Below are 452056 nucleotides of genomic sequence, written 5' to 3'. Positions count from 1 at the left end.
GCGGCAGCCGTTCAGGGCTTGCCGCCGCGCGGCGGCTTCATGTGCTGCCGGGCCATGGCCAGGAAGGCCATCGCCGCGGGGCTCAGCGGATGCTTGGCCAGCCGGATCGCGACCACCGGGTATTCCAGCGTCGGCCGTGTCACGGCAACGGCGCGCAGGTTGGCCGGCATCAGCACCTCCACATAGCGCGGCAGCAGCGCCACGCCCGCGCCGGCCTGGATCAGGCCGAAGGCCGTCGACAGCATCGACACATGGTGGGCCACGCGCGGGTACACGTTGGCCACGCTCGAGAGCTGGCGGCTGACCGCGCGCCACACATTGGCGTCGGGGTTGACGTGGATGAAAGGCAGCGGCTCGAGGTGCCTCGCATCGACCACCACGCGCTGGGCCAGCGGATGGTCGTCGCGCACGAACAGCGCCATGCGCTCGGTGAACAGCGGCTCGGTCGCGAGTTCCGAATGCTTCTGCCCGATGTCCGAGCCGAAGCCCAGGTCCGCCTCCTGCGACAGGATGCGCGAGATCATCTGCTCGGCCGTGCTGTCGAGCAGCGTCGCCACCAGCGTGGGATGCAGGCGGGAAAAGCGGCCCAGCACCGGCGGCAGCAGGGCGCCCGCCGTGAGGTGGCCCACCGCCAGCACCACGCGCCCCTCGCGCAGCTGCGACTGCGAGCGGCAGGCCTCGACCGATTCGTCGATCAGCCGCAGCGCGCGCACGGCGGTGTCGAACATCACCTGGCCCGCGCCCGTCAGCTGGATGCGGCGGCCCCGCACCACCAGCGGCTGCCCCAGTTCCTCCTCCATGCGCTTGACCAGGTGGCTGATGGCGGGCTGCGTGAGCTGGAGCGCCTCGGCCGCCAGCGTGAAGCTGCCCGATTCAGCAACCGCGGCCAGCGCCCGCAGCTGCTGCAGCGAGACCTCTTCGGTGCCCTGTTTCTTCATAAACAACGCTCATAGTTGAATAAGTGGAATTATCTGGCTTGATGCGCGTGGGCTGCATAGCATGCGAGCTTTCTTCCATCGGGACAGAATCCAGCACCATGAAAAGAATCCAGTTCCTTCAGGGCGTCGCCCTCGCGCTGTGCGTGGCCGCGTCGTCCGCCAGCCTGGCGCAGGGCTATCCGGCCAAGCCGATCCGCCTGATCGTGCCCTTTCCCGCGGCCGGTGCCACCGACCTGTTCGCGCGCACGCTGTCGCAGAAGATGGGCGAGAAGCTGGGCGCCACGATCGTGATCGACAACAAGCCGGGCGCCGGCGGCGCCATCGGCTCCGACCTGGCGGCCAAGGCGCCGGCCGACGGCTACACGCTGCTGCTGGCCACCACCAGCACGCACTCGATCGGCCCGGCCATCAACCCGAAGCTGCCCTACGACACGGTGCGCGACTTCACGCCCATCGCCCACGTGGGCGACGCGCCCAGCATCATGCTGGTGCCCAACAGCTCGCCCGCCAAGACGGTGCGCGAGTGGATCGACTACGCGAAGAAGAACCCCGGCAAGCTCAACTACGCCTCGAGCGGCAACGGCACCATCGTGCAGCTCACGGCCGAGCTGTTCAAGTCGCAGGCCGGCGTGTTCGTCACGCACATTCCCTACAAGGGCACGGCGCTGGCCATCCCCGACCTGATCAGCGGCAAGGTCGACGTGCTCTTCGATTCGCTGCCCACCGGCATGCCGCACGTGCGCGACGGCCGGCTGCGCGCGCTGGGCGTGACCTCGTTGAAGCGCAGCCCGCTCGCGCCCGAACTGCCGGCCATCGCCGACGTGCTGCCGGGCTTCGAGTCCAACACCTGGTTCGGGCTCTACGGCCCCAAGGGTCTGCCGGCCGAGATGGTGGCGCGCATCAACACCGCGGCCAACCAGTCGCTGGCCGACCCGGAGGTGCGCGACAAGCTTTCGCGCCTGGGCATCGAGCCCACGACCAGCACCCCGGCCGAACTGGCCGGCATGGTGGCGCAGGACGCCGCCAAGTGGAAAAAGATCATCACCGAACGCCGCATCGTCGGCGACTGAACCCGCCCCATCCCATGAAATTCGATTACGCCAATCCCTACCGTTCCGTCCGCATCCCGGTCTTCGCACGCAACGTCGTCTCGACCTCCCATCCGCTCGCGGCCCAGGCCGGCCTGCGCATCCTGCAGCAGGGCGGCAACGCGGTCGACGCGGCCGTCGCCACCGCAGCCGTGATGACGCTGGTCGAGCCGGTGAGCAACGGCCTGGGCAGCGACGCCTTCTGCATCCTCTGGGACGGCAAGGAACTGCACGGCCTCAACGCCTCGGGCTGCGCGCCGCAGGCCTGGACGCCCGAGTACTTCCGGCGCAAGCACGGCGACGGCGCCGCCACGCCGCCGCAACGCGGCATGGATTCGGTCACCGTGCCGGGCGCGGTGGGCGGCTGGGTCGCGCTGTCGGAGCGCTTCGGCAAGCTGCCCTTCGAGGCCCTGATGGCGCCGGCCATCGAGATCGCAGAGCGTGGCTACCTGGTGCCGCCCGTGGTGCAGCAGAAGTGGGCCGCGGCCACGCCGATCCTGCAGAACCAGCCGGGCTTCGCCCAGAGCTTCCTGCCCTGGGGCCGTGCGCCCGAGGTGGGCGAGCTGTTCCGCTTCCCCGCCGCGGCGCGCGCGCTGCGCGCCATCGGCGCGACCCGCGGCGAGGCCTTCTACAGCGGCGAGATCGCCGAGGCGCTGGAGAAATTCTCCAACGCCAACGGCGGCAGCCTCAAGGTGCGCGACCTCGCGAACTGGAAGCCCGAATGGGTCACGCCGATCTCGCAGGACTACGCGGGCCACACGCTGCACGAGATCCCGCCCAGCGGGCAGGGCATCGCGGCGCTGATCGCGCTGGGCATTCTGAAGAACTTCGACCTGGCCTCGATGCCGATCGACTCGGTGGCGTCGCAGCATCTGCAGATCGAGGCCATGAAGCTGGCCTTCGCCGACGTCTACCGCTATGTGTCGGAGCCCTCGTCGATGGAGACGACGGTCGCGCAAATGCTCGATGGCGGCTACCTGGCCTCGCGTGCCAAACTCATCGACGTGAACAAGGCACAAGACTTCAAGGCCGGCAACCCGGTCAAGGGCGGCACCATCTACCTCACGGCCGCCGACGAGAGCGGCATGATGGTGAGCTTCATCCAGAGCAACTTCATGGGCTTCGGCTCGGGCTGCGTGGAACCGGAATTCGGCATCAGCCTGCAGAACCGCGGCCACGGCTTCAGCCTCGATGCGGCCAGCCCCAACGTCGCGGCACCGGGCAAGCGCCCCTTCCACACCATCATCCCGGCCTTCCTCACCAAGGACGGCCAGCCGGTCATGAGCTTCGGCGTGATGGGCGGCAACATGCAGCCGCAGGGCCACATGCAGACGCTGGTGCGCATGCTCGACCACGGCCAGAACCCGCAGGCCGCCTGCGATGCGCCGCGCTGGCGCTTCAACAGCGGCCTGGAGATCAACGCCGAGGCCGCGATGGACCCGCAAGTCCTGCAGGGGCTGAGCGCGCTGGGCCACAAGGTCGAGGTGATCGACGACTCCTACCAGGACTTCGGTGCCGGCCAGTTCATCTGGCGCGCGGGCGATCCGGCGGTCGAGGGTTATGTGGCGGCGAGCGATCCGCGGCGCGACGGTCTTGCTGCAGGATTCTGAGTCCACCCCGAAACGGCTCACTTCGTGTAGCCGTCTCCCCTCAAGGGGCGACACCGGCGGACCGGCGAAGCCGGATCCGCGGTGTCCCTGGAATAAGAAAAATTGACCTCCTCTCCCACCCCCTCGGCCGCGGCCCCCAAATCCATCCGCACCGGCCTGATCCTCGCCACCTTCGGCGCCATCGCGTTCAGCGGCAAGGCGATCATCGTGAAGCTGGCCTACCGCCACAACGTGGACGCGGTCACCCTGATCATGTTCCGCATGCTGTTCGCGCTGCCGCTGTTCGTGGCGATGGCCTGGTGGGCGGGGCGGGGCAAGGCGGCGTTGACCTTGCGCGACTGGCTGGGGGTGATCGGGCTGGGCTTCTCGGGCTACTACCTCTCGAGCTTCCTCGACTTCGCCGGGCTGGCCTACATCACGGCCAGCCTGGAGCGGCTGATCCTGTACCTCAACCCCACGCTGGTGCTGCTGTTCGGCTGGATCGTCTACCGCCGCCGCATCGTGCGCCAGCAGCTGATCGGCATCGCGATCAGCTATGCGGGCGTGCTGCTGGTGTTCGGCCACGAGGTGCAGCTGGGGCAGAGCAGCACCGCGGCCTGGGGCACGCTGCTGGTCTTTTTGAGCGCGGTGAGCTATGCGGTCTACCTGGTCGCGAGCGGCGAGTTCGTCAAGCGCCTGGGCTCGCTGCGGCTGGTGGGGCTGGCGACCAGCGTGGCCTGCGTGCTGTGCATCGCGCAGTTCCTGCTGCTGCGGCCGATCGACGTGGCGCTGAACGTGGCGCCCGAGGTGATCTGGCTGTCGGTGCTCAACGCGACGCTGTGCACCGCGGTGCCGGTGCTGTCCGTGATGATGGCGATCGAGCGCATCGGTGCGGCCATGGCGGCGCAGACCGGCATGGTCGGGCCGCTCTCGACTATTCTCATGGGCGTGGTGCTGCTCGGCGAACCCTTCACGGCCTGGATTGCGGCCGGGACGGTGCTGGTCATCACCGGAATCTTTGTCTTTACGCGAACCGGGCGCTGAGCCCGCAGGAGAATTTGAATGGACCTCGGAATTGCAGGCAGGACGGCCCTGGTGTGCGGCGCGAGCAAGGGGCTGGGCCTGGGCTGTGCCGAAGCCCTGGTGCGCGAAGGCGTGAACGTGGTGGTGGTGGCGCGTGGCGCCGAAGTGCTGAACGCCGCGGCGGCGCAGCTCGAGGCGCTGGCCGCGGGCGTGGCGAACAAGCCCTTCGTCAAGGCCGTGGCGGCCGACATCACGACGCCCGAGGGGCGCGCCGCGGCTTTTGCCGCGCATGCCGACTACGACATCGTCGTGACCAACGCGGGCGGCCCGCCGCCCGGCGATTTCCGTGACTGGGACCGCGAGGCCTGGATCAAGGCGGTGGACGCCAACATGCTCACGCCGATCGAACTGATCAAGGCCACGGTCGACGGCATGGCCGCGCGCGGCTACGGCCGCATCGTCAACATCACCTCGAGTTCGGTCAAGGCGCCGATCGACATCCTGGGCCTGTCCAACGGCGCGCGCAGCGGCCTGACCGGCTTCGTGGCCGGCGCGGCACGCACCTCGATCGCGGCCAAGGGCGTGACGATCAACAACCTGCTGCCGGGCGCCTTCGACACCGACCGGCTCAAGGGCACGATGGCCGGCGCCGCGAAGAAGAGCGGCCAGGACGTCGACGCGGTGCGCGCGGCGCGCCAGAAGAACATTCCCGCCGGCCGCTTCGGCAGCCCCGAGGAGTTCGGCGCGGTCTGCGCCTTCCTCTGCAGCCGGCAGGCCGGCTACATCACGGGCCAGAACGTGCTGACCGACGGCGGCGCGTATCCGGGCACCTACTAGTCCCCACGAAGGCACGCGCGCATGAGCGGGCAGGCGTTCCGGCAGATCACCCTGGTGTCGGTCACCGGGCTGCCCGATGCGCGCGGCGCCGCGCTGGCGCTGCAGTGGAGCCTGCAGCAGATGCCGGGTGCGCGGGCCCTGCTGTGCTGCCCGCAGGCGCCGCCCGACCTGGCGCCGGGCATCGCGCACCAGGCGATCGCGCCGCTCAACTACCACGAGTACAGCTGGTTCATGATGTTCGCGCTCTGGCGCGTGGTGCAGACCGAATTCGCGCTGGTGGTGCAGGACGACGGCTGGGTCGTCGATGCCGCCAACTGGCGCGACGATTTCCTGGACTGCGATTACATCGGCGCGCCGATCCACCTGGCACGTATCGACGGGCCCGGGGGCCCGGCCTGGCGCACCCGCTTCGACTGGGTGCAGGAACTGCAGCGGCCCGAACTGCGCGTCACGCCGGTCCAGAACGGCGGCTTCAGCCTGCGCAGCCGGCGCTTCATGCGGGCGCTGGTCGACCATCCGCAGGTCCGGGTGGAGATCCCGCCGCCCGATGCGGTGGAGGGCGACCCGCTGCGCATGCATTGGCACAACAACGCGCTGCTCGAAGACGTGCAGCTCAGCGGCGTGCTGCGCCCGGCGCTCGAGGCCGTCGGCCTGCGCTTCGCGCCGCTGGCGCTGGCGCGCGACTTCGCCATCGAGCATGCGGGGCCGCAGCTGCACCATGGCTACGACCCGCTGCGGCTGTTCGGCCACCATGCGCGGGTGCGGCAGTTGGTGTCGCTGGCGCCGCTCACGCTGCGCTCGCAGATCCCGCTGTCGCAGCTCGACCTCTGGTACGGCGAGCGCGAGATCCTGCAGATGTTCGAGCGCCGGGGCTACCGCATCGAGTTCGCGGCCGAGCCGTCGCCGGGCTGAACAAGGCAATGCCCCGCGCCTTCGCGGGTGGGCCAAACGTGGCAGGATGCGGCTCTTCTTTTTGGAGACTGCAACGATGATGAGCAAAGCCGTCCGTATCGACCGCCATGGCGGTCCCGAAGAACTCAAGATCGTCGACGTGCAGGTCGGCGAGCCCGGCCCGGGCGAGATCCGCATCCGCCACAAGGCCGTGGGCCTGAACTTCATCGACACCTACCAGCGCAGCGGCCTGTACCCCTTCGCGATGCCGTTGCAGCTGGGCATGGAAGCCTCGGGCATCGTCGAGGCGGTGGGCGAGGGCGTGACGCACCTCCAGGTCGGCGACCGCGCCGCCTACGCCAGCCCGCCGCCGGGTGCGTACTGCGAGCTGCGCGTGCTGCCGGCCAAGAACGTCTGCCGGCTGCCCGATGCGATCTCCTTCGAGACCGGCGCGGCCATGATGCTCAAGGGCCTGACCACGCAGTACCTGCTGAAGAAGACCCTGCCGGCCGAAGGCCTGCAGCCGGGCGACTTCATCCTGTTCCACGCGGCCGCCGGCGGCGTGGGCCTGATCGCCTGCCAGTGGGCCAAGGCGCTGGGCCTGCAGCTGATCGGCACCGCCGGCAGCGACGCCAAGTGCCAGCTCGCGCTCGAACACGGCGCGGCGCACGCGATCAACTACAGCACCGAGAACTTCGCCGCGCGGGTGAAGGAGATCACCGGCGGCAAGGGCGTGAAGGTGGTTTACGACTCGGTGGGCAAGGACACCTACGAAGGCTCGATCGACTGCCTGCGGCCCTTCGGCCTGCTGGCGGTGTTCGGCAACGGTTCGGGCCCGACGCCGCCGATCAACCTGGGCATGCTGGCCTCCAAGGGCTCGCTCTACGTCACGCGGCCCACGCTGTTCACCCACATGTCCTCGCGCGAAGCCACGCAGGCCATGGCCGACGACCTGTTCGCGGTGGTGCAGAGCGGCGCGGTGAAGATCCCGATCGCGCAGCGCTACGCGCTGGAAGACGTGCAGCAGGCGCACCGCGACCTCGAGGCGCGCAAGACCACGGGCTGCACGATCCTCACGCTGTAGTCGCGATCTCGCGCACCAGCCGCCACACCCGCTGCGCCAGCGGCGAAGGCGCGCGGTTGCGCCGGTGCACCAGCATCACCTGGCGCTGCACCCGCGGCGTGAGCGGCAGCGCGACCAGCGTGCCCAGCCCCTGCGGCGGCACGGCCAGCGCGGGCATCACGCTGATGCCGATGCCGGCCTCGACCATGCGGAACACCGTGGTCGGGTGTCCCAGCTGCTGCGCCACCTCGGCCTGCACGCCGTGCGCGAGCAGCGCCTCGTCGATCAGCCGGCGGCTGCCAGAGGCATGGTCGAGCAGCACCAGCGCATGGCCGCGCAGCATCGACCAGCGCACGCTGCGGTGCGCCGCCAGCGCATGGCCGCGCGGCACCACCAGCACGAAGGGGTCGTCGAGGATGGTCTCGGTCTGCAGATCCTCGGCCGCCGAGGGCTCGATCACCACGCCGAAGTCGACCTCGCCGCTGCGCACGCTGTCGAGCACGTCCTGCTGGATGCGGTCGAGCAGCACCAGCTGGATCTCGGGCTCCTGCCGGTTGCAGGCCGCGATGCAGGCCGGCATGAGCTGGGCCGACAGCGTGGGGCTGCTGGCCACGCGCACCTTGCCGCGCCGCGCATGGGCCATGCCCTGTACGTCGAGCAGGGTCTGGTCGAGCTCCTCGAGCACCCGGCCCAGGCGCGCGGCCAGCGAATGGCCGGCCTCGGTCAGCACCACCTCGCGCGTGGTGCGGTCGAGCAGCTTCAGGCCCAGCTGCGATTCGAGCTCGAGGATCGAGCGGCTCACCGCGGGCTGGGTGAGCGCGATCGCATCGCCGGCACGGCTGAAGTTGCGCTCCTCGGCCACGGCCAGGAACACGCGGAGCTGGCGCAGGCTGATGTTCATGCAGAGAAATCATATATCCATCAGATAAATCCATTTCTCTTTCGATCCGATCCCGGGCCCAATCCTGCCCATGGCCCGTTCACGCTTCCTCCCCGACAACTTCACCCTCGCCCTGGTCACGACCGTGGCGCTCGCTTCGCTGCTGCCGGCCGCCGGCCGCACGGCGCACTTCTTCGAGGGCCTCACGACGGTGGCCATCGGCCTCCTGTTCTTCCTGCATGGCGCCAAGCTGCCGCGCGAGGCCATCGTGGCCGGCGTGGGCCACTGGCGGCTGCACCTGCTGGTGTTCCTCAGCACCTTCGTGCTGTTCCCGCTGCTTGGGCTGGCGCTGCGGCCGGTGCTGCAGCCGCTGGTGACGCCCGAGCTCTACACCGGCGTGCTGTACCTCTGCGTGCTGCCCGCCACGGTGCAGTCGGCCATCGCCTTCACCTCGCTGGCGCGCGGCAACGTGCCGGCGGCGGTCTGCAGCGCCTCGGCCTCGACCCTGCTGGGCGTGTTCGTCACGCCGCTGCTGGTGAACTGGCTGGTGGTCTCTGGCGGCGCCGCATCGTCGTCCTTCGATGCCATCGGCCGGATCCTGCTGCAGCTGATGGCGCCCTTTGTGGTCGGCCACCTGCTGCGGCCCTGGATCGGCGCCTGGATCAAGCAGCGCGCCTCGGTGCTGAGCTTCGTCGACCGCGGCTCGATCCTGCTGGTGGTTTACACCGCCTTCAGCGCGGCCGTGATCGAAGGCCTGTGGCGCCAGGTGCCGCTGAGCGCGCTGGCCGGGCTGTTCGTGGTCTGCGCGGTGTTGCTGGCGCTGGCGCTGTTCGCCACCACCTGGAGCGCGCGCAAGCTGGGCTTCGACAAGGCCGACGAGGTCACGATCGTGTTCTGCGGCTCCAAGAAGAGCCTGGCCAGCGGCATCCCGATGGCGCACGTGCTGTTCGCCTCGGGCGCGGTGGGCGCCATCGTGCTGCCGCTGATGCTGTTCCACCAGATGCAGCTGATGGTGTGCGCGGTGCTGGCGCAGCGTTATGCGCGCCGGCCGGCCGACGAGGCCGTGGAAACGGCAGCCGCCCGCGCCGCCTGATCCGTTCTCAGGATTCCTTGACCGGCGTGAGCTGCGCCTCGCGCAGCCGGTTGGGTGCCAGCGCGCCGGCCGAGTCGAGGATCGGGTAGGCGATCGAGCAGATGTGCGAGTTGATCCGCTTGAGGTCGCTGATCAGGTCGATGTGCAGCGAGCTGGTCTCCATGCTCGGCGTGGTGCGGTCCATGAGCCGGGTCAGGTGGGTGTTGGCGTAGGCGCGCTCGAGGTCGCGGAAGCGCGCCTTTTCTTCCAGCAGCTTCTGCGCGTCGCGCACGTTGCCGTTGAGGAAGACGCTCATGCCCAGCCGCAGGTTGGCCACCAGGCGCTCGTGCAGTTCGACGATCTCGGCCATGCCGGCCTCGGAGAAGTTGCGCTGCGGCTTGATCTTCTTGTCCTCGATGTCGATGATCACGCGCTCGATGATGTCGCCCACCTGCTCCATGTTGATGGTGAAGCTGATGATGTCGGTCCAGCGCTTGCTCTCTTCCTCGCCCAGCGCCTCGCGCGAGATCTTGGTGAGGTAGTACTTGATGTCGGAGTAGAGCCGGTCCACCACGTCGTCGAGCTTGCGCAGCTCGTCGGCCAGCCGCAGGTCGTTGTTGCGGATCACGTTGAGCATGCCGATCAGCATGGTCTCGACGATGTCGGCCTGGTGCAGCGCTTCGCGCGCCGCGTTGGAGATGGCCAGCGTGGGCGTGGACAGCGCCGAGGGGTCCAGGTGCTGCGGCCGGGCGGTGGTCGAGCCTTCCTGCGGCACCGGCAGCAGCTTCTTCACCAGCCGCGCCACCCAGTCGGTCAGGCCGATGAAGCCGATGCTCACCACCACGTTGAAGGCCAGGTGGTAGAGCACCACCAGCTGCGTCGCATCGGACACGTAGGCCCGCACGTGCGTCAGGTACAGCCCGATGAAGGGCGCGGCCACGGTCACGCCCAGCAGCTTGAACAGCAGGTTGCCCACCGTCACCTGCCGCACCGACATCTCGGACTTGGCGGTGGTCAGCACCGCGAGGATGCCGCTGCCCAGGTTGGCGCCCAGCACCAGGCCCAGCGCCACGTCCAGCGGCACCACGGCCGAGCTGGCCATCGCGGCCACCAGCAGCACCACGGCCAGGCTCGAATAGGCCACCACCGCGAGCGCCGCGCCGATGGTGATCTCCAGCAGGATGTCGCTGCTGATCGACACCAGGACCGCGCGCATCGCCGGCGAATCGAACAGCGGGCCGGTGGCCTGCACCACCAGCTGCAGCGCGAGCAGCATCAGGCCCAGGCCGATCAGGATGCGGCCGAAGCGCCCGGCCGCGCTCGCGGGCCGGGTGATCGAGAACACCACGCCGGTGAAGATGAACAGCGGCGACAGCCACGAGAGGTCGGTCGAGAACAGCACCGACATCAGCGCCGTGCCCACGTCGGCGCCGCGCATCACGGCCAGCGCGGCCGGCAGCGCGATCAGGCCCTGGCCCACGAAGGACGAGGTCATGAGCGAGGTGGCCGTGCTCGACTGCACGAGGGCCGTCACGCCGATGCCCGACAGCGCCGCGGTGAAGCGGTTGCGCATGCTGCGCGCGAGCAGGGTGCGGAGGTTGGCGCCGAACACGCGCAGCACGCCCGTGCGGACCAGGTGGGTGCCCCAGACGAGGAGTGCGACTGCTGCCAGCAGGTTCAGCAGATGTTTCATGGACGGCGGATGGCTTTCTCTTCTTTGTTGTTCAGTGAGCCTCTATTGTCAACACGGGATGTGCGGCAAGGCGTCGGCCAGGGACGCCGGGTTCAGTCGATCAAGGCCCCATTCTCATGGAAAGGGTAGGGGCCTTCAAATTCGCCCGCTGCGGCCAGGTGCGTGACCAGCCGTTCGCCGTCCCACGCATGCACGCGGAAGCCCGGCGGCTCGAGGCCCCAGGACGAGGGCGCCTGCGGGTCCAGATCGAGCGTGACCTGGTGGCCGGGTGCCGGCGAGGTCGAGGCGATGGTGCCGCCGAAGCGCACGTCGATCGCGCGGTGCAGGTGGCCGCAGATCACGCGTTCGACGTTGGGATGGCGCGCCACCAAGGCTTCGAGTTCGGCCCGGCCTTCGAGCAGGCCGATGTCGTCCATGTGGCCGATCAGCGTGCGGAAGGGCGGATGGTGCATCGCGATGACCACCGGCTCGCCGCGGCAGGCCGCCAGTTGCGCTTCGAGCCAGGCCAGGCGCGCGGCGTCGAGCGTGCCGTGGCTGTGGCCGGGCACGCAGGTGTCGAGCGTGAGCAGGCGCAGGCGGCCGACCTTCACGCTGTACTGCACGAACTCGCCGACCGCACCGAGGTAGCTGTGGCCGGGGAAGCTGCGGCGCAGCTGGTCGCGGTCGTCGTGGTTGCCGGGCATCAGGTAGACCGGCATGGTCAGCGGCGCCAGCAGCTCGGCCATGTGGGCGTACTCGGCCGCGCGGCCGAAGTCGCTGAGGTCGCCAGTGATCACCACCGCGTCGGGCGCCTGGCGCAGGCGCAGCACGCTCTGCACCGCGCGCTTCAGGTAGGGCGCGGTGTCGATCCGGCCATAGGCCAGCCGGCCGGGTTCGCGGATGTGGAGGTCGGTCAGTTGAACGAGAACGGTGTGGGTCATGCGCTGGCCTCCTCCTGCGAGGTCATGAGGCGGTGGGGTTGGACGCGGATGCCGATGGCATCGCCGGCGTTGAAGGGCGTGTCGCGCACCGCATCGGCCAGCAGGCCCGGCTGGTCGGCCAGGCTCAGGCGCAATTGCACGCGGTCGCCGAGGAAGGTGCGCTGCTCGACGCGGGCCGTGCCCCAGCCGGCCTGGCCGGGCGCGCCGATCTCGACGTCTTCGGGGCGCAGCAGCAGGGTCGGGTGCTTCGTCCAGTCGGCGGGGCATGCAATGGTCGTGCCGCCGAAGGCGAGCACGCCCTGCGCGATGGCTTCGGACGAACGCTCGAGCCGGTTCACCCGGCCCAGGAATTCGGCCACGAAGGGATGGCTGGGCGCGCGGTAGAGGTCCTCGCCGCGGCCGATCTGCACGATGCGGCCGGCACGCATCACGGCCAGCCGGTCGGCGATGGCCATGGCTTCCTGCTGGTCGTGCGTGACGTGGATGGCCGTGATGTGCAGCCGGCGCAGCAGTTCGGCCAGCTCGTCGCGCAGCGACTCCTTGAGCTTGGCGTCGAGCGCGGCCAGCGGCTCGTCGAGCAGCAGCACGCGCGGGCGCACGGCCACGGCGCGGGCCAGGGCCACGCGCTGGCGCTGGCCGCCCGAGAGGTCGGCCGGGCGCTTGTGCTCCAGGCCGGTGAGGCGCGTGAGCTCGACCAGCTCGCCGACCGTGCGGCGCTCGTCGGCCGCGCTCACGCCGCGGATGCGCAGGCCGTAGCCGATGTTGGCGGCCACGCTCAGCTGGGGGAACAGCGCGTAGCTCTGGAACACCATGCCCACGCCGCGCTGCTCGACCGGCTTGTGCGTCACGTCCTGGTCGCCGAAGCGGATGCGGCCGCCCGCGTCCAGCGTCTCGAGGCCGGCGATCAGCCGCAGCAGCGTGGTCTTGCCGCAGCCCGAGGGGCCGAGCAGCGCGAGCACCTCGCCCGGCTCCACATGCAGGTTGGTGGCTTGCAGGCCGCGCGTGCCGTCGGCGTAGGTCTTGGCGACGTTCTCGACGTCGACCGGGATGCGTTCAAGTTCCATAGCGTTTCTGCATGAGATGGGCGAGGGACTGCAGGCCCCAGAGCACCGGAAGGATGACGATGAAGAAGACCAGCGTGTAGGCCGAGCCCACTTCCAGCCGCATCGAGGCGTAGCTGTCGGCCAGGCCCACGGGCAGCGTGCGCGTGAGCGGCGTGTGCAGCATCCAGGTCAGGTTGAATTCGCCGACCGAGAGCGTGAAGACCATCAGGCTGCCCGCGACGATGGCCGGGAACACGGCCGGCACCAGCACGCCGAGGAAGCGCTGGCGGAAGCTCGCGCCCAGCGTGCGCGCGGCTTCTTCCAGTGCGACCAGGTCGTTGCGCTGGAAGGCCGAGGCCACGGTGCGCACCATGAAGGGCAGCGTGAAGACGATGTGGCCGACCAGGATGAAGGCGAAGCTCTGGCGGAAGGCCGTGATCTGGCCGTAGGCCAGGATCAGCGCCAGCGCGGTCGCCAGGCCCGGCACCGCCACCGGCAGCGTGAGCAGCTCCTCGAAGATGCGTGCGGTGCGCGAGCGGCTGCGCGCCAGCGCATAGGCGCAGGGCACCCCCAGCACGATGGTGCCCGCGACGCAGACCAGCGCCAGCGCGAGCGACCAGCCGACGGTGCCGCCGTAGACCTCCCAGACCTCGCCGAACCAGCGGGTCGTGAGGCCGCTCTTGAGGCCCACGCTGTAGTTGTTGACCAGTCCCGCCATCACCGACAGCAGCATCGGCGCGATCATGAAGAAGCTCACGATGGCCGTCACCGCGAACAGGAAGGGCGCCTTGGGTTGCGTGTTCTTTCGCATGCTTGCTCCTCGCCCTCAGCGCACCGTGGGGTTGCCACCGAAATGGCGAGCTATGAAAAGCACCAGCCAGGTCACGACGCCGAGCGCGATCGACAGCGAGGCGGCCAGCGCGAAGTTGGCGTAGTTGGTGAACTCGTTGTAGATGGTGATCGGGATCACCTCGAACTTGCTGGCCAGCGTGAAGGCCGTGCCGAAGGCGCCCATCGAGGTCGCGAACAAAATCGCGCCGCAGGCCAGCGTGGTGGGCACGAGCTCGGGCAGCCACACGTCGCGCACCACGCGCAGGCGCGAGGCGCCCAGCGAGCGGGCCGCTTCCTCGAGCTGCATGTTCATCGACTCCGCGGCCGCCGCGTAGGTGGCGATGGCGCGCGGCAGCGAGAAGTAGAGGTAGGCCAGGAACAGGCCCAGCAGGCCGTAGGCGAAGGTGATGCGCTCGCCCACCAGCGCGTCGGACAGGTCGGCCACCAGGCCTTGCCGGCCGCCCAGCAGGATCACGAAGAAGCCGATGATCACACCGGGAAAGGACAGCGGCAAGGTCAGCAGCGACAGCAGCACGCGCTTGCCCACGAACTCGCGCCGCGCCAGGTACACGCCGACCGCGCCGCCCAGGACCAGCGTGGCCAGCGTCACGCCCAGCGACAGCAGCACGGTGTTGACCATGCTCTGCACATAGCGGCCGTCGGTCAGCACCGCGAAGTAGGTGGCCCAGCCCTTCTCCGCCGGCAGCGCCATCAGGCGCAGCACCGGCAGCAGCCAGAACATCAGGAAGAAGGCGCCGGCCGGGGCTGCGCAGCCCAGCAGCAGCCAGTGCTGCCTGGACTTCAACGCACGTCCTTCAGATAGCGGTCGGAGAAGGCGCGCTGCGCGGCGGCCATGCGGCCGTAGTCGACGGTCTTGGCGCGCGCGTACTCGGCGGCGGGCAGGAACTGGGCCTCGACCTCCTTGGGCATGGCGCTCGCGCGCACCGGGCGCAGGTAGGCCTTGGCCCAGATCGCCTGGCCTTCGTCGGACAGCGTGAAGTCCAGCACCTTCTTCGCCTCGGCCGCGTGCGGCGCCTTGGCCACCATGCTCATCACGTAGGGCACGACCACCGTGCCTTCGGCCGGGATCACGAAGGCCACGTTGGCCTTGTCCTTGTACTTGGCGCGGTAGGCGTTGAAGTCGTAGTCGAGCAGGATCGCGATCTCGCCCGACAGCACGCGCGCGTACGAGGTCTGCTTGGGCACGATGGGCTCGTTCTTCTGCAGCGCCTTGAAGTAGTCGATGGCCGGGCCGAAGTTCTCGAGGTTGCCGCCGCGCGCTTCGTTGACCGCCACCGCGCCGACATAGCCGACGAAGGCCGAGGCCGGGTCGAGGTAGCCGATCAGGCCCTTGTACTCGGGCTTGAGCAGGTCGGCCCACGATTTGGGGATCGGCTTGCCCTTGAGCGCGTCGACGTTGACCATGAAGCCCAGCGTGCCCGAATGGATGCTGAACCAGTTCCCGGCCGGGTCCTTGAGGCCGTCGGGGATGTCCTTGAAGTTGGCCGGCTGGTAGGGCGCGACCACGCCTTCCTTCTGCGCCTGGATGGCGAAGGTCACGCCCAGGTAGGTCACGTCGGCCACCGGGCTGGCCTTCTCGGCGACCATCTGGGCCAGCGCCTGGCCCGAGTTCTTGTTGTCGGCCGGCACGGTGACGCCGGTCTTGGCCTTGATGGCGCGCAGCTGCGTGCCCCAGTCGGCCCATTCGGTCGGGCAGTTGTAGCAGATGGCGGTCTGGGCCATGGTCACGCTGGCGGCGGCGAGGCCGGCGGCCAGCACGCCCAGGCGGGCGATGCGTCGAAGGGTCGAGGACATGGAAGGCTCCTTGGTCTGAAGGGATCGGGTGGGGAGAAAGAAAAAACGAAAGAGGTCAGGCCGGCGCGGCCGCATAGGACTCGCCTTCGCGGAAGGCATGGGGCAGCAGCAGGCTGGCGTCGGCGCCGGGCGCGGTGCCGGCGGCCAGCGCCTTCACCAGCAGTTCCACCGCATGGCGGCCGATGTCGTGGTTGGGCTGGGTCACGGTGCTCAGGGCGGGCGTCAGGTCTTCACCGAGCGCGATGCCGTCGAAGCCCACCACCGCCAGGTCCTGCGGCACGCGCAGGCCGTTGCGGTGCGCGGCGCGGATGCAGCGGATCGCCAGCAGGTCGTTCGAGCAGAACAGGGCGCTGGGGCGCGGCGCGGCCTCGAGATAGTGGCGCACGGCCTCGACCGCGGTCTCGACGAAGGGCACCTCGAGCAGCGGCAGCGCGTCCAGGCCGGCGTCGGCCATGCCCTGCAGGTAGCCGCGATAGCGTTGCTGCGAGCGGTCGGAGGCGGCCAGCGTGCCGCTGACCATGGCGATGCGCCGGTGGCCCAGCCGCACCAGCCGCTCGACCACCTCGGCCGAGGCGCGCTCGCTGTCGACCGAGACGCAGGGATGGGCCGGGTGCCGGTTGTAGGCCAGCACATAGGGCACGGCCGCGCCGTGCAGCCGCTGCAGCGCGACCGAGTTCGAGGGGTTCGAGACCACCAGGATCATCCCGTCGACGTTGCCGGCCAGCAGCTGGTGGACCGAGCGCTGCTCCTCCTCGACTTCGTAGCCGGTGGTGACCGGGATGATCGCGTAGCCGCCGGCCGCCGCGGCCTCGGCGATGCCCTGCAGGCATTCGGCGAAGGTCGGGTTCAGCAGCGTGGGCAGCACCACGCCCAGCACGCGGCTGCGCTGGGTGCGCAAGGTGCGGGCGCTGGCGTTGGGCAGGTAGCCGAGTTCCTTGGCGACGCGCTCGACCAGTTCACGGGTGGCGGGCGCGACCTTGTCGGGGAAGTTGAAGGCCCGCGACACCGTGGCGACGGAGACGCCGGCACGTTCGGCAACGATCTGGATGTTCATCTGTGGTGGCGTAATGTAATCGATTACATTGAAGCACGGCAGTATGACCCGGTGATGACGAACGAGAAAACCGCGTAAACCCTAGGCGGGTCGACGCGGTTTTCGTGAGAAGCGCAGGGGAGGGGCTACTTGCCGCGTTTTACGCGCCGCAGCTCGTCGAGGATCAGGCAGATGGCGCCGATGGTGATGGCGGCATCGGCCACGTTGAAGGCCGGGAAGTGGCGCCCGCCCAGGTGGAAGTCCAGGAAATCCACCACGTAGCCGTGCATCATGCGGTCGACCACGTTGCCCACGGCGCCGCCCAGGATGCAGGCCATGGCGAAGCTGAACAGCTTCTGGCCCGCGTGCGACTTCAGCATCCAGACGATGAAGATCGCGGCCGCCACGCCGATGCCGGTGAACAGCCAGCGCTGCCAGCCCGAGCTGTCGGCCAGGAAGGAGAAGGCCGCGCCGGTGTTGTGCGCGCGCACGATGTTGAAGAAGCCGGTGATCTGGGTCCAGTCGCCCAGCCGGTAGTAGCCCAGGATCAGCGTCTTGGTGAACTGGTCGAGGATGAACAGCACCAGCGCCAGGCCCAGCCAGGGCCAGATGCTGTCGGCCAGGCTCTTGCCCGCACCCCGCTTGGCGGCGACGGCGCGGGCCATCAGGCGACGCTCCGCGCTTCGCCGGCGCCGTAGAGGTTGCTGGTGCAGCGGCCGCACAGCGTCGGGTGCGCCGCATCGTGGCCCACGTCGGCACGCCAGTGCCAGCAGCGCTCGCACTTGGTGTCGGCGCTGGGCTTGACCAGCACCGAGGGCGCGTCGCCGGCCGCCAGCGTGACGGCCGAGGTGATGAACACGAACTTGAGGTCCTCGCCCAGCGAGGCCAGCAGCGCGTGGTCTTCCGGCGTGGCGGTGAGCACCACGTTGGCCTGCAGCGAGGAGCCGACCTGGCCGGTGGCGCGCACCGTCTCGATCTCCTTGTTGACGCTGTCGCGGATCTCGCAGATGCGCGTCCACTTGGCCAGCAGGCCGTCGTCGGGCGTGCCCAGGTCGCTGTAGACCTGCGTGAAGATCGAGGTGCCGGGCTCGCCCGTGCCGACCAGCTTCCAGGCCTCTTCGGCGGTGAAGCTCAGGAAGGGCGCCATCCAGCGCAGCATCGCCTGCGTGATGTGCCACAGCGCGGTCTGCGCGCTGCGGCGCGCCTGCGAGCCGGGCGCGGTGGTGTAGAGCCGGTCCTTGAGCACGTCGAGGTAGAAGCCGCCCAGGTCTTCGGAGCAGTAGATCTGCAGCTTGGCCACCACCGGGTGGAACTCGTAGACCTGGTAGTGGGCCAGGATCTCGGCCTGGAACTCGGCCGCGCGCGCCAGCGCGTAGCGGTCGATTTCCAGCAGCTGGTCGAGCGGCACCGCGTCCTTGGCGATGTCGAAGTCGCTGGTGTTGGCCAGCAGGAAGCGCAGCGTGTTGCGGATCCGGCGGTAGGCGTCGACCACGCGTGCCAGGATCTTGTCGTCGCCCGCGATGTCGCCCGAGTAGTCGCTCGCCGCCACCCACAGGCGGATGATCTCGGCGCCCAGCTTCTTGCTGACCTCCTGCGGGTCGATGCCGTTGCCCAGCGACTTGCTCATCTTGCGGCCCTGGCTGTCGACCGTGAAGCCGTGCGTCAGCAGGCCCTTGTAGGGTGCGCGGCCTTCGAGCGCCGAGGCGATCAGCAGCGACGAATGGAACCAGCCGCGGTGCTGGTCGTGGCCTTCGAGGTAGAGGTCGGCCTCGGGGCCGGTGTCGTGGTGCACGTTGGGGTGGGTGCCGCGCAGCACGTGATAGAAGGTCGAGCCCGAATCGAACCACACCTCGAGGATGTCGGTGCTCTTGGTGTAGCTGGGCGCGTCCTCGGCGCCGAGGATCTCCTCGGCCGTGACGCGGCTCCAGGCCTCGATGCCGCCGCGCTCGACGATGTCGGCGGCCTGGTCGAGGATCTCCATGGTGCGCGGATGCAGCTCGCCCGAATCCTTGTGCAGGAAGAAGGGGATCGGCACCCCCCAGCTGCGCTGGCGCGAGATGCACCAGTCGGGCCGGCCGGCGATCATGTCGTGCAGGCGCGCCTTGCCGTTCTCCGGGTAGAAGCTGGTCTGCTCGATGGCGTCGAGCGCGGTCTGGCGCAGCGTCTTGGGCGCCTTGTCCTTGGTGAACACGCCCTCGCCCTCGTCCATGCGGATGAACCACTGCGCCGCGGCGCGGTAGATCACCGGCGTCTTGTGGCGCCAGCAGTGCGGGTAGCTGTGGGTGATGCCCTCGGTGGCCAGCAGGCGGTTGGCATCGCGCAGCGCGGCGATGATCTCCGGCACGGCCTTCCAGATGTGCTGCCCGCCGAACAGCGGGAAGTCGGGCGCATAGGTGCCGTTGCCCTGCACCGGGTTCAGGATGTCGTCGTAAGCGACGCCGTGGGCGATGCAGGAGTTGAAGTCGTCCACGCCGTAGGCGGGCGAGGAGTGGACCAGGCCGGTGCCGTCGCTGGCGGTGGCGTAGTCGGCCAGGTACACGGGCGACAGGCGCCGGTAGCCGGCATCCACGTCGTACAGCGGATGCTCGAATTCCAGCCCGCCCAGCGCCTCGCCCTTGACCGTGGCCAGCACCTTGCCGTCGAGCGCGTAGCGGGTCATGCACATCTCGACCAGCGAGTTCGCCAGGATCAGCAGGCCGCGCTCGGTGTCGACCAGCGAGTACTCGAGCTCGGGGTTCAGGTTGATGGCCTGGTTGGCCGGGATGGTCCAGGCGGTGGTGGTCCAGATGACCGCGAAGATGTCGCCCAGCACATCGGGGCGGCCGAAGGCTTCGAGCACCTTGGCGCGCTCGTGCGCCTTGAAGGCCACGTCAAGGGTCTGCGACTTCTTGTCGGCGTACTCGATCTCGAACTCGGCCAGCGAGGAGCCGCAGTCGAAGCACCAGTACACGGGCTTCAGGCCGCGGTAGACGAAGCCACGCTCGATCACGCGCTTGAAGGCGCGCAGTTCGCCGGCCTCGTTGGCGAAGTCCATGGTCTTGTACGGATGGTCCCACTCGCCCAGCACGCCCAGGCGCTGGAAGTCGGCCATCTGCTGCGCGATCTGCTCGGTCGCGAAGGCGCGGCTCTTGGCCTGCATGTCGTCGCGGCTCAGGTTGCGGCCGTGCTTCTTCTCGATCGCGTTCTCGATCGGCAGGCCATGGCAGTCCCAGCCCGGCACGTAGAGCGCGTCGAAGCCCTCGAGCTGGCGCGCCTTGGTGATCATGTCCTTGAGGATCTTGTTGACCGCGTGGCCCATGTGGATCTGGCCGTTGGCGTAGGGCGGGCCGTCGTGCAGGATGAACTTGGGCCGGCCGATGCGGGCGTCGCGCAGCCGCTTGTAGAGGCCCTGGTCTTCCCATTCCTTGACCCAGCCCGGCTCGCGCTTGGACATGTCGCCACGCATCGGGAAGGGGGTGTCGGGCAGGTTGAGGGTGGCGCGGTAATCGGTGCCGCCTGCGGTTTTGTTGTCAGCCATGGGGTTTCCAGAAGTCTGCGCTGCGGGGCAGCGCTCGAAGGATCGGGGGAGGGTGCGGCGCCGATGTGACACAAGGGCGGCCGCGCGCGGCGGAAGACGGTTCCGCTTTAAATTCGGTCGCGCGTGGTCTGACGGTGGGTGGACGCGAAGAAGGCGCGTGCATCGACGCCATCCTTGGCGATGCCCGCGGTGAGGGCTTCCAGGCTGGTGTAGCGCAATTCGTCGTGCAGTTTGTGCAGCAGTTCCACGCGGACGATTTTACCGTAGGCCCCTTCCCGCCCCAGTTCGGCGGGCCAATCGAGGCAATGGGTCTCGAGCAGCACGCGCCCCGCGTTGACGTCGTTCGGGTCCAGCGAGGGCCGCACGCCCAGGTTGGCCACGCCCTGCAGCGAGCGTTCGGCCAGCCCGTGCACCAGCACCGCGAAGATGCCGCTGGCGGCCGGTTTCCAGTGCTTGAAGCGCAGGTTGAGCGTGCGGAAGCCGTCGTCGCGGCCCGGGGCGGAGGCGCCCAGCGCCCGGCCCAGCTTGCGGCCGTGCACCACATGGCCCGAGATGGCGTAGGGCCGGCCCAGCAGCGCCTGGGCGTCGGCCATGCGGCCCTCGGCCAGGGCCTCGCGCACCGCCGAGCTCGACACCCGCAGCCCGCGCACCTCGTAGCTGTTCATGCGCGCCACGTCGAAGCCATGCTGTTCGCCGGCCGCGTCGAGCATCGCGTAGTCGCCGGCGCGCTTGGCACCGAAACGGAAATCGTCGCCCACCAGCACGTAGTGCGCGCCCAGGCCCTCGATCAGCACGTTCTGGATGAACTGCTCGGGCGACTGCGCGGCCAGCCGGGCGTCGAAGGGCAGCACGATGGTCTGCGCCACGCCGCAGGCCGCGAGCTCGCCCAGCTTGTCGCGCAGCGTGCCGATGCGCGCGGGCGCCAGCGCCGGCTGCTTGGTGAGCGCCGAGAAGTAGTCGCGCGGATGGGGTTCGAAGGTCAGCACGCAGCTGGGCAGGCCGCGCTGGCGCGCCTCGGTCTGCAGCAGCGCCAGCATGGCCTGGTGGCCACGGTGCACGCCGTCGAAATTGCCGATGGTGAGGGCGCAGGCCGAAGCCACGCCGGGATGCCGGAATCCGCGAAAAACCTGCATGGATCGATCTGATTTTGATAGCGCTGCGCGCCCGCGGAATGGGGCATGGCAGGGCCTGTTGTCACAAAGCCGGTATATTGTGACGCAGTGCGTCACGGCAGGTGCCCTCCGGGGTGCTGCCGTGGTCCGGGTCTCTCCGTGTTCTTCCCTGTGGTCAGGAGGCGTGTGTGAAGGTCTTGAAGCTGTCGGCCCAAGGGCTGCCCCAGTCGTGGATTTCGCTCGAAGAGGCGGTGCTCCACTATGCGGCGGGCGAGGTGCGCTGGGAGGTCGGCGCGCAGGTGGCGGTCTTCCGTGGCGGTCACAACGCGGTCACCGGCCTGCAGTCGCAGATCGCGATCAACAGCATCATCGGCACCAAGGGCGTGCCGCGCATCAACCCCTTCACCCAGCGTCCCGGCCTGAGCAACAGCAAGCTGTTCGCGCGCGACCGCAACGTCTGCGCCTACTGCGGCGGTCATTTCCACGAAGACGAACTCACGCGCGAGCACATCATCCCCTTCGCGCAGAAGGGCATCGACGTCTGGATGAACGTGGTCACGGCCTGCAAGCCCTGCAACCACCGCAAGAGCAGCCGCACGCCCGAGCAGGCCAACATGCCGCTGCTTTACACGCCCTATGTGCCCAGCCTCTGGGAGGACTTCATCCTGCGCAACCGCCGCATCCTGGCCGACCAGATGGAGTTCCTGATGGCGCACCTGCCGCAGAGCTCGCGGCTGCACGACAGCTAGGCTTTCCAGGCCGGCGGGCGCTTCTCGATGAAGGCCTGCACGCCTTCCAGCGCGCTCTCGTCCATCATGTTGCAGGCCATGGTCTGGCTGGCATCGGCCAGCGCGGCCTCGATGCCGGTCTCGAGCTGGCGGTAGAACAGGCCCTTGCCCAGGGCCAGCGCGATGCGCGGCTTGGCGACGATGCTGGCGACCAGCGCTTCGACCTCGGCATCGAGTGCGTCGGGCGGCGCCACGCGGTTGACCAGCCCCTCGTCGCGTGCCTGCCGCGCACTGATGAACTCGCCCGTCACCAGCATCTCGAAAGCCGCCTTGCGCCCCAGGTTGCGCGACAGCGTGACGCTGGGCGTGGCGCAGAACAGGCCCACGTTGACGCCGCTGACCGCGAAGCGCGCGTCGCTCGCGGCCACGGCCAGGTCGCACATCGCCACCAGCTGGCAGCCGGCCGCGGTCGCGATGCCGTGCACGCGCGCGATCACGGGCACCGGCAGGCGCTGGATCCGCAGCATCATCGCGCCGCAACGATCGAACAGCTGCCGGTAGTAGCTCGACGAGGGCTCGGCGCGCATCTCCTTGAGGTCATGCCCGGCGCAGAAGGCTTTGCCGGCGCCGGCGATGACGACCGCGCGCACCTGTTCGTCGGTCGCGATGCCGTCCAGCGCCTCTTCGAGCGCCTTGATCAGGGCCTGCGACAGCGCGTTGAAGGCCGCGGGCCGGTTCAGCGTCAGCGTGACCACGCCGCGTGCGTCGCGCGTCTGCAGCAGGCAAGGCGTCGGGGTGGCGTCCATGGCCTCAGTAGGTGAGTTCGAGCACCGTCACATGGCCCTGCGCCGCGGGCCAGGTCTGGCCGGCGATGCGTTCGCCGTTGAACTCGCCGCCCACCGCGCGCTGCGGCTCGGCCGCGGCGATGCGCAGCCGGGAGCTCGACACGCCCGCGCCCCGGGGCGGCACGCCGGCCGGCGGGCTCTGGCCGTCGAAGCGCAGGGTGTCGCGCTGGGCGTCGAAGTAGCCGCGCGGCCGGGTGAAGACCACCACCGCGTTCGCGCCGGCGTCGGCCGCCGCGAGGCGCTCGGGCCGCAGGTGGATCACGCTGCTGCTGCGCGGGAAGGGGCTGCGGTAGATGTGGGTCACGCCGCCGGCCGCGCTGACCGCGAACTCGTAGAACGCGTCGCCGCGCGCGGCGAAGGGCCCCCAGCGGCCGTCGGCGCCGATGTCCTGGCGGTGCACCGCCTCGCCGCGCCGTGCGCCCGTGGCCGGGTCGACCGCGTAGATGGCGAGCTGCGCGCCGGCCAGCGGCAGGTTCTCCGCGCTGAGCACACGGCCGCCGAGCACCACGCTGGACTCGGGCGCGATGGCCGTGCTGCGCGGCACCTCGCCCGTCAGGAACTGCCAGGTGGCGGCGAAGGCGGCCGGCGAGAACGAGACCTCGCGGTGGTCGACGCGCGGCAGCACCAGGTTGGTCGCGCCCTTGAGCGCCGGCCCGTCGAAGCCGATGTTGGTGGGCTTGCCCGGCGCGCCGATCCAGGCGCCGTCGGGCTGCGCGTACTTGTCGTTGTTGTCCGAGCGCAGGGTCAGCCACCTCACGCCCGGCGTGACCTCGTCGCCGTTCGGCCCCTTGGGCGCATTGAGCTGCTGCATGAAGGGCGAGAGCCCCGAGAACTCGTTGTTCTCGCGGAAGCCCTTGACCGCCCAGATGCCGTGCGCCGGGTTGCCACCCAGCACCACGTGGCTCACCACGGCCGCGCCGCCGCCGTTCTGCACATAGTTGCGTATCGTGTTGCCGCCGCGCGAGTTGCCGACCAGCACCACCTTGCCGGCGCCGGTGGCCTTCAGCACCCGGTCGACCTCGGCCTTCAGGAAGGCGGCCGATTCGGCGCTCGAACTGCGGCCGGGCTGCGCCACCGCGTCGTCGTCGCGTGCCAGCGGCGCGGGCTGGTCGAGCGCGAACAGCCGGTCGCGCGGCCAGCCGTTGGATTCGAAGCGCCAGAGCGTGGTCTGCCACAGCGCGGCCGAATCGCCGTTGCCGTGCATGAAGACGATCGGCGGGCGTTCGGTGCCCAAGCCGGAGGGGGCGGTGGCGCAGGCGGTCAGCATGGCGGCGGCGGCGGCGGCGGTCCCGAGGACGGCCATGGCGAGGAGGGTGCGGCGGGAGGGCATGTTGCGTTCCTGGGGCTGAGGTCCACGTGAAAACGCCCGCCGGCGCAAAAGCGGGCGGGCGTTGGATGCTAAGGGGGAAAGGCCGTCAGGCGAAGACGCCGGCCGTGTCCTGCATGCGGGCCGACACCTCTCCCAGGTGGTGCAGCGTGTCGCCGAAGGTCAGCTCCAGCTGCGTGAGCTTGCGGAAGTAGTGGCTGCCGATGTATTCGTCGGTCACGCCGATGCCGCCGTGCAGCTGCACCGAGTTCGCGGCCACGTAGCGCATCGAGGTGCCCAGCTGGTACTTGGCGCGGGCCAGCGCCTGGCGGCGTTCGTCCGCCGGGGCGTTGAGCTTGAGCGTCGCGTAGTAGCTCATCGAGCGCGCGAGCTCGAGCTGCATCTTCATGTCGGCGACGCGATGGCGCAGCGCCTGGAAGCTGGAGATCACCACGCCGAACTGCTTGCGCTGGTTCAGGTACTCGACCGTGACGTCGACGGTCTTGTCCATCACGCCCACCGCTTCGGCGCAGGTGGCGGCGATGCCCACGTCCACCGCGTACTCGAGCGCGGCCAGGCCGTCGGCCGTGACCAGCGTGGCGTCGGCCTTGTCGAACACCACCTCGGCCGCGCGGCTGCCGTCCTGCGTGCCGTAGCCGCGGGCCTCGACGCCGCTGGCGCTGCGCTCGACCAGGAAGAGGGCGATCTTGCCGTCGAGCTTGGCGGGCACGATGAAGGCATCGGCCTCATCGCCCACGGGCACCAGGCTCTTGGCGCCGGTCAGCGAATGGCCGCTGCCCGACTTCACGGCCGTGGCCTCGCACACGTCGAGGCGGTAGCGCGCCTTGCGCTCCTGGTAGGCCAGCACCACGATGGCCTGGCCGCCCGCGATGCGCGGCAGCCAGTTGTCCTTGAGGTTCCCGTCGGCATAGCCGCCGAGCACCGCGCCCGCGATCAACGTCTGCGCGAAGGGCTCGAGCACGATGCCGCGGCCCAGTTCTTCCATCACGACCATGCCGGCCACCGGGCCCATGCCCAGGCCGCCGTCGTCTTCGGAGATGTACAGGCCGCCCAGGCCGAGTTCGGCCAGTTCGTCCCAGGCCTCGCGCGAGAAGCCGCCCTTGGCCTCGATGCCGCGGCGGCGCTCGAAGTCATAGCCCTTGTCGACCCACTTGCGGACCGCGTCGCGCAGCTGTTCCTGGTCGTCGGTGAAATTGAAGTCCATGTGCGTGTCTCCTCAGCCCAGAACCGTCTGCGCGACGATGTTGCGTTGCACTTCATTGCTGCCACCGTAGATGGTGGTCTTGCGCATGTTGAAGAAGGTCGACGTGAGCGGCGCGAGCGCCGGGTTGCCGCCCGGGAAGTTGCCCTGCCAGCCGGCTTCCATCGCCTCGCGGATCAGCGGCAGCGAATAGGCGCCGCCGGCCAGCATCATCAGTTCGCTGTAGCGCTGCTGGATCTCGCTGCCGCGGATCTTGAGCAGGCCCGCAACGTCGAGCGAGTTCTTGCCCGAGGTGGCGGCCGACAGCACGCGCAGCACCATCATCTCGAGCGCGACGATGTCGACCTCGAGCTTGGCGATCTCGTCGCGGAAGCGCTGGTCTTCGTAGACGCCTTCGCTCTTGGCGATGCGCTTCAAGCGCTCGAGTTCGCGCTTGGCGCGGTTCACGTCGGCGATGTTGGTGCGCTCGTGCGAGAGCAGGTGCTTGGCATAGGTCCAGCCCTTGTTCTCTTCACCGATGAGGTTCTCGGCCGGCACTTCGACGTTGTCGAAGAACACTTCGTTCACTTCATGGCCGCCGTCGAGCAGCTTGATCGGGCGCACGGTGACGCCGGGCGACTTCATGTCCAGCAGCAGGAAGCTGATGCCGGTCTGGGGCTTGCCTTCGTTGCTGGTGCGCACGAGGTTGAACATCCAGTCGCCGTACTGGCCCAGCGTGGTCCAGGTCTTCTGGCCGTTGACGATGTACTTGTCGCCCTGGCGCTCGGCCTTGGTCTTGACCGAGGCCAGGTCGGAGCCCGAGCCGGGTTCGCTGTAGCCCTGGCTCCACCAGACTTCGCCGCTGGCGATGCCGGGCAGGAAGCGCTTCTGCTGTTCGGCATTGCCGAAGGCCATGATCACCGGCGCCACCATCACGGGGCCGAAGGGGATGATGCGCGGCGCGCCGGCCAGCGCGGTCTCTTCCTCGAACAGGTGGCGCTGCACGGCAGTCCAGCCGGGGCCGCCGAATTCCTTGGGCCAGCCGTAGCCCAGCCAGCCCTTCTTGCCGAGGATCTTGGCCCAGCCCTGCAGATCGTCGCGCGTCAGTTCGAGCGCGTTGTGCACCTTGTGCGAAATCTCTGGGGGAAGGTTGTCCTTGACCCAGGCGCGAACTTCTTCGCGGAACTTCTGTTCTTCAGGTGTGAAGCTCAAATCCATGCTTGCCTCGATGGTTGATTCCGTCGCCGCGAGGAGGGCGGCGTGTCTCCGGGATCCGACTTTTTAGCACGGTCGTGCGTGATTCGGGTGTCCGCGCTGCGACAACCCGGCACGCCAGGACCGCAGTGCGGGCGCACGGATAATCCCGCGACCCATGAAAAACATCGTGATCCTGATTTCGGGCGGAGGCTCCAACATGGCCGCCATCGTGCGCGCGGCCACCCAGGAGCGCTGGGCCGAGCGCCTCGACGCGCGCGTCGCCGCCGTCCTGAGCAACAAGCCGGACGCGGGCGGATTGGCCTTCGCCCAGGCCGAGGGCATCGCCACGGCGGTGGTGCCGCACAAGGCCTTCGCGACGCGCGAGGCTTTCGACGCGGCGCTGGCCGAAGCCATCGATGCCCATGCGCCGGCGCTGGTGGTGCTGGCGGGCTTCATGCGCATCCTCACGCCCGGCTTCGTGACGCGTTACGAAGGGCGGCTGCTCAACATCCACCCGTCCTTGCTGCCGGCCTTTCCCGGCCTCGACACCCACCGGCGCGCCATCGAGGCGGGCTGCCGCGTGGCCGGCGCCACGGTGCACCAGGTCACGGCGGAACTCGACCATGGCCCGATCGTCGACCAGGCGGTGGTGCCGGTGCTGGCCGAGGACACGGCCGAGGCCCTGGCCGCGCGCGTGCTGACCCAGGAGCACCGGCTCTATCCGCGCGCGATCGCCCGCTGGCTGGCCCGGGGCCGATGACACAATCCGCTTTTTCCGGGAGTGCCTGAATGATGACGATGATCCAGAGAACGATCGCCCTGTCCTTCGCCGGCCTGCTGGCGGCCTGCGCGGCGCCCGCGCCGGCACCCGCGCCGGTGGTCGAGGCGCCGGCGGCCGCCCGGCCGGCGCCGATGCCCGCGCCCGCGCCGCAGCCCGAATGCAGCGCCGCGGGCGGCCGGTTCGCGGTGGGCCAGACCCTGTCGGCGCCGCTCGAGGCGGCCGCGCGGACGCGCGCCAACGCGGCGGTCTCGCGCGTGCTCAAGCCGGGCCAGGCCGTGACACTGGAGTTCAACAGCGCGCGGCTCAACCTCGAGGTCGACGCCCGCGGCCGCGTGACGGCCGTGCGCTGCGGCTGAGCGCGCCGAAGCGCCCTCAGTCGATCTTGCGGAAGCGGGGCTGCGCGCGCCCCTCGAAGACGATCTCTTCCCCGAACATGGCGGCAGGACGCACCCACAGGCCGCGCTGGCCGTAGAGCGCGCGGTAGAGCGTCATTGGCTCGAGGGTCTCGCTGTGCCGGACGGTGCCGACGACCTCGTACTCGCCACCCTTGTAGTGGCGGTAGCGCCCGGGCGGCGTTTCGATCAGGGGTGGCAGGTCGTGGTCGTTCATGGATGCATTTTCGTGCGTCTTCACGGCCTCGAAGATGGCGAGGGCCCGCGGCTGAGACAATCGGGGCATGCACCCCAAAGCCCTGTTGGAAGCCTGCGCCGATCTGGTCGGCCTTGTCTTGAAGTTCGATCACCCGGCCGATCAGGTCGTTTCCCGATTTTTCCGCGATCACCGCGAATTCGGCCCGCGCGAGCGCGCCACCCTGGCGGAGACCGTTTTCACGGTCCTGCGCAAGAAGCTGCTGTTCGACCACCTGTCGCCTTCGGGCACGGGCTCGAAGGAGCGTCGCATGGCGATCCTGGGCTTTCACGGCCCGCGTGATTTCCTCAAGAGCGCGCTCAACGACACCGAGAAGCGCTGGCTCGACAACTGCGACGCGGTCCGCCCTGACGACCTGCTCGAGCGCCATCGCCACAACCTGCCCGAGTGGCTGGTGGCGCCGCTCAAGGCGCAACTGGGCGACCAGTTCTGGCCCCTGGTCGAGAGCCTGCAGCAGCCGGCGCCGCTCGACCTGCGCGTGAATGCGCTGCACGACAAGCGTCCCGACGTCCAGAAGGAGCTGGCGCTGGCCTCGATCAAGGCCGTGCCCACGCCCTTCTCGCCCTGGGGCCTGCGCATCGACGGCAAGCCCGCGCTGACCAAGCTCGACGCCTTCGCGCGCGGCGCGGTCGAGGTGCAGGACGAAGGCTCGCAGCTGCTGGCCCTGCTGCTCGACGCCAAGCGCGGCGAGATGGTGGTGGACTTCTGCGCCGGTGCCGGCGGCAAGACGCTGGCGATCGGTGCCACCATGCGAAACACCGGCCGGCTCTATGCCTTCGACACCTCGGCGCACCGGCTCGACGCGCTCAAGCCGCGGTTGGCGCGCAGCAAGCTGTCGAACGTCCACCCGGCCGCCATCGCGCACGAGCGCGACGAGCGGATCAAGCGCCTGGCCGGCAAGATCGACCGGGTGCTGGTCGATGCCCCCTGCTCGGGCCTGGGCACGCTGCGGCGCAACCCGGACCTCAAGTGGCGCCAGTCGCCGAAATCGGTCGAGGAGCTGACCGCCAAGCAGACCGCCATCCTGCAGAGCGCCGCGCGGCTGGTGAAATCGGGCGGCCGTCTCGTCTACGCCACATGCAGCGTGCTGCCCGAGGAGAACGAGGCCATCGCCGAGGCCTTCAGCGCCGCCAACCCCGATTTCGAGCCCTTGGAAGCGACCGAACTGCTGACCGGCCTCAAGGTGGCCGGGGCGGAGCAGCTGGGTTCGGGGGGCGAGGCCGCGACGCGGTACCTGCGCCTCTGGCCGCACCGGCACGCGACCGACGGCTTCTTCGCGGCCGTCTGGGCCCGGAAGTAGGGGAACTGCGCCTGGGTTCGGCACTCCAAAGTAGGGGAAAACGCCTGTGGGATCAAGGATTTAGGCCTCTTCGGGGGTCCGGAGCCTTAAAATCGCGGGTTACCTGAGGGCTGCACCTTCGTGCGGCCATGGAGTACTGAATTCAATGTTGCTTCCTGACTCTGCCGTCCTGAGCGCGGCCATCGACTGGCTCGGACACGGCTTGTGGGACATCGCATGGTGGCAGATCGTGCTGTACACGCTCGTCACCACGCACATCACCATCGCCGGCGTGACGATCTTCCTGCACCGCACGCAGACGCACCGGGCCATGGATCTGGGGCCCATCCCCTCGCATTTCTTCCGCTTCTGGCTGTGGCTGGGCACGGGCATGGTGACCAAGGAATGGGTCGCCATCCACCGCAAGCACCACGCCAAGTGCGAGACCGAGGAAGATCCGCACAGCCCGCAGGTCAAGGGCATCGACGAAGTCATGTGGCGCGGCGCCGAGCTGTACCGCAAGGAATCGAAGAACAAGGAAACCATGGCGCGCTACGGCCATGGCACGCCCGACGACTGGATCGAGCGCAACCTCTATTCGCGCTTCAGCTGGCAGGGCGTGGGCCTGATGCTGGTGATCAACCTGGCGCTGTTCGGCGCGGCCGGTGCGGCCGTCTGGGCGGTGCAGATGCTCTGGATCCCGTTCTGGGCCGCCGGCGTGGTCAACGGCATCGGCCACTTCTGGGGCTACCGCAACTTCGAGGCGGTGGATGCCAGCCGCAACATCTCGCCGATCGGCCTGATCATCGGCGGTGAAGAGCTGCACAACAACCACCACACCTACCCGACCTCGGCCAAGTTCTCGGTCAAGAAGTACGAGTTCGACATCGGCTGGCTCTACATCCAGGCCTTCCAGGCCATCGGCTGGGCCAAGGTCAAGAAGGTGCCGCCGAAGATGCTGATCGGCGAAGTGCGCCCGGTGGCCGACGAGAAGACGCTTGAGGCCGTGATCGCCAACCGCTACGAAGTCATGGCCGGCTATGCCCGCGGCATGCGCAGCACCGTCAAGGACGAGCTCGCGCAGCTCAAGGCCAAGGGCGCCGACCTGTCGGTGCTCAAGGCCGCGAACCGCTGGCTGCACCGCGACGACGACAAGGTGCCGGCCGCCGCCAAGCCCAGCCTGGTGCAGGCCCGCGAGGCGCATCCGGTGCTCGACAAGATGGTGACGATGCGCGAAGAGCTGCGCCAGCTGTGGCTCAACACCTCGCAGTCGCGCGAGCAGCTGGCCGTCGACCTGGCGGCCTGGTGCCACCGCGCCGAAGCCAGCGGCATCGCCGCGTTGCACGAGTTCTCGGTCCGCCTGCGCGCCGCCCGCGGCTGAGCGTCCCTCGCCTCCCTTGAAAGCCGGCTTGCGAGCCGGCTTTTTCATGGGCGACGCTTTCGGTGCAGGGCCTGCGAGGCCGCCCATTCTTGGAATGCGATGGACGTAAAAAAACCCGCTGGATCACAGCGGGTTTTTTCGTGGGCCTCAGGCTGAATTACTTCAGCTTGATTTCCTTGTATTCGACATGCTTGCGTGCCTTGGGGTCGAACTTCATGATCGACATCTTTTCAGGCATCGTCTTCTTGTTCTTGCTCGTGGTGTAGAAGTGACCGGTACCCGCGGTGGATTCCAGCTTGATCTTCTCGCGTCCGCCTTTGCTCGTTGCCATGATTCAGCTCCTTAAGCTTGGCCGCGTGCGCGCAGGTCTGCGAGCACGGCATCGATGCCGTTCTTGTCGATCAGGCGCAGTGCAGCGCTCGAAACCCGCAGGCGAACCCAACGGTTTTCGGTTTCGACCCAGAAACGACGGTATTGCAGGTTCGGGAGGAACCGGCGCTTGGTTTTGTTGTTGGCGTGGGAAACATTGTTCCCGACCATCGGGCCCTTGCCCGTGACGTCACATACGCGTGCCATGTGGACACTTCTTTCATAAACAGCTGGCACCCATGGAGCCTTGCCTGAAGCAGGAGGGCTCGCACGCAACAGAAGGCGTTGCGGGATGTTTTGCAGCTTGACCTCGCCAGAAACGGGTGGCGGTACCCCGGCTGCCGCTCACACGTCGACGTTTTTCAACGTGCGCAGATTTCGGCAAAGCCTGAGATTATAGCGCAGCGGGCCTGCTGCGCCTTCCGGTGCGACGGCGGGGCCGCCTTCGCACCGGAAAACGCTCACTCCTGCTCGAGGAAGCGCTGGGCGTCCAGGGCGGCCATGCAGCCCGTGCCGGCGCTGGTGATGGCCTGGCGGTAGATGTTGTCCTGCACGTCACCGGCGGCGAACACGCCGGGCACGCTGGTCATGGTGGCGAAGCCCTGCAGGCCCGAGCGGGTGAGGATGTAGCCGCCCTTCATCTCGAGCTGGCCTTCGAAGATGTCGGTGTTCGGGTGGTGGCCGATCGCGATGAAGCAGCCCTTGAGCGTCAGGTCCTCGGTGGCGCCGGTCTCGGTGCTCTTGAGTCGGATGCCGGTGACGCCGGTGCCGTCGCCCAGCACTTCGTCGAGCGTGTTGTGGGTCTTGAGCACGATCTTGCCTTCGGCCACCTTCTCGTGCAGCTTGTCGACCAGGATCGGCTCGGCCTTGAACTTGTCGCGGCGGTGCACCAGCGTGACCTTGCTCGCGATGTTCGACAGGTACAGCGCTTCTTCCACGGCGGTGTTGCCGCCGCCGATCACGCAGACCTCCTCGTTCTTGTAGAAGAAGCCGTCGCAGGTCGCGCAACCCGAGACACCGCGGCCCATGAAGGCCTCCTCGGAGGGCAGGCCCAGGTACTTGGCCGAGGCGCCGGTCGCGATGATCAGCGCGTCGCAGGTGTAGGTGCCGCTGTCGCCGGTCAGCGTGAACGGGCGCTGGCTGAAGTCGACCTTGTTGATGTGGTCGAAGACGATCTGGGTCTTGAAGCGCTCGGCATGTTCGAGGAAGCGCTGCATCAGTTCGGGGCCCTGCACGCCGTGCACGTCGGCCGGCCAGTTGTCGACTTCCGTCGTGGTCATGAGCTGTCCGCCCTGGGCCATGCCGGTGATCAGCAGGGGCTGCAGATTGGCCCGGGCGGCGTAGACGGCGGCCGTGTAGCCGGCGGGGCCGGAGCCCAGGATGAGGACCTTTGCGTGTGTTGGCGACGTCATATGTGGAAAACTTGGCGTTCTTCCTGTATCAGGGTGTACATTTTGAGGGGTGATAGCTTAGGAGTATCACTTGCAGGGCCGCCTCCGGTGGGAGGCGTTTTCAATGCGTGCGATTGTATTAATCGATAGATTTGAAATCGCGCGCCTCACGGGGACTGATGAATGTCGATGCTGTCCAATCTTGAATTGCTCAGGCGTGTGCCTCTGTTCGCGGCCCTGACGCCGACGCAATCGGCCAGCATTGCCGATGCCATCGTCAAGAAACGTTTTAAGCGCGCCGAGATGGTGGTGGAACAGGGCAAGAAGTCGGATTCTCTCTTCATCATCCTGACCGGACGGGCCCGGGTGATGAGCACCGACAGCCGGGGCCGCGAGGTCATCCTGGCCACGCTGCAGCCGGGCGACTACATCGGCGAGATGAGCCTGATCGACGACGAGCCGCATTCGGCCACGGTGCGCACCGAGGTCCAGACCGACGTGCTGATGCTCGACCGCGACGCCTTCTCCCGCTGCCTGCCGGAGAACTCCTCGATGTCGTACAACATCATGCGCGGACTGGTGCAGCGCCTGCGCCACGCCGACCGCAAGATCGAATCGCTGGCGCTGATGGACGTCTACGGGCGCGTCGCGCGCTCGCTGATCGAGTTCGCGGTCGACGACGGCCAGGGCAACCTCAAGATCCGCGACAAGATCTCGCGCCAGGACCTGGCCAAGATGGTCGGCGCCTCGCGCGAGATGGTCAGCCGCGTCATGAAGGACCTCGAAGAGCGTGGTTTCGTTCAGACACAAGTCGACGGCTCGATGATCGTCAAGGAACGGCTGGCCTCGCTGGCGTGAGCCCACGCGGGGCGGAGGCCCGTTCAGCCGCGCTGTGCCCGTGTGTAACCGCCACGCTCCCGCTCGGACCGTGGCGTTTTCCGTTGTAGGCTCCATGCGCCCGCGGATTCTTTTCGCCGACGGGGCGTTGCGCCATCCATGACCTATTCGCTGAACACACTCCAGTCCTCGACCTCCGGTGAGCCGCCGCCGGTTCGCCTGCGCGCCATGCGCTTCGCCCACGAGATCACGCTGATCGCGGGCTTCGTGGTGCTGCTGTTCTGGCTGATCGCCATGCTCAGCTTCACGCCCTCCGATGCGGCCTGGTCCACCTCCGGCACCGGCGGCGAGATCAAGAACTGGGGCGGGCGCATCGGGGCCTGGGTGGCCGACGGCAGCTACTTCCTGGCCGGCTATTCGGTCTGGTGGTGCCTGGCGGCGGGTCTGCGGGTGTGGCTGTCCTCGCTGGCCGGCTGGCTGCGCGGCGGTGAAGCCGGCGGCGGCACGCCACCCGCGCCCCTGGGCCGCTTCAACCGCAGCCGCCTGGCCTTCTGGTTCGGCCTGGTGCTGCTGCTGTGCGCCAGCGCGGTGCTCGAGTGGTCGCGCCTCTACCGGCTCGAATTCCGCCTGCCGGGCCATGGCGGCGGCGTGCTGGGCTATTTCGTCGGCCCGATGAGCGTCAAGTGGATGGGCTTCACCGGTTCGGCGCTGATCGCGATCGCCGCCGGCGTGATCGGCTCGGCGCTGGTCTTCCGTTTTTCCTGGAGCCACATCGCCGAGCGCATCGGCGAGCGGGTCTATTCGCTGTTCGAGTCGCGGCGCGAGAAGCGCGAGATCGCCGAGGACATCAAGCTGGGCCGGCAGGCCGCGCGCGAGCGCGAGGAGGTCGGTTCGCTGGACGATCCCCGGGCCAACGAGCCGATGCTCGACGAGGCGGCCGAGCCGCGGCCGCGCCGCCGGCCCGCGTCGCCGCCGGTGCAGATCGAGCCCGCGCTGGCCGAGGTGCCCAAGAGCGAGCGCGTGGCCAAGGAGCGGCAGAAGCCGCTGTTCCGCGAGCTGCCCGACAGCAAGCTGCCGCAGGTCGACCTGCTCGACGCGGCCCAGCTGCGCCAGGAGACCGTCTCCAGCGACACGCTCGAGATGACCTCGCGCATGATCGAGAAGAAGCTCAAGGACTTCGGCGTCGAGGTGCGCGTGGTGCTGGCTTCGCCCGGCCCGGTGATCACCCGCTACGAGATCGAGCCCGCCACGGGCGTCAAGGGCTCGCAGATCGTCGGCTTGGCCAAGGACCTGGCGCGCTCGCTGTCGCTGGTGTCGATCCGGGTGGTCGAGACCATCCCGGGCAAGAACTACATGGCGCTCGAGCTGCCCAACGCCAAGCGCCAATCGATCAAGCTCAGCGAGATCCTGGGTTCGCAGGTCTACAACGAAGGCAAGTCCTTCCTGACCATGGGCCTGGGCAAGGACATCATCGGCAACCCGGTGGTGGCCGACCTGGCCAAGATGCCGCACGTGCTGGTGGCCGGCACCACCGGCTCGGGCAAGTCGGTGGGCATCAACGCGATGATCCTGAGCCTGCTCTACAAGGCCGAGGCGCGCGACGTGCGCCTGCTCATGATCGATCCCAAGATGCTCGAGATGTCGGTCTACGAAGGCATCCCGCACCTGCTGGCGCCGGTGGTGACCGACATGCGCCAGGCGGCGCACGGCCTGACCTGGTGCGTGGCCGAGATGGAACGCCGCTACAAGCTCATGAGCAAGCTGGGCGTGCGCAACCTGGCTGGCTACAACGCGAAGATCGACGAAGCCAAGGCGCGCGAGGAGTTCATCTACAACCCCTTCAGCCTCACGCCCGACGATCCGGAACCGCTCAAGCGCGAGCCGCACATCGTGGTGGTGATCGACGAGCTGGCCGACCTGATGATGGTGGTCGGCAAGAAGATCGAAGAGCTGATCGCCCGCCTCGCGCAGAAGGCGCGCGCCGCCGGCATCCACCTGATCCTGGCCACGCAGCGGCCCAGCGTGGACGTGATCACCGGCCTGATCAAGGCCAACATCCCGACCCGGATCGCGTTCCAGGTCTCGAGCAAGATCGACAGCCGCACCATCCTCGACCAGATGGGCGCCGAGGCCTTGCTGGGCATGGGTGACATGCTTTACATGCCGAGCGGTACGGGCTTGCCGATCCGGGTGCATGGTGCGTTCGTGAGCGACGAGGAAGTGCACCGCGTGGTGGCCTACCTCAAGAGCCAGGGCGAGCCCGACTACATCGAGGGCGTGCTCGAAGGGGGAACCGTCGACGGCGACGGCGATCTACTGGGTGAAGGTGGCGATGCCGAGAAGGACCCGATGTACGACCAGGCGGTCGAGGTCGTGCTCAAGAACCGCAAGGCCAGCATCTCGCTGGTGCAGCGCCACCTGAAGATCGGCTACAACCGCGCGGCGCGGCTGGTCGAGGACATGGAAAAAGCCGGGTTGGTCAGTGCCATGAGCGGCGCCGGCCAGCGCGAAATCCTGGTGCCCGCGCGCACCGAGTGAACGGAGCGGAATGTTGTTGTCATTGTTGAAGAAGTCACTGGTCGGCCTTGGCGTTGCGGGCGCGACGCTGAGCGTCTGGGCCGGCGGCATGGAGAGCCTCGAGGCCTTCGTGAAGAACGTGAAGTCCGGCCGGGCCGAGTTCACCCAGACCGTGACCGCGCCGACCCGGGAAGGCGAACCCGCGCGCGCCAAGGTGTCGACCGGCACCTTCGCCTTCCAGCGCCCGGGCCAGTTCAAGTTCGACTACCAGAAGCCCTTCGCGCAGACCATCGTGGCCGACGGGAAAAACCTGTGGCTCTACGACGTCGACCTGAACCAGGTCACGCAGCGCGCCCAGGCCCAGGCCCTGGGCTCGACCCCCGCCGCGCTGATCGCGGCCGCGCCCGACCTGCGCGCGCTGCAGGCCGATTTCACGCTCGAATCGGCGCCCGAGCGCGACGGCCTGCAGTGGGTCAAGGCCACGCCCAAGGCCAAGGACGGCCAGTTGCAGGGCATCCAGGTCGGCTTCCAGGGCGAGGCGCTGGCGGTGCTCGAGATCCAGGACAGCTTCGGCCAGCGTTCGGTGCTCAAGTTCGGCAAGGTCGAAGTGAACCCGGCCCTGCCCGCGGGCACCTTCGTCTTCAAGGCGCCGGCCGGCGCCGACGTCCTCAAGCCCTGAACGGGCACTGCACCGCCGCCGCCGTGGCCGGGCGGCCGCGGCGAGAATGCTGACCCTGCCATGGCCATTTCCTCCCTGCCTCCTCTCGCCGAACGGCTGCGCCCCCGAACCCTGGCCGAGGTGATCGGCCAGCAGCACCTGCTGGGCCCGGGCATGCCGCTGCGCATCGCCTTCGAATCCGGCCAGCCGCATTCCTGCATCCTGTGGGGACCGCCGGGCACCGGCAAGACCACCATCGCGCGGCTCATGGCCGACGCCTTCGACGCGCAGTTCCTGAGCATCAGCGCGGTGCTGGGCGGCGTGAAGGACATCCGCGAGGCGGTCGAGCGCGCCACCGTGGCGCGCGACGGCCTCGAGCAGCGCCGCACCATCGTCTTCGTCGACGAGGTGCACCGCTTCAACAAGAGCCAGCAGGACGCCTTCCTGCCGCACGTGGAGTCGGGGCTGTTCACCTTCATCGGCGCCACGACCGAGAACCCGTCCTTCGAGGTCAATTCGGCGCTGCTGTCGCGGGCGGCGGTCTACGTGCTGCAGTCGCTCGACGAAAAGGACCTGAAACAGATCGTCGCCAAGGCCCAGGCCATCGAGGCGGTGCCGGCGATCGAGGAGAACGCCATCGACCGCCTGGTGGCCTATGCCGACGGCGATGCGCGCCGGCTGCTCAACACGCTGGAGACGCTGGCGGTCGCCGCGGGCGCGGAGAAGCTCGCGCAGATCACCGACGAATGGCTGCTGCGCGTGCTCGGCGAGCGCATGCGGCGCTACGACAAGGGCGGCGAGCAGTTCTACGACACCATCAGCGCGCTGCACAAGTCGGTGCGCGGCAGCGACCCCGACGCCGCGCTGTATTGGTTCGTGCGCATGCTCGACGGTGGTGCCGATCCGCGCTACATGGCGCGCCGCTTGGTGCGCATGGCCAGCGAGGACATCGGCCTGGCCGACCCGCGCGCGCTGCGGCTGGCGCTCGATGCGGCCGAGGTCTACGAGCGGCTGGGCACGCCCGAGGGCGAACTGGCGCTGGCCGAATGCGTGATCTACCTCGCGGTGGCGCCCAAGTCCAACGCGGTCTACAAGGCCTACAACGAGGTCAAGGCCTTCATCAAGAAGGACGGCACCCGGCCGGTGCCCATGCACCTGCGCAATGCGCCGACCCGGCTCATGAAAGAGCTCGACTACGGCAAGGGCTACCGCTACGCGCACGACGAGGAAGACGGCTTCGCCGCGGGCGAGACCTACCTGCCAGAGGGCATGGCATCGCCGGGCTTCTACCGGCCGGTGGAGCGCGGGCTGGAGATCCGCATCGCCGAGAAGCTGCGCAACCTGCAGAAGCGCAACACCGACGCCGACAACTGAACGCCAGGCCGCCGGCGCGGCGCAACACGCGCCGATGACCTTTGTGAACACCCCGAAGTCAATGGGTAAAGCACCGGGCACGGGGGCGTCGATTCGGCCCAAACCCGTGACTACAATCCGGCCAAACCCGTCGGGAGCTACCTGCTGGCGGGTTTTTTGCTAGAGGAAGCCACGGGGCCCATCCGGGGTCGCCGTGAAGCGAAAAGCACCGTTCAAAGGTGCCATCACATAGGGTTGCTCGTTATGGAAATATTGCTGCAGCAGATCATCAACGGTCTGGTCCTCGGCAGCATGTATGCCTTGATAGCCCTGGGCTACACCATGGTGTACGGCATCATCAATCTGATCAACTTTGCGCATGGCGAGGTGCTGATGGTCGGGGCCCTGACCAGCTGGACCATCATCGGCATGATGCGGGAGTCCATGCCCTGGCTCCCCGGCTGGCTCATGCTGCTGATCGCGCTGATCATCGCCTGCGTGGTCGCCGCCACGCTCAACTTCGTGATCGAGAAGGTGGCCTACCGGCCGCTGCGCAACAGCCCCAAGCTGGCGCCGCTGATCACCGCCATCGGCATGTCGATCCTGCTGCAGACGCTGGCCATGATCATCTGGCGCCCCACCAACAAGGCCTATCCGACGCTGCTGCCCAGCGAGTCGATCGTGGTGGCCGGCGCCTCGATCTCGCCCACGCAGATCATGATCCTGGTCGTGACCGCGGTCTCGCTGGCGATCCTGACCTGGGTGGTGAACTACACCAAGCTGGGCCGCGCGATGCGTGCCACGGCCGAGAACCCGCGGGTGGCCGCGCTGATGGGCATCCGGCCCGACATGGTGATCTCGGCCACCTTCATCATCGGCGCCGTGCTGGCGGCCATCGCCGGCGTGATGTACGCCTCCAACTACGGCATCGCGCAGCACGCCATGGGCTTCGGCCCGGGCCTGAAGGCCTTCACGGCGGCGGTCTTCGGCGGCATCGGCAACCTGGCCGGCGCGGTGGTCGGCGGCATCCTGCTGGGGCTGATCGAGGCCATCGGCGCGGGCTACCTGGGCACCGTCACCGGCGGCGTGCTGGGCAGCCAGCACAGCGACATCTTCGCTTTCGTCATCCTGATCCTGACGCTGACCGTGCGGCCCTCGGGCCTGCTGGGCGAGCGCGTGGCGGACCGAGCCTGAGGAACAGCCATCATGAAAAGCAAGAACCTCCTGGTCTTCCTCATCGCGGCGATCGCGCTGCTGGCGCTGCCGCTGCTGCTGCAGACCCAGGGCAATGCCTGGGTGCGCATCGTCGACATCGCGCTGCTCTACGTGCTGCTGGCGCTGGGCCTGAACATCGTGGTGGGCTACGCCGGCCTGCTCGACCTGGGCTACGTGGCCTTCTTCGCCATCGGGGCCTACCTCTACGCGCTCATGGGCTCGCCGCACCTGACCGAGACCTTCCCGGCCTTCAAGGCGATGTTCCCCAACGGGCTGCACACCTCGCTGCTGATCGTGATCCCGCTGGCGCTGGGGTTGGCCGGCGTGTTCGGCGTGCTGCTGGGCGCGCCGACGCTGCGGCTGCGCGGCGACTACCTGGCCATCGTCACGCTGGGCTTCGGCGAGATCATCCGCGTGTTCCTCAACACGCTGGACCATCCCTACAACGTCACCAACGGCCCCAAGGGCCTGGACGCGATCGACCCGGTGCACTTCTGGAGCCTGAACCTGGGCAAGCCGCTCAAGCTGGGCGACTACACGATCTCCTCGGTCTCGCTCTACTACTACCTGTTCCTGGCGCTGGTGATCGTCACGGTGATCATCTCGCACCGGCTGCAGCTCTCGCGCGTGGGCCGGGCCTGGATGGCGATCCGCGAGGACGAGATCGCGGCCAAGGCGATGGGCATCAACACCCGCAACCTCAAGCTGCTGGCCTTCGGCATGGGCGCCAGCTTCGGCGGCATGTCGGGCGCGATGTTCGCGGCCTTCCAGAGCTTCGTGTCGCCCGAGTCCTTCAGCCTGATGGAGTCGGTGATGATCGTCGCGATGGTGGTGCTGGGCGGCATCGGCCACCTGCCGGGCGTGATCCTGGGCGCGGTGCTGCTGGCGGCGCTGCCCGAGGTGCTGCGCTACGTGGCGGGCCCGCTGCAGGCCATGACCGACGGCCGGCTCGACGCCTCGATCCTGCGCCAGCTGTTCATCGCGCTGGCCATGATCGTGATCATGCTGGTGCGCCCGCGCGGCCTCTGGCCCTCGCCCGACCACGGCAAGTCGCTCAAGCGCAAGGGCAGCGATGCCACGCCGGTCACGCCGATCGAGGCCCCGGGCGTCGACAGCCCGGCCGATGCGGTGCCCGGTTCGCCGTCGCGCCCGATGTCGATCAATCCCTGAGATGGCAGGAAACCCGAAATGACTGAAACCATCCTCGAGGTCCGCGGCATCTCCAAGCGCTTCGGCGGCCTGCAGGCGCTGTCCGATGTGGGCATCAAGATCCAGCGCGGCCAGGTCTACGGCCTGATCGGCCCCAACGGCGCCGGCAAGACCACCTTCTTCAACGTGATCACCGGGCTCTACACGCCCGACAGCGGCAGCTTCGAACTGGCGGGCAAGGCCTACCAGCCCTCGGCGGTGCACGAGGTGGCCAAGGCCGGGATCGCGCGCACCTTCCAGAACATCCGGCTGTTCGCCGACATGACCGCGCTCGAGAACGTGATGGTCGGGCGCCACGTGCGCACCCATTCGGGCGTGATCGGCGCGATCCTGCGCACGGCGGGCTTCAAGGCCGAGGAGGCCGCGATCGCGCACCGCGCGCAGGAACTGCTCGACTACGTGGGCATCGGCAAGTTCGCCGACTACAAGGCGCGCACGCTGAGCTACGGCGACCAGCGCCGGCTCGAGATCGCGCGCGCGCTGGCCACCGACCCGCAGCTCATCGCGCTCGACGAGCCGGCCGCGGGCATGAACGCCACCGAGAAGGTCATGCTGCGCGAGCTGATCAGCCGCATCCGCAAGGACAACCGCACCATCCTCCTGATCGAGCACGACGTGAAGCTGGTGATGGGCCTGTGCGACCGGCTCACCGTGCTCGACTACGGCAAGCAGATCGCCGAAGGCACGCCGGCCGAGGTCCAGAAGAACGAAAAGGTGATCGAGGCCTACCTCGGCACAGGAGGACACTGAGATGAACGAAACGATTTCTCCCGTGGCGGTGCCGGCCACCGCCCAGCCCGCGGGCAAGGTGCTGCTGAAGGTCAGCGGCCTCAAGGTCGCCTACGGCGGCATCCAGGCCGTGAAAGGCGTGGACTTCGCGGTGCACGAGGGCGAGCTGGTCTCGCTGATCGGCTCCAACGGCGCCGGCAAGACCACCACCATGAAGGCCATCACCGGCACCTTGCCCTTCCTCGACGGCGACATCGAGTTCCTGGGCCGCAGCATCAAGGGCCGCGGTGCCTGGGACCTGGTGGGCGAGGGACTGGTCATGGTGCCCGAAGGCCGCGGCGTGTTCACGCGCATGACCATCACCGAGAACCTGCAGATCGGCGCCTACATCCGCGATGACAAGGGCGGCATCGCGGAAGACATCGAGCGCATGTTCACGATCTTCCCGCGGCTGCGCGAGCGCAAGGACCAACTGGCCGGCACCATGTCGGGCGGGGAGCAGCAGATGCTGGCCATGGGCCGCGCGCTGATGGCGCGCCCCAAGGTGCTGCTGCTCGACGAGCCTTCGATGGGCCTGTCGCCGATCATGGTCGACAAGATCTTCGAGGTGGTGAAGAACGTCTACGACCAGGGCGTGACCGTGCTGCTGGTCGAGCAGAACGCGAGCCGCGCGCTGCAGATCGCGGACCGCGGCTACGTGATGGAGTCGGGCCTGATCACCATGACCGGCGACGCCAAGGTCATGCTCGACGACCCCAAGGTCCGGGCGGCCTACCTGGGCGAATGAAAAAGCCGCCCTCGGGCGGCTTTTTTCCGGGTGCTGACGCGGCGCGCGTCAGTCCACTTTGGCGCCGGTGGCTTTGACGACCTTCTCGTACTTCGCCAGCTCGCTCTTCATGAACGCGCCGAACTGCTCGGGCGTGTTCGACACCGGCTCGGCCAGCAGGTTGGCGAAGCGGGTCTTGGTCTCGGGCGAATTCAGCGCCGCCACGAAGGCGTGGTTGAGCTTGGCCAGCACCTCGTGCGGCGTGCCGGCGGGCGCCACCAGGCCCCACCAGGTGTCGATCGCGAAGCCCGGTAGCGTGGCCGCTACCGCGGGCACGCCGGGCAGCGACGCGCTGGGCTGCGCGGTGGTCACGGCGATGGCCTTGAGCTTGCCCGAGCGGATGTTGGGTGCCGCGGTCGCGAGGTTGTCGAAGTTGAAATCGACCTGGCCCGACAGCAGCGCCAGCTGCGCCGGGTTGCCGCCGTTGTAGGGGATGTGCACCGCGAAGATGCCGGCCTGCTGCTTGAACATCTCGCCGGCCAGGTGGCCCGCGCTGCCGTTGCCGCCGCTGCCGTAGTTGAGCTTGCCCGGGTTGGCCTTGGCGTAGGCGATCAGCTCGGGCACGGTGTTGATCTTCAGGCGCTGCGCGGTGTCGGCGTTCATCACCAGCACGTTGGGCACGCGCACCATCTGCGTGACGGGCGCGAAGTCGGTCGCGGCGTTGTAGGGCATGCGGCTGTAGAGCCAGGGGTTGACCGCGTTGGTGGCGGTCGCGGCGATGCCGATGGTCAGGCCGTCGGGTGCGGCCTTGGCCACCGCATCGGCGCCGATGTTGCCGCCCGCGCCGGGCTTGTTGTCGATGATCACCGTGCCCAGCGACTCCTTGACGCGCTCGGCCAGCACGCGCGCCGTGACGTCGATCGGGCCGCCGGCGGCATACGGGACGATCAGGCGGATCGGGCGCTGCTGCGCGCCGGCGTGGAAGGCGCTCAGCGCGGCGGCGCCGGCGAGCAGGGTGCAGAGGAAGTGTCGGGTGTTCATGTTGTGTGTTGTCCTTGTCTCTGTCGATGCGGGCCAGGGTCCCGGCTCAGGGCTGGGCCTTGTCGGCTTCGGTGGTGAAGGCGTCGGCGAAGAATTCCTCTTCCGGCAGCGCGGCCTCGGCCACGTAGTCGCGCTTGGCCGAATCGACCACGATCGGCGCGCCGCAGGCGTACACCTGGTGGCCCGACAGGTCGGGGAAATCCTCCAGCACCGCGCGGTGGACGAAGCCGGTGCGGCCGGTCCAGTTGTCCTCGGGCACGGCGTTCGAGACCACCGGCACGTAGCTCAGCTGCGGCATGGCCGCGGCCTGCTCGCGCACCCAGGCGTCCATGTAGAGGTCCTCGGGGCGGCGGCCGCCCCAGTAGAGCGTGGCGGGCCGTTCGATGCCCTTGTGCTGCATGTGCTCGATCAGCGCCTTGATGGGCGCGAAGCCGGTGCCCGAGGCCAGCAGCACGATCGGCTTGTCGGAATCCTCGCGCAGGAAGAAGCTGCCGTAGGGCCCTTCGATGCGCAGGATTTCCTTTTCCTTCATCGCGCCGAACACATGGTCGGTGAACTTGCCGCCGGGCAGGTGGCGGATGTGCAGCTCGATGCCGGTGCCGGGCACGGCCAGCGTGTGCGGCGCGTTGGCCATCGAGTAGCTGCGGCGCGCGCCGTCGCGCAGGATGAACTCGACGTACTGGCCCGCATGGAACTGCATCGGCTCGCCGGCCGGCAGCTGCAGGCGCACCAGCATCACGTCGTGCGACTGCTTGCCCAGCGCCAGCACGCGCGAGGGCATCTTGCGGATCGGGAAGGCGCCGGCCTCGGTGACCTGGCGCGATTCGAGCATCACGTCGCTGGTCGGGCGGGCGCAGCAGGTCAGCACGAAGCCGGCCAGCTCCTCCTCGGCGCTCAGCGCCTTGCTCTGGTGCGGGCCGTGCGTGACCTCGCCCGAGAGCTTGCGGCACTTGCAGGAGCCGCAGGCGCCGTCCTTGCAGCCATAGGGCAGGCCGATGCCCTGGCGGATGCCGGCCGCGAGGATGGTTTCGTCGCTCTGGGCCACGAACTGGCGTCCACTGGGCTCGACGGTGATCTGGAAGCCGGAATCGTGCGGCGATGCGCTGGTCATGGGTATTCTTGGAGCTCGTCTCTACGCGGAAGCCCGGATTTTGCCCTCAATCAACAACCCTCCCGGCGCGCTGCCTGCGCGCTTCCGCCGACAGCGTGTCCTGATCGTCGGTTGCGGCGACGTCGGATCGCGTGCCGCGACCCTGCTGCGCGGCCGTGTCCAGCTGATCGCCGTGACCTCCTCGGCCGACCGTGTGCCGGCCTTGCGGGCCGCCGGATTGCGCCCGCTGGTGGCCGATCTCGATGCGCCGCAGGCCCTGCGCCGGCTGGCCGGCCTGGGCACCCGGGTGCTGCACCTGGCGCCGCCGCCCACGGCCTCGGGCGCGCGCGATCCGCGCACGCTGGCGCTGGTGCGCGCGCTGCGGCTGCGTTCGCTGCCCGCGGCGCTGGTCTACGGCTCCACCAGCGGCGTCTACGGCGACTGCGGCGGGGCGCGCATCGACGAGACCCGTCCCGTGCGGCCCGGCACCGCGCGCGCGCAGCGCCGGGTCGATGCCGAGCGCTCGGTGCGCTGGCTCGGCCGCGCGGGCGTGGCCACGCGCATCCTGCGCATCCCCGGCATCTACGCGCCCGACCGGCCCGGCGGCACGCCGCACGAGCGGCTGAAGAAGGGCACGCCGGTGCTGCACAGCGCGGACGACGTCTACACCAACCACATCCATGCCGACGACCTGGCGCGCATCTGCGTGGCGGCCCTGTGGCGCGGCGGCACGCAGCGGGCCTTCCACGCCAGCGACGACACCGAATTGAAGATGGGCGACTACTTCGATCTGGCGGCCGACCTCTACGGCATGGCGCGTCCGCCGCGCATCGCGCGCGAGGCGGCGCGGGAACAGCTGCCGGCCTCGCTGCTGAGCTTCATGGGCGAATCGCGGCGGCTGGACAACACGCGGCTGCGACAGGAGCTGCGGGTGCGTCTGCGCCATCCAACAGTCGCCACCGGGCTGCGGCCCGATTCTTGAATGCGGCGCCCATAATCGCCGCCGGACGTTTATTTAACAAACGTCCACAGAATAAGACCCTGATGCCCACCACCCAGCTTTCCGTCTACTTCTTCCTGCAGGTGGCGGTCGTCATCACCGTCTGCCAGCTGGTGGGCCGCCTGGCGCAGAAGCTGGGCCAGCCGCAGGTGGTGGGCGAGATGATCGCCGGGGTCGCGCTCGGCCCCTCGCTGCTGGGGCTGGCCTTTCCCGAGCTGCAGCGCGCGCTGTTCCCCAAGGAGACGCTGGGCATGCTCTACGTCGGCGGGCAGCTGGGCGTGGGCATGTACATGTTCCTGGTCGGCACCGAGTTCCGGGCCGACCATTTCAAGAGCCGTTTCCGCAGCGCGGCCTCGGTGTCGGCCGCGGGCATCGTCGTGCCCTTCCTGCTGGCCTTCGCGCTGATCCCCTGGCTGCTGACCATCCCGGGCCTGTTCGCGGCCAAGGCCCGGCCCTTCGAGGCGGCGCTGTTCCTCGGCGCGGCGATCGCCATCACCGCCTTCCCGATGCTGGCGCGCATCATCCACGAGCGCGGGCTGGCCGGCACCTCGCTGGGCACGCTGGCGCTCACGGCCGGCGCGGTCGACGACGCGGCCGCCTGGTGCATCCTGGCCATCGTGCTGGCGAGCTTCGGTGGCGCCTGGGGCGGGGCCTACGCGGCGATCGGCGGTGGGGTGCTCTATGCGCTGTTCATGATCTTCGTCGGCTCGCGCCTGCTCAAGCGGCTGGCCGCCCATGTGCGGCCCGAGGCGCCGCTGGGCTCGACCCTGCTGGCCACGGTGCTGGTGCTGTTCTCGCTGAGCGCCTTCGCGATGGACGCGATCGGCATCCACGCGGTCTTCGGCGGCTTCCTGCTGGGCGTGGTGCTGCCGCGCGGCGCGCTGACCGAGAAGCTGCGCGCGCAGCTGCAGCCCTTCGTGGTGATCTTCCTGCTGCCGCTGTTCTTCACCTACTCGGGCCTCAACACCCGCCTGGCGGTGCTGATGGAGCCGGGCATCCTTCTGGCGGCCGCTGCGATCCTGGCCGCCTCCTTCTGCGGCAAGGGCCTGGCCTGCTGGGCCGCGGCCCGCGCCTCGGGCGAGAGCAACCGCGACGCGATGGCCATCGGCGCGCTGATGAACGCGCGCGGGCTCATGGAGCTGATCATCATCAACATCGGCCTGCAGGCGGGCGTGATCCTGCCGGGGCTGTTCTCGATCCTGGTGCTGATGGCGATCCTCAGCACGCTCATGGCCACCCCTCTGTTCAACTGGGTCACGCGTGCGCGCCGGCCGCCGCTGGCCGATCGCGCGCCGGTCTGAAGCCCCCGAAAGAAGACATGTCTCTCTCGACCGATTTCGAATCCATGTTCGACCTGGCGCCGGTGTCGCTCTGGCTGGAAGACTACAGCGGGCTGCGGCAGCTCTTCGACCGCTGGCGCGCCGAGGGCGTGGAGGACCTGCCGGCCTACCTCAAGGCCGACCGGCGGCGGGTCGGCGCCTGCATGGCGGCGCTCAAGGTGCTGCGGGTGAACGAGACCACGCTGCGGCTGTTCGCCGCCGCCGACCAGGACGAACTGCTGGCCGGCCTGGGCCGGATCTTCCGCGGCGACATGGCCGACGGCGTGATCTACGAGCTCGAGCAGCTGTGGCTGGGCGAGCTGCTGGTCGAGAACCAGACCGTCAACTACGCGCTCGACGGCCGCCGGCTCGACGTGCAGCTGCGCGTGCGCGTGCTGCCGGGCCACGAGAGCACCTGGGACCGGGTGCTGGTCTCGCTCGACGACATCACGGCCCGCGTGACGGCGGAGCGCGAGCGCGCGCAGAGCTCGCAGTACGCGAGCGGCCTGTTCGACCATTCGCCGGTCTCGCTGTGGGTCGAGGACTTCAGCGCGGTGAAGCGGCTGCTCGACGACATCCGCGCGCGCGGCATCACCGACTTCAACACCTTCCTCAAGGTGCACCCGGAATTCGTCACCCGCTGCATGCAGGAGATCCGCGTCATCGACGTCAACCGCGAGACGCTGCGCATGTTCGCCGCCGACAGCAAGAAGACGCTGCTGGAGAACATCCCGCGCGTGTTCCGCGACGAGATGCAGGACTCCTTCTCCGAGCAGCTGCAGGACCTCTGGGCGGGCAAGACGCTGCAGCACCGCGAGGTGATCAACTACTCGCTCAACGGCGAGCTGATCAACATCCACATGCAGTTCAGCGTGCTCGAGGCGCATCTGGCCGAATGGGACCTGGTGCTGGTCTCGCTGATGGACATCACGGCGCGCAAGAAGGCCGAGGCCTACCTCGAGTACCTGGGCAAGCACGACGTGCTCACGCAGCTGCGCAACCGCACCTTCTACACCGAGGAGCTCAACCGCCTGACGCGCAAGGGGCCCTGGCCGGTGTCGGTGCTGTCGATCGACCTCAACGGCCTGAAGCAGGTCAACGACGAGTCCGGCCACGCGGCCGGCGACGCGCTGCTGCGCCGCGTCGGCGAGGTGCTGGGCAAGGCGGTGGAGGCGCCGGCCTGGCCGGCGCGCGTGGGCGGCGACGAATTCGCGGTGCTGCTGCCGGCCACCGACGAGCGCGGCGCGCAGGTGACCTGCGAGCGCATCCTGACCATGGTCGACCTCAACAACCAGTTCTACGCCGGGCGCAGCGGCCATTCGCTGAGCCTGGCGATCGGCGTGGCCACCTGTGCCTTCGGCGACACGCTCGAGAGCGCGCTGCTGCGCGCCGACAAGGCGATGTACGAGGCCAAGGCGGTGCACTACGATGCGTATGGCGCGGACCGTCGCCGCTGACATGGCGCCCGCACGCCCGCCCCGGTTTGCGTCAACAATGGATCCCGCCCCGCGTCGCACCGTTTTGTCCTTCTCCTCTTCCTCCCACCTGCCGCACCTCGTGTCTTTGCCATGCCCACCCGTCTGCTTGCCGGCCATCTGAAGATCTGCGACGGGCAGGTCCTCTGGGCGGACGAGGACGCACACGAACTGCTGGGCTACCCGCAGGGTTCGCTCGCCGACCTGCCGTTCGTCGACCTGCATGGATTGCCGCCCGGCGAGGAAAGCGCGCTGTCGGCCGAGCTGCTGGTGCCGGCGCGCGGCGTGGCCGAGGCGCGCCACTTCGTGCTGCACACGCACGAGGGCGGCAGCCTGGTGGTCGACATGCGCGGCGAGCGCATGGACGATCGCTGCGTGCTCTGGAGCTTCGGTCCGGCCAGCCGCAGCGTGCGCGCGCAGCGCATCGAGCTGCTGACGCGCCACGACGCGCTGACCCGGCTGCCCAACCGCATCCCGCAGGTCGAGGAGCTGCGCCAGCGCCTGCACATCGAGGACGGCCGGCTGCTGGCCGTCTGCTACCTCGACATCGACCGCTTCCGCGACATCAACGACCAGTTCGGCCCGATGGGCGGCGACACCATCCTGCGCGAGGTGGCGCGCCGGCTCAAGGCCGCGCTGCCGCACGACGCCATCGTGGCGCGCGTGGGCGGCGACGAATTCGCGCTGGTGGTGGCGCTGGGCAGCCGGCTGCAATGCGAGGACCTGATCCAGCAGGTGCTGGCCCGGCTGGCCCATCCGTACCGGCTGCAGAACCGCTCGGCCCGGCTGCAGGCCAGCGTGGGCGTGGCGCTCATGGCCGACACCGAGCAGCCCACCGAGGTGATGCTCCAGCACGCGCAGCACGCGGTCTTCTTCGCCAAGCGCGCCGGCGGCGGCCAGCTGCATTTCTTCGACGCCGGCCAGGCGCTGGACGAGCAGGAGGGCCTGGAGCTGCGGCGCGACATCGTCGAGGGCGTGGCCCGCAACGAGTTCTGGCTGGCCTACCAGCCCAAGGTGGACATGCGCTGCGGCCGCGTGATCGGCTTCGAGGGGCTGATCCGCTGGCAGCACCCGAAGCACGGCGCGCTGCAGCCGGCCGACTTCATCCCGCTGGTCGAGGACCACGAGCTCATCGAGCAGCTGGGCGACTGGGCCATCGGCGAAGCGTTGCGCCAGGCGGCCGAATGGCAGGTGGCGGGCGTCAGCACCTCGGTCAGCGTCAACATCAGCCCGCGCCACATGCAGCGGCCCGATTTCATCGAGCGGCTGGCCGAGCACCTGGCGCGCCATCCGCAACTGCACCCGGGCGTGCTGGAGCTCGAGATCCTCGAGACCACCGCGATCAAGGACTTCGCCACCGTGGCGGTCTTCATCGAGGCCTGCAAGGTGCTGGGCGTGCCGGTCGCGATGGACGACTTCGGCACCGGCTATTCCTCGCTGACCTACCTGCGCCGGCTGCCGGTGGCGGCGCTCAAGCTCGACCAGTCCTTCGTCAACGGCGTGATCGACAACGCCGAGGACCAGGCCATCGTCCGGGGCATCCTGCTGCTGGCCCGCGGCCTGGGGCGCAAGGCCATCGCCGAGGGCGTGGAGTCGGTGGCCCATGGCCGCGCCCTGATGGCCCTGGGCTGCACGCTGGGCCAGGGCTACGGCATCGCCAAGCCGATGGCGCCGGTGCTGGTGCCGGACTGGATCGCCGACTACGAGCGCGCGCCCCTCTGGGGCCGCGCGCCCGATTGCGCCTGAGCCGGCCTACAACAGCGGCGTGTAGGGCGAGTTCAGCGGGCTGAAGCTCGGCGTCGCCGACGCATTGCCCAGGAAGTTCGACCCCCCGAACAGGTAGCGCAGGTAGATGCTGCCGGTCAGCTGCCGGTAGTTCTGCGCGTTGCTCAGGCCCAGCGCGCCGCCCAGGTAGAGCTGCGGCGCGAGCTGGTACTCGAGCATGCCGGCGAAGTTGTAGGCGAAGCCGGTGTGGCTCTCGCCCGCGTACATGCCGGTGAAGTTGGCGTTGGTGAGGTTGAGTTCCTTGGCCGCGGCCGCCGCCACGTAGGCCGCGCGCTGGCGCACGGGGTCGGTCGGGAAGTAGGGCGCATCGTCCTGGGTGAAGGACTGCACGCCCAGCGAGGCATTGACGCGCCACGACAGCCGGTTGCTGCGCCCGCTCCAGTCCACCGGGAAGGCCACGCTCACATAGCGCTGCGGGCTGAAGTAGCCGCCGTGGCCGAAGGTGAAGTAGCTCAGGTTCTTGTCGTAGGCCATCACGCCCAGGTTCAGGCCGGCGGTCAGCGTGGAGCTGCCGCCGCGCAGGATGTGCATGTACAGCCCGCCGCCGAGCTCGGTGCGGTTGTTGTCCTCGACGTTGGTGCCGGTGAGCACGTGGTAGGAGCCATAGCCGTAGAGGCCGTAGGTGCCGTCGTCGCGCGTGGCGTCGATGCGACCGCCGGTCGCGACCACGCCGCCGCGGCGCTCGCCGCTCAGCGTGTCCTTGGTGCCGGCGAAGGACAGCTGGCTGTCGGTGACCGGCTGGCGCGTGAGGTTGCCCTTGAGCGAGAAGGTGTCGGTGAGCGCGGCCGTGTAGCCGAGGTTGCCGATCACGTTGGTCTCCTCGAAGCCCAGCGGCGTGGTGCCGATGCTGGCGTTGAGGGTCTTGCTCTCGTAGCCCACGCTCAGGCCCACGCCGCTCGCGTTCTGCGAGCCCGGTGGCGCGGCATAGCCCTGCGTCTGCGCCAGGGCGCCCAGCGGCCCTTCGCCGTAGCGGCTCAGCGACGAATAGTCGGCCTGGACCCGGCCGGCATCGATCACCGTCGGCGTGGCCGTGACCACGATCTTGCCGCTGCCCACCGGGATGCGGGCCTGCACCGGCACCTGCAGGTCGGCCAGCTGGCTCAGGCCGGCCTCGCCCGCGCGGTTGCGGTAGACGGTGCCGGCGGTGATGGTGGTGGCGTGCTCGGTTTCGAGCGCCTGCAGTTCGGAGCGCAACGGATCGAGCGGCTGCGAGCTGTTGCGCAGCGCGCCGTTCCAGTCGCCCTCGTTGATCAGCGGCTGGCCGCGCTGCGGCGGCGGCAGCGCGTAGCCGCCGGCCTGCGCGCCGCCGGCCACCGCGGGCAGCGGGTAGAAGGGCGCGGCCGGCGGGTTGACCGGGGCGTTGCGCGCCGCGGGGGCGATCGGGGCCGCGGCCGTGCGGCGCGCGGTGGTGTTGCTGGCCGGGGTGGCGGCGCGGCCGGTGGCCGGCGCGCGGGCCGTGCTGGCGGGCTCGCTCCAGGGCAGGCCGGCGGTGCCGCCGGGCGCGTTGACGTTGCCGTAGGTGGCGGGCGGGCCCGCGTAGCCCTGCGCTGCGAGCGGCGGCAGCTGGCCGCCCTGTGCGGCGGCAAAGGGCAGGGCCCCGCCGCCGCCCTGGAACGCGACCGGCAGCGGCGCCGCGACCGCCTGGCCGCTGAGCACCGCGGCGGCCGAGGGCGCGCCGCCGGTCATGCCGGCGAAGGGATTGGCCGCGGGCGCGTTGACGCTGCCCGGCACCGGCGAGCGGGCCTGGCCGCTGGCCAGCCGGTTCTCGGCCATGACCGCGGCGCGCAGGTACTGCTCGGCGCGCGCGTTGTCGCCGGCGTTGCGGTAGACGCGGCCGGTGGCGGCCAGCGTGCGCGACTGGTCGGGCGCCTGCTTGAGCGCGGCCAGCACGTAGCTTTCGGCATCACCGTGCTCCTTGAGCGCGCTGGCGCTGGCGGCCGCGGCCAGCAGGGTGTCGAGGTCCATCGGCGTGCGCTGCAGCACGCGCTGGTAGAGCGCCAGCGCCTGGCGCTCGTCGCGCGCGGCCGAATAGAGCCGGGCCAGCGCGCCCATCACGCCCACGTCGGACGGTCGCTCGGCCAGCACCGGTGCCAGCGCGTTGTAGGCGGCTTCGAGGTTGCCGGCTTCGCGCAGCGCATCGGCCTGGCGCACGCTCCAGGCGCTGCGCAGGTTGTCGAAGTCGGTGCGCTGGGCGGCCGTCATCTGCGTGGCCTGCAGCTGGCGCAGCACGGCGGTCAGCTCGACGTCCTGCTGGGTCTTCATCAGGATCGAGGCGTAGAGCAGCCGGTCGCCGATGCTCGGGTTGGGGCCGCGCGCGAGCAGCTGCCGGCTCATGGCCAGCGCGCGCGGCGCGTCGCCGACCTCGGCGTAGGCGGTGGCCAGGTCGCCCCAGATGTCGGCCGGGATCTCGCGGCCCAGCGTGGCCTCGGTCTGCGCGAGCAGGGTGCGCGCCACCGCGGTCTGGCCCTGGCGCGCGAGCGCCAGCGCCTGCTGGGTCTGGCCCTGCGCCCAGAGCTTGCGCTGCAACTGGGTCATGTCGCGGGTGCGGGTGGCGGCCGGCACGCGTTCGAGGTACTGCAGGCCGGCCACCGGGTCGCCGGCGTCGGCGGCCAGCAGCGCGCTGGCGTACAGCGCATCGGGCATGTCGGGCTGCGACATCAGCAGGCCGTCCATCACGCCGCGGGCCTGGGGCATCAGGCCCTGCTTGCGGTAGAGGTTGGCCAGGTCGAGCCGGACCCAGGGGCTGTCGGGGTTGACCAGCATCGCGTCTTCCAGCGTGCGCTGGGCGCCGGCCATGTCGCCGGACTCGTTCTGCTGGCGGGCCTGGGCGCGCGCTTGCTCGACGCGCACGTTCTGCAACCCGCCGATCTGCGCCGCCTGTTCGGGCGTGAGCTTCTGCGACAGCGCCAGCGCCTCGTCGGCGCGGCCCTGCCGGGTGTAGACGGTGATCAGGCCGCGGATGGCCTGGGCATCGCTTGGCTTGGCGTCGTAGACGCGCTTGTAGCCCTGCTCGGCCGCGGCCAGTTCGCCCTGCGCGAGCCGGATGTCGGCCAGCGCGATCTGGCCCACGGGCTCGCGCGCGTCGAGCCGCACCGCGCGCTCGAGCAGCGCCTGCGCGGCCGCGGTGTCGTTCTTGTCGCGGGCCGCGTTGGCCTGGCCGATCAGGTTCCAGTAGCTCGCGCTCTGCAGGGCCGAGGCCCACTTGCGGCCGCCGCTGCGGCTGGCCTGCTCGAGGTAGTCCTGGGCCTGGGCGAAGCGCTCCTGGCGCAGCCGGATCAGGCCCAGGCCACCCAGCGCTTCCGAGTCGCCGGGCTGCAGCCGCAGCGCCTGCTGGAAGCGGGCCTCGGCCGTGGCCTGGTCGCCGCGGTCCAGCGCCCGGAAGCCTTCGCCCAGCGGCTGGGCGGCCGGCGAGGCGGGCGTGGCCGCGGCCTGCGCGGTGGTCAGGCTCTCGAGCCGGGCCGAGACGGCCGGGTCGCTCTGGCCTTCGAGGTAGGCCTGGTAGAGCGGCGCATCGGCTTCGCGCGCATCGAGCCAGATCAGCGCCTGGCGCCAGCCGGCGCGCGCGGCGGTGCCGACGCCGGGGCGCTTCGACAGCTCGGCCAGCGTGCGGATGCCTTCGCGGCGCGAGGGTTCGCGGTAGGTCTGCAGCTGCGCCAGCGCCAGCTTGTAATTGAGGTTGTCGGGCTTGTCGCGCACCAGCTGCTCGAGCCCCTTGCGGCCGTCGTCCCAGCCCTGCGGCGTGCCGCCCAGCAGCTGGTAGTACTCGACCGCCAGCGGTTCCGGCGGCGGCTTGTTGTCGAACAGCGTGCGGTAGAGCTGGATGGCTTCCGTCGTGCGGCCGGCCTGGGCCGCGCTGCGCGCGCGCTGCAGGTCGGTCTGCGGGCCGCCGGGCTGCTGCGCCTGCTGCTGGAAGCGCGCCAGGCGCGCGTCCGTCGGGTGCGCGGTGCGCAGGCGGGCGATCCACTCGCGCGCCGCGTCGGCCTTGCTGCGCGAGAGTTCGACCTGCGCCATGCCGTAGAGCGCATCGGCGGCGTTCGGGTCCACGCGCAGCAGCTTGCGCCAGCTCTCCTCGGCCAGGTCGGCGCGGCCCATGCTCTGCCAGTAGTTGCCCTGCTCGACCAGGGCGGCGCTGGCGTCGCTCTGCGCATGCAGCGTGCCGCTGGCGCACAGCGCGCCGATCAGGCCCAGGCAGGCCATCCACTGGCTGGCGGTGGGGCGGCGTGCCCCGGGCACGGCGCCGCGTGGCGGGCGCGTCACGCGGTTCGGGTGGAAGGGCATGCGGGTCTCCATTGGGGTTGCAGCTGTCCGTTGCGGCCGAAGGCGTAGCGGCCATCGAGCCAGCCTTGTCCGAACAACAGCAGCATGCGTTCGTAGTAGGGAAGGGGCGCCGCCGGCACCACGGCGGTGCCGCCGAGGTCGACCGGGATGCGCGCCTGTTGGGCGGTGAGCGCGGCGCTCGCGCCCTGCGCTTTGAGATAGGGCAGCAGCGCGCCGCTGAAGCCGGCCGGGCCGGTGCCGCGCACGGCGCCGGTAGCGGTGTCCACGTACTCGGGCGGCGCCTGCGGCCGCTCGATCACGCGGCGCGGGCCGTAGAGCGATTTGAGCAGCGCGGCGCGCGCCGGCTCCTGCGGATGCAGCATGCCGGCCCAGAGGTAGACCCGGATCGCGTCGTAGCTGCCGACCGTGCCCTTGTCGGGGTCGGCCACGAAGGCCTTCTGTTCGGTGGCCCAGGCGCACCAGTCGGGCGTGAAGCCCTGCGGCGAGGTGTCGACCACCATGCGCACCGTGTTGTCGGCGATCTCCTTCCACGGGCCGGTCGGCTTCTCCTGCTGGAAGCGGCGCAGCAGCTGCAGCGGCAGGTAGCTGGGGTTGAGCCGCCACACCGGGCCGCTGGCCACGTTGCGGCTCCAGGGCAGCAGCATGCGGCCCAGGCCGGGCAGGGTGATCACTTCCTCGCGCTCGACCAGCGCGAGCAAGGCCAGGCCCAGCGTGCGCCAGGCCGGCACTTCCCACAGGCGCGCGGCCTCGAGCAGCGCATAGGCGATCCAGAGGTCGGCGTCGGAGGCCGGGTTCGGGTCGATCACGCCCCAGCCGCCCTCGGTCTTGCGGCCCCATTGCCAGGCCGGCAGGTGCTGGGCCAGGCTGCCGCCGCAGAGGTTGGTCTCGGTCCAGGCCAGCACGCGCTCGAAGCGGCGCCGGTCGTCGTGCACCAGCGCGAAGAACAGCCCGTAGGACTGGCCTTCGGAGGTCGATTGCTGCTGCGGCGTGTCGAAGTCGATCACCCGGCCGTCGGGCTGGATGTGGCGCGCGGCGAAGCTGCGCCAGTCGTCCTGCGGCATGCAGCCGCCGAGCGAGGATTGGGCCATCGCAGGCAGCGCGAGGCCGGCCGGCAGCAGCGACAGGGCGGCGAGCGCGCGGCGTCTTTGCATCATGGCGAAGCCTTCGTCATCACGTGCGCAGCCTCCGGCGGGCCACGCCCTTGAGGCTCGCATAGGCCGCGGCCGCGCCCAGCAGCGCCAGCAGGATCGCCGCGCCGGCCAGACCCAGCGGGCTGCGCGACAGGTTCCATTGCAGCCAGGCCAGCGGCGGCAGCTTGCCGACGTAGTAGCTGTCGCCGGTCAGCACGCTGTGGACCTCGGCGCCGCGCACGATGGCGGTGCTGCCCTGCACGCGCTGCAGCAGGTCGGGCGTCATCAGCGCGTTGAGCAGCGAGGGCTGCGAGGCCGCGTTGCTCACCACCGCGACCACGCTGCGTCCGGCGCGCAGCGGCGATTCGAAGCCGGCCAGCACCGCGTCGCTGCCGTCCTCGGCCACCGTCATCTGGGTGGTGCTGGGCAGGTCCTCGCGCTGGCGCGTGCCGGTGATCAGGTGCAGGTTGTCATCGATCCACTGGCCGAGCTGGAAGGTCCGCGCCTCGGCCTTGCGCTGCAGCGGCATCCGGTCGGCCCATTGGGTGAACAGCGGCTGGTTCTTCAGGTCGCCGATCACCAGCAGGTCCTTGTCGGCCCATTGCGACACGTTGGCCGCGCGGCCCACCGCCACGCGCAGCGCGGGGTAGCCGGTGGCGTTGCCGATCTGGCCGAGCAGCGCCAGGTAGGTCTCGGTGTCGACGGTGCCCGGCTGGTCGGGCAGCACCACCGCGGTCTCGGCCAGGTCGGCCAGCCGGCTGAAGGGGAAGCCGCTGTTGGCATAGGCCGCGAGCTCGGGCATCGCCATGTAGTGCGGGAAGGCGGAGATGTCGAGCGTCGAGCTCGGATCGATCGCGCCGCGCACGTTGTCCAGCAGCGTCTGGCAGTTGCCCGCCGCGGGCTGGAAGTAGTAGTGCATGCGCAGCTGGCTGCGCGAGCCCAGCGCCAGCGGCGGCAGCAGCACCTCGCGGCGCTGGCTGGCGGTGCCGTCGGCCATCACCTTGATGGCCAGCGGATTCCACCAACGTTCGCCGCCGGGGTTGGCGGTGCGCAGCGGCAGCGAGCCGATGAAGTTGTCGTCCACGCTCAGGTTCAAGGTCGACTGGTCGTTGCGCACCCGCGGCGTGTAGCGGTACTGCAGGTCCAGCGGGATGCCGCGCGAGCGCCAGGTGAACAGGTCGGGCGGCATCTGCAGGTTGACCTTGACCACGTCGGGCGTGTAGCCGCTGACGTTGAGGTCGGCCGGCTGCGCGAGTTCGCCCAACTGCACCGGCCGGTCGCTGGCGATCCAGCGCGGCGCGTCGTAGGGCTTGCGCGCGGGCGTCTCCTGCAGGCTGGCGATGGTCGCGCTGCTGCCGCTGAAGGCGCGCGCGTTCAGCGTCAGCGCAGTGGCGGCGCTGCGCAGCTCGCCCGCATTGCGGCCCAGCACCAGCAGCAGCTTGCGCGTGGCGTCCTGCGGGTGGTCGACCACCGTCACCGTGGGGCCGGTGATGGCCGGCAGCGTGAGGCCCGCGATCGCGGTCTCGGGCGTGGCGAAGACCACGGCGTTGCCCGCGGGCAGCGCGTCGCTGGTCACCGGGAAGGTCGCGCCGCGGTAGCCGGCCAGCGCGCCGAACCAGGACGACACGATGCCCGCGACCTCGAGCGTGGCCGAGGAGGGCGTGCCGCCGAAGACGAAGGGGATGTTGGCGCGGCGCACGTCGCGCCGGTCGAAGAAGGGCTGCGGCAGCACCGCCAGGTCGCTCGCCGTCTTGAGCGGCGTGACGCTGAGCCGCAGCGTGCTCGAGGCGTCGATCTTGGCCCAGAGGCTGCTGTGCTGCGGGTCCTCGCACTCGCGCGTGTAGTGGCCGACCAACTCGACGTTGATGCGGTTGAAGTCGGTCACCAGCCGGCGGTCGATCTGGATGTCGGCGGTCTGCGCCTTGCCCGCGCCCTCGCGCGGCAGCGCCAGCGTGGCCACCAGCACGTCGTTGACGCTGACCTTGAGGTGCGACAGCTCGGGGATCAGCGCGGGCGAATAGGCGTAGTTCAGCCGCAGCGCGGCGCTGGTGACCAGTTCGTCGGCGCGCACGCTGAACGGGATGCCCACGGTGCCGCTCACGCCGCGCAGTTGCACCGCGTAGTTGAGGCCCAGCTGGGTCAGGTTGAACTCGCGTGGCGCGCCTTCGGCCGGAGCGGCCGTCGGGAGCGGGCGCGGCTGCGCCAGCGCCGGGTCGGCGGCGCCGCCGGCCCAGGCCAGCAGGGCCAGCATGACAGCGCCGGCGCGGGGCCAGGTGCGCGAATCGCGACGACGGGAAAGGGGAGCGGCCTGCATCATCAGGTGGGTTCCTTGGCGCCAGCCGCGGGTTGCGGCTGGCGGGGTGCGGGGCGCAGCTTCTGCAGTCCCGCGCGATAGTAGTGGGCGAACATGTCCTTGAAGCCGATCGCGCTGATGCGCGCGATGTGGCCGAGCACCCGGTGCACCGCGGCGCGCGGGTGGTTGCCCCAGCGCGCGGCCCAGATGTCGGCCCGGGCCGTGGTGCACTGGACCAGCGCGCGCTCCTGGTCGAAGCTCAGCGGGTCGAACTGCAGGCCCAGCCGCTTGCCGCGGTTGAAGCGCACATGGGCCGGGAAGCGGAATTCGTTGTCGCCGCGGAACAGCGCGACGGTCACGGCGGCCTCGGCTTCGGTCTTCACCTCGGTCGGCAGGTCCAGGCCCAGGCCGCCGGTGGAGAAGTCGTAGGTCTCGCAGCGCATCGAATGGCCGTCGGCGAAGTACAGCGTGGCCGGGATCTGCAGCGCGATGCGGTGCGCGTTGCGCAGCTGGCGCGTCTCGTTGGCCGCGGCCACGCAGGCGCCGAGGATCACCAGGTTGTAGAAGGTCCAGGCCAGGTTGAGCCAGACGGTGGCGATGTTGTCCGAGTCGACCCAGCTCAGGCGCCACAGGCCCGCAGCCACGCCCAGGAAGTTGAGCGCCAGCAGGAACAGGCTGGCCTTGGCGATGGTGGTGTCGAAGTATTCCTTCTCGATCAGGCCGCCCTTGGCCGTCACGTTGAAGCTGCCCAGCTTGGGGTTGATCAGCGCCACCAGCGTGGGGCGGAAGATGTACCAGGCCAGCACCGCTTCGTAGACCTCGTTCCAGAACAGGTAGCGGAAGCGGCCCTGGATCCGGCTGTTGGTGAGGTTGGCGTGGAAGATGTGCGGCAGCGCGTAGGCGAAGATCATCGAGGCCGAGGCGTGGATCACGCTGGCGCCGAAGAACAGGTAGGCCAGCGGGGCGGTCAGGTAGATCAGCCGCGGCAGCCCGTAGAGGAAGTGCAGCATCGCGTTGACGTAGCACAGGCGCTGCGCCCACTTGAGGCCGCGGCCGAACAGCGGGTTGTCGATGCGGAAGATCTGCGCCATGCCGCGCGCCCAGCGGATGCGCTGGCCCACGTGGCCCGAGAGGCTCTCGGTCGCCAGGCCCGCGGCCTGCGGCAGCGCGAGGTAGGCGGTGTTGTAGCCCAGGCGGTGCATCTTGAGCGCGGTGTGCGCGTCCTCGGTCACGGTCTCGACCGCGATGCCGCCGACCTCCTCGCAGATCGTGCGGCGCAGCACCGCGCAGGAGCCGCAGAAGAAGGTGGCGTTCCAGAGGTCGTTGCCGTCCTGGATCAGGCCGTAGAACAGCTCGCCCTCGTTGGGCACAGTGCCGAAGGTGCCCAGGTTCTTCTCGAAGGGGTCGGCCGAGAAGAAATAGTGCGGCGTCTGCACCATGCCCAGCTTCGGGTCCTTGCCGAACCAGCCCATCGCGACCTGCAGGAAGGAGCGGGTGGGGATGTGGTCGCAGTCGAAGATGGCGATGAACTCGCCGGTCGTGTTCTTCAGCGCGGCGTTGATGTTGCCGGCCTTGGCGTGGCGGTTGTTGTCGCGCGTGACGTGGGTCACGCCCACGGCCTCGCAGAACACGCGGAATTCCTCGCGCCGGCCGTCGTCGAGCACGAAGATCTTGAGCTTGTCGCGCGGCCAGTCGATCGACTGCGCGGCCAGCACCGTGGCGCGCACCACCGACAGCGACTCGTTGTAGGTGGGGATGAACAGGTCGACCGTGGGCCACTGGTCGACGTCGTCGGGCATGGCCACCGGCTTGCGCTCCAGCGGCCAGGCGGTCTGCACATAGCCCAGCAGCAGCACCACGAAGGCGTAGACCTCGGCCACCAGCAGGCCGAAGCCCAGCACCAGGTCGAGCGGGTTGTCCATGACCATGGTCTCGGTCAGGCGCCAGTACATGTAGCGCGAGGACACCACCACCGACAGGAAGATCATCGCCAGCGAGCCGAAGCGCCCGGCGAAGCGGTTGATCACCAGCGCCGCGATGAAGATCGCGACCGACAGCGTGAGCTGCTGCTGCAGGCTCAGCGGCGTGATGATCAGCGCCACCATCAGCAGGCCGGTGACGAGCCAGGCGGCCGCGCGCAGCAGGGGATGGCGGCCGAGCAGCGTGTCGTCGGCGTGGGTTTCGGCGGGAGAGGTCATGCGGGGAGCCTGGCTGGAGAAGGCGACGGCGTGGCCATGCCGGTCATCGGTAGAGGTGCGCGCCGGCCGCGGGCACGGCGGCGAAGCGCTCGAGCAGCCGGGCGGTGCAGTGGGCGAAATCGGCGACGGCCTGGCTGTGCGGCGCGTAGTGCCGTACCGTCGTGGCCGAGGCCAGGGCCTCGCTCACGGCCTGGTCCTGCTGCACCACGCCCAGCAGGCGCGGGCCGAGTTCCTCGCGCAGCGTCTGCAGCACGTCGCGGCTGAGCCGGCGCGAGGCATCGGCCTGGTTGATCACATAGGTGCTGGCCACGAAATCGGGGCGCGGGCTGCAGTACTTGTCGACCATGCGTTCGACGATCGGCAGCGTGGCGAAGGAGCCGGCATCGGGCAGCAGCGTCACCACGTTGAGTTGCGACACCCGCAGCGCCTGCTGCAGGTAGACCGAAGGGCCTGGCGGCGTGTCGAGAACCACCAAGCTGTCCTCGGGCAGCCGGAAGGACGCGAGCGTCTCGCCCAGCCAGTGCGGCTGCGTGGCGAGCCGGCCTTCGAGGTCGATCTGCGCCTCGTCGTCGACCTGGCCGAAGGGCAGCAGCACCACGCCCTGGTGGCCGCGCTGCATGGCCTCGGTCCAGCCGCACGCGCCGCGCTCGGCGTCGGCGAGCCCGTGGGCATGCGCCTGCCGCGGGTCGGCGGCCAGATGGAAGCGCAGCGCATTCTGCGGATCGAGGTCGATCGCCAGCACCGGCCGGCCGCCGGCGGCCAGCGCGATGCACAGGTTGGCAGTCACCGTGGTCTTGCCGACGCCTCCCTTGGCGGCAATGACGGACACGACCTGCATCGTCAGCCGGACCGGCGCCAGTGCGACATCAGGCCCTGCGCCGCGGCGGGGGCCGGCTGTGTCGCGCCGGCCAGGCGGGCGAACAATGCATCGAGTTCGCGTGGCGCGGCGGCCGCGGTCTCGGCAGCGGGTGCCGGCACCGGGGCGACGGCCGCCACCACGGGCGCGGCAGGCGCCGGCACCGGCGGTGCAACGGATGCCGGGTCCGGCACGGAGACCGGGGCGGCTTCGGCCGCGGCGCGGGTGCCGTTCACCAGCGGCCAGGCGCCCTGCGCGCGCGGCGATTCGGCGGGTGCGAACTCCTTGTAGCGCGTGGCGTCGCCACCGAACTTGCGGAACAGGCCGGCGACATCTTCCTGCTGGCGGTCGTTGGCGCTCATGCGGCCGCTCTCCCCAGCTTCAGCGCCACCGTGGGCAGGCCGCCGGTCGCGTCCTGCACCTCGGCCCGCACCTTGAGTTCGGCCGGCGAGCCCTGGGTGGCGAACCAGGTCTGGTAGGCGCCCTCGAAGAAGCCCGCGGTCCACTCGGCGGTGTCGGGACCGAAAGCCATCGCCATCGGGCTGCAGGCATGAACGATCGTCAACTGCTCGGCGCTTTCCTCCAGCGTGGCGAAGCCCCAGTCGATCGCTTCCCAGCGTGCATTGAAGGCCGCCTGCAGTTCGGCCAGCGTGTCGCAGCGGGCCACCGGCAGGCTCTTCGCCACGCGCTCGCCGATCCGGAAGAACAGCCGACGGTTCTCCTCAGGGGGCAGGCCGGCACTCAATTCGGCGGCCATTGCACGGTTGAAATCCAGCCATTGCGCAGAGCATGTAATGCGTTCGTAGTAGCCGAGAAGCGAGGTGGTAGTGGTCATGAATTGTTTCTTGATTGTCATGGCGCAATGGCCCGTTGACAACAAAGCTGACCTGCCGCGCGTGGCGATGCGTGTGATCCGGACAACGAATTGTGGGCGGCTGTTTCACGCGTGCCGGACGGCCCCGCGGCGGCGCTGGCGGCCTGGCATTTCGGGCAGCGTGCGCGCCGTGCCGTCGATGCCGGCCCCGAGCACGGCGTTTGTTAACTTAAGTGTGATCTTTTTGCTTGCGAAGCAGGAGGGAAGTAAACACAATTGATTACATGGCAAACGTTTCATCCCTCCCGCTGACCGGCTGGCGCGACACCGGCGGCGCGGCGCGGCACCTGGTGGTCGCTCCGACGCCACGCGTCGCTGATCGCTCGCTCCACGTTCCCACGTGGCGCCCGGCGGCGCCCGGCTTCTTTTCGCGCGCCTGGCCCCAGCGTTCGCACGGGACGGCCCTGCCATGATGGGGCGCGACGACGTGCGTTTCGCACGCCTCGGTCTCGAGGACCTCGGGGAGATCGCGCTGGACCTGCGCATGCGCTCGATCGCCGGCGACGCCACGGCCGGCGCGGTCGCCGAAGCGCTGGAATCGGTGATCCGGCGCCGGCACCTGGCGAACGAGCGCAAGGTGGCGGCGCGCTTCGTGTCGTCGACCTGGCATCGCATGGCGTCCTGGGCGGCGACCACGCGCCAGTAGGGCGCGGGCTACCGGCGCCCGCCCCCGCGGGCGCGCCTCACGCCCCGGCGTCTTCCGGCGCCGGATCGCCTTTCTTGGCGTAGTCGCTCGGCGACACCCCGTACTTGCGGCGAAACACCTGGCCGAAGTAGCCCGGATCGGAGAAACCGCAGGCATAGGCGATGTCCGAGACGCCGGCCGGCGCCTTGGCGGAGGCCCGCAGCAGCCCGGCCGCGGCTTCGAGCCGCTCGCGCCGGAGGGCGTCGAGGAAGGTCTCGCCGCTCCCCGCGTTCAGGAAGACCTTGTGCACGTAGCGCGTGGACACGCCGAAGCGCGCGGCCAGCGTCGCCACGCCGATCTCGGGGTTCGCATAGTTGTCGCGGATCCACTGGTGCATCCGGCCATGCAGGCCACGATCGCGCATGGAGGGGCGCTGCGTGCCGCAGCCCGCATCGCCCGGCTGCGGTGCCGGCGCCGGTGCGTGCGCCAGCGCCATCGACAGCAGCGACATCACGTGCTCGCCGATGATCTCCTTCTCGAACGGGCTGATGAGCCGGTCCAGTTGCTCGAATTCCCAGTTCCGCAGGTAGGCGGACAGGACCCGCCCCCAGCCCCTGTCGCCCTGCAGTCGATGGCCGGTGGCCGCCGCGCCGCCCTGGAGCCAGCGCGCGACCAGGGCCTCGGACAGCCCGACGATCCAGGCGTCGACGAACTGGAGCGACAGCAGCGTGGGGCCGGCGTGGCCGTCCACGAGCGCCATGTCGTCGGGCCCCAGCGTGAGGCTGCGCCCCGAGGCATCCCGCAGCGTGAGGCTGCCCGCGCAGACCATCACCAGCTGCAGGGGAAAGCGCCGCCCCTCGCGGATCGCCGCCATGGCCTGGGGGCAGGCCTGCTCCGCCGGTCCCTGGACCCGCATGAAGCCCATGGTCGCGAGTTCGACCACGGTGCACCGCGCCGGGCCCGTGCCGTGCTCGGGGTCGTCGTCGTCCTCGGCGTCCAGATGCCTGGACATGGACGCAGCCTGCCGCGCCAGTCCATGGGGTGCCGACAACGTGTCGGCCTGCCGTTCGTCTGCGAATTTCATCGCGCCTCCCTTGGTTTTCTATGGATGGATGTCTGCGGCCCGGTTCGCCGCGCTGTCCGCGGGCACCGGCATGGCGGCCGGGAACACCCGCCCGCCCTGGACCACCCCCCAGACCCCGATGTCCTTGAGCGCGCTGGGCGGGCCGTCCAGCGGGTCGTCGTCCAGCACGGCGAAATCCGCGTGCTTGCCGGCCTCGATCGAGCCGATCTCGTGGTCCAGGCCCAGCGTGTAGGCCGCCCCGAGGGTGATGGCGTGCAGCGCCTGCGCGACGTCGATGCGCTGCGCCGCGCCCAGCACCCGGCCGGACGCGGTAAGGCGGTTGACCGCGCACCAGGCGGTGAACAGCGGGGCCAGCGGCGTGACGGGCGCATCGGAATGGATGGCGAAGGGCACGCCGGCCTCGATGGCGCTGGCGCAGGCATTCATCCGCTCGGCGCGCTCCGGACCCAGCGTCTGCGCGCGGTGGATGTCGCCCCAGTAGTACAGGTGGTTGACGAAGAGGTTGACGCAGAGCCCCAGCGCCCGCATCCGCAGGAACTGCGCGCGGGTGCTCATCTGCGCATGCTGGAGCGTGAAACGGTGGTCGGGCGCCGGCGATTCGGCCAGCGCGGTCTGCATGCAGTCGAGCGCCAGTTCGGTGGCCTCGTCGCCATTGGTGTGCAGGTGCACCGGCACGCCGCTGCCCAGCGCGTGGGACAGCAGCGTGCAAAGCTGCTCGGGGGCCACGTACCAGAGGCCGTTGGGGGCGCCGTTGAAGTAGCCGGGCCACCGGACGCGCGCCGTCAGGCCCTGGATCGAGCCGTCGACCACGACCTTGACGAAGCCCAGGCGCAGCCGGTCGCTGCTCAGCGCTTTGAGCCGCAGGGCGTTGGCGACCGTTTCCACCGGCCCCTGCCCGGCCATGCGCTGCATCGAGACCACGCGCAGCGGGAAATCGGGCGCGCCGGTGACGCGCCGCATCATCTCTACGATCTCGTCGGACAGCGGATTGGCCAGGTCGGCCGCGGTGGTGACGCCGGTGCGCACGCACAGCCGGGAGAAGACCCGGATGCCGTCCGCGTCGGCCGCCAGCAGCTGGCGGCTCAGCCCGGCCGCTTCGGCCACCGGCCACATGGCGTCCGGCCCGCGGAGTTCGCCGGCCGGCAGTCCGTCCGGGCCCAGCGGAAGCCCCGGGTGGTCGATGCCCGCGCGCAGGAAGCCGCCGGCCTGCAGGCCCGCGGTGTTGGTGCTGATGACATGCAGGCTGGCGTGCATCAGCACCACCGCCTGCCGCTCGGCCACGGTGTCCAGGTCGTGCCGGTTGCAGCGCGGACCCGCCAGCGAGAGCGGGTCGAAGCCCCAGCCGATCACCGGCGCATGCGGCGCGCGTTCGTGCGCGTTCCGCAGGCGTGCGATGACGGCCGTCAAGGTGGTGAGCGCGGGCCACAGCCGCCCGTCGGGGTCGATGCGGTCGTGCGGGCCGACATAGACGAAACGCCACAGCGCGCCCTGGGACAGGTGGCAGTGGCCCTCGACGAAACCGGGCATCAGCACCTGGTGCGCGAAGCGCGTGTCGATCCGGTGCGCGCCCCAGGCCGCGAGTTCGTCCTGCGTGCCCACGCCGAGCACCCGGCCGTCGCGCACCGCCACGCACCCGGCCACGGGCCGGTCGGGGTTCATCGTGATGATCTTGCGCGCGGGGTAGAGCGTGGTCGTCATGGTGGCGGATGGCTTGCGGAATGTTCTTCAGGCGCGCTGGCCGGCATCGGTCAGCGCGGGAGGTACGGAAGCTGCGGAAGCGGCGCTCGGCACGGCATGCCGCCAGACCAGCGCGCGCAGCACGGTCTCGTTCCAGATCGCGGCCGGGCCGATGCACACCAGGCGGCCGGTGGCGAAGGGCTTGCCCTTCCACGGCGTCGTGATGCAGCGGGCGCCGGACAACTGCAGCTGCACCGCCCTCCCGTCGGCGCCGCGCAGCAGGCCCTTGGCGCGCACGATCCGTTCGGGATGCGCGCTCAGCGCCCGCTCGAGCGCCTCCACGTCGACCGCGCCGGCGAAGGCGAAGCTGATGCTGCGGAAGATGCCGTGGGCGCCGGCCCGCAGGTCCAGCGGCCGCTCGGCGGGGCGGGTCTCCTGGCGGCGCGCCGTGGCGCCGCGCGGAATCGGCATCTCGAACAGCAGCTCGGGCGCCACCTGGCCCTGCGTGGCCTCCAGCACGAAGGCCTGCGGTGCCTGCTGAGCGACCCATGGGCCGAGGCCGGGCGCGGGGGGCGAGGGCAGCAGGTCGAGCTTGTTCAGCACCAGCAGGTCGGCCTGCTGCAGCTGGCAGCGCACCGTCTCGCCCACATAGCCGTTCGCGGCCTGCTGCCGGATGGCGCCGGCGTCGGCCAGCACCACGACCGCGTTCAGGCGCAGCCCCTGGACCAGCTGGAGGGTCCGGGCCACGCTGGCCGGCAGGGCCACGCCGCTGGTCTCGATCAGCACATGGTCCAGCGAGGCCGCGCGGTCCCGGGTGCGCAGCAGGGCGGCCATCAGGTCCCCGCCGAAGCTGCAGCAGATGCAGCCGCCGGCCAGGCTGATGACATCGTCCTCGCGTGCCTCGATCAGGTCGCCGTCGATGCCGAGGTCGCCGAAGTCGTTGACCAGCACCGCGATGCGGCGGCCCTGGGCGTTGCGCAGCAGGTGGTTGACCAGCGTGGTCTTGCCGGCCCCGAGGTAGCCCCCGAGGAGGGTGACCGGCAGCGCCTGCGCCGCCGTGGAGCGTGCCGGTGTCATTGGACGGGCCTGACGTCGCCGGACACGCGCAGCAGGATCTTGCGGACTTCCGCTTCGGTCGCGGTCCAGGACTGGGCGTAGTCCCTGGGCGTCGCATACGCCAGCTGGACCGCCATCTCGTCCATGCGGGCGCGCAGCGCCGGGTCCGAGGTGAGGGCTTCGAGCATGGCCGACCAGGCCTGGACCGCGGCCTCCGGCGTCCCGCGGGCCAGGGTCAGCCCGGTGTTGCTGCCCAGCTTCGAGATCTCCAGGCCCAGCGAAGCGGACGCCGGCGTGTCGGGAAAGTACTTGAGCGGTGTGTCGCCGCTGACCATGAGCGCGCGCAGGCGGCCGGCCCGCACGTGCGGCAGCGCCACCGCCGGATTGGAGGTCGCCAGATCGATGTGCCCGCCGAGCAGGGCGCCGACCATCGAGGGCGCGTCGTTGAACGGGACGCTGTTGAGCCGCGCGCCCGCCTTCTTCTCGAATTCCTCCAGGTAGAGGACGGCGGGCCCGCGGCTGGCCGGCGTGCCGAAATTCACTTCCCCGGGACGGTTGCGGGCCGCCTCGAGCAGGGACGCCATGCTGCGGTAGGGGCTGTCGGCCCGGACGACCCAGACCGACGGCGTGCTTTGAACCAATCCGACCGGCGTGAAGCTGCTGCGCGAATAGGGCGCCTTGGCCTCCGCATTCAGATAGCTCATCTGGGTGTCGAAGCCCTGCGTGAACGCAATGGTCTGGCCGTCGGGCTTTTGCCGCAGCATTTCGGTCAATGCGATTTGGCCATTGGCGCCGGGCCGGTTCAATACGACCGTGCGCGTGCCCCATTTGGCATCCCAATAGGGCGCCATGGTGCGCGCCATGAGATCGACCATGCCGCCCGGCCCGAATGGCACGATCACGGTGATCGTGCTGCCGGCCTCCGGGAAATCGGCCGCCCACGCTGGAGACAATCCAATAACAAAAGTGGCCGATATGGCAATGATTCTCTTCAATTGTGGTGAAAACTTTTCCATTCGTTCCATGTCGAACCCCTTGAAAATTTAAAGCACCAAAACGAGGCAATAGTTGATACTAAATTGATTCTCGATCTCTACAATTCGCCAATCTGTGCCATCCGTGGTGAGCCATGATTGACAATTCTTTTGACCTGAACCTGATTCGGCTTTTCGTGAGGATGGTCGAATCCAAGACGCTGACGGCGGCGGCCGCGGCCAGCGGCATGACCCGCTCGAACGTCTCGCGCAGCCTGAAGGCGCTGGAACTGCGGCTGAATGCGCAGCTGATGCTGCGCACCACGCGGCACATCGAACTCACCGAGGCCGGGCGCCACCTGTATGCGCACGGGCTGCGCATGCTCGATGAAATGCAGGCGGCCGCCTCGTCGATCGACAGCCTGGGGCAGACGGTGCGCGGCGACGTGCGCATCCGGCTGCCCACCGGCCTGGGCCATCTCTACCTGACGCCGGTGCTGATGGATTTCGCGCGGCAGCACCCGGCCATCTCGTTGCGGGTGCTGATCAACGACTACATCTCCGATGTGATTTCCGCCGAGGTCGATGTGGCGCTGAAAGTCACGTCGCGGCCCCCCGAAGACCATGTCGCGCGGCGGATCTGCGACGTCGCCTGGTGCCTCTGCGCGACGCCGGAGTTCCTGGCCAAGCAGGAACCCGTGGTCCATGCCCAGGACCTGACGCGCTGCGACCTGATCGCCCCGGCCTCGATGGGGCGACACTTCGACCTCAAGCTCAGGGCGTCCGGCAGCCCGCTGGCCCTGCGGGTGACGCCGCGCATCCAGTCAGGCGACTACCGCTTCATCTACGAATCGATGGCCGCGGGGCTCGGCATCGCGTTGCTGCCCCGCTATGCGGTCTGGCAGCAGCTGGCATCCGGCCAGGTGATCGAGGTCTTGAGCGACTACGACCCGGAAGGCGTAGGCGACGGGATCTACATGCTCACGGCATCGAACCGCTTCCCCGCGCTGGCCACGCGCACGCTGATGGACTTCATCCGGCGCCATCTGGAGGACAAGCAGAAGAACTGGGCGCGGGCCCCGCCGTCCCCGGAGGCGCCGCCGTCGCCTTGACGGGCGGCGAAAAGCCGGCGCGGGCCGGCATGCCGGTGCAGGAAGAAATACGGGGGGGGCGAGTGGCCCGGTGCGCGCGGCCTGTTGCCGCACGCCTGAGGCGTGGTGCCCGGGGCCGGAATCGAACCGGCACACCTTTCGGTGGGGGATTTTGAGTCCCAGGAAGAATTGAGCATCGGCGCGGGTTATTGACCGAAACGTTCCGCATTTGCTACCAATTCGTCTCCAATGAAGACTTGGAATTGCGGAACGCTTTTTAGGCCACCGGTTTTAGCTGTCGAACGCCGCCGTAGTGGCGCTCGGTGAGGCGCTTGTCGTCGTGCTGTAGCAGTTGGGCCGCGGCCTCGAGGCTTCCTGATTTCTGGGCCGCGCGCTTGCGTGCATCGCGGAGGTATAGCGCTCTGATGGCTCGCACCATATCGTCGTCGTTGGCAATGCTCGCCTTCACTGCCGCGCGCGTCCGCGCCTTGTCCCATTGGTAGCTCAGCTTGCGCAGCTCGACCGGTCGGCCCTCGGGCGTGGAGAGCAGCATCAGGTGGTCGGCCCCCAGCGTGCGCCGTCGTTGCACCAGGTCGGGCAGGGTGGCGGATAGGCTCATGTCCCATTCGGCTTCCTTGCCCGTCTTGCTGGCCTCGAGATGCAGCGTGTCGCCCTTGGGCAGTAGGACGGTGGTGCAGTCCGTCAGGCGCATGCCCGTAGCGGCCCCCAGGTCCATGCAGTCCTGCAGCGTGATGTTGCCCTCGTGCCGGATGGCCTCCCATACCGGATCGAGCACCTTCATCTTGCGAGGCTTCTCGGTGTTCTTCCATTTCGAGCGCTCCATGCCGGCTGCGGGCCAGGGGAGCTTGGTCATGCCTTCACCGCGGGCCCAGTTCCAGACGATCGACAGCACCGCCATCTCCCGGTTGGCCTGCGTCTTGCCCGAGCGCTGCCTCAGGTATTGCTTGATCGTTGGTAGGTCGACCTGGTCCCAAGTGGCAGGGCCGAACACTGGCCGGATAGTCCGAAGGTGCTTTGTGTAGCCTCGGCGCGTTTCCTTGCTGGTGTAGGCGGGCAGCACGTCCAGTTCCCACTGCGCGAAGGCCTCCTCGATAGTGCCGATGGTGCGCGGCTTCTCTTCGTGGATCTCCCGCCACTTGGCTATGGCCTCGTCGAAATCGGTGCCGAGCGCGATATCGGATTCGCCCTCAGGCCGGCGGTCGTAGACGTAGTAGACGACGACCTTCCCGCTCTTGCGCTTGCGGCTGTGGGATCGCAGACGAGGGTATTGACCGGTCATTTCACCACTGAGAAGTTGACCCCGCGTGACGGCGTGACCGTGCGGCCGGAAAGCCACTCCCGGGTGTGGAAGCGGCTCACCAGTATGCGCTTGCCGCGGCGGCGGAAGGGCACGCCATCTTGCCGCAGCACGCGCTCCTGATCGTCAGGGCTGGCCTCACCGGTCATCGTTTTGATCTCCGAGGTGCTGAGCCATTCGTCGTTCAATGCTGCGGCGCTCATGCCGTACTTCCTCCAAGTGGTGAATCGGAAGTACCACCGTTTGGTGGTACGGGCTCGGCGTCGTCGGCCGGCGTGAAGTTCCACGGCACCCTTCCTGGCGGACGATCGCCAGCGCCCCAGTGGGTCGCCAGCCAGCCGGCGCAGACGCTCTCGCTGCCGTCGGCGTAGGTGTTGACGTGGCAGTAGAACGGCTGCTGCTCGACGATGCACTTCACGGCGTCCATGAGGGTCTGCGGGCAGCCATTGGGGACCGTGCCGGCGCGGAAGGCGCAGGTCTTGCAGCGTTCGTCGGGCTCGCCGGCGGCAGCCATCTCGGCTACCTTCGTTTCGGTCAGGCGCGCGAGCTCGGCGCCCAGCGCTCGGCCCTCGGGCGTGACACGCTTGTGGTCGTAGGCGGCCGGCACTGCGGGCATGGTGGGGAAGGGTGTGGTGCGAATGGTCTCAGGCGGCATCATGCGGCGGCCCCCCTGCCAAATGCAGCGGTCAACGTCGAAGAAAGTCCTACAGATTTCTTGGGAGCGCTCTGGCGAAACGCCCCTTGAAAAGAGCAGGCGGGTCTTTGCAAAATCCAGCCATGCCAAGACGATCCAACACTAAATCGATGCGAGAGGCTGCTCGACACGCCGCCGTCGAAGCGAACGGTGTTCTGCACACCGTTGTGGAGCGTGTTGAGATGAGCACACAACAGACTTTCGGCTCGTACAGCACTGGCGAGCTGACGGGCGTAATCTCGTACTACTCTATGACGACCGGCGACTCTCTCATGCGACTCGATGACGGATCGTTTGAGGGGCGCGACGGATTGCTCAAGCTGCGTCTTATAGAAGATGAGATGCAAAGCGGCGAGGCATAGCGCCGCCTGTTTCATCGCCGGCTGGAGGGTCATACGAGCGCCTCCGTTCCCTTGATCCACCAGCGGCCCTTGCTGTAGACGATGTGGCCCTCTTTGCGAAGCGCCTGCAGGCGGCGGTTGAGGACTCGCCAGATTGGGCCCGGCACGCCATGCCGATCGGCGACAACAAAGGATCCGGCAGCTTCGTTGAGCCCAGGCTCTTGCAGTTCGGCGAAGGTACAAGGCGCGCGAGCAATGCGCGTGACGATCATCACGTCGAGGTCGGCGAATTTGCTCAAGTTGCGTCCCTTCCCACACCCCGTGCCTGTGCGGCCGCGACGCGCCCGGCTTCAGTGGGTATGAAGTGCGTGCACTCCAGCAGCCCGCGGGCAGCCCAGCCGAGCAGCACTGAATATTCAGTCACGGTCTCGCCGGTGTCCACGAACTCCTCGATGGTGTCGGCTAGTTGCTGACGCTCTTGATCGGTCAGCGCCACTGCCTCCGCTGCGTCTGCCTGGGGCGCAACGGCCTGTATCGCGCGGAGCCCGCTCAAGGCGCTGCTGACCTTGGGCGCGAGATCGTTGCCCAGCTTGACGAACGCCGTCACCTCAGACAGGACATCGGCGGCAGCATTGATGCGCCTCCGACCTGTCGCGGTCATGTCGATCGGTTTGATGCTGGCGTTCAGCAGAGCGAAGCGGTCGAGGAACGCCTTGCGCCAGTCCTTCCATGTCATGGCCTCGCGCTCTGGGCTGTCCAGCGAAAGCCATGCGATAGGTTCGATTCTGTCGCTCGCCAGTACGGCGCCGTCGCCGAGGATCTCCCATCCCGAATGCGTCAGGTCGCGCCAGGCGGTCAGGTCGCGGCGCTCGGTGGCCAGCGCGCGCAGGTCGATGTCGCGCAGCAGGCCGCGATACGAGGTGAAGGCGGTGGAGATGCCGAAGTGAGACCGCACGGCCTTCTCGTGCTCTGTCTCAAACACCGTCCATGCGTTGGTGCCGCCGGCGGCGAAGCTGCGCTGATTCACGGCGCGCTTGGCTGGGCTGCTGAGGTCGGCGGTGTAGGCCTCATGGGCGTCGTGCATGAGGGCAGCGAGTTGCACATGAACCGATGCATTGCCGCGCTGCGCGATCTCGCTGCACAGCAGGCTGTGCTCAGCCACGCTGTACGGGCGCTTGCATGCACCGGTGAAGCGGTTGAGCTGCGCCAGGTGGTGCGCGATGTCCTCGATGCGGAAGTGGCGGCCCTGCTCGGTGACGGAGTCGGGCCCGGTGAAGTGGTACTCGATGCCGGTGGCGGTGACCATGAAATTCATGAGAGGCTTTCGGTGGCCAGCGCCTGCAGCGCGGCCTTGTGGAGGATGAAGAGCTGCTTGAACTGGCGGCCGGCTTCGCTGTCGAACGGCCAGGGGCACGCGTCGTTGAGAGAGGCGCCGCGTTCGGCGGCCGCGTGGGCGGCGCGCTTCACGGCGTCGATGGAAACGATGTCGAAGGGCATGTCAGGTGGCCTGCGCAGCGGGTTGTCGCTGCGTGGTGGTGCCTCGAGGCGGCAGTAGGCGACACGCGCGCACCTGGGCGTGGATCTCGGTTGTGCGAACGCCGGGAAAGGCGCGTGGGTTGACCAGCTCGAGCGAGAGGGCATCGCCGGCCTTGAGCTCGGCGTGCGCGCGCCACCACGCCTCCGCCTCGGGGCCAATCCAGCGCACGACCCATGGCTCGACGGCATGCTGGCCCTGGTTATCGACGACGCGCATCTTGAGGATGAAGCCCTTCTCGGGGTCCTTGTGCGTGCTGGTGGCCGGGCGCGCTGCGGAGCCTTTGCCAACGAAGAAAAGGCCGGTTGCAGTGGTGGGCATGTCAGAACCTCACGAAGCTGACGGGAGCAAAGGCCAGCGCGATAGCGCTCGCCACGATGACGAGCCAGACCGCTGCGATCACCCAGGGGGAGAGGGGGCGCACTCGTAAGCGGAGTTGCTCCATGAGCAGCTCTTCCGCTTCGTCTGCCGTGAGCGGCGGCAGTGGGCGCGGCGCGCGTTCCATGTCGCTGCACTCGCGTGCGACATGCGGCATGGCTTCGAGCTGCTCAGGCGAGTTGTCGCGCAGGGCGCGCTCGCTGCGGGTCGTGGTGGTGGTCACAGGCGCTCTCCTCGGGCCATCTCGGCGCGCACGCGGCGGAACGTCTTTGCGACGTCGGTCTCCAGGTGCGGCACGTAGCGGAAGCGCGGATCGGTGAGGCCGCCCACAGGGCCGGTGGGCATTTGCTTCGGTGCGCGGCGCACGCGCTGAGGCTTGAGCACGATGATGGTCATGGTGTGCTCCAGCCGAAGGCGATCATTGCGGCGAACACGACCGGCATCAGCACGACGCCGGCCAGCATCGCGAAGGTCTTGAGCGCGCTCATGCAAGGCTCCCAGACGCCTTGCCGATGTCGCCCGCGATGACGTAGCCGCGCATGGCCGGATCGTTCAATGCGTCCCAGGGCTTGGCCACAACCGTACCGCGACGCTTGATGCCAACCATGCGCATCCAGTACTTGCCGGCTGCGATAGCGCGTTGAGCGCTTGCGGCGCCAACCCACACGGGGCGAGAAGACGGCCGCCCGTGGCTATCGAAGCACTGAACCTGCCATTGACGCCAATTGGGCTCGAAGGTCCAGCTGTGCCAGAGGATCTGTTGCGCGCTCATGCCCATGCCCTCAAGGCCAGGATCGCGATGCCACCGGCGGCTGCAATGCCGGCCAGCGTGATAACCACGGTCTCAGCCTCGCGGCGCAGCAGGGCGTTCAGGGACTGGCGGTGCTTCATGCGGCACCTCGCGCCGACGAGTTGAGCGCGTCGATCTCGCGATTCAGCAGCTGCGCGTTTTCGCCGAACGCTGCGGCGGCCGGGTGCTCGTCTTCAGCAGATGGGGCGCGTGCGACGACGGCCGAGCCTGCGAACTCGCCGACGGTCAGCTTGCCGGTGCGCAGCGCCTTCTCGGCATGTGCAACCTGCAGCCCGTGCCAGTTGCGGGTGCGCTGGCCGGCAGGCTGGATGGGCCGGGCAAACGCCTGGCGCCGCGAGCCGACCGTGCGAATCCAGATCTCGCACGTTGGGGTGGTTTGTGCCGGCTGGGCGGCGGTAGAGAGTGCAGACATTCGGCCTCCGTCGTTGTGACAAGGCGATATTACCTATGGGTAAGTTATCTGGTCAATACCTATGGGTAAACTAGCCGGCGTGCATGCTGTACACGCGGGTTCGCCGCAGGAGTTGAACGGACTAGCAAGGAGGAGGCCGCCCGCAGGGAGCGCCAGCGCGATCTATGGCTTTCGGGCCGTTGAACAGAGGAAATCTGTAAATGCGCGCGGTATTTAGCTTCGCTTTCGGGCGGCCGGCTTTCCCAGCTTTTCCCATTTCGCTAAAGCGACATCCAGCAACGAATCGATGTCTCTCATGGCTTCTGCGCCTACCTTGGGGCCCAGCAACGACTTCAAGCTCATGACTCGTTGATGCGACACGGTGGGAAAGGGCCAAGTAACCGGCGCGCGCTTCAGAGGGTGAAGGTTTGCTGCACCCTGGCCCGTGGAAACGGTCAGTTCTGCCTGGCCCGAGGCAGGGCGTATCGGCGTACCGAGAGGCAGGTCAAACCAACCATGGATGAGGCCGAACGCTGATTCGATCACGTCAAGCATGTCATCGCCGATGCGTTTTCTTCCGGCTTTGTCTTCCGTGTAGAGCATCCTCGCGACGTAGCTATCGCTGCGCTCGATGCGCTCGGCAAGGCGCGCTGTCTTGCCTTCACAAGCCCAGTCCTTCAGTTCCAGCAGGCGGCGACGCCTGTGCTCGTACTTTTCCATTGAGGCCGATTCTTGTGCCGCATTACCAATAGGTAAATTCCCTGCAGGTATTGTCTTAATACTTACCCATGGGTAAACTTTCGGCATGAAACAGCTTCGCGCGTACCTCAACTCGCTATCCACAACCGACCAGGCCGCATTCGCGCGCAGGTGTGGGACGACAGTCGGATACCTGAGGAAAGCGCTCAGTGCGGGCTCCGCGCTGAGTGAAGGTCTGTGCATAAACATTGAGCGAGAGTCAAAACAGCAGGTGCGCTGCGAGTTTCTGCGTCCGACTGGTGTCGACTGGGCGTACATCCGCGGCACTTCTTCGCTGGCGTTGGCCGATGAAGCGTGACGGGCGCGCATCCTGGCCCATGCATCCGCCTGGTCCGAAATCTGATCGCACTCTCCCCGTTCTAAGGCGCGCGGTTTCCCGTTTCTGCCCGCCGCTACTCCTTCCCGAGTACCGCTTTCTCCTCCCTTCGGGTTGTCTCTTCCGGTGTGCGCGGGCAGGCGCCTGCTGGTTGGTTCGCTGGCGCGGCGGGTACTTTCTTTCTTCCACGGCCGTGACTGTGCCGCCGCCTGTCGGGCACGTCACTGCCAACAAATCCAACGTTTTGACAAGGAGCATCTCCGATGGATGATGTGACCGCATTGCTGCAGGACGCAGTAAGCAAATTTCGCAGCACTGATCCCAATGGCTCGAACGGCGCGGCCGGGCTCTCGAAGCTGATGGGTATCACGGCGGCAAGCCTGAGCCACAAGGTGAGCCCCACTTACCCCACCGCGCACTGCAGCCCGCGCGAAGTGCTTCAGATCTGCAAGCTCACTGGCGACATGGTTCCGATCCAGGCCATGGCTGCCGCGCTGGGCGGCGTGTTCGTGCCGCTGTTCTGTGCCTCGGAGGCGGATGCAAACTCCGTGTCCTGCAAGGTGGCCAGTGCCTTCAAGGAGAACGGTGAGTGGTTGGCCGCTGCGGGGTCTGCGAATGCGCAAGCCGTCCTGAACGCTAACCAGCTCGCAGTCGCCAAGCGCGAAATGATGGAATCGATCATGGCCAGCGTGCGTGCCTTCGCCGCGCTGGAGGCGAAGCACAGCGCGAGCCAACCAGGGCAAGGCGCACAAGCGCCAGGACTGCGTGTAGCGTGAGCATCAAGGTCATGACGATGGTGTTCGATCGCTACCCCGAGGGTGGCAACGAACGCCTGCTAGCACTTGCGATGGCGGATCACGCGCGCGACGACGGCACGCGCATCTGGCCGTCGCTCGAAGAGCTTTCCCGCAAGACGCTCCAGAGCCGGCGCACGGTGCAGCGCCAGATCGCCAAGATGGTGGAGGCGGGTTGGCTGGAGCCGGTCCGCGCGGCGAACGGCCGGCCTGGCGGCACCAACGAGTACCGCATCAACGCGGCGTGGATTGCCGGTGAAGAGCTGCCGAAGAGGGGTGTCAATTTGACACCCGTCTCAGCGGGCGAAGTTATCCACACGGGTGTCAATTTGACACCCCTCGAAGTTATCCACACGGGTGTCACCAGTGACGAGAGGGGTGTCACCAGTGACGCAAGGGGTGACATAGCTGTGACACCCGAATCTTCAGAACCGTCAAGAACCGTAACCCCCCTACCCCCCGACGGGGGGGCGGCCGGGTTTGAGGGAATCGCATCGGCCTACCCGAACAAGGCGAACCGGTGCAAGGCCGAGCGGCGGTGGATGCGGCTTCGCCCGGACGCGGCGCTTGAGCAGCAGATGCTCGCCGCGATCGAGGCGCAAAGCCGGACGCCGAAGTGGCGCAAGGACGGCGGGCAGTTCGTGCCTGAGCTTGCCACCTGGCTGCGCAACCGGTGCTGGCTCGATGACACCGCGGCGCACGTAGGCGTCGATTGGTGGAATTCGATCGACGGCGTGAAGGCGATGGGCGAGAGGCTCGGGATGGTGTTCTCGCTCTCGGCCCTCGGCAACGCGTACACCGACGACGAGCAAAACGCGCATTGGCGCAGGTACCGAACCAGCGTGCTGCTGGCCGCCGGCGCAGGGCCTTGGTCCGAACGGCGGATCGCATGACGACCCAGACCGCCATGGCCTACAGCCTGATCTGCGACTTCGCGCTGGGCCCACGCGGCGAAATGCAAGGCCTGACTCCCGCTGAACTGAGGCGGGCCTATGTGGCTCGCCACGGCGTCGTCCCGACGCGCCGCGCGCACGCGCTCCTGAGCGAGGACTTGCTTGTAGTGCGTATCGCCCCGCGCAACTGCGCCATCACCGGCCGGCGCTATGCGCCGTATGTGCCGTCCGTGCAGATCGCACACCGAACCGAAATCATCAAACCTGAGGACGCACAGCATGCTTGAAGACGACCGCCGCCGCGGCGTGGAAGAGGCCTACACATCGGCCGGCAATTCATCGGACCTTCGCCATGACGCAAGTCGTCCGGGCGCGGTCGACCTCCTGATTGCCGCGGGCCTGTCGGACTCTCGGCTCGGCATGGCGCTGCTGCGTCTGCACTCCGAATGGGACAAGGCCGAGAAGCCGCGTAAGCCAACGCCCGCCGCGATCAATGCACTGGCCGCAGTCATGCCGACCACGGTCAAGCGTGAGGGAGGAGGCGAGTCGGTGCTGACGAAGTCGCAGCGTCACGAGATGGCTCGACAGCGCGCGCAAGCGTGGTACCTGGGCGAGATGGCCTCGTTGGTCGGGAAGCTGCGCAGCTTGGCGAGCGTGAGGCACGCGCTGGCGACGTACGCGCACCGTTGGAAGATGGAGGAGGCCGAGACGAAGGTGCCCTCGATCATCGCCTTCTGGCTCGATCAGACCTGCCCGCATTGCCACGGCCTGAAGTTCCTCCAAGCTGTCGGAGCGCCTTCGCTCTCGACGAAGGCATGCCGCGCTTGCGATGGGACCGGCGTGGCGCGCATCCCGCATGCGCACGACGGCAGGCGCATCGCCAACTACATGGACGACTGCGTGTCTTGTGCGCGTGATGCGTTGAGAAAAAGATTGCGCGCTCTTCAACCGCACGCATAGAATCGCCGCCGAGGAACGCGCTGGCTGCTGAGCCTGCTGCACCTCAACTCTCTGTCGTAGGTCTGCCCCGGTTGTCACGGAGGCCGAAGCTCTCGATGGAAGCACTCGTCTTCAAAAGCCCGCTCTCGCGGGCTTTGTCGTTTCTGCCATGCCCGTCTCCGCTCCACGTCCCTGCAGTCACGTTGGCTGCCGCAACCTGGCTGTCGCTGGTGGCCGATGCGCCGATCACCCGCGAGACCTTTGGATCAAGAAGCCGACGGCCGCGAAGCGCATCACCGGTCGACGCCTGCAGGCCCTGCGCGCGGAACTGTTCCAACGCGAGCCATTGTGCGAAGAGTGCAAACGCCAAGGGCGCGTGAGTGCAGCGACGCAGCGCGATCACATCGTGTCGCTTGAAGAGGGCGGTGAGGACATCGCGTCGAACACGCAGGCCCTGTGCGAGGAATGCCACGACGCGAAGAGCCTGGCCGAGCGCACGCGAGCGCTTCGCAGGCGTTGAGCGGCCCGAGGCGGCGGCGTCGATTTCGCACCGATTCGGTGCCCGGGGGCGGGTCAAAAGTCTGGCCGAAACCGCCGGAAACCGAGCCCCTATCTGGAAATTTATGGAGAGCGAAAACTACCCCCCCGGGGGGTAAGAGCTGAGGCCTATGAACGACAAAGTCAACTTCGCCGCAGCCCTGCCAGCCGTTGGCGGAGCGCACGTTGTCGGTGACACCGACGCCATCGAATCGCCGCCGCCGCCGAAGGCCATGAAGCTTTCGGATGTGGAGCTCGGTCTCTACCAGGAGATCTGCGACGCGCTGCGCAAGGCCGGCATCGAGCACACCACGTCGGGCCTGGCGATCTCGTTCATCGTTCGGACGGTGGCGCAGTACTTGGCCGCGAACGAGCGGTGCGAGACGGAGGGACGTTCGCAGACGTCGAAGAACGGTTGGATCGCTCCGACGCCTTGGGCCGAAGACGAGAAGCGGCTGAAGATGGAGTTAGGCCAATGGCTGCCAAAAGCGTGTCTCACGATCCCGTCTCTGGCCCGCGTCCGAAAGGACATGGGCGACCAGGGCAAGCAGGACGACCTGTTCGGCGACCTCGTAAGGCACGGCACGTCCTTACCCGGGCAGCCGTCGCGGCACTGACGCCAGCGCGGCTTGAGGAGTGGGACGAGGGCTATGGTCTTCCCGTGCTGCGGGGTGAGATCCTCACGGGCAAGCTGGTCTACCTCGCGGTCCTTAGACACTATCGCGACCTGAAGGACGGGCACAAACGGGGTCTCGCGTTTCGCGTGGAACATTCGTGGCACGTCATCGACTTCATCGAGAAGTTCTTCGTGCACATCAAGGGACCGCTCGCGGGCAAGCCCATCTTGCTGGACCCTTGGCAGAAGTTCTGGACCGCGGTGCTGTATGGCTGGCGGTGGGCGGAGACGAATCTGCGTCGCTTCACGCGCGGCTATGAGGAGGTAGCCCGGAAGAACGGGAAGAGCACATGGAAGGGGCCGCAGGGCGCCTATCTGTTCGCGATGGATGGCGAGGCCGGCGCGGAGGTCTACGCCGTGGCCACGACGCGGGCGCAGGCCATGACGGTGTTCAAGCCGGCGTTCGACAACATCAAACGCTGGGTGCGTCGGTCGGCCGGCGTGGCGCGATCGTTCAAGGTGTTCTCCGGGTTGAACCAGGAGAAGATCGAGATGGATGGCAGCGTGTTCGAGCCGCTGCCGAGCAACGCGGAGAACCAGGACGGTCGCAACCCTTCGGCCATTCTGTTCGACGAACTGCACGCGCAGAAGACGCGCGACGTGTGGGACGTGATGGAGTCCGCGCTCGGTGCGCGCGCGCAGCCGCTGCTGTCGGCGATCACGACGGCCGGGTTCATCCTCGATGGGATCTGCACCGAGGTGCGCGGCTACCTGATCTCCGTGCTCGAAGGCAAGCGGGTCGACGATGCCTTCTTCGGCTACGTCTACACCCTTGATGCTGACGATGACCCGTTCACCGAGAGGAACTGGATCAAGGCCAATCCAGGCTTGGGCAAGTCGAAAACGCTGGAGTACATGCGCGGCCAGGCGCGCAAGGCTGCAGCGCTCCCTGGAGCGAAGGCGAACTTCCTCACGAAGGACTTGAACATCTGGTGCAACAGCGCCGATGGCTGGTTCGACATGAACGTGTGGGACAAGGGCGGGAAGAAGCTCGACCTCGAGTCGCTCAGGGGGCGTCGATGCTTCGGCGGCCTGGACCTGGCCAGCACTCGAGACCTGACCGCGTTCGCGCTGGTGTTCCCGCCGGATGAACCTGGCGGGCAGTGGCATGTGCTGGTGTGGTTCTGGTGCCCTCAGGGAAAGATCGATGCGCAGGAGCATGACGACGCCGCGCCCTACAAGCGCTGGCAGGCTGAGGGCTGGCTGGCCGGCACCGAGGGGGATGTCACTGACTACGGGCCGGTGCGTCGAGCGGTGATGCGGGCGATGGAGGATTTCGATGTCGTCGACATCGGCTTCGATCGCTGGAACGCACAGCAGCTGTGCAACGAGATGATGGAGGCGGGCGTGCCCCTGGTCGAAGTACCGCAGAACACCGGCGGCATGTACCCGGGCGCGAAGGCGCTCGAGGAGCTGGTCTACGGGCGCATCCTCGCGCACGGCGGCAATCCCGTGCTGCGTTGGTGCGCGATGAACGTGGCCTTGCTGTTCGATACGAATGGCAACTTCAGGCCGGACAAGAAGAAGAGCAACCTGAATGGTCGCATCGACGGCATCGTCGCGCTCAACGTGGCGCTGAGTCGGTGCGTCCTCAGCGATGGCGAGCCCGACATGAGCGAAATCCTGAAGAACCCAATCATGGTGAACGTCTGATGGCAACAAGCAAGAAGCCCGGCCGCGTGCGGTCCGCATTGGTGAACTGGTTGGGCGAGACCATTCGGCTCACGGACGGTGCGTTCTGGCGCGAGTTCTTTGGCATCGCGTCGACCAGCGGCAAGACCGTCAGCGTCGACTCGGCGATGCAGCTGGCGGCGGTTTGGGCGTGCGTTCGACTGCTCTCCGAGACGGTCTCAACGCTGCCGATCAAGGTCTACCGCCGCAACGCTGACGGCTCGCGCACGCCGGCCCGCGACCATCCGCTGCACCGGCTGCTGAGCCAGTCGCCGAACTCCGAGATGACGCCCGGCCGCTTCATGTTGTTCGTGGTGGCTTGTCTGTGCCTGCGCGGCAACGCCTTCATCGAGAAGATGCGGATCGGCGGCCGTGTGGTCTCCCTGCACCCGCTGCTGCCGCAGAAGATGGAGGTGAAGCGGCTCGACAACGGCACGCTGCAATACAGCTACGCCGAGAGGGCGGGGCGCCGCATCATCGCGGCGAAGGATCTCATGCACATCCGCGGCTTCGGCCTCGATGGCGTGTGCGGCCTTCATCCGATCTCCACAGGCCGTGATGTGCTGGGCGGTGCCATGGCGGCCGAAGAGGCATCGGCCAAGGTCTTCGCGCAGGGCTTGCAGGCCTCCGGCTTCCTGAGCTCCGACAAGGATCTGAAGCCCTCGCAACGGGAAGACCTTCGGGCGAGCTTGGCGACCTTCGCCGGTTCCAAGAATGCCGGGAAGCTGATGGTGCTCGAGGCGGGCATGAAATATCAGGGTGTCACGATGAACCCGGAAGCCGCCCAGATGCTGGAGACGCGGGCCTATGGCATCCAGCAGATCTGCAGCTGGTTCAAAGTGCCGCCCTTCATGATCGGTCACATGGACAAGCAGTCGAGCTGGCCGTCGAGCGTCGAAGGGCAGAACCTGCATTTCCTCACGCACAGCCTGCGCCCGATGCTCGACAACATCGAGCAGGAAATCAGCCGATGCCTGGTCGACGCCGGCGAGCGCGACGAGATCTATGCCGAATTCGGCGTCGAGGCCCTGCTGCGCGCCGACAGCGCAGGCCGCGCGAGCTTCTACAACATCGCGCTGCAGAACGGTTGGATGTCGCGCAACGAGGTGCGGCGACTGGAGAACATGCCGCCGATCCCTGGTGGTGACATCTACACCGTGCAGACGAACCTTTCGCCGCTGGACCAGCTCGGTAAGGCGAAGAGCCAGGCCGAGGCCGCGCGTGCCGCGCTGCAGGCCTGGCTCTCGAACCTGCAGACCAACCCCGACGCATCGGCGGCCGATCAGGTCGCCCGCGATCGCGCCGAGATCGACGCTCTCACTTCCGCTTAGAGGACTTCCATGTCGCTTTTGACCCTGCCCGCGGCACCCGCGGCGCCGGCCGCTTCGGTGCGCGCGGCCGTTTCGTCCGATATCTCGCCGAAGGCGTTGCAGCTCTGGCAGCCCGGCGTGCGCGCTGCAGCCGAAGCGGAGGACGACCAGGCCACCATCTCGGTTCTCGACCCCATCGGCTACGACCCGTGGTCAGGCGAGGGCGTGACGGCAAAGCGCATCAGCGCGGCGCTGCGCTCGATCGGACAGAACCCGGTCACCGTCCACGTCAACTCGCCTGGCGGCGACATGTTCGAGGGGCTGGCGATCTACAACATCCTGCGCGAGCACCCGGCGAAGGTGACCGTCAAGGTGCTGGGCCTGGCGGCCTCCTCTGCTTCGGTCATTGCCATGGCCGGCGACGAGATCCAGATCGGCCGCGCCGCGTTCCTCATGGTGCACAACTGTTGGGTTATGGCGGTGGGCAACCGTCACGACCTGCGGGATGTCGCAAAGACCCTCGAGCCGTTCGACGCGGCGATGGCGGGCATCTATTCCGCACGAGCTGGCATCGACGACAAGGCCGCTGCCAAGCTGATGGACGCCGAGACCTGGATCGGCGGCGCCCAGGCGGTTGATGATGGCTTCGCCGACCTGCTGCTCGCGGCTGACGCGATCGGGGCGGACGGTGAAGCAGGCCGCGGCGCCAATGCCGCCCGTCGCCTGGATGTGCTCCTCGCCAAGCAGGGCCTGCCGCGCAGCGAGCGCCGCAAGCTCATTCAAGAAATCAAGGGCACGCCAGGCGCTGCCCTCGATGGCACGCCAAGCGCTGCCGAAGAGGGCATGACGCCCACCCATGTGTTCGACCTGCACCGCGCGTTGGCGCGCTTCGAGGCGAGCACCAGCACTCCCACCATCTGAAAGACACGAAATGACCAATGACGAACTTCTCAAGCAGGTAACGGCCAGCCTGGAAAAGGCATCCGGCGAATTCACCGCCAAGGCCGAAGCGGCCTTCAAGGAGGCCAAGGCCGCCGGCGACATGACCGCCGCCACGAAGGCCGCCGTCGACAAGGTGGCTTCGGACTTCAACGCGCTCAACCAGGCGCAGACCGCGCTCAAGGCCCAGCTGGGCGAGGTCGAGCAGGCCGTCGTCGCGAGCTCGGGCGGCCCCGGCCAGCGCGCTGCGGCCATCTCTGCGGGCGCCCAGGTCATCGGCCATGAAGGCCTGAAGGACTTCGCCGCTCGGGTGGCCAGCAACGAGCGCAGCCGCGTCAGCATCCCCGTCAACGCCGCGCTCATCTCCACCGGCGTGGCCGAGGGCGTCGTTCAGCCGCAGCGGTTGCCTGGCGTCGACGTGCAGCCCAAGCAACGCCTGTTCATCCGCGACCTCATCGCGCCCGGGCGCACGACCGCGCCGGCGATCTTCTGGGTGCAGCAAACCGGCTTCACCAACGCCGCTCGGGTCGTGGCCGAGAACACGGCCAAGCCGTACAGCGACATCACGTTCGCCTCGAAGATCACCGCGGTCAGCACGATCGCCCACCTCTTCAAGGCGTCCAAGCAGATCCTAGACGACTTCTCTCAGCTGCAGAGCCTGATCGATCTGGAGATGAACTACGGCCTGAAGTACGCGGAAGAACAGGAAATCTTGTTCGGCGACGGCACCGGCGTGCACCTGCTGGGTATCGTGCCCCAGGCAACTGACTACAGCCCCGCCGGCATCCCGGATGGCGCGACACCCATCGACGCGCTGCGCTGGGCCATGCTGCAGACCCAGCTCGCACGCGTGCCAGCCTCGGGCCACGTTTTGCACTTCACCGACTGGGCGAAGATCGAACTGCAGAAGGACACGCTGGGGCGCTACATCATCGGCAACCCGCAGGGCACCACCGCCCCGCGGCTGTGGAATCTGCCGGTCGTGCCCACCGAGATCCAGGCGTTCCTGGGCAAGTTCCTCACCGGCGCGTTCGCAACCGCCGCCCAGCTCTTCGATCGTGAAGACGCGAACGTCGTCATCTCCACCGAGAACACCGACGACTTCGAAAAGAACATGGTCACCGTGCGCTGCGAGGAGCGCGCCGCCCTGGCCGTGTACCGCCCCGAGGCCTTCGTGTTCGGCACGCTGCCGGTGCCGCCGGCCGGCTGATCTCGATCCACCCCACAAGGGCCGCCACCGTGCGGCCCTTTTTCATGGAGATTCACATGATCAAGATGACATCCGCTCGCCCGCTGTTGGTCAACGGCGAGGCCGGCACGGAATTTGAGACCGACGAGCAGCACGCCAGGGAGCTGGAGCTCAAGGGCTTTGCCGTCCGCGTGCAGGGCGAGGGCGGCGCGGCTGCGCCGCGGAGCGCCGAGAGTGGCACGTCTACGGATACGGCCGCAGCCTCGGCGCCGGCACGGACCTCTCGCCGCGCGTCCAACAAGGCGAGCTGATGCTGGTCTCGTTCGAGGAAGCGCGCGCGCATCTGCGCGTGGACGACTGCTATCCCACCGAGCAGATCGCGCCGTATCTCCTCGCCGCGGAGCGGTTCGCGGTGGAGTTCCTCAATCGTCGGCTGTACGCGAGCGAGGCTCAACGCGCCGAAGCCGTCGCCACCGTCCCTCAAGCCCTGGCCGCTGCCAGCGCTGCCTACGCTTCGGCCATGCAGAGCGCGACAGCGCTGCCGGTCGGCATCGAGCGTGACGCGGCCCTTCAGCATGCGTCCTGGGTCTATGAGGCGGCGAAGACAGCCGCGCTCGAGATCCGGCGGTCCATGGTGGCCGACGACCTTGTCAGGGCGGCCATTCTTCTGATCCTAGGTCACCTGCACGAGAACCGTGAGGAGGTCGTCACCGGGACGACTGCGACCACGTTGCCGACCGGCGCCAAGGCGTTGCTTTCTCCGCACCGTGTGGGCATGGGGGTCTGATGCGAACCGGGAAGCTACGTCACCTGGTCAGTCTGCAGTGCAACGTACCGTCGCAGGACATGGCCACCGGCGCCATGGTCGACAACTGGATCGAGGTCGCCAGGCTGTGGGCCTCTATCGAGCCCATGAGCGCCCGCGAGTTCGTGGCCGCCCACGCGGTGCAATCCGAGGTGACCACCCGCATCACGATCCGCTTTCGCGCCGGCATAACGGCCGCGATGCGGATCGTCTACCGCGGCTCGATCTACAACATTGCCGGCGTGCTCGCCGACCGCCAGAGTGGCGTCGAGTACCTGACCTTGCCCTGCAGCGAGGGGGTGAATCGTGGTTGAAACGAAGCTGACCGGCTTCGATGAAGCTGTCGAGAAGCTGCTGAAGCTGCCGCAGGATTTGCGCAAGCGGGGCCTGGTGCGTGCCATGAGCCGGTCAACCCGGATCGTCACTAAGGCGGCCAAGGCCAATGCGTTGCGCGTCGACGACTCGGAGACGGGTCGGCGCATCGCCAACAACGTGCAACAGCGCTTCGCCAGCCGGACCTACAAGCGCACGGGCGACGTGATGTACCGCGTCGGCGTTGCGACGCCAAAGGGCCGTATCCCGAAAGGCAACCCTGACGAAGGCGCGAAGGGCCCGACGCCGCACTGGCACTTGGTCGAACTCGGAACCGAAAACATGCGAGCCCAGCCCTTCATGCTGCCCGCGCTGACCAGCAACATCGGCGCGGTCATCGACAAGGCCGCGGCGGAGCTGGCCGCCTCGCTCAAGGAAATGGGCGCATGAGCGCGCCGATCTTCGAGGTCGTCAGGGCGCACGCACCTTCGCGTGCGTTGCTCGGCGGGGCGTCCCTGCGCTTCAGTCTCTTCGGCGTATCGGTGCAAGGCGGCGCGCTTCCTTATGCGGTGTGGCAGACGGTTGGCGGTGCGCCCGAGAACTACCTCGGCGATCTGCCCGACGTCGATTCGGTGGAGCTGCAAGTCGATGCTTATGCCGATGACCCGATCACCGTCCGGGCGGTGGGGTATGCGCTGCGCGATGCGATCGAGCCCCACGCCTACATCACCGCCTGGATCGGGGAGTCGCAAGACGCCACCACGAAGCGATGGCGCTTCACGTTTCGAGTTGACTGGATCGTCCAGCGCTAGTTCTCAACCAGCCGCCTTCGGGCGGCTTTTTCATTTCAGAAGGACTGCAACATGAGCATGCTCACACAAGGCACCCAGATCTACGTGCTCGCCCCCAAAGAAGAGGGCGACGGCTACGAGGTCCTCAACATCCAATGCGCCACCGCGTTCAACCCGGGCGGCGCACCGTCCGAGCAGATCGAGGATACCTGCCTCGAGGAAACCGACGCGCGCACCTACCTGCGCGGGCTGCGCACGCCTGGCTCTGCCAGTCTGACGATCAACGCCGATCCCCGCAACGCGTCGCACGTGCGCCTCCACCAGCTCTCCGAGACCGGTGAGCAGGTCCCACTGAAATGGGCCGTCGGCTGGTCGGATGGCAAAGGCGTGGCACCCACGGTGGCTGCCGGCGCTGCTGCGGACGATTTCGTCCTGCCGCCCGCGCGCACCTGGTTCACGTTCCAGGGCTACGTCTCGGACTTCCCGTTCGACTTCACTGGCAATGCGGTCGTGAGCACGCAGGTCGCAATCCAGCGCTCGGGCGGCTCGGCCTGGCTGCCGAAGGTGTCGCCATGAATCTCAGTGAACTCCGCGAAGCCGGCGCCTTCGTCGAGCCCGAGCCCGTCAAGGTGCCAGTCACCTGGACCCGCCAGACCGCCGATGGCGAGAAGACCAGCAAGTTCGACATCTGGGTGCGCCGCCGCGCCTTCGGCCTGATCGACAAGATCATGGCGAGTGACGGCGACCGCAGCCGGTCGTCGCAAATGATCGCGCACTGCGTCCTGCTGGGCGACGAGCGCGAACCCATGACCTACGACGAGGCCTTCAGCCTGAACCCGTCGCTGGCATGGGCGATGGTCAACGCGATCAACGAGGCGAGCGCTCCAAAAAACTGACCGCCACCGATGAGGTGTGGCACGAGCTCGTGCTGCACGGCATCGGTGGCCGAACGATCTCGGAGGCCAAGACGCGGATCTCGGATCACGAGCTGCGCGCCTGGATCGCATATAGGCAATTGCGCGGAAGCCTCAACACGGTGCGCGCCATCGAACATGGCGCAGCGTTGGTGGCCTTCGCCACCAACCGCGCCAGCGGCGGCACTGCCGTGCTCGAGGACTTCCTTGTTGAGCGAACCCCGGTCGACGACTCGGCCGAGCTCGAGAAAGCGATGCGCGAATGGAAATGAAGTGCAGTGGATGTGCCCGTCGGGGCGAATGGATAAACAAGTGGAGAGCAATTGCATATGAACGATTCCGAGAGCGCTTTGGCCGATCAGGTGCAGCTTCTCTTGAAGGTGGTGGCCACCCAAACGGAGACGATCCAGCTGCAGGCCGAGACGATCTACCACCTGATGGGGGAGGGGGTGGAGGAGGGCGACCCGACCCTGTCGACGACCTTTCTTGACGGAACTCCCCGATGAGTAGCCGTAGCCTCGGCACGCTCACGCTCGAGCTGATTGCGAAGATCGGAGGGTTCGAGCAGGGGATGGACCGCGCCGCGCGCACCAGCGACCGGAAGGGGCGCGAGATTGCCAAGGCTGCCAAAGAGCGGGCGAAGGAAACCGAGCAGGCCTGGAGCAAGGTGGGCGACCTGATCGGCAAGGCCATCTCGGCGGTGACTGTTGGCGTCGTGTTCAAGAAGTTCATCTCGGAGACGCGCGACGCCGAACAGGAGCAGGTGCAGCTCGCGGCCGTGCTCAAGTCCACCGGGGAGGCGGCGGGCTGGAGCCAGGAGAAGCTGAACGACATGGCCGAGTCGATGTCGAAGGCCAGCATTTTCAGCGGCGGTGACATCAACAAGGCGCAGACCACGCTGCTCGAGTTCACGGGCATCGTCGGCGACACCTACCCGAAGGCGCTGCAGTACGCCGCCGACATGGCGACTCGCCGCGGCATGGAAATCGGCGCTGCGGCTGAGGTCATCGGTCGCGCGCTCGATTCTCCGAAGGATGGCATGTCGGCGCTGTCGAAGCAGGGCTTCAAGTTCACCGAAGACCAGAAGGCGCTCGCCGAGCGCTTGCAGGAAACCGGTCGAACTGCCGAAGCGCAGGGCATCATCCTGCAGGCGCTGGAGACGACCTACGGCGGCGCTGCCGCCGCTGCGCGCGACACCTTTGGCGGCGCGCTCTCGGCCCTGCAGAACACCATCAACGATCTGTTGACCGGCGACACCGGCAGCATGAAGAAGTTGAAAGCCAGTGTCGAGGAGATGAACAGCACGCTGGCCTCGCCCGAGACCAAGGCTGCCATTCATACCTTGATCGGCTGGATGACGGATCTGTCCACGGCGGTCGTTCGCGGGACGGCCAACCTCATCGCCTTCATAAACGCCAAGAACAAACTGGCGCTGCTCACGGGTAGTGATGAGTTCGGCAAGCTCGCGGGCGCTGCGGCCGAGCACAGCCACCACCTCAAGATCCTGACGGAGCGCTATGAGCGCTATCAGGAGGCGCTGTCGCGTGACCCTGGCAACGAGCAGTTGATCCGCAACTTGGCGCGGACTCGCAAGAGCATCGACGAGACGCAGGCCAAGGCGCTCGCCGCGACCGCCGCAGTAAAGGACTACGCGAACGCTCAGTCCCCGCTCGAAGTCGCGCCCAAGCCTTCGGACGAAAAAGTGATCCCGATCGACGCGACGGGCGAGGCAGCACGCGCGAAGGCAGCCAAGGCAGCGGCAGCGGCATCGGAGGCCGCTGCGAAGAAAGCCATCGCGGCGGAGAAGGCCGAGCGGGAGAAGGCGAAGACGTTCATCCAAGGCCTGAACGACCAGATCGCGAAGACGCAGGAACTGACCAGCGTCGAGGATGTGCTGCGGCAGATGCGCGAGGGAAAGATCACGCTGAACGATACGGAGCGCGACCGGGCGATGGGCCTGGCCACCTTGATCGACATGCAGAAGGACCTGACCAAGCAGCGCGAGCGCGACCTTGCCATGAGCAACGCGCAGACGTCTGCACAGCGCGAGTTCAATGCCGAGCTCGACCGATACGCCGCCGAGCTGCGCGGCATGGGTATGGGTGCCTCGGTCCGCGAGAAGCTCGCCGGCGTGAACCAGATCGGCGACAAGTACGCCGGCCAGCGTGACCGCCTCGAGGACGTGCGTCGGGAGGCGCAGCTCAAGGGTGAATGGAAGCCCGAGGCGCAGGCGCAGTACGAGCGGGAGCTCGAGCTCATCGACACGTTCCACAAGAAATCCCTTTCCGCCTACGAGACCTACTACGCGCAGATGCGCGAGAAGCAAGGCGACTGGAACGTCGGCGCCTCGGAGGCGCTGGCCAACTATCTCGAGAGCAATCGGAACGTTGCCGCCCAGTCCGAGCAGCTGTGGAGCAATGCCTTCAGGAGCATGGAGGACGCGCTTGTCGGCTTCGTCACGACGGGAAAGCTCGACTTTAAGTCGTTGGCGAATTCGATCATTGCGGACATGGCGCGCGTGGAGGCGAAGAAGTTCATGACGAAGGCGCTCGAGGGCGCGGGCGGATCTGGCAGCTGGATGAAGGCCATTGCCGGGCTCTTCGGCTTCTCTGAAGGCGGCTACACCGGCCCCGGCGGCAAGCATCAGCCGGCGGGCATCGTGCACGCTGGCGAGGTGGTCTGGAGCCAGAACGACGTGCGCAACGCCGGCGGCGTCGGTGTGGTGGAAGCGATGCGTCGCGGCACGCGCGGTTACGCCGACGGCGGCGTGGTGGGCAGCGGGGCCGGGCGCGTTCCCTTCCTCGATTCAGCGGTCGCCGGCGCAGGGGGCCGGGTCATCATCCAGAACTTCGCCGGCGTCGACGTGTCGTCTCGCGAGCAGCCCAACGGCGAGGGCGGCGTCGATACGGTCGTGATGCTGCGTCAGCTTGAAGGAGCCATGGCTTCCAATGTCGCGGCGGGTGCCGGTCCGCTGCACCGCGCCATGAGCCAGCAATTCGTGCGCGCAGGAGCCCGTTGACCATGGCCGCACTACCTTCCTACGTCCGGATCAAGCTCGCCGGCGCGAGTGAACAGCCGAGCCCGATCGTCGCGCGCAGCGAGATGGAACGCGGCGTGCCGCGTACGCGTCGCACCGCCACCGACCCGCTGATGACGCTCAGCGCCACGCTGATGTTCCGCACGGCCGCCGATGAGGCTGCCTTTCGTGCCTGGTACTACAGCCCCGCCGGTGGCGGCGCCGGTGCCGCCTGGTTCGATTGGACCGACCCGCGCACGAACACCGTGCGCAGCGCGCGCTTCGTCGCGAGCTCCATGGGTGCCCTGGTGCCTTTGAAGGGCCGTTACGAGATCTGCGAGCAGGCCTGCGCCATCGAATATGTCCTGAAGACCTGAAGTCATGACCACACTCACCCAAGCGGCTCGCGCGCAGCTGCAGCGCGTCGACGACCCTGACGGCCTGCTGATGCTCGTGCTGATCGATCACCCGAGCTTTGTCGGTGGCATCCGCATCGTGCAGGACACCCGCGACTGGACGATCGGCGGCACCTCTTACATCGGCCTGCCCATGAGCATCCAGCTGCCCCAGGATGTCGACCGCGAGGCGTCGCGCGCCCAGCTGCGGATCGACAACATCGGACGCGACCTGCTGGCCGAGCTCGAGGGCTTGCCGCCGGGTGCCTCGCTCGACGTGATGCTGCGGCTGGTCAGCCGCGCGGCCCCCACCGTGATCGAGTGGGAGTACATGGCCGGCGCATCGGCTGCCAGCGTCGATACCGATGCTGTCGCCTTGACGCTGGGCGACGAGGAGCTGCTGCGGCGCAACGCCGTCGCGCTGCGCTACGACCCGACCACCGCCCCCGGCATCTTTGCGGACTGACCCTCAGATGACCTTGGCACCCACGCCCCACGTTCCCATGACCTTCCCCACCCTGAGCGACGCTGAGCGCTACGTCGGCCGCGCCTACGTCGAGGGCGAGTTCGACTGCGCTTCGCTCGCCGTGCTCGTGCAGCGCGAACTGTTCGGGCGCGAGATCGCATTGCCCGCCGCCGCCGATCGCGCGCGTGGCCGGCGCGGCCAGGCGCGCGACATCCGCGCCTTCCAGCCCACCCTTGCAGACCCCATCGACGCACCGCAGACAGGCGCCGCCGTGATCTTCTGGCAGCACACCGCTCAGGGCATGCCGCCGCTCAATCGGCTGTGGCACGTCGGCACGGTCTTCGTGCAGGCCGGCGAGGCCTGGGTGCTGCACTGCGCGAACGAAGCGCAGGGCGTCGTGCTGCAGCGGCTCGATCAGATGCTGCGCCACGGCCAGCACTTGGATGGGTTCTATGCCTGGCACGACGAGCCCAAGCGCCTCGAGCTGGCGATAGCCGCGCATCCGCTGATGGGCCAGGTCGAGACCCGCACCACGCCGGCGGGCCGGACGCTGGCCGAGACGCTCGCCGCGGAGGGCGTCACCGGCTCCGGCTGGACGGTGACCGTGGGTGCCCTTTGGGTGCCGCCGGCGATGTGGTCGCGCATGCGCGTGAAGCCCGGGCACCTGATCGAGGCGCACGCTGTCGTGCGCAAGCAGGCGCTCAAGATCATCGCGATCGTGGTGCTGAGCTACTTCACCTTCGGCGCGGGCGGGCTGGGCGCCGGCGGCCTGTTCGCGGCGGGCGGCGCGATCGGCGGCGGCTTCCTGGCTGCGGCGGCCGTCTACGTCGGCGGCTCGATGATGATCAACAAGCTGCTCACGCCCAAGGCGAGCAGCGCCGGTGACCAGTCCGCCAACCAGCCCCCGCCGACTTATGCCCTGCAGGGCGGGCGCAACCGTGCGCGGCCTTACGAGCCCCTTGCCCTGGTGCTGGGCGAGACCAAAGCCGTCCCTGACAACGCGAATCAGCCGTTCACCTGGTTCGAGGGCGACGACCAATATCTCTCGACGATGTTCCATGCCGGTATCAACTGCGGCACGGTCTCTGACATTCGCCTCGGCGACACCGCGATCGAGGCCTACGACGGCGCGGCCGTCACGCGCTACGGGTTCCCGGACGGCAACAGCGCGCAGCCGCCGGTCCTGGGCACATCGGTCGATAGCGTGCAGGGCGGGCTGCTGGACGCCCCGACGGCGCCCGGCCCGTGGGTCACGCGTACCACCAGCGCGGGCACCGTGCAGATCGCCGTCGACCTCGAGATGAGCCTGTCGTCCATGAACGGAAAGGGCAACTACGAGGCGATCAGCGTCTGGGTGGAGGTGCAAGCCCGGCAGATCGACGGCTTCGGTGGCGCCTGGTACACCCTTGCCGTGCCGCAGTTCTCGAACAACGGCAGCAAGCCGGTTCGCCGCACGCTCAGCTATACGATGCCGACGCCCGGCCAGTACGAGATCCGGCTGCGAAAACTCGACATCAACGCCAGCGCCGTGGGCGCGTCCAACACGGTGAGCTGGGCCGCCCTCAAGAGCTACCAGAGCGACACGGCGGACTATGGCAGCCAGCCCCGGGTGAATCTGCAGCTCAAGGCCAGCGGCCAGCTCAGCGGCGCGCCCGATGAAGTCAACTGGATCGCGCGCGCGGCCCCGATGCCGTATTGGAACGGCTCGCAGTGGGTGACGGCCACTGAGCCCGGCGCCGCGGGGCTGAGCAACCCGGGCGCCCAGATCCTGATGCTGCTGCGCGGCCTCTACCGGGCGAGCGACGGCCGGCTCATCGCGGGCGCCGGTCTCTCGGACGCCCGCATCGACATCGAGAGCCTGAAGGGCTTCATGGTGCGTTGCGCGGCCAAGGGCTTCCGCTTCGATGCCTTGATCCAAGAGGCGATGAACCTGCAGGATCTGCTCGAGAGCATCGCGGCGGCGGGCCTGGGCTCGCTGTCGCGTCATTCCGGGCGCATCGGTGTCGTCTGGATGGCCGAGGACCAGCCGATCGAGGGTGTGGTGAACATGGCCTCGATGAAGGCGCGTTCGTTCACCGTGCAATACGACCTGATGGCGACGGCCGACGAGTATCAACTCGAGTTCTTCGACGCGGAACGCGGGTGGTCCTGGCAGCCGGTGCGGGTCCAAGCACCTGGCACCGTCACGCCGCAGCGCACCAGCACGGAGAACGTGCGCGGCGTCACGCGCGCGGCGCATGCTGCCGTGATGGCGCGCTTCGCGATGGGGCAGAACATCTATGGCCGCAAGTCCATCAGCTTCGAGATGGACCTCGAGCACCTGGTGTACCGGCGAGGTGCGGTGCTGTCCTTGTCGCACGACCTGACCCAGTGGGGCTATGGCGGTCGAGTGGTCGCAGTAACGACGGCCGCCGGTGCGTTCACCGTCGAAGTGGACGAGCCGGTGCCCACGGTGCAGCAGCCGGGCCGCACGCTTGGCCTGCGCCTGGTGGGCGAGCAGCAAATGCGGGTCTTCAACGTCGCGAGCGTCTCTGCTGACGGCCGCTTGCTCAGCGTCGCGCAAGCCTGGCCAGCCGGTGCGGCGTTGCCTGGTGCCGGCGGTGCCGCGCATGACGCGCTGTGGATGTACGACTTCAAGGCCACCCCCGGCTACCGCGTGCGAGTCACCAGCATCGAGCCAGGCGACAACATGGGCGGCGCCCAGATTACTGTGGTGCCTGAGTCTCCGGAGTTCTGGAACTACGTGCTCAACGGCACGTATGTGCCACCGCCCAACAACTCGTCGCTCGCGCAGGATCTGCCGGTCGCGATGAACCTGCGCGTGACCCGCGCGAGGGTGCGACAGGGCGAAGGCTGGGGGCACGAACTCACGGCCACCTTCGATGTGGTGGGGCGCTTCGATCACGCCCAACTCTGGGCGGCGCCGGCTGGCAGCGCGCTGGCCCAGATCGGCGGGCCCGTGCACGGCACGCAGGTGACCTGGGCGGTGCCGTCCGATCAGGTCTGGACGGTCGAGATCCGGCCCTTCGATCCCCTGGGCCGCATGGGAACGCGGGTGTCGGTGAATTTCGTCGATCCGGCTGAAGTCGTGGCGGGGGTGACTGCCTTCACGGTGACAGTCGAACCGAACGGCGTGGTGGCGCGCTGGAATGCGCCGCAGGGTCTGGACGCGGTAGCGTGGGCGGTCACGCAGATCCGGGAGGGCACCACCTGGGAGACGGCGTCGCCGATCTTCGAGGGGCGCGTCGACAGCGCCTCCCTTGGCTGGCTCGCGGCCGGCGCGCACATCTTTTGGGCGGCACACCGCAACAGCGCCGGCGATTGGTCGGCGCCCGTGGCCGCTGCGATCCAGATTGACGCCCCGTCACAGCCGGTGGTGACCGGCGAGGCCTGGCGCGATCAGGTCGAGCTCGGCTGGCAAGAGTGCACGACCACGCAGCCCCTGCGCGGCTACGAGATCCGCGTTGGCGACATCTTCGACCAGGCGGCGGTCCTGAGCTTCGTCAATGGCCTGGGCTACGTGCGGACCGAGAGCGAGCCCGCCACTCGGCTGTATTGGGTCACGGCGGTCGACCTGGCCGGCAACCGGGGTGCGCCTGGCTACAAGTCCGTCACCACGCTGCCCGGCATCACCGAGGCCCTTGACGAACTGCAGGAGGGGCTCGACGGCGTTCTCGAGAAGATCGACGGCCTGGAGACCTACGAAGGGAAATGGGGTGTACGGGTGGTCGACGCCGACGGCAAGAAGGTCAGCGGCATCATCCTGAACAACGACGGTGAGCAGAGCGACTTCATCGTGCTGGCCGATCGCTTCGCCTGGGCCAGCGAGATCAATGGGGAGGTGAAATACCCCGTAGTTTTCGGCCAGATCAACGGGCAGGCCTCCTTTGGCTTCGCGGGGAACATGTTCCTCGATGGCGTGCTGAAGACGCGCATGCTCGAGGCCGAGGCGGTGACTGCCGACAAGATCCGGGCGAAGAGCATCACGGCAGAGCAGATCAAGGCCGGCGCAATCACCGCAGACGTGGTGAACGTGGGCACCGGCCGCAACCTGTTGCCCAATGCCTCGTTCACTGCGAGCCTTGATTACTTCGGCACGGCCGACACCATTGGTGGCCAGGTCTTCGGGATCGACCTCGCCGGCGCCGATTGGAAGCTGCCGAACTACGGCACGGCCACGATCCAGCAGCCGAACGCTAGCTATGCAGGCCAAGACAAGAATCAACGCTACGGCGAGATCTACTCGACCGAGATTCCGGTGCTGCCCGGCTCGCGCTATGAGTTCTCGATCTACACGGCCGCGCACCGCTGCGAGGTCTATGCCGTGGTGGGCTACAAGGATGCGGTGGGCGCGTGGATCAGCACGGGCTACGTCGAGACCGACACGAACGATGCGCAGGCCAACGGCGGTAGGGTGCTGTCGGCGTTCAAGCGGATCTCCTGCTTCTCGGTTGCGCCGCAGAACGCGGCAAACGCGGTCGTGATCATGCGCAAGGGCCCGACCAAGCCGGGCCAGTCCAACAGCTACGCCTTCTTCACGCTGGGATTCTTCGGCGAAGCGACAGCCTCGCAGACGGTGCTCTCGGCCTGGTCGAGCAGCGGGCAGGGCGTGAAGATCACCGCCAGCGGCATCAGCACGCCGAGCATCTCCGCGATCAGCGCCAACCTGGGGACGATCACCGCAGGTCAGATCAATCTGCAGGGCACGGACGGCACCGCGAGCTTCGTTCGCACGAACAACAAGTGGTATGGGGACGGCCAGTGGGGTTTCGTCATCGCCCGGGAGACGAACGGCGTGGTGTTTCTGGACTTCAAGGCCGGCCCCTGCGCGATGTGGATGCATAGCGATGGCTCGGCAGGCTGGCAGTCGCCCGGCATCACGATGAGCAACGGTGGGTTGACCATCAGCCAGGCCAACGTCATCAACACGCTGAATGTGGCCGGTGGTGCGGTTGCGTACTCCGAATGGACGCAGGGCAATATGAACGCTGCGATGGGTATTTCGGTGCCTGGAGGCGTGATTTTCCGTGTCCTCCTCGTTGCGCACTTCGCCGGTGCGCTTGCCGGCGCCGCAGGGACGCGTGGGAACGTCGTGAGCTGCTTTCTCACCGGTGTCGAAGCATCGACTGTGCTCATTCAGTCGTATGCCGCAGGGGACAGCGAGGGCGGCACGAACTACGGCGCTGTGCGTTCGCCACAGACGATGACGAGTCTGATCGACCTCGGCCCCGGCTACCACACCCTCAGTGCATCCATGATGCAACTCGGCGGCATGAGCTGCCTCATCACCTTGACCGCAAGCATCGTTAAGCGGCCCCAGTAATGCAAGCTCAGATCACTTACCTCGAAGGCACCACGCTGGAGGACGACTTGCCGGTCGTCGTCGACGGCGAGCCGCACACCTCCTTTCCATTCACCGTCTACGAGGAGGCGACCGGCAGGGCCATCTTCGGCGGGACCACCATGCACATGCGCGACCTGGCGCCGGAAGGCTGCATTGCCGTCGCCGAGCCATTCGTGCCGAACAGCTACCGCAAGGACGGCGTGTTGAAGCTGTACCCGGCCCAGCCCTTCGACGGCGCGACCTTCAACCATGTGACCGAGATGTGGGAGGACGGCCGCACCCTGGAGCAAGTGCAAGCGGACAAGTGGGCAGAGATCAAGCGGACGCGCGACTCGCTCGAGGCCACCAGCTTCCCCTACCTCGGCAAGGTGCTCGACAGCAACAGCCGCAGCGTGCAGCGCATCAATACCGCAGTGCAGGCGGCACAGGCCGCCATGCTGGCCGACGAGCCTTTCGAGATCGCCTGGACGTGCTTCGACGACACGGTCCTCGAGCTCGATGCGGAGGGAATGATCGGCATGCCGGCAGCGCTCGCGCTTTATGGCGACCAGCTGCATCAGACCTCCCGAGCGTTGCGCGCCCAGATCTACGCGGAGGACGCGACGCGCGAATCCATCGCGGCCGTCGCCTGGCCCGCATCTGTGACGGCGCCGCTTCCGTGAGTACGCCACAACAACAAGACCAACCCGCCTCGGCGGGCTTTTTTATGCCCAAAGGGACTGCATGAAGCAAGAAATCAAAGACATCGCCGTGGAGCTCGCTGTGCGGACAGCGCCTGCGAGCGGGGTCGCCTGGTACACAGACATCAGCTGGACCACGACGCTGACGTGCGTGCTGGTGGTCCTGCAGATTCTCTACCTGCTGCGCAAGTGGTGGCGCGAGGAGTCGGAGTGGGGCGTGAAGCTGCGCGATTGGGCAGAGCGCCATGGCATCACCAAACCGGCACCGCTCGAATGAAGGCGCGCATGGCCATCGGCGCGCTGAGCCTGAGCGCGGCCGCACTCGTCGGCATCTTCGCGCGCGAGGGCTACACCGACCGCGCCGTGATTCCGACCAAAGGCGACGTGCCCACCGTAGGCTTCGGCAGCACCGTGAAGGAGGGCAGCGTGCCTGTCCGCATGGGCGACACCACGAATCCCGTGCAGGCTGCGCAGCGCTCCCTGGCGCATATCCAGAAGGACGAGGGCGTCATCAGGCAGTGCGTCAAGGTGCCGCTGAGCCAGGCTGAGTACGACGTCTATGTCGATCTGGCCTACAACATCGGCGCCGGCGCGTTCTGTGCGTCGACCATCGTCAAGCGGCTCAACGCTGAGAACTATGCCGGTGCGTGCGAAGCGATCCTGATGTGGCGCTACGCCGCGGGCTTCGACTGCGCGACGCCGGGCAACAAGCGGTGCGCCGGGCTGTGGACTGACCGGCAGCGGTCGCATGCCAACTGCCAGGCGGCGCAATGAAGGCACTTCTGTCGAACTGGCGCGCGCCCCTGATCGCCGTACTGCTGGCCGCGCTGGGCCTGCAGACCGTGCGCCTGGCCAGCCGAGGCGAGGAGCTGGCGGCCGAACGCCTCGCGCGCGCCACCGAGACCAACGACCGCAACCGCGCCGCGCTGCGCGAGTCCGAGCGCGTCGCCACCCTGCAACTCACGCACGCTGCCCAGCAGCAGGAGACCGTCCATGCCTTCGAGCAAACCATCCGCACCCTGGAAGCTGGCCGCGCTGGCGATGCTGCTCACGCTGAGCGCGTGCGCCTCCAGTTCGCCGCCTTCGCCGCCCGTGATCGCGCCGCGGCCCGTAGCGACCCCGCTGCCTGCGAGCGTGTCGCAGATCGATCCGAACTCATCGCAGCCGCTGCTGCAGAGGGTGGAGAGCTACTTGCAGAAGCTCGACGTGCTCTCGCGCGGCGAGACGCCGAAGTGACTCTGTTGCTGGGCATTGTGCGCAGCGACCGCACGCTGCTCGCCCCCTGAAACAGAACACCGAACAGAAAGGTTCACTCAATGTCTTCCTGCTACGACTCGTGGAGAGACTTCAAGGCCGGCAGCACGTTCGCCCAGGTAGGCACGGCCGCGCTGCCGCCGGGCCTCTGGTCCGCGTCCTGCCAACTTCGTCACTTCGACACGCACGAGCTCATTGCGCCGCTCGAGATCGTGCTCGGCACGTCCGTGGACGGCCTGACGCCCTTCACGCTGAGTGCTGATGCCTCAGTGACCAGGTCATGGAACAGCGGGCCGATCGCGCGCCTGTTCGTCTTCGACTTTCGCTTCGTCGACCAAGACGGAAATTCTCTCAACAGCCAGACCAAAGGTCTGCGCGTCCTCCGCGCCATCACGGAACCCACAGCATGAACCAGGTAGCAATTTCATTCGGATCGGATAACCCGCTCGTCGTGGCCCAGTGGCAGGCGATGCTCCGCGGCCTTCGCGGGCTCAGCGCCTACGAGGTGGCCGTCAAGAACGGCTTTGTCGGCACCGAAGCAGAATGGTTGGAATCCCTCCATGGCGGCGGCCCGGGCGGAAGCGGGCCCCCTGGCCTCAGTGCATATCAAGTCGCCGTGAAGAACGGCTTCGTGGGCACGGAAGCGCAGTGGCTGGCGTCCCTCGAAGGCCGGCCCGGGGCCGACTCCACCGTGCCAGGGCCGCCGGGTCTCAGTGCTTACGAGATCGCGATGAAGAACGGCTTCGTCGGCAGTGAATCGGCCTGGGAGGCCTCTCTCATCGGACCACCTGGCCAGGACGCCCCTGGCGGCGGCGAGCGCTCGCGCGCCGATCGCGTGCTGCAGACCCTCATCAGCAAAGCCGCCTTCACGATGAGCAATAACCGTTTCCGCACATCGGCGCTGCGAGACGCGCCCACGATGACGCCGGTGGGCGCGATCGAGGGTGCCATGACGCGCGGCTACAGCGCCATCACGGAGGGCCCCAAGCCATGGCAGATCCTGGGCGGCGCGCCGGTGGTCGACGGCTTCGGCATCCGAGGCATCAACACGAGTTTCAAGCCAGGCGTGAAGCTCAGCATGCTCTACTGGGTAGACCAGATCATCGACGGCAACGCCTGCAATGTGATCTTGGAGAAGGGCACCCCGTACCGGCTGCTGGTCGAGGAGGACAGCGTTATGAAGTACGTGCCCGATTCAAGCATCACGATCGCTCCCGGCATCGGCCAGCAGGTCTACCGCATCGCGTTCCCGAACCCGACCGGCCCCCGCGCGCGCCGCCGCTTCTGGATCGAGTCGCCCTTCTTCCAGGCGGTCGAGGCCACGGCCACGGCCGGGCGCTTCGGCGGCACCTATGTCGCCAAGCAGGATCAGATCTTGCGGCCCGCGAAGCAGCTCCTGCGCGCGGTTCACATCGGCGACAGCAATATCCAAGGGGTCAACGGCCCACACGGTGCCAGCCACTCGTGCGTCATGGCTGCCCACCTCGGCATTGAAGATCACTGGATCTCGGCCATCCACACCACCGGCGAGCTGCAGGCGAACATCGGGGGCTTCGTCTGGCACGAGCGCCGCAACGACTGGCGCGACCCCAAGCCGGACTTCCTGTTCTTCAATCTGTCGTGGGTCGACCGGGAAGTGGTGAAGAACGGGGAATTCACCCTGTCGGCCGCCGTGGCCCGGATCATGGGCGAGTTCAATGCCGCGCGTGCCGAGTTCCCGCAGATGCCCGTCATCGTGCTTGGCCTGTTGTGGTCGGCGGAGCAGTACGCCCTGAATCCCGACATCCAGGCCTTCAATGACGCCTTCCAGGCGGCCATCGCCGCCAAGGCAGACCCTTTGCTGATCTTCGTGGACGGCGCACGCTACCCCGAAACTCCCATCACCGGGCTTGGCAAACAGGGCAGCGAGACGGGGGAGGGGAACGCCGATGTCTACCTCGGCAGCGATGGCCACTACACGCAGGCGGGTGACGAGTGGGTCGGCATCACCGGGGCGCAGAGCGTGCTGGAGAAGCTGACCGAGGCCTTCTACGGCGGGATCTCGCCGCCGCCCGGCGTGGCCATCAGGCCGTCGTCCCTGGCCATCACCGGTGCCCCGGGCAGCTCGGCCGCCGGCAACCTCGGCACCGTCTCCAACGGCACTGCGACCGGCATCGTGTCGGTCACGCCGGCCGTGCCGGGCGTCACGTTTTCCATGTCCGGCCAGACCCTCGTGGCGGCCGGCACCTTCCCGTCGACCGCCGGCACCTACCAAACGGCCATCGTCGTCGGCACCTCGGCCGGCAACGTGACTTTCAACCTGACCGCGACCGTCGTGGCTGCGGGGCCCTCGATCAATCCGGCCTCGGCAGAAGTTTCGGCCAGGGCCAATGAGGCGATCGAAGTGCTCCTGACCACGGTGTCGGGCGGCACGCTGACCGGCATCACCGGCACCCTGCCGGCGGGCCTGAGCTACACGCCCAGTGGCCAGGAGGTGCGGCTGACGGGCACGCCCTCGGCGCCAGTTGCACAGTCTGCACGCGAGGCGGTCATTGCCACGTCGACCGGCAACATCACGCTCAACTGGAGCCTGACGATCGGCGCGGCCGCGGCCGGCGAGAGGACTATCGCGGATCTGCGATTCGAGGGCGCGCAGGGCTCGCAGATCATCACGAACTCCGCGACCGGCCCCGGCGCGCTGACGTTCTCCATCCCCAGCGGGGCAACGTGGATCAGCACCGGCATCGGAGTGAAGGAAGGTCTGCGTGCGCTGCAGCGCCGCGATCCGGGCTTCAGCGACCCGGGCGCCGTCTCGGCCGAAACGCTGACGCTGGACGGGAAATTCTTCTGGGGCGCGTGGGCCGTGCATGACGGCAATGGGTGCGTGTTCGCGCTCGGTGACTACAACGGCGCTAGCTATCTCGACATCGAGGTCAACGGCGAGAAGCTGGAGGTCTACCGCCAGCAAAGCGCCGTGGGCGGCGATCAACTGATCGAAGCCTCTGCTGCCGGCTGGCCCGCCAACACGCCGGGTTATCTCTCACTGAGCCGCGACGGCGCCAACACGCTCGCCCTGGGCCTAAATGGCACAGCGCTGGCAACGCGCACGAACGTCACGGACGTGTTCACTGGCCGCTTTGGCGTCCTGAACCAGCCTGAGAACCCAGGCTATGGGCTGCAGGGCGGATGGGCTGACCTGTGCCAGGTCATCGTCGGCGGTAGTGGGCCAGCCTTCCCATTCACGCCGCCGACGACTTGAGCGTCGTGCTGGCAGGCCTGGTGGCCTGCTAGCGCCACCGCAAAAAAAGACAGGGCGACCCTTTGCTGTGCGTCAACACCGCATCGGACCGCCTCCTCCACAGAACGCGCCTGTGAATTCGACCGAGGCCCTGCCACCTGTACAGGTGGGCCGAAGTGTAAACGACCGTTACAGGTCATCGAAAGCTCATGGCAACACCCATCGTCCCTTGGATAGGCGGCAAGCGCCGTCTCGCCGACACCATCATCCCGCGCTTCCCCGCACACACCTGCTACGTCGAGGTCTTCGCCGGCGGCGCCGCCCTCTACTTCCTGCGGCCGCCGGCGGACGTCGAGGTCATCAACGACATCAACGGCGACATCGTCAACCTCTATCGCGTGGTGCAGAACCACCTCGAGGAGTTCGTCCGCCAGTTCAAGTGGGCGCTTTCAAGCCGGGAAATGTTCCAGTGGCTTCAGAGCACGCGGTCGGAGACACTCACGGACATTCAGCGGGCCGCGCGCTTCTTCTACCTGCAGCACCATGCATTCGGTGGAAAGGTGCATGGCCAGACCTGGGGCACGGCTACCACTGCGCCGCCGGTGAACCTGCTGCGCGTCGAGGAGCAGCTGAGCGCTGCGCACTTGCGGCTGACCGGGACGCACGTCGAACGGTTGGACTGGCGTGAGTGCATGCGTCGCTACGACCGCCCGCACACGCTCTTTTATCTCGACCCGCCTTACTGGCAGACCGAAGGGTATGGCGTGCCCTTCGCCTGGCCAGAGTACGAAGCGATGGCGGTCGTGCTGAAGCAGCTGCAGGGCAAGGCGATCCTGAGCATCAATGACCATCCTGACGTGCGGCGTTGCTTCGCCGAGTTCCACATGGAGACGCTCGGCATCACGTATCAGGTCGGCGGCGGGCACAAGGGGGTGGATCGAAGCGAATTGCTCATCTTCAGCTGGGACGTGACCTCCGAGCCTGCAGGCCTCTTCTAGCGCCGGCGCGTCGGGCCAGCGACGGAGACCGCTTGCAGATGCCACCGCGTGCGCGCACAGTGGCTCCCATGAACCAAGCAATGATTGTTCGAAAGATGGTCGAGCAGGCGACAGCAGGGGGCAGTCCGAGTGCCGATGCGGCGCTGGCCAGCCTTGCCGCAGTGATTGACCATCTCGACATGAACAGCGACACCTATGAGGCCGATGTAGTGGCCCTGATAGGCGTGGGTTCGACGGTGTGGATGCTCAGCAGTCCGGGCGGTCAGCAGGTTAGGGCGAGCCCGCATTAGAGGTCCTCGCCTGAAATATGCCAGCCCGGACGGCGCCGAGTGCGTGCAACGCTACGCGTCGATCTTCACGCGCGTGCCATCGACAGAGATCAGCGCACCCGGCGCCGCATCGTCGATCTCGATCGCCACACCCATGAAGCTTGCGGGGTCGACCTGGGCCGCCTCGGTCTCGGTCTTCGTCATCTTCCGCCGGCGCATCAGGTCCGCGTGCTGCGAGGTCGACAGGACGAGCTTCTGCGGATACTTGTTGTCGTGCGCTTTCCAGTGCGCTGACAGTGCTTTCGTGGTTGCATCGTAGATGTTGCTCATGCTGGCATTGTCGGCGGCGCTATTCGAGGCTTGGCACGTTGAGCGCGTCCCACCTTCCCCAACAGCCCTGGCGCTTCGGCGCTGGGGTAGCCTTTTTGCCTTCAGGCGCCGGTCGTGCTGGGTGAGAATGCCGGCATGGTCACCCACCCGCAAAAGGTCTGGCTCTACAAAACGCACCGAATCGTCACCTGGACGGAGCCAGACGGCGCGGGCTTCTGCCGATGGTCGTTCACGGTAGACGACGGGCAGACGGTCAAGGCGCTGGCCGGCGGCTACTACAGCGACATGGAAGCGTTGACGTGCGCATTTGAGGAAGCCTGCCGCGCGATCGATTCGAAGGCTCGAAGCGCTTAACCAGCGCGCAGAGTGTCCTGTTGCCCATGCGGTTTCACGCCCGTGCACAGGCCAGGTCAGTCGAGCGTGTGGTGGTGGGGGCCTCAAACTTACGCCGCTGTCATCGGCCTGCTGACTTGGAAGTGTCCCACCTACCGCCGGGCGCTCTGAACCGGGGCTGCCATGGTGCAACCGGGGAGAGTTACCGCCTTAGTCCTACAAGCCGCCGTGTCCGCATAAAGAAAATCGAACTAGTAGGGACTTATTGGTGATTTTTGACTTAGGAAAGGCGAAGGATGAAATTTGTATTAGTTCCAGAACTCGGTGGCCGCTGGGTTTGGGTACTACGCAATGCAAATGCAGAGGCGGTTTGCCAAAGTACAACAAGCTTTGGAACACGCGAATTGGCTATTAAGTCAATTCATGAGGCGAGAGAGGGTTCGAAGTATGCAAAAGTTAACACTTCGCCCGGAACGCCTCCGAATTCAGAGTCGTGAGGCATCGGTTCCAAAGTTGAGTTCGAAAAGCGTACCATCTAGGCCCTTGCGCGTCAGTTCGCGCACAGGAGCCTCCATGGAGTTTGCTGTTCTTGCTAACTGCGACGGGTGGAAGTGGCATTTGCTAGACGATGATGGCACGTCCCTTTGCTCAAGCTGCAGAGCATTCACCACGGCGCGTCACGCTTTTGATGATTTGCTCGTTGCTAAAGATGCTCTGCCCCACGCACCGATAGTTGACTCGGCTGCCAGCAGGGCAGAGATTGCTTGTGAGCTCCACTACATCCAGTAACTAGGCCTGTCGAACTCTACTTCGAACCGGCTCTCAGTGGACCGACGCCAGCGGCTACAGCGTTGCCTCGACAGTGCGTCGCAGTTCAAGCAGCGCACTCTCCGCGGTATCCAACATATGGGCAATTTCTTCGGGCGTGAGTTCGGGGTAGCCGGGCGTCGCACAGAGAAAGTGCTCGAGCTTCTCGCACGCCGCCTGCCAAGCGATGGCGGCGAGCTTCTGGTCTAGCGTCAGACGAAGGTTGTTCAGCGGCATGCCCGAATACTAGCTCCGCGTTTGGCGGGCTTGGAAAAAAGAGCGGTGGGAAGGCGTGCCATCGCACTAGAGCGAGTCGGAGGTTGCTGCCGCTCAGTGCTCGAACAGCACGGCGCGAAGATGGTCCCCAACGGTGTCGTCTGGACATGATGGGTTCTCGTAGCCGTCAGCCACGCCAGCGCACAGGCTCACGACGCCGGCGCAGAGTTCCAGCACGTTCTGGTCGAGCTTGTCGCCCGGCCGGATCAGGCCACACTGCACGGCCAGGGCTGTGAACTTGGTCACCGGGTCGTGCAGGTCGTCCTGAGCTGCGCCCACGGGATCGGCGTCTTCGTTCTCGATCATGGTGCTCCTACGGTGGATGGAGAGGTTGTACGGTATTCATGCGGCGGAGGCGTCATTTCAACCGGCGGCGCGGGCATGCACCACCACACCTGCGGCGGGTCGGGCTGCTGGTAGCCGACTGCCTCGACGGCCCCGTAGATCAGGATGCCGCCATTCTCGATCTTCTTGATGCTCGCGTGGATCAGGGGCTCGATGACGTCGACGCGGGTGCGCTCGGTCTCGAACAGCCTTGCGACGGCGCGCGGGTAAAACTTGCGGCTGTCGTCGCCGAAGAACAGCCAGCCCGGGCGAGGGCGGCTCTGAACTACGTCCCGCGGCAGCTTCTTGCCCGCCTCGCGCAGGATGTAGACGACGCAGTGCATGGCTTGTTAGAAAGGTACGTCGGAGCTCGGTAGCCCGAACTCGGCAGGCGGGGCAGGCTCCTCGGCTCGCGAGGCTTCCAGCGGGTCGGCGCCTTCACCCGCATGGCCTGGATAGAGGTCGTCGTTGTACTCGCCGGCTTCCGGGTACAGGCGGCGCGCGACGGCTGCAGGGTCCTCATCTCCATGCTTCGCGGCCACAGCCGGGCCGAAGACGTTGAAGCCCGCCATCCGCAGGTCCTCGGGGTCGTGCTCGAGCTCCTGCCAAGTGTTGGCGAACACAAAGACCCAGGCTTCCAGGTCGGATAGATCGCGGCCGCGGTACGAGATCGGGGTGGGGGATTGCCACATGGTCAGCTCCTGAAGTGGCCCTCCACTGTAGCCAAATACTGTACATGCATCCAGTAGTTTGCTACGATCGATCCATGGACACCGATCGCGGAACCGGCATCCTGGGCACTGTGCCCGGTCAGTTTGTGGTGCGCGCCATGTACACGCTGCCGCCGGCGGGCGAGGCCCAGCCGACCGAGGCGTCGCTGGAGATGTTCGTGCCCAGAGTGGGCCGCGTGCGCTTCACGTTTGAGCTCGCCGGCCCGGTTCCACACAAGCGTGCTCATTGGTGCTGGCAGGCGAAGTCCGCCGACTTGCTGCCGGGCAGGGCCTGAGTAAGCTGCGTTCATGTGCACTCGCTACATCCCCCCCGAGATGGCTGAGATCGAACGCTTCTGGGGTCTGCCCCGGGGGCACCAGCCGGACCTGTGGCCGCGCGAGATCTTCCCGCGAGCGCCGGGCCCCTTCATTCGCCGCCGGCGGGACGCTGTGGGCTACGAGCGCGAACTGGTGGTCGGGCAGTGGGGCCTGATCCCCTGGTTCGCGAAGGAGCCGAAGCTCAAGTACTCGACGAACAACGCGCGCAGCGAGGAGCTTGAGGCGAAGGCCAGCTTTAAAGACCCGTGGAGGCGTGGCCAGCGCTGCATCATCCCGGCGGCCTCGTTCGACGAGCCGAACTGGGAGACGGGGAAGAATATCTGGTGGCGCTTTCGCCGCGCGGATGGCGCGCCCTGGGGCTTGGCCGGCCTATGGAACACCTGGACCGACAAAGCCAACGGCGAGGTGCACGAGAGCTACACGATGCTTATGGTGAACGCGGATGCTGACCCGTTGATGAGCCGCATGCACAAGCCTGACCCGAAGGTGGCGCCCGACAAGCAGGACAAGCGCAGCCCGATTCCGTTGGACCCCAGCGACTTCGACCAGTGGCTCGAGGGGACAGTCGAGCAGGCCCGCGGGCTGATGCGCCTGGGGCCGACCGAGGTGTTCGATGCCGAGCCGCAGGAGCCTGAGCAGAAAGCGCTGGTTTAGCGCGCAAAAAAGCCCGCCGGAGCGGGCTTTCAGCAACGAGTCAGTACTAGCCTTTCGAGCTACGTGGGTCGTTGCCGTGGCTGTCCTTCTGCCCAATGCGGCCATCCTTGTTGTGGATGACAAGCTCTGTCTGCTGGTTGCGGCTGATGCCGCGCCCGACGTCAACGGCGTCTTGCTTCAGATCGGTGTGTTTGATCGCCCGCTGGCCCCCGCTGACTTTGACATCCCAGCCGCCGGCCGGATTCGGAACCACATGATGTGACTTGGTCATTTTGGACTTTCTGAAAATTCACTTGTTCGAGAGGGCCGTGGGCGGAGCCCACGGCGCATTCATCCAGCGGGTTCACGCTGGCACCGGCATTCGCCGGGCATTGACCGCTACAGGGTCAAGCGAACAGATTGAGCTGTCCAGGGGGCGAGCGCCAGTGCTTGCAAACCTTCTCCCACTGCCCTTTGCGGTAGCGGTCGTAGGCGCGCACAAAGACGCTCCTGAGGCGGTGGTGTGACATATCTGTCCTCCTTTACCGTGAGCCAAAGGGTTTTGGCTTGCCCCACACATCCCGGAGAAGTAAACTTCCGGCGTCCTAGCAGACCGATATGTGGGTGTCGAGGGTTTCCCTTGATAACCTCGTACTCGTAGAGCTTGCGAAGTGTTGGAACCACTTCGTGAGCTTTTTTTATGCCGGAGGCCTCCAAAGCGGATGGTTAGCAGGGATGCTACGAAGCTTGTCGTTGAGGGTACTTATTCGATATTTCGCCGCCTCTAGGCTGGTGCCACAAATGTGCGCTAACTCCTCAGAGCTCTTGGAAGCCAAGCAGGCACCGAGCGGCATCATGAGCGCGGCAGTTAATGACTTCGCCTGCCACTCCGAGTCTTCGCAGAATCGGTGAGTTCCAGTTTGTCCGCGATGCAGGGTGAGGTGGTGTTGGAGCGCAAGATGGCTCAACTCGTGGACCACCGTGCTGCGCCCGAACACCTGGTTCTCATGAAGTTTGTCGTAGATGTCTTGGCGCAAGATCACGACGTTGAAATCCGGGATCGTCAGACCTGCAATTTCACCCATTGATTCCACGTCGCTCGTTCGGTAGTTGTAGCCGGCGGCCGGTAGCGTCCGCTCAAAGATCGTCAGGCAGTCGAGGGCGAATTGCTCACCGTTGATGCGCGGGAGCTGAGGGCGCAAGGTTTCAGCAGCCGCTTCAAGTTTCGCGTAGCTGGTGGCCTTGACCCTAAGGCCTGTTGGCGTTCGAAAGACGCCGTTCCTGACGATGCTTGTCATGTCACTCCTTCACGTTTTTCTTTGAGGTGTTATTCAGCCAACTCATCATCTCCGGGGTGGGTGCGCTGCCCTCCTGGAGCTTCCGAGCGAATGCAGCTACTAGCCCACGCGCATCCGCCGACATACTCCCGGTGTCCACGATGTGCATGGACTGTCCCGCCGCAGTGCGAAGTTCTTGGACCTGCGCTGCTGACACGCGCGGCTCGAAGAACGCGATCGCTAGATCCACATGCTTTTGCAGAAGACGTTTTTCGCCGAACTCGATAGAACTCAGATGGGCAGAGCTGATGCCAAGCGCTTCTGCCATAACCTTCAAGGACAGGCCGCACCTGACCCGAAGGATTCGGACCGTCTCGCCAAACGGAGTGAGTTTCATAGGATCTCCAATGCTCCGGACCTGATGAGTGAGGGGTGTGATGCTTCATGGTTTAAGAATTGGTCCGGAATGCTAGCAGTGTAGCACACTAGTTTTCCAAAAAGAAAACAATTGCGCCTGGAAAAATACGCAAGCGCGTCTTGTGAGCCTTCGCAGAGATGGACCGTGGAGCTCTCCACCGGCTCACCCGGCTGATGAGCCGCGTGGAAAGTCAGATCCGCAGCTGCGGCCTCATGACCAGCACATGCGCAGCGTGATCCCGCTGGACCCCTCCGGTTTCGACCTGTGGCTCGAGGGTACGGTCGAGCAGGCGAGGGCGCTGATGCGCCTGGCGCCGACTGAGGTGTACGACGCCGGGCCCGCCACTGAAGCCCCATAGCTACGCGCTCAGTTGCCGCGCTGAGCCTTGCGCCACTCCCGGGGAGGCACCGGCTCGGCGGCCGTGCCCAGCGTCACCCATAGCCCAGCCCGCGCCGCGCGTGCCTGGCGCTCGAGCTGCGGGAACTGCGGATCGGTCTGGTAGCGGGTGTACGCCCTGGCCATGCCAGTGCGCACGAGCTTGGCGTTGGCGTCCTTGCCGCGGCACGCCACACGCGCCACGGTCCGGCCGTAGCGGTCGGTGGCCGTCGGCCGCAGCACCGCCTGCTCGCCCGCGCACATGGCGGCCAGCGCGTGCCGGCTGCGCTCGCCGAACGGCTGGGCCTTCTCCGGCGCGTCGATCTCGGCTAGGCGCACCTTGACTTGCTGGTAGTCGCCCGGGCCGCCGCAGCGTGCGGTCAGGGTGTCGCCGTCAGCGATGCGCACCACGAGACAGGTCATGGCGGCGGCGCCGCGGCGGCAGCGAGGGGGAGGGCGAGCAGCAGGGCGGCGAGGATTTGGGGCGACAGCATGCGGCGTTGTGGCGGCGCGCCGGGCTCGAATTTGATCTGCGTGGGCAGCAGGGCTGGCGACCGCTCGCGTCAAAAGCGGAACGTGTCGCGGAACGGATGCGGAACACATCGGTTCTAGTTAGCAGGCACTATCGCCAAAATGCGCCTGCGAACGTGGTGCCCGGGGCCGGAATCGAACCGGCACACCTTTCGGTGGGGGATTTTGAGTCCCCTGCGTCTACCAATTTCACCACCCGGGCACGGAAGGAGAGAAGCTCAAAATTATGGCACAGTGCTCAGCATGAAATACCCGACCATCGAAGATGCCATCGGCAAGACGCCGCTGGTGGCACTGCAGCGCATCGGCGCCGCGGACAACGTACGGCGCGGTAACGTGATCCTGGGCAAGCTGGAAGGCAACAACCCGGCCGGTTCCGTGAAGGACCGTCCCGCCCTGTCGATGATCCGGCGCGCCGAGGAGCGCGGCGAGATCAAGCCCGGCGACACGCTGATCGAAGCCACCTCCGGCAACACCGGCATCGCGCTGGCCATGGCTGCGGCCATCAAGGGCTACCGCATGGTGCTGATCATGCCGGAGGACCTGTCGATCGAACGCGCCCAGACCATGAAGGCCTTCGGCGCCGAACTCGTGCTCACGCCCAAGAGCGGCGGCATGGAGTACGCGCGCGACCTGGCCGACCAGATGGTCGCGCAGGGCAAGGGCCGCGTGCTCGACCAGTTCGCCAACCCCGACAACCCGCGCATCCACTACGAGACCACCGGCCCCGAGATCTGGGCCGACACCCAGGGCAAGGTCACGCATTTCGTGAGCGCCATGGGCACCACCGGCACCATCACCGGCGTGTCGCGCTTCCTCAAGGAAAAGAACCCCGCGGTGCAGATCGTGGGTGCGCAGCCCGAGGACGGCTCGCGCATCCCGGGCATCCGCAAGTGGCCGCAGGAATACATGCCCAAGATCTTCGACCCGAGCCGGGTCGACCAGGTGGTCAACGTGAGCCAGGACAACGCCGAGGAAATGGCCCGCCGGCTGGCGCGCGAGGAGGGCATCTTCGGCGGCATCTCGGCCGCCGGCGCGCTCTGGGCGGCGCTCGAGATCGGCAAGACGGTGGAGAACGCGACCATCGTGTTCGTGGTCTGCGACCGCGGCGACCGCTACCTGTCGACCGGCGTGTTCCCCGCCTGATCGCGACCGATGGTCTTCGTCCCCACCTTCTGCCCGGCCTGCGCGACGCCGCTGGCCCACATCGAACAGCTCGAGGACAGCGGCCTCACCACGCGCCTGCGCTGCCCGAACTGCGACTGGACGCACTGGAACAACCCGACGCCGGTGCTGGCCGCGATCGTCGAGTACCGCGGCCAGGTGCTGCTGGCGCGCAATGCCGCCTGGCAGCACAAGATGTATGCGCTGATCACCGGCTTCATGGAGGCCGGCGAGACGCCGCAGGAGGGCATCGCGCGCGAGGTCAAGGAAGAGACGAACCTCGACGCGAGGGCGGTGACGCTGGTGGGCGTCTACGACTTCCAGCGCATGAACCAGGTCATCATCGCCTACCACGTGGTGGCCGACGGCGAGGTCCGGCTCTCGCCCGAACTGGTCGACTACCGGCTCTACGACCTGCCGGACCTCAAGTGCTGGCCGGCGGGCACCGGCTACGCGCTGGCCGACTGGCTGCGCACCCGCGGCCACGAGCCCGCGTTCGTCGAATGGCCGCGCCCGGCGGCCCCGCCCGCCGACCTCGCCACCTAGAATCGGGAACGCCATGCACATCCATCAAGAGCTCGACACCCGCGGCCTGAACTGCCCGCTGCCCATCCTCAAGGCCAAGCGCTCGCTCAACGACATGCAGAGCGGCCAGTTGCTGAAGGTGGTGTCGACCGACGCGGGCTCGCTGCGCGACTTCCAGGCCTTCGCCCGCCAGACCGGCAACGACCTGGTCGAGCAGCAGACCGTCGGCAGCGAGTACATCCACATCCTGCGCCGGCGCTGAGAAGGCGCGCATGAAGCTGTTGCGCCCATCGCCGGTCTTTCATGCAGGCCCGGCGCTTTCGCGACGGCCCAGGCACGCGTAGTTGGCACCATGCGACGCCTCATCCAGTGGACAGGCCTCGCGATCGCGCTCTGCGCCGCGCTGGCCTGGGTGCTGCTGCGATGGGGCGACGGCCTGCCCGCCGAGGCCCGGCAGCGCAGCGTGCCGGCCACGGCCATCCCGCTGGCGATCCTGGGCGACTCCAACAGCCATTCCTACCAGGACCGGCTGTCCTTCCCTGAAGCGTCGGGCGAGCGCGGCGGAAGCCACCAGGCCCGCACCTTCCAGTGGGGCGAGATCCTCGCCCGCCTGCGCGGCGACGAATTCGACCTCGGGCCCTGGGTGCGCTGGGGGCATTCGGGCATCGTGCCGCGGGTGTTCGACCTGCTGGGCCTGCCCGTGGGACGCGCGCCGCGCAAGGACGACTACCTCTACAACTTCGCCCATTCGGCCATGGGCTGCAACGAGCTGACCGAGGGCAAGTTCAGGCAGGCCCCGCGGCTGGTCGCGCTGATGGACCGGGAGCCCGCGCGCTGGCGCCAGGGTGTGGTGGTGATCCGCAGCGGGCTCGGCGACTGGTCCGCGCACCTGGCCGAGCAGGCCGGCGATCCGCAGGCCCCGGTGGTGCGTGAGGTGCTCGAGCGCTGCACGCAGCGCATCCGCGAGAGCGTGCGCCTGATCCATGCGCGCCATCCGGACACCCGCGTGGTGGTGGTGGGGGTGTCGAACGAAGCCGCTGATCCGCTGCAGTTCGAGCGCTGGCAGAGCGCACGCGAGTCGGGCAACATCGTGGCCGCGCTGGATCTGCTCAACGCGGCGCTGCGCGCCATGGCCGAGGCGGAGCCCCGGACGATCTTCTTCGACGACGATGCCTGGGTGCGGGCGCACTGGGGCGCGCGCGATGCCGAGGGAAAGCCGGCCTACCGCACGCTCACCATCGGCGGCTCGCTGCAGGTGAGCAACACCATGGGCAACGCGCCCACGCACGCGATCCTGCAGGACGACCACGCGGGCCTGGTCTACAACGCCCTGTGGGCGCAAGCGCTGGTGACGCGGCTGCGCGAGGGCTTCGGCCTGCCGCTCACGCCCCTGAGCGACGCCGATGTCGCGCGCTTCGTGCTGCCGCTGGCCGAAGCCTCGCTCAGAGCGCCAGGGTCTTGAGGTATTCGCGGAACTGGCCGCCGACCTCGGGGTGGGCCAGCGCGAGTTCGACCGTGGCCTGCAGGAAGCCTTCCTTGCTGCCGCAGTCGTAACGGATGCCCTTGTAGGCATAGGCGTAGACCGCTTCCTTCTTCATCAGCGCCGCGATGCCGTCGGTGAGCTGGATCTCGCCACCGGCGCCCTTGGGCTGGTTGCGGATCTCGGCGAACACGCCCGGCGTGAGCACGTAGCGGCCGGCCACGCCCAGGCGCGACGGCGCGGCTTCGGGCGAGGGCTTCTCGACCATCTTGTTGACCTTGACCAGGCCCTCGTCGATGGTGTCGCCGGCCACGATGCCGTAGCGCTTGACCTGGTCCAGCGGCACTTCCTGCACCGCCAGCAGCGAACGGCCCAGCTGCGCGAAGGCCGCGGTCATCTGGGCCAGCACGGGTTGTCCGTCCGGCGGGCCGACCATCAGGTCATCGGCCAGCAGCACGGCGAAGGGCTCGTTGCCCACCAGGTGCTCGGCGCACAGCACCGCATGGCCCAGGCCCAGCATGCGCGGCTGGCGCACATAGGACACGGTCATGTCGTCGGGCATGACCGAGCGGGCGATGTTGAGCAGCGCGGTCTTGCCGCTGGCTTCGAGCTGGTTTTCCAGTTCGTAGGCCGTGTCGTAGTGGTCTTCGATGGCGCGCTTGTTGCGCCCCGTCACGAAGATCATGTCGCGGATGCCGGCCGCATAGGCCTCTTCGACCGCGTACTGGATCAGTGGCTTGTCGACCACCGGCAGCATCTCCTTGGGCTGGGCCTTGGTGGCGGGCAGGAAGCGGGTGCCGAAACCGGCCACGGGGAAAACTGCTTTGCGGATGCGCGTGGTGTTGGACATGAACTCGATCGGAGGAAGAGTTGGGGACGGTGGATGGTACGGGCTGAACGTGACCGTGGCTGTCAGCCGAGGCGCACTAGCTGGTCGCCCAGGCGGGCCAGCATGGCGCTGAAGTCCGTGAGCCGCTGGCGTTCCTGCGTGATCACGGCCGCCGGCGCCTTCGCCACGAAGGCCTCGTTGCCGAGTTTGCCGTTGACCTTGGCGATCTCGCCCTCGATCCGGGCAATTTCCTTGCCGATCCGGGCTTTTTCCGCCACCTTGTCGACTTCCATGTGCAGGCACAGGCGCGACGCACCCACCACCGCCACGGGCGCCGCGCCCGCGGCGCCGGCCCAGGTGGCCTCGTCGTCGAAGACCCGGACTTCCTTGAGCTTGGCCAGCGTCTGCAGCACCGGCGCCACCTCGCGCAGGAAGGCGCTGTCGGCCGCCGTGTCGGCCACGGCGTATAGCGGCAGCCGGGTGGCGGGCGAGACGTTCATCTCGCCGCGCAGCGTGCGGCAGGCGTCGACCAGGGCCTTGAGCCGCGCCACATGGGCCTCGGCCGCCTCGTCGATGCGTTCGGGCTGGCTCAGCGGATAGGCGGCGATCATGATCGACTCGGCCTGCCGGCCCGCGATCGGCGCGACCTTCTGCCAGAGCTCCTCGGTGATGAAGGGGATCACCGGGTGCGCCAGGCGCAGCAGGGTCTCGAGCGTGCGGATCAGCGTGCGGCGGGTGGCGCGCTGCTGGGCCTCGGTGCCGGTCTGGATCTGCACCTTGGCGATCTCCAGGTACCAGTCGCAGAACTCGTCCCAGGCGAACTGGTAGATCGCGTTGGCCACGTTGTCCAGGCGGTAGTCCTCGAAGCCCTTGGCGACCTCGGCCTCGACGCGCTGCAGGCGCGACACGATCCAGCGGTCGGCCTGGCTGAACTGGAGGTAGCCGTGCGACGGTCCACCGGGCGCGCATTCTTCCTTGGTGTGCTCGCGCAGGCCGCAATCCTGGCCTTCGCAGTTCATCAGCACGAAACGGGTGGCGTTCCAGAGCTTGTTGCAGAAGTTGCGGTAGCCCTCGCAGCGCTTCGAGTCGAAGTTGATGTTGCGGCCCAGCGAGGCCAGCGAGGCGAAGGTGAAGCGCAGCGCATCGGCGCCGAAGGCCGGGATGCCCTCGGGGAATTCCTTCTGCGTGTTCTTGCGCACCGCCGGCGCGGTCTCGGGCTTGCGCAGGCCCTGGGTGCGCTTGTCGAGCAGCTCGGGCAGGGCGATGCCGTCGATCAGGTCGACCGGATCGAGCACGTTGCCCTCGGACTTGCTCATCTTCTTGCCCTGCGCGTCGCGCACCAGGCCGTGCATGTAGACGTCGCGGAACGGGACCTTGCCGATGAAGTGCTTGGTCATCATGATCATCCGGGCGACCCAGAAGAAGATGATGTCGTAGCCCGTGACCAGCACGGAGGAGGGCAGGTAGAGCTCGAGCTCCTTTGTCTTCTCGGGCCAGCCGAGGGACGAGAAGGGCACCAGCGCCGACGAGTACCAAGTGTCGAGCACGTCCTCGTCGCGGCGCAGCGTCTTGCCGGGCGCCTTGGCCTGCGCTTCGGCCTCGTCGTGCGCGACGTAGACGTTCCCGTCTTCGTCGTACCAGGCCGGGATCTGGTGGCCCCACCAGAGCTGGCGCGAGATGGTCCAGTCCTGGATGTTCTCCATCCAGTGGTTGTAGGTGTTGACCCAGTTCTCGGGCACGAAGCGCACCTCGCCCGACTTCACCGCGTCGATGGCCTTCTGCGCGATCGACTGGCCGTCGTGGCCGGCCTTGGTCATGGCCACGTACCACTGGTCGGTCAGCATGGGCTCGACCACCGCGCCCGAGCGCGCGCAGCGCGGCACCATCAGCTTGTGCTTCTTGACCTCGACCAGCAGGCCCAGCGCCTCGAGGTCGGCCACGATGGCCTTGCGCGCCACGAAGCGGTCCAGGCCGCGGTACTTCTCGGGCGCGTTCTGGTTGATGGTCGCGTCGAGCGTCAGCACGCCGATCATCTCGAGCTGGTGGCGCTGGCCGACCGCATAGTCGTTGTAGTCGTGGGCCGGCGTGACCTTGACCACGCCGGTGCCGAATTCCTTGTCGACGTAGTCGTCCGCGATGATCGGGATCAGCTTGTCGACCAGCGGCAGCTTCACGCGCTGGCCGATCAGGTGCCGGTAGCGCTCGTCTTCCGGGTGGACCATCACGGCCGTGTCGCCCAGCATGGTCTCGGGCCGGGTGGTGGCCACGGTCAGCGTGCCGCTGCCGTCTTCCAGCGGGTAGGCGATGTGCCAGAGGAAGCCGTCTTCCTCCTCGCTCTCGACTTCCAGGTCGCTGACCGAGGTCTTGAGCACCGGGTCCCAGTTGCCCAGGCGCTTGCCGCGGTAGATCAGGCCCTCTTCATAGAGTGCGACGAAGGTCTGCGTCACGACCTGCGAGAGGTCGTCGTCCATGGTGAAGTACTCGCGGCTCCAGTCCACCGTGTCGCCCATGCGGCGCATCTGCTGAGTGATGGTGTTGCCCGACTGCTCCTTCCACTCCCAGACCTTGGCGACGAAGTTCTTGCGCGCCTCGGCCGGGGTCGGGCCCATGGCGTGGCGGCTGATGTTCTGCGCCTGCAGCTGGCGCTCGACCACGATCTGCGTGGCGATGCCCGCATGGTCGGTGCCCGGCACCCACAGCGTGTTGTCGCCCTTCATGCGGTGGTAGCGGGTGAGCGTGTCCATGACGGTCTGGTTGAACGCATGGCCCATGTGCAGCGTGCCGGTCACGTTGGGCGGCGGCAGCTGGATCGCGAAGGCGTCGGCGCCTTCCCTGGGCTGCTGCGTGCCGCGATAGCCGGCCTTGGCGTAGCCGCGCCGCTCCCACTCCGGACCCCAGTGCGCCTCGATGGCGACGGGTTCGAAGGATTTGGACAGGCTCTCGAGGCCGGGTTGGGCAGTGGGTTCGCTCATGGCGTGATGGATGGCGAGCGGCACCTCTTCGGGGCCGTCGCTGACAGAAGATGGGGAAGCCCGCAATTTTACCCGGGCCCTCCGGCGCGGCCCCGGGCCGGTCGCGGGCCGCGCCCATAATTCCGTCCATGCTTTTTCTGCTCTCGCCCGCCAAGTCGCTCGACTACGACAGCCCCCTCCCCGAAGGACTTCCCGCCACCCAGCCCGTGTTCGAGGGGCCGCGCGGCCCGGCCGCCGAACTGATCGGCCTGCTGCGCCAGCAGTCGCCGCAGCAGATCGCCGAGCTGATGCACCTGTCGGACAAGCTGTCGACGCTCAACGTCACCCGTTACGCCGCCTGGTCGTCCAGGGGCAGCGAGAAGAACGCGCGTCAGGCCGCGCTGGCCTTCGACGGCGACGTCTACGGCGGCCTCGATGCCAAGACCCTGACGGCCAGCCAGCTCGACTGGGCGCAGGACCACGTCTGCATCCTCAGCGGCCTCTACGGCGTGCTGCGCCCGCTCGACCGGCTGCAGCCCTACCGGCTGGAGATGGGCACGCAGCTGGCCAACCGCCACGGCAAGGACCTCTACGCCTTCTGGGGCGAACGCATCGCGGCCCACCTCAACGAGCGGCTGGCGGCGGACCGCACCCCGGTGGTGATCAACCTGGCGTCGCAGGAGTACTTCAAGTCGGTCGACCGCAAGGTGCTCAAGGCGCGCGTGGTGGAATGCGTGTTCCAGGAAGGCAAGGGCGGCCAGTACAAGATCGTGAGCTTCTATGCCAAGCGGGCCCGCGGCCTGATGGCGCGCTGGGCCGTGCTGCACAAGGCGGCCACGCCCAAGGCGCTGGAGAAGTTCGACCTGGAAGGGTATGCCTTCGACGCGGCGGTCTCGCTGCCTGAAAGGCTGGTGTTCCGACGCAAGACCTGAGGACGATGCGATGACGCAAGCTGTCACCCCCGAACTGCGCGAATGGGTCGTGGCCCAGTTGGCCGCAGGGCATTCCGTCGCGGCGCTGCGCACCTCGATGCGCATGGCCGGCTGGCAGGACGCGGCCACCGATGCCGCGCTGGCCGAGATCGAACGCGGCGGCGGCGACATCGCGCCGGTGACGGTGACCGGCGCCACCGTGCCCCTGCCCGGCCCCGACCTCGAAGGCTCGCCGCTCTACCTCGAGGCCGGCGACCGCCGGGTCCACGTGCTGCACACGCTGGCCCATCCGCGCGTGGTGGTGTTCGGCGACCTGCTGGCCGACGAGGAGTGCGATGCGCTGATCGCCAGCGCGCGCAAGCGCCTGGCCCGTTCGCTGACCGTCGAGACCCAGACCGGCGGCGAGGTGCTCAACGTCGACCGCACCAGCGACGGCATGTTCTTCGAGCGCGGCGAGACCGAGGTGGTGGCGCGCGTCGAGCAGCGCATCGCCGCGCTGCTGCGCTGGCCGCTGGTCTTCGGCGAGGGGCTGCAGGTGCTGCGCTACGGGCCCGGCGCCCAGTACCGGCCGCACTACGACTACTTCGACCCGGGCGAGCCCGGCACGCCGACCATCCTGCGGCGCGGCGGCCAGCGCGTGGGCACGCTCGTGATGTACCTGCAGGAGCCGGTCAAGGGCGGCGCCACCACCTTCCCCGACGTCGGGCTCGAGGTCGCGCCCAAGCGCGGCACCGGCGTCTTCTTCAGCTACGACCGGCCCCATCCCGACACCCGCACGCTGCACGGCGGCGCGCCGGTGCTGGAAGGAGAGAAATGGGTCGCGACCAAGTGGCTGCGCGAGCGCGAGTTCATATGAACCGCAAGGCCCGGCCATGAGGGTGCGCGCCAACGGCATCGGCATCGAGGTCGAGGACAGCGGGGGCGGCGACGGGCGCCCCGTGGTGCTGCTGATCATGGGCCTGGGCATGCAGCTGATCGCCTGGCCCGACAACTTCGTGCAGTCGCTGGTCGACGCGGGCTTCCGCGTGCTGCGCCACGACAACCGCGACGCCGGCCTGAGCCAGGACTTCGACGCCGCCGGCACCGGCAATCTGCTGTGGCAGGGGCTGCGCTTCCAGCTGCGCCTGCCGGTGCGCTCGGCCTACGGCCTCCAGGACATGGCCGACGACGCGATCGGCGTGCTCGATGCGCTGGGCGTGCAGCGCGCCCATGTGATCGGCGCCTCGATGGGCGGCATGATCGCCCAGCGCATGGCGGCCAGCGCGCCGCAGCGCGTGGCCAGCCTGGTCAGTCTGATGAGCTCCAGCGGCGCGCGCGGCCTGCCCGGGCCGCGCCGCGACGTGATGGCGCTGTCGCTGCGCCGCCCGCTGGCGCGCGACGAGGCGGCGCGCGTGCACCACAGCATGCAGCTGGTGCGGCTGATCGCCGGCCCGGCCTATCCGCCCGACGACGCGGCGCTGCGCGCGCGCCTCACCCGCGCGCTGCGCCGCGCCTACCGCCCGCACGGCCTGGTGCGCCAGATGACGGCCGTCGCGGCCGACAGCGGCCGCGAGCGGCTGCTGGCGCGCATCGCCTGCCCCACGCTGGTGATCCACGGCGACGCCGACCCGCTGGTGCCCTTCGCCTGCGGCCAGGACACCGCGCGGCGCATCCCGGGCGCGCAGTTCGTCGCGATTCCCGGCATGGGCCACGACCTGTCGCCGCGGCTGGCCGAAGTCCTGCTCGCGCACATGGTTCCTTTCCTCCAGGCCTCGCAGGAAACGCAATCCGCCTAAAAGACACCCCATGAGCCTCGACAACACCCCCGAACAATCCCAGCTGGGCCGCAGCTCGGCCTATGCCGACCGCTACGACCCCACGCTGCTGTTTCCCATCGCGCGCGCCACCCAGCGCGCCGCCATGGGCATCGCCGACGACGCGCTGCCCTTCTTCGGCGCCGACCTCTGGACGGCCTTCGAGCTGAGCTGGCTCAACCCGCGCGGCAAGCCGCAGGTCGCGATCGCGCACATCACCGTGCCCTGCGAGACGCCGCACATCATCGAGAGCAAGTCCTTCAAGCTCTACCTCAACAGCTTCAACAACAGCGTCTTCGCCGACATCGATGCGGTGCGCGACACGCTGCGCGCCGACCTGGCCGAGGCGGCCTGGCGCGGCAGCGGGCGCAGCGGCGGCATCGGCGTGAAGCTGCTGACGCCCGAGCTGTTCGACCGCGAGCCGGTGCACGAACTCGACGGCCTGGACCTGGACCGCCTGGACATCGAGTGCACCCACTACCAGCCCGCGCCCGAACTGCTCAAGAGCGACACCACCCAGCCGGCCGTCACCGAGACGCTGACCAGCCGCCTGCTCAAGAGCAACTGCCTGGTCACGGGCCAGCCCGACTGGGGCAGCGTGCAGATCCGCTACAGCGGCCCGGCCATCGACCAGGCGGGGCTGCTGGCCTACATCGTGAGCTTCCGCAACCACAACGAATTCCACGAGCCCTGCGCCGAGCGCATGTTCCGCGACATCTGGGCGCGCTGCCAGCCGACCAAGCTGGCCGTGTATGCGCGCTACACCCGGCGCGGCGGGCTGGACATCAATCCTTTTCGCACCAGCTGGCCCCAGACACTGCCGATCAACGCCCGCACGGCGCGACAGTAGGCTTGCGCCTACATAAGAGATCGCGCCCGACGCCGATACTCTGGAACCTTTTCTCGGGAAACTTTTGTGAATGTGTTGATCGTTGATGACAACGAGGCCGCCGCCGACCTGTTGCAGGAACTGCTGTCGTTGCAGGATCACAGCGCGCGCTGCACCTATACGGCCCGCGAGGCGCTGGCGGTCTGCGCCGACGAATCCTTCGACATTGCGCTGATCGACATCACGCTGCCCGACCTGCCGGGCACCGAAGTCGCACGCCAGCTGCGCGAGCGCGCGCGGCCGCCGCTGCTGGTCGCGGTCACCGGGCTCTCGTCGCACGAGACCTCCGGCGCCCATGCCGGCCTGTTCGACCACCACCTGCAGAAGCCCATCGATTTCGATGCGCTCGACCGCATCCTCGAACTGGCCCGCGGCGCCCCGGCCTCATGAAAGCCTCCCCGGGCGCGCGCAGCTGGATCGCTGCGGGTGTGCGCCACGAGCTGCTCATCCGGGCCCTGCCCGCGCTGCGCCACGACATGACCGGACCGGTCTCGGTGATGCGCATGGGGCTGCTGATGCTGCGGCGCCAAGTGGCGTCGCCGGCCATCGATCCGGTGGTCTGCGAACAACGGGTGACGCTGATCGACAGCCAGATCGCCGAGCTGGTGAACGCGGTGCGTTCGCTGCGCGACTGGGAGCTCGCCATCGACGACGAGGGCATCACGCGCCACGCCCTGGTGGCGCAGGGCGTGGGGCTGATGCGCGCGGCCTTCGAGCTGCAGGGCATCCACCTGCAGGTCGATGAGGGCCTCCAGGCGCCCGGCGACGACGCGCCCAAGTGGCCGTCGAGCGCCGCGCTGCGCTACCTGTTCCTGGGCGCGCTGGGCTACCTGCACGACACGCCGACCGATGTCGGCACGGTCACGGTCTCGGCCGACGGCGACGATGCGCTGTGGCTGCGCGTGACGGCCGGCGAGGCCGACGGGGCCGACGCCATGGCGGGTGCGCACCGGGCGCCGCGCATGCTGGCCATCGACGCGATCGCGCTGCAGTCGCTGGCCGACGACCTAGGCTATGCGCTGGCCATCGAGCGCGACGCGGTCCGCCTGACGCTGGCCGCCGCCTGAGCCACCGGGGCCTTCGCGCGGCGCGCTCGCCGCGGCGCGGCCGAGGCCTTCTTCGCTTCGCGCGCCGTGCGACGCGCATGCGCCACCAGGAAGGCCAGCAGCCGCGCCTCGGCGGCATAGAGCCGGCGCCGGCTCCTGGCCTGGCCCGCGATCTTCTCCCAGACCTCGTTCATCGTGCCCGCGTCGCTGGCCAGCGTGGCACCGAGTGCCAGCACGGCCGGATGCACATAGGCCTTGCGGCAGACCGCCGGCGTGTTGCCCAGCTGGCGCGCGACCGCCGCCACGATCTCCTTGGCGCTGTAGCGCATGGCCGGCGTGGCCGCGTCGTCGCCGTTGCGGTCGCAGGCCAGGCGCGTGAGCTCCAGCGCCTGCACCGTGCCGTGCCAGGTGCGGAAATCCTTGGCCGTGAAGTTGTCGCCCGCGGCCTCGCGCAGGTAGTCGTTCACGTCGGTCGACGACAGGCCGTGCGGCGCGCCCTCGGCATCGACGTACTGGAACAGTTCCTGGCCCGGCAGCTGCTGGCAGGCGCGCACCACCCGGGCCACGCGCGGGTCTTCCACCTCGGCCTCGTGCTGCACGCCGCTCTTGCCGCGAAAGCGCAGCTTGAGCGAGCTGCCGCGCACCGCGGCGTGCTTGTTGCGCAGCGTGGTCAGGCCGTAGGAGCCGTTGCTGGCCGCGTACTCCTCGTTGCCCACGCGCAGGAAGGTGGTGTCGAGCAGGCGAACCAGCGTGGCCAGCACGCGCTCGCGCGTGGGCGCGGCGCGGGCCCCGCCGTCGAGGTCGCGCGCCACCCGTGCGCGGATGCGCGGCAGCGCGCGGCCGAAGGCCTCGAGCCGCTCGAACTTGCTCTCGTCCTTGAGCAGGCGCCAGTCGGGGTGGTAGCGGTACTGCTTGCGGCCGCGGGCGTCGAGGCCGGTGGCCTGCAGGTGGCCGTTGGGCAGCGGGCAGATCCAGACCTCGGTGTAGGCCGGCGGAATCGCCAGGCTGCGGATGCGCGCGATCTCGTCGGCGTCGCGCACCCACTGGCCCTTGGCGTCCTTGAAGCGGAAATGCTCGCCCTGGCGGAAGCGCCGCAGCCCCGGCATGTCGGGGTTCACATAGACCAGGCCGTTGGCCAGCGGGGTGGGGCGCAGGGAGGCAGCGGCGGTAGGCATGTGATGTGCTTGGGTGAGTGGGCCCACGATGCGGCCCGCCGCCATGGGCCGCTGTAGGACGCCGCAAACGCGCCGGGTGCGATGCCTGCCCGTTCTCCCCGGTCCCTCTTAGACTTCCATGATTCCTTTCGAAAGCCCCACCATGTCCGTCTCCTTCCTGTCCCGTGCGCGCTGGCCCGCGCTGCTGCTGGCGGCCGCCGTCTCGGCCGGCTGCGCCTCCACGCCCCCGACCCCCGCGGCCGCCGCGCCGGTCCGCGTCAAGGTCTTCGTCGCCGCCATGTTCGAGATCGGGCAGAACACCGGCGACCGCGCGGGCGAGTTCCAGCACTGGTACGAGCGCTACTGGAAGGACGCCAAGCCGGTCACCGTGCCCGGCGCGCTGCAGCCCGTGTACTGCAACGCCGACGGCGTCTGCGGCGCGGTGCTGGGCATGGGCAAGGTCAATTCCTCCTCGTCGATGCAGGCCATCCTGCTGAACCCGGCCTTCGACTTCTCGCAGGCCTACTACGTGATCTCGGGCGTGGCCGGCACGCCGCCTTCGCGCGGCACCATCGGCGAGGTCAACTGGGCCACCTGGCTGGTCGATTACGACCTGGGCCACCGCTGGGCGCCCGAGGAGAACAAGCCGGGCGAGCCGACCTTCATGCCGCGCAAGGGCTACGAGAACTACCGCCGCTTCCAGCTCAACCCGGCGCTGGTCGGCTGGGCCATGAAGCTCTCGGGCGACACGCCGCTCAAGGATTCGGACAGTGCCCGCACCTACCGCCTGCGCTACCCCGACGCCGCGGCCCGCCGCGCGCCCTTCGTCGGCACCGGCACCCACATGACCGGCGACACCTTCTTCCACGGCCCGGGCATGTCGAAGCAGGCGCAGTACATCGCCAAGCTCTACGGCGCCGACGACTACGTGATCACCGAGATGGAGGCCGCCGCGATCACGCTGGTGATCAACCGCACCCACGGCACCGACCGCGTGATGAGCCTGCGCGGCGCGGTCAATTTCGACCAGGGCAACCCGAAGGAAACCACGCTGCAGCACCTGGACCCGGCCCCGGGCGAGACCGCCGGCGGCTTTGCCGAGACGGTGGAGAACATCGAGAAGGTGGGCAGCCGCGTGGTCGACCACATCGTGGCGAACTGGCCGCAATGGCAGGGCGGCGTGCCCAAGCTCTGAGCTGATTGCAGTCGAAAGTGTGCGCAATGCGTAAATTTTGATGTGAAGTGGCGGCTCAAGGCGTATATTTCGCGCCCATGAGCCAGCAACAAGACATCCTCCGCGACGCCATGCGTCGCCTCAACCTCACCCGCGACGCCTTTTCCGAACGGCTGGGCGTGCGCCGCCGGGCCCTCGACACCTGGCTGCTGCCGGCCGACTCCGGCGAATCGCGCGCCATGCCCGAAATGGTGGGCAAGTTCGTCGCCGAGATCCTGCAGCGCGAGGCCCTGCCGGCTTCCGGCGCCGACGCCCGCCCGCTGGGCCAGCGCATGGCGGCCGAGGGCCGGCCGCACCTGCTGTCGGTGGCGCAGTTCAACCGCGACAGCCTCGAGGACCTGTTCCAGGTGGCCGACGTGATGCAGCCCATCGCGCGGCGCCAGAAGGTCTCGCGCGTGCTCGAGGGCGCGGTGCTGGGCAGCCTGTTCTTCGAGGCCAGCACCCGCACCCGCGTGAGCTTCGGCGCGGCCTTCTGCCGGCTGGGCGGCACGGTCTGCGACACCACCGGCTTCACCTTCTCCTCGATGGCCAAGGGCGAGTCGATCTACGACACCAGCCGCGTGATGAGCGGCTACGTCGATGCGCTGGTGGTGCGCCATCCCGAGCAGGGCTCGGTGGCCGAGTTCGCGCGCGCCACCAACATCCCGGTCATCAACGCCGGCGACGGCCCGGGCGAGCACCCGAGCCAGGCCATCCTCGACCTCTACACCATCCAGCGCGAGTTCTCGCGCATGGGCAAGCTGGTCGACGGCACGCACGTGGCGATGGTGGGCGACCTCAAGTACGGCCGCACGGTGCATTCGCTGATCCGGCTGCTGGCGCTGTACCGCGGGCTCAAGTTCACGCTGATCGCGCCGCCCTCGCTGGAGATGCCGGCCTACCTGGTCGACCTGGTGGCGCGCAACGGCCATGTGGTCGAGCAGACGCCCTCGCTCGAGGAAGGCCTGCGCGGCGCCGACGTGGTCTATGCCACGCGGATCCAGAAGGAGCGCTTCGCGGGCGAGGAGATCGAGGGCTACACGCCCGAGTTCCAGGTCTGCAAGGCGCTGGTCGACCGGGTCTGCAAGCCCGACACCATCCTGATGCACCCGCTGCCGCGCGACGGCCGCCCGGGCGCGAACGACCTGAGCATCGACCTCAACCACGACCCGCGGCTGGCGATCTTCCGCCAGACCGACAACGGCATCCCGGTGCGCATGGCGCTGTTCGCGGTGCTGATGGGCGTGGAGCACCAGGTGGCGCGCTCGATGCGCGACGCGGGCTGGCGCTCGCCCGCCCACATCGGGCCCGACGACGCGGAGTTCGACGGCCTGGACTGAAACAACGCTCACCCCCAGGCTTCGCGCACTTCGTGTCGCTTCTCCCTCCCCCTCACCGGGGGCAACACCGGCGGCCCGGCAAAGCCGGTTCCGCGGTGTTCCTGGCCTTGGCCATGCCGGTTTCGTGGGTCGTGGGTCGCGCGGCGGCGCGGTGGAGCACTGATTCCGAAGTGCTCAGGGCACCGCCGGCTTCAGGTGCCAGGTCACGTTGAAGTCGAAGGGCGTCCAGCGGCTCACCGTGACACCCGCGCGCCGCAGGCCGCGGCCGGTCCAGGTGTTGCAGGTCTCGAACAGGTTGTAGCCGCCCTCGGCTTCGTAGAAGGCGTCCTGCGCGTCGTAGTGCGCACCCGCGATGGGTATCGCGCGGCCCGAAGGCAGCGCGGCGCGCACATGGTCGACCAGGCTGGCGTGCTGCGCGGCCGACAGCGGCAGCCGGTAGGCGCCCCGGCGCAGCTGCGCGCGCTGCAGGTAGCTCACGTGCAGCAGCGCGCGGTTGCCGCCCATCAGCGCTCCGAGCGCGCGCCTGGCCGTGAGGTCGGCCCAGGTGGGGGTGTGCAGGTAGAACTCGCGGTCGCCCCAGCCGATGGCGACGAACTCGGCATCGGCCGGCACGGCCTGGAAATCCGCGGGCGGGAAGCGCTGCCGCCAGTCGATGGCGGCCGAGCGGATCGGCAGCACCAGGTCGGTGTGCACGCCGTTGCTCAGCACCCAGGCCTCGACTTCGGGCGGCTCGCGGGCCGGGCCGGCGTTGGCGGGCCAGAACACCAGCGCGCAGGCCACGGCCCCATACAGCCCGATGGCGGCCAGCAAGCCCAGCAGTGCGAAGGCGATGCGCCGCAGCCAGCGTGCCATCTCAGAACAGCGACGCGGTGGTCGACACCGGTTCCGCCGCCGCGCGCGTCCCGGCCGGCGCCAGCGCCTCGGGGCTGCCCGCCTTGGCCAGCGCGCCCACGCGCACGCCCAGCAGGCGCAGCGGCCGCTCCAGCGGCACCCGCTTGAGGCACTGGCCGCCGATCTGGCGGATGGTCTTGCCGTCGTCGGTGAAGCGGTCGATGGTCTGGTCGCGGGTGGCGCTCTTGAAGTCGTCGTAGCGCAGCTTGATGCCGATGGTCTTGCCGACATAGCCCTTGCGCCGCAGGTCCTCGGCCACCTTCTCGCACAGGTGGGTGAAGATCGCGCCCAGCTCGGCCCGGTCGCGCACCGCGTGCAGGTCGCGGTCGAAGGTGGTCTCGCGGCTCATCGAGACCGGCTCGCTCTCGGTCACCACCGGCCGGTCGTCGCGGCCCCAGGACACCTCGTGCATCCAGGCGCCGGTGGCCTTGCCGAAGTTCGCGATCAGCCAGTCGCGGTCGCGCGCCGCCAGCTGGCCCACGGTCTCGATGCCCAGGCGCTTGAGCTTCTCGTCGGCCTTGGGGCCGATGCCGTTGACCTTGCGGCAGGGCAGCGGCCAGATGCGGGGCTCCAGGTCGCTCTCGTAGACGATCGAGATGCCGTTGGGTTTGTCGAACTCGCTGGCCAGCTTGGCGATCAGCTTGTTGGGCGCCACGCCGATCGAGCAGGTCAGGCCGGTGGCCTGGAAGATCGATTTCTGGATCAGCCGCGCCAGCACCCGGCCGCCCTCGCGCTGGCCGCCGGGCACCTCGGTGAAGTCGATGTAGACCTCGTCGACGCCGCGGTCTTCCACCACCGGCGCGATCTCGCGGATCACGCTCTTGAACAGCCGCGACAGCCGCCGCACCTCGTCGAAGTCCACCGGCAGCACGATCGCCTGGGGGCACAGCTTGGCGGCCTTCATCATGCCCATGGCCGAGCCCACGCCGAACTGGCGCGCGGCGTAGGTGGCGGTGGTGATCACGCCGCGGCCCACGTAATCCTTGAGCAGCGGAAAGGCCTCGACCGGGATCTCGGACAGCGCCCGCCCGGCATGGTCGCGTTCCACGATCTCGTCGACTTTGCGCCGCCCGCCGCCGATCACCATCGGCAGCCCCTTGAGCTGAGGATAGCGCAGCAGCTCCACCGACGCGAAGAAGGCATCCATGTCCAGATGGGCGATGCGGCGCAAGGAAGAAGGGGAAACAACGGTCACAGCATGATTTTCGCTTGTGACGAAACCTTGTGCAGCGCTTGCGCCGAGCCGGGCGGCGCGCCATCATCGCGCCCATGCACACCGTCGCCTCGATCCTCTGGCGCCGCCTCGACGCACCGGGCCACGACGCCTGCCGGCTCGAGCGCAACGACACGGCATGGCAGCTCGACGGCGCCGCCGTCTTCTGCGACCCGCAGGGTCGGCATGCCCAGCTCCACTACCGGGTGCGCTGCGATGCGCTGTGGCACACCCAATGGGGCACGGTGCGCGGCTGGATCGACGCCGAGAGCATCGACCTGTCGGTCACGCGCAAGGCGCGCGGCGGCTGGATGCTCAACGACGAGGCCGTGCCGGACCTGGCGCATTGCATGGACCTGGACCTGGGCTTCACGCCCGCCACCAACCTGATCGCGCTGCGGCGCCTGGGCCTGAAGCCGGGCGAGGCGGCCGACGCGCCGGCCGCGTGGCTGGACGTCGGCGAGCGCAGCCTCGGGCTGCTCGAGCAGCGCTACGCGCAGCGCAGCGTCGGCGCCAGCTGGTACGAGGCGCCGCGCTTCGGCTACGCCGCCCTGCTCAACCTCACGTCGGAGGGCTTCGTTTCACATTACCCCGAACGCTGGCTGACCGCCGACTGACTGAAAACCTGCACCGCAAGGAGGAGAATCCACGCCCGCATCGGCGGGCCGAGAACCAGACGCTTCGACGCTTTCCGGGCGCAGACACCTTCATTTTCCTGCAGGCAAAAACATGACAACACAGCCAAGCACGACCAAGCTTCCCCTCTACCGGTCGCTCTATGTCCAGGTCATCACCGCGGTGATCATCGGCGTGGCCCTGGGCTACTTCTATCCCCAGGCCGGCGAATCGATGAAGCCGCTGGGCGATGCCTTCATCAAGCTCATCAAGATGATGATCGCGCCGATCATCTTCTGCACCGTGGTGGTCGGCATCGCGGGCATGGAGGACATGAAGAAGGTCGGCAAGACCGGCGGCCTGGCGCTGCTGTACTTCGAGGTCGTGAGCAGCATCGCGCTGGTGGTCGGCCTGGTGCTGGTCAACGTTTTCAAGCCCGGCGCGGGCATGAACGTCGATCCGTCGACCATCGACACCAAGTCCATCGCCGCCTACACCGGCCCCGGCAAGATGCAGGGCACGGTCGATTTCCTGATCAACATCATCCCCAACACGCTGGTCGACGCCTTCGCCAAGGGCGAGATCCTGCAGGTGCTGCTGATCGCGGTGCTGTTCGGCTTCGCGCTGCACAAGTTCGGCGGCCGCGGCACGCTGGTGTTCGACGTGATCGAGAAGGGCTCGCACGTGCTGTTCGTGATCGTCAACTACATCATGAAGCTCGCGCCCATCGGTGCCTTCGGCGCCATGGCCTTCACCATCGGCAAGTACGGCATCGGCTCGCTGTTCTCGCTGGGCAAGCTGATGGGCGTGTTCTACCTGACCTGCCTGCTGTTCATCTTCGTGGGCTGGGCGGCATCGCGCGCTTCCACGGCTTCAGCATCTGGAAGTTCATCAAGTACATCAAGGAAGAACTGCTGATCGTGCTGGGCACCTCGTCTTCCGAATCGGTGCTGCCGCGCATGATGGAGAAGATGGAGAACCTGGGCGCGAAGAAGACCTGCGTGGGCCTGGTGATCCCGACCGGCTACTCCTTCAACCTCGACGGCACCTCGATCTACCTCACGATGGCCGCGGTGTTCATCGCGCAGGCCACCAACACCGACATGACGCTGATGCAGGAGATCACGCTGCTGGCGGTGCTGCTGCTGACCTCCAAGGGCGCGGCCGGCGTCACCGGCAGCGGCTTCATCGTGCTGGCGGCCACGCTGTCGGCCGTGGGCCACGTGCCGGTCGCGGGGCTGGCGCTGATCCTCGGCATCGACCGCTTCATGTCCGAGGCGCGCGCGCTGACCAACCTGATCGGCAACGGCGTGGCCACCATCGTGGTCGCCAAGTGGACCGACGAGCTCGACGAGAAGCGCCTGCATGCGGCGCTCAACAACGAGAGCTGGGTCGAGGCCAACGAGCCCGAGGTGCTGGTGAACGCGAAGACCGAGCGCATGGCGGGCAGCGGCGTGGGCCCGAATTGAGCGGCAAAGGCGGCCAACGATTGAAAGCAAGGACGCCAGCGCTGCGGGTGCTGGGGCGCGCGGCCGGCGCGCTGGCGCTGGCCTGTGCCGGCCTGGCGGCCCATGCGGCACCGCCCGGCGGCGCGCCGCAGGCGGCCGAATGCCCGCGCGGCGTGCCGGTCAGCGCCCAGTGCTACAACGGCCGCGATGCCGAGGGCGCGTTCTACTGGATCGCCATCCCCGCGGGCTGGCAGCGCGAGGTGCTGGTGATGCACACGCACGGCGGCCCCGAACTGGGCGCGCCGAGCCTGGCGCGGGGCGCGGAGGACCTGCAGCGCTGGTCGGTGATGGTCAAGGCCGGCTATGCCTGGGCCGGCTCGACCTACCGCCGCGGCGGCTACGGCGTGACCATGGCAGGCGAGGACACCGAGCGCCTGCGCCGCCTGTTCGTGCGCTACTTCGGCCAGCCGCGGCGCACCGTGCTGCACGGCCAGAGCTACGGCGGCGGTGTCGCTTCCAAGGCGGCCGAGCGCTACGGCCCGGTGCCGGGCCAACAGCCGGCCTACGACGGCGTGCTGCTGACCAGCGGCGTGCTGAGCGGCGGCGGCAATGCCTACGAATTCCGGCTCGACCTGCGCGTGGTCTACCAGTACGTCTGCCACAACCATCCGCGGCCCGACGAGCCGACCTACCCGCTGTGGCAAGGCTTGCCGCCGGGTGCGACGCTCACCCATGCCGAGCTGGCCGAACGCCTGCGCGAGTGCACCGGCGTGGGCCTGCCCGCGGCGCAGCGCAGTCCGGAGCAGGCGCAGCGGCTGGCCACGATCCTGTCGGTGGTGCGCATCCCCGAACGCAGCCTGCTCAGCCACCTGAGCTGGGGCACCTTCCTGTTCAGGGATCTGACGCAGAAGCGGCTCGACGGCCGCAACCCCTTCGGCAATGCGCGGGTGGTCTACAGCGGCTCGAGCGACGACGCGGCATTGAACGCCGGCGTGCTGCGCTACGAGGCCGATCCCGCGGCCGTGGCGGCGCTCGCGGCCGACAGCCGGCCCGGCGGGCGGCTGCGCCTGCCGGTGCTCACGCTGCACGCGATCCACGATCCGACGGCCTTCGTCGAGCTCGAGCACAGCTATCGCGAGATCGTCGAGGCGGCCGGCGCGTCGGACTGGCTGGTGCAGACCTTCAGCGACCAGTCGACCCACAGCTACCTCAGCGATCCGGAGTACCCGGCGCTGATGCGCGCGCTGCTCGACTGGATCGATCGCGGCGAGAAGCCCACGCCGCAGAAGGTCGCGCAGCTGTGCGCGCAGTACGAAGCCGACTTCGGCCCGGGTTGCCAGCTGCGGCCCGACTACACGCCGCCCGCGCTGGCGACGCGGGTGCCGGCCGCGGGCCGCTGATCGTCCTCGCTCAGTGGTCGTGGTGCAGGTAATTCGCCTGCCGCGGCAGCCGCAGGCTCACCAGGAAGGCGATCACCATCATCGCCGTCACGTACCAGTAGAAGGCCGATTCATGGCCCAGGCTCTTGAGCCCCAGTGCCACGTACTCGGCCGAGCCGCCGAAGATCGCGTTGGCCACCGCATAGGCCAGGCCCACGCCCAGCGCGCGCACTTCGGGCGGGAACATCTCGGCCTTCACGATGCCGCTGATCGAGGTGTAGAAGCTCACGATGGCCAGCGCCACGATGATCAGCACGAAGGCCACGACCGGGCTCGTCACATGCTGCAGCGCGGTCAGGATCGGCACCGTGGCGAGCGCGCCCAGGCCGCCGAACAGCAGCATGTTGTTGCGCCGGCCGATGCGGTCCGACAGCATGCCGAACAGCGGCTGCATGCACATGTAGACGAACAGCGCGCAGGTCATCACGTAGCTGGTGGTCTTGATCGGCAGGTGCACCGTGTTCACCAGGTACTTCTGCATGTAGGTGGTGAAGGTGTAGAAGATCAGCGAGCCGCCGGCCGTGTAGCCCAGCACCGTGAAGAAGGCCGCCTTGTGGTGCTTGAACAGCCCGGCCATGCTGCCGGCTTCCTTGTTGGCCTTGGCCTCGGCAGTCTGCGTCTCGTGCAATGTGCGGCGCAGCAGCAGCGCGACCACGGCCGCGATGGCGCCGATCACGAAGGGAATGCGCCAGCCCCACGCCTTGAGTTCGGCCTCGTCGAGGAACTGCTCGAGCACCACGATCACCAGCACCGCGAGCAGCTGGCCGCCGATCAGCGTGACGTACTGGAAGGAGGAGAAGAAGCCGCGCTGGCCGCGCAGCGCGATCTCGCTCATGTAGGTGGCGGTGGTGCCGTACTCGCCGCCCACCGACAGGCCCTGGAACAGCCGGCACACCAGCAGCAGGAAGGGCGCCCAGGCGCCGATCTGCGCATAGGTCGGAAGGCAGGCGATGACCAGCGAACCGCCGCACATCATCGTGACCGAGATCAGCATCGAGGTCTTGCGGCCCACCCGGTCGGCGATGCGGCCGAACAGCCAGCCGCCGATCGGGCGCATCAGGAAGCCGGCCGCGAACACGCCCGCGGTGTTGAGCAGCTGGGCCGTGGGGTCGGATTTGGGGAAGAAGGCCGGCGCGAAATACAGCGCGGAGAAGGCGTAGACGTAGAAGTCGAACCATTCGACCAGGTTGCCGGAGGAGGCCGCCATGATCGCGAAGATGCGGTGGCGTTTTTCCTCGGTGGTGTAGGCGCGCGGCGGGGCCGAGGCGCCCGTGGCGGGGGGTGCGGTGACAGACATGGATTCGCCTTGTTGTATGAGATTTGGGCGCCTCCGATTGTGCGGCGACCCGCTCGGGCGTGCTGTCAGCGGGCATCGCGTCCGACCCGCGTGCAGGGGGATCGCGGCCGGGCTAGCGTCGGGCGAGCACGCCGGCGCCGCGCACCTCGAGCCGGACCTGGTCGAGCACGCGGCCGCGCGCATCGGTCAGCTCGATCACATGCCGCCCGGGCCAGGGCAGCCACAGCGCACGGTTGCCGCGCGCGAAGGGCTTGCCGTCGATGCGCCACTGCAGGCCGTTGCCCTGGGCCTCGAAGCGCACCCGCTGGCGCGTGGGCGGGATGTCGGGATCGAGCGCGATGATCGAGCCGTCGGCCGGCGCGGTGATGCGCGCGCCGGCCTCGGGGTCGGCGGCCGGGGTGTCGCGCGCGAACAGCGGCTGTTCGGTGCCGGCGATGAACCACTCCTCGCGCGGTGCTTCGATCGCCTCGCCGAAACGCACCGGCAGCTGCACCAGGCCCGCGGGCGGCGTCGGGGCGCGGCTGGGTTCGCGCGCATGCAGGAAGCCCATCACCTCGGCCCAGACCGGCGCCGCGCCGCTGGTGCCGCTCACGTCCCACATCGGCGCGCCGCTGGCGTTGCCGACCCACACGCCCACCGTGTAGCGCTGCGACCAGCCCACGGCCCAGTTGTCGCGCATGTCCTTGCTGGTGCCGGTCTTCACGGCCGTCCAGAAGCGCGTGCCGAGCACGCTGTCGACGCCGAAGGTGCGGGTGCGTGCGTTGGCATCGGACAGGATGTCGCCCACGATGAAGGCGGCGCGCGCATCGAGGGCCTGGGTCGCGGTCGCCGGCTGCGCGGCAGGCAGGATGCGGGTCTCGCCGTAGCGGCCGCCGTTGGCCAGCGTGCGGTAGCTGTTGGTCAGCGCCAGCAGCGAGACCTCGGCGCTGCCCAGCGCCAGGCTGTAGCCGTAGTAGCCGCCGCTCTCGCGCAGCGCGATGCCGGCGCTGCGCAGCTGGCGCGCGAAGGCCTCGGGCGAGACCATCACCAGCGTGCGCACCGCCGGCACGTTGAGCGAGGCGGCCAGCGCGGTGCGCGCGGAGACCAGGCCCTTGAAGCGCCGGTCGTAGTTCTGCGGGATGTAGAGGCCGCTCGCGGTGTTGATCTGCGCCGACGAATCGTCGAGCAAGGAGGCCGCGGTCAGCCGCCGCTCGGCGATCGCCTGCGCATAGAGCAGCGGCTTGAGTGTGGAGCCGGGCTGGCGCTGCGCGAGCACGCCGTCGACCTCGGCCGCGCGGCTCAGTTGGCCCGAGGAACCGACCCAGGCCAGCACCTCGCCGCTGGCGTTGTCGAGCACCACCAGCGCCGCGTCCTCGACGTTGCGGCCGTGCAGTTCGCGCAAATGGCGCTGCAGCGTGGCCTGCGCGAAGCGCTGCAGCGGCGCGCGCAGCGTGGTGCGCAGTTCGGTGTCGCCGGCCTTCGCCGTGGACGCGCGTCGCTCCTGCAGCGCGCGGCGCGCCAGGTGCGGCGCGATGCCCTCGCTGGGGTCGAAGGCGCGACGCTGCAGGGCCGCGCTGGTGAACATGTCCAGCGCCGAGCAGTCGACGCGGCGCCGGTCCTCCTCGCTCGCCTCCATCGCCTTCATCACCTCGCAGGCGCGCTGCGCGACGCGCGCGGGCCCGGCGTTGGGCGCGCGCACCAGCGAGGCCGCCACCGCGGCCTCGCGCGCGTCGAGGCCGTGCGGCGCCTTGCCGAACAGCGTGCGCGAGAGCGCGTCGATGCCCACGAGTTCGCCGCGGAAGGGCACGCTGTTGAGGTAGGCCTCGAGGATCTGGTCCTTGCGCCACTGGCGTTCGAGCTGGCCGGCCGCGACCGTCTGGCCCAGCTTCTGCGTCAGGCTGCGGCCGCCGCCGGCGCGCCGCAGTTCGTCGTCGAGCAGGCCGGCCAGCTGCATCGTGATGGTCGAGGCGCCGCGCGTGCGGGTGTTCCAGAGGTTGCCCCAGGCCGCGGCCGAGACCGCGCGCCAGTCGACGCCGCTGTGTTCGTAGAAGCGGCGGTCCTCGCTGAGCACCATCGCCGTGCGCAGCGCGGGCGACACGTCGGCCAGCGCGATCCACTGGCCGCGGCGCACCGTGGCATCGGTGCGCACGCGCTGCAGCAGCACGCCGTCGCGGTCGAGCACGGCGGTGTCGGAGGGCTGGTGGGCGCGCCGCACCTGGTCGAAGCTGTCGAGCGCAAGGGCGGGGGCCGACGCCACGAGCAGCAGCGCCGTGGTGAGGAGGAGGGTGGGCGAGGTGAGTTTCATGAAAGGGGCAAGGCCCGGGGACGCCGCCATTCTGCCGCGCGACGGACGGGGTGCCGGCCTACGCGAACTGGTCGCACCGCGCCGGTGGCTCGCGCATCGGCGAAGGCCACAGTGGCGTCATGCCGTGCCCCGCGGCTGCTGCCCAACGAAAGGAAGACCCCATGAAGACACTGCTCGTGTTGCTCGCCGCATCCGCCTCCCTGGCCGGCTGCGTGGTCGCCCCGTACGACAACCGTCCGCCGCCGCCGGGCCCGGGCATGCGCGATCGCGACCGCGACGGCACACCCAACCGCTACGACCGCGATCGCGACGGCGACGGCGTGCCCAACCGCTACGATCGGCGCCCGAACGACCCGCGCCGCGACTGAGGCGCGCGGGCCGAGGGACGGCTCAGCGCCGTCCCTTGGCCAGCTTGTCGTACTTGCGCCAGTAGTCGAATTCTTCCTCGTGCACCTCGATGTCGAGTTCGGCGACGCGTGCCTGCATGCGCTCTTGCGCATCGGCCACGCCCCGGTTGTAGAGCACGGGGCCGATCTCCTCGAGGAAGAAGCCCAGCAGCGCGCCGGCCGTGATGTTGCCGATCTTCTGCCCGTCCATGTGTTCGACAAAGTAGCGTTCTATGGAGGCGATGGCCTGTTGGCGTGCTTCACGGGACAGTTCGAGGGTCATGGCGGCAACTCGGTGGGACAGGGGTGTGTCGGATGGGGCCCGCAGGCCCGTGGCGTCTTCGCAGTGTGCCGCGTTCGGGGGCCGTGGCGCTGAACCATTGCCGCCGGCCGTGCTCGAACGGGTGTCACACATCCTGGGAGAGACACATGACCGACAAGAATTCGGGGCCGAACCGCGCCACCGCCCCCTCGGCACGCACCAGCGGCACGCCGCCGCGCCGCTGGCTGTGGCTGCTGACACTGGGCCTGTCCCTCGCCTGCTTCGCGGTGCAGCTGCTGTTCGGCACCAGCGAGATCGACCCCCACGGCTTTCTGTACGAACCGCTGTTCGGCCTCATTCCCGTGAGCCTGGCGCTGCTGGCCATCGCCGTCGTGCTGCTGGCGCTGGACATCGTGCTCAGCCGCAGCACGCGCCGCGACACCGCCGACTGACGCAGACACTGTGGCATCCTCGACCCGGTCGCTGGCGACCCGAAACGAGGATGGACAGACACACCGCAACAAGCCACCGCCCCGCGCCGCAGGGGCGACAGGTGGACGCTTTCGAGCGCAAGGTGCGCTTCGGCTGCGGCGCCCTGCTGGGCCTGGTGGTGGGACTGGGCCTGTGCGTGCGGCTGTGGCCGCTCAGCGGCCTCGCCATGGGCGGGGTCGTGCTGCTGGCCATCGTCGCGTGCGGCGCCTGCGCGGCCCGCTGGGGCGATCGCTTCTGGGCCCGGCTGCGCTGGCTGTCGTAGCGGCGTATCCCTTCTCAACTTTTCACGGTTCCCCATGAGCGATCTCCACCCAGGCATTGCCGCCAGCTTCGACGCCCAGGGCCTGATGGCCACCCTCGGCGCCAGATTGGTGCACGTCGCCGACGGCGAGGTGCACATCGCGCTGCCCTTCTCCAAGGCGCTGTCGCAGCAGCACGGCTACCTGCATGCAGGCGCCACCACCAGCATCGTCGACAGCGCCTGCGGCTACGCGGCGCTGACCAAGGCGCCGGCCGGCTTCGAGGTGGTCACGGCCGAGTTCAAGATCAACCTGATGCGCCCCGCGCTGGGCGAGCGCTTCCTCGCCATCGGCCGCGTGGTCAACGCGGGCCGGCTGATGACCGTCTGCTCGGGCGAGGTGCGCGCCTTCGCCGGTGCGGGCGAGGCCTACAAGGTGGTGGCGCTGATGCAGGCGACCGTCGTCAACGTCCAGCGCTGAGCGCCGGCGGCACGCCCGGCCGAAGCCGGGCGCGCGCCGCGCTCATTTCGCGGCCGGCTCCACCTTCACGCGCGCGTTCGGCGCCTCGCCGAACATCTCGGGCGCATAGAGCGCCTCGACACGGCTGGGCGGCAGCGCGAAGTCGCCCACGTTGTTGAGCCGCACCGTGTACTCCATCTTCACCACGCCCTTGGGCAGGTACTCGTAGTAGCTGCGGAAGGACTCGAAGCTGCGCTCCTCGAAGGCCGGCCAGCCGGCGCCGCTGCGCTTCTCGCCCTGCGTGGCGATCTGCGAGTCGCGGCCCAGCCCGCTGCCCAGGATGGTCGCGCCGCCGGGCACGGGGTCGGTGATCGCGACCCAGGTCATGTCGGCGCTGGCGTTGACCTCGAGCGTGATGCGCAGGATGTCGCCGCGCGTGTACTGGCCGGCCTTGGCCTGCTCGACCGGCGTGATGGTCTTCTTGATCGCATAGCCGGCCGCGAAGGGCGCCTTGAGCTGCACCGCGGCCACCGACTGCAGCGTGAGCCAGGGCTTGCCGGTGCCGCCCTGGGTGACGGTCAGCGTCTCCTTGGTCGGCAGCTTCCAGGGCAGGAACATGGTGTTGTTGCGCAGGTTACCGGGCGACGCGGGGGCGCCGAACCAGGTGCCCTGGTTCGGGGCGCCCGTGGCGTCGCTGGCCTTCACGCGCTCGACGCGGCTCCAGTCCACGCTGTCGGTGCGGGCCGCCGAATCCGCGTTGCCCACGGCCGGTGGGCGCAGCACGGCGGTGGTGGTGCCGGTCACCGGCGTGCTCTCGAACACCTTCGAGAAACGGTCGAGCGCCAGGCCGCCCCAGAGGTTGGCCGTGGTGGTGTGCCAGGCGCCGTTCTGCTGGCGGCCGATGAAGCCGTTGGCTAGCCGGCCGATGTCGTCCTTCCAGGCCGGGTCGTCCATCACCGCCAGCAGCAGCCGCGCGGTGTTGACGTCGCCGTTGGTCATGAGCCACCACCAGTAGTCGTCCTGCTCGGTGCTGAAGATCAGCTTGGTGCCCTGGTAGGACAGGCGTGCCTTGAGCACGTTGCCGGCCTCGTCCAGCCGCTGCTGGCGCTGCGGCACGTCGGGCACGCGCTTCAGGATCTGCATCCAGTCGATCACCGCGCTGGTGGGCCACTGGTTGGGCGCGATGGTGATGCTCGCGGTCATGGCGCCGCGTGCCTTGCCGTAGCGCGACAGCGCTTCCAGCGCGGCCAGCTTGCGCACGTCCAGGTCCTTGCGCGGGCTCCAGAACTCGCGCTGGATCCGGCCTTCGACGAAGGCGATCAGGCCGCTTTCCATCGGCGCGCGCGCCGCGTCCGATAGCGCGAAGGCCGGGTCGATGGACGAGGCCTCGTGCGTGGCGGCCAGCAGGTACGAGGTGAGGATGTCGCTGCCGCGGTTCGACTCGCCGTCGCGCGGCGGGAAGTAGCTCGCGAGCCCGTCGCTGTCGAGGTAGCTGGGCAGCTGCGCCACCACACCCTGCCACAGCTTGCCGTCGCGCAGGCCGATGGCCTTGCTGGTCTTCTGCTCGAGGCAGCTGAAGGGGTAGTTGGCGAACCAGTCGCGCACGCCCGGCATGCCTTCGGCCAGCTTGGGCTGCAGCGACATCTTCAGGCCGCCGCGGTTGGGCAGCGCGTCGGCGGGCGGCGCCACGTCGAGCGTGAAGCTGCCGTCGACCTGCACCAGCGTGGCCTGCTGCACCGTGAGCGGCACGGCCGGCACGATGCGCTGGCGCACCTTGAGCGCATCGCGCGCGCCGCCCAGTGTGTCCCTGGCCTCGATTTCCCACAGGATGGCCTCGGCCCGCGTCTGCGCGAGCTGGGCCGGCGCCGTCACGTTCCAGGCCAGCTCGCGCGCTTCGCCGGCCGGGATCTCGACGGTCTGCGGCTCGAGCGTGAGCAGGGTCGCGCGCGGCGTGGCCTCGACCTTCATGGTCTTCTGCGTGGTGTTGCGCAAGGTGAGCTGCGCGCGGAACTGGTCGTCCTCGCGCACCAGCGGCGGCAGGCCGCTGATGATCTGCAGGTCCTGCGTGGCCTGGATGCTCGCCTGGCCGGTGCCGAACAGGCCGGTGCCCATGTCGGCCACGGCGACGATCTTGAAGGTGGTCAGCGCATCGTTGAGCGGCACCGTCACCACGGCCTGGCCGTTGGCATCGAGCACCACCGAGGGGTTCCACAGCAGCAGGGTGTCGAGCAGCTCGCGCGTCTGGCCCTTGCCGCCGCCGCCGCCCGCGGGCACGGCCTTCTTGCCGTAGTGCCGACGGCCGACGATCTCCATCTGCGCGGTCGAGGTCGAGACGCCCCAGCTGCGCCGCTGCAGCATGGCCTCGAGCAGGTTCCAGCTGTCGTTGGGCATCAGCTCGAGCAGCGCCTGGTCGACCGCGGCCAGCGCCACCTCGGCGCCCGCGGCCGGCTTGCCGTCGGGCAGCTTGGCCGAGATGGTGACCTGGGCCTGGCCGCGCACCGGGTAGCTGGGCTTGTCGCTCGTGACCTTGACGTCGATGCGGTGCGCCTGCGTGCCGACGCGGATCTCGGCCAGGCCGAAGCGGTAGGCCGGCTTGCTCAGGTCGACCAGCGCGGTCGGCGCGACGTACTCCTTGCCTTCGTACCAGAAGGCGGTCCACCACTCGCGCGGCGCCTTGAAGCCCCAGGTGAAGAAGCTGTACCAGGGCACCTCGCGCAGCCGGCCGCGCAGCGCGAGCACGCTGACGTAGGCGTTGGGCCCCCATTCGGGCTTGACCTGCAGGCTCACGGTCGGGTCCTGGCCGTTGAGCTGCACCACGTGGGTCTCGATCACGCCTTCGCGTTCCACCGCGACCAGCGCAGTCGCGAAGCGGAAGGGGCTGCGCACCTGGAACTTGGCGACCTCGCCGGGCTGGTAGTTCTTCTTCTCGGGCAGCACGTCGATGCGGTCGTTGTCCTCGCCGCCGAACCAGAGCTCGCCCTGACGGGTCACGTAGACCGAGCCCGCGGCCTTGCTCTCGCGGCCTTCCTTGTCGCTGGCGGTCACCACCAGCTCGACCTCGCCGGCCTCCTTGAGCGCGGCCTCGCACAGCACCAGGCCCCGCAGGTCGCTGGTGCCGGTGCACACCGTGCCCAGGTCCTTGAGCTCGGTCTTGTTGTCGTAGGTGTAGAAGCCCCCGACCATGCGCTTGCGGCTGGTGGTGGTGATGCGCGCGACGGCGTTCACCTGCACCTTCACGCCGGCCTGCGCCTTGCCGGCGAGGTCGAGCGCGAGTGCCTGGAACTTGAGCTTCTTGTCGGTCGACACCCAGCCTTCGGTCTTCAGGCCGGCGATCACCTCGGCCGGCCACAGCGTCTGCGTGCTGCGGATGGTCTGCACCTCGCCGTTGGGGTCGGAGTAGGTGGCTTCGATCAGCAGTTCGCGCGGCGTGGCCTTGGCCAGCGGCACCTTGTCGATCGTGAGCTTGCCGGCGCCGTTGCGGTCCAGCGTGACCGGCAGCTTGTCGGCGATCACGCGGGTGTCGGCCGAGGCCGAGGCTTCCTCGTCCGCATCGGCGGCCGCGCTGTCGCCCTGCTGGCGCGGCGGCGAGAAGTTGAAGCTGTCGTAGTCGGCGAAGGACAGGCTCTTGCCACGCACCATGGCCGACACGCGCACCGGCAGGTTGGCCGCGCCGCCGCCGGCCACGTAGTTGATCTGCACGTCGGTGGGCAGCGAGGTGACGGCCACCAGCGGCTTCTTGTCGCTGGGCGTCACGCGGCCCTCGAGCACCGGCAGGCGGAACTCCTCGACCCGGAACTGGCCGCTGCCGAAGCTGCGTTGGTAGTCGTCGTCGTCGCCGCCCTTGCTCTTGGCGCTGCGCAGTTCGACCTGGTAGACGCCCAGCTTGGCGGCCGGCGGAATGGCGAAGGTGTTGACCGCGCTCAGGCCGCCGGTGGCGGTCTGGCGCCAGGCCAGGGGCTGGGTGAACTTCTGGCCGCTGCCGCTGTGCGTGATGACCAGCGTGTCGGGCCGCGCATCGGGCAGGCCGAAGCCGCGGGCGGTCTGGGCGCGGATCAGGTGCTTCATCGACACCGTCTCGCCGGCGCGGAACAGCGTGCGGTCGAACACGGTGTGGGCGATGCGGTCGGGCTCGGGCTCGAGGCTGGTCGGCACGTTGAAGCGCCAGGGCTCGATGCCGCGCTGCCAGTCGCTCCAGGTGAAGGCCAGGTCTTCCACCGGCTTGGCGTTCTTGTCGCCGGCATCGGTGAGCGTGGCGCGGGCGCTCACGAAGTAGGCGTCGTTGCCGTAGTCGTTCTCGCCCGAGCAGCTGGGCGGGCTGGACGAGATGCCGGCCAGCGTCACGACGCCGCTGGCGTCGGTGCTGCCCTTGGCCACCTCGCGGCCGCGGCAGTCCGAGACCCGCACCGCGGCGTTGGGCACCACCTGGCCCTTGTCGAGCGTCGTGACCCAGGCCACGGCGTTCTCGCGCCCCAGCTTGAAGTGCACCGCGAGGTTGGTGGCCAGCGCGGTGGTGCGCACGTACATCGTGCGGCCGTCGCCGTAGCGCTCGTCGAGCAAGGCATCGCCCAGCTTCTTCGACGCGATCTCCAGCACGTGGAAGCCCGGCGTCAGCGGGATGCCGATGACCTCGAAGGGGCGCCCGGCGGGGCCCGCGTCGCCGGCCTTGGGCATGTCCAGCGTCTTCACGCCGGGCAGGCCGCCCAGCAGCGACACCATGCGGGTCTGCACGCTGCTGCGGTTGTCACGGTCGATCACCGGCGGCAGGGGGCCGCGGCTGTCGCGGCCCGCGGTGGCGCGGTCGATGGACGAGCGCTCGTCGTAGCGACGCACCTTGCGGTACCAGGCGATGATCTCGGCGTCGGTCTTCGGGTTCAGGTCGCTGACCTTGCCGGGCGTGAGCGCCTGCACCTGCAGTTCGGGTTCCACGCGCCGCACCGTGACCGGCATCATCGCGACGCCGCCGGGCTCGGCCAGGCGTTCGAGCACGCCGAAGGGCGAGGCCGCGAACTTGGCCAGCGGCGGCATCGCGCCGGTGGCGACGGCCAGCGGGAAGGTGTCGGGCTCGCCCAGCGCGCGGCCCGAGGCGTCCTCGAACTTCGAGGGCAGCTCGACCTTGAAGGGCGTCTCTTCGGGGAAGGGCGGCACGAAGCGCACCGACTCGATCACCGCGTCGTCGCTGGCCGCCTTCTCCTCGTCGTTGAACTTGGGCTTGATCGTCTGGCCGCCACCGCTCAGGCGGATCTGGCTGGCCAGCTTGCGCGTGACCGGCGCGTTGAAGCGCAGCTCCATCGGCCGCAGCGGCAGGCAGGCGGCCTGCGCGTTCTCGCGCTCGCAGGTGAAGGACACCGCGAAGGGATCGCGCACCTCGTAGCTGAAGCGCTTCTCGGTGGTGTTGACGATGCCCGAGGGCGTGGCCACGCCCTGGCCGTAGACCAGCTGGATGCGGCTGCCCGCGCTCAGGGTGCGGTTGCACTGCAGCGTGGCGAAGCGCAGCGGCTCCTTCTGGGCGGCGCGGTCGCGGCCGGCGGCCTTGAGCAGCGCCTCGCGGTCGCTGCCCTCGAGCAGCCGGACCGGGATGCGCTCGCCGATGTCGTCGGCCGCGCACCAGACGTTGTCGCGCACGCTGGCCAGCGTGGCCGGGCCGTTGAACTCGAGCACGAAGGACTGCTGCTCGTCGATCTTCCCGTAGCTGGGCTGGATGTTGCGCACGAAGGGGCCACCGGTGTTGAAGCTGTGGCGCTCCGGGCCGGTCCAGTCGCCGCCCGCGGCCGGCTTGAAGTTGGGCACGCGGCTCACGGTGCAGCGCACGCCGGGCGGCAGGTCGTTCTCGAAGTCGTAGACCCACTGCTTCTCGCCGGTCCAGCGCCCGGTGCCCTTGGCGGCCTGCGCGTCGTTGCAGCTCACGGTGAAAGGCGCGGCGGCCTTGGGGTCGCCGAAGTTGACGGCGGCGGCATCGAACTTGGCCACCACCTGGCGCACGCGGGCGACCTCGCCCTGCGGTGTGACGCTCAGGGTCTGCAGGGCACTGGCCTCGAATGCGGCCAGCGCGAGCAGCGCGGCGGTGATGACGGAAGCGGTTGTTCTTGTCTTCAAGGGACGTTCTCCTTCGGGTTTGCAGCGTAGCGCAACTCGAAGGGGCGCCTAGAAGGCAAAAGGCCTCACCGGATCGTGCCAAACACCCGGTTTTGCCCCCTCTGGAAACAATCGCTCCACTATGATCGGCCGCCATGACACTGCTGTTGAGCCATCCCGCGGGCAACCAGAATGTGCGCGCCATGCTCGACGCCTTGCAGGCGGCCGGAATGCTGGGCCGCTTCGCCACCACCGTCGCCGCCGACGACCAGAGCCTCGCCCTGAAGCTGATGCCCGGGCGCCTGCGCAACGAATGGATGCGCCGGCGCTTCGACGTGCCGCGCGACAAGCTGCTGCAGCACCCCGGGCGCGAGATCGCGCGCGTGGCCTGCGGTGCGCTGGGCTGGCGCGGTCCGCTGCGGCACGAAGAGGGCTTCGCCTCGGTCGACGCGGTGATCCGTGACTTCGACCGCTTCGTCGCGGGCACCTTGCCCCGGCTGCAGTCGCGCGAAGGCCTGAAGGGCGTGTACGCCTACGAGGACGGCGCGCTCGCCACCTTCCGCGCGGCCCGCACGCTGGGCCTGAAACGCATCTACGACCTGCCCATCGCCTACTGGGAACTGGGCCGGCGCCTGATGCAGGAGGAGGGCGAACGCCTGCCCGCCTGGGCGCCCACCCTGGGCGGCGGCCTGCTCGACTCGCAGGCCAAGCTCGACCGCAAGACCGAGGAACTGGCGCTGGCCGACCTGGTCGTGGTGGCCAGCCACTTCGTGCGCGACTCGCTGCCCGCCTCGGCGGCGCAGAAGGCCTGCGTGATGTCGCCCTTCGGTTCCCCCCCGGTCTGGACCGGCGGCTGGTCCGAGGCCGCGCTCGACCCGGCGCGGCCGATGCGCGTGCTGTTCGCGGGCTCGATGGGCCAGCGCAAGGGCCTGGCCGACCTGATGCAGGCCATGGGCCTGCTGGGCGGCGAGAACATCGAGCTGCGGGTGATGGGCGCGCCGCTGGCCGACCTGGACTTCTACCAGCGCGAGTGCCCGGGCTTCATCCACGAGAAGGGCCGCCCGCATGCCGAGGTGCTGGCGCTGATGCGCAGCTGCGACGTGTTCTGCCTGCCCTCGATCGTCGAAGGGCGCGCGCTGGTGATGCAGGAAGCCATGAGCCAGGGCCTGCCGGTGGTGATCACGCCCAACACCGGCGGTGCCGACCTGGTGATCGAGGGCCAGACCGGTTTCCTGGTGCCGATCCGTTCGCCCGAGGCCATCGCCGCGAAGCTGGCCTGGCTCAACCAGCACCGGCCCGAGCTGGTGGCGATGAAGGCCCGCGCGGCGCGGCATGCGGCCGACTATTCATGGCAGCGCTACGGCGAAGCCATCGTCGACGCGATCCGCGCGACCGTCTGAGCCCGAGCGCATGGTGCCGATCCACGCCCAGGGCGCGCCGTCGGTGCGCCCGGCCTCGCCACGCTACTGGGAGGTCGATGCGCTGCGCGGGCTGATGCTGGTGCTGATGACGCTCACGCACCTGCCCTCGCGCCTGACCGATCCGCTGGGCCAGCCCTTCGGATTCGTGTCGGCGGCCGAAGGCTTCGTGCTGCTGTCGGCCTTCATGGCCGGCCTGGTCTACAGCCGCGCCGGCTACCGCGAGGGGGTCGACGCGATGCGCCGCGCCTTCTGGCGCCGCGCGCTGCGCATCTACCTGGCGCAGGCGGCCACGCTGCTGTTCCTGTTCACCATCATCGCGGCGGTCGGCCTGCGCATCGACCAGCCGGCCGTGAAGGACCTGATGTCCTTCTACCTGGAGCAGCCGCGCGAGGGCTTCCTGTTCGGCCTGCTGCTGGTCTACGAGCCGCCGCTGCTGGACATCCTGCCGATGTACATCTTCTTCATGCTGCTCAGCCCTTGGGTGCTGGCCCTCGCGATGCGCCACGGCTGGCTGGGCGTGGTGCTGGCCAGCACCACCGTCTGGGCGCTGGCGCAGTTCGGCCTGAGCGAATGGATCTACGTGGGGGTGGTGCGCTGGACCGGCCTGTCGGTGCCCTTCCACGAGATGGGCGCCTTCAATGCCTATGCCTGGCAGTTCCTGTGGTTCATGGGGCTGTGGCTGGGCGCCAGCCGCAGCGCGCCGGGCGCGCGGCCCATACGCCTGCCGCCGTGGCTGCTGCTGGCGGCCACCGCCGTGGCGCTGTACGGGCTGTACTGGCGCCACCACGGCCTCAACGGCCAGGCGCCCTTCGGTGCCGACGAGCAGCTCAACCTGCTGTTCGACAAGTGGCAGCTCGGCCCGCTGCGCATCCTGAACCTGGTGGCGCTGGGCGTGCTGGCGATCGGTTTCGGGCCCGCGCTGGCGCGCAGGCTGCCGCGGCTGCATGCGCTGGAGGCCATGGGCTCGGCCTCGCTGCCGGTGTTCTGCGCCCACCTGGTGGCGGTGCTGCTGGTGCTGGCCTTCTACGGCAGCAACCAGCTGGTGCGGCCGGCCTGGGGCGATGCGCTGCTGCTGGGCGTGGTGTTCGCCGGGCTCTACGCGGTGGCGCGGGTCACGCTGTGGCTCGATGTGCGCAAGGCGGCGCGGCTGCGGCTGCGCGCCGCGGACTGAGCCGCGGCCCGGTCCTCAGACGCTGTTGCGGCCGATGCCGTGGTAGGTCACGCCGCCGGCCTTCATGACCGCCGGCTCGTAGAGGTTGCGGCCGTCGAACACGATCGGCGACTTCATGGTCGACTTGAGCCGCTCGATGTTGGGGCTGTGGTAGGCCTTCCACTCGGTCACGATGATCAGCGCGTCGGCACCCTCGAGCGCCGTCATCGGGTCCTTGGCGTAGCTGATCTGGTCGAGCAGCACGGGCGCGTCGGCGAAGTCGAGCGCGAGCACGCGGCGGGTCTCGGTCACGGCGATCGGGTCGTGCGCCACGATGCGCGCGCCGGCGCGCAGCAGCGCACCGATCACCACCCGGCTGGGCGCTTCGCGCATGTCGTCGGTGTTGGGCTTGAAGGCCAGGCCCCACAGCGCGAAGCTGCGGCCGCTCAGGTCGGCGCCGAAGCGCGCGAAGACCTTGTCGGTCAGCACCGTCTTCTGCTCGTCGTTCACCGCCTCGACCGACTCCAGCACGCGCAGCGTCTGGCCGTTGTCGCGCGCGATGCGGGTCAGCGCCTGGATGTCCTTGGGGAAGCAGCTGCCGCCGTAGCCGGTGCCGGCGTAGAGGAAGCTGTAGCCGATGCGCGGGTCGGAGCCGATGCCCTGGCGCACCGACTCGATGTCGGCGCCCACGCGGTCGGCCAGGTTGGCCAGCTCGTTCATGAAGCTGATGCGCGTGGCCAGCATGGCGTTGGCCGCGTACTTGGCGAACTCGGCCGAGCGCACGTCCATCACGCGGGTGCGCTCGTGGTTGCGGTTGAAGGGCGCATAGAGCTTGCGCATCGCGGCCAGGGCCTCGCGGCCGTTGTCGTCGTCGGCCACGCCGATCACGATGCGGTCGGGGCGCATGAAGTCGTCGACCGCCGCGCCTTCCTTGAGGAACTCGGGGTTGCTCACCACCGAGAAGCCGAGGTCGGTGCGGCCGCGCTTCTCGAGCTCCTCTCGGATCACCGCGCTCACCTTGTCGGCGGTGCCCACCGGCACGGTCGACTTGTCGACCACCACCTTGAAGCTCTCCATGTAGCGGCCGATGTTGCGGGCCGCGGCCAGCACGTACTGCAGGTCGGCGCTGCCGTCCTCGTCGGGCGGCGTGCCGACCGCGATGAACTGCACTTCGCCGTGCGCCACCGAGGCCTCGATGTCGGTCGAGAACTCCAGCCGGCCGGCCTCCACGTTGGACTGGACCACGTCGGCCAGGCCGGGTTCGTAGATCGGGATGCCGCCTTCCTTCAGGATGGCGATCTTGCGCGGGTCCACGTCCAGGCAGAAGACGTTGTTGCCGATGTCCGCCAGGCAGGCGCCGGTGACGAGGCCGACGTAGCCGGTGCCGATGATCGAGATTTTCATTTGTTCGGGTCCTTCAGGCCGCGGCGGGCGCGGAAAGCAACTGGTCGAAATAGGCGATGGTCTTGCCCAGGCCTTCGTCGAGCTGCGTGGTGGGCGTCCAGCCGCCGAGTTCCTTCTGCGCCACCGAGATGTCGGGCTGGCGCTGCTTGGGGTCGTCCGAGGGCAGGGGCAGGCGCACCAGCTTGCTCTTCGAGCCGGTGAGCTCGATCACCTTGTTGGCCAGCTCCAGCATCGAGAACTCGTTGGGGTTGCCGATGTTGACCGGGCCCGGGAAGTGGTCGCCGGTGCCCATCATGCGCAGCATGGCTTCGAGCAGGTCGTCGACATAGCAGAAGCTGCGCGTCTGCTGGCCGTTGCCGTAGATCGTGATGTCCTCGCCCTTGAGCGCCTGGACGATGAAGTTCGACACCACGCGGCCGTCGTTGGCATGCATGCGCGGGCCGTAGGTGTTGAAGATGCGCACGACCTTGATGCGCAGCTGGTGCTGGCGGTGGTAGTCGAAGAACAGCGTCTCGGCGCAGCGTTTGCCTTCGTCGTAGCAGCTGCGGATGCCGATCGGGTTCACGCGGCCCCAGTAGCCTTCGACCTGCGGATGCACCTCGGGGTCGCCGTAGACCTCGCTGGTCGAGGCCTGCAGGATCTTGGCGCGCACCCGCTTGGCCAGGCCCAGCATGTTGATCGCGCCGTGCACGCTGGTCTTGGTGGTCTGGACCGGGTCGTGCTGGTAGTGGATCGGCGAGGCCGGGCAGGCCAGGTTGAAGATCTCGTCGACTTCCACATACAGCGGGAAGGTCACGTCGTGGCGCATCAGCTCGAAGCGCGGATGGTCGAGCAGGTGCTCGACGTTGCGCTTGGTGCCGGTGAAGAAGTTGTCGACGCAGAGCACGTCGTGGCCCTGTTCGAGCAGCCGGTCGCACAGGTGGCTGCCCAGGAAACCGGCACCGCCGGTGACGAGAATTCGCTTGGAGGCGTTGTATTGGCGCATGGGCGGCATCACTCCGTAAGAACAGATAAAAAGGATCAGGGCGCGCGCTGCTGGGCGCGCTGCTCGTACATCTTGGCGTCGACCAGCATGCGGAACCACAGGGCCTGGAAGAACGCGAAATAGAAGCCCGTCACGCCATCGAGGAAGCCCAGGCGGAAGACGTAGCGGTAGAGGAAGTAGCTCGACACCCGCACACCGCTCGGCAGCTTGTAGTAGAGCTCCTTGATGAAGCGCGTGCGCTCGCGCGGGTCGCCCAGGAGGCGCGGCTGCAGCACGCCGTCGGCGGCGCCCTGGGGGGCCAGCTTCTCCTTGGCCTCGGCGTCGCTCCAGCGGTTGTGGCTGGCGATCCAGTCGGACAGCCTGGCGGAATTCTTGTCGTGCATGAAGCCCGCGAGCCGCGCGGGCGTGGCCGGGCTGATGAAGTGCTGGTCGTAGAGCCGCGACTCGCAGCGGCCGCGGCCCGAGCGGAACAGCCGCAGGTGCCAGGGGTTGACCCCGCTGAAGCGCAGCATCTTGCCCATGAAGTAGTCGCGCCGGCGCAGCAGGTAGGCGTCGTGCGCCGGCGTGCCGGCCAGCAGGGCGCCGATCTCGCGCACCGCCTGGGCGTCGAGCACCTCGTCGGCGTCCAGGTGCAGCTGCCAGTCGCAGTGCGGCTCGACCTGGGCGATGGCCCAGTTGCGCTGGTCGCTGTAGTTGGAGAAGGCGCGCTGGACCACGGTGCAGCCCAGTTCCTCGAGGATCTGCGGCGTGCCGTCGCTGGAGAAGGAATCCACCGCGTAGACATGGGGGCTGACCTTCAGCGCCTCGCCCACCGTCTCGCGGACGATCGCGGCGGAGTTGAAGGTGAGGATGACGACGATGCAGCGGGAATGTTCCATGGCTTTCAAGGTGTGCAGTGCGGGTTTTTGCCCTTGCAAAGGCCCATGCACGGCCTGAAAAGGAATTTAAACTTTAGCACCAATTTCTTACATTTTGAGGCGCATTGCGCCGCTGGAGCCCTGCGCGCCCTGCAAATGTGTCAAGAAATACCGGAACGTTCAACGAATGTGAACTGGGCCTGGGCGGGGAGGGCGCTCGGGCCTGCGTCGTCATGGGCGGCTGCGTGATCGGGCCGCGCCGGTGCCCGTTCAGGGCGTCGGGACGAACGCGCCGCTGGGCACGCCCGGGCCCGACTGCACCGGGCGTGGGGCAGGGCTGGCCGCCAGCGTCTCGGGCGCGGTCACGTGGGCCGAGATCACCGACTGCCAGAGCCGGTAGCCGGTCTCGTTCATGTGCAGCCGGTCGCCGAGGAAGAGCTCGGCGCGGGGGCGTCCGTCGGCGCCCAGCATCGGCGTGAAGATGTCGATGTACTCGGCATTGGCCATGGTGCGCACATAGGCCGCGATGATGTCGTTGGTGGTGCGGATCTTGGGCATCAGCGCCTCGCGCGAGGGGCTGGGCTTGATCGAGATGTAGCTGATCCGCGCCTCGGGCAGAGTCTCGCGCACGGTGTTGGCGAACTGGGCGAAGCTCTCCAGCACCTGCAGCGGCGTGCGGCCTTCGGCCAGGTCGTTGTCGCCCGCGTAGACCAGCACGTGGCGCGGTCGGTAGCGCACCACCAGCTCGTGGGTGAACAGGCTGCAGTCGGCCATGGTCGAGCCGCCGAAACCGCGGTTGATGACCACCGGCGACTGCCGGAAGTCCTGCGCCAGGTGGGTCCACATGCGGATGGTGGAGCTGCCCACGAAGAGCACGCCGTCGGTGGCGGGCAGCTTTTCCTTGTCGGCGCTCGCGAAGGCGCTAAGCGAACTGCGCCAGCGGTTCATCGCGGCCAGGTAGTCGGGCGAGGCGGACGGCAGCGCCTGCGGCGCGGCGGGCAGCTGGGCCCGGGCGGCGCCCGCGGCGCCCAGAGCGAGCGCCAGGCACAGGACGAAGGCGGAGGATTTCATCGGCGGCATGGAGTCCACACAACGCACGGCGGGGGCCGGCGGTTGGCAGACGAGGGGCGTGCGAACGAAAAATCGCGGCGATGGTTCCCCGTCAGAGCATCTTTTCGATCAGCGCGCCCTTGAACACGATCGGGCCGGCCGGCCCCTGGCCGCGCGGCACGCCGCCCTTGCGCTCGAGCGAGATCGCGAGCGCCGGCACCTCGCGCACTTCGGACTCCGCCACCGCCAGCCGCAGCGCGGGCGCGCGGTCGAGAACCCCCAGCGAGCGCGGCGCGCCGCCCGGTGGCAGCGCCCAGAGCTCGAGCGACTTGTCCTCGCCCTCGCTGTATTCGCCGACCCGCTGCAGCGTCAGCTGGCGCTTGGTGGGGTCGAAGGTCACGAGCATCGAGGCGGCGGCCTTGTCGTCGGACAGCACGGCCACGTAGCGCACGTTGGGGGCGTTGCGCAGTTCGTCGCGCAGGTTCACGCCGACCACCACGGCCAGCACGGTGGCCAGCGCGCCCGCGGCCGTGGCGCCACGCCACAGCGCCAGGCTGCGCAGCCAGCCGCGGGGCGGCGGCGCGTCGGCGGGCGCGGCCGCGGCACGCTGGCGCGCCAGCGCCTGTTCCTGCTTCTCGACCTCGATCTGGTTGCGCACGCGGGTCCAGACCGCGGCGTCGGGCACGGTGCTGGCCTCGAGTTCGGTCAGGCTGGCCAGCCGGCCCTGCCAGATCAGTGCCGCGGCGCGCACCGGCGCCTGCTCGCGCGCCAGGGTCTCGAAACGGCGGCGCGCGCCGCCGCGCAGCGTGCCCAGTGCATAGCTGGCGGCCAGCAGTTCGAGCCGTTCGGCGGGGGTGGAAATGTTCATGATGCGTCCTTCACGCGAAGCGGCCCATGCAGACGCGCAGCTTCTCCAGCCCTCGGCGAATCCAGGTCTTGACCGTGCCCAGCGGCAGCTTGAGCTGTTCGGCCAGCTCGCCATGGCTCAGGTCGCGCAGGTAGGCCAGGCTCACCACCTCGCGCTGCTTGCCCTCGAGCTGCTGCAGGCACTGGTGCAGCGCCCAGGCCTGCTCGCCGGCATCGGCCATGTCCATGGGGTTGGGCGCGCCGGACTCCAGCGTCTCGGCCATCACCTCGTCGAACTCCTGCGTGAGCTGGGCGCGGTCGGCGGTGCGGCGGCGCAGCAGGTCGAGCGCCCGGCTGCGCACGATCAGCCCCAGCCAGGCCAGCGGCGGGCTCAGCGTGCCGCGGTAGTCGCCGGCCACGCGCCAGATGGTCATGAAGGCTTCCTGCAGCACGTCCTCGGCCCATTCGCGCTGGCGCACCACGCGCAGCGCCAGCCCGAACAGGCGGGGCGAGGTCCGGTCGTAGAGCTGGCGCAGCGCGGCTTCGTCGCGCTGGCCGACCCGGTCGATCAACGCCATCAGTTCGGTGTCGGGGCTGGGATCTGTCATGCAGACATTGTGGGGCAGCAGTGGCCATACCAAGGGTACGGCTTGCGGGGCCCGCCGGATTCAGCCCCGCGCCGGTTCAGGGCAGCGGTTCGAAGCGCTTGCGTTCGCGCACCGGCCGGCCCGGGTTGCCGGCGTAGACGGTCCAGGGGGCGAGTTCGCCGAAGGTCACGCAGCGGGCGCCGACCACCGCGCCCTCGCCGACCTGGGTGCCGGGCCCGACGAAGGCCTCGGCGCAGACCCAGGCCTGGGCGCCGATGACGATGGCGCGCGCCTGCAGCTGGAAGTGCGGGTCGTCGAAATCGTGCGTGCCGCTGCACAGGTGGGCGTCCTGCGAGATCAGCGCCCGGCGCCCGATCGTGATCGGGCCCAGGTTGTAGCAGTTGACCCGCGGGCCGATCACCGCGCCCTCGTGCATCACGAGGTTGGGCGGGTACCAGACCCTGGCGCTGCCGCGCACGTCGCTGCGCGGGGCCATCGAGGCGCCGAAGGCGCGCAGCAGGAACCTGCGCCAGGGCGCGAGCTGGCGCGGCGTCCAGGTGGCGGTGGCGGCCCAGACCACGATGAAGAGCGCGCGCAGCAGCCGGTTGCGCAGCGAGAAGCTCGGGCCGTTGAAGGAGGGGCGCGAGGCGAGCGCGTCCAGGATCTCGGACTTGCCGGTGTCCTCGGGTGGGCGGACGGCGCTCATGGGGCGCTTATCCCAGCCGGGCGCGGTGGCGCGCCACCTGCGCGCGCACCTGGGCCGGCGCGGTGCCGCCGAGGATGTTGCGGGCGTTGAGCGAGCCGCGCAGGCTCAGCACGTCGTAGACGTCCTTCTCGATGCCGGGGTTGAACTGCTGCAGCACCGCCAGCGGCAGCTCCGACAGGTCGACCTGGTGCGAGATCGCGGCCTTCACCGCATGGGCCACGGTTTCGTGGGCGTCGCGGAAGGGCAGGCCCTTCTTGACCAGGTAGTCGGCCAGGTCGGTGGCGGTGGCGTAGCCGCGCAGCGCGGCCTTCTCCATCGCCTCGGGCTTGACCGTGATGCCGCCGACCATCTCGGCGAAGATGCGCAGCGTGTCTTTGAGCGTGTCGACGGTGTCGAACAGCGGCTCCTTGTCTTCCTGGTTGTCCTTGTTGTAGGCCAGCGGCTGGCCCTTCATCAGCGTGATCAGGCCCATCAGGTGGCCGACCACGCGGCCGGTCTTGCCGCGCGCCAGCTCGGGCACGTCGGGGTTCTTCTTCTGCGGCATGATCGACGAGCCGGTGCAGAAGCGGTCGGCGATGTCGATGAAGCCGAAGCTCTGGCTCATCCACAGCACCAGCTCTTCGCTCAGGCGGCTGATGTGGACCATCGCCAGCGAGGCGGCGGCGGTGAATTCGATCGCGAAGTCGCGGTCGCTCACCGCGTCCAGGCTGTTCTGGCAGACGCCGTCCATGCCCAGCGCGCGGGCCACGGCCTCGCGGTCCAGCGGGTAGCTGGTGCCAGCCAGCGCGGCCGCGCCCAGCGGCAGGCGGTTCACGCGCTTGCGCACGTCGAGCAGGCGCTCGGCGTCGCGGCTGAACATTTCCACATAAGCCAGCATGTGGTGGCCGAAGCTCACTGGCTGGGCCACCTGCAGGTGGGTGAAGCCCGGCAGGATCACTTCCACGTTCTTCTCTGCCAGGTCGACCAGCGCCTTCTGCAGCGCGACCAGCAGTTCGCCGATCAGGTCGATCTCGCCGCGCAGCCAGAGCCGCACGTCGGTCGCGACCTGGTCGTTGCGGCTGCGGCCGGTGTGCAGGCGCTTGCCCGCATCGCCCACCAGCTGGGTCAGGCGGGCCTCGATGTTGAGGTGCACGTCCTCGAGGTCGAGCTTCCAGTCGAAGGCGCCCGATTCGATCTCGGCGCGGATCTGCGCCATCCCACCCTGGATCGAGGCCAGGTCCTGCGCGCCGATGATCTTCTGGGCGGCGAGCATGCCGGCATGCGCCAACGAGCCTTCGATGTCCGCCTGCCACAGCCGCTTGTCGAAGAACACGCTGGCCGTGTAGCGTTTCACCAGGTCGCTCATGGGTTCGGAGAACAGCGCCGACCAGGCTTCGGATTTCTTGTCGAGTTGGTTTTGGGTCATGGAGGGCCTAGGGAAGGCAATAATGGGTTGATAACCCGATGTGTCTGTGATGCGCAATCCGGCGATTTTATCGGCCCCCCCTTCCACACCCGCGCGAAAGCTGGCGCGGGGGCCGGCGCGCGGGGTGCCGGGCGGCCTGTTCGATGCCTGCCAGATCGGCGTGGTGCTGCGCACCGTGCTGCTGGTGGAGGCGGTGGTGGGGGTCGCGACGCTGTTCGTGGCGCGCTCGCCGGCCGACTGGCTGGTGCTGTCGGCCACCGTCACCGGTGGCGCGCTGCCGGCCACGCTGCTGTGGCTGGTGCTGGCCTGCGCGCTCAAGAGGATGCTGGCGCGCCTGCCGCGCCCGGGCCAGTACGCGGCCGGTGCCGCGCTCGGTGCGATGGCCGCGCTCTACGGCTGTGCGCTGCTCTGGCTCACCGGCGTGGTGGCCGCGGCGCCCTGGATCGCCAGCGCGGCGGCCGGGGCCATGTTCGCCGGCCTGATCATGGCCGGGCTGGTGCTGCGCGCCCGCGGCCGCACGCCGGCCGCCACCACCGCGCGGCTGGAGGAGCTGCAGGCGCGCATCCGGCCCCATTTCCTGTTCAACACGCTCAACACCGCGATCGCGCTGGTGCGCGAGGAGCCGGCCAAGGCCGAGGCCATGCTCGAGGATCTGGCCGAGCTGTTCCGGCGGGCGCTGGCGGACCCCGACCAGGCGGTCACGCTGGCCGACGAGATCGCGCTGGCCGAGCGCTACCTGGCGATCGAGCAGGTGCGCTTCGGCGAACGGCTGGCGATCCGCTGGGACCTCGACCCGGCGGCCAGCGCGGCCCGGCTGCCGGCGCTGCTGCTGCAGCCGCTGGTCGAGAATGCGGTCAAGCATGGGGTGGAACCCAGTCCCGAGGGCGCGCAGCTGCGCATCCGCACCGAGCGGCGCGGCGCGCTGGCGGTGATCGAGGTGACCAACAGCCTGCCGCCGCTGCGCTGGGCCGAGCAGCCGCTGCCGCGCGGCCACGGCATCGCATTGGCCAACGTGCGCGACCGGCTGCGCCTGCTGCACGACGTGCAGGCCCAGTTCAGCGCCGGACTCGAACAGAAGAATTACCGTGTGCGGATCGTGGTCCCGCTGGGATCATGAGACCGAACCACGGGTTGGAGGGAGGAGAAAAAATGACACTGAGAATCCTGATCGTCGATGACGAAGCGCTGGCGCGCTCGCGCCTGCGCACGCTGCTGGGCGACTGCCGAACGCCGGGCGCCGAGGTGGTGGCCGAGGCCGCGAACGCGGACCAGGCGCGCGAGCAGGTCGAGCGCCTGCCGCTCGACCTGGTGCTGCTCGACATCCACATGCCGGGCATGGACGGCCTGGCCTTCGCGCGCAGCCTGCAGGGCCGGGCCGACGCGCCGGCCGTGGTGTTCGTCACCGCCCACGCGGCCCATGCCGTGACCGCCTTCGAGCTCGATGCGGTCGACTACCTGACCAAGCCGGTGCGCGTCGAGCGCCTGCAGCAGGCGCTGCAGAAGGCCGAGCGCCATCTCAAGGAGCAGCGCGCGCCGGCGCCCGAAGCGCCGCCGCAGCCGCACCTGCTGATCCAGGACCGCGGCCGCACCGAGCGCGTGCCGCTGGCCGCGGTGCTCTACCTCAAGTCGGAATACAAGTACCTCACGGTGCGCACCGCGACCCGCAGCCACATCCTGGACGGCTCGCTGGCCGATTTCGAGGCGCGCTATCCGCAGCACTTCGTGCGCGTGCACCGCAATGCGCTGGTGGCGCGCGCCGCGATCCGCGCGCTCGAGAAGTACGACGACGGCGAGGACGCCGAAGGCTGGGCGCTGCGCCTGGACGGCATCGCGGAGCCGGTGGTGGTGTCGCGCCGCCAGCTGGCCTGCGTGCGTGAAGCATTGAAGGAGACGCCATGAGTGCCATTCATCCCACCGAGGGCACGCCGGTCGAGGCGGCTCCCGAGCCCCTGCCCGCCGACGGCACCCCCGCACCCGCGCAGGACGTGGTGCGCGAAGTCATGCAGGAGGCCGCCCAGGAGGCGCGCGACCGCGTGCTGCTCCAGATGCCGGTCGACGTGCGCAGCGCCTCGCTGGTGCTGCTCGCGGTGCTGGCCAGCGTGTTCGCGCTGCACTGGGCCGCGGCGGTCTTCATCCCGCTGATGCTGAGCCTGCTCGCGACCTACGCGCTGGCGCCGGTGGTCAACCGCCTGGTGCGCTGGCACGTGCCGCGCGCGCTGGCCGCGGCGGCGATCCTGCTGGCCATCGGCGGCGCCTTCGGCTGGACCGGCTATTCGCTGTCGGGCAGCGCGACTGAACTGGTCGACTCGCTGCCGCTGGCCGCGCAGAAGCTGCGCCTGGCGATGGTGCGCGGGTCGAGCGACAACGCCAGCGCGCTCGACACCGTGCAGAAGGCCGCGGCCCAGCTCGAGCAGGCCGCGCAGGCGGCGCCGGCCGCGCGGCGCGGCGTGCAGCGGGTGATCGTCGAGCGCCCGCCCTTCAACGTGCGCGACTACCTCTGGAGCGGCACGGTCGGCTTGATGACCGCGGCCGGCCAGCTCACGCTGGTGGCCTTCCTGACCTTCTTCGCGCTGTGCTCGGGCGACACCTTCCGGCGCAAGCTGGTGAAGATCGCGGGCAACAGCCTCAGCAAGAAACGGGTCACGGTGCACGTGCTGGACGACATCACCGGCCACATCCAGCGCTACCTGCTGGTGCAGATCGCCAGCAGTGCGCTGGTGGGCGTCGCCACCGGCCTGGCCTTCTGGGCCATCGGGCTGGAGAACGCGGCGGTCTGGGGCATCCTCGCGGCGGTCACCAACCTGATCCCCTACGTGGGCTCGGTGATCGTGATGGGCGCCTCGGCGCTGGTGGCCTTCCTGCAGTTCAACGGCGTCGAGATGGCGCTGGGCGTGGGCGGCACCTCGCTGCTGATCCACACGCTGGTGGGCAACCTGCTGGTGCCCTGGCTCACCAGCCGCACCAGCCGCATGAACCCGGTGGCGGTCTTCATCGGCGTGATCTTCTGGGGCTGGCTCTGGGGCATCTGGGGGCTGCTGCTGGGCATCCCGATCATGATGGTCGTGAAGTCCATCTGCGACCGGGTCGAGGACCTGCAACCCATCGGCGAACTGCTCGGTGACTGAAGGGCTGCGCCGCCCGGGCCGCGCGCAGCTCCTGGCGGCCTTGTTGCTGTGCGCGGTCGCCGCCTCGGCGCAGCCGCGCACGCCGGGCGTCGACGATCTCGACGACGCCTACCGCCAGGAGATGCGCACCGAGCAGCGGGCGCTGGCGGGCCGCATCCGGCTGCTGCCGCCGGACGCGCGCGAGCGCAATGCGCGCATCGGGCAGGCGGTGCGCGAGGGCGACCTGGCGCTGGCGCTGCAGCGCGCGCAGGAACTGGACGCGGCCTACCCGGACCAGGCCGACGTGCAGAACTTCATCGCCTCGCTGCTGGCCCGCGACGGCCAGCTGTTCGAGGCGCTCGCGCACATGGAGCGCGCGACGCGGCTGGCGCCCGACAACCGCTGGTTCGCGGTGCGCCGGGCCGGCATCGAGGCCGAACTGGGGCGCCTGGCGGACGCGCTGGCGACCGTCGATGCGCTGGTCGCCCGCGCGCCCGGTTGGAGCATCGCGCACAACCTGCGCGCCGGGCTGCTGCACGACCTGGGGCGCGATCCCGAGGCGCTGGCTGCCTACGGCGCCGCCATCGCGGCGCAGCCGCCCAGCGCGCAGATCCTCTGCAACCGCGCCGACCTGCTGGTCCGCGCCGGCCGCCCCGCCGATGCGAGGGCCGACTACCGGCGTGCGCTGCTGCTGCAGCCGGGCTATCTGCGCGCCGAAGAAGGCCTGGCCGCCACGCCCTAGCGCGGGCCTGCGGGTGCCGACGGCGTCGCACACGAACAACAATTCATCCACGTTTGTTTCTTGTCGAGGGCAGGGCGACGAGATTCGTTACATGTGTTCATATAATAAGAATCATTGTCATTCCGTTTCGCTTTGAGACGGCATGGCACACCGTGAGCCAGCGCGGCCCTGCCGACGCCCGGCCGTCCGGTGCGCCCCGCCCGGGCGCCCATCCTCCTTTCTCCTCCCGTCCGTCTCCATGCCCTTGCCCTCCGGTTCCTCTTCCCGCGCTGATTTCCGTTTCGCCCCCACGCCGCTCGCCCACCTGTTGCGTCGTTCCCTGGGCGCCTGCCTCGTGCTGGCCGCCGCGGGGGCCGCGGCCCAGACCACCGAGACCCAACTCAAGGAAGTGGTGGTCACCGACCAGGCCGAGGCCATCGGCGGCCTGCAGAAGACCTACTCGGGCGGCCAGTTCGCGCGCGGCGGCAGCCTGGGCATCCTGGGCATCACCGACCTGATGAACGTGCCCTTCAGCACCACCAACTACACCTCGGAGTTGATCGACAACCAGCAGGCGCTGACCATCGCCGACGTGGTCATGAACGACGCCTCGGTGCGCACGCTGGCGGCGCGCGGCGGCTACGGCGATGACTTCCAGATCCGCGGCTTCTCCGTCGGCTCGCGCGACGTCGGCATGAACGGCCTGTTCGGCCTGGCGCCCGCCACCCGCGTCCCGCTCGAGATGATCGAGCGCGTGGAAGTGCTCAAGGGCCCCGGCGCACTGACCAACGGCATCGGTCCCAACGCCAGCATCGGCGGCAGCATCAACGTGGTGACCAAGCGCGCCGCCGACGTGCCGCTCACCCGTCTGAGCACCACCTACATGAGCGACGCCCAGTTCGGCACCCACCTGGACGTGGGCCGCCGCTTCGGCGACGACAACCAGTGGGGCGTGCGCGTCAACGGCGTCTGGCGCAACGGCGAAGGCAACGTCGACGGCGGCCGTCAGCGCCTGGGCCTGGGATCGGTGGGCATCGACTACGCGGGCAGCCGCCTGCGCTGGTCGCTGGACGCGCTCACCACCAGCGGCAAGACCACCGAGTTCCGCCCGCAGATCGCCTTCCGCGGCGGCATCACCCAGGTCCCGGCCGTGCCGGACAACCGTTCGAGCTTCTACCCGGGCGCGGAACTCACGGACAAGGCCAAGACGGTGATGTCGCGCCTGGAGTTCGACATCGACAGCGACACCACCGTCTACGCCGGCGTGGGCTACAGCGACGTCTCGACCGACCAGAACTTCCCGACCGCCGTCACCCGCCCGGTCGACCTGCGCCCCAACACCCAGGGCAACTTCTCGGTCAACAACGGCTACTACGACGAGTACAACAAGACCACCTCGGCCGAGATCGGCCTGCGCACGCGCTTCAAGACCGGCGCCGTCGGCCACTCGCTGGTGCTGGCGGCGAACACCCTGTCGCGCGAGACCGGCTACTTCTACCAGCTGACCACCACGCCCGTGGCGTCGAACCTCTACAACCCGTCGCCGCTGCCGGCGATCAACTTCGCGCGCGGCGAGCCCAGCAAGACCGGTGACCTGGCGCTGCACAGCATCGCGGTCGCCGACACGATGTCCTTCCTCAACGACCGCCTGCTGCTGACGCTGGGCCTGCGCGACCAGACCATCAACCAGAAGAGCGTCAACGGTTCCACCGCCTACGACGCCAGCGCCATCACGCCGCTGGTCGGCCTGGTGTTCAAGCCGCAGCAGAACATCTCGGTCTACGGCAACTACACCGCGGGCCTGCAGCAGGGCGGCGTCGCCGGACCGACGGCCGCCAACCGCGGCGAGGTGTTCGCACCGCAGAAGTCCAAGCAGTACGAAGTGGGCGTCAAGGCCGACTGGGGCACGCTGACCACCCAGGCCGCGCTCTACCAGATCACCCGGCCGAACGCCACGACCGACACCGTCACGCAGATCTACAGCTTCGGCGGCGAGCAGCGCAACCGCGGCCTGGAGCTGACGATGTACGGCGAGATCCAGCGGGGCCTGCGCGCCATGGCCAGCGCCTCGTTCAACGACGCCAAGCTCACGAAGACGCAAGGCGGCGTGAACCAGGGCAACGATGCCAACGGCGTGCCGGACCGCACCTTCAACGTCGGCCTCGACTGGGACACCCCGTGGGTGCCGGGCCTGAGCTTCAACGGCCGCGTGATCAACACCTCGTCGACCTACTACGACGCCGCCAACCTGCTGCGCATGCCCAGCTGGACGCGGTTGGACATCGGCGCGCGCTACGTCACCCGGGTGGCGGGCAAGCCCCTGACCCTGCGCGCCAACCTGGAGAACGTGGCCGACAAGGCCTACTGGGTGACCAGCACCTACGTGACCGTCGGCGCGCCGCGCACGCTGATGCTGTCGGCCGCGATCGACTTCTGAGTCGCGGCATCGCCTCGACCGGCCGCGGGGGTGATCGACACCCACACGGCCTGCGTCGCATCGGCTGCCGCCGCGCCCTCGGTGCTGGCATGGCGCCAGTCGATCCATTCGCCGGCCGCGAGTGCCACGCCCCGCGTGCGCGCCTCGCCGTACTGCAGCGTGATCACCCGGCCGTCCAGCCGCAGCACCATCTCGAAGCCCGGCCATTGCGCCGGCACGCGCGGCGTGACCGACAGCCGGTCGCCGCGCACCACCAGTCCCAGCAGGGTCTCGATCGCCGCCCGGTGCAGCCAGGCGGCCGAGCCGGTGTACCAGCTCCAGCCGCCGCGGCCCACATAGGGCGCGGCGCCGTAGATGTCGCCGGCCATCACATAGGGCTCGAGCTCGTAGGCCGGGCCGCGCGTCGCATGGCGCGCGCGGTGCGCCGGGCTCAGGCCCTCGAAGCTCTGCCAGGCGGCCTCGGTGTCGCCCGACAGCGCCTGCGCCATCAGCCCCCACACGGCGGCGTGCGCGTACTGGCCGCCGTTCTCGCGCACGCCCGGCGGGTAGGCCTGGATGTAGCCCGGGTTGTGGGTCGAATGCGCGAGCGGCGGATGCAGCAGCCGCAGCAGGCCCGCGCTGTCGTCGTGCAGCTGCGCCTTCATCGCCGCCAGCGCGGGTTGCGTGTGGGCCGCGTCGGAAGCGCCCGAGAGCACCGACCAGGCCTGCGCGATCAGGTCGATGCGGCACTCGTCGTTGGCCGCCGAGCCCAGCGGCGCGCCGTCGTCGAAGAAGGCGCGGCGGAACCACGCGCCGTCCCAGCCCGCGTCGTGCAATGCGGCGATCCAGCCCTGGCGCGCGGCCAGCCAGCGTTCGGCGCGCGCGTGTTCGTGGCGTGACTGCGCGATCGGCGCATAGCGCTCGACCACGCTGCACAGGAACCAGGCCAGCCACACCGATTCGCCGCGGCCCTCGTGGCCCACGCGGTTCATGCCGTCGTTCCAGTCGCCCGTGCCCATCAGCGGCAGGCCGTGCACGCCGACCGCCAGGCTGTGGTCGATGGCGCGCGCGCCATGCTCGTAGACGTTGGCGCGTTCAGGGCTGGTGTGCGGCGCGTAGTAGGCGTCTTCCGCGCCTTCGGGGATCGCCGGGCCGTCGATGAAGGGCACGACGTGCTCGAGCACCGTGGCGTCGCCCGACACCTCCACATAGTGCGCCACCGCATAGGGCAGCCACAGCAGGTCGTCGGAGAAATGCGTGCGCACGCCCGCGCCGCCGGGCATGTGCCACCAATGCTGCACGTCGCCCTCGGGGAACTGGCGCGCCGCGTTGACGAGGATCTGCTCGCGCAGCCGCGCCGGGTCGGTCAGCGCGAAGGCCATCGCGTCCTGCAGCTGGTCGCGGAAGCCGAAGGCGCCACCGGCCTGGTAGAAGCCGGCCTTCGACCAGAGCCGGCAGACCAGCGTCTGGTAGACCAGCCAGCGGTTGACCATGGCATCGAACAGCGGGTCGGGCGTGCGCACCTGCAGCCGGCCCAGCAGCTCGTCCCAGAAGCCGCGCGCCTGCTGCAGCGCCTGGCCCACGTCGCGCGCCTGCCAGCGACGGGCCAGTTGGGTGGCGGCTTCGGCGTCGTCGGCCTGGCCCAGCATGAAGCAGAAGCGCAGGCCCTGGCCGGCCTCGAGCGTGAACTCGGCGCCGATCGCCGCGCAGGCATCGAGCCCGCTGCCGGCACGCTGGCCCAGCGTGTCGGGCACCTCGATGCCGCCATGGCCGGCGAAGAACTCGCTGCGCTCGCAGGTCCACTGCAGCGCGCCCGGCAGGCCGGCCAGCGCGACGAAGGCGGTGCTGCCGCCGAAGCCCGCGCTGGATTCGCGCTGCTGGCCGAACACCGCCGGCAGGCCCTCGCCCTTCCAGCTGTGCACCGTGCGGCGCTCGCCGCGCGCGGCCCCCATCTGCCACTCGACCATCGCCAGCGCGCGCAGGCGGCGCCGGCCCACGCCTTCGTTGCGCACCTGCACCTGGACCAGCTTCATGCGCTCGTCGCGGTCGGCGAAGAAGGTGGTCTCGAGCACCATGTTGTGGTGCAGGCACTCGAACACCGTGTAGCCCTGGCCGTGGCGCACGCGATGCCGCGCGGCGCTGCCGCCGCGGCTCGCGGGCGTGAGCGGCAGCAGCGCGCGCGTGTCCAGGTCCTGCAACAGGTAGTGCTCGAAGGCCGGGTCCTGCACCGGGTCGTTGGACCAGGGCGTGAGCTGGTGCATGCGGCTGTTCACCGCCCAGGTGTAGCCGGTGCCCGACTCCGACACCTGGAAGCCGAAGGAGGCGTTGGCGATCACGTTGATCCAGGGCTTGGGCGTGCGCCGGTTCAGGTCGACCTCGAAGCGGAACTCGCCGCTCTCGGCGTCGAAGCCACCCTGCGGCGGCTGCGCAGACGCATCGACCTGCGTGGGCGCCGGCCGCAGCGCGAGCGGCGTGTGCGGCACCGCGGCGTCGGCCACCGCGGGCACGGCGGCGTCGCGCAGCGCGGCCACCTGGGCTTCCAGCGAGCGGCCGTCGGCGCGGAACACCGCGCGCGCGAAGGTCGACAGCGCGGCCTTCTCCGAGGCCGCGACCTCGGCGTCGCGCAGCAGGTAGAAGCCGGCCGCGTCGTTGCGCGGGAAGCTGTTCTGCGTCTCGTGCGCCACGCGGGTGCGCAAGGCCTCGATCTCGCGCTGCAGCGGCATGAGGTAGGAGCCGGGTTCGCCGTTGAGCACCACCAGGTCGCAGGCCACGCCGCCGAAGCCCCACCAGGGCTGGGCGCGCAGCAGCGTGTTGAGCAGGCCCATGCCGATGGTCGAGTGGATGTGCACCAGCACGATCGGCTTGTCGCCCGAGATGCCGAAGCGCCAGATCTGCCGCAGGTCGATCGGACCGCGGTCGCTCATCACGCGCGGCGTGGTGTAGGTGAGGATGGTCGTCAGGTCCTGCAGCGCGCGGGTCTTGACCGGGTCGATCGCGAGGTCGCGCAGCCGCACCTGCGCCAGCGTGGCCGCCATGCGCATCGCGCGCTCGACGTGCATGGGCTGCAGGTAGCGGTCGATGCGCGGCATCAACGTCTCGAGGTCGAGGTCGGCGGTGGTCGCGAAGCTCAGGCGCGCGGTGGCGCCGGCCGCGATGCGCAGCCGCACGCGCAGGCAGGCGATCGGGTCGAGCCCGTTGACCGGCGCGCCGGCCGCGTCCACCGGCTGCGCGTCGAGCCGCGGCGTGGCCAGCGTGTGGTTGCGGCCCAGGAAGGCGCGGCGGTCGGCCATGCAGTCGACGCCCAGCACATGGGCGTCGGTCGAGGCGAGGAAGTGCGCCGCCGCCACCACCGCGTCGCCGTGCAGCCGCGGCTTGCGCGACAGCAGCAGCGCACGCAGCGCGGGGTCCCAGCGGGTTTCGACGAACAGGTTGGCGAAGGCCGGATGGGCCTCGTCGGCCTTGGGGTTCGACAGCACCGGCTCGAAGTAGGAGATCAGTTCGAGCGTGCGCGCCTCGGTGTCGGTGTTGTGCAGCGTGACGGTGCGCAGCTCGGTGTCGTCCTCGGGGCTGATGAGCACGGTGATGCGCGTCTGCAGCCCCGGCCCGCCGGCCTCGAACTGCGCCTGGTCGGCCAGGAAGCGCGTGCGGTACTGCCAGCCCTTGCCCGGCGCGGGCAGGGCGGTGAGCGAGGTCAGGGCCGTGCCCTGCGCGTCCCGCACATAGAAGAAGGTGCCGTGGCCGTCGCGCAGCGGGTCGTCGCGCCAGCGCGTGACGTTGAACGAACGCCAGCGGCTCACGCCCGCGCCGCTGGCGCGCAGCGCCACGGTGTAGCGGCCGTTCGACAGCAGGTGCGTGGGCTGGAAGCCCGGCTGCATCGGGTCGACCAGGCGCGGCTGGTGGGCCGGTGCCGCGTCGGCCACGCTGGGCTCGGGGGGCGGGCGCGGGTCGGCGCTGCCGATGATCTGGCGCGGCGTGCGCTCGTGCAGCAGCGCGATGTGCGCCTGCACCAGCGGCGCGCTGCCGAACCAGCGCTGGGGCGCGCCGTCGCGCAGCACGTTGCACAGCGCCACCAGCGACATGCCCTGGTGGTGGGCCATGAAGTTGCGCACCACGGTCAGCGGCTCGCCCTCGGCCTGGCGCGAGAGCGTGAAGTCGACCGCGTCGAAGAAGCCGAGGTCGCCGCGCGCGCCCAGCGCCTCGAGCCGGCGCAGGTTGGCCACCGCATCGCCGGGCGCGACCTGCGCCGCCATCGCGCTGGCGTAGGGCGCGACCACGCGGTCGGTGGGCGGCGTGCGGCGCAGCGCGAGCCGCGGCACGCCGAAGGGCGAGTACTGGTAGGCCAGCGAATGGTCGCGCGCGAAGTAGGCCGACTCGGACACGCCCCAGGGCAGGCCCTGGGCCCGGCCGAAGGCCTGCTGCTCGCGCACGGCCGCGAGGTTGGCCACCTGCAGCAGGCCGTCGTCGGGCTCGGCCATCACCAGGGCGGGCATCAGGTACTCGAACATCGAGCCCGACCACGATTTGAGGCCCGATTGCGCGCCCACCGACAGGAAGGGCCGACCGAGCGCCATCCAGTGGCGGCGCGGCACGTCGCCCTTGGCGATGGCGAGGAAGCTCAGCAGCCGCGACTCGGAGGCCAGCAGGTCGTAGTAGCTGGCGTCGAGCGCGTCGTCGTCGACCCGCAGGCCGATGTGGAACAGGTGGCGCTTGGCGTCGTAGAGGCCGCGGAAGTCCATGCCGTGGCACAGCGCCTCGCAGCGCGCGGCCAGGGCCTGCAGCGCGGCGCCTGACCCGTCGTCGTTGCCGGTCGAGGCAAAGCCGCGGCAGGCCTGCGCCACCGCGAGCAGGTGGCCGGCCAGGTTGCCGCTGTCCACGCTCGAGACATAGGCCGGCTGCAGCACCGCCAGCGTCTGGGTGTCGTACCAGTTGTAGAGGTGGCCGCGGTGCTTGGGCAGCCGGTCCACGCTGGCCAGCGTCGCTTCCAGGCGCGCCGCCAGCGCCGCATCGTCGAGCCAGCCGAAGTCGCGCGCGCAGCAGCTGGCCAGCAGGTACATGCCGATGTTGGTGGGCGAGGTGCGGTGGGCGGTGGTGGTCTCGGGTTCGAGCTGCAGGTTGTCGGGCGGCAGGTGGTTGTCCTCGGGGCCCACCACGTGCTCGAAGAAGCGCCAGGTGTCGCGCGCCAGCGTGTCGAGATAGGCGCGCTGCGCGGCGGGCAGCGCCTCCCCGTCGGCCCGTGGCACGCGGCTGGCCCACCAGGCGGTCAGCGGCGCCAGCGCCCACAGGCCGAACAGCAGACCGCCCGCGAGCGGGTGCGGGCTCCACAGCGCCGCGATGGCCAGCGCCAGGCACAGCAGGCTCAGCGGTGCCGAAGCGCGCACGAAGGCCCACAGGCCGTAGCGCGCCTGGGCCTGGGCCTGCGCGGCGGTGGTCCACTCGAGCAGGCGGCGGCGGCTCACGAGGAGCCGCCAGGCGGCGCGCAGTGTGGCGTCCAGCAGCAGCCGCGTCTGCGCGGCCAGCTGGCTGAACTGCCACAGCGCGCCGGTCAGCGCGCGCACGAGTTCGGTCAGGCCGACGTCGAAGAAATGGCGCAGCTCGATCGAGCGCCGCGTCGGCACCAGGCCGGCCAGCGCGCCCAGCAGCGGCCCGAAGGCCAGCGCCGACACCACGGCGGCGAAGGCCCAGCGCAGCGGCATCGCCTGGCTGAAGACCGCGAGCGCGAGCAGCGCGGCCGAGGCCGGCAGCACCAGCGCGCGGCGCAGGTTGTCGCTCATCTTCCACAGGCCCAGTGCGTCGATGCCGAAGCGGCGCGCGCGCAGCATCAGCGGCAGCAGCTGCCAGTCGCCGCGGGTCCAGCGGTGGATGCGCGAGGCCGACACGCCCGCATGGTGCGGATGGTCCTCGATCAGCACCAGGTCGCTGACCACCGCGCAGCGCGCCACGCTGCCTTCGAGCAGGTCGTGGCTCAGCACTGCGCCGTCGGGCAGGCGGCGATCGAGCGTGGCGTGCACCGCCTGCACGTCGAGCAGGCCCTTGCCGGTGAAGGAGCCGCTGCCAAACAGGTCCTGGTAGATGTCGGAGGCGCCGCTGCTGTAGGGGTCGATGCCGCACTGGCCGGCGAACATCCAGTGGAAGGCCGAGCGCTCCTCGCGCGTGGGCAGCGGCGTGACCACGCGCGGCTGCAGGATGCCGAAGCCCGCGACCACGCGGCGGCCGTCGGCGTCGAGCTGGGGCGCGTTGAGCGGATGGGCCGCGATCGCGACCAGCTCGCGCAGCGTGCCCGGCGGCAGGCCGGTGTCGCTGTCGAGCGTGAGCACGTAGGGGATGGGCGCGGCCAGCCGCAGCCCGGGCGCGAGCGGCAGGAAGCCGCTGGCATCGCCGGCGGCCAGCAGGCGCAGCAGCATCTCGAGCTTGCCGCGCTTGCGTTCCCAGCCGATCCAGCGCTGTTCGGTCTCGCACCAGCTGCGCGGCCGGTGCAGCAGCAGGAAGCGCGGCACCGCCCCCTCGGGCGTGGGGTGGGCGGCATTGAGCGCGGCGATGCGCTGCAGCGCATCGGCCAGCAATGCGTCGTCGCCGGGCCGCGTGGCCTGCGCCGCATCGGCCCAGTCGGTGAGCAGCGCGAACTGCGCATAGGGCTCGCGGTTGGCCAGCCAGTGCAGCTCGAGGCGCTGCGCCAGCTGCGCGTTGGCCTCGGTCGAACTCAGCAGCGTGGGGATCACGACCAGCACGCGGTGCGCGGCCGGGATGCCGGTGGCGAAGTCCAGCCGCGGCAGGGCCTGCACGCGCACCGACTCCGCGACGATGCGGTGCAGCAGCGCGATCACGGCCTCGGACAGCGGCCAGGCCATCAGCAGCAGCGCGAGGAGGGCGGTCCCGTCGAGGTCGCCGGAGCCGATGCGATGCAGTTCGTGCACCACGCCGGTCAGCAGCAAGGCGGTGCCGAGCGCGATGCTGCCCAGGTAGAGCGGCAGGCGCCAGTGGCGCGCAGCCCGCGGCGGTGCGCCCGCGGCACGGCGGGACGGCTTGCCCGGGCGGGACGCCGCCAGCGCCGCGACCAGCGCGGGCCGGCCGAGCCCGAACAGGTGGTAGCCCGCGGTGCGCTCGGCGCCGGAACGCTGGCCCTTGGCCACCGGCGTGTTGCGCGCGAGCCGCAGCACCGCTTCGGCCACGCTGCGCTCGGTGCGTTCGCTGCTGCGCGCGACCTGCTCCATCGCATGCGTGATCTGCTGGCGCGTGCGCTCGCTCTCGGCCGCGAAGCTGGGCAGTTCGCGCAGCACGCGCAGCGAGCGGCTCACCGGCTCGATCAGGTCCACCCATTCGACCTGGCCGATCATGCGCAGCGTGGTGATGATGTTGCCCACCGTGAGGTTGGCGGCCGCCTGCGCGGTCTGCGCCTGCTCGACCAGCAGCGGTCCGTTGGGGCAGTTGGCCTCGGTCCAGGCGAACAGCGGCGGTGGCCGCGCGCCGCGCTCGGCCGGCAGGCGCTGCCACAGCTGCGTGCAATAGCTCGCCTGCAGGCCGCGCTCGCAGACCGTGGCGTAGAGCAGGTCCAGCTCGGCGGCCGACAGCGCATCGGCCGCGTCCCAGACCGCGTGCGCGAGTTCGCGCGCCACCTTGTTCTCGGCGATGCTCTCGGCCACGCGGCGCAGGTTCTCCAGCAGCACCACGCGCAAGGTCGTGGGCAGCGCCCACAGTTCGCCCAGCGTGAGTTCGTCGACGTCCTGGTAGGCGTCGAGGAAGGCGGTGAACAGCTCCTTGTTCAACACGCTGTCGGTGTGGGCCACATAGGCCCAGGCGATGCCGTAGACGCGCGGCAGGCCGGCCAGCGGCGCGTCGGCCAGCTTGGGCAGGCGCGCATAGTAGCTGCGCGGCACGCCCTCGCGGATCTGCTGCAGCTGGGCCTCGACCAAGTGGAAGTTGTCGAGCAGCCACTCGGCCGCGGGCGAGACGTAGCGCCCGCTCTGCGAGATCAGCGCGATGTAGTCGAAGGCGCTGCGCAGCGAGGCCAGGTTCTCGTCGACGCGCGGAAAGAAGGGCGCGCTGGCGCGTGCCTCGTCGGCGCCCTGGACCGCCTGGGCGCGGGCCAGGCTGCGCCCGTGCTGCTTGAAGCGCTGGGTGCCGAAGAGTTCGGCCCGGATGGGCGGGGGGACCGGTGCGTGCGGTCGTTGGAGAAGGTGGCGGGCGTAGGTGCTGAGGGTGGCGAGGCGGGCGATCACCGCGGCGGCGGTCACCGATCAGGCAGCGGCTGCGAATCCGATACCGAGGACGACGGCGACGCAGGCCAGGGTGACGATGCGCCCGGCGGCCATCGCGCGGACGTGCTGCAGATGGCCTCTCATGGCCGACCAGCGGCCCTGCGCGCGGGCGCACTGGTGCATGTGGGAGGCCAGGGCGTCGACGTCGGTGCGGACGAAGTCGATCTTCGACGGGGCGAGGGAGTGCGGGTAAGACATGACACGGTTTCCTGTGAGGACGTTGTTTCAACCACCGCGCGAGAGAGAGCGAAAGCCACTGACGTAGGGGACAGGGTACTCCCTGTGTCAAGCCCGCCGCATCGCGGTGACTTTCGACACCGTGTGTAGGAGACGGCCCACATGCCTTGCACGCGGGCCGTCCCGGCCTGTCAGCCGGTGTTGCGCAGCCCCGCGGCCACGCCGTTGATCGAGATGTGGATGCCGCGCTGCAGCCGCTCGCCGCCTTCGCCCGCGCGGTAGCGCCGCATCAGTTCGACCTGCAGGTGGTGCAGCGGGTCGATGTAGGGGAAGCGGTGGCGCACCGAACGCTGCATCTCGGCATTGCCCTCGAGCCGCTGCTTGGCGCCGGTGATCAGCGTGAGCGCGTCCGAGGTGCGGTGCCACTCGGCCTCGATCATGCCGAACACCTTCTGGCGCAGCTTGCGGTCGGCCACCAGCTCCGAATAGCGCGAGGCCAGCGCGAGGTCGCTCTTGGCCAGCACCATGTCCATGTTCGACAGCAAGGTGCGGAAGAAGGGCCATTGCGCGTACATGCGCTGCAGCAGCGCCTGGCGTTCCTTCTTGGCCGCGGCGTTGGGCGCGCCGGCCACGAACTGCTCGATCGCCGAGCCGAAGCCGTACCAGCCCGGCAGCGTGAGCCGGCACTGGCCCCAGCTGAAGCTCCAGGGCACGGCGCGCAGGTCCTCGATGCTGCGGCTGGGGTTGCGCGAGGCGGGTCGCGAGCCGATGTTGAGTTCGGCGATCTCGCGGATCGGCGTGGCGCTGAAGAAGTAGTCGCCGAAGCCCGGGGTCTCGTAGACCAGCTTGCGGTAGGCCGCCATGCTGGCGGCCGAGAGCTCGGCCGCCGCGCCCAGGAAGGCCGCGGGGGCGGCCTTGCCGGCCGGCAGCAGCGTGGCTTCGAGCGTGGCGGCGACCAGCGTTTCCAGGTTGCGCCGGCCGATCTCGCGGTTGGCGTACTTGGAGCCGATGACCTCGCCCTGTTCGGTCAGCCGGATCTGGCCGCGCACCGTGCCCGGCGGCTGCGCGAGGATCGCCTGGTAGCTGGGACCGCCGCCGCGGCCCACGGTGCCCCCGCGGCCATGGAACATGCGCAGCCGGATCGGCGTGACGGCGTTCTTCTTGCCGCCCGCGGCCGGCGCGTTGAGCTCGTCGAACAGCGCCACCAGCGCGAGCCCGGTGCGGTAGAGCTCCCAGTTGCTGGTGAAGATGCCGCCGTCCTTGTTGCTGTCGCTGTAGCCCAGCATCACGTCCTGCAGCGCGCCCGAGCGCTGGATCAGCGCCTTGATGCCCGGCAGCGCATAGAAGGCCCGCATGATCGGCGCGGCGTTGCGCAGGTCTTCGATGGTCTCGAACAGCGGCACCACGATCAGGTCGTGCACCGCGCCGTCGTCGAGCGTGCCGCGCAGAAGGCCCACTTCCTTCTGCAGCAGCAGCGCCTCCAGCAGGTCGCTCACGGTCTCGGTGTGGCTGATGATGTAGTGGCGGATCGCGGCGGCGCCGTAGCGCGCGCGCGAGGCGCGGGCCGCGGTGAAGATGGCCAGCTCGCTGTGCGTGAGCGGCGCGTACTGCGCATCGGGCACGCGCAGCGGGCGCGCTTCGTTGAGCAGGCGCAGCAGCAGCGTCTGCTTGGCGTCTTCGGCCAGCGCGGCGTACTCGGGCTCGATGCGCGCCTGCGCGAGCAGGTCGGCCACCACGGCCTCGTGCTTGTCCGAACTCTGGCGCAGGTCGACCGTGGCCAGGTGGAAGCCGAACACCTCCACCGCGCGGACCAGCGGGCCCAGGCGCTGCGCGATCAGCGCGGCGCCGTGCTTGTCGCTCAGCGACTCGGCGATGGTGCGCAGGTCGGCCAGGAAGGCCTCGGCATTCGGGTAGGGGTTCTGCGGCGCGACCGCATGGCGCGCGGCCTCGCCGCCGGTGAGTTCGCGCAGCGTGGCCGCGAGGCGCGCATAGACGCCGGTCAGCGCGCGCCGGTAGGGCTCGTCGACGCGGTGCTCGCTGGCATCGGGCGAGCTTTCGGCCAGCGCCTGCATCTCGACCGACACGTCGACCAGCGTGGCCGACAGCGACAGCTCGCCGCCCAGGTAGTGCACCTCGGTGAGGTAGTGGCGCAGCACCAGTTCCGACTGGCGGCGCAGCGCGTACTCGAGCGTCTCGGCCGTGACGTTGGGGTTGCCGTCGCGGTCGCCGCCGATCCACTGGCCCATGCGCAGGAAGGGCGCGATGCCGTCGTGGCCCAGCGCGCGTTCGAGCTCGGCATAGACGCGCGGGATCTCGCGCAGGAAGGTCGCCTCGTAATAGCTCAGCGCGTTTTCGATCTCGTCGGCCACCGTGAGCTTGGAGAAGCGCAGCAGGCGGGTCTGCCAAAGCTGCGTCACGCGGATGCGGATCTGGCTCTCGTTCTCCGCGTACTCGCGCGGCGAGAGCGCGTCCTTGCCGCCGGCGAAGGCCTGCTGGCGCCAGCCGATCTCGTCGCGCGCGGTCAGCAGCTGCGCGATCGCGCGTTCGGCATCGAGGATGCTCTTGCGCTGCACTTCGGTCGGGTGCGCGGTCAGCACCGGCGAGACGTAGCTCTGGGCCAGCGACTCGACCACCGCGGCCGGCGACACGCCGGCCTTGCGGATGCGCGCCAGCGCGGTCTCGAGGCTGCCGTCGGCGCTTTCGCCCGCGCGCTCTTCCTCGGCGCGGCGGCGGATCTGGTGCCGGTCCTCGGCCAGGTTGGCCAGGTGGCTGAAGTAGGTGAAGGCGCGGATCACGCGCACCGTCTCGGCCGCGCTCAGGCCCTTGAGCAGGTTCTTGAGCGCGCGGTCGGCGGCCTGGTCGGCGTCGCGCCGGAACGAGACCGACAGCGTGCGCACCTTCTCCACCAGCTCGTAGCTTTCCTTGCCTTCCTGTTCGCGAATGACATCGCCAAGAATGCGGCCCAGCAGCCGGATGTCGTCGATCAGTGGTTGGTCTTCACTGCGTGCGCGTCGGGGTGCGGGGGCCGGCGCTTTCTTGCCTGTCGTCATTCGCGTTTTCTCCTCGGTGGAACGGGTATGCCGACAGCGTTGCTGCGGCGCAACATGCTAGCATCCCGCCGGTCATCTTCATCACTGGATATCGGCTTTGAGCAACATCGTGATCGCGACGCGCGAAAGCCGTCTGGCCCTCTGGCAGGCCGAACATGTGCAGGCCCTGCTGCAAGAACGAGGCCACACCGTCAGCCTGCTCGGCATGACCACCCGCGGCGACCAGATCCTGGACCGCTCGCTGAGCAAGGTCGGCGGCAAGGGGCTGTTCGTCAAGGAACTGGAACTCGCACTCGAGGAAGGGCGCGCCGACATCGCCGTCCATTCGCTCAAGGACGTGCCGATGGACCTGCCCGAGGGCTTCGCGCTGGCCTGCGTGCTCGAGCGCGAGGACCCGCGCGACGCCTTCGTCTCGCCGCGCTACGCCACGCTCGACGAACTGCCGCAGGGCGCGGTGGTCGGCACCTCCAGCCTGCGCCGCGTGGTGCTGCTGCGCGCGCTGCGGCCCGACCTGCGCATCGAACCGCTGCGCGGCAACCTCGACACCCGGCTGCGCAAGCTCGACGAAGGCCACTACGACGCGATCATCCTCGCGGCCGCCGGCCTGATGCGGCTGGGCCTGGCCGAGCGCATCCGCACGGCCTTCGCGCCCGAGACCATGCTGCCGGCCGCGGGGCAGGGCGCCCTGGGCATCGAGATCCGCGCCGACCGCACCGACCTGCTGGAACTGCTCGCGCCGCTGGCGAGCCGCCGCGACGGGCTGGCCACCGCCGCCGAGCGCGCCGTGAGCCGCACCATGGGCGGCAGCTGCTCGATGCCGCTGGCCGCGCATGCGCGCTGGCAGCCCGACGGCCTGCTGCGCATCGAAGCCGCCTGGGGCGATGCCGAAGGTTCGGCAGCGCTGCTGCAGGCCGAGACCACCGGCCCGGTCGACGACCCGGCCCAGGCCGAGGCGCTGGGCGTGTCAGTGGCGGCGCAACTGCGCGCGGCCGGCGCGCGCTGATCGGGCGATGCCGAGCACCCGCCGCGTGATCGTCACGCGCCCGGCGCGCGAGGGACGGCGCTGGATCGCGGAAGCGCAGGGCGCGGGCTTCGAGGCCGTGGCGCTGCCGCTGATCGTGATCGACAAGGTCGCGGATGCTGGCGCGCTGCGCGCGGTGCGCGAACGCCTGGCCGACTGGTCGGCGCTGATGTTCGTCAGCGCGGCCGCGGCCGAGCATTTCTTCGAAGGCATGGCACTGGGCGCGGACCTGCCGCGCTGCTGGGCCACCGGGCCCGGCACGGTGCGCGGCCTGCGCGAGGCCGGCGTGCCAGCGGCCTGCATCGACGCGCCCACGGCCGGCGCCGAGCAGTTCGATTCCGAGACCCTGTGGGCCGACGTGCGCGCCCAGGTCGGGCCGGGCACGCGGGTGCTGATCGTGCGCGGCGGCGATGCCGCGGGAGCGCCCATCGGCCGCGGCTGGCTGGCGCAGGAGATCGAGGCCGCGGGGGGGCGGATCGACACCGTCGTCGCCTACCGCCGGCTGGCACCGGTGCTGGGCGAGGCCGAGCGGCAGCTGGCCAGCGCCGCGGCGGCCGACGGCAGCGTCTGGCTGTTCAGCAGCAGCGAGGCCATCGCCAACCTGCGCGCGGCGCTGCCCGCGCTGCGCTGGGACCAGGCCCGTGCCGTCGCCACCCATCCCCGCATCGGCGCCGCGGCGCGCGCGGCCGGTTTCGGTTCGGTGCGGGTCGCGCCGCCCGGACAGGCGGCGCTGATCGCGTCGATAGAATCGTTCGCATGAGTCAAGCGCTGCCGCCCCCCGAAGAACTCGCACCCGATGCCGCGCCGCGGACCGTGGTGCCGGTCGTGGGACATGCGCCGGCCGCGCTCGGCGCGCTGGTGCTGTCGCGCATCTTCTTCGGCCTGCTGGCCCTGCTCACGCTGATCGCGCTGGTGATGGTGCTGGTGCTCTGGCAGAAGGTGGGCGGCATGCAGGAGCAGCTCGCGCGCCAGAGCGGCGATGCGCTGGCGCAGTCGCTCGAGGCGCGCACCCTGGCGCGCCAGGCCAACGAGACCGTGCGCGACACCGCCGCGCGGCTGGCGCTGGCTGAAGGCCGCCTGGCCGAGGTGGCGCTGCAGCGTTCGCAGCTCGAAGAGCTGATGCAGAGCCTGTCGCGCTCGCGGGACGAGAACCTGGTGGTCGACATCGAATCGACGCTGCGCCTGGCGCTGCAGCAGGCGCAGACCACCGGCAACGTCGAGCCGCTGCTGGCGGCGCTCAAGGCGGCCGACGTGCGCATCACGCGCGCCGCCCAACCGCGGCTGGCGCCGCTGCAGCGGGCCATCCAGCGCGACGCCGACCGCTTGCGCGCCTCGGCCAGCAGCGACGGCGGCGATGCGCTGCTCAAGCTCGACGAATTGATGCGCGGTGTCGACGACCTGCCGACGCTCAATGCGGTGGCGGTGCGCCACGGCGGCGGCGCCAACGCCTGGCAGCCCGAGCCGATCCCGGCCGACGCGCCCTGGTGGGAGCGCCTGCTGCTCACGGTGCGCGGCGAAGCCCGTTCGCTGGTGCGCGTGGGGCGCATCGAGCGGCCCGAGGCGGTGCTGCTGGCGCCCGACCAGAGCTTCTTCCTGCGCGAGAACCTCAAGCTCAAGCTGCTCAACATCCGCCTCTCGCTGCTGTCGCGCCAGGCCGAGACCGCGCGCAGCGAACTCGCGCTGGTGGCCGGCTCGCTCAACCGCTATTTCGATCCCGCATCGCGCCGCGTGCAGACGGCCGCCACGCTGTTGCAGCAACTGCAGCTGCAGGTGCGCACCGCGGAGCCGCCGCGGGTCGACGAAACGCTTGCCGCGCTGGCCACGGCAGCCGCCGGTCGCTGAGCGATGCGCGCCGCACTCTGGCTCCTCGCACTGTTCGGCATTGCGGCCGCGGTGGCGCTGTTCGCCGGCAACAACCAGGGCACGGTCACCGTGTTCTGGCCGCCGTGGCGGGTCGACCTGTCGCTTAACCTGGTGCTGCTGCTGCTGGCCGGCGCCTTCGTGCTGCTCTATGCCGCCCTGCGCGCGCTGGCGGCGCTGCTCTCGCTGCCGCACCAGGCACGCCAGTGGCGGGTGCAGCAGAAGGAACGCGCGCTGCACTCGTCGCTGCTCGACGCCATGGTGCAGCTGATCGCCGGGCGTTTCTCGCGCGCCCGCAAGGCGGCGCTGGCCGCGCTGGCGCAGGAGCGCGCGCTCGAGGGGCTCGACGTGTCCCTGCCGCAGGCGCGCCAGCTGCGGGTGCTGTCGCACCTGCTGGCCGCCGAAAGCGCGCAATCCCTGCAGGACCGGCCGGCGCGCGACGCCCATCTCCAGCTGGCGCTCAACGAGAGCGCCGAGCGCGGCGTGCTCAGCCCCGAGACCCGCGAAGGCGTGCAGCTGCGGTCGGCCCGCTGGGCACTCGAGGACCGCGACCCGGCGGCCGCGCTGGCGCGGCTGGAAGAGCTGCCGCAAGGCGTGCAGCGGCGCACGCTGGCCTTGCGCCTGCATCTCAAGGCCGCGCGGCAGGAGCGCCGCACGCTCGAGGCCCTGCAGACGGCGCGCCTGCTGGCCAAGCACCGGGCTTTCTCCGAGGCCGCGGCGCGGAGCATCGTGCGCGGCCTGGCGACCGAGGTGCTGTCGGACTCCCATGACGCGGCCCAGCTGCTGCGCGCCTGGGGCGCGCTCGAGAGCAACGAACGGGAAATGCCCGAGGTCGCGATCCAGGCGGCCCAGCGCATGGTGCTGCTGAACGGCGACCTTGCGGTGGCCCGCGGCTGGCTGTTGCCGGTGTGGGAGCGGATGGTCGACCAGCCGCGCAGCCTCGGCGACGGCCTGCGCGTGCGGCTCACGCGGGCCCTGGAGGCGGGCCTGGACTCGGTCGACGCCGACTGGCTGGCGCGCATCGAATCGGCCCAGCGCAACAACCCGCGCGACGCCAACCTGCAGTACCTGGCCGGCATGGCCTGCATGAAGCGGCAGCTGTGGGGCAAGGCGCAGCAGCTGCTGACGCAGGCCGGCCTGGGCCTGCAGGACACGGAACTCTACCGTCGCGCCTGGCTGGCACTGGCCCAACTGGCCGAAGCGCGCGATGATGCGCCGCAGGCACTGGCGGCCTGGAAGCGCGCGGCGCAGACGGAAAACCTCTAGGGCCTCCTGGTTATCCCAAGGGACGGTACGGCGCGCGCAGCCAGCCCGCGGCGCCGGGGTGCATCGCTCTTTTCTTCACTTTCGACCCGGTCATCGTGACCTTGTGCACGATCGCGCCGGCCACTGTTGGCGATACCTCGAGAAACAATTTGAATGAAACATGTGACCTGCTGTACAGTCGGAACTGTTTCCAAAAGTATTCATTTTGGTTTCTGTGGAGTCCGGTTTGAAAAGTTTTGTAGTACACGCTGCTCTGTTCGCCTCTGCCGCCCTGGTGCTGCAGGGGTGCGCTCCGCTCGCCCCCGGCTTCAGCTCGGCCAGCAGCGAGGCCAGCAAAGCCGTGTCGCCCTCGGGCTATGCGGGCCCCAATGACGACCCGCCGCCCGCCGGTGCCCTGACCGCCATCACCCCGGCGCTCATCCAGGCGCAGAACAAGGCGGTCTCGGCCGGGATCGGCCCCGAGGTGCTGGCGCTGATCGGCAACCCCGAGGCCTACCGCATCGGCCCGGGCGACGTGATCGGCATCGTGGTCTACGACCATCCGGAGATCGCCTTCAGCAGCACGCCGGCGACCACCGTGGCCGACCCGGCGAGCATCTCGCCCGCGCCGGGCTTCATCGTCTCGGACACCGGTCAACTGACCTTTCCCTATGCCGGTCCGCTCAACGCCGCCGGCATGACGGTGCAACAGATCGAGGACACGCTGGTCCAGCGCCTGTCCCGCGTCTTCAAGAAACCGCAGCTGAGCGTGCGCGTGACCGCCTTCCGCAGCAAGCGCGCCTATGTCGAGGGTGAAGTGCGCTCGCCGGGCCTGTTGGTGTTCACCGACATTCCCATGACGCTGGCCGAGGCGCTCAACCGCGCCGGCGGCCTGCTGCCCAACGGCGACCGCTCCTTCGTGACCCTGACGCGCAACGGCGTCACCACCACGCTGGACCTGGTGGGCCTGGCCGGCGCGGGCGTCGACCCGACCCGCATCCCGCTGAAGAACGGCGACATGGTGATGGTGCGCGGGCGCGACGAGCGCAAGGTCACGGTGATGGGCGAAGTCCTGCAGCAGGCCGCCATCCCGATGCGCAACGGCCGCCTGAGCCTCAACGAGGCGCTGAGCGAGGTCGGCGGTGTCAACCTGAGCTCGGCCAATCCGCGCCAGATCTATGTGGTGCGCAACGAACCCAAGGGCGGCCAGTCGCTGTTCCATCTCGATGCGCGCACGCCCACGGCGCTGGCGCTGGCCGACCAGTTCGCGCTGCGGCCGAGGGATGTGGTCTATGTCGATCCCGTGCCGCTGGTGCAGTGGAACCGCGTGATCAGCCTCATCCTGCCCTCGACCGCGACCGCGACCTCGGTTCGCGACCTGTCGCGGCCGTCGACGCGCTGATTTTCAGAGTATCCAGCCGATGAATTCCACCACTCCTTATTCCAACACCGACCTGTCCGCAGCCAGCGAGGGCGGCGGTGACGTGGACTTCGGTCGCTACGTCGACGTGTTGCGCACCCAGAAATGGATGATCCTGGCGATCACGCTGGTGGTGCTGGCGATCGGCATCGCCTACGCCCTGCTGGCGCGGCCCATCTACGAGACCGCCGTGGTCGTGCAGGTCGAGGACGGCAACGGCAACAACTCCAAGGGCGTGCTCAACGAGGCCGCCGGCCTGTTCGACCTGCGCACCCCGACCAGCGCCGAGATGGAAATCATCCGCTCGCGCATGGTGGTGGCACCGGCGGTCGAGGCGAGCAAGCTCTACATCGCGAGCTCGCCGCGCTACATCCCCTACATCGGCGGCTGGATGGCGCGCCGCTCGAACGGCCTGTCGGAACCGGGCTTCCTGGGCCTCAAGGGCTATGTGTCGGGCACCGAGCAGATCGTCGCTTCGAGCTTCGACGTGCCCGAGGCCCTTGAGGGTTCGGAATTCCGCGTGACCGCCCTGGGCGGCGGCCGCTACAGCCTGGCGAACCCGCGCCTCGCGACGCCGCTCGAGGGCACCGTCGGCACGCTGCTCAAGGCGCAGACCGACGAGGGCGTGGTCGAGCTCATGATGGACCGGCTGTCCGGCAAGGCCGGGGCGGAGTTCGACCTGGTGCGCCATCGCAAGTCCGGCGTCGTGGCCGAGGTGCAGGCCGGCCTGTCGCTCTACGAGCGCGGCAAGCAGTCGGGCATCATCGAGGTGTCGACGCGCGGCTCCAACCCGTACCAGATCACGCGCGTGCTCAACGCCGTCGGCGCCCAGTACGTGCGCCAGAACATCGAACGCAAGGCGGCCGAGGCCCAGAAGACGCTGGCCTTCCTCGACGTGCAGCTGCCGCAGTTCAAGCGCCAGCTCGAGGCTTCCGAAGAGATCTACAACCGCTTCCGCAACCAGAAGGCCACCGTCGCCTTCGGCGAAGAAGCCACGGCCATCCTGGGCGAGGCGGTGGACCGCCAGAGCAAGCTGCTCGAGGCCCAGCAGCGCCGCCGCGAGCTCGAGAGCCGCTTCACCGCCGAGCATCCTTCGGTGCAGACGCTCGATGCGCAGATCGCCGCGCTGCAACGCGACATCGGCAACATCCAGACGCGCATCAAGGGACTGCCGGCGATCCAGCAGGAAGCCGTGCGGATGGAACGCGACGTCAAGGTCAACACCGAGCTCTACCAGTCGCTGCTGAACAATGCACTGCAACTGCGCCTGGTGAAGGAAGGCAAGGTCGGCAACGTGCGCGTGCTCGACGAGGCCCTGGTGCCGACGCTGCCGATCAAGCCCCGCCGCTCGGTCATCGTCGGCGCGGCCCTGGCCCTGGGCCTGTTCCTGGGCATCGTCGCCGCCTACCTGCGCAATGCCTTCATCGAGCAGCGCATCCGGGATCCGCATGAAGTCGAGAGCCACAGCGGCCTGCCGGTCTTCTCCACCATCCCGCTGAGCAACGCGCAGGACGCGATCGCCAAGCGTCGCCTGACCGGCGCCACCGGCGTGCGCCTGCTGGCCATCGAGCACCCGGACGATCCGGCCGTCGAGAGCCTGCGCAGCCTGCGCACCGCGATGCAGTTCGCGATGCTGGAAGCGCCGAACAACCGGGTGATGATCACCGGCGCGACGCCGGGCGTGGGCAAGAGCTTCGTCACGGCCAACTTCGCGGCCCTGATGGCCGCCGCGGGCAAGCGCACGCTGCTGATCGATGCCGACCTGCGGCGCGGCCATGCGCACCAGTACTTCGGGCTGCAGCGCCACGGCGGCCTGTCGGAACTGATCGCCGGCAGCCTGACCGTGCAGCAGACCGTGCACCGCCAGGTGGTGCCCGACCTCGACTTCCTGGCCACCGGCCAGCTGCCGCCCAACCCGTCGGAACTGCTGGTGTCGGAGTCCTTCAAGTCGATGCTGGAGAAGCTCTCCGATCTGTACGACCTGATCGTGATCGACACGCCGCCGGTGCTGGTGGCGGCCGACACGATGACCGTGGCGGCACACACCGGCACGGTGCTGCTGGTGGCGCGCGCCGACCAGTCGACCATGGGCGAGCTGCGCGAGAGCACGCGCCGCCTGGCCCTGGGCGGCCGTGCCGCGACCGGTGTGCTGCTCAACGCCATGGACGTCGAGCGCCGCGCCTACACGCCCTACAAGTACGGGCGCTACCGCTACACCAACTACAACTACGACAGCATCCTGCCCGACGAGCAGTGAGAGCCGGCGGGGCGGCATGCCCGCCTCGGCGACACCATGAAAAAACCGCCCTCGAGGCGGTTTTTTCATGGGTGCGGCGCGAGGGCCGGACGCTCAGGCTCCGGGCCGGCCGATGCAGTCCTGCAGGTCGCGTTCGAAACGCGCGAGCACCGCGTCGCGGTCCAGGCGCTCTTCGGCATAGCGACGGGCGCGCAGGCCGAGTTCGCGGCGCAGCGCGGGGTCGGCGGCGAGCTGCAGCAGGGCCTCGGCGAAGGCCGCGGCATCCTCCGGCGGCACGATGCGCCCGCATTGCGCCACCACCTGGCCCAGCTCCGTCTCGGGCCGTGCGCCGGCCAGCACCGGCCGGCCGCTGCTGAGCATGCCGGTGAGCTTCGAGGGCATGACCAGGTCGGCCGCATCGGCGCGCTGCGGCAGCAGGTGGACGTCGGCCAGGCCCAGCAGGTCGCCCAGGCGCTCGACCGGCTGCAGGTCGATGAAGCGCACGCTGCCGAGCCCGGCGCAGCGCGCCATCAGCGCGTCGCGTCCGGCGCCGCCGCCGCAGAAGACGAACACGATGTCGGTCCGCGCGCGCAAGGCGAGCGCGAGATCCGCCAGCAGTTCGAGGCCCTGCTTGGCGCCCATGTTGCCGGCGTAGAGCGCGACCACGGCATCGTCGGTGATGCCGAGCTCGGCGCGGTAGGGGCTCGCTGCCGCCAGCGGCCGGATGGCCGAGATGTCGGCCCAGTTGGGGAAGGACAGCAGTCGCGCGGACTGCACGCCCTTGGCGCTGGCACGCTCGAGCATGCGCTGCGAGATGGTCGAGACGCGGTCGAAGCGGCCCAGCAGCCAGCGTTCGGCCGTGGCCACGAAGGACCGCAGGCGCGCGCCCTTGAGCAGCCCCAGCTCGAAGGCCGCATCGACCTCGTAGTCCTGGATGTGCAGCCAGGCCTTGGCCGAGCGCAGCCGTGCGAAGGCCAGTCCGGCCGGGGTGCAGAACAGCGGCGGCTCGGTCATCCAGATCACGTCGGGCTTCCAGCGCCACTGGGCCAGCAGCGCGGGGATGCTGGCCAGCGCGAAGCTCGCCAGGTGCAGCAGCCGGCGCGTCCCGTTGACCTTGGTGGGCACCCACAGCGGGGTGCGGAACACCTGCGCGCCGTGCCAGGTCTCGCGGGCGTAGCGCGTCGCGCTGTAGCCGGCGTGCACTTTCCACTCGGGGTAGTAGGGCGGGGCGGTGATCACGCGGACCTCGTGCCCCCGCGCGCTCAGCCAGGCCACCATTTCGCCGCTGTATTTGCCGATGCCGGTGAGTTCGGGTGCGAAGTTGATGCCGTAGACGAGGAGTTTCATCGGTGCGGGAAAGGGGAAGGGGCGGATCGGCGTCCGTCGCAGCCACCGCTCACTTGGAGGGCAATCGCACCGGCGGGAAGAAATCGTTCGAAGGGTAACGGAACTGCAGCAGGAAGCAGCCCAGCAACAGGCCCAGCAAGGCATTGGCCGTGAGCTGGCCGATGGCCGGCCAGGTCATGAGCGCGATCACCAGCGTCAGCCACACCAGGATCGGAAAGCCGGTGTGCCGCTGGGCCGACAGCCTGAGGCTGTAGACCAGCGCCGTCAGCAGCAGCAGCACCTTGAGCGCGATGAAGGCGAAGCCCAGCAGGCCGCCCTCGAGCAGGATGCGCCCGGTTTCCGATTCGGCCAGCCCGAAGTTGGTGGCGCTCGCGTTGAGCGCGGTCGCGAGGTTCGAGCCCGCGCCCAGGCCGGCGCCCAGCCAGGTCGAGGCGCCGAACACGTTCGGCTCGCCGATGAAGGTGGCGAGCAGACGGTCGGGGAAGTCCTCGCCGCTGGCGGCCTGCTCGAAGCGCTGCTGCGTGACCTGCACCGCGTCGGAGAGGAAGAACACGAAGGCCGCGGTCAGCACGCAGGCCACCAGCGCCGCGCCCAGCGCCGCCGGCTTGTCGCGGTTGCGGGCGAACAGCACCCGGGTGGCGAGGTAGGCGGCCAGCATGAAGGCGGCCGAGAGCACCGCCGCGCGGGAGCCGCTCATCAGGCTGCACAGCAGGAAGGCGCCGAAGCCGAGGAAGGCGAACAGGCGCTGGCGACGGCCCTGCTTGCGGGCCGCGAGCACGCCGAAGACCAGCGGCGCCGCCATGATCAGGTAGGTCGCGTAGCCCGAGGTGAAGCTGAAGGTGCCGGTGGTCCGCACCACGCCGGCGATGGCCACGAACACGGTGTCCTCGTCGCCGTCGAGCTGGCGGTTGATGGTGGCGCCGGGCGCCGAATAGTGCTGCAGCACCGCCAGCGGGGCCAGCACCATCACGGTCGCGACGACCAGCCGCACGGCCGCGCGGTAGTCGGCCTCGTTCATCGAGGCGGCGGCAGCCACCCCGAACCAGATGTAGAGCAGCCAGAAGCGCATGCCGATCAGGAACACGATCGGCGAGCTCTCGCCGGCCACCATCTGCATCAGCCCCCAGGCGACCACGCAGCAGGACCAGGCCAACAGCGGAACCGTCACCTTGGCATAGCGATGCAGCTGGCCCGACCAGGCCGCCTGGGCGATCACCGCCACCGCCAGCAGGTCGCGCATGCCGATCAGCGGCAGCGTCAGCGACGACGCCACCCACTTGCGGACCGCGCCCTCGAACACCACGATCAGCAGCACCGCGATGAACATGCGGCCGGCCGCGCTGAGCGTCGACGCGCGGCCCGTGGCGCGGGCGCCCGGCGCGGCCGGCATCGGCTGGGAGTAGACGGCGCCCTGCTTCATGCGCGGGCCTCCCGGCTCAGCGCCTGCAGGGCCGCGGCGTGGGCCTGGATGCAGTGCGGTTCGTACCAGCGGCGCGCGGCGCGGCCGATGGCCTGCGGATCGAGCCCCGGGTCGCGCTCCAGCGCGTCGAAGCCGGCGGCGTATTCGACATCGGGCTGCATGCCGTCGCAGGGCGCGAGGTCCTTGGTGAGCAGGATCGGGCAGGTGCCATGCGAGGCGTAGGCGGCGAAGATGCCGCTCTTGCCGACGAAGTCGGCGGGATAGGCCAGCGCGCCGTGGCGGGCCTGGGACAGGGCTCGGCTCACCTCCTTGGCCGGCAGCATCCCGCGCACCTGCACCCCTTCCTCGATCAGGCGGTTGGCCAAGGCGCGGTCCTGCAGCGGCGCACCGATGTCGTCGATGCGCAGGCCATGGCGCTTGGCGAAGCGGAAGATCTCGCCATCGTTCCAGGCATAGGCCGGTGCGCGCATGCCGGCACTGCCGAAGACCACGATCGATGCCTCGCGTTCGTGTTCGGCCGCGGCGGGCTCGCCCACGTTCGAGAACACGGGCAGCACGCGGTGCGGCGCCTCGGGCGCCTGCGTGCGCAGCCAGCTCCCCGCGCGTTCGCGGTTGGTGAGCCAGAAGTCGGCCTGGCCGGCCAGCTCGCTGGCGATGCGCCGCTGCATGCCGCTGAGCCAGAAGGCCGAACGCCAGGGCGGGCCGGAGGCATAGAGCTCGTGAAAGACCACGCCGAACACGCGAAAGCGCTCGCGCAGGCTTGCGAGCTCCTCGAGCAGCCAGGAAGGAATGCCGCGCTTGTGATAGCCGTAGCCGCTGAAATGCAGCAGCAGCACGTCGCCGGACCAATCCTGCGTGTCGGTCTGGGCCGACAGCTCGCGCACCGGCGCATGGATCGAGCCGCCGACGATGGCGGCGTAGTCGCGCACCCCGCCGGTGCCGGGCGGAATCAGGGAGAGCGAGGTGGCGGCTTGCATGGTCGCTGGGAGTGTCAGGCGGCCACGCGTTCGTGGGCCAGGAAGTCCTGGTAGGCGCTCGCGATGCCCTCGCGCAGGCCGACGCGCGGGGCCCAGCCCAGGGCGCGGATGCGGGAGATATCGAGCAGCTTGCGCGGCGCGCCGTCGGGCTTGCTGGCGTCGCAGCGGATCTCGCCGCGGTAGCCGACCACTTCGCCCACCAGCTGCGCCAGTTCGGCGATCGACAGGTCTTCCCCGCAGCCGACGTTGATGTGGCTGTTCATCGGCTCGGTGCTGGCCGCATAGCGGTCGCGCGGCAGGTCCATGACGTGCACGCAGGCCGCGGCCATGTCGTCCACATAGAGGAACTCGCGCTTGGGCGTGCCCGTGCCCCAGATCACGACGGACGGCGCGGCGGCTTCGCGGGCTTCGTGGAAGCGGCGGATCAGCGCCGGCAGCACATGGCTGTTGTCCGGGTGGTAGTTGTCGCCGGGCCCGTAGAGGTTGGTCGGCATCACGCTGCGGTAGTCGGTGCCGTACTGGCGGTTGTAGCTCTCGCAGAGCTTGATGCCCGCGATCTTGGCGATCGCGTAGGGCTCGTTGGTGGGCTCGAGCTTGCCGGTGAGCAGGGCGTCCTCGGCCATCGGCTGGGCCGCCAGCCGCGGGTAGATGCAGCTCGAGCCGAGGAACAGCAGCCGCGTCACGCCGCTGCGCCAGGCCTCGTGGACCACGTTGGCCTCGAGCATCAGGTTGGCGTAGAGGAACTCGGCCGGATAGGTGGCGTTGGCATGGATGCCGCCCACCTTGGCCGCGGCCAGGTACACCGCGTCGGGCTTCTCGGTGGCGAAGAAGTCGCGCACGGCGGCCTGGTCGGTCAGGTCGAGCTCGGCGTGGGTGCGCGTGATGATGCGTTCGTGGCCCAGGGCTTCGAGTGCGCGCACGATGGCGCTGCCGACCATGCCTCGATGGCCCGCCACGTAGATGCCTTTGCGAAGCGCGTTCATGAAATCTCTGAGATAGGTTGACCGTCAGGCCGTCGCTGGAGGAAAGAAGGTTCGAGAGGACCGGAGGCCGGGCGGCGCATCGGCCGCTCGACCCGCTGGAACGGGCCTCTGCGCCGCATCATCCCTCGTTTGGCGCGAGGCTGGAAGCGGTGTGCGAAGCGGCCCCTTGCCGAGCCGCCGCTTTTGTCGAACGTCGCCCGCTCAGCGCGAGCCTTCGCCCGAGATCACCGCCTTCGCGGTCTTGGCGAGGATCTTGATGTCCAGCCAGAGCGACCAGTTGTTGACGTACTGCGCATCGAGTTCGACGCGCTGGGCATACGACAGCCGGTTGCGGCCGCTCACCTGCCACAGACCGGTGATGCCGGGACGCATGGCGCAGTAGTGGCCCCAGTGCTTGCCGTAGAGGCTGCGCTGGCGCTCCATGCAGGGGCGGGGGCCGATCAGGCTCATGTCGCCCTTGAGCACGTTCCAGAACTGCGGCAGCTCGTCCAGGCTCAGCTTGCGGATCAGGCGGCCCAGCGGGGTGATGCGCGGGTCCACTTCGAGCTTCTGGAAGGTTTCCCACTGGGTGCGGGCCACGTCGTTCTTGCTCAGGTAGTCGTCCAGGATGCTCTCGGAGTTGCGCACCATGGAGCGGAACTTGTAGAACTTGAAGCGCTGGCCGCCTTCGCCCATCCGGGTCTGGAAGAAGTGCACCGGCCGGCCCATGCTGATGGCGACGGCCAGGGCCACCACCAGATAGATCGGGCCGAAGAAGGCGAAGAAGGTCAGGGCCGCGGCGATGTCCACGCTTCGTTTGAGGCCGCGTTGCAACGGCGTCAGACCCTTCGGTTGTGCGGCGATGGGCGTGGGTGCGGGCTCCCCGCGCCCGGAGGGGCGGTGCCTGAGCAGATGGCCTTGCGCAGTCGAATCGGTACGAAACATGTGAATCCCCTTGGGGTTTCTGCCTACGGCGCGGCAGTGTAACGCTTTAATACTACAGGAAAGAATTTGAACACATTTGTTCTAGTTTGTCCTGTAAGTCTACGGTACTCATTTTTTATAGAGACCGCAGACCGGCACTATTTCACGTCCCACTTCATGTTGTGCGATGCAACATTCTAAATACGTTTGTAGAACTTTTGTACGAAGAAAAATCACGGTCTCTGAGGACCTTTGTTGCTACTTGTTTCCGAAGCGAGGGGGCAGGGTGACCACCGCAGCGACTGGCTTCGGGAAGGCGAAAAAAAAACGTCGGCCGCCGGTGAAGGCGGCCGACGTCGGGGTCGGCATGCGGGCACCCTGAGCGGGTGCCCCGGGGGCGGCGCTCAGCGAGCGGTGTCGCCCTCGTGCGCGGTGCGTTCGAAAGGCAGCACCGTGGCGGCCAGGTCGCGGCGCGTTTCGACCAGCACCAGCGGGCCTTCGTCGAGCACCGGCACGGGCGGGCGTTCACGCGGCACGTGGATCGGCTTGACTTCGGCCGCGATGGCGGCGCGCACCTGCGCGACGCGCTCGGCGTCGGAGTTCACCCAGTGCAGGCCCGAGCCTTCCGCCACCTGGGCGAGTTCCGCCAGGGGCAGCTCGAAGGGCTGAACCTTCGGCAGCGCGCCACGGCCGTGGGCCGGCTGGCTGCTGGCCACCGCCGGTGCGGGAGCGGCGGGGCGAGGCGCGCGCTCGGTCCGGACCGGTGCGGCTTCCGCCCGCACGGCCTGGACTTCGGGCGCCGGCGCGGTCGGCACCACCGCAGCAGCCACGGTTTCGACGACCGGCTGTGCCGGCGCGACCGCGGGGGCGGCCGCTTCCGCGGCGACAGCCTCGGCTTCCGGTGCCGCGACGGTCTCGTCGCCTTCGCGCGGTGCGCGCTCGCGGCGATCGCGGCCGTAGCGGTCACGCGAGCGACCGCGGCGTTCGTCGCCGTCGCGGCGGGCGGCCTGTTCGGCCGCCGCACCGTTGTCGGACACGCCTTCGATCGCCTCGGGGTTCACGGCCGCGATGGCGTCGGACGCCGGCTCGGCGGGACGCGGCGCGCCGTCGCGGCGTTCGCGGCGGCCTTCGCCGGCGCGTTCGCCACGGGGCTCGCGGTCCTCGCGCGGTGCGCGCTCTTCGCGCGGCGCACGGTCTTCACGGGGGGCGCGCTCTTCACGCGGCGCACGTTCCTCACGCGGCGCGCGCTCGTTGCGCTCGGCGCTCGTGCCGTCCGAGGACGATGCATCGCCGTTCAGGAAGCGCGCGGGCGCTTCGGCCGTGCCGCGTTCGCGCGCCTCGCCGTTGCGCTCGCCGCCACGTTCACCACGTTCGCCACGCTCGCCGCGTTCACGGCGGGCGCGCGGTGCGCGCTCGATCGGCGCACCGTTTTCATCGACGGCCGGCGCCAGGTTCTGGACCGCTTCCTGCTGGCCGTCCGCGCCTTCCAGCGTCACCGGACGGTCGGCATCGCGGCGTTCGCCACGGCCGCCGTTGCGCGGGCCGCGGCCTTCGCGGCCGCCTTCACGGGGTTCGCGCGGTTCACGGGCTTCGCGCACGGGCGCGTCGGCACGGAGTTCGGTCCGGGCTTCACGCGGTTGGCGTTCGCCGGCGCGTTCACCCGAACGTTCGCCACCGCGACCGCCGCGGCGTTCGCCGTCGCGGCCGTTGCGGCCTTCGCCGTCACGGCCGCCGCGGCCTTCACCGCGGCCACCGCGGCGCTGTTCGCCGTCGCGCGCCGAGCGGGCTTCGCCGTCGCGTCCGCCACGGCCATCGCGGCGCGGCTTGGGTGCTTCCACCGGAATGGCGCTGGCGGGGGTGCCGGTGCTGGGCGTCGCTGCGGGCTTGGCCGCGGGCGTCTCGGCACCGAACAGGCGCTTGATGAAGGCGAAGAAGCCGCGTTCGGCCGGCGCGGCCACCGGGGCTGCGGGCGGCGGTGCCACGGGCGGCTGCACCGCGACGGGGGGGCGCACCGGTTCGGGCTTGGGCACGGCGACCGGCGCCGGCGCGTCGGGCAGCACGCCCTTGATCACCGGCGTCTGCTTGTTGGTGGGTTCCTGCGAGCGGCGCGTCACCGAGGTCGGGTCTTCCACCTCCTCGGCCATCCTGTAGCTGGCCTGGATGTGGTCGAGGCGCGGGTCGTCGTGCTTGAGGCGCTCGAGCTTGTAGTGCGGCGTCTCGAAGGTCTTGTTCGGCACCATCAGCACGGTCACGCGCTGCTTGAGCTCGATCTTGGCGATCTCGGGGCGCTTCTCGTTGAGCAGGAAGGAGGCCACTTCGACCGGCACCTGGACGTGCACGGCGGCCGTGTTGTCCTTGAGGCACTCTTCCTGAATGATGCGCAGGATCTGCAGCGCGCTCGATTCGGTGTCGCGGATGTGGCCCGAGCCGCCGCAGCGGGGGCAGGGGATCGACGAGCCTTCGCTGAGCGCCGGCTTCAGGCGCTGGCGGCTCATTTCCATCAGGCCGAACTTGCTGATCGAGCCGAACTGCACGCGGGCGCGGTCTTGCCGCAGCGCGTCGCGCAGGCGGCTTTCGACCTCGCGGCGGTTCTTCGACTCGTCCATGTCGATGAAGTCGATCACGATCAGGCCGCCCAGGTCGCGCAGGCGCATCTGGCGCGCCACTTCGTCGGCGGCTTCGAGGTTGGTGCGGGTGGCGGTCTCTTCGATGTCGCCGCCCTTGATGGCGCGGGCCGAGTTCACGTCGATGGACACCAGCGCTTCGGTGTGGTCGATCACGATGGCGCCGCCCGAGGGCAGCTGCACGGTGCGGGCGTAGGCCGACTCGATCTGGTGCTCGATCTGGAAGCGGCTGAACAGCGCCGCGTCGTCGCGGTAGCGCTTCACGCGGGCCGCATGCTCCGGCATCACGTGGGCCATGAACTGCTGGGCCTGCTCGTAGATGTCGTCGGTGTCGATCAGGATGTCGCCGATGTCGTGATTGAAGTAGTCACGGATCGCGCGGATGACGAGCGAGGATTCCTGGTAGATCAGGAAGGCGCCCTTGGCGCCCTTGGCCGCGCCGTCGATGGCGGTCCAGAGCTTGAGCAGGTAGTTCAGGTCCCACTGGAGTTCGGGCGCCGAGCGGCCGATGCCGGCGGTGCGCGCGATGATGCTCATGCCCTTCGGGTACTCGAGCTGGTCCATCGCCTCCTTGAGCTCGGCCCGGTCGTCGCCCTCGATGCGGCGCGAGACGCCACCGCCGCGCGGGTTGTTGGGCATCAGCACGACGTAGCGGCCGGCCAGCGAGACGAAGGTGGTCAGGGCGGCGCCCTTGTTGCCGCGCTCTTCCTTCTCGACCTGCACGACCAGTTCCTGGCCTTCGCGGATCGCGTCCTGGATGCGGGCCTGGCTGGCCGACACGCCTTCGGCGAAGTACTGCTTGGAGATTTCCTTGAAGGGCAGGAAGCCGTGGCGGTCCTCGCCGTAGTCGACGAAACAGGCTTCGAGCGAGGGCTCGACGCGGGTCACGACGGCCTTGTAGATGTTGCCCTTGCGCTGTTCGCGCCCTTCGATTTCGATTTCGTAGTCGAGGAGCTTCTGCCCGTCGACGATGGCCAGGCGGCGCTCTTCCGGCTGCGTGGCGTTGATCAACATCCGCTTCATGATGCGTTGTCCTTAATAGATATATGCGTTCGAACCGGCCCCTGACGGGCCAACGATGCACGGACGACGCTTCGCGAAACGAGGGGGAATTGCCGCTAACACTCCGGCTGCCTGGCCGCCGCGCGAACGCGGCCGGCCGTTGTCGAGCGTCAGCTCAACGGCAGCAGGCGAGGGGGCGCATGGATGGGGGCGAGCCCGCGACGGTGTCGAGTCGCCATGGATGTCATGGCGGATTGCGCAGGGGTGGCGCGCGCTGCGGACAATTCCATGCCGGAGGCCGCTGGCATCAGCGGGCGCAGGCAAATTTGAATCAGCAGCATCAACACAAGTGGGCTCGCTTCGATCCGCCGGCAGCTTGGAGCCTGCCGGCTGGGTATTCCGTATCGGTGTTTCGTGGGCGTCGGCTTGGCTGGGGCGTCTTGTCTGCCACTTTGCGCTTCAGCGCGGGGTTTGCGGACTCGGCGCCCAAACGGCATCGACCTCACAGCGCTTTCGGTGGTGCTCTAAACTTCTGCTTAATCAAGCACTTACAAGACCGCGCTGGTGAAAAACATTATAGGTGCGAAGCCGGGCCCCGAAGCGGCCGAAGTCCGTTTTCTGACGGTCGATGAGGAATCGGCCGGGCAGCGACTCGACAATTTCCTGTTCCGCCATCTGAAAGGCGTTCCCAAGACGCATGTCTACCGGATCATCCGGTCGGGCGAGGTGCGCATCAACAAGGGGCGGGCGCAGGCCGAGACCCGGATCGAGGTGGGCGATGTGCTGCGCCTGCCGCCGGTGCGCATCTCGGCGCGCGCGGAGGAGGGCGGGGCGCCACCGGCGCCGCCACGCGAGTTCCCGCCGCTGCTGGAGGACGACGCGGTGCTCGCCATCGACAAGCCCGCGGGCGTGGCGGTGCACGGCGGCAGCGGCGTGAGCTTCGGCGTGATCGAACAGCTGCGCACCGCGCGCCCGGGCGCCAAGTTCCTCGAACTGGTGCACCGGCTCGACCGCGAGACCTCGGGCATCCTGCTGGTGGCCAAGAAGCGCAGCGCGCTGCTGGCGCTGCAGGACCAGTTCCGCGAGCGCGAGACCGGCAAGACCTACCTGGCGCTGGTCGAGGGCCGGTGGCCTGCCAACCGCAAGGTGCTGGACGCGCCGCTGGCCAAGTACCTGCTGCCGGACGGCGAACGCCGGGTGCGCGTGGTGGCCAAGGACCATCCCGACGCGATGCACGCCGTGACGCTGGTGCGCGTGCTCGCGAGTTTCGCCCTGCCCGGCGATGCCGCGCCCGCCTCGCTGCTGGCCGTGACCATCAAGACCGGCCGCACGCACCAGATCCGGGTGCACCTGGCTTCGGCCGGCCACGCGATCGCCGGCGACGACAAGTACGGCGACTTCGAACGCAACCGCCAGTTGCAAAAACGCGGCCTCAAGCGCATGTTCCTGCATGCTTGGCGGCTGCAGTTCAATCACCCGGCGGGCGGCCAGCGGATCTCGCTGCAGGCCGACCTGCCGCCGGAACTCCTGGCCTTCCTGCCACCCGAAGCCCTGGCTTCGCTCGCCACCCCACCTTCGCCTGCGCCTTCCCCATGACCGATGCTGTTTCCGCCCGCCGTTTCGACCTGATCGTCTTCGACTGGGACGGCACCCTCTACGACTCCACCCGCCTGATCGCGCGCTGCATCCAGGAGGCGGTCGTCGACGTCGGCGGCGCCCGGCCCAACGAGCGCGACGCCGCCTGGGTCATCGGCCTGGGCCTGGCCGAGGCGCTGGCCCGCGCCGCGCCCGACGTGCCGCGCGAGAAGTACGCCGAGCTCGGCGCCCGCTACCGCTACCACTACCTGCAGCACCAGGACGACGTGATGCTGTTCGACGGCGTGCTGCCCATGCTCGACGCCCTCAAGGCCCGCGGCCACCTGCTGGCCATCGCCACCGGCAAGTCGCGCCGCGGCCTCAACGAGGCGCTGGCCGCGCGCGACATGCGCGGCCGCTTCGACGGCTCGCGCACCGCCGACGAGACGCACGGCAAGCCCCATCCGCGCATGCTGCTCGAACTGATGGAAGAACTCGACGTGCCGGCCGAGCGCACGCTGATGATCGGCGACACCACCCACGACCTGCAGCTGGCCGTCAATGCCGGCTGCGCGGGCGTGGGCGTGGGCTACGGCGCGCACGAGGTGGCCGGCTTCGAGGCGCTGTCGCCGTTGCACGTGGCCCACTCTGTCGCCGAACTGTCGGATTGGCTGCGGGACAATGCCTGACTGCCAACCTCCACGCATCGATTGATCGACGAGCAGCCATGAGCGACATCATTCCCCTGTGCAATTCCGCCGACCTGGTCGAGGGTGGGCGGGCCGTGTCCTTCGATGTGGTGCACCAGGGCGAGAGCCTGCGCGCCTTCGCCATCCGCTTCGAGGGCCGGCCGCACGCCTACCTCAACCGCTGCACCCACGTGGCGATGGAGATGGACTACCAGCCCGACCGTTTCTTCGACGACAGCGGGCAGTGGCTGCTGTGCGCCACGCACGGCGCGGCCTACCAGCCCGACACCGGCGACTGCGCCGGCGGGCCCTGCCGTGGCGGGCTGGTGAAGATCACCCTGAGCGAGCGTGACGGCGTGGTGCACTGGCATACTGACTGGAACCTGCTGCCGCTCGTTTTCTAGGATGCCCTCCCTTCCTTTCCTCTCGCAGCTGTCGTTTGCCCGCAGGCTGCGCACACCCACATGACCGAACCCACCCGCACGGAACCCCAGGGTTTCGAGCCCTTCGAGCGGCCCGCGCCGCTTTCCTCCGCGCAAGCCGCCCCCACCATGTCCAAGAACGATCCCACTTCACAACCCGGCTGGGAGCGGGCCACGCTCGAGAAGCTCGCCTTCGCCGCCCTGCGCGAGCAGCGCGCGACACGCCGCTGGAAGACCTTCGTGCGCCTGGGCTGGCTGGCCTTCTTCATCTTCCTGGCCTGGTTCGCGGTGTCGCGCACCGCGACCAGCACCGCCGCGACCACGGCGCACACCGCGGTGGTGGAGATCAAGGGCGAGATCGCCAACGGCTCCGACGCCAGCGCCGAATTCGTGGTCGCGGCCCTGAAGACCGCCTTCGAGGATGCGGGCGCCAAGGGCGTGGTGCTGCTGATCAATTCGCCCGGCGGCAGCCCGGTGCAGGCCGGCATCATCAACGACGAGATCAAGCGCCTCAAGGCCAAGCACGGCAAGCCGGTCTACGCGGTGGTCGAGGAGACCTGCGCCTCGGCCGCCTACTACATCGCCGCCGCCGCCGACCAGATCTACGTGGACAAGGCCAGCATCGTGGGCAGCATCGGCGTGCTGATGGACGGCTTCGGCTTCACCGGCACCATGGAAAAGCTCGGCGTCGAGCGCCGCCTGCTGACCGCGGGCGAGAACAAGGGCTTCCTCGATCCGTTCAGCCCGATGAGCGAGCCGCAGCGCGCCCATGCGCAGCAGATGCTCGACCAGATCCACACCCAGTTCATCAACGTGGTCAAGGCCGGCCGCGGCGACCGCCTCAAGCTCGACACGCCGGGCCTGTTCAGCGGCCTGTTCTGGAGCGGCCAGCAGGCCGTGGACATGGGGCTGGCCGACCACCTCGGCAACGTCGACTACGTGGCGCGCGAGGTGATCAAGGCCGAGGACGTGATCGACTACACGCGCCGCGACAACGTGGCGGAGAAACTGGCCAAGAAGTTCGGCGCCGCGATGGGCAGTGCCTCGGTGAGCGCGCTGCGCAGCGCGCCGGCGCTGCGCTGAACCGCGTTCAGCGCGTGTTCGCGTAGCGTGCCGAGGCGGCCAGCGCGACCGCGAAAGCCACCACCGTGTAGAGCGCGATCGTCAGCGAGCTGACGCGCGCCAGCAGCCCGATCACCGGCGGGCCGGCCATGAAGCCCAGGTAGGCCGCGGCCGACACCGCCGCGATGCCGCGCGAGGGTTCGACGCCCGGCACCTGGGCCGAGGCCGCGAACAGGATCGGCACCACGTTCGCAAAGCCCACGCCCACGCCGGCGAAGCCCGCCAGCGCGAGCCAGGGCAGGTCGGTCAGCAGCACCAGGGTCATCGAGGCGGCGGCCAGCAGCGCGCTGGCGCGCAGCAGTTGCGCGGGTGCAAAGCGGGCGCGCAGCGCATCGCCGCCGAAGCGCGCGGCGGCCATGGCGGCGGAGAAGCTCGCATAGGCCAAGGCAGCCTGCTGCTGGGGCGCTCCCAGTTCCTGGTTCAGGTAGAGCACGCTCCAGTCGTAGATCGCGCCTTCGGCGATCAGGCCCAGCGCCGCCAGCACCCCCATCACCACCAGCGCGCCGCGCGGCAGGCGGAAGCCCGCGTCGGCATCGGCCGCGACGCCGGCGGGCCGGGGCAGCATGCGGGTAGACGAGCCCGCGATGGCGAGCGCCATCACGGCGGCCACGGCCAGCAGATGGGCCTGCACGCCCATGCCGGTGGCCAGCGCGGCGCCTCCGCTCACCGCGCCCACCATGCCGCCCAGGCTGAACATGCCGTGCATGCCGCTCATCAGGTGCGCGCCTTCATGCGCTTCCAGTTGCGCGGCGTCGGTGTTGATGGCCACGTCGAACACGCTGGTCACCAGGCCGAAGGCGGCCAGCAGGCCGAGCAGCGCCGCATAGCCGGGCATCAGGACCAGCAGGGCGATCAGCAGCGCGTAGACCGTGCCCGCGCAGCCGGCGATCCGGCGCGCGCCATGGCGGCCGATCCAGCGGCTGGCGCGCGTGATGCCGAACAGCGCGCCCACGCCCGCGGCCAGCATGGCGAAGCCCAGCTGCGCCTCGTCGAGGCCGTAGTGGGTCTTGATGGTCGGCACATGCACGCCCCAGGTCGCGAAGATGAAGCCGGAGCAGAAGAACTGGGTCCGGGTGGCCCAGCGGTTGCCGCGGGAGGTCGCGCCCATCTCAGCGGCCGATGGCGAACACGGCCGGCAGGCGGTCCTCGGTGGCCGCCGGCCTGGCACGCCAGGCCTTCACGGTTTCGCTGCGCACGCTGGCGTTGGCCAGCGTGAGGCCGCGCGCCACGGACAGGCGCGTGTGGTGCTGCAAGGTCTGGGTGAGCGACTGCAGCAGCGCGGCGTTGCGGTAAGGCGTCTCGATGAAGAGCTGGGTCTGGCCGGTCTTCAGGGCCAGCGCCTCGAGTTCGCGGATGCGCTGCACGCGGCCGTCGGCGTCCTGCGGCAAGTAGCCGACGAAGGCGAAGTTCTGGCCGTTGAGGCCGCTGGCGGCCAGCGCGAGCAGCAGCGACACCGGGCCGGTCAGCGGCACCACCTCGAGCCCCAGGTCGTGCGCGGCGCGCGCCACCGACGAGCCCGGGTCGGCCACCGCCGGCATGCCGGCCTCGCTCATCAGGCCCATGTCGTGGCCCTCCAGCGCCGCCGCCAGCAGCGGGCGGGCGTCGAACTGGCCCGCATGGTCGCCTTTCTTGTGCACCTCGCGCGGCAGCTCCTGGATCTGCTGCGCCTGCAGCGGCTGCGCCAGCGGCACGACGGCGTCGATGCGCTTGAGGTAGGCGCGCGCGGTCTTGGCGTTCTCGCAGATCCAGTGGGTGATGCCGGCCGCGGCCTGCAGCGTGCCCAGCGGCAGGGCGTCCTGCAGCGGGGCCTGGGTGTCGCAGCCGAAGTCCAGCGGGGCCGGGACGAGGTAGAGCTTGCCGCGGCTCACAGCAGGTCGACGCCGGCGGCGCGCAGCATGCGGCAGGTGCGGATCAGCGGCAGGCCGACGAGGGCGGTCGGGTCGTCGCTGTCGATCGATTCCAGCAGCGCGATGCCCAGGCCTTCGCTCTTGGCGCTGCCCGCGCAGTCGTAGGGTTGCTCGGCGCGCAGGTAGTTCTCGATCGCCGCGTCGCTCAGGTCGCGGAACACCACGCGCACCGGGGCCACGTCGTGGGCGACGAAGCCGCTCTCGGCGCAGATCACGGCCACCGCGGTCTGGAACACCATGGTCTGGCCGCGCATGCGCTGCAGCTGCGCGGTGGCGCGCGCGTGGTCGCCGGGCTTGCCCAGCGGCTCGCCGTGGAGGTCGGCCACCTGGTCGGAGCCGATCACCACGGCGCTCGGGAAACGGGCCGCCACGGCCTGGGCCTTGGCCAGCGCCAGGCGCTGGGCCAGCACCAGCGAGGTCTCGCCCGGCAAGGGTGTTTCGTCCACTTCGGGCGATTCGACGCTGAAGGGGCGCTGGAGGCGGGTGAGCAGCTCGCGGCGGTAGCGCGAGGTCGAGGCGAGGATCAGCGGACGTTGCATGGGGCGTGATTGTGCGTGAGCGGTTTAGACTGGCCGGGATGAACAGAGAATTTGTGCCTACCCGCCTCGATGTGACCGGTTTCGCCGAGGCCGCCGCCACCCTGCATGGCAGCGATCCGGTCGTGGGCTACGCCCGCCTGAGCGCCGAACTCGCCGAATCCGCCCCCGATGTGCAGGTGGCCTGGACCGCCCAGGGCGAAAGCCGCACCGGCAGCGACGGCGCGCCGGTGTCCTGGCTGCACCTGCACGCCGAGGCCACGCTGCCCTTCGTCTGCCAGCGCTGCCTGGCGCCGGTGTCGCTCGACCTCGAAGTCGATCGCTGGTTCCGCTTCGCGGCCGACGAAGAGGCGGCCGCGATCGAGGACGAGGAATCGGAAGAGGATGTGCTGGTGGCCGCGCGCGACTTCGACCTCAAGGGTCTGATCGAGGACGAGCTGCTCATGGAGATCCCGGTCACGCCGCGCCATGACGTATGCCCGGAACCGGTCCGGTTGTCGGCCGAAGATGCCGATTTCGAACAGGCCAACGAGGCCCGCCCCAACCCCTTCGCGGTGCTGGGCGGACTCAAGAAACCCAAGGGCGAATAGCGCCCGGTGCGGGTGATCTGGCGCAGCCGGATCGACCGCGCTATAATCGAGGGCTTCGCGCGCGCCGCCGTCGACCTTTTTGCAGGGTTTCCACTGGAGGATCTGCAAAAGACGCCAGGTCGATGCCGCCCCGCTTGCCCGCTCACCTAACCGAATTCCAGGAGCCATCATGGCCGTTCAGCAAAACAAGAAGTCGCCTTCCAAGCGCGGCATGCACCGTTCGCACAACGCACTCGTCGTGCCCGGTATCGCCGTCGAGCCGACCACCGGCGAAATCCACCTGCGCCACCACATCAGCCCGAACGGCTTCTACCGTGGCCGCAAGGTTCTGAAGACCAAGTCGGACTCCTGATCTCCGAACCCAAGGCCGAGGCCCGAAGCTACTTTTGCTGTAGCGTCGGGCCTTTGTTTTGATGGTCATCTCTCCTATTTCAGCTCCAGCGCCTTCCGCAATCACGCTTGCCGTGGATTGCATGGGTGGCGATCACGGACCCCGCGTCACGCTGGTGGCGTGCCGCGCATTCCTGGAGCGACACCCCGAGGCCCATCTGCTCGTGGTCGGTTTGCCGGCCGCGTTGAGCGGGTTTTCGCACGCCCGCGCCAAGGTGATTCCCGCGACCGAAGTGGTCGCGATGGACGATCCCATCGAGATCGCCCTGCGCAAGAAGAAGGATTCTTCGATGCGGGTGGCGATCCAGCAGGTCAAGGATGGTGCGGCCCAGGCTGCGGTATCCGCCGGCAACACGGGTGCATTGATGGCGATCGCACGCTATCTGCTCAAGACGCTGGACGGCATCGACCGGCCTGCCATCGCCCCGCAACTGCCCAACCGGACCGGCGGCGCCACCACGGTGCTCGACCTGGGCGCCAACGTCGACTGCGACGCGGAAGACCTGCTGCAGTTCGCCGTGCTCGGTTCGGCGCTGGTCTCGGCGCTCACCGGCAACGAGACGCCCAGCGTGGGACTGCTCAACGTCGGCGAAGAAGCCATCAAAGGCAGCGAAACGATCAAGAAAGCCAGCGTTCTGCTGCGAGCTGCCGCCAAATCCAAGGATCTCAACTTCTACGGCAACGTGGAAGGCAACGACATCTTCAAGGGCACGACCGACATCGTCGTGTGTGACGGCTTTGTCGGGAATGTGACGCTCAAGGCCTCCGAAGGCGTGGCCTCGATGATCGTGGACTTCCTTCGAATCGAGTATTCCAACGGACTCTTCAGCAAGTTTGCTGCGATCGTTTCCTATCCGGTGCTAAAAGCGCTCAAAAAGCGCCTGGATCACCGGCGCTACAACGGCGCGGCCTTGCTGGGCCTGCGTGGGCTGGTGTTCAAGAGCCACGGCTCGGCGGACGAGGAGGCTTTCGGCTATGCGCTGGATCGCGCTTATGATGCCGCTCGCAACAACCTGCTCGAGCGTGTGCGGGCTCGTATCGCCCGTGCCGCGCCGCTGCTAGCGCGGCCGGAATCGGCGGTGCCAGCCGACGCGCCCTCGCTCCACGTCTGATGACCCTCTTTTCTCGTATCACCGGCACCGGCAGCTACCTGCCGCCGCGCCGAGTCACCAACGACGACCTGGCCCGTGAACTGGCCGAACGTGGCGTCGAAACCTCCGACCAGTGGATCGTCGAGCGCACCGGCATCCGGGCCCGGCACTTCGCCGCGCCGGACGTGACCAGCAGCGACCTGGGCCTCGAGGCTTCCAGGCGCGCGCTCGAAGCCGCCGGCCGCCAGGCCAGCGAGGTCGACCTGATCGTGGTGGCGACCTCGACCCCCGACATGGTCTTTCCCTCGTCGGCGGCGATCCTCCAGCACAAGCTCGGCATCGCCGGCTGCCCGGCCTTCGACGTGCAGGCGGTGTGCAGCGGCTTCGTCTACGCCCTGACCGTGGCCGACGCCATGATCAAGACCGGCAGCGCCCGCTGCGCGCTGGTCGTCGGCGCCGAAGTGTTCTCCCGCATCCTCGATTTCAACGACCGCACCACCTGCGTGCTGTTCGGCGACGGCGCCGGCGCCGTGGTGCTCGAAGCCAGCGACGAGCCCGGCATCCTGGCCAGCGACCTGCACGCCGACGGCAAGCACGTCGGCATCCTCTGCGTGCCGGGCCATGTGTCCGGCGGCAATGTGCTGGGCACGCCGCTGCTGCACATGGACGGCCAGGCGGTGTTCAAGCTGGCGGTGCGCGTGCTCGAGGAAGCCGCCCGCACCACGCTGGCCAAGGCCGGTAAGAACGAGGCCGACATCGACTGGCTGATTCCCCATCAGGCCAACATCCGGATCATGGAAGGCACGGCGAAGAAGCTCAAGCTCCCGCTGGACAAGCTGGTGGTGACGGTGCACGAGCACGGCAACACCTCGGCGGCCTCGATTCCGCTGGCGCTCGACGAAGCGGTGCGCAGCGGCAAGGTCAAGAAGGGCGACACCGTCATGCTCGAGGGCGTGGGCGGCGGTTTCACCTGGGGCGCGGTGCTCCTGACCCTGTAGAGGCCGGATGCCGCGCGGGCTTCGGCGGCCCGGCGTCCACACCATAAGAGACAACCGATGACATCCTTTGCTTTTGTATTTCCCGGCCAGGGCTCGCAAGCCGTCGGCATGCTCGACGCCTGGGGCGACCACCCGGCCGTCGCCGAGACCCTGCGCGAAGCCTCCGACGCCCTGGGCGAGGACGTCGCGGCGCTGATCCACGACGGCCCCAAGGAAGCGCTGGCGCTGACCACCAACACCCAGCCCGTGATGCTGGTGGCCGGTGTGGCCGCCTGGCGCGCCTGGCTGGCCGAAGGCGGCGCCAAGCCGTCGGTGGTGGCCGGCCATTCGCTGGGCGAATACTCGGCCCTGGTGGCCTCGGGCGTGCTCACGCTGGCCCAGGCCGCGCCGCTGGTGCGCTTCCGCGCGCAGGCCATGCAGCAGGCCGTGCCGGTGGGTGTGGGCGCGATGGCCGCAGTGCTGGGCATGGCGGCCGACCAGGTGATCGCCGGCTGCGCCGAGGTCACGGCCGGCTTCGGTGCCGACAGTGCCGAGGTGGTCGAGGCGGTGAACTTCAACGATCCGATGCAGACCGTGATCGCCGGCAGCAAGGCCGCCGTCGACAAGGCCTGCGAAGTGCTCAAGGCCAAGGGCGCCAAGCGCGCGCTGCCGCTGCCCGTGTCGGCACCCTTCCATTCGAGCCTGATGCGGCCGGCGGCCGAGGCGCTGCGCGAGAAGCTGGCGTCGGTCGAACTGGCCGCGCCGCAGATCCCCGTGCTGAACAACATCGACGTGGCCGTCGAGACCGATGCCGACCGCATCCGCGACGCGCTGGTGCGCCAGGCCGCGGGCCCGGTGCGCTGGGTCGAGAGCGTGCAGGCGCTCCAGGCGCGCGGCGTCTCGGCGCTGGTCGAATGCGGCCCGGGCCGCGTGCTGGCCGGCATGGCCAAGCGCATCGCGCCTGACCTGGCCGCGGCCTCGGTCTACGATCCGGCGACACTCGCCGAAACCCGGCAACTGCTGAACACCCCATGAGCATCCCCAAATTCGAAGGCCAGGTCGCCCTGGTGACCGGCGCATCGCGCGGCATCGGCGCGGCCATCGCGCTGGAACTGGCCCAGCGCGGCCTCAAGGTCATCGGCACCGGCACCACCGAAGAGAGCGCCCAGAAGATCACGTCCGCCCTCGGCGCTTTCGACGGCCGCGGCCGTGCGCTCAACGTCAACGACGGCGCGGCGCTCGATGCGCTGGTCGACGAGATCGTCAAGGCCTACGGCGGCCTGCACGTGGTGGTCAACAACGCGGGCATCACCCGCGACATGCTGGCCATGCGGCTGAAGGACGACGACTGGGATGCGGTGCTCGACACCAACCTCAAGGCCGTGTTCCGGCTCTCGCGCGCCGCGATCCGTCCGATGATGAAGCAGCGCTACGGCCGCATCATCAGCATCACCAGCGTGGTCGGTGCATCCGGCAACGCGGGGCAGGCCAACTACGCGGCGGCCAAGGCCGGCGTGGCCGGCATGACGCGCGCGCTGGCCCGCGAACTGGGCAGCCGCAACATCACGGTCAACTGCGTGGCGCCGGGCTTCATCGAGACCGACATGACCGCCAGCCTGCCCGAAGCGCAGCAGCAGGCGTTGCTGTCGCAAATTCCACTGGGTCACCTGGGCAAGCCGGCCGACATCGCGCATGCGGTGGCGTACCTGGCCTCGCCGCAGGCGAGCTATGTGACGGGGCAGGAGCTCCACGTCAACGGCGGCATGCACATGTAGCCGTCTGGCGCAATTCCCTACCGTACGGACCGTGAGGCAATGGCCCAGGCCCGGACGGCTAAAATCCACCGATTCTTTATAAACCCCCAGAGGGAACCAAATGAGCGATATCGAAGCACGTGTCAAGAAAATCATCGCCGAGCAGCTCGGCGTGGAAGAGTCCCAAGTCACCAACGAAAAGGCTTTCGTGGCCGATCTGGGTGCCGACTCCCTGGACACGGTGGAACTGGTGATGGCACTCGAAGACGAGTTCGGCATCGAGATCCCCGACGAAGACGCAGAGAAGATCACCACGGTGCAGAACGCCGTCGACTACGCTTCCAAGAATCAAAAGGCCTGATCGGCCGCGCGTGGAAAACCCGTTCCGGCTCGCGGCGCATCGTCGCCGCGTGGCTCGCGAGAGGGCTTCCGTGCTTCCCCAGAAAGGTTTGCCGGCATGACCAAACGCCGCGTCGTCGTGACCGGGCTCGGTTGCATCGCCCCTGTTGGCAACACGGTGGCCGAATCCTGGTCCAACCTGTTGGCCGGCAATTCGGGCATTGACACCATCAAGGCCTTCGATGCCAGTCCCTTCGCCTGCAAGTTCGCAGGCGAGGTCAAAGGCTTCGACATCACCCAATACATTTCCGAGAAGGAAGCGCGTCACATGGACCGCTTCATCCATCTCGGGATGGCTGCCGCCATGCAGGCGGTGCAGGACAGCGGTCTCAAGACCAACGATGCGCTCTCGCCTGAAGAGGCCACGCGCATCGGCTGCAACATCGGTTCGGGCATCGGCGGCCTGCCGCTGATCGAGAACACGCATGCCGAACTGGTGAGCCGCGGCCCGCGCCGCGTGTCGCCGTTCTTCGTGCCGGCCTCGATCATCAACATGATCTCGGGCCACGTGTCGATCAAGTACGGCTTCCAGGGCCCGAACATCGCCGTGGTCACCGCCTGCACCACCGGCCTGCATGCCATCGGCCTGTCGGCACGCATGATCGAGTACGGCGACGCCGACGTGATGATCGCGGGCGGCTCCGAGTCGACCGTGTCGCCACTGGGCATCGGCGGCTTCGCGGCAGCGCGTGCGCTGTCGACCCGCAACGACGATCCCAAGACCGCGTCCCGCCCCTGGGACAAGGACCGCGACGGCTTCGTGCTGGGCGAGGGCGCGGGCGTGCTGGTGCTCGAGGAATACGAGCATGCCAAGGCACGCGGCGCCAAGATCTATGCCGAGGTCTCGGGCTTCGGCATGAGCGCCGATGCCTTCCACATGACCGCGCCCAACGTCGACGGCCCGCGCCGCTCGATGGCGTCGGCCCTGGCCAACGCCGGCGTCAATGCCGACGACGTCCAGTACCTGAACGCGCACGGCACCTCGACGCAGATCGGCGACATCAACGAGACCAACGCCATCAAGAACACCTTCGGCGCGCATGCGAAGAAGCTGGTGGTCAACTCGACCAAGTCGATGACCGGCCACCTGCTGGGCGGCGCCGGCGGCATCGAGTCGGTGTTCACGGTGCTGGCCCTGCATCACCAGAAGAGCCCGCCCACCATCAACATCTTCAACCAGGATCCGGAGTGCGACCTGGACTACTGCGCCAACGAGGCGCGGGACCTGAAGATCGACGTCGCGGTGAAGAACAACTTCGGCTTCGGCGGCACCAACGGCACGCTGGTGTTCAAGCGCGCTTGAAGCGAAACCGTCCATGCACAGCGCCCCAGCGGTGAGCTATCCGGTGGGGCGTTCGCGCGATGCGGGCCGTCTGTTGTCCGGGCTCTGGGCCCTGGGCGCGGCCTGCGCGGGCGCCGCCGTGCTGCACCTCGACGACATGCTCGGCGGGCGTGCGGCGCTGCTGGCGCTGGGCGTGGCGTGCGCGGGGGCGGCGACGTGGTGGTTTCGCCGCGGCGCCCGCTCCGGCGAACTGCGCTTCGACGGTCTTCAGTGGTCGCTGAGCGGCGCGCAGCCGGTGCCGGCGGCGCATGCCGAGCTCTGCCTGGACCTGCAATTCCTGCTGCTGCTGCGCCTGGTCGCGCCCGAGGGCCCGCGGTGCTGGCTCTGGCTCGAACGCCGCGCGCAGCCTTCGCGCTGGCCGGATTTGCGTCGTGCGGTATATTCGCGCGCCCCGACGCCGGCCCTGATGGGCCGGCCCGCCGATGCCACGCTGCCCGTGGCGCCTTCTTCCTCTCTTCCATGACCGCCACCCCCCCGCCCGTGCCACCGGACGCCGGTCCGACCGACGTGGCCGAGCCGCGTCCGGGCGAGGTCGATTTCCAGCTCGTGCAGCGCACGGTGGCGGGCGACCAGAAGGCCTTCGAACTGCTGGTGATCAAGTACCAGCGGCGCATCGAGCGGCTGATCGGCCGCATGGTGCGTGACGTCGACCTGGTGGAGGACATCGCGCAGGAAACCTTCATCCGGGCCTACCGCGCGCTGCACCAGTTCCGCGGCGAAGCCCAGTTCTACACCTGGCTCTACCGGATCGCGGTCAACACCGCCAAGAAGGCGCTGGTCGACATGAAGCGCGATCCGACGGTCTCGGAAAGCGCCTTGCGGCCATCTTCGTCGGACGAGGATGAAACTTACCGTCCTGGAAACGAACCAATCAGCGACGAAACCCCCGAAACCGTGCTGGCCGCGCAAGAGATCGCGGCCGCAGTCGAGGCTGCGATGGAGGCCCTGCCGGCCGAATTGCGCCAGGCCGTCACGCTGCGCGAGATCGAGGGCATGAGCTACGAAGAGATTGCTGAGTTGATGAATTGCCCGATCGGCACGGTTCGCTCCCGGATTTTCCGGGCCCGCGAAGCCATTTCCGCGCGGGTCAAGCCGATGCTCGACAACCAGTCCGGCAAGCGTTGGTAAGCAGGTGAATGAAATGAAACATACCCCCGAGTCCGTGCGTGAGCAGATTTCCGCCTTGGCCGACGATCGGTTGCAGGGCGACGCCTTCGGCGAAGCCATGGACCTGCTCGCCCACGACGGCGAGCTGCAGTCCAGCTGGCAGACCTACCACCTGATCGGCGACGTGCTGCGGGCGCCTCGGCCTGCGCCCTGCACCGACAGCAGCGCGTTCCTCGCGCGTTTCCAGCAGCGGCTGGCCGACGAGGTGCCGGTGCGGCGCGCGGCCGTGGTCGCCGCCCCCGTGGTGGTGCCCCTGCCCGTGGCGGCGCGGCTGCCGGTCGAGGCCGCGAACGAGCCGATCTTCCGCTGGAAGCTGGTGGCCGGCGCGGCCTCGCTGGTCGCGGCCGCGGCCATCGGCTGGAACTGGGTCGGCAGCGGCGTCGCGCCCGCGGGCGCGCAGATGGCCCAACAGCAGCAACAGCAACAGGCGGCGCCCGCGGTGCAGCTGGCGAGCTCCGACGGCTCGGTGCTGTCGGCGGCCCAGCAGGGCGGCCCGTCGGGACCGACCCGCGTGGTGGTCGGCAGCGGCAGCGGCAATCCGCAGGTGATGCTGCGCGATCCGCGCCTGGACCAATTGCTCGAAGCACACCGGCAGGCCGCCGGCGGGGCGCAGATGCCCTCGGGCTTCCTGCGCAACGCGACCTTCGAGAGCTCCGCGCGCTGACGCCTCCGAATGCCCGCTGATCAACCTGACTTTCGTCGCTCCATGCCCATGACTGCCCGCCGCGCCATGCTGGTGCTCTCCGCGCTCTGCCTGGCACCCTTGGCGATCGCGCAGACGCGCGGGCACGCGGCGGCCGCGGCCAAGAGCGCCGCACCGCCAGTGGCCGGCGAAGTGTCGAGCCTGGGCACGGTCGATTGGCTGCGCCGCATGCATGCGGCGTCGCGGCAGCGCACCTATGTCGGCACCTTCGTGGTGTCGTCCACCAGCGGCAACCTCTCGAGTTCGCGCATCTGGCACGTGGCCGACGGCGACCAGCTGCTGGAGCGCATCGAAGCGCTGTCGGGCGCGCCGCGCTCGACCTTCCGCCGCAACGACCACGTCATGACCTTCCTGCCCGAGGACAAGGTCGTGCGCAGCGAGAAGCGCGAGAACCTGGATTTCTTCCCCAACCTGCCGGGTGGCGCGCCCGACGTGGCCATCGGCGAGTTCTACGACGTGCAGATGCTCGGCAAGGGCCGGGTCGCGGGTTTCGATGCCGACGTGCTGCAGCTCGTGCCGCGCGATGCGCTGCGCTTCGGCTACCGCGTCTGGAGCGAACGCCGCTCCGGCCTGGTGGTCGCGCTGCAGACGGTGGACGGCGACGGCCGCGTGGTCGAGCAGTCGGCCTTCTCCGAGCTGCAGTTCGATGCGCCGGTGAAGCCGCAGTCGCTGGTCCAGATGATGGGCAACACCGCCGGCTACCGCATCGAGAAGTCGGAGCTGGAGCGCACCACGGCCGCCGCCGAAGGCTGGTCGCTGCGCGAACCGGTGGCGGGCTTCAAGCCGGTCAATTGCTACCGGCGCGCGCTCGACGGCGCGGCCAAGCCCGAACGCACCATGCAGTGGACCTTCTCCGACGGCCTGGCCTCGGTCTCGCTGTTCGTCGAGCCCTACGATGCGCAGCGGCCGTCGAAGGAAGCGCTGCTGGCGCTCGGCGCCACCTACACCCTGACCCGGCGCATGACCGACAAGGGCGGGGACTGGTGGCTCACGATCGTCGGCGAGGTGCCGCCACGCACGCTGCAGGCTTTCGCTCAGAATCTTGTGCGCACGCGCTAGGCCGGTGCTTGCGCCGTCCCGCCGCGCGCTGAACCAAACGGCCGCTGCCGATTCATAGCGCGATGATGTTCGCTGTTCTTTCATGAAAAGAGATCCGATGATGCTGCTCAAAGTCGAGGGAAGAAAACTCCGTTCGTGCCTGCTGGCGTCGGCGCTGGTGCTGACGGCGGCCGGTGGCCTGCTGCCGCTGGCCAGCGCGCAGGCGCAGACCCGCACGCTGCCCGACTTCACCGACCTGGTCGACCAGGTCGGCCCGGCGGTGGTCAACATCCGCACCGTCGAGAAGGTGACGCAGCGCGGCGGCGGCGCCAACGGCGAGATGGACGAGGAAATGCAGGAGTTCTTCCGCCGCTTCTTCGGGCAGCCCGCGCCGGGCACGCCGCGCCAGGGGCCGCGCCAGAACCGGCCCCAGGAGCCGCAGGAAGAGAGCCGGCCGCGTGGCGTGGGCTCGGGCTTCATCCTGAGTGCCGACGGCTTCGTGATGACCAACGCGCACGTGGTCGAGGACGCGTCCGAGGTGCTGGTCACGCTGCCCGACAAGCGCGAGTTCAAGGCCAAGATCATCGGCGCGGACAAGCGCACCGACGTGGCGGTCGTGAAGATCGACGCCACCGGCCTGCCGGCGCTCAAGGTCGGCGACGTGTCGAAGCTGCGCGTGGGTGAATGGGTAATGGCCATCGGCTCGCCCTTCGGCCTCGAGAACACCGTGACCGCCGGCATCGTGAGCGCCAAGCAGCGCGACACCGGCGACTACCTGCCCTTCATCCAGACCGACGTCGCGATCAACCCCGGCAATTCCGGCGGCCCGCTGATCAACATGCGCGGCGAGGTGGTGGGCATCAACAGCCAGATCTACTCGCGTTCGGGCGGCTTCATGGGCATCTCCTTCTCGATCCCGATCGACGAGGCGATCCGCGTGAGCGAGCAGCTGCGGGCCACGGGCCGCGTCTCGCGCGGCCGCATCGGCGTGAGCATCGACCAGGTGACCAAGGACGTCGCCGAGTCGATCGGCCTGGGCAAGGCGCAGGGCGCGCTGGTGCGCAGCGTCGAGGCCGGTTCGCCGGGCGAGAAGGCCGGCGTCGAGGCGGGCGACATCATCACCAAGTTCGACGGCAAGGCGATCGAGAACTCGCGCGACCTGCCCCGGCTGGTCGGCAACACCAAGCCGGGCACCAAGAGCACGATCACCGTGTACCGGCGCGGCGCCTTCCGCGACCTCAACGTGACCATCGCCGAGATCGAGCCCGACAAGCCGGCGCGTCCCGCGGTGGAGCGCGAGGAGCCGGCGCCGAAGTCCTCGGCTTCGGCGGCCGCCAAGTCACTGGGCCTCGCCGTGAGCGACCTGACCGAAGCGCAGAAGAAGGCGCTGAAGGTGCGCGGCGGCGTGAAGATCGACACCGCCACCGACGCCGCTGCACGTGCCGGCCTGCGCGAAGGCGACGTGATCCTGGCGCTGGGCAATGCCGAGGTGACCAGCGTCAAGGAACTCGACGCCGCCCTGGGCAAGGCCGACAAGTCCAAGCCCGTGAGCGTGCTGTTCCGCCGGGGCGAGTGGGCGCAGTACGCCCTGATCCGGCCGGCCCGCTGATCTTCGGGCGCCGGTCAAGTGGCCCCACCCGGCAGTCGGGTTTGGGGCCTTTTTTCAGGGCTCGGACGGGCTTCGAAGGCGCATCGTGAAGATTTTTTCGATCGCTTTGGAGGCTCGATAAGTTAGTGATCGCAAACATCAACATGGGACTAACGACTTGTTTTAGTAGAATGGGCGGCGATTGACTTGCCCGGAGGGCATAAAGGCGGCGGACGCATTCACCATGCGGTATGTTCCAGGACAGTCCACCGCTGCTCCACAGATCACCCACAAGTTGTCCCGGCAGTTGCTCACTGCCTTTGTTGATAAGCTGTTAATAACCATCCTGTTGCTGACCTGCAACGAGCCTTCCTGACCCGGTCCCGACATGTACGCGCTCCCCTTTTTGCCTACAATGAAGTCCCAACTACTGCAGTTGCCATTGCTTGTTGGTTCAGGGCGCGTCTCTTTCGGACGCGCCCTTTTTTCTTGCCTGTCGCCTTCTGCGCACGAGGCAATTCAAGTACTTAAGCGTTCCCGTTGATGAATCACATCAGAAATTTTTCGATCATTGCGCACATCGACCACGGCAAGTCGACGCTTGCCGACCGCCTGATCCAGCGTTGCGGCGGCCTCGCGGAACGCGAGATGGAAGCGCAGGTTCTCGACTCGATGGACATCGAGAAAGAGCGTGGGATAACCATCAAGGCGCAGACCGCTGCGCTGCATTACAAGGCCCGCGACGGCAAGGTCTACAACCTCAATCTGATCGACACGCCGGGCCACGTGGACTTCTCGTATGAAGTGAGCCGCTCGCTGTCGGCATGCGAAGGCGCACTGCTCGTCGTCGATGCATCGCAGGGCGTGGAAGCGCAGACGGTGGCCAACTGCTACACCGCGCTCGACCTCGGCGTCGAGGTGATCCCCGTGCTCAACAAGATCGATCTGCCCAACGCGGATCTGGACAACGCGCGCACCGAGATCGAGGACGTGATCGGCATCGACGCGACCGATGCAATTCCATGTTCGGCCAAGACCGGCGTGGGCATCGACGACATCCTCGAAGCCATCGTCGCGAAGATGCCCGCACCGCGCGGCAATCCCGACGGCCCGCTGCGCGCGATGATCGTCGACAGCTGGTTCGACCCCTACGTCGGCGTCGTGATGCTGGTGCGTGTGGTCGACGGCCGCCTCGTGAAGGGCGAGCGCATCAAGATGATGGCCTCGGGCGCGATGTACAACGCCGACAGCGTCGGCGTGTTCACGCCGGCCAACGAGCCGCGCGCTTCGCTCGAGGCGGGCGAGGTGGGCTACATCATCGCGGGCATCAAGGAGCTGCAGGCGGCCAAGGTCGGCGACACGGTCACGCTGATCAAGCCGGGCACCGGCGGTGCAGCGGCCACGGCCACCGAGGCGCTGCCGGGCTTCAAGGAAATCCAGCCGCAGGTGTTCGCCGGCCTCTACCCGACCGAGGCCAGCGAGTACGACTCGCTGCGCGACGCGCTCGAGAAGCTCAAGCTCAACGATTCCTCGCTGCGCTACGAACCCGAGGTGAGCCAGGCGCTGGGCTTCGGCTTCCGCTGCGGCTTCCTGGGCCTGCTGCACATGGAGATCGTGCAGGAGCGGCTGGAGCGCGAATTCGACCAGGACCTGATCACGACCGCGCCCAGCGTGGTCTACCAGGTGGTGCGCAGCGACGGCGAAGTGATCATGGTGGAGAACCCTTCCAAGATCCCCGACGTCGGCCGCATGTCGGAGATCCGCGAGCCGATCGTGACCGTGCACCTCTACATGCCGCAGGAATACGTCGGCGTCGTCATGACGCTGGCCAACCAGAAGCGCGGCGTGCAGATGAACATGGCCTACCACGGTCGCCAGGTCATGCTGACCTACGAGATGCCGCTGGGCGAGATCGTGCTCGACTTCTTCGACAAGCTGAAGTCGGTGAGCCGTGGCTACGCCTCCATGGACTACGAGTTCAAGGAGTACCGCGCGTCCGACGTGGTCAAGGTCGACATCCTGCTCAACGGCGAGAAGGTCGATGCGCTGTCGATCATCGTGCACCGCAGCCAGTCGCAGTACCGCGGCCGGGCGGTGGTGTCGAAGATGCGCGAGATCATTTCGCGCCAGATGTTCGACGTCGCGATCCAGGCGGCCATCGGGGTCACCATCATCGCGCGTGAGACAATCAAGGCGCTGCGCAAGAACGTGCTCGCCAAGTGCTACGGCGGCGACATCTCCCGCAAGAAGAAGCTGCTCGAGAAGCAGAAGGCGGGCAAGAAGCGGATGAAGCAGATCGGCTCCGTCGAGGTGCCGCAAGAAGCCTTCCTCGCGATCCTGCAAGTCGAAGACTGAAGAATGAACCACCCTCGCAGCGCTCCCTCGAGCGGGCGATGCCGGCGGCCCGGCACAGCCGGTTCCGCGGCATCTCCGGCATGGGACCGCGCTGTTCCCGACGCCTGCAGCATCTAAAAGAACGAAGATGGCACTTCTCACCTCCCTCATCCTGGCCGCGTTCGGCGCTTACGTCGGCGCCTGGTACTTCGGTGCCGTCGAAGGCAACTTCGCGCTGCTGCTGTTCGTGGCGACGGTCGTCACCGGCCTCTACTGGCTGGCCGAGCGCTTCTACTTCCTGCCACGGCGCCGCCAGGCGGCCGAGCGGCTCGACGCCTCGCTCGCGCAGCGGCGCGAAGAACTGGCGCGCCAGGGCATCGAGCAGGTCGACCGGGTCGACGTCAAGGCACGCGAGCGGCTCATCATGCAGCCCTGGTGGCTGGACTGGACCGCCGGCCTGTTCCCGGTGATCCTGGTGGTGTTCCTGCTGCGCTCCTTCCTGTTCGAGCCCTTCAAGATCCCCTCGGGCTCGATGATGCCGACGCTGCTCACGGGCGACCTGATCCTGGTGAACAAGTTCACCTACGGCCTGCGCCTGCCGGTGCTCAACACCAAGATCACCGAAGGCAAGGCCCCGGCCCGCGGCGACGTGATGGTGTTCCGCTACCCGCCCAAGCCCAGCCTCGACTACATCAAGCGCGTGGTCGGCGTGCCCGGCGACGAGGTGGCCTACCTGAACAAGCAGCTGACCATCAACGGCCAGCCGGTCAGCAAGGACGCGATCCCCGAGTATTTCGACGAGGAGACCATGCGCTACCTCAAGCAGTACACCGAGACGCTGGGCACCACGCAGCACAAGCTGCTCAACGACGAAACCCGCCGCGCGGGCATCTCCGACGTCGAGGTGATGAGCTTTCCGGACCGGGATAATTGTCGTTACAGTGTCGAAGGCGTGGTCTGCAAGGTGCCGGCCGGCCACTATTTCATGATGGGCGACAACCGCGACAACTCGCTCGACTCGCGCTACTGGGGCTTCGTGCCCGACCAGAACATCGTCGGGCGCGCGTTCTTCGTCTGGATGAATTTCGGCAATCTCAAGCGCATCGGCGCGTTCCAATAAAAGCAATCATTCGAGGGTAGAGCAATGGCAAAGAGCATTGAACGGTCGGCATCCGCGTCGAGGCAGCGCGGCATCTCCTTCATCGGGCTGCTGTTCGTGGCCATCGTGCTGGCCTGCGTCGGCGTGGTGGTGGCGCAGGTCATTCCCACGCTGATCGAGTACCAGGCCATCAACAAGGCCGCCGCCAAGGCCGCCGAAGGCAGCACGGTGCCCGAGGTGCGTTCCATCTTCGACCGCGCCCAGGCCATCGACGACTTCAAGTCGGTCAGCGGCAAGGACCTCGACGTGCAGAAGGTCGGCGACAAGGTCGTCGTGTCCTATGCCTACGACCGCGAAATCCATCTGTTCGGCCCGGCCTACCTGGTACTCAAGTACAAGGGCCAGGGCCAGTCCCGCTGACCGTGGCAGAAGGCGCTCTTGTTGCGCTGCAGGCGCGCCTCCGGCATGACTTCGCCGACGCGCGGCTGCTCCAGCGCGCACTCACCCACCGCAGTTTTTCCGCCGACCACAACGAGCGGCTCGAATTCCTCGGCGACTCGGTCCTGAGCCTGGCGGTCTCGCACCTGCTCTACGAGCGGCTCGCGGACCTGCCCGAAGGCGATCTGTCGCGCGTGCGCGCCAACCTGGTCAAGCAGGACACGCTGCACCAGCTGGCGGTCAAGCTGGCGATCTCGCCGCTGCTGCGGCTGGGCGAGGGCGAGGCCCGCTCGGGCGGCCCGAACCGCCCCTCGATCCTGGCCGATGCGCTGGAGGCGCTGATCGGCGCCGTCTACCTCGATGCCGGCTACGGCGCGGCGCAGGCGCTGGTGCGCCGGCTCTACGAGTCGGTCGAGATCACGCCGCGCATGGAAGCCGCCGCCAAGGACCCCAAGACCGAATTGCAGGAATGGCTGCAGGGGCACAAAATGAAACTGCCGGTCTACCGCGTCAGCGGCACGCTCGGCGCAGCCCACAAGCAGACCTTCGATGTCGAGTGCGAGGTGCCCGAACTGGGGCTGACCGAGCGCGGCATCGGCGGTTCGCGACGCGCCGGCGAGCAGGCCGCGGCCGCGGCGATGCTGATCCGACTCAAGGCCCGCGGCACGAAAGCAACATGACCCCTACACACGATGTCCCCGACGCCGATGGCGCCCCCGAAAAGCTGATCCCGCCCGTCCCCGGCATGCCACCCATGCCCGCGATGCCCGGGGCGGCGGCCGCCGACACCTCGGTCCACGGACCGCAGCACTGCGGCCTGATCGCCATCGTCGGCAAGCCCAACGTGGGCAAGTCGACGCTGCTCAACGCGCTGGTCGGCCAGAAGATCAGCATCACCTCGCGCAAGGCGCAGACCACGCGCCACCGCATCACCGGCATGCGCACCCGCGAGGCCACGCAGTTCGTGTTCGTCGACACGCCGGGCTTCCAGACGCTGCACGCCAACGCGCTCAACAAGTCGCTCAACAAGACCGTGCTGGGCGCGGTGGGCGACGTGGACCTGATCCTGTTCGTGGTCGAGGCCGGCAGCTTCACGCCGGCCGACGAACGCGTGCTCAAGCTGCTGGGCAAGGGGATCCCGACGGTGCTGCTGGCCAACAAGCTGGACAACATCCACCGCCGCGGCGACGTGGCGCCCTGGCTGCAGACCATGCACGAGAAGCACGACTTCGCCGAACTCGTGCCGATGTCGGCCAAGAGCGCCAAGGACGTCGAGCGCCTGTTCGCCATCTGCGCCAAGTACCTGCCCGAGCAGCCCTGGTTCTATGCCGAGGACGAGCTCACCGACCGCAGCGAGAAATTCCTGGCCGGCGAGATGGTGCGCGAGAAGCTGTTCCGCCTGACCGGCGACGAGCTGCCCTACACCTCGACCGTGATCATCGACAAGTTCGAGGAAGAGCCGCCGCAGAAGAAGGGCCAGAAGCGCCTGATGCGCATCGCCGCGACCATCGTGGTCGAGCGCGACACGCACAAGGCCATGGTCATCGGCGACAAGGGCGACCGCATCAAGCGCATCGGCACCGAGACCCGGGTCGAGCTCGAGAAGCTGATGGACGCCAAGGTGTTCATCGAGCTCTGGGTGAAAGTGCGCTCCGGCTGGGCCGACGACGAAGCGCGCGTGCGCAGCTTCGGTTACGAATAAGCACAGCCCCGGACCTGCGCGCTGCGCGTCGCCGTTGGGCGCCCGCCTCGACGCCCAGCGCGCACTGACATGGCCACCCAACGCGTCTCCCACGAACCCGCCTACGTGCTGCACCGCTACGACTGGAGCGAGTCGAGCGTGATCCTGGAGGTCTTCACCCGCCACCACGGCCGTGTCGCCATCGTGGCCAAGGGCGCGAAGCGGCCCAGCTCCAACTTCCGGCCGGTGCTGCTGCCGCTGCAGCCGCTGCAGCTCAACTACGGCGGCGACGCCGAGATCCGCACGCTCAAGAGCGCCGAATGGATGGGCGGCCTGGTGATGCCCACCGGCGAATCGCTGCTGTCGGGCTACTACGTCAACGAGCTGCTGCTGCGGCTGCTGGCGCGCGACGATGCGCACGAGGCGCTGTTCGACGCCTATGCCGGCGTGGTCGAGGTGCTGGCCAGCGACCATGGCGCGGCCCAGGCCGCGACGCAGGCGGCGGCGCTGCGGGCCTTCGAACTGCTGCTGCTGCGCGAGGTCGGCCTGCTGCCCACGCTCGACACCGAAACCCTGACGCTCGCGCCGCTGGCCGACGATGCGCGCTATGCGCTGCTGCCCGAGGCCGGGCTGCGCGAGGCGGCCCCGGCCGACGCCGCGCTGGCCGGCGCCGACTGGCTGGCGCTGCAGGACGCGCTGGAGGAGCGCGCGCCTTTCTCGGCCACGCTGCGCTGCGTGGCCCTGCTCAGCGCCGGCAGCAATGCGGCCCTGCGCAGCCAGTTGCGCACGCTGCTGAACTACCATTGCGGCGTTACCACCCTGCGGACCCGGCAGATGATGCGGGATCTGCAAGCCCTCTGATCGCCCATGACCACGCCTTCCTCCCCCACGGCCCTTTCGGTCAACCTGAACAAGGTCGCGCTGGTGCGCAACACGCGCCATCTCGGCATCCCCAGCGTGCTGCGCGCCGCGACCCTGTGCCTGGAAGCCGGCGCCACGGGCATCACGGTGCACCCGCGGCCCGACGAGCGCCACATCCGGGCGCACGACGTGCACGATCTCGCGGCCCTGCTGTCGCGCGACTGGCCGCAGGTCGAGTTCAACATCGAGGGCAACCCCTTCCACAACCTGATGGATTTTGTGCGCGCCTGCCGGCCCCACCAGGCCACCTTCGTGCCCGACAGCGAGACGCAGTCCACCAGCGACCACGGCTGGAGCTTTCCGCAGGATGCCGAGCGCCTGCGCCCGCTGATCGCCGAAACCCAGGCGCTGGGCGTGCGCGTGAGCCTGTTCATGGACCCGATCCCCGAGATGATGGCCGCGGTCAAGGCCGTGGGCGCCGACCGGGTCGAGCTCTACACCGAGGGCTACGCCGCCTCGCGCGGCTCTGCCAGGGCCCCCGAGGTGCTCGCGCGCTATGCCGAGACCGCGCGCGCGGCCCAGGCCGCGGGGCTGGAGGTCAATGCCGGCCACGACCTGAGCCGTGACAACCTCACGGATTTCCTGCGCGCGGTGCCGGCCGTCAAGGAGGTCTCGATCGGCCATGCCTTCGTCGCCGACGCGCTCGAGCTGGGCTACGCCGCCACCACGCGCGACTACCTGCGCTGCATCGACGAGGCGCAGACCGCGAAGTGAACGCGTGATCTACGGCATCGGCACCGACATCTGCGACGTGCGCCGCGTCGCCGCCACCTTCGAGCGCCAGGGCGAGCGCTTTGCGCGCAAGGTGCTCAGCGATGCCGAATTCGCGGTCTGGCAGGCGCGCAGCGCGCGCTGGCCGAAGCGCGGCCTGAGCTACCTGGCGACGCGCTTCTCGGCCAAGGAGGCCTTCAGCAAGGCCGTCGGCATGGGCATGCGCATGCCCATGAGCTGGCGGCTCTGCGAGATCGCCAACGAGCGCAGCGGCAAGCCGGTGATCGTGCTGCACGGCGTGCTCAAGGAATGGTTCGAGGCGCGCGGGCTCACGGCCCACGTCACCGTGACCGACGAAACCGATTACGCGGCCAGCTTCGTGGTGGTCGAGCAGCATCCGAAGACGGACCCGAGCCCATGAATTCCCCGACGACGACCCAGCGGCCCCTCGTGATCGACGTGGCCGGCACCGCGCTCACGCCCGCCGACCGGCGCCGGCTTGCCCATCCGCAGGTCGGCGGCGTGATCCATTTCGCGCGCAACTGGCAGGACCGGGCGCAGATGCAGGCGCTCAATGCCGAGATCAAGGCGATCCGGCCCGACCTCCTGGTCTGCGTCGACCATGAAGGCGGGCGCGTGCAGCGCTTCCGCACCGACGGCTTCACCCGGCTGCCCTCGATGCGCACGCTGGGCACGCTGTGGATGGACGACGCGATGCGTGCCGTGCAGGCCGCGACCGCGGCCGGCTTCGTGCTGGCGAGCGAGCTGCGCGCGGTCGGCGTCGACTTCAGCTTCGCGCCGGTGCTCGACCTCGACCATGGCGGGAGTTCGGTGATCGGCGACCGCAGCTTCCACCGCGACCCGCGCGTCGCCGCGCTGCTGGCCCAGAGCCTGATGCACGGCCTGCTGCAGGCCGGCATGGCCAACTGCGGCAAGCACTTTCCCGGCCATGGCTTCGTCAAGGCCGACTCGCATGTCGCGATCCCGGTCGACCGGCGCAGCCTCAAGGCCATCCTGGCCGACGACGCGCGCCCCTTCGAATGGCTCGGCGGCACGCTGGCCGCGGTGATGCCGGCCCATGTGATCTATCCCAAGGTGGATGCACGCCCCGCGGGCTTCTCGGCCCGATGGCTGCAGGCCATCCTGCGCGGCCGGCTCGGCTTCGAGGGTGCGATCTTCAGCGACGACCTGAGCATGGAGGCCGGCCGCTACATCGACGGCCAACTGCTCAGCTACACCGACGCCGCCCTGGCCGCGCTCGCGGCCGGCTGCGACCTGGCGCTGCTCTGCAACCAGAGCGTGGGCGAGGGCGCGCCGCTGGACGAATTGCTCGAAGGCTTCAGCGTCGCCGCGGCCGATGGCCGCTGGCAGCCCGATGCGGCCGGCGAGGCCCGGCGCCGTGCCTTGCTGCCGACCTCCACCGCGCTGGACTGGGAGGCGCTGACCGCGTCCGCGGCCTACCGGCGCGCAGTGGCGCTGCTGCCCGGCTGAGCCCTCTTCAGGGCCCGGCGTTGTCCGGCTCGGCGTCCCACAGCCGCGCGCCACCGGTGTCGAGGTGCGTCAGGTAGAGCCGCAGGTCGAACTCGCGCTGGTGGTAGTCGGGGTCCATGTGCGTGCACAGCGCATAGAAGGCCTTGTCGTGCTCGCGCTCCTTCATGTGCGCGAGCTCGTGCACCACGATCATCCGCAGCCACTCGAGCGGCACCGCCTTGAACAGGCTGGCCACGCGGATCTCGCGCTTGGCCTTGAGCTTGCTGCCCTGCACGCGCGAGACCGTGGTGTGGGTGCCCAGCGCGTGGCGGATCACGTGCAGCTTGCTGTCGAACATCACCTTGGACAGCGGGTCGGCGTTGCGCAGGAACTCGGTCTTGAGCCCCGTCACGTAGTCGTACAGCGCGCGGTCGGTGCGCACGGCGTGCATCGCCGGATAACGCTTGAGCAGCATGGGCGCCAGCCCCTGCGCGGCGATCAGCTCGCGCACCTGCGCCTGCAGCGCAGGCGGGTAGTGCGCGAGGTATTTCACGCCGTGCTGGCGGCCTTGCGCGTGGCCCGTGCCGCGTAGGCCAGGCCCGCGGCCACGCCGCCGAACAGGTCGCCCTCGACCAGCTTGACGCCGGCGAAGCTGCGCCGCAGCGCATCCTGGAAGGGCCGCAGCGCCGAGGAGCCGCCGGTCAGGTAGATCGCGTCGAGGTCGTGGCTGCGCAGGCCGGCGCGGCGCACGCATTCGTGCGCGCTGGCCACCACCTTGCCCAGCGCATCGGCCAGCTGCTCGGCCATGTCCTGCGGCGTCAGCGAGGCGCCCAGGCCGGCCTCGGCAAAGGACAGGTCGATGGTCACGGCCTCGTCGCCGATCGAGCTCTGGATCTTGGCCTGCTCGACCTCGCTCGCGATGCGGTGGCCGTAGCGCTCTTCCAGCACCGTCATGAGCCGCGCGTGCAACCGCGTGTCGGCATAGCTGGTGCGCAGTTCCTGCGCCTGGCGCACCGCCTTGGGCGCGTAGAGCCAGTTGATCAGGTGCCAGGACGAGAGCTCGAAGAAGACCTTGCTCGGCACCTCGCGCCCGCGCGCGTCGTGGTGTCGGAAGCCCAGCAGCGGCATCACGCGCTCGAGGTTCAGCCGCTGGTCGAAGTCGGTGCCGCCGATGTGCACGCCGCTGGTGGCCAGCACGTCGTCGCTGCGCTCGGGGCGCACCGCACGCTCGGGGCCGAGCCGGACCACGGTGAAGTCGGAGGTGCCGCCGCCGATGTCGACGATCAGGATCACCGATTCCTTGCGCACGCGCTGCTCGTAGTCGAAGGCCGCGGCGATCGGCTCGAACTGGAAGGCGATCTCGCGGAAGCCCGCGGCGCGCGCGGCCAGGCGCAGGCTGTCCTCGGCCTGGCGGTCGCGCTTGGCGTCGTCGTCGACGAAATGCACCGGCCGGCCGAGCACCACGCGCTCGGGCCGGTGGCCCAGCGTCTGTTCGGCGCGCGTGCCCAGCTCGTGCAGGAAGCGCGCGACGATGTCCTGGAAGCTGATCAGCCCGTCGTAGACGGCCGTGGTCTCCTGCATCAGCGAACTGCCGAGCAGGCTCTTGAGCGAGCGCATCAGCCGGCCTTCGACGCCGGCCAGGTACATGGCGACGGCATCGCGGCCGAAGTGGGTCGTGCGGTCTTCGGCGTTGTAGAACAGGGCGGTCGGCATGGTGGTGGCCGTGCCCTCGAGCGGCAGCGCTTCCGCGATGCCGCCATCGATCGCCCAGGCGATCGCGGAGTTGGAGGTGCCGAAATCGATGCCGATGCCGGCGTTCGTCGCGTTCAAGCTTCTCGACGCAGTGCGGGGAACAGGATCACGTCGCGGATGCTCGGCGAGTCGGTCAGCAGCATCATGAAGCGGTCGATGCCGATGCCGCAGCCGCCGGTGGGCGGCATGCCGTACTCGAGCGCGCGCACGAAGTCGTGGTCGTAGAACATGGCTTCGTCGTCGCCCGAATCCTTGGCCGCGACCTGCGCGTTGAAGCGCGCGGCCTGGTCCTCGGCGTCGTTGAGCTCGCTGAAGCCGTTGCCGAACTCGCGGCCGGTGATGTAGAGCTCGAAGCGCTCGGTGACTTCGGGGCGCTCGTCGTTGGCGCGGGCCAGCGGCGAGATTTCGGTCGGGTGCTCCATGATGAAGGTCGGCTGCCAGAGCTTCTCTTCGACGGTTTCCTCGAAGTACAGCACCTGCAGGCTCGCCAGGCTGCGCTGCGAGAGCTTGTCCTTCTCTTCGCTCAGGCCGAGCTTGCGCAGGGCGTTGATCAGCCAGGTCGTGTCGTCGACGTTCTCGCCAGCGTCGGTGTGCTTGACGATGGCTTCGCGGATCGTGAGCCGCTCGAAGGGCTGGCTCAGGTCGACGGCCTTGCCTTGGTAAGTCAGCTGCTCGCCGCCGGTGGTCTTCTTCGCGATCGTGCGGATGATCAGTTCGGTGAAGTCCATCAGGTCCTGGTAGTTCCAGTAGGCCGCGTAGAACTCCATCATCGTGAACTCGGGGTTGTGCCGCACCGAGATGCCCTCGTTGCGGTAGCTCCGGTTGATCTCGAACACGCGTTCGAAGCCGCCCACTATCAGGCGCTTGAGGTAGAGCTCGGGCGCGATGCGCAGGAACATCTCCTGGTCGAGCGCGTTGTGGTGCGTCTTGAAGGGCTTGGCGTTGGCGCCGCCCGGAATCGGGTGCAGCATGGGCGTCTCGACCTCGAGGAAGTCGTTGGCCACCATGAACTCGCGCAGCGCGCTCACGGCCTTGCTGCGCGCCTTGAAGCGGTCGCGTGCCGATTCGTCGGTGATCAGGTCGACGTAGCGCTGGCGGTACTTCTGCTCCTGGTCGGCCATGCCGTGGAACTTGTCGGGCAGCGGGCGCAGGCTCTTGGTGAGCAGGCGCAGCGACGTCACCTTGACCGACAGCTCGCCGGTCTTGGTCTTCATCAGCGTGCCTTCGGCGCCGACGATGTCGCCCAGGTCCCAGCGCTTGAAGTCGGCGTAGACCTCTTCGCCCAGCGCGTCGCGCGTCACGTAGAGCTGGATGCGGCCGGTGGCGTCCTGCACCGAGGCGAAGCTGGCCTTGCCCATCACGCGCTTGAGCATCATGCGGCCGGCGACGCTGACCGTCACGGGCTGGACTTCTAGCGACTCGGCCGTGGCTTCGCCGTGCGAGGCGGCCAGGCCCACGGCGCGGTGCGCAGGCTTGAAGTCGTTGGGGAAGGCGACGCCCTGGCCGGCGCGCAGCGCCTTGAGTTTCTCGCGCCGCTCGGCCATCAATTGGTTTTCGTCGATTGCGGGAGCGGGGGAGGTCGTAGGTTCGGTCATGGGCAAGGGTCTGGAGGGCACGAGCGGTGCCGCGCGAAGCCCGTGATTTTAGCCCGCCGTCCCCTGGCGGGCGCCGGTGCGATCAGCCGGCGATGTTGTGCCGCGCCAGCAGGTCGCTCACCAGTTCCAGCCGCATCAGCGGGCTGTCGAGCTCCATCAGCCGCTGCTTGAGCGTGTTCTGCATGGGCAGCAGCTCCGACCAGCGGTTGGCGACCCAGCCGCAGTCGTCGAAGCGGTAGGGCGCGGCGATCGGCAGGCGCAGGTCTTCGTCCTGCGCGGCGATGCGCCGCTGCTCCAGCGTGTCGACCAGCCGGCGCAGCGCGTCGGCCGCATGCTGCAGGTCGCTCGGGATGCCGAGCGCGACGTCGTCGGGCATCGCGTCGACCTCGGCGGTCCAGAGGCCGTGCTTCTGCAGTTCGCTGCTGCGGACCTCGAAGCGCTGCGTGCCCAGGCATTCGATCTCGAACAGGCCGGGCTGCGGGCTGTGCAGGCTGCGGATGGTGGCCAGCGTGCCGACGGTGGAGAAACGTTCGACGCCCGCGCCGGCCGCGCGCACCTCGGCGCCGGCCGTCAGGCTCACCACGCCGAAGGGCAGGCCCTGTTTGTGGCATTTGCCGATCAGGTCCAGGTAGCGCACCTCGAAGATGCGCAGCGGCAGGTAGCCGCCGGGAAACAGCACCGATCCCAGCGGGAACAGCGGCAGCGGCGAAGGAAGCGGGGCGGAGGGCGGCATGGTGTCGGCAGGACAAGTTCGCGCAAGGCACACCGTAGCAGATGCGCAGGCGCGTGTCAGAGACCCTTGCACTCCTGCGTCGAAGCGCCTGGCCGGCGGCGCGCATGACTATCATCCCTGTCCCTTCACGCCGCACGCGCCATGCTCTACCAGATCCCCTCTTTCCTGCTCGATGTGATCGTGGGCCTGCTGGGCGGCGCCTGCCTGCTGCGGCTGTACATGCAGTACCACCGCGTGCCCTTCGGCAACCCGCTGGGCCGCTTCGTGTTCGCGGTGAGCGACTGGATCGTGATGCCGCTGCGGCGCATCGTGCCCTCGGTCAAGCGCTGGGACCTGGCCAGCGCCGTGGCGGCCTGGCTGCTGGTGATGGTGAAGTTCCTGCTGCTGTTGCTGCTGGTCGGCCAGTTCGGCCGCATCGCGATCCTGCCGCTGGTCTCGCTGATCGGCCTGCTGCAGCTGGTGGTCTCGGGCCTGACGGCCCTGCTGCTGGTCTACGCGGTGCTGTCGTGGGTGCCCGGCGCCTCGGCCATGCTGCTCGACCTGGTGTCGCGCCTGGCCGAGCCCATCGTGCGCCCGCTGCGCCGCATCATTCCGCTGGTCGGCGGCATCGACCTCTCGCCCCTGGCCGCCATCGTGCTGCTGCAGGTCGTGGCCATCGTGCTGGGCAACCTGATGGCGCGGGTGTTCATGATCTGAACCTAGGGCTCAGTCCGGCATCGATGCCAGAGACACCGCGGAACCGGCTTTGCCGGGCCGCTGGTGTCGCCCCCAGAGAGGGGGAAGGTGAGGCGACACGCAGTGCGCGAGGCTCGGGGGAGAGCCAAGTGCTACCGCGGAACCGGCTTTGCCGGGCCGCTGGTGTCGCCCCCTGGGGGGAAGGCAAAGCGACACGCAGTGCGCGAAGCCCTCGGGGGGGTCAAAGAATCGCGTCGGCGGGCTGGCGCAAGAGCATCGCCAGGGTGCTGGCAATCGTCTTGCGCAGCTCGCGCCGGTCGCTGATGAAGTCGATCGCGCCCTTGGTCTGCAGGAACTCGGCGCGCTGGAAGCCTTCGGGCAGCGTCACGCGCACGGTGGATTCGATCACGCGCGGGCCGGCGAAGCCGATCAGCGCCTTGGGCTCGGCGATCACCACGTCGCCCACGAAGGCGAAGCCGGCGCTCACGCCGCCCATGGTCGGGTCGGTCAGCACGCTGATGTAGGGCAGGCCCTTCTTCGCCAGGTGCGTGAGGGCGGAATTGGTCTTGGCCATCTGCATCAGCGACAGCAGGCCTTCCTGCATGCGCGCGCCGCCGGTGGCGGTGAAGCAGATGAAGGGCACCTTCTGCTCGATCGCGGTCTCGACGCCGCGCACGAAGCGCTCGCCCACCACGCTGCCCATGCTGCCGCCCATGAATTCGAATTCGAAGCAGGCCACGACCACGTTGATGCTGTGGACCGAGCCGCCCATGACGATCAGCGCGTCGGTCTCGCCGGTGTTCTCCAGCGCTTCCTTGAGCCGCTCGGGGTACTTGCGGCTGTCCTTGAACTTGAGCGCGTCGACCGGCAGCACTTCCTGGCCCAGTTCGTAGCGGCCTTCGGGGTCGAGGAAGGCGTCGAGCCGTGCCCGTGCGCCGATGCGGTGGTGGTGGCTGCAGCTCGGGCAGACGTTCTGGTTGTGCTCGAGGTCGGTCTTGTAGAGCACGGTCTCGCAGCTGGGGCACTTGATCCAGAGGCCTTCGGGCATCTGGCGGCGTTCGCTGGGGTCGGTCTGGGCGATCTTCGGGGGTAGCAGTTTTTCAAGCCAGCTCATGGGCAATCCTATGTTTTCGCGTGGGCGGGCCCGCGCGACGATCTGCTCCCCTCTCCCACCATGTGAAAGAGGGGCTGGGGTCAGGCAACGGGCAATTATCTGCCAGCCGCGTTCTTGGGGGTAGCCGCGGGCAGGGCGTCCAGTGCGTCGCGGATGCCGGCCAGGAATTCGCGCACCGCCGGCACCACCTTCTCGCGCGGCTGGCCGTCGATCAGCTGGATGATCCGGGTGCCGATCACCACCGCGTCGGCGGCCGAGCCGACCGCCTGCGCCGTGGCCGCGTCGCGGATGCCGAAGCCCACGCCCACCGGCACGCTCACATGCTGGCGGATGCGCGGAACCATGCGGCCGACCGCCTCGGTGTCGAGGTGGCCGGCGCCGGTCACGCCCTTGAGCGACACGTAGTAGACATAGCCGGTCGCGATGCGCCCGACCTGCGCCATGCGCTCGTCGGTGCTGGTGGGGGCCAGCAGGAAGATCAGGTCGATGCCGGCCGCGCGCAGCTCGGCCGCGAAGTCCTCGCACTCCTCGGGCGGGTAGTCGACCACCAGCAGGCCGTCGACGCCGGCCGCGGCCGCGTCGCGGATGAAGCTGCCCGCGCCGTGCACGCCGTTGTAGCGCTCGACCGGGTTGGCGTAGCCCATCAGCACGACCGGCGTGTGGTCGTTGGTCTCACGGAAGGCCGCGACCATGGCCAGCACCTGCTTCGTGCCCACGCCCAGCGCCAGCGCGGCCTCGCCGGCCTTCTGGATCACCGGGCCGTCGGCCATGGGGTCGGAAAAAGGCACGCCCAGCTCGATCACGTCGGCACCGGCCTCGACCATGCCGTGCATGAGTTCGGGCGTGATGTCGGCATAGGGGAAGCCGGCGGTGACGTAGGGCACGAGCGCGCGGCGCCCGTCTTTCTGCAGTGCCTCGAAGGCGGCGGCGATGCGGCTCATGGTGCCTCCTGACGAGCCGCCTCTAGGGAGGCACGCGCCCCCTCGGGGGGCAGCGAGAACACAAAGTGGCGAGCGTGGGGGTACTTCATCATTTGCCTCCCTTCACGCTCAGGCCGCGCATCGAGGGCCGGTCATAGAAATCGACGCCCGAGAGGTCGGCCACGGTGCCGATGTCCTTGTCGCCGCGGCCCGAGAGGTTCACCAGGATCGACTGGTCGGTGCGCATGGTCTTGGCGAGCTTCATCGCGTGGGCCACGGCGTGGCTGGATTCGAGCGCGGGAATGATGCCCTCCGTGCGGCACAGGTAGTGGAAGGCTTCGAGCGCCTCGGTGTCGGTGATGCCCACGTATTCGGCGCGGCCGATGTCCGCCAGGTAGGCGTGCTCGGGGCCGACGCCCGGGTAGTCGAGGCCGGCGCTGATGCTGTGGGTCTCGGTCACCTGGCCGTCCTCGTTCTGCAGCAGGTAGGTGCGGTTGCCGTGCAGCACGCCCGAGCTGCCGCGCAGGATCGAGGCCGAATGCTTGCCGCTGTCCAGGCCTTCGCCCGCGGCCTCGACGCCGATCAGGCGGGTGCCGGCGAAGGGAATGTAGGGGTGGAAGATGCCCATCGCGTTGCTGCCGCCGCCCACGCAGGCGACCACCGCGTCGGGCTGGCGGCCGTCGCCCAGCAGGCCCTGGGCCGCCAGCATCGAGGGCATCTGTTCGATGCATTCGGTGCCGATCACGCTCTGAAAGTCGCGCACCATGGTCGGGTAGGGGTGCGGGCCGGCCACGGTGCCGATGATGTAGAAGGTGTTCTCCACGTTCGTGACCCAGTCGCGCATCGCCTCGTTGAGCGCGTCCTTGAGCGTCTTGCTGCCCGATTCCACCGGCACCACCGTGGCGCCCAGCAGGTTCATGCGGTAGACGTTGGGGCTCTGGCGCTGCACGTCCTGGCTGCCCATGTAGACCACGCATTCGAGGCCGTAGCGCGCGCAGATGGTGGCGGTGGCCACGCCGTGCTGGCCGGCGCCGGTCTCGGCGATCACGCGCGGCTTGCCCATGCGGCGCGCGAGCATGGCCTGGCCGATCACGTTGTTGATCTTGTGGGCGCCGGTGTGGTTCAGGTCCTCGCGCTTGAGATAGATCTGCGCGCCGCCGACCTCCCGGCTGGTGCGCGCCGCGTGGTAGATCGGCGAGGGCCGGCCCACGAAGTGCTTGAGCTCGTAGTGGAATTCGGCCAGGAAGTCCGGGTCGTCCTTGAACTTGGCGTAGGCATCGCGCAGTTCCGCGATGGCATGGGTGAGCGTCTCGCTCGCGAAGCTGCCGCCGTAGGGGCCGAAATGGCCGCTGGCATCGGGTTGCTGGTAGGTCATAGGTCTCGATTCGATGGGCCGCGCCCGTCGGAAACGAGACGGTGCGGCGGTCAGGAGGATGCGAGCTCGGCGGCCCTGACGGCCGCGACGAAATCGCGGATCTTGGCGGCGTCCTTGATGCCCTTGGACATCTCGACGCCGGAACTCACGTCAACGGCCAGCGACAGGCAGCGCGGCCGGAGCTGGCGAATGCCATCGGCCACGTTTGCAGGTGTGAGTCCACCACTCAAGACGAGGTGAGCGTCGACGGCGGGTGGAAGAAGTGACCAATCGAATGCCTTGCCGCCACCGCCATAACCGTCGACATGGGCGTCGAGCAGGATGGCCTGGGCGTGGGAGAAATCGGAAGCGTATTTTACGAGGTTGAAGCCTGCCCCTGCCAGACCCAGCGGAATACGGGCCGCGCGCAGGAAGCGGTGGGCGCCCCGGCCGCTGGCGGCCAAGCACTGCGCGGGCGACTCGTCGCCATGGAACTGGGCCATCGCCCCCGGCACGCGGGCCAGCGCCGCCACGGTGTTTTCCGGCGTCTCGTTGACGAACAGCAGCACCGGCGTGACGAAGGGCGGCAGCCGCGACGCGAGTTCGGCGGCGCGCTCGGCGCTCACGGCGCGCGGGCTGGCCGGGTAGAGCACGAAACCGACGGCGTCGACGCCGGCATCCACGGCCGCGTCGACGTCCTGTTCACGGGTGAGGCCGCAGACCTTGATGCGGATGCGCGAGGCGGAAGTCATGGCGAAGCATCATACGCAGCGCCCTCGGCCTGCCAGGTCGACTCCGGCGGGAGGCCCCAGGCCGCGTCGTAGAGCGGGCCGACGAAGTAGAGGCCGTCGGCGGAGAAGGTGGGCGCGGCGACCTTGCGGCTGCGCGCGGCCAGCACCTCGGCGATCCATTCGGGCCGCGCGTCGCCGCGGCCGACGCGCACCAGGCAGCCCATGAGGTTGCGGATCATGTGGTGCAGGAAGGCGTCGGCCTCGAACTCGAAGTGCCAGTGGCAGCGCTCGCCGTCGGGCGAGGCGTCGTGCTGCGTGATGGCGATGCGGCGCAGCGTCTTGACCGGCGAACGTGCCTGGCAGGCCGAGGCGCGAAAGGAGCTGAAGTCGTGCTGGCCGATCAGCAGCGCGGCCGCGGCACGCATCGCGTCGCCGTCCAGCGGGTACATCGACCAGCCGACGCGGCCGGCATCGAGGCTGGGGCGCACCGGCGACTGCGACAGCACGTAGCGGTAGCGGCGCGCCAGCGCGCTGGCGCGGCAGTGGAAGGCGTCGGGCACCGGGTGGGCCCACTGGAGCGCGATGTCCGGCGGCAGGTAGCGGTTGGTGCCGCGCACCCAGGAAAAGGGCGTGCGTTCGATGTCGGTGTCGAAGTGCACCACCTGGTTCAGCCCATGCACGCCGGTGTCGGTGCGGCCCGCGCAGAGCGTGGAGATGGGCCGGTCGGCGAAACGCGCCAGGGCGGCTTCGAGCTTGTCCTGCACGGTCTGGCCCGAGAGCTGGCTCTGCCAGCCCTGGTAGGCCTGGCCGTTGTAGCGGACGCCGAGGGCCAGCCTCACGGGAAAACGGGGGCCGCGGTCGGTGCGGCGCGCGTGTTCAAGCCCACTCGGCGAGCAGCTGCCTCGCCTGGGTCTTCAGGTCGCCGACGCTTTCGGCTTCGACTTCTTCGACCAGCGAACGCGCGCCTTCGGTGTCGCCCAGCGCCTGCAGCTCGCGCGCCAGCGACAGCTTGATGGCGTGCGGGTTGTCGGCGCCCTCGTCCAGCGCTTCGAGGCGGCCCGGTTCCGTGGGGCCCGAATCGCGGCCGTTCAGGCCCGACAGCGCGCTCATGTCGAACTCGATGAAGCCCGAGTCGTCCTTGGGTTCGGCGCGCAGGGGCGCGGGGCGGGTGTGCTCGTCGACCGGCAGCGACAGCGACAGGCCGGGTGTCTCCAGGGCGCCGGGGGCGGTGTTGAAGTCGGTGTCGAAGTCGTTCGATGCGTCGTGCTCGGCGGGCAGCGCCGGCGGTGCCTCCTGCGGGGTCCGGCCGAAGCGCGTCGGCGCGGGGCTGGTCGGGTGGGGCAGGTTGGCCTGGATCGCCGGCTGCTCGGTGATCGGCGCCGTCATGGTCGTGGGGTAGGCGTCGGGCGTCTGGAGGTCGAGGTCGAAATCCAGCGGCGCGACCGAGGAGACGAAGGCCGGCGGCGGCGGCACCGCCACGGGGGGCGGTGGCGGGGGCGGCGTCAGGGCGGCGGCGGCCACGGCGACCGCGGCCACCGGCAGGGCGGCTTCGGCCACCGGGCGCACGCCCGCTTCATAGAGCGGGTTGCCCGGGTCCAATTCCTTGCCCATGTCGACCACGCGGTTCCAGTCGCTGCCGGTGCCGCCGGTGAGCTTGTGGACATCGGCGGCCAGTGCTTCGTAGGCGCGCAGGTCGCGGCGCTTGGCGTGGATCTCGAGCAGCTTGAGATGGATGGCCACGCGCTCCGGGTTGATGCGCAGCGCCTCGCGCAGGATCTCCTCGGCCTGCAGGTCGCGGCCGTAGGCCAGGTAGACGTCGGCCTCGGCCACCGGGTCCACGTCGCCGGTGTCGAGCTGGCTGGGCGAGTACGACAGCGAGGACACCACGGAATTGCGGTTCTTGGTGTCCACCGATTCGCCGCCGCTGGCCGCGAAGAAGGAGTCCTTGGGCAGCCGGCTTTCCAGGAACACGCTCTCGCCGGCGTCGCGGCGCCGGCTCTGGGTCAGGCGGTAGGCCAGGAAGGCCAGCAGCAGCAGGATCAGCGCGCCGCCGCCCAGCATCAGCGGGTTGCTCAGCAGATCGTCGAGGAAATGGGGCTCGGCGGCGGGCGCCGCGGCGGCCGCGGGCGTCTGCGGGCTCGCGGCGGAGGCGCCGGCCGCGGGCGGTGTCGCCGGCGCGGTGGGCGCCGCCGTGGCGGCCGCCAGCGCGGCGGGTGCCACGACCGCGGGCAGGGTGCCGGATGCGCCTGCTGCCGGCGTGGCAGCGGCTGCCGTCGGGGGCGCGGGCGTCGCGGCGGGGCTTGTCGCGGTCGCGGCCGCGGGTGCGCCGGCGGGCGCCGCCGTGCCGGCCGGTGCGGGCGTCGTCGCGCCGCCGTTCTGCAGCTTGTTCAACTCGCTGATGTTCTTGGAGAGCTCCGCCAGGCGGGCGTTGCTTTCCTGCGCCTGGCGCGCCTGGGCCAGCTTGTCGTCGGCGGCGCGGGCCTGCGCGATGGTCAGCTTGTCGGGCGACGCCGCGATGGCGTTGCGGTCCTGGACGTTGGCCTGCAGCTTGCCCGTGGCCTGCCGATCGGCGCTCGCGACCTGGGTGCCCGGTGCGTTGTCGGCCAGCCGGCGCCGGTAGTCGCCGAAGTCGCGGCTCTGGGCGATCACGGTGCGGCGTGCCTCGGCCGCGGGCGTGGCCGTGGCCTGCGCGGCACTCGGCAGATCGAGTACCGCGCCCGCGCGCACGCGGTTCACGTTGCCGTTGATGAAGGCGTTGGGGTTGGCGCGCAGCAGGGCCACGAGCATCTGGTCGAGCGAGACCTCGGCCGGCTTGTAGGCGCCGGCGATCTTGCTGGCGGTGTCGCCGGTGCGCACCGTGACCTGGCCACCGCCGCCCGTGGCCGCGGCAGCGCGTGCGGCGGGCTCGGCCGGCGCGGGCGCCGGGGGCGGGGGGACGGCCACGGCCGCGGTGGCCGGGCGCGGGCGCGGCGCCACGGGGAGCGGCGCCGCGGCGGGCGGTGTGATCTGGGCTGGCGTCGGCGCGATGGCGGCCATGGCGGTGGACGGGCGGCTGCTGGGCGGGTCCAGCAACACGGTGTAGTCGCGCGTGATCCGGCCCGAGCCCCAGTTGGCTTCGATCACCAGATCGATGAAGGGGTCGGAGACCGAGCGGTTGCTGCTCAGGCGCACCACGTAGCGGCCGTCGGCACGCCGCTGCAGCGTGCTGCGCACGTCCGACAGCGCGCTGTTGTAGGGCACGCCGGCGGTGCGGAAGGTCTCCGGCGATCCGATGTTGACCCGCAGCCCCTCGGCCTCGGCGGCGCTGATCTCGGTGACATCGATCTCCGCGCGCAGCGGTTCGCCCAGCGCCGACTGCACCGTGATCCGGCCCAGCGACAAGGCCTCCGCATCGAATGCCACGCCGCCCAGCGCCAGTGCGATCGCCGCGCCGAGCGCGGACAACGGCGCCCGGCCCGGAAGCATCCGGGGCGGGCGGATGGCCAGAACGCGGGCCGCAGGCAACGGAAGTCTTGTCATGCTAAGGCGGGCACCGCGGCCCGAAAGTGTAAGGGGACGTTAACACCATCATCAGGCACTGACAAGGCGACAGGCCTGTTCGACCCAGTGCGTACCAACTTCGGTGCCGCCGAGTCGTTGCGATGAAGCAACGCACCCCGATGCGGGCCGGGCGGCCCGCATCGGCATCATGCCTCCAGCAGGATCCGCAGCATGCGGCGCAGGGGCTCCGCGGCGCCCCACAGCAGCTGGTCGCCGATGGTGAAGGCGCCGACGTACTCGGGGCCCATCGCCAGCTTGCGGATGCGGCCCACCGGGATGTCCATGGTGCCGGTCACGGCCACGGGGGTCAGGTCCTTGACGGTCGCTTCGCGCGTGTTCGGCACCACCTTGGCCCAGGCGTTGTCGTTGGCGATCAGCGCTTCGATGTCGGCCAGCGGCACGTTCTTCTTGAGCTTGAAGGTCAGGGCCTGGCTGTGGCAGCGCATGGCGCCGATGCGCACGCAGAAGCCGTCGACCGGCGTGGCCGCGGTGCCGAAGCCCGCGCCCTGGCCGAGGATCTTGTTGGTCTCGGCGCCGCCCTTCCACTCTTCCTTGGACACGCCCCACTCGGCGTCGTCCTGGCGCTTGCCGATGCCGAGGTCCTTGTCGATCCAGGGGATCAGCGAGCCGCCCAGCGGGGCGCCGAAGTTGGCGGTCTCGGCGGCCGACAGGTTCTGCTGCTTGTGCAGCACCTTGCGGTCGATCTCGAGGATGGCCGACTTGGGGTCGTCGAGCAGCGAGCGCACTTCGGCGTTGAGCGTGCCGAACTGGGTCAGCAGTTCGCGCATGTGCTGCGCGCCGCCGCCCGAGGCCGCCTGGTAGGTCATGCTGGTCATCCACTCGACCAGGCCGGCCTTGTACAGCGCGCCCACGCCCATCAGCATGCAGCTCACGGTGCAGTTGCCGCCGATCCAGTTCCTGCCGCCCTTGGCGAGCGCGTTCTGGATCACGGGCAGGTTGACCGGGTCCAGCACGATGATCGCGTCGTCGTTCATGCGCAGCGTCGAGGCCGCGTCGATCCAGTGGCCGTTCCAGCCGGCCGCGCGCAGCTTGGGGAAGACCTCGCTGGTGTAGTCGCCGCCCTGGCAGGTGATGACGATGTCGCACTTCTTCAGCGCGTCGATGTCGTGCGCGTCCTGGAGCGTGGTTTCGTTCTTGGCCATCGCCGGGGCCTTGCCGCCGGTGTTGGACGTCGAGAAGAAGACCGGCTCGATCAGGTCGAAGTCCTTCTCTGCCACCATGCGGTCCATCAGGACCGAACCCACCATGCCGCGCCAGCCGACGAGGCCCACCAACTTGCTCATGTCAACGCCCTTCAAAAAGTAAAGATTCCCGCGGTCAGCAACGGCTGAGGGGCCCGGCTCGTCAGGGCCGGGGGAGGGCGCACGACGAACCAGGCTGGATCAGCCCTTAATGGTCGTGGTTTTGATGATGATTGCGCGCACGGCCACATCGGCCGGGGCGGCGGATGCTGGGTTCGGGGTGAACGGACGGGCGGCAAACATGGCGGGCATTGTAGCGGATGTGCGCCGGATGGTGTATGAATGGCCACCCATCCCGATCCCGCCAGGAGACCTGCCCATGCCCACCGGTACCGTCCGTCTGCACCGCATCCTCAAAGCCAAGCCCGAGAAGGTCTACCGCGCCTTCCTCGACGCCGACGCCATGGCCAAGTGGCTGCCGCCCTATGGCTTCGTCTGCAAGGTCCACCAGTTCGAGCCGAAGGTGGGCGGCCGCTTCAAGATGTCCTTCCAGAATTTCTCCACCGGCAATGCGCACGGCTTCGGCGGCGAGTACCTGGAACTGGTGCCCAATGAACGCCTGCGCTACACCGACCGCTTCGACGATCCGAACCTGCCGGGCGAGCTGCAGGTGACGGTGGCGCTCAAGGCCGTGCTGTGCGGCACCGAGCTGCACGTCGTGCAGGAAGGGATTCCGGAAGTGATTCCGGTGGAGATGTGCTACCTGGGCTGGCAGGAGTCGCTGGCGCAGCTCGCCCAGTTGGTCGAGCCCGAGATTCCGGGCTGAACGCGGCCCTGCCGACGCGCCCGCGGGGCGCACGGCAGGGCGCGCGGCGGCTTACAGCGCCTTCAGTACCGCGTTGCCCATCTCCACCGTGCCCACCTTGGTGGTGCCGGCGCTGTGGATGTCGGGCGTGCGCAGGCCCTGGGCCAGCACCTTCTTCACGGCCGCCTCGATGCGCTGGGCCGCTTCTTCCTGGTTCAGCGAGTAGCGCAGCATCATCGCGGCGCTCAGGATGGTCGCCAGCGGGTTGGCCACGCCCTTGCCCGCGATGTCAGGTGCGCTGCCGTGGCTGGGTTCGTACAGGCCCTGGCTGCTCGCGTTGAGCGAGGCCGAGGGCAGCATGCCGATCGAGCCGGTGAGCATGGCCGCTTCGTCCGACAGGATGTCGCCGAACATGTTGCCGGTGACCACCACGTCGAACTTCTTCGGCGCCTTGACCAGCTGCATGGCCGCGTTGTCGACGTACATGTGGTCGAGCTCGACGTCCGGGTACTCCTTGCCCACTTCCGTGACGATGTCCTTCCAGAACTGGAAGGTCTCGAGCACGTTGGCCTTGTCGACGCTGGTCACGCGCTTGCTGCGCTTGCGCGCGGCCTCGAAGGCGACGCGCGCGATGCGCTCGACCTCGGGGCGCGAGTAGCGCATCGTGTCGAAGGCTTCGTCGGCGCCCGGGAAGTGGCCGTCGACGGCGGTGCGGCGGCCGCGCGGCTGGCCGAAGTAGATGTCGCCGGTCAGCTCGCGGATGATCAGGATGTCCAGGCCCGCGATCAGCTCGGGCTTGAGGCTGGAGGCATCGACCAGCTGTTCGTAGCAGATGGCCGGGCGGAAGTTGGCGAACAGGCCGAGGTTCTTGCGCAGGCCCAGGATCGCCTGCTCGGGGCGGAACTGGCGCTCGAGCGTGTCGTACTTCCAGTCGCCCACGGCGCCGAACAGCACCGCGTCGGATTCCTTCGCGAGCTTGAGCGTGGCGTCGGGCAGCGGATGGCCGTGCGCGTCGTAGGCGGCGCCGCCGACGAGGGCCGTTTCCAGCTCGAACTTCAGGTCGAGCGCGTGGAGCACCTTGACGGCTTCCGCCACGATTTCGGTGCCGATGCCGTCACCTGGGAGAACTGCGATTTTCATGGATTGTTGCTTTTGGATGGAGAGATGAAGAGGGCGATGCTCAGGCGTTGGGGAGCATGGTGTGCGCGAGCCAGGGCTTCTGCGCCAGGCGTTCGGCCTCGAAGGCCTTGATCTTGTCCTTGTGGCGCAGCGTGAGGCCGATGTCGTCCAGGCCGTTGACCAGGCAGTACTTGCGGAAGGCCTGCACGTCGAAGGCGAACTCCTGGCCGTCGGGCTTGACCACCACCTGGCGTTCCAGGTCGATGGTCAGCTGGTAGCCGGGGAAGGCGAAGACCTCGTCGAACAGCTGCGCCACCTGGGCTTCGGGCAGCACGATCGGCAGCAGGCCGTTCTTGAAGCTGTTGTTGAAGAAGATGTCGGCGTAGCTGGGCGCGATGATGGCGCGGAAGCCGTACTGGTCGAGCGCCCAGGGCGCGTGTTCGCGCGACGAACCGCAGCCGAAGTTCTTGCGCGCCAGCAGCACCGAGGCGCCTGCGTAGCGCGGCTGGTTCAGCACGAAGTCGGGGTTGGGCTTGCGGCTGGCCGGGTCCTGGCCGGGGAAGCCGGCGTCGAGGTAGCGCCATTCGTCGAACAGGTTCACGCCGAAGCCGGTCTTGCGGATCGATTTGAGGAACTGCTTGGGAATGATCGCGTCGGTGTCGACGTTCTCGCGGTCCATCGGGGCCACGAGGCCTTGGTGCACGGTGAATTTCTGCATGGGGGGCTCCAATTCGGATACCGGACGCAGAGGTCGCGAAGGTTTCGCGGAGAACGCAGAAGACGAAAACTCTCGAAGTTCTCTTCGTCTTTTTGGCGTCTTGGCGAAGTCTTTGCGTCCTCTGCGGCCGGAAGTTTGTAGTTGAATTCAGGCGAAGGTGCGCACGTCGACGAAGTGCCCGTGCACCGCGGCGGCCGCGGCCATGGCCGGGCTCACCAGGTGGGTGCGGCCACCGGCGCCCTGGCGGCCTTCGAAGTTGCGGTTGGACGTCGATGCGCAGCGCTCGCCGGGCTCGAGCCGGTCGGCGTTCATCGCCAGGCACATCGAGCAGCCGGGCTCGCGCCATTCGAAGCCCGCGGCCTTGAAGATCAGGTCCAGGCCTTCGCGCTCGGCCTGTTCCTTCACCACGCCCGAGCCGGGCACGACCATCGCGAGCTTGACGTTCTTCGCGACCTTCTGGCCCAGCTTTTTCACCACGGCCGCGGCCTCGCGCATGTCCTCGATGCGGCTGTTGGTGCACGAGCCGATGAACACCTTGTCGATGAAGATGTCGTTCATGGCCTTGTTGGGCTCCAGGCCCATGTAGACCAGCGCGCGCTCGATCGCGCCGCGCTTGTTGGCATCTTTTTCCTTGTCGGGATCGGGCACGCGGCCGGTGATCTCGACCACCATCTCGGGCGAGGTGCCCCAGGTCACTTGCGGCGGGATGGTCGCGGCGTCGAGCTCGACCACGGCGTCGAACTTCGCGCCCGGGTCGGACTGCAGCGTGCGCCAGTAGCTCACCGCATGCTCCCATTCCACGCCCGTGGGCGCGAGCGGGCGGCCCTTGACGTAGGCGATGGTCTTCTCGTCGACCGCCACCAGCCCGGCGCGCGCGCCGGCCTCGATGGCCATGTTGCAGACCGTCATCCGGCCTTCCATGCTCAGGTCGCGGATGGCCGAGCCCGCGAACTCGATCGTGTAGCCGGTGCCGCCGGCGGTGCCGATCTTGCCGATGATGGCCAGCACGATGTCCTTGGCGGTGCAGCCCAGCGGCAGCTTGCCCTCGACCTTCACCAGCATGTTCTTCGCCTTCTTGCCCAGCAGGGTCTGCGTGGCCATCACGTGCTCGACCTCGCTGGTGCCGATGCCGTGCGCCAGTGCGCCGAAGGCGCCGTGGGTGGAGGTGTGCGAGTCGCCGCAGACCACTGTCATGCCCGGCAGCGTCGCGCCGCTTTCCGGGCCGATCACGTGCACGATGCCCTGGCGCTTGCTCAGGAAGGGGAAGAAGGCAGCCGCGCCGAACTCGGCGATGTTGTGGTCCAGCGTGGTGACCTGCTCCTTGCTGGTCGGGTCGGCGATGCCTTCGTAGCCGCGCTCCCAGCCGGTGGTGGGCGTGTTGTGGTCGGCCGTGGCCACCACCGAGCTGATGCGCCACAGCTTGCGGCCGGCCTCGCGCAGGCCTTCGAAGGCCTGCGGGCTGGTCACTTCGTGCACCAGGTGGCGGTCGATGTAGAGGATCGCGGTGCCGTCGTCCTCGGTGTGGACGACGTGTTCGTCCCAGATCTTGTCGTAGAGCGTGCGTGCCATGGTCGTCTTCTTTCGTGGGGGATGCTGTTGTCTGTGCGTGGGCGGTGTCAGGCCGCGAGTGCGAGGCCTTCGTTGGCCGCGCCCGAGGCCTGCAGGTGCGCGACCAGCGAGCGCGCGGCCACCGGCAGGGTGGAGAAGTCGCGCGCCACCAGCCGGATCTCGCGCCGCGCCCAGGGGTCGCTCAGCGCGATGCTGGTGAGCCGGCGCCCGATGCCGCCGCGCATGAGTTCGAAGGCATGGCCGGGCATCACGCCGATGCCCAGGCCGTTCTCGATCATGCGGCACATGGCGTCGAGGCCGGTCACGTGGATGCGCAGCTTGATGCTGCGGCCCGCGTCCAGCGCGGCCTGGCGGGTCGCGACGTAGATCGAGCTGTTGGTGTGCAGGCCGACGTGGTCGTATTCCAGCGAATCGGCAAAAGCGAGTTCGGCCCGTTCGGCCAGCGCATGGCCCAGCGGCACGATCAGCACCAGGCGGTCGTGGCGGTACGACAGGCTCTGGAGTTCGCTCGCGCCGTCGGACAGGTAGCAGATGCCCAGGTCGGCCGCGCCTTCGTGCACTGCGCGCTGGACCTCGGCGCTCAGGTGCTCCTCGAGGTCGATCTTGATCTCTTCATGGTCGCGGCGGAAGGCGCCCAGGTCCTCGGGCAGGAACTGCACGATGGCCGAGATGTTGGCGTGCACCCGCACATGGCCGCGCACGCCGTCGGCGTATTCGCTGAGCTCGCCCTGCATCTTCTCCAGGCTGTAGAGCACCGAGCGGGCATGGTGCAGCAGGCTCTCGCCCGCGGGCGTCAGGTCGACGCCGCGCGTGTGGCGGTAGAGCAGCGGCGTGCCCAGCGCCGACTCCAGGTCCGACAGCCGCTTGCTGATGGCCGAGGCCGCGATGAACTCGCGCTCCGCCGCGCGGCCGATGCTGCCCAGCTCGCACACCGCCACGAAGAGCTGGAGCGAGGTGAGGTCGATGCGGCGGGCAAAGGTGCGTTCGGACGCGGTCACGGCGGGGGCATCGTGCTGGAAGATGGTGGGAGGGCTATTGTCCTATAGGGAGAATTTCTCCGCCATCGCGATCCGAGATGGCCAGGGTGCCTGCCCACGATGCGTGCGCCCATGAAAAAAGCGGGCCACGGGCCCGCTTTGCGTCAGTCGGCGTCGCCGGCTTACTGGCGCTTCGTCGCGGCGTCCTCGATCTTGTTGCCGCCCTTCTGGATGTCCTGGCCTGCGCCCTTGACGGTGTTGCAGCCGGCCAGGGGCACAGCGAAAGCGAACGTGACGGCGAGCAGTGCGGCTAGTTTCTTCATGACAGAACTCCTTGGATAGAGCGTTGAGCGGTTGTTGACGGGATCGAACGTGGAGTCACCCTCCGAGGCCTAAGTTAACAATCGCTGGAGAATTTCATGTAAGCCAAGACGCAAAAAAGCTGCCCGCAGGCAGCTTTTTCAAGGGCGCGAGCGCAGGCTCAGCGTTGGGCGATGGGCTTCACGTCGCGTTGGACCGAGCCTTCGAACAGCTGGCGCGGACGGCCGATCTTGTACTCGGGGTCGCCGATCATCTCGTTGAGCTGGGCGATCCAGCCGACCGTGCGGGCCAGCGCGAACACCGCGGTGAACAGCGGCACCGGGATGCCGATGGCGCGTTGCACGATGCCGGAGTAGAAGTCCACGTTCGGGTACAGCTTGCGCGACACGAAGTATTCGTCTTCCAGCGCGATCTTCTCGAGCGCCATGGCCAGCTTGAACAGCGGGTCGTTTTCCAGGCCCAGCTCGGCCAGCACTTCCTTGCAGGTTTCCTGCATCAGCTTGGCGCGCGGATCGTAGTTCTTGTAGACCCGATGACCGAAGCCCATCAGCTTGACGTTGGAGTTCTTGTCCTTGACCTGCTTGATGAAGTCGCCGATCTTCTCCACGCCGCCAGCCTTCTGGATGTCGTAGAGCATGTTGAGCGCCGCTTCGTTGGCGCCGCCGTGGGCCGGGCCCCAGAGGCAGGCCACGCCGGCCGCGATCGCCGCGAAGGGGTTGGTGCCCGACGAACCGCACAGGCGCACGGTCGAGGTCGAGGCGTTCTGCTCATGGTCGGCGTGCAGGATGAAGATCCGGTCGAGCGCGCGCTCGAGCACCGGGTTCACCTTGTACTCCTCGCACGGCGTGGCGAACATCATGTGCAGGAAGTTGCCGGCGTAGCTCAGGTCGTTCTTCGGGTACATGTAGGGCTGGCCCACCGTGTACTTGTACGCCATGGCCACCAGCGTGGGCATCTTCGCGATCAGGCGGATCGCGGCGATCTCGCGGTGCTTCGGATTGTTGATGTCCGTGCTGTCGTGATAGAAGGCCGACAGGGCGCCGACCAGGCCAGTCATGATGGCCATCGGGTGGGCGTCACGGCGGAAGCCGCGCAGGAAGAACTGCATCTGCTCGTTGACCATCGTGTGGTTGGTCACGAGCTTGGTGAACTCTTCCTTCTTCGTTGCGTCCGGCAGTTCTCCGTACAGCAGCAGATGGCAGGTTTCCAGGAAGTCGCAGTTGGTGGCGAGCTGTTCGATGGGGTAGCCGCGGTAGAGCAGTTCGCCCTTGTCGCCGTCGATGTAGGTGATCGAGGACTGGCAGGCCGCGGTCGACATGAAGCCCGGGTCGTACGTGAACATGCCGGTCTGTGCGTACAGCTTGCGGATGTCGATCACGTCGGGACCCACGGTGCCCTTGTACACCGGCAAGTCGACGCTGTTGCCGCCGTTGCTGAACGATAGGGTGGCTTTGGTCTCGGAAGCTTTCATTTCGACTTTCTTTCTCAAAAGATGAATGTTCGGGGAAGCATGAACCTGTGGCGCGGCGCTCAGACGCGCAGCAGTCGCAGCAGGTCCACCACGTCGGCGTCGGCCCAGGCCGGGTCGGGCTCGGTGCGCCGCATGAAGAGATCCATCAGATCGTGATCCGACAGATCCATCAAGGTTTCCATGGCCTGCGCCTGGCGCTCGGTCATGCCAGATTCATGCCGCTCGAAGAAGCGCGCGATGAACAGGTCGTTTTCCAGCAGGCCGCGTCGGCAACGCCACTTGAGCTTGCTCAAGTGGCGCTCGCCGAGCGGTGTATCGAGTGCGTCGACCTGTGTCATGGCGGGCGGGGTGTCCAACAGGTCAGATGGCGCGGCGCACCATCAGTTCCTTGATCTTCCCGATGGCCTTGGTGGGGTTCAGGTTCTTCGGGCACACGTCGACGCAGTTCATGATCGTGTGGCAGCGGAACAGGCGGTACGGGTCTTCGAGGTTGTCCAGGCGCTCGGCCGTGGCCTGGTCGCGGCTGTCGGCGATGAAGCGGTAGGCCTGCAGCAGGCCGGCCGGGCCGACGAACTTGTCGGGGTTCCACCAGAAGCTGGGGCAGCTGGTCGAGCAGCTCGCGCACAGGATGCACTCGTAGAGGCCGTCGAGCTCTTCGCGCTCTTCGGGGCTCTGCAGGCGTTCCTTCTCGGGCGGCACGTCGTCGTTCTGCAGGTACGGCTTGATCGAGTTGTACTGCTTGAAGAACTGCGTCATGTCCACGATCAGGTCGCGGATCACCGGCAGGCCCGGCAGCGGCTTGAGCACCACGGTGCCCTTGAGCGTGTTCATGTTGGTCAGGCAGGCCAGACCGTTCTTGCCGTTGATGTTCATCGCGTCGGAGCCGCAGACGCCTTCGCGGCACGAGCGGCGGAACGACAGCGTCGGGTCCTGCGCCTTGAGCTTCATCAGCGCGTCGAGCAGCATGCGCTCGTGGCCGTCGAGTTCGACCTCGATGGTCTGCATGTACGGCTTGGCGTCCTTGTCCGGGTCGTAGCGGTAGATCTGGAATGTGCGCTTCATCGTGATGACCTTGTGATGTTCTGTACTTGCACGCTTAGAACGTGCGGACCTTGGGCGGCACGGAGTCGACCGTCAGGGGTTTGAGCCGGACCGGCTTGTAGGTGAGGCTGTTGCTCTCGCTGTGCCACAGCGTGTGCTTCATCCAGTTCTTGTCGTCGCGGCCCAGCGGTGCGACCGGGTCGTCGGCGGGGCGCTCGTAGTCCTCGACCGTGTGGGCGCCGCGGCATTCGGTGCGGGCCGCGGCCGAGACCATGGTGGCCTGCGCGACTTCGATCAGGTTGTCGACTTCCAGCGCTTCGATGCGCGCGGTGTTGAACACGCGCGACTTGTCCTTGAGCGTGATCGCCTTGACGCGCTCGCGCACGGCGGCGATCTTGACCACGCCTTCGTCCATCGAGGCCTGCTTGCGGAACACCGCCGCGTGCTGCTGCATCACGGCGCGGATCTCGCCGGCCACGTCCTGGGCGTATTCGCCGCTGGTCGAGGCTTCGAGCTGGTTCAGGCGCTCCAGCGTGCGGTCGGCCGCATCGGCCGGCAGCGGCTTGTGTTCCTTCAGCTTGTCGTTGAACTGCACGATGTGGTTGCCGGCCGCGCGGCCGAACACCAGCAGGTCGAGCAGCGAGTTGGTGCCCAGGCGGTTGGCGCCGTGCACGCTCACGCAGGAGCATTCGCCCACGGCGTAGAGACCGTTCACCGCGAGGCTGTGTTCCTCGCCGCGCTGGATCACGACCTGGCCGTTGATGTTGGTCGGGATGCCGCCCATCTGGTAGTGGATGGTGGGCACCACGGGGATCGGTTCCTTCGTGACGTCGACGTTCGCGAAGTTGATGCCGATCTCGTACACCGAGGGCAGGCGCTTGTGGATGGTCTCCGCGCCCAGGTGGTCGAGCTTCATGTGGATGTAGTCCTTGTTGGGACCGCAGCCGCGACCTTCCTTGATTTCCTGGTCCATCGAGCGCGACACGAAGTCGCGCGGTGCCAGGTCCTTCAGCGTGGGCGCATAGCGCTCCATGAAGCGTTCGCCGTTGCTGTTGAGCAGGATCGCGCCTTCGCCGCGGCAGCCTTCGGTCAGCAGCACGCCCGCGCCGGCCACGCCGGTCGGGTGGAACTGCCAGAACTCCATGTCCTGCAGCGGGATGCCCGAACGCGCGGCCATGCCCAGGCCGTCGCCGGTGTTGATGAAGGCGTTGGTGGAAGCACCGAAGATCCGGCCGGCACCGCCGGTGGCCAGCAGTACGGTCTTGGCCTGCAGGATGTGCAGGTCGCCGGTTTCCATCTCGAGCGCGGTCACGCCGACCACGTCGCCTTCGGCGTCGCGGATCAGGTCCAGCGCCATCCATTCGACGAAGAACTGGGTGCGGGCCTCGACGTTCTTCTGGTAGAGCGTGTGCAGCATCGCGTGGCCGGTGCGGTCGGCCGCGGCGCAGGCGCGCTGCACCGGCTTCTCGCCGTAGTTGGCCGTGTGGCCGCCGAAGGGACGCTGGTAGATCGTGCCGTCGGGGTTGCGGTCGAAGGGCATGCCGAAGTGCTCGAGCTCGTACACGACCTTCGGGGCTTCACGGCACATGAACTCGATCGCGTCCTGGTCGCCGAGCCAGTCGGAACCCTTGATCGTGTCGTAGAAGTGGTAGTGCCAGTTGTCCTCGCTCATGTTGCCGAGCGAGGCACCCACGCCACCCTGGGCGGCGACGGTGTGCGAGCGGGTCGGGAACACCTTCGAGAGCACGGCCACGTTGAGGCCGGCGCGTGCGAGCTGCAGCGAGGCGCGCATGCCGGAGCCGCCGGCGCCCACGATGACGACGTCGAACTTGCGCTTGGTGATTTGGTCTTTGGTGTATGCGGTCATGTTGAGTTCAGAGCCTCCAGAGCACTTGAATGGCCCAACCCGCGCAACCGACAAGCCAGACGATGGTGAAGATTTGAAGGGCGAGGCGGATGGCGACCGGCTGGACGTAGTCCATCCAGATGTCGCGCATGCCGACCCACACGTGGTAGAGGATCGAGGCGATCACGACGAAGGTGAGCACCTTCATCCACTGCGCCGAGAAGATGCCGGCCCAGGTGTCGTAGCCGATCGGGCCGCGCGAGAACAGCACCTGCGCGAGCAGGATGATCGTGAAGAGGGCCATCAGGCCGCCGGTCACGCGCTGGCTGAGCCAGTCGCGAAGTCCGTAGTGCGCGCCGACGACGATGCGCTTGGATCCGTAGTTCACAGACATTTTTGGAGCTCTCTTTTCAATACAGGCCGAACAGCTTGGCGCCGAGCACCAGCGTCAGCGCGATGCTGATCACCAGCGTGCCGATGGCCGAGCTCTTGCCGAATTCCTTGGTCACCGCGGCGTGGCTCACGTCCATCCACAGATGGCGCAGGCCGGCGATGAAGTGGTGCAGGTAGGCCCAGATCAGGGCCAGTGCCACCAGCTTGAAGAACCAGCCCGGCGCGAAGCCGACGCCGACGTTGAAGACGGCCTTGAAGCGGGCAAAGGAAATCTCGGAGGACACCGAGGTGTCGAACATCCAGATGATGAAGGGCAGCAGCAGGAACATCAATGCGCCGCTCACGCGGTGCAGGATCGACACGATGCCCGCCGGCGGCAGCCGATAGGTGGTCAGGTCGGTGAAGGCATTGATGTTGCGGAACTGGCGTCGCGGCGGACGGGATGAGTTAGCAAGCTCGGTCATGGGGGCTTTCGTTGCTTTTTCGAGGGGACGGCTTGTTCTTTGGCGAAATGCAAACAACGCAAAATTCTATTGCAATGCACCATCGGGCCGCAGTCGACTCCGTGTCATCGCACTGGATTGGTGGGATGCTCGGGCGGCGAAGGGCCGGAAGACCGCGTCGAATGGCGCTTCCACGGACTGCATGGCGGTTTTTTTCATCCGAGTTCGTTGCGATAGTGGTGCGTATCGGTGCGGTAGAGGCCCCGGCGCAACTCCATCGGGGTGTCGTGGTAGGTGTGGGCCAGGCGTTCGACGCTCAGCAGCGGGGTCCCCGCGGCGACGGCCAGCAGCGCGGCCTGTTCGGCGTCGGGCAGCACGGCGCGGATCTTCTCCTCGGCGCGCACCATGCGCACGCCGAATTCGGTCTCGAACATCGCGTACATCGGCCCGCGCGAGGCCCGCAGCCGTTCGGCCGTGAGGCCCTTGAACGGCAGGCCGGGCAGCCAGAGGTCTTCCAAAATGGTGGGCACGCCGCGGTAGGCCAGCACGCGCCGCACCTGCAGCACGGCATCGCCCGAACGCAGCGCCAGCGCGCGCGCCACGTCGGCCGAGGCGCGCAGCCGGCGGCAATCGACGATGGTGCGTTCGGCCGGCCCTTCGGTGTTGATGTCGCCGCTGTCGGGCACCAGCTTCAGGAAGCGGTACTGCACATGCTGTTCGGCATGGGTGGCGACGAAGGTGCCCTTGCCCTGGCGGCGCACCACCAGGTTCTCGGCCGCCAGTTCGTCGATGGCCTTGCGCACCGTGCCCTGGCTCACGCGGAAGCGCGCGGCCAGGTCCATCTCGCTCGGGATCGGCTCGCCGGGCTTCCATTCGCCCGCCTGCAGGCTCTGCAGGATCAGGGTCTTGATCTGCTGGTAGAGCGGACTGAAGGACGGCGTGGCCGTGTCGGTGAGGAGGGGCGTGTTCATGGCGTGGGGCGCGCTGCGCGGTCTGCGCAGGGGCCGTATCTTATATAAGACATAAGACGTTCGTGCTCCGAATCTCGATTCGGCTTAAAATGTGCGCCGGTTCCGCCCCCGGCTTTGCCTTCCGCGGGGCCTCGGCAGCCGCCCGAGCTTGCCGCCGCCGTTTTCACCATCTTCTGGAGTCTTTCCCATGAGCAAAAAGCCTGTTCGCGTCGCCGTCACCGGTGCCGCCGGCCAAATCGGTTACGCCCTGTTGTTCCGCATCGCTTCCGGCGAAATGCTCGGCAAGGACCAGCCCGTCATCCTGCAACTGCTCGAGATCCCCGACGAGAAGGCCCAGAAGGCACTCAAGGGCGTGATCATGGAGCTCGAAGACTGCGCCTTCCCGCTGCTGGCCGGCGTGATCCCGACCGGCGACCCGCTGGTGGCCTTCAAGGACGCCGACTACGCACTGCTGGTCGGTTCGCGTCCCCGCGGCCCGGGCATGGAACGTGCCGAGCTGCTGGCCGTCAACGGCGCGATCTTCACCGCCCAAGGCAAGGCGCTCAACGCCGTCGCCAGCCGCAACGTCAAGGTGCTGGTGGTGGGCAACCCCGCGAACACCAACGCCTACATCGCGATGAAGAGCGCACCGGACCTGCCGCGCAAGAACTTCACCGCCATGCTGCGTCTGGACCACAACCGCGCGCTGAGCCAGATCGCCGCCAAGACCGGCACCGCCGTGGCCGACATCGAGAAGCTCACCGTCTGGGGCAACCACTCGCCCACGATGTACGCCGACTACCGCTTCGCCACCGTGGCGGGCAAGAGCGTCAAGGACCTGATCAACGACCAGGTCTGGAACGCCGACACCTTCCTGCCCACCGTGGGCAAGCGCGGTGCCGCGATCATCGAAGCGCGCGGCCTGTCGTCGGCGGCCTCGGCTGCCAACGCCGCCATCGACCACATGCGCGACTGGGCCCTGGGCACCAACGGCAAGTGGGTCACGATGGGCATCCCGTCGGACGGCCAGTACGGCATTCCGAAGGACGTGATGTTCGGCTTCCCGGTCACCACCGAGAACGGCGAATACAAGATCGTCGAAGGCCTGGAGATCGACGCCTTCAGCCAGGAACGCATCGACAAGACGCTCAAGGAACTGACCGACGAGCAGGCCGGCGTCGCCCACCTGCTGTAAACCTCCCGGCCGTCGGGCACCTCGCGCGCCGTGCGCGTCGTGCCTCGGCGGCGCCAGGAACCCCATCCCCCATGTCCGACCGTAATCCTCTGCTCGATGACCGTCGCTGCCCGCAGGCTCGCTTCGACGCGAGCGACACCGCGACCTGGGCGCCGCGCAAAGCGCCCGACCTGATCACTGCATGACCGCTGTCTCCCAGCATCCGCGCGACGTGCTGCTCGGCGCCCAGGCCGGCGCGGTGCTGCTGCCGGTCTGCGACCACTACAGCGGCGTCGAAGCACGCATGAAGAAGAGCCTCGCGCTCCAGGCCGAGATGGCCGCGGAGTTCGGGGCCTGCGTGTTCGACGTCACCCTCGACTGCGAGGACGGCGCGCCAGTGGGCGGCGAAGCCGATCACGCGCAGCTCGTCACCGAACTGGCCCTGGCCTCGGCCCCCGCGATGCGGGTCGGCGTGCGCGTGCACCCGGTCGACCACGCCGCCTTCGAGGCCGACATCGCCACCATCGCCGGTCGCGCGGGCGCGCGCCTGAGCCACCTGATGGTGCCCAAGGTCGAGTCGCTGGCCGACGTGACCCGCGCCGTGGCCGCGCTCGACGCCGCCGGCGCGTCGATGCTGCCGCTGCACGTGCTCATCGAGTCGCCGCTGGCGGTGCACAACGCCTTCGCCATCGCGGCCCATCCGCGTGTCCAGTCGCTGAGCTTCGGCCTCATGGATTTCGTCTCGGCCCACGCCGGTGCGATCCCGGCCGAAGGCATGGGCGTCGAAGGGCAGTTCAGCCATCCCCTGGTGGTGCGCGCCAAGCTCGAGATCGCCTCGGCCGCGCACGCCCACGGCAAGGTGCCATCGCACTGCGTCGTCACCGAATTCAGCCACGTCGAGGCCCTGCGTGCCGCGGCGAAGCGGGCTGCCGCCGAGTTCGGCTACACCCGCATGTGGAGCATCCATCCCAGCCAGATCCGACCGATCCTCGAGGCCTTCGCGCCCGGGGAAGGCCAGATCGAACAGGCCACGCGCATCGTCGATGCGGCGGTGCGCCAGTCCTGGGCGCCGGTCAGCATCGACGGCGCGCTCCATGATCGTGCGAGCTACCGCCATTTCTGGCAGGTGCTCGAGCGCGCCCATGCCACAGGCCGTGTGCTGCCCCCCGAGGCACAGGTCTGGTTCTCGCCTTCTTCCCCGAACACCTAAGACAACAGCTCCTCCAAGGAACACCCGATGACCAAGACCCTCGCACTGATTGCCGCCGCCATCCTGGCGCTCCCGTTGGCCGCCACCGCCCAGAGCAGCACGGACGCGAAGCCCGCGGCCAAGGCTGCGGCCAAGCCCGCCGCGAAGCCTGCGCCCAAGAAGAAGCCCCAGGTGACCCGCCGCGCCGCCAAGGCCGTCGAGGAAGTCACGCCGATCGACACCAGCACCGATGTCACGCTGAACGAGGCCGACCTGGCCGTGGCCGGTCGCGTGCACACCGGCAAGATCCAGTGCGAACTGGGCGCCGACGTGACCGTGACCGCCGACGAGAGCAAGCCCGGCTTCTTCACCGTCTCGACCAAGGGCGCCAAGTACCGCATGCACCCGGTCGAAAGCCGCACCGGCGCGATCCGCCTCGAAGACCCGCGCGCCGGCGCGATGTGGCTCCAGCTGGGCAACAAGTCGATGCTCATGAACCAGAAGCAGGGCCTGCGTCTGGCCGACGACTGCCAGGCACCGGCCCAGGTCGCGATGTCCGCGGAGCTCAAGATCAACCCGCCGAAGAGCCTGTTCGAGGGTGCCGACGCGCCGACCACCGGCGCCGTCAAGAAGTAAGAAAAAGCAAAGGCCAAGGCTGTCCCCCGCAGCCGCCCCCGTCGTACCCGTTTCCGGAGAATCAAGAAGATGTTGCAAGCCTACGTTGACCATGTCGCAGAGCGCGCCGCGCTCGGCATCCCGCCCCTGCCCCTCACCGCCAAGCAGACCGGTGAAGTGATCGAGCTGATGAAGTCCGCCACGGCGAACGACGGCGAGTTCCTGCTCAACCTGCTTACGCACCGCGTGCCGGCCGGCGTGGACGATGCCGCCAAGGTCAAGGCCAGCTACCTGGCGGCCGTGGCGCATGGCACCGAGAAGAGCCTGCTGCTGTCGCGTGCGCGCGCCACCGAACTGCTCGGCACCATGCTCGGCGGCTACAACATCAGCCCGATGATCGACCTGCTCGACGATGCCGAAGTCGGCGCCGTCGCGGCCGAGGGCCTGAAGAAGACGCTGCTGATGTTCGACCAGTTCCACGACGTCAAGGAAAAGGCCGACAAGGGCAACGCCAACGCCAAGAGCGTGCTGCAGAGCTGGGCCGATGCCGAGTGGTTCACCAGCCGCCCCGAAGTGCCGCAGAGCATCACGGTCAGCATCTTCAAGGTGGCCGGCGAGATCAACACCGACGACCTGTCGCCCGCGCCCGACGCGACGACCCGTCCCGACATCCCGATGCACGCGCTGGCGATGCACAAGAACGCACGCCCCGGCATCGTGCCCGAGGAAGACGGCAAGCGCGGCCCGGTGAAGTTCATCGAGGACCTGCGCGCGCGCGGCCACCTCGTGGCCTACGCCGGCGACGTGGTCGGCACGGGTTCCTCGCGCAAGAGCGCGACCAACTCGGTGCTGTGGTTCACCGGCGAAGACATCCCCTTCGTGCCGAACAAGCGCTTCGGCGGCGTCTGCCTGGGCGGCAAGATCGCCCCGATCTTCTACAACACGATGGAAGACTCGGGCGCGCTGCCGATCGAGCTCGATGTCACGCAGATGAACATGGGCGACGTGGTCGAACTGCGTCCCTACGAAGGCAAGGCCTTGAAGGACGGCCAGGTCATCGCCGAGTTCCAGGTCAAGAGCGACGTGCTGTTCGACGAAGTGCGCGCCGGCGGCCGCATCCCGCTGATCATCGGCCGCGGCCTGACGGCCAAGGCGCGTGAAGCGCTGGGCCTGCCCGTGTCGACGCTGTTCCGCCTGCCGACCAGCCCGGTCGACACCAAGAAGGGCTTCTCGCTCGCGCAGAAGATGGTCGGCCGCGCCTGCGGCCTGCCCGAAGGCCAGGGCGTGCGCCCGGGCACGTACTGCGAACCCAAGATGACCTCGGTCGGCTCGCAGGACACCACCGGCCCGATGACGCGCGACGAACTCAAGGACCTGGCCTGCCTGGGCTTCTCGGCCGACCTCGTCATGCAGTCGTTCTGCCACACGGCGGCCTACCCGAAGAAGGTCGACGTCAAGATGCACCACGAGCTGCCGGACTTCATGGCCAACCGCGGCGGCGTCTCGCTGCGCCCGGGCGACGGCGTGATCCACAGCTGGCTCAACCGCCTGCTCACGCCCGACACCGTCGGCACCGGCGGCGACAGCCACACGCGCTTCCCCATCGGCATCAGCTTCCCGGCCGGTTCCGGCCTGGTGGCTTTCGCGGCCGCCACCGGCGTGATGCCGCTGGACATGCCCGAATCGGTACTGGTGCGCTTCAAGGGCCAGATGCAGCCCGGCGTCACCCTGCGTGACCTGGTCAACGCGATCCCGCTGTACGCCATCAAGGCCGGCCTGCTGACCGTCGCCAAGCAGGGCAAGGTCAACATCTTCTCGGGCCGCATCCTGGAAATCGAGGGCCTGCCCGACCTCAAGGTCGAACAGGCGTTCGAGCTCAGCGACGCTTCGGCCGAACGCTCGGCCGCCGGTTGCACGGTGCACCTGAACAAGGAACCGATCATCGAGTACATCAACAGCAACATCACGCTGATGAAGTGGATGATCGCCGAAGGCTACGCCGATGCCCGCACGCTGGCCCGCCGCATCGCCGCGCAGGAAGCCTGGCTCAAGGACCCGCAGCTGCTCAAGGGCGACGACGACGCCGACTACGCGGCCGTGATCGAGATCGACCTGGCCGACATCCACGAGCCGATCTGCGCCTGCCCCAACGACCCGGACGACGTGAAGACGCTGTCCGACGTCGCCGGCGCGAAGATCGACGAAGTGTTCATCGGTTCGTGCATGACCAACATCGGCCACTTCCGTGCCGCATCGAAGCTGCTCGAAGGCAAGCGCGACATCCCGGTCAAGCTGTGGATCGCGCCGCCGACCAAGATGGACGCGCAGCAGCTCACCGAGGAAGGCCACTACGGCGTGTTCGGCAATGCCGGCGCGCGCACCGAAATGCCGGGCTGCTCGCTGTGCATGGGCAACCAGGCGCAGGTGCGCGAAGGCGCGACCGTGATGTCGACCAGCACGCGCAACTTCCCCAACCGCCTGGGCAAGAACACCAACGTGTACCTGGGCTCGGCCGAACTGGCCGCGATCTGCTCGCGTCTCGGTCGCATTCCGACCAAGGAAGAGTACATGGCGAGCGTGGGCGTGCTGGATGCGTCCAGCACCCAGATCTACCAGTACCTGAACTTCGACAAGATCGAGGAATACCAGAACGTTGCCGACGGCGTCGCCGCCTGATCCAAGCGCTTGTTGCCGTTCAAGGCCCGCTTCGGCGGGCCTTTTTCATGGGGCCGGGGCTTCGATGACCAGCTCCGGCGCCACGGCTGCGGCAAGCCCCGCCGCGATCACGGCCAGCAGCGTGTCGCCGAAGCCGCCCCGTGCCCGTGCATCGGCACGCGCGCTGGTCGACACGCGCGGCGCGGCGCTCCAGGCGATGCGCGCGCCCGAGGCCTGCAGGGCCTCGACCAACGCCACATCCTCGCTGCAGGCCAGCGCGCGGAAGCCGCCGGCGCGCACATAGGCTGCGGCCGAGACGCCCAGGTTCGCGCCATGGATGTGGCGGTGGCCGTCGGCGTCGGTGTAGGTGCGGGCGAAGTGCTCGCGCAGCGATTCGGCGTGGTGGCCGTGCACGCTCCAGTCGTCCACGCCGATCGAGCCGCAGACCGCGTCGGCACCGAGCTCGAGCTGGCGCACCAGCCAGTCGGGCGAGACGCGGGTGTCGGCGTCGGTGAAGGCCAGCCAGCGCGCGCCTTCGTCGAGCAGTTGCTGGGCGCCGACGGCACGGGCCTGGCCCACGTTGCGCGCCGACACGGCGATCGTGCGCGCACCCTGCCAGCGCGCGATGGCGCCGGTGGCGTCGCTGCAGCTGTCGAGCACGATCAGCAACTGCACCGCCTCGCCCTGCAGCGCCGGATGGACGCTGGCGGCGCGCAGGCAGGCCACGGTGTCGGCAATGTTCGCTTCCTCGTCGTGCGCGGGAACGACGACGCCGATCACCGGATGCCTTCGCGTTGGGCCACCGAGCGCGGGTCGCGGCACCAGATGTCGAGCACGAAGTCGCTCTCGGTGTGGGCCACGGTGCGCGTGAGGCCGGTGGCGCCGAAGGCGCGGTGCACCGCGTCGGTGGCCAGCACGCGGGCCTCGAAATCGGGACGCCAGTTGCAGGCCACGAGCACGCCATCCTCGCCCAACGCGTCGGCGCAGTCGCGCGCCAGCGCCTGCATCGCGTCTTCGCCGAGGAAGTAGCCGAGCTCGCTGACCACCACCAGGTCGAAGGGGCCGTCGGCATGCGGGAAGTCCTGCGGCAAGGCATGGGCCGCGATGCGGACGTTGGGCAGTGCGGCGGTCCGCGCCTGTGCGGACGCCCGTGCCTGCGGGCTGAAGTCGCTGGCCAGCACGCGATCGCAGCGCGCGGCCAATGCCACCGTCAGTTCGCCCGCGCCGCAACCGGGCTCGTAGACGCTGTGGTAACGCCGGTGCGGCAGGGCGGCGAGCAGCAGCGCGCGTTTGCGCTCCTCGTACCAGCGGGTGCGCAGGCCGTAGGGGTCGTCGCTGCCGCCATAGAGCGACTCGAAGTAGGCCAGGCGGTCGGGCGCACCCGGGGCCTGGCGGGCGGGCGTCTCGGTGTTCATGAGAAGAAGACCTCGAAGGGGCGCTGCGCGCGCTGCACCGTGGTGCCGCGCAGGATCGGGCCCGCGCCGGTCGAGGGATCGCTTTCGAGCTGGCTGGTGAAGGCATTCACCGCCTCGCGCTTGGCACGTGCGGCATCCGCGTCGAGCCGCAGCCGCAGGGCGCGTTCCCAGGGCAGGCGCGCGTCGCCAGGCACGGCCCAATGCCAGGCCCAGACCGGCACTTCGATCAGGCGCACGCCCACGCAGGCGGCGGCCGCGGCGCAGGCCTGGCCCGTGGCTTCGTGGTCGGGGTGGCCGTCGTGCCGCCAGGTGGTGAAGAGCACGTCACGCGGTCGCAGCAGCGCGGCGACCTGGCGGGCCAGCGGTCCGCGCTGGCGCATCAGGCCGCCGTCGTCGAAGCCGAGGCGGCGGGTCTCGGCCGTGCGGTCCACGTCGAGGCCGAGCGTCTGCCACGCGCGCCGGCTTTCGAGCGGCCGTTCCTGCGCCAGCCGGTGCGGCGGCCAGACGCTCGACGCCGGATGGCTGGCCGTGCCGTCGGTGGCGGCGACGATCAGCATGGGTTGCGACAGCGCGCGCAGCTGCGCGAGCAGGCCGCCCACGGACAGCACCTCGTCATCGGGGTGCGGTGCGACGACCACGGCGCGGTGGCCGGGCGGCACCAGCTTCGTGGCGCTGGTCTCCACCATCGCCTGGTGCGCGAGCCAGGGCAGCCAGTCGGCCTCGGTGGTGCCCTGGCCTTCGATGCGCCGTTCGGCTACAGCGGCCATGGCGCCTCCGCGGGCGGCAGCAGGGCGCCGCCCAGCGCCGCCAGGTCGCGCTCGGCGTGGCTCTGGCGCAGAAAGATGGGCAGGTCGACCATGGCCTGCGCGAAACGCGCATCGCGGCACAGCGGCGCCGCACCCAGGGCGCGGCCCGCATGGGTCATCACCTCGGTGGCGGCGGCTTCGACCACCAGACGCGCACGCTGCGCGGGCAGCTGGGCGCTGGCCTGCGGACAGGCGTCGATCCAGGCCGCCGCCTCGCGCAGCACCGCCGCCGCACCGGCCAGGGCCACGTCGATGGCACCCAGGTGCGCCAGCCGATGGGCGTCGGGGCGCGGACCGCAGCGCTGGCGTGTCATCTCCGCGATGCCCGCGGCGCCGCCGTACCAGCAGGCCGCGATGCCCGCGCCACCCTGCCAGAAGCCGGGCCGAGCCACATAGTCGCCGGGCCGGCCGACCGGGGTGGCCACCGCGGCATCAAGGTGCACATCGACGGTGCGCGCGTTGGCCATGCCGGCCGCCTGCCAGCCATGGTCGCCGACGGTGACGCGCGCCTGGTCCAGTTCGATGGCCGCCAGGCAGGGCTCACCCTGCTCGTTCCAGGCACTGATCACCGCACGCGTGACGCCGTGCGCGCCCGAGCACCAGGCCTTGGTGCCGCTCAGGCGGCAGCTGCCGTCTGGCTGCAGGCTCAGCGTGACCCGCGCGTCGGGCGGCTCGGCGCACCAGGTGCCCCAGCGGCTGCCCGGCGGGGCCGGAGGCGCGCCCAGCTCGGCAAGGATGGCGAGGGCATCGGTGTGGCCCTCGAACAGCTTCACCAGCGACAGGTCGTGGGCCGCGACGGCGGCCAGCATCTGCCAGCGTTCGAGCGTGCGGCCCGTGCCGGGCAGGGGGAGGGGATCGAAGCAGCCATCGACCAGCGCGCCCAGCGTGAGCGGTGCGTCGGCGGCGTCCAGCAGCGAGCGAAGTCGCCGGTCCGCGCGGGGAGCGAGCATGGCGGTGCGGCGATCAGCCGATGTGGAGGCTCTTGTGCTCGCCCAGATTCTTGGGCGTCTCGCCGGTGACGGCGGCCTTCATCATCTTGAAGATCTGCACCATCTTGCTGTCGTCGACGTCCCAGAACTCGGCATGGCCGATGCGCACCGCGAGCAGGCCCAGGTTGGGGTCGGTCACGCCGGCGGGGAACCAGGCCTTGGCCATCGGGTTGAAGAGCTCTTCCTTCTTCGCCGGGTCCTCGAGCAGTGCGGCATGGCCGGACACCGAGACATAGCTGTCCTTGTCGGTGTTGGCATAGGCCACGTTCACCGCGTCGTCGGCCGGCAGGTTGCGCGCGATCTCGCCATCCTTGGGCACGAAGAAGTAGAGCGTGGCGCCTTCGTCGAGCTGCTTGTTCTGGGTGGTCAGCGGATGGCTGTGCAGCATGCCGTCGTGGTGGCGGTGCACGAACATGCCGAAGCGGGTGTCCTTGATCAGTTCCCAGAGTTTCTGATGGTCGTTGGTGGTCGTTGTCATGGTGATGCGCCTGAGGAGTTGTCTACAAGCGCCTCAACATACGGAGGCTGTCGATGCCGCGGCCGGGACCAATGCCGCGTGTTGGTGTGGGCCGGCGCCGACGGCCGCTGTCATGCCCCCAGGCGGGCCAGCGCGGCGGCGGTGGCGGCATCGGCCGGGAAGAAAGACTCGACCGCGAGCTCCTGCAGCGTCACGTCGACCGGCGTGCCGAAGATCGTGGTGGTGCTGATGAAGCTCAGCACGCCGGCCGGCGTCGCCAGCTGGAAGGGCACGACCACGCCCGCCAGCTCGCCGCCCGCGGGCGGCGCCGCATGGCCCGCATCGGCCACCGGATAGGCGGCCAGCTCGTCGTGCAGCGCCTGCAGGGTGGCGTCGCCGGTGGCCGCGACCTGCTGCTGCAGCCGCTCCAGCAGATGCAGGCGCCACTGCGCGAGGTTCACGATGCGGGGCGCCAGGCCCTGCGGATGCAGGCTCAGGCGCAGCACGTTGAGGGGCGGCTTGAGCAGTTCGGGCGCGGCGCCGGCCATCAGCAGCGGCACGATGCGGTTGGCCGCGACCAGCTGCCAGTGGCGGTCGATGGCCAGTGCCGGGTAGGGCTCGTGGCCCTTGAGCACCAGCTCGACCGCCTGGCGCGCGGCGGCCAGCGCGGGGTCGTCGAGTGCGCGCTGGCGGTACATGGGCGCGAAGCCGGCCGCCACCAGCAGTGCATTGCGCTCGCGCAGCGGCACACCCAGCCGCTCGGCCAGGCGCAGCACCATCTCGCGGCTGGGCGCGGCGCGGCCGGTCTCGACGTAGCTGAGGTGGCGGGTCGAGACCTCGGCCTCGTGCGCCAGGTCGAGCTGGCTCAGGTGCCGGCGCTGGCGCCAGTGGCGCAGATGGGCGCCGAAGGGCTCGCGCGCGCCCGGGGCGGCGGGGGACGAGGAGGCCGAGGAAGGGTTCATGGCATCGATTCTGTGGCCCGCCGCGCGTGATCGCCATGACCTCCCGGGTCATCGACCCGCTGACCTCGGGGCGGAATCATCGACCCGACGCCGCGGGAAGGGCCTGCGGCGTGACCTCTCTCGACGCACCGCAAGGAGTTCCGCCATGTCGATCTTCGCTTCCCCCCGTTTCCTGCCCCGCGTGATGGCCGCCGATGCGCTGTCCTGTGCCGCGACCGCCGCGCTGCAGCTCGGCCTGGGCGACACGCTCGCCCGCCTGACCGGCCTGCCGGTGCCGCTGCTCGGCGGCACCGGCGTGTTCCTGCTGGCCTACGCCGCACTGGCGGCCTGGATGGCGCGACGCCCGGTGCCGCCGCGCCGGCTGATCGGCCTGGTCATCGTCGGCAACCTGGCCTGGGCCGCGGGTTGCGCCGCGCTGCTGCTGCTGGGCGGTGGGGTCGCACCCACGGCCCTGGGTGTGGCCTGGGTGCTGGCCCAGGCCGTGGTCGTGCTGGTGCTGGCGGAACTGCAGTGGATGGGCCTGCGGGCCTCGGCGCGCCGGGATGCCGCGGTGGCGCCGCCCGGCCTGCGCCACCTGCCGAACTAGGGCGGCGGCGCGTTCGGCGCCAGGTGTTCCTGGCCCTTGAGCACCATGGCGGCGCCCGACGGCCCGCCCACCGCATGGGGCAGCGAGTTCAGCAGCGAGTGGGCGAGGTTGCCGCGGTACAGCTTCGCGCCCTGGTGCGAGAGGTTGGAGTTGGCATCGACATGGATCGACTCGCCCAGCCCCGACCACAGCCGGCAGAAGCCGTAGTCTTCCGACAGGTAGCGCCGGGTCTGCGGGTCGACCATCACGTCGAAGAAGCGGTAGTGCAGGCCGCGGTCGATGTCGCCGATGCCGTCGGGCGCGTAGCGCAGATCGGGGTAGCTCGCCATCAGCCGCTCGAAGACGCCGCGCTTGATCACCATGAAGCCGGTCGGCGCTTCGGTCACCTGCATGAAGCCGTCGGACTGGATGTCGAGCTCGACCTCCGAGCGGCCTTCCGCCGCCTCGGAATTGATGGTGTAGCGCGTGAACAGGGCTTCGAACTGCTGGCGCGTCGTGCCCTGGGCCAGCCCCTCGGCCGGCCAGTCCTCGCGCTTGAGCGGATACACGCCGGCCGCGATGTCGTGGTTCGACTGCAGCAAGCGGAAGGCCGCCTCCGCCGAGAAACCGATGTCGGCATCGATCCAGAACAGATGGGTCCACTGCGGGTTGGCCAGGAACTGCGCCACGCAATTGTTGCGTGCACGCGTGACCAGGCTCTCGCCCTGGTGGAGCAGCGCCTGCAGGCGCATGCCCGCGCGCTCGGCCTCGACGGTGAAGTTCATCATCGACACGACGTAGTTCTGGAAGAACTTGCCGTCGTGGCTCGGCGTGACGACCAGGGGGAAGAACGAGCGGAGTTCGGAAGGGTCGAGCATGGGCGCTTTCCGGGAATTGAATGTCGGTTTTTTCGGATTTCGGGGCGAGCCCGGCGATCGGATCCATTGATTTTTAGGTGTGTCATCAAATGGTTCCTGCTGAAGAAGACTGTATTCAGTTCGTCGATTTGGGCCTGTTGAATTCGCGCACGGCAGGCGGCTTTGACTGTGGAATTCGTGCACGTCCCGCGCACCGGCCGTTTTGCCGCGGGACCGCGCCGCCGCCGCGCGGCCCGGCCGCCCCGCCCGCGGAAAGGCCGTGGTGGAGAAGACCGACTACAGCCACTGCCATCGTTCCTCGCTATCCTTGAGGTGCTTCCACGAACCACAGGAGTTTTCAATGGCCAAGGCACCGGCACACCCCTTCGCATCCGCGCTCAAGACATTCAAGACGGCGTCGGGAGGGGCCGGCAAGTACTGGTCGCTGAAGGAACTCGCCAGGCAGTACCCCAACATCGAGAAGCTCCCGGTCTCGATCCGCATCGTGCTCGAGTCGGTGTTGCGCAACTGCGACGGCCAGAAGGTCGGCGTCGAGAACGTCGAACAGCTCGCCAACTGGCAGCCCAACGCCGAGCGCACCGAGGAAATCCCCTTCGTCGTGACCCGCGTGGTGCTGCAGGACTTCACCGGCGTGCCGCTGCTGGCCGACCTGGCCGCCATGCGCAGCGTGGCCGCCAAGCTGGGCAAGTCGCCCAAGACCATCGAGCCGCTGGTGCCGGTCGACCTGGTGGTCGACCACTCGGTGATGGTCGATTACTACGGCACGCCCAAGGCGCTCGACCTGAACATGAAGCTGGAGTTCCAGCGCAACAACGAGCGCTACCAGTTCATGAAGTGGGGCATGCAGGCCTTCGACACCTTCGGCGTCGTGCCGCCGGGCTTCGGCATCGTGCACCAGGTGAACCTCGAGTACTTCGCGCGCGGTGTCTACAAGGCGGCCGACGACGATGCCAAGGTGCCGACCTGGTACCCCGACTCGCTGGTCGGCACCGACAGCCACACCACCATGATCAACGGCATCGGCGTGGTCGGCTGGGGCGTGGGCGGCATCGAGGCCGAGGCCGCGATGCTGGGCCAGCCGGTCTACATGCTGACGCCCGACGTGGTGGGCTTCGAGCTCACCGGCAAGCTGCGCGAAGGCGTGACCGCCACCGACCTGGTGCTCTACGTGACCGCCATCCTGCGCACCGAGAAGGTGGTGGGCAAGTTCGTCGAGTTCTTCGGGCCGGGCGCCGCATCGATCGCGGTGCCCGACCGCGCCACCATCGGCAACATGGCGCCCGAGTACGGCGCGACCATGGGCTTCTTCCCGGTCGACGAGATGACGGTCGCCTACTTCAAGGGCACCGGCCGCACCGACAAGGAGATCGAGCGCTTCGAGGCCTACTACAAGGCCCAGGGCCTGTTCGGCATGCCGGCGCCGGGCGAACTCAACTACACCAAGGTCGTGCGCCTCGACCTGGGCACGGTCTCGCCCAGCCTGGCCGGCCCCAAGCGCCCGCAGGACCGCATCGACCTGGGCCACCTGTCGACCAAGTTCTCCGAGCTCTACAGCAAGCCCAACGACGCCAATGGCTTCAACCAGCCGGCCGACAAGCTGAAGATCCGCTACCCGCTCTCGAAGAACGGCCAGGGCGACGACAGCGAGGCGCCCGCGCCCGCGGCGGGCGCGCCGCGCCAGGTGGTCGAGATGGTGGCCAACCGTTCGACCAAGGCCGCCGCGCATGTGAGCGCCACGGCGCCGGTCGCGCCCAAGGGCGCGGTCACCATCGGCAACGGCGACGTGCTGATCGCGGCCATCACCTCCTGCACCAACACCTCGAACCCGAGCGTGATGCTCGCGGCCGGCTTGCTGGCCAAGAAGGCGGTGGAGGCGGGCCTGACGGTCAAGCCGCACGTCAAGACCTCGCTCGCGCCCGGCTCGCGCATCGTGACCGAGTACCTGGAGAAGGCCGGCCTGCTGCCCTACCTGGAGCAGCTGGGCTTCTACCTCGCGGGCTACGGCTGCACCACCTGCATCGGCAACGCCGGCGACCTGACGGCCGAGATCAACGAGGTCATCACCGAGAACAACCTGGTGGCGGCCGCGGTGCTCTCGGGCAACCGCAACTTCGAAGCGCGCATCCACCCGAACCTCAAGGCCAACTTCCTGGCCTCGCCGCCGCTGGTGGTGGCTTTCGCGATCGCGGGCAACGTCATGACCGACCTCATGACCGAACCCGTGGGCAAGGGCAAGCACGGCAAGGACGTGTACCTGGGCGACATCTGGCCCACGCCGCAGGAGATCGACGCCAACCTGCGCTTCGCGATGAACGCCAAGGCCTTCCGCGCGAACTACGACAAGGTCAAGACCGATCCGGGCAAGTTCTGGAGCAGCATCAAGGGCACCACCGGCCAGGTCTACGACTGGCCCACCTCGACCTACATCGCCGAGCCGCCCTTCTTCGAGGGCTTCAAGATGAAGCCGGCGGCCACCAACCCCGGCTTCTCGGGCGCGCGCGTGATGGCGCTGTTCGGCGACTCGATCACCACCGACCACATCTCGCCGGCCGGCTCGATCAAGGAAAGCTCGCCCGCGGGCGTGTGGCTCAAGGCGCATGGCGTGCCCAAGGCCGACTTCAACAGCTACGGCTCGCGCCGCGGCAACCACGAGATCATGATGCGCGGCACCTTCGCCAACGTGCGCATCAAGAACCTCATGCTGCCGCCCGACGACAAGGGCACGCAGGAAGAGGGCGGCCTCACGCTGTTCCAGCCGGGCAACGAGAAGATGTTCATCTACGACGCGGCGATGAAGTACATCGAGCAGGAAGTGCCCACCGTGGTCTTCGGCGGCGAGGAATACGGCACCGGCTCCTCGCGCGACTGGGCCGCCAAGGGCACGCAGCTGCTGGGCATCAAGGCCGTGGTGGCGCGCAGCTTCGAGCGCATCCACCGCGCCAATCTGGTCGGCATGGGCGTGCTGCCGCTGCAGTTCCGCGGCGCCGATTCGTGGCAGAGCCTGGGCCTGACCGGCCACGAGAAGATCGACGTGGTGATCGAAGGCGACCTCAAGCCCCAGATGGACGTCAAGCTGGTGGTGCACCGCCCCGACGGCACCCACCAGGAAGCCACGGTGCGCCTGCGCATCGACACGCCGATCGAGGTCGACTACTACAAGCACGGGGGCATCCTGCCGTTCGTGCTGCGGCAGTTGCTGGCGGCCTGAGGGCGCGGGGCGCCGGCTTCAGAGCGACAGGGTAGGGATCGGCACCTTGTCCATGAGCCGGCGCGTGAAGTACCTGTCCTGGTAGTAGCGGATCTTGTCGCACTTCACCGGGTGCGGGATGCCTTCATAGAGGAAGATCTCCGTGTCCGTCCCCATGGCCTTGAGCTCCTGGGGCAGCATCAGGGCGCGGCGCTCTTCCGACTCGCTGCGGCTGGTTTCCCGACCCCGGGTCACGTTCTGCTTGCGCACGGTGGTGTAGCCCAGCATGTCGGAGTAGTCATTGGCGTCCTGCTGCTCGCGCGGCGCATAGATGATCTGCAAGGCGTGGTTGGTGATCAGCGTGCGCGCCACTTCCTTGCCGTAGGTGGCGTCGAGCTGGGCCATGCTCTGGATGATGGGCAACAGCCGCATGTTGTAGCCGGCCATATAGCTCACCGAGCTGGCAAGGATGTTCACCTTGCCGATGCTGGTGAATTCGTCCATCAGCAGCAGGCACTGGTGCTTGAGCTGCGGGTTGTTCTGCGGCAGCTCCTTGGTGTTGACATTGATGAGCTGGCTGAAGAACAGGTTGACGATCAGACGGCTTTCGGCGAGCTTGTTGGGCTGGATGCCGATGTAGATGGTCATCTTCTTTTTGCGCACATCGGTGAGCAGGAAGTCGTCCGCGCTGGTGGCTGCGTCCAGCACCGGGTTGATCCACGCGTTGAGCGGCTCCTTGAAACTGCCCAGGATCGAGGCGAAGGTCTCTGCCGCCTGCGACAGCAGGTTCGAGAACGCCGATTGTGCGTTCTCGCTCAGGAACGGTGAGAGCGCCAGTTCCTGGTAGAACTTGCGCAGGTCCGTGCCGTTGCCGGAAGACAGCTGATAGATCTGCCCCAGTGTGCAAGCGGTGCGGAACTGCTCGGGCACTCCGCGCTTGCCTTCGTCGTCCCATTTCTCGAACAGATAGAGCGAGAAGGCCATGAAGGCGTTGCGCGCCTGGCTGACCCAGAATTTTTGTTCGTCAGCGCCGTCCGGATAGAGCATGGCGGCGATGCTCATCAGGTCGGACACGCGAAATGCCGGGTCGGTGGAAACGTAGGTGAGCGGGTTCCAGCGATGCGTCTTTCGATCTTCGGCGAAGGGATTGAAAAGGTAGACCGCCTGGCCCTGTTGCGCCCGCCATCCGCTGGTGAGCTCGTAGTTCTCCTGCTTGATGTCGAGCACCACCATCGATTCTCCGTACTCGAGCAGATTGGGGATGACGATACCCACGCCTTTGCCCGAGCGCGTCGGCGCCGCAAGGATGACGAATTGTTGACCCGGCAGGCGAACCAGTTGGCCTCCGAACTTGCCCACCAGAATGCCGTTGGTCGCTGGCCTGAACATGCCGAGCCGACGCAGGTCGGCGCCGTTGCCGAAGCGCGCATCGCCGTGGATCGACGGGGCTTTCGATTTGGCGAGCATTGCCAGCAAGCCAAACCAGAGCAGCACCGGCACGCCCAGGCCAACATAGCCAGCCAGATGGATTTTCTGCGAATAGGTGCGGTAGGCAGGAAGGTCGAGCGCCTGCCAATAGCCGAGATAGGTGTTCCAGGACAGCGATTGCGTGTCCAGTTTGAGCAGGAAGAGGGCGAGCCAACCGGACAGGTAGAGACCTGCCAAGAGCGCTGCGACGAGGGTCAGGGCTGCGCTGGCCCACTTGGCGTTGGTCATCGAACATCACCTGATTGAAAAGAGCAGGCAGGCTTGATTGAGGGATGTACCGCGCGTTCGAGGAAGCCGAACCGCGAAAAATCACCGAGACAGGGCCGGCGTCGTTTGCTGCGGTGCTGGCTGGGCCACCTGTGGTGACTGCTGAGCGGGCGCATGCTGCTGGGCCTGCCGCGTCTCCTCGAAGGCTCTGGCGCTCTGCGTGATGGGTGTGTGCATGGCCTCCACCGTCGGCATGTCGATGACCTTCGAATGCACGGTTCCCAACTTGCCCTGTGCGGCGAAGAGCTTGCTGTTGTCTGGGCCGCCCAGCTCGAGGTGGTCGATACGCGTCAGGCCGGCCTTCTGCGCGGCCACCGCGACTGCAGCGGCGGCGTTGTCGGTCAACTGGTCGGGCTTCCGGCCAAACTGGGCGTCGGTTTTCTGAAGGGCGCTTTGAGCTTGCTTGAACAACGGGCTGTTCTGAATTCCCGGCTCTTGCCGCAAGGGTGGCGCCAATGCTTGTTCCTTTAGCTTGACGTCGAGCACCTTCAAGGTGTTTCGGCCTGCCACGCCATCTTCTGTGAGATGGTTGTCGTGCTGAAACGCTTTGACAGCATGTCGCGTGCCGGGGCCCATGTGCCCGTCGGCTGTGAGCGGCTTGCCATCAGAGCCGGTGTAGCCGAGCTTCGCTAGTTTGGTTTGCAACTCCGCCACGTCGGCCCTTTGTACGCCGCGCTTCGCGAGATGCTGAGCGCCGGAATGAAGGAACTGATCTTTCACCGCCGCGTAGTACTTGCCTTGGTCGGAGTTCGCGTCGAGCGATGCAGGGTTCACCGTCGCATTGACTTTGACGCTTTGCCATGCACGATTCAGATTGCTTTGCGGGTCGGTGCGCTCCAGGCGCAGAAAGGTTTCTGTACCACGAAGGGCGTGATCCACGCCGTTACCTACGTATTTCGGTAAGTTCTCATGCACCCAATTCCTGACATCGTCAACGCTCTTGAGACCGCCTTTGTCGATGCTTTCAAGCAGACCGCTCCGTACCACGACCCCTTTCTTCCATCGCTCCCCATCCCCTCCGGTTTGGTTCTCGAGCTTCAGGGCTATGGTGGAGAGTCGAGCTTGGTCCTCCTGGGATGAACCCTGGTAAAGCGGCGTGGCTTGCAATCTGGCAAACGTGCTATCGGGGCGCATCAGCCTGTCGATCTGACGTTCGTCGCGTTCATGCACAAAGGTTCTGCCAGCATCCGTGGTCAAGAACGTATCGAGATGGGATTTGACCGAGGGATCCAGCGGGCGGCCCGCTTCGGCTCGAATGGTGTTGCCGCTGCGGCCAAGGTCCGCGGCTGTCTGTTGCACCTGTTTTTCGTCAAGTACCCAGTCCGGATGCTGCTTCCTGGCCCATGCCTGGAAGGAGAACACCAGTGCTTGCGCCACTTCGGGGTGAGCACCCAAGTCTGTCTGCAGGGTGCCGAGCGAATAGCCGCTGTTGCCAACAGGTTCCAATTGCGTGCCACCGTGCTCTTTCCCAGCAAACGAAAGATGGTTTGAAACATCGCGTCCGCCGATACTTCCCTCCGAACTCACACCCACCGCGAAGTAGGCCAAGGTGCGCGTTTCGTGGCTGCTCAGCTGATTCTTTTCGTTCATTTGTTTTCTCCCTGAAAACTACTCCGTGCTTGAAAACAAGGTTTCTCGCTACCGACCGCAGAGCCGCAAGTTGGTTCGTGCGGCCTTGATGATGGCGAGGTAAGCCTCCGCCACATCGGGCCGCCCCCAGTTTTGCAGAACGGCCTTGTCACCGCGTTTCGTATCTCTCTGATAAGGCTCCAACGTAGCAATACATTCCGCCCGCTGTCCATTCTTGTACTGCGTGATGGCCAGATCGTTGCGAATTGATCCGAGAGTCAATGCATCCAGAAAGGCAGCGCAGTTGCTCAGTACGGGTTGCAGCAACTCCAGCGCGCCGCGGTAGTCCCTGTGGTCATACAGCCTCTTGAAGCGGTCACGCGTATCCTCCACCGCCGCTGGCATGCACGAGGGATTCGCATCGCGCAAGTACTCGCCCTCGAAGCTGCCATTCAGTCCGCAGAGTTCCCTGCATGCCTCTGCGGTCTCAAGCTTCAGCGCGACCCCTTTGGTGGTCGGCTTGAAGGTGATGGTGCAGGAACTCTTGCCGCGTTGAGCAACGCCGGTCCGCCCGGTGAGTTCTCCGCCAAATTCGCAGCCTTCCGTCAGCGTGGATCGCGTTTCGACGGAGAAGCCAACAGAGCTCTTTTTTTGCGGATCGATGACTAACCATCCCCACCCCTGGTCGGTGGCGTAGTGACCTGGCGCGATGGTTGTGACCGCAAGTTGGTCTTGCGCTTCGGCGGGCGTCTTTTGCGCCCAGGCTTGTAGGCACGCGAAGCCTACAACGACTGCAGCAAGCTTGAAGATGGTTTTGCGCATGGTGCTATGAAACTGATAAGTGGTTTGAGATGCCGCACTACAGTGCGAATGGCCATGCGGGAGCTGCATGTGGCGGTCATGAGAGAGCCCGTCCGCGCAGAGTGGCCTGGCCCGCGCTGACCCTGCAGGGGTGATCTGAATAACCATCGCATCGACGGTGTACGGAGCACGATGTCATTTACTCGCCTTAGCGGCGCGGCAGATGGTGCTGACCCGCTGAGCGGATTGATCGAGCAGCGCAGGTCATTCGCCAGCGGGGCGTGGCGTGTCATCGGCGGGCTTGCTAAGCCCAGCGTGACGATCAGAGAGGCGCTGCCCGCAGACTTCACGTTGTCGACACTGATGGCGCCATTGAGCTCCTGGGCGCCATCAATGGCGGCTATCGCCATCATCGGCTCGCGCGACCGGCCCGTGAGGATGCGAAGACCCTTCACGATTGAATGGACGGTTTGTGGCGAAGTATTCACGGCCTGTACCGGAGGTGCTGTTTATGAATACAAAGTGATAAACGCGGACTTAACTTAAGCCGGAGCAGGTCCGGTTTGCGTCTGAATCGGCCGATGCACGGGCTGCTGGGACTGCTGGTTCCGTTTCATGTTGTGCGCATCGGCGAAAGCGTGCGAACTTTGCGCAAGGGGCGTGTTCAGCGCCACCGTCGTGTCCACATCGATCATCTTGGAATGTGCCGTGCCCGGCGTACCCTGCACTGCGATGAGCTTGCTGCCGTTGTCGCTCACGGCGACAAGATCGATTTGCCTGAGCCCCGACTGACGAGCTGCTGCGGCCAAGGTGCCTGCGGCATTGCAGGTGCGTTGATCGGAGGGAATACCACGCTCGGCGTTGATCTTCTCCAGGCCCGTCAGGGACTGCTTGTAGAGCCCGTTGCCAGAATGCTGGCCATCGTTTAACAACGGTATCGGCGCTGTCTGGTTGCTGAACCAAGACCCTTGACGGGTGAGCTTGTCGATGGCGTGGGAAGCGCCTTCGCGCACCGCTTCCCCGGTTCGCTCCAACGCCTCGCCCGCTTGCCGAGCACCCGTTTCCACAGAGTGGCGCACTGCATCGTAGGCCTGCCCTGCAGCGTGACCCACATCCCTCAGGCCCTGGCCGGCCGTTTGCCCCGCCTGCATCCCGGTTTGCAGCGGAAGGGATGCGATGGCACGGGCGTTGTGTACGTCGTTGCGATAGCGATCGATCATGCCGTGATGGGCGCGATACTGCGCCTCGTTCTCCCGCGAGATGATCGAACGACCCAGTGTCTTTCCGTCGGGCACGAAGTTGTCGACGAAATGCGCGCTGAAGTCGGTTGCCCTGGCGGGATTGCGCGCGCTCAGAGCGCCGCCATCGTCGCGGTATCCGCCTTTGCTCAGCGTGTCGATATCCTGCCGGACCGCATAGACCCGCACCTCGCCAAAGTGCGCACTGGCTGCGCTTACCGCATCGCCTGCGCGAATGTGGTTGATGACCTGATGGCCGCCTTTCGGAACGCTATGCACCAGTCCGGCGGCACCGTAGGCGTTGAAGGTCTCGCCCCTGAGGCCGAATCTATGAGCCTCCAATTGGGCTAGCGTACCGCCCAGCGAGTGGCCGGTGACGGTCACGGTGAAAGGCCGATTGCTCTTCTCTGCATCGGCCTTTGCCCTGTCCAGTACCTTTTGCGTGAAGGCATTCGCGTCACGCGCCTGGGCGTTTACGCCTGCCAACGCCATGCCGGCATCGACGAGACCGTCTTGCACTGGCTCGCGGCCGAACTCGGTACCGCGAAAGGCAATGATCACCTCGCCAGTGTCGATCCGCCAGTAGGCCGTTGCCTGAAATCCCGTGCTCGGGTTGTCGGCATGGTCAAGGAGTTGATAAGCTACATCGCCCAGGGTGACACCCCTTGCTTGAAGCTTGCGATCCTTGTATGAATCCTGTGCCAACAGTGCGTAATCCGTGGACGTGATGGTCATTCGAATTTCTCCTTGGCAATGAGCGTCATCGAAAAGGTGCTCTTCGGCTCCTTGAAATCAGATCGCTGCGCATTTCCGCTGATGACCCATGGTCGCTCTCCGTCCTTCGAAGGAGTGCTTTCGCGGTACGACAACATGGAGAAATAGCGCGTGACGGGCTTTTTCTCCAGGATGTCATTCAAGGCGAGGGGGTGACCGAACACCAAGTTGCCCACCCGCAGACTGAAGTTGGCTAAGGGCATGGACCAGCGACAAAGGCCCAGTCCGAAGTAGTCTTCGTCAGTCAACAGATCGACATAGAGTTCACCCCTGTAGACCTTGTCGCTCACTCGGATCAGCGCCATCGGGACATCTTTTTCAGGAGTCAGCGTGGCGCCGCTGAAGGGGGTGAGCGGTACGCAACTACCGTTCGTCACTTCATAGCCAGCGGTCCCCTCCACGGCATCGAACGGCCCTGGTGCGCCCTCAATGGTCAACGTGATTTCATAGCGCATCTTGGGATGCGGGTTGAGCTTGATGTCTGGTTTTTTCATGGAAGGTCCGCAAGCGGGTAGAGCAGAAGTCAGAAAAATGAAGAGGATGGCGGCAACGAGGCGTTTCATTGGAAGTCCGCCTTGCAAAGCGCATGAGCGGAGCGCGAGCAGCTGAATTGGTTGCGATTGATGACGGGCATAGCACTTACCGAACCCGTACTGGCAGGCTGCATGTGGTGTAGTAGGTGCGGCAGTTCTTGTCCCCTGTTTCAGTGCAGGTCCTCACGCCAATCGCAACGGCTTCATCCACTGTGAGGGCTGGAGATACGTTGTAGCCACCATCACCCGCAACGACCGCAGCGCACTGGTTGCCGAATGCAACGTCAACTTTGCAATTTGCCCTGCCTTTTGACTGGCACTCAGCCATCGCCGCCTGCGAGGCTTCTAGCTTGCTTTGTTTGCCGACGGCTACGCCCATCGCCCATTGCTTACCGTCCGTCGCAATCGCACCCCATCGAGACTCCCACTGCGGTGCTGGCGGCTGCGTCGCATTCTGATTGCCATATCCCGGGATAGGCGCGCAAGCCGCCACGTTCGGACCTCCAATTGGATATGAGCCAGGGGAGCAGCCCCCTTCCGCATGGACAAGGGAACCCCATAGAAAGCCAGTGCCCGCCAATAGCCAACTACGCAGCAAACGTTTGAACATATTCCATGCCTGCCTATGGTGATTGCATCACTTTGACCGTGTCACTAGGGGGAGAAGCTGGAACTCCCGCGACTCGGGCTTGTGGGGTGCTGCTTGGGTTGTTGGGGCCGCCACCTGTCTGATGCGATGTATTACCCGTACTCGTCGGCTGCGGGGCATACGACCCAGCCGGCTGCCCCTGGGGCCCCGGCTGGCTCACACCTCCACCGGGATTGACCCCAGAGTAGGTCATGAACTGCCCCAGCGTCCCCCCAAAGAAGCTAGCAGCCATCGCTGGCGCAGTGATCAGTAGCGTGGTCATCAAGAGCCCGATGCCGCCTTGTTGCATCGCCTGGCTGGTCAGGCCCGAGGCGCCTTGCAGGTTGAACAGGTCGTTGATGGCGTTGGCCGCCCACAGCGCGGCGGCGACCCGCAGCGTCAGGTCCAGCACCATCGAGATCATGAAACTGAGCACCGCCATCGAGAACAAGGTGCCCAGCCCGTAGTTGAGCCAGCGCCAGAACATCGACTCCGTTGCCTTGAAGATCAGGCACAGGATGAAGATGGGTCCCAAGCCAATGAACAGCGCGATCGCCACCTTGTACATCAGCAGCATCGCACCGGCCGTCATCGGCGGGCCCGCTACACCAAGCGCGGCGATCAGCGAGGCGCTGCCCGCGGACTTCACGTTGTCGGCACTGATGGCGCCATTGAGCCCCTGGGCGCCATCGATGGCGGCCATCGCCACTTGCGTGTAGATCAGGTTCTTGTCGATGGCCGAAGCGGGCGAAACGCTGTCGCCCGTGACCAGGCCATTGATGCCCCGTGCCAGCTTGTCGGTGAAGAAGGTCTGGATGCTGGCGCCGCCCACGGCCATGGTCATGGCTGCGACCACGATGACAGCGGTGCGGCTCATGTTGACCACCATCGCCATCATCGGCTCGCGCGACTGGCCCGTGAGAATGCGAAAACCCTGCACGAGGATCCAGACCGTGAGCAGCGTCAGGCCGATGGCGCTGGCCCAGGCCATGGTGTTGCCCATGAGATGGTCGCGGAAGCTGTTGATCCTGTTGTCGACCCAGGCGTAGATCAGGGCAAAGTAGACGAAATCCATAACGAATTGGTGCCAGTAATAGGGTGATCGGCAGCAGGGGGCATGCGGGGTCAATGAATGGCCAGCGCAGCCGCCAGGGCGCCCGTTTGAATGAGCTGGCCTGCAGTGGGCAGGCTGCCGCTGCCTTTGATCGCGGCGTGGGTGAGGGCGTTTTGCTGGCCCTCGTGGAATTTGATGGCCGCCTCGTAAGCCGCCAGACGGGTGCGCCAGAAGCCCATCTCGGCTTGCAGCTTGCCGATGGTGCGCAGCGATTCATTGGTGTTGGCCCAAAGATCGCCCTGGGTCGCCGCTGAGCGGCGGTTGTTGTCGATCCTCGTGAGCTGCTCGCTGTATTGTTGGAAGCGGTTCGTCATCTCGATGCTGTCGTTGTAGGCCTGCACACGCAGCTGAATGAGTTGCTGACAGATTTGCTGCTTGACTGAAGAAGAGTTGCCTGCACTGATGGTGGCAAGGCTGGTGACGTTCTGGCTCGTCCCGCCGGCCCCTGCGATCCCACCCAGCGCGCCGCCCTGGCTGGGACAAGCCTGTTGCACGTAGCCAGAGGTGTCCGAAATCTTCTGTAGCTGGTTGCCGGGGGTCAGCGTGGCCGAAAAGCCCAAGTTGGCGACACTGGTCTGAATCTCCTTGAGGACGTCCGAGGTTGTCCTGTTCAGATCTCCGCTCCCGATCCGGCTCTTGATGTCATCCAGTTTGTCTTGCGCTTTCGAGTCGCTGACATCGACGTCAGCGTAGGCGACGCCGAAGAGCGCGGCGGCCGCGATGGCGAGGAAGGCTGCGCGGACTGCACGTGCTGCTCTTGGCAAGGTCTTGCGCAGCGGGGCTTGAGCAGGCTGGGCGAGGGCGAGAGGAGGGCGGCGGATCATGGCGGCTTCTTGGGTGCGTGCGGTTGTTGTGCTTCTCACGGGATGCGGCCCCATTGATTCATGATGGTGTCGGAGATGTTGTTGTTGTTCTGGGTGTTGGTCGCGCCCGAGCAGCTGTTCATGTATTGCTTACGGTTGTTGTAAGAGGCCTGAGCCTTGAACTTCCAATAGATATAAATCGCCAGGCCAGCGGGCGCGGGCGCGTGCCAGTAGGCGAAGGCGGGGGCGCAGTTCGCGGGCGCGATGCCTTGACCTGACTTGCTGGCCATGCACAGATAGACCGTGCACGGGTCCGGAACCTGCGCCTGTGCGGACGTCGCCATGCTGGCGATCCCCAGCACGGCGGAGAGGGCGGCGAATGAGGTGCGCAGTCTCATGAAGACCTCCAAAGTGTTGACGCGATAGTTGATGGGGTCTGAGGTCGGTCAGGCGATCAGGCGCGGCCGCTTCGGCCGTTGCCCTGCGTCGGGTGCGTGCGCGCGCTTGCCGCTGCCCTTGCGGTTGTCATAGAAATCCTGAAGCCAGTGCTCTGGCCGTAGCTCGTCGACCGGGATGCCGCGGGTCCGCGCGCTCTGGTCCAGCACGTCGTGCAGGATCTCGATGTTGTCGGTAGAGGCGGAGATGACTGCCAGCGCGTCGTCCATGCCGCGCAGGTCGAGCTGGCATACGGAGGAGCTGTGGCCCTGTTTGACGAGGAAGCGGCGGGAGCGCTCGTCCAGGCTGATCACCACCTGGTACTCGGACTCGGTGAGCTTGAGGCCTTCGATGTAATCCTTGCGGCTGGCGTTGGGATTGGGCAGCAGGATCATGGTCGCTGTCTGCTCGATGAGCGCGGCGGAGATGTCACTGCCCAGCGCGTCTTCGGGGCTTTGCGTGGCGAAGATGCCCATGCCGTTCTGTTTGCGAATGGTCTTCTGCTTGTTCTTGGCGAAGTCCTTGAGGGCGCCGCCGCCATCCAGGATCTTCCAGAACTCGTCCATCACGTAGATGAGTCGACGACCATCGATCAGGGCATCGAGGCGGTGCAGCAGGTAGTTGACCACTGGGACGCGCACTTCCGGGTTGTCGAGAACGTCGGTGTAGTCGAAGCCGATGATGTTGGCCTTGTGCAGGTCGATCGTGTCTTTGGGGTTGTCGAACACCCAGCCCAGCGAGTTGCCGTTAGTCCATTTGCGCAGGCGGATGAAGAGGCCATCGTCGCCCATGTTGGGCAGGCTCTTCTGGAAGTTCGTCATGTTGCGCAGGTGCTCGGGCGTGTCGAGCATGGCTTCGACAGCGCGGTAGATCTCTTCCTCCTCGCGGGAGGTATAGACCGCCTTGCCGGCAAGCACCTTGACGAGGTCGCTCAGAAAATGAAGGTTGGCTTCGGTGCGCTCGCAATGGAAGGGGTTGAAGCCCGTGGGCTGACCGTTCTCGAGTGAGAGGTAGTTGCCTCCACAGGCGCGTACGAAGATCTCGGCGCCGCGGTCCTTGTCGAAGAAGAAGATGGTCGGGGCAGGATCGAGCTTCTGGATCTGGCTGAGCAGAAAGTTGATGAGCGCGGTCTTGCCGGTGCCGGACTTGCCGATCACCATGGTGTTGGCGATGGCCTTTTCGCCGAACGAGTTTTCGCCCGGCAGGGTGGCGTGGAAGTTGAAGTAGTAGGGCTGCCCGTTGACGGTCTGCAGCGTGGTGACGCAAGCACCCCACGGGTTGTTGTCGCGTTTGCCGCTCGCGAAGTTGTGCAGCGGCGACAGTCCCAGAAAGTTCAGTGAACTGACGTTCGCGAGCCGCGTGCGGTACTTCCAGTTGCCGGGGAACTGCGCATAGAACGCGGCGGTGACGGCGAGGTCTTCCTTGACCGAGACGAAGCCGGCGTTCGACAGTTCGGCGCGTGTCGTAGCGATGTGCTGTGCGAGCGTGGCCTGGTCGGGCGCGTAGAGGGCGATGGTGAAGTGGTACTCGCCGAGCACGAAGTTGCCGGACGTGAGGTGATCCATGGCCTGATCGAGCTCGATGATCTGGCTCACGGCCTTGTCGCCGGAAGAAATCATCATGCCCTTGGTGCGTTCCAAGGCCTTGAGCGCTTCGTGCCGTCCCATGGGACTGAAGGAGTGGGTCATGACGTACTCGAAGTCGAGGTACTTGAGCCCGTTCAGAATGCCCGGGTATGTGCCATCGGGATACTCCTTGATGTTGAGCACGGCGCCGAAGTGGTTGGTGCCGTCGGGTGCGGTGAGCACGTAGTCGCCGGTCTTGGCCGAAAAGCGCTGTCGGCTGATGGGCAGGTAACGACAAGCAGGCGCCTTCAGCACCGGTGCCGGTTCATCGACACGGTTGAGCAGGTAGCCAAAGAACTCGAGGACTTCGGAGAAAACGATGCCGTTGGGCGCCTCGTACATGCGCAGGCGAGCTGGCGCGTAGTCCTTGAGCACGGCCTCCATGTTACTGGCGAGTTCCAGCACCTTGTCGATGGCCTGCTGCTGCTCGGACGCAAGACGTGAGATGTCGGTGGACTTCTCGACGAAGCGTTTGCCCGTCACTACTGGGCGATAGATCATCGTCAGGTACAACTCGTTCTGCATGAGTTTCTGTGCCGAGAGTGCCTTGAAGTACGCGTCGGACAGCGATTGATTGAAGACGTCTTGAAACCGGCTGGCATCGCTCACGCGGCGGCGGCGGCGGACGTCGTGCACCCAGAACGCCACGTTGGTGAAGTCTGGCGCGCGCAGCGTCTGCAGCATGCGGTTGAAGACGTTGTGCCGGTGCTCGATGTCCCATTCTTCGCGCCCGACGAAGGGCAAACCCTCTAGCCGCCAGGTCAGGAGAAAGTCTCCTCCCGTGGTCTTTAGCACGGTGGGTGAAACGTGCGTGGAGAACGGGATGAACTCGCTGATGGGCGTGTCGGGGGAAAAAGGCGGCTTGGACATGGCGTAGGTCTTCGTAGATGTTTGACGGCTTGCCTGCAAAGTCTCGGAGGAGAGTGCCCGCCTGTGCCATTGATCCGTGGCGGGTTGCGTACGGGGAACATTTTTTTTCTTGCATCTCAAGAGCGCGGGAAAAGACCACCTCCTCATCTACGGCTCTCAATCGGTGCACTCAGGTTGATCGCGTCGAGGCATCCAAAAGACCTGACGCAGATGCGGAAACGAGCAACCTGCGCAGGCAGTGCAGGACGGATTTTTCTCAAGAGAACGATCGCACTGCGAAAGGGTGGAACTCGATGAGTTCATGATCTTGAAGATCGATCGGACGATGGGAGATGCCCCGTCGCTCAAGGCGTGTAGCCCCATTGCACGATGATGGCTTCCAGGATGGCCTGATTCGGGCTGGTTGCGCCTGGGCAGCCCATCAGATACGTCCTGCGTGCCAACGCAGTCGCCGGCGCATTGAACTTTGGGCTCCATATCTGGATGGCGTGGAAGGCTGCGATCGCTGTTGTGCAGCCTGGGCCTGGGCTCCCGTAGCCCGACACGCCGGCCATGCACAGAAAGACCTCGCAAGGCTCTGCAGCCTCCGCAGGGGATGGCATGCCTATACCAAGCCCCAAAGCCGAGGCGAGCGCGAGCGTGGCGGAAAAAGTGCGTACTTTCATGATGAATACCTCCCTGGTACTGATTGGAATGAACGTCGTTGTGTTGCTTACGGCGGATGCGGAGGCGAAAGATCGTGTCGAAAAGATCTGTCTTGGACCCGCTGGCTGCGGTCGACAGGACAGTCTGTGCTCGCGCCGTCCTGCCAACTGTGAGCGTGGCAGATGCCGGCACAACGTCCCTCCAAGAACTGAGCAGCCGTGGGAGTTATGGAGATGATCAACAGCAGCAAGATCATGACGATGTGGCCTTGTCGTGTCGCCAGCTGATGGATGCCCCAGGGCCGGTCTTGTCCGAGGAGCCTCCACAAGTCCGCCGAGCCCACTGCCATGAACGTGGTGACGGCTGCGATGGTCGCGGAGAGGATACGCATTTGCATCTGCATGAATCCCTGCGGGTGCTGGACTGTGAGTGCGAGTCGCGCGTGTCAGACCGATGGGGTTGGCTGCAACTGTGGTTGGTCTCGAGCTTGCTGCGCCGTTTGTTGCGACGCGGCCCTATGCATTGCCTGGAGGTAGCCCATGGAACTGTCCTCCAACGGAGTGCTCAAGGCCTGTACGGTCGGCACATCGACTACCTTGGAATGCACCGAGCCCGGTGTGCCCTGTACCGCAATGAGCTTGTGGCCGTTGTCGCTCAGTGCCACATGGTCGATCTGCTTGAGACCTGATCGACAAGCCGCTGCAGCCAAGGTGCCGGCGGCGTTGCAGGTGCGCTCGTCGGAAGGGATATCGCGCTCGGCGTTGATCTTCTCCATTCCGGCCAGGGACTGTTGGTAGAGCCCATGGCCGGGGTGCTCCGGCCGGTTCAGGATCGGCGTCGGCCCTGTCATGCTGGAGCGGAACCAGGCACCTGGGTGAGTGGCCTTGTCGATGATCCGAAAGGAGCCTTCACGCAGTGCTTCGCCGGCCCGCTCCAGTGCCTCGCCGGCACGCCGGGCGCCTGTCTCCACCTTGTCGCATGCCGCGTCGTAGGCCTGCCCAGCGGCATGACCGACTGCTTTCACGCCGTAGCCGAAGGTTTGGCCGGCCTGCATCCCGGTTTGCAGCGGAACGGATGCGACGGCACGGGCATTGTGTATGTCGTTGCGGTAGCGATCGACCATGCCATGGTGGGCACGGTAACGCGCTTCGTTCTCCGGGGCGATGATCGAGTGACCCAGCGTTTCGCCGTGAGGCACAAAGTTGTCGATTGAATGTGCACTGAAATCCGTTGCCTTGACGGGATTGCGCGTACTCCACGCGCCACCATCGTCGCGATACCCGGCTTTGCTCAGCGTGTCGATGTCCTGCTGGGCCGCGTAGATTCGCACCTCGCCAAAATGTGCACTGGCTGCGCTCACCACATCGCCCGCGCGAACGTGATTGACGACTTGGTGGCCGCCTTCAGGAACGCCATGCAGCAGCCCCGCGGCGCCGTAGGCGTTGAAGGTTTCGCCTTTGAGTCCGAAGTTATGCGCTTGAAGTTCGGCCAGGGTCCCGCCCAGGGAGTGACCCGTTACGGCGACACGAAGGGTTTTGCCGACTTCGTGTGAATCGGCGTTAACCTGCGTCAGTACCCTGGCCGTGAAAGCTTTGGCATCGGCTGCCTGCGCGTTGACGCCAGCCAATGCCATGGCGGTATCGACGATGCCGTCGTGCGCTGGTTCGCGATCGAACTCGGTTCCGCGAAATGCGATGACGACTTCTCCGGTATCGACCCGCTGATACGCTGTGGCCTGAAAGCCTGTGATAGGGCTATCTGCGTGATCCAGTGTCCTGTAGTTCACACCGCCAAGAACGAATTCCTTCTTGGGTTCACGATCTTTGTACGAATCCTGTGCCAGCAGCGCGTAGTCCATGGAGTTGATCGTCATGAGCGCTTCTCCTTAGCGGAGAGCGTCATTGAAAATGTGTTTCCCGGATCCTTGAACTCGGCACGGCTCGCGTTGCCGCTGCTCACACGTGAGTGATCATTTTTCGGCGACCTGGCGTCCTCGCTGACATAAGAAATTTTGTTGAAGTATCGAGTGACTGAATTCCCGGCCAAAATTTCCTCAAGCGCAATGGAGTGTGCAAACGCCAAGTTTCCAATTTGCAGGTCAAAGTCGGCGAAAGGCATGGACCAGCGGCAAAGACCCAGCCCGAAGTAGTCTTCGTCGACCAAAAGGTCGACATAAAGCGACCCTTTGTAGATCGCTTCGTTCACACGAGTGAGCGCAATCGGAACGTTCTTCCGAGGAGTCGGTCGCGCGCCACTGATAGGAGCCAGCGGCACACAGCGATCGTTCGAGACTTGGTAACCCGCAGACCCTTCCACGGCATCAAAGGGACCAGGTGCATCCGCGATAGTCAACGTGATCTCGTAACGCATCCTGGGATGCGGATTGAGCTTGATGTCGGGTTTTTTCATGGACTGTCCGAAAGCGGGGAGAGTGAGCGTTGAGAGGATATAGAGTGTGGTCGTACGACGTTTCATGCCAGCCCCCACAAAGAGGACCCACGCAAAGCGAACCGCGTCGCCGACTGCACAGCGATGCTGGCGATCCAACGAAGTGCCTTGAACAACCAAGAGAGTTCTGGAACGAACGCCCTTGTTGAATCCTTCGGGAGGGCCATGTCGTCTTCGTGCGACCTGAGTCGTTCGCTGAGTACAGCGGCATGCGTTGTTGAATAGGTGACTGGCGATGCGTTATTCATGGCACCTTCTCGGTTTGGAAACGAGCGTGTCGTTCAGTGAGGAAGGGGTGGCGTCGCCTGCTGCGGGGCAGGTTGAGTCACCTGCTGCGGCGGTGGAACTTGCTGCGCCGCCATGAATGCCAGTGAGCTTTGCGCCATCGGTGTCTTCACGGCGTCCACAGTTGGCACATCAATCACCTTCGAGTGCCCCGTGCCCGGTTTGCCTTGCATAGCGAAGATCTTTTCGTTGCCTGGACCACCTAACTCAAGATGATCAATGCGTGTCAGACCAGCCCTTTGCGCCGCCACTGCGACCGCTGCGGCGGCGTTGTCTGTCAGTTGATCGGGCTTGCGGTCGAACTGAGCATCGATCCTCCGGAGGGCGACCTGGGCTTGTTTGAACAACAGGCTGTCGTGCAGAGGCTGGGCCGGCTCGGGGGCGCCCGGCTTGTAGCCATGAGCAAGTCTATTTTCCCACTGGGCGGCAGCGGTCTTGCGTTCCTTGAGGCCGTTGTGTCCGCCGTTGATGTCCTCTGTCGCACGAGTCACGTCGGACTGATGACCTCGTTTTGCTACCGTCTCCTTCCAATACTGCACGGCCATCTTGGCCGCGTTGGCAGGTTCGGCGGCCAAGTCGGGGTGGTTCACCAGATCGAGGCCAAGCACCTTGCCATAGCGCTCATAGTTGTAGCGACCGGTCAACTGAACAAAGCCACGACCGCGGAAAGTGTAGCTGTCATCAGTGTCCGGCCTGTTGCCCATTGCTTTCCCCCAATCCCCTCCATAGAGCGCCGCGGCAGTCGTCTTCTGGCCGCCTTTGGCCGCGGCGTGCACTTCCTCTGGATTCAGGTCGTTGCGAACGTGCCCATGCCTGTCTGTAAGAACGGTGAGAAGGCGGTCGCTCGAGTACTTCAGACTCTCTTGCATTTTGGTGAAGCCTTGCGACTCCACCTCCATCTGGCCCATGAAGTTGGCCAACTCCGATTTGTCTGTGATACCCGCCGTTTGCGCGGCCTGCAGCAGAAAGTCGCCGTTCTCCTTGGCGCGTGTAGCGGGGTGGTGAGCGAGGTTTGGGTGCGGTGTGTGCTGAGGCCGATTGGACATCGTGATACTCCCTGAGTGACCGAATTTCAGTGGGTGCTTGGAAGGTTGTGCGCGTCGATGTCCGGATCAACCTTCCATTTGGAGGTGGCATCCCAAAGTTCGTGGCTCTTGGTCGCCGTCGGTGCTGACGGCTTGCAATGCATATCGCGATCGGCACGCAGTTGGCCTTCACGCTGCACCAGTAAGCCTGAACGCTCAAAACCCGTACCGGAGATCCAGTACATGATGTACTTGAAGCCCATGTTCGTGAAGGCGTAGGCATATCCGGCCGTGGCGCCGGAAAAGTGCAGATGCGTGAACGTGAACGCCTCATCGCCGTCGTCGTTGGACGGATACCGGAGCTCAATCTTCGAAGGCCGTCCATACAGGTAGTGGAAGCGTCTCTTCCCTTGCGGACTCGAAGGGGTGGACGCGCACAACGACACCACTTTTCGGCTGGGGCCTTGCAATGTGCAGGAGAAAATTGGTTCTTCGTTGGCTGCGCACAAGCTGACTGGGGCGGGCTCTTGTGCGGAGACATGAGCGCAAACACCGACCAGTGTCAGGACGAGCAATGAGGATGTGAACTTCATGATGGCACGCAACTGGTTGAAATATGAGCTGGCTCTGAAACTGCAGAGAGGCGCAGAGAATCGAGGTTGGACTTGTCCATGGAACGACTGATCTGGTTGAGCTTCCTCATCGTCAGTTCGTGATGCAAGACGCTGGTGCCGCGCATTGAAGCAATCCGGTCGGTGGTCGATGACGAATGCATGATGCTTATCGGATGCGCACAGGCCAGCTGCATGCAGAGTAAAGAACTCGGCAGTCTGGACTCCCTGTGTTGTGGCAAGTTTTCATGCCAAGCTCCGTTGCCTTTTTTGTGGTGGCGGCACTGGGTGTGTTGTAGCCATTCGCTCCAACGAAAAGAACGGCGCACTGGTTGTCGTACGCGACGTCAATTCGGCAGTTCACTCCGCCCTTGGATAGGGTGTTCACTTGAGAGCCGAGAGTTGGATGAAAATCATCTAACTCGCACTGGAAAGCTGCAGGAAGAGTAGTACACGTGACAATTTGATAGTCCGCTGTCACGGCATGTTCTCATCCCAATTTCGATGGATTTCTCTTTTGTCGCGGCGATTGGCGCGTTGTAGGCCCCATCTCCGACGATTACCGCAGCGCACTGGTTGTCGTACGCAATTTCAACCTTGCAGTTCATGCCTCCTTTCGACTGGCAATCTCGAACTGACAATTGAGATGCTTCTTTTTTGGTCGTTCGGTCAGTGGAAGACCCGAGAACTCCATCGGGAACAGAGGTCGATATTGCTCCCCATCGACGTTCCCATTCCTCGGGTGATGGCGGTTGATCCTGCCGGCGTCCATATCCCGGGATCGGGTTGCAGCCGTTTACTCCGCTCGTGCTGCCAGGATTGTTTGGATACATGCCAGATGGACAACCTCCTTCAGCATATGCCCCCGCTACCAATAGCGCCCACATTCCGAGCACGACCATGATCCGCAATCGATTTTTCGGCATGGTTATCTCCTCTGTATCACTTCATCGACCGGAGACGAAATCGGCGCGCGCGAGGTACGACCACCGAGTCCACCGCCAGTTTGATGAATGGGTGGGGGCGTTGGTTGTTCTGTTTGACGCGCCTGCTGTGCATAAGTCCCTGGTGTCTGCCCTGCTGGCCCCTGCTGGCCCGGGCCCGCCGCTCCACCCAATTGAGAGAAGGGCTGGAACTGCCCCAACGTCCCGCCAAAGAACTGCGCAGCCATGGGCGGTGCAGAGATGATCAGCAACGTCAGGATCAGCCCAATGCCGCCTTGCTGCATCGCGGTGTTGGACAGGCCCTCGACGGTCTCACCCGTGAGCGCGCCAATGATGTTGGTTGACCACATGGCTGCTGCCACGCGCAGCATGAGCTTCATCACGATGGAGGTGGTGAAGTCCAAAACGGCCATGGCGAACAGGGTGGCAATGCCGTACTTCAGCCAGTTCTGAAAGAGCGGCGCTGTCTTGCCGAACAGCAGGCACAGGATGAAGATGGGACCCAGGCCAATGAACAGCATCATGGCCATCTGGTACATCAGCGGCATCGCGCCGGCCGTCATGGGTGGGCCAGCCACGCCCAGCATGGCCATGAGCGACGCCTTGCCTTGCTCGGCCGTGTTGGCGATGTCGTTGGAGGGCGTCTTCACGCCCTCGATGGCGCCCATCGCCACCTGCGTCCAGGCCAGGTTCTGGTCGATCGCTTTGACCGGCGACTCGTTCTTGCCTGTAACGAGCTGATTGATGCCGCGGGCCAGATCCTGTGTGAAGAGCTTCTGCAGATTCACTGAGCCCACCGCCATGGTGGTGGCGGCCGCCACGATGACGGCGTTGCGACTCATCTGGAGGACGAGGCTCATCATCGATTCGCGAGATTGTCCGCTGACCATGCGATAGCCCTGGATGAGGATCCACAGGGTCATGAGAGTCAAGGCGATGGTGCTGACCCAGACCATGGAGCGGGCCATCAGGTCGCTGCCGAATGAGGAAATCTCCTCGCTGACCCATTGGTAGATCAGTGTGAAAAAAAGGAAATCAGGGTTGGCTTCCATGATGGTTCGTGGCGTTGGTGCGTGCGATCCGGTGGACTAGCGAACCGGGGAAGACGAAGCTGATTCGGGGCCTTCCGATAGACGGAGGACCTTGGTTGACAGTACGGATCTCATGGCGTAGCTCCTTGGTGTCAAGGGTTCAGTGCGAGGAGAACGCAGCGGCAAAACTGGCAGCCTGGATTGCTCTGCCCGTCCAGGTCGACGCACCCTTCAAAGCGACGCGGGCAAGAATCGATTGCTGGCTTTCCAGGGTCCTGATGGCTGTCTCGTACACGTTCATGCGGGCCTGCCAGTTGCTCACCTCGTTCTGCAGCTTGTTGGCGTTGCGCACGGCTTCGTTGGTGTTGGCTTGCATGTCGCCCTGCGAACTGGCGCTGCCCATGAGTGAGTTGCGCAAGTCGTCGACCTTCTTGAAGAGCTCGTTGTACTGGTTCAGTCGATCGAGCATGTCCACGGTTTCGTTGTAGCTGGTCGCCCGGAGCTGCACGATGTTCTGGCAGATGCGATCCTGGTTCTCCTTGATGGGCCCGTTCAGGTTCAAGGGGGTGATGCGGCCGATGACCGTGGCGACGAGGTTCCCGGAGCCCGGGCAGGCTTGCTGTATGAGCAGGGAGGTGTCAGTGATCTTCTGGAGTTGAGCGGTGGGCAGCTGACTCTGGAAGTTGAGGCTTACTGCCGTGGCGATCATCTGCTGGTAGTGCGCGATCTCCTTTTGATATTGCGCCAATGTATCGCTCCACCGTTTGGCTTGCTTTGCAAACTCGGCGACTTGTTTGCCCATGGACTGCGGGTCGTTCACGATGACGCCTGCTTGTGCGAAGGCATTGGTCGAAGCGCACGCGGCGACGGCAAGAGCGAGTCGAACGGCCGCCAGGCAACGTGGAATGGTCTTAAACGGTTTCATGAAGCTTTCCGAGTGAGCTCATGCCAGGCGATCAGCCGTGGTCCCATCCTGTATGGGGCGGTGCTGCAGAGAGGCAGAAAGCGGCACGCGCAGAGAGGGGGCCGCAAAGCAGCCGAGGCCGCCATCCCTTGGTGCGCGCACGGCGAACGGCGCGCACGGCGAACGGCGCGTGCGTGGACGGCAGGGAATGGCAGCGTGGACATGGAGGCGTTCCGAACTGTCAAACCCTGTCCTTGGACTGCCCGCGATACACGTTGGGCGTGAACACCCACATGCCTTCATGCTGCTGGAGGTTGCGCACGCGGGTACGGAACTGCAGGCGCAGGCCGAGCAGCCGGAAGATCAACTCGTCGCGCTTGGCCATCATTCGCATGATGAAGATCACTACGGGGATCAGCGCCAAGAACAGCAAGTCGAAGTACATGGCCAGCAACATGCAGCCGCCCGCCCCCATGAAGAAGGGCACATAGGGCACGCCCATGAACATGGGTGGGCGGGTGCAGCCGCGGAACATCGCGTTCTTATGCATAGTGGCCCAATGCCTGAACGACATCGGCGAGGCGGGTCAGGGGATCGACCGCCAAGCTGGCGCTGGTGCAGCCCGAGCCGGCATCGCTGGTGTTGGTGGCGATGAGCATGTTGGCGATCTGGCCGGCCGCACCGATCAGCAGGCCGCCGATGAACACGGGCGCCACGTCGCCAATGCGCTTGTGCGCAAAGGCGATCTGGTAGCCCGAAAAGATGACGGCGATGGTGACCACGATGATCGACACGGCATTGAGCAAGGTCTTGACCTTGCCCAACACACCGCAGGTGGCACTGGTGAGGTCGCCGGCGCCGCCGGCCTGTGCCATGGCTAGGCAGGGGGCGATGATCAGGGCTGCCATGGCGGCGGTGCGGAATGCGCGCTGGTGCGCGGAGGCACGGTTGGCGATGGATGCGCAGGGGGTGGCTTGACGTTGCATGGTGGATTTCCTCTCTGTTGAATCAATGAAGCGGATGGGTGGTCAGAAAACGAAAGCGTCGTCGCCTCCAGGTTTGCCAGGGGAACTGGCCGGCGCGGGTGGGGCTGGTGTGTTGACCGCGGCGGGCCGCCTTACCTGCGGTACGAAAACGTCGGGCCTGGCGATCGCGCTGGGCGGCGTTGACGGCGGCGAAGTCGGGGCAGAGCTCAGGCCCGGTGCCACCGCCGCTGGCGGCGGCGGCGCGGAGGCGCCCAGCGGGACCGCACGCATCGAGATCCGCGGGGCTGCGGCGGTGGGTTGTTCGACTTCGGGAGGCTTGGGTGCGGGTGCTGTTGGCGTCGTTGAGACCGAGGCTGCGGCGCGCGGCGGAACCGGGCCGGTGGCCAGTCGGCCCTCCGCCACGGTCTGGTCGCGGCTGATCGAGTCGAAGACCTTCTGCACATAGCCGCTGCGAAAGCCGGTCACGAAATTGCCGGAGTAGTAGCAGCTGAAGGCCTTGCCCCAGTCGCCGTCGGCACTGGCGTAGCAATGGGCCAGGATGCTGGCGCCGGCCGCCAGGTTGGTGCAGAAGTCGAAGGCTTTCCTGTGGTTGTCGAGTCCGTACTTCCGGAGGTTGACGCGGTTGACCTGCGCTGCGCCCAGTGAATAGTTGTAGCCGCCGGATTCGAGCATCTGCGCGGTGGCGACCGCTTCCTCCAGCGTCCTGGGCTGCCGCACGAGCCGTGCGCCGACGACACCGATAGCGAACGGGTTGGCGTTGGATTCGATGCGCACGACATGCCGCATGACCTGTGCCGGGACGGCGAGGTTGGGGCAGGCCAAGGCGTCGATTCCTGGGAACACGGTGTGGCTCTTTGTCGGTAGGTGCACGGCCAGGCCTTAGGAGGCCCCGGCCGGCGCGTGGCGGGCCGGGTGGTAGTCGATGCCCGTGATGTACCGTCGGCCCGCATGGGACTTGATGTGCACGACGATGTCGATGGTCATCATCAGCAGTCGCTTGATGGTGGCGAATTCGAGTCCCGCCCCTTCGCTCGACGCCTTGACCATGAGCGCCAACTGGTCCCAGGTCTGTTCGATGCTGCCCGCGTGGCAACTTGTGATGGAGCCCGGGTGGCCCGAGGCGCAGTTGCGGATGAAATAGAACGACTCGTCGCCGCGCAATTCCGCCAGGATGATCCGATCGGGCTTCATGCGCAGGCACGCTTCCATGCAGCTTTTGGCCGTGATGTTTGCGGTGCTCTGGCCTCCTTTGGAGTACAGCAGATGCACGGCGTTGGGCTGGTCGATGAAGAGCTCGCGTGCGTCCTCGATGGTGACCAGGCGCTCGTCGGGTGGGATGTGATGGACGAGCGACTTCATGAAGGTGGTCTTGCCGCTGCCGGTCGCGCCCGAGACCACGATGTTCTTCTTGTGGAGGACCGCTTGCCTGAAGAAGTCCGCATAGCGATGCGCTGCACGCAGCGCCAGCAGTTCCTTGTCCTGCGTGCTGAGACCCTGCGCTTCGTCGAGCAGTTCGTCGAAGAAGCCCTCCTGCTGGTACGCAGCCAGAGTGCGGGTCTGCTTGGCGGGGAGACGGATGGTGATCGAGACCTGGCCCGCCTCGACCGCAGGGGGAATGACGAACTGGGCGCGCTGGCCCGTCGGGAAGGTCAGTGAGACGACCGGATTGACGTCCGTGATGCGTTGCCCGGTGTTGCTTTCGTTGACCACGGTGGTGCAGAACTGCAGGGCGCGCGCCGATGTGAGGGACGGCACCTCGACCCGTTGCCAGCCGGAACGATTCTCGAGATAGATCTCGCCGGGGCGATTGATGCAGATCTCGGTGACGTCGGGTGAAAGCATGAGCTCGCGGATGCCCAGCACCTGGTACTGGTAGTCCAGAAATTCGTTCGAGACGGCGGCGGCGAGTTCTTCGGTCATGGGAGAGCACCTGCCTCAGGAGCCCGCGATCACGGCGCTGAAATCCACGTCCTTGGCGACGTAGACATTGACGACCGTGCCCTGGTTGATCGTGACCGTGTCGGGACGGTTCGCGCCGCGGCGAACGGCCTGGCCGGCCAGGTTCTGCAGGGTCTGGGCCGTGTAGCTCTCATAGGGCGACTGGACCGCCAGCCCTCCGTTCGAAACGGTGGTCGTACCAGGGCCGTTCTGCGCGGCGGCGTACTTGAACGCGTCGGCGAACAGGCTGACCATCAGGGCCGAGCTGATGCGCTGGCCCCAGTGCTCGTCGAGGTAGCCGGGATGGCCGGCACCGCCGAGGTTGTCCACGCCGGGACTGGCCATGCTCACATCGATGCCGGTGGGCGTGACGATGCGGTCCCAGACGACGGCAATGCGCGGGCCGTTGGGCTCGGTGTCGTATCTGCCAAGCACCTTGGAGCCCTTGGGCAGCAGCAGGCGCCGTCCATTGACGGCATAGACCGGTTCGGTCACGACGCAGGACGTGAAGCCCGGGATGTCGCTCACGATGTGGGTCTCCAGCACGCAGCGGATGTAGGTGCCGCGCAGCATGAGCACGTTGGCATGGCTCAGGGGCTGGGCGTTCGAAACAGGCGACAGCGGCTTGGCGCGGTAGGCATTGTTCGGCGCCATGCCCGGATCGGTTCCACCTGGCATGCCCATTCCCATGCCGGGGGCCATGCCCGTAGAGGGGCTCTGCGCCGCTTGCGTCGCCTCTGCCTCACTGACCGCCACGGTGCTGCTGCTGGATGCGATGCGGCGCTCGAGGAGCGTCGGCTTCTGTGGACCCGCGGGCGCCTGTGGGCCCGGTGGCAGTGGCGGCAACGCAGACGGGGCCAGGGCGATCGGCGCGACCGGCGGTGGCGTGGGTGCGCGCGGCAGTGGCGGCGGCAATTGGGGCGCTGCGGGAATCGTGACCACCTCTTCCTTGGGCTTCTGCGCCGTGTCGGAGCGCGTGAGGTTGCCCACCATCCAGATGGCGGCGAGGCCGAGCAGAAGCACCAGCGCCGCCACGAACCCGAGGGCGCGTCGGTTCATGCGCTGCATGTCGCTCGACCTGAGCTCCGGTGCGGCCGCATCGAGGTCCGGGGCGGGGGGCGTTGCCGGTCGCTCGAACTGCGTGGCGTAGGGGTTGGCCTGCGAAGCGGGGTGGCCGTGGCCCTCTACGGGGTCTTGCCGGTCACCGTCCTGCAGGAAATCGCCGAAGGGGGAAGGAGGCTTTGGGTTCACTTGACGGTGTTCCTTCGAAGGCCCACGACGTTGTCGCCATGGCGGATGACGAGGTAGGGATAGGTCCCGTGAACGATGAGGGTGGTGCCCTCGACCGTGGTGTTCACCACCGAGTCCTCTTCGCGCTCGTTCTGGCGCATGTAGATCGTCGGGAAGTTGCCTGTCGGAAACTTCGAGAGGTCGCTCATCCTGATATAGGTGAAGCGGCCGTCGTCATAGACGTTGACGGGAACCAGCCACGGTGCGGCTGCACTGCGGGTGGCATAGTCGTATTCGAAGTTGTAGCTTCGATCCTTGAGCAGCGTGGTGTTGAGCGCAGGTGCTTCCGCAGCTTTCCTGGCTTCTCTGGAGAAACTGGTGTCGGCGGGATAGCTGAACTTGATCCGGTACTGGACGCCTGCGTTGCGCGCCTGCTCCAGGGTCCGCCAATCGGTGGCCACCACCTTCAGTTCGAAGATGTAGGAGTTGGTCGAGGTGCGGATCATCATGTTGGTGTCCACGTCGACGTTCTTCGGCTTCAGATAGAAGATGTTGTCGCGCCGGCTCAGGTCCCAGCCGCTGCTGAAGCCCGTGCTGTAGTCGAGGATCTTTTCCTCCGGGCTCAGTTCGATCTGGGTGGTGATGCCCAGGCCGGTGCGTACCGTATAGATGCGCTCGGGCTGGTATTCGTAGGACTGGACGGGCTGTGCAAAGGCTTGAGGCGCGGCGCACATGACGAATGCGCAAGCGGTGGCCCGCACCCATCGGCGGTGAGTGAACGGTGGTGTCATCTGCGACGTGCTCCCTGGTGGCCGCCAACCGGCGCGGCCGGCATGCCGGGCGCAGTCGCGCCAGGTATCCCGAGGTTGGGTGGTGGTGGCGTGGGCGGCATCATGGGCTGCGCGGACTGGCCTGTCGCGGGCATGCCTGCGATCCCGGCGGGCGCACCGGTGCCCGGTGGTGCGTCCGTGCCAGGCATGGCCGGCATGCTTTCGGCAGGCTTGGCGTTGGCCGGTACTTCTTCGGGGGGCGACGATGCGTAGTCGGTGTCCACGCGGTAGTCGGTGACCTGGAAGCCGAGCGGGTTTTCGATCCGCTGCTGCTCGTCCATCTTCAGATTGGCCTTGTAGGTGAAGGCCATGGTCACGATCTTGCTGTCCAGCGGCTGGGTGGCCCCGCTCTGCTTGTCGTAGACGCTGCGCTGGAAACGCACCGTGGCACCTTTGGGCGTGTCGCCGCCGACCAAGGTGATGCTCAGGATGCGGACCCGGACGGCCCTGTCCTTTCCATACAGCTTGAACGGGTTGGCCGGGTTCTGCGATGAATACAGGTTGGTGTAACCCCCCGGCGACCTGGGGGGCCGACATGGTGAGCACCGTGGTCCAGTCGCGCAGATTGGTGAGCGCAAGGTCGTAGGCCTCGCGGGCCAGCACGAAATGGGCGACATTGCTGCGATTGATCGCTTCGCTGGTGGTGACGCGCTGCAGGGTGGCGTCGTCGGTCAGGCGCGCGGCGGTGCTGGTGCCGGTGTACGCGTCCGCGATGACCAGGTAGGGCACTTTCTCCTTGAGCGGCAAGACGTAGAAGTAACCGCCCAGCAGCACCAGCGACATGACCACGGCACTGCCCGCAATCCACCAAGCGCGCCGTTCGCTGCGGCGCGCCATGTCGGCCACCGTGAGCTCGAAGTCGACCGATTGCGCGACGGCTTCGTCGATCTTCGAGGTCGATGGGTTCTTCTTGAACATCAGTACGGCCCGGATGCGACAGGCGCAGCGGCGCTGGCGCCCTGAACCAGAATCTGCCTACTGTCTGCCGTGATGGAGAGGCCCTGTGGCACGTAGATCGCGCTCAATTGATTCACGGCGGATTGGATGTCGTGCGTTCGGACTTTCGCGACGGGTTGATGGAGCGTGAAGTCCGAAGCGATTCGATAAGACAACTGGAGGCCGTTATCCGTTGCCCAGCGGGCGAGCATGGTGCGAAGCGTGGCGTCCATGGGCGACGCGTAGAAGGTGTAGGCGGGAGACAGCGGTATTTCGGTCGACGTGCTCTGGAATCGGTTCACCGGGGCCCAGGAGCCGCCGTAGTCCTTGGGGGCCGGGGCACCGCAGCCGGCGAGGGTGATCAAGAGGGCCAGCGACAACGCGGCGGCCAGGCGTCGGGGCCGTCTGCTGTACGCCGAATGGGCGGCTGTGCCGCCGAGACGCTGAAGCCCATCACCCATCGCATGACAACGACGCGAAGTGACGGGCACGCGATCGCCAATGGCAATCGCCCTGAAAGAATCAGACATCGAAACCCCCCTGAGGTTTTCTAATATTTTCTTTATTCTAGGGTTGAAGTCGTGGCAATGGCAATGCAATAGAGCGCCACATTTCCGAGTTTTCGTAAAGCGTCATGAAGTCGCGGCTTTTGTCTGGGCGCCTCCATGCTCATAAAAAGAAGCTTTTGTTTTATTGGGGCGGCGCTGCCGGGTTAATTGGCATTTCGATGACAAATCGCTGCCGGACGCGATTAGCATTTGAATAACAAATCATTGGGCCGGAATCCCTGACAAGGCGTCAGATGTCGCTGTCCAAATTCAGCGCGCCGGCCCACTCGCCATGGCACGTGCAATGGCATGCGCAGGGTCGACAAGAAAGGGCGGCCGACATGTCGGCGGTGCAACTCGGGCCGGACTTCGCTGCAAGCCACGTTCCATCGGCTGCGTCAGGTCACGGCGGCCTGAGCGCAGCACGGCCCGACTGAGTGCGGGCTGACGGACGCCGGCGCGCGTCCTTTTGCATGGGGTCATTCCGATCAAATGAGAACACTTCTTATTTGATCGGCTAAGCTCGGGGGTTTCCTGCTGCTTGCACCGTTACGGTGCGGCGCAGGGCGTTCCGACCTTTTCCCGATCCCGATGCTCATCCCCTTTCTCATCATGCTGCGCGAAGGCATCGAAGCCGCGCTCATCGTCGGCATCGTTGCCAGTTACCTCCAGCAGAGCGGCCGTGGCCGGCTGATGCCCGCCGTCTGGGTGGGCGTCTTGCTCGCCGCGGCGCTGTCGTTGTTCGTGGGCGCGGGCCTGCAGCTGGTGGCCGCCGAATTCCCGCAGAAGCAGCAGGAGCTGTTCGAAGGCGTGGTCGGGCTGATCGCCGTGGTCATGCTGACCTCGATGGTGTTCTGGATGCGCAAGGCGGCGCGCTCGATCAAGGGGCAGCTGCATGCCTCGATCGACCGTGCGCTGGTGCACGAGAACGGCGGCGGCCAGGCCTGGGCGCTGATCGGCATGGTCTTCCTGGCCGTGGCGCGCGAAGGGCTGGAGTCGGTGTTCTTCCTGCTCGCGATCTTCCAGCAGAGCAGCGGTTGGGAAGCCCCCGTGGGCGCGCTGGCCGGCATCGCGGTGTCGGTGGTGCTGGGCTACGGGCTCTACGCCGGCGGCGTGCGGCTCGATCTGCGGCGCTTCTTCCGCTACACCGGCGTCTTCATCCTGCTGGTCGCGGCCGGGCTACTGGCCGGCGTGCTGCGCAAGCTGCACGAAGGCGGCGTCTGGAACCACCTGCAGACGGTGGTCTTCGACATGAGCGAAGCGCTGCCGATGGACAGCCCGGTCGGTGCCGTGCTCTCGGGCCTGCTGGGCTACCAGGCCGCGCCGGTGGTGGGCGAGGTGATCGCCTACCTGGCCTTCCTGGCCGTCTCGCTCTTCTTTTTCTTCCGACCGGCCGCGCCGGTGCCGGGCCCGGTCGCTGCTGCCCGTTGAGATCACGATGTCCTCTGCCTCTCCCAAAGATCCTTCCTCCTCCTCTTCTTCTTCCACGCTGATGCGTGTCGCCGTCGGCGCCTCGGCGCTGCTGGTGGTCGCGGGCCTCGCGGCCTTCTGGTACGCCTCGGGCGTGGCACGCCAGGCGCCGCCCAAGGCCTCGGACCATGCGGTCACGGTGACCATCCAGGGCAACGCCTGCGAGCCCAACGACATCACGGTGCCCGCGGGCCGCACCACCTTCACCATCGTCAACCAGTCGCAGCGCGCGCTCGAATGGGAGATCCTCGATGGCGTGATGGTGGTCGAGGAGCGCGAGAACATCGCGCCCGGCTTCTCGCAGACCATGGCGGTCAAGCTGCACCCCGGCACCTACGACATCACCTGCGGCCTGCTGAGCAACCCGCGCGGCAAGCTGCACGTCACGCCCTCGGCCGAGTCCGACGCGGAAGCCGCGCGGCCCTCGCTGGTCAACTACGTGGGCGCGCTGGCCGAGTACCGCGTGTTCCTGGCGCTCGAGAACGGCACGCTGGAAGACGCCACGCAGGCGCTGGTCGACGCCCTCAAGGCCGGCGACCTGGCCCAGGCCCGTGCGCTCTATGCGCCCGCGCACCAGGCCTACAAACGCATCGAGCCGATGGCCGAGCTGTTCTCCGATCTCGACACCCGCCTCAACGCGCGTGCCGACTACTTCGAGCAGCGCGAGGCCGATCCGGGCTTCACCGGCTTCCACCGGATCGAATACCTGCTGTTCGCCAAGAGCGACACCCAGGCCGCGCTGCCGGTGGCCGCGCAGCTGCAGACCGACGTCGAGACGCTCAAGACCCGGCTGCGCGCGCTGGCCATCCCGCCCGAGCGCCTGGCCGCCTCGGCCGCCAAGCTGCTGCGGCGCGTGGCCGACAACCTGCCGGCCGGCGGCGAAGACCACTACGGGCACGGCGAACTGGTGAACCTGCAAGGCAGCTTCGACGGCACCCACAAGATCGCCGATCTGCTGTCGCCGCTGCTGACCAAGGCGGCGCCCGCGCTGCAGAAGACCCTGGACCAGCGCTTCGAGGCCTTCGGCGCCGCGCTCGCGCCCTACCGCGACGGCGAGGGCTTCAAGCCCGCGCCGCTCGACGAGGCCCAGCGCAAGGCACTGGCCGAACCCGTGCGCGCGCTGGCCGATGGTTTCGGCCAGGTCAATGCCGCGCTGGGACTGGAATAAACGCCCGACGACGACATGAAAGACCAGAACCCTCTCTCCCCCGAATCCGTTCGACCCGCCTCGCCCGAGCGCCGCCGCATGCTCGGCGGCCTGGGCGTGGCCGGTGCCGCGCTGGCCGGCCTGTCGGCCGCGCGCGCCGCTGCGCCTGCCCCGTCCGGCCCGCCCGAAGGCCCGGGCGCCGGCGCACAGGTGACCGATGCGCCGCAGAGCACCCACACGCAGGACCGCGTGCCCTTCACCGGCCGCCACCAGGCCGGCATCGTGACGCCGCGGCCGACCGCGGGCATGGTCGCGTCCTTCTTCGTGCTGGCCGAGAACCGCGCCGACCTCGAGCGCCTGTTCCGCACGCTGACCGCGCGCATCGCCTTCCTGACCCAGGGCGGCGCCCAGCCCGACCTCGACCCCAAGCTGCCGCCCGCGGGCTCCGGCATCCTGGGCCCGGTGGTGCAGCCCGATGCGCTGACCATCACCGTGTCGGTGGGTCATTCGCTGTTCGACGAGCGCTTCGGCCTGGCCAGGCACAAGCCGCTGCGGCTGACCCAGATGCAGCGCCATCCCAACGACGCGCTCGACGCGGCGCTGTGCCACGGCGACCTGTCGATCCAGTTCTGCGCCAACACGCCCGACACCAACATCCACGCGTTGCGCGACATCATCAAGAACACGCCCGACCTGCTGGTGCTGCACTGGAAGCAGGAAGGCTCGGTGCCGCCGATCCCCGCGGTCGCGGGCCAGCCGGCCGAGAGCGCGCGCAACTTCCTGGGCTTCCGCGATGGCTCGGCCAACCCCGACGGCGGCGATGCGGCCTTGATGGACAAGCTGGTGTGGATCGGCCCCGACGACAAGGGCGAGCCGGCCTGGGCCGTCGACGGCACCTACCAGGCGGTGCGCATCATCCGCAACTTCGTCGAGCGCTGGGACCGCACGCCGCTGCAGGAGCAGGAACTGATCATGGGCCGCGTGAAGCCCAGCGGCGCGCCGCTCGACGGCGGCCGCACCGAGCACGACGTGCCCGACTACGCCAAGGACCCCGAAGGCAAGGTCACGCCGATGGACGCCCACATCCGCCTGGCCAACCCGCGCACCCATGCGTCGGACGCCAACCTGATCCTGCGCCGCCCCTTCAACTATTCCAACGGCGTCACCAAGTCGGGCCAGCTCGAGATGGGCCTGCTGTTCATCTGCTACCAGGCCGACCTGGAGAAGGGCTTCATCGCGGTACAGAAGCGCCTCGACGGCGAACCGCTGGAGGAATACATCAAGCCCATCGGCGGTGGCTTCTTCTTCACGCTGCCCGGCGTGCGCGATGCGCGCGACTGGCTGGGCCGCACCCTGATGCAGGCCTAGACGGCCGCGCCATCGATTCGTTTTTTTCACGCACCCCTACTTCAAGGAGACCCCTGTCCGTGCACTTCCGTCGCCGCTTCCTCGCCACCCTCGTCGCCGGTGCCGCCGGCCTGTACACCGCCGCTTCCTTTGCCGCCGTGTCGCCGCTCGAACTGGTCGCGCCCATCGCCGACTACAAGATCTACGTGGCCGAGAACGTGCGCAAGCTGGCGACCGACACGCGCGCCTTCACGGCCGCGGTGAAGGCCGGTGACATCGAGAAGGCCAAGAAGCTCTATGCGCCGACGCGCACCAGCTACGAGAAGATCGAGCCCATCGCCGAACTCTTCAGCGACCTCGACAGCGCCATCGACTCGCGCGCCGACGACCACGAGAAGGCCGAGAAGGACCCGGCCTTCGGCGGCTTCCACCGCATCGAGTACGCGCTGTGGGTGCAGAAGAGCACCAAGGAGGTCAACAAGACCGCCGACAAGCTGCTGGCCGACGTGCTCGAGCTGCAGAAGCGCCTGGTGGCCCTGACCTTCCCGCCCGAGAAGGTGGTGGGCGGCGCCGCGGTGCTGATGGAGGAAGTGGCCGCGACCAAGATCTCGGGCGAGGAGAACCGCTACAGCCACACCGACCTGTGGGACTTCCAGGCCAACTTCGAGGGCGCCTACAAGATCGTCGAGCTGCTGCGCCCGCTGATCGTCAAGGACAACAAGAGCTTCTCGGACAAGACCGACGCCAACTTCAAGACGGTGTTCGACACGCTGGCCAAGTACCGCAGCGCGGACGGCGGCTTCGAGACCTACTCGAAGCTCAGCGAGCGGGATCGCAAGTTGCTGGCCGGGCGGGTGAACACGCTGGCTGAGGATCTCTCGAAGCTGCGCGGCATGCTGGGCTTGAACTAGCCCACCCCCCGCGGGCTTCGCGCACTGCGCGCCCCCTCAAGGGGGCGACACCAGCGGCCCGGCAAAGCCGGTTCCGCGGTAGCACTTGGCTCCCCCCCCGAGGGCTTTGCGCACTGCGTGTCGCTTCGCCTTCCCCCCCCAAGGGGGGCGACACCAGCGGCCCGGCAAAGCCGGTTCCGCGGTGTCCCTGGTGTCCCGCTGGGCGCGTTGTTTGACCACGGTCTGTCCGTCGCGAGTGAGAATTGCTAGCATTGAGGCTTCGCTTCATGGCGCGCCCGAGCCTCGGGCGCCTCTCACCGTGCCAAACAACCCCCTCGACGCCGCGCCGGCCCCGGCCGCGCTGCGTCTCGACCAGCTTCCCGACAACCAATGGGCCACCGTGCTCGACGTGGCCCGGCCCGACAGCGCGGAAGACCGCGAACTGGTGCTGCGCCTGACCGAGATCGGCTTCGTGCCGGGCGAGGCGGTGCGCATCGTCGCCTCCGGCGTGCCGGGCCGCGAGCCGATCGCGGTGCGGCTGGGCCACACCACCTTCGCGCTGCGCCGCCACGAAGCGGCCTTCATCCACGTGACGCGAGGCGCGGCCCACCATGGTTGAGGCGACCATCGACTTCCGTCCCGGCGCGGCCAAACCCGCGGCGGCGCCGCCCGAACGCGTCGCGCTGCTGGGCAACCCGAACTGCGGCAAGACCGCGCTGTTCAACCTGCTGACCGGCAGCCGCCAGAAGGTGGCCAACTACGCCGGCGTCACGGTCGAGCGTAAGGAGGGCGTGCTGCTCACCGCCGCCGGCCGCCGGGTCTTCGTGCTCGACCTGCCGGGCGCCTACAGCCTCAATGCGCTGTCGGCCGACGAGGCCGTGACGCGCGACGTCGTGACCGGCCGCAGCAAGGAGCTGCCGCCCGACCTGCTGGTCAGCGTGACTGACGCCACCAATTTGCGCTTGAACCTGCGGCTGGTGCTGGAGGCCAAGAAGCTGGGCCTGCCGATGGTGATGGCGCTCAACATGACCGACATGGCCAGGAAGCAGGGCATCGTGGTCGACGTGGCCGTGCTGTCGCGCGAGCTCGGCATGCCGGTGATCGAGACCGTGGGCGTGCACACCGGCGGCGCCAAGGACCTGCTGGCCGCGCTCGACGCGCCGGTGGTCGCCGCCGCCGTGGCCGCGCCCTGGGTCGCGCCCGCGCTCGACGACGTGCTCGCCACCCAGCGCGAGGTGCGGCGCATCCTCGGCCTGGCCGTGACCGAGCCGGTCGGCAGCCTCGCCACCAGCGACCGCATCGACCGCGTGGTGCTGCATCCGCTGTGGGGCATGGCGGTGCTGGCCGTCACGCTGTTCCTGATGTTCCAGGCGGTGTTCAGCTGGGCCAACGTGCCGATGGACGCGATCAAGGCGGCCACCGAGTGGGTGGGCGAGGCGGTCAAGACCGTCGTGCCCGAGGGCCTGCTGCAGAGCCTGCTGGTCGACGGCATCGTGGCCGGCGTGGGCGGCGTGATCGTGTTCCTGCCGCAGATCCTGATCCTGTTCCTGTTCATCCTCGCGCTCGAAGATTCGGGCTACCTGCCGCGCGCCGCCTTCCTGCTCGACCGCGTGATGGGCACCGTGGGCCTGTCGGGCCGCTCCTTCATCCCGCTGCTGTCGAGCTTCGCCTGCGCCATTCCCGGCGTGATGGCCACCCGCACCATCAGCAACTGGCGCGACCGGCTCACCACCATCATGATCGCACCGCTCATGACCTGTTCGGCGCGGCTGCCGGTGTATGCGCTCTTGATCGCGGCCTTCATCCCGGCGCGCACGGTGGCGGGCGTGTTCAACCTGCAGGGCATCGTGCTGTTCGCGCTCTATGTGTTCGGCATCGTCTCGGCGATGGCCGTGGCCTGGGTGATGAAGCGCTTCCGCGACAACGCCTCGCATTCCCCGCTGTTGATGGAGCTGCCCGCCTACCGCTGGCCCAACCTGCGCAACCTGGCGCTGGGCCTGTACGAGCGCGCCTGGATCTTCCTGCAACGCGTGGGCACCATCATCCTCACGCTGACCATCCTGCTGTGGTTCCTCTCCACCTTTCCCTCGCCGCCCGAAGGCGCGACCGGACCGGCCATCCAGTACAGCCTGGCCGGCATGATCGGCCGCGGGCTGGAGCACATCTTCGCGCCCATCGGCTTCAACTGGCAGATCTCGATCGCGCTGGTGCCCGGCATGGCGGCGCGCGAGGTCGCGGTGGGCGCGCTGGGCACGGTGTATGCGCTGTCGGCCACCGGAGACGCCACGGCCACGGCGCTGGAGCCGCTGATCGCGGGCAGCTGGTCGCTGGCCACCGCGCTGTCGCTGCTGGTCTGGTACGTGTTCGCACCGCAATGCATTTCCACACTGGCCGCGGTGAAACGCGAGACCAATGCCTGGAAGTACGTCTGGATCATGGCAGGCTACCTGTTCGCGCTGGCCTACGCGGCCTGCTTCGTCACCTACCGCATCGCGCTCGCACTGGGCTGGGGTTGAGCACAACATGACACAGAACCTGATCGTCGGATTGATCGTCGCCTTCGCCGCGTTTTACGCGGTCTGGCGCTGGATGCCCGCGGCCTGGCGCCGCGCCGCGGCCACGCGCGTGGCCGCCGGCTCGCACAAGGCCGGGCTGGTCGATGCGCAGCGCGCCGAGGCGCTGGCGGCCTCGCTGGCCAAGAGCTCGGGCTGCGGTTCGTGCGACAGCTGCGGCAGCTGTGCCACGCCCGGCGACAAGTCTTCCTCCACCCCCGCCCAACGCCCCGCACCCTGACCGCATGCCCCTGCAGCTCCTGATCGCGGGCGGCGGCATCGGCGGACTGGCGGGTGCCCTGGCGCTGGCGCGTGCCGGCCACCGCATCGAAGTGCTCGAACAGGCGCCGGCCTTCGGCGAGGTCGGTGCCGGCATCCAGCTCGGCCCCAACGCCACCCGCCGCCTGCAGGCCCTGGGCCTGGCCGACGCGCTCGACGGCATCGCGGCCCGGCCCGAGGCGCTGGTGGTGCGCGCGGCCGACGACGATGCAGAACTCGCCCGTCTGCCGCTGGGCGAGGCCATGCAACGGCGCTACGGCGCGCCGTACTGCTGCGTGCACCGGGCCGACCTGCATGCGCTGCTGCAGGCCGCCGCGGGCGCGCACGAGGCGGTGGTGCTCAACACCGACGCGCGCATCACCCAGGTCGAGGTCTGCGACGACGCGGTGGCGGTCGGCACCGCCGATGCGCGCGCCTGGGAGGGCGATGCGCTGGTCGGCGCCGACGGCCTCTGGAGCACGGTGCGCCCCAAGGTGGTGGAGGCCTCGGAGCCGCCGCATGTCACCGGCCACACGGCCTGGCGCACGGTGCTCGATCAGGCCACGCTGCCGGCCGCGCTGCGCAGCACGCAGGTGCGCGTGTGGCTGGGCGCGCGGCTGCATGCGGTGGCCTACCCGGTGCGCCGCGGCGAGGCGCTCAACCTGGTGGTGCTGGCCGAGTCCGCACCCGCCGGCGACGCCCGCGACTGGGACCAGGCCACCAGCCTGGCCGCGCTGCAGCGCGCCACGGGCCGCTGCGGCCCCGCGCTGCAGGCCTTGCTCGAGGCCGCGCCGGCCTGGCGCGGCTGGACGCTCAGCGACCGCGCGCCCCTGAGCGGTCCGCAGCAGATGGCCGGCGAGCGCATCGCGCTGCTGGGCGACGCCGCCCATCCCATGCTGCCCTACATGGCGCAGGGCGCGGGCATGGCGATCGAGGACGCGCTGGCGCTGGCCGAGGCGCTGGCGGGCGCGCAGACCGCGCAGGTCCCGGCCGCCCTCGCGCGCTACGCCGACGCCCGCTGGCAGCGCAATGCGCAGGTGCAGGCCCGGGCGCGGCGCAACGGCGAGGTCTTCCACGCCACCGGGCCGGTGCGCTTCGGCCGCGACATGGCGATGCGGTTGCTGGGAGCGCGGCTGCTCGACCAGCCCTGGCTGTACGGGGGCTGAAGCTTCAGAGCCTGAAGCCCTGCAGGCGCTCGATGCGCTGGGCCAGGCCTTCGCGGCCCAGGTAGTGGCCATGGTGGCCGTCGGCCAGCTGCGCGAGCGCGCTCTCGAGTTCTTGCAGCTTGGCAGCGCGGTCGGCGTCGAAAGCCGTCGGCACGTCGATGCCGATGCCGCTGCAGGCCTCCGCGATCAGGTGGGCGCTGGCGGGCGCGCCGCAGGCCGCGCACTGGACGATGGCTTCGACGTCGGGCTCGGCGCCGTTGGCCAGCAGGGCGGCCGTGAGTTCGGGGCCGATCTGGCCGTCGATGTTGCGCAGCGCATCGGCCGCCACCGGGGCGCCCGCGCGCACCAGCGCCGCGGCGGCCACGAAGGCGCCGTGCGCCAGCGCGACATCGGTCGCCAGCGCGCTGCCCTGCAGCGGCCCCTCGAAGCGCAGGCCGGCCGCGGCCAGGTCCACGATCAGCGCGGCATCGTCGGTGGCCACCGCATGGCGCAGGGCGGCGCGCGCGAGGGCCGGCTGGTGGCGCAGCGTGCCCTCGGCCAGCGGCGTGCGCCAGTCGTGCATGGCCAGTCGGTAGAAGGCCACCAGCTTGTCCATCAGGTCCAGGCCCAGGCCGTGGTCCTGGTGCCGGTCGTCGAGGTAGGCCAGCAGCGTCTGGCCCGAGAAGTAGTCGCTGGTGGGCGCCAGCGGGTCGTCGTCGAGGTGCAGCGCCGCGAAGGCGGCCGGCAGGTCGGCTGCCACCACGCTCAGGCCGTCTTCATGCAGCGCATGGGTCCAGGCCGGCGGCAGGCCCTGCTTCCAGGCCACGATCCGGCCGTAGTCGGCGCCGGGCTCGACCACCGCGTAGATCCGGTCGCAGTACTCGAAGCCGCCGAAGGGCAGCAGCGCGAGCGTGCCCTGCCAGGGCGGGCCGCCGTCCTCGGCCGCTTCCTCGGCCAGCTCCTGCTCGTGCACGATCCAGCCCTGCAGGTCGCGGTAGCCGTCGCTGCCGTTCCAGAACAGCTCGGACCAGCTCACGGCCTCGATGTTGCCGTTCATCTCCAGCGTCAGGTCGTAGTCGAGCCGGCCGCCGGCCGTCTGCTGCCACAGCGCGAGCAGCGCCTCGGGTAGCGGCCCGGCGCACAGCGCCTGCACGGCCGCGATCTGCGAGGCGGGCATCGGCGGCTGGGCGTCGAAGATCACGCGCTCGGCGAACAGCACGATGCCGTGGGCGCGCAGCGCGGCGCGCTCGTCGGACGTGAACCGGATGTCGTTCATGGCAGGCACCTCCGTATGTTGCAAAACTGTAGCGTTTTGTACGGACGGGGCAATCCATGCCCACCCTATTTCGGAGCGGTCAATAGTTCTCTGCGGCGCTGCATGGGTGCTTGCGCCAGCCCCATGTCTGCCACAGGATCCGGTGTCGATGAACAGCTCAGGACCTCCTTCGCTCACGGATGTGCCCGACGGCTACGCCGAATGGCTCGCTGAGCTGAAGTCGCGTGTCCAGGGCGCCCGGCAGCGTGCGGCAACCGCCGCCAACCGCGAACTGGTCGCGCTGTACTGGCAGATTGGACGGGACATCCTCGCGCAGCAGGCCAGTCAAGGGTGGGGCGCCAAGGTGATCGAGCGGCTGGCCCACGATCTGCGCACGGCCTTTCCCGAGATGAAGGGGTTCTCTCGCGCCAACCTCTTGTACATGCGGGCTTTCGCCGAGGCATGGCCCGATGAGGAAATCGTCTAACAGGCTGTTGGACATTTGCCCTGGGGACACAACCTCGTATTGCTGAGCAAGCTCAAGACGACGCCGCTGCGCCTGGCCTACGCACAGCGAGCGATCGCGCAGGGCTGGTCGCGCAACGCGCTGAATGTCCATATTGAAACGCGGCTTCTGGAGCGGGAGGGGAAGGCCGTGACCAACTTCTCTGAACGCCTTCCTGCACCACGCTCGGACCTCGCGCTGCAGGCGCTCAAGGATCCCTATGTCTTCGATTTTCTGGGCATTGGCCAGGAAGCAGGGGAACGCGAGATCGAGGCCGCGTTGGTCGAACACATCACCCGTTTCCTGCTGGAGCTGGGCGCTGGATTTGCATACGTCGGGCGACAGGTTCCCATCGAAGTCGGCGGCGATGATTTCTTCATCGATCTTCTTTTCTATCAGCTGAAGCTGCATTGCTACGTGGTCATCGAATTGAAAGCGGGTGCCTTCAAGCCCGAGCATGCCGGCCAGCTCGGTTTCTACCTGACGGCGGTCGACGCGCAACTCAAATCGAAGCAGGATGCCGCGACCATCGGCTTGCTCCTGTGCAAGACGAAAAATCGCGTGGTCGCCGAATATGCGCTGCGTGACTCCCACAAGCCCATCGGCATTGCCGAATACCAGCTGGTCGAATCGCTGCCGAAGGAGCTGCAGACGAGCCTGCCGACCATCGAGCAGATCGAACAGGAACTGGCGCGTTACCAGGACAAGGCGAAGGACGCGTGAGCCGCGATGGCGTTGATCACAGCTCCGTGCGCAAGCGCCAGATCTCCGGAAACAGCACCACGTCGAGCATCTTGCGCAGGTAGCTCACGCCGCCGGTGCCGCCGGTGCCGCGCTTGAAGCCGATCACGCGCTCGACCGTGGTCACGTGGCGGAAGCGCCAGAGCCTGAAGGCGTCCTCGAGGTCGGTGAGCTTCTCGCCCAGCTGGTAGAGGTCCCAGTGATCGTGCGGCGCGCGGTAGACGGTGAGCCAGGCGGCTTCGACACCCTCGCTGGCCTCGTAGGGCTGGGTCCAGTCGCGTTCCAGGCGGTCGGCCGGCACCGGCAGGCCGCGCCGCGCGAGCAGGCGCAGCGACTCGTCGTAGAGCGACGGCGCGCGGTAGGCCGCATCGACCTGGGCCAGCAGGTCGGCGCGGTGGGCGTGCGGCTTGAGCATGGCGGCGTTCTTGTTGCCCAGCGCGAACTCGATGCAGCGGTACTGCGCGCTCTGGAAGCCGCTGGAGTTCGCGAGGTACGGGCGCATCGCGGTGTACTCGGGCGGCGTCATGGTCGAGAGCACGGTCCAGGCGCTGACCAGCTGTTCCATGATCCGGCTCACGCGCGCCAGCATCTTGAAGGCATCGGCCAACTGCTCGGTGGCGATGCAGCGCGTGGCCGCGTTGAGCTCGTGCAGCATGAGCTTCATCCAGAGCTCGCTGGTCTGGTGCTGCACGATGAACAGCATCTCGTCGTGCGCGGGCGAGAGCGGGTGCTGCGCGCCCAGGATCTCGTCGAGGTGCAGGTAGTCGCCGTAGCTCATCGAGGCGCTGAAATCGAGCTGCGCCTTTTCCTCGTGGACGATCTTTTCGGTGCCCTTCGTCATCAGGTCACCGCGTTCTTCTGGTTGAACTCGGGGCGTTGCCACTCGTCCTGCTCGAGCACCTGCACCAGATGCTCGACCGCCTGCCACACGTCCTCGAAGCGCAGGTACAGCGGCGTGAAGCCGAAGCGCAGGATGTCGGGCACCTGGGCGTCGCCGGCGCGGAAGTCGCCGATCACGCCGCGCGCGATCAGGGCCTGCACGATCGCATAGGCGCTGGCGCTGTTCGCGTCCTGCAGCGCCAGGCAGACCTGCGAGCCGCGCTGTGCATGCGCGCGCGGCGTGACCAGCGTGAAGCGTCCGGGGCAGCGCGCCTCGACCAGCGCGATGAAGGCATCGGTCAGCGCCAGCGACTTGGCGCGCAGCGCCGACATCGCGCCCGCCTCGCCGTCGAAGGCCTCGGCGGCCAGCACGGTGTCGAGCCCGCACTCGAGCGCCGACAGGCTCACGATGGGCTGCGTGCCGCACAGGTAGCGGCCCACGCCCGGCGCCGGCCGGTAGTGCGGCGTGAATTCGAAGGGCGCGGCATGGCCCCACCAACCCGACAGCGGCTGCTCGAAGCGGCCCGCGTGCCGCGTGTGGACCCACACGAAGGCCGGCGCGCCGGGGCCGCCGTTCAAGTACTTGTAGCCGCAGCCGATGGCGTAGTCGGCATCGCTGTCGTTGAGCGCGACCGGCACCGCGCCCGCGCTGTGCGCCAGGTCCCAGACGGTCAGCGCGCCCACCGCATGCGCGGCGGCCGTGACGGCCTTCATGTCGTGCATCGCGCCGGTGCGGTAGTTGACGTGCGTGAGCATCAGCACCGCGACCTCGGAGGTCAGCGCGGCGGGCAGCGCATCGACGCTGTCGATCAGGCGCAGCGTGAAGCCGCGCTCGCGGCACAGCGACTCGGCGATGTAGAGGTCGGTGGGGAAGTTGCTGCGTTCGCTGACCACGGTGCGGCGCGCGTCGTCGCCATATTCGAGCACCTGGCTCATGGCGGCGAACAGCACCTTGTAGAGGTTGATCGAGGTGCTGTCGGTGCACACCACCTCGCCGGGCGCGGCGCCGATCAGCCGGGCCAGCTTGTCGCCCAGGCGCTGCGGCAGGTCGAACCAGCTGGCGCTGTTCCAGGAGCGGATCAGGCCCTGGCCCCATTCCTCGGCCACCACCGCGGCGATGCGCGCGGGCGCGGCCGCGGGCAGCACGCCCAGCGAGTTGCCGTCGAGGTAGATCACGTCGGCGGGCAGCGTGAATTGGGCGCGCAGTTCGCGCAGCGGGTCGGCGCGGTCGAGGGCGCGGCAGTCGTCGAGGGTCATGGAGGTTTTCATGGGTTCAGAGGCTGCGCAGGACTGCGCGCACAGGGGAGGCATCGGCGCTGACCAGCTTGAGCGGCAGCGCGATGAGTTCGTAGTCGCCCTCGGGCACCGCGTCGAGCACGAGGTTTTCGAGCACGCGCAGGTCGAGCCGGCGGATCACCTGGTGGCTGTCCAGCGTCTTGCTGTCGGCCGGGTCGATGCTGGCGGTGTCGATGCCCACCAGCGTCACGCCCAGCGCGGCCAGGCGCTCGATGGTGGCGGGCGCGTAGGCGGCGAGGGCGCCGTCCCAGTGGTCGACCGGTGCCCGCGCATAGGTGCGCACCAGCACGCGCGGCGGCAGGTCGGCCAGCGCGTGTTCGAGGTGCGCCCATTCGATCAGCGGGCCCCGGGCGATCGCATGGATCACGCGGCAGCGGCCCAGGTAGGGCGCGAGGTCGACGTGGCCGATGGTGGCGCCCTCGGGGTCGTAGTGCAGCGGGGCGTCGGCATGCGCGCCGACATGCGGCGACAGGCCGATCTCGCTCACGTTGACCGGGCAGCCCGGGCCGATGCGCGCGGCCCAGCGCTGGCGGTAGGGCGTGTCGCCGGGAAAGACCGGCGCGCCCTCGTACACGGGGGGAGAGATGTCCCAGATTCTTTTGGCTTGACTCATGGGCGCCAAAGTTAGCGCCGCGCGATGGGTCGTGGTGTCGGTTATTTCCAACGCTGAACGAAAAGCGCCGTGTCAGAGCGTTGCGCTCGGCGCCGGGTACTCGTCGTGCAGCCGCTGCCAGCTGTAGGTCGGGTCCTGGGGCCAGCCGGGCGGCGAGACCTCCCAGCTTTCCTGCCGGCCCCAGGGCGTGAGGTCGAGCAGGTTGAAGGTGTTGCTGGCCTGCTCGACGCCGCGCCCCGAAGTGAACCAGGTCTGGAACACGCGCGGGCCCTGGCGCATGAACACCGACAGGCCGAAAGCCGCGTTGTCCTGCGCGGTCACGAAGTCCTCGTGGAAGGTCGTGCCTTCGCACGACACCCAGGGGAAGGTCCAGCCCAGCCGCGCCTTGACCGCTTCGATGCGCGCCACGCCCGCGCGCGCCACCATCACGAAGTTCGTGTCGCGCGCATGCAGGTGAGAGAAGTCGTTCATCAGGTTGTCGCTGACGAAGGAGCAGCCCGGGCAGATGTGGCTCTCGGTGAGCATGTTGTGATAGACGATGAGCTGGTCGCGGCCCTCGAACAGGTCGATCAGGTGCAGGTCGGAGCGCGTGGTCGAGGCGAACACGTAGTCGCGCGTGATCTCGGTCATCGGCAGGCGCCGTCGTCGCGCGTTGAGCGCATCGTGCGCGCGGGTCAGTTCCTTCTCCGCCTTGAGCAGTTCGTCGCGCGCCGCCTGCCAGGTCGGGCGCGGGACGATGTCCGGGTATGCCATGGTCGTGCCTCCAGGTTTGTGGACAGAGTACACATATCGGCAGGGGCGGTAAAGGCGAAGCGAAAAACCCTGCTCAAAGGAGCGTCTCGATGCGCCGGGCGCACTGCAGCACGCGCGCGTCCTCGTAGCAGGGCGCCACCACCTGCAGCCCGACCGGCAAGCCGCGCACTTCGCCCGCCGGCACCGAGCAGGCCGGCACGCCGCAGTAGTTGAACAGCGGCGTGAAGGCCGCATGGCCGCGCGGCCCCGCGGGTTTCCCGCCGATCGTGGGCGGGCCCAGCAGGGCGAGCGGCCAGGCCGTGACCGGCGCGGTGGGGCACAGCAGCACGTCGAAGGATTCGAAGAAGCGCGCGAGGCTGGCGCCGATGCGCTGCCGCAGGCGCAGCGCGCGCGCCACGTCGGCCGAGGTGACCCGGGCGCCGGCCTCGATCTGCTGCACCAGCACCGGGTCGATGCGTTCGCGTTCCTCGGCCAGCCGGTGGCCGTAGAGCGCGTGCAGGCCGGCCTGCTGCAGCGCGAGCAAGGGGTACTCGCGCGCTTCGCGGGGCCAGGGCGGGTCGGCATCGGCGATCCGCCAGCCCGCGGCGCGCAAGGCATCGATGCGCGACTGGAGTGCCGCCAACACGTCGGCGTCGATCGCGAAGTCGCAACCCAGCTGCGGGCTCCAGGCGACGCGCAGGCCCTCGGGCAGCGGCGCGTCGAGCGACGGCGAGGCATCGAGGCCGACGCCGATCGGCACGCCCGCCGGGTCGCCCGCGTCGTAGGCCAGCAGCTGGTCGTAGAGCCAGGCGCCGTCGGCCACGCTGCGTGCCATCACGCCGATCACCGACAGGCCGTAGTTGGGCTCGGCAAAACCCCAGGGGTGCGGGATCAGCCCGGGGCTGGGCTTGAAGCCCACCAGCCCGCAATGCGCCGCGGGCCGGCGCGTGGAGCCGCCCGCGTCGGTGCCCAGCGCGAGCAGGCCTAGGCCGGCGGCCAGCGCCGACACCGCGCCGCCCGAGGAGCCGCCGGGCGTGAGCGTCGGATCGATCGGGTGCCGCGTCGCGCCGTACAGCAGGTTGGAGGTCACGCCCTTGCAGGCGAACTCCGAGCAGTTGGTGATGCCCAGCACCACCGCGCCGCGCGCGCGCAGCCGCGCCACGGCCCAGGCATCGCGCGGCGCGATGAAATCCTCGAACAGCCGCGAGCCCTGCGCGATGTGCCGGCCCTCGACCCAGAGGTTGTCCTTGACGGTGAAGGGCACGCCGGCCATCGGCAGCGTCTCGCCGGACGCGTGGCGGCGCTCGACCGCGGCCGCGTCGTCCAGCACCTGCCGCGCATCGAACTGCACGATGGCGTTGAGCGCGGGGTTGAGCCGCTCGACGCGATCGATGAAGTGGCGCGCCACCTCGGTCGCTCGCAGCGCGCCGGCCCCGATGCGCACCGCCAGCTCGCGTGCGCCCATCTCGTGCAGGGGCGCTTCCATCACGCGGACTCCGCGGGCACGTTCGCGAGCCAGTGGCGCGCGATCTGCTCGCGCGTGGCGCACCAGGCGCCGCCGCGCTGCGCGATGTGCGCGAGCAGCGTGGCGAGGCCGTTGATGCGACCGGGCCGGCCGATGATGCGGGTGTGCAGGCCGATCGACAGCATGCGCGGCGCGTGCCGCGACTCGGCCAGCAGGCAGTCGAAGGCATCGATCGCGTAGTCGGCGAAGTCGCTGCCGCGCACATAGGCGAAGTTGTCGAAGAAGCGCATGTCGTTGGTGTCGAAGGCATAGGGCAGCACCAGGTGCGGCCGGCCGGCCGCCTGCACGTAGTAGGGCAGGTCGTCGTTGTAGGCGTCGCTGTCATAGAGAAAGCCGCCGTGTTCGGCCAGCAGCCGGCGCGTGTTCACCGAGGCCGAGGACTTGGTGTGCCAGCCCACGGGCGCGCGGCCGTGCAGCCGGCGGATGCTCTCGACGCAGCGCGCGATCAGCGCGCGCTCGTCGACCTCGGCCATGCCCGCATGCGATTCCCAGCGCCAGCCGTGGCAACAGACCTCGAAGCCCTGCTGCGCGGCATCGCTCGCAATCCAGGGCGTGGCCTCGAGCGCACGCGCGCAGGCGTTGAGCGTGAGCGGCACGCCGGCGTCGCTCAGCATGCGCGTGATGCGCCCGTAGCCCACGCGCGCGCCGTACTCGAACTGGCTCTCCATGCAGAGGTCGGGTGCCCCCACCACCTCGTGGTTGACCTCGTGGCGGCTCTCGTTGCGCGCATCGCCCGCGCTCAGCGCGAGCTCGGCGCCTTCTTCGACGTTGAGCACGAAGGACACGGCCAGGCCCGCATCCCCGGGCCACCGCAGGGCCGGGTAGTTCCCGCGGTAGCCCGCGAAGTCGCGCGACGTGCTCATGCGAGCCTCGCCGCGAAGGTGTCGGGCGCGATGGCCGTGGCCAGGCCCTCGCGGTGGATGCGCTCCACCGCCGCGAGCACCGGCGCCATCTGGGCCTCGGCCTGCGCGTAGCGCGGCGCCAGGTCCTGGAACTCGCGTTCGATCTCGCGCAGCAGCGCGGCCTCGTCGACACGCGTGAGCTGGCCGCCCTCGATCGCGACTTCGCCTGCGACCATCGAGAAGTCCAGGCCCGCGCCGCGCTCGGCATAGACCAGCTGGCGCACCGGATCGTTGAAGGGCGTGAACGTGACGCTGTCGGTGCGGTAGGCCACCAGGTCGGCGATGGCGCCCACGCGCAGCGAGCCCAGCGCCTCGCCGAAGCCCAGCGCGCGGCCGCCCGCGAGCGTGCCGGCGTGCAGCGCCTCGTGCGCCGACAGCCAGCGCCTGTGGTCGTCGCCGCGCAGCTTCGACACCGCGGCTGCGCTGCCGAGCACGTTGAGCATGTTCACCGTCACGGTCGAGCAGCTGCCGTCGGAGCCCAGGCTCACGTTGACGCCGGCGTCGAGCAGTTCGCGCACCGGCTGCACGCCCGAGCCCAGCAGCAGGTTGCTCCAGGGGTTGTGCTGCGCGGTGGCGCCGCTGCGGGCCAGTGCGTCGATCTCGCGCGGGTTGAGCCACACCGCGTGGATCAGGCTGGTGGCCGGCTTCAGGAAGCCGATGCGGTCCAGGTACTCGACGATCGGGCAGCCGAAGAAGAGCTGGCCCGTGACCACCTGCAGCCGCGTCTCCTGCACATGCGTGATCACCGGCAGCGCAAGGTCGTCGGCCAGGCCGCGCACGGCCTGCAGGAAGCCCTCGGTGCAGCGCTGCGGCGCCGAGGCCGACACCAGCACGCCCACGCGCTTCGACTGCGGATGGCGCGTGCGGGCGAGTTCGCGCACCAGCGCCAACTGGTCTTCGGGCGCGGGCCGCGCGGCCGCGCGCAGCTCGGCCGCGAGCTCGGCGGGAAAGTGCTTCTCGACGAAGGGGAAGTTGTCGACGATGGGCTTGTCCATCATCGCGAAGCCCACCAGCGCGCGGATGCCGGCGTCGTCGTAGGCCTGCAGCGCGGCCTCGATGCGCGCGCGGTCGATCGCGCCGCCCAGGGCGGTGTCGTCGACCAGCGTGGTGCAGCCGGTGCGCAGCGACTCGATCGCGCCGATCATCGTGCGCAGGTAGACCTGGCGCGGCGTCAGCGCGACGGGCGTGCGGGTGCGCACCAGGTGCATCCACAGCTCCAGCGGCAGGTTCTCGGTGCGCCCGCGCTGGAAGTGCTCGTGCGAATGCTGGTGGCCGTTGACCAGGCCGGGCACCAGCAGGCGGTCGCTCAGGTCGATCGCGTCGTCGGCATCGGCCAGCGTGCCGGCGGCCTCGATCGCGACGATGCGGTCGCCCTCGACCATCACGTCGAGCGGGCGCGGGTCGAAGGCCAGCGCGTCGCCCAGCAGGGCGCGCGCGTGGCGCAGAAGGGTGCGTTTCTTGCTCATGGACAAGCTCCTGGATTTGCTGTGAACGGACGACCGCCATGAACGACACGACGAACGAAGACGATGTGCGCTGGATGCAGCTGGCGCTGGACGAGGCGCGCGAGGCTTATGCGCGCGGCGACTGGCCCACGGGCGCGGTGCTGGTGAAGGACGGTCGATTGCTCGGACGCGGCCAGAACCGGCAGGTCACGCGCGGCGACGTCACGGCCCATGCCGAGCCCGAGGCCCTGCGCGATGCCTTCGCGCAGCACGGCCCCGAGGCCGCGCAGGGCGCGACGCTCTACTGCACGATGGAGCCCTGCCCGATGTGCGCGGGCGCGCTCAAGCTGGGCGGCGTGCAAACGCTGGTGCTGGGCCTGCGCCATGCGCGGCTGCAGCGCGCGGACCTGGGCGACTACGGCATCGAGGCCTTCTGCCGCCTGACCGGTTTCGCGCTCGCGCTGCGCGACGGCGTCTGCGAGGCCGAGTCCCTGGCGCTGCGGCTGCGCTGGGGCGGCGACCGCGTGCGGCCCTGACATCGCAGGCATCAGCGGAAGTGGCGCGAGATACCCGCCACGCGCTCCATCACCACCATCAGCACCAGCGTGGCCGCGATCAGCACGCCCGACACCGCGGCGGCGCGCACGTCGAGGTTGGATTCGATGATGTGCCACATGCGGATCGGCAGCACCTCGCTGCGCGCGTCCGACAGGAACAGCGACACCGCCACGTTGTCGAAGGAGTACATGAAGCCGATGAAGGCGCCGGCCGCGATGCCGCGCGCGATCAGCGGCAGCGTCACGGTGCGGAACACGTAGAGCGGCGAGGCGCCCAGCGAATGCGCGCTCTCGAGCAGGCTGCCGTCCATCTGCAGCAGGCTGGCCGAGGTGGTGCGCAGGATGTAGGGCGTGGTGATGGCCACGTGGCCGATCACCAGCGTCCAGAACGACAGGCCGGTGCCCGCCAGGTTGAACAGCATCAGCAGCGACAGGCCGATGGCCAGCGCGGGCAGCATCAGCGGCGACAGCAGCACCGACTCGGCCACGCGCGCCCAGGCCTCGCGCCGGCGGGCCAGCGCCAGCGCCGCGGCCACGGCCAGCACGATCGACACGCCGGTGGCGATGGCCGCGAGCTTGAGCGACAGCACGAAGGCGTCGATGAGCTCTGGCGATTCGTTCCACAGCGCCGCATACCAGCGGCTCGAGTAGCCGGGCGGCGGAAACTTGAGCGAGTAGCCGCTGGTGAAGGAGGTGATCAGCACCACCACCGTGGGTGCCAACAGCAGCACCCCCGCGAACAGGCCCAAGAGGCCGAACACGGCCCAGAAGGAGCGCCGCTCGACCAGTCCGCGCAGCGATTCGGCGGCCCGCGGGGTGAGGGAGGGCACGCGCGGCGTGCCCGAGACGAAGGCTTCAGCCATGGACGAACCCCTTGCTGCGCCGACCGAGCGCATTGATGGCGACCACCACCGCCAGCACGCACACCAGCAGCAGCATGGCGATGGCGGCCGCGAACGGATAGTTGTTGGCCTGGATGGCCTGCTGGTACATGTAGTAGGGCATGAACATCTGCTGCCCGCCGCCCACCAGGGTCTGCGTGACGAAGGCGCTCACGCTGGAGGCGAACACCAGCAGCGAACCCGCGAGCAGGCCCGGCATCGACAGCGGCAGCGTGACCTGCCAGAAGGTGCGCCAGTGGCCCGCGCCCAGCGCGAGCGAGGCCTGCCGCAGGTTGGCGTCGACGTTCATCAGTGCGGTGATCAGCGGCAGCACCATCAGCGGCAGCTCGATCTGCGCCAGCGCGACCGCCACCGCGCCGGGTGTGTAGAGCAGCTTGATCGGCTCGGCGATCAGGCCCAGGTCGAGCAGCGCGGTGTTGAGGATGCCCTGGCGCCCGAGGATCACGACCCAGGCGAAGGTGCGCACCACCGAGCTGGTCAGGAGCGGCAGGATGATCAGCAGCATCAGCGGGCCCTGCCAGCGGCCCGGTGCCTGGGTGTAGAGGTAGGCCAGCGGGAAGCCGATGACGATCGTCAGCACCGTGACCTCGAGGCCCAGCCACAGCGTGTTGCCCAGCACCGCGAGGTTGAAGCCGTCGCCCAGGAACTTGGCGTACTGGCCGAAGCCCGCCTGCGTCATCTCGGGGTCGTTGTGCAGGCTGACCCAGGCCAGCAGCAGCATCGGCGCCAGCACGAAGGCGACGAAGAAAAGGCCCAGGGGCAGGCTCAGCGGCAGCGCGGAAGCCGAGCGCGCGGTGGAGGCGTTGGCAGCCATCGCGTCAGCCCGCGAAGACGCCGGCCGGCGAGCCCGGGCGCAGGCTCAGGCCCACGCGGTCGCCGGCCGCATAGCGGTGCAGTTCGGCATTGCGCGGCTGCGTGACCTTGACCGTGCGGCCATTGCCCAGCAGCAGCTCGTAGACCAGCGAGGGGCCCAGCGGCAGCACCATCTCGACCGTGGCCGCCAGCGCGCCCTCGGACGGCGCGGCCAGCGCCAGGTGCTCGGGCCGGGCCGCGACCACCACCGCGCCGCTGCGCGAGCAGGGCGCGGCGCGCTCGAGCGCCAGCGCGCCGCCGCCTTCGCAGGCCACCGAGAAGCCGCCCTGTTCGCCCGCGGCCAGGCGGCCCGCCAGCAGGTTGGCGGTGCCGATGAAGGTCGCGACGAAGAGGGTGGCGGGCCGGTCGTAGATGGCCTCGGGCGTGTCGAACTGCTCGACGCGCCCGGCATGCATCACCGCGATGCGGTCGGCCATCGACATCGCTTCGTCCTGGTCGTGCGTGACCAGCAGGGTGGTGATGCCGAGCTCGCGCTGGATGCGCTTGATCTCGATCTGCATGTCCAGCCGCAGGTTCTTGTCGAGCGCGGCGAAGGGCTCGTCGAGCAGCAGCACCCGCGGCCGCACGGCCAGCGTGCGGGCCAGCGCCACGCGCTGCTGCTGGCCGCCCGAGAGTTCGCGCGGGTAGCGCTGGCCGTAGTCGGCCATGCGCACCATCGCCAGCATCTCGCGTGCCGTGGCGCGCGCGGCCCCGGCATCGACGCCGCGTGCGCGCAGGCCGTAGGCCACATTGGCCTCCACCGTCATGTGCGGGAACAGCGCGTAGTTCTGGAACACGATGCCCGCGCCACGCTCGTTGGTGGGCAATGCGTCGACGATCTCGGTGCCGATGCGCACCGTGCCGCCGGTCTGGCGCAGCAGGCCCGCCACCACCCGCAGCAGCGTGGTCTTGCCGCAGCCGCTGGGGCCCAGCAGCGCCACCAGTTCGCCCGCGGGAATGGCCAGCGACACCGACTCGACCGCGGTGGCACCGGCGTAGCGGTGATGGATCTGGTCGAGGACGACATCGACGCCGGGCGCGCGAACGGGACTTTGCATGCGGGTGAAGGCCAGCTGGTGCGACGTCGGAATGACGTCGCGATGCGGTTCACGTCTCAAGAAGCGTGCCATGCAGTGCCGGCGCAATGGCGGTCGGTGCTGGCCACAAAGGCTTTAAGAATTGGCGCCAATGTCGGAAGAACTTGTGCACAGATGGTGCGCCTCGTTCCATGTTGGCGCATGCGGCCGCACCGCCATGGGGGTTGCGCATGCGGCGCCAGGCGCGGGCCGGGGAGGGCACGGCGTGGCACAAAGATTGCGCTGCAGTGCCGAGCCTGGATCGCAGGCGTTGCCGCACCACCCCAAGGAATTCGCACCATGAGCACCTCCAGCACCCCCTTGTCCCGCCGCCAGCTGCTGCAAGGCGCGGCCGGCCTCGGCGCTGCCCACCTGGCCGCCCACACCGGCCTCGTGCATGCGCAATCGCGTTCGATCTCGGCCACCACCTATCCCGGCGCCTGGGAGTCGGCGCATCGCGCGATCCTGCTGCCGGCCTTCGCCAAGGCCACGGGCGCCTCGACCAACCTGGTGTCCTCGCTGGCGGTCGACACGGTGTCGAAGCTCGTGGCCTCCAAGGCCAACCCGCCCTACGACGTGATCATCCTGGACGAAGGCCCCTACCTGGCCGCGCTGTCGCAGGACATCTTCGAGAAGGTGCCGGTCGACAAGATGCCCTACCTGAAGGACGTGCCTTCCAAGCTGGTCGACCCGCGCGGCCTGGGCGTGTTCGTGTCGGGCCAGATCATCGGCATCGCCTACAACACCGAGAAGATCAAGAACCCGCCGCGCTCGTGGAACGACCTGCTCAAGCCCGAGTACAAGGGCCGCGTGGGCCTGGCGGGCATGGGCTCGACGCTGATGTCGGCCTGGATGGTCGAGATCGCGCGCCTCAACGGCGGCAGCGAGGAGAACCTCGAGCCGGCCTTCGCCTTCGTCAAGAAGCTCATGCCCAACGTGAGCGCGGTGGCCAGCAACCCGGGCTCGCTCGCCACGCTGTTCCAGCAGGGCCAGATCGACATCTCGGTCCACTACAACAACAACGTGGGCGACCTGCAGGGCAAGGGCGTGCCCGTCGCGCTGGCCAAGCCGGACACCGGCTGGATCCACATCAAGAGCGTGATGCACATCGTGAAGAACACCAAGAACCCGGACCTGGCCGCGGCGTACATCAACGCCGCATTGAGCCCCGAGGTGCAGACCCGCATGGCCGCCGCACCGTACTTCGTGGCGCCCGTGAGTTCCAAGGCCGTGTTCAGCGAAGGGCTGCAGGCCTATGCGAAGAACACCGCCGACATCGAAGCGATGAATGGCGTCGACTGGGCCAAGCTCAACCCGCGCCGCGCCGAGTACATCGACCGCTTCAACCGCGAAGTGAAAGTCTGACCGCATGAAGCGTGTACTGCTGGGCATGCTCACGCCCTCGTCCAACACCGCGCTGGAGCCGCTGACCTCGGCCATGGTCGCGGGCCTGCCCGAGGTGTCGGCGCACTTCGCGCGCTTCCGCGTGACCGAGATCTCGCTGCGTAGCCAGGCGCTGGGCCAGTTCGACATCGCGCCGATCCTCGAGGCCGCGCGGCTGCTGGCCGATGCGCGCGTCGACGTGATCGCCTGGAACGGCACGTCCTCGGGCTGGCTCGGCTTCGAGACCGACGAGGCGCTGTGCGCGCGCATCACCGCCGAGACGGGCATCCCGGCCTGCACCTCGGTGCTGGCCTTCAACGAGGCGATGGCGATGTCGGGCCGAAAGCGCTTCGCGCTCGCCACGCCCTACCTGGCCGATGTGCAGGCGCGCATCGTCGCCAACTACCGCGCCAGCGGCTACGACTGTGTCGCAGAGCGGCACCTGGGCCGCCACGTGAACTTCGAGTTCGCCGAGGTCACGACCGAGGAGATCCGCGCCATGGTGCGCGAACTCGCGACCGCGTCGCCGCAGTGCATCTCCACCTTCTGCACCAACCTGCGCGCGGCGCGGCTGGTGCCGGCGCTCGAAGCCGAGCTCGGCATCCCTGTGTACGACACGGTCAGCACCGCGGTGTGGAAGGCGCTGCGCCTGTGCGGCGTCGACACGCGGCGGGTCGAGGGCTGGGGCAGCCTGTTCACCGAACTGCATGGCCTGCACTGAGGCCTGCACGGAGCAGTCCGCCTCTGGGTACCATCCGAGCGTTCCCCGCTTTTCCTTTCGCACGCAAGCCCACACCATGGCCTCTTCCACCCCCCGGCGCGCGGCCAAGCCGGCCGCGAAGGCCGCGTCCAAGGCCGACATCTACGAGCGCATCTACGAGGCCGTGGTCGAGCACCGGCTGCTGCCCGGCACCAAGCTGTCGGAGGAACGCGTGGCCGAGCTGTTCGCGGTCAGCCGCACGCAGGTGCGCGGCGTGCTGCAGCGGCTGGCGGTCGAGCAGCTGGTCACGCTGATCCCCAACCGCGGCGCCTTCGTCACCACGCCCAGCGTCGACGAGGCGCACGACGTGCTCGAGGTGCGGCGCACGCTCGAGCCGGCGATCGTGCTGCGGCTCATCGACCGCATCGCCGAGGGCAAGGCGCCCACCGCCGTCAAGCAACTGCGCGCGCTGCTCAAGCGCGAGCAGCAGGCCCACGCCAGCGGCGACCGTCGTGCGGCGGTGCGGCTGTCGGGCGAGTTCCACGTGCAGCTCGCGCAGCTCTCGGGCAGCAGCATCATGGCGCGCATGATGCGCGAGCTCACGCCGCTGACCTGCCTCGCGATCCTGACCTTCGAGGCGCCCACGGTGGCCGCCTGTCCCAACGACGAGCACGCGCTGCTGATCGACGCCATCGAGGCCGGCCAGAAGAAGGCCGCGGTCTCGCTCATGACCGAGCACCTGCACCATATCGAGCGCTCGCTCAACCTGCACGAGCGGGAGGAGCCGGAGATCGACCTGGCGGAGGCGCTGCTGGGTTGAAGGGGCCTAGGTTGCGGGCAGGGCATCGGCCTGCCCCCACAGCGTCTTCAGCTGCGCGACGAACCACTGGCCCGCGGGCCCGGGCGGCTGCGCGGCGCGATGCCAGGCCGACATCGGGAGGATGAAGCCCGAGCGCGGCATGTCGTCGACGTCCAGCACGACCAGGGCGCCGGCCGCGATGTCCTGCGCCACCATGTGCAGGGGCATGCCGCCCCAACCCACGCCGTCCTTGAGGAAGGCATGCTTGGTCGACAGGTCCGCCAGGCGCCAGGTCGATGGCGAGGCCACGGCGAATTCGCGGCCGGCGGTGAGATCGGAGCGGTCGGTCAGCACCAGCTGCACATGCCGGGCGAGCTCGCGCCGCGGGATGCGGCGGCCGAAGCGCGCCAGCGGATGGCCGGCCGCGGCCACCGCCAGCAGCGGCACCTCGCCCAGCCGCTCGCTCGCCAGCGAGGGGAAGGCCTGCGGCAGCGGCGGCAGGATGCCCAGGCTGCAGCGGCCGTCGAGCACGGGCTGGTAGGCCGCGCCCAGGCCCTCGACGAAGAGGCGCAGCGGCGTCAGCGGGAAGTGGCGCGCGAAGGCCTTCGCGACCGCGCTGACCACGGCGGTCGGGAAGAACACGTCGACCACGACCGCGAGTTCGGCCTCGACGCCCGAGGTCATGAGCCGCGCCCGCGCCTTGAGCGCGTCCACGCCCGCCACGATGTCGCGCGCATCCGCGAGCAGCAAGGCGCCCTCCGCCGTGAGTTGGGGGAAGCGGCCCGAGCGGTCGAAGAGCGTGACGCCGATCTGGCCTTCCAGCCCGCCGATCCAGCCGCTGACCGCGGACTGCACGCGGTTGAGCTTGCGCGCGGCGGCCGAGAAGCTGCCTTCGTCCACCGCGCTGATGAAGGTGCGGAGCTGGTCCAGGGAGACGCCATCGAGCATGCGGATGTCCTTCCATCTCTGAGACAGATGGTTTGAATCTCAATATATCGGCTTCTCAGAAGTGTCGTGGATCCCCACCATTCGATCTCAAGCTGCAAGACACGCCGACGACGCGAAGAGACCCTTCGCATGGCCGCTTGCATGCACGGTTGTCTCACCAAGGAATCCCATGACTTACTCGATCATCGGCACCGGCGCTGTCGGCTCCGCGCTGGCCCGCCACTTCGCCCGCAGCGGCATTGCCGTGGGCATCGCGAACACCCGCCAGCCGGGCACCCTCGCGGCCACGGCGCAGGCGCATGGCGACACGGTCGTGCCGCTGACGCTGCAGGAAGCGCTGCAGGCCGACGTCGTCATCCTGGCCGTGCCCTTCGGCGCGCACGCTGGCATCGCGGCGGCGCTGCCGCGCTGGGACGGCAAGGTGGTCGTCGACGCGATGAACACCTACGGCATCACGGCGGCGGAGCTGGGCGACCGGCCTTCGACCGAGGTCGTCGCCTCCGCCTTCAAGGGCGCGAAGGTGGTCAAGGCCTTCAACCAGCTGCCGGCGCACCTGCTGGCGCAGGACCCGGCGGCGAACGGCGGGCGCCGCGTGATGTTCGTGTCCAGCAACGACGCGGAGGCCGAGGCCGCCATCGCCGGCCTGGCCGGCGAACTCGGCTTCGCGCCGATCGGGCTGGGCCAGCTCGACGAAGGCGGGCGGCTGATCGCCTTCGGCGGCGCGGGCCAGGGCGGGCCGCTGGTGCTGCAGAACCTCGTGCGGCACGGCTGACAAGGCCACCGCTGCCTGCCCGCTTCATTCCCCGTTTTTTTCTTTCTTTCTTTCAAAGGTATTCCATGTCCACACTCGCAGGAAAGACCGCCGTCATCAGTGGCGGCACGGGCGGCATCGGCCTGGCCATCGCCCAGCGCTTCGCCGCCGAAGGCGCGCACGTCGTCATCTTCGGCCGCCGCCAGGCGCAGCTCGACGAGGCGGCCGCACGCATCGGGCGCAACGTCACCGCGATCCAGGCCGACGCGGCGAAGCTCGAGGACCTCGAGCGCGTCGCCTCGGTGGTCAAGGTCCAGCGGGGCGTGGTCGACGTCATCGTGTCGAACGCAGCCCTGGTGGAGCAGGTTCCGCTCGAGGCGGTCACGCCCGAGCACTTCGACCGGACCTTCGACCTCAACGCCCGCGCGCCGGTGTTCCTGGTGCAGAAGCTGCTGCCGCTGATGACCGGCGGCGGCTCCATCATCCTGGTCGCCTCGGCCATGCACCTGATGGGCATTCCGGGCCACACCACCTACGCCGCGACCAAGGCGGCCCTGCGCTCCTACGCCCGTACCTGGGCCGCGGAGTTCAAGGACCGCGGCATCCGCGTCAACACGCTGAGCCCGGGCGTCACCGACACCCCGATGCTGGACTCTCAGGCAACCAGCCCGGCCGAGCGCGAGGCGCTGGTGGCCATGTACCTGCGCATGATTCCGTACGGCCGGCTCGCGCAGCCGGAGGAAATGGCGAACGCGGCGCTGTTCCTCGCCTCCGACCAGAGCTCGTACATGACGGGGGCGGACCTGATGAACGACGGCGGGGTGGGCCAGGTCTGACACGGTCCAGGGACGCGCGAAAGGATTGGATACACAACGCGGCATGCCCATTGCTTCGGCAAAGGCATGGAACACCCCGAACACCCCACGGCCACCCACCTCTTCGACCTGTTGCTGCTCGACGCCATCGCGCTGACCGCGGACCCCGCCCGCCCCGAAATCCGGGGCAGCGCCATCGGCATCCGCGACGGCTGCATCACCTGGCTCGACGCGCAGCCGCCCGCGCACTACCAGGCCACGCGCACGCTGCGCCTGCCGGGCCACTTCGTCACGCCCGGCTTCGTCAACGTCCACACCCACGGCATCCTGACCATGGTCCGCGGCGTGGCGGCCGACCTGGGCTTCGCGCCTTCGTACACGCCGGGCATTCCCAAGGGCACGCAAGTCGACCCCGCGCAGGCGCGCGCGCTCGCGCGGCTGGGCGCGCTGGAGGCGCTCCTGTTCGGCTCGACCGTGATCGGCGACAACTTCGTGCATGCCGACGTCAGCACCGAGGCCGTGGTCGAACTCGGCGTGCGGCTGTGCCCGAGCTGGCGCATCCACGACGTGGACTTCGCGCGCGTGGCGCATGGCGACTGGCACCACGACCCGGCCATCGGCAGCCGGACGCTCGAAGCCGGCCTCGCGCTGCACGCACGCTGGGCCGGCCATCCGCGCGTGCGGGTCAACCTGGCGGCGCACGCGGTCGACACCTGCTCCGACGGCTTCCTCAAGGAAGTGGCGGCCGCCTCGGCGCTGCACGGCCTCACGGTGAGCACCCACCTGGGCCAGAGCCAGGTCGAGGTGCTGGAGGAGGTGGGCCTGCTCAACGAGCGGCTGATGGGCGGGCATTGCATCTACGTCACGCCATCGGACGCGCAGAAGATGGCCGCGGCCGGCGCGCACGCGGTGCACATCCCGAAGTGCAACGCCACCTCGGGCCGGCTCGCGCCCACGCCGATGCTGCAGCGCGCGGGCGTGAACATGGCGCTGGCCACCGACACGCAGCACGGCGACATGGTCGAGCTGATGCGCTGGGCGCTGGTCACGGCGCGGGTGCAGGAGGGCAAGGTCGACGACAGCTGGCAGCCGCACCATGTGTTCCACATGGCCACCATGGGCGGCGCCAAGGCGCTGGGCATGGCCGACACGCTGGGCAGCCTGGCCGTGGGCAAGGCGGCCGACCTGGTGGTGTTCGACGCCAACCGGCCGCACCTGCGCCCGCACGTCAACCCGCTGGGCAACCTGGTCCACACGGGCCAGGGCCGCGACGTGCGCATGGTGGTGGTGGCGGGCGAGGTGCTGGTCGAGGACGGGCGCCCGACGAAGGTCGACATGGAGGCCGTCTGCGCCGAGGCCGAGACGGCCTCGCGCGCGCTGTGGGGCGACGAGGGGCGGCGCTACTGGGAGTGAAGCCGCGGTGCATCGCGCACCATCGGCGGGAACTTTGTATCCAATCTGTGCGATGAATTGGCTTCGATGGCCAGAGGAAATGCCGCTATTCCCCGTGTTCCCCGGGGGAGAAGGTCGATAGGATGGATTGGATACAAAGCTGGCACGTCATTTGCTGAGCAAGGGCAGGCACCGACATCGCGGTGCCATCCACCATCCCGGGGAACCCATGTTCAAGTTCATTGCCCAACTCTTCTTCCTGGCGGCCGCGGTGCTGCCGATGGCCAGCCAGGCCCAGGACGCGATCAAGCTCGGCTACGCCAAGTGCGCGCACTGCACGCCGCTGGCGCTCACGCCCGAGAACGCCACCGGCGTGAAGCTCGAGGCCATCGCCTTCAACACCGGCAACGACGTGCTGACCGCGCTGCTGTCCAAGAGCATCGACGTGGCCCAGGTCACCTACCTGCACTACGCCACCGCGCTTGACAAGGGCTTCGACGTGGTGGCGATCTCGGGCCAGATCAACGGCGGCTCGCAGATCCTGGTGGGCAACGACCTGCCGCTGGCCGAGAACGACTGGGCCGGCCTGAAGAAGCTGATCGCCGACTACAAGGCCCAGGGCAAGCCCTTCCGCGTGGCGGCCTCGCGCGGCAATGCGCAGGACATCCACATGCGCGGCGCCTTCGCCAAGCAGGGCATCGACATCAACAAGGACGTGCAGTTCGTCAACATCCCGAACCCCTCGGACCATGTGCAGGCGCTGCGCCGCGGCGAGGTCGAGCTGATCTGCTCGGTCGACCCCTTCGCCACCCAGATCCGCGAAGTCAAGGCCGCCAAGCTCTTCGCCTACCCCTACGACCAGGCCGCGGGCAAGCTCACCAACCTGATCGTGACGCGCTCCGACGTGATCGCCTCGCGTTCCAAGGGCGTGGAAGAAACGGTGCGCTCCATCGTCAAGGTCAACGACCTGATGAGCAGCAACAAGACCCTGTTCGTCGACACCATCCAGAAGGTCACGGGCCTGGACAAGGCCGTCGCCACCGGCGCGGTCGCGAACCTCTACCCCGACTACGAGATGCACCGCGCCTCGGCCGTGGCCATCGCCAGGATGATGCGCGACCTCAAGTACATCAACACCGACGTGAGCGCGGCGGTGGAGAAGAACATGGACTACCGCTTCCTGGAGGCGGTCACGGGCAAGCCCAAGTCCGCCCTGGGGTATTGACCCACCCCCGAACGGCTCACTGCGTGTAGCCGGTCCCCCCTCAAGGGGGCGCACCCGATGGCCCGGCAAAGCCGGATCCATGGGTGCCCACTAAGGGGTCCGGACCACCCCCGATCGGCTCACTGCGTGTAGCCGCTCCCCCTCGAGGGGGCGCACCCGGCGGCCCGGCTAAGCCGGTTCCGCGGGTGCCCGCGAAGGGGTCCGAGGAAAGGGAAGGGCGCACTGCGCATTGAAAGAGAAAAGGTTTTGCAGATGACACAGCTATCCACTTCACTCCCCGCGGCGCAGGCGCCGGTGGCCGCCGTGCCGCTCTGGAAGCGGCTCTATGGCCGCATCGAGCGTGCGATCGTGCCGGTCCTGCTGCTCGTGGGCTGGGAGATCTTCTCGCGCTCGGGGGTGTTGCCGCCTGCGCTGCTGCCGGCGCCTTCGCAGGTGCTGGTGGCCTGGGCCGACTGGGTGTTCGCGACCGATGGCAACACGCAGACCTACAGCGGGCACTGGATCCAGGACGTGGCGTCGAGTGCGCTGCGGGTGTTCGCGGGCTTCGCGATCTCGACCGTGCTGGGCGTGGGCATCGGCATGGCGATCGGCTGGTCGCGCACGGTGGAGCGGCTGATCGAGCCGGTGCTGCAGATCCTGCGGCCGGTGCCGCCGGTGTCGTGGATTCCGCTGGCCATCATCTGGTTCGGCATCGCCGACAAGCCCGCCATCTTCCTGGTCTTCCTGGGCTCCTTCTTCCCGGTGCTGCTGAGCACCATCCACGGCGTGAAGAGTTGCGACCGCAACCTGCTGCGCGCCGGCGCCATGACCGGCGGCACGCCGGGCAAGCTGCTGCGCTACATCGTGTTCCCGGCCGCGCTGCCGAGCATCTTCTCGGGCCTGCGCATCGCGATCGGCTCGGCCTGGATGCTGACCGTCACCGCCGAGATGGTGGCGGTGAAGAGCGGCGTGGGCTATGTGCTCTGGGATTCGTACTACTTCCTGCGCTACGACATCGTGATCGCCGCGATGGTCAGCATCGGCCTGCTCGGCTTCCTGAGCGACCTGGCGATCAAGCTGATCGCCGCCCGCGTGCTGCGTTGGCAGCGCGGCACCACCAAGGAGGCCTGAGATGAGCCTGATCGAAATCAACAACGCCACGCGGCTGTTCGACGACCCCAAGCGCAAGGGCTCGGTCAAGGCGCTCGACAACGTGAGCCTGCACGTGGCGCGCAACGAGTTCCTGTGCCTGCTGGGCCCGAGCGGCTGCGGCAAGTCGACGCTGCTGAACCTGATCGCGGGCTTCGACAAGCCCAGTTCGGGCACGGTGCGCGTGGGCGGCCAGATCGTGAGCGCGCCCGGCGCCGACCGCGGCGTGGTGTTCCAGCAGCCCACGCTGATGCCCTGGCTCAGCGTCTGGGAGAACGTGGCCTTCCACCTCACGATGCAGGGCGTGGGCAAGGAACTGCGGCGCAAGAAGGCGCAGCACTTCATCGAGATGGTCAACCTCAAGGGCTTCGAGAACCACTTCCCGAGCGAGCTCTCGGGCGGCATGAACCAGCGCGTGGGCATCGCGCGCGCACTGCTCATGAACCCCGAGGTGATCCTGATGGACGAGCCCTTCGGCGCCCTCGACGAGCAGACCAAGATGGAGATGCATGCCGAGCTGGTGCGCATCTGGCGCGACAGCCAGAGCACCATCGTCTTCGTGACCCACGGCATCGACGAATCGCTGGCGCTGGGCACGCACGTGGCCGTGATGTCGGCGCGGCCCGGCCGCATCCGCGAGATGATCACCGTCGACCTGCCGCGCCCGCGCGACCCGACCAGCCCCGAGTTCAACGACGCCAAGCGCCACATCCTGTCGCTGCTGCGCCCCGAGCCCGTGGCCACGGAGGCCTGAGGTGTCGACCTTCGTCACCGGCGCCTGCGGCTTCGTCGGCCTGGCGCTGACCGAGCACCTGCTGTGGCGCGGGGAGGACGTGGTCGGCTTCGACCGCGCCGCGCCGCCGCCCGCCGCGCTGCGGGCCTTCGAGGGCCTGCCGGGGCGCTTCGCGATGGAACTGGGCGACGTGCGCGATGCCGATGCGCTGCAGCAGGCCATGGCCGCGCACCGGCCACAGCGGCTGGTGACGCTGGCCGCGATCACCGCCGATGCGCAGCGCGAGCGCGCCACGCCGGGCGCGATCTTCGACGTCAACGTGGGCGGCGTGATCGCGGCGCTCACGGCCGCCGCGGCCTGCGGCGTGACGCGGGTGCTGCATGCGAGCTCGGGCTCGGTCTATGGCGCGAGCGGCGAGGGCGCCGAGGCGCTGTGCGAAGACACGACACCGCTGCGGCCCGAAGGCCTCTACGGCATCTCCAAGCAGGCGGCCGAGGGCGCGGCACTGCGGCTGGCGGCGCTGCACGGCCTCGACCTGGTGGTGGGCCGGCTGGGCACCTGCTTCGGGCCCTGGGAGGCCGACACCGGCGTGCGCGACACGCTCAGCGCACCGCTGCAGATCCTGCGCCTGGCCGAGCGCGGCGAGCCGGTCGTGCTGCCGCGCGCGGGCCAGCGCGACTGGCTCTACGTGCGCGACGTGGCGGCCGCGATCAGCGCGCTGCTCGACCGTCCGCACCTGCCCCGCGCCGTCTACAACGTGGCCGCGGGCTTCAGCGGCGCGATGACCGAGTGGTGCGCCGCGGTGGCCGCGCGCCATCCGGGCTTCGACTGGCGGCTGGCGCGCGAGGGCGAGCCGGCCAACGTCGACTACTACGCGCCTTACGACCGTGCGCCCATGGCCATCGACCACCTGCGCGCCGACACCGGCTTCTCGCCGCGCTTCGACCTCGCGGCCGCGGCCAAGGACTTCCTGGCCTGGCGCGACGGCCAAGGCCTTTCACCTCGCACGCGGCGCCTGTCGCATCCTGCCCATGCCTGATTCCTCATCCTCCCAACGCATGGCCGGCCAGGTCTGCATCGTCACCGGTGCCGCCTCGGGCATCGGCCGCGCGATCGCGCGCACGCTGGCCGCGCAGGGCGCGACGGTGGTGGTGGCCGACGTCACGACCGAGGTCATCGAAGGCGGCGCGCCGACCGCGGAAGTGATCGCGGCGGAAGGCGGCCAGGCCGTCTTCATCGCAACCGACGTGGCGCGCACCGAGCAGGTCGATGCGTTGGTCGAGCAGGCCGTCGCGCGCTTCGGCCGGCTCGACGTGCTGGTCAACAACGCCTGCATCCGCCATGCGCGGCCCTTGCTCGAACTCGAGGAGGCCGACTGGCTGCGCGTGCTCGACGTGAACCTGGGCGGCGTCTACCGCTGCTGCCGCGCGGCGGTGCGCCAGATGGTGCGGCAGGCGCCGGTCGACGAGGTGCGCGGGCGCATCGTGAACCTGTCCTCGCAGCACGGCCTCATCGCCGCGCCGGGCGACCTGGCCTACGGCACCAGCAAGGCCGGCACCGCCTACCTCACGCGCCAGGTCGCGGCCGACTACGCGGCGCAGCAGATCGTCTGCAACGCGGTCGCCCCCGGCAAGATCCAGACCGGCGCCGGCGGCCGGGCCATCGACCCCGTGGTGATGGAACGCGCCGAGCGCCGCACGCCCTGGCCCCGGCTGGGCCGGCCCGACGACGTGGCGCGCGCGGTGCTGTTCCTGGCCAGCAGCGACGCGCGCTTCATCACCGGCACCGAGTTGATGGTCGACGGCGGCTGGATGGCGGCATGACCCACCCCCGTTTGACCGGCCTCACTGCGTGTGGCCGTCCCATCCCCCCCTCAGGGGGGCGCACCCGGCGGCCCGGCAAAGCCGGTTCCGCGGGTGCCCTGGCACGGACTGCCCTTCGATCCCCTCTGAATATCCCTCACCCCGCACACCTCCCATGTCCGACTTCGACCTCGTCATCCGCAACGCGCGCGCCGTGACCGCTTCCGACACCTTCGACTGCGACATCGGCATCCGCGCCGGCCGCATCGTGCAACTGGGCGCGGGCCTCGGGCCGGGCGCGCGCGAGATCGATGCGGCCGGCCGCACCGTCACGCCCGGCGGCGTCGATGCGCACTGCCACCTCGACCAGCCGATGCCGCCGCCCCAGCGCATGGCCGACGACTTCGACAGCGGCACGCGCTCGGCGGCCTGCGGTGGCACCACCACCGTGATCCCCTTCGCGGCCCAGCACAAGGGGCAGTCGCTGCGCGCGGCGGTCGAGGACTACCGCGCGCGCGCCGAGGGCAAGGCGCATGTGGACTACGCCTTCCACCTGATCGTGAGCGACCCCACGCCCGAGGTGCTGAAGGTCGAGTTGCCCGCGCTGATCCGCGAGGGCTTCACCTCCTTCAAGATCTACATGACCTACGACGACATGAAGCTCGACGACGGCCAGATCCTCGACGTGCTCGACGTCGCGCGCCAGGAAGGCGCGATGGCGATGCTGCATGCCGAGAACTCCGATTGCATCGAGTGGCTCACGCGCCGGCTCGAGGCCGCGGGCCGCACCGCGCCGCGCTTCCATGCGCATGCGCGGCCGATGCTGGTCGAGCGCGAGGCCACGCACCGCGCGATCGCGCTGGCCGAGCTGGTCGACGTGCCGATCCTGATCGTCCACGTGTCGGGCCGCGAGGCGGTCGAGCAGATCCGCTGGGCCCGCGCGCATGGCTTGAACGTGTTCGCCGAGACCTGCCCGCAGTACCTGTTCCTCACCGCGGAAGACCTGGGCATCGACGACAGCTACAAGGGTGCCAAGTGCGTCTGCAGCCCGCCGCCGCGCGACAAGGCCAACCAGCAGGTGATCTGGGACGGGCTCAACGACGGGCTGTTCACCGTCTTCTCTTCCGACCACGCGCCCTTCAAGTACGACGCGCCCGAGGGCAAGAAGCCCGGCGGCGAGGAGGTGGCCTTCCGCCACATCCCCAACGGCATCCCGGGCCTGGAGACGCGCATGGCGCTGCTGTGGTCCGAGGGCGTGCTGGCCGGCCGCATGACGGCCAATCGCTTCGTCGACCTCACAGCCACCGGGCCGGCCAAGGCCTACGGCCTGCACCCGCGCAAGGGCACGATCGCGATCGGCGCCGATGCGGACCTGGTGGTGTGGGACGAGCGCGAGGTGGTGATCGAGAACGCGAAGCTGCACCACGCGGTCGACTACACGCCCTACGAGGGCATGCGCCTGAAGGCCTGGCCCGGGCTCACGATCAGCCGCGGCGAGGTGGTGTGGGACGGGCAGGAATTCCATCCGCGGCGCGGGCGCGGCGAACTGCTGGCCTGCGGCAGGCCCTCGCTGCTGCCGGCGCGGCGCGCGGGGTGAATGCAATGCGCCTGCTGATCATCAACCCCAACATCTCCGAGAGCGTCACCGCGCTGATCGAGGCCGAGGCGCGCCGCAGCATGGCGAGCGACACGCAGCTCACGATGAAGACCGCGCCCTTCGGCGTGGCCTACATCGAGACCCGCTTCGAGGCGCTGATCGGCGCCTATGCGGTGGCGCAGGTGGCGGCCGAGCAGGCCGAGGGCCACGACGCGGTGATCGTGGCGGCCTTCGGCGACCCGGGCCTGGGCGGCCTGCGCGAGGTGCTGCCGATGCCGGTGCTCGGGCTCACCGAGTCGGCGCTGGCCAGCGCCTGCCTGCTGGGCCATCGCTTCTCGATCGTCGCGATCTCGCAGCGCATCAGCGCCTGGTACCGCGAGGTGGTCGAGGCCAACGGCCTGGTCGGCCGGCTGGCGAGCATCCGCGCGCTCGACCAGCCGCTGCCGGGCATCGGCAGCGTGCAGACCGACCATGCGCAGGCGCTGCGCGCGCTGTGCCTGCGCGCGGTGGAGGAGGACGGTGCCGAGGTCGTCGTGCTGGCCGGCGCGCCCCTGGCGGGCCTGGCGCGCACGCTGCGCGGCGAGCTGCCGGTGCCGGTGGTGGATGGCGTGTCGAGCGCGGTGCGGCATGCCGAGTCGCTGGTGGCCCTGGCGCCCGGCAAGGCGACCCGGGGCAGCTTCGCGCCGCCGCCGCTCAAGCCCAACGCCGGGCTGCCGCCGGCGATCGAGCGTCTGTTGCTGCAGCGCCGCTGAACGGGCGCCGCGGCGCTCCCGTCAGGCCGTCAGGCGGCCCAGCAGCAGGAACTCCATCAGCGCCTTCTGCATGTGCAGCCGGTTCTCGGCCTCGTCCCAGACCACCGACTGCGGCCCGTCGATCACCTCGGCCTCGACTTCCTCGCCGCGGTGCGCGGGCAGGCAGTGCATGAACAGCGCGTCGGGCTGGGCCACGCGCATCATCTCGGCATCGACGCACCAGTCGGCGAAGGCGGTGCGGCGCGCGTCGTTCTCGGCCTCGTAGCCCATGCTGGTCCAGACGTCGGTGGTCACCAGGTCGGCGCCGCGGCAGGCTTCCATCGGGTCCTTGAAGACCTTGTAGCTCTCGGCCGAGCGGATGCCCGCGATCGACTGGTCGACCTCGTAGCCGCTGGGCGTGCTCAGGTGCACCTTGAAGCCCAGGATCTCGCTGGCCTGCAGCCAGCTGTTGGCCATGTTGTTGCCGTCGCCCACCCAGGCCACCGTCTTGCCCTTGATCGAGCCGCGGTGCTCGATGAAGGTGAAGATGTCGGCCAGGATCTGGCAGGGATGGAACTCGTTGGTGAGGCCGTTGATGACCGGCACGCGCGAGTTGGCGGCGAAGGCGTCGATCTTGTCCTGGCCGAAGGTGCGGATCATCACGATGTCGACCATGCGGCTGATGACCTTGGCGCTGTCCTCGATCGGTTCGGCGCGGCCCAGCTGGCTGTCGCCGGTGGTGAGGTTCACCACGCTGCCGCCCAGCTGGTACATGCCGGCCTCGAAGCTCACGCGGGTGCGCGTCGAGGCCTTCTCGAAGATCATCGCCAGCGTGCGGTCGACCAGCGGCTGGTGGCGCTCGTAGGCCTTGAACTTCTTCTTGATCAGCGCGGCGCGCTCGAACAGGTAGCCGTACTCCTCGGCCGAGAGGTCGGAGAACTGCAGGTAGTGCCGGATCGGCGCTGCGGCGGGGCTCGAGGTGCTCATGGCTTGGGCTCCGCGAGGAAAGTCTTCACCAGCGGCGCCAGGATGGCGACGATCTCGTCGGCCTCGGCCACGCTGAGGATCAGCGGCGGCACCAGGCGGATCACGCTGTCGGCCGTGACCGAGAGCAGCAGGCCGGCCTCGCAGGCGCGGTTCAGGATCACGCCGCAGGGACGGTCGAGCTCGATGCCCAGCATCAGGCCCTGGCCGCGCACTTCCTTCACGCCGGCCAGGCCTTCGAACTCGCGCTCGAGCGCGGCCTTGAGGTGGGCACCGACGGTGGCTGCGTTCTCGAGCAGCTTGTGCTCTTCCATGATGCGGATGGTCTCGACACCGGCACGCATCGCCAGCGGGTTGCCGCCGAAGGTGGTGCCGTGGTTGCCGGGGCCGAAGATGTTGGCGGCCTTGGGGCCGGCCACGACCGCGCCGATCGGCACGCCCGAGCCGAGGCCCTTGGCCAGCGGCATCACATCGGGCTTGATGCCGGCCCACTGGTGGGCGAACCACTTGCCGGTGCGGCCCATGCCGCACTGCACCTCGTCGATCATCAGCAGCCAGTCGCGCTCGTCGCACAGCGCGCGCACCTGCTTGAGGTACTCGATGCGCATCGGGTGGATGCCGCCTTCGCCCTGGATGGTCTCGAAGAACACGGCCACCACGTTGGGGTTGCCTTCGGTGGCCTTCCTGATGGCTTCGATGTCGTTGAGCGGCACGCGGATGAAGCCCTCGACCAGCGGGCCGAAGCCCTTCTGGACCTTGGGGTTGCCGGTGGCCGACAGCGTGGCGATCGAGCGGCCGTGGAAGGCGGCTTCGTAGACCACGATCTCGGGGCGTTCGATGCCCTTGTCGTGGCCGAACTTGCGCGCCAGCTTGAGCGCCGCCTCGTTGGCCTCGAGGCCGGTGGAACAGAAGAAGGCGTTGGTCAGGCCCGACAGCTCGGTCAGCTTGGCCGCCAGCTGCTCCTGGCCGGGCACGTGGTAGTAGTTGGAGCTGTGGATCAGCTTGGCGACCTGGTCCTGCAGCGCGGGCACCAGTTCGGGGTGGTTGTGGCCCAGCGTGTTCACGGCGATGCCGCCCAGCCCGTCGAGGTAGACGCGGCCGTTCGTGTCCCAGACTCGGCAGCCCTGGCCGTGCGACAACGCGATCGGCAGGCGGCCGTAGGTGTTCATGACGTGGGGCGACGTGGGTTCGGCAATGGCGCTCATGCGGTTCTCCGGGAAAGGGAAGGGGATTCTAGGCCGCGGTGTTGACCGGGTTGTTGCTGATTCCGCATCGCAGCAATGTCGTTCCGCATCCGGCCGGCCGGGCCGCCGGATAGAATCGTTGTGCGCTGCAGCACCATTGCCAGCCGCTTTCCTCCCAAGATGATTTCTCCCAACGCCAAAGAAGTTTTCATCCAGGGCATCACGGCCGATGGCCGTACGTTCCGTCCCAGCGACTGGGCCGAGCGCCTGGCCGGGGTGATGAGCCCCTTCCGACCGGGCGGCGCGACCCCGGGCAGCCACCTGAGCTATTCGCCCTGGTGCGTGCCGACCTCGATCGGCGGCGTCAAGTGCGTGATCGTCCATGCCGACCTGCGCGCCCACGACGTGATGGCCTGGGACTTCGTGATGAACTTCGCCCGCGACAACGGCCTGCAGATCGCCGAGGCCTGCCTCGTGCCGGACACGCCGCCGCCGGCGGCCAAGTAGCGGGCCGCAGCGCCGCGGCGCGCACGGCGCCTCAGGGGTGGCGGATGCCGGCCTCGAGGTAGTCCATGAAGAGGGCGCGCTCCTGCTGCGCGTTGCCGCGCCGCCCCATCGACAGCGGCCCGAAGGGCGAACGCAGCGCATAGCTGCGGTAGGAAATCCCGTAATACAGCGAGTTCATGGTGAGCAGCAGCCGGAACTGCAGCACCTCCGTCGGCGTGCCGGGCAGCAGCGCCTGCAGCCGGCGCAATGTCATCTCCAGCACCTCGCGGTGCATCTCGGCGGAGAAGCGCTGCCCCTCCTCACCGAAATCCCAGCCCAGCCGGCCGATGAAGCAAACGGCGTCCCGACCCAGGCCCGGCTCGCCGAGCATGTCGATCATCGGGCCGAAGGCGGCGTCCAGCACGTCGCGCACGCTGTGCTCGCGCTCGCCCAGCGCCTCCAGCCGGGTGCAGCAGCGCGGCACCAGGATGCGTTTGAGCATCTGAGTGACCTCTTCCACCACCCGTGCGCGGTTGCCGAAGTGGTAGTGCAGCGCGGACAGGTTGGCCGCGCCCGCGGCCGCGACGATGCGGCGCAGGGAGACCGCATTCATGCCCTCCTGCGCGAACAGACGCATGGCCTCGAGCAGGAGGCGCTCGCGGGTGCCTGCGCTGGCGGCCTCGTCGCCTTTGGCGCTCGCGGGAACGGAAGGGGTTCGCATGGGTCGCCGATTGTCTACGCATCGCCAGCCAGGGTTATCTCTAATTCAACTGAATTAATTCAATGGAATTATCACGCCGTGCCATCCGCAGGTGGCGCCGGCCGTGCGCGAGCGAGGGCCGCATGAACTGAACAGAACAAGGAGACATCTCATGAATCAGCGCGCGGCCTCGGCCGACCGACGCCATCCCGCCAGGTTCTGGCTCGCGGCGCTGGCCAGCGCCGCGATGCTGTTGGGTTGCGGCGGCGGGGGAAGGAGCGGGGTCACGCTGGCCGACCCGCCACCGGAGGTCGCGCCCACGCCGCCGGACACCTCCGCATCGCTCGCGGGCACCTTCGCCGGCGGCCCGGTGATCGGCCTGGACTACAGCGGTTCGGTGAGCGGCGCGCGCCGGACCGATGGCGAGGGCCGCTACCGCTATGCCGCGGGCGAGACCTTGCGCTTCGCGATCGGCGATCTGCCGCTGGGCTCGGCGCCTGCGGCCGATGCGCTCTCGCCCCTGGCGCTCGGCAAGGCGAGCACCGCGTCGGCGCCCGAGGCGAGCAACCGGCTGGTGCTGCTGCAGACGCTGGACGTTGACGGGGATTTGAACAACGGCATCCAGCTCAGCGATGCGGTGCGGGGCATCGTTTCGAAGCACGCGCGGGCGATCGATTTCAGCCAGCCATCGGCGGCGTTCCGCGCCAGCCTCGCGCCGCTGCTGGCGGCGCTTGAGGAGGCCAGGGTGTTCACCGACCTGGACCCGCGGCCCCGCACGGCGAAGGGGGCTGTCGCCGCGCAGGAGCATTTCCAGCGGGCCACCCGGCCCCGCCAGGTGGTGATGACCGCCGAGGGCGCCCTGCGTGGTTTCGAAGCCGGTCCCGCGGCGTGGCAGTACCTCGGCATCCCCTACGCGCAACCGCCCGTGGGTGACCTGCGCTGGCGGGCGCCGCAGCCCGCGAAAGCCTGGAGCGGGGTGCGCGAAGCGGTGGGATGGCCCGACCAGTCCGCGCAGATCAGCGCGCTCGAGCGTTTCGGCGAAGGGGGCATGAGCGAGGACTCGCTCTATCTGCACGTGACCGCGCCCAAGAGCGCCTCGAAGCTGCCCGTGATGGTGTGGTTCCACGGCGGCGGCTTCACCTCGTTGACCGGCAACACCAAGCCTTTCAACAACCCTGGCACACTGGTCGGCAAGGGCGTGGTGCAGGTCTCGGTGAACCATCGCCTCGGTCCCTTCGGCTACATCGCCCATCCGGCCCTGAGCGTGGAAAGCGGCTATGGCGGATCGGGCAACTACGGCCAGATGGACCTGGTGATGGCCTTGAAGTGGGTCAAGGCCAACATCGCGGCCTTCGGTGGCGATCCAGACAATGTGACGATCTTTGGCGAGTCGGGTGGCGGCCGCAAGGTGCTGTCGCTCATGGCATCGCCCAGCGCGGCGGGGCTTTTCCACAAGGCGATCAGCCAGAGCGGCACCCTGATCCGCGACACGCGGACCCTGGCCTCGGCCGAGGCCATCGGCCTGGCGCTGCAGAAGCGCCTCGGCGCAGCGTCCATCGAAGAGATGCGCGGGCGGCCCTGGACCGAGATCGTGGCGGCCTTCGCGACGCTCGTGCCATACACCAACATCGACAACCGGTACCTGCCGCACAGCGAGCGCGTGAGCTTCGAATCGCGCACGCACAACGACGTCCCGTTCATGCTCGTGGTCAACACCAACGACACGCCCGACCCGATCGAGACGGCCCGGAACGTGCTGCCCTGGATGTCGCAACTCAGCGCCAGCAAGCATTACGCAGCGCTCTTCAGCCAGGTGCCGGGCGGATGGCGTGCCCGGGGCGTGAAGACCAACCATGCGGGCGAACTGCCCTATGTGTTCAATGCGCCGGACAGCGTCGTCACCCACTATCTGCTGGACCTGGTGACCGACCCTGCCACCGGTTCGAAGCTGGCCATCGGCGACCTGAACGGCAATGGCGTCACCGGGTCCGCGGGCGATACCGAGGACATCCTCACCTCGGCCGGCTTCGACGGCGTCGACGCGCAGGCCATCGAGAACAGCCTGGCGATCTGGACCCAGTTCGCGAGGTCAGGCAGCCCCAGCGTAGCCGGCCTGGTCGACTGGCCCGCCTATGTCCCGTCGACGGACATCTATGTGGAGCTCGGGGCATCGCCGATCGTCAGGTCGGGCCTGTCCACCGTCTTCCCCTGATTCCCATTCCTGAGCCTTGCGGCGAGGCATCGTGCCCCGCCGCGCCAAAAAAACGGAGACTTCATGATCGAACGAATGGCTTCAAGCCGGTGCCCTCGCGGCACGACGATGTGCCTTGCCGCCCTGGCCAGCGCGGCCCTGCTGCTGGGTTGCGGCGGCGGGGGAAGGAGCGGGGTGACGCTGGCCGACCCACCACCGGCGGTCGCGCCCACGCCCCCGGACACCTCGGCATCGCTCTTGGGCACCTTCGCCGGCGGCCCGGTGATCGGCCTGGACTACAGCGGTTCGGTGAGCGGCGCGCGCCGGACCGATGGCGAGGGCCGCTACCGCTATGCCGCGGGCGAGACCTTGAGCTTCGCGATCGGCGATCTGCCGCTGGGCTCGGCGCCTGCGGCCGACGCGCTCTCGCCCCTGGTGCTCGGCAAGGCGAGCACCGCGTCGGCGCCCGAGGCGAGCAACCGGCTGGTGCTGCTGCAGACGCTGGACGTCGACGGGGATTTGAACAACGGCATCCAGCTCAGCGATGCGGTGCGGGACATCGTCTCGAAGCACGCGCGGGCGATCGATTTCAGCCAGCCATCGGCGGCATTCCGCGCCAGCCTCGCGCCGCTGCTGGCGGCGCTTGAGGAGGCCAGGGCCTTCACCGACCTGGACCCGCGGCCCCGCACGGCGAAGGGTGCTGCCGCTGCGCAGGAGCACTTCGCGCGTGCCACCGGCGCGCGTCATCAGGTCCAGACCACAGGGGGTGCGCTGCGCGGCTTCGAAGCCTCGCCCACGACCTGGCAGTACCTGGGCATCCCCTACGCGCAACCGCCGGTGGGGGCGCTCCGGTGGCGTCCGCCGCAGGCGCCCGGGACCTGGAACGGCACGCGCGAGGCGACCGGCTGGCCGGACCAGTCGGCCCAGAATCCCACGCTGGAGCCGCTGGGCGAAGGCGGCATGAGCGAGGACTCGCTCTACCTCCATGTGACGGCGCCCAAGAACGCCTCGAAGCTGCCGGTGATGGTCTGGTTCCACGGCGGTTCGTTCGCGATCCTCACCGCGAACTCCAGGCAGTACAACAACCCCGAAGGCCTGCCGTCGAAGGACGTCGTGCTGGTCACCGTCAACCACCGCCTTGGCCCCTTCGGCTACCTCGCGCATCCGCTGCTCTCCGCGGAAAGCGGCCATGGCGGCTCGGGCAACTACGGCCAGATGGACCTGGTGATGGCGCTGCAATGGGTCCAGGCCAACGCCGCGGCCTTCGGCGGCGATCCGGGCAACGTGACGATCTTTGGCCAGTCGGGCGGGGGCGGCAAGGTCTACGCGCTCATGAACGCACCCGAAGCGGCCGGACTGTTCCACAAGGCGATCGTGCAGAGCGGGGCGAACGCCATCGCGACCTCGGGCACGGCGGCCGCCTCGCTGGCCGGTGGCGAGGCGATCGGCAAGGCGATGTTCGATCGCGTGTCGGTGCGCACGCTGGCCGAGGCCCGTGCGCTGCCCTGGACGGCCTTCACGCAGGCCGACCTCGACGCCGGCATCCCGCGCGAGACCTACCGGCCCAATGTGGACTTCCGCCACCTGGCGAAGACCTATGGCCAGAACATGGTGGACGGCATGCCCAGCGACGTGCCGCTGATGGTCGGCGCCACCTCGGGCGACTACCCCTCGCTGCGCGCCGCGCTGCCGGTCTTCATGGCGCAGCGCACTCCGAGCTACCGCTCGCCGCAGTTCGTCTACCGCTTCAGCCGAATCCCGGACGGCTGGGCCGGTATGGGCGTGCAGAGCGGGCACAGCGGCGAGCTGCCCTACCTGTTCAACCATCCGCTGGGCCTGGTGAGCAACTACACGATGGGACTGGTCCTGACGCCCGACGGCCGCAAGCCGCCGATCGCCGACCTGAACGGCAACGGGGTCAGCGGCACGGCCGGCGATGTCGCCGACATCGCGGCGTCGATCGGCTGGGGGCCCGACGATGCGGCGGTCAGCGCGGCGACGATGAGCCTCTGGACCCACTTCGCGAAGCACGGCTCGCCCGGCACGGCGGCCATCGACTGGCCGGCCTATGCGAGCGGCACCGAGCCGTACCTGGAGATCGGCCCGGGAGGCACGACGACCGTCCGCGGCGGGCTGGCCGGCGCGTTCCCCTGAGGAAGAAGACGACGGCGCCCGGCTGGGCGCGAGAAGGGCGAAGCGCCCGCGCTCACTCCTCCCAGGTGCGCGTGCCGCCCTGCTGGAAGCTGCGCCGGTAGGCCGAGGGCGTCGAGCCCACCATCTGCCGGAAGCGGCGCGCGAAGTGCGCGGGCTCGCCGAAGCCCGTGCTCTCGCCGATCTCCGCGGCCGAGGCGGCCGTGAACACCAGCAGCGTCTTGGCGCGCTCGATGCGGCGTTCGGTCACCAGCTCCAGGAAGGTCTTGCCGGTCTCGCCCTTGAGCAGGTGGGCCAGGTGCGTGGCCGAGACGTGGCTGGCCTGTGCCGCGTCGCCCAGCGTGAGTTCCTGCGCCAGGTTCTGGCTGATGTAGCGGATGCAACGCAGCACCGCCGGCCGGTACGACTGCAGCGCCATGCCCCGCACCTCGCAGTCGCGAAAGTCCTCGCCGTAGCGGCGCCACACCATGCCGATCAGGTGCAGCAGGTGGCTGCGGATCAGCAGGTGGCTGGCCGTGTCCTCGCCCGGCGGGCGCTGCGCCTCCTGCGCCATGCGCTCGCACAGATCCTGCAGTTGCTCGGTTTCGTGCGCGTCGAAGCGGAAGTCCAGGCAGTGCTGGAAGCGGAAGGGCGCGAGCTCGGGCGCGCGCGACAGCGGCACCTCCGAGAGTTCGAACACATCGAGGTCCAGCGCGGGCAGCAGGTAGTCCTTGCTGATGTTGATCACATGGAACACGCCGTCGGCCGCGTTCGGGATGTAGTGCACCAGGAAGGGCAGCACGAAGCTCACCGTGCCCGCCGCGATGGGGCGCTGGCTGCCGCCGATGTAGTGCGTGGTCTCGCCGCGCGTGTTGACGTAGATCTGGAAGTACTCGTGCCGGTGCGGTACCGGGTTCGGCAGGCAGTTGCTCTGGTCGTGGATGCCGAAGTAGGCACGCTGCGCCCGCGCCGCCATCGTGTAGTTGCTGATGGCGGCACGCGCCGCACCGGCACGGGGCGGCGCGAGGTCGAGGAGGGAAGAGGGCAGGGGTTGCATGGAGGAGCCGGTCGCAAGATCGCAAGGATTGCATAGCTTTGCGCAAGCCTGTGCGTTGAGGCCGGGGGGCCTCGTTCCTAGACTCTAGCAACGCTTCTTCCATCCTTCCAGAGAGACAAACCTGATGTCCGTCGACACGAAAAATCCCCCCGCACCGACCCCCGAGGGCCTGCAGGTCCAGCCCGTCTCCATCGCCATCGTGGGCAGCGAGCAGCGCTTCCCGGTGCGCCGCGTCTACTGTGTGGGCCGCAACTACCTGGCCCACATCCGCGAGATGAAGGAGGGCGACGAGCGCGATCCGCCCTTCTTCTTCCAGAAGCCCGCCGACTCGGTCGTGACCGACGGCCGCGTGCCCTACCCGGTGCTGACGGACGACTTCCAGTTCGAGTTCGAGCTGGTGGTGGCCATCGGCAGCGAAGCCCAGGACGTGTCGCCCGAGGCTTCGCTTGCGCACGTGTTCGGCTATGCGGCCGGCCTGGACATGACGCGGCGCGACCGCCAGCGCGAATGCAACAAGCGCGGCCTGCCCTGGGAGCAGGGCAAGTCCTTCGACCACTCGGCGCCCTGCGGCCCCATCCACCCGGTGGCGCAGGTCGGCCACATCCGCTCGGGCGCGCTGAGCCTCGCGGTCAACGGCGCGGCGCGGCAGGATTCGGTGCTCGAGAAGATGATCTGGAACGTGCACGAGATCGTCAGCGAGCTGTCCAGACAGTACCGGCTGTTCCCCGGCGACCTGATCTACACCGGCACGCCCGAAGGCGTGGGCCCGGTGCAGCGCGGCGACCGGCTGGTCGGCCGCATCGAGGGCCTCGCGCCCTTGCAGGTCGAGATCGTCTGAGCCCCCGTCACCGCATCGAAAGCAGGAGCAAGCAACCATGAAACCACTCGAACGCATCTCGTACTCGGCGATTTCCGACCGCCCCGCGCTCCAGCTGCCCGGCGGCAAGCGCCTGGCGGTCTGGGTCATCGTCAACGTCGAGGAATGGAACATCGACGAGACCATGCCCCGCACGGTGCTCACGCCGCCGGCCGGCGGCTCGCCGATGCCCGACATTCCGAACTGGGCCTGGCACGAGTACGGCAACCGCGTGGGCTTCTGGCGCATGCTGGAAGTGATCGACCAACTGGGCATCGGCGCCACGCTGGCCATCAACGGCTCGGCCATCGCGGCCTACGAACCGATCGCGCGCGCGGCCAAGGAACGCCAGTGGGAGTTCATCGGCCACGGCTTCGGCCAGCGCAACATGCAGAAGGTGCCCGACGAGGTCGAGGACATCGCCAAGACCACCGAGGCCATCCGCGCCTACACCGGCAAGCGACCGCGCGGCTGGCTGGGCCCGGGCCTGACCGAGACCTGGCACACGCCCGACATCCTGGCCGAGCAGGGCTACGAGTACGTCTGCGACTGGGTGCTCGACGACCAGCCGGTGGAGCTCAGGACGCGCAACGGCGGCACCATCGTCAACGTGCCCTACACGCAGGAGTGCAACGACGTGGCGATGATGCTGATCCAGCACCACAAGGCCAGCGAGTACCGCGACCGCGCGATCGACCAGTTCGAGCAGCTCTACGCCGACGCCAAGGATTCGGCGCGCGTGATGGCGCTGGTGGTGCACCCCTACATCATGGGGGCGCCGCACCGCCTGCGCTATTTCCGCGAGGCGCTGGCCCACATCCAGGCGCATGAGGACGTGGCCTTCCTGACCGGCGAGCAGATCCTCGACTGGTACGGCGCCGCGCGCAACGCGGCCTGAACCCCTCGCCGGCGCGGCGGCGCCGGCGATGTCACACGCAGAAGAACGAACAACAGACACATTTCTCGCCCGGCGAGAAGGAGACGACACGTGCAACCCTCGACCTCGGCCATTCCCTCCGTCGTCGGCGATGCGCGCCGCGAGGCGCCCATCACCGCACTGGAGATCGGCATGTTCCTTGTGCTGCTGGCCTCGTACGCGCTCAACGCGATGGACCGGCAGATCTTCCCGCTGATCGCGGCCGACGTGCGCCGCGAGTTCGGCTTCGGCCTGGCCGACACCGGCCTGCTGTCGACCATCTTCACGCTGGGCATGGCGGTGGCCGGCGTGCCCACCGGCTACCTGCTGGCGCGGCTCTCGCGCAAGGCGGTGCTGCAGATCGGCATCGCGATCTTCTCGGCCGGCACGCTCTTGACCGCCTACTCGCACGGCTTCGCCGACATGATCCTCTACCGCGCCGCCACCGGCATCGGCGAGGCCATGCAGCTCACGGTGGTGATCGCGATCGCCGCCAGCTACTTCGCGCGCTACCGGGCGACCGCCGTGGGCGCGATCAACTTCTCCTTCGGCATCGGCGCCATCGTCGGGCCGCTGCTGGGCGGCCACCTGATCGGCGTCGAGCGCGACTGGCGCCTGCCGCTGCTGGCCTTCGGCCTCGCGGGCTTCGGCGCCATGGCGCTGATCGCGCTCACCGTGAGCCGGCGCATGACCGAGAAGGTGGCGGCCGCGGGCACGCGCGTCGACGAACGCGGCGCCACGACGATGTGGAACCGCAACACCGTGCTGCTGACCGGCATGAGCGTGATCGGCGGGCTGTGCATCTACGGCTACCTGGGCATGTACCCGACCTTCCTGCGCGAGCACCTGCACTACACGCCGGCCGACACCGGCCGCGTGATGAGCATCTTCGGCTTCGGCGTGTTCGCCTCGATCTTCGGCGGCTGGCTCGGCGACCGCTTCCATCCCAAGCTCGTGCTGTCGCTGAGCTTTCTCGGCACCGGCCTGCTGGGCTTCCTGATGTTCTCCGGGCCGACCGGCATCGGCGTGCAGTCGGTGCTGTCCTTCGCCTGGGGCTTCGTGGTGAGCGGCGTGTTGTACGTGAACCTGGCCGGCTACCACATCAAGGCCGTGCGGGCCGCGCTCACCAACCGCGCCACGGGCGTGTTCGTGACCACGCTCTACGGTGCCGGCGCCTTCGCGGGCTTCATCATCGGCGGCATCGCGGCGCGCTTCGGCTGGAGCGTGGCGGGCATCGTGCAGATCACGCTGCTGGCGGCGCTCGGGATCGTGCTCACGCTGCTGCTGCGCACCGACCGCATGGCGCTGCCGGCGCGCGCGAAGAAGTCGTCGTCGTGATGCTGCTCGACTGGGCGCTGCTCGGCAGCGCCGCGGCGCTGGCCGGTGCACTCAACGCGGTGGCCGGCGGCGGCAGCTTCCTCACCTTGCCGGCGCTGGCGATGGTCGGCGTGCCGCTGGTGTCGGCCAACGCCACCGGCACCGCCGCGCTGCTGCCGGGCTACCTGGCCGGCGCCTGGGCCATGCGGCGCGAGCTGTCGGGGCCGATGTCGCCCTCGCTGTTGCGGCTGGCGGTTCTGTCGGTGCTGGGCGGCGCGGCCGGTGCGGCGCTGCTGCTGTCGACCTCGAACCAGGCCTTCGCCCGCATCGTGCCCTGGCTGCTGCTGGCCGCGACGCTGCTGTTCGCCATCGGCCCGGGGCTGGTGCGGCGCCGTTCCATCGATGCAAAACCGCGCGGCCCCTGGCTCGCCGATCTGGGGATCGTGGCCGTCGCGGTCTATGGCGGCTACTTCAACGGCGGCCTGGGCATCCTGCTGCTCGCGGTGCTGGGCGCGCTGGGCCATACCGACATGGGCCGCATGAACGGCATCAAGAACTTCGTCTCGGCCATCCTCACGCTGATCGCGGTCGTGCTCTATGCGGCCAGCGGTGCCATCGTCTGGTCGCACGCGCTGTGGATGGCGCTGTTCGCCACGCTCGGCGGCTACGCCGGCGGCACGCTCGCACGGCGGCTGCGGCCCGACTTGGTGCGCGGCTTCGTCGTGCTCACCGGCCTCGCGATGACCGCGGCCTTCCTCTACAAGGTCCGCTGAGCGGGCCTCCCTTTTTTCTTCTTCTTCACCATCACGGGGCTCGGAACATGACAACAAGCAAGAGAGCGTTCATCCGCATGGCCGGCGCGCTGGCGGTCGCGGCCACCGGTGCGCCGGCGCTGATCGGCACGGCCTCGGCGCGCACGGCGCCCGCGGCCGCGCGCCGCGGCAGCTATCTGATCCGCAACGGCGCGGTGATCACGGTCGACCGCGCCACGGGCGTGCTGCCGCGCGCCGACGTGTGGGTGCGCGACGGCGTGATCGAGAAGGTCGGGCCGGGCCTGCGCGCGCCGGGCGCCGAGCTCATCGATGCCACCGACATGATCGTGATGCCGGGCTTCGTCAATTCGCACTACCACATGTGGAGCGCCATCGGCCGCAGCTTCACCGCGCGCGAGGGCGGCTTCTCCTACTACCCGGCCAAAGGCGCGACCTCGGTGCTGTATTCGGCCGAGGACTTCTACAACAGCGTGCTGCTGGGCTGCGCCGAACTGGCCAACGGCGGCACCACCACCGTGCACAACTGGTCGCACAACACGCGCTCGCCGGCCCATGCCGACGCCGAGCTGCGCGCCCACCGGCAGGCGCTGCTGCGCGCCCGCTACGCCTACGGCCACGTCGACCAGATGCCGGCCGACGAGGTCAACCGCTACCAGGACCTGCCGCGCGTGCAGCGCGAGTGGTTCGGCGAGCGCTCGCCGCTCGACGGCCTGGTGCACCTGGGGTTGAACCTGCGCGGCCCGCAGCAGAGCACCGATGCGGTGTTCCACGAGGAGATGAAGTTCGCCAAGGCCAGCGGGCTGCCGGTGGCGATCCACGCGCCGCAGGAGGCGCCCAACAACGTCGACGCGGTCGATTACGAGCGGCGCGGCTACCTGGGGCCGGATTTCATGATCGCCCACTACGTGCCGGCCACGCCGGCCGACCTGGCGGCCATGGCACGCACCCGGACACCGCTGAGCTTCGCCACGCACTCCGAGCTGCGCCTGAGCAGCACCGGCGATGCACGCGCCGCGCTGTTCGCGATGCGCGCGGCCGGGCTGACGATCTCGCTGTCGAGCGACGCCACCTCGATCGCGCCGCCGGACATGTTCGAGATGATGCGCTTCACCTGGAACCTGGGCGTGCCGTGGACCGGCACGCCCAGCGAGAAGGCCCAGGCCGTGGGCGTGCGGGAGGTGATCGAGATGGCGACGATCAACGGCGCCAAGGCCATGGGCCTGGCCGAGGTCACCGGTTCGCTCACCGAAGGCAAGCGCGCCGACATCATCCTGGTGCGGACCCGGGACCTGAACATGTGGCCGGTGGGCAACATCGAGACCGCGATCGTGCAGGGCGGGACGAGCAGCAACGTCGACACCGTGCTGGTCGACGGCCGCATCCTCAAGCGCAACGGCCGGCTCACGGCCTACAACCTGGCGCAGATCCGCCAGCGGGCCCAGGCCTCGGCCACCCGGATCCGGGCCGCGGCGGGGGACAAGCTGGTCTTCTGATCGTCGGTGGGGAAGGCAGAAATGAAAAAACCGCCCGAAGGCGGTTTTTCACTTTTTGCACTTTGCTGCAGCGCACCCCTGTCAAACGGCGGACTGGAAACCAGTCCGGGCTTGGCCTGACAGGGTCAGGCGGCGGTCGCCGGTGCGGCCAGGGCGAGTGCCTTGACCTTGGCCGACAGGCGGCTCTTGTCGCGAGCAGCCTTGTTCTTGTGGAAGATGCCCTTGTCGGCGACGGTGTCGACGATGCTCTGGGCCTTCGCGAAGAGTTCGGTGGCCTTGGTCTTGTCGCCGGCCAGCACGGCCTTCTCGACGTTCTTGACCGCGGTACGGTATTTGGAGCGCAGCGAGGTGTTCGCAGCGTTGAGCTTGACGTCCTGGCGGACGCGCTTGCGGCCCGACGCCAGGCGCGGGTTCTTCTTTTTGGGTTTTGCGGATGCCATTATTAGGTTCCTTGTGTCTGGGGATGATGCAGCAAAGCCAAAGATTATACCTCGCCCCCCAGGCTTGCTCACTTCGTGTAGCCTCCCTCCCCCCTACCGGGGGGCGACACCAGCGGCCCGGCGAAGCCGGTTCCGCGGTGTCCCTGGGCTTTCGCTAGGGGGATTTTTGCCGTATCGGCGGGGGTGCTTGCCGGATGCTCCGGGGCTCGGTTCGGCGCCCTTTTCTGGCCTGCGGGCCGGGCGCGGGGTGGGGGGAGCCTACACTTCCGCGCCGTGTCCCTGCTCAAATCCGCCTCCACCGTTTCGCTCCTGACCCTCGCTTCGCGGGTCGCGGGCCTGGTCCGTGATCTGTTGATGGCTTCGGTGTTCGGCGTGAGTGCGCTGACCGATGCCTTCAATGTCGCGTTCCGCATTCCCAACCTCTTCCGCCGGGTGCTGGGGGAGGGCGCGTTCAGCCAGGCCTTCGTGCCGGTGCTGGCGGCCACGCGCACCGAGCAGGGTGACGCGGGGGCGCGGGTGCTGGTGGACCATGTGGCGACGCTGCTGACCTGGACGCTGGTGCTGCTGTGCATCGCCGGGGTGCTGGGTGCGCCGCTGATGGTCTGGGGCATGGCCAGCGGGCTGCAGCAGACGGCCCAGGGCTACGAGGCGGCCATCTTCATGACGCGCTGGATGTTCCCCTACATCGGCTTCATGTCGCTGGTGGCGCTGGCCGGGGGCGTGCTCAACACCTGGCGCAAGTTCGCGGTGCCGGCGGCTTCGCCGGTGCTGCTCAACGTGGCGCTGATCCTGTCGATCCTGATCGGCGCGCCGCTGTTCCGGCGCTGGGGGATCGAGCCGATCTATGCGCAGTGCATCGGCGTGATGGTCGGCGGCCTGCTGCAGCTGGGCATCCAGCTGCCGGCGCTGCGGCGCATCGGCATGCTGCCGCGCGTGGGCGTGCGCTGGCGCGCGGTGCGCGCGGCCTGGGCCGACCCGACCACGCGCAAGATCGTCAGGCTCATGCTGCCGGCGCTGATCGGCGTGAGCGTGGCGCAGATCTCGCTGCTGATCAACACGCAGATCGCCTCGCACCTCGCCCCCGGCAGCGTGACCTGGGTCAGCTACGCCGACCGGCTGATGGAATTCCCGACCGCCATGCTGGGCGTGGCGCTGGGCGTGGTGCTGATGCCCCAGCTGGCCGGGGCCCGCGCGGCCAAGGACGATGCCCGCTATTCCTCGCTGCTCGACTGGGGCCTGCGCCTGGTCGTGCTGCTGTCGGTGCCCTGCGCGGTCGCGCTGCTGGTGTTCTCGGGGCCGCTGGTGGCGGTGCTGTTCCACTACGGTGCGCTCAAGGACGCCGACGTGCCGCGCATCGCGCTGGCGCTGGCGGGCTACGGCGCGGGCCTGGTCGGCATCGTCGCGATCAAGGTGCTGGCGCCCGGCTACTACGCCAAGCACGACATGCGCTCGCCGATGCGGATCGCCGTGGCCGTGCTGGTGCTGACCCAGCTGCTCAACCTGCTGCTGGTGCCGATCCTGCAGCACGCGGCGCTCACGCTCACCATCGCGATCGGCGCCGTGGTCAATGCGCTGTGGCTGCTGTGGGGCCTGATGCGGCGCGGCAGCTACCGGCCCGAGCCGGGGTGGCTGCGCTTCGTGCTCCAGGTGGTGGTGGCCTCGGCGCTTTTGGGCCTGCTGCTGTACTGGGGCGCGCACCATTTCGACTGGGTCGCGCTGCGGGCCGTAAAGCTGCAGCGCATCGGCCTGCTGGCCGCGCTGATCGCGGCCGCGGCCCTGCTGTATTTCTCGACGCTGGCCCTGCTGGGCATCAAGCTGCGCAGTTTCATCAAGCGATAGCCCGCGCGACGGGGTGTTGTCGCCTTGACGCTCCCTTCATGCTCCTCTACAAAGCCACATGACGTTCAGCTTCTCGGCGCCGACCGCCCTCGAATACTTCGATTCGCTCGTCAAGAGCGACGATCAGTTCCCGTTGCTCGAAGCCGCGGCCGCACTCGCCCAGGACGAATACCCCGAACTCGACGTGCAGCAGGTGCTGGGCGACATCGACCAATTGCTGGCCCGTCTCAAGCGCCGGCTGCCGGCCGACGCGGCACCGCTGGCCCGGCTGCGCGCGCTCAACCAGTTCTTCTTCCATGACCTGAGCTTCGGCGGCAACGTCAACGACTATTACGACCCGGACAACAGCTACCTCAACGCGGTGCTGCGCACCCGGCGCGGCATCCCGATCTCGCTGGCGGTGCTGTGGATGGAGCTGGCCCAGGGCCTGGGCCTGCAGGCGCGCGGCGTGGCCTTTCCGGGCCATTTCATGATCAAGGTCACGCTGCCCAAGGGGCAGGTGGTGATCGACCCCTTCAATGGCAAGTCGCTGTCGCGCGAGGAACTCAGCGAGCGCCTCGAGCCCTACAAGCGCAGCAACGGCCTGGTCGGCGACTTCGACATCCCGTTGGGCCTGTACCTGCAGCCCGCCGAGCCGCGCGAGATCATCGCGCGCATGCTGCGCAACCTCAAGGAAGTGCACCGCGCGCAGGAGGACTGGCAACGCGTGATCGCGGTGCAGGACCGCCTCGTGGCGCTGCTGCCCGACGCCTGGGCCGAACACCGCGACCGCGGCCTGGCCCACGCCGCGCAGGGCCACACGGCGCTGGCGGTGCGCGACCTCGAGACCTACCTCCAGCACGCCGAGGAGGCGCTCGACATCGATGCCGTGGCCGAGCAGGTCGCGGTGCTGCGCCGCGCGAGAAGCTGATGGCCGCCGACCTCGGGACCCGGCACCAGTTCCATGGCGTGCAGCCGGTGCTGCCGGTGGCCGATGCGGCGCGTTCGGCGCGCTATTTCAGCGAAGTCCTGGGCTTCGAGCTCGATTTCATCGCCGGCGAACCGCCCAGCTACGCGCGGGTCAAGAAGGGCGACCGCAGCTACGGCGACCCCGTCTACATCCGCCTGTGGCAATGCAACACGCGCGAGGCCCGGCCCTGGCGCGGCGAGATCGTGATCCACGTGGGCCACGACCTCGACGGCCTGCATGCGGCCTACCTGAAGCGCGGCGTCGACGTCATCGAGCCGCCCACCTCGCAGCCCTGGGGCTTGCGCGAGTTCGCGATCCGCGAGCCCGACGGCCACGTGCTGCGCTTCTGCGGCTACCTCTGAGCGCCCACGCGCCACGGCGCGGCAGGCACGCATCCTGCTGCAGGACACCATGACCGACCACGCCCTCACCCTGTCGCCCCGCCGCTGGCTGTTCGCCGCCGGTGGCCAGCCGCTGCGGGTGCTGCTGGCGCTGGGCAGCCTGATGCTCTTCTGCGTGCTCTCGGGCCTGTCGCATGCGCTGATCCCGCTGGCGCTGGGCACCATCGCCAGCGCACTGGCCGAGACCGACGACAGCTGGCAGGGCCGCTGGCGCGCGCAGGCGCTCACGCTGGTCTGCTTCGCCGCCATGGCCTTCACGATCGAGGCGCTGTTCGGCCGGCCCTGGCTGTTCATCATCGGCCTGGCCTTCTCGGCCTTCGCGCTGACCATGCTGGGCGCGATCGAGGCGCGCTTCAAGGCCATCGGCCATGCCACGCTGATCCTCGCGATGTACACCACGCTGAGCCTGGACCATGCGACCGCCACCGAGCCGCGCTGGCACGAGGTGGCGCTGCTGCTGGCCGGCGCGGCCTGGTACGGCGCCTGGTCGGTGGGCTGGGCCGCGCTGTTCCCGGCCGAGCCGGTGCAGGCGCTGCTGGTGCGGCTGTTCGATGCACTGGGCGGCTATGTGCGCTTCAAGGCCTCGCTGTTCGAGCCGCTGCGCGGTGTCGACATCGAGCGCAAGCGGCTGTCGCTGGCGCAGCTCAACAGCCGCGTGGTGGCCGAGCTCAACGCCGCCAAGGAGAGCATCTTCCGGCGCGTCGGCACCCGCGTGCCGACCGGCCGCATCACGCGCTACCGCGGGCTCTACCTGATCGCGCAGGACGTGCACGAGCGCGCCAGCTCCTCGCACGACGACTACAACGCGCTGGCCGACGCCTTCTTCCACAGCGACGTGCTCTACCGCTGCCAGCGCGTGCTGGCGCTGCAGGGCGAGGCCTGCCAGCGGCTGGCGCTGTCGATCGCGCGGCGCGAGCCCTTCGTGGTGGGCGGCGCGACCGTGCAGGCGCTGTCCGACCTGCGCAGCGCCATCGCGCACGAACGCGCGCGCGACCCCACGCCGCAGCGGCGCGCGCTGCTGGCCTCGGTCGAGGCGCTGGCACGCAACCTGGCGCTGCTCGACGGCCAGCTCGCCGGCGCGAGCCAGCCCGCGGCCCAGGCCGGCCGCACCGACATGGACCTCTACGACCGCTCGCCGCGCAGCGGACGCGATGCGGCCGAGCGCGTGCGGCGCCAGCTCACACCGCGCACGCCGCTGTTCCGGCATGCGGTGCGGCTCGCGGTGGCGCTGGTGGCGGGCTACGGCCTGATGCAGTGGATCCACCCGGCGCAGGGCTACTGGATCCTGCTGACCACGCTCTTCGTCTGCCAGCAGACCTACGGCGAGACCATGGCGCGCATGGGCCAGCGCGTGGCGGGCACGGCCCTGGGCGTGGTGCTGGGCTGGGCCGTGCTCACGCTGTTCCCGCTGCCCTGGCTGCAGTCGCTGATGGCGGTGGCGGCCGGCGTGTTCTTCTTCGCGGCGCGCGCCCGCCGTTACCTGCTCGCGACCGCCGCGATCACGCTGCTGGTGCTGATGTTCTTCAACCAGGTCGGCGACAGCGGCCTGCTGTTGTGGCCGCGGCTGATCGACACCGCCATCGGCAGCGCGCTCGCGGGCCTGGCCATGGTGCTGGTGCTGCCGCACTGGGCCGCGCGCCGCATCAACGCGCTGGCGGCGGACGCGATGCGCGCCCATGCGGCCTACCTGCGTCAGATCGGCGACCAGTACCGCTCGGGCGCGCGCGACGACCTGGCCTACCGGCTCGCGCGGCGCAACGCCCACAACGCCGATGCGGCGCTGTCGACCGCGGTGAGCGACATGTTCCGCGAACCCGGCGTGGTGCGGCCGCACGCGGGCGTGGCGCTGCGCTTCCTGATCCGCTCGCACACGCTGCTGAGCTATGTGTCGGCGCTGGGCGCGCACCGCATCGCGCTGGCGCAGGCGCATTCGGCCGCCGCCCTGCAGCAGAGCATCGAGGGCGGCGCGGTGGCGCTCGACGGGCTGGCGTCGGCTTTCGAGCGCGGCGTGCCGGAAGCCGGCGCCGCCGCGGCCGGCCAGCCGGTGCGCGAGGCGCTGGCACTGGCGGTCGCACCCGATGCCGACGAGGCCGTCGCGCTGGTGCGCACGCAGCTGGGCCTGATCGCGCTGCAGATCGATGCGCTGGGCGCGCACACCGAGGAATGGCTGCGCGCGGCCGCGGCGCCAGCGCCCGGCCCGGCACCCATCGCGACCGAAGGCAGCGGCGGCACGCGCTGAGCCTGCCGTCGCTCAGTGGGTCCGCGTGCCCGCCGTCGACGGCGAGCCGGCCAGGCCGAACTGGCGCCAGGCGCGGCGCAGCTGGGTGTCGGAGCCGAAACCCGAGAGTTCGGCCGCGCGCGTGACGTTGGCCCCGGATTGCAGCGCGAGCTGGGCCGAGGCCAGCCGCAGGCGCCGCAGGTAGACCAGCGGCGCGACGCCCGCATGCGCCATGAAGAGCCGTGTGAGGTGGCGCGGCGAGGTGTGGGCCACCTCGGCCATGCGCGGCACGGTCCAGTCGATCTGCGGTTGGGCGCTCACCGCATCCTGCACCCGATGCAGCGCGGCGTGCAGGTGGTGGCGGTGCGCGAGAAAGGGCGAGAGCTCGGGATCCTGCGGCCCGCGCCGCAGCGCGACCACCATGGTCTGCGCGACCTGCGCCGCCAGGGCTTCGCCGCAGAGTTCGCCGATGCGGTGCAGCACCAGGTCGATGCCGGTGGTCACGCCCGCGCTGCTGTAGAGGGGCGGATCGAGCACGAACACGCGGTTGGCCACCACCTCGCAGCGCGGCTCCACGGCCCGCAACTCATCGAGGTGGTGATGGTGGGTGGTGGCACGCCGGCCCGCGAGCACACCCGCATGCGCGGCCAGCACGGCGCCGGCGCAGATCGTGACCAGCTCCAGCTTGCCGCGCTCGAAGCGCTGGCCGCGCAGCCAGTGCAGCACTTCTTGCGTCTCGGGCGTGTCGACGACCAGGGTGCCGCCGGGCAGGCCGACCAGCACGATCCAGCCCGGCTGTTCGCTGGGTGGCGGCAGCGCGGACAGCCCGGCCAGCGTGATGCCGACCGAGCCCACCGAGGTCGGCCGCGGGCTCGCGAACGCGATCTCGAAGCGCGCGGGCTGGCCCGCGGCGCGCAGCAGCTGGTTGGCGATGCGCAGCGCCTCGGCCGGGCCGGCCCAGTCGAGCACCAGGCTGTCGGGCAGCAGCACGAAGACGACGCGGATCGGGTCCATGGCCAGGCCGTGCGTGCCGCGCGCGGCCTCAGGCCACGGCGCGTTCGAGCGCCTGCGCCACGCTGCAGACGTTGGCGAAGCGGTCCTGCAGTACCGTTGCCGTGCGGGCCTTGATGTCGGCGGCGGGCAGCGGCCGGCCGTCGGGCTGGGTCATGTCGAAGGTCAGCGTGGCGTCGAGCACATAGTCGATCTGCCAGCCCAGGTCGGAGGCGTGGCGGGCCGTGGTCTCGCAGCATTGCTCGGTGCGGATGCCGCTGACGATGATCCGGCCGATGCCGTTCTGCGTGAGCCAGACATCGAGCCCGGTGTTGACCAGCGCGCTGTGCCGGTGCTTGGTGACGCTCGCCGCCGGCTGGAAGTCGGCCAGGCCCTCGAGCGGCCGGACGTGGCCCGATGCGATCGCGAAGGGGTTGTCGCTGCGCTCCGGCCCGTCGACGTGGAACACGCGCAGGATCGGCACGCCGGCCGCGCGGCAGCCGTCGATGAGCGCGTTCTGGGCCGCCAGGTAGGGGCCCATGTCGCGCTCGGTGCTGTAGGGGCGGTGGCGGAACGACTCCTGGGCGTCGATCACTATGAGACAGGTTTTCATGGCAGGGTGCACAAGGCGTGGTGGGATGGTGCGCCCTATTCTTCAGGGCGGCAAGCCCGCCGTCCGAGCCATGCCGGACCTGTGTCGATCAATTCAGGACATCAGAGCTCGACCAGCGTCTTGAAGCCGCCGAAGAACATGCGCTGGGCGTCGAAGGGCATGGCCTTCGGGTCCATCATCGATTTCAGGCGTGGATCGGCCATCACCTTGGCGTTGATCGCATCGCGCTGCTTGCGCGAGGTGAACGCGATCCACGAGAACACCACCACTTCGTCCTCCTGCAGCTTGACGCTCTGCGGGAAGGAGGTGCTCTTGCCCGGCTTCACGTCGTCGGCCACGCACTCGATGTATTCCAGCGCGCCGTGCTCGCGCCAGATCTTGCCGGCCTTCTGCGCCATGCGCCGATAGGCCGGCAGCTTGTCCTTGGGGACGGGAACGACGAAACCATCGACATAGCGGGCCATGGGAGTTCTCCTCGTGGTGTGGAAGTGCCAGCGCAGCAGCAGGTGGATCGGCGGCGTCACGCGGGCTTCGACATGCCGGCGTTGACCATCCAGGGCGTGCCGAAGCGGTCCGTGCACATGCCGAAGCGCTCGGCCCAGAAGGTCTTCGCGAGCGGCATGGTGACGGTGCCGCCTTCGGCCAGCGCGTTGAACACGCGCTCGGCCTCGGGCACCGCGTCGTAGTTGAGCGTGAGCGAGAAGCCCTTCATCGGGTCGTAGGGCTTGCCCTCCATGTCGTCGGAAGCCATCAGCACGCCGTGGTCGAAGGTCAGGCAGGCATGCATCACGCGCGCCGCCGAGGTGGCCGACAGCTTGTCCGCCTCGGCACCGGGCATCTGAGCGTAAGTCATGACCTCGAGCTTGCCGCCGAGCACGCTCTTGTAGAAGGGCATGGCCTGGGCCGCGGTGCCGTCGAAGAAAAGATAGGCATTGAAGGAAGACATGGAGGCTCCTTGCGAGGGTGGGGCATGGGATGCGGCGCTATTTGTGTACGCCGTCCACAAAGCGTAGCAAGGCGCAGTGACGGCGTCCAGACAAGACCCGTCCGCCATCGCGGGAACAGGGAGAAGAAAGCGAAGGCTCAGACCAGTTGCGCGGCCTGAAGCTCCTTCTTGAGGTAGGCGTAGAACAGCGGCGCCGCCACCAGGCCCGCGGGCCCGAACACCGCCTCGGCCACGAACATCACGGCCAGCAGCTCCCACACGGCCATCTGGGTGCGGCTGCCCACCACCTTGGCGTTGATCACGTACTCGGCCTTATGGATCAGGATCAGGAAGCCCAGGCAGGCCAGCGCCGTGACCGGCGACACCGAGAGCCCGACCACCGTGATCACCACGTTGCACAGCAGGTTGCCCACGATCGGCACCAGGCCGGCGACGAAGGTCAGCGTGATCAGCGCCGGCGTGTAGGGCAGGCGCAGGTCCCACAGCGGCAGCAGGAACAGCAGGAAGATGCCGGTCAGGAAGGTGTTGAAGGCCGCGATCCAGAACTGGGCCGCGACGATCTGGCCGAAGGTCTCGCCGAACAGCGTGATGCGCCGGTGCAGCTGCTGGGCCAGCGGGCGCCGCGTCGTGGCCGCGTGCGCGACGGCCGCGAGCGAGCCCACGATCAGGCCCACGTAGGCGAACAGCAGGCCGCCGAGCCAGGCGCGTCCGGTGAGCGCCAGCGCGCCGGCCTGGGCGCGCAGGTAGCCGGCGATCACGCGCTGGATCTCGGCCGCGCCCTCGGGCAGGTAGATCGCCACTTCGGGCGGCAGCTTGAGCCGCAGCTCGAGCACGGTGCGCGCGATGTAGTCGAGCAGTTCACGGTACTGCTCCGAGGCGTTGAGCACGAAGTCGCGCGCCTCGGAGAAGGCCAGCGCCATCAGCGCGATGGGCGCCAGCATCACCAGCGTGGCCGCGACGGTGCGCGCGGTCGGCGAGGTGGGGGCACCGATGCGCGGCGGGGTCTTGACGCGCCGGCTGCGCCGCAGGCCGGCATCGATCACGCGCGCGAACCAGCGCGTGGCCAGGAAGCCGATGCAGACGCACAGCAGGCCGGGCAGCAGGCCCTGCCACATGACCAGCAACAGGGCCGCGGCGATCAGCACGTAGCTGGCAATCACCACGGGACGGGATCGGTCGGCGGCGGTGGCTTCGATCACGTGGCGGGGGCGCGTCGGTCGGGGCGGGTCAGGCGACGACGACGGCTGCGCCGGTACCGCGTTCGGCGATGGTGCCGATCTCGTGCACGGTCTCGCCGGCGGCGCGCAGCGTGGCGGCGCAGGCGGCGGCCTCGGCCGCGTCGATGACGACCACCATGCCGATGCCGTTGTTGAAGGTGCGGTTCATCTCGATGTCGTCGATGCCGGCCACCTTCTGCAGCCAAGCGAACAGCTCGGTCTGCGGCCAGCTGCCCTTCTTCAGGTGGGCGGCCGTGCCTTCGGGCAGCACGCGCGGGATGTTCTCCAGCAGGCCGCCGCCGGTGATGTGGGCCAGCGCCTTGATCGGGTGCTTGCCCAGCGCCTCGAGCACCGGCTTCACGTAGAGGTGCGTGGGTTCCATGATGGCTTCACGGAAGGGCTTGCCGTCGAGCGTGGCGGGCAGGTCGGCGCCGGCGCGCTCGATGACCTTGCGCACCAGGCTGAAACCGTTGGAGTGCACGCCGCTGGAGACCAGGCCCAGCACCACGTCGCCGGGCTTGACGTCCTGGCCGGTGAGGATCTTCGACTTCTCGACCGCGCCGACCGCGAAGCCCGCCAGGTCGTATTCGCCGGCCGGGTACATGCCGGGCATCTCGGCGGTCTCGCCGCCGATCAGGGCGCAGCCCGAGAGCTCGCAGCCGCGGGCGATGCCGCCGACCACGGCCGCGGCGGTGTCCACGTCGAGCTTGCCGCAGGCGAAATAGTCGAGGAAGAACAGCGGCTCGGCGCCCTGCACCAGCACGTCGTTGACGCTCATGGCGACCAGGTCGATGCCGACCGTGTCGTGCATCTGCCATTCGAAGGCCAGCTTGAGCTTGGTGCCCACGCCGTCGGTGCCGCTGACCAGCACCGGTTCCTTGTAGCGCTTGGGCACTTCGAACAGCGCGCCGAAGCCGCCGATGCCGGCCAGCACGCCTTCGCGCATCGTCTTCTTGGCCAGGGGCTTGATGCGGTCGACCAGCGCGTCGCCGGCATCGATGTCGACGCCGGCGTCCTTGTAGCTGAGCGGGGTGTTCGAGGTGGAGTTCATGGGCAGGCGAGGCTTGACAGACGGGGGCGGGAGGAGGGAGGCAGGGCATCGGGGACCGGAACAGCCGGGCCGATAGAATTCATGACGATTTTAAGGGCCGCCGCGCCCTTCGCCATGAACCCCTTATTTGTGCCCACCTTGCCACGGCTGCCGCCCGCTTCGCTCCAGGCATGAAGCAGCTCGTGCTCGACATCGGTCTGTCGACCGTCCCCAGTCTGTCCGGCTTCTTCGCCGGACCGAACGAGGCGGCCGTGCGTCACCTGCGTGTCTGGCTTGGCGAGGCGCATGTGCCGACCCTGCATTCCCCGGTGCCGACCTACCTGTGGGGCGAAAGCGGCAGCGGCAAGACCCATCTGCTCGAATCGGTGCACAGCGCCTTGCGCGAGCAGGGCGCGCTGGTCGGCTGGATGAGTGCGTCCACGCCGCACCCGCCCGAATTCGACGAGCGCTGGGGCGCGGTGGTGCTCGACGACGTGCACCTCTACACCGCGGTGCAGCAGCACGCGGCCTTCAACTGGTTCGTCAATGCGCAGTCCCTGCAGCGCGGCGTGGTGGCGGCCGGGGCGCTGCCGCCGGCCGACCTGGCGCTGCGCGAGGACCTGCGCACCCGGCTCGGCTGGGGCCACGTGTTCCACTTGCAGCTGCTCGACGAGGCCGAACGCCGCTCCGTGCTGCGCCAGGCGGCCGATGCGCGCGGCGTGCTGCTGAACGACGAGGTGCTGGATTACATGCTGCACCGCTTCAGCCGCGATCTGGGCAGCCTCATGGAGCTGCTCGATCATCTCGACGGCTATGCGCTGCAGACGCAGCGCGCGGTGACGATCCCGTTGATCCGATCGATGCTCGAAAACGAATGAAGCCAACTGGGGCGCCATCCCGCGCCCGGACCCTCTCCCAATGATCAAGACATTCATCGACAAACTGCTGGGCAAGTCGGCCGGCGCGGGCGCCAGCGCCAAGTCGCGCTTCGGCAAGCGGCAGGAAGTGCCGGCCAGCGTGCACGGCATCGACCCGGCGCTGGTCGACGAGCGCGCCAAGAACGTGGTCACCACGCTGCAGCAGGCCGGCTACGAGGCCTACGTGGTGGGCGGCGCGGTGCGCGACCTGCTGCTGGGCCTGCGGCCCAAGGACTTCGACGTCGCGACCAACGCCACGCCCGAACAGGTCAAGGGCCTGTTCCGCCGCGCCTTCATCATCGGCCGGCGCTTCCGCATCGTGCACGTGGTCTACGGCCGCGGGCGCGAGCACGAGGTGATCGAGGTCTCGACCTTCCGCGCCTACATGGACAACGCGGCCGCCGAGCAGGTCAAGGGCAACGAGCGCACCAGCAAGGGCGAGCTCGCGGGCATGACCCACGCGGTCGATTCGAGCGGCCGCGTGCTGCGCGACAACGTCTGGGGCCCGCAGGAGGAAGACGCGGCGCGCCGCGACTTCAGCGTGAACGCCATGTACTACGACCCGGCCAGCCAGATCGTGGTCGACTATCACAACGGCATCAAGGACGCCAAGAAGCTGGTGCTGCGCATGATCGGCGACCCGGTCACGCGCTACCGCGAAGACCCGGTGCGCATCATTCGCGCGATCCGCTTCTCGGCCAAGCTGGCCGCGCTGGGCTTCGAGATCGAACCCAAGACGGCCGCGCCGCTGATCGCCTCGAGCAAGCTCTTGGCCGACGTGCCGCAGAGCCGGCTGTTCGACGAGATGCTCAAGCTGCTGCAGACCGGCCATGCCATCGCCACCATCGCCCAACTGCGCAAGCTGGGCCTGGCCACCGGCATCTATCCGCTGCTCGACGTGGTGGTGGAGCGTGCCGACCAGCCCTTCGTCAAGGCCGCCCTGGCCGACACCGACCGCCGCGTGGGCGAGGGCAAGCCGGTGGCGCCCAGCTTCCTGCTGGCCTGTGTGCTGTGGGCCGACGTGCGCGACGGCTGGGCCCAGCGCCTCGAGGGCCGCCACGGCCAGCGCGGCCAGCCGGCCTTCCCGGCGCTGCAGGACGCGATCGACGACGTGTTCAACACCCGCATCGGCGACGTCTCGGGCCGCGGCAAGCTCGGCGGCGACATGCGCGAGATCTGGATGATGCAGCCGCGCTTCGACAAGCGCGTGGGCTCCACGCCCTACAGCCTGGTCGAGCAGGCGCGCTTCCGTGCGGCCTTCGACTTCATGCGGCTGCGCGCCGATGTGGGCGAGGTCAGCGAGGCGATTGCCGAGTGGTGGCAGGAATTCAGCACCGCCGACGACCTGCGCCGCCAGGACCTGCTCGACCAGGTGCGCGAGGAGGCCAAGGCGCCGGTGCGCACCCGCGTGCGGGCCCGCGCGCCGGCCGCGGCCGATGCACCGGCCCCGCGCGAGGCGCCGGAGGCCGACGAGGCGGAGGCCGATGAGCGCTCGACCGTCCCGCCCGATGGCGAAGCGCCGCGCAAGCGCCGCCGCCGCCGCAAGCCGCGTCCCGCCGGCGCGGGCGAAGGCGGCTCGGGCGCCGCCGACGCATGACCCTGGCCTTCGTCGCCATCGGTGCCAACCTGGGCGACGCGCAGGCCACGGTGCGCCAGGCGATGGCCGATCTCGCGGGCCTGCCGCACAGCCGTGTGAGCGCCCGCTCCTCGCTCTACCGCAGCGCGCCGGTCGATGCGAGCGGTCCGGACTTCATCAATGCAGTGGTGGCGCTCGACACCGACCTGGCGCCCGAGGCGCTGCTGGCCGCGCTCCAGCAGCTGGAGTTGCGCGCCGGGCGCGAGCGCCCCTACCGCAACGCCCCGCGCACGCTCGACCTCGACCTGCTGCGCCATGGCGACACCGTGATGCACAGCGCCACGCTGACGCTGCCGCATCCCCGCCTGGAAGAGCGCGCCTTCGTGCTGCTGCCACTGGCCGAGGTGGCGCCCGGGCAGGTCAGCGCGGCCGCGCTGGCCCGGGTGGCCGACCAGGCGATCCAGCGGCTCTGAAGCGTTTCGTGCTCGTCCGTGCACAGCTGCACAGTGACTTACACCACTTTCTAGTTCGAAAGTTCGCAAGTTGGTCAGGTAGCGTTAAGATAAGTAACCACAGACCGCGCGATCGGCAGTCAGGGCCCGCCCCTGATTGAAGTATTCCTAAAACAGTTGTCGAGCAGTTGCGTACGGGGGTGCCAGGCAACCAGGAATAACTGTCGAATGAAGATCTTGATTTACAGCTCGGTGTTCCACCCGGCCATCGGCGGCATCGAGAACCTCACGCTGTCGCTGGCCCAGGAGTTCGTGAAGTCCGGTCACGAGGTCAAGGTGGTCACCGAACAGGTCCAGAAGAAGAATGCCCCGCTGCCGGGCATCGAGGTCGTGCATGCCTCCAGCAAGTGGGCCCAACTCAAGCTCTTCTTCTGGAGCGACGTGGTCTACATGCCCAACATCACCCTCAAGGGGGTCTGGCTGTTCCTGTTCAACCCCTTCAAGAAGTGGGTGGTGTCGCACAACGACTTCCACCTGATCAACTCCCATGGCCCCAAGGCCCGCCTGAAGAACATCGCGATCAAGGCCGCGGCGACCAACATCGCGGTCAGCCACAGCGTGGCGCGCGCCCTGACCGTCGATTCGACGGTGGTCTACAACTGCTACAAGGACGAGGTGTTCCGCCTCTACCCTGACGAGCCCCGGAACATCGACTTCCTGTTCGTGGGCCGCCTGGTCTCGCAGAAGGGCTGCGAGATGCTGATCGAGGCCTGCAGCCGGCTGCGCAAGCCCTTCCGGCTGAACATCGTCGGCCATGGATTCGAGTACGAGGCGCTGAACGCCAAGGTCCAGCGCCTGGGCCTGGGCGACAGCATCGGCTTCCTGGGCTTCATGCGGGACGAGGAACTGGCGCGGACCATGAACCGCCATCGCGTGATGATCGTGCCGTCGATGGGGCCGGAAGGCTTCGGCATCGTCGCGCTCGAGGGCCTGGCCTGCGGCTGCAAGATGGTGGTGGCCGATGCGGGCGGGCTGGCGGAGGCGGTCGACGGCTTCGGCGAGGTCTTCCCGATGGGCGACGTCGAGGCGCTCACCAAGCTGCTGCAGCGTTCCCTCGACGAGCGCGACAGCGACCCGATGTCGAACGCGAAGGTGGCGTACCTGCGCGACCGCTCCACCCGGACCGTGGCGCAGAAGTACCTCAACCTGTTCGCCTGAGCGGCATCGCCGCGCTGGCCCTCACCCGGGACCCGGAAACATGTTTGCGCACCAGAGCATCGAGGACATCCGCCTGCCGGAGAAGACGTTGTGCCTGACCTACGACGACGGTCCCGGGCCCGACAGCGCCGAGATCGGGCGCTTCCTGCAGGAGCGGGGCATCCGCGCGACCTTCTTCGTGGTGGGCAAGTTCGCGGTCGAGCACCCGGAGATCCTGGACCGTCTGCATGCCGACGGCCACCTGATCGGCAACCACACCTACGAGCACCCCGACCTGCCGTACTACGTCTCGGTGAACGGCGACGTGCGCGACCAGATCATCCGCACCAACACCGTCATCCAAAAGTACAACGCCGGCAAGCCGATCTACTTCCGGGCCACCTACGGCAAATGGTCGCCCGAGGTGGCGAAGGAACTCAACGTCGACATCCGCAGTTCGTTCCGGCACGTGGGCCCCGTCTACTGGGACATCGCCGGCATCGACTGCCACTACTGGAACCTGGGCAAATCGGTGGAGGAAACCGCCGAGGCCTACCTGGCGGACATCCAACAGAAGGGCCGCGGCGTGGTCGTGATGCACGACGGCACGGCCGACATGGACACCGTCGCGGCCAAGAGCCGCACGCTGGCGCTGACGCGGCTGTTGATCCCGCGGCTGCAGGCGCTGGGCTACCGCTTCGTGGGCCTCGACGAGATCGACGATCCGCAACTGACCTCGCCGGCCGCCGACACCTTCGGCCTCAAGGGCCAGAACGGCCGCTTCCTGCACTACGAGGATGCGGACACGGCCACGCTGAGCTGGTCGGGCGGCAGCGCCGGCGCGGACGGCAGCCAGTTCGTGCTCGAGCAGCGGCCCCGCGGCAAGGTGGCACTGCGCACGGCCCAGGGCCGCTACCTGCGTGTGGACCCCGATGCCGACCAGACGGTGCGGCTCAGCGAGAAGGCCGACGTCTATGCGCTGTTCGACAGCATTCCGGTCAGCGCGTCGGAGCTGATGCTGCGCTCCCACAACGGCAACTACCTGGCGGCGGAGAACAAGCGCGGCGGCCTGCTGCGGGCGAACGCGCCCTTCATGCGGCAGGCCTGGCGCATGGCCTACGTGCCCGGCACCGGCGCGCACATCCCGCCGGTGAGCCTGGCGCGCAGGCTGCAGAACTTCAAGAAGGCGGCCCTGTTCGTCAAGTCCAAAGTGCTCCAGTCCTGAGCCTGCGGTGCGCCTGCAACAGGCCTCCCGGCGCGGCCCTTACACTCCCGGGTGTCACAAAATCGTCATCACAGTGACATCCGTACTGTTTAAGGAGCCAACGTCATGTTCGGCAAGCTGCTGCCCCGAGAGGGCAATTTTTTTGAGATGTTCAACCAGCACGCCGAGCGCATCGTCGAGGCCGCGCGTGCATTCGAGAACCTGGTCACCAACTACAACGACGTCCATCTGCGCGAGCAGTACAACCGCGACGTGGACAACGCCGAGCGCGCGGCCGACCGCGTCACGCACGACGTCAACCGGCTGATCCACAAGACCTTCATCACGCCCATCGACCGCGAGCAGATCCACAAGCTCATCAACACGATGGACGACGTGGCCGACCTGATCCAGGACTCGGCCGAGACCATGGCGCTGTACGACGTGCGCCACATGACCGACGAGATCGTGCGCCTCACCACGCTGAGCGTGAAGTGCTGCGACCGCCTCAAGGACGCCGTCAAGTTCCTCGGCAAGATCGCCGACCCGGCGGTGGCCGAGGCCGTGCTCAAGACCTGCGAGGAGATCGACCGCCTCGAGTCCGATGCCGACCGCGTGATGCGCAGCGCCATGAGCAAGCTGTTCCGCGAGGAGCCCGACGTGCGCGAGGTCATCAAGCTCAAGGCCATCTACGAGCTGCTCGAGACCATCACCGACAAGTGCGAGGACGTCGCCAACGTGATCGAGGGCATCGTCCTCGAGAACTCCTGACACGCGGGGGCTCATGGCAACCGTACAGGTAGGCCTGTGGGTCGTGGTGCTGCTGGTGCTGCTGGCGATCGCCTTCGACTTCATGAACGGCTTCCACGACGCGGCGAACTCGATCGCCACCGTGGTTTCGACCGGGGTGCTCAAACCCGCGCAGGCGGTGGCTTTCGCCGCCTTCTTCAATCTGCTGGCGATCTTCGTCTTCCACCTGAGCGTGGCGGCGACCGTCGGCAAGGGCATCGTGCAGCCGGGCATCGTCGACGTGCACGTGGTGTTCGGCGCGCTCATCGGCGCGATCACCTGGAACCTCGTGACCTGGTACTACGGCATCCCCAGCAGTTCCTCGCATGCGCTGATCGGCGGCATCGTGGGCGCGGTGATGGCCAAGTCCGGCGCCAGCGCGCTGGTGGCCGGCGGCATCTGGAAGACCGTGGCCTTCATCTTCGTGTCGCCGCTGCTGGGCTTCCTGCTCGGCTCGCTGATGATGGTGGTGGTGGCCTGGGTCTGCCGGCGCGCCACGCCTTCGCGCGTGGACCGCTGGTTCCGCCGGCTGCAGCTGGTGTCCGCCGGTGCCTACAGCCTGGGCCACGGCGGCAACGACGCGCAGAAGACCATCGGCATCATCTGGATGCTGCTGATCGCCACCGGCCATTCGTCCACCGACGCGCCGCCCACCTGGACCATCATCAGCTGCTACGCGGCGATCGCGTTGGGCACCATGTTCGGCGGCTGGCGCATCGTGAAGACCATGGGCCAGAAGATCACCAAGCTCAAGCCCGTGGGCGGCTTCTGCGCCGAGACCGGCGGCGCGCTGACGCTGTTCCTGGCCACCGGCCTGGGCATCCCGGTGTCGACCACCCACACCATCACCGGCGCCATCGTCGGCGTGGGCTCGGTGCAGCGCGCGAGCGCGGTGCGCTGGGGCGTGGCGGGCAACATCGTCTGGGCCTGGATCTTCACGATCCCGGCGGCGGCCTTCGTGGCGGCGATCGCTTACTGGGTGAGCCTGCAGATCTTTTGAGACCGTGGGCGGAGCGCGCCGCCGTGCGTGCCTCCGGCCTTGCGTTCCGCGAAGCAAGAAAAATCTTCGCAAGAGACGGGATTCGGAAGGCAATCTTCATTCCCAAAAGATTTTCTGGCTTCCCATGACCGGCTGCCGGCACCTCGGCAGCCTGCGCGGGTCAACCCGTGACCCGCGTCGAGCGCATGCCCGCGTTCGTGGCCGTGCTGGGCCTTCGGTAGGATTGAGAAGGCCCATAACCTGCCGAACCGCACCATCAATCTGCTGATCCAGTGGATTCGGCAGCGCGGCAACAAGATGCCCGAGCGCCGTCGCACCGCGTCGGAGCTGGCCGACTTGCGGCGCGAGGTGATCCACGGCATCGAGGCGATCGTGGCAGAGAGCTTCAGTGCGGCACCGAATGCCGGCCGCTGATCTGTCATGTGCCCGGCCGTGGCAGGGCGCTCAGCGGTGGTCCGTCGAATGGATCTGCAACGCCTCGAGGAAGCGCGAGACCATGTTGTAGGCGGCGATGGTCGCGGTCAGTTCCACCAGCTGCTGCGGCGCGTAGGCCTCGGCCACGCTGGCGAAGACCGCGTCGTCGACCTGCACATTGCGGGTCATGGCGTCGGTGTAGGCCAGCACGGCGCGCTCGGTGGCGTCGAACAGCGTGCTGTCGGCCCAGTGCTCCAGCGCGTCCAGCTTCTCGGCCGGCACGCCTTCCTTCAGCGCGATCGGGATGTGCTGTTCGGCCTCGTAGGGTGCGCGGTTGATCTGCGCCACCCGGATGATGACCATCTCGCGGACCGCGCCCGACAGCGTCGACTGCTGCCGGATCGCGGTGAGGTAGCCCAGCCAGCCTTGCGCCACGGGCGGGCTGTGCAGCAGCATCTGGTAGAGGTGGAGGATGCTGCCGCGCTCGGCCACGATGCGCTGGGCCAGCGGGCGCGTGGCCTCGTTGTCGGTGTCGGCGTAGGGGATGCGTGCCATGGGTTCTTTCGGTGGAGGGGGGTCAGTCTGCCGAGACGATCTTGCGCTTGACCAGGTCGGCCATGATGTCCGAGTCCTTGCGCACGCGCGCGGCGAAGACCTCGGGGCTGCTGTTGACGATGTCGAAGGCGTTGTCGGCGAAGCGGCGCTCCACCTGCGGGTCGTGCATCACCTCGCGCATGGCCTTGAGGATCTTCTCGCGCACCGGCTCGGGCAGGCCTTTGGGGCCGACCAGGCCGATCCAGGTCGGGAACTCGAAGCCCGGGATCGATTCGTTCATCGCCGGCACCTCGGGCAGCTGCTTCGATCGGCCCGGCGAGCTGACCGCGATGGCCTTGACCTTGCCCGCCTTGACGTGCGGCAGCATCACCGACAGGCCCGCGAAGGCGAAGTCGATGTGCCCGCCCAGCAGGTCGGTCAGCAGCGGCGCGGCGCCCTTGTAGGGCACGTGCGTGGTCTGCAGCTGCTTGATGATCGACAGTTGGGCGCTGTTGACGTGGCCGGCCGAAGCGGTGCCCGCCGAACCATAGGCCGTGCCCGGATGGGTCTTGAGGTAGTTGACGAAGGCCTCCAGCGTCTTGGGCGGCAGGTCGTTGCGCGTGACCAGGATCTGCGGCGTGGTCACCAGCAGGCTCAGGTAGTCGAAGTCCTTGAAGGTGTCGAAGGGCAGGTTCTTCACCGTGTGGTGGTTCACCGCCTGCGAATCGAGCGCGAGCATCAGCGTGTAGCCGTCGGGCTTGGCGCGGTAGAGCTCTCCCGCGCCCAGCGTGCCGCTGGCCCCCGGCTTGTTCTCCACCACGATGGCCTGGCCGAGCCGCTCGCCCAGCGCGTTGCTGATGGTGCGCGCGGTCTGGTCGACCGCACCGCCCGGCGCGAAGGGCACGATCAGCCGGATCGGCTGGCTGGGGTAGGGCGCCTGCGCCCAGCCCGGGAGCGGTGCGGCCAGGGTGGCGGCCATGGCGCCGGCGATGAGCAGTCTGCGGTGGATCATGTGTTGTCTCTCTTGGATCTTGTTCTGGATGGATGGATGGCGGCGTCGCTCAGCGCGTGGCGGCCACCAGGCCGCCGTCCACCACGATCTCGGTGCCGGTGATGTAGCGGCTCTCGTCGGCCGCGAGGAACAGCGTGGCGTGGGCCGTGTCCCAACCGGTGCCCATGTGCTTCATCGGCACCTGGTTGTCGCGGTGCGCGGCGAAGCCCACGGCATCGCCCTGGGCGTACTTGGCGGCCAGCCCCTCGAACAGCGGCGTGTGCATCAGGCCCGGCACCACGCAGTTCATGCGGATGCGCTCGGGCGCATGGATCACCGCGCTGGTGCGCGTGAAGTGCATCAGCGCCGCCTTGGCCGCCGCGTAGCCGACCTGCGGCTTGCCCACGTAGCGCAGGCCGGCCACCGAGGAGATGCTGACGATCGAGCCGCCGCCCTGGCGCTGCATGTGCGGGATCACGTGCTTGCAGGCCAGGAAGGCGCCCTTGAGGTTGACCTGGAACTGCGCGTCCCACACCTCTTCGTCCATGTCGACCGGCCCGCCCGGCTGCGACACGCCCACGTTGTTGACCAGGATGTCGATGCGGCCGAAGCGCGCGATGCAGTCGGCCACGGCCTGTGCGACCTGGTCCGAACGGGTGGCGTCGCAGCGCTGCACCACGCCCTCGTGGCCTTCGGCTTCGATGATGTCCAGTGTGGCCTGGGCGGCCTCCAGCTTGAGGTCGGTGCCGAACACCTTCGCGCCCTGGCGCGCGAACAGCACCGCGGTGGCGCGCCCGTTGCCCCAGCCCTCGGCCACGGCCCCGCAGCCCATCACCAGGGCCACCTTGTTCTTCAGATCCAGCACGTCGTCTCCTTGTCGAAAGGCACGGCGGCAGTGCCGTGCTTCGAGGCATCGTAGGGAGGCAGAATTGATCTGTGAAGTTCTTTTGATCTATGGATTGATAGACTGGAGGAATGAATGTTTCCCCCCGGCAGCTGCGCATGTTCCTCGCGCTCACGGCCTCGCTGAACTTCAGCCGCACCGCCGAGCAGTTCTTCGTCACCCAGCCTTCGCTGAGCAAGGCCATCCGCGACCTCGAGGAGGAACTGGGCCTGCGTCTGTTCGAGCGCAGCACGCGCAGCGTCAAGCTGACCGAGAGCGGGGAGCGGCTGGCGGCGTTGGCGCGCGGCGTGATCGGGGAATTCGACGCCGGGCTGGAGCGCCTGCGCACCAGCGCCGAACGTGCGTCGAAGCAGCTCGCGATCGCGTCGCTGCCCTCGCTGGCCAACGTGCTGCTGCCCGCGGCCTGCAGCGCGCTGGAGACGCGCTACGGCGACCCGCGGATCACCATCCACGACTGCTCCAACGCCGCGTCGATCCAGCGGCTGATCAACGGCCAGGTCGACTTCTCGGTCGCTTCGGTGGCGCCTTCGCACCCCGACGTGCGCTACGAGGAGATCCTGCGCGACCGCTTCGTGCTGCTGTCGTCGGCGCGGTGGCACGCGCGGGTGGCCGAGCGCATGCACCTGGACGACCTGGTCGAGTTGCCGCTGATCAGCATGACCGACTCCAGCACCGCCATGCGCTACATGAGCGCGGCCTACCTGCAGCGCGGCATCGAGTTCCGCCCGAAGATGCAGTTCGACCAGGTGGGCACCATCGCGGGTTTCGTCAAGCAGGGCCTGGGCATCGCGGTGCTGCCCTATCTGGGCACCACGCCGCTGCTCACCCTGCGTGGCCTGCGCGTCAGCGAGATCGTCGACGGGCCGGTGCGCTCCGTAGGCATCGTCACACGCCGTGCCGGCACGCCGACGGCCATCGCGCAGCAGGCGATGCAGGAGGTGCGCACCGTGGCGGGCGCGCTGATCGCCCGGCAGTCGGCATGGGTGCTGCCGCCGTCGGCGCGCCGCACACGCCCCCGGTCGCCCTGATGGTGCTTGCGGCCTTCGATGCCTTGCCGTAGAGTGAAATATCGGTCGGCGTCGTGGTCGAGGGGCGCGCGGAGGTCTGCACGAAGCCGCATGTGCTCTTGGCCCCGCCGGAGCGTTTCGAGCGGCCTGCGCACCCACGCGGAATCCGCCCGTCGGTCTAGATGCGTACACGCATTTGCATTGCGACATGTCTTTGGAGGAGATCGCATGATCACCGTCACCGCCATGAAGTGGGCCCCGCCCTTCGCGTCCGGCCAGGTTCGCGACCACCGCGTCCGCTGGATCCTGAACGAGGTCGGCTGGCCTTACGAGGTCCGGCTGGTCGATGCACCGACGATGAAGTCGCCGCCCTACCTGGGCAGCCTGCAGCCCTTCGGACAACTGCCCGTGTTGGAAGAGGACGGTCGGCCGCCGATGTTCGAGAGCGGCGCCATCGTGCTCGACGTCGCCATGCGCTCCGGGCGCTGCATCGGTGGCGAAGGAGCGCCGGAGCGGGCAGCGGCCATCCAATGGGTCGTCGCCGGCCTGAACTCCGTCGAGCCGTTCCTCTTCAACGTCGCGGAGGTCGAGTACTTCATGGACGACGAGGCCGCGAAGGCCGCCCGAAAACCCGTCGTCGTGGCGCTGGCGAAAGAGCGCCTCGCGATGCTGGAAAAGGCGCGAAACGGACGCGCGTGCTTCGTCGGCGACGCGTTCACGGTCGCCGATCTCATGTTCGCCTCGATCCTCAAGATCGCCCGCAGGCTCGACCTGTTAGGCGAACTGCCGGCGCTGGCCGCATGGCAGCAGTCGATCCTGGCCCGCCCGGCGCACGCCAAGGCCGAGCAGGACCAGATGGCGGAGATTGCCCGCCACTCGGCCGCCGACATGCGCTACGACGCGCTGCGGCGCTGAGGCCGCCCAGGACTAACGCGGAACCGGCCTTGCCGCGTTGGCGTCGCCACGCAAAGAGGAGGTCGAAGCGACACGCAGTGCGCGAGACAAAAGCCCAGGGCTACCGCGGAACCGGCTTCGCCGGGCCGCGCGTAGCGCCCCCGGTAGGGGGAGGGAGGAGCGACACCCAGTGCGCGGAGCCTGGGGGCGAGCCCGACTACTGCGAGATCTTGCGGCCTTCTTCGACCTGGTGCTCGAAGTAGCGCTGGAAGCTGAAGGCGATGCTCGCCATCAGCACCGTGCTGCCGATCAGCAGCGAGATCACGACCGCGCCGATGGTGATCCAGCCGGTGCGGCCGGGCGCGGCGTCGGCCGGGGCCGAGGCGTTGAAGCGGGCGTTCCACTTCTCCGGCGTCGTCAGGCCGTAGACGATGGCCGTGAGCGCGCAGCCGGCAATGGTGAAGCCCAGCAGGGGCACCAGCGCCCAGCTCAGGCCGTCGTCCAGGCCGTACATGCGCGCCCGCTCGATGCCGTAGAGGCCCAGCGCGGTCGGGATCGGCAACAGCCAGCCCAGGGTGTCGCCCAGCCCGTGCAGGTAGAAGCGGTGCAGGCCGAAGGGCCCGCCCAGGAAGGCGAGCCAGGCGGCCAGGGTCTTGTTCTTCATTCGGTCTTTCGTTTATTCGGGTGCGGTGCTGCTGCCCAGGCCCAGCGACTTTTCCATCAGCACCACGTCCAGCCAGCGGCCGAACTTCCAGCCACAGTCCTTGAGCACGCCCACCTGGGTGAAGCCCTGCGCGCGGTGCACGCCGACCGAGCCGGCGTTGCCCGAGTCGCCGATCACCGCGATCAGCTTGCGCACGCCCACGGCCTCGGCCGCCTGCGACAGCGCGGTCAGCAACTGCGAGCCCACGCCCTGGCCGCGGGCGGCCTCGGCCAGGTAGATCGAGTCCTCGGCCGAGAAGCGGTAGGCCGGACGCGGCTTGAACCAGTTGCAGTAGGCGAAGCCCAGCACCTGGCCGTCGCGTTCGGCCACCAGGTAGGGCAGGCCCTTGGCCAGCACGTCGGCGCGGCGCGCGGCCATGTCGGCCTCGCTCGGGGCTTCGGTCTCGAAGGTGCCGGTGCCGGTGAGCACGTGGTGGGCGTAGATGGCGGCGATGGCGGCGACGTCTTCGTCGCGGCTGGGGCGGAGGATCAGGGTCATGGGGCGGCGCAGGCGTTGCGCGGACGGGACGGGAAGGGCGAAAGCATACGCAAAAGCACCTGACTGCGGCCCATTGGCACAGATAACTGCCGGCGAAAAAAGCCTGCGCGCTATAATCGTGGGCTTTTCAGCGTGTCGCTGGCCGGGTGGCCATGTCGCGTGTCTCGACGCTGGAAGAACTCTGTGGGCGACCCTTTCGGGTTTGCTGCACCACCCGAAGGATAAATCATGGTCGTCATTCGACTCTCCCGCGGCGGCTCCAAGGGCCGTCCGTTCTTCAACATCGTCGTGTCGGACAAGCGCGTTCGCCGCGATGGCCGTTTCATCGAGCGTCTGGGTTTCTACAACCCGACCGCGAAGGAAAACGAAGAAAGCATCCGTATCGCTCAGGACCGCCTGACGTACTGGAAGAGCGTTGGCGCCCAAGCGTCGCCGACGGTCGACCGCCTGATCAAGCAAGCTGCTGCCGCGGCGCCCAAGGCTGCGGCCTAAGCTGCCAGCCAAGGCGATGCTGCCCACACTCGAAGCCGCCGATCTGCCGGCGGATGCGATCGAGGTCGGACGCATCGCCGATGCCTGGGGCATCAAGGGCTGGTTCAAGGTCCTGCCCCACAGCGCCCAACCCGAGGCGCTCTTCTCTTCGAAGCGCTGGTTCATCCAGCCTTCCGGACCGGTGAATGCGCCTGCGCGCACCGGCGCCTTCCGTCTTGCGATCCGCGAGGCCAAGGAACATTCCGACTGCATCGTCGCGACTTCGCCCGACGTGCCCGACCGCAATGCGGCCGAGGCGCTGCGCGGCGCGCGCGTGTTCGTCCCGCGCTCGAGCTTTCCCTCGGCCGGCGACGACGAGTACTACTGGGTCGACCTGATCGGCCTGAACGTGGTCAACCGCGAAGGCGTGGCGCTGGGCACGGTGCGCGAACTGCTCTCGGGCGGATCGCAGACCACGCTGGTGCTCGGGTACGAGCAAGACGGCAAGCCCGTCGAGCGCATGGTGCCTTTCGTCTCCGCCTTCGTCGACAAGGTCGACCTGGCGGGTCGTCTGATCACGGTCGACTGGCAGCCCGATTACTGAGTGCGTCGTCGCCATGCGCTTCGACATCCTCACGCTGTTCCCTGAACTGTTCGCGCCGCTGCTCACCAGCGGCGTGACGCGGCGCGCCTACGAATCGAAGCAGGTCGAGGTGGTGTTCTGGAACCCGCGCGACTTCGCCGAAGGCAACTACCGCCGGGTCGACGACCGCCCCTTCGGCGGCGGCCCGGGCATGGTGATGATGGCCGAGCCTTTGTCCGCCTGCCTCGATGCGGCGCTGGCCGCGCGCGGCGCGCCCGCGCCGGTCGTGCTGTTCTCGCCCATCGGCGAGACGCTGCGCCATGCGGCCGTCGAGACCTGGGCGGCGGGCGAGGGCGCGGTGCTGGTGTGCGGCCGCTACGAAGGCATCGACCAGCGCTTCATCGACACCCGTGTCACCCACCAGATCAGCCTCGGCGACTTCGTGCTCTCGGGCGGCGAGATCGCCGCGATGGCCTTGCTCGATGCGGTCACGCGGCTGCAGCCGGGCGTGCTGGGCGACCAGGCCAGCCATGTGCAGGACAGCTTCAACCCCGCGCTCGACGGCCTGCTCGACTGCCCGCACTACACGCGGCCCGAGCACTGGAACGGCCAGGCCGTGCCGGCCCCGCTGCTGTCGGGCCACCATGTGCAGATCGAGCGCTGGCGGCGCGACCAGCGGCTGGCCATCACGGCCGCGCGGCGGCCCGAACTGGTCGAGGCGGCGCGCGATGCCGGCCGGCTGACCAAGGCCGATTTGGCTGCGCTGCAAAAAAAGCTATAATCCGCGGTTCCCCGATCCTCTGTCTGGCCGCGCTTCGGTATTCGTCCGGTTCCTTCGTGAATCCGCGACAGCCAAAAGCGCCTTTTGTGCAGCCCACACGATCGACTATCAGGAAATCATGAACCTCATCGAAACTCTCGAGCAGGAAGAGATTGCCCGCCTCGGCAAGACCATCCCTTCCTTCATGCCCGGTGACACGGTCATCGTCAGCGTCAACGTCGTCGAAGGCAGCCGCAAGCGCGTGCAGGCCTACGAAGGCGTGGTGATCGCCAAGCGCAATCGCGGCCTCAACAGCGGCTTCACGGTGCGCAAGATCTCCAGCGGCGAAGGCGTGGAACGTACCTTCCAGACCTACAGCCCGCTGATCGCCGGCATCGAAGTCAAGCGCCGCGGTGACGTCCGTCGTGCGAAGCTGTACTACCTGCGCGAGCGCAGCGGTCGTTCGGCACGCATCAAGGAAAAGCTGCCGGGCAAGCGCAACACGCCGGCCGCTGCTGCACAGTAAGCAGTCGCCTTGTCGTGAAAAAAGCCGCCGTTACTGGCGGCTTTTTGCGTTGGCGCGCAGCTTGCGTGCAGCGCATGGCCTATGTTCGATGGATGCCACCATCGCCTCTTTCGTATCGTCCCGGAGAAGCTTTTTGACCCCTCCCTCTGTCGCCCTGGAATCCGTCGATCCCGTCGAGCCGATCAATGCCGTGTCGCGGGCCGCCTTCGAGCCCCGCGATGTGCCGGTGATCCGCGTCGACCGCGATCTGCCGGCGGTGGCGGCGGAGCGGTTCACGGCGCAGGCGCTGCGCGCACGCTTCGCGCGCCCGCCGGTCTGGGAGCCCGAACTGCGCCGCGAGCCGCGCATGGGCAACCGCGCGCCCGCGCAGGCGGCCGTGCTGGTGCCGATCGTGATGCGCGAGAAGGAGCCCATGGTGCTGCTGACCGAGCGCGCGACGCAGATGTCCACGCACTCGGGCCAGGTGGCGTTTCCGGGTGGCCGGGTCGATCCGGAAGACGCCAACATCGCGGCCGCCGCCTTGCGCGAGGCCTGGGAAGAGGTGGGCCTGTCGGCCGACTACATCGAGGTGCTGGGCAGCTTGCCAACCTACACCACCGTCACCTCGTTCATCGTCACGCCGGTGATCGCGCTGGTGCGGCCGGGCTTCCAGCTCACGCTGAGCCCGTCGGAAGTGGCTGATGCCTTCGAGGTGCCGCTGTCGCACCTGATGAACCCGGCCAACCACCGGCGCCATGCGATGGTGGGCGAGGGCCTGAACGCACGCCAGTGGTTCTCGATGCCCTACCAGGACGGTGCGCAGGAGCGCTTCGTCTGGGGTGCGACGGCGGGGATGCTGCGCAACCTCTACCGCTTCCTCGTGGCTTGAGAAGGAAGCGCACGCGGACCTCATGAAGGCCCGCGTGAATCCGTCAGCCTTGTTTGGCCTGGTGGAAGCGCTCGAGGAACGACACCAGCTTCGCATCCTGCGGCCGGTTCATGATGGCCTCGGCCGGGCCGATCTCCGCCATCACGCCGTCGCGCATGAAGCCGATGCGGTCCGACACGTTGGCCGCGAAGGCCATCTCGTGCGTGACCAGCACCATCGTCATGCCCTCGGCCGCCAGTTCGCGGATCACCGACAGCACCTCGCCGACCAGCTCGGGGTCGAGCGCCGAGGTCGGTTCGTCGAACAGCATCACGGCCGGTTGCATCGCCAGCGCGCGGGCGATCGCCACGCGCTGCTTCTGTCCGCCCGACAGGCGCGCCGGATGCTGCTGCGCCTTCTCGGCCAGGCCGACCTTGCCCAGCAGCGTCATCGCCAGGGCCTTGGCCTCTTCGACGCTCTTGCCCTGCACCTGCACCGGGCCTTCGATGATGTTCTGCAGCACCGTCATGTGCGGGAACAGGTTGAAGTGCTGGAACACCATGCCGATGTTGGCGCGCAGCGCCGCCAGCTTGTCGTCCTTGGGCGGGCGGGCGCCGCCGCTGAAGGCGAAGCGGTGGCCGCTCACCTCGAGCTGCCCGTCCTCGGGCATCTCGAGCAGGTTCATGCAGCGCAGGAAGGTCGACTTGCCCGAGCCGCTGGCGCCGATCAGCGTGACCACTTCGCCGGGCTGCACCGCGAGCGACACGCCCTTGAGCACATGGTGGTCGCCGAAGGACTTGTGGATCGCCGTGGCCTGCAGGATCGGCGCGGAGGAAGAGGAGGTTGGAGGGGTCGGCATCACTTGGAGGCTCCCAGGCGGCGCTCGACGCGGGTCGCGATCAGGGTGAGCGGGAACAGCACGGCGAAGTAGATCACCGCGATGGTGGTGTAGACCTCGAGCGGCCGGTAGCTCGCGCCGGTGATGACCGAGCCCTGGTAGAGCAGGTCGCCCACCGCCACGGCCGACACCAGCGAGGTGTTCTTGAGCTGCATGATGGTCTGGTTGATCAGCGAAGGGATCATCAGCGGGAAGGCCTGCGGCAGGATGATGCGGCGGAAGATCTTGCCGCGGCGCATGCCGATCGCGCGGCCGGCTTCCCACTGGCCGCGGTCCACGGCCTCGATGCCGCCGCGGAAGATCTCGCTGTAGAACGCGCCCGCATAGAAGGACAGGGCCAGGAAGCAGGCGGTGGTGGCCGACATGTCGACGCCGATCAGCACCGGCAGCGCGTAGTAGGCCCAGACCAGCTGCACCAGCAGCGGCGTGCAGCGGAAGATCTCGGTCCAGATCTGCAGCGGCACCGTGACCCAGCGCGTCATGGTCGGGTTGCGCAGCACGCCGGTGATCAGGCCCAGCACGAGGCCGACCAGCACCGTGCTCACGGTGAAGGCCAGCGTCACGCCCAGCCCGCGCCAGATCAGCGGCAGGTAGGGAACGAGGGACCCGAAGTCCCAGGCGTAGGAAGCGTTGTCCATGCGGTCGCGCTCAGAACTGGATTTCGCTCGGGATGTCTTCGGGCTTGATGTTCAGCGCCTGGAAGCCCTTGAGCATCCACTCGCGCGTCTGGCCGCTGAAGCGGTTGTTGTCGGCCCACACGCTCAGGAAGTTCTTGAAGCGCGGATCGGTTTCCATGCGGATGCCGAGGTTGGTCGGCATCGTCAGCGTGGGCTTGGGGATCACCAGCGTGCCCAGCGTCGGATTCTTCTTCATGGTCGAGATCGCCAGCACGGCCAGCACCACGGTGCAGTCGGCGCGGCCCGTGGCCACGGCCAGCACCGCCTCGTCGCGCGTCTTGAAGCCCAGGATGTTGGCCTTGGGGCAGTAGCGGCGGGCGATGGTCTCGTGGGTGGAGCCGATGTCCACGGCGATCTTCACGGTGGGCTTGTTGAGCTCTTCCCAGGTGGTGGTCTTGGCGAAGCCCTTGCGCGTGATCGCGGTGTACGAGTGCACCAGGATGGGCGTGGAGAAGTCGATCACCAGCGCGCGCTGCGGCGTCGGGCTGACGGCGAAGGCCAGGTCCACCTTGCCGGACTGCAGGTCCAGGATCTGGTTGCCCCAGCTCGACTCGACCGTTTCCACCTTGGCGCGCAGCAGCGTCGCGATGTCGGTCGCCATGTCGATGCAGGCGCCGGTCCAGGCGTTGGTCACCAGGTCCTTGTGGAAGTAGGGCTCCTGGCCGGGGATCACGGCGACGCGCAGCACGCCGCTCTTCTGGACCTTCTCCAGCGTGGAGCCGCTCGCGGGGGTCGAGACGGTCGCGGGTTGGGCCAGGGCCTGGGTGGCGGTCGCCGCGCTGACGGCGACAGCGGCGCCGGCGACGGCCAATTGGTTGAACATGGCTCTGCGTTGCATGAAGAACTCCTTCGGGGACGAATTAAAGAGAGCGCGTCCCAATGAAAAAGGAACAGCGCAGCACATCGGCAATTCAGCCGAATTGAATTGAATAAAAGAGTGCGGAAGGCTGTGGTCGCCCGTCACGGCGGACCGTGGATCATAAACGTTGGGTGTTGGGTTGCAACTATTTCCTGGGCGTTTCCACCTAGGGGTTGCACCTATTGTTCAGTCCCAATGTTGTGCGGATTCGACGATTTTCGCCATTGGAAGCACAAGAATGGTGCATCTCTCGGTTGCGGCAGCAAGAAGGGGCATGCGATGGATGTCATGACCGATGCCGAGTGCAATAAGCAGGCCAGGTTTTCCACCTCTTGCGGATCAAGGTGCAACCGAAAACTGAATTGATTCATGGGTTGCACCTTTTTATCGGAAAAGCGGTTGCGCCTCGTTCGGGGTTGATTTAACATCCGCCGCAATTCAATCTCCTAGCCTCAAAGCGATTCAATGTCCCTGACCACACTCGGCGTGAAGCTGGACGACAGCGTGCGTGAGCGCCTCAAGAAGGCCGCGCTCAAGGTCGACCGCACCACCCACTGGCTGATCAAGCAGTCCATCTACGCGCACCTCGAACGGCTGGAGCGCGGCCTGCCGCTCGACGAAGTCTTCGGTGCCGCCCCGTCGGCGCTCAACGGCGCGGAGCATCCGTACGCCGCCGACGACGCGGAGCCGGCGCACCAGCCCTTCCTCGATTTCGCCGAGAACGTGCTGCCGCAGAGCGTGCTGCGCGCCGCCATCACCGCGGCCTACCGCCGGCCCGAGGCCGAGCAGGTCGCGATGCTGCTGCCGCAGGCGCGCCTGCCCGAAGACATGGCCGCGGCCACGCACCGGCTGGCCTGCCAGCTGTCCGAGAAGCTGCGCGGCCACCAGGCCGGCGGCCGCGCGGGCGTGGTGCAGAACCTGCTGCAGGAGTTCTCGCTGTCCTCGCAGGAGGGCGTGGCGCTGATGTGCCTGGCCGAGGCGCTGCTGCGCATCCCCGACAAGGGCACGCGCGACGCGCTCATCCGCGACAAGATCAGCAACGGCAACTGGCAGCCGCACCTGGGCAAGAGCACCTCGCTGTTCGTCAACGCCGCGACCTGGGGGCTGATGCTCACCGGCAAGCTGGTGTCCACGCACAACGAATCGGGCCTGAGCCACTCGCTGGGCCGGGTGCTCACGCGCGGCGGCGAGCCGGTGGTGCGCAAGGGCGTGGACATGGCGATGCGCCTGATGGGCGAGCAGTTCGTCACCGGCGAGACCATCGGCAAGGCGCTGGCCAACGCGGGCAAGCTCGAGGCGCGGGGCTTCCGCTACTCCTACGACATGCTGGGCGAGGCCGCGCTCACCGACGCCGATGCGCTGCGCTACATGGCCTCCTACGAGCAGGCTATCCACGCGATCGGCATGGCGGCCTCTGGCGCGGGCATCTACCGCGGCCCGGGCATCTCGATCAAGCTGTCGGCGCTGCACCCGCGCTACAGCCGCGCGCAGTACCCGCGCGTGATGGACGAGCTCTACCCGCGCCTGCTCACGCTCACGCTGCTGGCGCGCAAGTACGACATCGGCCTCAACATCGACGCCGAAGAAGCGGATCGGCTCGAGCTCTCGCTCGACCTGCTCGAGCGCCTGTGCCACGAGCCCGGCCTGGCCGGCTGGAACGGCATCGGCTTCGTGATCCAGGCCTACCAGAAGCGCTGCGCGGGCGTGATCGCCTACCTGATCGACCTCGCACGCCGCAGCCGCCACCGCCTGATGATCCGGCTGGTCAAGGGCGCCTACTGGGACAGCGAGATCAAGCGCGCCCAGATCGACGGCCTCGAGGACTACCCGGTCTACACGCGCAAGGTGCACACCGACGTGTCCTACCTGGCCTGCGCACGTCAGCTGCTGGCCGCGCCCGAGGCGGTGTACCCGCAGTTCGCCACCCACAACGCGCACACGCTGGCGGCCATCTACCACCTCGCGGGCCAGAACTACTACGAAGGCCAGTACGAGTTCCAGTGCCTGCACGGCATGGGCGAGCCGCTCTACGACCAGGTGGTGGGGCCGCTCGACGAAGGCAAGCTCGGCCGTCCGTGCCGCATCTACGCGCCCGTGGGCAGCCACCAGACGCTGCTGGCCTACCTGGTGCGCCGGCTGCTGGAGAACGGCGCCAACACCTCCTTCGTCAACCGCATCGCCGACAAGAGCCTGTCGATCGAGGCGCTGGTCGCCGACCCGGTGAAGGCGGTCGAGGCGCAGGGGCTCAAGGAGGGCCGCACCGGCCTGCCGCACCCGCGCATCCCGCTGCCGCGCGACCTCTACCCGGGCCGCGCCAACGCACCCGGACTCGACCTGTCGAACGAGCAGCGGCTGGCCTCGCTCTCGAGCGCGCTGCTGCACACGGCCAATGGCGACTGGCTCGCGCAGCCGATGCTCGCGCAGCCCGTGGCGCCCGCCGCGCGCCAGCCGGTGCGCAACCCGGCGCGCCACGACGACGTGGTGGGCCAGGTGCAGGAGGCCACGGCCGAGGACGTGGAACGCGCGCTGCAGTCCGCGCAGGACGCCTTCCAGATCTGGCAGGCCACGCCCGCCATCGAGCGCGCCGACATGCTCGAGCGCAGCGCCGAGATGCTCGAAGGCCGCATGCAGCCGCTGCTGGGCCTGCTGGTGCGCGAGTCCGGCAAGACGCTGCCCAACGCCATCGCCGAGGTGCGCGAGGCGGTCGACTTTCTGCGCTACTACGCGGCCCAGGTGCGCACCGGCTTCAGCAACAAGACCCACCGCCCGCTGGGCCCGGTGGTCTGCATCAGCCCCTGGAATTTCCCGCTGGCCATCTTCATCGGCCAGATCGCCGCGGCGCTGGCCGCCGGCAACACGGTGCTGGCCAAGCCGGCCGAGCAGACCCCGCTGATCGCGGCGCAGGCGGTGCAGATCCTGCACGCGGCCGGGCTGCCGCCCGGCGTGCTGCAACTGCTGCCGGGCACGGGCGAGACGGTCGGCGCCGCGCTGGTGGCCGATGCGCGGGTGCAGGCGGTGCTGTTCACCGGCTCGACGCAGGTCGCGCGCATCCTGCAGCGCGTGATCGCCGGGCGCCTCGACGCGCTGGGCCATCCGATCCCGCTGATCGCCGAGACGGGCGGCCAGAACGCGATGATCGTGGACTCGTCCGCGCTGGTCGAACAGGTCGTGACCGACGTGGTCGCCTCGGCTTTCGACAGCGCCGGCCAGCGCTGCTCGGCGCTGCGCATCCTGTGCGTGCAGGAGGACATCGCCGAGCGCACCATCGAGATGCTGCAGGGCGCGATGAGCGAATGCACGCTGGGCAATCCCGAGCATTTCAGCGTCGACATCGGCCCGGTGATCGACCGCGAGGCGCAGCAGTCGCTGCTGCAGCACATCGAGGCCATGCGCGCCAAGGGCCGGCCGGTGTTCCAGGTCGCGCGCGCCCATGGCGACGACGCGGCGCGCGGCACCTTCGTCACGCCCACGCTGATCGAGATCGAGCGCATCGACGAGCTCGAGCGCGAGGTCTTCGGCCCGGTGCTGCACGTGCTGCGCTACGCACGCAACGAGCTCGACGCGCTGCTCGAGCAGGTGAACGCCAGCGGCTATGGCCTCACGCTGGGCGTGCACTCACGCATCGACGAGACCATCCAGAAGATCGTGGCGCGGGCCAAGGTCGGCAACCTCTACGTCAACCGCAACATGGTGGGCGCGGTGGTGGGCGTGCAGCCCTTCGGCGGCGAAGGCCTGTCGGGCACCGGCCCCAAGGCGGGCGGCCCGCTCTACCTCTACCGCCTGCTGTCGAGCGCGCCCGCGCAGGCGGCACTGACCAGCCTGCGCCCGGCCGCGGGCACCGCGGTCGAAGGCCAGGCGGTCGATGTCACGCGCAGCCCGCTGCTCGCGGCGCTGGCGCAGTGGCGCGACCCGGCCCAACCCGAACTCGCCGCGCTCTGCGCGCAGTACGCGGCGCAGTCGCTGGCCGGCACCGAACTGCTGCTCGACGGGCCGACCGGCGAGCGCAATGCCTACCGGCTGTCGGCGCGCGAAGCGGTGCTGTGCCTGGCCGCGTCCGATGCCGACCTGCTGTGCCAGCTGGCGGCCGTGCTGGCCGTCGGTGCGCGCCCGGTCTGGCCCGACACCGCGGCGGCCCGCGCGCTGGCCGCGCGCCTGCCGGCGCCGGTGCGCGAAGCGATCGGCTGGAACAGCGACTGGACCCGCGGCGGCGAGAGCGAAGGCGACTTCAGCGCCGTGATCTACCACGGCGACTCCGACCAGCTGCGCGGCGTGAGCGAGCAACTGGCGCAGCGCGCCGGCCCGATCGTCAACCTGCAGGGCCTGGCGCCCGGCGAGACCGAGATCGTGCTCGAACGCCTGCTGATCGAACGCAGCCTGAGCGTCAACACCGCGGCCGCGGGCGGCAACGCCAGCCTCATGAGCGTCGGCTGACGCACGCGCCGCCCATCCCTTCTTCCACCACATCACCAAGAGAAGAGTTCAAAGCATGAAAGTCCTGTTCCTGGGCTACGGCCACATGGGTGGCGCACTGGGCGAAGCCTGGAAGCGCAGCGGCCTCGCCACGCAGGTGCTGGCGGTCGATCCGGCCAGCACCCCCGATCAGCCCGACCGCTACCCGAGCGTCGACGCGCTGGTCGCGGCCGGTGCCGGCGAAGGCATCGCGCTGATCGTGCTGGCGGTCAAGCCGGCCAAGGCGCTCGATGCGCTGCGCGCGCTGCCGCCAGCGGTGCTGGCGGGTGCGGCCGTGGTCTCGATCGCGGCCGGCGTGCCGATCGCCGCCTTGTCCTCCGCGTTGCCTTCGGGCACGCCCGTGGTGCGCGCCATGCCCAACACGCCGGTGATACTCAATGCCGGCTGCACCGGCCTGTTCGCGGGCGCCAGCGTCGATGCGGCGCTGCGCGCCACCGTCGACCGCCTGTTCGCCACCGTGGGCTCGGCCCACTGGGTCGATGCCGAGCCCCTGCTCGACGCCGTGACCGCGCTCAGCGGCAGCGGCCCGGCCTACTACCACCTGTTCAGCGAAGCCCTGGCCGCGGCCGGCGTCGCGCTGGGCCTGGACGCCGCGCTGGCGCGCCAGCTCGCGGCCGACACCGCCTGGGGCGCGGCCGCGCTGCAGCACGCGCCCGGGGCCGACTTCGCCGCGCTGCGCCAGGCCGTGACCTCGCCCAACGGCACCACCGCCGCCGCCATCGCGGTGTTCGAGGAAGAGGGCGCGCTGCGCACGCTGATCGAACGCGCCGCACTCGCCGCGCGCGACCGCGCCGTCGAACTCTCCACCTCCTGATCGTCTCCCACCTCCCTCCCTTTGTTGACAAGGATTCGCCATGTCGGAACCCACCCCCGCCACCGCCAGCACCACCTACTTCGACGCCAGGAAGGTCGATGAGGCCTACATCCCCGTGATCGACATCTCCGGCCTGGTCGACGGCCGCCCCGGCGCGCTCGAAGACGTGGCCGCGCGCATCATGGACGCCTCGCAGCGCATCGGCTTCTTCTACATCCAGGGCCACGGCATCCCGCAGGCCGTGATCGACGGCGCGAGCCGCGCGATGCGCGACTACTTCGCGCTGCCGCCCGAGGTCAAGGGCCTGCACCCGGTCAACACCAGCCAGCGCGGCTGGATGGCCACCGGCATGACGCGCCTCGAAGGCTCGAAGACGCACGACCTCAAGGAGATCTTCTTCTGGGGCCCCGAGCAGTGGTCGGAGCACCTGGCCGCGCAGAAGGGCGCCGACTCGCTGATCGCCGACAACGTCTGGCCCGACGCCGAGTTCCCGGCGCTGCGCGCCGACCTGCTGCCCTACTACGACGCGGTCTGCCGCATCGGCCACCGGCTGCTGTCGGCCGTGGCGCTGGGGCTCAAGCGCGACCCGGACTTCTTCGCCAGCAAGTACACCAGCCCGATGGCACGTGGCCAGCTCGTCTACTACCCGGTGTCGAGCGCCAAGGACGAGAGCGAAGAGCGCTTCGGCTCGGCCCCGCACACCGACTTCGGCGTGCTCACGCTGCTGCTGCAGGATTCGAACGGCGGCCTGCAGGTGCGCAACCGCGAAGGCGAGTGGGTCGCGGCGCAACCGATCCCCGGCACGCTGGTCTGCAACATCGGCGACCTGCTCCACCGCTGGTCGAACGAGACGCTGAGCTCCAACCTGCACCGCGTGATCAACCGCTCGGGCAACGAGCGCCATTCGATCGCGATCTTCTTCGACCCGACCCCCGACGCCGTGATCGACCCCACCGACCTGGGCTTCCCCGAAGGCGTCGAGAAGTACCCGCCGATCACCGCCTCGGGCTACATCCACGGCAAGAACAAGAAGAACTTCTCGCAGTACAAGTAGGCGATGCAGGAGGGCTGGCGTCGAGGCCAGCCCTTCGGACGCCCTCTGCCCTAGACTCGGCCGGCCCTCCATGCCGTCCTGATGTCCACCCATCTGCACCAAATGCCACGCCGCGTCTACCCGCTGCGGGTGCTGGGCATGGGGCTGGGGGGCGTGGTCACGGCGGTGGTGCTGCAAAGCCGCGACGCATCGCTCGCCGCCTGGCTGGGCGTGCTGCTGCCCGGCTTCGTCTGGCCCCACGTGGCCTATTGGCTCGCCAGGCGCAGCGCCGATCCCTACCGCGCCGAGATCCGCAACCTGCTCATCGATTCGGCGATCACCGGCGCCTGGGTCCCGCTGATGCACTACGGCCTGCTGCCCTCCGTGCTGCTCTGCACCCTGACCATGGTCGACAAGATCACCACCGGCATCAAGGGCCTGTGGGCCCGCTCGGTGCCGGGCATGCTGGGCGCGGGCCTGGCCGTGGGCCTGGTCACGGGGGCGCCGGTGGTGCTGGAGAACTCCTTGACGGTGCTGATCGCCTGCATGCCCGTGCTGATGCTGCACACCCTGTCGGTGAGCGTGGTCAGCTACCGGCTGATACGCAAGGTGTCGCGCCAGAACCAGGAGCTGGAGGTGCTGCGGCGCATCGATGCCGTCACCGGGCTCTACGACCGCGCGCACTGGGAGCTCCAGGCGCAGGAGGCGCTGCGCCGGCACCTGTCGACCGGCGCGCCGGCCAGTCTGCTGATGCTCGACATCGACCGGTTCAAGGCGGTGAACGATTCGCGGGGCCACACCACCGGCGACGAGGTGATCCGGGCGGTGGCCGCCATCGTGCGCGACTGCCTGCGCGGGGGCGACTGCGCGGGCCGCTACGGCGGTGACGAGTTCGCGGTCGTGCTGCCCGGTGCGTCGGCCGAGGAGGCCGCGCAGCTCGCGCAGCGCATCCGCGAGAAGGTGCAGGCCAGCCGCTTCCGTGATTTCGCCGACCTGCGCGTGACCAGCAGCATCGGTGTGGCGGCGTTGAATAGCCGCCATGCGTCGCTGCTCGACTGGCTCAACGCCGCCGATGCGGCGCTGTACGAAGCCAAGGCCGCCGGACGCAACCGGGTCGTCACCGCAGGGTGAGAGCCGCCGGGCAGGGAGGATCTGCCGCGTCCACCCCTGCGATGCACGAAAGCGACTCGCTATCATCGGCCGATGAGCTTCTTTGCCATCCTGTGCGCCTTGTTGATCGAACAGGTGCGGCCGCTCACCGTGCACAACCCGGTGTATGCCGCGGTGCTGGCCTGGACGCGCTGGACCAGCCGCAATTTCGATGCCGGCAAGTCGCACCACGGCTGGGTGGCCTGGGGGCTGGCGGTGTTCGTGCCCACGCTGCTCACGCTGGGCGTGCACTGGCTGCTGGTGCTCACGCTGGGCCTGCCCTTCGCGGTGCTGTGGAGCGTCGCGATGCTCTACGTCACGCTCGGTTTCCGCCAGTTCAGCCACCACTTCACCGGCATCCGCGATGCGCTGGAAGACGGCGACCAGCCGCTCGCGCGCTCGCTGCTCGCGCACTGGCAGCACGCCGATGCGGCCGACCTGCCGCGCAGCGAGATCGTGCGCCACGTGATCGAGCATTCGGTCATCGCCGCGCACCGCCATGTGTTCGGCGTGCTGGCCTGGTTCTCGGTGCTCGCGGCCCTGGGCCTGGGCCCGGCCGGCGCGGTGTTCTACCGCATGAGCGAATTCGTGGCCCGCTACTGGACCCACAAGGACGGCGCCGCGGTGCAGCCGTCGAGTGTCTCGGTGCAGCAGGCCGCGCGCCGTGCCTGGGGCCTGACCGACTGGCTGCCCGCGCGCATCACCGCGCTCGGCTTCGCGGTGGTCGGCAGCTTCGAGGACGCGATCGATTGCTGGCGCAACGACGCCAAGCGCTTCCCCGACCCCAACGACGGCGTGATCCTGGCCGCCACCTCGGGCGCCGTGAACGTGCGCCTCGGCGGCGGCACGCTGCGGCCGCTGGAGGCCGGCGATGCGCTCACCCATGCGCAGGCCGGCGACACGAACTGGTCCGATCCCGAACACGACAGCGGCAGCACCGGCGGCCGCGAGCCCGACCTCGCGCACCTGCGCAGCGTGGTGGGCCTGGTGTGGCGCTCGGTCGTGATGTGGATGGTGCTGCTGGCGCTGCTCACGCTGGCCCGCCTGCTGGGTTGAAGCCCGCCCCCGAATGACCGACATCCCTTCCTTCTGGAGCCCGCGCATCGGCGCGCTCCAGCCCTACGTGCCCGGCGAGCAGCCGCGCATCGACGGGCTGGTGAAGCTCAACACCAACGAGAACCCGTACCCGCCGTCGCCCGCCGTGCTCGACGCGATCCAGGCCGCGGCGGCCCACGGCCTCGAGCGCTACCCCGACCCCGAATCGCAGGCGCTGCGCGAAGCCATCGCCACGCGCCACGGCCTGCGGGCCGAACAGGTGTTCGTCGGCAACGGTTCCGACGAGGTGCTGGCGCACGCCTTCTTCGCCTTCTTCCAGCAGGCTGAGCCGCTGCTGTTCCCCGACGTCACCTACAGCTTCTACCGTGTCTACGCGCAGCTCTACGGCATCGACTGCGTGCTGCAGCCGGTCGATGCGGCGCTGCGCATCGACGTCGAAGCGCTGGCCGCGCGCGCGGCCCGGGGCTGCGCCGGCCTGGTGATCGCCAACCCGAACGCGCCCACCGGCATCGGCCTGCCGCTGGCCGACATCGAACGCCTGCTGCGCGCCTGCCCGGCGCGCGTGGTGCTGGTCGACGAGGCGTACGTCGATTTCGGCGGCGAGAGCGCGCTGGCGCTGGTCGATCGCCATCCGAACCTGCTGGTGGTGCACACGCTGTCCAAGTCGCGCTCGCTGGCCGGCCTGCGCGTGGGCTTCGCCTGCGGCCAGGCGCCGTTGATCGACGCGCTGACCCGCGTGAAGAACAGCTTCAACTCCTACCCGCTCGACCGCCTGGCGCAGGCCGGCGCGATCGCCGCGATGCAGGACGAAGCCTGGTTCGCGCAGACGCGCGACGCCGTCATCGACACGCGCGAAGGGCTGGTGCTGCAGCTCGAGGACTTCGGCTTCGAGGTGCTGCCTTCGCAGGCCAACTTCGTGTTCGCGCGGCATCCGTCGCATGACGCCGCCGCACTGGCCGCCGCCCTGCGCGAGCGCGCGGTGCTGGTGCGCCACTTCGCCCAGCCGCGCATCGCCGACTACCTGCGCATCAGCATCGGCACACGGGCGCAGTGCGGGCAGTTGGTCGACGCGCTGGCGGCGATCGTCGGATAGCCTGCCGCGCGGCCGTTCGCCACCCGTGCAGCGCACGACGCGCAACGGTCAGTCGAACAGGGGATCGTTGAGACAGACGAATCGCGTGCCCAGCCAGCCGTCGCACAACGGGACGGTCAGCTCACGCCGATCGGCGGTGAATTGCAGCTGCGTGGCCATGGGGACCCATAGCTTCTTTTCGACGCCGTCCCGATCCACGAAAGTCGACTTGACGTGGAGTTTGGAATATCTCCCGCTCTTCTCTCTATCGATTGCAAAGACCGTCGCCGAGACTGTCTGTCGCGGGCCATGCACCTTCCAGGTGTTGATTTCGATCAGCAGCCCCCAAGTGAATGCGGCGATATACCCGGCGCCTAAAGCCATGAGAAGCCATTGGACAGACACATCGAAAATCCCCCAGAGCGCGATCACCAGCACAGCCAGGCTCAGCCACAGTGTCAGATTCAAGGCTGGATGAAGAAGCGGTTTCGGCTCGATCGACTCCAGAATCGTTGCGTCCAGGTAATGCGGCGTCAAGAGCCACACCGCAAAGTTCAGCAGCATCGTGGCGGCAACGATGGCATACGCGACGCGTTCGGTTCTCGTGGCGTTTTTCATGCGCACGAGCATCGGGTTGAAAAGGGACTGCGCGCTGTTCATTCGGCTACCTCAGGCCGGTGGGAAATCCGCTGTCGTCCTCCGGGCAAAATTTGAAATTCGGTACGCCTGCAAGCGCCAGGGTTGCGTAAGGGGCAGGTTTGGGGTCATCCTTCTTCTCGGATGGGGTGGCACGTACGGGTTCAGGGTCCGAAGAGATTTTTATCTCCCCTCCACGAATTCCCACGGCCCTGAGCAGCTCGGCCAAATATCGAGCACGGGCAGACGCCAACTGCGCGCGGTGTGCAGCCGGCCCTTCCGAGGCCACGGCGTGACCCACGATGTAGCTGGGTTGTCGCGTGCACCACGTCATTGCCTTGCTGCCAATTTCGAGGACGCGCGCGCGCTCGTTCTCCTGCAGCGCTACACCTTGCTCGACAAACTCGAATTTCAGTTGGGCCTCGACTCTGGCTGGCGAGAGGGCATGCACCGGCGAGGCCAGGAAGGAAATGAAAAGCCAGAGGAATGCCCTCTTGTTTTTATGCATGCGAGACTCTCGCACGCGTGCATTACAACGTGGAGGCAGGGGCGCGATGGGCGAACGTCGATCGTCGAGGGCCTGGCCGTCGAAGGCCCCGAGCGGATCACGGTGCAGCCGGTGCCGAACACCCGCTTTTCGGACTTCGGCGGCTTGCAGAAGAACACCGTGTACCGGGTGTCCCACGACCTCGGCGCTCAGGCCTACCACATGGCCTGCGCGAGCAGCGACAGCACCTCGACGCCCACGCAGGCGATCCTGGTCATCGCGCCGGTGCCCGAGGCCGAACAGAAGAAGAACCGCCGGCCTCGCGTCACCTTCCGTTAGGTCGCGCGCGCCGGCCTCTCCCGCGGCTCAAAGCCCCTGCCGCAACTTCCGCAGTTCGGTTTCCGCGCGGTCGAGCTCCTTGCGCAGCGCGTCGATTTCCTTTTGAAGGCGCGCGATGCCGGCTTCACGGCTTTGCACCGGCGCCAGCGTTCCGCAGCGCGCCTGGACCGCCGCCAGCTGGTCGGCCAGCTGCCGTCGCTGCAGCATGCGGCCCCTGGCCTGGGCGGTCTCCATCTCCTGCATGAGCGTCGCCTCCTCGTTCCGGCATGCGGCTTCGTCGACCGGGGGTGCTGGCTGGGCCAAGGCCGCGGTCGCGAGAAGCAGCGGAACGACCAGAAGGCAGGGGAGCTTGGGCATGGGTGTGCCGTAGGACCCGCCCTGCGCCTGCAAGTTCAGGCGCTCCCGCGTCGGGAGCCCGCGGGAGGCTGGCCGGGCCTCGTCGCCGCGCCGCGAACGCCTGTCGCCTGACGTCAAGCGATGAATTGGGCTGGATGTAATTCCAAAGAGCTACTGAGACAAATGAACGCTGCAATGCGTGAATTTTGCGAGCCCAGTCACAACGGCGTCAAAAAACTTGGGGAAATCTGCGCGCGCTCAATACCTGAGCGAGCATGAATCTGTAAAAATTGTATCTACAAATAACATTTGTTAACACTTATTAGTTACGGATCCCCATGAATCGAATTCATCGCCTTGTTTTCAACCGCGCTACGGGCCTGTGCCAGGTGGTTTCTGAAGTGGCCATCCGAGCGCACGGCGGTACCCGCGGTGGCGCGGGCACCGCGGCGGCGGGGCGGCCGGCCCTGTCGCGCCTCGCATCGGCCTGCCTCATGGCCCTGGCTGCCTTGAGCGCCGGTGCGGTCATGGCGGCACCCGGCGAAGGCGGTGCGGGTTACACGGACGGCGTGACGGTTGGTGGCAGCGGCGGCGTCGGCGGCGCGCCTGTCACGGCCGGAGAACTGGGCAACGGCGCCCAGGGTGGCGTGGGCGGTGCAGGTGGCGCGGCCGGGGGCGCGGGCGGCGAGGTGGGTGTCCGCGTCGCTGCCGACGGCGCGGTGAGCGGGCTGGACAACGGCGGCAAGGGCGCGGACGGCGCCCAGGGCGCGACCAATGCCCAGCCCCAAGGCGGCGCCGGCGGTGGCGGCGGCGGCGGTGCCGGCATCTACACGACCCGCGAGGCCGCAAGCACGGTGGCCGTCGGCGCCTTCGGTGGCAACGGCGGCAATGGCGGGAACGTGAGCAGCGCGCCCGGCAACGGCAGCGGTTATGGCGGCGGCGGCGGTGGCGGCCAGGGCGGTGCCGGGTTGGTGGCGGCTTCGGGCGGCGCGATCGCGGTCGGCAGCGGTGTGTCGGTGCTCGGCGGCGCGGGCGGCCAGGGCGGCTCGGCCGTGACCGGTTCGAAGGCGGGCGGCGGCCAGGGCGGTGCGGGCGGCGCGGGCGTCGCGCTCGGCAGCGGCATGACGCTCGTCAACAACGGCTCGATCGCGGGCGGCAGCGGCGGTTTCGGCGGCAACAACGGAAACGGCTCGATGAACACCGCCGGTGTGGGCGGCGTGGGCATCGTTGGCGCGGACATCAGCATCGTCAACAACGGCACGATCAGCGGCGGCTTCAACGCCACCGACAAGACGCAGGCCAGCGCCATCGTGTTCACGGGCGGCACCAACCGGCTGGAGATCCACGCGGGCTCGGCCCTCAACGGCCGGGTGATCGCCAACGGCCAGAACGACACGCTGGCCTTCGGCGGTGCGCAGGACGGCCAGTTCGAGCTGGGCGCCTTCATGAATGGCAGCATCCAGGGCTTCGAAAGCTACGAGAAGACCGGCAGCGGGACCTGGACGATGCTCGGCAACGTCTGGGGCGCGCCCACCGGGCAGATCCGCGAAGGCACGCTGCGCGTGGGTGACGGCAGCCGGGCTTCCTACATCGAGGGCGCTTATGGCGTCGACGGCGAGACGGTCGGCGACGGTGCCGGCAATGGCGTCGGTGCCATCGGTGGCAACGGATTGACCGCGCTCAAGGTCAGCGGCGGCAAGCTGGCCGTCGAAGCCAACGGCGAGGTCTTCGGCGGCAACGGCGGTCAAGGCGGCAACAGCTTCGCGGACATTGGTAACGGTCCGACCGCCGTGAAAGGGGCGACGGGCGGCAACGGCGGCCATGGCGTCGAGTTGACCGGCGGTACCGTGCTCAACGCGGGCAGCATCCGCGGCGGGGCAGGCGGCGGCGGCGGCGCTGCGGAGTTGGTCGACAACCTGAGCGCGCCACCCTTTGCGCGGCCGATCGCCGTGCCTTTCACCTTGATCGGCGGCACGGGCGGCAATGGCGGCCACGGCGTCCTCAGTGCGTCCACGGAAGCGCTGGTGAACGACAGCGGTCGCATCGAGGGCGGCCAGGGCGGCTATGGCGGCTACGCCAGCGGTGACGGCTATCCGGTCGATGTCCTCGTCGAAGGCGGCCAGGGCGGCGCAGGCGGCCACGGGGTGCTGATGACCGCGCAGGGTGCGCAGTCCGTCAACAACGCGAATGTGCGCGGTGGGAACGGCGGCCAAGGCGGCAGCAACAACATCGAGGCCCCGCTGAATGCCCAGTCGACTGCGGTCGCCAACGGCGGCGCGGCCGGTGCGGGCGTGGCGTTCCTGGCCAGCGGCACGCTGGACAACACCGGCAGCATCGCGGGCGGCCAGGGCGGCAACACCGGCTCGACCCATGCCAGCATCTACAACGGCGGCAATGCACCCAGCGGCGACGCGAGCGCCACGGCCAAGGGCGCGACAAACGCAGCGTCCGGTGGCGCCGGTGTGTATTTCGGCGGCGCGGCCAGCATCACCAACTCGGGCAGCATCAACGGCGGCGTCGGTGCGGGCAGCGGCGGCTTCGACCGCATCGCCACGCGCGACAGTGGCGGCGGCAGCACCGCCAACATCTACCTGTCCAACAACGCCGCCGCCTACAGCGGCACGCTGACGGCGACGGCCACCGGCAGCGTGGGCGGCCAGGGCGGAGAGGGCATCCTCATGCGTCAGGGTGGCCAGCTCACGAACACCGGCAAGGGCTGGATCCAGGGCGGCAGCGGCGGGATGGGCGCATCGGCGCAAGCCACCGTCTACATCGACAACTACGCGCCCACGTTCGCGCCGAATGCCTCGATCTCGGCCGTCACGGCCACGGGCGTCACCTCGGCCACCGGTGGCGACGGCGGACGTGGCGGCGATGCCGTCGTGACCACCGGCGGTTCGATCGTCAACGAGGGCACGATCCAAGGCGGCAGCGGTGGCCGGGGCGGTTCCGCTTTTGCCTACTTCAACGTAAACAACTATCAGGAGCCGAGCGTCTACGAGCCGGGCGAGCAGATCGCCGGCAAGGGTGGCAACGGCGGTGTGGCCTTGATGGCGGCATCTACCCGCGTGTTCAATGCGGGAGGCGCGGTCATTCAGGGCGGCAACGGCGGACAGGGCGGCGGCGGGTTCATCGGCTTCGCGCGCGGCGAGCCAGTGGCGGATGCGAAGGCCGGAGCAGGCAACCTGGCTATTAGCGGGTCGGATCTGACCATCATCAACGCCGGCACCATCGCCGGCGGCTTCTCCGGCGATGGCCTGACGCAGGCTGACGCCATCGCCTTCACCGGCGGCGTCAACAGCCTCACGCTGCATGCCACGTCCGAAATCGCCGGCAGGGTCAGCGCCTTCAGTGCCGCCGACACCTTCGCGCTGGGCGGCAAGGCCGACGGCAGCTTCGACGTGGCGGCCATCGGCCCCGATGCCCAATACCGCGGCTTCGGCGTCTTCCGCAAGGTCGACGAGAGCAGCTGGACGCTGGGCGGCAGCACCGCCGCGGTCACGCCCTGGACCATCGACCAGGGCACGCTGTCGATCGCCTCGGACGCCAGCCTGGGCGCGCAGAGCGGCGCGCTGACGATCGGCGCCGGCACCCTGCGCACCACGGCCGACATCACGACCGCGCGCCAGCTCGTGCTCGCCGGCCCGGCCAGCACCGTGTCCACCGACGCCGGCACCACGCTGGCGCTGGACGGCGCCGTCTCCGGTCCCGGCCGCCTGGTGAAGGACGGCGCGGGCACGCTGCGCCTGGGCTCGGCGAACAGCTACGCGGGCGGCACGCGCATCGCGGCCGGCACGCTGGTCGGCGGCACGTCCAGCTTCGGCAGCGGCCCGATCGCCAACGATGGCGCGCTGGTCATCGACCAGGCCACCAACTCGACCCTGGCCAACGACCTCTCCGGCACCGGCAGCCTGACCAAGACCGGCGCGGCGACCGTCTTCTACACCGGCAACGGCTCGGCCTATACCGGCAGCTGGAAGGTCGCGCAGGGCACGCTGTCCGTGACCGGCTCGCTGGGCGGCACCCTCACCGTCGACCCGGGCACCACGCTCAAGGGCAACGGCACGATCGGCAACACCTTCCTGTCGAACGGCGCCACGGTGGCACCGGGCAACTCGATCGGCACGCTCACCGTCAACGGCGACCTGAGCTTCGCGCCCGGCGCCTTCTACCAGGTGGAGACCAACGCCCAGGGCCAGAGCGACCGCATCGACGTGACCGGCACCGCCACCCTTGGCGGAGCCTCCGTCATCGTGATCTCGGCCGACGGCAACTGGGGCACCACCACCCGCTACACCATCCTCACCTCGGGCAATCGCGTGGGCACCTTCGGTGGCGTGAGCTCCAACTTTGCCTTCCTCGACCCCGCGCTGAGCTACGAAGCGAACAACGTGCTGCTGACGCTCACCCGCAACACGATCCCCTTCCCGGCGGTCGGCCAGACCTTCAACCAGCGTTCCAGCGGCGCTGCCCTGGAAGCGCTGGGCGGCGGCGCGCTCTACGACGCGGTGGTGCAGCTCGATGCGCCGACGGCACGCTCGGCCTTCGACCAGCTGTCGGGCGAACTGCACGCCTCGGTGCGCTCGTCACTGATGGAGGACAGCCGCTTCATCCGTGAAGCAGGCATCGACCGCTTGCGCCAGTCGCAGGGTGCTGCCACCGACCTGAAGACGGTCGAAGGCCTGGACGGCGGCGCCTGGGCCCGCATCTACGGTTCGTGGGGCGAGACCAAGGGCGACGGCAACGCCGCCAAGGTCGACCGCGACACGAGCGGCGTGCTGGTGGGCGCCGACCGCCGCGTGGGCAACTGGCGCGTCGGCGTGATGGGCGGCGCGGGCCGCAGCGACGTGGATGTGGACGCTCGGCGTTCGTCGGCCAAGATCGACAACTACCACCTGGGCGTCTACGGCGGCACCGAGTGGGGCGCGCTGGCGCTGCGCACCGGCGCCAGCTACTCGCACCACGCCATCGATACCCACCGCAGCGTGGGCTTCACCGGCGTGGCCGGCCGCACCGACGCCAGCTACGACGCGCGCACCTTGCAGGTGTTCGGCGAACTGGGCTGGCGCATCGACGCCGGGCCGTTCGCGCTCGAGCCCTTCGCCAACCTGGCCCATGCCCGGTTGAAGACCGACGGTTTCACCGAGCAGGGCGGCATCACCGCGCTGCGCGGCCGTGGCGAAAGCACCGACACCACCTTCACCACCCTGGGCCTGCGCGCCAGCACCCGCGTGGGTGCTGAAGCGACCGGCGCGACGCTGCGCGGTCTGCTGGGCTGGCGCCATGCCTTCGGCGACGTGGCACAGCGCGCGACCCTGGCTTTCGCGGGCGGCGCCGGCTTCACGGTGGCCGGCGTGCCGATCGCCAAGGATGCGGCGGTGATCGAAGCCGGCCTGGACTTCGCCCTGCGGCGCGACCTGACGCTGGGCGTGTCCTATGCGGGCCAGGCCGGCGACGGTGTGAAGGACCATGGCGTGAAGGCCAGCCTGCTCTGGAAGTTCTGAGCTTGGCGTGAAGGACCCGGCCTCGCGCGAGGCCGCGGTCGTGGAGGGGAGGCGGCGCAGTGCCACGGGGCTGCGTCGCTTTTTTTTCGCCGCTCGATGCGCGCATCGGACGTCATCGACATGCGGCGCCGCCAGCCGCGCATCGATCTCCCTGCCGAACCTACCCCGCGCGCGAAGCCACCGGCACCCCATCCACCCGCTGCCGGTCCTTCATGCGCAGGAACGGCCGTTCGATGAAGAAGCAGCTGATGCAGGCGGCCGCGAAGGCCTGGACGATGTTGAACGGAAAGGCCAGCGCATAGGCGAAGTCGTGGTTCAGGAAGAGCTGCTGCCAGAGGTACAGGCTGTACGAGATGGTGCCGATGAACACCGGGATCCGCTGCCTGCAGAGCCGGCTCAGCCAGAAGTCCTTGACGTGCACGATGCCCAGGATGATCACGGCCGCGAGCAGCGCATCGATGGTCTGGCCGTAGGTCACGTTCCAGGCGCCCTTGAGGATGGAGCCGATCGCGGGCGTCACAACGACGAACAGCACCACCGCCAGCGTGAGCAGGGCGTGGCGGTGGCGCCAGCGGGTCAGGGCGGCGGCGAACTGCTGCTGCCGCAGGGCCATCAGGCCGCCGATCAGCATCGGGTCCAGCCCGGTGTGCAGCATCATGGTCAGCTGGCCGCGCTGCGCGGGCGCCGCGAAGTAGAACAGGATCCGGACCAGCGGAATGGCCACGATCAGCGCCATCAGCAGGCGGTCGTCGCGCTGGCGCAGCAGGCAGATCAGGATCGGCGGCCAGATCCAATAGAACTGCTCCTCGAGCGCCAGGGTCCAGAAGTGCCCGAAGTACCACCCGCCCTGGCTGCCCTCGATGGGCGCGATGTGCAGCAGCGCGCCGTAGTTCCAGATGTGGGCTGCCGCCGTCAGGAACTCCCGCCAGTCGATGCGCATGAACCCGGCCATGGTCAGGCCGATGAGCACCAGGATGTAGAAGTAGGACGCGGGCCAGATGCGCAGCGTGCGGCGCCGGTAGAACGCGAGGTAGTCGATGCGGCCGCTGTTCGCGAATTCGCGCTGCAGCAGCCCGGTGATCAGGAAGCCGCTCAGCACGAAGAACAGCAGGATGCCCTGGTTGCCGTTCGCCAGCATCTTCAACGGGCTGAGCCAGCCGGTGTAGCCGCTCGGCGCGGTGTGCTCGGCATGGGTCAGCACCACCATCGCCACCGCGAAGCACCGGAGGCCCGTGATTTCGTCGATGCGGCTGGACATGGGGCGGGCTCTGGTGGGGGAGTGGATCGGGCCGCCGGAGTGTATCGATCGATGCGCGATGCAAGAAGACTTTTTAAAACAAAAGTTCTTCGGATGGGCCGGCGTGGGGTGGGGCGTGCGGGCGAACGACGGCCCGCCGAACCTCGCCTCGGTGGGGCCTCGCCGCCCGGCGCTGCCTCAGGCCTGGCGCCGCGCGATCACCTCCCGCAGCAGCGCGACGTACTCGGCCACGAAGCGCGCGGGCCGGAATTCCCTGGCGCGCGTGCGCGCGATCGACGACAGCGTGGCCCGGCGCACCGGGTCGGCCAGCAGCTGCTGCATGCGCTCGGCCAGCGCCGTCGGGTCGCCGTTGGGAAAGGTCAGGCCCGCGTCACCCACGCACTCGGCCAGGCCGCCCCGCGCCGACACGATCAGGCACTTGCCCGCGGCCATGAGCTCGATCGCCACGCCGCCCATGGGCTCGCACCAGACCGAGGGGATGATGCCGATGCCGCCGCGGCCCACCGCCGCCACCAGCGCGGCGCCGGATTGCCGGCCGGCGAACACCACCGCGTCCGCGAGTCCCAGTTCGGCCACCAGCTGCTCGATGGCGGGTCGGGCCGCGCCGTCGCCGATCAGCAGCAACCGCGGGCCCGGGCCGTGGCGCCGCAGCAGCTCGGCGAAGGCCCGCACCAGCACGTCCACGCCTTTTTCCTGGACCAGCCGGCCCATGTAGAAGAAGTCGAACTCGGGGTCGGGCGTGTCGGCGCCGGCGAACTGCTCGATGGGGAAGGGGTTGTAGATCTGCACCTGGCGCGGCAGCGGCAGCGCCTGCTGCATCCACTGCGTGATCGCCACGTGCCGGTCGACCGCGAGGTGCGCGACGGCGCGCCGCACGCCCAGCTTGAGCCCCTGGCGCAGCGCCGTGAGCCAGCCGCTGCGGCGCGCATGGAAGCGCACCGACGCGAGCGGCGTGAGCGGCGCGCCCGCGTTGTCGACCCAGCCCAGCCCGTCGATGCAGCCCACCTGGTAGCCCACGTGGACCCAGACGAAGGGCTTGCGCGCCAGCAGCACCCAGGGCTGCAGCGCCAGGCTGGCGCCGTTGAACAGCACCACGTCGGCCCAGCGCACGAGTTCGCGCTGCTGCGCGGGGCCGGGGCTGCGGAACACCTCGAAGCCGTAGTCCACGGGCGCGCCGGGGCCGGCCGGGCTCTGGGTGACGATCCGGCACGCGATGCCGCCGCTGGCGAGGAAGCCCTGCGCCAGCGCCATCGACACGGTTTCGACGCCGCCCACCGAGGGGTGGAAGGCATGGGAGTACAGCAGGACCTTCATGGCCGACGGTCGGGTGTCAGTAGCGCGTCTGGCTCAGCTCGGCAAAGAGCTCGCCGTAGATGCGGTAGCGCGTGGCGTGGATCTCGCCGGGATGGGTGGGCGAGTCGACCTGGGCGATCACGCCGCAGCCGGGTTCGTGCAGGTGCGAGCAGTTGTAGAACTTGCAGTCGTTGGCATGCGCGGCGATGTCGGGCATGAGCTTGGCGAGCTGCATGGGCTCGATGTGGTTGAGCCCGAATTCCTGGAAGCCCGGCGAGTCGATCAGGCCGGTGCGGCGCTCGGCGTCCACCCAGTACCAGGTGGTGCTGGTGGTGGTGTGCTTGCCCGAGTTGAGCGCGTAGGAGATCTCGTTGGTCAGCGCCGAGGCGCTGGGCACCAGCAGGTTGATCAGCGTGCTCTTGCCCGCGCCCGAAGGCCCGAGCACCAGCGTGCTCTTGCCGGCCAGCTGCTGCATCAGCAGCGCGCGGTCTTCGGCGCCGGTGGCAGTGAGCGCCAGCGACAGCACGCCCGGGTACATGCGCCGGTAGGGCTCGAGCCGCGCCCAGGCACGCTCGAAGGGCACGGCCAGGTCGCGCTTGTTGAGCGCGATGATCGGCGTGATGCGCTCGGCCTCGGCCGCGATCAGCGCGCGCGCCAGCTGGTGTTCGGAGAACTCGGGCTCCGCCGCGATCAGGATCAGCACCTGGTCGAGGTTGGCCGCGAAGGACTTGGTGCGGATCTCGTCCTGCCGGTAGAACAGGTTCCTGCGCTCGACCACCTTCTCGATCGTGCCCTCGTCCTCGCTGGCCTGCCACTTCACGCGGTCGCCGACCACGGCCTGGCTCTTCTTGCCGCGCGGATGGCAGATCCGGCGCTCGCCCTCGGGCGTCTCGACCAGGCAATGGCGGCCGTGGCTCGCGATCACCAGGCCGTCGTGCAGGGCGGCGGCGGGGGTCGCGGCGTGGGGGGCGGCCGTGGCGCTGCGTGGCTTAGCCACGGTCGAGGCTCATGCAGCCGCCAGCAGGGCGTCGGCCTGGGCCGCGCACTCGAAGTCGGTGGCCGAGATGCCACCCACGTCGTGGGTGTTGAAGCGCACCACGCAGCGGTTGTAGTGCACCGACAGGTCGGGGTGGTGGTCGAAGCGGTGCGCCACCAGGGCCAGCGCGTTCACGAAGGCGATGGTCTCGAAGTAGTTCGCGAAGGCATAGGTCTTCTCGATCGCCACCGCCGCGCCGTCACCGGTGAGCTTCCAGCCCTCGAGGCGGGCGAGGGCGCTGACGATCTCGGTGGCGCTCTGGGCACGCCGCGGCGGCGTGTTCTTCCAGTCCTTGATGTTGAGCATGCTGGTCATGGTGCGGGATCTCCGGAGAAGAAGGGCATCAGGCCGCGCCCATGCGCGCGAGGCGCTCCGAGGCCGGCGGGTGCGAATAGTAGAACTTGACGAACACCGGGTCGGGCGTGAGCGTCGACGCGTTGTCCTGGTAGAGCTTGAGCAGCGCGGCGGCCAGGTCGGCGCCGCTGGTCTGGGCCACCGCATAGGCGTCGGCCTCGAACTCGTGCTTGCGCGACATCCGGGCCGACAGCGGCGCCACGAAGAAGCCGAACACCGGCACCGCCAGCATGAACAGCAGCAGCGCCAGCGCGTCGTTGGGCGCGGCCATGTTGGGCTGTACGCCCAGGCCCGCATAGAACCACGACTGGCTCGACACCCAGCCCAGCAGCGCGAAGCCGGCCAGGCTCAGCGCGAACATCGTGACCATGCGCTTGACGATGTGGCGGTGCTTGAAGTGGCCCAGCTCGTGCGCCAGCACCGCCTCGACCTCGCCCGCGTTGAGCTGGCGCAGCAGCGTGTCGTAGAACACCACGCGCTTGCTGGCTCCGAAGCCGGTGAAGTAGGCGTTGGCGTGCGCGCTGCGGCGGCTGCCGTCCATCACGAACAGGCCCTTGGCCGCGAAGCCGCAGCGCTGCATCAGCGCCGTCACGCGGGCCTTGAGGCCGGCGTCGTCGAGCGGCTTGAACTTGTTGAACAGCGGCGCGATGAAGGTCGGGTAGACCAGCATCAGCAGCAGGTTGAAGGCGGTCCAGGCGGCCCAGGCCCAGAGCCACCAGCGCTCGCCGGCCGCGCCCATGAGCCAGAGGATCAGCGCCGCGATCGGCAGGCCGATGACCGCGCCCAGCAGCGTGCCCTTGAGCGCGTCGCCCAGCCAGAGCCTGAAGGTCATCTTGTTGAAGCCGAAGCGCTCTTCCAGCCTGAAGGTCTGCCACAGCGTGAAGGGCAGGTCGAGCAGCCCGCCGATCAGGGCGAAGGCCGCGAGCAGCGCCAATTGCTGCGCCATGCCGCCGCCGATCCACACTAGCAGCACCTTGTTGAGCAGGTCCAGGCCGCCCAGCAGCGTCCAGGCCAGCAGCAGCGCCGCGCCCCAGGCCATCTCGAGCAGGCCGAAGCGGGTCTTGGCGATGGTGTAGTCGGCCGCCTTCTGGTGGGCCGCGAGCGTCATGGTCTGGGCGAAGACGGCCGGCACCGCGTCGCGGTGGCGCGCCACGTGGCGGATCTGGCGCGTGGCGAGCCAGAACTTCACGGCGAGGCCGACGAGGAGTGCGGCGGCGAAGGCGCAGGTGAAGCCGAGTGCTTGTGACATGGGTCGCCGAGTTTAGCCCGCGGGTCGTGACGCCACGCGGTGCCCGTACACCATCGACGACAATCCGGCGATGTCCGAATCCACCGCTCCGACCCCCGCCGCACCCGTCCCCACGCTGAAGAAGAGCGACCAGAACCTGGTCTGGCTCGACTGCGAAATGAGCGGCCTCGACCCCGAGAAGGAACACCTGCTCGAAATCGCCGTGGTGATCACCGGCCCCGACCTCACGCCGCGCGTCGAAGGCCCGGTGCTGGTCATCCACCAGAGCGACGCCGTGCTCGACGCCATGGACGCCTGGAACAAGGGCACCCACGGCCGCAGCGGCCTGATCGACAAGGTCAAGGCCTCGACCATCGACGAAGCCGCCGCCGAGAAGCAGCTGCTCGAGTTCATCTCGCGCTACATCCCCAAGCAGGGCTCGCCCATGTGCGGCAACACCATCGGCCAGGACCGCCGCTTCCTGGTGAAGTACATGCCCAAGCTCGAGGCCTACTTCCACTACCGCAACCTCGACGTCAGCACCCTCAAGGAACTGGCCAAGCGCTGGAAGCCCGCGGCCTACACCAGCTTCAAGAAGCAGCAGGCCCACACGGCGCTGGCCGACGTGCACGAGTCCATCGAGGAACTGGCGCACTACCGCAGCACATTCCTTCGCCTGGAAGACTGATTGATTAGGTAAAAACCCCAGGGATGTGTCATAATCGGGGGCTTCGCTGCACAGTGCAGCGTTTCTCGCATCTCCCTATCTTGCACACCGCGCCCGATGAACGGGCCGCAGCCAAGGCAGACCTCCGGTCGTAGTTCTTGCTGAATGTCGTTGGATGGTTGATGTTTTTAACCACCCGACGGGGCGCCGCCTACGGCAGCGCTCGCGTATGAGCTATCTACATGACCGACGCTTACATCCAAGCGCAGGGCGATTCCGCGCCTGTGCAATCCGCTGACGACTTCGCTGTTGTCATTGAATCCAACACCGCTGACGTGCAGGTGCTGCACGACGTGGCCGAGACCGCCGAGCCGACCGACACCGTCGCAGCCGCTGCGGTGAACGAAGCCGAAGAAGCGCCCAAGCTGCCCAACGGCTTCGTGCGCCTCGGCCTGGCCGCCGAACTCGTCGCCGCCGTGGCCGACCTCGGCTTCGACCAGCCCACCGCCGTGCAGGACAAGGTCATCCCCCTGGCCCTGAGCAGCTCGGAAGAGGGCAATGCCCGCTTCATCGACCTGATGGTCTCGAGCCAGACCGGCAGCGGCAAGACCGCCGCCTTCCTGCTGCCCGTGCTGCACACCCTGCTCAAGCAGGAAGCCGAAGCCGAAGCCATCGCCAAGGCCGAATTCAAGCGCCTGTCCGACGAGGCCGCCGCCCGTGGCGAAGCGCCCCCGAAGAAGGCCAAGCGCAAGGACCCGACCAACACCCGCAACTTCAAGGCCGCCACCCCCGGCGCCCTGATCCTGTGCCCGACGCGCGAACTCGCGCAGCAGGTCGCGCACGACGCCATCGACCTGGTCAAGCATTGCCGCGGCCTGCGCGTGGCCAGCGTGGTGGGCGGCATGCCCTACCAGCTGCAGATCGCCAAGCTGCAGAACGCCAACCTCGTGGTCGCCACCCCCGGCCGCCTGCTCGACCTGCAACGCTCGATGCAGATCAAGCTCGACCAGGTGCAGTTCCTGGTCGTCGACGAAGCCGACCGCATGCTCGACCTGGGCTTCTCGGACGACCTGGCCGAAGTCAACCAGCTCACCGTGGCGCGCAAGCAGACCATGATGTTCAGCGCCACCTTCGCGCCCCGCATCCAGCAACTGGCCACCCGCGTGATGCGCCAGCCGCAGAAGGTGCAGATCGATTCGCCGCAAGAGAAGCACGCCAACATCAAGCAGGTGCTGTTCTGGGCCGACAACGTCCAGCACAAGCGCAAGATGCTCGACCACTGGCTGCGTGACACCACCATCAACCAGGCCATCGTGTTCGCCAGCACCCAGGTCGAGTGCGACGGCCTCGCCAACGACCTGCAGCAAGACGGCTTCAGCGCCGTGGCGCTGCACGGTGCCCTGAGCCAGGGCCTGCGCAACCGCCGCCTGATGGCGCTGCGCCAGGGCCAGGTGCAGATCCTGGTGGCCACCGACGTCGCCGCCCGCGGCATCGACGTGCCCACGATCACCCACGTCTTCAACTTCGGCCTGCCGATGAAGGCCGAGGATTACACCCACCGCATCGGCCGTACCGGTCGTGCCGGCCGCGACGGCATCGCCGTGACCTTTGCCGAGTTCCGCGATCGCCGCAAGATCATGGACATCGAGCATTACAGCCACCAGCAGTTCAAGGCCGAGACCATCCCCGGCCTCGAACCCCAGCAGCGCATGCCGCAATCGCGTCCGCAAGGCGACTTCGCCGGCCGCGGCCGCGACAACCACTCGCGTGGTGGCGAACGCCGCTTCGGCGGTGGTGCCGGTGCCGGCCCGCGTGGCAACTTCGGCGGCGGCGGCAACTTCGGTGGCGGCAACGACCGCGGCGGCAACGAGCGCAGCTATGCCGGCGCCAGCAGCTTCAACGACCGCGGCCCGCGCGGCGCGGCACCGGGTGCCCGTCCGCACCATGGCCACAACGCCGGTTTCGGCGGCGGCCGTGACGAGGGCGGCGGTGGCTACGGCCGCAAGCCGGGCTGGGGCGACAGCGCTCCGCGCGGTGCCGGCGGCCCCTCGCGTGGCGAAGGCTTCGCACCGCGCAACGAAGGTTTTGCCCCCCGCGGCGAGAACTTCGCTCCCCGTGGCGCAGGCGGCGGCGGCAAAGTGTTTGTTCCGCGCGACGCAGCCAAGCGCGCATTCAAGCCCAGCCGCTAATTAATTAGTATTCAATTTCAGGCATTTAAAGGCCGATCAATCGCTCGCTGAGCGATTGATCGGCCTTTTTTATTGCTTTCGATTTACTTTTCTGGACCCGGGGTTTCACCGTCTTGCGGAATGGCATAAATGGGGGATGCGTGCCGATTCTGGACTGATACACTCCCCTCGCCACCGTTAACAATCGTCAAAATGGCGAGTTATTTGGTGTTTCCTCGCCGTATTCCTCTGTTTCGACTTGATCGACAGATGAATTCGTGCAGTTTTCAATTGCGCCCGGCACGCTTTGCGCACCGGGTTCCCCCAGTCCTCACAGAGCGGAAAACTCGATGACAAACTTCACGCAATCGGCACGCGCCAAGTTCCTGGTTTCGGCCGTAGCCCTTCTCGGTCTGGCTGCATGTGGCGGCGGCGGTGGTGGCGGCGGCAGCGGTACAGGCTCGGAAATCTCCGTCAACGGCACGACCGCTCGCGGCGCTGCGCTGGCCAATGCGACCGTCGACATGACCTGCGCCAATGGCGCCCGTGTCACGAGTACTTCCGATGCCAACGGCGCATTTGCCAGCAGCCGCGTTGCTCTGACCTACCCCTGCATCGGCACCGCCAAGGCCGGCACGCTCACCTACCGCGGCATTCTGTTCGGCGGCAACATCTCGAACTTCACGCCCCTGACCGACCTGCTGGTCGAGACCGTGCTCGCTGCTTCCGCAAGCGGCAGCACTGGCCTGACCCTGGACCAGTTCATCGCCAAGATCCGCTCGGACAGCACCTTCGCCGCGAACGTGAGCTCGTCCACCACTGTCGCCACGTACCGCGCTTCGGTGCTCAAGGTGGTCAAGGACCAACTCGTCGGCTCGGGCCTGACCAGTGCGCAAGCCGATGCCATCATCGCCGCCGCCGGCAACTTCGACTCCACCTCCTTCGCCATCGGCTCGCCGCTGGACAAGGTGCTCGACAACACCGCATCGGTGCTGCAAAACGCTGACGGCAGCTTGAAGGCCGCGATCCTGGCGATCGCAAAGGCTGCCGGCGACCTGCTGCCGACCCCGGGTTCGGGCGGCACGGGCGGTACGGGTGGTACCGGCGGCACCGGCGGCACCGGTGGCACCGGAGGCTGATCGCGCACCGTACCCGCAATCGCCAGTCCTAGCCGCCGCCCTCGCGCTGCTCGGTCTGGCGGGCGCGGCGGCGGTGCCCCCAGCCCACGCACAAATTGCACCGTCGCTCAACGCGAGCGGTGCGACCGGTTTGTCGGTCACCCCCACGGCACAGCTGCTGCCCTGGGGAAGTGCGTCGCTGGGCTATGACAATGAAGTGGTAGGCGGTCCGATCACGAACCGCTACGGCACCAGTGGCCACAACTTGGTCGCGGGCTTCGGCCTGCTGCCCAATCTGGAGATCTCCGGCCGCATTGCGAGCAGCAACTTCAACACGAACTGCTACACCGCCAACTGCGGCATCCGCGACCTCTCCTTCAATTTCAAGGCCGGCGCACAGATCGACCGCGACGGCCGCTGGAAGATCGCAGCCGGCGGCACCGACGTCGGCGGAGAGACCGGCAATTTCCGCTCGCTGTATGGCGTGCTCACGTACACGCCCGTCGACCCGCTCGACCTGACCGTGGGCTATGCGCGCCGCGGCACCGCGCGCAACGTCAGCACGCCGCTCGACGGCCCCTTCGCCAGCGCGGCCTACCGTCCCTTGCCCTGGCTGCAGACGCACATCGAATACGTCGACAGCCAGGCCTGGGCCGGCGCCCGCGTCTACGCACCCTCGGAATGGCTGCCGGCCGGTTGGTCGGCCCACGTGGGTGCCAACGTGCGCTTGCGCGGCGACGAGCGCACCGCGCGCAGTTGGTTGAGCGTCGGCCTCAACGTGCCTCTGTACAAGGTGCCCGACAGCCGCCCCGCCGCCGTGTCGACCATCACCACCACGACGACCACGGCCACCGTGTTCCCGTCTTCGTCGACGCCGCCGGCCCCGCCGGCCGAGCGCAAGGCCTTCTCGCAGGACGGCCTGCGCGTGTCCGACGTGCCCTTGCAGCCGGACCTGTCGCCGCCCAACGTGAGCCCGCGCCCGCCGGCGTCGGCATTGCTCAGCGTGGCGCCCACCGCTTCGGAAGAGACCCGCGCCATGGTGGCGGCCAACGCCGCCGCCGCATCGGCGCCCCCGCCGCCCGCGCCAGTGACCGACGAACAACTCGTCGCACTGGGCGAGGCGCTGCGCGCCAAGGGCTTCGAGGACATCCGCGTGGGCCGCGCGCCCGACGGCGCTGTCGCCGTGCGCGTGAACAACGCCAGCTACAACGTCAACACGGCCGACGGCCTGGGCGTGGCGCTGGGCGTGATCGCACGCAACCTTGCGGCGCAACGCGCGGGCTACCGCTTGGTGCTGATGCAGCGCCAGCTCGACATCGTGGGCGTGACCGGCCAGGCCGACTGCCTGGCGCAATGGATTGCGCTCGGCCCGGCGCGCTGCACCGCGGGCCAGCTCTACACCCCCGGCACCACCGCGATCAACGCACTGCTGGCCGACGCCAGCTGGGTCGTCGACGGGCGCTCGCCCAGCTGGGCCACGCCGCGCATCATCCTGCAACCGGTGCTGCGAAGTGCTGTTGCCAGCGAGTACGGGGTGTTCGACCATTCGCTGGCCCTGCGTGCCATGCTGCAGCAACCGCTGTGGTCTGGCGCCTGGGCCGAGGTGGCTGGCAACACGCCGATCCACGACTCCGACGACTACAAGCAGGGCCAGGTCTTCGGCAACAGCCGCTTCGTGAACCAGACCGACCGCTACATGGTCCATCAGATGTTCCGCCTGCCAGTGGAACGTTTGTTCGGCAAGGACAACGCCGAGACGGCCGCGCTGTGGGGCGCCAACGCGCTGACGGGCCATGTGGCCGCTGGCCGCATCGATGCCAACTACCGTGGCACCTATGGCGAAGTTCGCTGGGAACCGGGCGAAGGACGTCATCGGCTGCATGCCGAAGCAGGGCGCTTCGAACGCATTCAGTTCTACGACGCCAACCTGCCGATCCATTCGCGAACCGCGCTGGCCAGCTACCGCTACGCCTACACACCCACGCGCACCTACGCAGAGGTGACGGCAGGGCAGTTCCTCTACAACGACCGCGGTGTGCGCTTTGGCATCAAGCAGTGGTTCGACGACGTCGCGATCACGCTTTATGTGCGGCGCACCAAGTTTGAGTGGGCTGCTGCGTCACGTACGTCGGCGGGTATCGAACTGTCGATTCCGCTCACCCCACGCAAGGACATGTCGCCGACCTACCCGGTGCAGGTGACTGGAAATCCGAGGTGGTCGTATGGCATTGAAACCGTCATACGCGAGGGTTCCAATGTGCTGAGTACCAATCAAGGCGTGGGTGCTAATGTCTCCATGCTGGATCGGACGTTCAACTTCGATCGCGCGGGCTTGAATTACTTTGAGGACAACATGCCGAGAATTAGAAGTGCTGCGCGGTATTAAATATAAGAATGACCGAAATAAAATTGGCCACATACCTCATGAATTTTTTAAAGAGGAATTTTGATTGATGGGGGTCAGGGCAGTCCTCTATTCCCTCTCTGAATACTCGAAAAACAGACCAGGCCTTCGCTTGGTTTTGGGAAATATCGGGTGGTTGTTCTTTGAGAAGATATTCCGAATGATCGGGGGTCTTGTCATTGGCGTTTGGATTGCACGGCACCTTGGACCTGATAATTTTGGAAAGCTAAATTACGCAACTGCTTTTGCCGGGCTATTCTCTGTGATTGCCACGCTTGGATTGAATAGCATTGTAGTTCGCGATCTCATAAATTTTCAAAATGATAAAGATGAAATTCTCGGAACTGCATTTGCCTTGCAGGTGATCTCGGGAATTTTTTCTTTGCTCCTAATGGTTGCGGCTATTCATTTTGTTCGCCCAGATGATACCCTCGGGATATGGATGGTGATGATAATTGGAGGCGGACAAGTACTTAGAGCCGGTGATGTTATTCGATATTGGTTCGAAGCGCGCAGCACTTTGCGTAACTCTGTTCTTGTTGACAATGGCGCCTTCATTTTAACGAGCATCCTAAAAATCCTTCTTCTTCTATCCGATGCGAATTTGCTTGCTTTTGTCTGGGTTGGATTAGTCGAATCGGCGTTGATGACCTTAGGGCTTTTCTCGATATATGGCCGATCTGGATCTTCGTTCAGATCTTGGACGTGGACAATCAAGCAGGCAAAAAAATTACTTCATGCGAGTTGGCCTTTAATTCTTTCTGGATTGGCGGTCACTGTTTACATGCGGATCGACCAAATAATGCTTGGGCAAATTGTTGGGGATGAGGCCGTTGGAGTGTTTTCTGCGGCAACCCGTTTGAGTGAAGTTTTCTATTTTATTCCGATCGTAATTTCGGCTGCAGTATTTCCGTCTATTATTAAGGCGAAAAAAATTGGAGAAAAAGAGTTTCTCGATCGTCTGCAGAAGTTTTTTAACGCGTTAACCATTGTTGCTATTTCAATCGCGCTCCCTCTGAGCCTCCTATCGAAGCAGATCGTGTCTGCTTTCTACGGTGCGGAATATTCTGATGCATCCGCCATTTTTGGAATCCATATTTGGGCCTGTGTATTTGTCTTTTTAGGGGTTTCAGGAAGCAGATGGTTTCTGGCAGAAAATTTGCAGAGACTCAGTTTCTATCGAACGCTGGCAGGCGCTGTGCTAAACGTCGCGCTAAATTTTGTTTTGATTCCTCGATTTGGGGCGTTGGGGGCAGCGGTTGCAACCGTCATCTCACAAGCGATGGCGTGCTTCTTTTTCAATGCGTTTATAAAAAGGACGCGAGTTCTATTTTGGATGCAATGCAAAAGCCTCGTTTCATTTCTTCCGCCTTGGCAAAGTCGTTGGCGGCATTGAGTGAGTGACGGTTTTTGAATTTCGGGGAGTAGCGTGAGAACAGATCGTCCGTTAGCCATTGTGGTTATTGCCTATAATAGGGTTGCAAGTTTGCAGCGCCTGATTTCAAGTCTTTTGAAAGCGGAATATAAGGTCGGCAATGTTCCGTTGATTATAAGCATTGATAAAAGTGGCGATGATGCAGTGGAGCGATGCGCCAAAGATGTCGTTTGGCCATATGGCGAGAAATCGATTATTTGCCATCAAGAACGACTAGGACTCAAAAAACATGTTCTTGCTTGCGGCGATCTTACGAAGCAGTATGAAAATATTTGCGTGCTTGAAGATGACCTGTACGTGTCTCCGTATTTCTACGAGTATGGCTTGCAAATGCTTGACGTATATGGTGGAGAGCGCAAAATTGCCGGGATATCGCTTTACTCTCATCAATGGAATCCCTACGTTGATCGGCCGTTCTCTGCTATAGATGACGGATGCGACATCTTTGCGCTTCAAATTGCATCATCTTGGGGGCAGATATGGAGTAGGGGGAGTTGGCGAGAATTTGTGGATTGGCTTGATGGGGTAGACGAAAGCGAGTTGCACTCTGACTCATTTCCTAGCGAAGTGGCTAATTGGTCGGCCAAATCCTGGCTCAAATATCACAACAAATATTTGGTGGAGACTGGGAAATACTTTCTCTATCCGAAAGTTTCACTAACTACAAATTTCTCTGACGTAGGCGAGCATGCTTTCGGATCTTCTGCTTATCAGGTCCCCCTACTAATGGGAGAAATAAGAGACTATCGCAGATCTGAGAAATTTGAAGATATCTCTAGGTACGATGCGTTCTTTGAGAATGAAGCGTTGCCGCGTTTCTTGGGATTGCCGAGCGAAATGGTTGATGTTTCGTTGTATGGAAACAAAATCCCAACGAAAAAGTATTTGTTGACTGATGAATCTCATCCTTACGCTGTAGTGAAATCCTTCTCACGTAATTTTCGGCCTATGGATTTGAATGTAATTTTGGGTATCGCTGGAAACGATATTTTTCTATACGATCGCTCACGCGTTGGAGAATTTCGTAAAATGGAAAATCGCCTCATGGCGAGAAAATATCTTTATGAGGTTCGCTCATCGGCAAAGTATCTGATGCTTATCTCGGCGCTATCTTTGTATATTGCGGCGATAAGAAGAAAAATATTCAAAAAATGAAATTTTTTCTTAGATGTCTTTACATTGTCTGGATTCGATTCCGGTGCGATTCTAGAATTTCTTTGACGGCCAGGATTAATTTCTCAACTGAGTTGGAGGGTAAAAATACCCTTCACCGTGGAGTTGTGGCATCACAGTCTCGCATAGGGTACGCATCTTATATCGGAGAATTTAGCGTATTGCCAAATGTTGAGATTGGGCGATTTTGTTCCATTTCGAGCAATGTTGAGGTCCTTCCTTATCGTCATCCTTCGGAAATATTTGCGTCTACACACCCTGCATTTTTTTCCACCCTAAAGCAGGCTGGATTTAGCTATGTAGAAAAGCAACTATTTACTGAAGCCCTAACCGTAGGCAGTCAGTCGAATGGAAGATTCGCTAAGATTGGAAATGATGTCTGGATCGGATCACACGTTCTCATAAAGGGAGGGGTTTGCATTGGGGATGGGGCCATTATTGCAGCTGGATCAGTTGTCACTCGGGATGTACCTCCTTATTCCATCGTGGGTGGAGTTCCAGCTAAGATGATAAAAATGAGATTTTCAGAGAGTCAAATAAAGTCCCTTGCTGAAATTCGTTGGTGGGCGAGGCCAATGAATTGGATCGAGGCGAATGCAAAATTATTTGTTGACGTTGATTTGCTAATAAATTCGGCTCAATCGTCAAGCGGCTCAAATTATCTAAGCGACTAGTTGCTGGCTAGACGTTGCACTGTTAGGCAATTGAATTTGCTGTCATAGGGATTGCGCTTGTCGACAATTTTCATAGTATTTTTATTGGCGCCATTCTGTTTCTTCGCATCACGATTGGTGCAAAGAGGGGTCGCTCGTACTTGGGTGACCAGATTTGCGATATGGTGGTCGTTGTTGCTCTGTATCTCATCGCTTAATCCTTTTGGGATTAATGGGATTGAGTGGGGGGTGTATTTTTTATTTTTTGTATTTATTGCGTCGTACGTAATCGCTTTCTCAAGTGCCTTCGGTAGGAAGCCGGTTGCACAGCCGCAAATCGCATCCTTGTTGACATCTTATGATGCGACGATGAATAGCCGTGTTACGGTGTCGGTTCTATTGGTGAGTGCTGCGATCTTGAGCTATTACTGCATCAAGTATTTTAACTTCATTGAGATTTCCGGGCTTGGGGAGTCTAGAAGCGCCAAGTACGAAATCGGGAAAATATTTACTTCGGGAGTTGAGTTTGCTGCATTCAACTATCTCGTTGTCGGAGTTGTCTGGTGGGCTAAGTTTCTTTTGAGTTTCGGCGTCGTTTTTGGACGTGTAAAGAGCTTTTCTTGGCTTCTCGCTTTGGTCGTATGTGTTTTATATCTGGCATTTGGTGCTGGAAGAAATATCGCAGTGGAGATTGCGGTGATTATGATTTTCTTGAACTCCATCAGAAAGTTTTCTGGTGAAGGTGCAAGGAGCGGGAAGTGGATTTTTTTGGTAATGGCTTTTCTTTACTTGCTTTCGGTCTATGCGACTGCCTCACGCATGACGCTTGCCAATGAAATTGATCTCTCTAGCTTCCTGGCTGCTAACAATACCTTTGTTGAGCAAGCGATTCTTTATTGCGTCGGCGCATTTCGGGCTTTTCAGTTTGCCTACCAAAATTATGATGCGGTTATCGGATATCAGTTTGGGAGGTTAACTTTAGGTGGATTTGACGAAATATTTTCGTATCTGATCAAGATGGCTGGGGCAACTGGAGATCCTGCGGTCTGGAGGGTGGGGGCATTGCTTGGGGATGAAATCGACATCGGGGGGGGGAATGATTTCAACGCTTTGTATACAGCCGTTTTTAGTTTTTACTATGATTTTGGTGTTGCTGGCGTAATCTTGTTTGGATCATTTTTCGGCGCTCTCTCGGCAGTGATGTTGAGGAAATTCTTGATCTCATGGAGCATGCGATATATTTTTATTTCGTCTATATTTTTCATGAGCGCAATTTTGTCTCCTTTGACCTGGAAGCTGCAATCTGGTGCATTGATAATTGTCCTGTTGTGTGCGGGGATTCGTGTGAGATTTGCCGGGCGGGTTGGGAGTGGATTTTAAGGCGTTGCGTGGTTCTAAGAAATTAATGGTATTGATTAGGCTATCGTGTGACCATCTATGAAAATAATATTCCTGTCTGGTTTCTTTATGCCGGAGCAGCGGCCGTATGTAGAAGGGAATTCCTTTGGTGTCATACAAAATGCAGCCGATGCACTTCAATTAGCGTACTTGAAGGGGCTGAGTTCAATTCTTCCTAACGATGTACTCGCATTAAACCTGCCGTTTGTCGGTTCTTATCCCAAGAGATTTAGGCGGGTCTTTTTCCCTGGCTTGAGCGAGAGGAACTTTGGGGGAGCACGTGTTTTGGGGGTTGGGTTTCTTAATCTTTCCGGGGTTAAGTTGCTTTGGCGGGCATTGGCTGTATCAAAGAATTTGATTTCTGCTCTGGGATCTTTGGAATGGCGTAACGAAAAAAAAGTAATCCTTGTTTATTCTGCGCACTTGCCCTTTGTAATTCCTGCTTTCTTGATTGGGCGGCTATTCGCGGCGAAAATTTGCGTCATAGTTCCGGATTTACCGGAGTTTATGTCCGGCAGTGGTGGAAAGATTTCTTTTTTTAAGAGAATTGATCGGGCGCTGTTCAACTTTTTCATAAAAAAAGTCGAGTATTCGGTTCTTCTGACGCGCCATATGATGGCGAGGCTAGGTTTGGAGGACGGTCGCTCAGTTGTTATTGAGGGAATTTCCAATGATTCTCTTGGCGTCCAAGGGTACGAGGAATACGGACAAACCAAATCCATCTTGTACACGGGAACTCTCGATCCGAGATATGGTGTGCTGAAGCTTCTTGATGCATTTCTCGCAATTGAGAATCCTAATGTTGAGTTGTGGATCTGTGGCGCGGGTGGAGCTGACCGCCAGGTTGAAAATGCGGCGGCACGGGATGGGCGGATAAAGTTTTTTGGACAAATTGGCCGAGAAGATGCTGTCGCCATGCAGCGAAAGGCCACCTTTCTAATTAATCCTCGATCTTCGGAGGGGGAGTTTACAAAATATTCTTTTCCATCCAAGGTTATTGAATACTTTTCCTCCGGACGACCCGTGATTATGTATAGATTAGATGGAATTCCATCTGAGTACTATTCGTATTGCTTTTCGCCGGCTGGCTTCGAAGTTTCTGATCTTTCTGATTGCATCGAGAGATGTATCTCGATGCCATTGAAGGATCTGAACGAACGGGGTGCGTTGGCGAGAGATTTTGTTCTGACCAAAAAAAATCCTGCTGTGCAAGTGGGTAAGTTGATAAATTTAATTTCAAAGGATGATGATGATCGGTAAGACTTTATTGATTACTGGTGGGACGGGTTCTTTTGGTGGCGCGGTACTGCGACGATTTTTGGATTCTGATATTTCGGAGATCAGAATTTTTAGTAGGGATGAAAAAAAACAAGATGACATGCGGAAGCGCTACAGTCATTCCAAGCTGAAATTCTATATTGGTGATGTGCGTGATAGGTCGAGCGTGGCTGCAGCTATGCGTGGTGTGGACTACGTTTTTCATGCGGCAGCTTTAAAGCAAGTTCCTTCATGTGAGTTTCATCCAATGCAGGCTGTGCTCACGAATGTATTGGGAACGGAAAATGTTCTTGAGGCAGCGGTCGCAGCTCGCGTTAGTCGCGTGGTTTGTCTGAGTACCGATAAGGCTGTATATCCAATCAATGCCATGGGTATTAGCAAGGCAATGATGGAAAAGGTGATGGTTGCTTCGAGTCGCAACTTGGAAGGTACAAACACAGTTATTTGCGGAACGCGTTATGGCAATGTGATGGCGTCGCGCGGCTCTGTTATCCCCTTGTTTGTTAATCAGGTCTTGGCGGGAAAACCGATTACGATCACCGATCCTGAGATGACGCGGTTTATGATGACGCTTTCAGATGCCGTGGATTTGGTGCTATTCGCATTCGAACATGGAAAAAATGGCGATATTTTTGTTCAAAAGGCTCCTGCTGCGACGGTGCGAATACTTACGCAGGCCATTTTGGAATTGATGGGTAAACAGGATCACGAAGTCCGTGATATCGGCACTCGCCACGGAGAGAAGCTCTACGAAGCTCTTCTCGGCCGCGAAGAGATGGCCTGTGCCGAAGACATGGGCGACTATTTCCGCGTGCCGCCAGATGGACGCGACTTGAACTACGCGAAGTTCGTGGAAGAGGGCGAGCAGCGCTTGACCCGTAGCTCGCACAACGAGGACTACAACTCGCACAACACCACGCGCCTGGATGTCGAGGGCATGAAGAAGCTGCTGTTGAAACTCGACTTCATGCAACGCATCGCACGTGGCGAGCACGCCTTGGCCGAGGACTGAGTCGTGAAAGTCCTGATCACGGGAGCCAACGGCTTCATCGGCAAGAACCTCCGGCTGCATCTGGCCGAGCGCAAAGCGGTGGAGGTCGTGTGCTTTGCGAGAGGCGACGACGTTGCCGAACTGCCTGCGTTGCTCGAAGGTGTCGATTTCGTCTTCCACCTCGCGGGAATCAACCGTCCGCAGGACCCGCAAGAGTTCGTCACAGGCAACCTCGATCTGACGCAGGCGCTTTGCGATGCCATCGGCTCTAGCGTCTCGCCGAGTGGCAAACCCGTTTCCGTCCTCTACACCTCATCGACGCAGGCAGCGAACCAGAACCCTTATGGGGACAGCAAGCGCGCCGCAGAAGAAGTCTTGCTGGCCGCAGCTCGCAGCGGGAAGATCAAGGCACACGTGTTCAGGCTGCCGAACGTGTTCGGCAAGTGGTGCAGGCCCAACTACAACTCGGCGGTGGCCACGTTCTGCCACAACATAGCGCGCGATCTGCCCATCCAGATCAACAACCCCTCGTCGCCGGTCACGCTGGTCTATGTGGACGACGTTGTCGATCGCTTTCTGCAGTTGATGGATGGTTCCGATGCCGCACCGGACGCCAACGGCTTCACCTCGGTCTCGCCGCAGTACACCACCACCGTAGGCGAACTCGCGAGCCAGATCCAGGCGTTCAAGGACAGCCGCGCCAGCCTCGTCACCGAGCGTGTGGGCACGGGCCTGGTTCGAGCGCTCTATTCGACGTATGTGAGTTATCTGCCCGTCGAATCTTTTGCATACCCAGTGCAGAAGCACGGCGATGCGCGCGGAGTGTTCGTCGAGATGCTGAAGACGCCCGATTGTGGGCAGTTCTCGTTCTTCACCGCACATGCGGGCATCACCCGCGGCGGTCACTATCACCACAGCAAGACTGAAAAGTTCCTGGTCATCAAAGGGCAGGCGCGCTTCAAGTTCCGGCACATGGAGTCGGGCGAAACCTACGAATTTCTCACGGATGGCGAAACGCCGCAGGTCGTGGAAACCGTGCCCGGCTGGACCCACGACATCACCAACGTCGGAGCAGACGAAATGGTCGTGATGCTCTGGGCCAATGAAATTTTCGACAGGGCTCGGCCGGACACCTTCGCCTGCCCGCTCTGATCGCTTTCAAGTTCTTCCCCCCATGAAAAAACTCAAGGTACTCACCGTCGTGGGCACACGGCCCGAGATCATTCGCCTGTCGCGTGTGTTGGCGCGTCTCGACGAACATTGCGAGCATGTGCTCGTCCACACCGGCCAGAACTACGACTACGAACTCAACCAGGTCTTCTTCGATGACCTGGGTGTTCGCAAGCCCGATCACTTCCTGAACAGTGCTGAGGGCAGCACGGGTGCCGCCCATACCATCGGCAACCTGATCATCGCGGTGGACCAGGTGCTTGCACAGGAACAGCCGGAGGCGATGCTGGTCCTGGGCGACACCAACAGCTGCCTCTCGGTCATCCCCGCCAAGCGTCGGAAGATCCCGATCTTTCACATGGAGGCTGGCAATCGCTGCTTCGACCAGCGCGTCCCCGAGGAGACGAACCGTCGGATCGTCGACCACACGGCCGATGTGAATCTCACCTACAGCACCATCGCACGCGACTACCTGCTGCGCGAAGGCCTGTCGGCCGACCTGGTGATCAAGACTGGCAGCCCGATGTTCGAAGTGCTGACGCACTACCGCCCGAACATCGACGCTTCGAATGTGCTCGAGCGTCTGGACCTCACGGCCGGCCAGTACTTCGTGGTGAGCGCCCACCGTGAAGAGAACATCGAGTCGCCTCAGTCCTTTGGCAAGCTGGTCGACGTGCTCAATGCGGTTGCGGAGGACCATGGCCTTCCCGTCATCGTGTCGACCCATCCGCGCACGCAGAAGCGCATCGATGCCACGGGCGCGAAGTTCCATGCCAATGTGCAGTTGCTCAAGCCGCTGGGGTTCCACGACTACGTCAAGCTGCAGATGAGCGCACGCGCGGTGCTGTCGGACAGCGGCACGATCAACGAGGAGTCGTCGATCCTTAACTTCCCGGCGCTCAACCTGCGTGAGGCCCACGAGCGGCCCGAAGGCATGGAAGAAGCGGCCGTGATGATGGTCGGGCTGGAAGTCGCGCGGGTGCGGCAGGCGCTGGCCGTGCTGGCGACACAGCCACGCGGCGCGGAGCGCAGCCTGCGCCAGGTGGCCGACTACAGCATGCCGAACGTCTCTGACAAGGTGGTCCGCATCGTCCACAGCTACACGGACTACGTGAATCGCGTCGTGTGGAAGAAGTACTGAGCACATGGCAACGCGTGTGCTTCTGCTGACGCAGTGGTTCGACCCCGAGCCCACTTTCAAGGGCATCGTGTTTGCCCGCGAACTCGTGCGTCAGGGCTTCGAGGTCGAGGTGGTGACCGGCTTTCCGAACTATCCGGGCGGCGTGGTGTATCCGGGCTACCGCATCAAGTGGTTGCAGCGCGAGGTGATCGATGGCGTTCACATCACTCGCTTGCCGCTCTATCCGGACCATGGACAGTCTGCAATCAAGCGGGTGTCGAACTACGCCAGCTTCGGTGCGTCGGCCCTGGTCTATGGACTGTTCTTCGCTCGCCGGCCTGCAGTGATGTATGCCTACCATCCGCCACTGACGGTGGGAATCGTCGCGGGGCTCATCCGCCTGATCCGGCGCATTCCTGTGGTGTACGACATCCAGGACATGTGGCCCGACACGCTCCGCGCCACCGGCATGGTCAACAGCGAGCGTGCGCTGCGCATCGTCTCGGCCGTCTGCAACTGGGTCTATCGGCGGATGGACCACATCGCTGTGCTGTCTCCCGGATTCAAGACGCTTCTCGTTCAGCGCGGTGTGCCCGCCGACAAGGTCGAGGTCATCTACAACTGGGCCGACGAGGCTTCCTTGAGCGCTCCTTCGGGCACGGTGCCGGCGGCATTTCCGGCGGCCGATGCATTCCGCATCGTCTTCGCCGGGAACATGGGCAAGGCGCAGGCGCTCGACGCCGTGCTGGATGCCGCGCTTCTGCTGCAGGAGCGGCAATCGCGTGTCTGCTTCGTCCTGCTGGGCGGCGGCGTGGAAGTCACGCGGCTGCAGGCACGCGCATCGGAGTTGGGGCTGCGCAATGTCGTCTTCCTGCCGCCGGTGCCCATGCAGCAGGTCGGCACCTTGCTGGGTGCGGCGGATGCATTGCTGGTGCATCTTCGTGCCGACCCGTTGTTCAAGATCACCATTCCTTCCAAGACGCAGGCCTACATGGCCGTCGGCAAGCCTTTGCTGATGGCGGTGGACGGCGATGCGGCCGATCTGGTCAGAGATTCGGCGGGCGGCGTGGTCGCGGCATCGGAAAACGCCGAAGCCCTGGCCGCTGCAGCGCAATCCCTCGCGGCCATGGCACCCGAAGCCTTGACCGAGATGGGGGAGAACGCCCGTCGCTATTACCGGGAACATTTGGCGTTGGAGGTCGGCGTCAAGCGCTTCGGCCGCCTCTTTCATCGTCTGGCAGCTTCATGAAAAGACTTTTCGATCTGATCGTTTCGGCGTCGGCGCTGTTGTGCCTTGCCTTGCCTTTGCTGCTGCTGATGTGGTTGGTGAAAAGAAGGCTGGGGAGCCCGGTCTTCTTCAGTCAGTTGCGGCCCGGTCTGCATGGCCGGCCTTTCCGGATGCTCAAGCTGCGGAGCATGAACGAGGCGCGCGGACCGGATGGCCAGTTGCTCCCCGACGCGGAACGTCTGACGCCCTTCGGCCGCTTTCTGCGCTCCAGCAGCCTTGACGAGCTGCCCGGGTTGTGGAACGTGCTCAAGGGCGACATGAGCCTGGTTGGTCCTCGTCCTCTGCTTGTCGACTATCTGCCGCTTTACTCCGCAGAGCAGGCGCGCAGGCATGAGGTCCGCCCCGGTATCACCGGCTGGGCCCAAGTCAACGGTCGTAATGCTCTGAGCTGGGAAGACAAATTCAAGCTCGATGTCTGGTATGTCGACAACCACACGATGTGGCTGGACCTCAAGATCCTTTACCTGACTGTGCGCAAGGTGCTGGTGCGCGACGGCATCAGTGCCGCGGGCGAAGCAACGATGTCGCGATTTCTTGGTACTCAAATTGGAGACAAAAGGTGACTTTCCCTCTTTTTGCTGTTTATGGCGCCAGTGGCTACGGGCGCGAGGTGATGCCGCTTGCGCGCGAGCAACTGCAACGCCAAGGCATACCAAATGAACGACTGGTGTTTGTGGATGATCAGCCTGAGGTGCAGACCCTCAATGGCCATCGTGTGTTGAACTACGCGGAGTTCTTGGAGACCGCGGCCAGTGCTCGGCATGCCGTGCTCGCGATTGCCAACAGCGCGGTGCGCGAGAAATTGGCCGCACGGTGCGCCGGGGATAACGTACGGCCCTGGACGGTCAGTGCCGCCAACGTTGTGATACTCGATGACGTGGTGCTCGGAGAGGGCGCGGTGCTCAGTCCTTTTGCAATGCTCACCTCCACCATCCGCGTCGGTCGTTATTTTCAAGCCAATATCTACAGCTATGTCGCTCACGATTGCGTGATCGGTGACTTCGTCACCTTCGCTCCGGGTGTGAAGTGCAACGGCAACGTTGTGATCGAAGACCATGCCTACATCGGCACGGGAGCCGTCATCAAGCAGGGCAAGCCAGGCCAGCCCCTGGTCATCGGGCGAGGCGCTGTCGTCGGTATGGGGGCCGTAGTCACCCGCGATGTGCCACCCGATACCACGGTGGTTGGAAATCCTGCCAAGCCCTTCCTCAAGGACTGAATCCCGTGTTGAACTCTCCTTTCTCCCCCTGGCCCAGCTTCACCACCGAAGAGGCCGACGCCGTGCAGCGCGTGCTGCTCTCCAACAAGGTCAACTACTGGACCGGCACCGAATGCCGCGAGTTCGAGAAGGAATTCGCGAGCTGGTCCGAGGCTGCGCATGCGGTTGCCTTGGCCAACGGCACGCTGGCGCTCGACGTGGCGCTCAAGGCGCTGAACATCGGCCCGGGCGATGAAGTCATCGTCACGCCGCGCACCTTCATGGCCAGTGTTTCCTGCGTGGTCACCGCCGGCGCCACGCCGGTGTTCGCCGAGGTCGAGGCCGACAGCGGCAACCTGTCTGCGGCCACGATTGCCAAGGTCGTCACGCCCCGCACCAAGGCTGTGATCTGCGTGCACCTGGGCGGCTGGCCGTGCGACATGGATCCGATCATGGCCCTGGCCGCCGAGCACGGCTTCAAGGTCATCGAGGATTGCGCGCAGGCGCATGGCGCGCGCTACAAGGGCCGGGCGGTGGGGTCGATCGGCCACATCGGCGCCTGGTCCTTCTGCCAGGACAAGGTCATGACCACGGGCGGCGAGGGCGGCATGGTCACGACCAACGACGAGGCGCTGTGGCGCGCGATGTGGGAATACAAGGACCACGGCAAGAGCTACGAAGCGATCTACGAGCGTCAGCACCCGCCGGGTTTCCGCTGGGTGATCGAGAGCTTCGGCACCAACTGGCGCATGCTCGAGATCCAGGCGGTCATCGGACGCATCCAGTTGCGTCGCATGGCCGACTGGACGGCGCAGCGCACGCGCAACGCCGAGGCCATCGCGGCGGCTGCACAGCCGTTCAGCGCGGTGCGTGTGCCCGTGCTGCCCGAGGGCAGCGTGCATGCGCAGTACAAGGCCTACGTCTACACCCGGCCCGACCAGCTCGCCCCGGGCTGGACGCGCGACCGCATCGTCGAAGCCATCAACGCGCTCGGCGTGCCTTGCTTCCAGGGTTCGTGCTCCGAGGTCTACCTCGAGAAGGCTTTCGACGACACGGGCTGGCGCCCGACCGAGCGCTTCGAGGTTGCACGCGAACTCGGTGACACCAGCGTGATGTTCCTCGTGCACCCGACGCTCACGGCCGCCGAGATCGACAAGACCTGCGCCGCCATCCGCGAAGTGCTGGCGCAGGCGAGCGCGTGAGTTTTCGCTGGCGCATGCCGAGCGTCGCGACATGGCGGTGGCTGCTGGCCATTGCCATGTTGGTGCTGCTGGTGCTGAGCCTGATGCCACCGTCACCCAGCATGCCCTCCACGGGGTGGGACAAGAGCAATCACATGCTCGGTTTCGCGGTGTTGGCCGTGCTCGGCCATGCGGCGTGGCCGGGGCGCAGCTGGGCCGTGCTGTTGGGCTTGCTGGCCTACGGCGGCTTGATCGAAGTGTTGCAGTCCTTCACGCCCGACCGCATGGCCGAGTGGGGCGATCTGCTGGCCGATGGGGTCGGGCTGCTGATCGGCAAGGCCGGCGCGGTGTTGTTAACGCGCCGCCGCATGTCGCCAGAATGAAAACTAAAGGCTGAAGGGCACTGTATTTTTCTACCCGTCCCATGAAGAGGGGAGCGCGGCCGTCATCATATCGAGACACAATTGGGCAACAGTCGACCAAATTGTGTTCGAGCTAGGAGTCTTCCGTTGATCAATCGTTTGGCAGAGCCATTGCTCGGTCTGCCGCGCGCTGCCAAGCGCCTGCTGGCGCTGGCTGTCGACGCCAGCCTGTGTGTTCTCTGCGTCTGGCTTGCCTTCAGTCTTCGCTACGAGCAGTGGGTCCCCTTGCACGGTGTGCAGTGGCTCGCGGTCGCCATGGCCATTGTGATGGCGCTTCCGCTGTTCGTCGTCTCGGGTTTCTACCGTGCCATCTTCCGCTACGCGGGCGGCGCGGCGCTGCTGGCCTTGGTGAAGGCGTGTGTGCTGTTCACCCTGGGCTATGTGCTGATGTTCAGCGTCGTCGGGGTGCCCAACATCCCGCGCACCGTGGGCGTGATCGCACCGTTGCTGCTCTTCTTGACGGTCGGTGGCTCTCGCCTGCTGGCGCGCTATTGGCTGGGCGGCCTGTACGTGAGCACGCTGCGGCGCAAGACACTGCCGCAGGCCGTGATCTACGGCGCCGGCGGTGCGGGTCGGCAGCTCACCGCGGCCCTGGCCCATAGTCAGGACATGGTCGTGCGGGCCTACATCGACGATGCCGAGCACCTGCAGGGCAGCACGCTCAACGGCGTGCGCATCCAGCCCCTGCGCTGGCTCAAGCTGAACAGCGCTGCGCTGGGCATCACCGACGTACTTCTGGCCATGCCCTCGGCCAGCCATCAACGCCGGGCCGAGATCCTCAGTGAACTGCTGCCGCTTCATCTGCATGTGCGCACGCTGCCCGCCATGGCCGACCTCGCGCATGGCCGTGTGCAGGTGCAGGACCTGCATGAAGTCGACATCGAAGACTTGCTGGGTCGCGACCCGGTGGCGCCCGTCGACGACCTGCTGCAGCGACCGATCCGCGGGCAGGTGGTGCTGGTCACGGGCGCGGGCGGTTCCATCGGCAGCGAGCTGTGCCGGCAGATCGCGATGCAATCGCCCAGCACCTTGCTGCTGGTCGAGCTGAGCGAGTACGCGCTCTACGCGATTCATCAAGAGCTGTTGGCGCAAGCCCCGGGCCTGCGCGTGCTGCCCCTGCTGGCTTCGGTGCGCGACGAGGCGCGCATGCGCGAGATCATGAGCACCTGGCGGCCCGACACCGTCTACCATGCGGCCGCCTACAAGCACGTGCCCATGGTCGAGCACAACCCGGCCGAAGGCGTGAAGAACAACGCCTTGGGCACGCTGATCACGGCGCAGGCCGCCATGGCCAGCCAGGTGCGCCGCTTCGTGCTGGTCAGCACCGACAAGGCCGTGCGGCCGACCAACATCATGGGCGCGAGCAAGCGCGTGGCCGAGATGGCGCTGCAAGGGCTGGCGCAACAGTCAGGGCAATCGGGCACCTGTTTCTCGATGGTGCGCTTCGGCAATGTGCTGGGCTCGAGCGGCTCGGTGGTGCCGCTGTTCCGCAAGCAGATCGAGGCGGGCGGGCCCATCACGCTCACGCACGCCGACATCACGCGCTACTTCATGACCATCCCCGAGGCGGCGCAACTGGTGATCCAGGCGGGCACGATGGCCGTCGGTGGCGATGTGTTCGTGCTCGACATGGGTGAGCCGGTGCGCATCATCGACCTGGCCCGCCGCCTGGTCGAACTGTCGGGCCGCACCGTGCGCGACGAAGCCACGCCCGACGGCGACATCGCCTTCCATATCGCCGGCCTGCGGCCCGGGGAGAAGCTCTACGAAGAGCTGCTGATCGGCGACAACGCCATGCCCACCATGCACCCGCGCGTGATGAAGGCGCACGAAGAATGCCCGCCCTGGGAAGAGCTGTCGCGGCTGTTCGGCCTGCTGAATGCCGCGCTGTCGAAGAACGACGTGCCGGCCCTCAAGGCCGTGCTCAAGCAGATGCTGCCGGGCTACCAGCCGCATGCCGATGTGGTCGACTGGGTGCATCTGGAACACCAGCGCACGCCCGCCGCGCCTTCGCTGGCCGACCGCCGTCGCAACCTGCAGACCTATGCCGACAGTGGGTGGCTGCCGGTGGAGCCGGAGCCGCTGGACGTACCGGCTTGAGTGCTTCGGTCGCTTCGGCACGACGCAGATGTCGAGCAAGTAGCGTCATGACTTGATGAGCGATGCCCCGTACAAGCGGGGCATTTTTCATGGAGCCATACGCAGGCGAGAGCGCGAGAAACTCTTGTGTGGCGCAGCGATGCGTCGCGCACAAACGAAGCCTGTCTCACTCCCTCTCCCTCCGGGAGAGGGCGGGGGTGAGGGCTCCGAGCCTCAACCCCCACGCAGCCTCCCATGCGACCGGGGCCACCTTTACTCCGCCGAAGGAGGGGAAGCACGCGTCGCACGTCCCATCGTCGTAGGCATCTGCACCGTCACTGGGCCTCACCATAAAAAATGCCCACCAGGCAGAGCACCTGGCAGGCATTTCTCAGTCAGTAGAGGAGGCCGCTGAGGCCCGCTCGACCACTCAAGTCTTGTACTTGTACTCGGTGTACCGATAGCCGCCGTACTTGTAGCCATAGCTGCCGTAATGACGGCGGGTCATGTCCATCGCATTGAACAGCACGCCACTCGCCGTCTTGCCTGCATGGGCCAGGCGCTTGGCACTTTCGTTGAGCTCGCCCAATTGCGTCTGGTCGGCGCGTGCCACCAGCAGCACGACGCCGGCATGCGGTGCCACGGCCGCAGCATCCGCCGCCACCAGCACGGGCGGCGTATCGATGATCACCAGCTCGTACTGTTCCGACAGCGTGTCCAGCAGGCGGCTGAAGGTCTCCGACATCATCATGTCTGCTGGGTTCGAGGGCAGCTTGCCGGTGGTCAGCACGTCCAGGTTCGGCAGCACCTGGGTGCGAATCGCTTGAGCAGGAGTGAGTACGCCTGCTAGTAGTTCCGACAATCCGTTTTCGCGCTTCATCCCGAGCTCTTGGTGGATATGGCCCTTCCGCATATCCGCGTCGATCAGCAACACACGCTTGCCCGCGGCGGCCATGATGGCGGCGAAGTTGGCGGAGATGAAGCTCTTGCCGACACCAGGGGTCGCGCCGGTGATCATCACGCGGTTGTTGCCCGCTTCCAGGGTGGCGAATTGCAATGCGATGCGAAGACTGCGCAGCGCTTCGATGGCGGGGCTTTCGGGGTGAAGTACTGCCAGCAACTGCACGCTCGAGGCATTGCGTTGGTCTACCGGAACCTGTTCTGCGGTAAAGGGGACTACTGAATAGACATTGAGTCCCGTGTGCGCCTCGATCTCATCGGGATTGCGAATGCCGCCCATGAAAAGACTGCGAACGATGGCCAGCGCTGAGCCCGCCAGCAGGCCGAGCACCAAAGCCAACGCCAGTATGAGCGATTTCTGTGGCTTGATGGCTCGCTTCGGCTGAACGGCCTTGTCGAGCAGGCGTACGTTTCCTACTTTACCTTCCTTCACCAAACGCAATTGCAATGCGCTGTTAAGCAACGACTTGTATAGCTCCCCATTGACGCGAACGTCGCGCTCCAATCGCAGTGCGTCACGCTGAACAGTTGGCATTCCGCTTACGCGATTATTCAGTGTGCCAAGCTCGCTCTCTATCGCACCGATCTGGCCATCAATGGTCTTGATACGTGGATTGATGTCGGTGTATTTGGCTGCCAACGCGCGACGCTGCTGCTGCGCCTCGAGCAGCTTTGTCTGCAATTCGATTGACTGGCTAAGCACGCCCTTGGCTTCTTCATCGAAGGCGACGGTTCCATTTTTGTTGCGGAACTTCGTGTAGGCGTCTTCGGACGCTTCCAATTGGCGCTTGAACGCTGGCAACTGCTCATCGAGAAATCCCAAGGTTTTCTGCGCCTCAGCGGCCTTGCGCTCGACGTTCTGCCGGACATATTGCTCGCCAATGGCATTGAGGATACGTGCGAGGCGAGGCCGGTCATTATCATCCAGCGTCACACTGATCACGTTCGACTGCTTGCCTTGCTCTGCGAGTTGTAGGCGCCTTTGCAAACCTTCGACCGTACCTAACCGGGAATTGCGCGATACGAGAAACTGCGCGCCTGGTTTGCCATCAAGTTCAGCAATCAGGAGCGTGATGATTCCATCTGTGCTGTTATGTACCAGCGGCTGGCCGACGGTACCGGTTAAAACCTCGCCGAGATCTTCGTTGCTTAGCGTGTAACGACCGTCGCCCAAGGCGGTAATGATAAAGGGCTTTCCGTCTTCCAATGTCACGGGTACATCGAACTTAGCAACCTCGATACGTTCTTTTCCACTCACGTACCCTGCCATACCAAGGAAGCCGGGTGTGGACAGAGCGGTCGAGCGATTTGCCATCCAGCGACCGATGAACGGCAGATAGCGCGGCGTTGCATCGATGTAGAGCTTTGTCTGGTCAACCGCAGCTCCGAGCACTAAGCGCGATCGGATAATCTGTATTTCGCCAGTGGCAGGTGTCTTTACATCAAACAAACTCGCTGAATCGCCCAAAAAGCCTTTCGCATCTGGCGCTGAGTCTTCTACCTGGACCAGTAAGTTCGACTGGTAGACGGGGGTAGATAGCAACGCATAGGCCGCACCGAGCGCCACCGCCGCGGCAGTGACGCCGGCCACCAGCCATTTGCGGTCGAGCAAGATATCAGCGTATTCCGACAAATTGATCTCGTCGTCGTGTGCCGCAGGGTTCTGTGGCGGGAGCGGGGCGGCGGCGGAAGAGGTCATTTGAATTTCTGTATCCGTTCGGCCCAGGCTTGGGCACCGGCGTCGATGAGTTGCAGGGCGTGTTCAAAGGCGTCCTGGCCCTGGCGATAGGGGTCGGGCACGTCCTGCTTGAGGCTTTCGGCAAAGCGAAACACCTTGCCGCGCGTGAGCGGGTAGCGGCTTTCGATGTGGCGGCGCTGGCCTTCGTCCATGGTGAGGATCAGGTCGGCCTGCTGGCACATCAGCTGCGTGATCTGGCGTGCGCGGTGGGCCTCGATGTCGAGGCCACGCGCGCTCATCAGCGCCTTGGCGATGTCGTCGGCGGGGTGGCCGATGAGCGCGCCGGTGCCGGCGGACGACACCGCGATCTGCGGCAGCGCGGCGGCCAGCAGGGCTTCACCCATGGGGCTGCGGCAGATGTTGCCGATGCAGACGACCAGGACGGACTTCACCGGGCGCTGATCTCGCTGCCGACGTTCACCACCTGCGCGCTCGGCAGGATCAGGCTGATGATGCGGTTCCACTGCACCAGCGGCACGGGGTCGATGTACACCACGTCGCGCGGCTTGAGCGCGAAGTTCTCGGCCAATGCCAGGGCTGCTGGCGAGGCTGCATTCAGATGGAACAGCGCCGGGTCGCCCTGGGCATTGTTTCGGATCACGTAGATCTGCGAGGTGTTGGCCGTGAGCACGCTCGCGCCACCGGCTTCGCCCAGTGCCTGGTTCAGGCTCAGGCGCCCGTTGTTCATGAGCAGCGCCGCGGGGCGCGTGACCTCGCCCATCACATACACCTTGTTCTCTTCGCGGCTGCGCACCGAGACCAGGTCGTCGCTCTGCAACAGGATCTTGTTCGCGTTGACTCCCAGTGACTCGAGCAGGGGCATGTCGATGCGCGTCGTGACGTCGTTGCGCGTGAGCGTGACCATCGTGCGATCGCCCGCGGCCGTGATGCCGCCCGCGCGGCTGATGGCCTGCGGCAAGGTCATGGGCACGTCGGTGAAGATCTGCATGCCGGGCACGCGCACTTCACCTTCGACAAAGGCGCGGCGGCTGCGGAAGGAAGCGATGCGGATCGTGACCTGCGGATCGCGGATGTACGGTGCCAGCTTCTTGGCGATCATGTCGCTGGCTTCGATCTCCGTGTACCCGGCGATCTTGGTGCGGCCGATGTAGGGAAAGGTGATTTCACCGGAGGCGCTCACGATGAAGCCGGGCGCCGCGCTGATGCCGGTGGGGTCAACCTGCTGGCTGATCACGGCACCGGCCGAAGGCAGCAGATCGGGATGGTCGTACACCACGATGCCGATCACATCGCTCGGGCCGATGGTGTAGGGCGTCGGCGTGCCGAACAGCGCCTTGACTTCCGGCGCGATGTCGCGCGGCTGCGAGAGCCTTTGCGCCTGGATCAGGTCCTTGGTGATGGGGATGATCACGCCCTGCGCGGGGTTGTCCGGGTCGCCGGCCACATACTGGCCCAGCGGCACACTGGTGCGCGTCCCCGCGTCGGCATAGCCGAAACCCGGAGCCGTGACCACTGCACAGCCTTGCAGAGCGAGAACACTGGCACAGACGGCCATCATCCACCCGCCTCGTGCGGGATTTTTCGATGCAAAGCGCTTCAAAACTGGTTGTTCCTTGACTGTCTCGGTGATGACGCATAGCCGGTCAATCCGTTGCACGTTCGACTGCATGTGGCCGCAGAAGAAGGCATCGGTGAGACTGAAAGTCGGCGCGCACTTCAGGGACGAAGCAGCGTCAGTTTGCGATTGTAGCCAACGGTCAATGACGGAATTTGACCGTCTGGCGACGATTCCTCCCATGAAAACGGGAGGTCACGAAATATGAGAAACCTTTGTATTCAACTTGGAGCGGGAACCCGGTCGGTCTTGTCTCTCACACGCAACTCCGGGCGTCGCTAGGTCCTGCGAGCCTGGCCGATCAGATGGTTTTCCTCTTTCGGGGGCCTTGAGTACGCCTGGGGCGCCGTGGTTTACAGTGGCGCCGCCGATCGCCAGCCTCGTCATCTGAGGCTGTTAGCCTTCGGCGCTCACATGGGCCGCCGGCGCACCATCGCAATGCGCGTATTCAGCAGGCCGTCTCACACACATACCCCATGGGTTGACCACTCAGAATGACAAAAATCGCTATTGCCGGGACGGGCTATGTTGGCCTGTCGAACGCTGTCCTGCTCGCCCAGCACCACGAAGTGGTCGCGCTGGACATCGATCCGTCCAAGGTCGCCTTGCTCAACGAAAAGCGTTCGCCCATCGACGACGAGGAGATCGAGGATTACCTCGCGCACAAGCCGCTGAACCTGCGGGCCACGCTGGACAAGCATGAGGCCTACGAGGACGCCGCCTTCGTCATCATCGCGACGCCCACCGACTACGACCCCGAAACCAACTACTTCAACACCCGTTCGGTCGAATCTGTCGTGCGCGATGTTCTGGCCATCAACCCGAAGGCGGTGATGGTCGTCAAGTCGACGGTCCCGGTGGGTTTCACCGAGCGCATCAAGCGGGAGTTCGGCTGCGAATCGCTGATCTTCTCGCCGGAATTCCTGCGCGAAGGCCGCGCGCTCTACGACAACCTGCATCCCTCGCGCATCGTCGTCGGTGAACGGTCCGCGCGTGGGCAGCAGTTCGCGGACATGCTGCGCGAGGGGGCGATCAAACAGGACATCGAGGTTCTGCTCACCGAGAACACGGAAGCGGAGGCCATCAAGCTGTTTGCGAACACCTACCTGGCGATGCGGGTGGCGTTCTTCAACGAGTTGGACACCTACGCCGCGGTGCATGGGCTGGACTCGCGCCAGATCATTCAGGGCGTGAGCCTCGATCCGCGGATCGGCGGCCACTACAACAACCCCTCGTTCGGCTACGGGGGCTACTGCCTGCCGAAGGACACGAAGCAACTGCTGGCCAATTACGAGAACGTGCCGCAAAGCCTGGTCCGGGCGATCGTGGATGCGAACTCGACCCGGAAGGACTTCGTCGCCACCGACATCCTCAAGCGCAACCCCAAGACCGTTGGCATCTATCGTCTCGTGATGAAGGCCGGCTCGGACAATTTCCGCGCGTCGTCGGTGCAGGGCATCATGAAGCGGCTCAAGGCCAAGGGTGTCGAGGTCATCGTGTATGAGCCCGTGCTCAAGGAAGCGGAATTCTTCCGTTCCAAGGTCTACGTCGATCTCCAGGCCTTCAAGGCCCACGCGGACGTCATCGTCGCCAACCGCCTGACGCCGGATCTCGGCGACGTCGAGAGCAAGGTCTACACGCGCGATCTGTTCGGCGGGGATGCCTGACCTGCCGCCCAACGAGGAGCGGCGTTTGTCGCAGACGCCATGCCGCGCGCAGGGGCAAAAGGCGTCAGTTTTCCTTCTTGGGCGGAGGTCCGGCTTCCAGCACATTCCCCAGCGGGTCAAATATCTTGGCCTTCTGGGTCAGGGCACGCACCGCATGGATGGCCTGCAACGCGGCATCGCGCGTCGCGAAACTTGCCGTGCTTCCGCACACCGCGACACCCTCCGCGTCGCGCAATTCCCAGACCCAGCGGCCGCCCCTGACGGGTATCACTACATATTTCATCGTTCGCTTCTGTCTGTTGCGCTCCATGACGGCGCATCTAGCATTGTGACTTCTTTGCTGCCCTGACTTTCGTTGTGCATTCACATTTTTGCCCACGCAGGCAGCGGCTTGTCTGTAGGCCAAACGCTGATCCTGTTTGGGGCGCGCTCGGGCAGTGAATCGTGATGCCGCTAGACTTCCACATGCATCCATCGGCGCGGTCTTTTGCGTCGAGCGCGTTGCGCTTTTACCTGCTCCGCCTTCGCATCGTCGAAGTGCCTTGATGTCGCGCCGACCTACCGCATTTCCCTCCATGACGCTTCGTGTTTTCCTGGTTGAAGACAACCCCTCCATTCGTGATGTTCTCGTCGGGCTGCTGGAAGATTCCGTCGACTGCGAAGTGGTCGGCATCGCACCCACGCAAGCGGAGGCCACGCGCTGGCTTTCCCGCAACGGGCAGGGATGGGACCTGATCGTGACCGACCTCTTCCTCGAAGAGGGCTCGGGGATGGAGGTGATCAAGGCCTGTGCGCAGCGGATGCCGCATCAGCGTGTGGTGGTGCTCACCAACTATGCCGATGCATCGCAGCATCGCGCGATCTCGCAGGGCGCCGATGCGGTGTTCGACAAGGCCTCGCAGTTCGATGCCTTCATGGCCTACGCGGGTGCGCTGGTGCGGGTCGCCGGCAGCTGATGCGGCGTGTGGACGGTGCGCCTGTGTCGAGGCTGCACGTCGAAGAGCCCCGAGGCCGCTGCTCGAGGCGTTGAAGCCGGGCCGTCCCTCTGTCGGCCCTCGCACGCTGCCGCTGCGTGCGCTTCGGATTCGGGACGCTCAGGCGGTGTGCGCCTGTCGATGAAAAGACGCCGGCGCGCACCGGCCCAGCTCGGCCAGCAACTGGGTCCAGGCGCGCGCCCCTTCCTGGATCGACTTCAGCCGGAAGAACTCGTTGGGTGCATGCACGTCCTCGTCGGGCAGGTTGTAGCCGAACATCAGTGTGTCGATGCCCAGCGTCTGCTTGAAGATGGCCGTGATCGGCACGGTGGCACCCAGCCGCACGTGGATGGCCTGCCGGCCCGATTCGCGCGCGAGCACCGCCTCGGCGGCGCGCACCAGCGGATGGTCGGGGGCCAGGCTCGATGCGGGCGAGCCGTCGTTGATCGCGATCACCTCGAGCGTGCAACCCGCGGGGCAGCGTTGCCGCAGATGCTGCAGGACGGCCTGGAGCACCGCCACCGGGTCCTGGCCTTCGACCACGCGCACCGTGAGCTTGGCGCCGGCCTCGCACGGCACGATGGTTTTGCCGCCGTCGCCGGTGTAGCCGCCCCACAGGCCGTTGACGTCGAGGGCCGGGCGCAGGGTGACGCGCTCGCGCGGCGTGTAGCCGTGTTCGCCGTGCGAGCTGCCGCCGACGTCCGAGAAGAATGCGGCTTCGTCGTAGGGGAAGGCGGCCGTGTCGGCGCGCTGCTTCGCCGTGGGCGGCGCTGACCCGCGGTAGAAGCCGTCGACGGCCACGCCGCCGTCGTCCAGGTGCAGCGATGCGACCAGGCGCGCCATCTCGTGCAGCGCATTGCGCACGCTGCCGCCGTAGCGCCCGGAGTGCAGGTCCTTGTCGGCGCTGCGCAGGCGCACTTCGAGCTGCGCATTGCCGCGCGCGCCGGTGTTGATGGTGGGCACGCTGGCGCTGGCGCGGCCGCCGTCGGCGGACAGCACCGCGTCGGCGCCCAGCAGCGCGCGATGGCGTTCGACGATGGTGCGCAGCGACGGGCTGCCGGTTTCTTCCTCGCCTTCGAGGAACACCTTGATGTTGACCGGGCAGCCGCCCTGCACCGCGAGGTAGGCGGCCACGACTTCGAGCGCGATGGTGGTCGAGCCCTTCACGTCGGAGGTGCCGCGCGCATAGAGGCGGCCGTCGATCTCGGTGGGTTCGAAGGGCGGCGTGCGCCACAGCGCGACCGGGTCGGCGGGCTGCACGTCGTAGTGGCCGTAGACCATCAGCGTCGGCTTGCCGGGCGCGCCGTTCCATTCGCCGTAGACCGCGGGCTCGCCGCCGCCGTCGAGCAGGCGCACGTCGCTCAGGCCGATCTCGCGCAGCCGCGCCAGCAGCAGCTCGCGCGCCGCTGCCATGTCGGGTGCGAAGGCCGGGTCGGCGCTCACGCTGGGGATGCGCAGGAAGGTCTTGAGCCAGTCCACGATCGCCGGCTGGCGCGCGTGGAGGTGGTCGATCACGGGTTGTTCGTTCATCGGATGTGGTTTCTTGCGTTGTCTTCAGGTCAGTAGAGGGCGGGGAACACGCCGGGGCCCCACACCGTGTCGCAGTGGTGGGCCTGCTCGAAGGTGTCGGTGGTGGCTGTGACCGCGGGGTAGCTCAGGCTCAGGATGGTTCGGCCGGCGGGGCCGGTGAAGCGCGGCCAGCGCGCGGGCACGTTGCGGCCGTCGCCGTTCGGATCGCCGTTGCGCACGAAGTTCAGCAGGTAGGCGATCGCCTGCTCCGACAGCGCCTTGCGTTGCGCGGTGGTGGTGGCGTCGGGCGTCGCGCTGGCCTGGTCGAAGTAGGGGTAGCTCTTCAGCGCATCGACGGTGCCGGTCAGGTAGTAGGAGTCCATGCCGTGCGAGGTGCCGTAGTAGAAGCTCTTCGGCGCGACCGCCGGGAACGACAGTTGCGGGTCGACGAACTCGTAGCCGTACACCGGCACCCAGGCCGACAGCGAGGTGCGGCGGGCGCTGTTCCCGCACGCATACAACGCATCGCCCTGGGCGCGCGCATAGCCCTGCGCCGGCACCGCGAAGTTCGAGGGCGGGTAGGCCGCGTCGATCTTGCTGGTGTCGAAGCCCGCGGGCGCCAGCGAGTGCAGGTAGAGCGCGTAGTTGTCGGCGGTCTCCGTGGTGTCGGCGAAGATCGTGCCCTCGTCGTAGACGCCGCCGATCATCACCGGCACCTGGTTGAAGTTGCCGGTCTCGAAGGCGCGTGCGGGCGTCTGCGTGAGGATCTTGTTGTCCACCGTCGGCCGCCACTTGAGGCCGCCTTGTGCCAGCAGTGCCGATGTGGGCACGGCGCGCAGGCAGGCCACCACGTCCGCGGCGGTGGCGCAGCCCAGCTTCGCGACGGCGGTGTCGCCGACGGCGAGCGAACTGTCCATTGACGGGTTCGAGTACTCGGCCGATCCGCCGCTCTGCATGACCGCGCGCTGGAACAGTCCCGCGGCCTTGGGCGATTGCAGCAGCGAGAAGCTCTGCGTGGCGCCCGCGGAGGTGCCCCACACGGTCACGTTGCCCGCATCACCGCCGAAGGCCGCGATGTTGCGCCGGGTCCAGTCGAGCGCGGCGAGCTCGTCCATCAGCGCGAAGTTGCCCAGGCTGCCGTCTTTGTTCGCGGTGCGCAGCGCCTTGTTGGCCAGGAAGCCGAGCGCGCCCAGCCGGTAGTTGATGCTGACCACCACGATGCCGCGGCTGGCCAGCACGCCCGGACCCTGGGCGCCGGAGCCGATCGTGAAGGCGCCGCCGTGGATGTAGAAGAGCGTCGGCAGCTTGTCGCCGGGCTTGGCGCCCGCGGGCTTCCACACGTTGAGGTAGAGGCAGTCCTCCGAAGACTTCGTCTCGATGCCCGGGCCCTGGAGGCAGGCGCTGCCGAAGGCCGTGGCCTGCAGCGTGGCGTCGCGCGCGGCCGGTGGCTGCGGTGGTGCCCAACGCAGCGCGCCCACGGGCGGCTTCGCATAGGGAATGCCGAGGAAGGCGACCGACTCGGCGCCGGCGACGCCGGCCACCGTGCCTTCGGTCGTGAGGGCGATGTTGGCGGGCTGCGCCGCAGCGGGCGGCGCCGAGACGGCGGGCGCGTCCGGTGGTGCGGTGGGGGCGCTGCCGCCATTGCCGCCGCCGCCGCAGGCCGCGAGCGCCAGCGTGGCGAGGAGGGCGGGCCCTATCGATCGGGTGTGCTTCATGTCGTTGTCTCCGTGGTCTGGAATGGCGTGTGGCTTAGGGCAGTTCGTAGCCGGTGGTCTTCACCAGCTCGCGGTAGCGCGCGACTTCCTTGGCGTAGAAGCTCTCGCCCGCCTCGACGCTCATGGGTTCGAAGATCGTCTTGGCCTGCTGCTCGAGCAGGGCCCGCGCTTGCGGATCCTTGAGCGCATGGCTGATCGCCACGTTGAGCCGCTCGACGATGGGGCGCGGCGTCCCCTTCTTCACGGCGTAGCCGGTCCAGATGCTGAAGTTGAAGTCCTTCAGGGCCTTGCTGTCCGCGCTCGACTGCACGCCGCTGAACTGCGGCGGCAGGTTCTTGGCGGAGCCCAGCGCGCCGACCACGCGCAGGCGCCCCTGCTTCGCGTACTCCGCGTAGCTGGCCTGGTAGGGCATGAAGGCAAAGTCGATCTGCCCGCCGATCAGGTCCTGGATCAGCGGCGCGCCGCCCTTGTAGGGCACGTGCGTGATCTCGGCGCCGGTGCGCTTGATGAACAGCTCGCCGAGCAGGTTGTACAAGGTGCCCGCGCCCGTCGTGCCATAGGACAGCGGCGTGCTCTTGCGCGACCGTGCGAGCTCGACCAGTTCGTCGAGCGACTGGACCGGCAGCGCCGAACTGACGACCACGATGATGGGCGAGGTCGCGACGGGCGCGACCCACTGGAAGTCTTCCGGCTTGTAGCGCGTGCTCTTGTTGACGATGGTTGGCAGGATCAGTTCGCTGGGCGAGCCCTGGAACAGGTAGTAGCCGTCGGCCGGCGCCGTCAGCACCTTGCCGGCGGCGATGGTGCCGCTGGCGCCGCCGAGGTTCTCCACGATGAGCTGGCCGTCCAGCTCCTTGCCCACCGGCCCGCTCAGCGCGCGCGCCGTGATGTCGCTGGCCGCGCCGGCGGCGTAGGGGACCATCAGCGAGACCACCCGGGAGGGGTATTTCGACTCCGCCATCGACAGCGTCCCCAGGGCGAGCAGGGCGGGTACGCAGAGCCATCGAGACCAATTTTTCATGACCGGATCCTTGTGTAGGGAGTAGTTCGGTCGGATGTTAGGAATTCGCCAACTACCAGTCCAATGCATTGTTTATCTGGTTACCATGAGCTGTACTCATGAGGTAGATGCCATGAACCTGCAGCAGCTCGATCACCTTCTGGCCCTCGCCGAGACCGGCTCCTTCAGCCGTGCTTCGGAGAAGGTCCACCTCACGCAGCCGGCGCTGAGCCGCAGCATCCAGATGCTCGAACAGGAGCTGGGCATGCCGGTGATCGATCGCGTGGGCAAGCGCAACGAGCTCACGCCCTTCGGCGCCATGGCCCTGGCGCGCGCCAAGCGCATCTCGATGGAAGTGCACGAACTGAAGCGCGCGGCTGCCCTGCTGGCCGACGGCGAGGCCGGCGTGGTGCGGCTGGGCCTGGGGGGCGCGTCCAGTGCGCTGTTCTCGGCACCCCTGCTCACGCAGATGCTGCGCAAGCATCCGAAGGTGAGCCTGCAGATCCGCAGCGGTGCCGCCGACGTGCAACTGGCCGCGCTGCGCGCACGCGCGCTGGATGCGGTGGTGCTGACGTACCGGGCGGTGGTGCCGCGCGAGGACCTGCAGATCGAGCTGCTGCCAACCATGCGCTCCGGCTTCATCTGCCGCAGCGGCCATCCCTTGCTGTCCGAGGGGCGCCGCGCGATGCGCTTCAAGGACATCGCGCAGTACCCCCTGATCTCGTCGAACGTGAGCGACGACGTGGCACGCATCCTGGTCGAGTGCTACGGGCGCCACGCCAACCCGCAGCACTGGCTTCACATCTCGTCGGACGAGATCGGCGCCTTGATCACCGCCGTGCAGAACAGCGATGCGATCTTTCTGGGCGTGCTGGCATCGGCGCAGGAACTGCTGGCGAAAGGGGAGGTGGTGGAACTCAAGCTCAAGCCCGATGCCGGCCTGAGCGTGCAGCTCGCGTTCATCACGCTCGAGGGACGGACCGAGCCGCCGGCGTTGAAGCTGGTGCGGGACTTCTGCCTCGAACTGGCGCAGGCGGAGATCGGCGTGTGAGCCGTCGGCCGCGGCAATGAAAAAAGCCCGCTGTCTTTCGACAGCGGGCTTTGTCAGCAGTGACGCGATGTTGGTGGTGGGCCCTGAGTGACTCGAACACTCGACCTACGGATTAAGAGTCCGCTGCTCTACCAACTGAGCTAAGAGCCCCTGAGAAGCATTGCTGCTATCAGGCAAGACTGCGATTATAGCCACAGAAAAAGCGCTGTCGTACCATCCGCTCAACTTCTTTGGAAAAAACTTCATGACCTCTCCTGTTTCCCCCTCATCCACACCCCCGGCGCACGTCGTCGTCACGGGTGCGGCAGGCGCGCTGGGGCGCGCGACGGTGCAGCGATTCCTCGACGAGGGCGCGCGCATCGCGCTCATCGGCCGCAACGAGCAGCAGCTGGTCGATGCCTTTCCGGGGCTCAACAACTCGCAGCACCTGCTGGTCGCGGCCGACGTGAGTTCCGACGCCAGCATGAAGGCCGCGGCCGCGCGCATCGCGCAGGTGTTCCAGCATGTCGACACCGTGGTGCACACCGCGGGCGGCTTCGAGATGGGGCCGACGGTGGATGCGCTCGACCGCGCGAGCTGGGACCGGATGATGGACGTCAACGCCTGGTCCTTCGTGGCCGTCGCGCAGGCCTTCGCGCCCTTGATGATCGCGCGGGGCCAGGGCAGCGTGATCGCGGTGAGCGCGAAGGTCGCGGGCCGCGGCCTGGCGGCGATGTCCGCCTACATCGCCTCCAAGAGCGCGCTGCAGCGGCTGGTGGAGGCGATGGCGGCCGAACTCGCGCCGCATGGCGTCCGCGTCAACAGCATCGCGCCGAGCGTGCTCGACACGCCGGCCAACCGGCAGGCGATGCCGGATGCGAATCCTTCGGACTGGGTGTCGACCGCGGTGGCGGCCCAGACCATCGCCTTCCTGGCCTCGCCGGCCGCGCAGGCCCTGCATGGGCAGCATCTGGCGCTGGGCGCCTGAGCACTTCGGTCCCGCACGACCGAAATCGCGCGCCCGAAAAAAAAGCCCCGGGGTCGAAGCCGGGGCTTTTTCATGGGTGGTTGGTGGAGAGGAGGAGGATCGAACTCCCGACCTCCGCATTGCGAACGCGGCGCTCTCCCAGCTGAGCTACCCCCCCAACACAGCCGAATTCTACGCAGATGCCGGGGGTGCCGGCACGCTGTTTTTCTCTTTGTAATTCGCTTTACCAGTGGTCATCACCGTTTCAATTGGATGAGGCAGTGAGAAGAACCCGGGCGTCCGCGCCTATACGGTGCACGCGCCGAACAGCCGCCACGGCGGCAACCGATAAAGGGGCAGGATTACAGAGTCGGTGTCAGTCGGAAGGTTCAAAATTGCGTTGCCAAACCAACTTGTAAGACGGAACCTATTTTTTGTTACCGTCGCTTGCGTCTATAGGATTCTGAATTAAAATTTTTCCTTTCAATCCGAATGAGAACTCCGATGGCCTCCACCCTTGCCGACATCAATTCACAGATCAAAAAGAACGAAGAGCACATCGCTCAATTGCGGGCGCAGGCGGAAGAGCTGCGCAATCACGAGCGCGCCGGTGTGATCGAGGAACTGCGCCAGAAGATTGCTGAATACGGCCTGACCGCCAGCGACCTGAAGCTGGCGCCGCGCGCCGCAGGCAAGCGCAGCGTGGTGGCAGCGCCCGTCAAGGCGGCTGCCAAGTACCGCGGCCCGACGGGCGAAACCTGGTCGGGTGGCCGTGGCCGCAAGCCGCGCTGGGTGACCGAGGCGCTGGCCGCCGGCAAGTCGCTGTCCGACTACGAAATCAAGTGAGCCGATGGTGAGGCGAAGCGCCCCGGCCTTCTGTTCTCCCAATGAAAAGGCCCGCATCTGCGGGCCTTTTTTATTGGCGGGAGCGCCTCAGTTCACCATGACCAGTTTGCCTTTGACCCCGCGCGAGCCCATGTAGGCGTAGGCGGCCTTCAATTCGGCCATGGGCATGGTCTGGTCGATCACGGGCTTGATCTTTCCCTGGGCATACCATTGCGCCAATTCGCCCATCATTTGGGCGTTGGCCTGCGGTTCGCGCTTGGCGAAATCGCCCCAGAACACGCCGACCAGCGAAGCGCCCTTGAGCAGCGTCAAATTCAGGGGCAGCGCCGGAATGCCGCCGGCGGCGAATCCCACCACCAGATAGCGGCCGCGCCAGGCGATCGAGCGGAACGCCGGTTCGGCGAAATCGCCGCCCACCGGGTCATAGATGACATCCGGGCCTTTGCCGTCGGTGGCGGCCTTGATGGCATCGCGGAAACCGCCGGGCAATGCATGCTTGCTGTAGTTGATGCTGATATCGGCGCCGATCGATTCGCAAAGCGCGCATTTTTCGTCGGTGGAAGCCGCGGCAATGACGCGCGCGCCGGCCGCCTTGGCAATCTGGATGGCGGCGGTGCCCACGCCGCCGGCCGCGCCGAGCACCAGCACGGTCTCGCCGGCCTTGAGCTGGGCGCGGTCCATGAGCGCATGCCACGAGGTGCCGTAGGTCATGATGAAAGCGGCCGCGTCGACATGGCTGAAACCGTCGGGCAGCGGCATGCACAGCGCGGCGGTGGCGAGCGTGTGGGTGGCGAAGCCGCCGGTGCCCGAGAGGCAGGCGACGTTCTGGCCGATCTTCAGGTGGTTGACGCCTTCGCCCACGGCGCGCACCACGCCCGCGTATTCCGAGCCCGGCACGAAGGGCAGCGGCGGCTTGATCTGGTACTTGTTCTGGACAATCAGCAGGTCGGGAAAGTTGAGGCTGGCGGCCTTGATCTCGAGCAGCACCTGGCCCGGGCCGGGTGCGGGAGTGGGCTGCTCGGTCCAGGTGAGGGCGTCGACGCCGGTGGGGTTTTCGCAAAGCCAAGCATGCATGAAGATGTCTCCTTCGAGGGTCGTTCGGACGGTGATTCGGGGCGATGATAGGTCGCGCGCCCCGGCGCTCTTGTCCCTGCCGTGACGGCCCGCCGCCTACAATCGCGCCCACTCCCAGACGCCATGAAGATACTCATTTCCAACGACGACGGCTTCCAGGCTCCAGGCCTCGTCGCCTTGCACGATGCACTCAAGGATGTGGCCGACGTCGAGGTCATCGCGCCCGAGCACAACAACAGCGCCAAGTCGAACGCGCTGACGCTGCAGGCGCCGCTCTACGTGCACCAGGCCCACAACGGCTTCCGCTACGTGACCGGTACGCCCGCCGACTGCGTGCACATCGCGCTCAAGGGCGTGCTCGACTACCGGCCCGACCTGGTGGTCTCCGGCATCAACAACGGCGCCAACATGGGCGACGACACCATCTATTCGGGCACCGTGGGCGCGGCCATGGAGGCCTATCTGTTCGGCATTCCGGCCATCGCCTTCTCGCAGACCCAGAAGGGCTGGGCCCATGTCGATGCGGCCGCCCGCGTGGCCCGCCGCCTGGTCGAGCGCATCGAACGCGAACGCATGCTCGAAGGGCCGGCCTGGCTGCTCAACGTCAACGTGCCCAACCTGCCGTTCGAGGAACTCAAGCCGATCAAGGTGTGCCGCCTGGGCCGGCGCCATGCCTCCGAGAAGGTCGTCACGCAGGAGAGCCCGCGCGGCGAGACCATGTACTGGATCGCCGGCGCCGGCGGCGCCAAGGACAGCGGCGAAGGCACCGACTTCCATGCCACGGCCGCCGGCCATGTGGCGCTCACGCCCCTGCAGATCGACCTGACCGACCACGCCAACCTCGGGCAATGGGGCGAGACGGTGGCGCGGTTGCTGCGGTGAAGTCCTTCCTCCGATCGCCCGGCCTGACGGTGCCTGCGCGCGGCGCAGGACCCTGCTGATGGCCAGCCCACCGCCCGCAAGGCCCGGCTTTCCCGTGCGCCTGACGCCTGCCGCGCCAGGGGCGCCGCGCGGCCGCCAGCCCTCGGTGCCGATGGCGCCGTCGGTGTCGGCCACGCCTTCGATGGCGTCCGATGCGGTGCGCGCGCGCATGGTGCAGCGGCTGGCCGCGCAGGGCGTGTCCGATGCGCGCGTGCTGCGCGCGATGGGCGCGGTCGAGCGGCACCGCTTCGTCGACAGCGCGCTGGTCAACCAGGCCTACGAAGACACCAGCCTGCCGATCGGCCTGGGCCAGACCATCTCCAAGCCCAACGTGGTGGCCCGCATGATCGAGCTGCTGCTGGGCGCGCCCGCGCTGGCCGGCAAGCCCCACGACAAGCTGGGCCGGGTGCTGGAGATCGGCACCGGCTGCGGCTACCAGGCGACCGTGCTGAGCCATGTGGCCAGCGAGGTGTACAGCATCGAACGTCTGCGCGGCCTGCACGAGCGGGCCCGCACCAACATCCGTCATTTCCGCCTGGCCACGCTGCACCTGATCCTGGGCGACGGCATGATCGGCTACGCCAAGGGCGGGCCCTACGCGGGCATCATCGCCGCGGCCGGCGGCGAGGCCGTGCCCGAGGCCTGGATCGAACAACTGGCCGTGGGCGGCCGCATCGTGGCCCCCACGCATTCGGCCAGCGGCGGACAGGCGCTGGTCGTGATTGACAAGACGGCCAAGGGACTGCAGCGGGGCATTCTCGAGGCCGTCCATTTTGTCCCCCTAAAATCGGGGATTGCTTGAAGGAAGAACACATGCAGGGTTTTGGCAATCGGAGCTGGTGGACCGGCTTGACGCTGGTGGCGACGCTCGTGATTGCGGGCTGTTCCACACCCAGTGGTCCCGTGCCGGTCGAAGACCGCGGCACCATGTCCCGCAGCACAGCGAGCGCACCGGGCACGGGGCTCCCCCCCATCACCACGGACGCCTCGGGCAAGCCCCTGCAGGGCATCGAGAACTACGGCAAGCCAGGCTACTACTCGGTACGGCCGGGCGACACCATTCGCCGCATCGCCAACGAGACCGGCCAGACCTGGCAGAACATCGCACGCTGGAACGCGCTGGACAACCCCGACCTGATCGAGGTGGGCCAGGTGCTGCGCGTGGTGCCGCCGACCGCGACGACCGCCGCACCGGCGGCCACCGTCGAGCCCAACGGCGTGGTCACGCGGCCGGTGACGCCGCAGCCCGCGATCGTCGCGTCGGCGCCCGCCGCTGCCGCCAGCGCGCCGGCCAAGCCCGCGACGCCGCCCGCGGCCGCCTCGGGTGACGAGGACCTGGGCTGGATCTGGCCCGCGCAAGGCTCGCTGATCGCGGGCTTCGACGAAGCCAAGAACAAGGGCCTGGACATCAGCGGCAAGGCCGGCGATGCGGTGCTGGCCGCGGCGGACGGCCGCGTGGTGTACGCCGGCGCCGGCCTGCGCGGCTACGGCAACCTGATCATCCTGAAGCACAACAACACCTACCTCACGGCCTATGCGCACAACCAGGCGCTGCTGGTGAAGGAAGACCAGTCGGTGCAGAAGGGTCAGAAGATCGCCGAGATGGGCAACAGCGACGCCGACCGCGTGAAGCTGCATTTCGAGATCCGCCGCCAGGGCAAGCCGGTCGACCCCGCGCGCTACCTGCCTTCGCGCTAAGCCTCTTCCTTTCCTCCTCCCGTGCGGCGGGGGGGGGCCCCCCCCCCCCCCGCCCCCCCCGCCGCATCGTTATGTGACGCCGCAATCCGCGGCCTGAGAAAATTTCCCCCATGACGGATTCGACGACAGCAGACAAGACGGACGCAGTGCCCGCACCCTACGAAGATGAATGGCTCAAGGTCGAGTCGCTCGACCTCGACGCGCAGGGCGTGGCCCACAAGGCCGACGGCATGGTGGTCTTCATCGAAGGCGCGCTGCCGTTCGAGGAAGTGAAGTTCAACCAGCACCGCAAGAAGAACAACTGGGCCCAGGGCACGGTGACCGCCATCCGGCGCGAGTCCTCGCAGCGCGTGCGCCCGGGCTGCCCGCACTTCGGCCTGCACACCGGTGCCTGCGGCGGCTGCAAGATGCAGCACCTCGATGCGGCCGCCCAGGTGGCGGTCAAGCAGCGGGCGCTGGAGGACAACCTCTGGCACCTGGGCAAGGTGCGCCCCGAGACCATGCTGCGGCCGCTCGCGGGCCCGACCTGGCACTACCGCTACCGAGCCCGGCTGTCGGTGCGCTATGTGGTCAAGAAGGGCACGGTGCTGATCGGCTTCCACGAACGCAAGAGCCGCTACCTGGCCGACATGGAGGTCTGCCCGGTGCTGCCGGCGCAGGTCAGCGAGATGCTGATGCCGCTGCGCGCGCTGATCGGCTCGCTCGACGCGCGCGACACCTGCCCGCAGATCGAACTGGCCTGCGGCGATGCGCCCGGCAGTACCAAGCTGGGCGTGATCGCGCTGGTGCTGCGGCACCTGCAGCCGCTGTCGGCGACCGACCTGCAGCGCCTGCGCGACTTCGCGGCGCAGAACGAGGGCGTGCAATGGTGGCTGCAGCCCAAGGGCCCGGACACGGTGAAGCTGCTCGACGAGGGCGGCCCGCTGCTGTCCTACGGGCTGCCGGAGTTCGGCGTCACCATGCCCTTCAAGCCGACCGACTTCACCCAGGTCAATCCCAACATCAACCGCGTGCTGGTGGGCCGCGCGCTGCGCCTGCTCGACGTGCAGCCCGACGAGCGCGTGATCGACTGGTTCTGCGGCCTGGGCAATTTCACCCTGCCGCTGGCGACGCGGGCGCGCGAGGTGCTGGGCATCGAGGGCAGCGACACGCTGGTGGCCCGCGCCACCGACAACTTCCAGCGCAACCGCCCGGCGCTGCCGGCGCGCGGCGCGCTGGCCGCCACGCGCTTCGTGGCCCGCGACCTGTTCGAGATGACGCCCGAAATGCTGGTGGCCGACGGCGCGGCCGACAAGTGGCTGGTCGACCCACCGCGCGAAGGCGCGTTCGCGCTGGCCAAGGCGCTGGCCGACCTGCACCAGCAGGGCGAGCGCAGCGACGGCTGGACGCCGCCGCGGCGCATCGTCTACGTGAGCTGCAACCCGTCGACCCTGGCGCGCGACGCCGGCCTGCTGGTCCACCAGGCGGGCTACCGCTGCACCGCCGCCGGCATGGTGAACATGTTCCCGCACACGGCGCACGTCGAGTCGATCGCGGTGTTCGAACGCGCATGAAAAAAGGCCCCGCGGGGCCTTTTTTCATGAGGTGCCGGAGCGCGTTCAGTCGCGCTCGCCGCCGAAGATGCCCAGCAGGGCCAGCAGGCTCTGGAACACGTTGAACAGGTCGAGGTACAGCGCGAGCGTGGCGCTGATGTAGTTGGTCTCGCCGCCGTCCATGATCTGCTTCAGGTCGTACAGCATGAAGGCCGAGAAGATGCCGATGGCGGCGACCGAGATCGCCAGCATGCCGGCGCTCGAGCCGACGAACACGTTGATGACCGCGCCGATCATCAGCACCATCGCGCCGACGAACAGCCACTTGCCCATGCCCGACAGGTCGCGCTTGATGACCGTGGCCAGCGAGGCCATCACGAAGAACACGCCGGCGGTGCCGCCGAAGGCCGTCATGATGAGTTCGGAGCCGTTCTTGAAGCCCAGCACCATCGCGATCAGCCGCGAGAGCATCAGGCCCATGAAGAAGGTGAAGGCCAGCAGCACCGGCACGCCGGCGGCCGAGTTCTTGGTCTTCTCGATCGCGAACATGAAGCCGAAGGCGCCGACCATGAACACCATCAGCCCGAAGCCGCCGCTGAGCGAGCGGGTGATGCCGGTGGAGACGCCCAGCCAGGCGCCCAGAACGGTGGGCAGCAGGCTCAGCGCCAGCAGCCAGTAGGTATTGCGCAGGACGCGCTGGCGTTCGGCCTGCGGCAGCGCCTGGCCGTAGCCGGCGGTGGTGTCGAGGGTGGTGACGCGGTCGTTCATTGCTGGAACTCCAGGGTTGGCTGCAGGACTGCAGATGGCACATTCTAGGTGGCGCGGACCCAAGGGTACGGCAAAAACCGTCCAACGGTCCGCCCTCCCGCGATCAGGGTTTTGGGGGCCAAAACGGTATGCTTGCGGGTTCACTCAACCAGCCATACGCCATGAAGACCAAGTCCTTTCTCGAACTCGCCGACGTCAAGACCATCGCCGCAGCGGCCGAAGCCGAAGCCCTGAAGAACAACTGGGCCGTGACGATCGCGATCTCCGACGACGCCGGCAACCTGCTGTGGCTGCAGCGCCTGGACGGCGCGGCCGCGCTCTCGGCCCACATCGCACCGGCCAAGGCCCACACGGCCGCGCTGGGCCGCCGCGAAAGCAAGGTCTACGAGGACATCATCAACGGCGGCCGTACGGCCTTCCTGACCGCACCGCTGGTGCAGGGCCTGCTCGAAGGCGGTGTGCCGATCGTGAAGGACGGCCAGGTCATCGGCGCCGTCGGCGTCAGCGGCGTGAAGTCGAACGAGGATGCGCAGATCGCCAAGGCCGGCATCGCCGCGCTCGGCCTGTAAGAGGGCCCAGCCGCCAAGCAAAACGCCGACCCTCGGGTCGGCGTTTTTTTGGGTGGCGTCAAGGTGGAAAAAAAGCTTGGCTGGTCGGCAAGCCGTTGGCTAGCAAAAAACGACCCTTCGGAGAGTGATCTCCTCGAGTCGCCCCACGATGAAACTTGCGCGAGAGGCGGGCTGATCGCTTACTTGGTGAGGATCAGCTTGCCGAGTTTGGTGGCCTGCAGGCGGTACAGCGAGCCGTTGTGCATGATGCCGACCGTCTTGCTGCCACGCAGCAGGTCGGTGCTTTCCACCATCGGCGTCGGCCGAGTGGCCTGAACGGAGACCATGCCGCTGCCCGCTTGGTCGAGCGAAGGGTGGCTCAGGACGGAGGAGGCGATGGGGTTGGCTTGCATCTGGAGTTCCTTTATCGAAACGATGACTGAATGATAATGATTCGCAATAATTTAGTCAATCACCGCGATCGCTTTTTTTCAGTCGTTTCGAGGGGCCCTTCTTACTTGGCGGCGTTCGGCTCGGTGATGAAGCCGATCTTGCGCACGCCGGCTTCACGCGCCGCCGACATGGCCTGCGCCACGCGTTCGTAGCGCACGGCCTTGTCGCCGCGGATGTGCAGCTCGGGCTGCGGGTCCTTGGCGGCCTCGGCGGCGAGCAACTGGGGCAGGGCGCTGTCCTCGATCTTGTTCTCGTTCCAGTAGTAGCTGCCGTCGGCGGCCACCGTGAACAGGATGTTCTGCGGCTTGGTCTGCTCGGGCTCGCTGGTCGCCTGGGGCAGGTCGATGTTCACCGCGTGCTTCATCACGGGCACCGTGATGATGAAGATGATCAGGAGCACCAGCATGACGTCGACCAGCGGCGTCATGTTGATCTCGTTCATCACCTCATCGGGTTCGTCTTGGGTTCCGAAGGCCATGGGTCATGCCTCCCGACGGGTTTCAGCTTGGGGACGCATGGTCTCAGCCTTTCTTGAGCGGCACGATGGTCGCGTCGGTCGCCTGGACGCGCGCGCCGGTCACGAAGTAGGCGTGCAGGTCGTGGGCGAAGCTGTTGAGCTTGGTCAGCACGAACTTGTTGCCGCGCACCAGGGCGTTGTAGCCCAGCACCGCGGGGATGGCCACGGCCAGGCCGAGCGCCGTCATGATCAGTGCTTCGCCGATCGGGCCCGCGACCTTGTCGATCGTGGCCTGGCCGGCCGAGCCGATGCTCATCAGCGCGTGGTAGATGCCCCACACCGTGCCGAACAGGCCGATGAAGGGGGCGGTCGAGCCCACGGAAGCCAGGATCGCCAGGCCCGATTGCAGGCGGGCGGTGAATTCGTCGATGCCGTTGCGCAGCGCGCGCGTGATCCAGTCGCTCACATCCAGCGCGTCATGCAGGTGCGCCTTGGTGTTGCGGTGGTGGGCGGCGGCTTCGCGGCCTTCCAGGGCCAGGCCGCGGAAGGGGTTGCTCTCGTCCTTGCCCAGTTTGTTCAGTGCGGTGGCGAAGTCCTCGCTGTGCCAGAAGTCCTGCGAGTGGCGTGCCAGGCGCTTGTACTTGATGACGTCGAGCGCCTTGATGAAGATGACGATCCAGGAGGCCAGCGACATGCCGATCAACAGGACGGCGACGAACTTCGTGACGAAGTCGCCCTGACTCCATACGTTCATCAGGCCAAAGTGGGAATCCATACGAAACTGCTCCAGAAAAATTAGTTGAGAACCCAGTTGATCGGCACGTTGAACTCCATCGGTTCAACGACCCCATTGCGTTTGCCCGGCACGTAACGCCAGCTCAGGACGGCCGTGCGCGCGGCTTCGTCGAGGCGTTCGTAGCCGCTCGACTCGCGGATGCTGGCGCTCTTGGGCAGGCCATCGACACCGATCAGCACGCGGACGATTGTCTTGCCCTGCTCGCCCAAGCGTTTGCTCATGGCGGGATAGACCGGTTTCGGGTTATTCAGGTAGTCGGCATTGCTCGACGGCAGCTGCACCGAGGGCGGCGCGGGCGGGGCCGGCGGCGGGGCCGGTGGCGCGGGCGGGGCCGGCGGTGCCGGTGCGGCGAGCGGCGGGGCCGGCGGTTGCGGCTCGGTCACGCCGGTCGGGGCGTTGGGGGCCGGCGCGGGCGTGCGGATCGCCATCGGCCGCGGCGGCGGCGGTGTCTTGACCTGCTTGGGCTGCGGCGTCGGTGGAGGCGGGGGGGGCGGCGGCGGTTCCTTGGGCTTGGGCGGTTCGATGAACTCGCTCATGATTTCCACCGGAATGATCACTTCGGCGGCTTTGCGGATCAGGCCGCTCTGCAGCGCCCAGAGTGCGGCCACATGGAACAGCACCACGCTGCCCGCGATGACGGCGTTGCGGGACAGGCCCAGCGCCGTGGGAGAAGACGAAGAAAAGCGGTCGGACACGATTTACCCATCGATCAGGATCTGCCGGAGGCAAACCCTAGTGCAGCACAAACCGCTGTCTATTTGCGAAAAATCCACCAGACCGAGCCGGCGACGAAGATCAGGCTGCCAGCGAGTGCGGAGAAGAGTTCCATGCGCTGCTTTCCTGGATGGAAGTGGCAAGCTGGATGGTCCGGACCCCGTCATCGCGGTGGAGCGCGGCGACAGGATGCGAAGCACTGCACTGCGCGACCACGTCGCGGGCACAGCCCTCGCATTGACCACATTGCGTGGCGACACCCAGCTCGAACTGCACTTCGTCGAAGGTCATGCCGGCGCGCACATGACGTGCGATTTCCCGGTCGGACACTCGGCGGCACACGCAGACGATCATGGCAGTGAAGGCGCTTTGGCTGGCTGGTTGAAGAAAGCCAATTATAAATACGAATTCGTCGCATTTGCAATGGCTATCCCCTGGCCCCGGCCGGGGTACCGCCGTGCCCCCGTTTCAGACCTCCGACCACATGCGCAGCAGGTTGTGGTACTGGCCGGTCAGCGCCACCGTTTCCTCGGATTCGCCCAGCCGCGCGCGCAGCTTCTGGATCGTCTGGTCGAGCTCGAACAGCATGGCGCGCTGCTGGTTGTCGCGCACCATGCTCTGCAGCCAGAAGAAGGAGCACACCCGGGCGCCGCGCGTCACCGGCATCACGCGGTGCAGGCTCGAGGCGGGGTACAGGATCAGGTCGCCGGCCGGCAGCTTGACCTCGTGCACGCCGTAGGTGTCGACCACCTCGAGTTCGCCGCCGTCGTAGTCTTCCGGCTCGGCCAGGAACAGCGTGCAGGACAGGTCGGTGCGCAGTTGCTGGCCCGCGCCGGTGCGGCGCACCGAACCGTCGACGTGCAGGCCGTAGTGCTCGCCGCCCTCGTAGCGGTTGAACAGTGGCGGCACGAAGCGCAGGGGCAGTGCCGCGGAAAAGAAGAGGGTGCTGCGTGCCAGCGCGGCCAGCACCAGGCCGCCGAGCCGGGCCGTGACCGGCGACTGTTCCGGCAACTGCCGGTTGCGCTTCACCTGCGCGCCTTGCGCGCCCACCGTCTCGCGCCCGTCGACCCAGTCGGTCGCGTCCAGCGCGGCGCGCATCTCGTTGACCTGGGCCGCGCTCAGCACCTCGGGAATGTGCAGCATCATTTCAGCAGTCTCACGATGAAAAAAGCCCCGGCGGGAACGCCGAGGCTGGGAGTGTCGCACCCGGGCGGATGCGACGGGCTGACGCAGGTCAGAAGGCGAAGTTGGCGGTCAGGCGCGCGGTGCGCGGGGCGCCCGGCGTGTAGCGGTAGCCGCTCTTGTTGATCGCCGCGACGTAGTCCTTGTCGAACACGTTGTACAGGTTGAACTGCAGGTCGATGTTCTTGTTGATGCGGTAGGAGGCCATCGCGTCGAACACCCAGTAGGCGTCGACCGTGGCCGGCGTGCCGACCGCGCCGTCGGTGCCGCGGTGCAGCTTGCCGTTGTAGCGCGCGCCGCCACCGACGGTCAGGCCGAAGGGCAGCACGTAGGTGGTCCAGGCGGTGAAGGCGTTCTTGGGCGTGTAGGCCAGCGCGGTGCCGCCGTCGGCCAGCACCACCGGGCCGCTGGCGACCTTGGTGTCCATGGTGGTGAAGCCCGCGCTCACGCCCCATGCGTCGGTGATGGCGCCGGCCGCGCCGAGCTCGATGCCCTGGACGCGCTTCTTGCCGGTCTGGTAGTACAGCTGCGAGACCGCGTCCTGCACCACTTCGTTCGTCACGTCAGTGCGGTAGATCGCGGCCGTCAGCGCCAGGCGCTTGTTCAGCACGTCCCACTTGGTGCCGAACTCCACGGTCTTGGCCTTCTGCGGGTTGAAGTCCACGCGCGCCGCGCTGTTGCCGGTGCCGCCCGCGCTCAGCGCGAAGTTGGCGCCGCCCGGCGGCTGGGCCGCGGTGCCGTAGGCCGCGTAGACGCTGCCGTTCTCGGCCGGCTTGTAGACCACGCCGATCTTGCCGGTGAACAGGTTGTCCGACAGCTTGAGCGAGGTGGGCATCAGCGTGCCGACCGGCAGCGTCGGCGCCGTGGTGGCGGTCGACAGCGTGGCGGCCGTGTAGTCGGTGCTGTAGTGGTCGAAGCGCAGGCCGCCAGTGATCTGCCACTGCTCGTTGAGCTTGAGCGTGTCGAAGGCGTAGAGGCCGATGGTGGTGGTCGTGCCCTTGCTATCGGCGCCGCTGCGGATGCGCTGGTAGCCCGTCACGTTCGGGTCGGGCGCGTAGAGGTTGGCCGCGGGCCAGTAGCCGTTGTTGACCGGGCGGCCGTTGGAGGTGGCGGCCGGGCCGAAGAAGCCGCGGCTGCTCTGTTCCTCGCGCATCAGCTCGACGCCGGCGCTCACCGAGTGGCCGATCGAACCGGTGTTGAACTTCGCGTTCAGGTTGGTCTGGTTGGCGAAGATCGTGTTTTCCTGCAGCTTGTTGGTCGGCAGGTTGCGCGTCACCGTCCAGGTCGCGGGATTGCCGGGCACGGGCGTGGCGAGGAACGATCCGGTGGCGGCCGGCAGGGCGCCGTTGGCCGGCAGGCCGCCGCCCATGAAGGCCGTCAGCATGTAGTCCTGCGAGGTCTTGCCGTAGCGCGTGGTGTTGCGGATCGTCATGTCCGGCGTGATGTCGTGCTCGACGCGGGCCGTGAACATGTCCGACTTGACCTTGTCGAAGTCGGAGCTCGTGCCGTAGAAGTTGCTCGAATTCACGCGCGCGGCGGAGTTCAGGAAGGTGCGGCGGCCGGCGAAGGCCAGGCTGTCCGGCGAGGTGTAGCCGGGCAGGCCGATGGTGGGCACGCCGCCGTCGGGGATGTTGTCCTGCTGCACGTGCACGTAGTCGAAGAACAGGCGCGTGGGCGTGTTGAGGCCCAGCGCCAGCGAGGGCGCGACGCCCCAGCGCTTGTTCTTCACCACGTCGCGGCCGGGCACGTCGGCGTCTTCGCCGATCACGTTCAGGCGGAAGGCCGCGCCCGCGCCGTTCTCGCCGCTCAGCGCCTTGTTCCAGTCGAGGCTGCCGCGCTTGTAGCTGTCGGTGCCCAGGCCGACCGAGCCGGTGAAGCTGTCCTCGAGCTTGGGCTTCTTGGTGATCAGGTTGATGTAGCCGGTGGGCGAGGTGCGGCCCACGTCGGTGCCGGCCGGGCCCTTCACCACTTCGACCTGCTCGATGTTGAACACGTCGCGCGAGACCGAGCCCAGGTCGCGCACGCCGTCCACGAAGATGCTGCTGGAGCTGTCGAAGCCGCGCATGTAGATCGCGTCGCCGGTGCTGGTGTTGCCGTTCTCGCCCAGGTAGAAGGCGCTCGCGCCCGGCGTGTTGCGCAGGGCTTCCGACAGCGTGGTCGCGCCCTGTTCGCGAATGATCTGTTCCTTGATCACCGAGATGGTCTGCGGCGTGTCGACCAGCGGCGCCGTGAACTTGGTGTTGGCCGAAGTGTCGGCCTTGTAGTCGGCGGCGGTGGTGGAGTCCTGCACACGCACTTCCTTGAGCGTGTTGGCGGTCTGCGCGGCCACCGGCATCGCGAAGGCGGCGAGCGTGGCGGCGGCGATGCCGCTCAGGGGGACGATGGCGCGTGTTGTGGTGTGCTTGCGACTTTGGATATAGGCCATGGGTGTTCTCCGTAAGAGACGGGAAAAATATGAGAACTCGACTGGCGGATCAGGCGCTGCACGCGGGCGCGGGCAGGCGGAAGACTGGCTGGGTGGAGGTGCCCCGGACGGCGGCGCGTGAGGCGTGCGAATGATAATGACTATCAATACTGCATGTCACGAAATGCGCAAAAGTTGTTGCTGAACTGCAACGAAGCGCGGCGACAGGCCGCGCGGGGTCAGTACACGTCGCGCCGGTAGCGGCCGCTGGCCGTGAGTTCGCGCACCGTCGCGTCGCCGGCGATCTGGCGCAGCGCCGCGTCGACGCCGCCGGCCATGCCCTGCAGGCTGCCGCAGACGTAGACCGCCGCGCCGCGCGCCAGCCAGGCCTGCACCGCATCGCTGGCCTGCAGCAGGCGGTGCTGCACGTAGAGGCGCTCGGCCTGGTCGCGCGAGAACACCCGGTCCAGCCGCTGCAGCACGCCTTCGGCCTGCCAGGCTTCGAGCTCGTCGCGGTAGAGCTGGTCGTGGGCCGCATGACGCTCGCCGAACAGCAGCCAGTTGTCGTGCTGGCCGGCCCGTGCGCGGGCCCGCAGGTGGCCGCGCAGCCCGGCCAGGCCGGTGCCGTTGCCGATCAGGATCAGCGGGCGCCCGGCGTTGTCGTCGAGCCGGAAGTTGCGGTGCGCGCGCACGCGCAGCGCGACCGAATCGCCCAGCGCCAGCGTCGAGGTGAGCAGGCCCGAGGCCTTGCCCAGCGTGCCGTCCGGATGGCATTCCTGGCGCACCAGCAGTTGCAGCTCGCCATCGGTGGCCAGCGAGGCGATCGAATAGTCGCGCGGCCGGCCGGGGTCGTCGGCCAGCGCGACCTGCGCCAGGTCGCCGGATTGCCACTGCATCGCCACGCCCGCCGGCGGCCGCAGGCCCAGGTGGAAGACCGGGCCGCCTTCGCTGCCCGCATTGAGCAGTGTGCGCGAGACCAGCTGCCAGGGCGCGAAGGCCGCGTCTTCCGTGGCTTCGAGGGCGCCGCCGCCCCATCGCGCGTGCCATTCGGCCAGCGCCGCCGGGTCGCCGTTGTCGACCTCGATGCGCGGCGCCAGCGGCACGGCGCCGCAGGACTGCAGCCAGCCGTCGAGCGCGCGCGCGAAGCCGCAGAAGTGGGCGTACTGGCGGTCGCCCAGCGCCAGCAGCGCATAGCGCAGCGCGGGCAGGGCCTGCGCGGTGCCCATCAGGGTTTCGGTGAACAGGCTCGCGCCGTCCGGTGCGTCGCCCTCGCCGTAGGTGCTGGCGACGAACAGCGCCTGTTGCGCGGCGTGCAGCGTGGGCGCATCGAGCTCGTTGAGCGACATCACGCGCGCCGGCGTGCCCTGGGCGTGCAGCGCGCGCCCGGTCTGCCAGGCGATGGCTTCGGCCTGGCCGGTCTGGCTGGCGAACAGCACGAGCACGGGCGGCTGCTGGCCGTCGCCCGCCAGCGTGCGCGCCGCCCGCGCGTCGGCCGCGTGACGGCGCCGTTCGCGCCGCCAGATCGCCAGGCACATCGCGGCATAGGCCAGCACCATCAGGCCCGCGGCCAGGGCGCGCACAAGAGGCTCGGTCATCTTCAGGGGTTCAGTGCGCGCCAGGCCTCGGTCGCCGTCACGCGCGGCGCGCTGCCGTCGCGGCAGACGAAGAGCGCGGCGAGGCCGTGGCGCTGCGCGAAGGCCGGGCCGTCGACGACCCCCAGCACGGTGAGCGCGGTGGCCAGGGCATCGGCCTGCATGCAGCGCGCATGCAGCACCGTGACCGAGGCCAGCGCGGCCGAGGCGGGCTCGCCCGTGCGCGGATCGATGGTGTGCGACCAGCGGCGTCCGGCGTGTTCGTGCGCATGCCAGCGATCGCCCGAGGTGGCGATGGCGAGATCCGTCAGCGCCACCGGCGGCAGGTCTTCAACGTCCGCATCGACGCGCACGCGCCAGGGCGCGCCGCCGGGGCGCCGTCCCAGGCCGCGCAGCTCGCCGCCCACCTCGACCAGCATGTCCTGCAGGCCGATCGCCTGCAGCGCTTCGGCCACCTGATCGACCGCGAAGCCCTTGGCCACGCCGGACAGGTCGAGCGAGAGTCCGCCGGGCTGGGTGATGCGGCCTGCGGCGGCATCGAAATCGAGCCGCCGCCAGCCGGTGCGCGAACGCGCGTCGGCCAGTGCGGCGGGGGAGGGGGTCTGCACCATCCCGGATGCGTCTTGTGCGTGCGCGCCGAAACCCCAGAGCGCGACCAGCGGGCCGACGGTCGGGTCGATCGCGCCCTCGCTGGCCTGCGCCCAGTGCAAGGCGCAGCCCAGCACCTCGGCGAAGGCCGGCGGCAGCGCATGCCGGCTGCCGGCGGGGGCGGCGTTGAAGCGGCTGATGTGCGATCCGCTCTCCCAGGTGCTCATCTGGTCGATCACGCGATCCAGCGCCGCCTGCACGGACGCCTCGACGGCGTCCAGCGCGCGCATCGCCGGGTTGTCGAACACCAGCGACCAGGTCGTGCCCATCGTCCGGCCGGCCAGCTTCTGCAGGCTGGCCGGATCGGCGCGGCGCGGCGCGGCCGCATTCGCGTAGCCGCCGGCGCGCCAGGTGGCGAAGGAAGGGCGCTGCGTCACGGCGGCTGCGTTCGAGGCCGCCAGGCTCAGGGCATCACTTCCACGGTGGCGGCGTAGCTCAGGCGGCGTTCCTTGGCCTGCGGCAGCGTGGTCTTGCCGTCCTTGGTGCTGGCATCGATCCAGTACATGCCGGCCGCGGGCCAGGTCACGCTGAACTGGCCGTTGGCGTCGGTCTTGAGCTTGAGTTCGCCCAGCGCGTCGCGGTACTGCGTGTTGCCGGCGGTCACCGTGACTTCGAGGTCCTTGGCCGGCTGGCCGTCGACGTGCAGCGTGAAGCTGGACTTCTCGCCCTTGGCCAGGTCGGTGAGCGCACCGCTGGACGCCACCAGTTCCAGGCCCTGGCCGATGGCCTTGGGCGCGGAGGGCTTGCCGACCGAGACGAAGGTTTCGATGCGGCCGATCGACTGGGTGATGACCACGTCCTGCGCGTCGGCCGGGACGTCCTTGGCGATGGATTCGGCCGTGCCGCGCGCGCGCTTGGCCTGGCCCGTGGCCTTGTCCTTCCAGCTGGCGAAGGCGCCGTTGTTCACCACCGCGATGCGGTAGGTGCCCGGCAGCGCCGCGTTGACGTCGAACACGCTGCGGTGCTTGAGCTTGGCCTCGCTCTCGGCCTTGACCGCGCTGCCGTCGGGCGCCGTGATCTGCAGGTTCTCGAGCCGCATGGCCGCGTGGTTGGCGACGAACAGGTCGTTCGAGATGGCGGCGTCGACCGAGATGGTGTCGGGCTTGGACAGCACGGTGGAGGAGGGCAGCAGCCAGGCGTTGTGCGCATGGGCGGCGCCGAGCGTGGCGGCCAGGGTCGCGGCCAGGGCGATGGAGCGAAGCGAGAGGTTCATGTCGGTGTTCCGGTAAGGGGTGGGATCGGTGACGCTCAGGGCTTGAGTTCGAGTTTGATTTCGCCCAGTTCCGTGCTTCCGCTGGCGCTCTGCTGGTCGGTCTTGGCCGGCGGCCATTGGAAGGGAATCGTCACCACCTCGCGGCCGCCGACTTCGCGCGCGGCCTCGACCACGAACTTGTAGGCGCCCGGTGCGAGCTTGGCGGTCGCGGCATCGGCCAGGGCGACCTGGTGCTTGCCGGCCGGCTTGGTCGCGCCGGTCACGCCGTCGATCGGCACCTCGAGTTCGCGACCGGTGCGGCGCCACCACTGGCGCAGGTCCTTGAGCCACTTGGTGCCCTCGCCCTCGGGGTTGTTGGTCTTGGTCCGCACGTCGTACCAGACGGCGACCGTGGCGGCTACGCTGTTGTCGGCGCGTTCGATCCAGGCCGCCACATAGGGCCGGTGGTATTCGGAGGCGTTGATGCGCGGCACCTCGATGCTGGCGCCGAGACCGGCCGCGAAGACGGGGGCGCCGAACAGGGCGGCGAGCGCTGGCACGGCCAGGGAGTAGCGGACTTGCACGGAGAAGCCTTTCTGTCGAAGGAACGATCTAGTGGATGAACAGCAGTGCCAGCAGCACCGGGATGACCAGGCCCATGCCGACCATCGGCCAGGTGAAGGGCCGGTTGCCGGCGTGCATCTTGAGGATGAAGAGGCCGGTGATCGAGAACACCAGCGCGGCGCCGGCGAAGACGTCGATGAACCAGCTCCAGGCCACGCCGGTGTGGCGGCCCTTGTGCAGGTCGTTGAGGTAGGAGATCCAGCCGCGGTCGGTGCGCTCGTACTCGACCTCGCCGTCGTCCAGGTTGAGCCGCATCCAGGCGTCGCCGCCGGGGCGGGGCAGCGAGAGGTAGATCTCCGCTTCCGACCACTCGGCCTCGCCGGGCGTGTCGAGCTGCCAGTTCTTCTTCGCCCAGGCCTGCAGTTCGGTGGGCAGTTCAGCCCGGCCCTTGCGGGTCTTCACGATCTCGCCGGCCTGCTGCGCGAGCCGCTCGCGCTGGGCGGCATCGACGCTCGCGCGCAGCGTGGTGATCCTGGGCTTGGACTCGATCTGCGAGGCGTGGTTGAGCGTGAAGCCGGTGACCGCGAACAGGATCATCCCGATCAGGCACAGCGCCGAACTCACCCAGTGCCATTCGTGCAGGGTCTTGAGCCAGTAGGCACGTCGGCGGTTGTCGGGAGCGGAGGCGGTCTTCATTGGAAGGGCTGGATTCTAGCCCTTCAAATGAGAATGAATGTCATTCTTGGCCTTGTGGCCCGATGGAGAAAAGCGCCCGCATCCTCCGCGCGCCCGAGGGGCGATGCTCCGGATTCCATAGCGTGTGAAGTTGCGTAAAGGGCCGGCACGCCCATGAAAAAACGGGACCGAAGTCCCGTTGTGCAAGGCGAAGCGCGGCGGGCCGCTTACTGGATCTCGCCCATCTGCGACTGCAGGTAGTTCTGCAGGCCGACGCGGTCGACCAGGTCGATCTGGGTTTCCAGGAAGTCGATGTGCTCTTCGGTGTCGTCGAGGATCTTCTGCAGCAGGTCGCGCGAGACGTAGTCGCGCACCGTTTCGCAGTGGGCGATGCCGGCCTTGATGGTCGCCTGGGCGCCGTACTCGGCCTTGAGGTCGCAGGCCAGCAGTTCGGGCACGTCTTCACCCACGTTCAGCTTGGCCAGGTCCTGCAGGTTGGGCAGGCCGTCGAGCATGAAGATGCGGTCCATGAGCCAGTCGGCGTGCTTCATCTCGCCGATCGACTCTTCGTATTCCTTCTTGGCCAGCTTGTCCAGGCCCCAGTGCTTGAGCATCCGGTAGTGCAGGAAGTACTGGTTGATCGCGGTCAGCTCGTTCTTGAGCTGCGCCTGCAGATGTTCTATGACTTGTGGGTCGCCCTTCATGATCGTTTTCCTTGTTCTGAAAGAGGGGATTGTCCCGGTCCTCGCGGGGCCCGCGCAAGCAATCCCATGCGCTGCCGGTCTGCATGCGTACGAGGGTGATAGGCGTTCGTATTCGGTCGGTCGCGGGCCGCGGCCGGCCTTTGTTTTTCATAGGGGCCGCCGATGCAGTCGATAGTTCAATGCTATGAATTTGTCTTAATTGGTAGCTATACTCATGGCTCGCACAAAATTTTGTCCACCCGCAGTCTCCAAGGAATCACCATGTCCCTGATCAATACCGCAGTCCAACCCTTCAAGACCCAGGCCTACCTCAACGGCAAGTTCATCGACGTGTCCGACGAGACGCTCAAGGGCAAGTGGTCGGTCCTGATCTTCATGCCCGCGGCCTTCACCTTCAACTGCCCGACCGAAGTCGAAGACGCAGCCGACAACTACCCCGAATTCCAGAAGCTGGGTGCCGAGGTCTACATCGTGACCACCGACACGCACTTCTCGCACAAGGTCTGGCACGACACCTCGCCGGCCGTCGGCAAGGCCAAGTTCCCGCTGGTGGGCGACCCGACCCACACGCTGACCAACGCCTTCGGCGTGCACATCCCCGAAGAAGGCCTGGCACTGCGCGGCACCTTCGTGATCAACCCCGACGGCATCATCAAGACCGCCGAAGTGCACTCGAACGAAATCGCCCGCGACGTGAAGGAAACGCTGCGCAAGCTCAAGGCCGCCGTGTACACCGCCGCCCACCCGAACGAAGTCTGCCCGGCCAAGTGGAATGAAGGCGACAAGACCATCGCGCCGTCCTTCGACCTCGTCGGCAAGATCTAAGCGCCCCGCGCGGAAAAGCCCGGGCGCTCACGAGGCCCCGGGCCTTTTTGGCCCCAGTTGATAGTTTTAAGATATCGAAAGTGAGTCCTCCATGCTCGACGCAAACACCAAAGCCCAATTGAAGAGTTACCTCGAACGCGCCACCCAGCCGATCGAGATCGTCGCCTCGCTCGACGACAGCAAGGCCTCGGGCGAGTTGCTGTCGCTGCTGAAGGACGTCGCCGAATCGTCGCCGCTGGTCAAGCTCAGCGAAAGCCGCGACGACAACCACCGCAAGCCCTCGTTCTCGGTCAACCGCCCGAGCGAAAACCATGGCCCGCGCTTCGCCGGCCTGCCGATGGGCCATGAATTCACCTCGCTGATCCTGGCCTTGCTCCAGATCGGCGGCTATCCCCCGAAGGTCGAGCAGGAAGTGCTCGACCAGATCAAGGCGCTCGACGGCGATTTCGAATTCGAGATCTACGTCTCGCTGACCTGCCACAACTGCCCCGACGTGGTCCAGGCGCTGAACCTGATGGCGGTGCAGAACCCGCGCATCCGCACCACCATGATCGAAGGCGGCACCTTCCCCGACGAAGTCGCGGAACGCCAGATCATGGCCGTGCCCACGGTGTTCCTGAACGGCACCGAGTTCGGCCAGGGCCGCATGAGCCTCGAGGAAATCCTCGCCAAGATCGACACCAGCGGCGTCGAACGCGAAGCGAAGAAGATCGATGCCAAGGCCCCGTTCGACGTGCTGATCGTGGGTGGTGGCCCGGCCGGCGCCGCCGCGGCCGTGTATGCCGCACGCAAGGGCATCCGCACCGGCGTGGCCTCGGAGCGCTTCGGCGGCCAGGTGCTCGACACCATGGGCATCGAGAACTTCATCTCGGTCAAGGAAACGGTCGGCCCGAAGTTCGCGGTGGCGCTCGAGGAGCATGTCCGAGCCTACGAGGTCGACATCATGAACCTGCAGCGCGCCGCGGCGCTGGTGCCGGGCGACGACTACGTCGAGATCAAGCTCGAGAGCGGTGCCTCGCTCAGGAGCCGCACCGTGATCCTCTCGACCGGCGCGCGCTGGCGCAACATCAACGTGCCGGGCGAGCACGAGTTCAAGAACAAGGGCGTGGCCTACTGCCCGCATTGCGACGGCCCGCTGTTCAAGGGCAAGCGCGTGGCGGTGATCGGCGGCGGCAACTCGGGTGTAGAGGCCGCGATCGACCTGGCCGGCATCGTGGGCCATGTCACGCTGATCGAGTTCGACAAGCAGTTGCGCGCCGACGAGGTGCTGCAGCGCAAGCTGCGCAGCCTGAAGAACGTGGAGGTGTTCACCCACGCGCAGACCACCGAGATCACCGGCGACCAGACGGTCAACGGCCTGGTCTACAAGGACCGTGCGAGCGGCGAACTGCGCACCGTGGCGCTCGAAGGCGTGTTCATCCAGATCGGCCTGGTGCCCAACACCGACTGGCTCAAGGGCACGGTCGAGCTGTCGAAGCACGGCGAGATCGTGGTCGACGCGCGGGGCCAGACCTCGGTGCCGGGCGTGTTCGCCGCGGGCGATGCCACGACCGTGCCGTTCAAGCAGATCATCATCGCGGCCGGCGACGGCGCGAAGGCTGCACTGAGCGCCTTCGACCACCTGATCCGCACGCCGGCACCGGCGGAGAAGGCCGAGGAAGCCCTGGCTGTCGCCTGAGGTCTTTTCTTCAGATGAGAATTATTCTCATATAATTCGGCGCTCCGGGCATCCCGCCCGGCCACCGCCAGCCAGACGAGCCGCACGAGGTGCGCGCACAGGTCCAGCGAGCAGTTTCAACCACTGTTCCCTGGACCTTCGTTTTGGCCTCCTCCCTTCCTTCCCCCCATCGTCTTTCCGTCCTCTGCTCGCTGATCGCCATCGGCTTCGGCATGGCATCGCCGGCCTCGGCGCAGCAGGCCGCGGGCCTGCGCACGGCCGCGCTGGGCGAGGTCGTGGTGAGCGGCTCCCGCACCGAACAGAAGAAGGACGACCTGGCCGCCAGCGTCGAGGTGATCGACCGCGAGGCGATCGAGGCGCAGCAGATCCACGACATCCGCGACGCGGTGCGCGAGCTGCCCAACGTGTCGGTCAAGCGGGCGCCGGCGCGCTTCGGCCTGGCCTCGGGCAACACCGGCCGCGACGGCAATGCGGGCTTCAACATCCGCGGGCTCGACGGCAACCGCGTGCTGCTGCTGACCGACGGCATCCGCTCGCCGCGCAGCTACGTCTTCAGCGCCAACGCCTTCGGCCGCGACTACTTCGACATCGGCCTGGTCGAGCGCATCGAGATCATCAAGGGCCCGGCGTCGGCGCTCTACGGTTCCGACGGCCTCGCGGGCCTGGTCAACTTCATCACGCGCGAGCCGGCCTCCTTCCTGCAGGAGGGCAAGACCTTCGGCGGCAGCGCGAGCGTGGGCTACAGCGGCGACGACAAGGGCTGGCACACCGGCCTCACGCTGGCTGGCAAGCCCAGCGACACCGTGCAGTGGCTGCTGTCGGCGAACCTCAACCGCGCGCACGCACTGGACAACATGGGCGACAACGACGCGGCCAACATCGACCGCACCACGCCCAACCCCGAGCGCAGCCGCGGCAATTCGCTGCTGGGCAAGGTGATCCTCACGCCCAACGCCGACCAGCGCCACAGCTTCACCTTCGAGCATGTCGAGAAGACTTCGCGCTACGACCTGCTCTCAGGCATCGCCAAGCCGCCCTATGCCGCGGCCTCGGTTATCGGCCTGAACGCCAAGACCGACCAGGAACGCAACCGCCTCAGCTACGACGGCCGCCTGCGCGTGGACTCGGCGCTGGCCGACAACCTGCAGGCCGTGGTGAGCTACCAGAAGGCCAACTCGCGAGAGTTCATCTTCGAGGACCGCTTCACCTCCCCCGACCGCACCCGCGACGTCACCTACGACGAGAACACGCTGCAGCTGGGCCTGCAGGCCGACAAGACGATCCGCATGGGCAGCGACTGGGCGCAGCGCATCACCTACGGCTTCGACTACACGCTGGCCAAGATCGAGAACCTGCAGACCGGCCTGGTGCCGCCGGCCGGCGAGAGCTATCCGCTCAAGCGCTTCCCCGACACCAAGGAACGCACCAGCGCCTTCTATGTGCAGGACGAGTTCATCCACGACCGCTGGAGCATCACGCCGGGCGTGCGCGTCGACCATTTCTCCATCGATGCCGACCAGGCCGGCTTCAACGCCACCGCGGCCTCGCTGTCGGATTCGGCCGTGTCGCCCAAGCTGGGCGTGCTGTTCCGCGCCGCGCCGCAGTGGAGCGTCTACGGAAACTACGCCGCGGGCTTCAAGGCACCCAACGCCTTCCAGATCAACAACTTCTTCGAGAACATCACCTCGGGCTACAAGACCATCCCGAACCCGAACCTCAAGCCCGAGAAGAGCCAGAACTTCGAGCTGGGCCTGCGCGGCCGCACCGGCATCGTGAACTTCGACGTGGCCGCCTTCACCGGCAACTACCGGGACCTGATCGAGAACGACCGGCTGGTCGGCGGCCGCGGCATTCCGCGCATCGATCCGCTGATCTACCAGTCGGTGAACATCGGGCGCGCGCGCATCAGCGGTTTCGAGGTCAAGGGCGAGGTCGACTGGACCGCTTCCGGTAACGGCTTCTCGCTGCCCTTCGCCTACGGCCAGACGCGCGGGCGCGACCGCACGACCAACACGCCGCTCAACTCGGTCGATCCGCAGAAGCTCTACGTCGGCCTCAAGTACCAGGCGCCGGTGTGGAGCCTGCGCCTCGATGCGGTCCACCATTCGGCCAAGAAGAGCGCCGACGTCGACCACAGCGAGATCGTCGCGGCGACGCGCAACCCGGCCGCCACGCAGTTCGTCACGCCCTCGGCCACCACGCTGGACCTGAGCGCGCAGTGGCGCATCCGCAAGGACTTGCGCTTGAACGCGTCGGTGGTCAACCTGACGGACAAGAAGTACTGGATGTGGAGCGACGTGCGCGGTGTGGCGTCGAACTCGAACATCCGCGACGCCTACACCCAGCCCGGCCGCAGCTTCAACGTGTCGCTGGTGGCCGATTTCTGATTCATGCCTGACTGAAGAAAGAAGAACACGATGAACGTTCATGAGATCCGTGCGCAGTTCGCCGCGCTGCGTGCACAGGGCCGCCGCCACAAGGACGCGGCCGAGGCGCTGTCGATCAGCGAAGGCGAGGCCATCGCCGCCCACGCGGGCGAGCATGCGCAGGCGCTGCGCGCCACGCCCCTGCGCGGGCCCTGGCTCGCGCTGCTGCAATCGCTGGAGCGCTGCGGCCCGCTGCTGGCGCTGACGCGCAACCCGTCGACGGTGCACGAGAAGACCGGCATCTACCAGAAGCTCTCGGGCTCCGGCCATGTCGCGCTGGCGCTGGGCGAGGACATCGACCTGCGCCTGTTCTTCAGCCAGTGGCATGCGGGCTTCGCGGTCAGCGAGGCCGCGGCCAACGCCGACCAGCCGCCCTCGCTGAGCCTGCAGTTCTACGATCCGCACGGCCTGGCGGTGCACAAGATCTTCGCGCGCGACGCGACCGACCGCGCGGCGCTGCAGTCGGTGATCGATGCGCACACCGACCTGGCGCTGGCGCCGATCTTCACGCCGCCCACGCCCAAGGCGCCGCCGCGGCCCGATGCGCAGATCGATGCCGAAGGCCTGCGCGCGGCCTGGGCCGCGATGCAGGACACGCACCAGTTCTTCGGCCTGCTGAACACCTTCGAGGTCGAGCGCCAGCAGAGCTTCCGGCTCACGCAAGGGCGCTTCACCCAACGCGCGGCGACCTCCGCGATCCGCGCGCTGCTGCACGAGGCGGCCTTCGAGGGCGTGCCGATCATGGTGTTCGTCTCGAACGCCGGCTGCATCCAGATCCACACCGGTCCGGTGGTGCGCATCGAGCCGATGGAGATGCGCGGCATGCAGTGGCTCAACGTGCTCGACCCGGGCTTCAACCTGCACCTGCGCGAGGACCTGATCGAGGCCGTGTGGATCGTCGAGAAGCCGACCAGCGACGGCATCGTGACCTCGGTCGAGGCCTTCGACCGCGACGGCCAGCTGATGGCCATGTTCTTCGGCGCGCGCAAGCCCGGCGCCGCCGAGCGCGAAGACTGGCGCGCGGTGGTGCGCAAGCTGGCGCGCGCGGAGGCGGTGGCATGAGCAACCTCAAGACGGTCGAGATCAAGGCCTTCGTGCCCGCGAAGGACTACGCGCTGTCGCAGGCCTTCTACCGGGACCTCGGCTTCACGATGGCTTCGGACGGCGGCGGCGTCTCGTACTTCCACCACGGCTCCACGAGCTTCCTGCTGTGCGACTTCTATGTGCAGGCGCTGGCCGAGAACCTCTCGATGCACCTGCTGGTGGAAGACGTGCACGCCTGGTGGGCGCAGGTGCAGGCCAGCGGCGTGGTCGAGCGCTACGACCTGCGGATCACGCCACCGGTCGAGCAGCCCTGGGCCATGATTGACTTCACGCTGACCGATCCTGCCGGCGTGTGCTGGCGCATCGCGCAGAACATCCCGCGCAAGGCCTGAGCACCGCATGAACATCCCGTCCTTCTCCGATTCGCGGCGCGAGGCGCTGCGGCTGGCCCTGGCATCGGCCGGCGCGCTCGCGCTGCCCGCGCTGGCGCAGGCCAAGGCCCCGCGCCTGGTCACGATCAGCGGCGCGATCACCGAAGTGGTCTATGTGCTGGGCGCCGAAGCCCAGCTCGTGGGCACCGACACCACCAGCATCTACCCGGCGGCGGCACTGAAGACGCCCAAGGTCGGCTACATGCGCCAGCTTTCGGCCGAGGGCCTGCTGTCGCTCAAGCCCGATGCGGTGATCGCCACCACCGAGTCCGGCCCGACCGTGGTGCTCGACCAGTTGCGCGGTGCCGGCGTGAAGCTCGAACTGGTCGAGGCCGACCACAGCTGGGCCGAAGTGCAGCGCAAGGTGCAGGCCGTGGGCCGCGCCGCCGCGCGCGAGGCGCAGGCCCGCGAACTGCAGGCCAGGCTCGACGCCGAGTGGGCCCAGGTGCAGCAGCGCGTGGCCGCGGCCTCGGGGCGCAAGCCGCGCGTGCTCTTCGTGCTCTCGCACAGCGCGAGCCCGCAGGTGTCGGGCGAGAAGACCGCCGCGAACGCGGTGATCGGCTTCGCGGGCGGCGTGAACTGCCTCGCTGGCTTCCAGGGCTACCGCCCGATGACGGCCGAGGCCATGGCCAGCGCCGCGCCCGACGTGATCCTGACCACCACCCAGAGCCTCGAGGCGCACGGCGGCATCGACAAGTTCTGGCAACGGCCGGAGCTGGCATTGACGCCGGCCTTCAGGAAGCGTGCACTGATCGCGCACGATGCGGTGCTGCTTCTGGGCTTCGGGCCGCGGCTGCCGGGCGCCATCGGCGAGTTGCACACGCAGTTGCTCAAAGCATGACCACGCGCTGGTCCGAGCGCACGGTGCTGGGCACCGGCGCGGCGCTGCTCGCGCTGATGCTGGTCGTGGCCGCGTCCTCGGGCGCCTATGCGATCAGCGGCGCGCAGCTGATCGGGGTGCTGCGCGACATCTGGCAGGGGACCGAACAGCCCTCGCCGGAGCACCTGGTCTTCGTCAACATCCGGCTGCCCCGGTTGATCCTGGGCCTGGTGGCCGGTGCCGGCCTGGGCATGGCGGGCACGCTGATGCAGGGGCTGTTCCGCAATCCGCTGGCCGACCCGGGCCTGATCGGCATCAGCAGCGGCGCCGCGCTGGCGGCGGGCGTGACCATCGTGCTCGGTGCCTCCTTCTTTCCGCACCTGCCGCGCAGCCTGGGCAGCTGGACGCTGGTGGCCACGGCCTTCGGCGGCGGTTTCGCGGTCACGCTGCTGATCTACAGCCTGTCGCAGAGCGAGGGCGGCACGCGCATGGCGCTGATGCTGCTCGCGGGCATCGCGATCAATGCGCTGGCCGGCGCCGGCCTGGGCTTCCTGAGCGTGATGGCCAGCGACGAGCAGCTGCGCAGCCTGCAGTTCTGGCTGCTGGGCAGCCTGGGCGGCGCGCGCTGGAGCGCGGTGCTGCTGGTGGGGGCCGTGGTGCTGGTCGCCCTCGCGGCGGGCATGACGCTCGCGCGGCCGCTCAATGCCATCGCGCTGGGCGAGGCGCAGGCGGCGATGCTGGGCGTCGACGTCGAGCGCATCAAGCGGCGCGCGATCTGGGTCACGGCCTTCGCGGTCGGCGCCGTGACCGCCACCACCGGCATCATTGGCTTCGTCGGCCTGATCGCGCCGCACTGGGTGCGGCTGATCGCCGGGCCCGACCACCGCATCGTGCTGCCGGCCTCGGCCCTGCTGGGCGCGGTGCTGGTGCTGGCCGCCGACACGGTGGCGCGCACCGCCATGGCGCCCACCGAGCTGCCGCTGGGCGTGCTCACGGCCGCGATCGGCGTGCCGATGTTCCTGCTGATGCTGCGGCGTTTCCGGGGGCGGCTGTGACGCTGGCCTGCATCGAGGTGTCGGTCGCCGTCGGCGGCAAGACGCTGCTGCCGCCCGCGAGCGCCCGCTTCCTGCCGGGCCGCGTGGCCGCGATCCTCGGCCCCAACGGCGCGGGCAAGTCGACGCTGCTGTCGCTGCTGAGCGGCCAGCGCGCGCCCACCCGGGGCCGGGTGCTGCTGGATGAGCGCCCACTCTCGGCGCACGGCCCGGCCGCGCTGGCGCTGCGCCGCGCGGTGATGCCGCAGGAGAGCGCGGTGGCCTTCGATTTCAGCGCGGTCGACATCGTGGCGCTGGGCCGCTATCCGCACCGGCGCGCACCGAGCGCGGACGAGGACGCGATCGTGCCCGCCGCGATGGCGCTGACCGATGTGACGGCGCTGGCGCCGCGGGTGCTCAACACCTTGTCGGGTGGCGAGAAGGCGAGGGTGCACCTGGCGCGCGCGCTAGCCCAGCTCTGGTCGCCGCGGCCCGATGGCGCGGTGCGCTGGCTGCTGCTCGACGAGCCCACGGCCGCGCTCGACCTGGCCCACCAGCACGCCGCCATGCAACTGCTGCGGACGCGGGCGGCCGAAGGCGTCGGCGTGGTGGCCGTGCTGCACGACCTGAACCTGGCGCGCCGCTATGCCGACGACGTGCTGGTGCTGGACGGCGCCGGCGGCGTGCACCAGGGGCCGGCCGCCGAGGTGCTGCAGCCCGCGCTGATCGAAAGGGTGTGGCGCATGCCCTGCCAGCCGGTGACCAGCGCCGACGGCACGGCGCAGTTCCTGTTCGGCTGAACGCTCAGTACGTGAGCCGCTGCGGCTGCAGCTCCTGGAGGATCGTCGTGGCGATCTCCTCGATCGACTTGGTCGTGGTGCTGAGCCAGCGGATGCCCGCGCGCCGCATCATGGCCTCGGCCTCGCTGACCTCGTGGCGGCAGTTCTCGAGGCTGGCATAGCGCGAGTTCGGCCGGCGCTCGTTGCGGATCTCGCTCAGGCGCTCGGGCTGGATCGTGAGGCCGAAGATCTTCTTGCGATGCGGAATCAGCGCGGGCGGCAGCTGGCGGCGGTCGAAATCCTCGGGGATCAGCGGGTAGTTGGCGGCCTTGAGGCCGTGCTGCATCGCCAGGTAGAGCGAGGTCGGCGTCTTGCCGCTGCGGCTCACGCCCACCAGGATCACGTCGGCGCCCTGCAGGTCGCGGTTGCTCTGGCCGTCGTCGTGCGCCAGGCTGAAGTCGATGGCCGCGATGCGCGCGGTGTATTCCTTGCTCTTGCTGACGTCGCTGAAGCGGCCGATCCGGTGGTTGGACTTCATCGCCAGCTCGATCTCCAGCGGCCGCACGAAGGTGCCGAACATGTCGAGCAGCATGCCCTTGCAGCCGGTTTCGATCACGCCCAGCACGTCCATGTTGGCCAGCGTGGTGAAGACGATGGGGCGCTGACCCTCGATTTCGGCCGTGTGGTTGATCTGCCGCACCGCCTGGTGGGCCTTGTCGACCGTGTCGGTGAAGGGCAGCCGGATGTGCCTGGGCTTGATTTCGAACTGCGCCAACACGGCGTTGCCGAAGGTTTCTGCGGTGATGCCGGTGCCATCGGAGACGAAGAAGACAGAGCGTGTGGTCATGATGAGGCGGTTTTGTCCTTCTGCACGACCGGCGAGGTCGCGCCTACAATCCGGCCCATTATCGAGATTTCGTCCGGCCGGACGTCACTTTCTCGACACCCTATCTACATCCCATGTCCACCGCGCCCGCACCCAAAGCAACGACAACGATCGTGCAGCGCCGTCCGCATGCGGCACCGGTTTCAACTTCTGGAGCTTTCCCATGTCTGCACTTTTCGACGCGACCGCCTTGGTCGTTCCGTTTGAAAACCTGAGAATGACCGACGTCGAGTCGGTCGGCGGTAAAAACGCCAGTCTCGGCGAGATGATTTCCCAGCTGCCGCAAGGCGTGCGCGTGCCCACGGGCTTCGCGACCACGGCCCATGCGTTCCGCGAATTCCTGGCCCACGACGGCCTGGCCGACAAGATCAGCAAGCGCCTGGCCGCGCTCGACACCGAGGACGTGCGCGCGCTGGCCGTGGCCGGCGCCGAGATCCGCGCCATGGTCGAGGCCCAGCCCTTCCCGGCCGACCTGCAGAAAGCCATCGGCGACGCCTTCGCCACGCTGAGCGCGGGCAACCCGGCCGCCTCGTTCGCCGTGCGTTCCTCGGCCACCGCCGAAGACCTGCCCGACGCTTCGTTCGCGGGCCAGCAGGAGACCTTCCTCAACGTGGTCGGCATCGACGACGTGCTGCACAAGATGAAGGAAGTGTTCGCTTCGCTCTACAACGACCGTGCGATCAGCTACCGGGTGCACAAGGGCTTCGCGCACGACGTGGTCGCGCTGTCGGCCGGCGTGCAGCGCATGGTGCGCTCCGACCTGGGTGCGGCCGGCGTGATGTTCACCATCGACACCGAGTCGGGCTTCGAGGACGTGGTCTTCATCACCTCCAGCTACGGCCTGGGCGAGACGGTGGTGCAGGGCGCCGTCAACCCCGACGAGTTCTACGTGCACAAGCCGACCCTCAAGGCCGGCAAGCGCGCGGTGATCCGCCGCAACCTGGGCTCCAAGCTGATCCAGATGGAGTTCGCCACGCCGGAAGAGAAGAAGGCCAGCGGCAAGCTGGTCAAGACCACCGACGTCAAGGCCGAGCAGCGCAACCGCTATTCGCTGAGCGACGCCGACGTCGAGCAGCTGGCCAAGTACGCGCTGGTGATCGAGGAGCATTACGGCCGCCCGATGGACATCGAGTGGGGCAAGGACGGCACCGACGGCCACCTCTACATCCTGCAGGCGCGTCCCGAAACGGTGAAGAGCCAGCAGCAGGGCAAGCCCGAGCAGCGCTACAAGCTGCTGGGCCGCGGCGCGGTGCTGGCCGAAGGCCGTGCCATCGGCCAGAAGATCGGCACCGGCCCGGTGCGCCTGGTGCACAACATCAGCGAGATGGACAAGGTGCAGGCCGGCGACGTGCTGGTCACCGACATGACCGACCCCAACTGGGAACCGGTGATGAAGCGTGCCGCCGCCATCGTGACCAACCGCGGCGGGCGCACCTGCCATGCGGCCATCATCGCGCGTGAACTCGGCATTCCGGCCGTGGTGGGCTGCGGCGACGCGACCGACCTGCTCAAGGAAGGCACGCTGGTCACCGTCAGCTGCGCCGAGGGCGACACCGGCTTCATCTACGACGGCCTGCTCGAGACCGAGGTGACCGAGGTCCAGCGCGGCGAGATGCCGCCGGTCGACCTGAAGATCATGATGAACGTGGGCAACCCCCAGCTGGCCTTCGACTTCGCGCAGCTGCCCAACCACGGCGTGGGCCTGGCCCGGCTCGAGTTCATCATCAACAACAACATCGGCGTGCACCCGAAGGCGATCCTCGACTACCCGAACGTCGACACCGACCTGAAGAAGGCGGTCGAGTCGGTGGCGCGCGGCCACGCCTCGCCGCGGGCCTTCTACGTCGACAAGGTGGCAGAAGGCATCGCCACCATCGGCGCGGCCTTCTGGCCCAAGCCGGTGATCGTGCGCCTGTCGGACTTCAAGTCCAACGAGTACCGCAAGCTGATCGGCGGCAGCCGCTACGAGCCGGAAGAAGAGAACCCGATGCTGGGCTTCCGCGGCGCGGCGCGCTACGTCAGCGACGAGTTCCGCGAGGCCTTCCTGATGGAATGCGAGGCGCTCAAGCGCGTGCGCAACGAGATGGGCCTGACCAACGTGCAGATCATGGTGCCCTTCGTGCGCACCCTGAAGCAGGCCGAGCGCGTGACCGACCTGCTGGCGGCCGAAGGCCTCAAGCGCGGCGAGAACGAGCTCAAGATCATCATGATGTGCGAGGTGCCGAGCAACGCCATCCTGGCCGACGAGTTCCTGCAGTACTTCGACGGCTTCTCGATCGGCTCGAACGACCTGACCCAGCTCACGCTGGGCCTGGACCGCGATTCCGGCCTGGAGCTGCTGGCGGCCGACTTCGACGAACGCGACCCGGCCGTCAAGGCCATGCTGAGCCGCGCCATCAAGGCCTGCAAGGCGCAGGGCAAGTACGTCGGCATCTGCGGCCAGGGCCCCAGCGACCACCCGGACTTCGCGCTGTGGCTGGCCAACGAGGGCATCGAATCGATCTCGCTGAACCCCGACAGCGTGATCGACACCTGGCAGCAGCTCGCCAAGCGCTGAGTTGCCTGCACCGTGGCGCGGGCCGGTCCCGCGCCATGGCGAGTCCTTCCAGGCGCGCGCGTGCAATGGCGCGACCCTGTTGCATCGGATGCAATTTGAAGCAAATAGACTTTTTGCTGTCAAACTGGCTGTTCGAGACAACACGCTTGGAAGGCACCATGATTCTTCTCAAGACAGAAGCGGGCCAACGGGTCTTCAAGGACCGTTCGATCCGCCTGACACCGCGGCAGCGTTCCGCCTTCATTCTTTTCGACGGCCAGCGCTCGGTCGACGACGTGCTGGGCGCGGGCATGGGTATCGCGCGCGAGGACATCGAGCAGATGGTCGAACTGGGCCTGCTGGGCCAGCCGGGCGCGGCGGTGGCGGCGCCCCGCGATGCAGCAGCTGCAGCAGTGGCGCCGGCGCCCGTCGCGCCCGTCGACGCTGCGCGCTCGCCCCAGCAGCGCTACCAGGACGCCTACCCGGTCGCCACCCAACTGACCGGCGCGCTCGGCCTGCGCGGCTTCCGCCTCAACCTGGCGGTGGAGGGCACGGCTTCCTATGAGGAACTGCTGGCGCTGGCGCCAAAGATCCGGGCCGCCGTCGGCCCGGACAAGGCCGAAATGCTGGACCGCGCGCTGGGCCTCGGCGTCGATTCCTAGGCTTTCACGGCCATGTTGCTATAATCGCCGGCTTTGCCTTGCCACACTGCGCCGACGCTGCGGGTGGCTTTAACCCTTCTACGGAAGATCCACAAGGAGTGCCATGCGTCATTACGAAATCATTTTGCTGATCCATCCGGATCAGAGCGAGCAAGTTCCGGCCATGCTGGAGCGCTACAAGGGCCTGATCACGACCGGCGGCGGGAAGATCCACCGCGTCGAAGACTGGGGCCGTCGCCAGCTGGCGTACCAGATCAACAAGCTCAACAAGGCGCACTACCTGTGCGTCAACATCGAGGCTGAACAGGCCGTGATGGCCGAGCTGGAACACGCGTTCAAGTTCAACGACGCCGTGCTGCGTCACCTGACCGTCCAGAAGAAGAAGGCCGACACCGGTCCTTCGTCGATGATGAAGACGGTCGAACGCGAAGAAGCCCGCAAGGCTCAGCAGGCCGAATACGCTGCCAACAACAACTGATGATGTGTCTCCGGCTGCCGCGGTCAATCAGCTCCTGCTGACGGCCCGCGTCGTCGAACTCGGTACCCTGCGGTTCACCCCCGCGGGCCTGCCCGCCCTGGACCTGAAGCTCGAACACGAGTCGACGGTGCAAGAGGTCGGAAGGCCCCGGCAGGTCAAGGCGGTCCTCAAGGCCGTCGCCTTCGGCGCAGTGGCCGAACGGTTCGCGACGCAGGCGCTGGGAAGTCTCTGGCGATTCAGGGGCTTTCTGGCGACACCCGGCTCGGCCAAGCACCCGGTGCTCCACATCCAGGATTTTCAGCAAGATTAATTTTCGAAGAGAGGTCCCGAAATGGCCACGTTCAAGAAATTCAACAAAGACAAGCGCCCCAAGCGCAACACCCAGTCGCTGCTGTTCAAGCGCAAGCGTTTCTGCCGCTTCACGGTCGCTGGCGTCGAAGAGATCGACTACAAGGACATCGACACGCTGCGTGACTTCATCAGCGAAAACGGCAAGATCATCCCCGCACGCCTGACCGGCACGCGCGCGATCTACCAGCGTCAGCTCAACACCGCCATCAAGCGCGCGCGCTTCCTGGCCATGGTCCCGTACAGCGACCAGCACCGCGTCTAAGGGGAATACACATGCAGATCATTCTTCTGGACAAGGTCGTCAACGTCGGCGCCCTGGGCGATATCGTCAAGGTCAAGGACGGCTACGCACGCAACTTCCTGATCCCGTCGGGCCGCGCCCGCCGCGCCACGGAAGCCAACAAGGCCGAATTCGAAGCCAAGCGCGTCGAGCTCGAAAAGGCTGCGGCCGCCAAGCTGGCCGATTCGCAAGCCCAAGGCGAGAAGCTCGCCGGCACGGCAGTCAAGATCACGCAGAAGGCCGGCGTCGACGGTCGTCTGTTCGGTTCGGTCACCAACGGTGACATCTCCGAAGAGCTGAACAAGCTCGGCTACAAGGTCGTGAAGTCGCAAGTGCGCATGCCCAACGGCCAGATCAAGGTCGTCGGCGACAGCACCGTCAGCGTCGCGCTGCACACCGACGTGGTGGTCGACATCACCGTGTCGGTCTACGGCGAAACCGCCTGATCGTCGCTCGCGCTTCGTGCGCGTCGCAGAAGCCGCCTTCGGGCGGCTTTTGTTTTTCCGGATGACCCTGCCGCGGGTTGTCCTCGTCGCTGCACCGGAAGATCACACCTTATCCACAGTGTTGTCCCGTGCGCAGCCCTGCCGCGCGCCGTAGCATCGGTGATTGCAAGGAAAGCCCATGTCCGCCGTTTTCTCCTATGCCGACAATGACTCGTCGGGCGATCGCGAAGTCGCGAAGCTACGCATCCCACCGCATTCCATCGAGGCCGAATCCAGCGTACTGGGCGGGCTGCTGCTCGACAACGGCGCCTGGGACCGGATGGGCGACCTGCTGGTCGACGCCGACTTCTACCGCTACGAACACAAGCTGATCTACGGCGCCATCGGCACGCTGATCAACGGCTCCAAGCCGGCCGACGTGATCACCGTGTTCGAGCACCTGGAGAACCTCGGCAAGGCCGGCGAAGTGGGCGGGCTGCTGTACCTCAACTCGCTCGCGCAGTACGTGCCGAGCGCAAGCAACATCCGCCGCTATGCCGAGATCGTGCGCGAGCGCTCGATCCTGCGCAAGCTGGTGACGGCCGCCGACGAGATCTCGACCGAGGCCTTCAACCCGCAGGGCAAGGCGGTCGACAAGCTGCTCGACGAGGCCGAGCAGAAGATCTTCAACATCGGCGAAGAGGGCTCGCGCTCGAAGCAGGGCTTCCAGGGCATGGACACCCTGGTGCTGGAGCTGCTCGACCGCGTGACCGAGATGGCCGACAACCCGGCCGACATCACGGGCGTGCCGACCGGCTTCATCGACCTCGACCGCATGACCTCGGGCTTCCAGGCCGGCGACATGATCGTGCTGGCCGCGCGCCCCTCGATGGGCAAGACCGCGCTGGCCATCAACATCGCCGAGAACGTGGCGCTCAACGAAGGCCTGCCCGTGGCCATCTTCTCGATGGAAATGGGTGCCTCGCAGCTCGCGGTGCGGATCGTCGGCTCGATCGGCCGCATCGACCAGACCCACCTGCGCACCGGCAAGCTCACCGACGAGGAATGGCCGCGCCTGACCGAAGCGATCGAGAAGCTGCGCACCATCTCGCTGCACATCGACGAGACGCCGGGCCTGACCACCAGCGAACTGCGCGCGAACTCGCGCCGGCTCGCGCGCACCTGCGGGCAGCTGGGCCTGATCGTGGTCGACTACCTGCAGCTGATGAGCGTGTCGACCTCGATGAACGACGAGAACCGCGCGACGGCCGTGGGCGAAATCTCGCGCGGCCTGAAGATGCTGGCCAAGGAACTGAAGTGCCCGGTGATCGCGCTGTCGCAGCTCAGCCGCGGCGTGGAATCGCGCACCGACAAGCGCCCCATGATGAGCGACCTGCGCGAATCGGGCGCCATCGAGCAGGACGCGGACGTGATCATGTTCATCTACCGCGACGACTACTACGACAAGAACAGCAAGGAGCCCGGCGTGGCCGAGGTGATCATCAGCAAGCAGCGGAACGGCCCGACGGGCACGGTCAAGCTGGCCTTCCTCAAGTCGATCACCAAGTTCGAGAGTCTGGCCATGGGTGGCGGCGGCGGCGACTTTTGAGCGTGCCGTCGACGGCGCCGGCCCGTCTGCCGCAACCGGCCCAGTTCGTGGTCCGGGGCATCGTGCCCACCGCGGAACAGGCAGCGATCCAGATCGCGCCCGAGAACACGATCATCATCGAGGCCAATGCGGGCGCGGCCAAGACCACCACGCTGGCGCTGCGCATGGCCGAATCGTGGACCCGCGGCGTCCAGCCCCGGGACTGCCTCGCGCTGACCTACACCGACGAGGCGCGCGAGGCGCTCACCCTGGCGCTGGGCCGCATCGGCGTGCCGGCGGCGGTGGTGCGGCAGTTCGGCATCGAGACCTTCGAATCCTTTTCGCGCTCGGTGCTGCGTGAACTCGACGGCGCGCTGGTCCCGGTCAGGCCCGACGCCGAGGCGCTCAAGGGCGCGGTGTGGGAAGCCATCGAGACCGTCGCCGGCAACGAATCGGAGCGCTGGCGCAGCGAGCTGGTGATTCCCTCGATGGGCGACAACGCCACCGTCGAGGCCTTCCTGCAGGTCGACCTGAACCTCAAGGGCCGCATGCTGCTGGACCTGGGCGAGCACGAGGGCGCGACCGACCCGGCCTTCGCCGCCTCGCTGGGCTGCGACTACACGCTGCTCAAGATCTTCAAGGCCTACGAGCGGATCCGGCGCGGCGGCCACCCGGACCATCCGGTGTTCCGCGGCCCCTTCGACGCCACCTACGACCTGGCCCGCGCCATCCTCGAGGGCGAACTGCCCGAGTCGCTCGCGGCCTGGCCGCAGCGCGTGAAGATGGTGATGGTCGACGAGATGCACGACATGAACCAGGCGATGCACCTGATCCTGTCGAAGCTGCTGGGCACGCACCGCTTCTTCTGCGGCGTGGGCGACGTGGACCAGGTCATCTATTCGGCGGCGGGTGCGGACGCACGCTTCCTGGGCGACGAGATCGAGCGCACCAACGCGCGCCGCATCCGGCGCTATGCGCTCACGGCCAGCTTCCGCTACGACGCGTCGCTGGCCCGGGCGGTGTCGCGCTTCAAGCAGAAGAAGTGCGCATCGGCCAGCGCGCACGCGACCACCGTGCGGACCCAGGTCTACGACGACGACGGCGCGCAGAGCTGCGAAAACCTGCTGGTCGAGGAGATCCGGCAGGCCAAGCTGGGGCGCAAGCGGCAACCTGCGTTCGCGGTGCTGCTGCGGCATCCGGACCAGTCGGTCGAGCTGGAGAACGCCCTGCTCGCGGCCGACATCGCCTATACGACGCGCGGCTTCGACAGCTACCTGATGCGCCCCGAGATCCTGCTGGTGCGCGGCCTGCTGGCCGTGGCGGCCGACCGCTTCACCAGCATCGACGATCCGCAGACGCGGCGGCGCGTGGTCGAGGCCTTCGTGTTCTTCTGCGACGTGCGCATCAGTTCGACGGGGCAGGAGAACCGCACGCAGCGCGAGCTGCTCGAGGATGCGATCCGCTATGTCACGGACAACCCGCTGATCCTCAAGCTCTTCTTCGAGAACCAGGTGCTCAAGGGTGTCACGCCCGTGGTGGCGCAGCGCCTGCGCGCCGCGGTGCAGATCGCCCAGACGGCCTCGGGCCCGCAACTGCTCGAACGCGTGGTGACGGCCTTGCGCATGGACCTGCTCGCGGCCGGTGCCTTCGTGCAGGAGGCGCGGCGCGCGGAAGTGCAGGGCAACCTGCGCGGCCTCGCGCATTCGGCCCAGCGCTTCGCCACGCCGGCCGACTTCTTCCAAAGCCTCAACGATGCCGAGATCAAGCAGCGCACGCTGCGCAATGCCTCGGCGGGGGTGCTGCTGGCCGATGTGGCCTCGGTCAAGGGACTGGAGTTCGAGCATGTGGCCTTGCCTTACCTGAAGCAGGGCGAGTTCCCCGGTGACCGGGGCACGCCGCTGGAGGAGGAGAACCTCTTCTATGTGGGCATGACCCGCGCGCGCAACTCGCTGAGCCTCTATGCGCATCGCGCGCAGCCCAGCGGCTTTGTCGCGCGCCTGCGTTGAGAACGCATGCCCAGGTCGCACGGTCACATCCTGGGTGTGCGTCCCTGCGAAAAGCTCACAGGAACGTGCGGCGCCCGATCCGCGCGCCCCTCGAAGTGAGCCATGCCTCCGCAACGGTGCAGATTCTTCAACTTTCTGCCTGAGTGCTTCGAAATCCTTCCGCTTTGGCATATACTCGTGGGCTTCGCTCAGCAGACGTCACGTACGAAAGCAGATCGGGGTGGAGTCGGAAGGCTTCACTCTGATGAGCAAAGAAAAAAGCCGAAAGGTTTGACGAAGTCACCAAAACCGAGTCATAATCGAAGGCTGCGCTGAAAACGAATCGCGGTTGAGCTTCAGGAAGACGAGAGTCGAGTGAAGCAAGGCGGTGAAGAAAAAGAAAGCGAAAAAAGTTTGACGGTTCTGTAAAAACCGTGATAGACTACAAGGCTTCGCTGATCGCAGCGAACGCAAGCAGAAGACGGTAGATGTCTGAT

The 452056-nt window shown here is 67.8% G+C and carries 427 protein-coding genes, 3 tRNA genes and 6 pseudogenes; 230 read left to right on the top strand and 206 right to left on the bottom strand.

What is annotated here, in order from left to right; genetic code table 11:
• Positions 1-11: 11 nt before the first annotated feature.
• Positions 12-938, bottom strand: a complete 927-nt coding sequence (locus QTI20_RS22075) for a LysR family transcriptional regulator (protein WP_286554303.1) — start codon at positions 936-938, stop codon at positions 12-14.
• Positions 939-1036: 98 nt separating this feature from the next.
• Here QTI20_RS22075 and QTI20_RS22070 point away from each other — a divergent pair, with 98 nt between their 5' ends.
• The 6 genes from QTI20_RS22070 (at position 1037) to QTI20_RS22045 (ending at position 7450) form a co-directional block, all read left to right on the top strand.
• The gene (locus tag QTI20_RS22070) at positions 1037-2008 is read left to right on the top strand and encodes a Bug family tripartite tricarboxylate transporter substrate binding protein (protein ID WP_286554305.1); all 972 of its coding nucleotides are present in this window, start codon (positions 1037-1039) and stop codon (positions 2006-2008) included.
• A gap of 14 nt (positions 2009-2022) precedes the next feature.
• Entirely contained in the window at positions 2023-3636 is a 1614-nt protein-coding gene (locus QTI20_RS22065) for a gamma-glutamyltransferase family protein (protein WP_220811631.1), read from the top strand.
• A 102-nt stretch (positions 3637-3738) separates the two neighbouring features.
• Positions 3739-4659, top strand: coding sequence for a DMT family transporter (locus tag QTI20_RS22060; RefSeq protein WP_286554308.1), 921 nt, complete (start codon positions 3739-3741; stop codon positions 4657-4659).
• Positions 4660-4677: 18 nt separating this feature from the next.
• Entirely contained in the window at positions 4678-5475 is a 798-nt protein-coding gene (locus QTI20_RS22055) for an SDR family oxidoreductase (RefSeq protein WP_183024610.1), read from the top strand.
• A 21-nt stretch (positions 5476-5496) separates the two neighbouring features.
• The gene (locus tag QTI20_RS22050; protein WP_286554309.1) at positions 5497-6387 is read left to right on the top strand and encodes a DUF5672 family protein; all 891 of its coding nucleotides are present in this window, start codon (positions 5497-5499) and stop codon (positions 6385-6387) included.
• A gap of 79 nt (positions 6388-6466) precedes the next feature.
• A complete protein-coding gene (locus QTI20_RS22045; RefSeq protein WP_286554311.1) occupies positions 6467-7450 on the top strand; it encodes a quinone oxidoreductase family protein in 984 nt (327 codons plus the stop codon).
• Here QTI20_RS22045 and QTI20_RS22040 read toward each other — a convergent pair.
• Positions 7440-8330 carry a LysR family transcriptional regulator gene (locus tag QTI20_RS22040; protein ID WP_286554312.1) on the bottom strand — a complete coding sequence of 297 codons (891 nt, stop codon included), beginning with the start codon at positions 8328-8330 and terminating at the stop codon, positions 7440-7442. The genes QTI20_RS22045 and QTI20_RS22040 overlap by 11 nt on opposite strands.
• A gap of 70 nt (positions 8331-8400) precedes the next feature.
• On the opposite strand from QTI20_RS22040, the gene QTI20_RS22035 reads away from it, so the two are divergent.
• Positions 8401-9402, top strand: coding sequence for a bile acid:sodium symporter family protein (locus tag QTI20_RS22035; RefSeq protein WP_286554316.1), 1002 nt, complete (start codon positions 8401-8403; stop codon positions 9400-9402).
• A 7-nt stretch (positions 9403-9409) separates the two neighbouring features.
• On the opposite strand, the gene QTI20_RS22030 is transcribed toward QTI20_RS22035, so the two are convergent.
• From QTI20_RS22030 to QTI20_RS21985, 10 genes are all read right to left on the bottom strand, one after another.
• Positions 9410-11074: a Na/Pi cotransporter family protein gene (locus tag QTI20_RS22030; protein WP_286554317.1), complete on the bottom strand. Its 1665-nt coding sequence runs from the start codon at positions 11072-11074 to the stop codon at positions 9410-9412.
• Between the two features lie 92 nt (positions 11075-11166).
• Complete coding sequence (locus QTI20_RS22025; RefSeq protein WP_286554319.1) at positions 11167-11994, bottom strand: phosphodiesterase; 828 nt, start codon at positions 11992-11994, stop codon at positions 11167-11169.
• A complete protein-coding gene (locus QTI20_RS22020) occupies positions 11991-13058 on the bottom strand; it encodes an ABC transporter ATP-binding protein (RefSeq protein ID WP_286554320.1) in 1068 nt (355 codons plus the stop codon). Before QTI20_RS22020 ends, QTI20_RS22025 begins: the two co-directional genes overlap by 4 nt.
• Complete coding sequence (locus tag QTI20_RS22015) at positions 13048-13848, bottom strand: ABC transporter permease (protein WP_183024602.1); 801 nt, start codon at positions 13846-13848, stop codon at positions 13048-13050. The genes QTI20_RS22020 and QTI20_RS22015 overlap by 11 nt, the downstream gene beginning before the upstream one ends.
• 15 nt (positions 13849-13863) lie before the next feature.
• Entirely contained in the window at positions 13864-14673 is an 810-nt protein-coding gene (locus QTI20_RS22010; RefSeq protein ID WP_286554322.1) for an ABC transporter permease, read from the bottom strand.
• Positions 14670-15683 (bottom strand): ABC transporter substrate-binding protein, encoded by a 1014-nt coding sequence (locus QTI20_RS22005; protein ID WP_183024601.1) that lies wholly within the window; start codon positions 15681-15683, stop codon positions 14670-14672. The genes QTI20_RS22010 and QTI20_RS22005 overlap by 4 nt, the downstream gene beginning before the upstream one ends.
• Before the next feature lie 55 nt (positions 15684-15738).
• Complete coding sequence (locus QTI20_RS22000) at positions 15739-16737, bottom strand: LacI family DNA-binding transcriptional regulator (RefSeq protein ID WP_183024600.1); 999 nt, start codon at positions 16735-16737, stop codon at positions 15739-15741.
• A gap of 125 nt (positions 16738-16862) precedes the next feature.
• A complete protein-coding gene (gene lspA, locus QTI20_RS21995; protein ID WP_183024599.1) occupies positions 16863-17381 on the bottom strand; it encodes a signal peptidase II in 519 nt (172 codons plus the stop codon).
• Positions 17381-20233, bottom strand: a complete 2853-nt coding sequence (gene ileS / locus QTI20_RS21990; RefSeq protein WP_286554324.1) for an isoleucine--tRNA ligase — start codon at positions 20231-20233, stop codon at positions 17381-17383. Before ileS ends, lspA begins: the two co-directional genes overlap by 1 nt.
• A gap of 107 nt (positions 20234-20340) precedes the next feature.
• A complete protein-coding gene (locus QTI20_RS21985) occupies positions 20341-21366 on the bottom strand; it encodes a bifunctional riboflavin kinase/FAD synthetase (RefSeq protein ID WP_286554326.1) in 1026 nt (341 codons plus the stop codon).
• A gap of 167 nt (positions 21367-21533) precedes the next feature.
• Between QTI20_RS21985 and QTI20_RS21980 the strand changes: the two genes are divergently transcribed.
• Positions 21534-22094 carry an HNH endonuclease gene (locus QTI20_RS21980; protein WP_183024596.1) on the top strand — a complete coding sequence of 187 codons (561 nt, stop codon included), beginning with the start codon at positions 21534-21536 and terminating at the stop codon, positions 22092-22094.
• Here QTI20_RS21980 and QTI20_RS21975 read toward each other — a convergent pair.
• The 4 genes from QTI20_RS21975 to QTI20_RS21960 all read right to left on the bottom strand — a co-directional run bounded on the left by QTI20_RS21975 (position 22091) and on the right by QTI20_RS21960 (position 26643).
• Positions 22091-22879, bottom strand: a complete 789-nt coding sequence (locus QTI20_RS21975; protein WP_286554327.1) for an enoyl-CoA hydratase — start codon at positions 22877-22879, stop codon at positions 22091-22093. The two genes, QTI20_RS21980 and QTI20_RS21975, sit on opposite strands and share 4 nt — an antisense overlap.
• 4 nt (positions 22880-22883) lie before the next feature.
• Positions 22884-24248 (bottom strand): alpha/beta fold hydrolase, encoded by a 1365-nt coding sequence (locus QTI20_RS21970; protein ID WP_286554328.1) that lies wholly within the window; start codon positions 24246-24248, stop codon positions 22884-22886.
• An 85-nt stretch (positions 24249-24333) separates the two neighbouring features.
• Entirely contained in the window at positions 24334-25449 is a 1116-nt protein-coding gene (locus QTI20_RS21965) for an acyl-CoA dehydrogenase family protein (protein ID WP_286554329.1), read from the bottom strand.
• A 12-nt stretch (positions 25450-25461) separates the two neighbouring features.
• A complete protein-coding gene (locus QTI20_RS21960; RefSeq protein ID WP_183024592.1) occupies positions 25462-26643 on the bottom strand; it encodes an acyl-CoA dehydrogenase family protein in 1182 nt (393 codons plus the stop codon).
• A 154-nt stretch (positions 26644-26797) separates the two neighbouring features.
• Between QTI20_RS21960 and purN the strand changes: the two genes are divergently transcribed.
• Both purN and QTI20_RS21950 read left to right on the top strand, forming a co-directional pair.
• Positions 26798-27382 carry a phosphoribosylglycinamide formyltransferase gene (gene purN, locus QTI20_RS21955; RefSeq protein WP_286554330.1) on the top strand — a complete coding sequence of 195 codons (585 nt, stop codon included), beginning with the start codon at positions 26798-26800 and terminating at the stop codon, positions 27380-27382.
• Positions 27383-27420: 38 nt separating this feature from the next.
• Positions 27421-27759, top strand: a complete 339-nt coding sequence (locus tag QTI20_RS21950; protein ID WP_286554333.1) for an I78 family peptidase inhibitor — start codon at positions 27421-27423, stop codon at positions 27757-27759.
• Positions 27760-27775: 16 nt separating this feature from the next.
• On the opposite strand, the gene QTI20_RS21945 is transcribed toward QTI20_RS21950, so the two are convergent.
• Positions 27776-28012: a DUF1653 domain-containing protein gene (locus QTI20_RS21945; protein ID WP_183024589.1), complete on the bottom strand. Its 237-nt coding sequence runs from the start codon at positions 28010-28012 to the stop codon at positions 27776-27778.
• 67 nt (positions 28013-28079) lie between these two features.
• On the opposite strand from QTI20_RS21945, the gene QTI20_RS21940 reads away from it, so the two are divergent.
• Positions 28080-29351, top strand: a complete 1272-nt coding sequence (locus tag QTI20_RS21940; protein ID WP_286554334.1) for an RsmB/NOP family class I SAM-dependent RNA methyltransferase — start codon at positions 28080-28082, stop codon at positions 29349-29351.
• A 145-nt stretch (positions 29352-29496) separates the two neighbouring features.
• A complete protein-coding gene (locus tag QTI20_RS21935; protein WP_183024587.1) occupies positions 29497-30711 on the top strand; it encodes a DesA family fatty acid desaturase in 1215 nt (404 codons plus the stop codon).
• 157 nt (positions 30712-30868) lie between these two features.
• On the opposite strand, the gene rpmG is transcribed toward QTI20_RS21935, so the two are convergent.
• The 3 genes from rpmG to trxB all read right to left on the bottom strand — a co-directional run bounded on the left by rpmG (position 30869) and on the right by trxB (position 32492).
• Positions 30869-31042, bottom strand: a complete 174-nt coding sequence (gene rpmG / locus QTI20_RS21930; protein WP_007830291.1) for a 50S ribosomal protein L33 — start codon at positions 31040-31042, stop codon at positions 30869-30871.
• 11 nt (positions 31043-31053) lie between these two features.
• Positions 31054-31287 (bottom strand): 50S ribosomal protein L28, encoded by a 234-nt coding sequence (gene rpmB, locus QTI20_RS21925; protein WP_007830293.1) that lies wholly within the window; start codon positions 31285-31287, stop codon positions 31054-31056.
• A gap of 254 nt (positions 31288-31541) precedes the next feature.
• Positions 31542-32492: a thioredoxin-disulfide reductase gene (gene trxB / locus QTI20_RS21920; protein WP_286554336.1), complete on the bottom strand. Its 951-nt coding sequence runs from the start codon at positions 32490-32492 to the stop codon at positions 31542-31544.
• A 162-nt stretch (positions 32493-32654) separates the two neighbouring features.
• On the opposite strand from trxB, the gene QTI20_RS21915 reads away from it, so the two are divergent.
• The 8 genes from QTI20_RS21915 (at position 32655) to QTI20_RS21880 (ending at position 41776) form a co-directional block, all read left to right on the top strand.
• Positions 32655-33329, top strand: a complete 675-nt coding sequence (locus tag QTI20_RS21915; RefSeq protein WP_183024585.1) for a Crp/Fnr family transcriptional regulator — start codon at positions 32655-32657, stop codon at positions 33327-33329.
• A 138-nt stretch (positions 33330-33467) separates the two neighbouring features.
• Positions 33468-35846: a DNA translocase FtsK gene (locus QTI20_RS21910; protein WP_286554338.1), complete on the top strand. Its 2379-nt coding sequence runs from the start codon at positions 33468-33470 to the stop codon at positions 35844-35846.
• Between the two features lie 10 nt (positions 35847-35856).
• Positions 35857-36504, top strand: coding sequence for an outer membrane lipoprotein periplasmic chaperone LolA (gene lolA, locus QTI20_RS21905; RefSeq protein WP_286554339.1), 648 nt, complete (start codon positions 35857-35859; stop codon positions 36502-36504).
• A 60-nt stretch (positions 36505-36564) separates the two neighbouring features.
• Complete coding sequence (locus QTI20_RS21900) at positions 36565-37857, top strand: replication-associated recombination protein A (protein WP_286554341.1); 1293 nt, start codon at positions 36565-36567, stop codon at positions 37855-37857.
• 243 nt (positions 37858-38100) lie between these two features.
• Positions 38101-39030, top strand: coding sequence for a branched-chain amino acid ABC transporter permease (locus QTI20_RS21895; protein ID WP_183024582.1), 930 nt, complete (start codon positions 38101-38103; stop codon positions 39028-39030).
• Between the two features lie 12 nt (positions 39031-39042).
• Positions 39043-40221 carry a branched-chain amino acid ABC transporter permease gene (locus tag QTI20_RS21890; protein ID WP_503011438.1) on the top strand — a complete coding sequence of 393 codons (1179 nt, stop codon included), beginning with the start codon at positions 39043-39045 and terminating at the stop codon, positions 40219-40221.
• Positions 40222-40239: 18 nt separating this feature from the next.
• Complete coding sequence (locus QTI20_RS21885; protein ID WP_286554343.1) at positions 40240-41010, top strand: ABC transporter ATP-binding protein; 771 nt, start codon at positions 40240-40242, stop codon at positions 41008-41010.
• A gap of 1 nt (position 41011) precedes the next feature.
• Positions 41012-41776, top strand: a complete 765-nt coding sequence (locus QTI20_RS21880) for an ABC transporter ATP-binding protein (protein ID WP_183024579.1) — start codon at positions 41012-41014, stop codon at positions 41774-41776.
• 48 nt (positions 41777-41824) lie between these two features.
• Here QTI20_RS21880 and QTI20_RS21875 read toward each other — a convergent pair whose 3' ends face one another.
• Both QTI20_RS21875 and QTI20_RS21870 read right to left on the bottom strand, forming a co-directional pair.
• Complete coding sequence (locus tag QTI20_RS21875) at positions 41825-42796, bottom strand: Bug family tripartite tricarboxylate transporter substrate binding protein (protein ID WP_286554344.1); 972 nt, start codon at positions 42794-42796, stop codon at positions 41825-41827.
• Positions 42797-42842: 46 nt separating this feature from the next.
• A complete protein-coding gene (locus QTI20_RS21870) occupies positions 42843-43907 on the bottom strand; it encodes a CDP-6-deoxy-delta-3,4-glucoseen reductase (RefSeq protein WP_286554345.1) in 1065 nt (354 codons plus the stop codon).
• A 40-nt stretch (positions 43908-43947) separates the two neighbouring features.
• Here QTI20_RS21870 and QTI20_RS21865 point away from each other — a divergent pair, with 40 nt between their 5' ends.
• From QTI20_RS21865 to QTI20_RS21850, 4 genes are all read left to right on the top strand, one after another.
• Positions 43948-44868 carry an NAD-dependent epimerase/dehydratase family protein gene (locus QTI20_RS21865; protein ID WP_286554346.1) on the top strand — a complete coding sequence of 307 codons (921 nt, stop codon included), beginning with the start codon at positions 43948-43950 and terminating at the stop codon, positions 44866-44868.
• Between the two features lie 62 nt (positions 44869-44930).
• Positions 44931-46187 carry a cation:proton antiporter gene (locus QTI20_RS21860; protein WP_286554347.1) on the top strand — a complete coding sequence of 419 codons (1257 nt, stop codon included), beginning with the start codon at positions 44931-44933 and terminating at the stop codon, positions 46185-46187.
• A 17-nt stretch (positions 46188-46204) separates the two neighbouring features.
• A complete protein-coding gene (locus QTI20_RS21855; protein ID WP_286554348.1) occupies positions 46205-47662 on the top strand; it encodes a sensor domain-containing diguanylate cyclase in 1458 nt (485 codons plus the stop codon).
• 111 nt (positions 47663-47773) lie between these two features.
• Positions 47774-49426, top strand: a complete 1653-nt coding sequence (locus QTI20_RS21850; protein ID WP_286554350.1) for a putative bifunctional diguanylate cyclase/phosphodiesterase — start codon at positions 47774-47776, stop codon at positions 49424-49426.
• A 6-nt stretch (positions 49427-49432) separates the two neighbouring features.
• Here the strand turns inward: QTI20_RS21850 and QTI20_RS21845 are convergent, their stop codons facing one another.
• The 7 genes from QTI20_RS21845 to bcsD form a co-directional block, all read right to left on the bottom strand.
• Positions 49433-53743, bottom strand: coding sequence for a cellulose synthase subunit BcsC-related outer membrane protein (locus QTI20_RS21845; RefSeq protein WP_286554352.1), 4311 nt, complete (start codon positions 53741-53743; stop codon positions 49433-49435).
• Complete coding sequence (gene bcsZ, locus QTI20_RS21840) at positions 53719-54897, bottom strand: cellulose synthase complex periplasmic endoglucanase BcsZ (RefSeq protein WP_286554353.1); 1179 nt, start codon at positions 54895-54897, stop codon at positions 53719-53721. Before bcsZ ends, QTI20_RS21845 begins: the two co-directional genes overlap by 25 nt.
• A 16-nt stretch (positions 54898-54913) precedes the next feature.
• Complete coding sequence (gene bcsB / locus QTI20_RS21835) at positions 54914-57124, bottom strand: cellulose biosynthesis cyclic di-GMP-binding regulatory protein BcsB (protein WP_286554354.1); 2211 nt, start codon at positions 57122-57124, stop codon at positions 54914-54916.
• 65 nt (positions 57125-57189) lie between these two features.
• Complete coding sequence (bcsA, locus tag QTI20_RS21830) at positions 57190-59364, bottom strand: UDP-forming cellulose synthase catalytic subunit (protein WP_286554355.1); 2175 nt, start codon at positions 59362-59364, stop codon at positions 57190-57192.
• Between the two features lie 43 nt (positions 59365-59407).
• Positions 59408-60202: a cellulose biosynthesis protein BcsQ gene (gene bcsQ / locus QTI20_RS21825; RefSeq protein WP_286554356.1), complete on the bottom strand. Its 795-nt coding sequence runs from the start codon at positions 60200-60202 to the stop codon at positions 59408-59410.
• A 2-nt stretch (positions 60203-60204) separates the two neighbouring features.
• Positions 60205-60582, bottom strand: coding sequence for a BcsR/BcsP family cellulose biosynthesis protein (gene bcsR, locus QTI20_RS21820; protein ID WP_286554357.1), 378 nt, complete (start codon positions 60580-60582; stop codon positions 60205-60207).
• The gene (gene bcsD, locus QTI20_RS21815; protein ID WP_286554358.1) at positions 60579-61055 is read right to left on the bottom strand and encodes a cellulose biosynthesis protein BcsD; all 477 of its coding nucleotides are present in this window, start codon (positions 61053-61055) and stop codon (positions 60579-60581) included. The genes bcsR and bcsD overlap by 4 nt, the downstream gene beginning before the upstream one ends.
• A 448-nt stretch (positions 61056-61503) precedes the next feature.
• Here bcsD and QTI20_RS21810 point away from each other — a divergent pair, with 448 nt between their 5' ends.
• Positions 61504-61740 (top strand): hypothetical protein, encoded by a 237-nt coding sequence (locus QTI20_RS21810; protein ID WP_286554359.1) that lies wholly within the window; start codon positions 61504-61506, stop codon positions 61738-61740.
• A 37-nt stretch (positions 61741-61777) separates the two neighbouring features.
• Here the strand turns inward: QTI20_RS21810 and QTI20_RS21805 are convergent, their stop codons facing one another.
• From QTI20_RS21805 to QTI20_RS21790, 4 genes are read right to left on the bottom strand one after another with little or no spacing between them, the layout of a single operon-like run.
• Entirely contained in the window at positions 61778-62803 is a 1026-nt protein-coding gene (locus QTI20_RS21805) for an AraC family transcriptional regulator (RefSeq protein WP_286574267.1), read from the bottom strand.
• An 18-nt stretch (positions 62804-62821) separates the two neighbouring features.
• Positions 62822-64501, bottom strand: a complete 1680-nt coding sequence (locus QTI20_RS21800; protein WP_286554361.1) for an amidohydrolase — start codon at positions 64499-64501, stop codon at positions 62822-62824.
• A gap of 27 nt (positions 64502-64528) precedes the next feature.
• A complete protein-coding gene (locus QTI20_RS21795; RefSeq protein ID WP_286554362.1) occupies positions 64529-65557 on the bottom strand; it encodes a CobW family GTP-binding protein in 1029 nt (342 codons plus the stop codon).
• Complete coding sequence (locus tag QTI20_RS21790) at positions 65554-66561, bottom strand: tripartite tricarboxylate transporter substrate binding protein (protein ID WP_286554363.1); 1008 nt, start codon at positions 66559-66561, stop codon at positions 65554-65556. The genes QTI20_RS21795 and QTI20_RS21790 overlap by 4 nt, the downstream gene beginning before the upstream one ends.
• A gap of 104 nt (positions 66562-66665) precedes the next feature.
• On the opposite strand from QTI20_RS21790, the gene QTI20_RS21785 reads away from it, so the two are divergent.
• Positions 66666-67622 (top strand): LysR family transcriptional regulator, encoded by a 957-nt coding sequence (locus tag QTI20_RS21785; protein WP_286554364.1) that lies wholly within the window; start codon positions 66666-66668, stop codon positions 67620-67622.
• Positions 67623-67878: 256 nt separating this feature from the next.
• Here the strand turns inward: QTI20_RS21785 and QTI20_RS21780 are convergent, their stop codons facing one another.
• Genes QTI20_RS21780 through QTI20_RS21770 form a run of 3 tightly spaced genes read right to left on the bottom strand, consistent with a single transcriptional unit; the run spans position 67879 to position 69703 of the window.
• Positions 67879-68901, bottom strand: coding sequence for a site-specific integrase (locus QTI20_RS21780; RefSeq protein WP_286554365.1), 1023 nt, complete (start codon positions 68899-68901; stop codon positions 67879-67881).
• Positions 68898-69122, bottom strand: a complete 225-nt coding sequence (locus tag QTI20_RS21775) for a DUF4224 domain-containing protein (RefSeq protein WP_286554366.1) — start codon at positions 69120-69122, stop codon at positions 68898-68900. The genes QTI20_RS21780 and QTI20_RS21775 overlap by 4 nt, the downstream gene beginning before the upstream one ends.
• On the bottom strand, positions 69119-69703 hold the full coding sequence (locus tag QTI20_RS21770) for a hypothetical protein (RefSeq protein WP_286574265.1): 585 nt from the start codon (positions 69701-69703) through the stop codon (positions 69119-69121). Before QTI20_RS21770 ends, QTI20_RS21775 begins: the two co-directional genes overlap by 4 nt.
• Positions 69704-69795: 92 nt before the next feature.
• Here QTI20_RS21770 and QTI20_RS21765 point away from each other — a divergent pair, with 92 nt between their 5' ends.
• Entirely contained in the window at positions 69796-69975 is a 180-nt protein-coding gene (locus tag QTI20_RS21765; protein WP_286574264.1) for a hypothetical protein, read from the top strand.
• Between the two features lie 29 nt (positions 69976-70004).
• Here the strand turns inward: QTI20_RS21765 and QTI20_RS21760 are convergent, their stop codons facing one another.
• The 10 genes from QTI20_RS21760 to QTI20_RS21715 all read right to left on the bottom strand — a co-directional run bounded on the left by QTI20_RS21760 (position 70005) and on the right by QTI20_RS21715 (position 73788).
• Entirely contained in the window at positions 70005-70253 is a 249-nt protein-coding gene (locus QTI20_RS21760; protein WP_286554369.1) for a hypothetical protein, read from the bottom strand.
• On the bottom strand, positions 70250-71269 hold the full coding sequence (locus QTI20_RS21755) for an HD domain-containing protein (RefSeq protein WP_286554370.1): 1020 nt from the start codon (positions 71267-71269) through the stop codon (positions 70250-70252). Before QTI20_RS21755 ends, QTI20_RS21760 begins: the two co-directional genes overlap by 4 nt.
• Positions 71266-71451, bottom strand: a complete 186-nt coding sequence (locus QTI20_RS21750; RefSeq protein ID WP_286554371.1) for a hypothetical protein — start codon at positions 71449-71451, stop codon at positions 71266-71268. Before QTI20_RS21750 ends, QTI20_RS21755 begins: the two co-directional genes overlap by 4 nt.
• Before the next feature lies 1 nt (position 71452).
• Positions 71453-71809 carry a hypothetical protein gene (locus tag QTI20_RS21745; protein ID WP_286554372.1) on the bottom strand — a complete coding sequence of 119 codons (357 nt, stop codon included), beginning with the start codon at positions 71807-71809 and terminating at the stop codon, positions 71453-71455.
• 1 nt (position 71810) lies between these two features.
• A complete protein-coding gene (locus QTI20_RS21740) occupies positions 71811-72089 on the bottom strand; it encodes a hypothetical protein (RefSeq protein ID WP_286554373.1) in 279 nt (92 codons plus the stop codon).
• Complete coding sequence (locus QTI20_RS21735) at positions 72086-72262, bottom strand: hypothetical protein (protein WP_286554374.1); 177 nt, start codon at positions 72260-72262, stop codon at positions 72086-72088. The genes QTI20_RS21740 and QTI20_RS21735 overlap by 4 nt, the downstream gene beginning before the upstream one ends.
• An 88-nt stretch (positions 72263-72350) precedes the next feature.
• The gene (locus tag QTI20_RS21730) at positions 72351-72638 is read right to left on the bottom strand and encodes a hypothetical protein (RefSeq protein ID WP_286554376.1); all 288 of its coding nucleotides are present in this window, start codon (positions 72636-72638) and stop codon (positions 72351-72353) included.
• The gene (locus QTI20_RS21725) at positions 72635-72757 is read right to left on the bottom strand and encodes a hypothetical protein (RefSeq protein ID WP_286554377.1); all 123 of its coding nucleotides are present in this window, start codon (positions 72755-72757) and stop codon (positions 72635-72637) included. The genes QTI20_RS21730 and QTI20_RS21725 overlap by 4 nt, the downstream gene beginning before the upstream one ends.
• The gene (locus QTI20_RS21720; protein ID WP_286554379.1) at positions 72754-73089 is read right to left on the bottom strand and encodes a hypothetical protein; all 336 of its coding nucleotides are present in this window, start codon (positions 73087-73089) and stop codon (positions 72754-72756) included. The genes QTI20_RS21725 and QTI20_RS21720 overlap by 4 nt, the downstream gene beginning before the upstream one ends.
• A 213-nt stretch (positions 73090-73302) precedes the next feature.
• Positions 73303-73788: a hypothetical protein gene (locus QTI20_RS21715; RefSeq protein ID WP_286554380.1), complete on the bottom strand. Its 486-nt coding sequence runs from the start codon at positions 73786-73788 to the stop codon at positions 73303-73305.
• 618 nt (positions 73789-74406) lie between these two features.
• Between QTI20_RS21715 and QTI20_RS21705 the strand changes: the two genes are divergently transcribed.
• The 31 genes from QTI20_RS21705 to QTI20_RS21555 all read left to right on the top strand — a co-directional run bounded on the left by QTI20_RS21705 (position 74407) and on the right by QTI20_RS21555 (position 101573).
• Positions 74407-74919, top strand: coding sequence for a phage regulatory CII family protein (locus tag QTI20_RS21705; protein WP_286554382.1), 513 nt, complete (start codon positions 74407-74409; stop codon positions 74917-74919).
• Entirely contained in the window at positions 74916-75830 is a 915-nt protein-coding gene (locus QTI20_RS21700; protein WP_286554384.1) for a helix-turn-helix domain-containing protein, read from the top strand. The genes QTI20_RS21705 and QTI20_RS21700 overlap by 4 nt, the downstream gene beginning before the upstream one ends.
• Entirely contained in the window at positions 75827-76117 is a 291-nt protein-coding gene (locus tag QTI20_RS21695; RefSeq protein WP_286554387.1) for a hypothetical protein, read from the top strand. The genes QTI20_RS21700 and QTI20_RS21695 overlap by 4 nt, the downstream gene beginning before the upstream one ends.
• A complete protein-coding gene (locus tag QTI20_RS21690) occupies positions 76110-76790 on the top strand; it encodes a hypothetical protein (RefSeq protein WP_286554389.1) in 681 nt (226 codons plus the stop codon). Before QTI20_RS21695 ends, QTI20_RS21690 begins: the two co-directional genes overlap by 8 nt.
• A 148-nt stretch (positions 76791-76938) precedes the next feature.
• On the top strand, positions 76939-77289 hold the full coding sequence (locus QTI20_RS21685; RefSeq protein WP_286554391.1) for an HNH endonuclease: 351 nt from the start codon (positions 76939-76941) through the stop codon (positions 77287-77289).
• Between the two features lie 148 nt (positions 77290-77437).
• Positions 77438-77923 (top strand): hypothetical protein, encoded by a 486-nt coding sequence (locus QTI20_RS21680; RefSeq protein ID WP_286554392.1) that lies wholly within the window; start codon positions 77438-77440, stop codon positions 77921-77923.
• 44 nt (positions 77924-77967) lie between these two features.
• A complete protein-coding gene (locus QTI20_RS21675) occupies positions 77968-79635 on the top strand; it encodes a terminase large subunit (protein ID WP_286554394.1) in 1668 nt (555 codons plus the stop codon).
• Positions 79635-80984, top strand: a complete 1350-nt coding sequence (locus QTI20_RS21670; protein WP_286554395.1) for a phage portal protein — start codon at positions 79635-79637, stop codon at positions 80982-80984. The genes QTI20_RS21675 and QTI20_RS21670 overlap by 1 nt, the downstream gene beginning before the upstream one ends.
• Before the next feature lie 9 nt (positions 80985-80993).
• Positions 80994-81884: a head maturation protease, ClpP-related gene (locus tag QTI20_RS21665; RefSeq protein WP_286554397.1), complete on the top strand. Its 891-nt coding sequence runs from the start codon at positions 80994-80996 to the stop codon at positions 81882-81884.
• Positions 81820-83112 (top strand): phage major capsid protein, encoded by a 1293-nt coding sequence (locus QTI20_RS21660; protein WP_286554399.1) that lies wholly within the window; start codon positions 81820-81822, stop codon positions 83110-83112. The genes QTI20_RS21665 and QTI20_RS21660 overlap by 65 nt, the downstream gene beginning before the upstream one ends.
• 56 nt (positions 83113-83168) lie before the next feature.
• Positions 83169-83402, top strand: a complete 234-nt coding sequence (locus tag QTI20_RS21655; RefSeq protein ID WP_286554401.1) for a hypothetical protein — start codon at positions 83169-83171, stop codon at positions 83400-83402.
• The gene (locus tag QTI20_RS21650) at positions 83402-83878 is read left to right on the top strand and encodes a head-tail connector protein (RefSeq protein ID WP_286554403.1); all 477 of its coding nucleotides are present in this window, start codon (positions 83402-83404) and stop codon (positions 83876-83878) included. The genes QTI20_RS21655 and QTI20_RS21650 overlap by 1 nt, the downstream gene beginning before the upstream one ends.
• The gene (locus QTI20_RS21645; RefSeq protein WP_286574262.1) at positions 83878-84210 is read left to right on the top strand and encodes a phage head closure protein; all 333 of its coding nucleotides are present in this window, start codon (positions 83878-83880) and stop codon (positions 84208-84210) included. The genes QTI20_RS21650 and QTI20_RS21645 overlap by 1 nt, the downstream gene beginning before the upstream one ends.
• A complete protein-coding gene (locus tag QTI20_RS21640) occupies positions 84203-84658 on the top strand; it encodes an HK97-gp10 family putative phage morphogenesis protein (RefSeq protein ID WP_286554406.1) in 456 nt (151 codons plus the stop codon). The genes QTI20_RS21645 and QTI20_RS21640 overlap by 8 nt, the downstream gene beginning before the upstream one ends.
• Positions 84655-85020, top strand: a complete 366-nt coding sequence (gene gp17, locus QTI20_RS21635) for a tail completion protein gp17 (protein WP_286554408.1) — start codon at positions 84655-84657, stop codon at positions 85018-85020. Before QTI20_RS21640 ends, gp17 begins: the two co-directional genes overlap by 4 nt.
• A gap of 51 nt (positions 85021-85071) precedes the next feature.
• On the top strand, positions 85072-85575 hold the full coding sequence (locus tag QTI20_RS21630) for a phage tail tube protein (protein WP_286554410.1): 504 nt from the start codon (positions 85072-85074) through the stop codon (positions 85573-85575).
• The gene (locus QTI20_RS21625; protein ID WP_183027653.1) at positions 85572-85895 is read left to right on the top strand and encodes a phage tail assembly chaperone family protein, TAC; all 324 of its coding nucleotides are present in this window, start codon (positions 85572-85574) and stop codon (positions 85893-85895) included. The genes QTI20_RS21630 and QTI20_RS21625 overlap by 4 nt, the downstream gene beginning before the upstream one ends.
• Entirely contained in the window at positions 85847-86185 is a 339-nt protein-coding gene (locus QTI20_RS21620; protein WP_286554412.1) for a hypothetical protein, read from the top strand. The genes QTI20_RS21625 and QTI20_RS21620 overlap by 49 nt, the downstream gene beginning before the upstream one ends.
• A 57-nt stretch (positions 86186-86242) precedes the next feature.
• Positions 86243-86419, top strand: coding sequence for a hypothetical protein (locus QTI20_RS21615; protein ID WP_286554414.1), 177 nt, complete (start codon positions 86243-86245; stop codon positions 86417-86419).
• On the top strand, positions 86416-88932 hold the full coding sequence (locus QTI20_RS21610) for a phage tail tape measure protein (RefSeq protein ID WP_286554415.1): 2517 nt from the start codon (positions 86416-86418) through the stop codon (positions 88930-88932). The genes QTI20_RS21615 and QTI20_RS21610 overlap by 4 nt, the downstream gene beginning before the upstream one ends.
• Before the next feature lie 2 nt (positions 88933-88934).
• Positions 88935-89306 carry a hypothetical protein gene (locus QTI20_RS21605; RefSeq protein ID WP_286554416.1) on the top strand — a complete coding sequence of 124 codons (372 nt, stop codon included), beginning with the start codon at positions 88935-88937 and terminating at the stop codon, positions 89304-89306.
• A gap of 4 nt (positions 89307-89310) precedes the next feature.
• Positions 89311-89790: a DUF1833 family protein gene (locus QTI20_RS21600; RefSeq protein WP_286554418.1), complete on the top strand. Its 480-nt coding sequence runs from the start codon at positions 89311-89313 to the stop codon at positions 89788-89790.
• A 37-nt stretch (positions 89791-89827) separates the two neighbouring features.
• Complete coding sequence (locus QTI20_RS21595; protein ID WP_286554420.1) at positions 89828-95113, top strand: host specificity factor TipJ family phage tail protein; 5286 nt, start codon at positions 89828-89830, stop codon at positions 95111-95113.
• Positions 95113-95796: a DUF4376 domain-containing protein gene (locus tag QTI20_RS21590; RefSeq protein ID WP_286554422.1), complete on the top strand. Its 684-nt coding sequence runs from the start codon at positions 95113-95115 to the stop codon at positions 95794-95796. Before QTI20_RS21595 ends, QTI20_RS21590 begins: the two co-directional genes overlap by 1 nt.
• A gap of 61 nt (positions 95797-95857) precedes the next feature.
• Positions 95858-96091, top strand: coding sequence for a hypothetical protein (locus tag QTI20_RS21585; protein ID WP_183027646.1), 234 nt, complete (start codon positions 95858-95860; stop codon positions 96089-96091).
• Positions 96092-96099: 8 nt separating this feature from the next.
• Positions 96100-96588 (top strand): lysozyme, encoded by a 489-nt coding sequence (locus QTI20_RS21580; RefSeq protein ID WP_286554423.1) that lies wholly within the window; start codon positions 96100-96102, stop codon positions 96586-96588.
• A complete protein-coding gene (locus QTI20_RS21575; protein WP_286554425.1) occupies positions 96585-97100 on the top strand; it encodes a hypothetical protein in 516 nt (171 codons plus the stop codon). The genes QTI20_RS21580 and QTI20_RS21575 overlap by 4 nt, the downstream gene beginning before the upstream one ends.
• 30 nt (positions 97101-97130) lie before the next feature.
• Positions 97131-97478, top strand: a complete 348-nt coding sequence (locus tag QTI20_RS21570; protein ID WP_286554427.1) for a hypothetical protein — start codon at positions 97131-97133, stop codon at positions 97476-97478.
• Complete coding sequence (locus QTI20_RS21565; protein ID WP_286554429.1) at positions 97475-100306, top strand: SGNH/GDSL hydrolase family protein; 2832 nt, start codon at positions 97475-97477, stop codon at positions 100304-100306. The genes QTI20_RS21570 and QTI20_RS21565 overlap by 4 nt, the downstream gene beginning before the upstream one ends.
• Positions 100307-100494: 188 nt before the next feature.
• Complete coding sequence (locus QTI20_RS21560; RefSeq protein WP_286554430.1) at positions 100495-101283, top strand: DNA adenine methylase; 789 nt, start codon at positions 100495-100497, stop codon at positions 101281-101283.
• Between the two features lie 68 nt (positions 101284-101351).
• Positions 101352-101573 carry a hypothetical protein gene (locus tag QTI20_RS21555; RefSeq protein ID WP_286554431.1) on the top strand — a complete coding sequence of 74 codons (222 nt, stop codon included), beginning with the start codon at positions 101352-101354 and terminating at the stop codon, positions 101571-101573.
• Positions 101574-101624: 51 nt separating this feature from the next.
• Here QTI20_RS21555 and QTI20_RS21550 read toward each other — a convergent pair whose 3' ends face one another.
• On the bottom strand, positions 101625-101882 hold the full coding sequence (locus QTI20_RS21550; protein ID WP_286554433.1) for a hypothetical protein: 258 nt from the start codon (positions 101880-101882) through the stop codon (positions 101625-101627).
• A 135-nt stretch (positions 101883-102017) separates the two neighbouring features.
• Between QTI20_RS21550 and QTI20_RS21545 the strand changes: the two genes are divergently transcribed.
• On the top strand, positions 102018-102236 hold the full coding sequence (locus QTI20_RS21545; protein ID WP_286554435.1) for a hypothetical protein: 219 nt from the start codon (positions 102018-102020) through the stop codon (positions 102234-102236).
• Between the two features lie 822 nt (positions 102237-103058).
• Here the strand turns inward: QTI20_RS21545 and QTI20_RS21540 are convergent.
• The 4 genes from QTI20_RS21540 to QTI20_RS21525 form a co-directional block, all read right to left on the bottom strand.
• Complete coding sequence (locus QTI20_RS21540) at positions 103059-103259, bottom strand: hypothetical protein (protein ID WP_286554436.1); 201 nt, start codon at positions 103257-103259, stop codon at positions 103059-103061.
• A gap of 93 nt (positions 103260-103352) precedes the next feature.
• Positions 103353-103604, bottom strand: a complete 252-nt coding sequence (locus QTI20_RS21535) for a hypothetical protein (RefSeq protein WP_286554438.1) — start codon at positions 103602-103604, stop codon at positions 103353-103355.
• On the bottom strand, positions 103601-103966 hold the full coding sequence (locus tag QTI20_RS21530; protein ID WP_286554440.1) for a hypothetical protein: 366 nt from the start codon (positions 103964-103966) through the stop codon (positions 103601-103603). The genes QTI20_RS21535 and QTI20_RS21530 overlap by 4 nt, the downstream gene beginning before the upstream one ends.
• A 6-nt stretch (positions 103967-103972) precedes the next feature.
• The gene (locus tag QTI20_RS21525) at positions 103973-104314 is read right to left on the bottom strand and encodes a hypothetical protein (RefSeq protein WP_286554442.1); all 342 of its coding nucleotides are present in this window, start codon (positions 104312-104314) and stop codon (positions 103973-103975) included.
• 74 nt (positions 104315-104388) lie between these two features.
• Here QTI20_RS21525 and QTI20_RS21520 point away from each other — a divergent pair, with 74 nt between their 5' ends.
• A complete protein-coding gene (locus QTI20_RS21520; RefSeq protein ID WP_286554443.1) occupies positions 104389-104628 on the top strand; it encodes a hypothetical protein in 240 nt (79 codons plus the stop codon).
• 13 nt (positions 104629-104641) lie between these two features.
• On the top strand, positions 104642-105325 hold the full coding sequence (locus tag QTI20_RS21515) for an SOS response-associated peptidase (protein WP_286554444.1): 684 nt from the start codon (positions 104642-104644) through the stop codon (positions 105323-105325).
• 46 nt (positions 105326-105371) lie between these two features.
• Here the strand turns inward: QTI20_RS21515 and QTI20_RS21510 are convergent, their stop codons facing one another.
• The 5 genes from QTI20_RS21510 to QTI20_RS21490 all read right to left on the bottom strand — a co-directional run bounded on the left by QTI20_RS21510 (position 105372) and on the right by QTI20_RS21490 (position 108107).
• Positions 105372-105596: a DUF2188 domain-containing protein gene (locus tag QTI20_RS21510; RefSeq protein ID WP_286554446.1), complete on the bottom strand. Its 225-nt coding sequence runs from the start codon at positions 105594-105596 to the stop codon at positions 105372-105374.
• Positions 105597-106002: 406 nt separating this feature from the next.
• Positions 106003-106602 (bottom strand): ImmA/IrrE family metallo-endopeptidase, encoded by a 600-nt coding sequence (locus QTI20_RS21505; RefSeq protein ID WP_286554447.1) that lies wholly within the window; start codon positions 106600-106602, stop codon positions 106003-106005.
• A gap of 1 nt (position 106603) precedes the next feature.
• Complete coding sequence (locus QTI20_RS21500) at positions 106604-106978, bottom strand: helix-turn-helix domain-containing protein (RefSeq protein WP_286554449.1); 375 nt, start codon at positions 106976-106978, stop codon at positions 106604-106606.
• Between the two features lie 387 nt (positions 106979-107365).
• Positions 107366-107797, bottom strand: a complete 432-nt coding sequence (locus QTI20_RS21495) for a thermonuclease family protein (RefSeq protein ID WP_286554451.1) — start codon at positions 107795-107797, stop codon at positions 107366-107368.
• A gap of 225 nt (positions 107798-108022) precedes the next feature.
• Positions 108023-108107 (bottom strand) — tRNA-Leu (locus tag QTI20_RS21490).
• 41 nt (positions 108108-108148) lie between these two features.
• Between QTI20_RS21490 and cysM the strand changes: the two genes are divergently transcribed.
• The 4 genes from cysM to QTI20_RS21470 all read left to right on the top strand — a co-directional run bounded on the left by cysM (position 108149) and on the right by QTI20_RS21470 (position 111056).
• Positions 108149-109051, top strand: a complete 903-nt coding sequence (gene cysM / locus QTI20_RS21485; RefSeq protein WP_286554453.1) for a cysteine synthase CysM — start codon at positions 108149-108151, stop codon at positions 109049-109051.
• 9 nt (positions 109052-109060) lie between these two features.
• Positions 109061-109615, top strand: a complete 555-nt coding sequence (locus QTI20_RS21480; RefSeq protein ID WP_286554454.1) for an NUDIX domain-containing protein — start codon at positions 109061-109063, stop codon at positions 109613-109615.
• 13 nt (positions 109616-109628) lie between these two features.
• Positions 109629-109856, top strand: coding sequence for a sulfurtransferase TusA family protein (locus QTI20_RS21475; RefSeq protein ID WP_183024557.1), 228 nt, complete (start codon positions 109629-109631; stop codon positions 109854-109856).
• Positions 109857-109946: 90 nt separating this feature from the next.
• The gene (locus tag QTI20_RS21470; protein ID WP_286554455.1) at positions 109947-111056 is read left to right on the top strand and encodes an SGNH/GDSL hydrolase family protein; all 1110 of its coding nucleotides are present in this window, start codon (positions 109947-109949) and stop codon (positions 111054-111056) included.
• Here QTI20_RS21470 and galU read toward each other — a convergent pair.
• Together galU and QTI20_RS21460 are read right to left on the bottom strand one after the other, a co-directional pair.
• Entirely contained in the window at positions 111037-111924 is an 888-nt protein-coding gene (gene galU, locus QTI20_RS21465; protein ID WP_183024555.1) for a UTP--glucose-1-phosphate uridylyltransferase GalU, read from the bottom strand. The genes QTI20_RS21470 and galU overlap by 20 nt on opposite strands.
• 62 nt (positions 111925-111986) lie before the next feature.
• Entirely contained in the window at positions 111987-114875 is a 2889-nt protein-coding gene (locus QTI20_RS21460; RefSeq protein ID WP_286554457.1) for a valine--tRNA ligase, read from the bottom strand.
• Between the two features lie 128 nt (positions 114876-115003).
• On the opposite strand from QTI20_RS21460, the gene yaaA reads away from it, so the two are divergent.
• The 6 genes from yaaA (at position 115004) to QTI20_RS21430 (ending at position 119535) form a co-directional block, all read left to right on the top strand.
• Entirely contained in the window at positions 115004-115786 is a 783-nt protein-coding gene (gene yaaA, locus QTI20_RS21455) for a peroxide stress protein YaaA (protein ID WP_286554459.1), read from the top strand.
• Positions 115787-115796: 10 nt separating this feature from the next.
• A complete protein-coding gene (locus tag QTI20_RS21450) occupies positions 115797-116642 on the top strand; it encodes a 2OG-Fe(II) oxygenase (RefSeq protein ID WP_286554460.1) in 846 nt (281 codons plus the stop codon).
• A gap of 16 nt (positions 116643-116658) precedes the next feature.
• The gene (locus QTI20_RS21445; RefSeq protein WP_286554461.1) at positions 116659-117561 is read left to right on the top strand and encodes an alpha/beta fold hydrolase; all 903 of its coding nucleotides are present in this window, start codon (positions 116659-116661) and stop codon (positions 117559-117561) included.
• Positions 117562-117571: 10 nt separating this feature from the next.
• The gene (gene queF / locus QTI20_RS21440) at positions 117572-118429 is read left to right on the top strand and encodes an NADPH-dependent 7-cyano-7-deazaguanine reductase QueF (RefSeq protein ID WP_286554462.1); all 858 of its coding nucleotides are present in this window, start codon (positions 117572-117574) and stop codon (positions 118427-118429) included.
• A 72-nt stretch (positions 118430-118501) separates the two neighbouring features.
• Positions 118502-118858 (top strand): response regulator, encoded by a 357-nt coding sequence (locus tag QTI20_RS21435; RefSeq protein ID WP_286554463.1) that lies wholly within the window; start codon positions 118502-118504, stop codon positions 118856-118858.
• Positions 118855-119535: a hypothetical protein gene (locus QTI20_RS21430; protein ID WP_286554465.1), complete on the top strand. Its 681-nt coding sequence runs from the start codon at positions 118855-118857 to the stop codon at positions 119533-119535. Before QTI20_RS21435 ends, QTI20_RS21430 begins: the two co-directional genes overlap by 4 nt.
• Here the strand turns inward: QTI20_RS21430 and QTI20_RS21425 are convergent.
• Positions 119481-120689: a DNA topoisomerase IB gene (locus QTI20_RS21425; protein ID WP_286554466.1), complete on the bottom strand. Its 1209-nt coding sequence runs from the start codon at positions 120687-120689 to the stop codon at positions 119481-119483. The genes QTI20_RS21430 and QTI20_RS21425 overlap by 55 nt on opposite strands.
• Before the next feature lie 118 nt (positions 120690-120807).
• On the opposite strand from QTI20_RS21425, the gene QTI20_RS21420 reads away from it, so the two are divergent.
• Both QTI20_RS21420 and QTI20_RS21415 read left to right on the top strand, forming a co-directional pair.
• Positions 120808-121863: a purine-nucleoside phosphorylase gene (locus QTI20_RS21420; protein WP_503011439.1), complete on the top strand. Its 1056-nt coding sequence runs from the start codon at positions 120808-120810 to the stop codon at positions 121861-121863.
• A 77-nt stretch (positions 121864-121940) separates the two neighbouring features.
• A complete protein-coding gene (locus QTI20_RS21415) occupies positions 121941-123221 on the top strand; it encodes an aspartate carbamoyltransferase (protein ID WP_183024546.1) in 1281 nt (426 codons plus the stop codon).
• Positions 123222-123395: 174 nt separating this feature from the next.
• Here the strand turns inward: QTI20_RS21415 and QTI20_RS21410 are convergent, their stop codons facing one another.
• Together QTI20_RS21410 and dinB are read right to left on the bottom strand one after the other, a co-directional pair.
• Positions 123396-124073, bottom strand: a complete 678-nt coding sequence (locus tag QTI20_RS21410) for a TIGR02117 family protein (RefSeq protein ID WP_286554468.1) — start codon at positions 124071-124073, stop codon at positions 123396-123398.
• 1 nt (position 124074) lies between these two features.
• Positions 124075-125307 (bottom strand): DNA polymerase IV, encoded by a 1233-nt coding sequence (dinB, locus tag QTI20_RS21405; RefSeq protein WP_286554470.1) that lies wholly within the window; start codon positions 125305-125307, stop codon positions 124075-124077.
• A gap of 74 nt (positions 125308-125381) precedes the next feature.
• Between dinB and QTI20_RS21400 the strand changes: the two genes are divergently transcribed.
• From QTI20_RS21400 to QTI20_RS21390, 3 genes and pseudogenes are all read left to right on the top strand, one after another.
• Positions 125382-125942 (top strand): putative glycolipid-binding domain-containing protein, encoded by a 561-nt coding sequence (locus QTI20_RS21400; RefSeq protein ID WP_286554472.1) that lies wholly within the window; start codon positions 125382-125384, stop codon positions 125940-125942.
• A gap of 112 nt (positions 125943-126054) precedes the next feature.
• Positions 126055-127409, top strand: a pseudogene (locus tag QTI20_RS21395) (dicarboxylate/amino acid:cation symporter).
• A gap of 20 nt (positions 127410-127429) precedes the next feature.
• Positions 127430-128788, top strand: coding sequence for an alpha/beta hydrolase family protein (locus QTI20_RS21390; RefSeq protein ID WP_286554475.1), 1359 nt, complete (start codon positions 127430-127432; stop codon positions 128786-128788).
• A 10-nt stretch (positions 128789-128798) separates the two neighbouring features.
• Here QTI20_RS21390 and QTI20_RS21385 read toward each other — a convergent pair whose 3' ends face one another.
• Together QTI20_RS21385 and pbpC are read right to left on the bottom strand one after the other, a co-directional pair.
• Positions 128799-130124: an MFS family transporter gene (locus QTI20_RS21385; protein ID WP_286554477.1), complete on the bottom strand. Its 1326-nt coding sequence runs from the start codon at positions 130122-130124 to the stop codon at positions 128799-128801.
• A gap of 112 nt (positions 130125-130236) precedes the next feature.
• Positions 130237-132408 (bottom strand): penicillin-binding protein 1C, encoded by a 2172-nt coding sequence (gene pbpC / locus QTI20_RS21380; protein WP_286554479.1) that lies wholly within the window; start codon positions 132406-132408, stop codon positions 130237-130239.
• A gap of 161 nt (positions 132409-132569) precedes the next feature.
• On the opposite strand from pbpC, the gene QTI20_RS21375 reads away from it, so the two are divergent.
• Positions 132570-132776: a hypothetical protein gene (locus QTI20_RS21375; protein ID WP_286554480.1), complete on the top strand. Its 207-nt coding sequence runs from the start codon at positions 132570-132572 to the stop codon at positions 132774-132776.
• 22 nt (positions 132777-132798) lie between these two features.
• Here the strand turns inward: QTI20_RS21375 and QTI20_RS21370 are convergent, their stop codons facing one another.
• Positions 132799-133077 (bottom strand): DUF2164 domain-containing protein, encoded by a 279-nt coding sequence (locus QTI20_RS21370; RefSeq protein ID WP_286554481.1) that lies wholly within the window; start codon positions 133075-133077, stop codon positions 132799-132801.
• A gap of 146 nt (positions 133078-133223) precedes the next feature.
• On the opposite strand from QTI20_RS21370, the gene QTI20_RS21365 reads away from it, so the two are divergent.
• From QTI20_RS21365 to QTI20_RS21355, 3 genes are all read left to right on the top strand, one after another.
• Positions 133224-133508, top strand: a complete 285-nt coding sequence (locus QTI20_RS21365) for a DUF3955 domain-containing protein (RefSeq protein WP_286554483.1) — start codon at positions 133224-133226, stop codon at positions 133506-133508.
• 101 nt (positions 133509-133609) lie between these two features.
• Positions 133610-133810, top strand: coding sequence for a hypothetical protein (locus tag QTI20_RS21360; RefSeq protein WP_286554485.1), 201 nt, complete (start codon positions 133610-133612; stop codon positions 133808-133810).
• Between the two features lie 34 nt (positions 133811-133844).
• Complete coding sequence (locus QTI20_RS21355; protein WP_286554487.1) at positions 133845-134267, top strand: PaaI family thioesterase; 423 nt, start codon at positions 133845-133847, stop codon at positions 134265-134267.
• A gap of 42 nt (positions 134268-134309) precedes the next feature.
• Here the strand turns inward: QTI20_RS21355 and QTI20_RS21350 are convergent, their stop codons facing one another.
• Complete coding sequence (locus QTI20_RS21350) at positions 134310-140339, bottom strand: alpha-2-macroglobulin family protein (protein ID WP_503011440.1); 6030 nt, start codon at positions 140337-140339, stop codon at positions 134310-134312.
• 134 nt (positions 140340-140473) lie between these two features.
• Here QTI20_RS21350 and QTI20_RS21345 point away from each other — a divergent pair, with 134 nt between their 5' ends.
• Both QTI20_RS21345 and opgC read left to right on the top strand, forming a co-directional pair.
• The gene (locus tag QTI20_RS21345) at positions 140474-141718 is read left to right on the top strand and encodes a glycosyltransferase family 4 protein (RefSeq protein ID WP_286554489.1); all 1245 of its coding nucleotides are present in this window, start codon (positions 140474-140476) and stop codon (positions 141716-141718) included.
• 10 nt (positions 141719-141728) lie between these two features.
• Entirely contained in the window at positions 141729-142910 is a 1182-nt protein-coding gene (opgC, locus tag QTI20_RS21340; protein WP_286554490.1) for an OpgC domain-containing protein, read from the top strand.
• Between the two features lie 15 nt (positions 142911-142925).
• Here the strand turns inward: opgC and QTI20_RS21335 are convergent, their stop codons facing one another.
• The 8 genes from QTI20_RS21335 to argH all read right to left on the bottom strand — a co-directional run bounded on the left by QTI20_RS21335 (position 142926) and on the right by argH (position 150729).
• The gene (locus tag QTI20_RS21335) at positions 142926-144293 is read right to left on the bottom strand and encodes a UDP-glucose dehydrogenase family protein (RefSeq protein WP_183024530.1); all 1368 of its coding nucleotides are present in this window, start codon (positions 144291-144293) and stop codon (positions 142926-142928) included.
• A gap of 13 nt (positions 144294-144306) precedes the next feature.
• Positions 144307-145278, bottom strand: coding sequence for a UDP-glucuronic acid decarboxylase family protein (locus tag QTI20_RS21330; protein ID WP_286554494.1), 972 nt, complete (start codon positions 145276-145278; stop codon positions 144307-144309).
• Between the two features lie 35 nt (positions 145279-145313).
• Positions 145314-146156, bottom strand: a complete 843-nt coding sequence (locus tag QTI20_RS21325; protein WP_286554495.1) for a glycosyltransferase family 2 protein — start codon at positions 146154-146156, stop codon at positions 145314-145316.
• Positions 146157-146405: 249 nt separating this feature from the next.
• Positions 146406-147206: an SGNH/GDSL hydrolase family protein gene (locus QTI20_RS21320; RefSeq protein ID WP_286554496.1), complete on the bottom strand. Its 801-nt coding sequence runs from the start codon at positions 147204-147206 to the stop codon at positions 146406-146408.
• A 91-nt stretch (positions 147207-147297) separates the two neighbouring features.
• Positions 147298-148053: an anti-sigma factor gene (locus tag QTI20_RS21315; RefSeq protein WP_286554498.1), complete on the bottom strand. Its 756-nt coding sequence runs from the start codon at positions 148051-148053 to the stop codon at positions 147298-147300.
• A 10-nt stretch (positions 148054-148063) separates the two neighbouring features.
• Positions 148064-148639, bottom strand: coding sequence for an RNA polymerase sigma factor (locus QTI20_RS21310; RefSeq protein ID WP_286554499.1), 576 nt, complete (start codon positions 148637-148639; stop codon positions 148064-148066).
• 76 nt (positions 148640-148715) lie between these two features.
• Positions 148716-149324, bottom strand: a complete 609-nt coding sequence (locus QTI20_RS21305; protein ID WP_183024524.1) for an LbetaH domain-containing protein — start codon at positions 149322-149324, stop codon at positions 148716-148718.
• A 7-nt stretch (positions 149325-149331) separates the two neighbouring features.
• Complete coding sequence (argH, locus tag QTI20_RS21300; RefSeq protein WP_286554501.1) at positions 149332-150729, bottom strand: argininosuccinate lyase; 1398 nt, start codon at positions 150727-150729, stop codon at positions 149332-149334.
• A gap of 49 nt (positions 150730-150778) precedes the next feature.
• Here argH and QTI20_RS21295 point away from each other — a divergent pair, with 49 nt between their 5' ends.
• From QTI20_RS21295 to QTI20_RS21275, 5 genes are all read left to right on the top strand, one after another.
• Positions 150779-151846, top strand: coding sequence for a sensor histidine kinase (locus QTI20_RS21295; protein WP_286554502.1), 1068 nt, complete (start codon positions 150779-150781; stop codon positions 151844-151846).
• Positions 151847-151878: 32 nt separating this feature from the next.
• Entirely contained in the window at positions 151879-152628 is a 750-nt protein-coding gene (locus QTI20_RS21290; RefSeq protein ID WP_286554503.1) for a LytR/AlgR family response regulator transcription factor, read from the top strand.
• Complete coding sequence (locus tag QTI20_RS21285) at positions 152625-153854, top strand: AI-2E family transporter (RefSeq protein ID WP_503011441.1); 1230 nt, start codon at positions 152625-152627, stop codon at positions 153852-153854. The genes QTI20_RS21290 and QTI20_RS21285 overlap by 4 nt, the downstream gene beginning before the upstream one ends.
• Positions 153847-154575, top strand: coding sequence for a tetratricopeptide repeat protein (locus QTI20_RS21280; RefSeq protein ID WP_286554504.1), 729 nt, complete (start codon positions 153847-153849; stop codon positions 154573-154575). The genes QTI20_RS21285 and QTI20_RS21280 overlap by 8 nt, the downstream gene beginning before the upstream one ends.
• A gap of 238 nt (positions 154576-154813) precedes the next feature.
• Positions 154814-156991, top strand: a complete 2178-nt coding sequence (locus QTI20_RS21275) for a TonB-dependent receptor (protein ID WP_503011442.1) — start codon at positions 154814-154816, stop codon at positions 156989-156991.
• Here the strand turns inward: QTI20_RS21275 and QTI20_RS21270 are convergent.
• The 3 genes from QTI20_RS21270 to ppc all read right to left on the bottom strand — a co-directional run bounded on the left by QTI20_RS21270 (position 156934) and on the right by ppc (position 168449).
• Complete coding sequence (locus QTI20_RS21270) at positions 156934-165198, bottom strand: glycoside hydrolase family 94 protein (protein ID WP_286554507.1); 8265 nt, start codon at positions 165196-165198, stop codon at positions 156934-156936. The genes QTI20_RS21275 and QTI20_RS21270 overlap by 58 nt on opposite strands.
• 3 nt (positions 165199-165201) lie before the next feature.
• Positions 165202-165420: a hypothetical protein gene (locus QTI20_RS21265; RefSeq protein ID WP_286554508.1), complete on the bottom strand. Its 219-nt coding sequence runs from the start codon at positions 165418-165420 to the stop codon at positions 165202-165204.
• Positions 165421-165590: 170 nt separating this feature from the next.
• Positions 165591-168449, bottom strand: coding sequence for a phosphoenolpyruvate carboxylase (gene ppc / locus QTI20_RS21260; protein ID WP_286554509.1), 2859 nt, complete (start codon positions 168447-168449; stop codon positions 165591-165593).
• Positions 168450-168546: 97 nt separating this feature from the next.
• On the opposite strand from ppc, the gene hemC reads away from it, so the two are divergent.
• From hemC to QTI20_RS21230, 6 genes are all read left to right on the top strand, one after another.
• The gene (gene hemC / locus QTI20_RS21255) at positions 168547-169452 is read left to right on the top strand and encodes a hydroxymethylbilane synthase (RefSeq protein ID WP_286554510.1); all 906 of its coding nucleotides are present in this window, start codon (positions 168547-168549) and stop codon (positions 169450-169452) included.
• Positions 169453-169459: 7 nt separating this feature from the next.
• Positions 169460-170230: a uroporphyrinogen-III synthase gene (locus QTI20_RS21250; RefSeq protein WP_286554511.1), complete on the top strand. Its 771-nt coding sequence runs from the start codon at positions 169460-169462 to the stop codon at positions 170228-170230.
• Positions 170227-171312: a uroporphyrinogen-III C-methyltransferase gene (locus QTI20_RS21245; RefSeq protein ID WP_286554513.1), complete on the top strand. Its 1086-nt coding sequence runs from the start codon at positions 170227-170229 to the stop codon at positions 171310-171312. The genes QTI20_RS21250 and QTI20_RS21245 overlap by 4 nt, the downstream gene beginning before the upstream one ends.
• 3 nt (positions 171313-171315) lie before the next feature.
• A complete protein-coding gene (locus tag QTI20_RS21240) occupies positions 171316-172596 on the top strand; it encodes a heme biosynthesis protein HemY (protein ID WP_286554515.1) in 1281 nt (426 codons plus the stop codon).
• 226 nt (positions 172597-172822) lie between these two features.
• Entirely contained in the window at positions 172823-173977 is a 1155-nt protein-coding gene (locus QTI20_RS21235) for a polysaccharide biosynthesis/export family protein (RefSeq protein ID WP_286554516.1), read from the top strand.
• Positions 173978-173996: 19 nt separating this feature from the next.
• Complete coding sequence (locus tag QTI20_RS21230; RefSeq protein ID WP_286554517.1) at positions 173997-176252, top strand: polysaccharide biosynthesis tyrosine autokinase; 2256 nt, start codon at positions 173997-173999, stop codon at positions 176250-176252.
• Positions 176253-176345: 93 nt separating this feature from the next.
• Here QTI20_RS21230 and QTI20_RS21225 read toward each other — a convergent pair whose 3' ends face one another.
• From QTI20_RS21225 to QTI20_RS21200, 6 genes are all read right to left on the bottom strand, one after another.
• Positions 176346-177578 (bottom strand): glycosyltransferase WbuB, encoded by a 1233-nt coding sequence (locus tag QTI20_RS21225; RefSeq protein ID WP_286554518.1) that lies wholly within the window; start codon positions 177576-177578, stop codon positions 176346-176348.
• A gap of 49 nt (positions 177579-177627) precedes the next feature.
• The gene (locus QTI20_RS21220) at positions 177628-178998 is read right to left on the bottom strand and encodes an O-antigen ligase family protein (protein WP_286554520.1); all 1371 of its coding nucleotides are present in this window, start codon (positions 178996-178998) and stop codon (positions 177628-177630) included.
• Complete coding sequence (locus QTI20_RS21215) at positions 178995-179975, bottom strand: hypothetical protein (protein WP_286554522.1); 981 nt, start codon at positions 179973-179975, stop codon at positions 178995-178997. Before QTI20_RS21215 ends, QTI20_RS21220 begins: the two co-directional genes overlap by 4 nt.
• Before the next feature lie 14 nt (positions 179976-179989).
• Positions 179990-180958, bottom strand: coding sequence for a GDP-L-fucose synthase (gene fcl, locus QTI20_RS21210; protein WP_286554523.1), 969 nt, complete (start codon positions 180956-180958; stop codon positions 179990-179992).
• Between the two features lie 201 nt (positions 180959-181159).
• On the bottom strand, positions 181160-181771 hold the full coding sequence (locus QTI20_RS21205; protein ID WP_286574260.1) for a sugar transferase: 612 nt from the start codon (positions 181769-181771) through the stop codon (positions 181160-181162).
• Between the two features lie 494 nt (positions 181772-182265).
• Positions 182266-185508 (bottom strand): Rne/Rng family ribonuclease, encoded by a 3243-nt coding sequence (locus tag QTI20_RS21200; protein ID WP_286554526.1) that lies wholly within the window; start codon positions 185506-185508, stop codon positions 182266-182268.
• 543 nt (positions 185509-186051) lie between these two features.
• Between QTI20_RS21200 and QTI20_RS21195 the strand changes: the two genes are divergently transcribed.
• Genes QTI20_RS21195 through QTI20_RS21180 form a run of 4 tightly spaced genes read left to right on the top strand, consistent with a single transcriptional unit; the run spans position 186052 to position 189256 of the window.
• Positions 186052-187083: an RluA family pseudouridine synthase gene (locus QTI20_RS21195; RefSeq protein WP_183024502.1), complete on the top strand. Its 1032-nt coding sequence runs from the start codon at positions 186052-186054 to the stop codon at positions 187081-187083.
• The gene (locus tag QTI20_RS21190; protein WP_183024501.1) at positions 187080-187751 is read left to right on the top strand and encodes an HAD-IA family hydrolase; all 672 of its coding nucleotides are present in this window, start codon (positions 187080-187082) and stop codon (positions 187749-187751) included. Before QTI20_RS21195 ends, QTI20_RS21190 begins: the two co-directional genes overlap by 4 nt.
• A 38-nt stretch (positions 187752-187789) precedes the next feature.
• A complete protein-coding gene (locus QTI20_RS21185) occupies positions 187790-188155 on the top strand; it encodes a Rieske (2Fe-2S) protein (RefSeq protein ID WP_286554528.1) in 366 nt (121 codons plus the stop codon).
• Between the two features lie 60 nt (positions 188156-188215).
• Entirely contained in the window at positions 188216-189256 is a 1041-nt protein-coding gene (locus QTI20_RS21180) for a S49 family peptidase (RefSeq protein ID WP_286554529.1), read from the top strand.
• Positions 189257-189263: 7 nt separating this feature from the next.
• Here QTI20_RS21180 and QTI20_RS21175 read toward each other — a convergent pair whose 3' ends face one another.
• The 3 genes from QTI20_RS21175 to QTI20_RS21165 are packed head-to-tail and all read right to left on the bottom strand — an operon-like array spanning position 189264 to position 191741.
• Positions 189264-190403 carry an MFS transporter gene (locus QTI20_RS21175; protein ID WP_183024498.1) on the bottom strand — a complete coding sequence of 380 codons (1140 nt, stop codon included), beginning with the start codon at positions 190401-190403 and terminating at the stop codon, positions 189264-189266.
• A 1-nt stretch (position 190404) separates the two neighbouring features.
• Positions 190405-191163 carry an SAM-dependent methyltransferase gene (locus QTI20_RS21170; protein WP_286554532.1) on the bottom strand — a complete coding sequence of 253 codons (759 nt, stop codon included), beginning with the start codon at positions 191161-191163 and terminating at the stop codon, positions 190405-190407.
• Positions 191160-191741 carry a Maf family nucleotide pyrophosphatase gene (locus QTI20_RS21165; protein WP_286554533.1) on the bottom strand — a complete coding sequence of 194 codons (582 nt, stop codon included), beginning with the start codon at positions 191739-191741 and terminating at the stop codon, positions 191160-191162. Before QTI20_RS21165 ends, QTI20_RS21170 begins: the two co-directional genes overlap by 4 nt.
• Positions 191742-191779: 38 nt before the next feature.
• Between QTI20_RS21165 and QTI20_RS21160 the strand changes: the two genes are divergently transcribed.
• From QTI20_RS21160 to nagZ, 22 genes are all read left to right on the top strand, one after another.
• Positions 191780-192328 carry a YceD family protein gene (locus QTI20_RS21160; protein WP_286554534.1) on the top strand — a complete coding sequence of 183 codons (549 nt, stop codon included), beginning with the start codon at positions 191780-191782 and terminating at the stop codon, positions 192326-192328.
• Positions 192329-192497: 169 nt separating this feature from the next.
• The gene (gene rpmF / locus QTI20_RS21155; RefSeq protein ID WP_183024494.1) at positions 192498-192680 is read left to right on the top strand and encodes a 50S ribosomal protein L32; all 183 of its coding nucleotides are present in this window, start codon (positions 192498-192500) and stop codon (positions 192678-192680) included.
• Positions 192681-192741: 61 nt separating this feature from the next.
• On the top strand, positions 192742-193830 hold the full coding sequence (gene plsX, locus QTI20_RS21150) for a phosphate acyltransferase PlsX (protein ID WP_286554536.1): 1089 nt from the start codon (positions 192742-192744) through the stop codon (positions 193828-193830).
• Positions 193830-194807 (top strand): beta-ketoacyl-ACP synthase III, encoded by a 978-nt coding sequence (locus QTI20_RS21145; protein WP_286554537.1) that lies wholly within the window; start codon positions 193830-193832, stop codon positions 194805-194807. The genes plsX and QTI20_RS21145 overlap by 1 nt, the downstream gene beginning before the upstream one ends.
• Positions 194808-194864: 57 nt before the next feature.
• Positions 194865-195821 (top strand): ACP S-malonyltransferase, encoded by a 957-nt coding sequence (gene fabD, locus QTI20_RS21140; protein WP_286554539.1) that lies wholly within the window; start codon positions 194865-194867, stop codon positions 195819-195821.
• Complete coding sequence (fabG, locus tag QTI20_RS21135) at positions 195818-196561, top strand: 3-oxoacyl-ACP reductase FabG (protein WP_286554541.1); 744 nt, start codon at positions 195818-195820, stop codon at positions 196559-196561. The genes fabD and fabG overlap by 4 nt, the downstream gene beginning before the upstream one ends.
• Before the next feature lie 100 nt (positions 196562-196661).
• A complete protein-coding gene (acpP, locus tag QTI20_RS21130) occupies positions 196662-196901 on the top strand; it encodes an acyl carrier protein (RefSeq protein ID WP_140843300.1) in 240 nt (79 codons plus the stop codon).
• A gap of 96 nt (positions 196902-196997) precedes the next feature.
• Positions 196998-198242, top strand: a complete 1245-nt coding sequence (gene fabF, locus QTI20_RS21125; protein ID WP_286554543.1) for a beta-ketoacyl-ACP synthase II — start codon at positions 196998-197000, stop codon at positions 198240-198242.
• A gap of 13 nt (positions 198243-198255) precedes the next feature.
• Positions 198256-198744, top strand: coding sequence for a hypothetical protein (locus QTI20_RS21120; RefSeq protein WP_286554545.1), 489 nt, complete (start codon positions 198256-198258; stop codon positions 198742-198744).
• Positions 198741-199409 carry an RNA polymerase sigma factor RpoE gene (gene rpoE, locus QTI20_RS21115; RefSeq protein ID WP_286554547.1) on the top strand — a complete coding sequence of 223 codons (669 nt, stop codon included), beginning with the start codon at positions 198741-198743 and terminating at the stop codon, positions 199407-199409. The genes QTI20_RS21120 and rpoE overlap by 4 nt, the downstream gene beginning before the upstream one ends.
• 13 nt (positions 199410-199422) lie before the next feature.
• Positions 199423-200112: a sigma-E factor negative regulatory protein gene (locus tag QTI20_RS21110; protein WP_286554548.1), complete on the top strand. Its 690-nt coding sequence runs from the start codon at positions 199423-199425 to the stop codon at positions 200110-200112.
• 42 nt (positions 200113-200154) lie between these two features.
• Complete coding sequence (locus QTI20_RS21105) at positions 200155-201210, top strand: MucB/RseB C-terminal domain-containing protein (protein WP_286574258.1); 1056 nt, start codon at positions 200155-200157, stop codon at positions 201208-201210.
• A 100-nt stretch (positions 201211-201310) separates the two neighbouring features.
• On the top strand, positions 201311-202798 hold the full coding sequence (locus QTI20_RS21100; protein ID WP_286554831.1) for a DegQ family serine endoprotease: 1488 nt from the start codon (positions 201311-201313) through the stop codon (positions 202796-202798).
• 522 nt (positions 202799-203320) lie between these two features.
• Positions 203321-205132, top strand: coding sequence for a translation elongation factor 4 (lepA, locus tag QTI20_RS21095; protein ID WP_286554551.1), 1812 nt, complete (start codon positions 203321-203323; stop codon positions 205130-205132).
• A gap of 127 nt (positions 205133-205259) precedes the next feature.
• Positions 205260-206231 carry a signal peptidase I gene (gene lepB / locus QTI20_RS21090; RefSeq protein WP_286554552.1) on the top strand — a complete coding sequence of 324 codons (972 nt, stop codon included), beginning with the start codon at positions 205260-205262 and terminating at the stop codon, positions 206229-206231.
• A 24-nt stretch (positions 206232-206255) separates the two neighbouring features.
• A complete protein-coding gene (locus QTI20_RS21085) occupies positions 206256-206630 on the top strand; it encodes a DUF4845 domain-containing protein (RefSeq protein WP_286554554.1) in 375 nt (124 codons plus the stop codon).
• A 2-nt stretch (positions 206631-206632) separates the two neighbouring features.
• Positions 206633-207328, top strand: coding sequence for a ribonuclease III (gene rnc, locus QTI20_RS21080; RefSeq protein WP_286554555.1), 696 nt, complete (start codon positions 206633-206635; stop codon positions 207326-207328).
• Positions 207329-207393: 65 nt separating this feature from the next.
• A complete protein-coding gene (era, locus tag QTI20_RS21075; protein ID WP_405054679.1) occupies positions 207394-208350 on the top strand; it encodes a GTPase Era in 957 nt (318 codons plus the stop codon).
• Between the two features lie 69 nt (positions 208351-208419).
• Positions 208420-209190: a DNA repair protein RecO gene (gene recO / locus QTI20_RS21070; protein WP_286554557.1), complete on the top strand. Its 771-nt coding sequence runs from the start codon at positions 208420-208422 to the stop codon at positions 209188-209190.
• Between the two features lie 6 nt (positions 209191-209196).
• Positions 209197-209964 (top strand): pyridoxine 5'-phosphate synthase, encoded by a 768-nt coding sequence (locus QTI20_RS21065; RefSeq protein WP_286554559.1) that lies wholly within the window; start codon positions 209197-209199, stop codon positions 209962-209964.
• A 4-nt stretch (positions 209965-209968) separates the two neighbouring features.
• Positions 209969-210382 carry a holo-ACP synthase gene (gene acpS / locus QTI20_RS21060; RefSeq protein ID WP_183024480.1) on the top strand — a complete coding sequence of 138 codons (414 nt, stop codon included), beginning with the start codon at positions 209969-209971 and terminating at the stop codon, positions 210380-210382.
• Positions 210379-211452: a beta-N-acetylhexosaminidase gene (gene nagZ, locus QTI20_RS21055; RefSeq protein ID WP_286554560.1), complete on the top strand. Its 1074-nt coding sequence runs from the start codon at positions 210379-210381 to the stop codon at positions 211450-211452. The genes acpS and nagZ overlap by 4 nt, the downstream gene beginning before the upstream one ends.
• 7 nt (positions 211453-211459) lie before the next feature.
• Here nagZ and QTI20_RS21050 read toward each other — a convergent pair whose 3' ends face one another.
• The 4 genes from QTI20_RS21050 to QTI20_RS21035 all read right to left on the bottom strand — a co-directional run bounded on the left by QTI20_RS21050 (position 211460) and on the right by QTI20_RS21035 (position 215511).
• On the bottom strand, positions 211460-211984 hold the full coding sequence (locus tag QTI20_RS21050; RefSeq protein WP_286554562.1) for a M48 metallopeptidase family protein: 525 nt from the start codon (positions 211982-211984) through the stop codon (positions 211460-211462).
• Entirely contained in the window at positions 211981-213261 is a 1281-nt protein-coding gene (locus QTI20_RS21045) for an Hsp70 family protein (RefSeq protein ID WP_286554563.1), read from the bottom strand. Before QTI20_RS21045 ends, QTI20_RS21050 begins: the two co-directional genes overlap by 4 nt.
• The gene (gene lysS, locus QTI20_RS21040) at positions 213258-214778 is read right to left on the bottom strand and encodes a lysine--tRNA ligase (protein ID WP_286554565.1); all 1521 of its coding nucleotides are present in this window, start codon (positions 214776-214778) and stop codon (positions 213258-213260) included. Before lysS ends, QTI20_RS21045 begins: the two co-directional genes overlap by 4 nt.
• Positions 214779-214860: 82 nt before the next feature.
• Positions 214861-215511 (bottom strand): LON peptidase substrate-binding domain-containing protein, encoded by a 651-nt coding sequence (locus QTI20_RS21035; RefSeq protein ID WP_286554566.1) that lies wholly within the window; start codon positions 215509-215511, stop codon positions 214861-214863.
• A 141-nt stretch (positions 215512-215652) separates the two neighbouring features.
• Between QTI20_RS21035 and QTI20_RS21030 the strand changes: the two genes are divergently transcribed.
• Positions 215653-216207, top strand: coding sequence for a YggT family protein (locus tag QTI20_RS21030; protein ID WP_286554568.1), 555 nt, complete (start codon positions 215653-215655; stop codon positions 216205-216207).
• Between the two features lie 220 nt (positions 216208-216427).
• Here the strand turns inward: QTI20_RS21030 and accD are convergent, their stop codons facing one another.
• The 7 genes from accD to asd form a co-directional block, all read right to left on the bottom strand.
• Positions 216428-217300 (bottom strand): acetyl-CoA carboxylase, carboxyltransferase subunit beta, encoded by an 873-nt coding sequence (accD, locus tag QTI20_RS21025; RefSeq protein WP_183024473.1) that lies wholly within the window; start codon positions 217298-217300, stop codon positions 216428-216430.
• Between the two features lie 95 nt (positions 217301-217395).
• Complete coding sequence (trpA, locus tag QTI20_RS21020) at positions 217396-218241, bottom strand: tryptophan synthase subunit alpha (protein WP_286554570.1); 846 nt, start codon at positions 218239-218241, stop codon at positions 217396-217398.
• A gap of 88 nt (positions 218242-218329) precedes the next feature.
• Complete coding sequence (gene trpB / locus QTI20_RS21015; protein ID WP_286554571.1) at positions 218330-219595, bottom strand: tryptophan synthase subunit beta; 1266 nt, start codon at positions 219593-219595, stop codon at positions 218330-218332.
• A gap of 50 nt (positions 219596-219645) precedes the next feature.
• Positions 219646-220326 (bottom strand): phosphoribosylanthranilate isomerase, encoded by a 681-nt coding sequence (locus QTI20_RS21010; protein ID WP_286554573.1) that lies wholly within the window; start codon positions 220324-220326, stop codon positions 219646-219648.
• Positions 220323-221144 (bottom strand): tRNA pseudouridine(38-40) synthase TruA, encoded by an 822-nt coding sequence (truA, locus tag QTI20_RS21005; protein ID WP_286554575.1) that lies wholly within the window; start codon positions 221142-221144, stop codon positions 220323-220325. The genes QTI20_RS21010 and truA overlap by 4 nt, the downstream gene beginning before the upstream one ends.
• Before the next feature lie 37 nt (positions 221145-221181).
• Entirely contained in the window at positions 221182-223770 is a 2589-nt protein-coding gene (locus tag QTI20_RS21000) for a FimV/HubP family polar landmark protein (RefSeq protein ID WP_286574256.1), read from the bottom strand.
• A gap of 221 nt (positions 223771-223991) precedes the next feature.
• Entirely contained in the window at positions 223992-225149 is a 1158-nt protein-coding gene (gene asd / locus QTI20_RS20995; RefSeq protein WP_286554577.1) for an aspartate-semialdehyde dehydrogenase, read from the bottom strand.
• Positions 225150-225426: 277 nt separating this feature from the next.
• Between asd and QTI20_RS20990 the strand changes: the two genes are divergently transcribed.
• Complete coding sequence (locus tag QTI20_RS20990; protein WP_286554578.1) at positions 225427-225873, top strand: SRPBCC family protein; 447 nt, start codon at positions 225427-225429, stop codon at positions 225871-225873.
• A gap of 51 nt (positions 225874-225924) precedes the next feature.
• Here the strand turns inward: QTI20_RS20990 and leuB are convergent, their stop codons facing one another.
• From leuB to QTI20_RS20930, 12 genes are all read right to left on the bottom strand, one after another.
• A complete protein-coding gene (leuB, locus tag QTI20_RS20985) occupies positions 225925-226992 on the bottom strand; it encodes a 3-isopropylmalate dehydrogenase (protein WP_286554579.1) in 1068 nt (355 codons plus the stop codon).
• Positions 226993-227032: 40 nt separating this feature from the next.
• Positions 227033-227689 carry a 3-isopropylmalate dehydratase small subunit gene (gene leuD, locus QTI20_RS20980; RefSeq protein WP_286554580.1) on the bottom strand — a complete coding sequence of 219 codons (657 nt, stop codon included), beginning with the start codon at positions 227687-227689 and terminating at the stop codon, positions 227033-227035.
• A 147-nt stretch (positions 227690-227836) separates the two neighbouring features.
• Positions 227837-229258: a 3-isopropylmalate dehydratase large subunit gene (gene leuC, locus QTI20_RS20975; RefSeq protein WP_286554581.1), complete on the bottom strand. Its 1422-nt coding sequence runs from the start codon at positions 229256-229258 to the stop codon at positions 227837-227839.
• A gap of 47 nt (positions 229259-229305) precedes the next feature.
• Positions 229306-230256 (bottom strand): LysR family transcriptional regulator, encoded by a 951-nt coding sequence (locus QTI20_RS20970; protein WP_183025600.1) that lies wholly within the window; start codon positions 230254-230256, stop codon positions 229306-229308.
• A gap of 161 nt (positions 230257-230417) precedes the next feature.
• On the bottom strand, positions 230418-230558 hold the full coding sequence (locus tag QTI20_RS20965) for an entericidin A/B family lipoprotein (protein WP_219210234.1): 141 nt from the start codon (positions 230556-230558) through the stop codon (positions 230418-230420).
• 158 nt (positions 230559-230716) lie between these two features.
• Positions 230717-232027 carry a citrate synthase gene (gene gltA / locus QTI20_RS20960; RefSeq protein ID WP_286554583.1) on the bottom strand — a complete coding sequence of 437 codons (1311 nt, stop codon included), beginning with the start codon at positions 232025-232027 and terminating at the stop codon, positions 230717-230719.
• A gap of 59 nt (positions 232028-232086) precedes the next feature.
• The gene (locus tag QTI20_RS20955; protein WP_183025597.1) at positions 232087-232365 is read right to left on the bottom strand and encodes an FAD assembly factor SdhE; all 279 of its coding nucleotides are present in this window, start codon (positions 232363-232365) and stop codon (positions 232087-232089) included.
• A gap of 22 nt (positions 232366-232387) precedes the next feature.
• Positions 232388-233089: a succinate dehydrogenase iron-sulfur subunit gene (locus tag QTI20_RS20950; protein ID WP_183025596.1), complete on the bottom strand. Its 702-nt coding sequence runs from the start codon at positions 233087-233089 to the stop codon at positions 232388-232390.
• Between the two features lie 34 nt (positions 233090-233123).
• A complete protein-coding gene (gene sdhA, locus QTI20_RS20945; RefSeq protein WP_286554585.1) occupies positions 233124-234935 on the bottom strand; it encodes a succinate dehydrogenase flavoprotein subunit in 1812 nt (603 codons plus the stop codon).
• A 7-nt stretch (positions 234936-234942) separates the two neighbouring features.
• Entirely contained in the window at positions 234943-235308 is a 366-nt protein-coding gene (gene sdhD / locus QTI20_RS20940) for a succinate dehydrogenase, hydrophobic membrane anchor protein (protein ID WP_183025594.1), read from the bottom strand.
• Positions 235309-235324: 16 nt separating this feature from the next.
• Positions 235325-235771 carry a succinate dehydrogenase, cytochrome b556 subunit gene (gene sdhC / locus QTI20_RS20935; RefSeq protein ID WP_286554586.1) on the bottom strand — a complete coding sequence of 149 codons (447 nt, stop codon included), beginning with the start codon at positions 235769-235771 and terminating at the stop codon, positions 235325-235327.
• A gap of 194 nt (positions 235772-235965) precedes the next feature.
• The gene (locus QTI20_RS20930) at positions 235966-236721 is read right to left on the bottom strand and encodes a GntR family transcriptional regulator (protein ID WP_286554587.1); all 756 of its coding nucleotides are present in this window, start codon (positions 236719-236721) and stop codon (positions 235966-235968) included.
• Between the two features lie 187 nt (positions 236722-236908).
• On the opposite strand from QTI20_RS20930, the gene QTI20_RS20925 reads away from it, so the two are divergent.
• The 4 genes from QTI20_RS20925 to QTI20_RS20910 all read left to right on the top strand — a co-directional run bounded on the left by QTI20_RS20925 (position 236909) and on the right by QTI20_RS20910 (position 242354).
• Entirely contained in the window at positions 236909-237895 is a 987-nt protein-coding gene (locus QTI20_RS20925; protein WP_286554588.1) for a malate dehydrogenase, read from the top strand.
• Between the two features lie 181 nt (positions 237896-238076).
• On the top strand, positions 238077-239084 hold the full coding sequence (locus QTI20_RS20920) for an HpcH/HpaI aldolase/citrate lyase family protein (protein ID WP_286554590.1): 1008 nt from the start codon (positions 238077-238079) through the stop codon (positions 239082-239084).
• A gap of 27 nt (positions 239085-239111) precedes the next feature.
• Positions 239112-239699, top strand: coding sequence for a hypothetical protein (locus QTI20_RS20915; protein ID WP_286554591.1), 588 nt, complete (start codon positions 239112-239114; stop codon positions 239697-239699).
• A gap of 69 nt (positions 239700-239768) precedes the next feature.
• Positions 239769-242354 carry a bifunctional aconitate hydratase 2/2-methylisocitrate dehydratase gene (locus tag QTI20_RS20910; protein WP_286554594.1) on the top strand — a complete coding sequence of 862 codons (2586 nt, stop codon included), beginning with the start codon at positions 239769-239771 and terminating at the stop codon, positions 242352-242354.
• Between the two features lie 45 nt (positions 242355-242399).
• Here QTI20_RS20910 and QTI20_RS20905 read toward each other — a convergent pair whose 3' ends face one another.
• The 6 genes from QTI20_RS20905 to QTI20_RS20880 all read right to left on the bottom strand — a co-directional run bounded on the left by QTI20_RS20905 (position 242400) and on the right by QTI20_RS20880 (position 246962).
• Entirely contained in the window at positions 242400-243113 is a 714-nt protein-coding gene (locus QTI20_RS20905; RefSeq protein ID WP_286554595.1) for a glycosyltransferase family 2 protein, read from the bottom strand.
• The gene (locus QTI20_RS20900; RefSeq protein ID WP_286554596.1) at positions 243110-243748 is read right to left on the bottom strand and encodes a class I SAM-dependent methyltransferase; all 639 of its coding nucleotides are present in this window, start codon (positions 243746-243748) and stop codon (positions 243110-243112) included. Before QTI20_RS20900 ends, QTI20_RS20905 begins: the two co-directional genes overlap by 4 nt.
• Complete coding sequence (locus QTI20_RS20895; protein WP_286554597.1) at positions 243745-244515, bottom strand: PIG-L deacetylase family protein; 771 nt, start codon at positions 244513-244515, stop codon at positions 243745-243747. Before QTI20_RS20895 ends, QTI20_RS20900 begins: the two co-directional genes overlap by 4 nt.
• Positions 244503-245504 carry an acyl-CoA dehydrogenase family protein gene (locus QTI20_RS20890; protein ID WP_286554598.1) on the bottom strand — a complete coding sequence of 334 codons (1002 nt, stop codon included), beginning with the start codon at positions 245502-245504 and terminating at the stop codon, positions 244503-244505. Before QTI20_RS20890 ends, QTI20_RS20895 begins: the two co-directional genes overlap by 13 nt.
• A gap of 13 nt (positions 245505-245517) precedes the next feature.
• A complete protein-coding gene (locus QTI20_RS20885) occupies positions 245518-246021 on the bottom strand; it encodes a pyridoxamine 5'-phosphate oxidase family protein (RefSeq protein ID WP_286554599.1) in 504 nt (167 codons plus the stop codon).
• A 110-nt stretch (positions 246022-246131) separates the two neighbouring features.
• On the bottom strand, positions 246132-246962 hold the full coding sequence (locus QTI20_RS20880) for a helix-turn-helix domain-containing protein (protein WP_286554600.1): 831 nt from the start codon (positions 246960-246962) through the stop codon (positions 246132-246134).
• Positions 246963-247107: 145 nt separating this feature from the next.
• Between QTI20_RS20880 and QTI20_RS20875 the strand changes: the two genes are divergently transcribed.
• The gene (locus tag QTI20_RS20875; RefSeq protein WP_286554602.1) at positions 247108-247548 is read left to right on the top strand and encodes a hypothetical protein; all 441 of its coding nucleotides are present in this window, start codon (positions 247108-247110) and stop codon (positions 247546-247548) included.
• Here QTI20_RS20875 and QTI20_RS20870 read toward each other — a convergent pair.
• Entirely contained in the window at positions 247545-248405 is an 861-nt protein-coding gene (locus tag QTI20_RS20870; RefSeq protein WP_286554603.1) for a hypothetical protein, read from the bottom strand. The genes QTI20_RS20875 and QTI20_RS20870 overlap by 4 nt on opposite strands.
• Before the next feature lie 340 nt (positions 248406-248745).
• Here QTI20_RS20870 and QTI20_RS20865 point away from each other — a divergent pair, with 340 nt between their 5' ends.
• The gene (locus QTI20_RS20865) at positions 248746-251613 is read left to right on the top strand and encodes an aconitate hydratase (RefSeq protein WP_286554604.1); all 2868 of its coding nucleotides are present in this window, start codon (positions 248746-248748) and stop codon (positions 251611-251613) included.
• An 18-nt stretch (positions 251614-251631) separates the two neighbouring features.
• Here QTI20_RS20865 and QTI20_RS20860 read toward each other — a convergent pair whose 3' ends face one another.
• From QTI20_RS20860 to QTI20_RS20850, 3 genes are all read right to left on the bottom strand, one after another.
• Positions 251632-253308: a type IV secretory system conjugative DNA transfer family protein gene (locus QTI20_RS20860; protein ID WP_286554605.1), complete on the bottom strand. Its 1677-nt coding sequence runs from the start codon at positions 253306-253308 to the stop codon at positions 251632-251634.
• Positions 253309-253389: 81 nt separating this feature from the next.
• Complete coding sequence (locus tag QTI20_RS20855) at positions 253390-254937, bottom strand: peptidoglycan-binding domain-containing protein (RefSeq protein ID WP_286554606.1); 1548 nt, start codon at positions 254935-254937, stop codon at positions 253390-253392.
• A gap of 48 nt (positions 254938-254985) precedes the next feature.
• A complete protein-coding gene (locus tag QTI20_RS20850) occupies positions 254986-255738 on the bottom strand; it encodes a hypothetical protein (RefSeq protein ID WP_286554607.1) in 753 nt (250 codons plus the stop codon).
• A 171-nt stretch (positions 255739-255909) separates the two neighbouring features.
• On the opposite strand from QTI20_RS20850, the gene QTI20_RS20845 reads away from it, so the two are divergent.
• Positions 255910-256263 (top strand): hypothetical protein, encoded by a 354-nt coding sequence (locus tag QTI20_RS20845; RefSeq protein ID WP_286554608.1) that lies wholly within the window; start codon positions 255910-255912, stop codon positions 256261-256263.
• Here QTI20_RS20845 and QTI20_RS20840 read toward each other — a convergent pair.
• From QTI20_RS20840 to QTI20_RS20745, 25 genes and pseudogenes are all read right to left on the bottom strand, one after another.
• On the bottom strand, positions 256260-257690 hold the full coding sequence (locus QTI20_RS20840; protein WP_286554609.1) for an XVIPCD domain-containing protein: 1431 nt from the start codon (positions 257688-257690) through the stop codon (positions 256260-256262). The two genes, QTI20_RS20845 and QTI20_RS20840, sit on opposite strands and share 4 nt — an antisense overlap.
• Positions 257687-258292, bottom strand: a complete 606-nt coding sequence (locus QTI20_RS20835; RefSeq protein ID WP_286554610.1) for a hypothetical protein — start codon at positions 258290-258292, stop codon at positions 257687-257689. The genes QTI20_RS20840 and QTI20_RS20835 overlap by 4 nt, the downstream gene beginning before the upstream one ends.
• 76 nt (positions 258293-258368) lie before the next feature.
• The gene (locus QTI20_RS30750; RefSeq protein WP_353507293.1) at positions 258369-258872 is read right to left on the bottom strand and encodes a DUF4189 domain-containing protein; all 504 of its coding nucleotides are present in this window, start codon (positions 258870-258872) and stop codon (positions 258369-258371) included.
• A 13-nt stretch (positions 258873-258885) separates the two neighbouring features.
• Positions 258886-259965 (bottom strand): TrbL/VirB6 family protein, encoded by a 1080-nt coding sequence (locus tag QTI20_RS20830; RefSeq protein ID WP_286554611.1) that lies wholly within the window; start codon positions 259963-259965, stop codon positions 258886-258888.
• 50 nt (positions 259966-260015) lie between these two features.
• Positions 260016-260828 carry a hypothetical protein gene (locus QTI20_RS20825; protein WP_286554612.1) on the bottom strand — a complete coding sequence of 271 codons (813 nt, stop codon included), beginning with the start codon at positions 260826-260828 and terminating at the stop codon, positions 260016-260018.
• Positions 260829-260863: 35 nt separating this feature from the next.
• A complete protein-coding gene (locus QTI20_RS20820) occupies positions 260864-261205 on the bottom strand; it encodes a hypothetical protein (protein ID WP_286554613.1) in 342 nt (113 codons plus the stop codon).
• A gap of 48 nt (positions 261206-261253) precedes the next feature.
• Complete coding sequence (locus QTI20_RS20815; protein WP_286554614.1) at positions 261254-263737, bottom strand: VirB4 family type IV secretion/conjugal transfer ATPase; 2484 nt, start codon at positions 263735-263737, stop codon at positions 261254-261256.
• Between the two features lie 344 nt (positions 263738-264081).
• Positions 264082-264402 carry a hypothetical protein gene (locus tag QTI20_RS20810; protein ID WP_286554615.1) on the bottom strand — a complete coding sequence of 107 codons (321 nt, stop codon included), beginning with the start codon at positions 264400-264402 and terminating at the stop codon, positions 264082-264084.
• 425 nt (positions 264403-264827) lie between these two features.
• Entirely contained in the window at positions 264828-266255 is a 1428-nt protein-coding gene (locus QTI20_RS20805; RefSeq protein ID WP_286554616.1) for an XVIPCD domain-containing protein, read from the bottom strand.
• On the bottom strand, positions 266252-266791 hold the full coding sequence (locus QTI20_RS20800; RefSeq protein WP_286554618.1) for a hypothetical protein: 540 nt from the start codon (positions 266789-266791) through the stop codon (positions 266252-266254). The genes QTI20_RS20805 and QTI20_RS20800 overlap by 4 nt, the downstream gene beginning before the upstream one ends.
• Positions 266792-267111: 320 nt before the next feature.
• Positions 267112-268161: an XVIPCD domain-containing protein gene (locus QTI20_RS20795; protein ID WP_286554619.1), complete on the bottom strand. Its 1050-nt coding sequence runs from the start codon at positions 268159-268161 to the stop codon at positions 267112-267114.
• 26 nt (positions 268162-268187) lie between these two features.
• Entirely contained in the window at positions 268188-268733 is a 546-nt protein-coding gene (locus tag QTI20_RS20790) for a hypothetical protein (protein ID WP_286554620.1), read from the bottom strand.
• Positions 268734-268920: 187 nt separating this feature from the next.
• On the bottom strand, positions 268921-269115 hold the full coding sequence (locus QTI20_RS30745) for a DUF4189 domain-containing protein (RefSeq protein WP_353621772.1): 195 nt from the start codon (positions 269113-269115) through the stop codon (positions 268921-268923).
• A 49-nt stretch (positions 269116-269164) separates the two neighbouring features.
• The gene (locus QTI20_RS30740) at positions 269165-269584 is read right to left on the bottom strand and encodes a DUF4189 domain-containing protein (RefSeq protein WP_353621771.1); all 420 of its coding nucleotides are present in this window, start codon (positions 269582-269584) and stop codon (positions 269165-269167) included.
• A gap of 95 nt (positions 269585-269679) precedes the next feature.
• Positions 269680-270747 (bottom strand): TrbL/VirB6 family protein, encoded by a 1068-nt coding sequence (locus tag QTI20_RS20785; protein ID WP_286554621.1) that lies wholly within the window; start codon positions 270745-270747, stop codon positions 269680-269682.
• A 139-nt stretch (positions 270748-270886) separates the two neighbouring features.
• Positions 270887-271651 carry a hypothetical protein gene (locus QTI20_RS20780; protein WP_286554622.1) on the bottom strand — a complete coding sequence of 255 codons (765 nt, stop codon included), beginning with the start codon at positions 271649-271651 and terminating at the stop codon, positions 270887-270889.
• Between the two features lie 220 nt (positions 271652-271871).
• On the bottom strand, positions 271872-272165 hold the full coding sequence (locus tag QTI20_RS20775; protein ID WP_286574254.1) for a VirB3 family type IV secretion system protein: 294 nt from the start codon (positions 272163-272165) through the stop codon (positions 271872-271874).
• A gap of 7 nt (positions 272166-272172) precedes the next feature.
• Positions 272173-272616 carry a TrbC/VirB2 family protein gene (locus tag QTI20_RS20770; protein WP_286554624.1) on the bottom strand — a complete coding sequence of 148 codons (444 nt, stop codon included), beginning with the start codon at positions 272614-272616 and terminating at the stop codon, positions 272173-272175.
• A gap of 42 nt (positions 272617-272658) precedes the next feature.
• The gene (locus tag QTI20_RS20765) at positions 272659-273459 is read right to left on the bottom strand and encodes a lytic transglycosylase domain-containing protein (RefSeq protein ID WP_286574253.1); all 801 of its coding nucleotides are present in this window, start codon (positions 273457-273459) and stop codon (positions 272659-272661) included.
• Between the two features lie 36 nt (positions 273460-273495).
• Positions 273496-274536, bottom strand: coding sequence for a P-type DNA transfer ATPase VirB11 (gene virB11, locus QTI20_RS20760; protein ID WP_286554626.1), 1041 nt, complete (start codon positions 274534-274536; stop codon positions 273496-273498).
• Between the two features lie 15 nt (positions 274537-274551).
• Positions 274552-275805, bottom strand: a complete 1254-nt coding sequence (locus tag QTI20_RS20755) for a TrbI/VirB10 family protein (RefSeq protein ID WP_286554627.1) — start codon at positions 275803-275805, stop codon at positions 274552-274554.
• Positions 275802-276473: pseudogene (locus tag QTI20_RS30735) on the bottom strand (TrbG/VirB9 family P-type conjugative transfer protein); the annotation flags it as partial. The pseudogene QTI20_RS30735 and the gene QTI20_RS20755, both read right to left, overlap by 4 nt.
• 98 nt (positions 276474-276571) lie before the next feature.
• Positions 276572-277231: a VirB8/TrbF family protein gene (locus QTI20_RS30730; protein WP_353507299.1), complete on the bottom strand. Its 660-nt coding sequence runs from the start codon at positions 277229-277231 to the stop codon at positions 276572-276574.
• A pseudogene (locus tag QTI20_RS30725) lies at positions 277140-277532 on the bottom strand (VirB8/TrbF family protein); the annotation flags it as partial. The pseudogene QTI20_RS30725 and the gene QTI20_RS30730, both read right to left, overlap by 92 nt.
• The gene (locus tag QTI20_RS20745; RefSeq protein ID WP_286554629.1) at positions 277532-278080 is read right to left on the bottom strand and encodes a hypothetical protein; all 549 of its coding nucleotides are present in this window, start codon (positions 278078-278080) and stop codon (positions 277532-277534) included. The gene QTI20_RS20745 and the pseudogene QTI20_RS30725, both read right to left, overlap by 1 nt.
• Positions 278081-278689: 609 nt before the next feature.
• On the opposite strand from QTI20_RS20745, the gene efeU reads away from it, so the two are divergent.
• The 8 genes from efeU (at position 278690) to QTI20_RS20705 (ending at position 286928) form a co-directional block, all read left to right on the top strand.
• Positions 278690-279529 (top strand): iron uptake transporter permease EfeU, encoded by an 840-nt coding sequence (gene efeU, locus QTI20_RS20740; protein ID WP_286554630.1) that lies wholly within the window; start codon positions 278690-278692, stop codon positions 279527-279529.
• A gap of 7 nt (positions 279530-279536) precedes the next feature.
• Positions 279537-280736, top strand: coding sequence for an iron uptake system protein EfeO (gene efeO, locus QTI20_RS20735; RefSeq protein WP_286554631.1), 1200 nt, complete (start codon positions 279537-279539; stop codon positions 280734-280736).
• Positions 280737-280751: 15 nt separating this feature from the next.
• On the top strand, positions 280752-282083 hold the full coding sequence (gene efeB, locus QTI20_RS20730; RefSeq protein ID WP_286554632.1) for an iron uptake transporter deferrochelatase/peroxidase subunit: 1332 nt from the start codon (positions 280752-280754) through the stop codon (positions 282081-282083).
• Between the two features lie 59 nt (positions 282084-282142).
• The gene (efeO, locus tag QTI20_RS20725) at positions 282143-282973 is read left to right on the top strand and encodes an iron uptake system protein EfeO (RefSeq protein WP_286554633.1); all 831 of its coding nucleotides are present in this window, start codon (positions 282143-282145) and stop codon (positions 282971-282973) included.
• A 298-nt stretch (positions 282974-283271) separates the two neighbouring features.
• Complete coding sequence (locus tag QTI20_RS20720) at positions 283272-283571, top strand: FeoA family protein (protein WP_286554634.1); 300 nt, start codon at positions 283272-283274, stop codon at positions 283569-283571.
• The gene (feoB, locus tag QTI20_RS20715; protein ID WP_286554635.1) at positions 283564-285468 is read left to right on the top strand and encodes a ferrous iron transporter B; all 1905 of its coding nucleotides are present in this window, start codon (positions 283564-283566) and stop codon (positions 285466-285468) included. The genes QTI20_RS20720 and feoB overlap by 8 nt, the downstream gene beginning before the upstream one ends.
• Before the next feature lie 7 nt (positions 285469-285475).
• Positions 285476-285745, top strand: a complete 270-nt coding sequence (locus tag QTI20_RS20710) for a DUF6587 family protein (RefSeq protein ID WP_286554636.1) — start codon at positions 285476-285478, stop codon at positions 285743-285745.
• Positions 285746-285749: 4 nt separating this feature from the next.
• The gene (locus tag QTI20_RS20705; protein ID WP_286554637.1) at positions 285750-286928 is read left to right on the top strand and encodes an FAD-dependent monooxygenase; all 1179 of its coding nucleotides are present in this window, start codon (positions 285750-285752) and stop codon (positions 286926-286928) included.
• Positions 286929-286932: 4 nt separating this feature from the next.
• Here the strand turns inward: QTI20_RS20705 and QTI20_RS20700 are convergent, their stop codons facing one another.
• Positions 286933-288183: an SMI1/KNR4 family protein gene (locus tag QTI20_RS20700; RefSeq protein ID WP_286554638.1), complete on the bottom strand. Its 1251-nt coding sequence runs from the start codon at positions 288181-288183 to the stop codon at positions 286933-286935.
• Positions 288184-288331: 148 nt separating this feature from the next.
• On the opposite strand from QTI20_RS20700, the pseudogene QTI20_RS20695 reads away from it, so the two are divergent.
• Positions 288332-289390 (top strand): annotated as a pseudogene (locus tag QTI20_RS20695) (PDDEXK nuclease domain-containing protein).
• A 16-nt stretch (positions 289391-289406) separates the two neighbouring features.
• Here QTI20_RS20695 and kynA read toward each other — a convergent pair.
• From kynA to QTI20_RS20660, 7 genes are all read right to left on the bottom strand, one after another.
• Positions 289407-290249, bottom strand: coding sequence for a tryptophan 2,3-dioxygenase (gene kynA, locus QTI20_RS20690; protein ID WP_286554640.1), 843 nt, complete (start codon positions 290247-290249; stop codon positions 289407-289409).
• Entirely contained in the window at positions 290249-291544 is a 1296-nt protein-coding gene (gene kynU, locus QTI20_RS20685; protein ID WP_286554642.1) for a kynureninase, read from the bottom strand. The genes kynA and kynU overlap by 1 nt, the downstream gene beginning before the upstream one ends.
• A gap of 16 nt (positions 291545-291560) precedes the next feature.
• Positions 291561-292196 carry an arylformamidase gene (gene kynB / locus QTI20_RS20680; RefSeq protein WP_286554643.1) on the bottom strand — a complete coding sequence of 212 codons (636 nt, stop codon included), beginning with the start codon at positions 292194-292196 and terminating at the stop codon, positions 291561-291563.
• A 72-nt stretch (positions 292197-292268) separates the two neighbouring features.
• The gene (locus QTI20_RS20675) at positions 292269-292949 is read right to left on the bottom strand and encodes a DUF899 domain-containing protein (protein ID WP_286554644.1); all 681 of its coding nucleotides are present in this window, start codon (positions 292947-292949) and stop codon (positions 292269-292271) included.
• A 73-nt stretch (positions 292950-293022) separates the two neighbouring features.
• Positions 293023-294414 carry an amidase gene (locus QTI20_RS20670; RefSeq protein WP_286554645.1) on the bottom strand — a complete coding sequence of 464 codons (1392 nt, stop codon included), beginning with the start codon at positions 294412-294414 and terminating at the stop codon, positions 293023-293025.
• Positions 294414-295316, bottom strand: coding sequence for a polysaccharide deacetylase family protein (locus QTI20_RS20665; protein WP_286554646.1), 903 nt, complete (start codon positions 295314-295316; stop codon positions 294414-294416). Before QTI20_RS20665 ends, QTI20_RS20670 begins: the two co-directional genes overlap by 1 nt.
• Positions 295313-296821: an amidohydrolase family protein gene (locus QTI20_RS20660; protein ID WP_286554647.1), complete on the bottom strand. Its 1509-nt coding sequence runs from the start codon at positions 296819-296821 to the stop codon at positions 295313-295315. The genes QTI20_RS20665 and QTI20_RS20660 overlap by 4 nt, the downstream gene beginning before the upstream one ends.
• A 38-nt stretch (positions 296822-296859) precedes the next feature.
• Here QTI20_RS20660 and QTI20_RS20655 point away from each other — a divergent pair, with 38 nt between their 5' ends.
• Positions 296860-297336 (top strand): nucleoside deaminase, encoded by a 477-nt coding sequence (locus QTI20_RS20655; RefSeq protein WP_286554649.1) that lies wholly within the window; start codon positions 296860-296862, stop codon positions 297334-297336.
• Positions 297337-297347: 11 nt separating this feature from the next.
• Here QTI20_RS20655 and QTI20_RS20650 read toward each other — a convergent pair whose 3' ends face one another.
• From QTI20_RS20650 to QTI20_RS20640, 3 genes are read right to left on the bottom strand one after another with little or no spacing between them, the layout of a single operon-like run.
• Positions 297348-298220: an ABC transporter permease gene (locus QTI20_RS20650; protein WP_286554660.1), complete on the bottom strand. Its 873-nt coding sequence runs from the start codon at positions 298218-298220 to the stop codon at positions 297348-297350.
• Positions 298213-299073 (bottom strand): ABC transporter permease, encoded by an 861-nt coding sequence (locus QTI20_RS20645; protein WP_286554662.1) that lies wholly within the window; start codon positions 299071-299073, stop codon positions 298213-298215. The genes QTI20_RS20650 and QTI20_RS20645 overlap by 8 nt, the downstream gene beginning before the upstream one ends.
• A 4-nt stretch (positions 299074-299077) precedes the next feature.
• On the bottom strand, positions 299078-300169 hold the full coding sequence (locus QTI20_RS20640) for an ABC transporter ATP-binding protein (RefSeq protein WP_286554663.1): 1092 nt from the start codon (positions 300167-300169) through the stop codon (positions 299078-299080).
• A 318-nt stretch (positions 300170-300487) separates the two neighbouring features.
• Between QTI20_RS20640 and QTI20_RS20635 the strand changes: the two genes are divergently transcribed.
• The 3 genes from QTI20_RS20635 (at position 300488) to QTI20_RS20625 (ending at position 303090) form a co-directional block, all read left to right on the top strand.
• A complete protein-coding gene (locus QTI20_RS20635; RefSeq protein ID WP_183025557.1) occupies positions 300488-301552 on the top strand; it encodes an ABC transporter substrate-binding protein in 1065 nt (354 codons plus the stop codon).
• Between the two features lie 4 nt (positions 301553-301556).
• Complete coding sequence (locus QTI20_RS20630) at positions 301557-302291, top strand: maleate cis-trans isomerase family protein (RefSeq protein WP_286554665.1); 735 nt, start codon at positions 301557-301559, stop codon at positions 302289-302291.
• A 76-nt stretch (positions 302292-302367) separates the two neighbouring features.
• A complete protein-coding gene (locus tag QTI20_RS20625; RefSeq protein ID WP_286554666.1) occupies positions 302368-303090 on the top strand; it encodes a GntR family transcriptional regulator in 723 nt (240 codons plus the stop codon).
• A 6-nt stretch (positions 303091-303096) separates the two neighbouring features.
• On the opposite strand, the gene QTI20_RS20620 is transcribed toward QTI20_RS20625, so the two are convergent.
• Positions 303097-304017, bottom strand: a complete 921-nt coding sequence (locus QTI20_RS20620) for a LysR family transcriptional regulator (protein ID WP_286554667.1) — start codon at positions 304015-304017, stop codon at positions 303097-303099.
• A gap of 169 nt (positions 304018-304186) precedes the next feature.
• On the opposite strand from QTI20_RS20620, the gene QTI20_RS20615 reads away from it, so the two are divergent.
• The 10 genes from QTI20_RS20615 (at position 304187) to QTI20_RS20570 (ending at position 314212) form a co-directional block, all read left to right on the top strand.
• A complete protein-coding gene (locus tag QTI20_RS20615; RefSeq protein WP_286554668.1) occupies positions 304187-304789 on the top strand; it encodes an NADPH-dependent F420 reductase in 603 nt (200 codons plus the stop codon).
• A gap of 65 nt (positions 304790-304854) precedes the next feature.
• Entirely contained in the window at positions 304855-305604 is a 750-nt protein-coding gene (locus QTI20_RS20610; protein WP_286554669.1) for an SDR family NAD(P)-dependent oxidoreductase, read from the top strand.
• Positions 305605-305670: 66 nt separating this feature from the next.
• Positions 305671-306996, top strand: a complete 1326-nt coding sequence (locus QTI20_RS20605; protein WP_286554670.1) for an amidohydrolase family protein — start codon at positions 305671-305673, stop codon at positions 306994-306996.
• A gap of 208 nt (positions 306997-307204) precedes the next feature.
• Complete coding sequence (locus QTI20_RS20600) at positions 307205-308200, top strand: ABC transporter substrate-binding protein (RefSeq protein WP_286554671.1); 996 nt, start codon at positions 307205-307207, stop codon at positions 308198-308200.
• 252 nt (positions 308201-308452) lie between these two features.
• The gene (locus QTI20_RS20595) at positions 308453-309310 is read left to right on the top strand and encodes an ABC transporter permease (protein ID WP_286554672.1); all 858 of its coding nucleotides are present in this window, start codon (positions 308453-308455) and stop codon (positions 309308-309310) included.
• Between the two features lies 1 nt (position 309311).
• Positions 309312-310082, top strand: a complete 771-nt coding sequence (locus QTI20_RS20590; RefSeq protein WP_219210137.1) for an ABC transporter ATP-binding protein — start codon at positions 309312-309314, stop codon at positions 310080-310082.
• A 1-nt stretch (position 310083) separates the two neighbouring features.
• Positions 310084-311100 carry an NAD-dependent epimerase/dehydratase family protein gene (locus QTI20_RS20585; protein WP_286554673.1) on the top strand — a complete coding sequence of 339 codons (1017 nt, stop codon included), beginning with the start codon at positions 310084-310086 and terminating at the stop codon, positions 311098-311100.
• Positions 311093-311884 carry an SDR family NAD(P)-dependent oxidoreductase gene (locus QTI20_RS20580; protein WP_286554674.1) on the top strand — a complete coding sequence of 264 codons (792 nt, stop codon included), beginning with the start codon at positions 311093-311095 and terminating at the stop codon, positions 311882-311884. Before QTI20_RS20585 ends, QTI20_RS20580 begins: the two co-directional genes overlap by 8 nt.
• A gap of 154 nt (positions 311885-312038) precedes the next feature.
• Positions 312039-313460, top strand: coding sequence for a dihydropyrimidinase (gene hydA, locus QTI20_RS20575; protein ID WP_286554675.1), 1422 nt, complete (start codon positions 312039-312041; stop codon positions 313458-313460).
• 5 nt (positions 313461-313465) lie between these two features.
• Positions 313466-314212, top strand: a complete 747-nt coding sequence (locus QTI20_RS20570; protein ID WP_286554676.1) for an aspartate/glutamate racemase family protein — start codon at positions 313466-313468, stop codon at positions 314210-314212.
• Positions 314213-314233: 21 nt separating this feature from the next.
• On the opposite strand, the gene argF is transcribed toward QTI20_RS20570, so the two are convergent.
• A complete protein-coding gene (argF, locus tag QTI20_RS20565; protein ID WP_183025545.1) occupies positions 314234-315178 on the bottom strand; it encodes an ornithine carbamoyltransferase in 945 nt (314 codons plus the stop codon).
• On the bottom strand, positions 315175-316380 hold the full coding sequence (locus QTI20_RS20560; protein WP_286554678.1) for an aspartate aminotransferase family protein: 1206 nt from the start codon (positions 316378-316380) through the stop codon (positions 315175-315177). The genes argF and QTI20_RS20560 overlap by 4 nt, the downstream gene beginning before the upstream one ends.
• Positions 316381-316539: 159 nt before the next feature.
• On the opposite strand from QTI20_RS20560, the gene QTI20_RS20555 reads away from it, so the two are divergent.
• Positions 316540-316866, top strand: a complete 327-nt coding sequence (locus QTI20_RS20555; RefSeq protein ID WP_183025543.1) for a DUF3579 domain-containing protein — start codon at positions 316540-316542, stop codon at positions 316864-316866.
• Positions 316867-316897: 31 nt separating this feature from the next.
• Here QTI20_RS20555 and QTI20_RS20550 read toward each other — a convergent pair whose 3' ends face one another.
• A complete protein-coding gene (locus QTI20_RS20550) occupies positions 316898-317566 on the bottom strand; it encodes a TetR/AcrR family transcriptional regulator (protein WP_286554680.1) in 669 nt (222 codons plus the stop codon).
• A gap of 151 nt (positions 317567-317717) precedes the next feature.
• On the opposite strand from QTI20_RS20550, the gene QTI20_RS20545 reads away from it, so the two are divergent.
• On the top strand, positions 317718-319757 hold the full coding sequence (locus QTI20_RS20545) for a carboxylesterase family protein (protein ID WP_286554681.1): 2040 nt from the start codon (positions 317718-317720) through the stop codon (positions 319755-319757).
• Positions 319758-319865: 108 nt separating this feature from the next.
• Positions 319866-321890, top strand: coding sequence for a carboxylesterase/lipase family protein (locus tag QTI20_RS20540; RefSeq protein ID WP_286554682.1), 2025 nt, complete (start codon positions 319866-319868; stop codon positions 321888-321890).
• A gap of 52 nt (positions 321891-321942) precedes the next feature.
• On the opposite strand, the gene QTI20_RS20535 is transcribed toward QTI20_RS20540, so the two are convergent.
• Positions 321943-322923 carry an AraC family transcriptional regulator gene (locus QTI20_RS20535; protein ID WP_286554683.1) on the bottom strand — a complete coding sequence of 327 codons (981 nt, stop codon included), beginning with the start codon at positions 322921-322923 and terminating at the stop codon, positions 321943-321945.
• A 124-nt stretch (positions 322924-323047) separates the two neighbouring features.
• Between QTI20_RS20535 and QTI20_RS20530 the strand changes: the two genes are divergently transcribed.
• From QTI20_RS20530 to QTI20_RS20510, 5 genes are all read left to right on the top strand, one after another.
• On the top strand, positions 323048-323761 hold the full coding sequence (locus tag QTI20_RS20530) for a fumarylacetoacetate hydrolase family protein (RefSeq protein WP_286554684.1): 714 nt from the start codon (positions 323048-323050) through the stop codon (positions 323759-323761).
• A 37-nt stretch (positions 323762-323798) separates the two neighbouring features.
• On the top strand, positions 323799-324677 hold the full coding sequence (locus QTI20_RS20525; RefSeq protein ID WP_286554685.1) for a polysaccharide deacetylase family protein: 879 nt from the start codon (positions 323799-323801) through the stop codon (positions 324675-324677).
• Positions 324678-324767: 90 nt separating this feature from the next.
• On the top strand, positions 324768-326033 hold the full coding sequence (locus tag QTI20_RS20520; RefSeq protein ID WP_286554686.1) for an MFS transporter: 1266 nt from the start codon (positions 324768-324770) through the stop codon (positions 326031-326033).
• On the top strand, positions 326033-326785 hold the full coding sequence (locus tag QTI20_RS20515) for a sulfite exporter TauE/SafE family protein (protein ID WP_503011830.1): 753 nt from the start codon (positions 326033-326035) through the stop codon (positions 326783-326785). Before QTI20_RS20520 ends, QTI20_RS20515 begins: the two co-directional genes overlap by 1 nt.
• Positions 326786-326832: 47 nt before the next feature.
• Complete coding sequence (locus QTI20_RS20510) at positions 326833-328278, top strand: amidohydrolase family protein (protein ID WP_286554687.1); 1446 nt, start codon at positions 326833-326835, stop codon at positions 328276-328278.
• A 125-nt stretch (positions 328279-328403) separates the two neighbouring features.
• Here QTI20_RS20510 and rpsT read toward each other — a convergent pair whose 3' ends face one another.
• Positions 328404-328718, bottom strand: coding sequence for a 30S ribosomal protein S20 (gene rpsT / locus QTI20_RS20505; RefSeq protein WP_183025535.1), 315 nt, complete (start codon positions 328716-328718; stop codon positions 328404-328406).
• Positions 328719-328991: 273 nt separating this feature from the next.
• Here rpsT and murJ point away from each other — a divergent pair, with 273 nt between their 5' ends.
• Genes murJ through yccS form a run of 4 tightly spaced genes read left to right on the top strand, consistent with a single transcriptional unit; the run spans position 328992 to position 334146 of the window.
• Positions 328992-330557 carry a murein biosynthesis integral membrane protein MurJ gene (gene murJ, locus QTI20_RS20500; RefSeq protein WP_286554688.1) on the top strand — a complete coding sequence of 522 codons (1566 nt, stop codon included), beginning with the start codon at positions 328992-328994 and terminating at the stop codon, positions 330555-330557.
• A gap of 58 nt (positions 330558-330615) precedes the next feature.
• Entirely contained in the window at positions 330616-331467 is an 852-nt protein-coding gene (locus QTI20_RS20495) for a SirB1 family protein (RefSeq protein ID WP_286554689.1), read from the top strand.
• Entirely contained in the window at positions 331467-331868 is a 402-nt protein-coding gene (locus QTI20_RS20490; protein WP_286554690.1) for a bleomycin resistance protein, read from the top strand. The genes QTI20_RS20495 and QTI20_RS20490 overlap by 1 nt, the downstream gene beginning before the upstream one ends.
• A 49-nt stretch (positions 331869-331917) precedes the next feature.
• Entirely contained in the window at positions 331918-334146 is a 2229-nt protein-coding gene (gene yccS / locus QTI20_RS20485; protein ID WP_286554691.1) for a YccS family putative transporter, read from the top strand.
• Between the two features lie 12 nt (positions 334147-334158).
• Here the strand turns inward: yccS and QTI20_RS20480 are convergent, their stop codons facing one another.
• The 6 genes from QTI20_RS20480 to purM form a co-directional block, all read right to left on the bottom strand.
• Positions 334159-335139, bottom strand: coding sequence for a GlxA family transcriptional regulator (locus tag QTI20_RS20480; RefSeq protein WP_286554692.1), 981 nt, complete (start codon positions 335137-335139; stop codon positions 334159-334161).
• Between the two features lie 28 nt (positions 335140-335167).
• Complete coding sequence (locus QTI20_RS20475; RefSeq protein ID WP_286554693.1) at positions 335168-335728, bottom strand: isochorismatase family protein; 561 nt, start codon at positions 335726-335728, stop codon at positions 335168-335170.
• A gap of 101 nt (positions 335729-335829) precedes the next feature.
• Positions 335830-336192, bottom strand: coding sequence for a DUF1428 domain-containing protein (locus QTI20_RS20470; RefSeq protein WP_286554835.1), 363 nt, complete (start codon positions 336190-336192; stop codon positions 335830-335832).
• A gap of 56 nt (positions 336193-336248) precedes the next feature.
• Positions 336249-336674 carry a VOC family protein gene (locus QTI20_RS20465; protein ID WP_286554694.1) on the bottom strand — a complete coding sequence of 142 codons (426 nt, stop codon included), beginning with the start codon at positions 336672-336674 and terminating at the stop codon, positions 336249-336251.
• A gap of 137 nt (positions 336675-336811) precedes the next feature.
• Complete coding sequence (locus QTI20_RS20460; protein ID WP_286554695.1) at positions 336812-337873, bottom strand: AI-2E family transporter; 1062 nt, start codon at positions 337871-337873, stop codon at positions 336812-336814.
• 28 nt (positions 337874-337901) lie between these two features.
• On the bottom strand, positions 337902-338942 hold the full coding sequence (gene purM / locus QTI20_RS20455) for a phosphoribosylformylglycinamidine cyclo-ligase (protein ID WP_286554696.1): 1041 nt from the start codon (positions 338940-338942) through the stop codon (positions 337902-337904).
• Between the two features lie 170 nt (positions 338943-339112).
• On the opposite strand from purM, the gene hda reads away from it, so the two are divergent.
• The 7 genes from hda to QTI20_RS20420 all read left to right on the top strand — a co-directional run bounded on the left by hda (position 339113) and on the right by QTI20_RS20420 (position 346056).
• Complete coding sequence (gene hda, locus QTI20_RS20450; RefSeq protein WP_286554697.1) at positions 339113-339799, top strand: DnaA regulatory inactivator Hda; 687 nt, start codon at positions 339113-339115, stop codon at positions 339797-339799.
• A 40-nt stretch (positions 339800-339839) separates the two neighbouring features.
• Complete coding sequence (gene pcnB / locus QTI20_RS20445; RefSeq protein ID WP_286554699.1) at positions 339840-341435, top strand: polynucleotide adenylyltransferase PcnB; 1596 nt, start codon at positions 339840-339842, stop codon at positions 341433-341435.
• A complete protein-coding gene (gene folK, locus QTI20_RS20440) occupies positions 341432-341887 on the top strand; it encodes a 2-amino-4-hydroxy-6-hydroxymethyldihydropteridine diphosphokinase (protein WP_286554701.1) in 456 nt (151 codons plus the stop codon). The genes pcnB and folK overlap by 4 nt, the downstream gene beginning before the upstream one ends.
• A 207-nt stretch (positions 341888-342094) precedes the next feature.
• Entirely contained in the window at positions 342095-343084 is a 990-nt protein-coding gene (locus QTI20_RS20435) for a glycosyltransferase family 4 protein (RefSeq protein ID WP_286554703.1), read from the top strand.
• 40 nt (positions 343085-343124) lie between these two features.
• The gene (locus QTI20_RS20430; RefSeq protein WP_286554705.1) at positions 343125-344288 is read left to right on the top strand and encodes a polysaccharide deacetylase family protein; all 1164 of its coding nucleotides are present in this window, start codon (positions 343125-343127) and stop codon (positions 344286-344288) included.
• Between the two features lie 105 nt (positions 344289-344393).
• Complete coding sequence (locus QTI20_RS20425) at positions 344394-345038, top strand: DUF47 domain-containing protein (RefSeq protein ID WP_183024729.1); 645 nt, start codon at positions 344394-344396, stop codon at positions 345036-345038.
• Between the two features lie 13 nt (positions 345039-345051).
• Positions 345052-346056, top strand: coding sequence for an inorganic phosphate transporter (locus QTI20_RS20420; protein ID WP_286554707.1), 1005 nt, complete (start codon positions 345052-345054; stop codon positions 346054-346056).
• 444 nt (positions 346057-346500) lie between these two features.
• On the opposite strand, the gene QTI20_RS20415 is transcribed toward QTI20_RS20420, so the two are convergent.
• Genes QTI20_RS20415 through QTI20_RS20405 form a run of 3 tightly spaced genes read right to left on the bottom strand, consistent with a single transcriptional unit; the run spans position 346501 to position 348860 of the window.
• A complete protein-coding gene (locus QTI20_RS20415; RefSeq protein ID WP_286554709.1) occupies positions 346501-347025 on the bottom strand; it encodes a carboxymuconolactone decarboxylase family protein in 525 nt (174 codons plus the stop codon).
• A gap of 22 nt (positions 347026-347047) precedes the next feature.
• Positions 347048-348016, bottom strand: a complete 969-nt coding sequence (locus tag QTI20_RS20410) for a Bug family tripartite tricarboxylate transporter substrate binding protein (RefSeq protein WP_286554711.1) — start codon at positions 348014-348016, stop codon at positions 347048-347050.
• Between the two features lie 49 nt (positions 348017-348065).
• Positions 348066-348860, bottom strand: a complete 795-nt coding sequence (locus QTI20_RS20405) for an SDR family NAD(P)-dependent oxidoreductase (protein ID WP_286554712.1) — start codon at positions 348858-348860, stop codon at positions 348066-348068.
• A 110-nt stretch (positions 348861-348970) separates the two neighbouring features.
• Between QTI20_RS20405 and QTI20_RS20400 the strand changes: the two genes are divergently transcribed.
• Together QTI20_RS20400 and QTI20_RS20395 are read left to right on the top strand one after the other, a co-directional pair.
• Positions 348971-349927, top strand: a complete 957-nt coding sequence (locus tag QTI20_RS20400; protein ID WP_286554713.1) for a LysR family transcriptional regulator — start codon at positions 348971-348973, stop codon at positions 349925-349927.
• Positions 349928-350134: 207 nt separating this feature from the next.
• Positions 350135-350821, top strand: coding sequence for a glutathione S-transferase family protein (locus QTI20_RS20395; RefSeq protein ID WP_286554714.1), 687 nt, complete (start codon positions 350135-350137; stop codon positions 350819-350821).
• A gap of 196 nt (positions 350822-351017) precedes the next feature.
• On the opposite strand, the gene QTI20_RS20390 is transcribed toward QTI20_RS20395, so the two are convergent.
• A complete protein-coding gene (locus tag QTI20_RS20390) occupies positions 351018-351464 on the bottom strand; it encodes a TM2 domain-containing protein (RefSeq protein ID WP_286554716.1) in 447 nt (148 codons plus the stop codon).
• Positions 351465-351476: 12 nt separating this feature from the next.
• A complete protein-coding gene (locus tag QTI20_RS20385; RefSeq protein ID WP_286554718.1) occupies positions 351477-352001 on the bottom strand; it encodes a GNAT family N-acetyltransferase in 525 nt (174 codons plus the stop codon).
• Positions 352002-352229: 228 nt separating this feature from the next.
• Here QTI20_RS20385 and rpsP point away from each other — a divergent pair, with 228 nt between their 5' ends.
• The 5 genes from rpsP (at position 352230) to QTI20_RS20360 (ending at position 355209) form a co-directional block, all read left to right on the top strand.
• Entirely contained in the window at positions 352230-352493 is a 264-nt protein-coding gene (gene rpsP, locus QTI20_RS20380) for a 30S ribosomal protein S16 (protein WP_140843145.1), read from the top strand.
• Between the two features lie 16 nt (positions 352494-352509).
• Entirely contained in the window at positions 352510-353076 is a 567-nt protein-coding gene (gene rimM / locus QTI20_RS20375; RefSeq protein WP_286554721.1) for a ribosome maturation factor RimM, read from the top strand.
• 13 nt (positions 353077-353089) lie between these two features.
• Entirely contained in the window at positions 353090-353836 is a 747-nt protein-coding gene (gene trmD, locus QTI20_RS20370; RefSeq protein ID WP_286554722.1) for a tRNA (guanosine(37)-N1)-methyltransferase TrmD, read from the top strand.
• Between the two features lie 118 nt (positions 353837-353954).
• On the top strand, positions 353955-354341 hold the full coding sequence (gene rplS, locus QTI20_RS20365; protein ID WP_183024746.1) for a 50S ribosomal protein L19: 387 nt from the start codon (positions 353955-353957) through the stop codon (positions 354339-354341).
• Between the two features lie 133 nt (positions 354342-354474).
• Positions 354475-355209, top strand: coding sequence for a CoA pyrophosphatase (locus tag QTI20_RS20360; RefSeq protein WP_286554724.1), 735 nt, complete (start codon positions 354475-354477; stop codon positions 355207-355209).
• Between the two features lie 43 nt (positions 355210-355252).
• Here the strand turns inward: QTI20_RS20360 and QTI20_RS20355 are convergent, their stop codons facing one another.
• The 3 genes from QTI20_RS20355 to QTI20_RS20345 are packed head-to-tail and all read right to left on the bottom strand — an operon-like array spanning position 355253 to position 357601.
• On the bottom strand, positions 355253-356047 hold the full coding sequence (locus QTI20_RS20355; protein ID WP_286554726.1) for an amino acid ABC transporter ATP-binding protein: 795 nt from the start codon (positions 356045-356047) through the stop codon (positions 355253-355255).
• Complete coding sequence (locus tag QTI20_RS20350) at positions 356047-356724, bottom strand: amino acid ABC transporter permease (protein ID WP_183024749.1); 678 nt, start codon at positions 356722-356724, stop codon at positions 356047-356049. Before QTI20_RS20350 ends, QTI20_RS20355 begins: the two co-directional genes overlap by 1 nt.
• 10 nt (positions 356725-356734) lie before the next feature.
• Entirely contained in the window at positions 356735-357601 is an 867-nt protein-coding gene (locus tag QTI20_RS20345) for a transporter substrate-binding domain-containing protein (RefSeq protein WP_286554730.1), read from the bottom strand.
• Positions 357602-358087: 486 nt separating this feature from the next.
• On the opposite strand from QTI20_RS20345, the gene putA reads away from it, so the two are divergent.
• The 6 genes from putA (at position 358088) to hisC (ending at position 367237) form a co-directional block, all read left to right on the top strand.
• The gene (gene putA, locus QTI20_RS20340) at positions 358088-362053 is read left to right on the top strand and encodes a trifunctional transcriptional regulator/proline dehydrogenase/L-glutamate gamma-semialdehyde dehydrogenase (RefSeq protein ID WP_286554732.1); all 3966 of its coding nucleotides are present in this window, start codon (positions 358088-358090) and stop codon (positions 362051-362053) included.
• Between the two features lie 55 nt (positions 362054-362108).
• Positions 362109-362906, top strand: coding sequence for a pyrroline-5-carboxylate reductase (proC, locus tag QTI20_RS20335; RefSeq protein WP_286554733.1), 798 nt, complete (start codon positions 362109-362111; stop codon positions 362904-362906).
• Positions 362907-362946: 40 nt separating this feature from the next.
• Positions 362947-363960: an isopenicillin N synthase family dioxygenase gene (locus QTI20_RS20330; RefSeq protein WP_286554735.1), complete on the top strand. Its 1014-nt coding sequence runs from the start codon at positions 362947-362949 to the stop codon at positions 363958-363960.
• Between the two features lie 81 nt (positions 363961-364041).
• Positions 364042-365070 carry a diguanylate cyclase gene (locus tag QTI20_RS20325; protein ID WP_503011444.1) on the top strand — a complete coding sequence of 343 codons (1029 nt, stop codon included), beginning with the start codon at positions 364042-364044 and terminating at the stop codon, positions 365068-365070.
• Between the two features lie 72 nt (positions 365071-365142).
• Positions 365143-366144, top strand: a complete 1002-nt coding sequence (locus QTI20_RS20320) for a CobD/CbiB family protein (RefSeq protein WP_286554738.1) — start codon at positions 365143-365145, stop codon at positions 366142-366144.
• A 13-nt stretch (positions 366145-366157) separates the two neighbouring features.
• Positions 366158-367237, top strand: coding sequence for a histidinol-phosphate transaminase (hisC, locus tag QTI20_RS20315; protein WP_286554740.1), 1080 nt, complete (start codon positions 366158-366160; stop codon positions 367235-367237).
• 48 nt (positions 367238-367285) lie between these two features.
• Here the strand turns inward: hisC and QTI20_RS20310 are convergent, their stop codons facing one another.
• Positions 367286-367876 (bottom strand): hypothetical protein, encoded by a 591-nt coding sequence (locus QTI20_RS20310; RefSeq protein ID WP_286554741.1) that lies wholly within the window; start codon positions 367874-367876, stop codon positions 367286-367288.
• Between the two features lie 268 nt (positions 367877-368144).
• On the opposite strand from QTI20_RS20310, the gene QTI20_RS20305 reads away from it, so the two are divergent.
• On the top strand, positions 368145-368678 hold the full coding sequence (locus QTI20_RS20305; protein WP_286574252.1) for a hypothetical protein: 534 nt from the start codon (positions 368145-368147) through the stop codon (positions 368676-368678).
• Positions 368679-368705: 27 nt separating this feature from the next.
• On the opposite strand, the gene QTI20_RS20300 is transcribed toward QTI20_RS20305, so the two are convergent.
• On the bottom strand, positions 368706-369035 hold the full coding sequence (locus QTI20_RS20300; RefSeq protein ID WP_286554745.1) for a DUF1090 family protein: 330 nt from the start codon (positions 369033-369035) through the stop codon (positions 368706-368708).
• A gap of 317 nt (positions 369036-369352) precedes the next feature.
• Here QTI20_RS20300 and QTI20_RS30720 point away from each other — a divergent pair.
• Together QTI20_RS30720 and QTI20_RS20295 are read left to right on the top strand one after the other, a co-directional pair.
• Positions 369353-369487, top strand: a pseudogene (locus tag QTI20_RS30720) (ESPR-type extended signal peptide-containing protein); the annotation flags it as partial.
• A 21-nt stretch (positions 369488-369508) separates the two neighbouring features.
• On the top strand, positions 369509-374518 hold the full coding sequence (locus QTI20_RS20295; RefSeq protein ID WP_286554746.1) for an autotransporter domain-containing protein: 5010 nt from the start codon (positions 369509-369511) through the stop codon (positions 374516-374518).
• A gap of 160 nt (positions 374519-374678) precedes the next feature.
• On the opposite strand, the gene QTI20_RS20290 is transcribed toward QTI20_RS20295, so the two are convergent.
• The 5 genes from QTI20_RS20290 to QTI20_RS20270 all read right to left on the bottom strand — a co-directional run bounded on the left by QTI20_RS20290 (position 374679) and on the right by QTI20_RS20270 (position 379708).
• On the bottom strand, positions 374679-375776 hold the full coding sequence (locus QTI20_RS20290) for an acyltransferase family protein (RefSeq protein WP_286554748.1): 1098 nt from the start codon (positions 375774-375776) through the stop codon (positions 374679-374681).
• A 177-nt stretch (positions 375777-375953) separates the two neighbouring features.
• Positions 375954-377090 (bottom strand): glycosyltransferase family 4 protein, encoded by a 1137-nt coding sequence (locus QTI20_RS20285; RefSeq protein WP_286554750.1) that lies wholly within the window; start codon positions 377088-377090, stop codon positions 375954-375956.
• A 16-nt stretch (positions 377091-377106) separates the two neighbouring features.
• Positions 377107-378066, bottom strand: a complete 960-nt coding sequence (rsgA, locus tag QTI20_RS20280; RefSeq protein ID WP_286554752.1) for a ribosome small subunit-dependent GTPase A — start codon at positions 378064-378066, stop codon at positions 377107-377109.
• A 9-nt stretch (positions 378067-378075) separates the two neighbouring features.
• On the bottom strand, positions 378076-378420 hold the full coding sequence (locus QTI20_RS20275) for a 4a-hydroxytetrahydrobiopterin dehydratase (protein ID WP_286554754.1): 345 nt from the start codon (positions 378418-378420) through the stop codon (positions 378076-378078).
• A 28-nt stretch (positions 378421-378448) separates the two neighbouring features.
• Positions 378449-379708 (bottom strand): M48 family metallopeptidase, encoded by a 1260-nt coding sequence (locus QTI20_RS20270; protein WP_286554756.1) that lies wholly within the window; start codon positions 379706-379708, stop codon positions 378449-378451.
• A gap of 70 nt (positions 379709-379778) precedes the next feature.
• On the opposite strand from QTI20_RS20270, the gene orn reads away from it, so the two are divergent.
• The 18 genes and pseudogenes from orn to QTI20_RS20180 all read left to right on the top strand — a co-directional run bounded on the left by orn (position 379779) and on the right by QTI20_RS20180 (position 401451).
• Positions 379779-380375, top strand: a complete 597-nt coding sequence (gene orn, locus QTI20_RS20265; protein WP_286554758.1) for an oligoribonuclease — start codon at positions 379779-379781, stop codon at positions 380373-380375.
• Positions 380376-380596: 221 nt separating this feature from the next.
• Positions 380597-382543 carry a DEAD/DEAH box helicase gene (locus QTI20_RS20260; protein WP_286554759.1) on the top strand — a complete coding sequence of 649 codons (1947 nt, stop codon included), beginning with the start codon at positions 380597-380599 and terminating at the stop codon, positions 382541-382543.
• A gap of 329 nt (positions 382544-382872) precedes the next feature.
• Positions 382873-383661: a hypothetical protein gene (locus QTI20_RS20255; RefSeq protein ID WP_286554760.1), complete on the top strand. Its 789-nt coding sequence runs from the start codon at positions 382873-382875 to the stop codon at positions 383659-383661.
• Positions 383618-386026, top strand: coding sequence for a YjbH domain-containing protein (locus QTI20_RS20250; RefSeq protein WP_353621766.1), 2409 nt, complete (start codon positions 383618-383620; stop codon positions 386024-386026). The genes QTI20_RS20255 and QTI20_RS20250 overlap by 44 nt, the downstream gene beginning before the upstream one ends.
• A gap of 67 nt (positions 386027-386093) precedes the next feature.
• Positions 386094-387440 (top strand): flippase, encoded by a 1347-nt coding sequence (locus QTI20_RS20245; RefSeq protein ID WP_286554836.1) that lies wholly within the window; start codon positions 386094-386096, stop codon positions 387438-387440.
• A gap of 33 nt (positions 387441-387473) precedes the next feature.
• Positions 387474-388634, top strand: a complete 1161-nt coding sequence (locus QTI20_RS20240) for a glycosyltransferase (RefSeq protein ID WP_286554762.1) — start codon at positions 387474-387476, stop codon at positions 388632-388634.
• 380 nt (positions 388635-389014) lie between these two features.
• Positions 389015-389186: pseudogene (locus QTI20_RS30790) on the top strand (DapH/DapD/GlmU-related protein); the annotation flags it as partial.
• 197 nt (positions 389187-389383) lie between these two features.
• Positions 389384-390685, top strand: coding sequence for an O-antigen polymerase (locus QTI20_RS20230; protein ID WP_286554765.1), 1302 nt, complete (start codon positions 389384-389386; stop codon positions 390683-390685).
• A gap of 57 nt (positions 390686-390742) precedes the next feature.
• Complete coding sequence (locus tag QTI20_RS20225) at positions 390743-391963, top strand: glycosyltransferase family 4 protein (protein WP_286554766.1); 1221 nt, start codon at positions 390743-390745, stop codon at positions 391961-391963.
• A complete protein-coding gene (locus QTI20_RS20220; protein WP_286554837.1) occupies positions 391950-392993 on the top strand; it encodes a polysaccharide biosynthesis protein in 1044 nt (347 codons plus the stop codon). Before QTI20_RS20225 ends, QTI20_RS20220 begins: the two co-directional genes overlap by 14 nt.
• Before the next feature lie 3 nt (positions 392994-392996).
• Positions 392997-394124 carry a UDP-2-acetamido-2,6-beta-L-arabino-hexul-4-ose reductase gene (wbjC, locus tag QTI20_RS20215; RefSeq protein ID WP_286554767.1) on the top strand — a complete coding sequence of 376 codons (1128 nt, stop codon included), beginning with the start codon at positions 392997-392999 and terminating at the stop codon, positions 394122-394124.
• 22 nt (positions 394125-394146) lie between these two features.
• Complete coding sequence (gene wecB, locus QTI20_RS20210; RefSeq protein WP_286554768.1) at positions 394147-395283, top strand: non-hydrolyzing UDP-N-acetylglucosamine 2-epimerase; 1137 nt, start codon at positions 394147-394149, stop codon at positions 395281-395283.
• A 4-nt stretch (positions 395284-395287) separates the two neighbouring features.
• Complete coding sequence (locus tag QTI20_RS20205; protein ID WP_286554769.1) at positions 395288-396511, top strand: glycosyltransferase family 4 protein; 1224 nt, start codon at positions 395288-395290, stop codon at positions 396509-396511.
• The gene (locus tag QTI20_RS20200) at positions 396508-397113 is read left to right on the top strand and encodes a sugar transferase (RefSeq protein WP_286554770.1); all 606 of its coding nucleotides are present in this window, start codon (positions 396508-396510) and stop codon (positions 397111-397113) included. The genes QTI20_RS20205 and QTI20_RS20200 overlap by 4 nt, the downstream gene beginning before the upstream one ends.
• Positions 397110-397769, top strand: a complete 660-nt coding sequence (locus tag QTI20_RS20195) for an acetyltransferase (protein ID WP_286554771.1) — start codon at positions 397110-397112, stop codon at positions 397767-397769. Before QTI20_RS20200 ends, QTI20_RS20195 begins: the two co-directional genes overlap by 4 nt.
• A 5-nt stretch (positions 397770-397774) precedes the next feature.
• Complete coding sequence (locus QTI20_RS20190) at positions 397775-398950, top strand: DegT/DnrJ/EryC1/StrS family aminotransferase (protein ID WP_286554772.1); 1176 nt, start codon at positions 397775-397777, stop codon at positions 398948-398950.
• Entirely contained in the window at positions 398947-399312 is a 366-nt protein-coding gene (locus tag QTI20_RS20185) for a VanZ family protein (RefSeq protein WP_286554775.1), read from the top strand. The genes QTI20_RS20190 and QTI20_RS20185 overlap by 4 nt, the downstream gene beginning before the upstream one ends.
• Before the next feature lie 126 nt (positions 399313-399438).
• A complete protein-coding gene (locus QTI20_RS20180; protein WP_286554777.1) occupies positions 399439-401451 on the top strand; it encodes a polysaccharide biosynthesis protein in 2013 nt (670 codons plus the stop codon).
• 409 nt (positions 401452-401860) lie between these two features.
• On the opposite strand, the gene QTI20_RS20175 is transcribed toward QTI20_RS20180, so the two are convergent.
• The 3 genes from QTI20_RS20175 to QTI20_RS20165 are packed head-to-tail and all read right to left on the bottom strand — an operon-like array spanning position 401861 to position 405602.
• Positions 401861-404089, bottom strand: a complete 2229-nt coding sequence (locus QTI20_RS20175) for a polysaccharide biosynthesis tyrosine autokinase (RefSeq protein ID WP_286554778.1) — start codon at positions 404087-404089, stop codon at positions 401861-401863.
• A complete protein-coding gene (locus QTI20_RS20170) occupies positions 404086-404520 on the bottom strand; it encodes a low molecular weight protein-tyrosine-phosphatase (protein ID WP_286554780.1) in 435 nt (144 codons plus the stop codon). Before QTI20_RS20170 ends, QTI20_RS20175 begins: the two co-directional genes overlap by 4 nt.
• Entirely contained in the window at positions 404517-405602 is a 1086-nt protein-coding gene (locus tag QTI20_RS20165) for a polysaccharide biosynthesis/export family protein (protein WP_353507296.1), read from the bottom strand. Before QTI20_RS20165 ends, QTI20_RS20170 begins: the two co-directional genes overlap by 4 nt.
• Positions 405603-406198: 596 nt before the next feature.
• Here QTI20_RS20165 and QTI20_RS20160 point away from each other — a divergent pair.
• A complete protein-coding gene (locus tag QTI20_RS20160; RefSeq protein ID WP_286554783.1) occupies positions 406199-407371 on the top strand; it encodes a nucleotide sugar dehydrogenase in 1173 nt (390 codons plus the stop codon).
• A 64-nt stretch (positions 407372-407435) separates the two neighbouring features.
• Here the strand turns inward: QTI20_RS20160 and QTI20_RS20155 are convergent, their stop codons facing one another.
• Positions 407436-407654 carry a DUF1508 domain-containing protein gene (locus QTI20_RS20155; protein ID WP_286554785.1) on the bottom strand — a complete coding sequence of 73 codons (219 nt, stop codon included), beginning with the start codon at positions 407652-407654 and terminating at the stop codon, positions 407436-407438.
• 292 nt (positions 407655-407946) lie between these two features.
• On the opposite strand from QTI20_RS20155, the gene QTI20_RS20150 reads away from it, so the two are divergent.
• On the top strand, positions 407947-408327 hold the full coding sequence (locus tag QTI20_RS20150) for a response regulator (RefSeq protein ID WP_286554787.1): 381 nt from the start codon (positions 407947-407949) through the stop codon (positions 408325-408327).
• A gap of 138 nt (positions 408328-408465) precedes the next feature.
• On the opposite strand, the gene QTI20_RS20145 is transcribed toward QTI20_RS20150, so the two are convergent.
• From QTI20_RS20145 to QTI20_RS20135, 3 genes are read right to left on the bottom strand one after another with little or no spacing between them, the layout of a single operon-like run.
• Positions 408466-409875, bottom strand: a complete 1410-nt coding sequence (locus tag QTI20_RS20145; protein WP_286554789.1) for a dipeptidase — start codon at positions 409873-409875, stop codon at positions 408466-408468.
• A 29-nt stretch (positions 409876-409904) separates the two neighbouring features.
• The gene (locus QTI20_RS20140) at positions 409905-411569 is read right to left on the bottom strand and encodes a carboxylesterase/lipase family protein (RefSeq protein WP_286554792.1); all 1665 of its coding nucleotides are present in this window, start codon (positions 411567-411569) and stop codon (positions 409905-409907) included.
• A 34-nt stretch (positions 411570-411603) separates the two neighbouring features.
• The gene (locus QTI20_RS20135) at positions 411604-412590 is read right to left on the bottom strand and encodes a Bug family tripartite tricarboxylate transporter substrate binding protein (protein WP_286554794.1); all 987 of its coding nucleotides are present in this window, start codon (positions 412588-412590) and stop codon (positions 411604-411606) included.
• A gap of 112 nt (positions 412591-412702) precedes the next feature.
• Between QTI20_RS20135 and QTI20_RS20130 the strand changes: the two genes are divergently transcribed.
• On the top strand, positions 412703-413620 hold the full coding sequence (locus QTI20_RS20130; protein WP_286554795.1) for a LysR family transcriptional regulator: 918 nt from the start codon (positions 412703-412705) through the stop codon (positions 413618-413620).
• Between the two features lie 74 nt (positions 413621-413694).
• Here QTI20_RS20130 and QTI20_RS20125 read toward each other — a convergent pair.
• Positions 413695-413770, bottom strand: a tRNA-Lys gene (locus tag QTI20_RS20125).
• A 94-nt stretch (positions 413771-413864) separates the two neighbouring features.
• On the opposite strand from QTI20_RS20125, the gene QTI20_RS20120 reads away from it, so the two are divergent.
• Positions 413865-414587 (top strand): SDR family NAD(P)-dependent oxidoreductase, encoded by a 723-nt coding sequence (locus QTI20_RS20120; protein WP_286554796.1) that lies wholly within the window; start codon positions 413865-413867, stop codon positions 414585-414587.
• Positions 414588-414668: 81 nt separating this feature from the next.
• Here the strand turns inward: QTI20_RS20120 and QTI20_RS20115 are convergent.
• Positions 414669-414744: transfer RNA gene (locus QTI20_RS20115), tRNA-Ala, on the bottom strand.
• 326 nt (positions 414745-415070) lie between these two features.
• Between QTI20_RS20115 and QTI20_RS20110 the strand changes: the two genes are divergently transcribed.
• Positions 415071-415412, top strand: coding sequence for an H-NS histone family protein (locus tag QTI20_RS20110; protein ID WP_286554797.1), 342 nt, complete (start codon positions 415071-415073; stop codon positions 415410-415412).
• A gap of 87 nt (positions 415413-415499) precedes the next feature.
• Here the strand turns inward: QTI20_RS20110 and QTI20_RS20105 are convergent, their stop codons facing one another.
• The gene (locus QTI20_RS20105) at positions 415500-416486 is read right to left on the bottom strand and encodes an NADPH:quinone oxidoreductase family protein (protein ID WP_286554798.1); all 987 of its coding nucleotides are present in this window, start codon (positions 416484-416486) and stop codon (positions 415500-415502) included.
• Between the two features lie 123 nt (positions 416487-416609).
• Between QTI20_RS20105 and surE the strand changes: the two genes are divergently transcribed.
• From surE to rlmD, 4 genes are all read left to right on the top strand, one after another.
• Positions 416610-417368 (top strand): 5'/3'-nucleotidase SurE, encoded by a 759-nt coding sequence (gene surE, locus QTI20_RS20100; protein WP_286554799.1) that lies wholly within the window; start codon positions 416610-416612, stop codon positions 417366-417368.
• A 58-nt stretch (positions 417369-417426) separates the two neighbouring features.
• Positions 417427-418209 (top strand): protein-L-isoaspartate(D-aspartate) O-methyltransferase, encoded by a 783-nt coding sequence (locus tag QTI20_RS20095; protein ID WP_286554800.1) that lies wholly within the window; start codon positions 417427-417429, stop codon positions 418207-418209.
• Between the two features lie 11 nt (positions 418210-418220).
• Positions 418221-419105, top strand: a complete 885-nt coding sequence (locus QTI20_RS20090) for a peptidoglycan DD-metalloendopeptidase family protein (RefSeq protein WP_286554801.1) — start codon at positions 418221-418223, stop codon at positions 419103-419105.
• A gap of 110 nt (positions 419106-419215) precedes the next feature.
• Positions 419216-420658, top strand: a complete 1443-nt coding sequence (rlmD, locus tag QTI20_RS20085) for a 23S rRNA (uracil(1939)-C(5))-methyltransferase RlmD (RefSeq protein WP_286556463.1) — start codon at positions 419216-419218, stop codon at positions 420656-420658.
• Between the two features lie 45 nt (positions 420659-420703).
• On the opposite strand, the gene QTI20_RS20080 is transcribed toward rlmD, so the two are convergent.
• Complete coding sequence (locus QTI20_RS20080; RefSeq protein ID WP_183025107.1) at positions 420704-421405, bottom strand: Bax inhibitor-1/YccA family protein; 702 nt, start codon at positions 421403-421405, stop codon at positions 420704-420706.
• Positions 421406-421566: 161 nt separating this feature from the next.
• On the opposite strand from QTI20_RS20080, the gene QTI20_RS20075 reads away from it, so the two are divergent.
• Complete coding sequence (locus QTI20_RS20075) at positions 421567-421974, top strand: GlcG/HbpS family heme-binding protein (RefSeq protein ID WP_286556465.1); 408 nt, start codon at positions 421567-421569, stop codon at positions 421972-421974.
• A gap of 179 nt (positions 421975-422153) precedes the next feature.
• Here the strand turns inward: QTI20_RS20075 and hemP are convergent, their stop codons facing one another.
• The 13 genes from hemP to bfr all read right to left on the bottom strand — a co-directional run bounded on the left by hemP (position 422154) and on the right by bfr (position 433334).
• Entirely contained in the window at positions 422154-422366 is a 213-nt protein-coding gene (gene hemP, locus QTI20_RS20070) for a hemin uptake protein HemP (RefSeq protein WP_183025105.1), read from the bottom strand.
• A 101-nt stretch (positions 422367-422467) separates the two neighbouring features.
• The gene (locus QTI20_RS20065) at positions 422468-422884 is read right to left on the bottom strand and encodes an ExbD/TolR family protein (protein ID WP_286556466.1); all 417 of its coding nucleotides are present in this window, start codon (positions 422882-422884) and stop codon (positions 422468-422470) included.
• A gap of 43 nt (positions 422885-422927) precedes the next feature.
• Complete coding sequence (locus tag QTI20_RS20060; protein ID WP_286556468.1) at positions 422928-423638, bottom strand: MotA/TolQ/ExbB proton channel family protein; 711 nt, start codon at positions 423636-423638, stop codon at positions 422928-422930.
• Between the two features lie 20 nt (positions 423639-423658).
• Complete coding sequence (locus QTI20_RS20055) at positions 423659-424357, bottom strand: energy transducer TonB (protein WP_503011465.1); 699 nt, start codon at positions 424355-424357, stop codon at positions 423659-423661.
• 97 nt (positions 424358-424454) lie between these two features.
• A complete protein-coding gene (locus QTI20_RS20050) occupies positions 424455-424727 on the bottom strand; it encodes a (2Fe-2S)-binding protein (protein ID WP_286556473.1) in 273 nt (90 codons plus the stop codon).
• A 114-nt stretch (positions 424728-424841) separates the two neighbouring features.
• Positions 424842-425519 (bottom strand): Fe2+-dependent dioxygenase, encoded by a 678-nt coding sequence (locus QTI20_RS20045; RefSeq protein WP_286556475.1) that lies wholly within the window; start codon positions 425517-425519, stop codon positions 424842-424844.
• An 88-nt stretch (positions 425520-425607) separates the two neighbouring features.
• Positions 425608-427980: a catecholate siderophore receptor Fiu gene (locus tag QTI20_RS20040; RefSeq protein ID WP_286556476.1), complete on the bottom strand. Its 2373-nt coding sequence runs from the start codon at positions 427978-427980 to the stop codon at positions 425608-425610.
• Between the two features lie 218 nt (positions 427981-428198).
• Positions 428199-429554: a sulfite reductase subunit alpha gene (locus tag QTI20_RS20035; protein ID WP_286556478.1), complete on the bottom strand. Its 1356-nt coding sequence runs from the start codon at positions 429552-429554 to the stop codon at positions 428199-428201.
• Between the two features lie 2 nt (positions 429555-429556).
• Complete coding sequence (locus QTI20_RS20030; protein ID WP_286556479.1) at positions 429557-430576, bottom strand: FAD:protein FMN transferase; 1020 nt, start codon at positions 430574-430576, stop codon at positions 429557-429559.
• A gap of 26 nt (positions 430577-430602) precedes the next feature.
• Positions 430603-431412, bottom strand: coding sequence for a DUF4198 domain-containing protein (locus QTI20_RS20025; RefSeq protein WP_286556481.1), 810 nt, complete (start codon positions 431410-431412; stop codon positions 430603-430605).
• A 35-nt stretch (positions 431413-431447) separates the two neighbouring features.
• Entirely contained in the window at positions 431448-431975 is a 528-nt protein-coding gene (locus QTI20_RS20020) for a DUF2271 domain-containing protein (protein WP_503011464.1), read from the bottom strand.
• 28 nt (positions 431976-432003) lie between these two features.
• Positions 432004-432651: a PepSY-associated TM helix domain-containing protein gene (locus QTI20_RS20015; protein ID WP_286556482.1), complete on the bottom strand. Its 648-nt coding sequence runs from the start codon at positions 432649-432651 to the stop codon at positions 432004-432006.
• Positions 432652-432857: 206 nt separating this feature from the next.
• Complete coding sequence (gene bfr, locus QTI20_RS20010) at positions 432858-433334, bottom strand: bacterioferritin (RefSeq protein WP_183026204.1); 477 nt, start codon at positions 433332-433334, stop codon at positions 432858-432860.
• Positions 433335-433595: 261 nt separating this feature from the next.
• Between bfr and ahpC the strand changes: the two genes are divergently transcribed.
• The 8 genes from ahpC (at position 433596) to QTI20_RS19970 (ending at position 442389) form a co-directional block, all read left to right on the top strand.
• Positions 433596-434159 (top strand): alkyl hydroperoxide reductase subunit C, encoded by a 564-nt coding sequence (gene ahpC / locus QTI20_RS20005; protein WP_183026203.1) that lies wholly within the window; start codon positions 433596-433598, stop codon positions 434157-434159.
• A 91-nt stretch (positions 434160-434250) separates the two neighbouring features.
• Complete coding sequence (gene ahpF / locus QTI20_RS20000; RefSeq protein ID WP_286556483.1) at positions 434251-435837, top strand: alkyl hydroperoxide reductase subunit F; 1587 nt, start codon at positions 434251-434253, stop codon at positions 435835-435837.
• A gap of 143 nt (positions 435838-435980) precedes the next feature.
• Entirely contained in the window at positions 435981-438224 is a 2244-nt protein-coding gene (locus QTI20_RS19995; RefSeq protein WP_286556484.1) for a TonB-dependent hemoglobin/transferrin/lactoferrin family receptor, read from the top strand.
• Positions 438225-438254: 30 nt separating this feature from the next.
• Positions 438255-439325, top strand: a complete 1071-nt coding sequence (locus QTI20_RS19990; RefSeq protein ID WP_286556485.1) for a hemin-degrading factor — start codon at positions 438255-438257, stop codon at positions 439323-439325.
• Positions 439322-439699 carry a VOC family protein gene (locus tag QTI20_RS19985; protein WP_286556487.1) on the top strand — a complete coding sequence of 126 codons (378 nt, stop codon included), beginning with the start codon at positions 439322-439324 and terminating at the stop codon, positions 439697-439699. The genes QTI20_RS19990 and QTI20_RS19985 overlap by 4 nt, the downstream gene beginning before the upstream one ends.
• A gap of 7 nt (positions 439700-439706) precedes the next feature.
• Positions 439707-440579, top strand: coding sequence for a heme/hemin ABC transporter substrate-binding protein (locus QTI20_RS19980; RefSeq protein WP_286556489.1), 873 nt, complete (start codon positions 439707-439709; stop codon positions 440577-440579).
• The gene (locus QTI20_RS19975; RefSeq protein WP_286556490.1) at positions 440576-441613 is read left to right on the top strand and encodes a FecCD family ABC transporter permease; all 1038 of its coding nucleotides are present in this window, start codon (positions 440576-440578) and stop codon (positions 441611-441613) included. Before QTI20_RS19980 ends, QTI20_RS19975 begins: the two co-directional genes overlap by 4 nt.
• The gene (locus tag QTI20_RS19970; protein WP_286556492.1) at positions 441610-442389 is read left to right on the top strand and encodes a heme ABC transporter ATP-binding protein; all 780 of its coding nucleotides are present in this window, start codon (positions 441610-441612) and stop codon (positions 442387-442389) included. The genes QTI20_RS19975 and QTI20_RS19970 overlap by 4 nt, the downstream gene beginning before the upstream one ends.
• A 4-nt stretch (positions 442390-442393) precedes the next feature.
• On the opposite strand, the gene ppsR is transcribed toward QTI20_RS19970, so the two are convergent.
• Positions 442394-443215 carry a posphoenolpyruvate synthetase regulatory kinase/phosphorylase PpsR gene (gene ppsR, locus QTI20_RS19965; RefSeq protein ID WP_183026197.1) on the bottom strand — a complete coding sequence of 274 codons (822 nt, stop codon included), beginning with the start codon at positions 443213-443215 and terminating at the stop codon, positions 442394-442396.
• 202 nt (positions 443216-443417) lie between these two features.
• On the opposite strand from ppsR, the gene ppsA reads away from it, so the two are divergent.
• The 8 genes from ppsA to QTI20_RS19925 all read left to right on the top strand — a co-directional run bounded on the left by ppsA (position 443418) and on the right by QTI20_RS19925 (position 451580).
• Positions 443418-445811 carry a phosphoenolpyruvate synthase gene (ppsA, locus tag QTI20_RS19960; protein ID WP_286556494.1) on the top strand — a complete coding sequence of 798 codons (2394 nt, stop codon included), beginning with the start codon at positions 443418-443420 and terminating at the stop codon, positions 445809-445811.
• A gap of 158 nt (positions 445812-445969) precedes the next feature.
• The gene (locus QTI20_RS19955; protein WP_286556495.1) at positions 445970-446452 is read left to right on the top strand and encodes a hypothetical protein; all 483 of its coding nucleotides are present in this window, start codon (positions 445970-445972) and stop codon (positions 446450-446452) included.
• Between the two features lie 103 nt (positions 446453-446555).
• Entirely contained in the window at positions 446556-446930 is a 375-nt protein-coding gene (gene rpsF / locus QTI20_RS19950) for a 30S ribosomal protein S6 (RefSeq protein ID WP_183026194.1), read from the top strand.
• Between the two features lie 4 nt (positions 446931-446934).
• Positions 446935-447240, top strand: coding sequence for a primosomal replication protein N (gene priB / locus QTI20_RS19945; protein WP_286556497.1), 306 nt, complete (start codon positions 446935-446937; stop codon positions 447238-447240).
• Between the two features lie 21 nt (positions 447241-447261).
• Positions 447262-447543 (top strand): 30S ribosomal protein S18, encoded by a 282-nt coding sequence (rpsR, locus tag QTI20_RS19940; protein ID WP_007830781.1) that lies wholly within the window; start codon positions 447262-447264, stop codon positions 447541-447543.
• Between the two features lie 11 nt (positions 447544-447554).
• Positions 447555-448007, top strand: a complete 453-nt coding sequence (gene rplI, locus QTI20_RS19935) for a 50S ribosomal protein L9 (protein WP_219210011.1) — start codon at positions 447555-447557, stop codon at positions 448005-448007.
• Between the two features lie 178 nt (positions 448008-448185).
• Positions 448186-449595 carry a replicative DNA helicase gene (gene dnaB, locus QTI20_RS19930; RefSeq protein ID WP_183026192.1) on the top strand — a complete coding sequence of 470 codons (1410 nt, stop codon included), beginning with the start codon at positions 448186-448188 and terminating at the stop codon, positions 449593-449595.
• A 2-nt stretch (positions 449596-449597) separates the two neighbouring features.
• Positions 449598-451580: a UvrD-helicase domain-containing protein gene (locus tag QTI20_RS19925; RefSeq protein WP_286556501.1), complete on the top strand. Its 1983-nt coding sequence runs from the start codon at positions 449598-449600 to the stop codon at positions 451578-451580.
• Positions 451581-452056: the final 476 nt, after the last annotated feature.

The organism is Variovorax sp. J2P1-31 (assembly GCF_030317215.1).
GTDB lineage: Bacteria > Pseudomonadota > Gammaproteobacteria > Burkholderiales > Burkholderiaceae_C > Variovorax.
Note: the sequence above shows the minus strand (reverse complement) of the source record. Positions and strands in the feature narration are given on the sequence as shown.

Coding starts and splice junctions, on each gene's coding strand:
- QTI20_RS22075 (WP_286554303.1), bottom strand. CDS start 938: ATGAAGAAACAGGGCACCGAAGAGGTCTCGCTGCAGCAGCTGCGGGCG.
- QTI20_RS22070 (WP_286554305.1), top strand. CDS start 1,037: ATGAAAAGAATCCAGTTCCTTCAGGGCGTCGCCCTCGCGCTGTGCGTG.
- QTI20_RS22065 (WP_220811631.1), top strand. CDS start 2,023: ATGAAATTCGATTACGCCAATCCCTACCGTTCCGTCCGCATCCCGGTC.
- QTI20_RS22055 (WP_183024610.1), top strand. CDS start 4,678: ATGGACCTCGGAATTGCAGGCAGGACGGCCCTGGTGTGCGGCGCGAGC.
- QTI20_RS22050 (WP_286554309.1), top strand. CDS start 5,497: ATGAGCGGGCAGGCGTTCCGGCAGATCACCCTGGTGTCGGTCACCGGG.
- QTI20_RS22045 (WP_286554311.1), top strand. CDS start 6,467: ATGAGCAAAGCCGTCCGTATCGACCGCCATGGCGGTCCCGAAGAACTC.
- QTI20_RS22040 (WP_286554312.1), bottom strand. CDS start 8,330: ATGAACATCAGCCTGCGCCAGCTCCGCGTGTTCCTGGCCGTGGCCGAG.
- QTI20_RS22035 (WP_286554316.1), top strand. CDS start 8,401: ATGGCCCGTTCACGCTTCCTCCCCGACAACTTCACCCTCGCCCTGGTC.
- QTI20_RS22030 (WP_286554317.1), bottom strand. CDS start 11,074: ATGAAACATCTGCTGAACCTGCTGGCAGCAGTCGCACTCCTCGTCTGG.
- QTI20_RS22025 (WP_286554319.1), bottom strand. CDS start 11,994: ATGACCCACACCGTTCTCGTTCAACTGACCGACCTCCACATCCGCGAA.
- QTI20_RS22020 (WP_286554320.1), bottom strand. CDS start 13,058: ATGGAACTTGAACGCATCCCGGTCGACGTCGAGAACGTCGCCAAGACC.
- QTI20_RS22015 (WP_183024602.1), bottom strand. CDS start 13,848: ATGCGAAAGAACACGCAACCCAAGGCGCCCTTCCTGTTCGCGGTGACG.
- QTI20_RS22005 (WP_183024601.1), bottom strand. CDS start 15,683: ATGTCCTCGACCCTTCGACGCATCGCCCGCCTGGGCGTGCTGGCCGCC.
- QTI20_RS22000 (WP_183024600.1), bottom strand. CDS start 16,737: ATGAACATCCAGATCGTTGCCGAACGTGCCGGCGTCTCCGTCGCCACG.
- lspA (WP_183024599.1), bottom strand. CDS start 17,381: ATGGCCCGCGCCGTCGCCGCCAAGCGGGGTGCGGGCAAGAGCCTGGCC.
- ileS (WP_286554324.1), bottom strand. CDS start 20,233: ATGGCTGACAACAAAACCGCAGGCGGCACCGATTACCGCGCCACCCTC.
- QTI20_RS21985 (WP_286554326.1), bottom strand. CDS start 21,366: ATGCAGGTTTTTCGCGGATTCCGGCATCCCGGCGTGGCTTCGGCCTGC.
- QTI20_RS21975 (WP_286554327.1), bottom strand. CDS start 22,879: ATGGACGCCACCCCGACGCCTTGCCTGCTGCAGACGCGCGACGCACGC.
- QTI20_RS21970 (WP_286554328.1), bottom strand. CDS start 24,248: ATGCCCTCCCGCCGCACCCTCCTCGCCATGGCCGTCCTCGGGACCGCC.
- QTI20_RS21965 (WP_286554329.1), bottom strand. CDS start 25,449: ATGGACTTCAATTTCACCGACGACCAGGAACAGCTGCGCGACGCGGTC.
- QTI20_RS21960 (WP_183024592.1), bottom strand. CDS start 26,643: ATGGATTTGAGCTTCACACCTGAAGAACAGAAGTTCCGCGAAGAAGTT.
- purN (WP_286554330.1), top strand. CDS start 26,798: ATGAAAAACATCGTGATCCTGATTTCGGGCGGAGGCTCCAACATGGCC.
- QTI20_RS21950 (WP_286554333.1), top strand. CDS start 27,421: ATGATCCAGAGAACGATCGCCCTGTCCTTCGCCGGCCTGCTGGCGGCC.
- QTI20_RS21945 (WP_183024589.1), bottom strand. CDS start 28,012: ATGAACGACCACGACCTGCCACCCCTGATCGAAACGCCGCCCGGGCGC.
- QTI20_RS21940 (WP_286554334.1), top strand. CDS start 28,080: ATGCACCCCAAAGCCCTGTTGGAAGCCTGCGCCGATCTGGTCGGCCTT.
- QTI20_RS21935 (WP_183024587.1), top strand. CDS start 29,497: ATGTTGCTTCCTGACTCTGCCGTCCTGAGCGCGGCCATCGACTGGCTC.
- rpmG (WP_007830291.1), bottom strand. CDS start 31,042: ATGGCAACGAGCAAAGGCGGACGCGAGAAGATCAAGCTGGAATCCACC.
- rpmB (WP_007830293.1), bottom strand. CDS start 31,287: ATGGCACGCGTATGTGACGTCACGGGCAAGGGCCCGATGGTCGGGAAC.
- trxB (WP_286554336.1), bottom strand. CDS start 32,492: ATGACGTCGCCAACACACGCAAAGGTCCTCATCCTGGGCTCCGGCCCC.
- QTI20_RS21915 (WP_183024585.1), top strand. CDS start 32,655: ATGTCGATGCTGTCCAATCTTGAATTGCTCAGGCGTGTGCCTCTGTTC.
- QTI20_RS21910 (WP_286554338.1), top strand. CDS start 33,468: ATGACCTATTCGCTGAACACACTCCAGTCCTCGACCTCCGGTGAGCCG.
- lolA (WP_286554339.1), top strand. CDS start 35,857: ATGTTGTTGTCATTGTTGAAGAAGTCACTGGTCGGCCTTGGCGTTGCG.
- QTI20_RS21900 (WP_286554341.1), top strand. CDS start 36,565: ATGGCCATTTCCTCCCTGCCTCCTCTCGCCGAACGGCTGCGCCCCCGA.
- QTI20_RS21895 (WP_183024582.1), top strand. CDS start 38,101: ATGGAAATATTGCTGCAGCAGATCATCAACGGTCTGGTCCTCGGCAGC.
- QTI20_RS21890 (WP_503011438.1), top strand. CDS start 39,043: ATGAAAAGCAAGAACCTCCTGGTCTTCCTCATCGCGGCGATCGCGCTG.
- QTI20_RS21885 (WP_286554343.1), top strand. CDS start 40,240: ATGACTGAAACCATCCTCGAGGTCCGCGGCATCTCCAAGCGCTTCGGC.
- QTI20_RS21880 (WP_183024579.1), top strand. CDS start 41,012: ATGAACGAAACGATTTCTCCCGTGGCGGTGCCGGCCACCGCCCAGCCC.
- QTI20_RS21875 (WP_286554344.1), bottom strand. CDS start 42,796: ATGAACACCCGACACTTCCTCTGCACCCTGCTCGCCGGCGCCGCCGCG.
- QTI20_RS21870 (WP_286554345.1), bottom strand. CDS start 43,907: ATGACCAGCGCATCGCCGCACGATTCCGGCTTCCAGATCACCGTCGAG.
- QTI20_RS21860 (WP_286554347.1), top strand. CDS start 44,931: ATGCCCACCACCCAGCTTTCCGTCTACTTCTTCCTGCAGGTGGCGGTC.
- QTI20_RS21855 (WP_286554348.1), top strand. CDS start 46,205: ATGTCTCTCTCGACCGATTTCGAATCCATGTTCGACCTGGCGCCGGTG.
- QTI20_RS21850 (WP_286554350.1), top strand. CDS start 47,774: ATGCCCACCCGTCTGCTTGCCGGCCATCTGAAGATCTGCGACGGGCAG.
- QTI20_RS21845 (WP_286554352.1), bottom strand. CDS start 53,743: ATGCCCTTCCACCCGAACCGCGTGACGCGCCCGCCACGCGGCGCCGTG.
- bcsZ (WP_286554353.1), bottom strand. CDS start 54,897: ATGATGCAAAGACGCCGCGCGCTCGCCGCCCTGTCGCTGCTGCCGGCC.
- bcsB (WP_286554354.1), bottom strand. CDS start 57,124: ATGCTGGCCCTGCTGGCCTGGGCCGGCGGCGCCGCCGACCCGGCGCTG.
- bcsA (WP_286554355.1), bottom strand. CDS start 59,364: ATGACCTCTCCCGCCGAAACCCACGCCGACGACACGCTGCTCGGCCGC.
- bcsQ (WP_286554356.1), bottom strand. CDS start 60,202: ATGCAGGTCGTGTCCGTCATTGCCGCCAAGGGAGGCGTCGGCAAGACC.
- bcsR (WP_286554357.1), bottom strand. CDS start 60,582: ATGAGCGCCAACGACCGCCAGCAGGAAGATGTCGCCGGCCTGTTCCGC.
- bcsD (WP_286554358.1), bottom strand. CDS start 61,055: ATGACCACTACCACCTCGCTTCTCGGCTACTACGAACGCATTACATGC.
- QTI20_RS21810 (WP_286554359.1), top strand. CDS start 61,504: ATGATGGGGCGCGACGACGTGCGTTTCGCACGCCTCGGTCTCGAGGAC.
- QTI20_RS21805 (WP_286574267.1), bottom strand. CDS start 62,803: ATGAAATTCGCAGACGAACGGCAGGCCGACACGTTGTCGGCACCCCAT.
- QTI20_RS21800 (WP_286554361.1), bottom strand. CDS start 64,501: ATGACGACCACGCTCTACCCCGCGCGCAAGATCATCACGATGAACCCC.
- QTI20_RS21795 (WP_286554362.1), bottom strand. CDS start 65,557: ATGACACCGGCACGCTCCACGGCGGCGCAGGCGCTGCCGGTCACCCTC.
- QTI20_RS21790 (WP_286554363.1), bottom strand. CDS start 66,561: ATGGAACGAATGGAAAAGTTTTCACCACAATTGAAGAGAATCATTGCC.
- QTI20_RS21785 (WP_286554364.1), top strand. CDS start 66,666: ATGATTGACAATTCTTTTGACCTGAACCTGATTCGGCTTTTCGTGAGG.
- QTI20_RS21780 (WP_286554365.1), bottom strand. CDS start 68,901: ATGACCGGTCAATACCCTCGTCTGCGATCCCACAGCCGCAAGCGCAAG.
- QTI20_RS21775 (WP_286554366.1), bottom strand. CDS start 69,122: ATGAGCGCCGCAGCATTGAACGACGAATGGCTCAGCACCTCGGAGATC.
- QTI20_RS21765 (WP_286574264.1), top strand. CDS start 69,796: ATGAGCACACAACAGACTTTCGGCTCGTACAGCACTGGCGAGCTGACG.
- QTI20_RS21755 (WP_286554370.1), bottom strand. CDS start 71,269: ATGAATTTCATGGTCACCGCCACCGGCATCGAGTACCACTTCACCGGG.
- QTI20_RS21750 (WP_286554371.1), bottom strand. CDS start 71,451: ATGCCCTTCGACATCGTTTCCATCGACGCCGTGAAGCGCGCCGCCCAC.
- QTI20_RS21745 (WP_286554372.1), bottom strand. CDS start 71,809: ATGCCCACCACTGCAACCGGCCTTTTCTTCGTTGGCAAAGGCTCCGCA.
- QTI20_RS21735 (WP_286554374.1), bottom strand. CDS start 72,262: ATGACCATCATCGTGCTCAAGCCTCAGCGCGTGCGCCGCGCACCGAAG.
- QTI20_RS21730 (WP_286554376.1), bottom strand. CDS start 72,638: ATGAGCGCGCAACAGATCCTCTGGCACAGCTGGACCTTCGAGCCCAAT.
- QTI20_RS21725 (WP_286554377.1), bottom strand. CDS start 72,757: ATGAAGCACCGCCAGTCCCTGAACGCCCTGCTGCGCCGCGAGGCTGAG.
- QTI20_RS21720 (WP_286554379.1), bottom strand. CDS start 73,089: ATGTCTGCACTCTCTACCGCCGCCCAGCCGGCACAAACCACCCCAACG.
- QTI20_RS21715 (WP_286554380.1), bottom strand. CDS start 73,788: ATGGAAAAGTACGAGCACAGGCGTCGCCGCCTGCTGGAACTGAAGGAC.
- QTI20_RS21705 (WP_286554382.1), top strand. CDS start 74,407: ATGGATGATGTGACCGCATTGCTGCAGGACGCAGTAAGCAAATTTCGC.
- QTI20_RS21695 (WP_286554387.1), top strand. CDS start 75,827: ATGACGACCCAGACCGCCATGGCCTACAGCCTGATCTGCGACTTCGCG.
- QTI20_RS21690 (WP_286554389.1), top strand. CDS start 76,110: ATGCTTGAAGACGACCGCCGCCGCGGCGTGGAAGAGGCCTACACATCG.
- QTI20_RS21685 (WP_286554391.1), top strand. CDS start 76,939: ATGCCCGTCTCCGCTCCACGTCCCTGCAGTCACGTTGGCTGCCGCAAC.
- QTI20_RS21680 (WP_286554392.1), top strand. CDS start 77,438: ATGAACGACAAAGTCAACTTCGCCGCAGCCCTGCCAGCCGTTGGCGGA.
- QTI20_RS21670 (WP_286554395.1), top strand. CDS start 79,635: ATGGCAACAAGCAAGAAGCCCGGCCGCGTGCGGTCCGCATTGGTGAAC.
- QTI20_RS21665 (WP_286554397.1), top strand. CDS start 80,994: ATGTCGCTTTTGACCCTGCCCGCGGCACCCGCGGCGCCGGCCGCTTCG.
- QTI20_RS21660 (WP_286554399.1), top strand. CDS start 81,820: ATGTGTTCGACCTGCACCGCGCGTTGGCGCGCTTCGAGGCGAGCACCA.
- QTI20_RS21655 (WP_286554401.1), top strand. CDS start 83,169: ATGATCAAGATGACATCCGCTCGCCCGCTGTTGGTCAACGGCGAGGCC.
- QTI20_RS21650 (WP_286554403.1), top strand. CDS start 83,402: ATGCTGGTCTCGTTCGAGGAAGCGCGCGCGCATCTGCGCGTGGACGAC.
- QTI20_RS21645 (WP_286574262.1), top strand. CDS start 83,878: ATGCGAACCGGGAAGCTACGTCACCTGGTCAGTCTGCAGTGCAACGTA.
- gp17 (WP_286554408.1), top strand. CDS start 84,655: ATGAGCGCGCCGATCTTCGAGGTCGTCAGGGCGCACGCACCTTCGCGT.
- QTI20_RS21630 (WP_286554410.1), top strand. CDS start 85,072: ATGAGCATGCTCACACAAGGCACCCAGATCTACGTGCTCGCCCCCAAA.
- QTI20_RS21625 (WP_183027653.1), top strand. CDS start 85,572: ATGAATCTCAGTGAACTCCGCGAAGCCGGCGCCTTCGTCGAGCCCGAG.
- QTI20_RS21620 (WP_286554412.1), top strand. CDS start 85,847: ATGGGCGATGGTCAACGCGATCAACGAGGCGAGCGCTCCAAAAAACTG.
- QTI20_RS21615 (WP_286554414.1), top strand. CDS start 86,243: ATGAACGATTCCGAGAGCGCTTTGGCCGATCAGGTGCAGCTTCTCTTG.
- QTI20_RS21610 (WP_286554415.1), top strand. CDS start 86,416: ATGAGTAGCCGTAGCCTCGGCACGCTCACGCTCGAGCTGATTGCGAAG.
- QTI20_RS21605 (WP_286554416.1), top strand. CDS start 88,935: ATGGCCGCACTACCTTCCTACGTCCGGATCAAGCTCGCCGGCGCGAGT.
- QTI20_RS21600 (WP_286554418.1), top strand. CDS start 89,311: ATGACCACACTCACCCAAGCGGCTCGCGCGCAGCTGCAGCGCGTCGAC.
- QTI20_RS21595 (WP_286554420.1), top strand. CDS start 89,828: ATGACCTTCCCCACCCTGAGCGACGCTGAGCGCTACGTCGGCCGCGCC.
- QTI20_RS21590 (WP_286554422.1), top strand. CDS start 95,113: ATGCAAGCTCAGATCACTTACCTCGAAGGCACCACGCTGGAGGACGAC.
- QTI20_RS21585 (WP_183027646.1), top strand. CDS start 95,858: ATGAAGCAAGAAATCAAAGACATCGCCGTGGAGCTCGCTGTGCGGACA.
- QTI20_RS21580 (WP_286554423.1), top strand. CDS start 96,100: ATGGCCATCGGCGCGCTGAGCCTGAGCGCGGCCGCACTCGTCGGCATC.
- QTI20_RS21575 (WP_286554425.1), top strand. CDS start 96,585: ATGAAGGCACTTCTGTCGAACTGGCGCGCGCCCCTGATCGCCGTACTG.
- QTI20_RS21570 (WP_286554427.1), top strand. CDS start 97,131: ATGTCTTCCTGCTACGACTCGTGGAGAGACTTCAAGGCCGGCAGCACG.
- QTI20_RS21565 (WP_286554429.1), top strand. CDS start 97,475: ATGAACCAGGTAGCAATTTCATTCGGATCGGATAACCCGCTCGTCGTG.
- QTI20_RS21560 (WP_286554430.1), top strand. CDS start 100,495: ATGGCAACACCCATCGTCCCTTGGATAGGCGGCAAGCGCCGTCTCGCC.
- QTI20_RS21555 (WP_286554431.1), top strand. CDS start 101,352: ATGAACCAAGCAATGATTGTTCGAAAGATGGTCGAGCAGGCGACAGCA.
- QTI20_RS21550 (WP_286554433.1), bottom strand. CDS start 101,882: ATGAGCAACATCTACGATGCAACCACGAAAGCACTGTCAGCGCACTGG.
- QTI20_RS21545 (WP_286554435.1), top strand. CDS start 102,018: ATGGTCACCCACCCGCAAAAGGTCTGGCTCTACAAAACGCACCGAATC.
- QTI20_RS21540 (WP_286554436.1), bottom strand. CDS start 103,259: ATGCCGCTGAACAACCTTCGTCTGACGCTAGACCAGAAGCTCGCCGCC.
- QTI20_RS21535 (WP_286554438.1), bottom strand. CDS start 103,604: ATGATCGAGAACGAAGACGCCGATCCCGTGGGCGCAGCTCAGGACGAC.
- QTI20_RS21530 (WP_286554440.1), bottom strand. CDS start 103,966: ATGCACTGCGTCGTCTACATCCTGCGCGAGGCGGGCAAGAAGCTGCCG.
- QTI20_RS21525 (WP_286554442.1), bottom strand. CDS start 104,314: ATGTGGCAATCCCCCACCCCGATCTCGTACCGCGGCCGCGATCTATCC.
- QTI20_RS21520 (WP_286554443.1), top strand. CDS start 104,389: ATGGACACCGATCGCGGAACCGGCATCCTGGGCACTGTGCCCGGTCAG.
- QTI20_RS21515 (WP_286554444.1), top strand. CDS start 104,642: ATGTGCACTCGCTACATCCCCCCCGAGATGGCTGAGATCGAACGCTTC.
- QTI20_RS21510 (WP_286554446.1), bottom strand. CDS start 105,596: ATGACCAAGTCACATCATGTGGTTCCGAATCCGGCCGGCGGCTGGGAT.
- QTI20_RS21505 (WP_286554447.1), bottom strand. CDS start 106,602: ATGACAAGCATCGTCAGGAACGGCGTCTTTCGAACGCCAACAGGCCTT.
- QTI20_RS21500 (WP_286554449.1), bottom strand. CDS start 106,978: ATGAAACTCACTCCGTTTGGCGAGACGGTCCGAATCCTTCGGGTCAGG.
- QTI20_RS21495 (WP_286554451.1), bottom strand. CDS start 107,797: ATGACCTGTCTCGTGGTGCGCATCGCTGACGGCGACACCCTGACCGCA.
- cysM (WP_286554453.1), top strand. CDS start 108,149: ATGAAATACCCGACCATCGAAGATGCCATCGGCAAGACGCCGCTGGTG.
- QTI20_RS21480 (WP_286554454.1), top strand. CDS start 109,061: ATGGTCTTCGTCCCCACCTTCTGCCCGGCCTGCGCGACGCCGCTGGCC.
- QTI20_RS21475 (WP_183024557.1), top strand. CDS start 109,629: ATGCACATCCATCAAGAGCTCGACACCCGCGGCCTGAACTGCCCGCTG.
- QTI20_RS21470 (WP_286554455.1), top strand. CDS start 109,947: ATGCGACGCCTCATCCAGTGGACAGGCCTCGCGATCGCGCTCTGCGCC.
- galU (WP_183024555.1), bottom strand. CDS start 111,924: ATGTCCAACACCACGCGCATCCGCAAAGCAGTTTTCCCCGTGGCCGGT.
- QTI20_RS21460 (WP_286554457.1), bottom strand. CDS start 114,875: ATGAGCGAACCCACTGCCCAACCCGGCCTCGAGAGCCTGTCCAAATCC.
- yaaA (WP_286554459.1), top strand. CDS start 115,004: ATGCTTTTTCTGCTCTCGCCCGCCAAGTCGCTCGACTACGACAGCCCC.
- QTI20_RS21450 (WP_286554460.1), top strand. CDS start 115,797: ATGACGCAAGCTGTCACCCCCGAACTGCGCGAATGGGTCGTGGCCCAG.
- QTI20_RS21445 (WP_286554461.1), top strand. CDS start 116,659: ATGAGGGTGCGCGCCAACGGCATCGGCATCGAGGTCGAGGACAGCGGG.
- queF (WP_286554462.1), top strand. CDS start 117,572: ATGAGCCTCGACAACACCCCCGAACAATCCCAGCTGGGCCGCAGCTCG.
- QTI20_RS21430 (WP_286554465.1), top strand. CDS start 118,855: ATGAAAGCCTCCCCGGGCGCGCGCAGCTGGATCGCTGCGGGTGTGCGC.
- QTI20_RS21425 (WP_286554466.1), bottom strand. CDS start 120,689: ATGCCTACCGCCGCTGCCTCCCTGCGCCCCACCCCGCTGGCCAACGGC.
- QTI20_RS21420 (WP_503011439.1), top strand. CDS start 120,808: ATGATTCCTTTCGAAAGCCCCACCATGTCCGTCTCCTTCCTGTCCCGT.
- QTI20_RS21415 (WP_183024546.1), top strand. CDS start 121,941: ATGAGCCAGCAACAAGACATCCTCCGCGACGCCATGCGTCGCCTCAAC.
- QTI20_RS21410 (WP_286554468.1), bottom strand. CDS start 124,073: ATGGCACGCTGGCTGCGGCGCATCGCCTTCGCACTGCTGGGCTTGCTG.
- QTI20_RS21400 (WP_286554472.1), top strand. CDS start 125,382: ATGCACACCGTCGCCTCGATCCTCTGGCGCCGCCTCGACGCACCGGGC.
- QTI20_RS21385 (WP_286554477.1), bottom strand. CDS start 130,124: ATGTCTGTCACCGCACCCCCCGCCACGGGCGCCTCGGCCCCGCCGCGC.
- pbpC (WP_286554479.1), bottom strand. CDS start 132,408: ATGAAACTCACCTCGCCCACCCTCCTCCTCACCACGGCGCTGCTGCTC.
- QTI20_RS21375 (WP_286554480.1), top strand. CDS start 132,570: ATGAAGACACTGCTCGTGTTGCTCGCCGCATCCGCCTCCCTGGCCGGC.
- QTI20_RS21370 (WP_286554481.1), bottom strand. CDS start 133,077: ATGACCCTCGAACTGTCCCGTGAAGCACGCCAACAGGCCATCGCCTCC.
- QTI20_RS21365 (WP_286554483.1), top strand. CDS start 133,224: ATGACCGACAAGAATTCGGGGCCGAACCGCGCCACCGCCCCCTCGGCA.
- QTI20_RS21355 (WP_286554487.1), top strand. CDS start 133,845: ATGAGCGATCTCCACCCAGGCATTGCCGCCAGCTTCGACGCCCAGGGC.
- QTI20_RS21345 (WP_286554489.1), top strand. CDS start 140,474: ATGACACTGCTGTTGAGCCATCCCGCGGGCAACCAGAATGTGCGCGCC.
- opgC (WP_286554490.1), top strand. CDS start 141,729: ATGGTGCCGATCCACGCCCAGGGCGCGCCGTCGGTGCGCCCGGCCTCG.
- QTI20_RS21335 (WP_183024530.1), bottom strand. CDS start 144,293: ATGAAAATCTCGATCATCGGCACCGGCTACGTCGGCCTCGTCACCGGC.
- QTI20_RS21330 (WP_286554494.1), bottom strand. CDS start 145,278: ATGCGCCAATACAACGCCTCCAAGCGAATTCTCGTCACCGGCGGTGCC.
- QTI20_RS21325 (WP_286554495.1), bottom strand. CDS start 146,156: ATGGAACATTCCCGCTGCATCGTCGTCATCCTCACCTTCAACTCCGCC.
- QTI20_RS21320 (WP_286554496.1), bottom strand. CDS start 147,206: ATGAAATCCTCCGCCTTCGTCCTGTGCCTGGCGCTCGCTCTGGGCGCC.
- QTI20_RS21315 (WP_286554498.1), bottom strand. CDS start 148,053: ATGAACATTTCCACCCCCGCCGAACGGCTCGAACTGCTGGCCGCCAGC.
- QTI20_RS21310 (WP_286554499.1), bottom strand. CDS start 148,639: ATGACAGATCCCAGCCCCGACACCGAACTGATGGCGTTGATCGACCGG.
- QTI20_RS21305 (WP_183024524.1), bottom strand. CDS start 149,324: ATGAGCGCCGTCCGCCCACCCGAGGACACCGGCAAGTCCGAGATCCTG.
- argH (WP_286554501.1), bottom strand. CDS start 150,729: ATGACCCAAAACCAACTCGACAAGAAATCCGAAGCCTGGTCGGCGCTG.
- QTI20_RS21295 (WP_286554502.1), top strand. CDS start 150,779: ATGCGCAATCCGGCGATTTTATCGGCCCCCCCTTCCACACCCGCGCGA.
- QTI20_RS21290 (WP_286554503.1), top strand. CDS start 151,879: ATGACACTGAGAATCCTGATCGTCGATGACGAAGCGCTGGCGCGCTCG.
- QTI20_RS21285 (WP_503011441.1), top strand. CDS start 152,625: ATGAGTGCCATTCATCCCACCGAGGGCACGCCGGTCGAGGCGGCTCCC.
- QTI20_RS21275 (WP_503011442.1), top strand. CDS start 154,814: ATGCCCTTGCCCTCCGGTTCCTCTTCCCGCGCTGATTTCCGTTTCGCC.
- QTI20_RS21265 (WP_286554508.1), bottom strand. CDS start 165,420: ATGTCTTACCCGCACTCCCTCGCCCCGTCGAAGATCGACTTCGTCCGC.
- ppc (WP_286554509.1), bottom strand. CDS start 168,449: ATGACGACAGGCAAGAAAGCGCCGGCCCCCGCACCCCGACGCGCACGC.
- QTI20_RS21250 (WP_286554511.1), top strand. CDS start 169,460: ATGCCGAGCACCCGCCGCGTGATCGTCACGCGCCCGGCGCGCGAGGGA.
- QTI20_RS21245 (WP_286554513.1), top strand. CDS start 170,227: ATGAGTCAAGCGCTGCCGCCCCCCGAAGAACTCGCACCCGATGCCGCG.
- QTI20_RS21240 (WP_286554515.1), top strand. CDS start 171,316: ATGCGCGCCGCACTCTGGCTCCTCGCACTGTTCGGCATTGCGGCCGCG.
- QTI20_RS21230 (WP_286554517.1), top strand. CDS start 173,997: ATGAATTCCACCACTCCTTATTCCAACACCGACCTGTCCGCAGCCAGC.
- QTI20_RS21225 (WP_286554518.1), bottom strand. CDS start 177,578: ATGAAACTCCTCGTCTACGGCATCAACTTCGCACCCGAACTCACCGGC.
- QTI20_RS21220 (WP_286554520.1), bottom strand. CDS start 178,998: ATGAAGCAGGGCGCCGTCTACTCCCAGCCGATGCCGGCCGCGCCGGGC.
- QTI20_RS21215 (WP_286554522.1), bottom strand. CDS start 179,975: ATGCAAGCCGCCACCTCGCTCTCCCTGATTCCGCCCGGCACCGGCGGG.
- fcl (WP_286554523.1), bottom strand. CDS start 180,958: ATGAACGCGCTTCGCAAAGGCATCTACGTGGCGGGCCATCGAGGCATG.
- QTI20_RS21200 (WP_286554526.1), bottom strand. CDS start 185,508: ATGAAGCGGATGTTGATCAACGCCACGCAGCCGGAAGAGCGCCGCCTG.
- QTI20_RS21190 (WP_183024501.1), top strand. CDS start 187,080: ATGACCGATGCTGTTTCCGCCCGCCGTTTCGACCTGATCGTCTTCGAC.
- QTI20_RS21185 (WP_286554528.1), top strand. CDS start 187,790: ATGAGCGACATCATTCCCCTGTGCAATTCCGCCGACCTGGTCGAGGGT.
- QTI20_RS21180 (WP_286554529.1), top strand. CDS start 188,216: ATGACCGAACCCACCCGCACGGAACCCCAGGGTTTCGAGCCCTTCGAG.
- QTI20_RS21175 (WP_183024498.1), bottom strand. CDS start 190,403: ATGGGCGCGACCTCCCGCGGCAACCGCTGGGCCACCCGGACCCAGTTC.
- QTI20_RS21165 (WP_286554533.1), bottom strand. CDS start 191,741: ATGCAACGTCCGCTGATCCTCGCCTCGACCTCGCGCTACCGCCGCGAG.
- QTI20_RS21160 (WP_286554534.1), top strand. CDS start 191,780: ATGAACAGAGAATTTGTGCCTACCCGCCTCGATGTGACCGGTTTCGCC.
- rpmF (WP_183024494.1), top strand. CDS start 192,498: ATGGCCGTTCAGCAAAACAAGAAGTCGCCTTCCAAGCGCGGCATGCAC.
- plsX (WP_286554536.1), top strand. CDS start 192,742: ATGGTCATCTCTCCTATTTCAGCTCCAGCGCCTTCCGCAATCACGCTT.
- QTI20_RS21145 (WP_286554537.1), top strand. CDS start 193,830: ATGACCCTCTTTTCTCGTATCACCGGCACCGGCAGCTACCTGCCGCCG.
- fabD (WP_286554539.1), top strand. CDS start 194,865: ATGACATCCTTTGCTTTTGTATTTCCCGGCCAGGGCTCGCAAGCCGTC.
- fabG (WP_286554541.1), top strand. CDS start 195,818: ATGAGCATCCCCAAATTCGAAGGCCAGGTCGCCCTGGTGACCGGCGCA.
- acpP (WP_140843300.1), top strand. CDS start 196,662: ATGAGCGATATCGAAGCACGTGTCAAGAAAATCATCGCCGAGCAGCTC.
- fabF (WP_286554543.1), top strand. CDS start 196,998: ATGACCAAACGCCGCGTCGTCGTGACCGGGCTCGGTTGCATCGCCCCT.
- QTI20_RS21120 (WP_286554545.1), top strand. CDS start 198,256: ATGCACAGCGCCCCAGCGGTGAGCTATCCGGTGGGGCGTTCGCGCGAT.
- rpoE (WP_286554547.1), top strand. CDS start 198,741: ATGACCGCCACCCCCCCGCCCGTGCCACCGGACGCCGGTCCGACCGAC.
- QTI20_RS21110 (WP_286554548.1), top strand. CDS start 199,423: ATGAAACATACCCCCGAGTCCGTGCGTGAGCAGATTTCCGCCTTGGCC.
- QTI20_RS21105 (WP_286574258.1), top strand. CDS start 200,155: ATGCCCATGACTGCCCGCCGCGCCATGCTGGTGCTCTCCGCGCTCTGC.
- QTI20_RS21100 (WP_286554831.1), top strand. CDS start 201,311: ATGCTGCTCAAAGTCGAGGGAAGAAAACTCCGTTCGTGCCTGCTGGCG.
- lepA (WP_286554551.1), top strand. CDS start 203,321: ATGAATCACATCAGAAATTTTTCGATCATTGCGCACATCGACCACGGC.
- lepB (WP_286554552.1), top strand. CDS start 205,260: ATGGCACTTCTCACCTCCCTCATCCTGGCCGCGTTCGGCGCTTACGTC.
- QTI20_RS21085 (WP_286554554.1), top strand. CDS start 206,256: ATGGCAAAGAGCATTGAACGGTCGGCATCCGCGTCGAGGCAGCGCGGC.
- era (WP_405054679.1), top strand. CDS start 207,394: ATGCCACCCATGCCCGCGATGCCCGGGGCGGCGGCCGCCGACACCTCG.
- recO (WP_286554557.1), top strand. CDS start 208,420: ATGGCCACCCAACGCGTCTCCCACGAACCCGCCTACGTGCTGCACCGC.
- QTI20_RS21065 (WP_286554559.1), top strand. CDS start 209,197: ATGACCACGCCTTCCTCCCCCACGGCCCTTTCGGTCAACCTGAACAAG.
- nagZ (WP_286554560.1), top strand. CDS start 210,379: ATGAATTCCCCGACGACGACCCAGCGGCCCCTCGTGATCGACGTGGCC.
- lysS (WP_286554565.1), bottom strand. CDS start 214,778: ATGACCGAACCTACGACCTCCCCCGCTCCCGCAATCGACGAAAACCAA.
- QTI20_RS21035 (WP_286554566.1), bottom strand. CDS start 215,511: ATGCCGCCCTCCGCCCCGCTTCCTTCGCCGCTGCCGCTGTTCCCGCTG.
- QTI20_RS21030 (WP_286554568.1), top strand. CDS start 215,653: ATGCTCTACCAGATCCCCTCTTTCCTGCTCGATGTGATCGTGGGCCTG.
- accD (WP_183024473.1), bottom strand. CDS start 217,300: ATGAGCTGGCTTGAAAAACTGCTACCCCCGAAGATCGCCCAGACCGAC.
- trpA (WP_286554570.1), bottom strand. CDS start 218,241: ATGAGCCGCATCGCCGCCGCCTTCGAGGCACTGCAGAAAGACGGGCGC.
- trpB (WP_286554571.1), bottom strand. CDS start 219,595: ATGACCTACCAGCAACCCGATGCCAGCGGCCATTTCGGCCCCTACGGC.
- QTI20_RS21010 (WP_286554573.1), bottom strand. CDS start 220,326: ATGACTTCCGCCTCGCGCATCCGCATCAAGGTCTGCGGCCTCACCCGT.
- QTI20_RS21000 (WP_286574256.1), bottom strand. CDS start 223,770: ATGCTTCCGGGCCGGGCGCCGTTGTCCGCGCTCGGCGCGGCGATCGCA.
- asd (WP_286554577.1), bottom strand. CDS start 225,149: ATGAGCAAGTTGGTGGGCCTCGTCGGCTGGCGCGGCATGGTGGGTTCG.
- QTI20_RS20990 (WP_286554578.1), top strand. CDS start 225,427: ATGCCCACCGGTACCGTCCGTCTGCACCGCATCCTCAAAGCCAAGCCC.
- leuB (WP_286554579.1), bottom strand. CDS start 226,992: ATGAAAATCGCAGTTCTCCCAGGTGACGGCATCGGCACCGAAATCGTG.
- leuD (WP_286554580.1), bottom strand. CDS start 227,689: ATGCAGAAATTCACCGTGCACCAAGGCCTCGTGGCCCCGATGGACCGC.
- leuC (WP_286554581.1), bottom strand. CDS start 229,258: ATGGCACGCACGCTCTACGACAAGATCTGGGACGAACACGTCGTCCAC.
- QTI20_RS20965 (WP_219210234.1), bottom strand. CDS start 230,558: ATGAAGAAACTAGCCGCACTGCTCGCCGTCACGTTCGCTTTCGCTGTG.
- gltA (WP_286554583.1), bottom strand. CDS start 232,027: ATGAAAGCTTCCGAGACCAAAGCCACCCTATCGTTCAGCAACGGCGGC.
- QTI20_RS20955 (WP_183025597.1), bottom strand. CDS start 232,365: ATGACACAGGTCGACGCACTCGATACACCGCTCGGCGAGCGCCACTTG.
- QTI20_RS20950 (WP_183025596.1), bottom strand. CDS start 233,089: ATGAAGCGCACATTCCAGATCTACCGCTACGACCCGGACAAGGACGCC.
- sdhA (WP_286554585.1), bottom strand. CDS start 234,935: ATGACCGCATACACCAAAGACCAAATCACCAAGCGCAAGTTCGACGTC.
- sdhD (WP_183025594.1), bottom strand. CDS start 235,308: ATGTCTGTGAACTACGGATCCAAGCGCATCGTCGTCGGCGCGCACTAC.
- sdhC (WP_286554586.1), bottom strand. CDS start 235,771: ATGACCGAGCTTGCTAACTCATCCCGTCCGCCGCGACGCCAGTTCCGC.
- QTI20_RS20930 (WP_286554587.1), bottom strand. CDS start 236,721: ATGAACACGCCCCTCCTCACCGACACGGCCACGCCGTCCTTCAGTCCG.
- QTI20_RS20925 (WP_286554588.1), top strand. CDS start 236,909: ATGAGCAAAAAGCCTGTTCGCGTCGCCGTCACCGGTGCCGCCGGCCAA.
- QTI20_RS20920 (WP_286554590.1), top strand. CDS start 238,077: ATGACCGCTGTCTCCCAGCATCCGCGCGACGTGCTGCTCGGCGCCCAG.
- QTI20_RS20915 (WP_286554591.1), top strand. CDS start 239,112: ATGACCAAGACCCTCGCACTGATTGCCGCCGCCATCCTGGCGCTCCCG.
- QTI20_RS20910 (WP_286554594.1), top strand. CDS start 239,769: ATGTTGCAAGCCTACGTTGACCATGTCGCAGAGCGCGCCGCGCTCGGC.
- QTI20_RS20900 (WP_286554596.1), bottom strand. CDS start 243,748: ATGAACACCGAGACGCCCGCCCGCCAGGCCCCGGGTGCGCCCGACCGC.
- QTI20_RS20895 (WP_286554597.1), bottom strand. CDS start 244,515: ATGGCCGCTGTAGCCGAACGGCGCATCGAAGGCCAGGGCACCACCGAG.
- QTI20_RS20890 (WP_286554598.1), bottom strand. CDS start 245,504: ATGCTCGCTCCCCGCGCGGACCGGCGACTTCGCTCGCTGCTGGACGCC.
- QTI20_RS20885 (WP_286554599.1), bottom strand. CDS start 246,021: ATGACAACGACCACCAACGACCATCAGAAACTCTGGGAACTGATCAAG.
- QTI20_RS20880 (WP_286554600.1), bottom strand. CDS start 246,962: ATGAACCCTTCCTCGGCCTCCTCGTCCCCCGCCGCCCCGGGCGCGCGC.
- QTI20_RS20875 (WP_286554602.1), top strand. CDS start 247,108: ATGTCGATCTTCGCTTCCCCCCGTTTCCTGCCCCGCGTGATGGCCGCC.
- QTI20_RS20870 (WP_286554603.1), bottom strand. CDS start 248,405: ATGCTCGACCCTTCCGAACTCCGCTCGTTCTTCCCCCTGGTCGTCACG.
- QTI20_RS20865 (WP_286554604.1), top strand. CDS start 248,746: ATGGCCAAGGCACCGGCACACCCCTTCGCATCCGCGCTCAAGACATTC.
- QTI20_RS20860 (WP_286554605.1), bottom strand. CDS start 253,308: ATGACCAACGCCAAGTGGGCCAGCGCAGCCCTGACCCTCGTCGCAGCG.
- QTI20_RS20855 (WP_286554606.1), bottom strand. CDS start 254,937: ATGAACGAAAAGAATCAGCTGAGCAGCCACGAAACGCGCACCTTGGCC.
- QTI20_RS20850 (WP_286554607.1), bottom strand. CDS start 255,738: ATGCGCAAAACCATCTTCAAGCTTGCTGCAGTCGTTGTAGGCTTCGCG.
- QTI20_RS20845 (WP_286554608.1), top strand. CDS start 255,910: ATGTCATTTACTCGCCTTAGCGGCGCGGCAGATGGTGCTGACCCGCTG.
- QTI20_RS20840 (WP_286554609.1), bottom strand. CDS start 257,690: ATGACCATCACGTCCACGGATTACGCACTGTTGGCACAGGATTCATAC.
- QTI20_RS20835 (WP_286554610.1), bottom strand. CDS start 258,292: ATGAAACGCCTCGTTGCCGCCATCCTCTTCATTTTTCTGACTTCTGCT.
- QTI20_RS30750 (WP_353507293.1), bottom strand. CDS start 258,872: ATGTTCAAACGTTTGCTGCGTAGTTGGCTATTGGCGGGCACTGGCTTT.
- QTI20_RS20830 (WP_286554611.1), bottom strand. CDS start 259,965: ATGGATTTCGTCTACTTTGCCCTGATCTACGCCTGGGTCGACAACAGG.
- QTI20_RS20825 (WP_286554612.1), bottom strand. CDS start 260,828: ATGATCCGCCGCCCTCCTCTCGCCCTCGCCCAGCCTGCTCAAGCCCCG.
- QTI20_RS20820 (WP_286554613.1), bottom strand. CDS start 261,205: ATGAGACTGCGCACCTCATTCGCCGCCCTCTCCGCCGTGCTGGGGATC.
- QTI20_RS20815 (WP_286554614.1), bottom strand. CDS start 263,737: ATGTCCAAGCCGCCTTTTTCCCCCGACACGCCCATCAGCGAGTTCATC.
- QTI20_RS20810 (WP_286554615.1), bottom strand. CDS start 264,402: ATGAAAGTACGCACTTTTTCCGCCACGCTCGCGCTCGCCTCGGCTTTG.
- QTI20_RS20805 (WP_286554616.1), bottom strand. CDS start 266,255: ATGACGATCAACTCCATGGACTACGCGCTGCTGGCACAGGATTCGTAC.
- QTI20_RS20800 (WP_286554618.1), bottom strand. CDS start 266,791: ATGAAAAAACCCGACATCAAGCTCAATCCGCATCCCAGGATGCGTTAC.
- QTI20_RS20795 (WP_286554619.1), bottom strand. CDS start 268,161: ATGTCCAATCGGCCTCAGCACACACCGCACCCAAACCTCGCTCACCAC.
- QTI20_RS20790 (WP_286554620.1), bottom strand. CDS start 268,733: ATGAAGTTCACATCCTCATTGCTCGTCCTGACACTGGTCGGTGTTTGC.
- QTI20_RS30740 (WP_353621771.1), bottom strand. CDS start 269,584: ATGTATCCAAACAATCCTGGCAGCACGAGCGGAGTAAACGGCTGCAAC.
- QTI20_RS20785 (WP_286554621.1), bottom strand. CDS start 270,747: ATGGAAGCCAACCCTGATTTCCTTTTTTTCACACTGATCTACCAATGG.
- QTI20_RS20780 (WP_286554622.1), bottom strand. CDS start 271,651: ATGAAACCGTTTAAGACCATTCCACGTTGCCTGGCGGCCGTTCGACTC.
- QTI20_RS20775 (WP_286574254.1), bottom strand. CDS start 272,165: ATGTTCCGCGGCTGCACCCGCCCACCCATGTTCATGGGCGTGCCCTAT.
- QTI20_RS20770 (WP_286554624.1), bottom strand. CDS start 272,616: ATGCAACGTCAAGCCACCCCCTGCGCATCCATCGCCAACCGTGCCTCC.
- virB11 (WP_286554626.1), bottom strand. CDS start 274,536: ATGACCGAAGAACTCGCCGCCGCCGTCTCGAACGAATTTCTGGACTAC.
- QTI20_RS30730 (WP_353507299.1), bottom strand. CDS start 277,231: ATGTCGCCCATTTCGTGCTGGCCCGCGAGGCCTACGACCTTGCGCTCA.
- QTI20_RS20745 (WP_286554629.1), bottom strand. CDS start 278,080: ATGTCTGATTCTTTCAGGGCGATTGCCATTGGCGATCGCGTGCCCGTC.
- efeU (WP_286554630.1), top strand. CDS start 278,690: ATGCTCATCCCCTTTCTCATCATGCTGCGCGAAGGCATCGAAGCCGCG.
- efeO (WP_286554631.1), top strand. CDS start 279,537: ATGTCCTCTGCCTCTCCCAAAGATCCTTCCTCCTCCTCTTCTTCTTCC.
- efeB (WP_286554632.1), top strand. CDS start 280,752: ATGAAAGACCAGAACCCTCTCTCCCCCGAATCCGTTCGACCCGCCTCG.
- feoB (WP_286554635.1), top strand. CDS start 283,564: ATGGTTGAGGCGACCATCGACTTCCGTCCCGGCGCGGCCAAACCCGCG.
- QTI20_RS20710 (WP_286554636.1), top strand. CDS start 285,476: ATGACACAGAACCTGATCGTCGGATTGATCGTCGCCTTCGCCGCGTTT.
- QTI20_RS20705 (WP_286554637.1), top strand. CDS start 285,750: ATGCCCCTGCAGCTCCTGATCGCGGGCGGCGGCATCGGCGGACTGGCG.
- QTI20_RS20700 (WP_286554638.1), bottom strand. CDS start 288,183: ATGAACGACATCCGGTTCACGTCCGACGAGCGCGCCGCGCTGCGCGCC.
- kynA (WP_286554640.1), bottom strand. CDS start 290,249: ATGACGAAGGGCACCGAAAAGATCGTCCACGAGGAAAAGGCGCAGCTC.
- kynU (WP_286554642.1), bottom strand. CDS start 291,544: ATGACCCTCGACGACTGCCGCGCCCTCGACCGCGCCGACCCGCTGCGC.
- kynB (WP_286554643.1), bottom strand. CDS start 292,196: ATGAGTCAAGCCAAAAGAATCTGGGACATCTCTCCCCCCGTGTACGAG.
- QTI20_RS20675 (WP_286554644.1), bottom strand. CDS start 292,949: ATGGCATACCCGGACATCGTCCCGCGCCCGACCTGGCAGGCGGCGCGC.
- QTI20_RS20670 (WP_286554645.1), bottom strand. CDS start 294,414: ATGGAAGCGCCCCTGCACGAGATGGGCGCACGCGAGCTGGCGGTGCGC.
- QTI20_RS20665 (WP_286554646.1), bottom strand. CDS start 295,316: ATGAGCACGTCGCGCGACTTCGCGGGCTACCGCGGGAACTACCCGGCC.
- QTI20_RS20660 (WP_286554647.1), bottom strand. CDS start 296,821: ATGAGCAAGAAACGCACCCTTCTGCGCCACGCGCGCGCCCTGCTGGGC.
- QTI20_RS20655 (WP_286554649.1), top strand. CDS start 296,860: ATGAACGACACGACGAACGAAGACGATGTGCGCTGGATGCAGCTGGCG.
- QTI20_RS20650 (WP_286554660.1), bottom strand. CDS start 298,220: ATGGCTGAAGCCTTCGTCTCGGGCACGCCGCGCGTGCCCTCCCTCACC.
- QTI20_RS20645 (WP_286554662.1), bottom strand. CDS start 299,073: ATGGCTGCCAACGCCTCCACCGCGCGCTCGGCTTCCGCGCTGCCGCTG.
- QTI20_RS20640 (WP_286554663.1), bottom strand. CDS start 300,169: ATGCAAAGTCCCGTTCGCGCGCCCGGCGTCGATGTCGTCCTCGACCAG.
- QTI20_RS20635 (WP_183025557.1), top strand. CDS start 300,488: ATGAGCACCTCCAGCACCCCCTTGTCCCGCCGCCAGCTGCTGCAAGGC.
- QTI20_RS20630 (WP_286554665.1), top strand. CDS start 301,557: ATGAAGCGTGTACTGCTGGGCATGCTCACGCCCTCGTCCAACACCGCG.
- QTI20_RS20625 (WP_286554666.1), top strand. CDS start 302,368: ATGGCCTCTTCCACCCCCCGGCGCGCGGCCAAGCCGGCCGCGAAGGCC.
- QTI20_RS20620 (WP_286554667.1), bottom strand. CDS start 304,017: ATGCTCGATGGCGTCTCCCTGGACCAGCTCCGCACCTTCATCAGCGCG.
- QTI20_RS20615 (WP_286554668.1), top strand. CDS start 304,187: ATGACTTACTCGATCATCGGCACCGGCGCTGTCGGCTCCGCGCTGGCC.
- QTI20_RS20610 (WP_286554669.1), top strand. CDS start 304,855: ATGTCCACACTCGCAGGAAAGACCGCCGTCATCAGTGGCGGCACGGGC.
- QTI20_RS20605 (WP_286554670.1), top strand. CDS start 305,671: ATGGAACACCCCGAACACCCCACGGCCACCCACCTCTTCGACCTGTTG.
- QTI20_RS20600 (WP_286554671.1), top strand. CDS start 307,205: ATGTTCAAGTTCATTGCCCAACTCTTCTTCCTGGCGGCCGCGGTGCTG.
- QTI20_RS20595 (WP_286554672.1), top strand. CDS start 308,453: ATGACACAGCTATCCACTTCACTCCCCGCGGCGCAGGCGCCGGTGGCC.
- QTI20_RS20590 (WP_219210137.1), top strand. CDS start 309,312: ATGAGCCTGATCGAAATCAACAACGCCACGCGGCTGTTCGACGACCCC.
- QTI20_RS20580 (WP_286554674.1), top strand. CDS start 311,093: ATGCCTGATTCCTCATCCTCCCAACGCATGGCCGGCCAGGTCTGCATC.
- hydA (WP_286554675.1), top strand. CDS start 312,039: ATGTCCGACTTCGACCTCGTCATCCGCAACGCGCGCGCCGTGACCGCT.
- QTI20_RS20570 (WP_286554676.1), top strand. CDS start 313,466: ATGCGCCTGCTGATCATCAACCCCAACATCTCCGAGAGCGTCACCGCG.
- argF (WP_183025545.1), bottom strand. CDS start 315,178: ATGAGCACCTCGAGCCCCGCCGCAGCGCCGATCCGGCACTACCTGCAG.
- QTI20_RS20560 (WP_286554678.1), bottom strand. CDS start 316,380: ATGAGCGCCATTGCCGAACCCACGTCGCCCCACGTCATGAACACCTAC.
- QTI20_RS20555 (WP_183025543.1), top strand. CDS start 316,540: ATGATTTCTCCCAACGCCAAAGAAGTTTTCATCCAGGGCATCACGGCC.
- QTI20_RS20550 (WP_286554680.1), bottom strand. CDS start 317,566: ATGCGAACCCCTTCCGTTCCCGCGAGCGCCAAAGGCGACGAGGCCGCC.
- QTI20_RS20545 (WP_286554681.1), top strand. CDS start 317,718: ATGAATCAGCGCGCGGCCTCGGCCGACCGACGCCATCCCGCCAGGTTC.
- QTI20_RS20540 (WP_286554682.1), top strand. CDS start 319,866: ATGTGCCTTGCCGCCCTGGCCAGCGCGGCCCTGCTGCTGGGTTGCGGC.
- QTI20_RS20535 (WP_286554683.1), bottom strand. CDS start 322,923: ATGCAACCCCTGCCCTCTTCCCTCCTCGACCTCGCGCCGCCCCGTGCC.
- QTI20_RS20530 (WP_286554684.1), top strand. CDS start 323,048: ATGTCCGTCGACACGAAAAATCCCCCCGCACCGACCCCCGAGGGCCTG.
- QTI20_RS20525 (WP_286554685.1), top strand. CDS start 323,799: ATGAAACCACTCGAACGCATCTCGTACTCGGCGATTTCCGACCGCCCC.
- QTI20_RS20515 (WP_503011830.1), top strand. CDS start 326,033: ATGCTGCTCGACTGGGCGCTGCTCGGCAGCGCCGCGGCGCTGGCCGGT.
- QTI20_RS20510 (WP_286554687.1), top strand. CDS start 326,833: ATGACAACAAGCAAGAGAGCGTTCATCCGCATGGCCGGCGCGCTGGCG.
- rpsT (WP_183025535.1), bottom strand. CDS start 328,718: ATGGCATCCGCAAAACCCAAAAAGAAGAACCCGCGCCTGGCGTCGGGC.
- QTI20_RS20495 (WP_286554689.1), top strand. CDS start 330,616: ATGACGTTCAGCTTCTCGGCGCCGACCGCCCTCGAATACTTCGATTCG.
- QTI20_RS20490 (WP_286554690.1), top strand. CDS start 331,467: ATGGCCGCCGACCTCGGGACCCGGCACCAGTTCCATGGCGTGCAGCCG.
- yccS (WP_286554691.1), top strand. CDS start 331,918: ATGACCGACCACGCCCTCACCCTGTCGCCCCGCCGCTGGCTGTTCGCC.
- QTI20_RS20480 (WP_286554692.1), bottom strand. CDS start 335,139: ATGGACCCGATCCGCGTCGTCTTCGTGCTGCTGCCCGACAGCCTGGTG.
- QTI20_RS20475 (WP_286554693.1), bottom strand. CDS start 335,728: ATGAAAACCTGTCTCATAGTGATCGACGCCCAGGAGTCGTTCCGCCAC.
- QTI20_RS20470 (WP_286554835.1), bottom strand. CDS start 336,192: ATGGCCCGCTATGTCGATGGTTTCGTCGTTCCCGTCCCCAAGGACAAG.
- QTI20_RS20465 (WP_286554694.1), bottom strand. CDS start 336,674: ATGTCTTCCTTCAATGCCTATCTTTTCTTCGACGGCACCGCGGCCCAG.
- purM (WP_286554696.1), bottom strand. CDS start 338,942: ATGAACTCCACCTCGAACACCCCGCTCAGCTACAAGGACGCCGGCGTC.
- hda (WP_286554697.1), top strand. CDS start 339,113: ATGAAGCAGCTCGTGCTCGACATCGGTCTGTCGACCGTCCCCAGTCTG.
- pcnB (WP_286554699.1), top strand. CDS start 339,840: ATGATCAAGACATTCATCGACAAACTGCTGGGCAAGTCGGCCGGCGCG.
- folK (WP_286554701.1), top strand. CDS start 341,432: ATGACCCTGGCCTTCGTCGCCATCGGTGCCAACCTGGGCGACGCGCAG.
- QTI20_RS20435 (WP_286554703.1), top strand. CDS start 342,095: ATGAAGATCTTGATTTACAGCTCGGTGTTCCACCCGGCCATCGGCGGC.
- QTI20_RS20430 (WP_286554705.1), top strand. CDS start 343,125: ATGTTTGCGCACCAGAGCATCGAGGACATCCGCCTGCCGGAGAAGACG.
- QTI20_RS20425 (WP_183024729.1), top strand. CDS start 344,394: ATGTTCGGCAAGCTGCTGCCCCGAGAGGGCAATTTTTTTGAGATGTTC.
- QTI20_RS20420 (WP_286554707.1), top strand. CDS start 345,052: ATGGCAACCGTACAGGTAGGCCTGTGGGTCGTGGTGCTGCTGGTGCTG.
- QTI20_RS20415 (WP_286554709.1), bottom strand. CDS start 347,025: ATGGCACGCATCCCCTACGCCGACACCGACAACGAGGCCACGCGCCCG.
- QTI20_RS20410 (WP_286554711.1), bottom strand. CDS start 348,016: ATGATCCACCGCAGACTGCTCATCGCCGGCGCCATGGCCGCCACCCTG.
- QTI20_RS20400 (WP_286554713.1), top strand. CDS start 348,971: ATGAATGTTTCCCCCCGGCAGCTGCGCATGTTCCTCGCGCTCACGGCC.
- QTI20_RS20395 (WP_286554714.1), top strand. CDS start 350,135: ATGATCACCGTCACCGCCATGAAGTGGGCCCCGCCCTTCGCGTCCGGC.
- QTI20_RS20390 (WP_286554716.1), bottom strand. CDS start 351,464: ATGAAGAACAAGACCCTGGCCGCCTGGCTCGCCTTCCTGGGCGGGCCC.
- QTI20_RS20385 (WP_286554718.1), bottom strand. CDS start 352,001: ATGACCCTGATCCTCCGCCCCAGCCGCGACGAAGACGTCGCCGCCATC.
- rpsP (WP_140843145.1), top strand. CDS start 352,230: ATGGTCGTCATTCGACTCTCCCGCGGCGGCTCCAAGGGCCGTCCGTTC.
- rimM (WP_286554721.1), top strand. CDS start 352,510: ATGCTGCCCACACTCGAAGCCGCCGATCTGCCGGCGGATGCGATCGAG.
- trmD (WP_286554722.1), top strand. CDS start 353,090: ATGCGCTTCGACATCCTCACGCTGTTCCCTGAACTGTTCGCGCCGCTG.
- rplS (WP_183024746.1), top strand. CDS start 353,955: ATGAACCTCATCGAAACTCTCGAGCAGGAAGAGATTGCCCGCCTCGGC.
- QTI20_RS20355 (WP_286554726.1), bottom strand. CDS start 356,047: ATGCCGACCCCTCCAACCTCCTCTTCCTCCGCGCCGATCCTGCAGGCC.
- QTI20_RS20350 (WP_183024749.1), bottom strand. CDS start 356,724: ATGGACAACGCTTCCTACGCCTGGGACTTCGGGTCCCTCGTTCCCTAC.
- QTI20_RS20345 (WP_286554730.1), bottom strand. CDS start 357,601: ATGCAACGCAGAGCCATGTTCAACCAATTGGCCGTCGCCGGCGCCGCT.
- putA (WP_286554732.1), top strand. CDS start 358,088: ATGTCCCTGACCACACTCGGCGTGAAGCTGGACGACAGCGTGCGTGAG.
- proC (WP_286554733.1), top strand. CDS start 362,109: ATGAAAGTCCTGTTCCTGGGCTACGGCCACATGGGTGGCGCACTGGGC.
- QTI20_RS20330 (WP_286554735.1), top strand. CDS start 362,947: ATGTCGGAACCCACCCCCGCCACCGCCAGCACCACCTACTTCGACGCC.
- QTI20_RS20325 (WP_503011444.1), top strand. CDS start 364,042: ATGTCCACCCATCTGCACCAAATGCCACGCCGCGTCTACCCGCTGCGG.
- QTI20_RS20320 (WP_286554738.1), top strand. CDS start 365,143: ATGAGCTTCTTTGCCATCCTGTGCGCCTTGTTGATCGAACAGGTGCGG.
- hisC (WP_286554740.1), top strand. CDS start 366,158: ATGACCGACATCCCTTCCTTCTGGAGCCCGCGCATCGGCGCGCTCCAG.
- QTI20_RS20310 (WP_286554741.1), bottom strand. CDS start 367,876: ATGAACAGCGCGCAGTCCCTTTTCAACCCGATGCTCGTGCGCATGAAA.
- QTI20_RS20300 (WP_286554745.1), bottom strand. CDS start 369,035: ATGCCCAAGCTCCCCTGCCTTCTGGTCGTTCCGCTGCTTCTCGCGACC.
- QTI20_RS20295 (WP_286554746.1), top strand. CDS start 369,509: ATGGCCCTGGCTGCCTTGAGCGCCGGTGCGGTCATGGCGGCACCCGGC.
- QTI20_RS20290 (WP_286554748.1), bottom strand. CDS start 375,776: ATGTCCAGCCGCATCGACGAAATCACGGGCCTCCGGTGCTTCGCGGTG.
- QTI20_RS20285 (WP_286554750.1), bottom strand. CDS start 377,090: ATGAAGGTCCTGCTGTACTCCCATGCCTTCCACCCCTCGGTGGGCGGC.
- QTI20_RS20275 (WP_286554754.1), bottom strand. CDS start 378,420: ATGACCAGCATGCTCAACATCAAGGACTGGAAGAACACGCCGCCGCGG.
- QTI20_RS20270 (WP_286554756.1), bottom strand. CDS start 379,708: ATGTCACAAGCACTCGGCTTCACCTGCGCCTTCGCCGCCGCACTCCTC.
- orn (WP_286554758.1), top strand. CDS start 379,779: ATGTCCGAATCCACCGCTCCGACCCCCGCCGCACCCGTCCCCACGCTG.
- QTI20_RS20260 (WP_286554759.1), top strand. CDS start 380,597: ATGACCGACGCTTACATCCAAGCGCAGGGCGATTCCGCGCCTGTGCAA.
- QTI20_RS20255 (WP_286554760.1), top strand. CDS start 382,873: ATGACAAACTTCACGCAATCGGCACGCGCCAAGTTCCTGGTTTCGGCC.
- QTI20_RS20245 (WP_286554836.1), top strand. CDS start 386,094: ATGGGGGTCAGGGCAGTCCTCTATTCCCTCTCTGAATACTCGAAAAAC.
- QTI20_RS20225 (WP_286554766.1), top strand. CDS start 390,743: ATGAAAATAATATTCCTGTCTGGTTTCTTTATGCCGGAGCAGCGGCCG.
- QTI20_RS20220 (WP_286554837.1), top strand. CDS start 391,950: ATGATGATCGGTAAGACTTTATTGATTACTGGTGGGACGGGTTCTTTT.
- wecB (WP_286554768.1), top strand. CDS start 394,147: ATGAAAAAACTCAAGGTACTCACCGTCGTGGGCACACGGCCCGAGATC.
- QTI20_RS20205 (WP_286554769.1), top strand. CDS start 395,288: ATGGCAACGCGTGTGCTTCTGCTGACGCAGTGGTTCGACCCCGAGCCC.
- QTI20_RS20200 (WP_286554770.1), top strand. CDS start 396,508: ATGAAAAGACTTTTCGATCTGATCGTTTCGGCGTCGGCGCTGTTGTGC.
- QTI20_RS20175 (WP_286554778.1), bottom strand. CDS start 404,089: ATGACCTCTTCCGCCGCCGCCCCGCTCCCGCCACAGAACCCTGCGGCA.
- QTI20_RS20160 (WP_286554783.1), top strand. CDS start 406,199: ATGACAAAAATCGCTATTGCCGGGACGGGCTATGTTGGCCTGTCGAAC.
- QTI20_RS20155 (WP_286554785.1), bottom strand. CDS start 407,654: ATGAAATATGTAGTGATACCCGTCAGGGGCGGCCGCTGGGTCTGGGAA.
- QTI20_RS20150 (WP_286554787.1), top strand. CDS start 407,947: ATGACGCTTCGTGTTTTCCTGGTTGAAGACAACCCCTCCATTCGTGAT.
- QTI20_RS20145 (WP_286554789.1), bottom strand. CDS start 409,875: ATGAACGAACAACCCGTGATCGACCACCTCCACGCGCGCCAGCCGGCG.
- QTI20_RS20140 (WP_286554792.1), bottom strand. CDS start 411,569: ATGAAGCACACCCGATCGATAGGGCCCGCCCTCCTCGCCACGCTGGCG.
- QTI20_RS20135 (WP_286554794.1), bottom strand. CDS start 412,590: ATGAAAAATTGGTCTCGATGGCTCTGCGTACCCGCCCTGCTCGCCCTG.
- QTI20_RS20130 (WP_286554795.1), top strand. CDS start 412,703: ATGAACCTGCAGCAGCTCGATCACCTTCTGGCCCTCGCCGAGACCGGC.
- QTI20_RS20120 (WP_286554796.1), top strand. CDS start 413,865: ATGACCTCTCCTGTTTCCCCCTCATCCACACCCCCGGCGCACGTCGTC.
- QTI20_RS20110 (WP_286554797.1), top strand. CDS start 415,071: ATGGCCTCCACCCTTGCCGACATCAATTCACAGATCAAAAAGAACGAA.
- QTI20_RS20105 (WP_286554798.1), bottom strand. CDS start 416,486: ATGCATGCTTGGCTTTGCGAAAACCCCACCGGCGTCGACGCCCTCACC.
- surE (WP_286554799.1), top strand. CDS start 416,610: ATGAAGATACTCATTTCCAACGACGACGGCTTCCAGGCTCCAGGCCTC.
- QTI20_RS20095 (WP_286554800.1), top strand. CDS start 417,427: ATGGCCAGCCCACCGCCCGCAAGGCCCGGCTTTCCCGTGCGCCTGACG.
- QTI20_RS20090 (WP_286554801.1), top strand. CDS start 418,221: ATGCAGGGTTTTGGCAATCGGAGCTGGTGGACCGGCTTGACGCTGGTG.
- rlmD (WP_286556463.1), top strand. CDS start 419,216: ATGACGGATTCGACGACAGCAGACAAGACGGACGCAGTGCCCGCACCC.
- QTI20_RS20080 (WP_183025107.1), bottom strand. CDS start 421,405: ATGAACGACCGCGTCACCACCCTCGACACCACCGCCGGCTACGGCCAG.
- QTI20_RS20075 (WP_286556465.1), top strand. CDS start 421,567: ATGAAGACCAAGTCCTTTCTCGAACTCGCCGACGTCAAGACCATCGCC.
- hemP (WP_183025105.1), bottom strand. CDS start 422,366: ATGCAAGCCAACCCCATCGCCTCCTCCGTCCTGAGCCACCCTTCGCTC.
- QTI20_RS20065 (WP_286556466.1), bottom strand. CDS start 422,884: ATGGCCTTCGGAACCCAAGACGAACCCGATGAGGTGATGAACGAGATC.
- QTI20_RS20060 (WP_286556468.1), bottom strand. CDS start 423,638: ATGGATTCCCACTTTGGCCTGATGAACGTATGGAGTCAGGGCGACTTC.
- QTI20_RS20050 (WP_286556473.1), bottom strand. CDS start 424,727: ATGATCGTCTGCGTGTGCCGCCGAGTGTCCGACCGGGAAATCGCACGT.
- QTI20_RS20045 (WP_286556475.1), bottom strand. CDS start 425,519: ATGATGCTGCACATTCCCGAGGTGCTGAGCGCGGCCCAGGTCAACGAG.
- QTI20_RS20040 (WP_286556476.1), bottom strand. CDS start 427,980: ATGGCCTATATCCAAAGTCGCAAGCACACCACAACACGCGCCATCGTC.
- QTI20_RS20035 (WP_286556478.1), bottom strand. CDS start 429,554: ATGACCGAGCCTCTTGTGCGCGCCCTGGCCGCGGGCCTGATGGTGCTG.
- QTI20_RS20025 (WP_286556481.1), bottom strand. CDS start 431,412: ATGAACCTCTCGCTTCGCTCCATCGCCCTGGCCGCGACCCTGGCCGCC.
- QTI20_RS20015 (WP_286556482.1), bottom strand. CDS start 432,651: ATGAAGACCGCCTCCGCTCCCGACAACCGCCGACGTGCCTACTGGCTC.
- bfr (WP_183026204.1), bottom strand. CDS start 433,334: ATGAAGGGCGACCCACAAGTCATAGAACATCTGCAGGCGCAGCTCAAG.
- ahpC (WP_183026203.1), top strand. CDS start 433,596: ATGTCCCTGATCAATACCGCAGTCCAACCCTTCAAGACCCAGGCCTAC.
- ahpF (WP_286556483.1), top strand. CDS start 434,251: ATGCTCGACGCAAACACCAAAGCCCAATTGAAGAGTTACCTCGAACGC.
- QTI20_RS19990 (WP_286556485.1), top strand. CDS start 438,255: ATGAACGTTCATGAGATCCGTGCGCAGTTCGCCGCGCTGCGTGCACAG.
- QTI20_RS19985 (WP_286556487.1), top strand. CDS start 439,322: ATGAGCAACCTCAAGACGGTCGAGATCAAGGCCTTCGTGCCCGCGAAG.
- QTI20_RS19980 (WP_286556489.1), top strand. CDS start 439,707: ATGAACATCCCGTCCTTCTCCGATTCGCGGCGCGAGGCGCTGCGGCTG.
- QTI20_RS19975 (WP_286556490.1), top strand. CDS start 440,576: ATGACCACGCGCTGGTCCGAGCGCACGGTGCTGGGCACCGGCGCGGCG.
- ppsR (WP_183026197.1), bottom strand. CDS start 443,215: ATGACCACACGCTCTGTCTTCTTCGTCTCCGATGGCACCGGCATCACC.
- ppsA (WP_286556494.1), top strand. CDS start 443,418: ATGTCTGCACTTTTCGACGCGACCGCCTTGGTCGTTCCGTTTGAAAAC.
- QTI20_RS19955 (WP_286556495.1), top strand. CDS start 445,970: ATGATTCTTCTCAAGACAGAAGCGGGCCAACGGGTCTTCAAGGACCGT.
- rpsF (WP_183026194.1), top strand. CDS start 446,556: ATGCGTCATTACGAAATCATTTTGCTGATCCATCCGGATCAGAGCGAG.
- rpsR (WP_007830781.1), top strand. CDS start 447,262: ATGGCCACGTTCAAGAAATTCAACAAAGACAAGCGCCCCAAGCGCAAC.
- rplI (WP_219210011.1), top strand. CDS start 447,555: ATGCAGATCATTCTTCTGGACAAGGTCGTCAACGTCGGCGCCCTGGGC.
- dnaB (WP_183026192.1), top strand. CDS start 448,186: ATGTCCGCCGTTTTCTCCTATGCCGACAATGACTCGTCGGGCGATCGC.